The organism is Stenotrophomonas sp. 86428_Sma (genome assembly GCF_056481585.1).
In genome coordinates this window covers 538,001-992,988 of record NZ_CM151156.1, presented here as the reverse complement: position 1 = coordinate 992,988, position 454,988 = coordinate 538,001, and the positions used below count along the sequence as shown (strand labels likewise).

Annotated in this window: 393 protein-coding genes, 18 tRNA genes, 2 other RNA genes, 6 pseudogenes and 3 riboswitches (2 of these 422 running past the window's edge); of the genes and pseudogenes, 147 read left to right on the top strand and 272 right to left on the bottom strand. The window is 66.3% G+C overall.

The features are described 5' to 3' along the window. Nucleotides 1-1,456, bottom strand: the 5' portion of a protein-coding gene (gene dnaX / locus ACZK3J_RS04505; RefSeq protein WP_478476443.1) for a DNA polymerase III subunit gamma/tau. 581 nt of this gene lie to the left of the window's left edge; the window shows 1,456 of its 2,037 coding nt (coding positions 1-1,456); it begins with the start codon at nt 1,454-1,456; its stop codon lies off the left edge, out of view. Nucleotides 1,457-1,618: 162 nt separating this feature from the next. On the opposite strand from dnaX, the gene ACZK3J_RS04500 reads away from it, so the two are divergent. Further along, a tRNA-Ser gene (locus ACZK3J_RS04500) sits at nt 1,619-1,711 on the top strand. A gap of 1,241 nt (nt 1,712-2,952) precedes the next feature. Here the strand turns inward: ACZK3J_RS04500 and ACZK3J_RS04495 are convergent. The 3 genes from ACZK3J_RS04495 to ACZK3J_RS04485 all read right to left on the bottom strand — a co-directional run bounded on the left by ACZK3J_RS04495 (nt 2,953) and on the right by ACZK3J_RS04485 (nt 5,607). Further along, nucleotides 2,953-3,291: a hypothetical protein gene (locus ACZK3J_RS04495; protein ID WP_152593484.1), complete on the bottom strand. Its 339-nt coding sequence runs from the start codon at nt 3,289-3,291 to the stop codon at nt 2,953-2,955. Nucleotides 3,292-3,656: 365 nt separating this feature from the next. Then, nucleotides 3,657-4,349: a hypothetical protein gene (locus ACZK3J_RS04490; RefSeq protein WP_197655728.1), complete on the bottom strand. Its 693-nt coding sequence runs from the start codon at nt 4,347-4,349 to the stop codon at nt 3,657-3,659. 223 nt (nt 4,350-4,572) lie between these two features. Beyond that, nucleotides 4,573-5,607, bottom strand: a complete 1,035-nt coding sequence (locus ACZK3J_RS04485; protein ID WP_134951061.1) for a Fic family protein — start codon at nt 5,605-5,607, stop codon at nt 4,573-4,575. A 645-nt stretch (nt 5,608-6,252) separates the two neighbouring features. Between ACZK3J_RS04485 and ACZK3J_RS04480 the strand changes: the two genes are divergently transcribed. Next, nucleotides 6,253-7,440, top strand: coding sequence for a DUF3667 domain-containing protein (locus ACZK3J_RS04480; protein WP_478476442.1), 1,188 nt, complete (start codon nt 6,253-6,255; stop codon nt 7,438-7,440). A gap of 75 nt (nt 7,441-7,515) precedes the next feature. Continuing rightward, entirely contained in the window at nt 7,516-7,959 is a 444-nt protein-coding gene (locus ACZK3J_RS04475) for a GNAT family N-acetyltransferase (protein ID WP_100437410.1), read from the top strand. Between the two features lie 57 nt (nt 7,960-8,016). On the opposite strand, the gene ACZK3J_RS04470 is transcribed toward ACZK3J_RS04475, so the two are convergent. Beyond that, entirely contained in the window at nt 8,017-18,918 is a 10,902-nt protein-coding gene (locus tag ACZK3J_RS04470) for an autotransporter-associated beta strand repeat-containing protein (RefSeq protein WP_478476441.1), read from the bottom strand. Nucleotides 18,919-19,275: 357 nt separating this feature from the next. After that, a complete protein-coding gene (locus ACZK3J_RS04465; RefSeq protein WP_010483859.1) occupies nt 19,276-19,593 on the bottom strand; it encodes a DMT family transporter in 318 nt (105 codons plus the stop codon). 300 nt (nt 19,594-19,893) lie between these two features. On the opposite strand from ACZK3J_RS04465, the gene ffs reads away from it, so the two are divergent. Next, nucleotides 19,894-19,990, top strand: an RNA gene (gene ffs / locus ACZK3J_RS04460) — signal recognition particle sRNA small type. 78 nt (nt 19,991-20,068) lie between these two features. Here the strand turns inward: ffs and ACZK3J_RS04455 are convergent. From ACZK3J_RS04455 to ACZK3J_RS04445, 3 genes and pseudogenes are all read right to left on the bottom strand, one after another. After that, nucleotides 20,069-20,458, bottom strand: a complete 390-nt coding sequence (locus ACZK3J_RS04455; protein ID WP_134951058.1) for a nuclear transport factor 2 family protein — start codon at nt 20,456-20,458, stop codon at nt 20,069-20,071. Then, on the bottom strand, nt 20,455-21,222 hold the full coding sequence (locus ACZK3J_RS04450) for an MBL fold metallo-hydrolase (RefSeq protein ID WP_134951057.1): 768 nt from the start codon (nt 21,220-21,222) through the stop codon (nt 20,455-20,457). Before ACZK3J_RS04450 ends, ACZK3J_RS04455 begins: the two co-directional genes overlap by 4 nt. Then, nucleotides 21,222-21,970 (bottom strand): annotated as a pseudogene (locus ACZK3J_RS04445) (3-deoxy-D-manno-octulosonic acid kinase). The gene ACZK3J_RS04450 and the pseudogene ACZK3J_RS04445 overlap by 1 nt, the downstream one beginning before the upstream one ends. Nucleotides 21,971-21,990: 20 nt before the next feature. Between ACZK3J_RS04445 and ACZK3J_RS04440 the strand changes: the two are divergent. Then, on the top strand, nt 21,991-23,037 hold the full coding sequence (locus ACZK3J_RS04440; RefSeq protein WP_049463322.1) for a glycosyltransferase family 9 protein: 1,047 nt from the start codon (nt 21,991-21,993) through the stop codon (nt 23,035-23,037). 18 nt (nt 23,038-23,055) lie between these two features. On the opposite strand, the gene ACZK3J_RS04435 is transcribed toward ACZK3J_RS04440, so the two are convergent. Further along, nucleotides 23,056-23,460: a DUF6165 family protein gene (locus ACZK3J_RS04435; RefSeq protein ID WP_046982834.1), complete on the bottom strand. Its 405-nt coding sequence runs from the start codon at nt 23,458-23,460 to the stop codon at nt 23,056-23,058. A gap of 279 nt (nt 23,461-23,739) precedes the next feature. Next, nucleotides 23,740-23,829, bottom strand: a tRNA-Ser gene (locus ACZK3J_RS04430). Nucleotides 23,830-23,993: 164 nt separating this feature from the next. On the opposite strand from ACZK3J_RS04430, the gene ACZK3J_RS04425 reads away from it, so the two are divergent. Beyond that, entirely contained in the window at nt 23,994-24,698 is a 705-nt protein-coding gene (locus ACZK3J_RS04425; RefSeq protein ID WP_032129328.1) for a PP2C family protein-serine/threonine phosphatase, read from the top strand. 69 nt (nt 24,699-24,767) lie between these two features. On the opposite strand, the gene dnaQ is transcribed toward ACZK3J_RS04425, so the two are convergent. Genes dnaQ through ACZK3J_RS04410 form a run of 3 tightly spaced genes read right to left on the bottom strand, consistent with a single transcriptional unit; the run spans nt 24,768 to nt 26,614 of the window. Further along, nucleotides 24,768-25,499 carry a DNA polymerase III subunit epsilon gene (gene dnaQ, locus ACZK3J_RS04420; protein ID WP_049400388.1) on the bottom strand — a complete coding sequence of 244 codons (732 nt, stop codon included), beginning with the start codon at nt 25,497-25,499 and terminating at the stop codon, nt 24,768-24,770. Between the two features lie 4 nt (nt 25,500-25,503). Beyond that, nucleotides 25,504-25,956 carry a ribonuclease HI gene (rnhA, locus tag ACZK3J_RS04415; RefSeq protein WP_032129326.1) on the bottom strand — a complete coding sequence of 151 codons (453 nt, stop codon included), beginning with the start codon at nt 25,954-25,956 and terminating at the stop codon, nt 25,504-25,506. A 13-nt stretch (nt 25,957-25,969) separates the two neighbouring features. After that, nucleotides 25,970-26,614, bottom strand: coding sequence for a methyltransferase domain-containing protein (locus ACZK3J_RS04410; RefSeq protein WP_049400387.1), 645 nt, complete (start codon nt 26,612-26,614; stop codon nt 25,970-25,972). Between the two features lie 11 nt (nt 26,615-26,625). On the opposite strand from ACZK3J_RS04410, the gene gloB reads away from it, so the two are divergent. The 3 genes from gloB (at nt 26,626) to ACZK3J_RS04395 (ending at nt 30,050) form a co-directional block, all read left to right on the top strand. After that, nucleotides 26,626-27,390 carry a hydroxyacylglutathione hydrolase gene (gene gloB, locus ACZK3J_RS04405; RefSeq protein ID WP_478476440.1) on the top strand — a complete coding sequence of 255 codons (765 nt, stop codon included), beginning with the start codon at nt 26,626-26,628 and terminating at the stop codon, nt 27,388-27,390. Next, nucleotides 27,387-28,586, top strand: a complete 1,200-nt coding sequence (locus ACZK3J_RS04400; protein WP_121504046.1) for a lytic transglycosylase domain-containing protein — start codon at nt 27,387-27,389, stop codon at nt 28,584-28,586. The genes gloB and ACZK3J_RS04400 overlap by 4 nt, the downstream gene beginning before the upstream one ends. A 229-nt stretch (nt 28,587-28,815) precedes the next feature. Next, nucleotides 28,816-30,050 (top strand): IS3 family transposase gene (locus ACZK3J_RS04395; protein ID WP_223224739.1). Its coding sequence is split into 2 segments (ribosomal slippage): nt 28,816-29,167 and nt 29,167-30,050, totalling 1,236 coding nucleotides; the frame shifts between segments, so codons are not numbered across the junction. 67 nt (nt 30,051-30,117) lie between these two features. Here ACZK3J_RS04395 and ACZK3J_RS04390 read toward each other — a convergent pair. The 17 genes from ACZK3J_RS04390 to ACZK3J_RS04310 form a co-directional block, all read right to left on the bottom strand. Continuing rightward, on the bottom strand, nt 30,118-32,073 hold the full coding sequence (locus ACZK3J_RS04390) for a peptidyl-prolyl cis-trans isomerase (protein WP_100437402.1): 1,956 nt from the start codon (nt 32,071-32,073) through the stop codon (nt 30,118-30,120). 181 nt (nt 32,074-32,254) lie between these two features. Beyond that, nucleotides 32,255-32,331, bottom strand: a tRNA-Asp gene (locus ACZK3J_RS04385). Between the two features lie 106 nt (nt 32,332-32,437). Continuing rightward, nucleotides 32,438-32,514: transfer RNA gene (locus ACZK3J_RS04380), tRNA-Asp, on the bottom strand. A gap of 87 nt (nt 32,515-32,601) precedes the next feature. Next, a tRNA-Asp gene (locus tag ACZK3J_RS04375) sits at nt 32,602-32,678 on the bottom strand. 85 nt (nt 32,679-32,763) lie between these two features. Then, nucleotides 32,764-32,840: transfer RNA gene (locus ACZK3J_RS04370), tRNA-Asp, on the bottom strand. A gap of 26 nt (nt 32,841-32,866) precedes the next feature. After that, nucleotides 32,867-32,941 (bottom strand) — tRNA-Val (locus ACZK3J_RS04365). A gap of 11 nt (nt 32,942-32,952) precedes the next feature. Continuing rightward, the gene (locus ACZK3J_RS04360) at nt 32,953-33,225 is read right to left on the bottom strand and encodes an HU family DNA-binding protein (RefSeq protein ID WP_004146343.1); all 273 of its coding nucleotides are present in this window, start codon (nt 33,223-33,225) and stop codon (nt 32,953-32,955) included. A gap of 217 nt (nt 33,226-33,442) precedes the next feature. After that, on the bottom strand, nt 33,443-35,893 hold the full coding sequence (lon, locus tag ACZK3J_RS04355) for an endopeptidase La (RefSeq protein ID WP_478476439.1): 2,451 nt from the start codon (nt 35,891-35,893) through the stop codon (nt 33,443-33,445). A gap of 143 nt (nt 35,894-36,036) precedes the next feature. Continuing rightward, on the bottom strand, nt 36,037-37,326 hold the full coding sequence (clpX, locus tag ACZK3J_RS04350) for an ATP-dependent Clp protease ATP-binding subunit ClpX (RefSeq protein ID WP_049463494.1): 1,290 nt from the start codon (nt 37,324-37,326) through the stop codon (nt 36,037-36,039). 126 nt (nt 37,327-37,452) lie between these two features. Then, nucleotides 37,453-38,079 carry an ATP-dependent Clp endopeptidase proteolytic subunit ClpP gene (gene clpP, locus ACZK3J_RS04345; RefSeq protein ID WP_004146318.1) on the bottom strand — a complete coding sequence of 209 codons (627 nt, stop codon included), beginning with the start codon at nt 38,077-38,079 and terminating at the stop codon, nt 37,453-37,455. Between the two features lie 76 nt (nt 38,080-38,155). Continuing rightward, nucleotides 38,156-39,451 (bottom strand): trigger factor, encoded by a 1,296-nt coding sequence (tig, locus tag ACZK3J_RS04340; protein ID WP_049400909.1) that lies wholly within the window; start codon nt 39,449-39,451, stop codon nt 38,156-38,158. A 189-nt stretch (nt 39,452-39,640) separates the two neighbouring features. Then, a tRNA-Leu gene (locus ACZK3J_RS04335) sits at nt 39,641-39,725 on the bottom strand. Between the two features lie 139 nt (nt 39,726-39,864). After that, nucleotides 39,865-40,230 carry a hypothetical protein gene (locus ACZK3J_RS04330; protein WP_100437401.1) on the bottom strand — a complete coding sequence of 122 codons (366 nt, stop codon included), beginning with the start codon at nt 40,228-40,230 and terminating at the stop codon, nt 39,865-39,867. A 442-nt stretch (nt 40,231-40,672) separates the two neighbouring features. Further along, nucleotides 40,673-40,748: transfer RNA gene (locus ACZK3J_RS04325), tRNA-Lys, on the bottom strand. Nucleotides 40,749-40,946: 198 nt separating this feature from the next. Next, nucleotides 40,947-41,022 (bottom strand) — tRNA-Lys (locus tag ACZK3J_RS04320). 79 nt (nt 41,023-41,101) lie between these two features. Beyond that, nucleotides 41,102-41,178: transfer RNA gene (locus ACZK3J_RS04315), tRNA-His, on the bottom strand. Between the two features lie 168 nt (nt 41,179-41,346). Next, nucleotides 41,347-41,571 carry a hypothetical protein gene (locus ACZK3J_RS04310; RefSeq protein WP_049422622.1) on the bottom strand — a complete coding sequence of 75 codons (225 nt, stop codon included), beginning with the start codon at nt 41,569-41,571 and terminating at the stop codon, nt 41,347-41,349. 435 nt (nt 41,572-42,006) lie between these two features. On the opposite strand from ACZK3J_RS04310, the gene ACZK3J_RS04305 reads away from it, so the two are divergent. From ACZK3J_RS04305 to ACZK3J_RS04295, 3 genes are all read left to right on the top strand, one after another. After that, on the top strand, nt 42,007-42,927 hold the full coding sequence (locus tag ACZK3J_RS04305; RefSeq protein WP_071228867.1) for a hypothetical protein: 921 nt from the start codon (nt 42,007-42,009) through the stop codon (nt 42,925-42,927). 9 nt (nt 42,928-42,936) lie between these two features. Then, nucleotides 42,937-43,431, top strand: coding sequence for a hypothetical protein (locus ACZK3J_RS04300; RefSeq protein WP_478476438.1), 495 nt, complete (start codon nt 42,937-42,939; stop codon nt 43,429-43,431). Between the two features lie 227 nt (nt 43,432-43,658). Continuing rightward, complete coding sequence (locus ACZK3J_RS04295) at nt 43,659-44,567, top strand: SEL1-like repeat protein (protein WP_478476437.1); 909 nt, start codon at nt 43,659-43,661, stop codon at nt 44,565-44,567. Between the two features lie 1,168 nt (nt 44,568-45,735). On the opposite strand, the gene ACZK3J_RS04290 is transcribed toward ACZK3J_RS04295, so the two are convergent. Together ACZK3J_RS04290 and ACZK3J_RS04285 are read right to left on the bottom strand one after the other, a co-directional pair. Continuing rightward, nucleotides 45,736-45,812: transfer RNA gene (locus ACZK3J_RS04290), tRNA-Arg, on the bottom strand. Between the two features lie 39 nt (nt 45,813-45,851). Then, nucleotides 45,852-45,928: transfer RNA gene (locus tag ACZK3J_RS04285), tRNA-Pro, on the bottom strand. 180 nt (nt 45,929-46,108) lie between these two features. Here ACZK3J_RS04285 and ACZK3J_RS04280 point away from each other — a divergent pair. Further along, nucleotides 46,109-46,867, top strand: a complete 759-nt coding sequence (locus tag ACZK3J_RS04280) for a Bax inhibitor-1/YccA family protein (protein ID WP_032129086.1) — start codon at nt 46,109-46,111, stop codon at nt 46,865-46,867. Between the two features lie 60 nt (nt 46,868-46,927). On the opposite strand, the gene ACZK3J_RS04275 is transcribed toward ACZK3J_RS04280, so the two are convergent. From ACZK3J_RS04275 to grxC, 7 genes are all read right to left on the bottom strand, one after another. Beyond that, entirely contained in the window at nt 46,928-47,677 is a 750-nt protein-coding gene (locus ACZK3J_RS04275; protein WP_149909503.1) for a sulfite exporter TauE/SafE family protein, read from the bottom strand. Between the two features lie 25 nt (nt 47,678-47,702). Continuing rightward, complete coding sequence (locus ACZK3J_RS04270; protein ID WP_478476436.1) at nt 47,703-48,611, bottom strand: LysR family transcriptional regulator; 909 nt, start codon at nt 48,609-48,611, stop codon at nt 47,703-47,705. Nucleotides 48,612-48,664: 53 nt separating this feature from the next. Continuing rightward, nucleotides 48,665-49,408, bottom strand: a complete 744-nt coding sequence (locus tag ACZK3J_RS04265) for a cysteine hydrolase family protein (RefSeq protein ID WP_478476435.1) — start codon at nt 49,406-49,408, stop codon at nt 48,665-48,667. A 161-nt stretch (nt 49,409-49,569) separates the two neighbouring features. Further along, nucleotides 49,570-49,980 (bottom strand): hypothetical protein, encoded by a 411-nt coding sequence (locus ACZK3J_RS04260; RefSeq protein ID WP_134952126.1) that lies wholly within the window; start codon nt 49,978-49,980, stop codon nt 49,570-49,572. Between the two features lie 131 nt (nt 49,981-50,111). Next, nucleotides 50,112-51,116: an isocitrate dehydrogenase gene (locus ACZK3J_RS04255; RefSeq protein WP_032129081.1), complete on the bottom strand. Its 1,005-nt coding sequence runs from the start codon at nt 51,114-51,116 to the stop codon at nt 50,112-50,114. Between the two features lie 347 nt (nt 51,117-51,463). Further along, nucleotides 51,464-51,856, bottom strand: a complete 393-nt coding sequence (locus tag ACZK3J_RS04250; RefSeq protein WP_004146041.1) for a carboxymuconolactone decarboxylase family protein — start codon at nt 51,854-51,856, stop codon at nt 51,464-51,466. After that, nucleotides 51,853-52,143 carry a glutaredoxin 3 gene (gene grxC, locus ACZK3J_RS04245; protein WP_049400919.1) on the bottom strand — a complete coding sequence of 97 codons (291 nt, stop codon included), beginning with the start codon at nt 52,141-52,143 and terminating at the stop codon, nt 51,853-51,855. The genes ACZK3J_RS04250 and grxC overlap by 4 nt, the downstream gene beginning before the upstream one ends. Before the next feature lie 142 nt (nt 52,144-52,285). Here grxC and ACZK3J_RS04240 point away from each other — a divergent pair, with 142 nt between their 5' ends. The 10 genes and pseudogenes from ACZK3J_RS04240 (at nt 52,286) to lpxH (ending at nt 69,346) form a co-directional block, all read left to right on the top strand. Beyond that, the gene (locus ACZK3J_RS04240) at nt 52,286-53,932 is read left to right on the top strand and encodes a M48 family metalloprotease (RefSeq protein ID WP_032129079.1); all 1,647 of its coding nucleotides are present in this window, start codon (nt 52,286-52,288) and stop codon (nt 53,930-53,932) included. Between the two features lie 116 nt (nt 53,933-54,048). After that, the gene (gene phoB, locus ACZK3J_RS04235; protein ID WP_065199549.1) at nt 54,049-54,738 is read left to right on the top strand and encodes a phosphate regulon transcriptional regulator PhoB; all 690 of its coding nucleotides are present in this window, start codon (nt 54,049-54,051) and stop codon (nt 54,736-54,738) included. Nucleotides 54,739-54,844: 106 nt separating this feature from the next. Continuing rightward, nucleotides 54,845-56,175, top strand: a pseudogene (gene phoR, locus ACZK3J_RS04230) (phosphate regulon sensor histidine kinase PhoR). 4 nt (nt 56,176-56,179) lie between these two features. Beyond that, nucleotides 56,180-58,267: a polyphosphate kinase 1 gene (ppk1, locus tag ACZK3J_RS04225; RefSeq protein ID WP_049400920.1), complete on the top strand. Its 2,088-nt coding sequence runs from the start codon at nt 56,180-56,182 to the stop codon at nt 58,265-58,267. A gap of 390 nt (nt 58,268-58,657) precedes the next feature. Beyond that, nucleotides 58,658-60,183, top strand: a pseudogene (gene ppx / locus ACZK3J_RS04220) (exopolyphosphatase). Between the two features lie 306 nt (nt 60,184-60,489). Beyond that, the gene (locus ACZK3J_RS04215; RefSeq protein ID WP_478476434.1) at nt 60,490-63,459 is read left to right on the top strand and encodes a TonB-dependent receptor domain-containing protein; all 2,970 of its coding nucleotides are present in this window, start codon (nt 60,490-60,492) and stop codon (nt 63,457-63,459) included. A gap of 337 nt (nt 63,460-63,796) precedes the next feature. Next, entirely contained in the window at nt 63,797-66,721 is a 2,925-nt protein-coding gene (locus tag ACZK3J_RS04210; protein WP_149909471.1) for a TonB-dependent receptor domain-containing protein, read from the top strand. 145 nt (nt 66,722-66,866) lie between these two features. Next, nucleotides 66,867-68,012 (top strand): glycosyltransferase family 4 protein, encoded by a 1,146-nt coding sequence (locus tag ACZK3J_RS04205; RefSeq protein ID WP_032129074.1) that lies wholly within the window; start codon nt 66,867-66,869, stop codon nt 68,010-68,012. Next, complete coding sequence (locus tag ACZK3J_RS04200; RefSeq protein ID WP_149909472.1) at nt 67,993-68,532, top strand: phosphatase PAP2 family protein; 540 nt, start codon at nt 67,993-67,995, stop codon at nt 68,530-68,532. The genes ACZK3J_RS04205 and ACZK3J_RS04200 overlap by 20 nt, the downstream gene beginning before the upstream one ends. A gap of 67 nt (nt 68,533-68,599) precedes the next feature. Then, nucleotides 68,600-69,346 carry a UDP-2,3-diacylglucosamine diphosphatase gene (gene lpxH / locus ACZK3J_RS04195; RefSeq protein WP_149909473.1) on the top strand — a complete coding sequence of 249 codons (747 nt, stop codon included), beginning with the start codon at nt 68,600-68,602 and terminating at the stop codon, nt 69,344-69,346. An 87-nt stretch (nt 69,347-69,433) separates the two neighbouring features. On the opposite strand, the gene ACZK3J_RS04190 is transcribed toward lpxH, so the two are convergent. After that, nucleotides 69,434-70,687 carry a zinc-dependent metalloprotease gene (locus ACZK3J_RS04190; RefSeq protein WP_149909474.1) on the bottom strand — a complete coding sequence of 418 codons (1,254 nt, stop codon included), beginning with the start codon at nt 70,685-70,687 and terminating at the stop codon, nt 69,434-69,436. Between the two features lie 225 nt (nt 70,688-70,912). On the opposite strand from ACZK3J_RS04190, the gene ACZK3J_RS04185 reads away from it, so the two are divergent. Continuing rightward, on the top strand, nt 70,913-72,370 hold the full coding sequence (locus ACZK3J_RS04185; RefSeq protein ID WP_149909475.1) for a DUF2235 domain-containing protein: 1,458 nt from the start codon (nt 70,913-70,915) through the stop codon (nt 72,368-72,370). 68 nt (nt 72,371-72,438) lie between these two features. Here ACZK3J_RS04185 and ACZK3J_RS04180 read toward each other — a convergent pair whose 3' ends face one another. The 7 genes from ACZK3J_RS04180 to ACZK3J_RS04150 form a co-directional block, all read right to left on the bottom strand. Then, on the bottom strand, nt 72,439-73,263 hold the full coding sequence (locus tag ACZK3J_RS04180; protein WP_478476433.1) for a ferritin-like domain-containing protein: 825 nt from the start codon (nt 73,261-73,263) through the stop codon (nt 72,439-72,441). A 9-nt stretch (nt 73,264-73,272) separates the two neighbouring features. Beyond that, the gene (gene purF, locus ACZK3J_RS04175) at nt 73,273-74,739 is read right to left on the bottom strand and encodes an amidophosphoribosyltransferase (RefSeq protein ID WP_005408246.1); all 1,467 of its coding nucleotides are present in this window, start codon (nt 74,737-74,739) and stop codon (nt 73,273-73,275) included. 30 nt (nt 74,740-74,769) lie between these two features. Continuing rightward, the gene (locus tag ACZK3J_RS04170) at nt 74,770-75,549 is read right to left on the bottom strand and encodes a CvpA family protein (protein ID WP_049400926.1); all 780 of its coding nucleotides are present in this window, start codon (nt 75,547-75,549) and stop codon (nt 74,770-74,772) included. Nucleotides 75,550-75,595: 46 nt separating this feature from the next. After that, on the bottom strand, nt 75,596-76,624 hold the full coding sequence (locus ACZK3J_RS04165; RefSeq protein WP_100437391.1) for an SPOR domain-containing protein: 1,029 nt from the start codon (nt 76,622-76,624) through the stop codon (nt 75,596-75,598). 81 nt (nt 76,625-76,705) lie between these two features. Further along, nucleotides 76,706-77,977, bottom strand: coding sequence for a bifunctional tetrahydrofolate synthase/dihydrofolate synthase (folC, locus tag ACZK3J_RS04160; protein ID WP_149909477.1), 1,272 nt, complete (start codon nt 77,975-77,977; stop codon nt 76,706-76,708). Between the two features lie 41 nt (nt 77,978-78,018). Continuing rightward, nucleotides 78,019-78,663 carry a histidine phosphatase family protein gene (locus ACZK3J_RS04155; protein ID WP_008268389.1) on the bottom strand — a complete coding sequence of 215 codons (645 nt, stop codon included), beginning with the start codon at nt 78,661-78,663 and terminating at the stop codon, nt 78,019-78,021. A gap of 248 nt (nt 78,664-78,911) precedes the next feature. Next, on the bottom strand, nt 78,912-81,074 hold the full coding sequence (locus tag ACZK3J_RS04150) for a S46 family peptidase (RefSeq protein WP_049400929.1): 2,163 nt from the start codon (nt 81,072-81,074) through the stop codon (nt 78,912-78,914). A gap of 432 nt (nt 81,075-81,506) precedes the next feature. On the opposite strand from ACZK3J_RS04150, the gene tdh reads away from it, so the two are divergent. Beyond that, nucleotides 81,507-82,529: an L-threonine 3-dehydrogenase gene (tdh, locus tag ACZK3J_RS04145; protein WP_478476432.1), complete on the top strand. Its 1,023-nt coding sequence runs from the start codon at nt 81,507-81,509 to the stop codon at nt 82,527-82,529. Nucleotides 82,530-82,673: 144 nt separating this feature from the next. On the opposite strand, the gene ACZK3J_RS04140 is transcribed toward tdh, so the two are convergent. Further along, on the bottom strand, nt 82,674-83,369 hold the full coding sequence (locus ACZK3J_RS04140; protein ID WP_478476431.1) for a TorF family putative porin: 696 nt from the start codon (nt 83,367-83,369) through the stop codon (nt 82,674-82,676). 206 nt (nt 83,370-83,575) lie between these two features. Here ACZK3J_RS04140 and kbl point away from each other — a divergent pair, with 206 nt between their 5' ends. Further along, on the top strand, nt 83,576-84,784 hold the full coding sequence (gene kbl / locus ACZK3J_RS04135; RefSeq protein WP_005408238.1) for a glycine C-acetyltransferase: 1,209 nt from the start codon (nt 83,576-83,578) through the stop codon (nt 84,782-84,784). An 84-nt stretch (nt 84,785-84,868) separates the two neighbouring features. Here the strand turns inward: kbl and ACZK3J_RS04130 are convergent, their stop codons facing one another. The 4 genes from ACZK3J_RS04130 to ACZK3J_RS04115 form a co-directional block, all read right to left on the bottom strand. Next, nucleotides 84,869-85,204 carry a hypothetical protein gene (locus ACZK3J_RS04130; protein ID WP_049463434.1) on the bottom strand — a complete coding sequence of 112 codons (336 nt, stop codon included), beginning with the start codon at nt 85,202-85,204 and terminating at the stop codon, nt 84,869-84,871. An 85-nt stretch (nt 85,205-85,289) separates the two neighbouring features. Further along, nucleotides 85,290-86,099 carry a pseudouridine synthase gene (locus ACZK3J_RS04125; RefSeq protein WP_071229156.1) on the bottom strand — a complete coding sequence of 270 codons (810 nt, stop codon included), beginning with the start codon at nt 86,097-86,099 and terminating at the stop codon, nt 85,290-85,292. A 20-nt stretch (nt 86,100-86,119) separates the two neighbouring features. After that, on the bottom strand, nt 86,120-86,626 hold the full coding sequence (locus tag ACZK3J_RS04120) for a hypothetical protein (protein ID WP_010483956.1): 507 nt from the start codon (nt 86,624-86,626) through the stop codon (nt 86,120-86,122). 220 nt (nt 86,627-86,846) lie between these two features. Further along, nucleotides 86,847-87,938 carry an OmpA family protein gene (locus ACZK3J_RS04115; RefSeq protein ID WP_010483958.1) on the bottom strand — a complete coding sequence of 364 codons (1,092 nt, stop codon included), beginning with the start codon at nt 87,936-87,938 and terminating at the stop codon, nt 86,847-86,849. Between the two features lie 357 nt (nt 87,939-88,295). Here ACZK3J_RS04115 and ACZK3J_RS04110 point away from each other — a divergent pair, with 357 nt between their 5' ends. The 5 genes and pseudogenes from ACZK3J_RS04110 to ACZK3J_RS04090 all read left to right on the top strand — a co-directional run bounded on the left by ACZK3J_RS04110 (nt 88,296) and on the right by ACZK3J_RS04090 (nt 94,040). Next, complete coding sequence (locus ACZK3J_RS04110; protein ID WP_071229155.1) at nt 88,296-89,315, top strand: zinc-binding alcohol dehydrogenase family protein; 1,020 nt, start codon at nt 88,296-88,298, stop codon at nt 89,313-89,315. Nucleotides 89,316-89,518: 203 nt separating this feature from the next. Then, nucleotides 89,519-90,148 (top strand): membrane protein YczE, encoded by a 630-nt coding sequence (gene yczE, locus ACZK3J_RS04105; protein WP_032130480.1) that lies wholly within the window; start codon nt 89,519-89,521, stop codon nt 90,146-90,148. 408 nt (nt 90,149-90,556) lie between these two features. Beyond that, nucleotides 90,557-92,588: pseudogene (locus tag ACZK3J_RS04100) on the top strand (FAD-dependent oxidoreductase). Between the two features lie 297 nt (nt 92,589-92,885). Beyond that, nucleotides 92,886-93,344, top strand: coding sequence for a cell wall hydrolase (locus ACZK3J_RS04095; protein ID WP_004154513.1), 459 nt, complete (start codon nt 92,886-92,888; stop codon nt 93,342-93,344). 84 nt (nt 93,345-93,428) lie between these two features. Next, nucleotides 93,429-94,040 (top strand): glutathione S-transferase N-terminal domain-containing protein, encoded by a 612-nt coding sequence (locus tag ACZK3J_RS04090; RefSeq protein WP_478476430.1) that lies wholly within the window; start codon nt 93,429-93,431, stop codon nt 94,038-94,040. A gap of 67 nt (nt 94,041-94,107) precedes the next feature. On the opposite strand, the gene ACZK3J_RS04085 is transcribed toward ACZK3J_RS04090, so the two are convergent. From ACZK3J_RS04085 to ACZK3J_RS04060, 6 genes are all read right to left on the bottom strand, one after another. Next, complete coding sequence (locus tag ACZK3J_RS04085; protein WP_100437386.1) at nt 94,108-95,163, bottom strand: suppressor of fused domain protein; 1,056 nt, start codon at nt 95,161-95,163, stop codon at nt 94,108-94,110. Between the two features lie 46 nt (nt 95,164-95,209). Then, the gene (locus ACZK3J_RS04080; RefSeq protein WP_049400975.1) at nt 95,210-95,713 is read right to left on the bottom strand and encodes a hypothetical protein; all 504 of its coding nucleotides are present in this window, start codon (nt 95,711-95,713) and stop codon (nt 95,210-95,212) included. A 216-nt stretch (nt 95,714-95,929) separates the two neighbouring features. Beyond that, a complete protein-coding gene (gene prpE / locus ACZK3J_RS04075) occupies nt 95,930-97,810 on the bottom strand; it encodes a propionate--CoA ligase (RefSeq protein ID WP_049400974.1) in 1,881 nt (626 codons plus the stop codon). A 741-nt stretch (nt 97,811-98,551) separates the two neighbouring features. Continuing rightward, a complete protein-coding gene (locus ACZK3J_RS04070) occupies nt 98,552-99,166 on the bottom strand; it encodes an RluA family pseudouridine synthase (protein ID WP_134950963.1) in 615 nt (204 codons plus the stop codon). Between the two features lie 121 nt (nt 99,167-99,287). Then, entirely contained in the window at nt 99,288-100,274 is a 987-nt protein-coding gene (locus tag ACZK3J_RS04065; RefSeq protein ID WP_004153634.1) for a malate dehydrogenase, read from the bottom strand. A gap of 118 nt (nt 100,275-100,392) precedes the next feature. Further along, the gene (locus tag ACZK3J_RS04060) at nt 100,393-100,884 is read right to left on the bottom strand and encodes a peptidylprolyl isomerase (protein ID WP_004153629.1); all 492 of its coding nucleotides are present in this window, start codon (nt 100,882-100,884) and stop codon (nt 100,393-100,395) included. Between the two features lie 273 nt (nt 100,885-101,157). Between ACZK3J_RS04060 and typA the strand changes: the two genes are divergently transcribed. The 3 genes from typA to ACZK3J_RS04045 are packed head-to-tail and all read left to right on the top strand — an operon-like array spanning nt 101,158 to nt 105,148. Further along, nucleotides 101,158-103,005: a translational GTPase TypA gene (typA, locus tag ACZK3J_RS04055; RefSeq protein WP_088024560.1), complete on the top strand. Its 1,848-nt coding sequence runs from the start codon at nt 101,158-101,160 to the stop codon at nt 103,003-103,005. An 11-nt stretch (nt 103,006-103,016) separates the two neighbouring features. Beyond that, the gene (locus tag ACZK3J_RS04050) at nt 103,017-103,484 is read left to right on the top strand and encodes a DUF2127 domain-containing protein (RefSeq protein ID WP_049422416.1); all 468 of its coding nucleotides are present in this window, start codon (nt 103,017-103,019) and stop codon (nt 103,482-103,484) included. Between the two features lie 41 nt (nt 103,485-103,525). Then, nucleotides 103,526-105,148 carry an amidase gene (locus tag ACZK3J_RS04045; RefSeq protein ID WP_478476429.1) on the top strand — a complete coding sequence of 541 codons (1,623 nt, stop codon included), beginning with the start codon at nt 103,526-103,528 and terminating at the stop codon, nt 105,146-105,148. Between the two features lie 55 nt (nt 105,149-105,203). On the opposite strand, the gene ACZK3J_RS04040 is transcribed toward ACZK3J_RS04045, so the two are convergent. Together ACZK3J_RS04040 and ACZK3J_RS04035 are read right to left on the bottom strand one after the other, a co-directional pair. Continuing rightward, complete coding sequence (locus ACZK3J_RS04040) at nt 105,204-106,391, bottom strand: mechanosensitive ion channel family protein (protein ID WP_238380385.1); 1,188 nt, start codon at nt 106,389-106,391, stop codon at nt 105,204-105,206. 575 nt (nt 106,392-106,966) lie between these two features. Continuing rightward, nucleotides 106,967-108,358: a class II 3-deoxy-7-phosphoheptulonate synthase gene (locus ACZK3J_RS04035; protein WP_032129763.1), complete on the bottom strand. Its 1,392-nt coding sequence runs from the start codon at nt 108,356-108,358 to the stop codon at nt 106,967-106,969. Between the two features lie 221 nt (nt 108,359-108,579). On the opposite strand from ACZK3J_RS04035, the gene ACZK3J_RS04030 reads away from it, so the two are divergent. Then, nucleotides 108,580-110,706, top strand: coding sequence for a TonB-dependent receptor (locus ACZK3J_RS04030; RefSeq protein WP_149909500.1), 2,127 nt, complete (start codon nt 108,580-108,582; stop codon nt 110,704-110,706). A gap of 64 nt (nt 110,707-110,770) precedes the next feature. Here ACZK3J_RS04030 and ACZK3J_RS04025 read toward each other — a convergent pair whose 3' ends face one another. The 47 genes from ACZK3J_RS04025 to ACZK3J_RS03795 all read right to left on the bottom strand — a co-directional run bounded on the left by ACZK3J_RS04025 (nt 110,771) and on the right by ACZK3J_RS03795 (nt 147,391). Then, entirely contained in the window at nt 110,771-111,277 is a 507-nt protein-coding gene (locus ACZK3J_RS04025) for a disulfide bond formation protein B (protein ID WP_010483974.1), read from the bottom strand. A gap of 185 nt (nt 111,278-111,462) precedes the next feature. Further along, on the bottom strand, nt 111,463-111,846 hold the full coding sequence (gene rplQ / locus ACZK3J_RS04020) for a 50S ribosomal protein L17 (protein WP_005408217.1): 384 nt from the start codon (nt 111,844-111,846) through the stop codon (nt 111,463-111,465). A gap of 191 nt (nt 111,847-112,037) precedes the next feature. Then, entirely contained in the window at nt 112,038-113,036 is a 999-nt protein-coding gene (locus tag ACZK3J_RS04015; RefSeq protein WP_005408216.1) for a DNA-directed RNA polymerase subunit alpha, read from the bottom strand. A 55-nt stretch (nt 113,037-113,091) separates the two neighbouring features. After that, nucleotides 113,092-113,721, bottom strand: a complete 630-nt coding sequence (gene rpsD / locus ACZK3J_RS04010) for a 30S ribosomal protein S4 (RefSeq protein ID WP_004145446.1) — start codon at nt 113,719-113,721, stop codon at nt 113,092-113,094. 15 nt (nt 113,722-113,736) lie between these two features. Continuing rightward, on the bottom strand, nt 113,737-114,126 hold the full coding sequence (rpsK, locus tag ACZK3J_RS04005) for a 30S ribosomal protein S11 (RefSeq protein WP_004145443.1): 390 nt from the start codon (nt 114,124-114,126) through the stop codon (nt 113,737-113,739). 11 nt (nt 114,127-114,137) lie between these two features. Beyond that, a complete protein-coding gene (gene rpsM / locus ACZK3J_RS04000) occupies nt 114,138-114,494 on the bottom strand; it encodes a 30S ribosomal protein S13 (protein WP_004154500.1) in 357 nt (118 codons plus the stop codon). Between the two features lie 347 nt (nt 114,495-114,841). Continuing rightward, on the bottom strand, nt 114,842-116,209 hold the full coding sequence (gene secY / locus ACZK3J_RS03995; RefSeq protein WP_005408215.1) for a preprotein translocase subunit SecY: 1,368 nt from the start codon (nt 116,207-116,209) through the stop codon (nt 114,842-114,844). Between the two features lie 7 nt (nt 116,210-116,216). Next, nucleotides 116,217-116,660: a 50S ribosomal protein L15 gene (gene rplO, locus ACZK3J_RS03990; RefSeq protein WP_004154498.1), complete on the bottom strand. Its 444-nt coding sequence runs from the start codon at nt 116,658-116,660 to the stop codon at nt 116,217-116,219. Between the two features lie 6 nt (nt 116,661-116,666). Next, nucleotides 116,667-116,858, bottom strand: coding sequence for a 50S ribosomal protein L30 (gene rpmD / locus ACZK3J_RS03985; protein WP_005408214.1), 192 nt, complete (start codon nt 116,856-116,858; stop codon nt 116,667-116,669). Then, nucleotides 116,851-117,393 (bottom strand): 30S ribosomal protein S5, encoded by a 543-nt coding sequence (rpsE, locus tag ACZK3J_RS03980; RefSeq protein ID WP_005408213.1) that lies wholly within the window; start codon nt 117,391-117,393, stop codon nt 116,851-116,853. Before rpsE ends, rpmD begins: the two co-directional genes overlap by 8 nt. A 161-nt stretch (nt 117,394-117,554) precedes the next feature. Continuing rightward, nucleotides 117,555-117,914 (bottom strand): 50S ribosomal protein L18, encoded by a 360-nt coding sequence (gene rplR / locus ACZK3J_RS03975; RefSeq protein ID WP_024957318.1) that lies wholly within the window; start codon nt 117,912-117,914, stop codon nt 117,555-117,557. 80 nt (nt 117,915-117,994) lie between these two features. After that, nucleotides 117,995-118,519: a 50S ribosomal protein L6 gene (rplF, locus tag ACZK3J_RS03970; protein WP_049401434.1), complete on the bottom strand. Its 525-nt coding sequence runs from the start codon at nt 118,517-118,519 to the stop codon at nt 117,995-117,997. Between the two features lie 18 nt (nt 118,520-118,537). Next, a complete protein-coding gene (gene rpsH, locus ACZK3J_RS03965; RefSeq protein WP_005408210.1) occupies nt 118,538-118,936 on the bottom strand; it encodes a 30S ribosomal protein S8 in 399 nt (132 codons plus the stop codon). 258 nt (nt 118,937-119,194) lie between these two features. After that, nucleotides 119,195-119,500, bottom strand: a complete 306-nt coding sequence (gene rpsN / locus ACZK3J_RS03960) for a 30S ribosomal protein S14 (protein ID WP_005408209.1) — start codon at nt 119,498-119,500, stop codon at nt 119,195-119,197. Nucleotides 119,501-119,518: 18 nt separating this feature from the next. Further along, a complete protein-coding gene (gene rplE, locus ACZK3J_RS03955) occupies nt 119,519-120,061 on the bottom strand; it encodes a 50S ribosomal protein L5 (RefSeq protein ID WP_004154491.1) in 543 nt (180 codons plus the stop codon). 11 nt (nt 120,062-120,072) lie between these two features. Next, nucleotides 120,073-120,390, bottom strand: a complete 318-nt coding sequence (gene rplX / locus ACZK3J_RS03950; protein WP_004154490.1) for a 50S ribosomal protein L24 — start codon at nt 120,388-120,390, stop codon at nt 120,073-120,075. Between the two features lie 16 nt (nt 120,391-120,406). After that, on the bottom strand, nt 120,407-120,775 hold the full coding sequence (gene rplN / locus ACZK3J_RS03945; RefSeq protein ID WP_004145357.1) for a 50S ribosomal protein L14: 369 nt from the start codon (nt 120,773-120,775) through the stop codon (nt 120,407-120,409). 11 nt (nt 120,776-120,786) lie between these two features. Next, nucleotides 120,787-121,056 (bottom strand): 30S ribosomal protein S17, encoded by a 270-nt coding sequence (rpsQ, locus tag ACZK3J_RS03940; protein ID WP_004154489.1) that lies wholly within the window; start codon nt 121,054-121,056, stop codon nt 120,787-120,789. 11 nt (nt 121,057-121,067) lie between these two features. After that, nucleotides 121,068-121,253 (bottom strand): 50S ribosomal protein L29, encoded by a 186-nt coding sequence (gene rpmC / locus ACZK3J_RS03935; RefSeq protein WP_004154487.1) that lies wholly within the window; start codon nt 121,251-121,253, stop codon nt 121,068-121,070. Further along, on the bottom strand, nt 121,253-121,666 hold the full coding sequence (gene rplP / locus ACZK3J_RS03930) for a 50S ribosomal protein L16 (protein WP_004154486.1): 414 nt from the start codon (nt 121,664-121,666) through the stop codon (nt 121,253-121,255). Before rplP ends, rpmC begins: the two co-directional genes overlap by 1 nt. A 5-nt stretch (nt 121,667-121,671) precedes the next feature. Continuing rightward, on the bottom strand, nt 121,672-122,406 hold the full coding sequence (gene rpsC / locus ACZK3J_RS03925; protein WP_005415414.1) for a 30S ribosomal protein S3: 735 nt from the start codon (nt 122,404-122,406) through the stop codon (nt 121,672-121,674). A gap of 18 nt (nt 122,407-122,424) precedes the next feature. Next, nucleotides 122,425-122,760: a 50S ribosomal protein L22 gene (gene rplV, locus ACZK3J_RS03920; protein WP_004145348.1), complete on the bottom strand. Its 336-nt coding sequence runs from the start codon at nt 122,758-122,760 to the stop codon at nt 122,425-122,427. Between the two features lie 12 nt (nt 122,761-122,772). After that, a complete protein-coding gene (gene rpsS / locus ACZK3J_RS03915; protein WP_004154485.1) occupies nt 122,773-123,042 on the bottom strand; it encodes a 30S ribosomal protein S19 in 270 nt (89 codons plus the stop codon). Nucleotides 123,043-123,048: 6 nt separating this feature from the next. Next, nucleotides 123,049-123,876, bottom strand: a complete 828-nt coding sequence (rplB, locus tag ACZK3J_RS03910) for a 50S ribosomal protein L2 (RefSeq protein ID WP_004145339.1) — start codon at nt 123,874-123,876, stop codon at nt 123,049-123,051. Between the two features lie 10 nt (nt 123,877-123,886). Beyond that, a complete protein-coding gene (gene rplW, locus ACZK3J_RS03905; RefSeq protein WP_004145338.1) occupies nt 123,887-124,186 on the bottom strand; it encodes a 50S ribosomal protein L23 in 300 nt (99 codons plus the stop codon). Next, nucleotides 124,183-124,788, bottom strand: a complete 606-nt coding sequence (rplD, locus tag ACZK3J_RS03900) for a 50S ribosomal protein L4 (RefSeq protein ID WP_004145337.1) — start codon at nt 124,786-124,788, stop codon at nt 124,183-124,185. Before rplD ends, rplW begins: the two co-directional genes overlap by 4 nt. Before the next feature lie 12 nt (nt 124,789-124,800). Next, nucleotides 124,801-125,451: a 50S ribosomal protein L3 gene (rplC, locus tag ACZK3J_RS03895; RefSeq protein WP_004145336.1), complete on the bottom strand. Its 651-nt coding sequence runs from the start codon at nt 125,449-125,451 to the stop codon at nt 124,801-124,803. Between the two features lie 11 nt (nt 125,452-125,462). Beyond that, entirely contained in the window at nt 125,463-125,774 is a 312-nt protein-coding gene (gene rpsJ, locus ACZK3J_RS03890) for a 30S ribosomal protein S10 (protein ID WP_005408208.1), read from the bottom strand. Between the two features lie 332 nt (nt 125,775-126,106). Continuing rightward, nucleotides 126,107-127,297 (bottom strand): elongation factor Tu, encoded by a 1,191-nt coding sequence (gene tuf, locus ACZK3J_RS03885; RefSeq protein ID WP_049416993.1) that lies wholly within the window; start codon nt 127,295-127,297, stop codon nt 126,107-126,109. A 52-nt stretch (nt 127,298-127,349) separates the two neighbouring features. After that, nucleotides 127,350-129,491, bottom strand: a complete 2,142-nt coding sequence (gene fusA, locus ACZK3J_RS03880) for an elongation factor G (RefSeq protein ID WP_049422946.1) — start codon at nt 129,489-129,491, stop codon at nt 127,350-127,352. 141 nt (nt 129,492-129,632) lie between these two features. Continuing rightward, complete coding sequence (gene rpsG / locus ACZK3J_RS03875; protein ID WP_004145321.1) at nt 129,633-130,106, bottom strand: 30S ribosomal protein S7; 474 nt, start codon at nt 130,104-130,106, stop codon at nt 129,633-129,635. Between the two features lie 12 nt (nt 130,107-130,118). After that, nucleotides 130,119-130,493 (bottom strand): 30S ribosomal protein S12, encoded by a 375-nt coding sequence (gene rpsL, locus ACZK3J_RS03870; protein ID WP_004145320.1) that lies wholly within the window; start codon nt 130,491-130,493, stop codon nt 130,119-130,121. Between the two features lie 284 nt (nt 130,494-130,777). After that, the gene (gene rpoC / locus ACZK3J_RS03865) at nt 130,778-135,001 is read right to left on the bottom strand and encodes a DNA-directed RNA polymerase subunit beta' (RefSeq protein WP_101764974.1); all 4,224 of its coding nucleotides are present in this window, start codon (nt 134,999-135,001) and stop codon (nt 130,778-130,780) included. Between the two features lie 89 nt (nt 135,002-135,090). After that, nucleotides 135,091-139,245 (bottom strand): DNA-directed RNA polymerase subunit beta, encoded by a 4,155-nt coding sequence (gene rpoB, locus ACZK3J_RS03860; protein ID WP_054171082.1) that lies wholly within the window; start codon nt 139,243-139,245, stop codon nt 135,091-135,093. Between the two features lie 328 nt (nt 139,246-139,573). Next, nucleotides 139,574-139,942 carry a 50S ribosomal protein L7/L12 gene (gene rplL, locus ACZK3J_RS03855; RefSeq protein WP_010480374.1) on the bottom strand — a complete coding sequence of 123 codons (369 nt, stop codon included), beginning with the start codon at nt 139,940-139,942 and terminating at the stop codon, nt 139,574-139,576. 63 nt (nt 139,943-140,005) lie between these two features. After that, nucleotides 140,006-140,542, bottom strand: coding sequence for a 50S ribosomal protein L10 (rplJ, locus tag ACZK3J_RS03850; protein ID WP_010480377.1), 537 nt, complete (start codon nt 140,540-140,542; stop codon nt 140,006-140,008). Nucleotides 140,543-140,928: 386 nt separating this feature from the next. Continuing rightward, nucleotides 140,929-141,627 carry a 50S ribosomal protein L1 gene (gene rplA / locus ACZK3J_RS03845; protein WP_004154350.1) on the bottom strand — a complete coding sequence of 233 codons (699 nt, stop codon included), beginning with the start codon at nt 141,625-141,627 and terminating at the stop codon, nt 140,929-140,931. Between the two features lie 4 nt (nt 141,628-141,631). Beyond that, nucleotides 141,632-142,060 (bottom strand): 50S ribosomal protein L11, encoded by a 429-nt coding sequence (gene rplK / locus ACZK3J_RS03840; protein WP_004145248.1) that lies wholly within the window; start codon nt 142,058-142,060, stop codon nt 141,632-141,634. Between the two features lie 298 nt (nt 142,061-142,358). Continuing rightward, on the bottom strand, nt 142,359-142,919 hold the full coding sequence (gene nusG / locus ACZK3J_RS03835; RefSeq protein ID WP_004154362.1) for a transcription termination/antitermination protein NusG: 561 nt from the start codon (nt 142,917-142,919) through the stop codon (nt 142,359-142,361). A gap of 10 nt (nt 142,920-142,929) precedes the next feature. Next, a complete protein-coding gene (gene secE, locus ACZK3J_RS03830; RefSeq protein ID WP_005408202.1) occupies nt 142,930-143,343 on the bottom strand; it encodes a preprotein translocase subunit SecE in 414 nt (137 codons plus the stop codon). Nucleotides 143,344-143,392: 49 nt separating this feature from the next. Beyond that, nucleotides 143,393-143,468: transfer RNA gene (locus ACZK3J_RS03825), tRNA-Trp, on the bottom strand. A gap of 103 nt (nt 143,469-143,571) precedes the next feature. After that, nucleotides 143,572-144,762, bottom strand: coding sequence for an elongation factor Tu (gene tuf, locus ACZK3J_RS03820; protein WP_004154360.1), 1,191 nt, complete (start codon nt 144,760-144,762; stop codon nt 143,572-143,574). A 41-nt stretch (nt 144,763-144,803) separates the two neighbouring features. After that, nucleotides 144,804-144,879, bottom strand: a tRNA-Thr gene (locus tag ACZK3J_RS03815). Nucleotides 144,880-144,928: 49 nt separating this feature from the next. Continuing rightward, nucleotides 144,929-145,002, bottom strand: a tRNA-Gly gene (locus ACZK3J_RS03810). A 24-nt stretch (nt 145,003-145,026) separates the two neighbouring features. Continuing rightward, nucleotides 145,027-145,112, bottom strand: a tRNA-Tyr gene (locus tag ACZK3J_RS03805). Between the two features lie 137 nt (nt 145,113-145,249). Further along, a complete protein-coding gene (locus tag ACZK3J_RS03800) occupies nt 145,250-146,266 on the bottom strand; it encodes an isoaspartyl peptidase/L-asparaginase family protein (protein WP_478476428.1) in 1,017 nt (338 codons plus the stop codon). 105 nt (nt 146,267-146,371) lie between these two features. Next, nucleotides 146,372-147,391, bottom strand: coding sequence for a cyanophycinase (locus ACZK3J_RS03795; RefSeq protein WP_134951748.1), 1,020 nt, complete (start codon nt 147,389-147,391; stop codon nt 146,372-146,374). 170 nt (nt 147,392-147,561) lie between these two features. On the opposite strand from ACZK3J_RS03795, the gene ACZK3J_RS03790 reads away from it, so the two are divergent. Beyond that, entirely contained in the window at nt 147,562-150,300 is a 2,739-nt protein-coding gene (locus ACZK3J_RS03790) for a TonB-dependent receptor plug domain-containing protein (protein WP_478476427.1), read from the top strand. Nucleotides 150,301-150,889: 589 nt separating this feature from the next. On the opposite strand, the gene ychF is transcribed toward ACZK3J_RS03790, so the two are convergent. The 9 genes from ychF to ACZK3J_RS03745 form a co-directional block, all read right to left on the bottom strand. Beyond that, complete coding sequence (ychF, locus tag ACZK3J_RS03785) at nt 150,890-151,981, bottom strand: redox-regulated ATPase YchF (RefSeq protein ID WP_049422893.1); 1,092 nt, start codon at nt 151,979-151,981, stop codon at nt 150,890-150,892. A gap of 98 nt (nt 151,982-152,079) precedes the next feature. Continuing rightward, on the bottom strand, nt 152,080-152,661 hold the full coding sequence (locus tag ACZK3J_RS03780; RefSeq protein ID WP_478476426.1) for a DMP19 family protein: 582 nt from the start codon (nt 152,659-152,661) through the stop codon (nt 152,080-152,082). Between the two features lie 41 nt (nt 152,662-152,702). After that, the gene (gene pth / locus ACZK3J_RS03775; protein ID WP_019338143.1) at nt 152,703-153,281 is read right to left on the bottom strand and encodes an aminoacyl-tRNA hydrolase; all 579 of its coding nucleotides are present in this window, start codon (nt 153,279-153,281) and stop codon (nt 152,703-152,705) included. A gap of 48 nt (nt 153,282-153,329) precedes the next feature. Further along, a complete protein-coding gene (locus ACZK3J_RS03770) occupies nt 153,330-153,947 on the bottom strand; it encodes a 50S ribosomal protein L25/general stress protein Ctc (RefSeq protein WP_014036085.1) in 618 nt (205 codons plus the stop codon). A gap of 110 nt (nt 153,948-154,057) precedes the next feature. Beyond that, nucleotides 154,058-155,017, bottom strand: coding sequence for a ribose-phosphate diphosphokinase (locus tag ACZK3J_RS03765; protein WP_005415400.1), 960 nt, complete (start codon nt 155,015-155,017; stop codon nt 154,058-154,060). A 139-nt stretch (nt 155,018-155,156) separates the two neighbouring features. Continuing rightward, nucleotides 155,157-155,233: transfer RNA gene (locus ACZK3J_RS03760), tRNA-Gln, on the bottom strand. 11 nt (nt 155,234-155,244) lie between these two features. Beyond that, complete coding sequence (gene ispE / locus ACZK3J_RS03755) at nt 155,245-156,114, bottom strand: 4-(cytidine 5'-diphospho)-2-C-methyl-D-erythritol kinase (protein WP_478476425.1); 870 nt, start codon at nt 156,112-156,114, stop codon at nt 155,245-155,247. Beyond that, nucleotides 156,111-156,770, bottom strand: a complete 660-nt coding sequence (lolB, locus tag ACZK3J_RS03750) for a lipoprotein insertase outer membrane protein LolB (RefSeq protein ID WP_459003606.1) — start codon at nt 156,768-156,770, stop codon at nt 156,111-156,113. The genes ispE and lolB overlap by 4 nt, the downstream gene beginning before the upstream one ends. Continuing rightward, nucleotides 156,767-158,452, bottom strand: coding sequence for a tetratricopeptide repeat protein (locus tag ACZK3J_RS03745; protein ID WP_478476424.1), 1,686 nt, complete (start codon nt 158,450-158,452; stop codon nt 156,767-156,769). The genes lolB and ACZK3J_RS03745 overlap by 4 nt, the downstream gene beginning before the upstream one ends. 63 nt (nt 158,453-158,515) lie before the next feature. Between ACZK3J_RS03745 and hemA the strand changes: the two genes are divergently transcribed. From hemA to ppk2, 4 genes are read left to right on the top strand one after another with little or no spacing between them, the layout of a single operon-like run. Beyond that, nucleotides 158,516-159,799, top strand: a complete 1,284-nt coding sequence (hemA, locus tag ACZK3J_RS03740) for a glutamyl-tRNA reductase (RefSeq protein WP_132809285.1) — start codon at nt 158,516-158,518, stop codon at nt 159,797-159,799. After that, nucleotides 159,777-160,859 (top strand): peptide chain release factor 1, encoded by a 1,083-nt coding sequence (prfA, locus tag ACZK3J_RS03735; protein ID WP_010481754.1) that lies wholly within the window; start codon nt 159,777-159,779, stop codon nt 160,857-160,859. Before hemA ends, prfA begins: the two co-directional genes overlap by 23 nt. Nucleotides 160,860-160,864: 5 nt before the next feature. Beyond that, nucleotides 160,865-162,571 (top strand): O-linked N-acetylglucosamine transferase, SPINDLY family protein, encoded by a 1,707-nt coding sequence (locus ACZK3J_RS03730; protein ID WP_478476423.1) that lies wholly within the window; start codon nt 160,865-160,867, stop codon nt 162,569-162,571. 46 nt (nt 162,572-162,617) lie between these two features. Then, nucleotides 162,618-163,400 carry a polyphosphate kinase 2 gene (gene ppk2 / locus ACZK3J_RS03725; protein WP_100437955.1) on the top strand — a complete coding sequence of 261 codons (783 nt, stop codon included), beginning with the start codon at nt 162,618-162,620 and terminating at the stop codon, nt 163,398-163,400. Nucleotides 163,401-163,965: 565 nt separating this feature from the next. Here the strand turns inward: ppk2 and ACZK3J_RS03720 are convergent. Together ACZK3J_RS03720 and ACZK3J_RS03715 are read right to left on the bottom strand one after the other, a co-directional pair. Further along, entirely contained in the window at nt 163,966-164,538 is a 573-nt protein-coding gene (locus tag ACZK3J_RS03720) for a TlpA family protein disulfide reductase (RefSeq protein ID WP_478476422.1), read from the bottom strand. Next, the gene (locus tag ACZK3J_RS03715; RefSeq protein WP_032130426.1) at nt 164,535-165,809 is read right to left on the bottom strand and encodes a YihY family inner membrane protein; all 1,275 of its coding nucleotides are present in this window, start codon (nt 165,807-165,809) and stop codon (nt 164,535-164,537) included. Before ACZK3J_RS03715 ends, ACZK3J_RS03720 begins: the two co-directional genes overlap by 4 nt. 77 nt (nt 165,810-165,886) lie before the next feature. On the opposite strand from ACZK3J_RS03715, the gene wrbA reads away from it, so the two are divergent. The 3 genes from wrbA (at nt 165,887) to ACZK3J_RS03700 (ending at nt 167,377) form a co-directional block, all read left to right on the top strand. Continuing rightward, nucleotides 165,887-166,480 (top strand): NAD(P)H:quinone oxidoreductase, encoded by a 594-nt coding sequence (gene wrbA / locus ACZK3J_RS03710; RefSeq protein ID WP_012510135.1) that lies wholly within the window; start codon nt 165,887-165,889, stop codon nt 166,478-166,480. Further along, complete coding sequence (locus tag ACZK3J_RS03705) at nt 166,477-166,812, top strand: DUF2069 domain-containing protein (protein WP_032130425.1); 336 nt, start codon at nt 166,477-166,479, stop codon at nt 166,810-166,812. Before wrbA ends, ACZK3J_RS03705 begins: the two co-directional genes overlap by 4 nt. Nucleotides 166,813-166,891: 79 nt before the next feature. Next, nucleotides 166,892-167,377 (top strand): asparaginase domain-containing protein, encoded by a 486-nt coding sequence (locus ACZK3J_RS03700; RefSeq protein WP_041864473.1) that lies wholly within the window; start codon nt 166,892-166,894, stop codon nt 167,375-167,377. A gap of 120 nt (nt 167,378-167,497) precedes the next feature. On the opposite strand, the gene ACZK3J_RS03695 is transcribed toward ACZK3J_RS03700, so the two are convergent. The 6 genes from ACZK3J_RS03695 to sufT form a co-directional block, all read right to left on the bottom strand. After that, entirely contained in the window at nt 167,498-169,237 is a 1,740-nt protein-coding gene (locus ACZK3J_RS03695; protein WP_004144921.1) for a S8 family peptidase, read from the bottom strand. A gap of 378 nt (nt 169,238-169,615) precedes the next feature. Beyond that, on the bottom strand, nt 169,616-170,638 hold the full coding sequence (locus ACZK3J_RS03690) for a M23 family metallopeptidase (RefSeq protein ID WP_478476421.1): 1,023 nt from the start codon (nt 170,636-170,638) through the stop codon (nt 169,616-169,618). A gap of 1 nt (nt 170,639) precedes the next feature. Then, nucleotides 170,640-170,975 carry a transcriptional regulator gene (locus ACZK3J_RS03685; RefSeq protein WP_012510131.1) on the bottom strand — a complete coding sequence of 112 codons (336 nt, stop codon included), beginning with the start codon at nt 170,973-170,975 and terminating at the stop codon, nt 170,640-170,642. Beyond that, a complete protein-coding gene (locus ACZK3J_RS03680; RefSeq protein ID WP_478476420.1) occupies nt 170,972-171,628 on the bottom strand; it encodes a hypothetical protein in 657 nt (218 codons plus the stop codon). Before ACZK3J_RS03680 ends, ACZK3J_RS03685 begins: the two co-directional genes overlap by 4 nt. 174 nt (nt 171,629-171,802) lie before the next feature. Continuing rightward, on the bottom strand, nt 171,803-172,897 hold the full coding sequence (locus ACZK3J_RS03675; RefSeq protein WP_049463521.1) for a branched-chain amino acid aminotransferase: 1,095 nt from the start codon (nt 172,895-172,897) through the stop codon (nt 171,803-171,805). Nucleotides 172,898-172,956: 59 nt separating this feature from the next. After that, nucleotides 172,957-173,508: a putative Fe-S cluster assembly protein SufT gene (gene sufT / locus ACZK3J_RS03670; protein WP_005415385.1), complete on the bottom strand. Its 552-nt coding sequence runs from the start codon at nt 173,506-173,508 to the stop codon at nt 172,957-172,959. A gap of 122 nt (nt 173,509-173,630) precedes the next feature. On the opposite strand from sufT, the gene ACZK3J_RS03665 reads away from it, so the two are divergent. Further along, entirely contained in the window at nt 173,631-174,050 is a 420-nt protein-coding gene (locus ACZK3J_RS03665) for a hypothetical protein (RefSeq protein WP_125895495.1), read from the top strand. A gap of 318 nt (nt 174,051-174,368) precedes the next feature. Here ACZK3J_RS03665 and ACZK3J_RS03660 read toward each other — a convergent pair whose 3' ends face one another. Continuing rightward, entirely contained in the window at nt 174,369-175,829 is a 1,461-nt protein-coding gene (locus ACZK3J_RS03660; RefSeq protein ID WP_032130084.1) for an NAD(P)(+) transhydrogenase (Re/Si-specific) subunit beta, read from the bottom strand. Next, entirely contained in the window at nt 175,826-176,146 is a 321-nt protein-coding gene (locus ACZK3J_RS03655) for an NAD(P) transhydrogenase subunit alpha part 2 (RefSeq protein ID WP_005408173.1), read from the bottom strand. The genes ACZK3J_RS03660 and ACZK3J_RS03655 overlap by 4 nt, the downstream gene beginning before the upstream one ends. 98 nt (nt 176,147-176,244) lie before the next feature. Between ACZK3J_RS03655 and ACZK3J_RS03650 the strand changes: the two genes are divergently transcribed. The 3 genes from ACZK3J_RS03650 to ACZK3J_RS03640 are packed head-to-tail and all read left to right on the top strand — an operon-like array spanning nt 176,245 to nt 177,617. After that, a complete protein-coding gene (locus tag ACZK3J_RS03650) occupies nt 176,245-176,829 on the top strand; it encodes an RNA polymerase sigma factor (RefSeq protein WP_279912947.1) in 585 nt (194 codons plus the stop codon). After that, nucleotides 176,826-177,152, top strand: coding sequence for a hypothetical protein (locus tag ACZK3J_RS03645; protein ID WP_032130086.1), 327 nt, complete (start codon nt 176,826-176,828; stop codon nt 177,150-177,152). Before ACZK3J_RS03650 ends, ACZK3J_RS03645 begins: the two co-directional genes overlap by 4 nt. Nucleotides 177,153-177,155: 3 nt before the next feature. After that, nucleotides 177,156-177,617: a DUF3106 domain-containing protein gene (locus tag ACZK3J_RS03640; protein WP_279912948.1), complete on the top strand. Its 462-nt coding sequence runs from the start codon at nt 177,156-177,158 to the stop codon at nt 177,615-177,617. A gap of 100 nt (nt 177,618-177,717) precedes the next feature. Here ACZK3J_RS03640 and ACZK3J_RS03635 read toward each other — a convergent pair whose 3' ends face one another. Beyond that, nucleotides 177,718-178,797, bottom strand: coding sequence for an NAD(P) transhydrogenase subunit alpha (locus ACZK3J_RS03635; RefSeq protein WP_032130088.1), 1,080 nt, complete (start codon nt 178,795-178,797; stop codon nt 177,718-177,720). Nucleotides 178,798-178,849: 52 nt separating this feature from the next. Beyond that, nucleotides 178,850-181,171, bottom strand: a complete 2,322-nt coding sequence (locus ACZK3J_RS03630; RefSeq protein WP_049422876.1) for a DUF1631 domain-containing protein — start codon at nt 181,169-181,171, stop codon at nt 178,850-178,852. Nucleotides 181,172-181,502: 331 nt separating this feature from the next. Here ACZK3J_RS03630 and ACZK3J_RS03625 point away from each other — a divergent pair, with 331 nt between their 5' ends. From ACZK3J_RS03625 to ACZK3J_RS03610, 4 genes are read left to right on the top strand one after another with little or no spacing between them, the layout of a single operon-like run. Then, nucleotides 181,503-182,084, top strand: coding sequence for a nitroreductase family protein (locus tag ACZK3J_RS03625; protein ID WP_049399990.1), 582 nt, complete (start codon nt 181,503-181,505; stop codon nt 182,082-182,084). After that, nucleotides 182,081-183,031 carry a 5'-3' exonuclease gene (locus ACZK3J_RS03620; protein ID WP_100437928.1) on the top strand — a complete coding sequence of 317 codons (951 nt, stop codon included), beginning with the start codon at nt 182,081-182,083 and terminating at the stop codon, nt 183,029-183,031. Before ACZK3J_RS03625 ends, ACZK3J_RS03620 begins: the two co-directional genes overlap by 4 nt. Beyond that, a complete protein-coding gene (locus ACZK3J_RS03615) occupies nt 183,028-183,582 on the top strand; it encodes an NUDIX hydrolase (RefSeq protein ID WP_010481791.1) in 555 nt (184 codons plus the stop codon). Before ACZK3J_RS03620 ends, ACZK3J_RS03615 begins: the two co-directional genes overlap by 4 nt. Continuing rightward, nucleotides 183,575-184,372: an N-formylglutamate amidohydrolase gene (locus ACZK3J_RS03610; protein ID WP_100437927.1), complete on the top strand. Its 798-nt coding sequence runs from the start codon at nt 183,575-183,577 to the stop codon at nt 184,370-184,372. Before ACZK3J_RS03615 ends, ACZK3J_RS03610 begins: the two co-directional genes overlap by 8 nt. 65 nt (nt 184,373-184,437) lie before the next feature. On the opposite strand, the gene ACZK3J_RS03605 is transcribed toward ACZK3J_RS03610, so the two are convergent. Next, nucleotides 184,438-185,853, bottom strand: coding sequence for an MFS transporter (locus tag ACZK3J_RS03605; RefSeq protein WP_100437926.1), 1,416 nt, complete (start codon nt 185,851-185,853; stop codon nt 184,438-184,440). A gap of 105 nt (nt 185,854-185,958) precedes the next feature. On the opposite strand from ACZK3J_RS03605, the gene ACZK3J_RS03600 reads away from it, so the two are divergent. Further along, a complete protein-coding gene (locus tag ACZK3J_RS03600) occupies nt 185,959-186,843 on the top strand; it encodes a LysR family transcriptional regulator (RefSeq protein ID WP_100437925.1) in 885 nt (294 codons plus the stop codon). Between the two features lie 139 nt (nt 186,844-186,982). Here ACZK3J_RS03600 and pip read toward each other — a convergent pair whose 3' ends face one another. Both pip and prmC read right to left on the bottom strand, forming a co-directional pair. Then, the gene (gene pip, locus ACZK3J_RS03595; RefSeq protein WP_100437924.1) at nt 186,983-187,924 is read right to left on the bottom strand and encodes a prolyl aminopeptidase; all 942 of its coding nucleotides are present in this window, start codon (nt 187,922-187,924) and stop codon (nt 186,983-186,985) included. A 48-nt stretch (nt 187,925-187,972) separates the two neighbouring features. Then, nucleotides 187,973-188,830 (bottom strand): peptide chain release factor N(5)-glutamine methyltransferase, encoded by an 858-nt coding sequence (gene prmC, locus ACZK3J_RS03590; RefSeq protein ID WP_100437923.1) that lies wholly within the window; start codon nt 188,828-188,830, stop codon nt 187,973-187,975. A gap of 350 nt (nt 188,831-189,180) precedes the next feature. Here prmC and ahpC point away from each other — a divergent pair, with 350 nt between their 5' ends. The 5 genes from ahpC to ACZK3J_RS03565 all read left to right on the top strand — a co-directional run bounded on the left by ahpC (nt 189,181) and on the right by ACZK3J_RS03565 (nt 194,145). Continuing rightward, nucleotides 189,181-189,744 carry an alkyl hydroperoxide reductase subunit C gene (gene ahpC, locus ACZK3J_RS03585; RefSeq protein WP_478476419.1) on the top strand — a complete coding sequence of 188 codons (564 nt, stop codon included), beginning with the start codon at nt 189,181-189,183 and terminating at the stop codon, nt 189,742-189,744. A 225-nt stretch (nt 189,745-189,969) separates the two neighbouring features. Continuing rightward, complete coding sequence (gene ahpF, locus ACZK3J_RS03580; RefSeq protein ID WP_100437922.1) at nt 189,970-191,562, top strand: alkyl hydroperoxide reductase subunit F; 1,593 nt, start codon at nt 189,970-189,972, stop codon at nt 191,560-191,562. 85 nt (nt 191,563-191,647) lie between these two features. After that, nucleotides 191,648-192,610: a LysR substrate-binding domain-containing protein gene (locus ACZK3J_RS03575; protein WP_100437921.1), complete on the top strand. Its 963-nt coding sequence runs from the start codon at nt 191,648-191,650 to the stop codon at nt 192,608-192,610. A 123-nt stretch (nt 192,611-192,733) separates the two neighbouring features. Further along, the gene (rnk, locus tag ACZK3J_RS03570) at nt 192,734-193,138 is read left to right on the top strand and encodes a nucleoside diphosphate kinase regulator (protein ID WP_005408156.1); all 405 of its coding nucleotides are present in this window, start codon (nt 192,734-192,736) and stop codon (nt 193,136-193,138) included. 50 nt (nt 193,139-193,188) lie between these two features. Then, complete coding sequence (locus ACZK3J_RS03565) at nt 193,189-194,145, top strand: transaldolase (protein WP_049399989.1); 957 nt, start codon at nt 193,189-193,191, stop codon at nt 194,143-194,145. A 565-nt stretch (nt 194,146-194,710) separates the two neighbouring features. On the opposite strand, the gene msrA (ACZK3J_RS03560) is transcribed toward ACZK3J_RS03565, so the two are convergent. Together msrA (ACZK3J_RS03560) and ACZK3J_RS03555 are read right to left on the bottom strand one after the other, a co-directional pair. Next, nucleotides 194,711-195,376 (bottom strand): peptide-methionine (S)-S-oxide reductase MsrA, encoded by a 666-nt coding sequence (gene msrA, locus ACZK3J_RS03560; RefSeq protein ID WP_197655441.1) that lies wholly within the window; start codon nt 195,374-195,376, stop codon nt 194,711-194,713. 30 nt (nt 195,377-195,406) lie between these two features. Next, nucleotides 195,407-195,670, bottom strand: coding sequence for a putative signal transducing protein (locus ACZK3J_RS03555; protein ID WP_010481810.1), 264 nt, complete (start codon nt 195,668-195,670; stop codon nt 195,407-195,409). Between the two features lie 259 nt (nt 195,671-195,929). Between ACZK3J_RS03555 and ACZK3J_RS03550 the strand changes: the two genes are divergently transcribed. From ACZK3J_RS03550 to ACZK3J_RS03525, 6 genes are all read left to right on the top strand, one after another. Beyond that, nucleotides 195,930-197,678: a glutamine--tRNA ligase/YqeY domain fusion protein gene (locus ACZK3J_RS03550; protein ID WP_100437919.1), complete on the top strand. Its 1,749-nt coding sequence runs from the start codon at nt 195,930-195,932 to the stop codon at nt 197,676-197,678. 43 nt (nt 197,679-197,721) lie between these two features. After that, the gene (locus ACZK3J_RS03545) at nt 197,722-198,375 is read left to right on the top strand and encodes a membrane protein (protein ID WP_049398149.1); all 654 of its coding nucleotides are present in this window, start codon (nt 197,722-197,724) and stop codon (nt 198,373-198,375) included. A gap of 50 nt (nt 198,376-198,425) precedes the next feature. Continuing rightward, nucleotides 198,426-199,148, top strand: coding sequence for a DUF6348 family protein (locus ACZK3J_RS03540; protein WP_478476418.1), 723 nt, complete (start codon nt 198,426-198,428; stop codon nt 199,146-199,148). A 97-nt stretch (nt 199,149-199,245) separates the two neighbouring features. Then, complete coding sequence (locus tag ACZK3J_RS03535; protein ID WP_004154307.1) at nt 199,246-199,806, top strand: nucleoside deaminase; 561 nt, start codon at nt 199,246-199,248, stop codon at nt 199,804-199,806. Continuing rightward, nucleotides 199,790-200,857: a 23S rRNA (cytidine(2498)-2'-O)-methyltransferase RlmM gene (gene rlmM / locus ACZK3J_RS03530; protein ID WP_100437917.1), complete on the top strand. Its 1,068-nt coding sequence runs from the start codon at nt 199,790-199,792 to the stop codon at nt 200,855-200,857. Before ACZK3J_RS03535 ends, rlmM begins: the two co-directional genes overlap by 17 nt. Nucleotides 200,858-200,904: 47 nt before the next feature. Continuing rightward, nucleotides 200,905-201,300 carry an EF-hand domain-containing protein gene (locus tag ACZK3J_RS03525; RefSeq protein WP_100437916.1) on the top strand — a complete coding sequence of 132 codons (396 nt, stop codon included), beginning with the start codon at nt 200,905-200,907 and terminating at the stop codon, nt 201,298-201,300. A gap of 69 nt (nt 201,301-201,369) precedes the next feature. Here ACZK3J_RS03525 and ACZK3J_RS03520 read toward each other — a convergent pair whose 3' ends face one another. Next, entirely contained in the window at nt 201,370-202,551 is a 1,182-nt protein-coding gene (locus ACZK3J_RS03520; RefSeq protein ID WP_049398145.1) for a UbiH/UbiF family hydroxylase, read from the bottom strand. Continuing rightward, on the bottom strand, nt 202,548-203,756 hold the full coding sequence (ubiH, locus tag ACZK3J_RS03515; protein ID WP_478476417.1) for a 2-octaprenyl-6-methoxyphenyl hydroxylase: 1,209 nt from the start codon (nt 203,754-203,756) through the stop codon (nt 202,548-202,550). The genes ACZK3J_RS03520 and ubiH overlap by 4 nt, the downstream gene beginning before the upstream one ends. Before the next feature lie 106 nt (nt 203,757-203,862). Between ubiH and ACZK3J_RS03510 the strand changes: the two genes are divergently transcribed. The 10 genes from ACZK3J_RS03510 to ACZK3J_RS03465 all read left to right on the top strand — a co-directional run bounded on the left by ACZK3J_RS03510 (nt 203,863) and on the right by ACZK3J_RS03465 (nt 213,737). Then, nucleotides 203,863-204,447, top strand: coding sequence for a hypothetical protein (locus ACZK3J_RS03510; protein WP_019338105.1), 585 nt, complete (start codon nt 203,863-203,865; stop codon nt 204,445-204,447). A gap of 8 nt (nt 204,448-204,455) precedes the next feature. Beyond that, nucleotides 204,456-205,010, top strand: a complete 555-nt coding sequence (locus ACZK3J_RS03505; RefSeq protein WP_100437913.1) for a cob(I)yrinic acid a,c-diamide adenosyltransferase — start codon at nt 204,456-204,458, stop codon at nt 205,008-205,010. A 9-nt stretch (nt 205,011-205,019) separates the two neighbouring features. Continuing rightward, on the top strand, nt 205,020-205,958 hold the full coding sequence (locus ACZK3J_RS03500) for a histone deacetylase family protein (protein WP_032129908.1): 939 nt from the start codon (nt 205,020-205,022) through the stop codon (nt 205,956-205,958). 89 nt (nt 205,959-206,047) lie between these two features. Further along, nucleotides 206,048-208,528: an LPS-assembly protein LptD gene (lptD, locus tag ACZK3J_RS03495; protein ID WP_080355245.1), complete on the top strand. Its 2,481-nt coding sequence runs from the start codon at nt 206,048-206,050 to the stop codon at nt 208,526-208,528. Next, a complete protein-coding gene (locus ACZK3J_RS03490) occupies nt 208,525-209,871 on the top strand; it encodes a peptidylprolyl isomerase (protein WP_032129906.1) in 1,347 nt (448 codons plus the stop codon). The genes lptD and ACZK3J_RS03490 overlap by 4 nt, the downstream gene beginning before the upstream one ends. Nucleotides 209,872-209,874: 3 nt before the next feature. Further along, nucleotides 209,875-210,855 carry a 4-hydroxythreonine-4-phosphate dehydrogenase PdxA gene (gene pdxA / locus ACZK3J_RS03485; RefSeq protein ID WP_100437912.1) on the top strand — a complete coding sequence of 327 codons (981 nt, stop codon included), beginning with the start codon at nt 209,875-209,877 and terminating at the stop codon, nt 210,853-210,855. After that, nucleotides 210,852-211,655, top strand: a complete 804-nt coding sequence (gene rsmA, locus ACZK3J_RS03480; protein ID WP_100437911.1) for a 16S rRNA (adenine(1518)-N(6)/adenine(1519)-N(6))-dimethyltransferase RsmA — start codon at nt 210,852-210,854, stop codon at nt 211,653-211,655. The genes pdxA and rsmA overlap by 4 nt, the downstream gene beginning before the upstream one ends. Nucleotides 211,656-211,668: 13 nt before the next feature. Continuing rightward, entirely contained in the window at nt 211,669-212,052 is a 384-nt protein-coding gene (apaG, locus tag ACZK3J_RS03475; RefSeq protein WP_005412297.1) for a Co2+/Mg2+ efflux protein ApaG, read from the top strand. Nucleotides 212,053-212,067: 15 nt separating this feature from the next. Further along, entirely contained in the window at nt 212,068-213,093 is a 1,026-nt protein-coding gene (locus tag ACZK3J_RS03470) for a symmetrical bis(5'-nucleosyl)-tetraphosphatase (protein ID WP_100437910.1), read from the top strand. Then, nucleotides 213,090-213,737 (top strand): DUF1287 domain-containing protein, encoded by a 648-nt coding sequence (locus ACZK3J_RS03465; RefSeq protein ID WP_100437909.1) that lies wholly within the window; start codon nt 213,090-213,092, stop codon nt 213,735-213,737. The genes ACZK3J_RS03470 and ACZK3J_RS03465 overlap by 4 nt, the downstream gene beginning before the upstream one ends. An 89-nt stretch (nt 213,738-213,826) precedes the next feature. Here ACZK3J_RS03465 and ACZK3J_RS03460 read toward each other — a convergent pair whose 3' ends face one another. From ACZK3J_RS03460 to ACZK3J_RS03420, 9 genes are all read right to left on the bottom strand, one after another. After that, a complete protein-coding gene (locus tag ACZK3J_RS03460; RefSeq protein WP_100437908.1) occupies nt 213,827-214,318 on the bottom strand; it encodes a dihydrofolate reductase in 492 nt (163 codons plus the stop codon). A gap of 5 nt (nt 214,319-214,323) precedes the next feature. After that, entirely contained in the window at nt 214,324-215,118 is a 795-nt protein-coding gene (locus ACZK3J_RS03455) for a thymidylate synthase (RefSeq protein WP_100437907.1), read from the bottom strand. After that, the gene (gene lgt / locus ACZK3J_RS03450) at nt 215,115-216,002 is read right to left on the bottom strand and encodes a prolipoprotein diacylglyceryl transferase (protein ID WP_049422854.1); all 888 of its coding nucleotides are present in this window, start codon (nt 216,000-216,002) and stop codon (nt 215,115-215,117) included. Before lgt ends, ACZK3J_RS03455 begins: the two co-directional genes overlap by 4 nt. Before the next feature lie 51 nt (nt 216,003-216,053). Next, on the bottom strand, nt 216,054-216,548 hold the full coding sequence (locus ACZK3J_RS03445; protein ID WP_060380614.1) for a TPM domain-containing protein: 495 nt from the start codon (nt 216,546-216,548) through the stop codon (nt 216,054-216,056). Then, the gene (locus tag ACZK3J_RS03440; RefSeq protein ID WP_100437906.1) at nt 216,548-217,435 is read right to left on the bottom strand and encodes a TPM domain-containing protein; all 888 of its coding nucleotides are present in this window, start codon (nt 217,433-217,435) and stop codon (nt 216,548-216,550) included. The genes ACZK3J_RS03445 and ACZK3J_RS03440 overlap by 1 nt, the downstream gene beginning before the upstream one ends. 3 nt (nt 217,436-217,438) lie before the next feature. Next, complete coding sequence (locus tag ACZK3J_RS03435; protein WP_032130538.1) at nt 217,439-218,059, bottom strand: LemA family protein; 621 nt, start codon at nt 218,057-218,059, stop codon at nt 217,439-217,441. A gap of 541 nt (nt 218,060-218,600) precedes the next feature. After that, complete coding sequence (locus ACZK3J_RS03430; RefSeq protein WP_100437905.1) at nt 218,601-219,761, bottom strand: MFS transporter; 1,161 nt, start codon at nt 219,759-219,761, stop codon at nt 218,601-218,603. Nucleotides 219,762-219,981: 220 nt separating this feature from the next. Further along, nucleotides 219,982-220,731, bottom strand: coding sequence for a TerC family protein (locus ACZK3J_RS03425; protein ID WP_004144462.1), 750 nt, complete (start codon nt 220,729-220,731; stop codon nt 219,982-219,984). A 32-nt stretch (nt 220,732-220,763) separates the two neighbouring features. Further along, nucleotides 220,764-221,159 carry a diacylglycerol kinase gene (locus tag ACZK3J_RS03420; protein ID WP_032129924.1) on the bottom strand — a complete coding sequence of 132 codons (396 nt, stop codon included), beginning with the start codon at nt 221,157-221,159 and terminating at the stop codon, nt 220,764-220,766. A 213-nt stretch (nt 221,160-221,372) separates the two neighbouring features. On the opposite strand from ACZK3J_RS03420, the gene ACZK3J_RS03415 reads away from it, so the two are divergent. Further along, nucleotides 221,373-222,074, top strand: coding sequence for an SGNH/GDSL hydrolase family protein (locus ACZK3J_RS03415; RefSeq protein ID WP_100437904.1), 702 nt, complete (start codon nt 221,373-221,375; stop codon nt 222,072-222,074). Between the two features lie 116 nt (nt 222,075-222,190). Here the strand turns inward: ACZK3J_RS03415 and ACZK3J_RS03410 are convergent, their stop codons facing one another. The 3 genes from ACZK3J_RS03410 to ACZK3J_RS03400 all read right to left on the bottom strand — a co-directional run bounded on the left by ACZK3J_RS03410 (nt 222,191) and on the right by ACZK3J_RS03400 (nt 225,063). Continuing rightward, nucleotides 222,191-223,462: a sensor histidine kinase gene (locus ACZK3J_RS03410; RefSeq protein ID WP_100437903.1), complete on the bottom strand. Its 1,272-nt coding sequence runs from the start codon at nt 223,460-223,462 to the stop codon at nt 222,191-222,193. A gap of 155 nt (nt 223,463-223,617) precedes the next feature. Beyond that, nucleotides 223,618-224,331 (bottom strand): response regulator transcription factor, encoded by a 714-nt coding sequence (locus ACZK3J_RS03405; RefSeq protein WP_002811889.1) that lies wholly within the window; start codon nt 224,329-224,331, stop codon nt 223,618-223,620. A gap of 87 nt (nt 224,332-224,418) precedes the next feature. Then, entirely contained in the window at nt 224,419-225,063 is a 645-nt protein-coding gene (locus ACZK3J_RS03400) for an arylesterase (protein WP_049422849.1), read from the bottom strand. Between the two features lie 75 nt (nt 225,064-225,138). On the opposite strand from ACZK3J_RS03400, the gene ACZK3J_RS03395 reads away from it, so the two are divergent. From ACZK3J_RS03395 to ACZK3J_RS03385, 3 genes are all read left to right on the top strand, one after another. After that, nucleotides 225,139-225,786 carry an ABC transporter ATP-binding protein gene (locus ACZK3J_RS03395; protein ID WP_100437902.1) on the top strand — a complete coding sequence of 216 codons (648 nt, stop codon included), beginning with the start codon at nt 225,139-225,141 and terminating at the stop codon, nt 225,784-225,786. Then, nucleotides 225,783-228,299: an ABC transporter permease gene (locus ACZK3J_RS03390; RefSeq protein WP_100437901.1), complete on the top strand. Its 2,517-nt coding sequence runs from the start codon at nt 225,783-225,785 to the stop codon at nt 228,297-228,299. Before ACZK3J_RS03395 ends, ACZK3J_RS03390 begins: the two co-directional genes overlap by 4 nt. 108 nt (nt 228,300-228,407) lie before the next feature. After that, nucleotides 228,408-228,893 carry a hypothetical protein gene (locus tag ACZK3J_RS03385; protein WP_238380440.1) on the top strand — a complete coding sequence of 162 codons (486 nt, stop codon included), beginning with the start codon at nt 228,408-228,410 and terminating at the stop codon, nt 228,891-228,893. 520 nt (nt 228,894-229,413) lie between these two features. Here ACZK3J_RS03385 and ACZK3J_RS03380 read toward each other — a convergent pair. From ACZK3J_RS03380 to ACZK3J_RS03360, 5 genes are all read right to left on the bottom strand, one after another. After that, on the bottom strand, nt 229,414-230,340 hold the full coding sequence (locus ACZK3J_RS03380; RefSeq protein WP_478476416.1) for a DUF6607 family protein: 927 nt from the start codon (nt 230,338-230,340) through the stop codon (nt 229,414-229,416). Between the two features lie 73 nt (nt 230,341-230,413). Continuing rightward, nucleotides 230,414-231,013 carry a ChuX/HutX family heme-like substrate-binding protein gene (locus tag ACZK3J_RS03375; RefSeq protein WP_032129934.1) on the bottom strand — a complete coding sequence of 200 codons (600 nt, stop codon included), beginning with the start codon at nt 231,011-231,013 and terminating at the stop codon, nt 230,414-230,416. 4 nt (nt 231,014-231,017) lie between these two features. Beyond that, a complete protein-coding gene (locus ACZK3J_RS03370) occupies nt 231,018-233,267 on the bottom strand; it encodes a TonB-dependent hemoglobin/transferrin/lactoferrin family receptor (protein WP_478476415.1) in 2,250 nt (749 codons plus the stop codon). A 153-nt stretch (nt 233,268-233,420) separates the two neighbouring features. Continuing rightward, entirely contained in the window at nt 233,421-233,615 is a 195-nt protein-coding gene (gene hemP / locus ACZK3J_RS03365) for a hemin uptake protein HemP (RefSeq protein WP_005412278.1), read from the bottom strand. Between the two features lie 289 nt (nt 233,616-233,904). Beyond that, complete coding sequence (locus ACZK3J_RS03360) at nt 233,905-234,876, bottom strand: aldo/keto reductase (protein WP_032129941.1); 972 nt, start codon at nt 234,874-234,876, stop codon at nt 233,905-233,907. 193 nt (nt 234,877-235,069) lie between these two features. On the opposite strand from ACZK3J_RS03360, the gene ACZK3J_RS03355 reads away from it, so the two are divergent. The 5 genes from ACZK3J_RS03355 to ACZK3J_RS03335 all read left to right on the top strand — a co-directional run bounded on the left by ACZK3J_RS03355 (nt 235,070) and on the right by ACZK3J_RS03335 (nt 240,084). Next, a complete protein-coding gene (locus ACZK3J_RS03355; RefSeq protein WP_010481870.1) occupies nt 235,070-236,368 on the top strand; it encodes a NupC/NupG family nucleoside CNT transporter in 1,299 nt (432 codons plus the stop codon). Between the two features lie 25 nt (nt 236,369-236,393). Further along, entirely contained in the window at nt 236,394-237,359 is a 966-nt protein-coding gene (locus tag ACZK3J_RS03350) for a ribokinase (protein WP_032129936.1), read from the top strand. Between the two features lie 148 nt (nt 237,360-237,507). Continuing rightward, nucleotides 237,508-237,939 (top strand): hypothetical protein, encoded by a 432-nt coding sequence (locus tag ACZK3J_RS03345; protein WP_100437897.1) that lies wholly within the window; start codon nt 237,508-237,510, stop codon nt 237,937-237,939. A 147-nt stretch (nt 237,940-238,086) separates the two neighbouring features. After that, nucleotides 238,087-239,082, top strand: a complete 996-nt coding sequence (gene dusB, locus ACZK3J_RS03340) for a tRNA dihydrouridine synthase DusB (protein WP_100437953.1) — start codon at nt 238,087-238,089, stop codon at nt 239,080-239,082. 174 nt (nt 239,083-239,256) lie between these two features. Beyond that, nucleotides 239,257-240,084 (top strand): class I SAM-dependent methyltransferase, encoded by an 828-nt coding sequence (locus ACZK3J_RS03335; protein WP_100437896.1) that lies wholly within the window; start codon nt 239,257-239,259, stop codon nt 240,082-240,084. 562 nt (nt 240,085-240,646) lie between these two features. Here ACZK3J_RS03335 and ACZK3J_RS03330 read toward each other — a convergent pair. From ACZK3J_RS03330 to olsF, 3 genes are all read right to left on the bottom strand, one after another. Further along, the gene (locus tag ACZK3J_RS03330) at nt 240,647-241,714 is read right to left on the bottom strand and encodes a metal-dependent hydrolase (protein ID WP_100437895.1); all 1,068 of its coding nucleotides are present in this window, start codon (nt 241,712-241,714) and stop codon (nt 240,647-240,649) included. 144 nt (nt 241,715-241,858) lie between these two features. Then, a complete protein-coding gene (locus tag ACZK3J_RS03325) occupies nt 241,859-242,659 on the bottom strand; it encodes a UDP-2,3-diacylglucosamine diphosphatase (protein ID WP_032129692.1) in 801 nt (266 codons plus the stop codon). Next, complete coding sequence (gene olsF / locus ACZK3J_RS03320; RefSeq protein ID WP_100437894.1) at nt 242,656-244,371, bottom strand: bifunctional ornithine lipid synthase OlsF; 1,716 nt, start codon at nt 244,369-244,371, stop codon at nt 242,656-242,658. The genes ACZK3J_RS03325 and olsF overlap by 4 nt, the downstream gene beginning before the upstream one ends. 337 nt (nt 244,372-244,708) lie before the next feature. Here olsF and metK point away from each other — a divergent pair, with 337 nt between their 5' ends. After that, nucleotides 244,709-245,920, top strand: coding sequence for a methionine adenosyltransferase (gene metK / locus ACZK3J_RS03315; RefSeq protein WP_012510070.1), 1,212 nt, complete (start codon nt 244,709-244,711; stop codon nt 245,918-245,920). A gap of 138 nt (nt 245,921-246,058) precedes the next feature. Next, entirely contained in the window at nt 246,059-246,565 is a 507-nt protein-coding gene (locus tag ACZK3J_RS03310) for an acyl-CoA thioesterase (protein ID WP_049399791.1), read from the top strand. 116 nt (nt 246,566-246,681) lie between these two features. On the opposite strand, the gene ppc is transcribed toward ACZK3J_RS03310, so the two are convergent. Beyond that, nucleotides 246,682-249,393, bottom strand: a complete 2,712-nt coding sequence (gene ppc / locus ACZK3J_RS03305) for a phosphoenolpyruvate carboxylase (protein WP_100437892.1) — start codon at nt 249,391-249,393, stop codon at nt 246,682-246,684. Between the two features lie 172 nt (nt 249,394-249,565). Next, nucleotides 249,566-252,082 (bottom strand): S9 family peptidase, encoded by a 2,517-nt coding sequence (locus tag ACZK3J_RS03300; RefSeq protein WP_100437891.1) that lies wholly within the window; start codon nt 252,080-252,082, stop codon nt 249,566-249,568. Nucleotides 252,083-252,202: 120 nt separating this feature from the next. Further along, nucleotides 252,203-252,286: riboswitch (S-adenosyl-L-homocysteine riboswitch) on the top strand. A gap of 36 nt (nt 252,287-252,322) precedes the next feature. Between ACZK3J_RS03300 and ahcY the strand changes: the two genes are divergently transcribed. The 3 genes from ahcY to ACZK3J_RS03285 all read left to right on the top strand — a co-directional run bounded on the left by ahcY (nt 252,323) and on the right by ACZK3J_RS03285 (nt 255,024). Then, on the top strand, nt 252,323-253,768 hold the full coding sequence (ahcY, locus tag ACZK3J_RS03295) for an adenosylhomocysteinase (RefSeq protein ID WP_014036003.1): 1,446 nt from the start codon (nt 252,323-252,325) through the stop codon (nt 253,766-253,768). Nucleotides 253,769-254,047: 279 nt separating this feature from the next. Continuing rightward, complete coding sequence (ybaK, locus tag ACZK3J_RS03290) at nt 254,048-254,521, top strand: Cys-tRNA(Pro) deacylase (protein WP_049399794.1); 474 nt, start codon at nt 254,048-254,050, stop codon at nt 254,519-254,521. Continuing rightward, nucleotides 254,521-255,024 carry a hypothetical protein gene (locus ACZK3J_RS03285; RefSeq protein WP_100437890.1) on the top strand — a complete coding sequence of 168 codons (504 nt, stop codon included), beginning with the start codon at nt 254,521-254,523 and terminating at the stop codon, nt 255,022-255,024. The genes ybaK and ACZK3J_RS03285 overlap by 1 nt, the downstream gene beginning before the upstream one ends. Here the strand turns inward: ACZK3J_RS03285 and ACZK3J_RS03280 are convergent. Then, complete coding sequence (locus ACZK3J_RS03280) at nt 255,021-255,653, bottom strand: energy transducer TonB (RefSeq protein ID WP_157805926.1); 633 nt, start codon at nt 255,651-255,653, stop codon at nt 255,021-255,023. The genes ACZK3J_RS03285 and ACZK3J_RS03280 overlap by 4 nt on opposite strands. Before the next feature lie 91 nt (nt 255,654-255,744). Then, on the bottom strand, nt 255,745-256,302 hold the full coding sequence (locus ACZK3J_RS03275; protein WP_065722784.1) for a DUF3228 family protein: 558 nt from the start codon (nt 256,300-256,302) through the stop codon (nt 255,745-255,747). Nucleotides 256,303-256,438: 136 nt separating this feature from the next. Here ACZK3J_RS03275 and ACZK3J_RS03270 point away from each other — a divergent pair, with 136 nt between their 5' ends. Then, on the top strand, nt 256,439-257,953 hold the full coding sequence (locus ACZK3J_RS03270; RefSeq protein WP_100437888.1) for an amidohydrolase family protein: 1,515 nt from the start codon (nt 256,439-256,441) through the stop codon (nt 257,951-257,953). A gap of 6 nt (nt 257,954-257,959) precedes the next feature. Here the strand turns inward: ACZK3J_RS03270 and ACZK3J_RS03265 are convergent, their stop codons facing one another. The 3 genes from ACZK3J_RS03265 to ACZK3J_RS03255 are packed head-to-tail and all read right to left on the bottom strand — an operon-like array spanning nt 257,960 to nt 260,685. Further along, complete coding sequence (locus ACZK3J_RS03265) at nt 257,960-258,691, bottom strand: LytR/AlgR family response regulator transcription factor (protein WP_100437887.1); 732 nt, start codon at nt 258,689-258,691, stop codon at nt 257,960-257,962. After that, on the bottom strand, nt 258,688-259,734 hold the full coding sequence (locus ACZK3J_RS03260) for a sensor histidine kinase (RefSeq protein ID WP_100437952.1): 1,047 nt from the start codon (nt 259,732-259,734) through the stop codon (nt 258,688-258,690). The genes ACZK3J_RS03265 and ACZK3J_RS03260 overlap by 4 nt, the downstream gene beginning before the upstream one ends. A 24-nt stretch (nt 259,735-259,758) precedes the next feature. Next, nucleotides 259,759-260,685, bottom strand: a complete 927-nt coding sequence (locus ACZK3J_RS03255) for an alpha/beta fold hydrolase (protein ID WP_100437886.1) — start codon at nt 260,683-260,685, stop codon at nt 259,759-259,761. 203 nt (nt 260,686-260,888) lie between these two features. Between ACZK3J_RS03255 and metF the strand changes: the two genes are divergently transcribed. Together metF and ACZK3J_RS03245 are read left to right on the top strand one after the other, a co-directional pair. After that, entirely contained in the window at nt 260,889-261,716 is an 828-nt protein-coding gene (gene metF, locus ACZK3J_RS03250) for a methylenetetrahydrofolate reductase [NAD(P)H] (RefSeq protein ID WP_049399801.1), read from the top strand. A 40-nt stretch (nt 261,717-261,756) separates the two neighbouring features. Next, the gene (locus tag ACZK3J_RS03245) at nt 261,757-262,335 is read left to right on the top strand and encodes a DUF4124 domain-containing protein (RefSeq protein WP_100437885.1); all 579 of its coding nucleotides are present in this window, start codon (nt 261,757-261,759) and stop codon (nt 262,333-262,335) included. An 87-nt stretch (nt 262,336-262,422) separates the two neighbouring features. On the opposite strand, the gene ACZK3J_RS03240 is transcribed toward ACZK3J_RS03245, so the two are convergent. The 3 genes from ACZK3J_RS03240 to ACZK3J_RS03230 form a co-directional block, all read right to left on the bottom strand. Continuing rightward, nucleotides 262,423-263,379: a Nudix family hydrolase gene (locus tag ACZK3J_RS03240; protein WP_100437884.1), complete on the bottom strand. Its 957-nt coding sequence runs from the start codon at nt 263,377-263,379 to the stop codon at nt 262,423-262,425. Nucleotides 263,380-263,492: 113 nt separating this feature from the next. Beyond that, nucleotides 263,493-266,225 (bottom strand): preprotein translocase subunit SecA, encoded by a 2,733-nt coding sequence (gene secA, locus ACZK3J_RS03235; RefSeq protein ID WP_032129708.1) that lies wholly within the window; start codon nt 266,223-266,225, stop codon nt 263,493-263,495. Between the two features lie 341 nt (nt 266,226-266,566). Further along, nucleotides 266,567-267,523 (bottom strand): M23 family metallopeptidase, encoded by a 957-nt coding sequence (locus tag ACZK3J_RS03230; RefSeq protein WP_049399804.1) that lies wholly within the window; start codon nt 267,521-267,523, stop codon nt 266,567-266,569. A 12-nt stretch (nt 267,524-267,535) separates the two neighbouring features. Between ACZK3J_RS03230 and ACZK3J_RS03225 the strand changes: the two genes are divergently transcribed. Beyond that, on the top strand, nt 267,536-267,985 hold the full coding sequence (locus ACZK3J_RS03225) for a DciA family protein (protein WP_005408086.1): 450 nt from the start codon (nt 267,536-267,538) through the stop codon (nt 267,983-267,985). A 282-nt stretch (nt 267,986-268,267) separates the two neighbouring features. On the opposite strand, the gene lpxC is transcribed toward ACZK3J_RS03225, so the two are convergent. The 15 genes and pseudogenes from lpxC to ACZK3J_RS03150 all read right to left on the bottom strand — a co-directional run bounded on the left by lpxC (nt 268,268) and on the right by ACZK3J_RS03150 (nt 285,070). Next, nucleotides 268,268-269,179 (bottom strand): UDP-3-O-acyl-N-acetylglucosamine deacetylase, encoded by a 912-nt coding sequence (gene lpxC / locus ACZK3J_RS03220; RefSeq protein WP_005408085.1) that lies wholly within the window; start codon nt 269,177-269,179, stop codon nt 268,268-268,270. 205 nt (nt 269,180-269,384) lie between these two features. Continuing rightward, nucleotides 269,385-270,620, bottom strand: a complete 1,236-nt coding sequence (gene ftsZ, locus ACZK3J_RS03215; protein WP_043397963.1) for a cell division protein FtsZ — start codon at nt 270,618-270,620, stop codon at nt 269,385-269,387. A gap of 170 nt (nt 270,621-270,790) precedes the next feature. After that, nucleotides 270,791-272,026 carry a cell division protein FtsA gene (gene ftsA, locus ACZK3J_RS03210; protein ID WP_005408083.1) on the bottom strand — a complete coding sequence of 412 codons (1,236 nt, stop codon included), beginning with the start codon at nt 272,024-272,026 and terminating at the stop codon, nt 270,791-270,793. 68 nt (nt 272,027-272,094) lie between these two features. Beyond that, a pseudogene (locus ACZK3J_RS03205) lies at nt 272,095-272,772 on the bottom strand (cell division protein FtsQ/DivIB); the annotation flags it as partial. Then, on the bottom strand, nt 272,769-273,731 hold the full coding sequence (locus ACZK3J_RS03200; protein ID WP_049399805.1) for a D-alanine--D-alanine ligase: 963 nt from the start codon (nt 273,729-273,731) through the stop codon (nt 272,769-272,771). The gene ACZK3J_RS03200 and the pseudogene ACZK3J_RS03205, both read right to left, overlap by 4 nt. Beyond that, on the bottom strand, nt 273,728-275,164 hold the full coding sequence (murC, locus tag ACZK3J_RS03195; RefSeq protein WP_012510048.1) for a UDP-N-acetylmuramate--L-alanine ligase: 1,437 nt from the start codon (nt 275,162-275,164) through the stop codon (nt 273,728-273,730). The genes ACZK3J_RS03200 and murC overlap by 4 nt, the downstream gene beginning before the upstream one ends. A gap of 40 nt (nt 275,165-275,204) precedes the next feature. Continuing rightward, the gene (murG, locus tag ACZK3J_RS03190; RefSeq protein WP_100437883.1) at nt 275,205-276,293 is read right to left on the bottom strand and encodes an undecaprenyldiphospho-muramoylpentapeptide beta-N-acetylglucosaminyltransferase; all 1,089 of its coding nucleotides are present in this window, start codon (nt 276,291-276,293) and stop codon (nt 275,205-275,207) included. Continuing rightward, nucleotides 276,290-277,612 (bottom strand): putative lipid II flippase FtsW, encoded by a 1,323-nt coding sequence (gene ftsW, locus ACZK3J_RS03185; protein ID WP_100437882.1) that lies wholly within the window; start codon nt 277,610-277,612, stop codon nt 276,290-276,292. Before ftsW ends, murG begins: the two co-directional genes overlap by 4 nt. Nucleotide 277,613: 1 nt before the next feature. Further along, on the bottom strand, nt 277,614-278,699 hold the full coding sequence (gene mraY / locus ACZK3J_RS03180; protein WP_010481929.1) for a phospho-N-acetylmuramoyl-pentapeptide-transferase: 1,086 nt from the start codon (nt 278,697-278,699) through the stop codon (nt 277,614-277,616). Further along, nucleotides 278,689-280,083 (bottom strand): UDP-N-acetylmuramoyl-tripeptide--D-alanyl-D-alanine ligase, encoded by a 1,395-nt coding sequence (locus ACZK3J_RS03175; protein WP_049399808.1) that lies wholly within the window; start codon nt 280,081-280,083, stop codon nt 278,689-278,691. The genes mraY and ACZK3J_RS03175 overlap by 11 nt, the downstream gene beginning before the upstream one ends. Next, on the bottom strand, nt 280,080-281,588 hold the full coding sequence (locus ACZK3J_RS03170; protein WP_100437881.1) for a UDP-N-acetylmuramoyl-L-alanyl-D-glutamate--2,6-diaminopimelate ligase: 1,509 nt from the start codon (nt 281,586-281,588) through the stop codon (nt 280,080-280,082). The genes ACZK3J_RS03175 and ACZK3J_RS03170 overlap by 4 nt, the downstream gene beginning before the upstream one ends. Next, the gene (locus tag ACZK3J_RS03165; RefSeq protein ID WP_100437880.1) at nt 281,585-283,429 is read right to left on the bottom strand and encodes a peptidoglycan D,D-transpeptidase FtsI family protein; all 1,845 of its coding nucleotides are present in this window, start codon (nt 283,427-283,429) and stop codon (nt 281,585-281,587) included. Before ACZK3J_RS03165 ends, ACZK3J_RS03170 begins: the two co-directional genes overlap by 4 nt. After that, nucleotides 283,426-283,689: a cell division protein FtsL gene (ftsL, locus tag ACZK3J_RS03160; protein WP_005412242.1), complete on the bottom strand. Its 264-nt coding sequence runs from the start codon at nt 283,687-283,689 to the stop codon at nt 283,426-283,428. The genes ACZK3J_RS03165 and ftsL overlap by 4 nt, the downstream gene beginning before the upstream one ends. Continuing rightward, on the bottom strand, nt 283,686-284,654 hold the full coding sequence (gene rsmH, locus ACZK3J_RS03155; RefSeq protein ID WP_049425020.1) for a 16S rRNA (cytosine(1402)-N(4))-methyltransferase RsmH: 969 nt from the start codon (nt 284,652-284,654) through the stop codon (nt 283,686-283,688). Before rsmH ends, ftsL begins: the two co-directional genes overlap by 4 nt. 14 nt (nt 284,655-284,668) lie before the next feature. After that, entirely contained in the window at nt 284,669-285,070 is a 402-nt protein-coding gene (locus ACZK3J_RS03150) for a division/cell wall cluster transcriptional repressor MraZ (protein ID WP_008266948.1), read from the bottom strand. A 368-nt stretch (nt 285,071-285,438) separates the two neighbouring features. Here ACZK3J_RS03150 and ACZK3J_RS03145 point away from each other — a divergent pair, with 368 nt between their 5' ends. Beyond that, nucleotides 285,439-286,227: an NRDE family protein gene (locus ACZK3J_RS03145; protein ID WP_100437879.1), complete on the top strand. Its 789-nt coding sequence runs from the start codon at nt 285,439-285,441 to the stop codon at nt 286,225-286,227. 400 nt (nt 286,228-286,627) lie between these two features. Beyond that, a complete protein-coding gene (locus ACZK3J_RS03140; protein ID WP_049461627.1) occupies nt 286,628-287,107 on the top strand; it encodes a DM13 domain-containing protein in 480 nt (159 codons plus the stop codon). 123 nt (nt 287,108-287,230) lie between these two features. Here ACZK3J_RS03140 and rnpB read toward each other — a convergent pair. Beyond that, nucleotides 287,231-287,582, bottom strand: an RNA gene (gene rnpB / locus ACZK3J_RS03135) — RNase P RNA component class A. A 171-nt stretch (nt 287,583-287,753) separates the two neighbouring features. Here rnpB and ACZK3J_RS03130 point away from each other — a divergent pair. Continuing rightward, entirely contained in the window at nt 287,754-288,413 is a 660-nt protein-coding gene (locus ACZK3J_RS03130; protein ID WP_238380439.1) for a type IV toxin-antitoxin system AbiEi family antitoxin domain-containing protein, read from the top strand. After that, a complete protein-coding gene (locus tag ACZK3J_RS03125; protein ID WP_197655351.1) occupies nt 288,410-289,279 on the top strand; it encodes a nucleotidyl transferase AbiEii/AbiGii toxin family protein in 870 nt (289 codons plus the stop codon). The genes ACZK3J_RS03130 and ACZK3J_RS03125 overlap by 4 nt, the downstream gene beginning before the upstream one ends. 152 nt (nt 289,280-289,431) lie before the next feature. On the opposite strand, the gene rsmI is transcribed toward ACZK3J_RS03125, so the two are convergent. Next, nucleotides 289,432-290,250, bottom strand: a complete 819-nt coding sequence (gene rsmI / locus ACZK3J_RS03120) for a 16S rRNA (cytidine(1402)-2'-O)-methyltransferase (RefSeq protein WP_100437876.1) — start codon at nt 290,248-290,250, stop codon at nt 289,432-289,434. Nucleotides 290,251-290,331: 81 nt separating this feature from the next. Between rsmI and ACZK3J_RS03115 the strand changes: the two genes are divergently transcribed. The 5 genes from ACZK3J_RS03115 (at nt 290,332) to ACZK3J_RS03095 (ending at nt 295,186) form a co-directional block, all read left to right on the top strand. Continuing rightward, complete coding sequence (locus tag ACZK3J_RS03115) at nt 290,332-292,053, top strand: penicillin-binding protein activator (RefSeq protein ID WP_285301872.1); 1,722 nt, start codon at nt 290,332-290,334, stop codon at nt 292,051-292,053. Next, nucleotides 292,043-292,411, top strand: coding sequence for a YraN family protein (locus tag ACZK3J_RS03110; protein ID WP_041864472.1), 369 nt, complete (start codon nt 292,043-292,045; stop codon nt 292,409-292,411). Before ACZK3J_RS03115 ends, ACZK3J_RS03110 begins: the two co-directional genes overlap by 11 nt. A gap of 110 nt (nt 292,412-292,521) precedes the next feature. Further along, nucleotides 292,522-293,277: a metal-dependent hydrolase gene (locus ACZK3J_RS03105; RefSeq protein WP_478476414.1), complete on the top strand. Its 756-nt coding sequence runs from the start codon at nt 292,522-292,524 to the stop codon at nt 293,275-293,277. Continuing rightward, nucleotides 293,274-294,659, top strand: coding sequence for an FAD-binding oxidoreductase (locus tag ACZK3J_RS03100; protein ID WP_134952080.1), 1,386 nt, complete (start codon nt 293,274-293,276; stop codon nt 294,657-294,659). Before ACZK3J_RS03105 ends, ACZK3J_RS03100 begins: the two co-directional genes overlap by 4 nt. A 341-nt stretch (nt 294,660-295,000) precedes the next feature. Continuing rightward, nucleotides 295,001-295,186, top strand: coding sequence for a hypothetical protein (locus tag ACZK3J_RS03095; RefSeq protein WP_032128040.1), 186 nt, complete (start codon nt 295,001-295,003; stop codon nt 295,184-295,186). A 230-nt stretch (nt 295,187-295,416) separates the two neighbouring features. Here ACZK3J_RS03095 and thiL read toward each other — a convergent pair whose 3' ends face one another. The 5 genes from thiL to ACZK3J_RS03070 all read right to left on the bottom strand — a co-directional run bounded on the left by thiL (nt 295,417) and on the right by ACZK3J_RS03070 (nt 299,337). Next, nucleotides 295,417-296,379 (bottom strand): thiamine-phosphate kinase, encoded by a 963-nt coding sequence (thiL, locus tag ACZK3J_RS03090; protein WP_080355242.1) that lies wholly within the window; start codon nt 296,377-296,379, stop codon nt 295,417-295,419. Between the two features lie 120 nt (nt 296,380-296,499). Then, nucleotides 296,500-296,979, bottom strand: a complete 480-nt coding sequence (gene nusB / locus ACZK3J_RS03085) for a transcription antitermination factor NusB (protein WP_005408062.1) — start codon at nt 296,977-296,979, stop codon at nt 296,500-296,502. Beyond that, nucleotides 296,976-297,443, bottom strand: coding sequence for a 6,7-dimethyl-8-ribityllumazine synthase (ribH, locus tag ACZK3J_RS03080; RefSeq protein WP_005408061.1), 468 nt, complete (start codon nt 297,441-297,443; stop codon nt 296,976-296,978). The genes nusB and ribH overlap by 4 nt, the downstream gene beginning before the upstream one ends. Before the next feature lie 170 nt (nt 297,444-297,613). Further along, nucleotides 297,614-298,714: a 3,4-dihydroxy-2-butanone-4-phosphate synthase gene (gene ribB, locus ACZK3J_RS03075; RefSeq protein ID WP_478476413.1), complete on the bottom strand. Its 1,101-nt coding sequence runs from the start codon at nt 298,712-298,714 to the stop codon at nt 297,614-297,616. Further along, the gene (locus ACZK3J_RS03070; RefSeq protein ID WP_121504934.1) at nt 298,711-299,337 is read right to left on the bottom strand and encodes a riboflavin synthase; all 627 of its coding nucleotides are present in this window, start codon (nt 299,335-299,337) and stop codon (nt 298,711-298,713) included. Before ACZK3J_RS03070 ends, ribB begins: the two co-directional genes overlap by 4 nt. A 74-nt stretch (nt 299,338-299,411) precedes the next feature. After that, nucleotides 299,412-299,557: riboswitch (FMN riboswitch) on the bottom strand. Nucleotides 299,558-299,744: 187 nt separating this feature from the next. Between ACZK3J_RS03070 and ACZK3J_RS03065 the strand changes: the two genes are divergently transcribed. The 3 genes from ACZK3J_RS03065 (at nt 299,745) to ACZK3J_RS03055 (ending at nt 301,932) form a co-directional block, all read left to right on the top strand. Then, a complete protein-coding gene (locus ACZK3J_RS03065) occupies nt 299,745-300,365 on the top strand; it encodes a hypothetical protein (RefSeq protein ID WP_121504866.1) in 621 nt (206 codons plus the stop codon). A gap of 152 nt (nt 300,366-300,517) precedes the next feature. Next, the gene (locus tag ACZK3J_RS03060; protein WP_100437871.1) at nt 300,518-301,402 is read left to right on the top strand and encodes a hypothetical protein; all 885 of its coding nucleotides are present in this window, start codon (nt 300,518-300,520) and stop codon (nt 301,400-301,402) included. A gap of 134 nt (nt 301,403-301,536) precedes the next feature. Continuing rightward, entirely contained in the window at nt 301,537-301,932 is a 396-nt protein-coding gene (locus ACZK3J_RS03055; protein ID WP_478476412.1) for a hypothetical protein, read from the top strand. A gap of 35 nt (nt 301,933-301,967) precedes the next feature. Here ACZK3J_RS03055 and ribD read toward each other — a convergent pair whose 3' ends face one another. From ribD to ACZK3J_RS03025, 6 genes and pseudogenes are all read right to left on the bottom strand, one after another. Next, the gene (gene ribD, locus ACZK3J_RS03050) at nt 301,968-303,053 is read right to left on the bottom strand and encodes a bifunctional diaminohydroxyphosphoribosylaminopyrimidine deaminase/5-amino-6-(5-phosphoribosylamino)uracil reductase RibD (protein WP_100437870.1); all 1,086 of its coding nucleotides are present in this window, start codon (nt 303,051-303,053) and stop codon (nt 301,968-301,970) included. Nucleotides 303,054-303,189: 136 nt separating this feature from the next. Continuing rightward, complete coding sequence (gene nrdR / locus ACZK3J_RS03045) at nt 303,190-303,711, bottom strand: transcriptional regulator NrdR (protein ID WP_004143350.1); 522 nt, start codon at nt 303,709-303,711, stop codon at nt 303,190-303,192. A 149-nt stretch (nt 303,712-303,860) separates the two neighbouring features. Then, nucleotides 303,861-304,310, bottom strand: coding sequence for a hypothetical protein (locus ACZK3J_RS03040; RefSeq protein WP_032128045.1), 450 nt, complete (start codon nt 304,308-304,310; stop codon nt 303,861-303,863). Between the two features lie 27 nt (nt 304,311-304,337). Continuing rightward, the gene (locus ACZK3J_RS03035; RefSeq protein WP_100437869.1) at nt 304,338-304,757 is read right to left on the bottom strand and encodes a hypothetical protein; all 420 of its coding nucleotides are present in this window, start codon (nt 304,755-304,757) and stop codon (nt 304,338-304,340) included. A 124-nt stretch (nt 304,758-304,881) separates the two neighbouring features. Further along, nucleotides 304,882-306,135, bottom strand: a complete 1,254-nt coding sequence (gene glyA, locus ACZK3J_RS03030; protein WP_010481990.1) for a serine hydroxymethyltransferase — start codon at nt 306,133-306,135, stop codon at nt 304,882-304,884. Between the two features lie 184 nt (nt 306,136-306,319). Further along, nucleotides 306,320-306,672 (bottom strand): annotated as a pseudogene (locus ACZK3J_RS03025) (RcnB family protein). 253 nt (nt 306,673-306,925) lie between these two features. Here ACZK3J_RS03025 and ettA point away from each other — a divergent pair. From ettA to ACZK3J_RS03010, 3 genes are all read left to right on the top strand, one after another. Then, a complete protein-coding gene (gene ettA, locus ACZK3J_RS03020; RefSeq protein ID WP_005412220.1) occupies nt 306,926-308,590 on the top strand; it encodes an energy-dependent translational throttle protein EttA in 1,665 nt (554 codons plus the stop codon). 100 nt (nt 308,591-308,690) lie between these two features. After that, nucleotides 308,691-310,007, top strand: a complete 1,317-nt coding sequence (locus ACZK3J_RS03015; protein WP_005408048.1) for an NCS2 family permease — start codon at nt 308,691-308,693, stop codon at nt 310,005-310,007. Between the two features lie 82 nt (nt 310,008-310,089). Continuing rightward, entirely contained in the window at nt 310,090-311,094 is a 1,005-nt protein-coding gene (locus ACZK3J_RS03010; RefSeq protein ID WP_197655311.1) for a DUF4434 domain-containing protein, read from the top strand. On the opposite strand, the gene ACZK3J_RS03005 is transcribed toward ACZK3J_RS03010, so the two are convergent. The 9 genes from ACZK3J_RS03005 to ACZK3J_RS02965 form a co-directional block, all read right to left on the bottom strand. Then, nucleotides 311,088-313,922 carry an NfrA family protein gene (locus ACZK3J_RS03005; RefSeq protein WP_478476411.1) on the bottom strand — a complete coding sequence of 945 codons (2,835 nt, stop codon included), beginning with the start codon at nt 313,920-313,922 and terminating at the stop codon, nt 311,088-311,090. The two genes, ACZK3J_RS03010 and ACZK3J_RS03005, sit on opposite strands and share 7 nt — an antisense overlap. Further along, a complete protein-coding gene (locus ACZK3J_RS03000) occupies nt 313,919-316,066 on the bottom strand; it encodes a glycosyl transferase family protein (RefSeq protein ID WP_478476410.1) in 2,148 nt (715 codons plus the stop codon). The genes ACZK3J_RS03005 and ACZK3J_RS03000 overlap by 4 nt, the downstream gene beginning before the upstream one ends. 6 nt (nt 316,067-316,072) lie before the next feature. Further along, nucleotides 316,073-318,274: a hypothetical protein gene (locus tag ACZK3J_RS02995; protein ID WP_134950784.1), complete on the bottom strand. Its 2,202-nt coding sequence runs from the start codon at nt 318,272-318,274 to the stop codon at nt 316,073-316,075. After that, the gene (wecB, locus tag ACZK3J_RS02990) at nt 318,271-319,455 is read right to left on the bottom strand and encodes a non-hydrolyzing UDP-N-acetylglucosamine 2-epimerase (protein ID WP_478476409.1); all 1,185 of its coding nucleotides are present in this window, start codon (nt 319,453-319,455) and stop codon (nt 318,271-318,273) included. The genes ACZK3J_RS02995 and wecB overlap by 4 nt, the downstream gene beginning before the upstream one ends. Nucleotides 319,456-319,721: 266 nt before the next feature. Continuing rightward, a complete protein-coding gene (locus tag ACZK3J_RS02985) occupies nt 319,722-320,756 on the bottom strand; it encodes a fimbrial protein (RefSeq protein WP_100437863.1) in 1,035 nt (344 codons plus the stop codon). Continuing rightward, entirely contained in the window at nt 320,747-322,969 is a 2,223-nt protein-coding gene (locus ACZK3J_RS02980; protein ID WP_478476958.1) for a fimbria/pilus outer membrane usher protein, read from the bottom strand. Before ACZK3J_RS02980 ends, ACZK3J_RS02985 begins: the two co-directional genes overlap by 10 nt. Beyond that, nucleotides 322,857-323,321, bottom strand: coding sequence for a FimD/PapC N-terminal domain-containing protein (locus ACZK3J_RS02975; protein ID WP_478476408.1), 465 nt, complete (start codon nt 323,319-323,321; stop codon nt 322,857-322,859). The genes ACZK3J_RS02980 and ACZK3J_RS02975 overlap by 113 nt, the downstream gene beginning before the upstream one ends. Before the next feature lie 86 nt (nt 323,322-323,407). Beyond that, complete coding sequence (locus ACZK3J_RS02970) at nt 323,408-324,136, bottom strand: fimbrial biogenesis chaperone (protein WP_032128056.1); 729 nt, start codon at nt 324,134-324,136, stop codon at nt 323,408-323,410. A gap of 85 nt (nt 324,137-324,221) precedes the next feature. After that, the gene (locus ACZK3J_RS02965) at nt 324,222-324,761 is read right to left on the bottom strand and encodes a fimbrial protein (protein ID WP_134950786.1); all 540 of its coding nucleotides are present in this window, start codon (nt 324,759-324,761) and stop codon (nt 324,222-324,224) included. Nucleotides 324,762-325,220: 459 nt separating this feature from the next. Here ACZK3J_RS02965 and ACZK3J_RS02960 point away from each other — a divergent pair, with 459 nt between their 5' ends. Then, the gene (locus ACZK3J_RS02960; RefSeq protein ID WP_014645902.1) at nt 325,221-325,586 is read left to right on the top strand and encodes a hypothetical protein; all 366 of its coding nucleotides are present in this window, start codon (nt 325,221-325,223) and stop codon (nt 325,584-325,586) included. Nucleotides 325,587-325,596: 10 nt separating this feature from the next. On the opposite strand, the gene pncB is transcribed toward ACZK3J_RS02960, so the two are convergent. From pncB to purL, 17 genes are all read right to left on the bottom strand, one after another. Beyond that, nucleotides 325,597-326,775: a nicotinate phosphoribosyltransferase gene (gene pncB, locus ACZK3J_RS02955; protein ID WP_010482009.1), complete on the bottom strand. Its 1,179-nt coding sequence runs from the start codon at nt 326,773-326,775 to the stop codon at nt 325,597-325,599. A 108-nt stretch (nt 326,776-326,883) separates the two neighbouring features. Further along, nucleotides 326,884-327,723 (bottom strand): glycosyltransferase family 2 protein, encoded by an 840-nt coding sequence (locus ACZK3J_RS02950; protein ID WP_478476407.1) that lies wholly within the window; start codon nt 327,721-327,723, stop codon nt 326,884-326,886. Next, complete coding sequence (locus tag ACZK3J_RS02945) at nt 327,720-328,574, bottom strand: glycosyltransferase family 2 protein (protein ID WP_032128059.1); 855 nt, start codon at nt 328,572-328,574, stop codon at nt 327,720-327,722. Before ACZK3J_RS02945 ends, ACZK3J_RS02950 begins: the two co-directional genes overlap by 4 nt. Before the next feature lie 577 nt (nt 328,575-329,151). Beyond that, the gene (gene gspD, locus ACZK3J_RS02940; protein WP_100437859.1) at nt 329,152-331,353 is read right to left on the bottom strand and encodes a type II secretion system secretin GspD; all 2,202 of its coding nucleotides are present in this window, start codon (nt 331,351-331,353) and stop codon (nt 329,152-329,154) included. Nucleotides 331,354-331,362: 9 nt separating this feature from the next. Then, nucleotides 331,363-332,157: a general secretion pathway protein GspN gene (locus ACZK3J_RS02935; protein ID WP_100437858.1), complete on the bottom strand. Its 795-nt coding sequence runs from the start codon at nt 332,155-332,157 to the stop codon at nt 331,363-331,365. After that, on the bottom strand, nt 332,147-332,866 hold the full coding sequence (gene gspM / locus ACZK3J_RS02930) for a type II secretion system protein GspM (RefSeq protein ID WP_478476406.1): 720 nt from the start codon (nt 332,864-332,866) through the stop codon (nt 332,147-332,149). The genes ACZK3J_RS02935 and gspM overlap by 11 nt, the downstream gene beginning before the upstream one ends. After that, entirely contained in the window at nt 332,841-333,986 is a 1,146-nt protein-coding gene (locus ACZK3J_RS02925; protein ID WP_032130128.1) for a PilN domain-containing protein, read from the bottom strand. The genes gspM and ACZK3J_RS02925 overlap by 26 nt, the downstream gene beginning before the upstream one ends. After that, nucleotides 333,983-334,846: a type II secretion system minor pseudopilin gene (locus ACZK3J_RS02920; protein ID WP_478476405.1), complete on the bottom strand. Its 864-nt coding sequence runs from the start codon at nt 334,844-334,846 to the stop codon at nt 333,983-333,985. Before ACZK3J_RS02920 ends, ACZK3J_RS02925 begins: the two co-directional genes overlap by 4 nt. Next, nucleotides 334,843-335,475 (bottom strand): type II secretion system protein J, encoded by a 633-nt coding sequence (locus ACZK3J_RS02915; RefSeq protein WP_134951789.1) that lies wholly within the window; start codon nt 335,473-335,475, stop codon nt 334,843-334,845. Before ACZK3J_RS02915 ends, ACZK3J_RS02920 begins: the two co-directional genes overlap by 4 nt. Beyond that, on the bottom strand, nt 335,472-335,891 hold the full coding sequence (gene xpsI / locus ACZK3J_RS02910; RefSeq protein WP_134951790.1) for a type II secretion system protein XpsI: 420 nt from the start codon (nt 335,889-335,891) through the stop codon (nt 335,472-335,474). Before xpsI ends, ACZK3J_RS02915 begins: the two co-directional genes overlap by 4 nt. Further along, nucleotides 335,888-336,382 carry a type II secretion system protein XpsH gene (gene xpsH / locus ACZK3J_RS02905; protein ID WP_032130132.1) on the bottom strand — a complete coding sequence of 165 codons (495 nt, stop codon included), beginning with the start codon at nt 336,380-336,382 and terminating at the stop codon, nt 335,888-335,890. Before xpsH ends, xpsI begins: the two co-directional genes overlap by 4 nt. 6 nt (nt 336,383-336,388) lie before the next feature. Next, nucleotides 336,389-336,832, bottom strand: a complete 444-nt coding sequence (gspG, locus tag ACZK3J_RS02900; RefSeq protein WP_004142831.1) for a type II secretion system major pseudopilin GspG — start codon at nt 336,830-336,832, stop codon at nt 336,389-336,391. 49 nt (nt 336,833-336,881) lie between these two features. Then, entirely contained in the window at nt 336,882-338,102 is a 1,221-nt protein-coding gene (gene xpsF, locus ACZK3J_RS02895; protein WP_478476404.1) for a type II secretion system protein XpsF, read from the bottom strand. Nucleotides 338,103-338,126: 24 nt separating this feature from the next. Next, nucleotides 338,127-339,851, bottom strand: a complete 1,725-nt coding sequence (gene gspE, locus ACZK3J_RS02890) for a type II secretion system ATPase GspE (RefSeq protein WP_032130134.1) — start codon at nt 339,849-339,851, stop codon at nt 338,127-338,129. A gap of 136 nt (nt 339,852-339,987) precedes the next feature. Beyond that, entirely contained in the window at nt 339,988-341,841 is a 1,854-nt protein-coding gene (locus ACZK3J_RS02885) for a S8 family peptidase (protein ID WP_032130135.1), read from the bottom strand. A gap of 157 nt (nt 341,842-341,998) precedes the next feature. Beyond that, nucleotides 341,999-349,177 carry an ESPR-type extended signal peptide-containing protein gene (locus ACZK3J_RS02880; protein WP_478476403.1) on the bottom strand — a complete coding sequence of 2,393 codons (7,179 nt, stop codon included), beginning with the start codon at nt 349,175-349,177 and terminating at the stop codon, nt 341,999-342,001. Between the two features lie 438 nt (nt 349,178-349,615). Next, nucleotides 349,616-353,500: a phosphoribosylformylglycinamidine synthase gene (gene purL, locus ACZK3J_RS02875; RefSeq protein ID WP_478476402.1), complete on the bottom strand. Its 3,885-nt coding sequence runs from the start codon at nt 353,498-353,500 to the stop codon at nt 349,616-349,618. An 834-nt stretch (nt 353,501-354,334) separates the two neighbouring features. Here purL and ACZK3J_RS02870 point away from each other — a divergent pair. After that, nucleotides 354,335-356,434 (top strand): glycosyl hydrolase family 18 protein, encoded by a 2,100-nt coding sequence (locus ACZK3J_RS02870; protein ID WP_478476401.1) that lies wholly within the window; start codon nt 354,335-354,337, stop codon nt 356,432-356,434. Between the two features lie 82 nt (nt 356,435-356,516). Here ACZK3J_RS02870 and ACZK3J_RS02865 read toward each other — a convergent pair whose 3' ends face one another. Both ACZK3J_RS02865 and xerD read right to left on the bottom strand, forming a co-directional pair. Further along, nucleotides 356,517-357,302, bottom strand: a complete 786-nt coding sequence (locus ACZK3J_RS02865; RefSeq protein WP_100437853.1) for a thioredoxin fold domain-containing protein — start codon at nt 357,300-357,302, stop codon at nt 356,517-356,519. 100 nt (nt 357,303-357,402) lie between these two features. Beyond that, nucleotides 357,403-358,380 (bottom strand): site-specific tyrosine recombinase XerD, encoded by a 978-nt coding sequence (xerD, locus tag ACZK3J_RS02860; RefSeq protein WP_032128012.1) that lies wholly within the window; start codon nt 358,378-358,380, stop codon nt 357,403-357,405. 56 nt (nt 358,381-358,436) lie between these two features. Here xerD and ACZK3J_RS02855 point away from each other — a divergent pair, with 56 nt between their 5' ends. Further along, nucleotides 358,437-358,928: an RDD family protein gene (locus ACZK3J_RS02855; RefSeq protein ID WP_049461829.1), complete on the top strand. Its 492-nt coding sequence runs from the start codon at nt 358,437-358,439 to the stop codon at nt 358,926-358,928. Nucleotides 358,929-358,982: 54 nt separating this feature from the next. Here ACZK3J_RS02855 and ACZK3J_RS02850 read toward each other — a convergent pair whose 3' ends face one another. The 3 genes from ACZK3J_RS02850 to lptF are packed head-to-tail and all read right to left on the bottom strand — an operon-like array spanning nt 358,983 to nt 362,095. Beyond that, nucleotides 358,983-359,855 carry a hypothetical protein gene (locus ACZK3J_RS02850; protein WP_478476400.1) on the bottom strand — a complete coding sequence of 291 codons (873 nt, stop codon included), beginning with the start codon at nt 359,853-359,855 and terminating at the stop codon, nt 358,983-358,985. A 54-nt stretch (nt 359,856-359,909) separates the two neighbouring features. Next, nucleotides 359,910-361,016, bottom strand: coding sequence for an LPS export ABC transporter permease LptG (lptG, locus tag ACZK3J_RS02845; protein ID WP_049424937.1), 1,107 nt, complete (start codon nt 361,014-361,016; stop codon nt 359,910-359,912). Next, the gene (gene lptF, locus ACZK3J_RS02840; RefSeq protein WP_100437851.1) at nt 361,013-362,095 is read right to left on the bottom strand and encodes an LPS export ABC transporter permease LptF; all 1,083 of its coding nucleotides are present in this window, start codon (nt 362,093-362,095) and stop codon (nt 361,013-361,015) included. Before lptF ends, lptG begins: the two co-directional genes overlap by 4 nt. A gap of 104 nt (nt 362,096-362,199) precedes the next feature. On the opposite strand from lptF, the gene ACZK3J_RS02835 reads away from it, so the two are divergent. From ACZK3J_RS02835 to ACZK3J_RS02815, 5 genes are all read left to right on the top strand, one after another. Continuing rightward, on the top strand, nt 362,200-363,678 hold the full coding sequence (locus tag ACZK3J_RS02835; protein ID WP_100437850.1) for a leucyl aminopeptidase: 1,479 nt from the start codon (nt 362,200-362,202) through the stop codon (nt 363,676-363,678). A gap of 82 nt (nt 363,679-363,760) precedes the next feature. After that, on the top strand, nt 363,761-364,186 hold the full coding sequence (locus ACZK3J_RS02830) for a DNA polymerase III subunit chi (RefSeq protein ID WP_032128006.1): 426 nt from the start codon (nt 363,761-363,763) through the stop codon (nt 364,184-364,186). Between the two features lie 19 nt (nt 364,187-364,205). After that, nucleotides 364,206-364,397 (top strand): YqaE/Pmp3 family membrane protein, encoded by a 192-nt coding sequence (locus tag ACZK3J_RS02825; protein ID WP_012510005.1) that lies wholly within the window; start codon nt 364,206-364,208, stop codon nt 364,395-364,397. 33 nt (nt 364,398-364,430) lie between these two features. After that, on the top strand, nt 364,431-367,259 hold the full coding sequence (locus tag ACZK3J_RS02820) for a valine--tRNA ligase (protein WP_100437849.1): 2,829 nt from the start codon (nt 364,431-364,433) through the stop codon (nt 367,257-367,259). Nucleotides 367,260-367,393: 134 nt separating this feature from the next. Further along, nucleotides 367,394-368,215 (top strand): EamA family transporter, encoded by an 822-nt coding sequence (locus ACZK3J_RS02815; protein WP_100437848.1) that lies wholly within the window; start codon nt 367,394-367,396, stop codon nt 368,213-368,215. A 104-nt stretch (nt 368,216-368,319) separates the two neighbouring features. Here the strand turns inward: ACZK3J_RS02815 and rimI are convergent, their stop codons facing one another. Genes rimI through pssA form a run of 3 tightly spaced genes read right to left on the bottom strand, consistent with a single transcriptional unit; the run spans nt 368,320 to nt 370,096 of the window. After that, on the bottom strand, nt 368,320-368,817 hold the full coding sequence (rimI, locus tag ACZK3J_RS02810) for a ribosomal protein S18-alanine N-acetyltransferase (RefSeq protein WP_032128003.1): 498 nt from the start codon (nt 368,815-368,817) through the stop codon (nt 368,320-368,322). Continuing rightward, nucleotides 368,814-369,323 (bottom strand): hypothetical protein, encoded by a 510-nt coding sequence (locus tag ACZK3J_RS02805; protein ID WP_100437847.1) that lies wholly within the window; start codon nt 369,321-369,323, stop codon nt 368,814-368,816. The genes rimI and ACZK3J_RS02805 overlap by 4 nt, the downstream gene beginning before the upstream one ends. Then, entirely contained in the window at nt 369,320-370,096 is a 777-nt protein-coding gene (gene pssA, locus ACZK3J_RS02800; protein WP_019660986.1) for a CDP-diacylglycerol--serine O-phosphatidyltransferase, read from the bottom strand. Before pssA ends, ACZK3J_RS02805 begins: the two co-directional genes overlap by 4 nt. A gap of 80 nt (nt 370,097-370,176) precedes the next feature. Between pssA and ACZK3J_RS02795 the strand changes: the two genes are divergently transcribed. The 3 genes from ACZK3J_RS02795 to ACZK3J_RS02785 all read left to right on the top strand — a co-directional run bounded on the left by ACZK3J_RS02795 (nt 370,177) and on the right by ACZK3J_RS02785 (nt 373,396). Further along, entirely contained in the window at nt 370,177-370,551 is a 375-nt protein-coding gene (locus ACZK3J_RS02795; RefSeq protein ID WP_100437948.1) for a DUF4124 domain-containing protein, read from the top strand. Nucleotides 370,552-371,085: 534 nt separating this feature from the next. Beyond that, complete coding sequence (locus ACZK3J_RS02790; RefSeq protein ID WP_032128001.1) at nt 371,086-372,789, top strand: proline--tRNA ligase; 1,704 nt, start codon at nt 371,086-371,088, stop codon at nt 372,787-372,789. Between the two features lie 223 nt (nt 372,790-373,012). Further along, nucleotides 373,013-373,396 (top strand): H-NS histone family protein, encoded by a 384-nt coding sequence (locus tag ACZK3J_RS02785; protein WP_049398421.1) that lies wholly within the window; start codon nt 373,013-373,015, stop codon nt 373,394-373,396. 114 nt (nt 373,397-373,510) lie between these two features. Here the strand turns inward: ACZK3J_RS02785 and ACZK3J_RS02780 are convergent, their stop codons facing one another. Next, nucleotides 373,511-374,770 (bottom strand): threonine/serine exporter family protein, encoded by a 1,260-nt coding sequence (locus ACZK3J_RS02780; protein ID WP_049398420.1) that lies wholly within the window; start codon nt 374,768-374,770, stop codon nt 373,511-373,513. A gap of 92 nt (nt 374,771-374,862) precedes the next feature. On the opposite strand from ACZK3J_RS02780, the gene ACZK3J_RS02775 reads away from it, so the two are divergent. Genes ACZK3J_RS02775 through ACZK3J_RS02760 form a run of 4 tightly spaced genes read left to right on the top strand, consistent with a single transcriptional unit; the run spans nt 374,863 to nt 378,381 of the window. After that, nucleotides 374,863-375,984, top strand: a complete 1,122-nt coding sequence (locus ACZK3J_RS02775; RefSeq protein ID WP_032127999.1) for an ABC transporter permease — start codon at nt 374,863-374,865, stop codon at nt 375,982-375,984. A 1-nt stretch (nt 375,985) separates the two neighbouring features. Next, entirely contained in the window at nt 375,986-376,813 is an 828-nt protein-coding gene (locus tag ACZK3J_RS02770) for an ABC transporter ATP-binding protein (protein ID WP_478476399.1), read from the top strand. Nucleotides 376,814-376,816: 3 nt separating this feature from the next. Further along, nucleotides 376,817-377,743: an MlaD family protein gene (locus ACZK3J_RS02765; protein WP_014035909.1), complete on the top strand. Its 927-nt coding sequence runs from the start codon at nt 376,817-376,819 to the stop codon at nt 377,741-377,743. Further along, nucleotides 377,740-378,381: an ABC-type transport auxiliary lipoprotein family protein gene (locus ACZK3J_RS02760; RefSeq protein WP_100437844.1), complete on the top strand. Its 642-nt coding sequence runs from the start codon at nt 377,740-377,742 to the stop codon at nt 378,379-378,381. Before ACZK3J_RS02765 ends, ACZK3J_RS02760 begins: the two co-directional genes overlap by 4 nt. A 4-nt stretch (nt 378,382-378,385) precedes the next feature. Here the strand turns inward: ACZK3J_RS02760 and ACZK3J_RS02755 are convergent, their stop codons facing one another. From ACZK3J_RS02755 to ACZK3J_RS02745, 3 genes are read right to left on the bottom strand one after another with little or no spacing between them, the layout of a single operon-like run. After that, nucleotides 378,386-378,973: an alpha-ketoglutarate-dependent dioxygenase AlkB family protein gene (locus ACZK3J_RS02755; RefSeq protein WP_100437843.1), complete on the bottom strand. Its 588-nt coding sequence runs from the start codon at nt 378,971-378,973 to the stop codon at nt 378,386-378,388. A 48-nt stretch (nt 378,974-379,021) separates the two neighbouring features. Beyond that, nucleotides 379,022-379,654, bottom strand: a complete 633-nt coding sequence (locus tag ACZK3J_RS02750; RefSeq protein WP_478476398.1) for a CoA transferase subunit B — start codon at nt 379,652-379,654, stop codon at nt 379,022-379,024. A gap of 1 nt (nt 379,655) precedes the next feature. Further along, entirely contained in the window at nt 379,656-380,387 is a 732-nt protein-coding gene (locus tag ACZK3J_RS02745; RefSeq protein ID WP_012509993.1) for a CoA transferase subunit A, read from the bottom strand. Nucleotides 380,388-380,547: 160 nt separating this feature from the next. Here ACZK3J_RS02745 and ACZK3J_RS02740 point away from each other — a divergent pair, with 160 nt between their 5' ends. The 3 genes from ACZK3J_RS02740 (at nt 380,548) to ACZK3J_RS02730 (ending at nt 386,724) form a co-directional block, all read left to right on the top strand. After that, nucleotides 380,548-383,865, top strand: a complete 3,318-nt coding sequence (locus ACZK3J_RS02740) for a DEAD/DEAH box helicase (protein ID WP_478476397.1) — start codon at nt 380,548-380,550, stop codon at nt 383,863-383,865. A 96-nt stretch (nt 383,866-383,961) separates the two neighbouring features. Continuing rightward, a complete protein-coding gene (locus ACZK3J_RS02735; RefSeq protein WP_049424911.1) occupies nt 383,962-385,308 on the top strand; it encodes a phosphohexomutase domain-containing protein in 1,347 nt (448 codons plus the stop codon). A gap of 12 nt (nt 385,309-385,320) precedes the next feature. Then, the gene (locus ACZK3J_RS02730) at nt 385,321-386,724 is read left to right on the top strand and encodes a mannose-1-phosphate guanylyltransferase/mannose-6-phosphate isomerase (RefSeq protein WP_107432746.1); all 1,404 of its coding nucleotides are present in this window, start codon (nt 385,321-385,323) and stop codon (nt 386,722-386,724) included. 52 nt (nt 386,725-386,776) lie between these two features. Here the strand turns inward: ACZK3J_RS02730 and rfbD are convergent, their stop codons facing one another. Genes rfbD through rfbB form a run of 4 tightly spaced genes read right to left on the bottom strand, consistent with a single transcriptional unit; the run spans nt 386,777 to nt 390,178 of the window. Further along, entirely contained in the window at nt 386,777-387,670 is an 894-nt protein-coding gene (gene rfbD / locus ACZK3J_RS02725) for a dTDP-4-dehydrorhamnose reductase (RefSeq protein ID WP_107432745.1), read from the bottom strand. After that, on the bottom strand, nt 387,667-388,224 hold the full coding sequence (gene rfbC, locus ACZK3J_RS02720; RefSeq protein ID WP_100437838.1) for a dTDP-4-dehydrorhamnose 3,5-epimerase: 558 nt from the start codon (nt 388,222-388,224) through the stop codon (nt 387,667-387,669). Before rfbC ends, rfbD begins: the two co-directional genes overlap by 4 nt. After that, nucleotides 388,221-389,108 (bottom strand): glucose-1-phosphate thymidylyltransferase RfbA, encoded by an 888-nt coding sequence (rfbA, locus tag ACZK3J_RS02715; RefSeq protein ID WP_478476396.1) that lies wholly within the window; start codon nt 389,106-389,108, stop codon nt 388,221-388,223. Before rfbA ends, rfbC begins: the two co-directional genes overlap by 4 nt. Nucleotides 389,109-389,122: 14 nt before the next feature. Next, on the bottom strand, nt 389,123-390,178 hold the full coding sequence (gene rfbB, locus ACZK3J_RS02710; RefSeq protein ID WP_100437836.1) for a dTDP-glucose 4,6-dehydratase: 1,056 nt from the start codon (nt 390,176-390,178) through the stop codon (nt 389,123-389,125). A gap of 264 nt (nt 390,179-390,442) precedes the next feature. Here rfbB and ACZK3J_RS02705 point away from each other — a divergent pair, with 264 nt between their 5' ends. Together ACZK3J_RS02705 and ACZK3J_RS02700 are read left to right on the top strand one after the other, a co-directional pair. Beyond that, nucleotides 390,443-391,189, top strand: coding sequence for an electron transfer flavoprotein subunit beta/FixA family protein (locus tag ACZK3J_RS02705; RefSeq protein WP_049424900.1), 747 nt, complete (start codon nt 390,443-390,445; stop codon nt 391,187-391,189). Further along, complete coding sequence (locus ACZK3J_RS02700) at nt 391,189-392,130, top strand: electron transfer flavoprotein subunit alpha/FixB family protein (protein ID WP_100437835.1); 942 nt, start codon at nt 391,189-391,191, stop codon at nt 392,128-392,130. Before ACZK3J_RS02705 ends, ACZK3J_RS02700 begins: the two co-directional genes overlap by 1 nt. A 25-nt stretch (nt 392,131-392,155) precedes the next feature. Here the strand turns inward: ACZK3J_RS02700 and ACZK3J_RS02695 are convergent, their stop codons facing one another. The 23 genes from ACZK3J_RS02695 to ACZK3J_RS02585 all read right to left on the bottom strand — a co-directional run bounded on the left by ACZK3J_RS02695 (nt 392,156) and on the right by ACZK3J_RS02585 (nt 416,511). Beyond that, a complete protein-coding gene (locus ACZK3J_RS02695) occupies nt 392,156-392,821 on the bottom strand; it encodes a PglD-related sugar-binding protein (protein WP_100437834.1) in 666 nt (221 codons plus the stop codon). 32 nt (nt 392,822-392,853) lie between these two features. After that, complete coding sequence (locus tag ACZK3J_RS02690) at nt 392,854-394,062, bottom strand: acyl-CoA reductase (RefSeq protein ID WP_100437833.1); 1,209 nt, start codon at nt 394,060-394,062, stop codon at nt 392,854-392,856. 9 nt (nt 394,063-394,071) lie between these two features. Further along, complete coding sequence (locus ACZK3J_RS02685) at nt 394,072-395,187, bottom strand: LuxE/PaaK family acyltransferase (RefSeq protein WP_478476395.1); 1,116 nt, start codon at nt 395,185-395,187, stop codon at nt 394,072-394,074. After that, nucleotides 395,153-396,544 (bottom strand): AMP-binding protein, encoded by a 1,392-nt coding sequence (locus tag ACZK3J_RS02680; RefSeq protein ID WP_100437831.1) that lies wholly within the window; start codon nt 396,542-396,544, stop codon nt 395,153-395,155. Before ACZK3J_RS02680 ends, ACZK3J_RS02685 begins: the two co-directional genes overlap by 35 nt. Next, nucleotides 396,544-397,296 carry an SDR family NAD(P)-dependent oxidoreductase gene (locus tag ACZK3J_RS02675; protein WP_100437830.1) on the bottom strand — a complete coding sequence of 251 codons (753 nt, stop codon included), beginning with the start codon at nt 397,294-397,296 and terminating at the stop codon, nt 396,544-396,546. The genes ACZK3J_RS02680 and ACZK3J_RS02675 overlap by 1 nt, the downstream gene beginning before the upstream one ends. A gap of 1 nt (nt 397,297) precedes the next feature. Beyond that, nucleotides 397,298-397,540 (bottom strand): acyl carrier protein, encoded by a 243-nt coding sequence (locus ACZK3J_RS02670; RefSeq protein ID WP_100437829.1) that lies wholly within the window; start codon nt 397,538-397,540, stop codon nt 397,298-397,300. A gap of 5 nt (nt 397,541-397,545) precedes the next feature. Next, nucleotides 397,546-398,484, bottom strand: a complete 939-nt coding sequence (locus tag ACZK3J_RS02665) for a glycosyltransferase family 2 protein (RefSeq protein ID WP_202909475.1) — start codon at nt 398,482-398,484, stop codon at nt 397,546-397,548. Between the two features lie 14 nt (nt 398,485-398,498). Then, nucleotides 398,499-399,629, bottom strand: a complete 1,131-nt coding sequence (locus ACZK3J_RS02660; RefSeq protein ID WP_100437827.1) for a DegT/DnrJ/EryC1/StrS family aminotransferase — start codon at nt 399,627-399,629, stop codon at nt 398,499-398,501. Between the two features lie 4 nt (nt 399,630-399,633). Continuing rightward, nucleotides 399,634-400,020 (bottom strand): GtrA family protein, encoded by a 387-nt coding sequence (locus ACZK3J_RS02655; RefSeq protein WP_157805925.1) that lies wholly within the window; start codon nt 400,018-400,020, stop codon nt 399,634-399,636. 120 nt (nt 400,021-400,140) lie between these two features. Further along, nucleotides 400,141-402,033 carry a hypothetical protein gene (locus ACZK3J_RS02650; RefSeq protein ID WP_100437825.1) on the bottom strand — a complete coding sequence of 631 codons (1,893 nt, stop codon included), beginning with the start codon at nt 402,031-402,033 and terminating at the stop codon, nt 400,141-400,143. A gap of 251 nt (nt 402,034-402,284) precedes the next feature. Continuing rightward, nucleotides 402,285-403,082, bottom strand: a complete 798-nt coding sequence (locus ACZK3J_RS02645) for a methyltransferase domain-containing protein (protein WP_157805924.1) — start codon at nt 403,080-403,082, stop codon at nt 402,285-402,287. 165 nt (nt 403,083-403,247) lie between these two features. Continuing rightward, entirely contained in the window at nt 403,248-403,841 is a 594-nt protein-coding gene (locus ACZK3J_RS02640; RefSeq protein ID WP_100437823.1) for a D-glycero-alpha-D-manno-heptose-1,7-bisphosphate 7-phosphatase, read from the bottom strand. Continuing rightward, the gene (locus tag ACZK3J_RS02635) at nt 403,841-404,533 is read right to left on the bottom strand and encodes a sugar phosphate nucleotidyltransferase (protein ID WP_100437822.1); all 693 of its coding nucleotides are present in this window, start codon (nt 404,531-404,533) and stop codon (nt 403,841-403,843) included. The genes ACZK3J_RS02640 and ACZK3J_RS02635 overlap by 1 nt, the downstream gene beginning before the upstream one ends. A gap of 1 nt (nt 404,534) precedes the next feature. Further along, nucleotides 404,535-405,113, bottom strand: coding sequence for a D-sedoheptulose-7-phosphate isomerase (locus ACZK3J_RS02630; protein WP_478476394.1), 579 nt, complete (start codon nt 405,111-405,113; stop codon nt 404,535-404,537). Next, nucleotides 405,110-406,138: a GHMP family kinase ATP-binding protein gene (locus ACZK3J_RS02625; protein ID WP_100437820.1), complete on the bottom strand. Its 1,029-nt coding sequence runs from the start codon at nt 406,136-406,138 to the stop codon at nt 405,110-405,112. The genes ACZK3J_RS02630 and ACZK3J_RS02625 overlap by 4 nt, the downstream gene beginning before the upstream one ends. Continuing rightward, the gene (locus ACZK3J_RS02620) at nt 406,135-409,545 is read right to left on the bottom strand and encodes a class I SAM-dependent methyltransferase (protein WP_100437819.1); all 3,411 of its coding nucleotides are present in this window, start codon (nt 409,543-409,545) and stop codon (nt 406,135-406,137) included. The genes ACZK3J_RS02625 and ACZK3J_RS02620 overlap by 4 nt, the downstream gene beginning before the upstream one ends. 38 nt (nt 409,546-409,583) lie before the next feature. Next, the gene (locus ACZK3J_RS02615; RefSeq protein WP_100437818.1) at nt 409,584-410,942 is read right to left on the bottom strand and encodes an ABC transporter ATP-binding protein; all 1,359 of its coding nucleotides are present in this window, start codon (nt 410,940-410,942) and stop codon (nt 409,584-409,586) included. Further along, entirely contained in the window at nt 410,932-411,726 is a 795-nt protein-coding gene (locus ACZK3J_RS02610; RefSeq protein WP_100437817.1) for an ABC transporter permease, read from the bottom strand. Before ACZK3J_RS02610 ends, ACZK3J_RS02615 begins: the two co-directional genes overlap by 11 nt. 2 nt (nt 411,727-411,728) lie before the next feature. Continuing rightward, a complete protein-coding gene (locus ACZK3J_RS02605) occupies nt 411,729-412,910 on the bottom strand; it encodes a cystathionine gamma-synthase (RefSeq protein WP_100437816.1) in 1,182 nt (393 codons plus the stop codon). Nucleotides 412,911-413,033: 123 nt separating this feature from the next. Further along, nucleotides 413,034-414,404, bottom strand: coding sequence for a pyridoxal-phosphate dependent enzyme (locus ACZK3J_RS02600; protein ID WP_032127973.1), 1,371 nt, complete (start codon nt 414,402-414,404; stop codon nt 413,034-413,036). Nucleotides 414,405-414,703: 299 nt separating this feature from the next. Further along, nucleotides 414,704-414,940 (bottom strand): HP1242/YdcH family protein, encoded by a 237-nt coding sequence (locus ACZK3J_RS02595; RefSeq protein ID WP_004154075.1) that lies wholly within the window; start codon nt 414,938-414,940, stop codon nt 414,704-414,706. Nucleotides 414,941-415,264: 324 nt separating this feature from the next. Then, a complete protein-coding gene (locus ACZK3J_RS02590) occupies nt 415,265-416,149 on the bottom strand; it encodes an OmpA family protein (RefSeq protein WP_423163253.1) in 885 nt (294 codons plus the stop codon). Further along, nucleotides 416,146-416,511, bottom strand: coding sequence for a DUF4398 domain-containing protein (locus ACZK3J_RS02585; protein ID WP_049398394.1), 366 nt, complete (start codon nt 416,509-416,511; stop codon nt 416,146-416,148). Before ACZK3J_RS02585 ends, ACZK3J_RS02590 begins: the two co-directional genes overlap by 4 nt. 121 nt (nt 416,512-416,632) lie before the next feature. On the opposite strand from ACZK3J_RS02585, the gene ACZK3J_RS02580 reads away from it, so the two are divergent. The 3 genes from ACZK3J_RS02580 to ACZK3J_RS02570 all read left to right on the top strand — a co-directional run bounded on the left by ACZK3J_RS02580 (nt 416,633) and on the right by ACZK3J_RS02570 (nt 420,609). Next, nucleotides 416,633-417,760 (top strand): PilT/PilU family type 4a pilus ATPase, encoded by a 1,128-nt coding sequence (locus tag ACZK3J_RS02580; RefSeq protein ID WP_478476393.1) that lies wholly within the window; start codon nt 416,633-416,635, stop codon nt 417,758-417,760. A 130-nt stretch (nt 417,761-417,890) separates the two neighbouring features. Continuing rightward, on the top strand, nt 417,891-419,168 hold the full coding sequence (locus tag ACZK3J_RS02575) for a putative DNA modification/repair radical SAM protein (protein ID WP_134951925.1): 1,278 nt from the start codon (nt 417,891-417,893) through the stop codon (nt 419,166-419,168). Beyond that, nucleotides 419,149-420,609 carry a UdgX family uracil-DNA binding protein gene (locus ACZK3J_RS02570; protein WP_478476392.1) on the top strand — a complete coding sequence of 487 codons (1,461 nt, stop codon included), beginning with the start codon at nt 419,149-419,151 and terminating at the stop codon, nt 420,607-420,609. Before ACZK3J_RS02575 ends, ACZK3J_RS02570 begins: the two co-directional genes overlap by 20 nt. A 45-nt stretch (nt 420,610-420,654) precedes the next feature. Here the strand turns inward: ACZK3J_RS02570 and maiA are convergent, their stop codons facing one another. The 3 genes from maiA to ACZK3J_RS02555 form a co-directional block, all read right to left on the bottom strand. Next, nucleotides 420,655-421,323, bottom strand: a complete 669-nt coding sequence (gene maiA, locus ACZK3J_RS02565; RefSeq protein WP_100437811.1) for a maleylacetoacetate isomerase — start codon at nt 421,321-421,323, stop codon at nt 420,655-420,657. Nucleotides 421,324-421,337: 14 nt separating this feature from the next. After that, on the bottom strand, nt 421,338-422,327 hold the full coding sequence (locus ACZK3J_RS02560) for a fumarylacetoacetate hydrolase family protein (RefSeq protein ID WP_032127967.1): 990 nt from the start codon (nt 422,325-422,327) through the stop codon (nt 421,338-421,340). 260 nt (nt 422,328-422,587) lie between these two features. Further along, nucleotides 422,588-423,939 (bottom strand): IS3-like element ISStma2 family transposase gene (locus ACZK3J_RS02555; protein ID WP_329916253.1). Its coding sequence is split into 2 segments (ribosomal slippage): nt 422,588-423,492 and nt 423,492-423,939, totalling 1,353 coding nucleotides; the frame shifts between segments, so codons are not numbered across the junction. A gap of 770 nt (nt 423,940-424,709) precedes the next feature. Here ACZK3J_RS02555 and ACZK3J_RS02550 point away from each other — a divergent pair. Beyond that, entirely contained in the window at nt 424,710-426,122 is a 1,413-nt protein-coding gene (locus ACZK3J_RS02550) for a DEAD/DEAH box helicase (protein WP_012479049.1), read from the top strand. Between the two features lie 559 nt (nt 426,123-426,681). On the opposite strand, the gene ACZK3J_RS02545 is transcribed toward ACZK3J_RS02550, so the two are convergent. Beyond that, nucleotides 426,682-429,276, bottom strand: a complete 2,595-nt coding sequence (locus ACZK3J_RS02545; protein ID WP_478476391.1) for a M14 family zinc carboxypeptidase — start codon at nt 429,274-429,276, stop codon at nt 426,682-426,684. 74 nt (nt 429,277-429,350) lie between these two features. Continuing rightward, complete coding sequence (locus ACZK3J_RS02540; RefSeq protein WP_478476390.1) at nt 429,351-431,990, bottom strand: TonB-dependent receptor plug domain-containing protein; 2,640 nt, start codon at nt 431,988-431,990, stop codon at nt 429,351-429,353. 192 nt (nt 431,991-432,182) lie between these two features. On the opposite strand from ACZK3J_RS02540, the gene queD reads away from it, so the two are divergent. Then, a complete protein-coding gene (gene queD / locus ACZK3J_RS02535) occupies nt 432,183-432,545 on the top strand; it encodes a 6-carboxytetrahydropterin synthase QueD (RefSeq protein ID WP_014645831.1) in 363 nt (120 codons plus the stop codon). Between the two features lie 117 nt (nt 432,546-432,662). After that, nucleotides 432,663-433,010 (top strand): phasin family protein, encoded by a 348-nt coding sequence (locus ACZK3J_RS02530; RefSeq protein ID WP_478476389.1) that lies wholly within the window; start codon nt 432,663-432,665, stop codon nt 433,008-433,010. 448 nt (nt 433,011-433,458) lie between these two features. Here ACZK3J_RS02530 and asnB read toward each other — a convergent pair whose 3' ends face one another. After that, complete coding sequence (asnB, locus tag ACZK3J_RS02525) at nt 433,459-435,360, bottom strand: asparagine synthase (glutamine-hydrolyzing) (protein WP_423163258.1); 1,902 nt, start codon at nt 435,358-435,360, stop codon at nt 433,459-433,461. A 350-nt stretch (nt 435,361-435,710) separates the two neighbouring features. On the opposite strand from asnB, the gene ACZK3J_RS02520 reads away from it, so the two are divergent. Continuing rightward, nucleotides 435,711-436,400, top strand: coding sequence for a winged helix-turn-helix domain-containing protein (locus ACZK3J_RS02520; protein ID WP_478476388.1), 690 nt, complete (start codon nt 435,711-435,713; stop codon nt 436,398-436,400). Further along, entirely contained in the window at nt 436,397-437,743 is a 1,347-nt protein-coding gene (locus tag ACZK3J_RS02515) for an ATP-binding protein (RefSeq protein WP_478476387.1), read from the top strand. Before ACZK3J_RS02520 ends, ACZK3J_RS02515 begins: the two co-directional genes overlap by 4 nt. Here ACZK3J_RS02515 and ACZK3J_RS02510 read toward each other — a convergent pair. Together ACZK3J_RS02510 and ACZK3J_RS02505 are read right to left on the bottom strand one after the other, a co-directional pair. After that, entirely contained in the window at nt 437,740-439,209 is a 1,470-nt protein-coding gene (locus ACZK3J_RS02510; RefSeq protein ID WP_100437804.1) for a sensor histidine kinase, read from the bottom strand. The genes ACZK3J_RS02515 and ACZK3J_RS02510 overlap by 4 nt on opposite strands. After that, nucleotides 439,206-439,925, bottom strand: coding sequence for a response regulator transcription factor (locus ACZK3J_RS02505; RefSeq protein WP_014645826.1), 720 nt, complete (start codon nt 439,923-439,925; stop codon nt 439,206-439,208). The genes ACZK3J_RS02510 and ACZK3J_RS02505 overlap by 4 nt, the downstream gene beginning before the upstream one ends. 144 nt (nt 439,926-440,069) lie before the next feature. Between ACZK3J_RS02505 and msrB the strand changes: the two genes are divergently transcribed. The 7 genes from msrB (at nt 440,070) to ACZK3J_RS02470 (ending at nt 445,533) form a co-directional block, all read left to right on the top strand. Next, on the top strand, nt 440,070-440,645 hold the full coding sequence (gene msrB, locus ACZK3J_RS02500; RefSeq protein ID WP_478476386.1) for a peptide-methionine (R)-S-oxide reductase MsrB: 576 nt from the start codon (nt 440,070-440,072) through the stop codon (nt 440,643-440,645). Nucleotides 440,646-440,647: 2 nt separating this feature from the next. Beyond that, the gene (locus ACZK3J_RS02495; RefSeq protein ID WP_478476385.1) at nt 440,648-442,417 is read left to right on the top strand and encodes a cytochrome c biogenesis protein DipZ; all 1,770 of its coding nucleotides are present in this window, start codon (nt 440,648-440,650) and stop codon (nt 442,415-442,417) included. A gap of 14 nt (nt 442,418-442,431) precedes the next feature. Next, nucleotides 442,432-443,169 carry a peptide-methionine (S)-S-oxide reductase MsrA gene (msrA, locus tag ACZK3J_RS02490; protein WP_049398354.1) on the top strand — a complete coding sequence of 246 codons (738 nt, stop codon included), beginning with the start codon at nt 442,432-442,434 and terminating at the stop codon, nt 443,167-443,169. A gap of 204 nt (nt 443,170-443,373) precedes the next feature. After that, on the top strand, nt 443,374-444,822 hold the full coding sequence (locus ACZK3J_RS02485) for an aminotransferase-like domain-containing protein (protein WP_478476384.1): 1,449 nt from the start codon (nt 443,374-443,376) through the stop codon (nt 444,820-444,822). Between the two features lie 39 nt (nt 444,823-444,861). Then, nucleotides 444,862-445,059: a hypothetical protein gene (locus ACZK3J_RS02480; protein WP_164080447.1), complete on the top strand. Its 198-nt coding sequence runs from the start codon at nt 444,862-444,864 to the stop codon at nt 445,057-445,059. 87 nt (nt 445,060-445,146) lie between these two features. Beyond that, nucleotides 445,147-445,296, top strand: coding sequence for a hypothetical protein (locus ACZK3J_RS02475; protein ID WP_157805922.1), 150 nt, complete (start codon nt 445,147-445,149; stop codon nt 445,294-445,296). An 87-nt stretch (nt 445,297-445,383) separates the two neighbouring features. Further along, the gene (locus ACZK3J_RS02470; RefSeq protein ID WP_478476998.1) at nt 445,384-445,533 is read left to right on the top strand and encodes a hypothetical protein; all 150 of its coding nucleotides are present in this window, start codon (nt 445,384-445,386) and stop codon (nt 445,531-445,533) included. Nucleotides 445,534-445,608: 75 nt separating this feature from the next. On the opposite strand, the gene bioD is transcribed toward ACZK3J_RS02470, so the two are convergent. Then, nucleotides 445,609-446,292, bottom strand: a complete 684-nt coding sequence (bioD, locus tag ACZK3J_RS02465) for a dethiobiotin synthase (protein WP_182267212.1) — start codon at nt 446,290-446,292, stop codon at nt 445,609-445,611. A gap of 68 nt (nt 446,293-446,360) precedes the next feature. Between bioD and ACZK3J_RS02460 the strand changes: the two genes are divergently transcribed. Next, complete coding sequence (locus tag ACZK3J_RS02460) at nt 446,361-446,843, top strand: GAF domain-containing protein (RefSeq protein WP_005407940.1); 483 nt, start codon at nt 446,361-446,363, stop codon at nt 446,841-446,843. Then, a complete protein-coding gene (locus ACZK3J_RS02455) occupies nt 446,840-447,202 on the top strand; it encodes a TfoX/Sxy family protein (RefSeq protein WP_032128727.1) in 363 nt (120 codons plus the stop codon). The genes ACZK3J_RS02460 and ACZK3J_RS02455 overlap by 4 nt, the downstream gene beginning before the upstream one ends. A gap of 91 nt (nt 447,203-447,293) precedes the next feature. On the opposite strand, the gene ACZK3J_RS02450 is transcribed toward ACZK3J_RS02455, so the two are convergent. Next, nucleotides 447,294-447,872 (bottom strand): histidine phosphatase family protein, encoded by a 579-nt coding sequence (locus tag ACZK3J_RS02450; protein ID WP_100437797.1) that lies wholly within the window; start codon nt 447,870-447,872, stop codon nt 447,294-447,296. Between the two features lie 142 nt (nt 447,873-448,014). Further along, nucleotides 448,015-448,237, top strand: a riboswitch (cobalamin riboswitch). A gap of 115 nt (nt 448,238-448,352) precedes the next feature. On the opposite strand from ACZK3J_RS02450, the gene btuB reads away from it, so the two are divergent. Then, nucleotides 448,353-450,197: a TonB-dependent vitamin B12 receptor gene (gene btuB, locus ACZK3J_RS02445; protein WP_478476383.1), complete on the top strand. Its 1,845-nt coding sequence runs from the start codon at nt 448,353-448,355 to the stop codon at nt 450,195-450,197. Between the two features lie 184 nt (nt 450,198-450,381). On the opposite strand, the gene gph is transcribed toward btuB, so the two are convergent. From gph to ACZK3J_RS02430, 3 genes are all read right to left on the bottom strand, one after another. Beyond that, nucleotides 450,382-451,038: a phosphoglycolate phosphatase gene (gene gph, locus ACZK3J_RS02440; protein WP_478476382.1), complete on the bottom strand. Its 657-nt coding sequence runs from the start codon at nt 451,036-451,038 to the stop codon at nt 450,382-450,384. Nucleotides 451,039-451,102: 64 nt separating this feature from the next. Further along, the gene (locus ACZK3J_RS02435) at nt 451,103-451,894 is read right to left on the bottom strand and encodes a class I SAM-dependent methyltransferase (protein WP_049398349.1); all 792 of its coding nucleotides are present in this window, start codon (nt 451,892-451,894) and stop codon (nt 451,103-451,105) included. Further along, a complete protein-coding gene (locus ACZK3J_RS02430; protein WP_049398348.1) occupies nt 451,891-452,820 on the bottom strand; it encodes a LysR family transcriptional regulator in 930 nt (309 codons plus the stop codon). The genes ACZK3J_RS02435 and ACZK3J_RS02430 overlap by 4 nt, the downstream gene beginning before the upstream one ends. A gap of 108 nt (nt 452,821-452,928) precedes the next feature. Here ACZK3J_RS02430 and ACZK3J_RS02425 point away from each other — a divergent pair, with 108 nt between their 5' ends. From ACZK3J_RS02425 to ACZK3J_RS02415, 3 genes are all read left to right on the top strand, one after another. Further along, a complete protein-coding gene (locus ACZK3J_RS02425) occupies nt 452,929-453,567 on the top strand; it encodes an NAD(P)-dependent oxidoreductase (protein ID WP_100437795.1) in 639 nt (212 codons plus the stop codon). 91 nt (nt 453,568-453,658) lie between these two features. Beyond that, nucleotides 453,659-454,570, top strand: a complete 912-nt coding sequence (locus ACZK3J_RS02420) for an MBL fold metallo-hydrolase (RefSeq protein WP_478476381.1) — start codon at nt 453,659-453,661, stop codon at nt 454,568-454,570. 254 nt (nt 454,571-454,824) lie between these two features. Continuing rightward, nucleotides 454,825-454,988 carry the 5' portion of a chymotrypsin family serine protease gene (locus tag ACZK3J_RS02415; protein WP_478476380.1) on the top strand. It continues 1,078 nt past the right edge of the window, so only the first 164 of its 1,242 coding nucleotides appear in the window; it begins with the start codon at nt 454,825-454,827; its stop codon lies off the right edge, out of view.

Sequence of the window (454,988 nt, the reverse complement as noted above, 5' to 3'; positions counted from 1 at the left end):
CCAGCGCCTTGTCACGCGCCTCGGCTTCGTCGGTGGCCCACGGCGGCAGGTCGTCGCCCGCTTCGGCTTCAACGGATGCCGGTGCCGCTGCTTCGGCCTTCACCGGCGGCGGTGACACGGGCTCTTCCACCGGAACCGGCTCGGGCTCCGGGGTCGGGTCCGGTTCGGGTCGTGGGGCCGGCTCAGGTTCGGGTTCAGGTTCGCGCGGCGCGGCCTGCGCCGGAGCGGCCACCTGGGCTACTACGGCCGGGCTTGCCGAAGTGGCGGCAGCAACCGGTGTCGCTTCGTGGGTACCCGTACCGCTGCCACCACCGGCAGCATTGCCACCCGGCGCATTGCCTGCACCATCCACCGACTTCGGCACCGGCGGGACCGCCGCGGCCGGGCGGAACGCCAGCATGCGCAGCACAGCCATTTCAAAGCCCGCGCGCGGGCTAGGCGCCAGCGGCAGGTCACGACGGCCGTTCAAGGCCATCTGATACCAGAGCTGCACCACTTCCGGACGCAGGCGTTCGGCGAACACCGTCGCATCCAGGCCTTCGGCAGCCGCTGCGGCACCCGGTACCAGCTGCTGCACCTGGATGCGATGCAGGCCTTCGGCCAGCGCTTCCAGTACGCCGCTCCAGTCCGGCGAGAACTCCGCCAGCGCAGCCACCACCTGCAACAGGCGCGGACCATCGCCTTCGGCCAGCGCATCGAGCATCGCTGCCACCTGGGTGCGGTCGACCGTGCCCAGCATGGTGCGCACCACGTCCTCGCGCAGCGCGCCGCCGGCGTAGGCGATCGCCTGGTCCAGCAGCGACAGGCCGTCACGCAGGCTGCCGTCGGCGGCCTTGGCCAGCTGCACGATGGCGCTGCCGTCGGCCTCGATTTCCTCAGCCGCCAGGATGCGGGTCATCTGGCCTTGGATCTGGTCTTCATCCAGGCGCTTGAGGTTGAACTGCAGGCAGCGGCTGAGCACGGTGACCGGCAGCTTCTGCGGGTCGGTGGTGGCCAGCAGGAACTTCACATGTTCCGGCGGTTCCTCCAGCGTCTTCAGCAGCGCGTTGAACGCCGCCTTGGACAGCATGTGCACTTCGTCGATCAGGTAGACCTTGTACTTGCCACGCGAGGGCATGTACTGCGCGTTCTCGATCACCTCGCGCACGTCATCCACACCGGTGTTGGACGCGGCGTCGATTTCCAGCAGGTCGATGTAGCGGCCGGCGTCGATGTCCAGACAGGCCGCGCACTGACCGCACGGGTCCGCGCTGGTGCCCTGCTCGCAGTTCAGCGACTTGGCGAAGATGCGCGCGATGGTGGTCTTGCCCACGCCGCGGGTACCGGTGAACAGGAACGCATGGTGGACCCGGCCGCTGTCCAGCGCGTTGCTGAGCGCACGGACCACGTGTTCCTGGCCCACCAGCTCGGCAAAACGCTTCGGACGCCACTTGCGGGCAAGGACGAGATAGGACATCAGGCCACCGTTTTCCATCGGATGTTCCATTGTGCCATGCCTGTCCAGCCCCCTCGCCTCCGGCACGTCCTTCGCAGGTTCCTGACCGGGGTGCTTGTGAAGTGCCGCGCAGCCCGCTAGAATCTGCGCCCCTGCTGAGGCGTTTGCCGATGGCAGGGATCCGGAGAGGTGTCCGAGTGGTTGAAGGAGCACGCCTGGAAAGTGTGTAAGCGTCTAAACCGCGCTTCGGGGGTTCGAATCCCCCTCTCTCCGCCAGACAAACGCAAAAGGGCCGCCCACAGGGTGGCCCTTTTGCGTTTGTCTGGCGGATGGGATGGGTGGTGAGAAGCCACGCCGGGGTTCGACGGTTCTGCAGGAGCAGAACCGGACCGCCGCAGGCGGGTCCCGAGGCGCAACGCGCATCGGGATCGGGTGCATGGATGCACACGACAATCCCCCTCTCTCCGCCAGATAACTGAAAAAGGCTGCCCCCAAGGGCGGCCTTTTTCAGTTATCTGGCGCGGGACGCGAAGTGCGCTGCGCGCGCTTCGCCCCAAACGTTGCTGCGCAACCTTTGGGCCCCTCCCTTTGCCGGCCTCTCCCCGCCCCTGTCGGGGCAGCCCCTCAACAGAGGGGCTTGTTCCTCCAGATGCGCGACATGCACGGACAGATCACCGCAGGCGGGTCCCGAGGCGCAACGCGCATCGGGATCGGGTGCATGGATGCACACGACAATCCCCCTCTCTCCGCCAGATTACGCAAGCCTCTGTTTACGCAGGGGTTTTTGCTTTTCTGAGATAACCTTCGGCGGGACACGAATCGGGACACATCTGACGATGCACACCCCAAACCATCTTGTTCGCGCGCCCTCTGGGCTCTGGTCGTTCCGGCAACGGGTCCCGCCGATCTCCAGGCCATCGCGTCTTCAAACGCCGACTGCGCAAGACCGAGCTGGCCGTGGCCCAGCTGCGCCCTGCAACTGACGGCGCGCTATGCTCGGGCTTTCGAGGCGCTGAGAGAGCAACGCATGGGAATCAAGGAAGAGGACATCGGCGCGCTTCCAAGCACCTGACCGATGGCGACCCGCTACAGCAGTTGATCTTGAACCGGACCAAGGCGGCAGACGGGACGGTGACCGAGCACTAGCAAATCGACTGGCCTCGCTGCCGCTCGGCCCCCTCTCGGCAAAACGGTAATGGCGGCGCTCCTGCGCCGCCGGGCTTGCGCAACGGCGAAAACGCGTTATGCACTAGGGGTGGGCAAACGTCCTAGCAGCGGCACGCGCCGCCGACAAACTCCTGAAAGCCGCTGGTTACGACACGAGCGGCGAAGCTTGCGCCGAACCATGAAGAAAAAGCGAAAAGCAGCCAATGCCGCCAAGCAAGGGAAGAAGAAGGGAACAATGCGGAGAGCTCTGGCGCGCTGGTCGATGGCTTACATCGACCAGCACTGCATTATTGCCCATGCCTGCGAAGTCAGGGTGCCCTTAAGAGGGCACCCTGCTGCACCATATACGACTACCCTTGTGGGCGCGGATCAGGCACCTGGTCTCCTGCGAATCCCTTGTAGAGCAAAGACGCTCTCCTGTCGGCAGCCGCCAGCTCCGCAGAGCTGAGACCCATCTTCGCAATCTCGGTCGCTGCTTTGTGGTCGCCCATGATGTAAGCCAGACGGAGATATGCTGCACCATCTACCGCGTTTGGCACTTTCGATTCGCGATACGACTCTGAGATCGCGTAAAGCGCATAGAAGTTGCCCGATAGCACCTGATTTCGGAGCATGACTTGGCCGTCCATGAAGTTCTTCTCCAAGGCAATCCGTTTTCCCAGCACCGCGGCTGCGGTGGAGTCGCCCACTGACGCCTTTTGCTGCAATACATCCAGCGACTCTGATCGAAGCCGCTCGAGTTCAGCCTGCGAAGGATATTGATGCCGAATTAGCCATTCAGCCTCTTCTTGAGATCTTGCTTGCAGAGGGCCGGCGTCACGGCAGTCTCCAGTGCACAAGCGCTGCGCAACCACGGCCGCGTCAAAGCTATGGGATTCACCACCCGTCGAGTGCTGGGACGTGGTAGCGCGTGGTGTCTGTCCCGGAACAGAGTGGGACGACTCGGCGCCTTCTGCCGCCGGTGCCACTGTGCCCTTGTCTGGGGCGGGTTGTTCTGAACAAGCCGTGGCGATGACTGCCAAAATGGCCGTAAACAGAATCGATCTCGCGTGCATTACTTTACCCCGCACATGTTTTTCTGGACCTGTGTCCACCATTTTGAGCAGGATGCGTCTTCCGTCACTGCACGCCATTTCTCGCCGATAGAGTTTCGCGTGTCAACGAGCTCGACGATCCCATACGGAACGTAGTTTTCGAGGGGTACGCCAACCTTTCGTTGATGTTCAATGAACCAAATCATGAAATTCTGATTGTCGTTGGCCTCAGCATCGAATGCTTTCAGCATCTCGATACAATACTTTTCCGGCTTGGTCAGCGTTCCCCCGACGCGATACTGACTCGACGCATCGAGCTGAATGTCACATGTCAAACCAAGCTGAATCCGCATGCGAGCATTGGTCTCCACAAGGCTGGCGCCTGAGGCGAAACTGTTGACCTGTTCCTGCAAAGCTACTTGAAGGAACCAGATGGCTAGGGAATCCATCTGGATCGGCGTTCCTTCCCAATAGGCCTTGCCATTGACGAACGAATGAGCCATCCGCATGGAAGAGCGTTGTCCCGCGGGTATTCGATCATCCCCAAACAGCGGATCCGTTGGCATGGGAATAGGATTAGGGCAGGCGGCGGGACGAGTGGCAAGCAGGAATTCACAAGATTGTTGCTGGTCACTACCAGCCCCGCCACCGCCCCCACCACTTGAATCGCCGGGATCATATCCTAGGTCAGGCGGGCGAGCCGGCGGTTCCATCGGAGGAGTGTATGGAGGAACGTAGGGAGGAGGGGTTGCGTCCACCGGAGGAAGATTGGTAGTGCCCCTGTCCGTCGAGGTGTCTGCGAAGCCGGGCTGAACGGCAAAGAAGCATCCTGCAACCACCAAGCTCAACCTAATGCTATGCCGTATTGCGGCTCTCAGATCCGAGCCCCGTGTTGTCGAGTTGTTTGAGCGGTGCACGTGTCGCATTTTTCTCATTTCATCCTTGTGCTTTCATCGTTTGAAGGGGTAAATCTTCGCCCGAAGTACTGTCCTTGCAGATCTTCTGGAGAAGGGTGCGAAGCGTTTCGCTATAGAAATTGGTGTGGCGGCAGTCCTCGTGTTTGGAGACCATTCTTGCGGAAAGCCCTTGGTTGACCGTACTGTTGAGTGCACAGATGCCGGCTGGGGAAATCTGTCCAAAGGCTGCTAGACAATCCAGAACGCGGGTATCGCACCCTGCCGCTGCTGCATCGAGATAGGCCTTCCCGATGTTAGAGCTGGTATGACGCCATTGGATGTAGTGGTTCACATCGAATAAGGTTCCACCGTCCAGGGATCGCTCCCGCCATGATCTAGTTAGGCCAATCTTGTCGAACATGAGCCGCCACGCAATGTAAAGCGGATACAAGCTACGTTTCCTGGAGGCCATTTTGATCAAGAGGGTTCGGGCCACTCTGCCGTTGCCGTCATGCAACGGATGGATCGTCAAGAACTGAAATGCCGCGGCTTCGTCAATCTCCTCATTGGGGTTGTCGAGATGATCTGCGATGAATGACACTAGATCCGCCATCTGTTGCGGCACTCTTGCCATTGCGGGGCAAACAAGACTTGCCTCTAAGGGCGATGCTGCCCCGACCCAGGAGCGATCCGAGCGAAGTTGGAACGGTGCAATTCCGGAGCACTGAGCCATCTGCTCCAGAAAACTCCTCCAATCCTGAACATCGCTAGTTGCCAGCGGTCGGATGCTTTGAATGATTCCGTCCTTGGCACTGGGTGAAAGTGAATAGCTCTCAGCCACGTGGACTCTGTGGACACGATTGAATCGGGCTGTAATCAGCAGCAGTGCCCGAGCCGCTTTCATGTCCATCCGCCAGTCAGTGTGCGTCACTGAGGAAAATGAGTGCCCTGACAGTGGCTGGGGACTGGAGACAACGACTCCATGGTCTTCCCAAATGCGGGGATCGGCCGCTTCCTTGATCAACGGCAGCGGTGTGAATAGGCAGCCCGGATGGATTTCAACAGCCGACGGCATTCTTCATGTCCCCGATAGCGAATTGAGAGCTTGGGCGGCGCTTATGAGTCGTCCCGATACGTACTAACGTAGAAGTGGCATGATCACCCCCGGTGATTGGGAGAAGATCCTCTCCCCTCGCCGGGTGCCCGTTGTTCGCAGTGAAGTGGTTAGCCACTAGGAGGCCCTGAGATGGCTCATTGAGCAGTCGGGTCCAGCGGGTAGGACCAATTGGAGTAGCTATCCCGCGACCAGCCCTCGGCGATCCAGGCGGCATTCTCTAAAGGCACACGGAGGAGCCCCGGAGCTATCCGTGCATGCTTGGATAGTCCTACAATGCGCCGGGCACAAAACAGGGCACTCCCGGTTTGTGAATGCCAAGCGGTTCAAGGGGTTGGATCCGACTCAACTGGATCCCCCCTCTCCGCCAGATAACTGAAAAAGGCTGCCTCAAGGGGTGGCCTTTTTCAGTTATCTGGCGCGGGACGCGAAGTGCGCTGCGCGCGCTTCGCCCCAAACGTTGCTGTGCAACCATTGGGCCCCTCCCTTCGCCTGCCTCTCCCCGCCCCTGTCGTGGCAGCCCCTCAACAGAGGGACTTGTTCCTCCAGATCCATCAGTAGATCCACGCCACGCGTGGATGCTTTTGATCGCCTTACGCACGCTCGTTGGCACTCCAAAACAAAGCTGAACGAAACCTGAAAATTCGCTATCGTAGACGCCTTCATCCGACGCCTGGCCCATTGCCCATGAGTTCGACCGACAGCGCTCACGCCGACTGCGAGAACTGCAACACCGCCCTGCAGGGCCACTACTGCCATCGCTGCGGGCAATCGGCGCACAACCCGCTCAAGCACGTGGGCCACGCCATTGAAGAAGTGTTCGAATCCTTCTGGCACCTGGACGGGCGCATCTTCCGCACGCTGCGCGATCTCTGGGTTCCCGGCCGCATCACGCAGAACTACCTCAAGGGCCGCCGGGTCGGATACGTGCAGCCTTTGCGGCTGTTCGTCATCCTCACCCTGTTTACGTTCTTCATCGGCAAACTGTTCGTGCACGTCGACGACATCCGCATGGGCGGAGGCGATTCGCTGTATGCCAAGTCCATCACCGTTGAACAGGTCGAGGCCGCACGCGCGAAACAGCTGACGATGATCGATCAACAGCAGGCCAGCTCACCTGCTACCGGCAACGCCGGCTTCGCCATGGCCAGAGCGGCGGTGAATGCGGCAGCCGCACAGCGCAAAGCCGAGCTCACCGGCACCAGCAAGGAGGTCGCCACAACCGAGCCCGGCACCTTCTTCAACCACACCGTCAACGGCAAACCGTGGGACGCTGACACCAACCCCATCGTGGTGGCCGGCTGGCCCCGGTTCGCCAACAACTGGCTCAACAAGCGCCTGCACAACGGCAACGCCAACATCCAGCGCATGGGGGGCAAGAGCGATCTGTACATGCAGGCGATCCTGACCGCATTGCCCGGTGCCCTGTTCTTCCTGATGCCAGTGTTCGCGCTGGTGCTGCGCATCGCCTACATCCCGCGGTCGATGGGCTATCTGGAACACCTGGTGGTGGCGCTGTACAGCCACTGCTGGCTGATGATGGTGCTGCTGGCAACCTTCCTCATCGCCGGCATCAGCAGCGCGCTCGCATCCCCCGCCTTCGCCGCCGTCAGCCAATGGCTGTATGCCCTGCTGTGGCTGGCGGTCCCGGTCTATCTGCTGTGGATGCAGCAACGCGTGTACGGCGGCAACAAGGCGCTGACCGTGTTGCGCTACCTGGCCATCGGCGGCGTCTACCTGTTCCTGGTGAGCTTCGTGGTGATGTATGCGGTGCTGGCGGGAATCTCGGCCTGAGGGATACACGCACGGCATCCGGCCCATGAATCCACGTGTAGCGTGGATCTACTGACGATCGTCTATCGTGGGCCCATGAACCTCCGCCTCTACCGACCCGCAGATGCCAGCGCCTGCCTGTCGATTTTCGACAGCAACGTGCCCACCTACTTCGCGCCCGAAGAGCGCAGCGACTTTGAGCGCTTCCTGCGTGAGCAGGCCATGGACTGCGCCTTCCAGGTGATCGAGCGCGACCACCGCATCGTGGCCTGCGGCGGCCTGTCGCGACGCGGCGATGGCAGCGCCGGTTTCTGTTGGGGCATGGTGCAGCGCGCGCTGCACCGGCATGGACTGGGACGCGAACTGGCGCTGGCGCGCCTGCGCCAGGCCGAAGCGGATCCCTCGATCAAGCGCATCGCGCTCAGCACCAGCCAGCACACCCAGGGCTTCTATGCCGGCCTGGGCTTCCAGGTGACGCGGATCGTGCCCGATGGCCACGGTGCCGGGATCGACGCCGTGGAAATGGAGCGGGAGCTCTAGCGCTCCCGCCCCGGTCCCATCCACGCCCGCCGTGGTTCTACCGCTGGCCCGCTCCCCTCAGAAGCCCACGCGCAGGTTGATCTGCCCGCCGACATCGCGGCGACCGTCGCCGTGCTGGCCCTGCACGAACATCGACAGCTGGCTGTTGCGGCCGAGCCCAACCGCCACGCCCAGCTGGCTGACCAGCGCGTTGCGTGCCATCACCGCGCTGTACACATCGAACGCATTGCCGCCGACCGCGAAGCGGTTGCGGCTGGCCACGTCGGTGTCACCCGAAGCATGCTGCCAGCCGAGGCCGACCGTCAGCTGTGCAGGGAAGCGCTCGCCGCTGCCCACGTCCCAGCGGCCCCGCACACCCACGGTGCTGACATTGAGCGTGTCCTTGCCGCCTTCCAGCTCCAGCGCAGCAGTGCCGCCCTGCTCCACCGCGCGATCACTGTCGACCCAGTGCTTGGTGAACTGCACGTACGGCTGCAGCTGGGTCCTGCCGTGGGTCCAGGTCCAGCTGCCCTCCACCTGGGCGATGGTCACATCCGAGTCCTGGCGGCTGTACAGGGTCTGGCCCAGCAGCGGCACCTCACGTGTGGTGCGCGTGCGGTAGTCGCCGCGCGACACGCTGCCACCGACCGCAAAGCCGTTGTTCCACTGGCCCTGCGCATACAGGCCGAAGGTGTTGCCACGCAGGCGGGCGCGCGAGCTGCGATCGTACAGGCGCGTATCCAGCCGTTCGTTGCCGGCCGCTGCACCCAGCACCACGTGCTCGCCCAGCTGCCAGTCCACGCCGGCCATCAGCGCATTGCGGTTGGAGCGGATGTCGTCGCCGTTGCCATCACCATCCTGCCTGAACACCTTGCCGCTGCCGGCCAGCCAGGCCGACGCGCGCTCGCCACGCACCGTCGGCAGCTCGCTGCCCAGGCGCTGGCGGATGCCTTCTTCCAGATAGTTGTCATACAGCAGCACAGCGCGACTGGCGGCATGCACTTCACCGGACAGCTGGTCGAATGCGCTGCGCGCGGTGGCGGCGTCATAGATCAACACCGTGTTGTACAGCCCCAGCGCCGGACCACTCTGCGGCAGGCTGTCCAGCGCTGCGGCGGTGTTGTACTGGTTGCGCGTCTTCGCCGCCGTGGTGAAGGCTGCAGTCTGCGCCACATCGATCTGCAGATTGGCCGTGTTCGCCGTGTAGACCGGGGTGATGGTCAGGAAGGCCGACGGCGTCTTCGCCGAAGCGAACTGCCCGCTCACGCCACCGCCCGCATTGACCACGGTGTACTGCTGGCCCTGCTGGTAGCTGGTGCTCGGCGAGATGGTATTCACCTGCACGCTGCTGCCACCCACGTTGGCACTGCCACCCACCTGCACCGTGTCGCTGCCGGTGGCACCCAGATCGATGCCCAGCGCGCTGCCCGGCGACAAGGTCAGGTTGCCACCCACCGTGATCGTGCCGGTGCCATTGCCCGCACCGCTGCCATTGCCTGGGCCATTACCCGGCGACAGCACGCCGCCACTGGATACCGTCACGCCACCACCGGTACCCCCGATGGTGCCGGTGCCGGACAGCGTGGTACCGCTGCCGATGGTCCACTGGCCGCCGATGTTGCCGGTGACATTCAGGCCACCGCCGGTGACCTGGCCGGTGCCGCTGAAACCACCGCTGTTGCCGCCAAGGTTCAGCCCGCCCGGGCCGGCCTGCACGATGCTGCCGCCACCGCTGATGCTGCCGCCCAGCGTGGTGCTGCCACCGGTGTTGATGATCAGCCCACCGTTGTTGGTGATGTTGCCGGTGATCGAGCCACTGGCGCCGCCATTGCCGACCTGCAGCGTGCCACCGGCATTGATGGTGGTGCCGCCGGTATAGGTGTTGTTGCCGGTCAGAGTCAGCGTGCCAGCGCCGGCCTGGGTCAGGCCACCGCTGCCGCTGATGGTGCCGCCAACGGTGGTATTGCCACCGACGTTGAACACCAGGCTGCCGTTGTTGCTGACGTTGCCGGCAATCGATCCGCTCGCGCCGCCGTTGCCGACCTGCAGCGTGCCGCCGGTGTTGATGGTGGTGCCGCCGGTATAGGTGTTGTTGCCGCCCAGGATCAGCGTGCCGCTGCCGGCCTGGGTCAGGCCACCGCTGCCGCTGATGGCTCCGCCGACGGTGGTGTTGCCACCCACGTTGAAGATCAGGCTGCCGTTGTTGGTGACGCTGCCGCCAATCGCACTGGTCGCGCCGCCATTGCCCACCTGCAGGGTGCCACCGGCAGTGATGGTGGTCGGGCCGGTGTAGGTGTTGTTGCCGGTCACGGTCAGCGTGCCACTGCCGGCCTGGGTCAGGCCACCGCTGCCGCTGATGGTGCCGCCCAGCGTGGTGTTGCCGGCCACGTTGGACACCAGCGTGCCGTTGTTGGTGATGTCGCCGACGATCGAGCCGGTCGCACCACCATTGCCCAGCTGCAGCGTGCCGCCGGTGTTGATGGTGGTGCCGCCGGTGTAGGTATTGGTGCCGGTCAGCACCAGCGAGCCACTGCCCGCCTGGGTCAGGCCACCCGTACCACTGATGGTGCCGCCCAGCAGGGTGTTGCCCGCGACGTTGGAGATCAGCGAACCATTGTTGGTGATGTCGCCAGCGATCGAACCGGTCGCTCCACCATTGCCCACCTGCAGCGTGCCACCGGTATTGATGATGGTGCCGCCGGTGTAGGTGTTGTTGCCGACCAGCGTCAGCACGCCGGCACCGGCCTGGGTCAGGCCACCACTGCCACTGATCGCGCCACCGACCGTGGTGTTGCCCGCCACGTCGAACACCAGGCTGCCGTTGTTGGCGACATTACCGGTGATCGCGCCGGTCGCACCGCCATTGCCGACCTGCAGCGTGCCACCGGCATTGATGGTGGTGCCGCCGGTATAGGTGTTGTTGCCGGTCAGAGTCAGCGTGCCGGCACCGGCCTGGGTCAGGCCGCCGCTGCCGCTGATGGTGCCGCCCAGCGTGGTGTTGCCCGCCACGTTGGACACCAGCGCGCCGTTGTTGGTGATGTCGCCGACGATCGCGCCGGTCGCACCGCCATTGCCGACCTGCAGCGTGCCGCCTGCATTGATGGTGGTACCGCCGGTGTAGGTGTTGTTGCCGGTCAGCACCAGCGTTCCGCTGCCAGCCTGGGTCAGGCCACCGCCACCGCTGACCACACCGCCTACGGTTGCCGTGGTGCCCAGGTTGTAGACCAGGCTGCCGTTGTTGGTGATGTCGCCCAGCACCGAACCGGTGCTGCCGCCGTTGCCGAGCTGCAGCGTGCTGCCACCGTTGATGGTGGTGCCACCGGTATAGACGTTGTCGCCGCTCAGGGTCAGCGTGCCGGTGCCGCTCTGCACCAGGCCACCGCTGCCACTCAACACGCCAGCGAAGGCGGTGCTGCCGTTGTTGCCGCCGGTGGTGAGGGTTGCGCCACCCAGCACGACGCTGGAGCCGGTCACGCCGGCCAGGCCGCCAATGCTCTGGTTGCCACCGGCACTGATGTCCAGCGTACCGGCACCGGTCAGATTGACCGTGCTCGCACCCGACAGGGTGCCACCGGCCGCCACCGCCAGCGTGCCGCTGTTGATGGTGGTGTTACCGGTGTAGGTGCTGGCACCGCCCAGGGTGACCGTTGCTGCGCCATCCTTGAGCAGGCCGCCAGCGCCGCTGATCGGACCGTTCAAGGTCAGCGCGTTGCTGCCGGCAAGGGTCAGCGTGCCACTGGCCAGCTGCACGGTATTGGCCAGCGTCAGCGCGCTGGTGCCGTCCAGGCTGGCATTGCCGCCCACGGTCAGCGTGCCGGTTCCCAGTGCATTGTTGTTACCCAAGGCAAGGCCACCGGCGTTGAGTGCCACGCCACCGCTGAAGGTATTGCTGCCGGTCAGGCCCTGGATGCCTGCACCATTCTTCACCAGGCCACCGGTACCGGTAATGTCACCAGCGAAGGTCGTGTTTCCTACGCCATTGAGGGTCAGCGTGCTGCCGCCGAGCGCGACCGTACTGCCGGTAACACCGGCCAGTGATCCGATGCTCTGCGCACCACCGGCAGAAATATCGAACGCTGTTCCGGCGTTGGCCAGTGTCACCGCGCCATTCGCTGCCAGGCTTCCTCCGGCGCCAATCGCCAGCGTGCCCGCATTGATGGTGGTGCCACCAGTGAAGGTATTGGCACCGGTCAGGGTCTGGGTGCCGGTGCCTTCCTTGATCAGCCCACCGGTACCCCCCACCGAACCACTGAACGTGCCATTGACGGGACCACCAATGGTCAAGGTGTTGCCGCCCAGGTTCACCGTGCCGTTGCCGATCAGGGTACCGAACTGCTGCGTGCCGCTGCCCGCCGACAGATCGAAGGTCGCGCCCGCAGCCAGATTGACGATGCCACTGGCATGCAGGCTCGCGCCGGCACCCAATGCCAACGTACCGGCATTGATGAAGGTGCCACCGGTATAGGTATTGGCACCGTTCAAGGTCAGCGTTGCCGCGCCCTCCTTGGTCAGCGAGCCGGTGCCACTCAGGCTGCCGTTGAGGGTGAGGTTGTTGCTGCCGAGTACGGTCAGCCCGGCGTTGAGGACGAAGTTGTTGGCCAACGTCACCGCAGTGTTCGAATCGAGCGTACCGTTGCCACCCACCGTTACCGCCCCGGTGCCCAGAGCGGCATCGTTGCCGACCACCAGGCCGCCTGCATTGAGCGTTACACCGCCACTGAAGGTGCTGGCGCCGTTGAGGGTCTGCACGCCTGCGCCGTTCTTGACGAGGCCACCATTACCGGTGATCGCACCGTTGAACGTGCTGTCTACCGTGCCGCCCAGGGTCAGCGCACTGCCCCCCAGCGCCACGGTGCTGCCGGCCACACCGGCAAGCGAACCGATGCTCTGGTTGCCCGCAGAGATATCGAGGGTACCGGTACCGGCCAGGTTCACCGCACCGGTCGAGGCCAGGCTGCCACCAGCACCGATGGCCAGCGTGCCGCTGTTGATGGTGGTGCCTCCGGTGTAGGTATTCGCACCGCTCAGGGTCACGGTGGCCGCACCGTTCTTGATCAGCCCACCGGTACCGGAAACGATGCCGCCCAAGGTCAGTGCATTGCTGCCCAGCAGGTTGAGGTTGGCACCTGATGCCAGCGTGATGTTGTTGGCCAGGTTGGCCGCGGTCGAAGCATCCAGCGTAGCGCTGGCCCCCACCGTCAGCGCACCGCTGCCGAGCGCAGCGTTGTTGCCGATCACCAGGCCACCGCCGTTGAGCGCCAGGCCGCCGCTGAACAGGTTGGCGCCGCCCAGCGTGAGGATGCCGGTGCCGTTCTTGACCAGGCCACCGGTGCCGGAAATCGCGCCGTCGAACACGCTGTTGCCGTTGCCGCCGAGGATCAGCGACTGCGCGCCCAGAGTGACCGTGGAGCCGGTCACGCCGGCCAACGAACCAATGGTCTGGCTGGCACCGGACGTCGAGATGTCGAAGCCGGTTCCCGCTGCGGTAAGTGTCACTGCACCGGTGGCCGCCAGGCTGCCGCCCGGACCGATCGCCAGTGTGCCGGCATTGATGAAGGTGCCGCCGGTGTAGGTGTTGGCACCGGTCAGCGTCTCGATGCCCGCACCGACCTTGGTCAGGCCACCCGTACCTGCGATAGAGCCACTGAAGGTGCCATTGGTCGCCCCGCCGACTTCGATCGAATTGGCGCCCAGGTTGACCGTACCGTTGCCGACCAGGGTGCCGAACACCTGCGTGCCACTGCCGGCCGACAGATCCAGCGTCGCGCCGGTGGCGAGGTTCACGGTACCGCTCGCCGCCAGGCTTGCACCGGCACCCAGCGCCAGTGTGCCGGCGTTGATGTTGGTACCACCGGTATAGGAGTTGATACCGTTCAAGGTCAGCGTTGCGCCACCATTCTTGGTCAGGCTGCCGGTACCGGAAATCACCCCGTTGAGCGTCAGCGCATTGGTGCCCAGTACGGTCAGGCCTGCGTTGAGCGCGATGTTGTTGGTCAGTGCTGCCAGGCCGGTGGTGTCCAGCGTGGCGGCCCCGCCGACGGTGAGCGCGCCAGAGCCCAGCGCCGCGTCATCGCCGAGCACCAGCCCGCCTGCATTGAGCGTCACGCCGCCGCCAAACGTGTTGGCGCCGGACAACGTCTGCACGCCTGCACCCACTTTCACCAGGCCGCCGCCGCCACTGATCACGCCATCGAACGCAGCGTTGCTGGCGGTTCCGAACGTCAATGAGTTTCCGCCCAGCGCCAGCGTGCTTCCGCCCGCACCGTTGAGCGCGCCGATGGTCTGGCTGCTGCCGGCACCGGAGATATCGAAGCCAGCGCCTGCGCCCAGCGTGACATCACCCGCCGCGGCAAGGCTGCCACCTGTTCCCAGTGCCAGCGTACCGGCGTTGATGGTGGTACCGCCGGTATAGGTGTTGGCACCGGACAGCGTCAGCGTGGTGGCACCGTTCTTGATCAGGCTGCCGTTGCCATCGATCACACCCGACAGCGTCAGCGCATTGCTACCCGGCAATGTCAGTGCGACACCCGAGCCCAGCGTGACCGCATTGCCGAGCGTCGCTGCAGCACCCGCATCCAGCGTGGTGCTGGCATTCACCGCCAGCGTGCCGGAACCGAGTGCGCCGTTCGCGCCGACCACCAGGCCACCACCGTTCAAGGTCAGGCCGCCACCGAAGGTATTGGTGTTGTTGAGCGTCAGCAGGCCTGCACCGTTCTTGATCAGGCTGCCGCTGCCGGCCACCACGCCTGCAAGGGTGAGATCGCTGCTGCCGCCCAGCGTCAGCTGCGTACCCCCACCGAAGTTCACGGCGTTGGCCAGGTTCAGTGCCGTCGTTCCGTCCAGGCTGACGTTGCCGCCGATGCCCAGTGTGCCCGTGCCCAGCGCCCCCGAATTCCCGAGGATCAGGCCACCGGCATCAAGCGCGACACCGCCACTGAGGGTATTGGCACCGGACAGCGTCTGCACGCCAGCACCGACCTTGATCAGCTCACCGCTGCCATCGATGACACCGGCAAAGCTGCCATTGCTGGCGCCACCGAAAGTAAGGGTCTGCGTGCCCAATGCCACATGGCTGCCTGCCACGCCGTTCAACGCGCCAATGGTCTGCCCGGTACCCGCTGCGGAGATGTCCAGCGTCGCGCCGGCACCGGCGAGGTCCACCGCACCGATGGCGGCAAGACTGCCACCCGCGCCGAGTGCCAGCGTACCTGCGTTGACCGTAGCGCCACCGAGGAAGGTATTGGCACCGGACAAGGTCAGCGTCGAGGCGCCGTTCTTGATCAGGCCACCGGTTCCCCCCACCACGCCGCTCAGGGTGAGATTGCTGCTGCCCGGCAGGGTCAGCGTGTTGGCGCCCAGGTTCACTGCATTGACCAGCGAAACCGGGGCGCTCGCATCCAGAGAAACATTGCCGCCGATGTTCAGTGCACCGGTACCCAACGCACCGTTGGCGCCGACCGACAGACCGCCCGCGTTCAGCGCCAGACCACCACTGAAGGTGTTGCTGTTGTTCAACGACAGCACGCCAGTGCCGGTCTTGATCAGGCCACCGGTGCCAGTGATCAGTCCGCCCAGAGCAACATTCTCATTGCTGGTCAGGCTCAGCTGCGCACCGGCATCGAGATCGATGGCATTGCCCAGGTTCAATGCCACCGTACTGCCCAGGGTCGCGTTCGCGCCCACGGCAAGCAGCCCGGTTCCCAGTGCGCCAGCGTTGCCCAGCATCAGGCCACCGCCGTTGAGCGTCAGCCCACCGGCGAAGTTGTTGGCGCCGTTGAGCGTGAGCGTGCTGGCGCCGTTCTTGACCAGGCCACCGGCTCCGGAAACCACCCCGCCAAGCGTGATCGCCTGCGAACCCGGCAGCGACAGCGCAGCCCCACTACCCAGAGTGACATTGTTGACCAGGTTCAACGCCGTGCTGCCATCGAGCGATGCATTGCCACCCACGCTCAATGCGCCCGTCCCGAGTGCACCGTTGTTGCCCAGCAGCAGGCTGCCGGCATTGAGGTTCAGGCCGCCGCTGAATGCATTGGTGCCGTTCAAGGTCAGCAGCGAGGCACCGTTCTTGATCAGGCTGCCGGTGCCGGTGATGTTGCCGCCCAGGGTGAGGTTCTGGCTGCCCGGCAGGGTCAGCACCGCGCCAAGGTTGATGGCATTGCCCAGATTCAGTGCTGCGGTTGCGTCGAGCGAGCCATTGCCGCTGACCGTCAACGCGCCGGTACCGAGTGCACTGCCGTTGCCCAGCAACAGGCCACCGGCCGCCAGGTTCAGGCCACCACTGAAGGTATTGGCGCCGCTGAGCGTCTGCGTGCCCGTTCCCTGCTTGACCAGGCCACCGGTACCGCCGATCACGCCGCCGAATGTCTGGTTGGTGGCATCACCGAAGGTGAGCGTGCTGCCGCCCAGCGTCACGGTGCTGCCAGCGATGCCGGACAGCGCGCCGATGGTCTGGTTGCCGCCGAGCGAGATGTCCAGTTCGGCGCCGGCCCCCGCCAGGCTCACCGCCCCGGTGGCCGCCAGACTGCCGCCACTGGCCAGTGCCACCTTTCCTGCGTTCACGTTCAGACCGCCGGTGAACGCGTTGGCCCCACCCAGCGTGAGCGTGGAGGCGCCGTTCTTGACCAGGCTGCCGGTACCACCGATCACGCCGCCCAGCGTCAGCGCGTTGGAGCCCAGCACGTTGAGCGAACCACCCACCCCCAGGTTGATGCCGTTGCCCACGGTCAGTGCCGAGCTGGCATCAAGCGTCACCGCGCCACCGACATTCAATGCGCCGGTTCCCAGCGCACCGCCGTTGCCGAGCACCAGTCCTCCAGCCGTGAGCGACAGCCCTCCACCAAACGTGTTGGCGTTGTTGAGGGTCAAGGTGGCCGCGCCGTTCTTGACCAGGCTGCCGGAGCCACCGATCACGCCGTTGAAGGTCAATGCCTGGTTCCCGGACAGATTGAGGATGCTGCCCGCGCCCAGATTGACCGCGTTGGCGAGAGCAAGCGCCCCGGTGCCATCGAGAGACACGTTGCCGCCAACACTAAGTGTTCCAGTACCCAGCGCGCCTGCATTGCCCAGCAGCAGGCCACCGCCGTTGAGCGTGACGCCACCTGTGAAGGTATTGGCGCCCGACAGGGTCTGGGTACCCGTACCGACCTTGACCAGCGCGCCGCCGACACCGCCGATGACGCCGGAGAAGCTGGTGCTGGTGTTCAGGCCACCCAACGTGAGGCTGCGCGCGCCAAGGTTGAGCGCACCGGATCCGGCGAGTGAGCCGATGGTCTGGCTGGCCGCAACCGAGAGATCGAGGTTGGTACCTGCGCTCAGCGAGATCGCACTTGTCGGCGACAGGCTGCCACCGGCGCCCAATGCCAGCGCACCACCGGTGACCGCGAAGGAGCCCGTAAGCAGGTTGGCACCATTCAAGGTGAGGGTACCCGGACCCGCCTTGATCAGGTCGCCAGCGCCGGAGATCGAACCATTCAGGCCCAGCGCGTTGCTGCCCAGCAGGTTGAGCGTGCCGCCACCGTTGATGACGAGGTTGTTGCCCAGATTGAAGTTGGCCGAGGTATCGAGCGAAGCGTTGCCACCGACGGTCAGATTGCCGGTGCCGAGCGCACCGGCATTGCCGAGCACCAGGCCGCCAGCATTGAGGTTGACGCCACCGCTGAACAGGTTCGCGCCGCCCAGGGTGACGATGCCGGTGTTGTTGACCGTCAGCCCACCAGCGCCTGAAAGCACTCCGCCCAGACCGAATGCATTGGTTCCGGACAGAGACAGATTGCCACCGAGGCTGAAAGCGTTGGCCAGGTTCAGACCGGCCGTGGAGGAGGCGATGGCACCGCCGCTGGCGGTGAACAGCCCTGTGCCGAAGGAACCGGCATTGTTGAAATTGATCAGACCATCATTGAGCGTGGTCGTACCTGCGCCAGCCCACGCACCCTGCAGGTTCCAGGTACCGCTGTTGACGGTGAGCCTCTGGAAGTTGATGTACTGGTTCCAGCCCAGCGTGGTCACCGCCCCACCGGTACCGCTGCCCGGGCCGGTTGGGCTGTTCTGCAGCACCAGGCTGTTGTTGGACGCCGAACCACCGTCGACGATGCCGGCCGCGGCCAGATTCACCGCAAGCACGCCGACCTGTCCAGCGACGCCGATACCGGCGGTATTGACGCTGGAACCAGACACGGCGGTGAAGGTGTTGCCGGTGACCGAACTACCCAGGTTCACGCTGCCGTTGATGGTTCCCGCATTGAGGAAGGTATTGCCGGCCCCCGCCGTGGCCGAGCCTTGGAACCCTATGCGGCCGGTAATGGTGCCGGTGTTGTTGAGATTGGTCTGCGCACCACCGTAGCTGACGATCGATGCCGCATCGGCCGTGGTCAACAGGCCTGCGCCAAGGATCGACATGTCCACATTGCCGGCGTTGATGATGTTGCTGACACCGCCGGAAGCGTTCTGCATCACCAGCGCCTGTCCACCGAAACCGAGAATGGAGCCGATATTGACCAGGCCTTTGATCGCCCCGCCCGCCTGGTTGTTGACGTTGATGGTGTTTCCACCGACGGTGTTGTTACCCAGCACCATGCCCGACGCCGCCAGGCTCAGGCCACCGTTGAGGGTGGGATCGATCGTGCCCTGGTTGTTCACGGTGATGCCGTTACCGCTCAAATTCACGGCACTTCCGCCAACGATCGGCGGCACGCTGAGCACAGCGCCGGTCTGGATATCCAGCGTCACGCCATTGATGCTGTTGGCCAGCGAATTGGTATTGGAGCCAGTCGCGCAGGTCACCGTGGTGCCTGCGGTATTGCACGCCGCGAACGCCGAACCACTGGCCAGCGTGGCCGCCAGCGCGACCGCCAGCTGGTGCGCCCTCAATCGCGGCACCCGCCCTGCGCAGACCGCGCTTCCGCCGGGATTCTGGGCGACCTCCGAAGCAACCTGCATTACGCCGAGGGCACGATTGAAAACCAGACGGTAAATGCGGTTCATCGGTAAATCTCCATGAAAAGACCGGATGGCACTGCAGGCAGGTTTTTTGAAGACAATGCGGCCCACCCCGGCTCCCGACACGGGAACAAGGCCTGGCTTCATTAACTTCTGAAAATCTTCACATCTTCACGCGACCGCACCTGGAAAAGGCAGGTCAACGTGTCCGCCAAGGCGAAAACTCCCCGATTTCGCATGACGAATGGCGGCACTGTGCGGCCGATGGCGCCAGCGGCATGTGAATCAAGCTCGTTATTTTCATGACGCACGTCAAATAAAACGGGCGGACAAAATGGTTTTGCCGAAAATGCATATACCTGCAGCAGGCGGAGATTCCTTTCTCCGCCCAACTAAATGCATTCAGCTGCTCGAGAGTTTCATCAGCACCAGGCCGGAAACGATCAGCACCGCCGCACCGATCCGCATCGGGCTGACCTGCTCCCCGAGGAAGACGATGCCGACCACGAACGCACCGACCGCGCCGATGCCGGTCCAGATCGTGTAGGCGGTGCCCAACGGCAGGCTGCGCATGGCCACCGCCAGCAGCCAGAAGCTGGCGATCATGCCGATGATGGTGACCACGGTAGGGGTGAGCTTGGTGAAGCCTTCGGACTGCTTCATGGACACGGCCCAGACGATTTCCAGCAGGCCGGCGAACAACAGATAGATCCAGGCCATGACAGCCCTCCTCTTGGTAGGGCCAGGCCGTCCTGGTCATTGATTCCCGATGTGGGGGAGGTCGTTCCTCCTGGCCGGCATTCTAGCAACGCCGGTCGGCGCGGGGCGTTGCCGGCAGACGCGGGTTACAGCCGATTCAGTGCACGAAGCTGGCGTCGATGTACCTGCCTGCGCTATAGTTGCCGTCTGCCATCGGCCAGCCGATGTGCAGTCCGGCTGTGGTCTCCGGCGCATCGCGCGCTGCTTCCCCTGATCCGTGAACCGGCCGCCCACTGGGCGGCCAACGTCTCTATGGTGGCCCCGTCGGCCCCTCGCGACGCTAGGTCGAAAATCCCGCCAGGGCCGGAAGGCAGCAACGGTATCGATCGACGCGGGCGCCGAGGTCAGCCGGCGGGGCCATCGCCTTTTCGGGCGTGGCCCCACTTCTGGTAGCTGCCAATCTTGGTTGGCGCTTTTCGCCGGGCATGGCCCGGCGCTACCGCGCCTCAGGCGTGCCCTGGTGAAACACCACCCTCCATTCCTGCGCATGCCGTCGCCACAGCGAACTGCGCAACACCCAGCCCTGGGCCTGGCCATCAACGTGATAGCGGCTGCGGTAGCGCACCTGGGCCAGATCCTCGGCCAACAGCCACACCGCGTACTGTTCCGATTCGATCAGCACCTGCGCGCGCTCCAGCGGGATCTCCTGCAATGCCGCATCACGGCCGTAGCATTGCCCGGAACTGCCGATCTCGCTGAAATCCTCGTCCAGAAGTGCCGCCAGTTGCTCGCGATCGGCCCGCACCTGCGGCGCATGCAGCGCGCGTTCCAGCGCCTCCAGCTCGGCAGCCAGCGCCGCGTCGGCGGGCTGGCCAGCACCGCTCACGGCGGATCCTGCACCAGCACGTGCGGTGCAGTGGGGTTGGCCAGCGGCACGCACTGCCCCGGCTGCGCCACACGGTGCCCCCGCGCGGCCAGCGCCTGGCCGTCGGCCGCGCTCGCATAGTGGTAGAGCATCATCCGCGCCTGCAGTTCGGCGCTGTACTCGCGCTCCAGGTCGTCCACGCCAGTATGCGACGGGTTGCCGTGCAGGCCGCAGTCGTGCGCGATCAGTTCATTGTCGTTGGCGAAGCGGGCCAGCATCTCCGGAATCGGCCGGGTATCGCCGCTCCAGGTCAGCGCGCCCTGCAGGCGCAGGCCATAGGCCGTCTCCGGCCAGTGGTGGCGCACCGGGAACACTTCCAGGCGTACGCCCTCATGCCAGAACGCATCGCCCACCACGATCAGCTGGAACGCATCCCAGAAGTTGGCACCGCCCTCGGCCAGCACGTTCGGGTAGTCCCCGATGCGCTTGTGCAGTAGCGGCACCACGGTGGCAGGCACATACAGGCGCACCTTGCCGCGCCGGTGCGCGTTGAAGAAGGTATCGACGAACAGGCGCTCGAAGCCGGCCACGTGGTCCAGGTGCACATGGGTGACGAACAGCGCCTGCGGCATGTGCCCGTAGTGCGCCTTGAACGCGGTCAGGCCTTCGCCGCCACAGTCGATGGTCAGCCACGGCCGACCGTCCCGTTCGATCACCGACATCGGCGACCCCAGCTCGACCGCCGACGCATTGCCGACGCCGAGGAAACGCAACGACCAGTCCATCAGGTGCCCCGGTTCCAGGCCATGTCATAGGCGCGGCGCAGCCGCGCGTAATCCTTCTGCACGTCTTCCATGCTGCGCTCGCCGCGCAGCTTGATCAGCGAGCGCAGCAGGCGCTTGAGATTGCGTTCGCGCCAGGCGGTCGCCGGGATGCGGATCACCCCGCGGTCGAAGTCGATCAACCAGCCGTGGCCGTTGCCGTCGAACAGGATGTTGTGCGCATTGAGGTCGGCATGGTCCAGGCCGGCACGATGGAAGCGGGCGATCAGCCGCCCGGTCTCCTCCCACGGTGCGCCCCGGCCCGCGACCAGAGCACGGTCGGCCAGCGAACGGACACCCTCGATCCGCTCCATCAGGATCGCAGCCCGGTAGCGCAGGCCCTCGCGCATGTAGAACGCCGCCAGTGGCCGGGGCACCGGCAGCTTTTTCTGCGCAGCGCGCGCATCAGCCGGAATTCGGCGAAGCTGCGCGTCCGGTCCGCGCCGCGCCAGAGGTACTGGTCATGGCTGATCTTCGCCGCCAGGCCACCGCGCAGGTAGTGGCGCAGCACGCTGGCGCCGAACGGCGCATCGACGAACCAGGCGCTGCCACGACCGCCCTCGCCCACCGGCCGAGCCCTGCTGCCCCAGTGCTGGGGCGAGAACAGGCCGATCTCGGCTTGCCGCAGCCGCTCGCGGTCGAACAGAATGGCCCCGATGCCGCGACCCTCGCGGCATGGCGTCAGCGCTTCATTGGCGTCGAATGCGACCATTTCATTGAGTCTAACAACACATGGCATCAGCGTCCTCCTCCTTGTGCCTCCTGCGCCTGTCCGCACTTGGCGATGTCACCCACGTGGTGCCCCTGGTGCGCACCCTGCAGGCTGCGCGCCCGGATACGCCGATCCACTGGATCATCGACAAAGCCGGCCACAAGCTGCTCGACGGCCTGCCCGGTGTCACCTTCCATGCCTACGACAAGAAGAGCGGCATGGCCGGGGTCAAGGAACTGCGCAGGCAGCTGCCGCCGGGGCGCTTCGAAGCGCTGTTGCAGATGCAGGTGGCGTTCCGCGCCAACCTGCTGTCGGCCTTCATTCCCGCAGAGCGTCGCATCGGCTATGACCGCAGCCGCTCGAAGGACCTGCATGGTCTCTTCATCAACGAACGCATCCCCGACCGCCCCGGCATCCATGTGCTGGATGCCATCGGCAGTTTCTGTGAACCCCTTGGCCTGCGCCAGACCGAGGTCAGCTGGAACCTGGCGGTGCCACAGTCCGCGTATGAGTGGGCTGCCGCGCAATGGCAGGACGATGGCCGCCCGGTGTTGATGATCTCGCCCTGTTCCAGCCACGTGCGCCGCAACTGGTATGCAGACCGCTACGCCGCCGTGGCCAACCACGCCGCACAGCGCGGTTGGCAGGTGGTGCTGTGCGGAGGCCGCAGCGAACTGGAGCGCAGCATGGCCGATGCCATCCAGGCGCAGCTGCACACACCGGCGCTTGACCTGGTCGGCAAGGACACCTTGAAGCAGCTGCCGGCGCTGCTGGCCCGCGCCAATCTGGTGATGACCCCGGACTCGGGCCCGATGCACATCGCCAACGCGATGGGCGCCAAGGTATTGGGCCTGCATGCAGCCAGCAACCCGAACCGCAGCGGTCCCTATTCCGACCGCCGCTACTGCGTGGACCGCTACGACGATGCCGCGCGCAAGTACCTGGCCAAGCAGGCCTCGGATCTGAAGTGGGGCACCAAGATCGAGTTCGACGATGTGATGGAACTGATCACCGTGGAAGACGGTATCGCTGCGTTCGAACGCTACGTCGCCGACCACCTGGGGTGAGCAGCAGGCTGCCCCGGATTACGCGCGCTGCGCGTAATCCTGGTAAGACTTCTCTTCCACGTACGCCGAACCCAGCGCCAGGTTGATCGCCTTCTTGATGCGCGCGCGTTCGTCATTGCGCAGGTAGACGCTGCGCGCCAGGTCGATGAAACCCTGGTCGAACGCCTGCGCCTTCTCTTTCAGGCGGATGTCGTCCTCGATGTCCCACAGCTGCTCGTTGACCGCCTTCAGCTCGGCACGCAGCTTGGCGATGTCCTTCACCGCCGCCGGGTGTGCCATCCAGGTCTGCTCCAGCGCCGACAGCTCTTTGCGCACATTGGCCAGCTTGCCCTCGTCACTGATGCGCTCGGACTTGATCTGCAGGATCGAGATCTTGTCCAGCAGCTCGCCGAAAGAAACGGGGACGAGGATTTCAGCGGTCATGGGAAAAAGCTCCAACAGGTGATGCAGGCAGTTTAACCCGCAGCTCGCGATGGAATGGGTAGATCCACGCCATGCGTGGATGAGCCTGCCAGCAGGAACAGCATCCACGCATGGCGTGGATCTACTGATGCACCTGCCCCGACAGGGGCGGGGAGAGGCCGGCACAGGGAGGGGCCCACAGGTTGCGCTGCAACGTGTGGGGCGACGCGCAGAGCGCGGCGCGTCCCGCGCCAGATTAAAGAAAAAGGGCTGCCTTTCGGCAGCCCTTTTTCTTTAATCTGGCGGAGAGGGGGGATTCGAACCCCCGAGGCGCTATAAACGCCTGCCTGATTTCGAGTCAGGTACATTCAACCACTCTGCCACCTCTCCGGGTGGTCCCCGGCGGACCGGGGACGCGCATCATACGAGGAAGTGAGGCCGACGACAAGTCATTCCGGCCAACGAAGTGAAAATTTCCTGAGCGCACGCCTTGCCGGATGCGCGCAGCCACCCGATGATGCCTGTCTCCCCAGCAACACCCCGCCCCAGCGCCCATGATCGAATTCGGACACCTCACCCACCCCGGCATGCGCCGCGAGCTCAACGAGGACACCTACTACGGTGACAGTGAGCTGGCCCTGTGGCTGGTGGCCGACGGCATGGGCGGGCACGCCTGCGGTGAAGTGGCCAGCGCGCTGGCGCGCGAGACCATCGTGCGCGAGATCCGCCGCGGCGCACCGCTGGCGCAGGCCATCCGCACCGCCGACGAAGAGATCATCCGTGCCTCGCGCCGGCGCAACGACACGTTGCCGATGGGCACTACCGTGGTCGCCGCACGGGTACAGGGCAACCGCTATGAAGTGGCGTGGGTTGGCGACAGCCGTGCCTACCTGTGGCGCGACGGACAGCTGGCCCAGCTCAGCCAGGACCACAGCGTGGTGCAGGAGCTGGTCGCGCAGGGCAACCTGACCGCCGAACAGGCGCGTGCGCATCCGCACCGCAACGTGGTCACCCAGGCGCTGGGCGTGACCGATCCGGCGCATCTGAACGTGGCCACCACCAGCGGCGAACTGCGCCCGGGCATGCAGCTGTTGCTGTGCAGTGACGGCCTGACCGAGGAAGTGGACGACCGCAGCATCGCGCGCACCCTCGCCTTCGAGGATGCCAGCGCACAGGAATGCGTGGACACGCTGGTCGCCGCCGCGCTCGATGGCGGCGGCCGCGACAACATCAGCGTGATCCTGGTGCGCTGCCACTAACCGGTAGATCCACGCCATGCGTGGATGCGACGTTGCCGGCCAGCGGCCGGCACTACCCCATCCCAGGCATTACGCGCTGGCAGGCTCTTCCACCTTCGGGCCATCCCACAGCGCGTGGCCAGCCTTCTTGCGCAGCCGTTCCAGTCGCGCCGCATGCGCTTCCAGCTCCGACGGCGTGGCCACCACGCGCGGGCGCGGCAGCAGCTTGCTGGTATCGAAGGCCTGCAGCGCCGCACCGGCACCACCGCCATCGTCATCGCCCAGACCGAAGCCGATTTCTTCCTGGCCCGAGGTCAGCGCGATATAGACGTCGCCCAGGATCTGCGCATCGAGCAGGCCGCCATGCAGCGCACGGTGCGAGTTGTCCACGCCCAGCCGCTTGCACAGCGCATCCAGCGAGTTGCGCTGGCCCGGGAAGCGCTCACGCGCCATCACCAGGGTATCGACCACGGCGCAGCGGTCGGTGATCTTCCCGTACTGCGGCCCCAGCAGCGACAACTCGTTGTCGAGGAAGCCGAGGTCGAACGCCGCGTTGTGGATGATCAGCTCGGCGCCATCGATGAAGGCCAGGAACTCGTCGGCAATCTGCGCGAAGTCCGGCTTGTCATCGAGGAACTCCAGGGTCAGGCCGGTGACTTCCTGCGCGCCCTGTTCGAACTCGCAGTCCGGCTTGATGTATTGGTGATAGTTGTTGCCGGTCGGGCGGCGCTTGAACAGCTCCACGCAGCCGATTTCGACGATGCGGTTGCCCTTCTTCCACTCCAGGCCGGTGGTTTCGGTATCGAGGATGATCTGACGCATGGGCTCAGTTTACCGGGCTGGCGTCGCGGATCTGGATCGCCGCGTTGCGGGCCAGCGTATCCACCCGCTCATTGTCCGGGTCGCCGGAGTGACCCTTCACCCAGCGCCAGTCGATCTGATGCCGCAGCGTGGCCGCCTGCAGGCGCTCCCACAGCTCGCGGTTCTTTACCGGATCGCCGCCAGCCGTCTTCCAGTTCTTGCGGATCCAGCCCGGCATCCACTGGGTCAGACCCTGCCGCACATACTGCGAATCGGTATAGAGCACGATGTTGCACGGCTCGGTCAGCGACTCCAGCCCGGAAATGGCCGCCATCAGCTCCATCCGGTTGTTGGTGGTGTGCGCCTCGCCACCGCTCAGTTCGCGCTCGTGGCCCTTGTAGCGCAGCAGCGCAGCCCAGCCGCCGGGGCCGGGATTGCCAAGGCAGGAACCGTCGGTGTGGATTTCGATGGTTTTCAATACAACTCCAGAATCAGGTAGCTACGGTGCCGTGCCAGCGCACCGGCAGCGGTTTCGGCCCAGGCAGGGCCAGCGTGCGTTTTTCCGCATGGAACAGGCAGGCCGCGCGCAGCGGTGCCCAACCTCCGGGACGACGGCTGCCCGCACCGCGCCAGAGCGGGCCCAGGTAACGCATATCGTCGCATTCCAGCCCATGACGGCCGAGCAGCAGGCGGATCCGCTGCGGCGTGCGCACCACCAGCCCATGCTGGCGCCAGCGCGTGCGATACGGACTGAACGGATTGAGGCTGCTCAGCCACAGATGGCCGCCCGGCATCAGTACGCGCTCGCACTCGTCGAGCAGCCGGTCGGCATCGGCCGCGGTGACATGCTGCAGCACGATCGCATTGACGCTTTCATTGGCCAGCGGCAGCGGCAGCGCACAACGGGTGTCGCCGGCATAGCCCTGCCCCTGCCGGAACAGGCGCAGACCGCGTCCGCCCAGCTGTGCATCGTCCAGCCAGGCCGCACTTGGTGCGATCCACAGCCAGGGCTGCGCCGGCAGCACCGACAGCTGCGGCAGCAGCAATTGCCGCTCCAGCACACGCAAGGCCTCCGCCGGTTCGCTGTCGAACCACGGGGTCTGGCTCGCTTGACGGGTGCTCTGCAGCGCGGGCATGGTCCAATTCTATGCGACTGACTGCCCTGCCCGCATTTGCGGATAACTACATCTGGACGCTGATCGACAACGAGGGCGCTGCCGTGGTCGTCGACCCCGGCGATGCCGCGCCAGTGCTCGCACTGGCCGATCAGGGCCTGCGCGTGGACACGATCCTGCTCACCCATCACCACGACGACCACATCGGTGGCGTGCCGGCATTGCAGGCGCGTTTCCCCGGCGTGCGGGTCATCGCGCCGGTCGAGGAACGCATTCCCACGGCCACCGAGCGGGTCGTCGAAGGTGAACGCGTTCAGGCACTGGGCCGGACGTTCCACGTACTATCCGTGCCCGGGCATACCCGCAGCCACATCGCGTTTCACACTGCTGAACATCTTTTCAGCGGAGATTCGTTGTTCAGCCTGGGCTGTGGACGCCTGTTCGAAGGTACGCCGTCCCAGCTGCTGGCGTCGATGCGCAAGCTGGGTGCCCTGCCCGCGCAACTGATGCTTTGTTGCGCTCATGAGTACACCGTGTCAAATGCCGTCTTCGCGCGGCATGTCGACCCCGCCAACGCTGCCTTGTGGCAGCGCCAAGAGGAGGCTTTGGCCATGCGCCGCGATGACCGTTCCACCCTGCCGGTAACCCTGGCCAACGAATTCGACTGCAATCCCTTCCTGCGTGTGCACGCTGCACCGATCCGTGCGTCGGTGTCGGCACACCTGGGCCGTGACGTCGTGGACGACGTCGACGTGATGGCCGGTCTCCGGCACTGGAAAGACGGCTTCCGCGCATGATGCGCCGAAGTCTGCCGCTGGCCCTGGGCCTTGCCCTGGGGTTGGCCGGAACCGCGGGCGCACAGTCGCTGGGCGCCGGCATCAGCCAGAACCTGACCGCCGCTGCGGCGCTGCCGCTGGATCCGTCCGCGCTGCCTGCGCCCTCGGTGCGCAATGGCCAGGAGATCTTCACCAGCTTCCGCGACGGCCTGGCCGAGCCCAGCTGCGATGCCGAGGCTACCAGCCCGCGCTGGCAGAAGCAGTTCGCCCACGCCCCCTCGCGCCTGGCCAACCAGGATGACGATGCGCTGGTGCTGTTCGGCTATGTGGTCGAAGAGCTGCGCAAGGCGAACCTGCCCACCGAATTCGCGCTGATCCCGTTCGTGGAAAGCGGCTATCGGCCCAATGCCCGCAACGGCAGCGGCCCGACCGGCCTGTGGCAGTTCATCGCCACCACGGCGCGCAACCACCGCGTACCCATGGCCAACGGCTACGACGGCCGCCTGTCGGCGGTTGATTCCACCCAGGCCGCGGTGCGCTACCTGAAGACCCTGCATGGCATGTTCGGCGGCGACTGGCGCCTGGCCACCATGGCCTACAACGCCGGCGAGTACCGGGTACTGCAGTCCATGCGCAAGGCCGGCATGAACGCGCAGAATGCCAAGCCGGCAGCCCTGCCGGGGCTGTCGCCGGTTACCCATGCCTATGTCGAGAAGCTGCATGCCCTGGCCTGCGTGCTGGAAGACGTGGAGGACCAGCCTCGCGTGATGGCCTCGCTGGACCGCACCGTGCCGGTGTTGAAGGACCACACCCTGCCGGCCGGCACCAGCGTCCAGCAGTGGGCCGCACAGCGCGCCCTGGACCCCGCCAGGATCGCCCGCCTCAACCCGGCCCTGGCCGCCGGCAACCGCGCCTCCGGAACCACCCGGGTCCTGGCCCCGGTCTCGGCCGCCAATGCGACGGTGACGGAAGCCGCGACCACGCAGGTGGCCAGCACCGCACCGGTTGCCACGACCACGCCGACGCCGCAGGTGGCCAAGACCGTGGCCGCGATCGCCGACCGCCCGCGCAGCCGCCGCCACACCGTGCGTGATGGCGAGTCGGCCTGGACCATCGCCCGCCGCTACGGCATGCCGGTAAAGGCCCTGCTGTCGCTGAACGGCCTGAGTGGCAGCAGCGTGCTGAAGCCCGGCGCGGTGCTGCGCGTCGAGGACTGACGCGCTCCAACCCCGCTGTATCTGCTCTTTGTAGAGTCGAGCGATGCTCGACTGCATCTGCACGACTCTACAAAAGGCGGTCGAGCAAGCTCGACCACTACCAAAGCTCAAGCGCGCCACAGACGACGCGAAGGCACAAAAAAAGGCCCGGCAATGCCGGGCCTTCTTCTATCCTGTGACCCGTCCTGAATTGGGTTGACACCTTTTCCCTCTGGAAAAGGAATGTTCAATGAAATCAACAATCAGGCGCAGTCAGCGGGATTACTCGCTGGCCTTCAAGTTGTCCGTGGTCGATCAGGTCGAGCGTGGAGAACTGACCTATAAGAAGGCTCAGGAGCGATACGGTATCCAAGGTAGCAGCACGGTTCTGAAGTGGCTTCGCCGCCATGGTCGGCAGGATTGGTCAGGTGGTGCATCATCTGCCCCCATGACGACTTCTCCCAAAAGTGGACCGGCCACGCCGCTGACGCCGGAACAACAGATCAAGGCCCTGCAGGTCCAGTTGCGGGAGGCCAACGAGAAAGCACAGCTTTTCGAAGCCATCGTGGATGTCCTCAAAGAGGATTACGGGGTGCGCATCGTAAAAAAGCCTTCAGGCAAGTCCTCACGCAAGGGCGCCTCAAAGGCGTAAGCGTGGCAAGGGCTTGCCGCCATTTCGGCATCAGTCGACAGGCGTTCTATCAAGCGGGGTGCCGGCATCAACGACGACGCGCCAGCGAGACCAAAGCACTGGCGCTGGTGAGCGATTGCCGCGTGCGGCAGCCACGGATCGGGACGCGCAAGTTGCACCATTTGATCGGACCGAAGCTGCAGGCGGCGGGAATCACCATGGGGCGTGACCGGTTGTTTGACGTACTTCGGGAAGCGCGCCTGCTGGTACCGAAACGTCGGGCTTATCACAAGACTACCGACAGCCATCATCGCTTTCGCAGGCATCCGAATCTGCTCAAACCTGGCCAAGGATGCGTAATACCAACCGGTAGCGAGCAGGTGTGGGTGGCGGACATCACCTATCTGCCGACGCAGGGGAAGTTCGTGTATCTGAGCCTGGTCACCGATGCCTGGTCGCGCAAGATCGTGGGCTGGAGCGTGCATGAAACGCTACAGACAGAGCAGGTAGCTCAGGCGCTGGAGATGGCGCTGAAAGGGAGAAAGACACCGCAGAAGCTGATCCATCACTCTGATCGTGGAATCCAGTACTGCTCGGATTACTACCAGAAGATCCATGCGCGGCACGGCCTGACCTGCTCGATGACCGACGGCTACGACTGCTATCAGAACGCTCTGGCAGAGCGAGTCAACGGGATCCTCAAGTGCGAGTTCCTGCTTCATCGCCCACGGGACCTGGGGCAAGCCCGCCAGATGGTGGCTGAGGCCGTAGACATCTACAACGCTGAGCGCCCCCACCTGTCCCTTAAAATGCAGACGCCCGATGCGATGCATCGGGCGTCTTTGGCCGCCTGACGGCGGCCGGACCATCCACCCATCGGTGTCAACCTATGGCAGGACGAGTCACTGCTCGCCGCGAGGCTTACAGGTTCTCTTCGGTGGTCTGGATCACGAACTTCCTGCGCATCGCCTCGACGTAGGCCTTGGCTGCGGCCATGCCGTCGATCTGGCTCAGCTGATCCTTGAGCTGCTTCTGCTGCTCGGCGGTCACTTCCTTGATGTCGCCCGGGTTGACCTTGTTCACTGCGAACAGCAGCGCGTGGCCGTTGACGTCGACCTTGCCGTAGCTCGGCTTGCCTTCCGCCGGCACCGGCGCACTGAAGATCGCGCGGTTGATTTCCGGGGTCGGCACCGGCTGGCTGCGCGGCAGGCCCGGCATCGGGCTCAGCTGCAGCTTCTCGCTGGCGGCCAGCGACTGCAGGGTGGCACCGGCCTTCAGCTTGGCCAGCACGGCGTCGGCGGCCTTGTCGCTGGCCTGGCGCTGGCGGTCGGCGCGGATCGCGGCGATCACCTGTTCACGCGCCTTGTCCAGCGGCGTTGCCTGTTCCGGGGTATGCGCGGCAACGCGGATGACCACGCTGTGGTTGGTGGCACCGCCCAGGGCGATCGGGTCGCTGGCAGTACCATCCTGCACCAGCACTTCGGAGAAGGCCGCACGCAGCACAGCCGGATCGGTGGCGATGCCACTGGCGGTTGCGCGGGTGATCGGGCCCAGGGTCTGCAGCGGCAGGTTTACTTCCTTGGCCGCAGCAGCCAGATCACTCGGGCTCTTGTTGATGGCATCGACCAGGTGGCCGGCCAGCTCGTTGAAACCGCGCTCGCCGTCGGCCTTCAGCTGCTCTGCGGCGAGCGTGTCACGCACTTCCTCGAACGACTTGCCTTCGCCGCCACGCACCGCGGCGACCTTGATGACGTGGTAGCCGAAGTCGGTCTTGACCGGGCCGATCACGTCACCCGCCTTGGCGGCGAACAGGGCGTCTTCGAATGGCTTGACCATCGCGCCACGCTCGACCCAGCCCAGATCACCGCCCTGGTCCTTCGAACCCGGGTCTTCCGAATTGGCCTTGGCCAGTGCAGCGAAGTCGGCACCCGCCGCCTTGGCTTCGGTGGCGATCTTGTTCGCCTTGGCTTCGGCACCGTCACCGGTGATCAGGATGTGCGCGGCCTGGCGCTGTTCCGGCGAAGTGAACTTCGCCTTCTCGTCCTCATAGCGCTTGCGCAGGGTCGCTTCGTCGGCCGCGGTCGGTGCCGGCAGGTTGGCGCCATTGATCTCGACGTATTCCAGCGACACGCTTTCGGCCTGGCGGAAATCCTTGCCGTGGCTGTCGTACCACTGCTTGATCTGCTCATCGGTGACCGGCGCGGTATCGGCCGGAACCTCCGGCAGCGCGGCCAGTTCGACGTCGCGGGTCTCACCCAGCAGCTTCAGCAGGCGCTCGGTCTCGGCCTGGGTGACGAAGCCCGAATTCTGCAGGCCCGACGGGATCACCGACTGCTGCAGGCTCTCGCGCACCAGCTCCTGGAACTGCGTGGGGGTACGCGGCGGATTGCCACCGGCCAGAGCCAGGCGGTAGTTGTTCTCGTTGAACTTGCCGTTCGAATCGAGGAAGGCCGGGATGGTGGCGATGTACTCGCGCACCGCGCCATCGCCGATCACAACACCGGCCTGCTCGCCCACCAGGCGCACGACCTGCTCGTCGATCAGCTGATCGAGCACGGCCATCTTGTTTTCAGTGCTTTCGAACGCGCGCGGGTCGAAGTTCTCGCCCTGCTGCTGGCGCTCACGCATGCGCTCCTGCTCGAAGCGGGTGCGGAAATCCTGCGCGCTGATCTCGTGGTGCTGCCACAGCATGCGCACCGGCCACCACGACGGTGCCGAACGCCACCAGGTCGGAGGCGCGGAAACCTTGGCCACGTTCTGTGCGCCAACGCCACCCAGGTAGCTGTTGTCGATCACGAACAGGAACGGAATCATCAGCAGCCCCAGGATCACGGTGACGATCCAGCCTGAGGTCTTGTCGCGGAGTTTCTGCAGCATGGTGAGGAATCACAAGGCCTGATTGGCGAGCCCGGCAGTGTAACCCGCTTCGTCGCAGGGACCAAAAGCAGCGCCGGCGTGGCCTGCGCCGATCTCCGCGGACCTGTGCCGTCAGCACCTCGGCAGGCCTGCCGCAGGGCACAAGAAAAAGCCCCCGGCTTGCGCCGAGGGCTTTCAAAGTTGGCGGAGCGGACGGGACTCGAACCCGCGACCTCCGGCGTGACAGGCCAGCATTCTAACCAGCTGAACTACCGCTCCGCGCTGAAACTTTGCAGGCGCCCAGTATATCCGAAGACTCCGTGGAAACCCAGCCCGATGAACACTTTTTTCAAAGTTTTTTCACAGGGACTTAAGAATTCTGCAATGGCGGAGCGGACGGGACTCGAACCCGCGACCTCCGGCGTGACAGGCCAGCATTCTAACCAGCTGAACTACCGCTCCGTTCTTGCAAAAACCTTTTCGCCTTCCTTCCGAACCCGTCGGTGAGAAGACAAGGCCCCCAGCTTTAGGCCGGGGGCCTCGATGTAGTGGCGGAGCGGACGGGACTCGAACCCGCGACCTCCGGCGTGACAGGCCAGCATTCTAACCAGCTGAACTACCGCTCCGCATTGTTGCTATTTCCTGTTTTCTCACCGGCCTGGACCGGGGAGAAAACAAAGCCTCCAGCTTTTGGCCGGAGGCCTCGTTGAATGGCGGAGCGGACGGGACTCGAACCCGCGACCTCCGGCGTGACAGGCCAGCATTCTAACCAGCTGAACTACCGCTCCACACTCAAACTTTTACCGCGGTGCTGTGGTGGGTGCTGAGGGTTTCGAACCCCCGACCCTCTCCGTGTAAAGGAGACGCTCTACCGCTGAGCTAAGCACCCCAGCGAGCCGCTTAGTTTACAGCATCCTTCAGGGCCTTACCAGCCTTGAACGACGGATTCTTCGAAGCAGCGATCTTGATGGTGTCGCCGGTCTTCGGGTTGCGGCCGGTGCGGGCAGCACGGTCGCGGACCTGGAAGGTACCGAAGCCAACCAGGGTGACCGCATCGCCGTCCTTCAGCGCCTTGGTGACGGCAGCAACGACGGCATCGACAGCGCGGCTGGACTCGGCCTTGGTCAGGTCGGCAGCTTCAGCAACGGCATCGATCAATTCGGTCTTGTTCATTCTCTACAACTCCTTTGGCGGTGGGTTCCGCTTATTCGACAGGGAAGCAACCGCACGCCTTCTGCATGCGGCCGCCATGTGGAAACGGTTCGCCGATTCAGTCATCGCTGACAGCGATCACTCATTCGCGAGTGCTGCTTTTATACCAGTGGCCCTACCCCCACGCAAGCTGGAAAGCCAGCAACGACGCGGGTTTCGGGCCATCGGACAGCGCGCGTCAATGCTTGACGCGCGCGCTTCCACTCGGTTTGGCCTTGCTGCGCACCGTGACACGCTGCGCACTCTTGCGCGCCTTCTTCGGTGCCAGCGGGCGCTCCAGCGCCAGGTCCAGGACTTCTTCGATGTACTTCACCGGCACGATCTCCAGATCGCGGGTGACGTTGGCCGGAATGTCTGCAAGGTCCTTGCGGTTCTCTTCCGGAATGATGACCGTGCGGATACCACCGCGCAGTGCGGCCAGCAGTTTCTCCTTCAAGCCACCGATGGCGGTGACACGACCACGCAGGGTGATCTCACCGGTCATCGCCACGTCGGCACGCACCGGCACCTTGGTCAGCATCGACACCAGCGAGGTGACCATTGCCGCACCGGCACTCGGTCCGTCCTTCGGCGTGGCACCATCGGGCACGTGCAGGTGCACGTCGTGCTTCTGCAGGAAGTCGCTGTCGATGCCAAAGCCCACGGCGCGCGAACGCACCACCGACAACGCCGCCGAAGCCGATTCCTTCATCACGTTGCCGAGCTGGCCGGTCAGGATCAGCTGGCCCTTGCCCGGCACCAGCGTCGATTCGATCTGCAGCAGATCGCCACCGACTTCGGTCCACGCCAGGCCGGTGACCAGGCCGATCTCGTTCTCTTCCTCGGCGCGGCCGAAATCAAAGCGACGCACACCCAGGTACTTGTCCAGGTTCTTGCTGGACACGCTCACCAGCGCCTTGGACTTCTTCGCGCCCTTCTTCGCCTTCACCGGCTGCGGGCCGGCCAGCGCGATCTCCTTCACCACCTTGCGGCAGACCTTGGCGATCTCGCGTTCCAGGTTGCGCACGCCCGATTCGCGCGTGTAGTAGCGCACGATGTCCTGGATCGCATCGCTGCCGATCTCCAGCTCTTCCGGCTGCAGGCCGTTGGCCTTGATCTGCTTCGGCACCAGGTAGCGGGTCGCGATGTTGAGCTTCTCGTCCTCGGTGTAACCGGGGATGCGGATCACTTCCATGCGGTCCAGCAGCGGGCCGGGAATATTGAGCGAGTTCGAGGTGGCCACGAACATCACTTCGGACAGGTCCAGGTCCACTTCCAGGTAGTGGTCGTTGAACGCGTTGTTCTGCTCCGGGTCGAGCACTTCCAGCAGCGCCGACGACGGATCGCCACGGAAGTCCATCGACATCTTGTCGATCTCGTCGAGCACGAACAGCGGGTTCTTGCTGCCGACCTTGTTGAGGTTCTGCACGATGCGGCCCGGCATCGAACCAACGTAGGTACGACGGTGGCCACGGATCTCGGCTTCATCGCGAACGCCGCCCAGCGACATGCGCACGAACTTGCGGTTGGTAGCCTTGGCGATGGACTGGCCGAGCGAGGTCTTGCCCACGCCCGGCGGCCCGACCAGGCACAGGATCGGGCCCTTCATCTGCTTCACGCGCGACTGCACCGCCAGGTATTCAAGGATGCGCTCCTTGACCTTCTCCAGGCCGTAGTGGTCGGCGTCGAGGGTGTCCTGTGCGGCCTTCAGGTCCTTGCGCACCTTGCTGCGCTTCTTCCACGGCACGCCCAGCAACCACTCCAGGTAGTTGCGCACGACGGCCGCTTCAGCCGACATCGGCGACATCTGCTTGAGCTTGTTCAGTTCGTTGCGCGCCTTGGCTTCAACGGCCTTCGGCATGCCGGCTTCGGCGATCTTGCGGGCCAGTTCTTCCAGCTCGCCCGGTGCGTCGTCCAGGTCACCCAGTTCCTTCTGGATGGCCTTCATCTGTTCGTTGAGGTAGTACTCGCGCTGGCTCTTCTCCATCTGCGACTTCACGCGCCCGCGGATGCGCTTCTCCATCTGCTGCACGTCGATCTCGCCGTCGACCAGGCCGACCAGCATTTCCAGGCGGTCGCCCACGGCCAGCGTTTCCAGCAGGCGCTGCTTGTCGGCCAGGCGCACGCTGATGTGCGCGGCGATGGTGTCGGCCAGGCGGGCCGGCTCATCGATGCCCGACAACGTCTGCAGCAGCTCCGGCGGCAGCTTGCGATTGGTCTTCACGTACTGCTCGAACAGCGACATCAGCGAGCGGGCGATCGCCTCCACCTCGCGTGCTTCGCGCTCGTCGGTGGCGTCGATCTCCACGGCCTGGCCGTGCAGCGAGCCGTTGCGCTCGTCGACGTGGGTGACCTGCACGCGCGACAGTCCTTCGACCAGCACCTTGATGGTGCCGTCGGGCAGCTTCAGCAACTGCAGCACCTGCGCCAGCGTACCGACCTGGTAGAGGTCGGCCGCATGCGGGTCGTCGGTCTCGGCCGACTTCTGCGCCAGCAGCAGGATGCGCTTGTCCGCCTCCATTGCCTGTTCGAGCGCGTGCATGGACTTGTCACGGCCGACGAACAGCGGGATGACCATGTGCGGGAACACCACTACGTCGCGCAGCGGCAGGACCGGCAGGTCGAGGGTTTCACTTGGGGAACGGGCCATGGGGGCTCCAGGGAAGGGGGAAAACCGCCTCCGGGAGGGCATCTTCCGGAGACAAAAAAAGCCGATGGCCCCGTTATGGGGCCATCGGCTTTCAGATGCAAGGCATTCCTTGAAAATCCTTTCCAATCAACAACCTGGAAGGATCACTCGGCGCCTGCGGCCTTCTGTTCAGGGGCCGCTGGGGACTGGTAGATCAGGTACGGCTCGGACTTGTGCTCGATCACCGACTCGTCCACCACCACCTTGCTGACGTTTTCCTGCGACGGCAGGTCGTACATGGTGTCCAGCAGGACCGATTCGACGATGGTACGCAGGCCGCGGGCACCGGTCTTGCGCTTGAGCGCCTTGCGGGCAATGGCCGACAACGCGTCCGGGCGGAACTCCAGCTCGACGTTCTCCATCTCGAACAGCTTCTTGAACTGCTTGGTGATGGCGTTCTTCGGCTCGGTCAGGATCTTGATCAGGGCCGGCTCGTCCAGCTCCTCCAGGGTCGCCACCACCGGCAGGCGGCCGACGAACTCGGGAATCAGGCCGAACTTGATCAGGTCTTCCGGCTCGACTTCGGCCAGCACCTTGCCCACTTCCTGCTTGCGCTCGCTGCTCTTCACCTTGGCGCCGAAGCCGATGCTGCCGACGTCGGTGGAACGGGCCTGGATCACCTTGTCCAGCCCGGCGAACGCGCCGCCGCAGATGAACAGGATGTTCTTGGTGTCCACCTGCAGGAATTCCTGCTGCGGGTGCTTGCGGCCGCCCTGCGGCGGAACGCTGGCCACGGTGCCTTCGATCAGCTTCAGCAGGGCCTGCTGCACGCCTTCGCCGGACACATCGCGGGTGATCGACGGGTTCTCGCTCTTGCGCGAGATCTTGTCGATTTCATCGATGTAGACGATGCCCTGCTGCGCCTTCTCGACGTCGTAGTCGCACTTCTGCAGCAGCTTCTGGATGATGTTCTCCACGTCCTCGCCCACGTAACCGGCTTCGGTCAGCGTGGTGGCGTCGGCCATGGTGAACGGCACGTTGAGAAGGCGGGCCAGGGTCTCGGCCAGCAGGGTCTTGCCCGAACCGGTCGGGCCGACCAGCAGGATGTTCGACTTCGCCAGTTCGACGTCGTCGTTCTTCTGCCGGCTCTCGATGCGCTTGTAGTGGTTGTACACGGCCACGGCCAGCGTGCGCTTGGCGCGGTTCTGGCCGATCACGTACTGGTCGAGGACCTCGAGGATCTCGCGCGGCTTGGGCAGCGAACTGCGCGCCGACTGCGCCTTTTCCTCAAGTTCCTCACGGATGATGTCGTTGCACAGCTCCACGCACTCATCGCAGATGAATACGCTCGGACCCGCAATCAGCTTGCGCACTTCATGCTGGCTCTTGCCGCAGAAAGAGCAGTAGAGGATCTTGCCGGTGTCCGTGGAACGACCTTGGCGGTCTTCGCTCATGCTTCGCTTACCCAGTTACCCCACCCGCTGAACGGGGGTTCGATTCGAGAATAGCACAGGGCCGAGGGGACACCAGTCCCGCCCGACCCTGCAGGAACGGGGCCTCCCTGGCCCCGTGATGGCCGGTCAGCCGGCCTGGATCGACTCGTCCGGACGACGCTCCAGGACCTGGTCGACCAGACCATAGGCCTGCGCCTCGAAGGCGCTCTTGAAGTTGTCGCGCTCGGTGTCGCGGGCGATCGTCTCCAGCGACTGGCCGGTGTGCTTGGCCAACACCTCGTTCAGGCGCGAACGCAGGGTCAGGATCTCACGCGCGTGGATGTCGATGTCGGTGGCCTGGCCCTGGTAGCCACCCAGCGGCTGGTGGATCATCACGCGCGAGTTCGGCAGCGCATAGCGCTTGCCAGCTTCGCCCGCGGCCAGCAGCAGGGCGCCCATCGAGGCGGCCTGGCCGATGCAGGTGGTGCTCACATTCGGCTTGATGTACTGCATGGTGTCGTAGATCGCCATGCCGGCGGTGACCACGCCACCCGGCGAGTTGATGTAGATGTTGATGTCCTTTTCCGGGTTCTCCGACTCCAGGAACAGCAACTGCGCCACCACCACGTTGGCCATGTGATCGTCGATCGGGCCCACGAGGAAGATCAGGCGCTCCTTCAACAGGCGCGAATAGATGTCGTAGGCACGCTCGCCGCGGCTGGTCTGCTCGACCACCATCGGAACCAGGTTCAGGGCTTTGGTTCGGTTGTCCATTACGTGAGGTACCTATCTTGGGGGGCAACAACCCCGCGCCGGCAAAGGCGCGGGGCATCCGGTGATCCGCCCGGGCTTACTGGCGGATCGCGTCCTGGAACGACAGCTTCTCTTCGGTGTGCTGGGCACGCTCGGCGATCCAGTCGATCACCTGCTCTTCCATCACACGGTTCTGCAGGCCAGACATCAGCTGGGGGTCGTTGCGGTACATCTCAATGACCTGTTCCGGCTCTTCGTAGGTCGAAGCGATCAGACGCATCGTTTCGTTCAGGCGCTTGGCTTCCAGGCGCAGGTCGTTGATGCGGGCCACTTCACCGACCAGCAGGCCGACCAGCACGCGCTTGGCGGCCGCTTCCTTGAAGCCTTCGTGGGCATCGGCCGGGATCTCGCCGACGTTCTGGCCGTTGCGGCGGATCTGCTCGACCTGCTGGGCCAGCATGGCGCGGGCTTCGTTCTCGACCAGGCGCGGCGGCATTTCCACCGACGAATAGGCGGCGATCAGCTGCTCGCCCACTTCGCGGCGCAGGCGGTTCATCAGAGCGCCCTTCAGCTCGCGCTCCAGGTTGGCGCGGATGTCGCTGCGGAACTGCTCGACGTCGCCGCCCTTCACGCCGAAGCTCTTGATGAAGGCTTCGTCGACCGCCGGCACGACCGGCTCGGACACTTCGGCGACCTTGACGGTGACCTGCACGGTCTTGCCGGCCAGCACCGGCACGCGCCAGTCAGCCGGGAACTCGACGTCCAGGGTCTTTTCTTCGCCCTTGGCCAGGCCGACCAGGCCCTTTTCGATGGTGTCGAACATCATGCCCTGGCCGAGCACGATCGAACCCTTCTCGGTGCCCTCGGCCGGCAGGCGCTCTTCGCCGGCCTGCGACCAGGTTTCCACCGCGACCAGGTCACCGTCCTGCGCGCCACGGCTGACCGGGGCCCAGGTACGACGCTGGTTCTGCAGGTTCTCGATCATCTGGTCGATGTCGGCGTCGGTGATCTCGGCGCTGTGGCGCACGACGGTCAGCTTGCTGACGTCGATGTCGCCGAAGTCCGGCACCACTTCCACGGTGGCCACGAAGGAGAATTCACCCTCGTCGCCCTTGTCGATGCGCGGGCTGCCGACGATGCGCAGGTCGTGCTCACGCACGGCGGCATCGAAGGTTTCGCGCAGCAGGCCGTCCAGCGCCTCGCCACGGACCTGCGCGCCGAAGCGCTGCTCGATCACCTTGGCCGGCACCTTGCCCGGACGGAAACCCTTGATGCGGGTGGTACGGGCGATTTCGCCCAGGCGGCCGACGATGTGGCTCTGCAGACGCTCTTCCGGCAGCGAGAAGCTCAGGCGGCGTTCCAGGTTGCCGGTGGATTCGATCGAAGCTTGCATGTTGACTCCTGCCACCGGTGGCCCACGCCCCCGGCTCGATGATTGGGATGAAACGGTTGTAAGGACACGACGTCTGGGACGCGCCTGCTTGCCGCAGCCCTTTAGTTTCGCCCAATTCGGCCTGCACTGCCAGCGCGTGCCGGTCAAGGGGGCGCAGATGGCCCGATCAGGGCGGGGACAGGCCGGCACTGGTGCGAAAGGGGGGACTCGAACCCCCACGCCTTGCGGCACTGGAACCTAAATCCAGGGCGTCTACCAATTCCGCCACTTTCGCGTGGCCGGCTCAGGCGTTCATTGTCGCAGGCGGGGGCTGGAAGCGGAAGGCCTGCACAAAACTGAATCTGCCGCGATGCGCGCGGCCCCTGCATCGCTGCCGCCCCGGCGGGCGCACCACCCGCCAGGACGACTGCGGCTTACTGCTGCGATACAGCGCGGGCCGGTGCCATGCCTGCATGTTCGGCGGGCGCCTCCCCCTTGCGGATCTCCACGCCCCCGTCATCGGTGCGCCGCAGAGCCACCGACTCCGGCATGGCCTTGCGCACATCCACCGAACCGTCCGCATTGCGCTGCACATCCACCGCGTCAGGCAGGACCTCCGCTTCCGCAGGCTGAGCCGGCTGCATCTGCATGGCGTCACCCACCGGGCGCGCCGGAGTGCTCTCCGTGCCCGCATCGCGTTCAACGGTCTTCGCGGGATCATTGGCTGGTGCGCAGGCCGCCAGCGCCATCAACGCGAAGGGAACCCACAGCGTGCGGTGCAATCGATTGATATCAGCCATCTACATCTTCCTTCGTGCATGCGCCATCGGCGCGGAAGATCCATTGGGTGCGATACAGGACGCGATGCGGTGAGAAGCAGCGCACAGCATTGAAAACACTGATGACGCGTATGTCCCTGATTTCAGCATCGCTTCAGTAGATTCACGCCATGCGCCGTTTCAGCAGATCCACACCATGCGTGGATGAAGCGCAACCCGGCGCGCAGACAAGAAAAAAGCCACTTGGCGAACCAAGTGGGAAGCTGCCGCGCATTCGCGCCGCAGCCCCACGCTTTGCGCGGCAAACCGCGGGCCCCACTTCATCAGCCCCCACATCCCCGCGGCTTTGCCGCGCCCCCTTGACTCAAGGGGGCTCCACACCAGCCAGCGCACAGACATCCGCACGCCCAACCCGGCGCACAGACAAGAAAAAAGCCACTTGGCGAACCAAGCGGCTTTCGTCTGGTGGGCTGTCAAGGATTCGAACCTTGGACCTATTGATTAAGAGTCAACTGCTCTACCAACTGAGCTAACAGCCCGAAATCGGGGCGCGAATTATGACCCGATCCGCTCGGTGGGTGCAAGCACTTTTTTCAACATCGTTGAAACCAGCACTGCGGTCCCGCTGCATTGCAGATCCACGGCCAAGCGGGGCTCTGCAACCCGTGATCCATCGAAACGATGGTAGTCACACTTATAAGAAAAAAGCCACCTGGGATACCAGGTGGCTTCTGTCTTGGTGGGCCGTCAAGGATTCGAACCTTGGACCTATTGATTAAGAGTCAACTGCTCTACCAACTGAGCTAACGGCCCGTGAAACTCAGACGCACATTTTAGCGTGCTTTCTGTTTATTGCAATACCGTTTCGGCTGCGCCGATGCGGTTGAATCAGTGGGGTGGCTGAGGGGATTCGAACCCCCGACCACCGGAATCACAATCCGGTACTCTAACCAACTGAGCTACAGCCACCACTGAAACTTTCGCTCCACCGCCGATGAGGCTGACGCTGGACCTTGATGCTTTGCTAGCGGGTGGAACCAGAAGTCCGTCCCCCGAAGCGAGTCCGGCATTTTCCGGGAGTCGCGAAGGAATTGCAAGCACTTCTTCACATTGATGTGCAGGGGCCGGAACAGGAGATCAATGCTGCTCCGCCGAGGTCACGCGCGCGATGTCCGCATGCCCATCCAGGAATGACAGCGTGGCCTCCCCTTTCGGCGTGACCTGCAGCTGCAGGCGTGGCTGGCCCGCTCCGTCGAGCAACTGAAACATCACGTTGCGCGACTGCGTCCTGCCAAGAAGCACTCGACGGGTAATCGCTTGCACACCCTGCGCGTGCAAGCGCTCATCGTCGGCCCAGAACATCGGTCGCAACTGTCCATCGGCGACATCGTTTCGATCACATCGAACGACGTGTTGCGTTCGGCCGTCACCCCCATCAGCAGGCCAGCAAACGCCCGCAAGGCGACAGCACCGCGGCAGAAGGTAAGCCGCCGTTGGCGCCTGCGCCGCCGATGTACTTCGACCAGCACCTGCTTCACCTCACCCACGCCGTTCGAATCTGCATCCATCCCGAGCTAGAGAAGGCGCGTGCCGCACGCATCGGATGTCAGGCGCTGGCGAACAGCCCGCCCGTCGTCGGGCACGCCCCGAGAGCATGAACGCTTAGTGAACAAATCGTGAATGAATCTCAAATAGGGATGGGGGAGATCCATTCATACAACGTTAGCTGCAGGACATGGAACGCAGGGCGCGCGTTTGCAACCATGCCGATTCCTGCAATGAAGGTGAGATCAATAGATGAGCAAGCGGCTAATCGGATTCGTCGCGCTGGCAGCCGTGCTGGCAGTGGCAGCCGTTGCAATGTCCGGCTACCGGCAGCAGGCAACTGCGGATGCCACGGCAGAGGAATCCGGGAAGAGTGGCAGCCTCGATGAACGGCCTGACCAGGGAAGGCAGCTTCCGGCGTCAGGTGCGGCGGCCGCGCAAAGGCTTGAGCGGGACAACAAAATCCCGCCGGGCTCGTACAAGGCCGTGGGCCCCAAGGCCTACGAAATCGTAAGAGGCAATGAGTTCCGGCCTCCCGGTGACGCGCTTGCCCACGTCAAGCAACTGATGCTGCGCTCCGAATCCGGAGATGCCACGGCAACCTACGAAATCTATCGAACCATCGAGCAATGCCAGACCTTCATCTCGGATCGCGCTGACAAGCTGGCGGATTCGGCCACCACGGTCGGGGCCGGCAACTGGTTCCTGGAGCGGTCGGAACGAATCCTCAAAGAGTGTGAGTCGCTGGCTCTGGATCAGGACATCTATCACGCCGATTGGCTTTCGAAGGCCGCCGCCATGGGCTCGCAGGAAGCGATGCGCGCCTACTCGCGATCGCCGGAGAAAGTCATCGGTTCGCTTGATGACGCAATCCGTGATCCCGCGGCGCTCGAGGCGTGGAAGGACACCGCCACCGGATATCTGCGCGAACTGGAATCACAAGGGAACGTCAATGTCATCAGCGACATGGCGATGGCCTACACCTATGGCGGCATCGTTCCTGCGGATCCCGTTGCGGCCCTGGCGTACACCCGCGTCCTCAACCGGCTGGACCCACGTTTTGCCACCACCGATGACATTGCCAACCATGAGAAAAACCTGAGCAGCCAAGAGAAAGAGAAAGCCCGCATTTCATCGAACGAAATCTTCAAGAACTGTTGCATCCCACGATAAGGACCTATTGTGAAAGCTAGACTGATTGGGATTATCCCTTCGCTTGGTAGAAACTCCATTCCCGCCATTGCAGGCGTGCTGCTGTTCATGGCGGCCGGGAGCCTTCAAGCGAAAAAGCTTCCTGGCGTCATCAACTGCACCGCCGGATGCACGCTGACAACCCCGTATCCCGATCCGGTGACCAACCAGCAGCTTTCCCAAGAGGTCAAGAATCTCAATGCCGGCCGGACCACGGTCTGGACAGCCCAGACGCGCGTCCAGACCGGCGATGTCCTGACCGTCTGCAACGGTATTTCCTGCGTCAACTACACGTGGCGAGGTGCAGGTTTCGACTCCGGCGAAGTGATTTCGACCGTCCTCCCGCCCAACTCCCGCGGTGGTGGTGGTGGCGGCGGTGGTGGCGGCAGTGGTGGTGGCGGCGGCAGCGGCCCGATCAGCGGCGGCTGCCACGGCAACTGCGGCGGTGGCGGCAAGGTGCGGGTGGGCGAACTGGAACAGATGTGATCCATCCGGGGTGCACTCGACCAGAGTGCACCCATCGCGACATACAACATGAACAGGATCGAGCCTGACTCGACTTTGCGTCAGCGCAGCAAAGCAGGACTTGGCCTCTACAGCCCTTCTCCCTGCAAGGGAGCTGGATGTCTACCTATTGCGGAAGCTGACTGAATGTTGCGATGTTCGGGACAGCATGCTTGCCCATCTACCCACCGGCGCGTACGGAGAGCCCGATGCCACATCCCTCCCCCAAGTACAGCCTTATCTACCAGTGCGCATGCCTGTCAAAGTTCGCACTCATCGCCGGCATGGTCACCTCATGCTCCAATAAAAATGATGATGTTCAGCACGTTGGCGATGCATCGGCGAATGAAGCACCCGCGGCATCGGCAGAGATTCGAAGTGTCACTCCAAGATCGACAGCAGTCGATGCCGACCTCCAATCTGCACAGCGCGTACCAGATGTTCCAGTGAAAGACCTGTATCCGTCGCTTCGCAATAGAGCAGAAGCTGGAGATCTGGAAGCAAAACGACAGCTGTTCCTGATACTCAACGAATGCCGCGTTGCAATGCAGCCAGAGAGGCCCATTGACTACTCCAATAGCCAAGTCTCTCCAGATATCCTCAAAGCCAGCGGGAAGACACGAGAGCAATTCCTGGCCGATCAGCAATTGAGCTCTCTTGCTTTCACTGAAGAAAAGCTCAAGCAGTGCGAGGGCATTCCAGGCGACGCACTAAAGGAAACGTCACGGTGGCTGAGGGAGGCAGCGGAAGGGGGGGACACCTACGCGAGGCTGGCCTACTACAACTACCAGGACATCATCGTTGGTGATCAGCAAGAACAAATCGTATCGGCCGAAAAAGTTAAGCAGTTCAATGAAGACTCATATCGCTACATAAAAAGTGTAGCTGACACCGGCAACCCGGATGGGCTTTTCACTCTGGGAACTGCGTATGAGCGCGGCATCATTACGCCGAAGGACCCGATCCTTGCCTATGCCTACAAGAAAGCTGCGGGGCAGCTGATCCCTATCGGTGGCAACGACCAGATATTGGACATGATGGCGCAGTCCATGACTCCGTCTGATCTAAGGAAGGCCAATCAACTGGCCGCTACGCTGGCACAGAGGAGCAGGAAATGAAGATCAGGCTTACGGCAGCAATCTTCTTGGTCCTTCTGCTAGGAGCAACAGTGTATGTGCACGCACAGGTGCAAGGAACCAGAAACATCGGAACTTATCCCTGTAATGACTGCGCACTTGGCTATCCCAGAATCGACGCACACACTTCAAATGAGCTTGGCCTCGCCATAGCAAGCTTCAACAGACTGGTTGCCATTCAGTCTCTATGGATAGTCCCCGGGGACATCATAACAATGTGCAACGGAACTGCTTGTGTTGGCTATCAAGTTACCGTGGGCGGAGACGGATACATGGGAGTCAAATATGAGGCCCAGGCCAGTACTACGCCGCTGCCGTCTGGTGGAAATGGAAACGGCGTGGGCTCAGGCAGTGGCTATGGGAGCGGTCAAGGCGTCGGCAGGGGTGGCGGTGCCGACGTAGGCGGCGGCAGCTACGGCAGTGGCGGCCGGACTGGGACCGTAACTACTGGTCCCGCTGGCCCGCCAAAGCCAACTCGCCCTCCTACCCACGAGAATTGAAGTGGCGGAGATTGAGTAGATGGGCGGCCTTCTTGGGCCGCCTTTTCAATTACCAGCGCGCCAGTTGTTTGCCAGACGACTTCTTTTGGGCGGCTTCGATCTGGGCGGAATAGCATATGGGCGAAGTCTGGCCCCAGCCGGCGTCCGACTTGGGAAACGCCCTCGGCTTGCCAGCGTCGAGCGCTGGGCGAGACAACGGAACATCCGCGTCCAGTACGACGGCCAAGGCAGCATCTTGACAACAAACTTCGCCCTGAACGAGGCACTGGGCCTCATCAAACCCGCTTTCGAGAACGAACGCTATCCCGCTTCGCTGGTCTGAAAGGACTCACAACAGCAGCACCATGGCATGCCCCAGCAAAGCCGCACCCAACCTGCCGAAGCACATCGACCACACCCGCGCCTTACGGACGTCAATCTTCATCGGTTGCGCGCAGAGTTTATACGCCTAGTCGCGCAGATCGGCTTCGAACTCGACCCTGACGATGACGAGGACGCCGTTTACGTGGGCTCGATCGGCTTCCTGCTTAGCCTACTTGACGCCTTGGGCGGCCACCGTGGGGCCAAACACAAGTGACGCTCAATTCCGGAGCCAATTCCGGACGCCCGCAGAACGAGGCATAGAAAACTGCGTAACTAGTTGATTCCAATGGCGCGCCCGACAGGAATCGAACCTGTAACCGCCGGCTTAGAAGGCCGGTGCTCTATCCAGTTGAGCTACGGGCGCCCGAACCGGAACGGTGTCCAATCCGACGTGATGTGGGATTGGTCGGGGTAGAGGGATTCGAACCCCCGACATCCTGCTCCCAAAGCAGGCGCGCTACCAGACTGCGCTATACCCCGGTCTTGCAATCCCCTCGGGTCAGGCCCGGGGAGTTGGTCATTGTCGCCAAGCGCATTGGGAACTGTCAACGCAGGATGCGTAGATCCGGCGCCTGCCACAACGCCGAAAGCAGTCATCGGCTATGCTCACGCCCATCGGCCGGATGGCCGTCCTGACCCTCATTCGCACGGAGAACGCGTATGCGCAGCGGCAACCCGGCTCTTTCCGAGTCCACCTTCCTCGACCTCGCCAGTGGCTCGGTGGTGACCAGCCCCGACCAGGCCATGACCCTCAACGGCACCGTCAACAAGACCGGTTTCCTGCTGCTGTTGACCGTATTAACGGCCGCTTTCGCCTGGAACCAGACCATCGGCGACTACGGCCAGGTCTTGCCCGGTGCCAGGCTGTATGCCATGGGCGGCGCCATCGGCGGCCTCGTGCTGGCGCTGATCACCGTGTTCAAGAAGGAATGGTCGCCGGTCACCGCACCGATGTACGCGCTGGTGGAAGGCCTGTTCCTGGGTGCCATCTCGGCCGTGTTCAACGCCAAGTTCCCGGGCATCGTGTTCCAGGCGGTGCTGCTGACCTTTGGCACCCTGTTCGCGCTGCTGTTCGCGTACCGCAGCGGCCTGATCAAGGCCACCGAGAACTTCAAGATGGGCGTGGTCGCCGCCACTGGCGGCATTGCCCTGCTCTACCTCGCGTCGTTCGTGCTGGGCTTCTTCAACATCGACGTGCCGGTGATCCACGACTCCGGCTGGCTGGGCATTGCTTTCAGCCTGTTCGTGGTGGTCGTGGCCGCGCTGAACCTGGTGCTGGATTTCGACTTCATCGAAACCGGTGTCGCCCAGCGTGCACCGAAGTACATGGAGTGGTATGGCGCATTCGGCCTGATGGTGACCCTGGTCTGGCTGTATGTTGAATTCCTGCGCCTGCTGTCGAAGATCCAGCAGCGCTGAGCCGAAACATGCCGTAGACGACAAAGGGCGCCCTTCGTGGCGCCCTTTTTCGTTCTTCCCTCAGCGCGCCAGCAGTACCGGCAGCGACGACGCCAGCAACGCGATGCCTGACGCGGTCAGCAGGCCCAGCACGACCTGCCGGAAGCGTGCCTCGCTGATGCCGATGTAGACCCGCGCGCCCAGCAGGGTCGGCACCAGCATGGCCGGTGCCACGATGGCGAAGTACGGCAACATCTGCCGGCTCACCAGGCCGCTGCCGACATAGGTGGCCATGGTCACCGCCAGCATCGCCAGGTTGAAGTTCTGGATGACCGCGCGCTGCTCGTCCTTGCCGAAGCCTCGCAGGGCGCTCCACAACGTCGGCACCGGCCCGGCAAAGCCGCCGATGCCACTGAGCACGCCACCGGCCATGCCAGCAATCGCATCACCGATACGGCCGCCGACGCGGACCGGAGGCAACGAGCGCGCCATCAGCATCACCGGGCACCACAGCGCCAGGAAGCCACCCAGCAGCGCCTTGAACCAGTCCATGTCCAGCCGTGGCAGCACCGTCACGCCCAGCGGAATGCCGGCCAGCCCACCCAGCACGAACGGCAGCAGCAGGCGCAGGTTGAAACCGCGGCGCACGGTGAACACTGCGACCAGCTGCCCGACCAGCGCACCAAACACCGAAAGCGTCGCCGCCAGCCGCGGCTCCAGTCCCCACGCCCAGAACGACATCGCCACCATGCCGAAGGCGAAGCCGGACAGGCCCTGCACGAATCCGGCGACGATCGCGCCCAGCGCGACCAGCAGATACACCGACTCCATCACCACCCCGGTTGCAGCCGCGCGACTATCCTGCCGCGCCCACCTGTGCAGCGTAGTGCGCCGCAAGGTGCTCGACCAGCGCACGCACCTTCGGCGCCAATGCCCGCGCATGCGGATACAGCGCGAAGTAGCGTCGCTGCCCGGCATGCCAGGCGGGCAGCACGCGGATCAGGCGGCCGGCACGCAGGTCCTCCTGCACGGTCAGCGCAGTGAACAGGCTGATGCCCATGCCAGCCAGCGCGGCGGCGTACAACGCTGGCGTCGCATCCACCCGCAGGCGCTGCCCCGCCTCGATGCTCGCGGCGGCACCGCGTGGTCCCTGCAGCTGCCAGGGCGACATCGCCGCTGTGGGACTGAAACCCAGCAGCGTGTGCTGTGCGAGGTCCGAAGCCTGCCGGGGCAGACCGTGCCGCGCCAGATAGGCCGGTGCGGCGACCAGGATGCGTGGGCAGCTGGCCAGCTCGCGGGCGACCAGCTGGCTGTCCGGCAAGGAAGGCGCGATGCGCAGGGCCAGATCGAAGCCACCCCCGACCACATCAACCAGCTGGTCGTCGGCGGAAAGATCCAGCGTGACCTGTGGGTAGCGCTGCAGGAACGACGGCAACCAATGCGGCAACTCCTGGCTGGCGACCACCTGCGGCACGCTGATCCGCACGATGCCACTGGGCTGCGCCTGCCCTGCGCGTGCGCGGTCATCCGCTTCCTGCAGGCGATCCAGCAGCGCTGCCGCCTCGCGGTAGTAGTCGCGACCGGCTTCCGTCAGTGACAGCCGACGGCTGTTGCGATCGAGCAGTCGAACCTGCAGATGTTCTTCCAGCTGCCGCAGTTGCCGTGACATCGCCGAATGGGTGGTACCCAGTCGTTCGGCGGCGGCGGTGAAACTGCCTGCATCGACGATGGCGCGCAGCGCACGCAGGGCGGCGAAATGGTCCATCGGCGGGCAGCTCCAGGTGGCGGGGCCCGCGGCGTGCGGGCCCCGTCAGCTTATCAAGCGCCGTCGCCGGCCTTGCGCACAGGCAGTGCCAGGATCGCGTCAGTCGCCATGACATCGCCGAAGGTGTCCACAATCTGCGCCAGCGAGGCGTCATGCAGCGCGCGATGACCGATGCGCTGGCCTCCGGCAAGATCCAGATCACGGCTGGCAGTTGCATCGGACGACACGATGACGCGGTAGCCACGCGGTGCCGCTGCGGCATCGCGGGCGGCACCGGCCACGCAGGCATGGGTCTGCAGGCCGGTGACGATCAGGGTGTCGATGCCGGCATCCTTCAGCACCTGGTCGAGCACTGCGGCCGAGTCACCGGCGAACACGCTGACGTTGTCCTTCTGCACCACGGTCTCGCCCTTGCGCGGCTGCAGGTCGCGATGGAAGGCGGCATTGACGCTGCCCTGCGCGAACAGCGGCGCACCCGCCGGCAACACGTGCTGTACATGGATCACGCGGATGCCGTGGGCATCGGCGAACTCGACCACCCGCTTCGCCTGCCGCAGTGCGGCCAAGCCATCGGGGATGACCATACGGCCACCGGCGAAACCCGGCGCAGCGCTGCCGTCGAAGTATTCGTTCTGGAAGTCGATCACCAGCACGGCGGTCTTCGCCGCATCCAGCGAAGCCACAACGGGTGCGCCAGCCATGTGGCGGATGGTGGGATGGGCCGGTTCGGCAGCGGTGACGGGGGTAACGGTGGCCATGCCGATCAGGCTGGCCAGACCAAAGGCGGTGAGGTTCATGTTCAAGCTCCTGTGCGGTGGAAAGTGGGCACATGATGCGGAGCGGACGGCGCACGAACCAGCCATGTAAAAGCACATGATCTGTGCAAATTTCGCACAGAATGTCCTTGTAGCGTCGAGCCATGCTCGACTACGCAGGAGCAGTCGAGCATGGCTCGACGCTACTGGGCCAGCTTGACCCCATTGAGTCGCACGATCATCGCGTGGTCACGACCCAGCACCACTTCGGCGGTATTGCTGCCCGCGCGCACGGCACGTGCAAGGCCCGCCGGATACTTCACTGGGACGCCGGCCAGGGTCTGCACATGCTGGGCCGGAGAGATCCTGCTCCTGATCACGAACTCGGCACAGCTGCCTTCGAGCAGATACACAGGCGACCCTGCCGGAAATTCGATCAACCGCAGGATGCGCGCCTCGCCCTCCTGCATGCTGCGGAGGGGCGCCCCCTGCGTCCGCAGGCGGCGCAGCGCGCGCTGGGCGCGGGACCACGGCCAGTAGAAGATGGCGTAGATCGCCACGCCGACAACATAGACGGCAACGGCCGCCACGACCCACACGGCCGCCTCAGGCATCTGAAAAAATCCTGTCGGTGAAAAACCGCAGTTGAAAACGCAGACGGGCCGTACAAGGACGGCCCGTCTTCAACGCATGCAGGCCCGGACTGGACATCGCCGAGACGATCTCCAGCCGGAACGACCGCCGCTTACAGGCGGCTGGCGATGGCCTGGGCAAAGCTCATGGTGGTGCCGGTGCCACCCAGGTCGCCGGTCAGCGAATCCTTGGCTTCCATGGTCGCCACGATGGCCTTGCGCAGGCGCTCGGCATTTTCCGGCTGGCCGACATGGTCCAGCATCTGCGCGGCTGCCAGCAGCAGCGCGCACGGATTGGCCTTGCCCTGGCCAGCGATGTCCGGCGCGGTGCCGTGCACGGCTTCGAAGATCGCCGCGTCCTTGCCGATGTTGGCACCCGGGGCCAGGCCCAGGCCGCCGACGAGGCCGGCGCACAGGTCGGAGATGATGTCGCCGAACAGGTTGGTGGTGACGATCACGTCGAACTGTTCCGGACGCATCACCAGCTGCATGCAGCAGTTGTCGACGATCATTTCCTGGAATTCGATGTCCGGGTACTGCGCAGCCACTTCACGGGCGACATTCAGGAACAGGCCCGAGGTCGACTTGATGATGTTGGCCTTGTGTACGGCGGTGACCTTCTTGCGGCCGGTGCTCTTGGCCAGCTCGAAGGCGTAGCGCACGATGCGCTCGGAGCCCTTGCGGGTGATGCGGGTGCCGGAGAAGGCGGTCTCGCCGTCGGCCGACACTTCCTGGCCTTCGGCCAGGTAGGCACCTTCGGTATTCTCACGCACGGTGATCAGGTCGACGTTGTCGAAACGCGACTTGGTGTTCGGGAAGGTGTGGGCCGGACGCACATTGGCGTACAGGTCGAAGTGACGGCGCAGGCTGACGTTGATCGAGGTGAAGCCACCACCGACCGGGGTGGTCAGCGGGCTCTTCAGCGCGACCTTGTTGCGCGCGATCGATTCCAGGGTCACCGCCGGCATCAGGTCGCCGTGCTTTTCCAGGGCCACCAGGCCGGCGTCGGCGTCTTCGTACTCCAGGCCAGTCTTGAGCTGGTCGAGCACGAACAGGGTAGCGTCCATGATTTCCGGGCCAATGCCGTCGCCGCGGATGACCGTAATTTTCTGCGTCATTGATCGATGTTCCGAACAGGGGGAAAAACGCCGTCCGGACGTGCCCGGAAACGCCGGCGCAAAGGAAGTTTCACCGGCAATTATGCCTTAGCCGGGGCCGGCTACCCAAGTAGACCATGGTCCTGACCCCGGCAAAGGCATAATTGCCCGCGCATTCTTCCTCTACCCCCGCCTGTCGGCGCGCCCCTTCAACAAGAAGGGGCTCCTGGGCTGTTGGATTGCGGGGAAGCGACCGGTAGTGCCGGCCGCTGGCCGGCAACCTCGGCCATGTGGGGTTCACGGAATGCCGGCCAGCGGCCGGCACTACCGGGAGGGCCACAGGGCCCGGTTCCCGGCGCCCGTCAGGTTCAGTGCGCGTGCGCTTCCGGGGCGGCGGCGCCGCCTTCGAGCTGGTCGAGGAAGTCGACCGCGCGGCGCAGGTGCGGGATCACGATGGAACCGCCCACCACCAGGCCGACCGAGAAGGTCTCGAAGAACTCTTCTCGGGTCACCCCGGCGTCCTTGCACTGGGCCACGTGGTAGCTGATGCAGTCGTCGCAGCGCAGCACCATCGAGGCCACCAGGCCCAGCAGTTCCTTGGTCTTCACATCCAGCGCGCCGGCCTGGTAGGTCTGCGTGTCCAGCGCGAAGAAGCGGCGCACCACCTGGTTCGGCTCGCCCAGGATCCGCTCGTTCATGCGCTTGCGGAAGTCGGTGAACTCGGCGATGCGGTCCTTGCTGCCGTCGTCGGCCGCGCTCATGCCTGGCCCTGCCCGGCCAGCAGCGGCTCGAGCTTGCCTTCACGGTGCAGGGCCATCATGTCGTCGTAGCCGCCCACGTGGACGTCGCCGACGAAGATCTGCGGCACGCTGGTACGGCGGGTCAGTGCCATCATCTTCTCGCGCTCGACCGGGTCCAGGTCGATGCGGACCTCGGTCCACTGCTGGCCCTTGCTCTTCAGGAAGTTCTTGGCGGCCACGCAGTACGGGCAGACGGCGGTGGAATAGATGGTGATGGCGGGGGCACCGCCGGCGGTCTGGGCTGTCACGGGAAACTCCACGATGGATCGACGGTCTACATATGGTACCGGTGCGCTGGAATTTCCACGCCACGGCCGCAACACTGTGGATTAACGAATGGTTGCCCCCCACCCTGCCACGCTTGGCGCGCCCTGCCCGAGGACCCACTGCTTGCGAGCCCTGCTGCTGACTACCGCCGTCACCCTGGCCCTGGCCATGCCGCTCGCCCAGGCCCAGGAGAAGCTGCCCGACATCGGCTCCTCGGCCGGCGAGCTGCTGACCCCGGCCCGCCAGGCCGAGTACGGCGCGATGATGCTGCGCGAGCTGCGCAACTACGGCTACCTGCTGGATGACCCGCTGGTCAACGACTGGCTGCAGACCATGGGTACCCGGCTCGGCTCCAACAGCGACCAGCCTCGCCAGCCGTACACCTTCTTCGTGATGAAGGACCGCCAGATCAACGCCTTCGCCACGCTGGGCGGCTACATCGGGGTCAATGCCGGCCTGGTGCTGACCGCCGAGCGCGAGGACGAGGTCGCGGCGGTGCTGTCGCACGAAATCGCCCACGTCACCCAGCAGCACGTGCTGCGCGGGGTCGAGCGTGCCCAGCGCGACCAGATCCCGATCCTGCTCGGCATGCTGGCGGCGGTGGTGGCCGCACAGGCCAGCAACAGCACGTCGTCCGGCAACGCGACCATGGCCGCGATCAGCTCGGGCATGGGCCTGATGCAGCAGCGCCAGATCAACTACACCCGCTCCAACGAATCCGAGGCCGATCGCCTCGGCATCCGCACGCTGTCGCGCAGCGGTTACGACGTGGACGCCATGGCCGGCTTCTTCGAGCGGATGGCATCGGCGATGCGCGGCAACGAGGGTGGCTACAGCGTGCCCGAGTTCCTGCGCACCCATCCGGTCAACATCACCCGCATCAGCGAGGCGAAGGCCCGCGCCGACCAGATGAAGAAGGACACGGTGCTGCTGACCACCAGCACCCCCAGCGGCGAGCGCAGGGAGCGCGTGGACCCGGCCGATCCCAGCCTGGCCGAACCCCTGTTGCGCGGAACCAACCCGCTGCTGCCCAGCAGCGTGCTGCGCATCCCGATGGGCCAGCTCAGCCGCGGCGCCAGTGGCGACTTCGACTGGGCCCGCGAGCGCCTGCGCGTGCTCAGCGCGGATTCCACCCCCGAGCTGGAACGCGAGTATGCCGATCTGGCCAAGCGTCAGAAGGACGGCCTCAACGATGCCCAGCGCTATGGCCAGGCGCTGGCGGTGATGCGCAGCGGTCGCGCCGGCGCCACCCAGGCCCGGCAGACCCTGGCAGGCCTGCTGCAGACCCGCCCGGACAACCTGTGGCTGGCTCTGGGGCTGGGCGAGGCCGAATCGCGTGCAGGCCAGACCGCCCAGGCCAACAGCCGCTTCGAGCAGTTGCTGCGCCAGCACCCCAACAGCCGTCCGGTGGCGCTGACCTATGCCGAGATCCTGAACGAACAGGGCAGCCGCGAGGCGGGCCAGCGCGCGCAGGCCATGCTGCGGCCCCTACTGTCGCAAAGCGGTAACGATCCGGTCTTCCAGCAGCGGTACGCCCGCGCCAGCGAGTTGGCCGGCGACAGCGTGCGTGCCAGCGAGGCCTACGCCGAGGCGGCCTTCCTCAGCGGCCGGCCGGAACAGTCGCTGATGCAGCTGCAGGCGCTCAAGCGCAATCCGGCGCTGGACTACGTAGGCCGGGCACGGGTAGATGCGCGCATCGAAGCGATCACCCCCACCGTGCTGGAGCTGCGCCGGCAGGGCGTGCAGGACCCGGACCTGGACCGCCGCTGAGCGCTGCATGACCGGCCGATGGCAATCCCGAACGGTTCCGGCCAGGCAGTCACAAACATGTCATCAAACCGTAGTCTACTGGCACCACTCCAGTAACCGAGCCCTACGGTGTCCTCGTGCAGAAACGCATCCTGATCGTCGATGACGAGCCCGCGATCCGTGAAATGGTCGCCTTCGCCCTGCGCAAGGGCGATTACGAACCGGTCCACGCCGGCGACGCCCGTGAGGCCCAGACCGCCATCGCCGACCGCGTCCCCGACCTGATCCTGCTGGACTGGATGCTGCCCGGCACCAGCGGCCTGGACCTGGCCCGGCGCTGGCGCAAGGAAACCCTGACCCGCGAAGTGCCGATCATCATGCTGACCGCCCGCGGCGAAGAAAACGACCGCGTGGGTGGCCTTGAAGCCGGCGTCGACGACTATGTGGTCAAGCCGTTCTCGGCGCGCGAACTGCTGGCCCGCATCCGTGCGGTGATGCGCCGCGCCCGCGAGGACGACGAGGACGGCAGCGTGGCGGTCGGCCCTATCCGCATCGACGGCGCCGCCCATCGCGTGTTCGCCAGCGACCAGCCGGTGCCGATCGGCCCGACCGAATACCGCCTGCTGCACTTCTTCATGACCCACCCGGAGCGCGTCTATACCCGCGCCCAGCTGCTGGACCATGTGTGGGGCGGCAGCGTGTACGTGGAGGAGCGCACCATCGACGTGCACATCCGCCGCCTGCGCAAGACGCTGGAACCGTTCAACGCCGAAAACATGGTGCAGACCGTGCGCGGCGCCGGCTACCGCTTCTCCACTGCTACCTGAGTCTCGTCGTGCCGGCGCCACGCACCTGCGGGTGCCGGCGCCGGCAACTCTGCTATAACCCTCGGTTCACCCCAGTGAACCGCCGCACCTCAACGACGAGATCGCAATGCCCCGCCACATCCGCTCTGCCTGGTTGAAGACCCTGGCCACCGTTGCCGCGGTACTGCTGTTCGCCGGACTGGGGGGTGGTTCACGGGCCATCTGTGGTTGTGCATCGCACTGGGCGCGCTGGCCACGCTGGCCTGGCATTACTGGCGACTGCGCAGCGTGCTGCGCCGGCTGACCGCGCGCCAGCGCTGGGACACCGCAGAGGAAGGCACCGGCGTCTGGAACGAACTGGACCGCCTGCTGTACCGCAACCAGGTGGAGATGCGCGTGCGCAAGCGCCGCCTGCTGGACATGCTGCGCAGCTATCGCGCCGCGGCCGCCGCACTTCCCGATGCGGTGGTGGTGCTGGATCGCAACAGCCAGCGCGTGCAGTGGTTCAACGAGGCAGCCACCGCCCTGCTCGGCCTGCACCATCCCGGCGACCTCGGCGAAGCCCTGGTCGAACGCCTGCAGCCGATGCCGCTGGCGCACTGGCTGGCCGGCGGCCGCAACGCCGAACCGATCCTCGACGTGCCTTCGCCGGTCGATCCGGCGATCCGCCTGAACCTGCGCCTGATTCCCTATTCGTCGGATTACTGGCTGCTGATCGCCCGCGACGTCAGCAAGCTGCTGCGCCTGGAACAGGTGCGCCGCGATTTCGTGGCCAACGTTTCACACGAACTGCGCACGCCGCTCACCGTGGTGCACGGCTATCTGGACATGATGGACCCGGAGGATTTCCCGGGAACCGGACCGATGCTGGAAGAAATGCGCAAGCAGAGCCAGCGCATGGCCCAGCTGGTGGAAGACCTGCTGACCCTGTCGCGCCTCGAATCGCAGGAACACAGCGAGGAAGAGACCGTGGCCATGCAGCCGATGCTGGCGACCCTGCGCCGCGAAGCCGAAGCGCACAGCCAGGGCCGCCACCAGATCAGCATCGACGACCTGGCCGGCGTTGACCTGCAAGGCTCGACCAAGGAGCTGCACAGCGCCTTCTCCAACCTGGTCACCAATGCGGTGCGCTATACGCCGGCCGGTGGCCGCATCGCCGTGGAGTTCCGCCGCGAAGGCGACGGTGCCGTGCTGGCGGTGCGCGATTCCGGCTATGGCATCCCGGCCTCCCACCTGCCGCGCCTGACCGAACGTTTCTACCGTGTCTCCAGCAGCCGCTCCCGCGAAAGCGGCGGTACCGGCCTGGGCCTGTCCATCGTCAAGCACATCCTCGGCCTGCACCACGCACGGCTGGAGATTGAAAGCGAGGTCGGCAAGGGCTCGGTGTTCTCCTGCCATTTCGATGCCGACCACGTGCGCCCGCGCGAGTCCGCCCCCCTGACCTCCATCGAAGAATGACGCCATGAGCAGCCTCGGATCCCTCCCCCTCCCCGTGAGCCCGGACAACGATCCGTTGCGCGACCCGGCGCTGTACATCAACCGCGAGCTGTCGCAGCTGGATTTCAACTTCCGCGTGCTGGCCCAGGCGATGGACCCGCAGGTGCCGCTGCTGGAGCGCCTGCGCTTCATGTGCATCTCCTGCACCAACCTCGACGAGTTCTTCGAGATCCGCGCCGCTGCCGTACGCCACGCGCAGGAATTCGGCCTGCCGCCGGCGCCGGACGGGATGAGCCCGCAGGCCATCCTCAACGCCATCCATGACCGCGCCGCGGAACTGGTGGACCAGCAGTACCGCTGCTGGAACGAGACGCTGCGCCCGGCGCTGATGGAGGCCGGCATCGGCGTGCTCGGCCGCCATTCCTGGACCGATCGCCAGAAGCGCTGGCTGCGTGCGTACTTCCGCAACGAGATCATGCCGGTGCTGTCGCCGCTGGGCCTGGACCCGGTGCACCCGTTCCCGAAGATCCTCAACAAGTCGCTGAACATCGTGGTGGTGCTGAAGGGCACCGACGCGTTCGGCCGCGCCGGCCACCTGGCCATCGTGCGTGCGCCGCGCTCGCTGCCGCGCATCATCCAGCTGCCGGAGAAGCTCGGCGGTCCGCAGAACTTCGTGTTCCTGTCCTCGGTGCTGTCCACGTTCGTCGATGAACTGTTCCCGGGCATGGAAGTCCAGGGTGCCTACCAGTTCCGCGTTACCCGCAACTCCGAGCTGGTGGTGGACGAGGAGGAAGTGGAGAACCTGGCGCTGGCACTGCGCGACGAACTGGTCGACCGCGGCTACCGGCCGGCAGTGCGCCTGGAAATCGCGCAGGACATGCCGCGCGACATCGTGCGGACCCTGCTGCAGAACTTCGGCCTGACCGAGAACGCGGTGTACCGCATCGACGGCCCGGTCAACCTCAACCGCATCATCCAGCTGTACGACCTGATCGCACAGCCAGACCTGAAGTACCCGCCGATGACCCCGCGCACGCTGCGCGACAGCGACGGCATCTTCGAGACAGTGGCGCGCCACGACCTGCTGCTGCATCACCCGTTCGATGCCTTCACCGCCGTGCTGGACCTGATCCGGCAGGCGGCGGTCGATCCCAACGTGCTGGCGATCAAGCAGACCCTGTACCGCACCGGCAAGGATTCGCTGATTGTCGATGCACTGATCCAGGCCGCGCGCAACGGCAAGGACGTGACCGTGGTGGTCGAACTGCGCGCCCGCTTCGACGAGGAAGCCAACCTCGGCCTGGCTGATCGCCTGCAGGAGGCCGGCGTGCAGGTGGTGTATGGCGTGGTCGGCTACAAGACCCACGCCAAGATGCTGCTGATCGTGCGCCGCGAGGGCCGCAAGCTGCGCCGCTATGTGCACCTTGGTACCGGCAACTACCACAGCGGTACCGCCCGTGCGTACACCGACATCAGCCTGATCACCGCCGATGCGGACATCGGCAACGATGTGCACCTGCTGTTCCAGCAGCTGTCCGGGCTGGCCTCGAAGATGAAGCTCAAGCGCCTGCTGCAGTCGCCCTTCACCCTGCACACCGGCATCCTCGGCCGCATCGAGCGCGAAACACGCATCGCCGCCGCCGGCCGCCCGGCGCGGATCATCGCCAAGATGAACGCCCTGAACGAACCGCAGGTGGTGCGCGCGCTGTACGCCGCCTCGCAGGCCGGCGTGCAGATCGACCTGATCATCCGCGGCGCCTGCACCCTGCGCCCGGGTGTGCCGGGCATCTCGGACAACATCCGCGTGCGCTCGATCGTCGGCCGCTTCCTGGAGCACAGCCGCGTCTACTGGTTCGGCAACGACGGCGCACCGGAGATGTACTGCGCCAGCGCCGACTGGCTGGAGCGCAACCTGCTGCGCCGGGTCGAGACCTGCTTCCCGATCCTCGATCCGGAGCTGGCCAAGCGGGTCTACCGCGAGGTCCTGCAGAACTACCTGGACGACAACCTCAATGCCTGGGAACTGGATGCCGACGGCATCTACCACAAGCGTGCGCCCGCCCACGACGAGGCACCGCATTCTGCGCAGATGGCACTGATGCAGGGTCTCTGACCCGGTAGGTGTCGACCTTGGTCGGCACGTTTGGATTCATCCACGCATGGCGTGGATCTACCGTGTCGACCAAGGTCGACACCCACCAACAGCCGCGCAGAACGCCGTCCCGGCAGATCGCAGAGAACTGTCGAAGGCGGGGTGGGTCCGGTGGCAGGGGTGTGAGCCGCATGGATGCGGCGACCAAGCCCCCATGGACGGGTTCACGGCGTCCCCTGCCATCGGACCCGCCCCGCCATCCCACGGATAGCCCGCTGTTGCTGTTGCTGTTGCTGTTGCTGTTGCTCTGGCCTCTGCGGGTGCAGGGCGCAGCCCTGCCGCACTCCCCTCTTCCAAAATGTGAAGGCCGCGCGGTGACGAGCACACCGCCCCTTCGGCTAACATTCGTCCATGCCGCACACCACCACGACTCCGCCCGCATTGCAGGATGGCGACCTGCTGGCCGCCATCGACCTTGGCTCCAATAGTTTCCACATGGTCATCGCGCGCTACACGCTCGGCCAGCTGCGGGTGATCGACCGCCTGCGCGAGACGGTGCGCATGGCCGACGGCCTGGATGGCAAGGGGGACTCTCCTCCGCTGCCCGGCAGCGCGCGCTGGAATGCCTGGCCCGCTTCGGCCAGCGCATCCGCAATGTACCGCCGCACCGGGTGCGCGCACTGGCCACCAACACCGTGCGCCAGCTGCGTTCACCGCAGTCGTTCCTGGTTCCCGCCGAAACCGCGCTCGGGCACGCCATCGAAGTGGTCAGCGGCCGCGAAGAAGCGCGCCTGATCTACCTGGGCGTGGCCCATGCACAACCGCCCAAGCCCGGCCAGCGCCGGCTGGTCATCGACATCGGCGGCGGCTCCACCGAATTCATCATCGGCATGGGCATGCAGACCCTGGAGTGCGAAAGCCTGCAGGCCGGCTGCATTGCCAGCACCCGGCGTTTCTTCCCCGGCGGCAAGCTGAGCAAGAAGCGCTGGAAGGACGCGCTGGCCGAGATCGGTCGCGAGTTCCAGCCCTTCGCCAGCAAGTACCGCGCGCTGGGCTGGCAGGAGGCGCTGGGTTCTTCGGGCACGCACAAGGCGATCAGCGAGATCTGCGCGACGATGAAGCTGAGCAAGGGCGCGATTACCGCCGAGGCCCTGCCGCAACTGCGCGACGAACTGCTGAAGGCCAAGAAGATCGACGACATCCAGTTGCCGGGGCTGTCCAGCGACCGCCGCCCGATCATTGCCGGCGGCATCCTGGTGCTGGAGGCCGCCTTCCAGGCACTGGGCCTGCAGAAGCTGCTGGTCAGCAAGGCCGCGATGCGCGAAGGCATCCTCTACGACATCGTCGGCCGCGCTGGCGAGAACGACCTGCGCGATGAATCGGTGTCCGCGCTCAGCCAGCGCTACGGCATCGATACCGTGCAGGCCGACCGTGTGCAGGACACCGCGCTGTCACTGCTGGAACAGGTGCAGGAACGCTGGCGGCTCGATGCCGACGACGCGCGCATGCTCGGCTGGGCCGCGCGCCTGCACGAGCTGGGCCTGATGATCGCGCACAGCGGCTACCACGTGCATGGCAGCTACGTGCTGGAACACTCGGATATCGCCGGCTTCTCGCGGCAGGAACAGCAGATGCTGGCCGCGCTGGTGCGCAGCCATCGCCGCAGCGTGACCAAGACCGCCTTCGACGCCCTGCCCGAGCGCCTGCTGCTGACCGCTCGCCGGCTGGCCGCCCTGCTGCGCCTGGCGGTGCTGCTCAATCGTGCCCATGAGGACGATCCACTGCCGGCGTTGGAACTGACCGCCGACGACAACCGCCTGTCGTTGATCGTGCCGCAGGCCTTCATTGATGCCCGGCCACTGCTGCGCGCCGATCTGATCGGCGAGACCGACGGCATCGCCGGGCTGGGCATCCAGTTCCGGCCCTTCGTAGCCTGAGGCTCACGCTTTCCCGCGAGGGAAAGAAGGTCACACACCGTTACGGTTCGCGCATGCGCCCCCGGTTGACCTGCTGCGACGCAGCAGATCAAGTCGGGGGAGCGCATTCAGCGTTACAGCTAAGCGACTGCTTTTGTTGAGCTTTCGTGAAATCTGACGATGAAGCCTGGTACAAATCGACACGACCTCTTTACAGAGCATTAACCAACGAGACTACTATCGGGTCATCGGTCCGCTTGTGGGCGGCCGATTTCTTCGACGCCCCTTTTGGCGTCCCTGCACGACCTGAGAGAGAGAGAGCTCGTCATGACTTCACGTACCACCCCCCTGGGGCAGGCCATCCGCTACGCCCTGGCAACCACTGCGACGCTGGCCGCCCTGCCTGCGTTCGCCCAGAGTGGCAGCACCGCCGCGCCGACCACCCTGGATCGCATCGAGATCACTGGCTCGCGCATCCGCCAGGTGGACGTGGAGACCGCTCAGCCGGTCCTGGCACTGAGCCGGTTGGACATCGAGCGCCAGGGCTTCAGCTCGGTGGCCGACATCCTGCAGAACGTGACCGCCATGGGCAGCCCGGCGATCAGCCGTGCAAACGCACTGAGCTCGGGCGAAAACACCGGCGGCACCTACATCGACATGCGCAACCTGGGCGCGCAGCGCACCCTGGTGCTGGTCAACGGCAAGCGCCTGGGCATCAGCACCTCGGGCCTGCAGGACGTGTCCTCGCTGCCGGTGTCGGCGGTGGAGCGCATCGAAGTGCTGAAGGATGGCGCGTCGGCCATCTACGGTTCCGATGCGATGGCCGGCGTGGTCAACATCATCACCCGTTCCAACGTCAACGGCGTGACCGCCAACGTCTACCACGGTCAGTACAGCGAAGGTGACGGCGCGCGCGATCGCTTCGACGTGGTGGGTGGCTGGAGCAATGACCGCGTGTCGCTGACCCTGGCACTGGAGCACTCCGAAGAAAAGAGCGTCTGGGCCAAGGACCGCTGGTTCAGCAAGTACGGCGTGAGCGACCGCCACCCGAACGATGCCTCCAACTGGACCACGCTGAGCCAGTGGGGCCAGGTCACCGGCCTGAAGGGCGGCCCGGGCTGCACCAACACCAAGGACGGCTGCGGCTATTCGCTCAACCGTGGTGCTGACCCGACCAACCCGGCCAACTACCACCTGACCGATGCGACCCCGTTCACCGGCGACGTCAGCAACGCCAACGAACAGATGCACGTCATGTATCCGCTCAAGCGTGATTCGGTGTACTTCGACGGTCGCTTCAAGATCACCGACCAGGTCAACCTGCGCACCGAATTCGGCTACAACAAGCGTTCGGCCGAGCGCCAGATTGCAGGCTACCCCCTGCAGTCCAGCTCGGTGTCCATCTCGGGCGACCCAACCGCCACCGGCCTGATGTCCAAGGACAGCTACTTCAATCCGTTCGGCAACCAGCACGGCTATGCCAAGCCAACCGACGTGGCCTGGAACCGCCGCACCTGGGAAATCCCGCGTGTGAGCACCAGCGAACTGAAGACCTACCGTGCGGTAGTGTCGCTGGATGGCAGCTTCGAGATCGGCCAGCGCTACTTCGACTGGGACGTGGGCTACCAGTACAACCGCAACGAGCTGACCGCTACCGCCACCGGCAACCTGCACAAGAAGCGCGTGCGTGACGCCGTGGGTCCGTCGTTCCTGGATCCGACCACCGGCAAGGTGATGTGTGGCCGTCCGGGCGCGGTGATCAGCGGCTGCACGCCGTGGAACCCGCTGGTGCCCTACGGCAAGAACGATCCGAACGGACTGACCGGCAATGAAGAACTGATGGCCTGGCTGTTCCCGGCGGAGCACACCACCGGCCGGACCACCACCAAGAACGCGTTCGCCAACCTGTCCGGCAGCATCATGACCCTGCCGGCCGGCGACCTGGGCTTCGCTTTCGGCGTGGAAAGCCGCAAGGAAGATGGCCGCTACACCCCCGATGCCCTGGCCCAGACCGGCGCTACCACCAACCTGGCCGCAGGCCCGACCGGTGGCAGCTACAACGTGAAGGAAGCCTACCTGGAGCTCAGCGTGCCGGTGCTGGCCGACCTGCCCGGTGCGCGTGAGCTGAGCTTCAGTGCCGCCACCCGCTACTCCAAGTACAACACCTTCGGCAACACGCTCAACAGCAAGTTCGGCTTCAAGTGGAAGCCGATCGACCAGCTGCTGGTCCGTGGTACCTGGGCAGAAGGCTTCCGCGCCCCGACCATCAACGACCTGTACGGTGGTGGTTCGGAAACCTTCGCGCAGTTCAGCGATCCGTGCGACACCGTGTTCGGCTCGGCCAAGGGCAGTGCTGAAGTCCGCGCGCGATGCGCACGTGACATCGCCGATGCCGCCAACTTCCGCCAGCTGAAGCAGGGCAACACGCCGGTAACCACGGCGCAGGATGCGACCCCGACGCCGTTCGTGTCCGGTTCCAACCCGCTGCTGGTTCCGGAAACCTCGACCAGCAAGACGCTGGGCCTGGTGTGGAGCCCGACCTTCATCAGCAACTTCAACGTGGCGCTGGACTGGTGGAAGATCCGCATCGACAACACCATCGTCGGTGACAGCCCGAACCAGATCCTGAGGGACTGCTACGAGCAGGGCATCGAATCGCGCTGCAGCCGCTTCAGCCGTGACCCGTCCAACGGCATCGTCACCGGCCTGAAGTTCGGCAACCGCAATGCCGGCTTTGCCGAGACCGAAGGTTACGACCTGGATGTCAGCTACCGCGTCGACACCAGCTACGGCAAGCTGAGCGCAGGCTGGACCAGCACCTACGTCAGCAAGAACGTCTACCGCTCCACCAACGATGTCCGCGAAGCGATCACGCCGATCAACGGCGTTGCCAACACCATCGGCACCGCCACCAGCCTTGCGTTCCGCGTGCGCTCGAACCTGGTGCTGGGCTGGGATGTGGGTGACTTCGGCGTCAGCTGGACGGCACGCTACTACTCCGGTGTGAAGGAGCGCTGCCTCAACGCCTCGCGTTATGCGGACGAATGCTCCGATCCGACCTTCCTGGCTCCGTGGCTGAAGTCGCCGACCGCGTACAACGAGCGCGGTGCCGTGACCTTCCACGACGTGCAGTTCCGCTACAACCTGCCGTGGGATGCCACCGTTTCGGTGGGCGCGAACAATGTGTTCGGCAAGGAAGCGCCGGTGATGTACAGCAAGCCGAACTCGTCGTTCTCCTACTACGGTGGCTACGACATCGGTCGTTTCATGTACATGAAGTACCAGCAGCGCTTCTGATCCATCCGCGCTGTTGAAGCTCGACGACCACGGCCCTTCGGGGCCGTGGTTTTTTTCTGCCTCCGCGCAGACTGTCGCTTTCCACATTGACCGTGATGCGTTCAATCAGGGACACGGTCCTCTACGCTGCGTCCGCCGCGATGCCACAGGTTGGAGCAATCGATTGATTTGCTTCCGCTTTGTGCAGAAGCGTCACGGCCGTCTGCAGCGCTTTCGTCGCTTGCCCATACGTCTCCCCATCCATCTTCACTAGGTTCGAACATCCACCGCCGCGGTGGAGTTGACGCAGCCCCGCTTGGCTGTGTTCCGAAGACTTCGAAGACTGAGAGAGAGACCCATGACCATCCGTATTCCCGAGCTCGGGTTGGCGATCCGTCGTGCACTGGCGATGACGGCCACCACCGCACTGGCCGCCCCCGCATTCGCCCAGCACGCACCGGAAGCCACCACGCTGGACCGTATCGAGATCACCGGTTCGCGCATCCGCCAGGTCGACCTGGAAACCGCGCAGCCGGTGCTGACCATCAGCCGCGCCGACATCGAGCGGCAGGGCTTCAATTCCGTTGCCGACATCCTGCAGAACCTGACCGCGACCGGCAGCCCGGCCTTGAGCCGTGCCAGCCCGCTCAGTGCAGGCGAGGCCGCAGGCGGCAGCTACGTGGACATGCGCGGCCTCGGTGCACAGCGCACCCTGGTGCTGGTCAACGGCAAGCGCCTGGGCATGACCACTTCGGGTTACCAGGATATATCCAGCATTCCCGCCGCTGCCGTGGAACGCATGGAAGTGCTGAAGGACGGCGCCTCGGCCATCTACGGTTCCGACGCGATGGCCGGCGTGGTCAACATCATCACCCGGCGCAACGTCCAGGGCGTGACCGCCAACGTCTACCACGGGCAGTTCAGCGAAGGCGATGGTGCCCGCACCCAGTACGACGTGGTTGCCGGCTGGTCGAATGACCGCGCTTCGATCAGTGTCGCCGCCGAGCATGTCGAAGAAAAGGGCGTTTGGGCGAAGGACCGCGGCTTCAGCGCCTACACCTATACCGATCGTCATCCGGACGATGGCTGGACCACGGTCGGGCAGTGGGGGCGCATCGTCGGCTTCAAGGGCCCGGGCTGCAGCAGCGCCCGTGGCTGCAGCTATTCGCTCGATCGCGGCAGCCAGCCGGGCGGGCCGGACAGCTTCCACCTCAGTGACAACACACCGTTCACCGGTGATGTCAGCAACAGCAATGAACAGATGCACGTGCAAACGCCGATCAAGCGCGATTCGCTCTTCGTCGATGCACGCATGGATCTGAACGACCAGATCCGTTTCAACACCCAGCTGGCCTACAACCGACGCACCACCACGCGCCAGATTGCCGGCTATCCGTTCCAGTCCGGTGCGGCCGGCATCACGCCGATGTCCGCCGACAGCTGGTTCAATCCGTTCGGCAGCCACCACGGCTATGAACGCCCAAGCGACGTGCACTGGAACCGCCGCACCTGGGAGATTCCACGCGTCAGCACCAGCGAACTGACCACCTGGCAGGGTGTTGCAGCGTTTGAAGGCAGCTTCCAGTTCGCCGGTCGCGACTTCGATTGGGAAGCCGGCTACCAGTACAACCGCAGCGAGCTGGAGCAGCGTGCTACCGGCAACCTGCACAAGCAGCGCGTTGCCGATTCCACCGGTCCTTCGTTCTACAACCCGGCCACCGGCAAGGTGGAATGCGGTACACCGGATGCACCGATTGCCGGCTGCAAGCCCTGGAATCCACTGGTGCCGTATGGCCAGGATGACCCGTACGGCCTGACCGGCAATGGCGAACTGCAGGACTGGCTGTTCCCCGAGGAACTCACCCGTGGCCGCAACACCACCCGCAACCTGTTCGCCAGCCTCAGTGGCGGCCTTGCCACGCTGCCTGCCGGGGAACTGGGCTTCGCCCTGGGTGTGGAGAGCCGCCGCGAGGAGGGTCGCTTCATTCCCGACGCGCTGGCCCAGACCGGCGCCACCACCAACCTGGCGGCGGGCCCCACCGGCGGTGGCTACCGTGTCGACGAGGCCTATCTGGAGCTGAGCGTGCCGGTGCTGAGCGACCTCCCCGGTGCACGCCAGCTGACCCTGGACATGGCAACGCGCTACTCGGACTACACCACCTTCGGCGGAACCCTTAACAGCAAGTTCGGCATCTCGTGGAAGCCGATCGACCAGCTGCTGGTCCGTGGCACCTGGGCCCAGGGTTTCCGTGCGCCGACCATCTCGAATCTGTACGGCGGCGGCTCGCAGACCTTCACCACCGGCTTCCGTGACCCCTGCGATACGGTCTATGGCGCCGCCGCCAGCAGCCCGGAGGTACGTGCACGTTGCGCCGCCGACATCGCCAACGCGGACAGCTACCGCCAGCTCGGCCAGGGCAACGAGCCGATCACCGGCAGCAGTGGGCAGACGCCCCTGCCCTTCACCAACGGCTCCAATCCCGACCTGAAGCCGGAAACCTCGACCAGCCGCACGCTGGGGCTGGTCTGGAGCCCGACGTTTGCCGAAGGACTGAACATTGCGTTGGACTGGTGGAAGATCCGTATCGACAACACCATCGTCGCCGACCATCCCAACGACATCCTCCGCGACTGCTACGAACTGGGCATCGCCGAGCGCTGCGGCAGTTTCACCCGCGACCCGGAACTGGGCATCGTCAACACGCTCAACTATGGCAGCCGCAACAGCGGGTTCCGCCAGGCCGAAGGCTATGACCTGGAGATCGGCCACAAGATCGAAACGTCCTGGGGCACGCTGAGCGCCGACTGGAAGACCACCTATGTGGTCGCCGCGGAAGAACGGACCACCAACGAGGCGGATGCCCCGCCCATTCCCAGCAATGGCATCGCCAGCAACGGCGGCATCGGCTTCCGTGTGCGCTCCAACGCATCGTTGGGCTGGGAGCGTGGCAACCTCGGCCTTAACTGGGGCCTGCGCTATTTCTCCGCGGTCAAGGAGCGTTGCCTGGATGCAGCCACGTATCCGGGTGAGTGCTCGCACCCGGGCCAGCGCGCGCCGTGGTTCAGTGGCAGCCGTGACTACAACCGTCGCGGATCGGTCACCTTCCACGACGTGCAGGCGCGCTACAACCTGCCATGGGATGCGACCGTCTCGATCGGTGCCAACAATGTGTTCGGCCGCCAGGGACCGGCCATGTACAGCCAGCCGAGCGCCAACTTCTCCTACTACGGTGGCTTCGACATCGGTCGTTTCATCTACATGAAATACCAGCAGCGCTTCTGATCCACCACGCCCCCTGCACGACCGCCACGGCCCTTCGGGGCCGTGGCTTCGTACAGGGACCTGACCACCGTCATCCCGTGGTCGCAAAGCGGTCATATCGGCTACATCGCCAGGCCCGAGCATGCCGGAAACCCGGAGGCCCGCCATGCGCTATGCCATCGTCACCGAGACCTACCCGCCGGAAGTGAACGGCGTTGCCCTGACCGTGCAGGGCCTGGAGCAGGGACTGCGCAATTCCGGCCATGACATCGACCTGATCCGGCCACGCCAGACCAGCGAAGCACTGGACTCGGCACCGGGCACGCTGCTGGTGCCGGGCGCCGCACTGCCGCGCTACCCCGGCCTGCGCTTCGGCCTGCCTGCACCGATCCGGCTCAACCGCCACTGGCAGCAGCAGCGTCCCGATGCGGTCTACATCGCCACCGAAGGCCCGCTGGGCTGGTCGGCGCTGCGCACCGCGCGCCGCCTTGGCATTCCGGTCGCCAGTGGTTTCCATACCCGCTTCGACGAGTACCTGCCCGACTACGGCGTGGCCTGGCTGCAGGCTGCCGCGATGCGCTGGATGCGCCGGTTCCACAACCAGGCCGATGCAACCCTGGTGCCCACCCGCGAGCTGCAGCAGTTCCTCGGTGAACAGGGCTTCGAACGCGTGCGCCTGCTGGCACGCGCGGTCGACAGCCAGCAGTTCGATCCGGGCCGGCGCGACCCGGCGCTGCGCGAGGAATGGGGCGTGGACGGCAACGGCCTGGTCGCGATCCATGTCGGCCGCATCGCTGCGGAAAAAAACCTTGGCCTGGCGGTGAAAGCCTTCCGCCGCCTGCAGCAGATCCGGCCCAAAGCCCGCTTCGTCTGGGTGGGTGATGGTCCGGCCCGCGAAAAACTGGCACATGAAAACCCCGATTTCATTTTCTGCGGCATCCAGCGCGGCGAAGCCCTGGCACGGCATTTCGCCAGCGGTGACCTGTTCCTGTTCCCCAGCCGCAGCGAGACCTTTGGCAACGTGACCCTGGAAAGCATGGCCAGCGGCCTGGCCACCGTCGCTTTCGACTACGGTGCGGCCCGCGAATACCTGCGTGATGGCGAGAACGGTGCGGCCGTGGAAAACGATGAGCAGTTCATCGAGGCAGCGGTGCAGCTGGCCGCCGATGATGCACGGCGCCGCGAATTCGGCAGCAGCGCCGCGCGTGCGATGAAGCGCCTGCATCCACAGCAGGTGGTTGCCGAATTCGATGCCCTGCTGGCCGAGCTGGCCCAGTCGCGGAGGAGCGGCCATGCGCACCACGCCGCTTGAGCTGCTGGCTGGCCGCGAGGCGCGGCTCTGCCGCCGGGCCAACCACTACTGCCGGCGTCGCCGCGTGCGTCGCCTGTTCTCGGTCATCAGCCGGCTCGGCGATGGCGTGTTCTGGTACGTGCTGATGGGCGCGCTGGTGGCGCTGGACGGCTTCGAAGGACTGCGTGCATCGGTGCACATGGCCGCCACCGGCCTGGCCGCACTGCTGCTCTACAAAAGCCTCAAGCGCTGGACCCGGCGTCCCCGCCCGTATGCGGCCGATCTGCGCATCCGCGCCTGGGTGGCGCCGCTGGACGAGTTCAGCTTCCCCTCCGGGCACACCCTGCACGCGGTGTCGTTCACCATCGTCGCGCTGGCCTACTACCCGTGGCTGGCGCCGCTGCTGGTGCCGTTCACCTTCGGCGTCGCGCTGTCGCGGGTGGTGCTGGGCCTGCACTACCCGTCCGATGTACTGGCCGCCACCGGCATTGCCATCCTGCTGGCATCGGCCAGCCTGGCCTGGTTGCCGCTGCCGGTGTAGCCCCCGGGGTCAGATCCCTTCGGTAGCGCCGGGCCATGCCCGGCGGTGGATGCCCTAGAATGCCTGCATGACCACGTTGTTCATTTCCGACCTGCACCTGGACCCCAGCCGTCCGGAGATCACCGACCTGTTCCTGCGCTTCCTGCGCGAGCAGGCGCCCGGCGCCGATGCGCTGTACATCCTCGGCGACCTGTTCGAAGCCTGGATCGGCGACGACACGCCCTCACCTGCTGCCGATGCGGTGGCCGACGCGCTGAAGGTACTTTCCGACAGCGGCGTACCGGTGTACTTCATCCGCGGCAACCGCGACTTCCTGCTCGGCGAAGACTATGCGCGCCGTGCCGGCCTGCGCATCCTGCCCGACCCGTGCGTGATCGAGCTGTACGGCCGCCCGGTGCTGCTGCAGCACGGCGACCTGCTGTGCACGGACGACATCCCCTACCAGCAGTTCCGTGCACAGACGCGCGACCCGGTCTTCCAGGCGCAGTTCCTGTCGCAGCCGCTGGCCGCACGCATCGCCTTCGCGCAGAAGGCACGCGACGCCAGCCAGGCCCGCCAGTCGGAAATGAAGCAGGATGATCGTGCGCAGTTCGAGTCGGTAACCGACGTGTCACCCGCCGAAGTCGATGCCACCTTCGTGCGCCATGGCGTGGACACCATGATCCACGGCCACACCCATCGCCCGGCGGTGCACATGCTGCAGGCCGGTGGCCGTGCCTGCAACCGCATCGTGCTGGGTGACTGGTACGAACAGGGATCGGTGCTGCGCGTGGATGCCGGCGGCTGGTCGCTGGATACGCTCGCGCGCGAATGATGGATCGCGGGGTGCCAACCAAGGTTGGCATCTACCAGGGCAGGTGAACGCACCCGGGTAGACGCCGACCTCGGTCGGCGGTTGGCCTCAGCGGAAGGCCGCGATGGTGGCCTTGGTATTGACCAGCACGCGCTGGTTGTCGGCGGTGCTGGCATTGCCCATCGGGATGCCGTTGTAGCTGATGTTCGGGTTGGACCAGTAGTTCAGGCGCGGGCAGCCGGCCGAGCAGTCATAAGCCATGATCGTGCGCCAGCGCGAACCGGAGGCCGGCTCGTAGCGATAGCCGTGCCCATAGGCATAGGGCGACGTGCTGGGATCACTGGCGATATCGTGCCGCGCACTCTGCAGGTGGCCGATCTCATGCGCGAAGGAGTAGTAGCCGGTCGCGCAATCCCAGTACACCGCCGCGAACGCCGTCGATGCCGTCGAACCGATGCCCGAGGCCAACCCGCAGTAGCTCGTGTTGTTGATCAGCAGCACGCCGACATCGGCCGCAGTGTTGTTGCGGCTGGTGTGGATGCTGTCCATGTAGCCGTCGCTGGTGTTGCGGAAGCGGGTCAGGTCGGTGGTGAAGTTGCCGGATTCGGTGTAGCTGGTGGTTTCATAGCCGGCCAGCTGCAGGGTGATGCCCACGTTGCTGTTGACGTAGCCCTGGTTGGATTCGGCCACCGCCAGCTGCACCAGCGACTGCATGTTGCCGCCATAGGCCGTTACCGCTGCATTGGTTGCCACCACCAGCACGCGGATGGTGGCCGGGGTACCGGACGAGGCCTGCGCGATGCCGATGCGGTCATTGTTGCCCATCGGGATTTTCGGCAGCTGGTTGTAGTCGGCCGGATGGTCGGCCGGCATCCGCGATTCATCCACTTCCACCAGTACATGGCGGTTGCCCAGTGGGCGCAGGCGATACAACTTGCCGTCCTTGCGGATCGAACCGGTGAGGGTGTTGCCCGAACGCACCAGGATCACTGAATTACCAGGATCATCCTGGCCGTTCGAAGTGGCGGCAGTCAGCCGATCGGACGGCGAGCGCAACTGGCCGTACCAGATGCTGCCGCCATCGGGCAGGGCTTCCACCTTACTGCGCACCGCCTGCACGCGCTGGCCAAGCAGTTCGAACTCCAGCTGCGGCTGCGCAGTGGCAGCAGCGTCGACACGCACTTCCTGTACCGTCGCGGTGGACGGGGTGGCCAGCAGCTTGCCCAGCGCGGGCTCACTGTTTGCCGATGCGCGGCTGATGACCGTCACCGGCTCGAACAACGGTGCCGCATGCGCGGCCGCTGCCACCGACAAACCCAACACCAGGCCACCTGCCGCTTTGCCAATCGATCTGGACAACATTGCGTCGCTCCTTGAATGATGTGAACAGCGTTGATGCAGCACGCCCGGGTCTACCGGGTCTGGCCATCTGGCCTGCGCGGGTCATGTGAATTCAATAGAAGATGGGAATGAAAATCAGGAACTGTGATCGACCGCATCTGCGTTAAGTAAGGTCAAAAGCGTCACTACACTTCGCCAATACACCGCTTTCGCGCTACCGTGACGCAGCCACGACGGGGAATGCACATGGCACCATCGCAGGACACGGACGAAGATGTCGGCTTGCTGCGGATCGGCCTGTTCTTCGATGGCACCCGCAACAACGCACACAACCTGGCACGCGGTCGCCCACAGGTTCCGCAGCCACGCCCGGCGCAGCTGCGCGCGGATGATGATTCGACCTACCAGAGCCGGCTGACCAGCAGCTACGACAACGGCCTGACCAACATCGCGCGCCTGCGGCAGCTGTATCCGGACAGCCGCCGCGATGCGATGGCCGCGCCTTCGCTGTCGATCTATGTCGAGGGCGTGGGGACCCGCGATGAAGCCGATGACGATCTGATCGGACTGGCCTTCGGCATCGGTGCCAGTGGCGTTCGCGCGAAAGTGCAGCGCGCGCTGCAGGTGCTGCTGCCGGCGGCACTGGCCGAGCTGTCCGCGCGCTGGCAGCGACCGCTGCGTGGCGTGCAGCTGGATCTGTTCGGCTATTCGCGCGGTGCTGCCGCGGCACGTGATATCGCAAACCAGCTGCAGGCCTGGGACAGCGCGCGCTGGCGCCAGCTGCTGCAGGGCGCCGGCCTGCCCTGCACTGCGGACTTCGCCGCCGTCACGCCGGTGCTGCGCTTCATCGGGCTGTTCGACACCGTGGTTGCAGTCAATGGTGGCCGCGCCGATGAACACCCGCAGCTCGCCCTGCGCAGTGGCATCGCGGCACACGTCGTGCAACTGGCCGCGCGTGACGAGCATCGCCAACACTATCCATTGACCAGCGTCGCGCCAACGTTCACCGAGATCGCCCTGCCCGGCGTGCACGCCAACATCGGCGGTGGCTACAACCAGTTGGAAGAAGGGCCCAAGCTGCTCAGCCGTCCACGCCGGCAGCAGCTGCGTCGCCCACCGGTTTCCGACTACCAGGTCCCTCCACTGGCGTTGCTGCAGGCCACCACGGCCTACGCCGAAACGCAGGCCGACGCCGAACGCTGGCGGCAGCAGCTGGGCGTGGGTGAAAAGGAGATCTGGGTGGACGTCTGGCACCAGTGGCAGCAGCAGCGTCGCGCCGGCAGCCGCAGCGTGCTGTTGTCGCCGGTGCTGTATGTGACCGCCGCGGTGGTGCTGCGTCGGCGCATCGACTGGCGTTACCAGCTGATCGCACTGCAGGTGATGCAGCAGCAGGCCATCGATGCTGGCGTGCAATGGACCGCCAATGCCGCTGGAGTTCCCGGCTGGGAGCTGCCGTCCGCCCTGCAGCCGATTGCACGCCGACTGGTGGCCGGACAGCCGCTGACGCAGACACAGGAGGCGCTCCTGCGACGGCGTTACCTGATGCAGTCGGCGCACTGGAACTTCGATGCACTGGGCGACACCGCACTGACCTACGCCGCCGATGCCGGCGTCAGCGAACTGCCGTACCGGCCGGGTCCCGGCCTGTTCTACATCAACCGGCCAACGGTGGATGGCAAGCGCGTGGTGTTGCCGAACGCATGAAAAAAGGGGACGGAGGGGATTAAGTCGTTTGTGCCACAAACGACTTAATCCCCTCCGTCCCCTTTTCTTCAGCCGGCCTGTTCAACCAGGTTGGCCAACTCATCCGCATCGAACCCGGCCAGCAGGCGCGCTTCGATGTTGAATGGCCCATGCAGGTAGCCGCCGGCGTACTCCACCAACAGTTCCTTGAAGCGCGCACGCGGCTCGACAGCGGCGCGGTCGCAGTACCAGCGGTACCAGCGCGAACCGGCAGCGACGTGCGCCACTTCCTCGCGCAGGATCACTTCCAGCACATCGGCAGTTTCGCCATCGCCGACATTGCGCAGCTTCCCGATCATGCCGGGCGTTACGTCCAGGCCGCGCGCTTCCAGCACGCGCGGCACCAGCGCCATGCGTGCCAGGCCATCATGGGCGGTCTTTTCGCACATTTCCCACAGGCCGTTGTGCGCTGGGAAATCGGCATAGTCGTGGCCATGCACCTGCAGGCGTTCGCGCAACAGCATGAAGTGCCGCGATTCGTCGTCGGCACAGCTGACCCAGTCGGCATGGAACGCCGGCGGCAGGCCGCGGAAGCGGTACACCGCATCCCAGGCCAGGTCGATCGCGTTGAGTTCGATATGGGCGATGGCGTGGATGAAGGCGGCACGCCCTTCCACGCCGCCCAGTCCGCGCCGCGGCACTTCGCGCGGATGCACCAGCACCAGCCGTGCCGGCCGGCCCGGCATGCAGATCGGCTCCGGCGGCGGTGCATCGGCCGCCACCTTCAGGCGGCCAGCACGGAACGCGGCGGCATAGGCTTGGGTCAGCGCCACCTTGCGCAGCGGGTCGGCTTCGGCCAGGCACTGCTGCGCAGCGCGCAGCAGGTCGCCACCAACGTCGGGTACATCGACCACGCCTGGACCTCAGGCGCGGCGCTTGTGCTTGGCGTCGTCCGAACGCAGCTGCTGGATGCGCTCGAAGTAGCCCGGCTCGATACCCGTCGGGTAGTGGCCGTTGAAGCAGGACGAATCGAAGTTGCGCAGCGCCGGGTTGCCCTCGCTCACCGCCGCTTCCATGTCTTCCAGGTCCTGGTAGATCAGCCAGTCGCAGCCCAGGTGGGCTTCGATCTCTTCCACGGTGCGGTTGTGCGCGACCAGCTCTTCGGCCGCCGGCATGTCGATGCCGTAGATGTTCGGGTAGCGCACCGGCGGTGCCGCGCTGGCCAGGTAGACCTTGCGCGCGCCCGCATCACGGGCCATCTGCACGATCTGCTGGCTGGTGGTGCCGCGCACGATCGAATCGTCCACCAGCAGCACCACGCGGTTGCGGAACTCCAGGTGGATCGGGTTGAGCTTGCGGCGCACCGACTTCACGCGTTCGCCCTGGCCCGGCATGATGAAGGTGCGGCCGATGTAGCGGTTCTTGATGAAGCCTTCGCGGTACTTCACCCCGAGCACGTTGGAGATCTCCAGCGCGGCATCGCGCGAGGTATCCGGGATCGGGATGATGGTATCGATGTCGTGGTCCGGGCGCAGGCGCAGGATCTTCTCGCCCAGCTTGATGCCCATGCGCATGCGCGCCTTGTGTACCGAGACGTTGTCGATCATCGAATCCGGGCGCGCGAAGTACACGTATTCGAAGATGCACGGGGTGTGCTCGGCCGGCTCGGCGCAGATCTCCGAGAACAGCTCGCCACGCGCGGTGATCACCAGCGCTTCGCCCGGCTGCACGTCGCGCACGCGCTGGAAGCCCAGCACGTCCAGCGCGGCCGACTCGGAGGCGACGATGTACTCGTCACCTTCGGCGTGGCTGCGCTTGCCCAGTACCAGCGGCCGGATGCCATGCGGATCGCGGAAGGCGACCAGGCCCAGGCCCAGCACCACGCTGACCACCGCATAGCCGCCCTTGCAGCGGCGGTGCACGCCGGCCACCGCGCGGATCGCGGCTTCCGGGCTGAGCTGGCGCTGCTGCTCCAGTTCATAGGCAAATACGTTCAGCAGCACTTCGCTGTCCGAATCGGTGTTGACGTTGCGGCGGTCCTGTTCGAACACCTGCTGGCGCAGCGCTTCGGTGTTGATCAGGTTGCCGTTGTGGGCCAGCGCGATGCCGTACGGCGAATTGACGTAGAAGGGCTGTGCCTCGTCCATGCCTTCCGAACCGGCGGTCGGGTAGCGCACATGGGCGATGCCGACGCTGCCTTCCAGGGTGGACATGGTGCGGGCATCGAACACATCGCGGACCAGGCCGGTGGCCTTCTGCACGCGCAGGCGGCTGCCGTTGGCGGTGGCGATGCCCGCCGCGTCCTGGCCACGGTGCTGGAGGACGGTCAAGCCGTCATACAACTGCCCGGCGACGTTCTGGTTGCCGACGATTCCGACGATGCCACACATGGTGCGAGGTCTCCGCTGGGCTGTGCCCAGTTACAAGGAAGGTGGCCGTACCTGGCCGCGGTGGTCGCCGCGCGCGCGGTCGACGTTGGCCGGATCGCCCGGCTCGATACTGTCCGGCAGTGCAGGAGCGTCCGGGCGCACTTCGGCCGGATCGTAGGAATCGCCCTGTTCCGCTTTCGCAGGCCGCAGCCATCCGCTGCCTGCCACTACCTGGTTGAGGATGCCATTATCGCCTGCCGCGCCCGGCTTTCCCAACCCGGCGCCTGCGTTCTTGCCCAACTCCATCAATGCAGATGGGGACAGCGCGTCGGTCGGCAAGGCCTTGGGCAGCAGATCGGCCCCGGGAACCTCCCAGTGCGGCAGTTTGCTGTTCATCCAGGCCACGGTCGGGTTCAGCAACGGACGCACCGCCGAGCGCTGCCAGGAGGGTTCGGCGGTCAGCGGGGTGAAGCTGCCCAGCAGCAGCAGGACCGCGGCGATCAGGCCGCCTCGCACCGCGCCCAGCACCCCGCCCAGCAGGCGGTCCAGGCTGGTCAGCATGCTGCGGTGGACCAGGGCCTTGATGACCATGCCGATCACCGCGACCACGATCATCACGCCGATGCCGACCCCCAGGTAGCCACCGACGAAGTGCTCGCCTCCGGGGGCCGCCGGCGCGGCCCACCAGTGGGCCGCGTCATTACCGAAGGCGAAGGCCGCCCACGCGGCCAGCAGCCACGACAGGGTGCCGATGACGATTCCGACGAAGCCGCGCAGCATCCCCAGCAGGGTCGAGGCGGCGATCACGATCAGCAGCACCACGTCGATCATGGCGCCCCGCTCCTTCGGCGGCGCTGGCAACGGGGCTGCGCGTGGGTCATGGGTGCGGTCGGACCATGCCGGCCACGCCGACCTTGGCAGCGACCTGCGCCTTCAGCTGCTCGGCGTCAGCGCGGTTGGCCACCGGCCCGACGCGGACGCGATGCAAGGTGCCCTTGTCCGTGCGCACCTGCTCGACGAAAGCGCTGAAACCAGCGGCACGAACCTTGTCGCGCAGGGCATTGGCATCGTTGGCCTGACCGAACGCGCCCAGCTGCACGGCAAAGCCGACGCCGCTGGCAGCCGGTGCTGCCGGTGTGGTCGGCACCGTCGCCGGCTTGCTGGCGGTGGCCTCCGGCTTCGGTTCGGGCTTCGGCGCCGGCTTCGGCGGTTCCGGCTTGGCGGCCGGCGGCGCGGTCGCCGTTGGCGTGCTCGGCGGCAGGCTTTCGCTGCGGACCGGGTTGCCGCTGGCCGAGGGCGCAACAGCTGCGGACGGGGTGCTGGCGCTCGGCGCAGCCGGTGCCGGGGTGGCCGCAACCGGGGCACTGCTGCCGGCCGCCGCGTCCAGGGTGATCACTTCGGCCTTCACATCCGCACGGATCTTCACCGCCTGCAGGCGGGCCGCTTCGGCCTGGGCACGGTCGGCGTAAGGTCCAACGCGCACGCGCCATGCCTGGCGGCCGTTGATGGTGGCCGTTTCGGCGAAGCCCGGCAGCTGCGAGCGCTTCAGGTAGGCGATCACCGCATCGGCGTCGGCCTTGCTGCCGTAGGCACCGAAGGTGACCGCATAGTTGCCGGCGGCGACTGCCGGCGAGGTGTCCACGGTCGGCGGCGTAGCCGGCGTGGCAGCCTCCTGCAGCGGCTTGGCCTGCCCGGTCTGCAGGCCGGTGGCACCACCGGCCGGGGCGACCAGCGGCAGCTCACGGGTTTCGAACTGACCATCGGCCGGCGCATCCGGCGCGGCGATCGGCACATTGGCGACACCGCTGTCGGGTGCGGGTCCCTTGACCAGCATCGGCAGGAAAATCACGGCCAGTGCCACCAGCACGATGGCACCAATCAGACGCTGTTTCAGAGGCGTATCCACGTGAGGCAGGCAACTGTCCGGAGATTGCCGTCGATTATACGGGTGCCGGACCGGCCGGCGTCGGCGTTGGCTGAACGCGGATCAGGCGTCGCCCTGCAGCCACTGCAGGGCCGCAGCGGCGGTATGGAAGGAGCCGAACACCAGCACCCGGTCACCCCGCTCAGCCTGGGCCAGCACCTGCGCCAGGGCCTGTTCGACGCTATCGGCCAGCGGTGCCTTGGCCGCCACCGTACCGCTCAGGCGTGCCTGCAGCTGCTGGGCGCTCTGCCCACGCGGACCGTCCAGCCCGGCCAGGGTCCACTCGCCCACCACGTCCTGCAGGGCCTGCACCACACCCGCCGCGTCCTTGTCCTGCAACGCGGCGTACACCGCCAGGGTGCGGCCGGCTGACACTTCGGCCTTCAGCGCACGCGCCAGCTGGCCCGCCGCCTGTGGGTTGTGGCCCACGTCCACGCGGATCTGCACGCCGTCGCGCTCGAATGCCTGCATGCGGCCGGAGATACGCGCTGCTGCGATACCGGCAGCCCACGCCGCACGCGGCACCGGCTTGTCCAGCGCCCGCAGGGCGGCGATGGCAGCACCGGCATTGGCCAGCTGGATCGGGCCGGCCAGCGCCGGGGTCGGCAGCTCCATGCGCAGGCCGACGTCGCGCCAGCGCCAGCGCTGGGCGTCGATCGGCTCGTAGAAGTAATCGCTGCCGCCGCGGATCGCGTTGGCACCGACCAGATAGGCACGCGCCAGCACGCTGGACGGCGGATCGGTCTCGCCCAGGATCACCGGCTTCCAGCCGCGGATGATGCCGGCCTTTTCGGCGCCGATCGCTTCGCGGTCCTCGCCCAGCCACTCGGCATGGTCGATGTCGACGGTGGTGATCACTGCCACGTCGGCGTCGACGATGTTGACCGCATCGAGACGGCCACCCAGGCCCACTTCCAGTACCGCCAGGTCCAGCCCGGCGTCGGCGAACAGCTGCAGCGCGGCCAGCGTGCCGTACTCGAAATAGGTCAGCGTGATCTCGCCACGCGCGGCCTCGATGGCGCTGAACGCGGCGACCAGCGCCGCATCGTCCACGTCCTGCCCGTCGATGCGCACGCGCTCGTTGTAGCGCAGCAGGTGCGGCGACGTATACGCGCCGACCTTCCAGCCGGCAGCACGGCCGATGGCCTCGATGAAGGCCACAGTGGAGCCCTTGCCGTTGGTGCCACCGACCACGATGGTGCGCCCGGCCGGCGCGCCAAGACCCATCGCCGTGGCCACGGCGCGCACGCGCTCCAGGCCCATGTCGATGGTCGCCGGGTGCTGGCGTTCAATGTAATCCAGCCAATCGGCCAGGGTGGTCGGGGTGTTCGTCACGGCAGTGCTTCCAGCAGGTACAGGTGGTTCGGTGTGGCGGGTCAGAGTGCGCGGTGCTTGGCTTCGCCGAAGAACGGCGTGTGGTGGGCGCAGTCGTTCAGGCGCACCACTTCCAGGCTGTCCAGATCCGCGCCTTCGAGCAGGTTGAGCGTGGTCGGCGCCTGGCGGAAGGTCCACAGGCGGGAAATCGGCAGGCCCAGCACCTTGCACAGGATCACGCGGTTGACCGCATCGTGCGCAACCACCAGCAGGGTGTCGTGCTCGCCGAGGCCTTCGGTGGCACGCGCCAGGCCGCGCCAGCTGCGCTCCAGCACCAGGCGCAGCGATTCGCCGCCGGGCATCAGCACCGTATCCGGCTCCTCGCGCCAGGCCTGCAGGCGCGACGGATCCTTCTCGTGGATCTCGCTGGCGAGCAACCCTTCCCATTCACCGTGGGCGATTTCCTGCAGCTCCGGCTCGGTCAGCAGCATGTCGGCACGCGCGGCGCCAAGCGCCAGCTGCGCGGTGCGCTGCGCGCGCGACAGCGGCGAGGCGACGGCACGGGTGATGTCCACCGAGGCCAGGCGGGCACCCAGTGCCTGGGCCTGGGCTTCACCGATCGGCGAAAGCGGAATATCGATCTGGCCCTGGTAGCGGCCTTCGGCGTTCCACGGCGTTTCGCCGTGGCGGGCAAGCAGGATGCGCATGCGTGCAAGGGGTCCTGGGGGAGGAGGTTTCCGCGTTTCGTTCACATCCTGTGAAGTACGCGGAACAGGGATGATACCTGTTCGGCGCACCCGGCCGGGCCGGGCATGAAAAAACCCCGCGACGTGGGTCGCGGGGTTTCGGAAACTCCGGCTATCTGGTCGAGGTTGCCGGCCAGCGGCCGGCACTACCCTCGGTACAGGCAGTAGATCCACGCCATGCGTGGATGGACCGCCCGGAACCGCGAACCTTACTTGACCAGGTTCAGTTCCTTCAGCAGCTGCGGCGCCGGCGCCACTTCCTGCATGATCCACTGCATGTAGCGGCTGTCGACGGCGATCATGCGGGTCATCACCGGGTCGAACACCCAGTTGGAGCTGACCGATTCCCAGTTGCCATCGAAGGCCAGGCCGACCAGCTTGCCGTTGGCATCCAGCACCGGCGAACCGGAGTTGCCGCCGGTGATGTCCAGGTTGGACAGGAAGTTCACCGGCACTGAACCAATGCGCTTGTCTTCCAGGCCGCCGTAACGCTTGGCCTTGACCGCATCGAGCAGCGCCTTCGGCGAATCGAACGGATCTTCACCGGTTTCCTTCGCCGCCACGCCTTCCAGGGTGGTGAACGGGGTGTACTTCACACCGTCCTTGCCATAGCCCATGACGTTGCCGAAGGTGATGCGCAGCGACAGGTTGGCATCCGGATAGACGAACTCGCCCTGGCTCTTCTTGTAGTCGGCCACGGCCTGCAGGTACAGCGGGCGGGCGGTCAGCGATTCGCCTTCGCGGATCTTCTTCTGCTCTTCCTGCTTCAGCAGTGCCGGCATGACGGCCACGGCGTACTGGATGGCCGGATCGCTGCTGGCTTCAAACGCGGCACGATCGGCCTTGAACCACTTCAGGCGATTGTCCAGGCTGCCCAGCTCGGTGCCGCCCAGCTTGTTCACCAGCGACTTGACCGCAGCGGCATCGCTGCCGGCCAGCCACTTGTTCAGCACTTCGTTGTCGCGCTGCGCGGCCGGCAGGGCCACGTACTGGTCCAGCCAGTAGGTCTGCAGCTGCTGGTCCATCTTTGCCACGTAGCGACGGTCCATCTGCTTCAGGCCACCTTCGATGGTGGTCAGGTCGCGTTCCTGGTAACCGGCTTCGCGTTCGGCATCCGGCTTGCTGCGCTCGATCGACAGGCGATACAGGGTGATCGCCGCGCCGACGGCCGAGGTGTTGTTGAACTGGCCGACGAACAGGTCGCGTTCGCGGGTCGACTTGCTGGTATCCAGATGCTTGAGCAGCTGCGCGTGGGCGGCCAGGGCCGGCTTGCCGGCAGCGCCCTGCTTCTTCAGCCAGGCCAGCACGGCGGCTTCTTCAGCCTGCTTCTGGCCTGCGGCGTCGATGCGCTTGAAGCCTTCCAGCTGGCCCAGGTAGTTCTTGGCCACGTTGTTCATGCTGGCGGCGGTCGCTGCGTACTTCACCTTGACGTCGGCGTCGGCCTTGCCGGCGTCGGCGATCATTTTCAGCACTGCGTTGTAGTGCTTGGCGATGGTCGGGTAGGTGAAGCTGGCGGTTTCGTTGAACTCACCGGCCAGTGCATAGCGGTTGGTGCGGCCCGGGTAGCCGGCCACCATCACGAAGTCGTCGGCGCCCAGCGGCTGGTCGGCGAACTTCAGGAAGTGCTTGGGCTGGTACGGCACGTTGTCGGCGGCGAAGGCGGCCGGCTTGCCGTCCTTGCCCACATAGGCCCGGTAGAACGAGAAGTCGCCGGTGTGGCGCGGCCACATCCAGTTGTCGACGTCGCCGCCGAACTTGCCGACGCTGCCCGGAGGCGCGTAGACCAGGCGCACGTCCTTGATTTCCATGTTGCGGAACAGGCGGTAGGTGTTGCCGCCGGAGAAGCTGTACAGGCGGCAGCGGAAGCCGGCGTCGGCTTCACAGGCGGCGACCTGGGCCTTGTCGAAGGCGTCCAGCGCGCGGCTGCGGGCCAGCGGATCGTTGCCGGCGCCAGCAATGGCGGCCTTGGCCTGGGCGGTGACGTCGGTGATCTGGTCGAGCACGAACACGCGGGCGTTCGGGCCGGCACTCAGTTCGTCCTTCAGGGTCGGCGCGTTGAAGCCGTCCTTGATCAGGTTCTTCTGCGCGGTCGAATTCAGCTGGATGGCGCCGTAGGCGCAGTGGTGGTTGGTGACCACCAGGCCCTGAGGCGAGACGAAGCTGGCGGTGCAGCCGCCGAGGGCGACGACCGCGCCCATCGGGTCGCCGGTCAGGTTGGCCAGCTGTTCCGGGGACAACTTCAGGCCGGCCTTCTGCAGCGGGCCGGCGATTTCCGGCAGCTGCTGCGGCACCCACATGCCTTCAGCGGCATGGGCGACCTGGGCCAGCCCAAGGCTGGCGACGATGGAGAATGCAAGCAGGTTCGAGCGCATGGAGCGGCCCCTGGTAGTGGAACCTTCGATTGTAGCCCGCCGCCCTGCCCCGCCCCGAACCCCGGAAGTCATGCAATCAGGTGCTTCCACCGTTCAGCATCTCCATTGCGATCGGTCAGAGACGAGAGGCCAGGCCGATGCAGGACACGCCGTAAACCCATCCATGGGGGCTCGGTCGCGCCATCCATGGCGCTCACGGTCCTGCATCGGCCTGGCCTCTCGCCTCCCCACAGTCCCCTGGCCTCGGACGGTAGCGCCGAGCCATGCCCGGCGAGCGAAGCGACGCCGCTGTTCGCAGCACGTTCGAAACGCCCGCCGGCGCACGCCTTTCGTTCCGCCACTGCACCCGCAGCGCAACATGGGAAATCCGCGCGGCACCCTATAATCCGCGCTTTCCCCCTGATGAGTTCCACCCCGATGGCGCAGCAAACGATGAAGGCCCTGGTCAAGCGCGAAGCGGCCAAGGGCATCTGGCTGGAAGAAGTTCCGGTTCCGACCCCGGGCCCGAACGAGGTCCTGATCAAGCTCGAGAAGACCGCGATCTGCGGTACCGACCTGCACATCTACCTGTGGGACGAGTGGAGCCAGCGCACCATCAAGCCGGGCCTGACCATCGGCCACGAATTCGTCGGTCGCGTCGCCGCACTCGGCTCGGCCGTGACCGGCTATGAAATCGGCCAGCGCGTCTCGGCCGAAGGCCACATCGTCTGCGGCCACTGCCGCAACTGCCGTGGCGGCCGCCCGCACCTGTGTCCGAACACCGTCGGCATCGGCGTCAACGTCAACGGCGCCTTCGCCGAGTACATGGTGATGCCGGCCAGCAACCTGTGGCCGATCCCGGACCAGATTCCGTCCGAGCTGGCCGCGTTCTTCGATCCCTACGGCAACGCCGCGCACTGCGCGCTGGAGTTCAACGTGATCGGTGAAGACGTGCTGATCACCGGTGCCGGCCCGATCGGCATCATCGCCGCCGGCATCTGCAAGCACATCGGTGCACGCAACGTGGTGGTGACCGACGTCAACGACTTCCGTCTGAAGCTGGCCGCCGACATGGGTGCCACCCGCGTGGTCAACGTGGCCAACCAGTCGCTGAAGGACGTGATGAAGGAGCTGCACATGGAGGGCTTCGACGTCGGCCTGGAAATGAGCGGCAACCCGCGCGCGTTCAACGACATGCTCGACTGTATGTACCACGGCGGCAAGATCGCCATGCTCGGCATCATGCCCAAGGGCGCCGGCTGCGACTGGGACAAGATCATCTTCAAGGGCCTGACCGTGCAGGGCATCTACGGCCGCAAGATGTACGAGACCTGGTACAAGATGACCCAGCTGGTGCTGTCCGGCTTCCCGCTCGGCAAGGTGATGAGCCACCAGCTGCCGATCGACGACTTCCAGAAGGGCTTCGACCTGATGGAAGAAGGCAAGGCCGGCAAGGTGGTGTTGAGCTGGAATTGACCCTTCGCCGCGCGCGATGGGTGGGTGGGTGCCGAGCTTGCTCGGCACACCTTGAAACTGAAAAAGGCGCCCGATGGGCGCCTTTTTCTTTGCCATCCCGAAGTTGCCGGCCAGCGGCCGGCACTACCGGTAACGCCTGCAGCGTTACTTGCCGATGGCCACGGTCAGCATCACGCGGCTGTGGGCCAGCTTGCCGGAGTTGTCGCGGCCGTTGCCGTCGGTACCGTAGTAGCCCAGGCCGACCTTGGCCATTCCGAACTGGCGCTCAACGCCGACATTCCAGTCGGTGTAATCCTTGGCGATGCCGTTTTCAAACGTGCTGCGGCCGACATTGGCATTCAGGGTGAAGTCCTTCGGCAGGCCCCAGCTGCCACCCAGGCCGAAGTACCAGCCATCGGTGCTGCTGTTCCACACATCGTTGGTGTAGGCCACCGTCAGCTTGTAGGTGTCATCCAGCGTGGTGGTGGTGATCAGCTCGTTGTAGTTCTGGTGGCTGGACTTCAGGTAGGTGTAGCGGTTCAGCAGCACGTCGACGTTGACGCGCTCGGTGACGTCCACGCCGTAGCCGATCAGGTAGTCGACCTCGGTCTTCGGATCACCTGCACCGAAGTCCACGCCCGAACCCCAAACGCCGGCATACAGGCCAACCGGGCTGGTGTAGGTGAAACCGGCCTGCAGGGTCGGATCCTCGTCGGTCTGCGACACACCACGGAACAGGTAATCGGAAACAGCGGTGACGTTCCAGCTGTACGGCGATTCGTTTTCCTGGGCGCTGGAGGCGAACGGGCCGGCCAGGGTCAGGGCAGCGGCAATGGCGAGGCAGGCACGGGCGTGCTTCATGAGCGTCTCCGGTGGGGGCGGTGGCGTGGAAGGCGGGGAGCGGGCGTAGCGGCCGGAGCGGGACAGCTCCGGTTCACGAATTTTTAACCAGTTTGCTATTGCGATGCAACATGTGCCGGCCGTGGCGATGCCCCATCCGGGCCGGTCGGCAAGCGGCGATGCCCGGTAGAATCAGCGGTTTCCCCGTTCAGAGCCGTGCCCACGCCATGACCGACGCCTCCTCCGCCCTGACCCGCCACTACGCCGAGGAACTGGACGCCATCCGCGCCCAGGGCCTGTTCAAGTCCGAGCGGATCATCACCAGCCCGCAGTCGGCCGAGATCACCCTCGAGGACGGCCGCAAGGTGCTGAACTTCTGTGCCAACAACTACCTGGGCCTGGCCGACCATCCGGACCTGATCCAGGCCGCCAAGGATGCGCTGGATACCCACGGCTTCGGCATGGCCTCGGTGCGCTTCATCTGCGGTACCCAGGACCTGCACAAGCAGCTGGAGAAGCAGATCGCCGACTTCTTCGGCAAGCAGGACACCATCCTGTACGCGGCCTGCTTCGATGCCAACGGCGGCCTGTTCGAGCCGCTGCTCGGCGAGAACGACGCGATCATTTCCGATGCGCTGAACCACGCCTCGATCATTGACGGCGTGCGCCTGTGCAAAGCCAAGCGCTTCCGCTACGCCAACTGCGACATGGCCGACCTGGAAGCCCAGCTGCAGGCCGCCGACGCCGCCGGCTGCAAGACCAAGCTGATCACCACCGACGGCGTGTTCTCGATGGACGGCTTCATTGCCCCGCTGGACGAGATCACCGCGCTGGCGAAGAAGTACAACGCGCTGGTGCACATCGACGAATGCCACGCTACCGGCTTCCTCGGTGCCACCGGCCGCGGCTCGGCCGAAGTGAAGGGCGTGCTGGAAAAGATCGACATCATCACCGGCACTCTGGGCAAGGCCATGGGTGGTGCACTGGGCGGCTTCACCTGCGCCAGCGCCGAGGTGATCGAGCTGCTGCGCCAGCGTTCGCGCCCGTACCTGTTCTCCAACTCGCTGCCGCCGCATGTGGTGGCCGCCGGCATCAAAGCGTTCGAGATGCTGGCCGCCGCTGACGATCTGCGCGACACCCTGGTGGAAAACACCCGCTACTTCCGCGAAAAGATGGTCGCCGCCGGTTTCGACGTGAAGCCGGGCGTACACCCGATCAGCCCGGTGATGCTGTACGACGCACCGCTGGCGCAGAAGTTCGCCGAGCGCCTGCTGGAAGAAGGCATCTACGCGATCGGCTTCTTCTTCCCGGTGGTGCCCAAGGGCCAGGCCCGCATCCGCACCCAGATCAGCGCCGCGCACAGTCGCGAGCATCTGGACCGCGCAATCGATGCGTTCACCCGCATCGGTGTCGAGCTGGGCGTGATCAAGGGTTGATCCCCACCGGCCAAAGCGTGCCGACCAAGGTCGGCACCTACCGGGCGTGAGGGCGTGCCGACCGAGGTCGGCACCTTCCCGGCATCACTTCTTTTTCTTCTTGCCCTTCGGCTCGTCCTTGCTGGCCACCACCACCGGCTTGGCGGCAGCATCCTGGCCGTTACCCTTGGCAACGCGGATGCCATTGGCCTTCATCCAGGCATCGAACTCATCGGCGGTCATCTTCTTGTCGCCGTTGCTCATCAGGAAGCGGTAGCTGCCGCGACCATCCAGCTCCGGGGTCTTCACTTCCACCACCGGGGTCTCGGCCGGCATTTCCGCCTTGGCCACCTTCTTGTGGCCACCACAGGCGGTCAGCAGCACCATCGGCAGCAGCAGGCCTGCGCAGCGCAGGGTTTGGTTGAGGGTCGGGTGGTACATGGGCAGGCTCCGTTCGGGAAATTCAGCAGCCAGACGCCCCCTACGCCTGGAACGGTGGCCGGCAACCGCCGGCCGCGGGCGATGATCAGCCCGGTGCAGCGGCCCCCAGCCGCTGCTGGTCACTGACCTCCAGCACCCGCCACTGGCCCTTGCCGAGATCGCCGAGCTGCAGCCCGCCGATCGCAACCCGGACCAGGCGCAGCACCTGCAGGTCGAAGGCCGCCAACAGGCGGCGGATGTGGCGGTTGCGGCCCTCGTCGAGGACCACCTCCAGCCACGCGGTCTTATCGCCGCTGCGCAGCACGCGCACAGCCTGGGCGACGAGGAACTCGCCCTCGTCTTCGACACCGGCGCGCAGCGCGGCCAGGGTGTCCTCATCGGGCAGACGATCCACCTGCACGTGATAGGTCTTCTGCGGGCCGGTCTCTGGATCGGTCAGGCGCGCGGCCCACTGCGGATCGTTGCTGAACAGCAACAACCCTTCACTGGCCTTGTCCAGGCGCCCGACCGGCGCGATCCACGGCAGGCCGGCACCATCGAAGCACCGGTACACGGTATCGCGGCCACGTTCGTCCTGCGCGGTGGTCACCACCCCACGCGGTTTGTTGAGCATCAGGTACAGGCGCTGCGGCGCGCCCATCGGCTGGCCATCGACCTCGATCGGCGGCGCCGGCTGCCCAATCGGGAATTCGGGATCCCGCACGATGCGGCCGGAGACGCGCACGCGGCCATCGGCGATCCAGCGCGCGGCCTCGCTGCGCGAACACACGCCGGCCTTGGACAGCACGCGCGCCAGGCCATGACGGACACCGGCGGCTGTGGCAGCGGGAGTCGCACGCCCACGCGGTGCGTGGGAGCGGGCGGCGGGGGCGGCAGGTGGGCGGCGCGTGCGCAAGCCTCTGCTCCCCGCGGTGCTTACTTCTTGTCGACCGGCTTGGTCTCAGCCGGTGCTTCGGCCGGGGCCGGAGTGGCGGCCGGAGCCGGACGCGCCTTGACCACACGCACGCCACGCGCCTTCATCCAGGCGTCGAACTCTTCGGCGGTCATGCGCTTGCCGTTCTGGCTCATGTCGAAGCGCCAGGGCGTGTTGTCGAATTCGGTCTGCGGCTTGTAGGCCGCCGGATCGTTCGGCTTCACTGCCGGGGCGCTCGGAATGGCCTTGGCGATGTTCTGGCAACCATCGATGCGCAGGCGCTGCAGCACCTGGTCCAGCGACTGCGACGGATCGTAGTTGCTGCTCAGCACGCCGGCCGGCATGCCCAGCTGGTTGCCACGGATGTAGAGCTCGTCGGCCACCGGCGCGATGGTCGTGGCCGGCAACGGCAGCGGCGAGGCGCTGGTGTTGACCGAGCAATCGACCGCAGCGTGGGCGGCGGGAACCAGGGCCAGCGCCAGGAAGGCGGCCGATGCAGAGCGCAGCATGAAGGGCATCCAGGAAAGGAAGTGACGCGGCGAGTTTAGCAATGCCGCGACAGCTTTCAAGCGCCACTTTCAATGAATACGGCAACTCATTGGTTTTACGGATAAAAACCCGACGAACGGTTGTTCCCGGACCGACGGACACGCGGATTCCGGGCCGCAGAAACAACAAGACCCGGCCGAAGCCGGGTCCTGCTGTGTCCTACTGGCAGACCGTCAGAACTTAGTTCTGGACGTTCAGCTCGGTACGACGGTTCTTGGCGCGACCTTCCGGGTTGTCCGAACCATCCGGGTTGGTGTTCGGAGCAATCGGACGGCTCTCGCCGTAGCCGATCGGGCCGACCAGGCGACCGGCGTCAACGCCGTTCTTGGTCAGGTAGTTGTACACGGCGGTAGCACGACGCTCCGACAGCTTCTGGTTGTAAGCGTCGGTACCCTTCGAGTCGGTGTGACCGGCAACTTCAACGCGCAGATCCGGGTAACGCTTCAGGATCTCGGTGGCTTCGCTCAGGATCGCCACGGCGTCCGGACGCAGGTTCGACTTGTCGAAGTCGAAGTTGACGCCCTTCAGGTCGATGGAGACCGGCACCGGGCAACCGTCCGGACCGATGGTCTGACCCGGCTGCGAGTTCGGGCACTTGTCGTCGCAGTTGTTGACGCCGTCACCGTCGTCATCCAGGTCGGCGCAGCTCGGGGCAACCGGAGCCGGAGCCGGAGCAGCCGCGACCGGAGCCGGGCCCAGCGGGATCACGACGCCGACCGAAGCCAGCACGTCACCGAACCAGTCTTCCTTCGGAGCGGCAACGCTCTGGTCGTCGAAGTCAGCGCGGTAGGCCACTTCGGCGCGAACAGCAACGCGCTTTTCGAAGGTGGTCTGCAGGCCGACGCCCAGCTTGGCGGCAACGTTGCCGTCCTTACGCTGGCGCGGACCGTTGGCATTCAGCGCCGGGTACTCTTCTTCCGACTTCTGGTAGCCCAGGCCACCGACGATGTACGGGTTCCAGCCGCGGCCTTCCTTGATGAAGTGGCGACGCAGGTCCAGCGAGACGCCGTACTGCGACCAGTTCAGGTCCTTGTTCGAATCGAAGTTCGGGTTCTGATAGTTCAGCTCACCGTCCAGCGACCAGTTCGGGCTGATGAACTTGCCCAGGCCCAGGGTCACGAACGGAGCGTCATTGGTCAGACGGTCGCTGTCCTGGAAGTTGAAGCCGGCCGAACCGGTCAGGTACCAGCGGTCATCGAACTCCTGCGCCGAAGCTGCCTGGGCAAAAGCCAGGCCGCCCAGCAGCGCGGCAGTAAGGATCTTCTTGTTCATTGAGTACAGCTCCTATTTCGGGGGTATGAAACCGGTAGAGGCATGGGCCAGCACAAGTGCGTCGATGTACGACAGCCGATTCAGCACGCCACCGCCGCGAACATTATGCTCAGGCGGGTGAAGGCCATGTTAACAGTCCCGTAACATGTGAAGTGTTGCGCCCGACCGTCCGCCGGTCCGACGTTGAAACCCTATACAGGATGATGAAAATCCGCAAGACCCTCACGCTGCAAGGGTTTGACGGGGTTTAGGCGGGGAAAACGACATATTGCGCGGCGCGCTGCATCAAACGGTTCAGCGCGTCTGCGGAAACGTGAGGAACCTTATGATGGAGCCACGAACCCAGCCGGAGCCGTGATGAAAGCCGTCGCCCTGAGTCGTGAATCCGCCCCTGCCCTGTGCGATATCCACCTGCCTCCGCCGCTGCCTCCCCGGGGCCGTGACCTGCTGGTCCGGGTCGAGGCGGTTTCAGTCAACCCCGTCGATGGCAAGCAGCGTGCCAGCACGGATCCGGCCACGCTCCAGGCACCCCGCGTGCTGGGTTGGGACGCTGCCGGCGTGGTCGAGGCAATCGGCGACGAGGCGAGCCTGTTTGCCTCCGGTGACGAGGTTTATTACGCAGGCGATGTCACCCGCCCCGGCTGCAATGCGCAGTACCACTGGGTGGATGAACGCCTGGTCGCGCGCAAGCCAACCACGCTGGATTTCGCTGAAGCCGCAGCGCTGCCGCTGACCACGCTCACCGCCTGGGAGCTGCTGTTCGAGCGCATGCCGCTGCGGCTGGACGATCGCCGCCACGCCGGCCAGCACCTGCTGGTGATCGGCGGTGCGGGCGGGGTCGGCTCGATGGCAATCCAGCTGGCCCGCCATGCGGGTTTCGAGGTGATCGCCACGGCGTCGCGCGAGGCCTCGGCCGACTGGTGCCGGCAGATGGGTGCCCGGCACGTGATCGACCACCGGCAACCACTTCAGGCCCAGCTGCAGGCGCTGGGCATCGACACGGTGCAGGTCGCACTCAACCTGGCCGACACCGATCACTACTGGGACGAACTGGGCCTGCTGCTGGCGCCGCAGGGACATGTGGGCCTGATCGTCGAGCCGCGTGGGCCGCTGCGCATCGGCGATCCCTACAAAGCCAAGTGCATCGGCATCCACTGGGAGTTCATGTTCGCGCGCTCGCGCTTTGCCACTGCCGACTGCATCGAGCAGCACCGCATCCTCAGCCGCACGGCCAGCATGATCGATGCCGGCCAGCTGCGCGGCACCCTCAGTGAAAGCCTGGGCCCGATCAATGCGGCAAATCTGGACATCGCGCATCAGCGCCTGGCCAGCGGACGCACGGTGGGCAAGCTGGCGCTGGCAGGCTGGGGCGACTGAGCCAGGCTGGAACGCCGATGTAAAGCCGAGCCCATGCCCGGCCGTGCGGTCTGATCGTAGCGTCGAGCGTGCTCGACTGATTCATCAGGAGCAGTCGAGCACGCTCGACGACACTGTAGCGGCGGATTGGTCGGCATCTGTATCTATGGAAGTGACTGAATCGGGATTACGGTGGGAACAGATTTCTCTCCCCCGAGACCGCCATGCCCACCGCCCTGCCCTTGCGCCTGCTGCAACTGATCACCGGCCTGTTCCTGTACGGCTTCGGCGCCTCGCTGATGATCCGTGCCGCCATCGGCGTGGCGCCCTGGGATGTCCTGTCACAGGGCATCGCCGCGCAGACGCCGCTGTCGTTCGGCCTGGCGACCAATGTCATCGGCGCACTGGTGTTGCTGCTGTGGTGGCCGCTGCGGCAGAAGCCGGGTGTAGGGACCGTGCTCAACGTGATGCTGATCGGCCCTTCCGCGCAGTTCGGGCTATGGCTGCTGCCGCCGGCCGTCGGCCTTGGCTGGCAGCTGGCAATGTTCTGCGCCGGCATGCTGCTGGTCGCGCTGGCCACCGGCCTGTACATCGGCGCCCGCCTCGGTCCCGGCCCGCGCGACGGCCTGATGACCGGCCTGCATGCCCGCACCGGCTGGCCGATCTGGAAGGTGCGCAGCCTGATCGAGGGCAGCGTGCTGCTGCTGGGCTGGTGGCTGGGCGGCAATGTTGGGCTCGGCACCCTCGCCTTCGCCCTGCTGATCGGTCCGCTGTGTGGTGTCACGCTGGGCTGGTTCGGGATCGGTCGCACCCCGGTAGTGCCGGCCGCTGGCCGGCAGCCGCAAGCACCCTGATCTGCCCAGGATGCCGGCCAGCGGCCGGCACTACCCCCCGGAGTTCGGGGGGAGCGCCGCAGGCGCGGGGGCGTGGAGGCCGGTAAGTGGGGCCCGCGGTTCGCGCAGCGAATTGCGGGAGCGACAGCACGCATGTGCCGAGCGTACCCGGCCAGCGGCCGGCACTACCCCCCGGAGTTCGGGGGCAGCGCCGCAGGCGCGGGGGCGTGGAGGCCGGTAAGTGGGGCCCGCGGTTCGCGCAGCGAATTGCGGGAGCGACAGCACGCATGTGCCGAGCGTACCCGGCCAGCGGCCGGCATTACCGCCCCCCGGAGTTTGGGGGCAGCGCCGCAGGCGCGATCCAGCGGCCCTTGCCCCGGCCGCCGTTTCGCGGCACGCTTCGCGCTTCCGTACGCAAGCGTATCGACAATGTCGCCAGCCAACGAAAGCGCCTACCCCCATCTGTTCGCCCCGCTGGACCTGGGCTTCACCCAGCTGCGCAACCGCGTATTGATGGGCTCGATGCACACCGGCCTGGAGGATCGCGCCCGCGACTTCCCGCGGCTGGCGGCCTACTTCGCCGAACGCGCCGAGGGCGGTGTCGGCCTGATCGTCACCGGCTGGCTTCGCGCCGAACGTGGTCGGCTGGCTGAAGCCGTTCGGCGGCAAGCTGTCCTGGCCCTGGGAAGTACGCCCGCACCGTCAGCTCACCGCCGCCGCGCACCAGCACGGCGCGAAGATCTGCCTGCAGCTGCTGCATGCCGGCCGCTATGCCTACCACCCTCTGTCGGTGGCGCCGTCGAAGCTGAAGGCACCGATCAACCCGTTCACCCCGCGTGCGTTGTCGGCCAGCGGCGTCGAGCGCCATATCGCCGACTACGCACGCAGCGCGAAGCTGGCCCGCGAGGCTGGCTACGACGGTGTGGAAGTGATGGGCTCGGAGGGCTACCTCATCAACGAGTTCATCGCCCCGCGCACCAACAAGCGCACCGACCGCTGGGGCGGCGATGCGAACCAGCGCATGCGCTTCGCGGTCGAGATCGTGCGCCGCATCCGCGAGGCCTGTGGCCCGGACTTCATCATCATCTACCGCCTGTCGCTGGTGGACCTGGTGGAGGACGGCAGCAACTGGGAGGAGATCGTGCAGCAGGCGCAGGCCATCGAGGCCGCCGGCGCGACGATCATCAATTCCGGCATCGGCTGGCACGAAGCCCGTATTCCGACCATTGCCACCTCGGTGCCGCGCGCTGCCTTCGCCGGGGTCACCGCCAAGCTCAAGCCGCATGTGAAGGTGCCGCTGGTGGCGACCAACCGCATCAACATGCCCGACGTCGCCGAGCGCATCCTCGCCAGCGGCGGTGCCGACATGGTGTCGCTGGCGCGTCCGCTGCTGGCCGACCCGCAATGGCCGAACAAGGCCCGTGCCGGCCGCGCCGAGGCAATCAACACCTGCATCGCCTGCAACCAGGCCTGCCTGGACCACGTGTTCGAGAACAAGCTGGCCAGCTGCCTGGTCAATCCGCGCGCCGCCCACGAGACCGAGCTGGTCTATCGCCCCACCGCCACGCCGAAGAAAGTTGCCGTGGTCGGTGCTGGCCCGGCAGGCCTGGCGTGTGCCACCGTCGCTGCCCAGCGCGGCCACCAGGTCACCCTGTTCGATGCCAACGAGGAGATCGGCGGCCAGTTCAACGTGGCCAAGCGCATCCCCGGCAAGGAAGAGTTCCACGAGACCCTGCGCTACTTCCGCCACACGCTGGCCGAAACCGGCGTGCAGCTGCGCCTCGGCACCCGCGCCGATGCCGCCACCCTGGCCGGCTTCGACGAGGTGGTGCTGGCCACCGGCATTACCCCGCGCAAGGTCGACTTCCCCGGCGCCGACCACGCCAAGGTGGTCAGCTACCTGGACGTGCTGCTGGGCCGGGTTGAAGTGGGCACCAATGCGGCGATCATCGGCGCCGGCGGCATCGGCTTCGATGTCGGCGAGTTCCTCAGCCACGCAGGTGAGTCACCCTCCCTCGACCCGCAACGCTGGATGGCCGAATGGGGCGTGGACAGCGCGTTCGAGGCCCGCGGCTCGCTGGGCCGGCCCGAGGTCGAGGCGTCACCGCGTCGGCTGTGGCTGCTGCAGCGCAGCCCGGGCAAGCCCGGCGCGCGACTGGGCAAGACCACTGGCTGGATTCACCGCGCCACACTGAAGGCCAAGGGCGTGCGCATGCTCGGTGGCGTCGAGTACCTGGGCGTGGACGACGAAGGCCTGCGCATCCGCGTGGAAGGCAGCGAGCAGCTGCTGCCGGTCGACCACGTGGTGATCTGCGCCGGGCAGGAACCGAACCGTGCATTGCAGGCCGAACTGCAGGCCGCCGGCATCAACGCGCAGCTGATCGGGGGTGCCGATGTGGCCGCCGAACTGGATGCGAAGCGGGCCATCGACCAGGGCAGCCGGGTGGCCGCCGCGCTCTGATGAGCGCCTGAATGGGGGGCGGAATGTGATTTCCGTCACCCCTACCGAACCTGAATGTCAAGCCGGGCGGTTCACGATGCGTTCGGCTATCCCCCCCTACCTTGCGCCATCTTTCCGCTCACCAGCCAGTTTCCGGTGAGCCGGCGCAGCCCCTCGATCGGTACTGATCGTTTCTTTTGGGGCTGCCCACGGGGCGGCCCCGATGGCCGCCTCCCCATGACGCCAAGTCGTACCCCGCCTCCTGTCGCCCCCGCGGCCGGAACCGGAGCGTGCGGCCCATACGGAGCAAGGAGTTATATGAAACTGGCCTGGATTCTCTGGCTGTCGCAGTTGTTGCCTCAGCCGGCCGCTGATTCATTGTGTTTGAGCACCACCGTTTACCTGGAAGCCCGCGACCAGACCCTGCGTGGCCAGCAGGCCGTCGCCGAGGTCGCCCTGCGCCGCCTCGACAGTGGCCTGTGGGGCGACTCCATGTGCCAGGTGGTCACCGCGCGCAAGCAGTTCGCACCGACCATCGTCTCGCCCGGCACCCAGCTGGGCAATGATGCGGCCTGGAGCGAGGCGATGAACGTGGCCTTCGACGCCGAGCGCAACTGGGCGCTGCCGGCCGGCGAGCGCCGCGAGATCGTGCCCGGTGCCAGCCACTTCGCCGCGCTGTCCATTGCCAGCCCGAACTGGCGCAATGCCTACCAGGTGGCCACCATCGGCGATCACACCTTCTATAAGGTGCAGAACCTCAAGCCGCGGCAGTCGTAACGATCCGTGCTGGCGGCAGCGTTGCCGCCCGCTGGCAAGCTCTGGGATAGTGGGCGTTTCCCGCCCGCATCACCTGGAGTTCCCATGAAGCTGTACAGCAAGCCCGGTGCCTGTTCCACCGCCGACCACATCGCCCTGCAGTGGACCGGCCAGCCGTTCGAGGTTGAACTGCTGAACAAGGACACCCTGAAGGGCCCGGAATTCCTCAAGATCAATCCGGCCGGTGCCGTCCCCGCACTGGTCGACGGCGACTTCGTGCTGCTGCAGAACGCCGCGATCATGGGCTATATCGCCGACAGCTTCCCGCAGGCCGGCCTCGGCGGCGACGGCAGCCCGCGCCAGCGCGCCGAAGCCACCCGCTGGCTGGCCTTCGTCAATTCCGATGTGCATCCGGCCTTCTCGCCGCTGTTCGCGCCGGGCAAGTTCATCGCCGACGAAGGCCAGTACGACGCGATCCGTGCCGCCGCGCACAAGCGCCTGCGCGCCCTGTTCGAGACCGCCGACAAGCAGCTGGCCGACAAGCCGTGGCTGGCCGGCTTCCGCAGCTTCGCCGACCCGTACTTCTACATCACGCTGCGCTGGGCTGCTGGCACCAAGGTCGACCTGTCCGGCCTGGACAACCTGGCCGCCTACAAGGCGCGCATGGATGCCGATGCCGGCGTGCAGGCCGCGCTGAAGGCCGAAGGCCTGGCCTGATCCAGACCATGGGTCGGAGCCGTCTGCGCAGCAGACGGCTCTGCCCCCATCGGTGCAATCGCCACACTCAGCCGATCTGGCGGATCACTTCGCCCTTGGCATCGCGCAGGTACGTCGGCACCACTTCGATGCGCAGCGCCGCCGCCACCGGGTAGATGCCGCGCTCGGCCCGCACGCCTGCCAGCGCCTGCAGTCCCGACTCGTCCAGTGCCCAGCGCGCGCTGTCGGCCGATACCTCGCTGGTTTCACCGCCCGCGGCCGGAATGAATTCCCACTGCCGCTCGCGGCTGACCAGTTCCAGTGATTTGCCGTGGCGCAGGCGCAATGGCAGCAGCTCGCACACGCTGGCCACCTGGCCCGCACCGAGCACCAGGGTGGTGACGCCCGCCTCCTGGCGCCAGTCCAGCGTCTCGATGAACAGCATGCCGGTGCTGGAGCCCTCGCGCTCGCTGCCGGTCTGCACCTGTGCAGCCAATGCCGGATCCTCCAGCAGGTTGCCGCGATGCAGGTCGCTGATCCACAGCGGCATCGCCGGTTGCAGCGCCTGCAGCACGCCGCGCGTCGACCAGCGCTTGACCGCTTCCATCTCCTCATCGGTCAACCCGACCAGCTGCAGGAACTGCAGGTGGCCATTGGCGGTGTCGCGTGCGGGTAACTGCGGATCTGCGACGAAGGCCAGATGGCACAAGCGCGTGTTGGTCTCCAACGCGATCGGGCCGTTGGCGTTGAGGTGATGGCCATCCTCGAACACGTTGCCACTGCCGAACACATAGCGCGCCAGGTTCTGCAGCAGGTTCATCGGCCACACCGGCGGCGTGCTGCCGGCGTTCTCACCGGCGTCGGCAGCGAGGCGGAAGGTCAGCTCGAAACCATAGCCACTGGCGGTGGCATCACTGCTCTCCTTGGCGTACAGCTCGGAGAAGCCGTAGGTGATGTAATGCCAATGCGGTACCGGCGCATCCGCCCAGTACACGCTGATGCCATCCAGCGGATCCTGGCCACCGAGCGTGTACGGAAGCGCGGTGCCGAAGTGACGCGGTTCCTGCCCGGCATACAGCGGCGCCAGCGCCGCATTGATCGCGTCCCAGCCGGGGGTATCGGTGTCGTCGTGGTCGTCCTGCACGCGGGACTCCTTGTGGGGAAGTGAACCGATCACTTTACGCGGTGGCTCAGGCCTGCACGACCTCGCCGCCACCATTGACCACGGCCGCCTGGGTCTCCTGCCACCAGCGCTGCGCCAATGCCGGGCTGCGCGCCTTGCCCACCGCCGCCAGCAGTTCCGGGCACAGGCGTTCCAGTGCCAGCGCATCGGTGCAGCGTTCGATCTTCAACTGCATGAAATAGCCCTTCAGGCCCAGATGCCGACGCACGGCCTCACTCATCGCGTCGTACAGCTGCTGGTACAGCGCCGGGTCCTGTTCACGGCCGGTGCTGATGCTGCGCGTCGGTGCGGCTTCGACACTTCCGCCGATCACTTCAATCAGGCCCTGCGCGGCCAACTGCTCCAGTGCATCCGGCGGTGCCCGCAGGCCTTCGAACAGGCCGCGCAATTCAGTGTCATCGCGATGGCCGTCGACCATCAGCAGGATCGAACGCAGTGCCGCCGGCAGACGCCGACCACGGTCCTCGATTTCCTGACGGCCAGCAGCCGTCTTGGCGTGCAGCAAAGCCATTGCCTCCCCCTCCCTCGATGCGCAATGCCGGCGCGCCCTGGCGGGCACGCTCCCCTGTGTGCCATCCCCGGACGGCACGCGCCTTCCCCGGCGCGCATCGTGTATTGCAGGTCGATGACAGGCCGAGCTTAGCGCAAGTGCTGCGGGTAGTGCCGGCCGCTGGCCGGCAACCTCGGGATTGATGGGGGGTGCCGGCCAGCGGCCGGCACTACCGGGTCAGCGTCCCAGCGCGCGGCGGATCTCCTCCAGCGCGCTGGGGTCGTCCAGCGTCGACAGGTCACCCGGGTCGCGCTGTTCGGCCAGCGCCTGCAGCGAGCGCCGCAGCAGCTTGCCGGATCGGGTCTTGGGCAGCGCATTGACCACGTGCACGTGCGCCGGGCGCGCGACCGCGCCGAGCGAGGTGGTCACCGTGGCCATCATCTCGGCCACCACCGGCGCCGGATCCTCGCCATCGAGCCCCTGCTTGAGAGTGACGAACACCAGCGGCACCTGCCCCTTCAGCTCATCCTTGACCCCGATCACCGCCGCCTCGGCCACGCGCGGATGGCTGGAGATGGCCTCCTCGATCTCGCGCGTACCCAGACGATGGCCGGCCACGTTGATCACATCGTCGGTACGGCCGAGGATGAAGGTATAACCATCGTCGTCACGGATCGCCCAGTCCAGCGAGCTGTACAGCAGCTCCTTGAAGTGGCTGAAGTAGCTCTGCAGGAAACGGCTGTCGTCGTTCCACACCGTGCTCATGCAGCCCGGCGGCAGCGGCGGCGACACCACCAGCACGCCCTTCTGCCCCGGTGCCACTTCCTCGCCGGTGTTCTCGTCGATCACCTTCATCCGGTAGCCGAGATTGGGGAACCCGGGCGAGCCGAAACGCACCGGCTTCATCTCCAGGCCCGGCAGCAGGGTCAGTGCCGGCCAGCCGGTTTCGGTCTGCCAGTAGTTGTCGATGATCGGCTTGCCGAGCGCTTCGCTGATCCAGTGCGCGGTCGGTTCGTCCAGCGGCTCGCCGGCCAGGAACAGGTACTTCAGCGCGCCCAGGTCGTGGCGATGGATGAAGTCCGCGTCGTGCTTCTTCAGCACGCGGATGGCGGTGGGCGACGAGAACATCGTGCGCACGTTGTACTGCTCGCACAGCGCCCACCAGATGCCCGGATCCGGGTTCGTCGGCAGCCCTTCGTAGAGCAGCGAGGTGCAGCCGCCGATCAGCGGGCCGTACACGTTGTAGGAATGGCCGACCGCCCAGCCGACGTCGGAGGTGGAGAACATCACCTGTCCCGGCCTGCAGTCGAACACCGTTTCCATCGACTGTGCCATCGCCACCGCATAGCCCCCCACATCGCGCTGCACGCCCTTCGGCTTGCCGGTGGTGCCGGAGGTATACAGCAGATAGCTCGGCTCGCTCGCTTCCAGCCACTGCACCGGCACGTCGACTTCACCGATCTGCGCACGCAGCTCGGCGTAGTCCACATCGCGGCCCGGCACGCGTGGTTCGGCGGCATCCAGCCCACGCGACACGATCAGCACGTGCGGCGGTGGCGACGTGGCTTCGGCGCAGGCGGCGTCGACCATCGGCTTGTACGGAATCAACTTGCCACCGCGCATGCCGGCATCGGCGGCGATCAGCAGCTTGGGCTTGGCATCGTCGATGCGCAGCGCCAGGTTGTGCGCGGCAAAGCCACCGAACACGACCGAATGCACGGCGCCGATGCGCGCACAGGCGAGCATCGCGAACACGGCTTCGGCCATGTTCGGCATGTAGATCACCACGCGGTCACCGTGACCGACGCCGAGGTGCTTGAGCACGGCGGCGAAGTCATTCACCTCGCGATACAGCTGGCGGTAGGTGATCTCGCGGGTGCTGTTGGTCTCGGTGGAAATGGCAACCAGTGCGAGCTGGTCGGCGCGCTCGGCCAGGTGGCGGTCGACGGCGTTGTAGCAGAGATTGGTTTCACCACCGACGAACCAGCGCCGGAACGGCGGGTTGCTGTAGTCGAGCACCTGCTGCGGCGGTTTGTGCCAATGGATGCGCTTGGCTTCCTCGCCCCAGAAGGCCTCCGGCTCGTCGATCGAGCGACGGTAGGTTTCCTCGTAGTTCATGACGCAGCCCTCCCAGACAAAGTCATGGGTTCGAGGATAGTCCGGTGCTGGCGCGCGGGCCGCCCTACCTTGGTAGGGGGTGGGGTTCTGTTCTGCAGGGCTTGCAGCCCTGCACCCGCAGAGGCCGAAGCAACAGCAGAAGCTGGTTTCCTGAGGGGTGGCGGGGTGGGTCCGGTTGCGGGGGGCGCCGTAAATCCGTCCATGGAGGCTCGGTCGCCGCGTCCATGCGGCTCACGCCCCCGCAACCGGACCCACCCCGCCTTCGACAGTTTCCTGCGATCTGTCGGAAAGGCGTATTGCTCTGGTAGATGTCGACCTTGGTCGACTGCTCTGGTGGGTGTCGACCTTGGTCGACACGGTAGATCCACGCCATGCGTGGATGATTCATTCGATATCTGACAGAAGAATCGTGTCGACCAAGGTCGACACCTACCAACAGCCGCGCGGAACAAAGCCGCAGTTACCAACAGCCGCGGGAACCTATCGAAGGTGGGACGGTGTCGGAGTGCGGGGTGTCAGCCGCATGGGCCCGAGGCATGCCTCGGGCGGGTTGGGTAGGACGCGCAACCCCGGTCTTGCCGTGTGCGCAGGACAGCGCACACGAGCAAGCGGCTGCCAAGCCTACAGGGACGTACTTGCGGCGTCCCCGCACTCCGACACCGTCCCGCCAACCCACGGATAGCCCGCTTCTGACGTTGACGTTGATTCTGCAGGTGCAGGGCTGCAAGCCCTGCCGAACCCCTAGAACGGAGTCGCGGACTCGAACGCGAGCGGCTCGCCCGTCACCGGATGGGTGAACCGCAGGCTGCGCGCATGCAGATGCACACGCTGCGCCGGCGCGGCGTCATACAGCACATCGCCAACGATGGGATGGCCGAGACTGGCCATGTGCAGGCGCAGCTGATGGCTGCGGCCAGTGATCGGTTCCAACGCCACGCGGGTGCGCTGCGCTTCAACATCACGTGCCATTACGTGCCAACGTGTCAGCGCCGGTTTGCCGCGTTCGTGATCGACCATCTGCTTCGGCCGGTTCGGCCAGTCCACGATCAACGGCAGGTCCACTTCGCCGGCATCGCCTTCAAGCAGCCCCTCCACGATCGCTTCGTAACGCTTGCCAACCTGGCGCTGCTCGAACTGCATCGACAACGCCACCTGCATCTCCTTGCCGCGCGCATGCAGCAGCAGGCCGGAGGTCACCTGGTCCAGGCGGTGCACGGTCAGTGCATCCGGGTACAGCGCCTGCAGGCGCGCGACCACGCAGTCCTGGTTCTCGGCGCTGCGGCCAGGCACGGACAGCAGGCCGGCCGGCTTCTCGGCCACCAGCAGCGCGTCGTCGATGTAATGCAGGTGGATCATCAGTTCCTGTATTCCTCAAACAGAAACGGGGAAGCCTGAGCTTCCCCGTTGCTGGGTACCGACCAACGGTCGGTACCTACCTTGATGGAAGACGTACCGGCCAGGGCCGGTACCGCCTGCATCAGCCCAGCAGGTGGGCGACGCCGGCGCGCTCTTCTTCCAGCTCGGCCAGGGTCTTGTCGATGTACTTCTGGCTGAAGTCGTCGATCGGCAGATCCTTGACCAGGGTGTACTTGCCGTTCTCGGTGGTCACCGCGAAACCGAAGATCACGCCTTCCGGAATGCCGTAGGAACCGTCGGACGGCACGCCCATGGTGACCCACTTGCCGTTGCTGCCCAGCACCCAGTCACGCACGTGGTCGATGGCTGCGTTGGCGGCCGAAGCAGCCGAGGACGAGCCACGGGCTTCGATGATCGCCGCGCCGCGCTTGCCGACGGTCGGGATGAAGGTGTTGGCGTTCCACTCTTGGTCGTTGATCGCATCGGCGATCGACGCACCATCGGCGGTGGCGAAACGGTAGTCCGGGTACATGGTCGGGCTGTGGTTGCCCCACACGACCAGCTTCTCCATGCCACCGACCGGCTTGCCGAGCTTGGTCGACAGCTGGCTCAGCGCGCGGTTGTGGTCCAGGCGCAGCATGGCGGTGAAGTTCTCCGGCTTCAGGTCCGGGGCCGACTTCATCGCGATGTAGGCGTTGGTGTTGGCCGGGTTACCGACCACCAGCACCTTCACGTCACGGCTGGCGACCTTGTTCAGCGCCGCGCCCTGGGCGGTGAAGATCTTGGCGTTTTCCAGCAGCAGGTCCTTGCGCTCCATGCCCGGGCCACGCGGACGCGCGCCGACCAGCAGGGCGATGTCGGCGTCCTTGAACGCGACTTCGGCGTCATCGGTGCCGACCATGCCGGCCAGCAGCGGGAAGGCGCAGTCTTCCAGCTCCATCATCACGCCCTTCAGGGCGGCCTGGGCCTTGTCCACCGGCAGTTCCAACAGCTGCAGGATGACCGGCTGGTCCTTGCCCAGCATTTCGCCGGAGGCGATGCGGAACAGCAGGGCATAACCGATCTGGCCGGCGGCGCCGGTCACGGCAACACGAACGGGTGCTTTCATGGGGGTTTCCTCTTGCTTGCAAGCGTTTGATGGGACGCCGCGGGCGTGGCCACGCAGGCCTGGCGGGCGGCGGGGAACAGGGAAACGGCCACCCGAGGGTGGCCGTTTCGAAGGGGGATCAGGCGGCGAGGTGCTTGTTCCACTCCGCGACGCGCTCGGCCTGGGCGGCCAGCACGGCGTCGACGTCGCCTTCCAGGGTGATCGAATGGATCACGTCGCCCTGCTTGACCGAATCGACGATGGCCTGGCCTTCCAGGACCTTGCCGAAGACGGTGTGGCGGCCGTCCAGCCAGTCGGTCTTGATGTGGGTGATGAAGAACTGGCTGCCGTTGGTGTTCGGGCCGGCGTTGGCCATCGACAGCGAGCCGACCTCGTGCTTCACGCCATTCTTCTCGTCTTCGAACTTGTAGCCCGGGCCGCCGGTGCCACGACCCTGCGGGCAGCCGCCCTGGATCATGAAGTCGGCGATCACGCGGTGGAAGATCAGGCCGTCATAGAAACCGTGCTTGACCAGGTTCACGAAGTTGGCCACGGTCAGCGGCGCCTTGTCGGCGAACAGCTCGACCTTGATCGGGCCCTGGGTGGTGTCGAAAGTGGCGATGAGGGACATGAAGATCCTTGATGCAGAGGGGAACGCGTCTAGCCACCTAGTTTACACCCGCCTCGTGGCGGCGGCGGCTTCGACCATGGGCGCAGATCCGGGCTTCAGCCACGGGACGGGGTGCCCCGCGGTGCAGGCCAGGCGGCCTCGACCGGCGCCGCGGCCCCCCAGCTGAATGGGCCCCATGACGGGTGTGAAATCCACCTTTTCGCGAATCGTCAAGTTCGACGTATAATGTTGGACTTCTTTTTCCAAATCCGGCGCCGACTGGCCCCCTTTCGTATGTCCATCGAAAATCTTCGCAACATCGCCATCGTCGCCCACGTCGACCATGGCAAGACCACCCTGGTCGACCAGCTGCTGAAGCAGTCCGGCACCCTGTCCGAGCGTACCGTCCTCGCCGAGCGCGTGATGGACAGCAACGACCAGGAAAAGGAACGCGGCATCACCATCCTGGCCAAGAACACCGCCATCACCTGGGAAGACAAGAAGACCGGCATCAAGAACCGGATCAACATCGTCGACACCCCCGGCCACGCCGACTTCGGTGGTGAGGTCGAGCGCGTGCTGTCGATGGTCGACACCGTGCTGATCCTGGTCGATGCGATGGACGGCCCGATGCCGCAGACCCGCTTCGTGACCCAGAAGGCCTTCGCGATGGGCTTCAAGCCGATCGTCGTGGTCAACAAGGTCGACCGTCCGGGCGCCCGTCCGGAATGGGTGATCGACCAGGTCTTCGACCTGTTCGACAAGCTCGGCGCCACCAACGAGCAGCTGGACTTCCCGATCGTCTACGCCTCCGGCCTGAACGGCTACGCTGGCCTGGAAGACACCGTGCGCGACGGCGACATGACCCCGCTGTACGAAGCGATCATGCAGCACGCGCCGCGTCCGGAAGTGGACCCGGAAGGCCCGTTCCAGATGCGCATCAGCCAGCTGGACTACAACAACTTCGTGGGCGTGATCGGCATCGGCCGCATCCAGCGCGGCACCCTGAAGAAGAACATGCAGGTCGCGGTCATCGACCGTGAAGGCAAGAAGCGCAACGGCAAGGTGCTGCAGGTACTGGGCTTCATGGGCCTGGAGCGCATCGAGCAGGATACCGCCGAGGCCGGCGACATCGTGGCCATCTCCGGCATCCAGGAGCTGACCATCTCCGATACCATCTGCGCACCGGACTTCCCGGAAGCGCTGCCTGCGCTGACCGTCGACGAGCCGACCATCTCGATGACCTTCCAGGTCAACAACTCGCCGTTCGCCGGCAACAAGGACCTGTCCGGTGGCAAGTTCCTGACCAGCCGCCAGATCAAGGACCGCCTGGACCGTGAAAAGGTCCACAACGTGGCCCTGAAGGTCGAGCAGCTGGAAGACGCCGACAAGTTCCTGGTCTCCGGCCGTGGCGAACTGCACCTGTCGGTGCTGATCGAGAACATGCGTCGCGAAGGCTACGAGCTGGCCGTGTCGCGCCCGGAAGTGATCATCAAGGAAATCGACGGCCAGATGATGGAGCCGATCGAGCAGCTGGTGGTGGACATCGAAGAAATCCACCAGGGCGGCGTGATGGAAAAGCTGGGCACCCGCAAGGGCCAGCTGAAGAACATGGAATCGGACGGCAAGGGCCGCGTGCGCCTGGAATACTCGATCCCGGCCCGTGGCCTGATCGGTTTCCAGAACGAGTTCAAGACCCTGACCCAGGGTTCGGGCCTGCTGTTCCACGTGTTCGACCACTACGGTCCGAAGGAACAGGGCGCCATCGCCAAGCGCATCAACGGCGTGATGATCGCCAATGCGCCGGGCACCACGCCGGCCTACTCGCTGGGCCCGCTGCAGGAGCGCGGCAAGCTGTTCGCTGCTGAAGGCGACAACGTGTATGAAGGTCAGCTGGTCGGCATCCACTCCAAGGACAACGACCTGACCGTCAACGCGATCAAGACCAAGCCGCTGACCAACATGCGCGCTTCGGGCAAGGACGATGCGATCCAGCTGACCCCGGCGATCAAGTACTCGCTGGAACAGGCCCTGGACTTCATCGAAGACGACGAGCTGGTCGAGATCACCCCGAAGGAGATCCGTCTGCGCAAGAAGTTCCTGACCGAAAGCGACCGCAAGAAGGCTTCGCGCGGCGGCTGAGCCAGCACCCCGTGAACCTGAGCGGCTACAACCCGGATCCACACCGGCATCCGGGTCTCCATGTCATCGCCCTGCTCGAAGCGAGCAAGGCGATGCTGGCGCTGTTGGCCGCCACCGGGCTGGAAGTGCTCGGACCGCAGCCGCTACGGCACGGCATCATGGCCCTGATCCGGCGTTTCAGCCTGGATCCGGACCATGGCACCCTGCCCTCGCTGCTGCACATGATCAGCCCCGACGCGGTCCACCTGGCCGCGGCGGGGATGATCGGCTACGGCCTGCTGCACCTGGTCGAAGCCTGGGGCCTGTGGCGGGCCAAGGCCTGGGCCTCCTGGCTGGGCTGCCTGACCGCCGCCCTGTACCTGCCTTTCGACATCTTCGCGATCATCCGCCACCCCGGCTGGCCGTCGTGGACGATCCTGGCAATCAACCTGATCGTGGTCTACGTGCTCGCCCGCGACCTGCGCAAGCGCCACCGCTGAGCACCGGCTACACTGGGGATTGGAGCCGACCAAGCCGCCCCATGCGCCCGTCCTTGCCGCCTCTGCTGACCTGCCTGCTCGCCGCGCTGCCGGCGCTGCTTTCGGCTGGCTGCAGCCCGGCCACGCCCAGCGCGCATGCGGCCGAACCTGCGAGCCGCAACGTGCCGTTCCCGTACGCCGAAACCGATGTCGCCGACCTGCAGGCGCGGATGACCGCCGGGGAACTGGACAGCACCACCCTGACCCAGGCCTACCTGCAGCGCATCGCCGCGCTGGACCGCACCGGGCCGCGCCTGCGCGCGGTGATCGAGCTCAACCCCGATGCCCTGAAGGAAGCCGCCGCGCGCGACCGCGAACGCCGTGACGGCCGCCTGCGCGGCCCGCTGCATGGCATTCCCCTGCTGTTGAAGGACAACATCAACGCCGCGCCGATGGCCACCAGTGCGGGTTCGCTGGCCCTGCAGGGCTTCCGTCCGGACGATGCCTACCTGGTGCGCCGGCTGCGCGATGCCGGTGCGGTGGTGCTGGGCAAGACCAATCTCAGCGAGTGGGCCAATTTCCGCGGCAACGATTCGGTGTCCGGCTGGAGCGCGCGCGGTGGCCAGACCCGCAATCCCTATCGCCTCAGCCACTCGCCCTGCGGCTCCAGCAGCGGCAGCGCGGTGGCGGTCGCCGCCAACCTGGCCAGCGTAGCGATCGGCACCGAAACCGACGGCAGCATCGTCTGCCCTGCGGCGATCAATGGCATCGTCGGCCTCAAGCCGACCGTCGGCCTGGTCAGCCGCGAGGGCATCATTCCGATTTCCTTCAGCCAGGACACCGCAGGGCCGATGACACGCAGCGTCGCCGACGCCGCAGCCGTACTGACTGCGATCGCCGGCCGCGACGATGCCGACCCGGCCACGGCCACCATGCCCGGCCGCGCGGTGTACGACTACACCGCGCGCCTGGACCCGCAGGGCCTGCGTGGCAAGCGCATCGGCCTGCTGCAGACACCGCTGCTGAAGTACCGCGGCATGCCGCCGCTGATCGAACAGGCGGCCACCGAGCTGCGTCGGGCCGGTGCCATCGTGGTGCCAGTGGAGCTGCCCAACCAGGGCGCGTGGGCCGAGGCCGAACGCACGGTGCTGCTGTACGAATTCAAGGCCGGGCTGGAGCGCTACTTCAGCACCCATCGCGCGCCACTGCGCAGCCTGGCCGAGCTGATCGCCTTCAACCAGGCGCACAGCAAGCAGGAACTGGGCCTGTTCGGCCAGGAGCTACTGGTGGAGGCCGACGCTACCGCTGGCCTGGCCGACCCGGCCTATATCCGCGCACGCAGCGATGCACGCCGGCTGGCCGGCCCGGAAGGCATCGATGCTGCCCTCGCCGCCCACCAGCTCGATGCCCTGGTGGCGCCAACCACCGGTGTGGCATGGCCGATCCGCAGCGAAGGCGACGACTTCCCCGGCGAGAGCTACGGCGCCGCCGCCGTCGCCGGCTATCCCAGCCTCAGCGTGCCGATGGGCCAGATCGATGGCCTGCCGGTCGGCCTGCTGTTCATGGGCACCGCCTGGAGCGAACCGAAGCTGATCGAAATGGCCTACGCCTATGAACAGCGCACCCGCGCGCGGCGCCCACCGCACTTCGACACCGACACCCTGATCGACGCCGGCGAGCCGTGATCCGGTAGTGCCGGCCGCTGGCCGGCAGATCCGGGTCGCCGGCCAGCGGCCGGCGCTACCGTTCGGGTTCCGGCTCCACCGGCACGATCGCCGCCTCACCATCTTCCGCCCCCGGCGAACGCACATCTGCAGTGCGTGCACGTGGACCGCGCGGCATGTCCAGTTCGTCTGCATGCTGCAGCCGCGCACGCACCTGCGGCAGCGACTGCGGATGCTCGCGCGCAAGGAAATCGAGCATGCGTTCGCGCACCAGGCAGCGAAGATCAAAGGCATCACCGGAACTGCGCGCGCTGACCAGCAGACGCACCTGGATCGCGCGCTCGTTGGTTTCGGTCACCTGGGTCACGCAGACGCGCCCATCCCATAGCGCCTGGCCATGGCAGATGCGCTCCAGCTCGGCACGGATCGCCGCGATCGGTGCCCGATAGTCCAGCCACAGAAACGCAGTGCCGAGCAGATCGGCACTGCGCCGCGTCCAGTTCTGGAACGGGTTCTCGATGAACCAGGTCAAGGGCACCACCATCCGCCGCTCATCCCAGATCCGCACGACCACGTAGCTGCTGCCGATCTCCTCGATGCGTCCCCACTCGCCTTCGACGATCACCACGTCGTCCAGGCGGATCGGCTGCGTCAGTGCGATCTGCAGGCCGGCGATGAGGTTGCCGAACACCGGCTTGGCGGCGATGCCCGCCACCAGCCCGATCAGGCCTGCCGACGCCAGCAGCGCCGTGCCGATCTTCTGCACCATCGGGAAGGTCAACAACACCAGCGACGCACCGAGCACGATGATGCCGCCCATCAACACCCTGCTGAGCACGCGCGTCTGGGTCTGGATGCGGCGTGCCTCCAGGTTGTCGGAGACATCGATGGGATGGCTGCGCAGGATCGCGCGCTCGCCCGCCGCCACCGCGCGTACCAGCAGCCAGACGAAGCAGGCCATCAATGCAATGTGGAGTCCGTGCTGCAGATGGCCCAGCAACGGATCCTGCAGCGGTGTCGCCTGCAAGGCGGGAATCAGCAGCAGCAGCGGCCACGCGGTGGCCAGCGGCAACCCGAGTACTCGACCGATACGCGCACGTCGGCGATCACGCCCTTTCAGCCGGTGATAGATCCACAGGATCAGCCACGCGCCTATGCCGCCCACCACTACGGCCAATCCCAACGGCCATGCGTAGGCCTGTGCGCTCTGCCAGTGCACCGTTACCACCTCCAGTCGGACAACCAAGTGGACAGCCTCGCGCATGGCGCATGAGCGTCACGTCAGCCGTTCGTAAGGAGGGTGTTGGTCGGCAGGGCTTGCAGCCCTGCACCTGCTGCGAGCCGAAGCAACAGCAACAGCCGAAGCACAAGCAACAGCAGAGGCTGGCATTCCGTGGGATGGCGGGGTGGGTCCGGTTGCGGGAGACGCCGTAAACCCGTCCATGGGGGCTTGGCCGCAGCATCCATGCCGCGGACACTCCCGCAACCGGACCCACCCCGCCTTCGACAGATTCCTGCGACCTGTCGGGTACTGCGTTCTGTAGAGCCGAGCCATGCTCGGCTCAAATCGTTCCGATATCGAAATATTCGATTCTGATGGGAATTCATCCACGCATGACGTGGATCCAACAGCCGCGGAGATCTGTCAGAGGTGGGGTGGTGTCGGAGTGCGGGGTGTCAGCCGCATGGATGCGGCTGCCAAGCCTACAAGGACGTACTTGCGGCGCCCCCGCACTCCGATACCACCCCGCCATCCCACGGAATGCATGCCGTTGTCGTTGCTTCGGCCGTTGCCGTTGCGTCAGCAGGTGCAGGGCTGCAAGCCCTGCCGAAAACTCCTTACCGCACTTGCTCCTGCTTGCGCACGATCGCCATCGCGATCTCCAGCGACTGCTCGTAGTTCAACCGCGGGTCCACCGTTGAGCGATACGCACGCTCCAGGTCACGCTCGGTCAGTTCGCGCGCACCACCGGTGCATTCGGTCACGTCCTCGCCGGTCAGCTCCAGGTGCACGCCACCCAGGCGCGTGCCCGCGGCCGCATGCAGATCAAACGACATCTCCACTTCGCCACGCACGTTGTCGAAGCGACGCGTCTTGAAGCCATTGGCAGTGCTTTCGGTGTTGCCATGCATCGCATCGCACACCCACAGCACGCGGCGGCCATCGCGCTTGACCGCATCCAGCAGCGGCGGCAGCTTCTCGGCGATCTGCGCTGCACCCATGCGGTGAATGAAGCTCAGTCGACCCGGCTCGTCATGCGGGTTGAGCACATCAATCAGGCGCAGCAGCTGGTCCGGCGTTACCGACGGGCCGACCTTGATCGCGATAGGGTTGCGCACGCCACGCAGGTATTCCACGTGCGCGCCATCGAGCGCGGCCGTGCGCATGCCGATCCACGGGTAATGCGTGCTCAGGTTCAACCAGCCCTGCTGCCGCGGCACCTGGCGGGTCAGCGCCTGCTCGTAGGGCAGCAGCAGCGCTTCGTGCGAGGTGTAGAAATCGATGCGGTTGAGGTTGTGCACGCGGGCCCCGGCCAGGGTCTCCATGAAATGCACTGCATCGCCGATCGAGGCCACCATCTTCTGGTAGTCGGCGGCCAACGGCGAATGGCTCACCCATTCCAGGTTCCAGTACTCGGGGTGGTGCAGGTCGGCGAAACCGCCGTCGATCAGCGCACGCACGAAGTTCATGGTCATCGCCGAGTGCGCGTGGGCCTGCAGCATCCGCTTCGGATCCGGCAGCCGTGCCGCTTCGGTGAAGGCCGGCGCGTTGATGACATCACCGCGGTAGCTGGGCAGGGTCACGCCGTCGCGGGTCTCGGTATCGGCCGAACGTGGCTTGGCGTACTGGCCGGCGAAACGGCCGACGCGGATCACCGGCTGGCGCAGGCCATGCACCAGCACCAGGCTCATCTGCAGCAGCACCTTCAGCCGGTTGGAAATGGTGCCCGATTCGCAGTCGCTGAAGTTCTCCGCGCAGTCGCCGCCCTGCAGCAGGAAGCGCTTGCCTTCCTGCGCCTCGGCCAGCTGCTGCTTCAGCGCCAGGATCTCCCAGGAAGTCACCAGCGGCGGCAGCCGCTTCAGCTCGTGCAGGGCGGCGTCCAGCGCCACCGGGTCCGGGTAGGTCGGCATCTGCAGCGCGGTCTTGCCACGCCAGCTCTCCGGCGACCAGGCGGCGCCAGTGGCGGCTGCGGCGGGATCGGGCACGGGCGGAACGGCGGACAGGCTCATTGCAGACTTCCGGGATGGGGGGCGGTCATGGTCGCAGAGCCAGCCGCTGGCGCAAAGGGCCGACCTGCTCGGCCAGGCCGCCTGAACGGCAGGGAAAGGCCGATGCGAGCAGCCAGATCCCGCATGGTCAGCCGCTCAAGGCAGGCGCATGATCTGTTACGGAGTAACACTTCCACGTCATGGACCGGCCCCTTCCACGCCCTGCCATCACTCTTCCCATCATGAAGCCCTCGCCCCTCGCTACCGGCATCACCTTCGCCCTGGCCCTGGCCAGCCTGCCCGCCTTCGCGGCCGCCGCCGATGGCGCCGGGCCTGCGGTCAAGGACCTGGACACGGTCACCGTCAGCGCCCAGCTCGACCAGGCCCGCAACGCGTTGTCGCCGGACATCGGCAGCAGCCAGTACCAGATCACCGCCGAGGACATCCAGAAGCAGCCGCTGGGCGCCTCCGCGCCACTCAGCCAGGTGCTGCTGCAGGCACCCGGTGTGGTCCAGGATTCCTATGGCGGCGTGCACGTGCGCGGCGACCACGCCAACCTGCAGTACCGGATCAACGGCGTGTTGCTGCCCGAGTCGATTTCCGGCTTCGGCCAGACCCTGGATGCGCGCACCATCAAGAGCATCCGCCTGATGGACGGCGCGTTGCCGGCGCAGTTCGGCGAGCGCACCGCGGCGGTGGTCGACATCACCACCCGCAATGGCGCCGAGCTGGGCAACGGTGGCAGCGCCGGACTGACCACCGGCTCGTTCGGCAAGGTGAACCCGAATGCCTCCTGGTGGGGCAACCAAGGACGCTGGAGCTGGTTCCTGACCGGCAACTACGACCAGAACGAAGTCGGCCTGGAGAATCCGACCAACTCGCGCAAGCCGCTGCACGACGATACCCACCAGGGCAAGGCCTTCGCCGACCTGACCTACCTGGTCAACGAGAACACCCGCCTGAGTGTGTTCGCCGGTTTCGCCAACAACCGTTTCCAGATTCCGGTCAATCCGGGGCAGACGCCGCAGTTCGGTTACCTGGCCACCACCACCTTCGATTCCAGCCAGCTGGATGAGACCCAACGCGAGACCACCCGCTTCGGCATGCTGGTACTGCAGGGCACGCTGGGCAACACCGCCTACCAGCTGTCCGCCGGGCAGCGCTACAGCGATGCAGCGTTCAACCCGGACGTCATCGGCGATCTGGTGTTCAGTGGCGTCGCCTCGCAGGTGCAGCGCAGCAACCGTGCCAACACCCTGCAGGCCGACTTCTCCACACCACTGGGCAACGACCACACGCTGCGCTACGGCTTGTACGGCAACTACGAGAACGCACGGGCCAGCAGCAACACCTGGGTGTTCCCGGTTGATGACGGCGGCCAGCAGTCCAGCACCACGCCGCTGCTGATTCCTGACCACAGCGCCTTCCATGCCAGCACGCTGGCGTTGTACGTACAGGATGAGTGGAAAATCGGCGACGACTGGACCGTCAACTACGGTCTGCGCGGTGACCGCTACAAGGCCTTCGGCCGCACCGAGGGCCAGCTCAGCCCGCGCGTGGGCGTGGTCTGGAATGCCAGCGACAGCACCACCGTGCATGCCGGCTATTCGCGCTATTTCACGCCACCGGCCAGTGAACTGATCGCCAGCAGCGACATCGCCCTGTACGACGGCACCACCAACCAGCAGTCCAGCGGCGGCAACAACACGCCGCTGGCCGAGCGCAGCGACTACTACGACATCGGCGTCTCGCAGCAACTGGGCGAACACCTGACCCTTGGACTGGATGCGTACGACCGCCGCGTCGCCCGCCTGCAGGACGAAGGCCAGTTCGGCGCCGCCTACATCTACTCGACCTTCAACTACCGCCGCGGACACATCCGTGGTCTGGAGTTCAGTGCCGACTACAGCAACGGTCCGTTCAGTGCCTACTTCAATGCCGCGTTGAACAAAGCCATCGGTACGGATGTCATCACCAGCCAGTACAACCTCGATCCCGAGGCGCTGGCCTATGTGGCCAACCACTGGATCCACCTCGACCACGACCAGAAGCTGACCTCGTCGGGTGGCCTCAGCTATGCCTTCGCCGGGCACAACCGGATCGGGGCCAACTACGTGTTCGGCAGCGGCCTGCGTTCGGACACCGAGGGCGTGCCCAACGGTGGCGAGCTGCCGTCCTGCCTGCAGGTGAACCTCAGCGCCGGGCACGACTTCAATGTCGACAGCGGCCATCCACTGCATGTGCAGCTGGCGGTGATCAACGCGTTGGACCGCAGTTACCAGCTGCGCGATGGCGGTGGCGTCGGCGTGTTCGCCCCGCAATGGGGACCGCGCCGCGGCGCCTACCTGAGCCTGCAGCAGGATTTCTGAGATAGTGCCGGCCGCTGGCCGGCATTCCCGCGGTGTGCCGGCCAGCGGCCGGCACTACCCTGCTTCAGCGCTTGACCTTGCGCAGCGACACCACCAGCGCCCACAGCGCCAGCAGCACGAACCACACGCCCGACCACATCGGCATGGTCAGGCCCAGGAAGGTCCAGTCGATGTTGCCGCAGTTGCCGGTACCGGTCAGCACCGTGCGGAACACTTCCAGCGGCCCCATGGTTTCGCTCAGGAAGGCCAGCGGCGGGCCACAGGTGGACCCCATTTCCGGCGGCAGCATCTGCACGTAGACGTGGCGCGCGGCGATGCCCACGCCCACTGCGGCGGCAATGAAGGCCAGCACGCCATAGGTCGCGCGTCCGGGGCGGTTGGACGGACCATGCAGTGCACCGATCAGGAACAGCAGGCCAAGCGCAGCGAAGGCCAGGCGCTGGAAGATGCACAGCGGACACGGCTCCAGGCCCATCTTCAGCTGCAGGAAGATCGCGTAGCCAAGCAGGCCCGCGCAGATCAGGAAGCCCAGGAAGAACTGGGCGCGGAAGGGCCAGCGCAGTGGATTCATCGTCAACGCTCGAATGGATCAGGCGCCAAGCGTAACCGAGAGTGCGCGCCATTCGAACCGCCACAGGTGACGCCTGTCGGAACGGTGTGGGTCAGAGCCCTGTCCTGCAGAAAGGGATCCGCCCCCGGAAACGCAAAAGCCCGGCAGAGGCCGGGCTTTCGCTGTGTCGCATTGGAGCGGTCCGATTACTCGGCCACTTCCTCGGCCACGACCGGACGGTCAACCAGCTCGACGTAGGCCATCGGCGCGTTGTCGCCAGCGCGGAAGCCGCACTTCAGCAGACGCAGGTAGCCGCCCGGACGGTTCGCGTAGCGCGGGCCCAGGATGGTGAACAGGTTGCCCACGGCTTCGTTGTCGCGCAGGCGAGCGAACGCCAGACGGCGGTTGGCGACGGAGTCGACCTTGGCCAGGGTGATCAGCGGCTCGGCAACGCGGCGCAGTTCCTTGGCCTTCGGCAGGGTGGTCTTGATCAGCTCGTGCTTGAACAGCGAGGCAGCCATGTTCTTGAACATCGCTTCGCGGTGGGCGCTGGTACGGCTGAACTTACGGCCAGACTTCTGGTGACGCATGGTGATATTCCTTGGTTAATGATGAGACTGTGCGGATCGTTGTCGCCATCCTGGCGTTGCTGCGCGGACTGCGGTTGGTCCTGGCCACCCGTCCTGGGCGGCCTGCCGCGCGAACCTGGGGTTCGTCGTGGCATGGTGTGTTGCGTTGAAGGCCCCACCGCGAACGGTGGAGCCTTCAGGCATTACCGATATCAGCCCAGCATGCCGTGGCTGGCGACACCGGCCGGCGGCCAGTTCTCCAGCTTCATGCCGAGCGACAGGCCGCGCTGAGCCAGCACTTCCTTGATCTCGGTGAGCGACTTCTTGCCCAGGTTCGGGGTCTTCAGCAGCTCCACTTCGGTCTTCTGGATCAGATCGCCGATGTAGTAGATGCTTTCAGCCTTCAGGCAGTTGGCCGAACGCACGGTCAGCTCCAGATCGTCGATCGGGCGCAGCAGCACCGGATCCACGCCGTTGTTGGCCGGCTTGGCCGCACCGCGGTCGCGGTGGGTGAAGTCACCGAACACCGACAGCTGGTCGCTGAGGATGTCGGCGGCGGTGCGCACGGCTTCCTCGGCGTCGATGGTGCCGTTGGTCTCGATATCGATGACCAGCTTGTCCAGGTCGGTACGCTGTTCGACGCGGGCCGCTTCCACGGCATAGGCGACGCGGCGGACCGGCGAGAACGAGGCATCCAGGACCAGGCGGCCGATGGCACGGGTTTCTTCGTCCGGACGACGACGCGCGGCAGCCGGCTGGTAGCCGAAACCACGTTCGATCTTCAGACGCATGTTGATTGCCGTGTCCTTGGTCAGGTGGCAGATCACATGGTCGCCGTTCAGGATCTCCACATTGTGGTCGACCTTGATGTCGGCAGCGGTGACAACGCCCGGGCCCTGCTTGGACAGGGACAGGGTGGCGCTGTCGCCGGAGTGCATACGGATGGCCACGTCCTTGAGGTTCAGCAGGACTTCGAGCACGTCCTCCTGCAGACCTTCGACCGTGGTGTACTCATGCAACACGCCGTCGATTTCGACTTCCGTGATGGCGAAGCCCGGGATGGACGACAGCAGCACGCGACGCAGGGCATTACCCAGCGTATGCCCGTAACCCCGCTCCAAAGGTTCGATAACGACCTTTGCACGGGTGTCGGTAAGGCGTTCGATCTGCGGACCGCGAGGACGCAGAACCTGGTTGGCGGTAACCGTCATGTTGCGGGTTCTCCTAGTGAACCCCCGGCCGTCGCCGGGGGCTCTCCAATGTGAATTACTTCGAATACAGCTCGACGATCAGCGCTTCGTTGATGTCCGCAGGCAGATCCGAACGATCCGGAACAGCCTTGAAGATGCCGGTGAACTTGCCGGAATCCACTTCAACCCACGACGGGCTCAGGTCATGCTGGGCGGCGACGGTCAGGGCTTCCTGGACGCGCAGCTGCTTGGCAGCCTTTTCAGACAGAGCGATGGCGTCGCCAGCCTTGACCTGGTACGAAGCCAGGTTGACCGACTTGCCATTCACGGTGACGCCGCGGTGCGACACCAGCTGACGGGCAGCCGGACGGGTCACGGCGAAGCCCATGCGGTAGACGACGTTGTCCAGGCGGGTTTCCAGCAACTGCAGCAGGTTCTCGCCGGTGTTGCCCTTCTTGGTCGAGGCCTTCTTGTAGTAGTTGCGGAACTGACGCTCCAGCAGGCCGTAGATACGCTTGACCTTCTGCTTTTCACGCAGCTGGGTGGCGTAGTCGGACAGCTTGCCCTTGCGGGCAGTGGCGCCGTGCTGGCCGGGCTTCTGCTCCAGCTTGCACTTCGAGTCCAGCGCGCGCGCCGGGCTCTTCAGGGACAGGTCGGCGCCTTCGCGACGGGCGAGCTTACAGGTAGGACCGATATAACGAGCCATTTCTTATCGCTCCCTTTAGACGCGACGCTTCTTCGGCGGACGGCACCCGTTGTGCGGGATAGGCGTCACGTCGATGATGTTGGTGATCTTGTAGCCGACGTTGTTCAACGAACGCACGGCCGACTCACGGCCCGGACCCGGGCCCTTGATGCGGACTTCCAGCGACTTCACGCCGTAGTCCAGCGCAGCACGACCGGCCTTTTCAGCAGCCACCTGGGCAGCGAACGGGGTCGACTTGCGCGAACCGCGGAAGCCAGCGCCACCGGAGGTCGCCCACGACAGAGCGTTGCCCTGGCGGTCGGTGATGGTGACGATGGTGTTGTTGAACGAAGCGTGGACGTGGGCAACGCCGTCGGTGACGACGCGCTTGATCTTCTTCTTGGTCTTAGCAGCGGGCTTAGCCATTTCTCAGTCCCTTACTTCTTGATCGCCTTGCGCGGACCCTTGCGGGTGCGGGCGTTGGTACGGGTGCGCTGGCCACGCAGCGGGAGGCCACGACGGTGACGCAGGCCGCGGTAGCAGCCCAGGTCCATCAGGCGCTTGATCGCGATGCCGATCTCACGGCGCAGATCGCCTTCCACGATGTACTTGCCGACTTCGGCGCGCAGGCGCTCGATTTCCGGCTCCGACAGATCGCGGATCTTGGTGGTCGAAGCAACGCCTGCGACTTCGCAGACCTTCTTCGAACGGGTACGGCCGATGCCGTAAATGCTTTGCAACCCGACCCAGACGTGCTTCTGGGCTGGCAGGTTGACGCCTGCAATACGCGCCATGACGCGGTTCTCCAGCTGAGTGATGGCCGACAGCGCGCCTCGGGCACGCCAATCCGGCAGGATGGATCAAAAAAGTGAACTAGCGATACTAACAAGGTTCCGGTTTACATGGAAGCCCGTGAAACCATCGGTTTCATGAACCCGGCCTGGGGAGTGTGCCCAGGCTCCGGCGCCGGATGGGGTTGGACCTGGGGTTTCCCCCGGAGCCGCCCGCGCTACTCCAGCGCGGGACCACCTCATCACACCCCCACCCGGAACCGCTGCGGGGGCCGCCCTTCGTTTGTGTGGCCGGAGTCCGCGAAGCGGAGGGACCATCACGTCAGGAAGACGAAAGTATAACAGGCCAATCAGCCGCGGGCAAAACCGCCGCGGTTGCCGCCCTTCAGGTTGGCCTTCTTCAGCAGGCTCTCGTACTGGTGGGACATCAGGTGCGCCTGCACCTGGGCGATGAAGTCCATCACCACCACCACCACGATCAGCAGCGAAGTACCGCCGAAGTAGAACGAGGCGTTCAGCTGCGTGCGCATCAGTTCCGGCAGCAGGCAGACGATCACCAGGTAGGCCGAGCCGGCCGCGGTCAGGCGGGTCAGCACGCCGTCGATGTAATCGGCAGTGGCCTTGCCCGGACGGATGCCCGGAATCAGCGCGCCCGACTTCTTCAGGTTGTCGGCGGTTTCCTGCGAGTTGAACACCAGCGCGGTATAGAAGAACGCGAAACCGGTGATCAGCGCAGCGAACACGATCATGTGCAGCGGCTCGCCCGGGCCGAGCGCGTTGGCGACCTTCTGCAGGACCTGGCCGAAGCTGCTCTGGTTGGCAGCCTGGCCGGACCACATGGCCAGGGTGGCCGGGAAGGCCAGCAGGCTCGAGGCGAAGATCGCCGGGATGACGCCGGCCATGTTGAGCTTCAGCGGCAGGAACGAGGTCTGGTTCATGTACGCGTTGCGACCGCCCTGGCGGCGCGCGTAGTTGACCGTGATCCGGCGCTGGCCACGCTCGACGAACACCACGAAGAAGGTGAAGGCGAGCACGACGATGGCGATCAGCAGCAGCTGGATGAACTGGATGTTGCCGTCGCGGTAGGCGTCGAAGGTGTGGATGATCGCACCCGGCAGGCCTGCGACGATACCGGCGAAGATGATCAGCGACACGCCGTTGCCGATGCCGCGCTCGGTGACCTGCTCACCGACCCACATCAGGAACATGGTGCCGGCGGTCAGCGCGACCACGGCGGTGAGCACGAAGCCCATGCCCGGCGCGTACACGACCGGAGCGCCCGACGGCGAGACCTGGCCCTGCAGGGCCAGCGCGATCGAGCCACCCTGCACCACTGCCAGCAGCACGGCGCCGATGCGCGAATACTGGGTGATCTTGCGGCGGCCGGACTCACCTTCCTTCTGCATCGCCTTCAGGGCGGGGAAGATGTGCACGGCCAGCTGCATCACGATCGATGCCGAGATGTACGGCATCACGTTCAGCGCGAAGATGCTGAAACGGTGCAGGGCGCCGCCCGAGAACATGTTGAACATGTCCACGATGCCGCCGCCCTGCTGTTGCATCATGGCAAGCATGGCATCGGGATTGACGCCCGGCACCGGCACGTAGCAGCCGATGCGATAGACGATCAAAGCCCCGACGACGAACAGCAAACGTTGGCGAAGTTCAGTGAACTTGCCCATTCCGCCCGCGAGGTTACCGATGCCAGCTTGCGCCATGATTTTCTTACTCCGTTACGCTGCCGCCGGCAGCTTCGATCGCAGCCTTGGCACCAGCCGTGGCAGCGATACCCTTCAGGGTGAACGCCTTGGTCACTTCGCCCTTGACGACGACCTTGGCCTTCTTTGCAGTGCTCGGGACCAGCTTGGCAGCACGCAGCGCGGCGAAGTCGATCTCACCGGCCGGCAGCTTGTCCAGCGCGTACAGCAGCACTTCAGCGGTGTCCTTGGCGATCGGCGAACGGAAGCCGATCTTCGGCAGACGACGCTGCATGGGGGTCTGGCCGCCTTCGAAGCCAGCCTTGATCTTGCCGCCACCCTTGCGGGCGAACGAACCCTTGTGGCCGCGGCCGGCAGTCTTGCCCAGGCCCGAGCCGATACCGCGACCGACGCGGGTACGCTCGGTGCGGGCGCCCGGTGCCGGGCTCAGTTCATTGAGACGCAGAGTCATGGTCGATTACTCCTCAACCTGGACGAGGTACTGAACCTTGTTGATCAGGCCGCGCACCTGCGGGCTGTCCTTCAGTTCACGCACATCGTTGAGCTTGTTCAGGCCCAGGGCACGCACCGACAGGCGGTGACGCGACTGGGTGCCACGCAGGCCACGCACCAGGCGGACCTTGACAGTCTTGTTGGACTCATTAGCCATGGTTGAGTTCCTCCACCTTCTTGCCGCGCTTGGCCGCGATGCGGGCCGGCGACTGCGCAGCAGACAGGCCCTTCACGGTGGCACGCACCAGGTTGATCGGGTTGCGCGAACCGGTGGCCTTGGCCAGCACGTTCTTCACGCCAACCGCTTCCAGCACGGCGCGCATGGCACCGCCGGCGATGACGCCGGTACCTTCCGAAGCCGGCTGCATGAACACGCGGGCTGCGCCGTGACCATCCTTGATGGTGTGCCACAGGGTGCCGTTGTTCAGGTCAACGCTGACCAGGTTCTTGCGGGCCTGTTCCATCGACTTCTGGATGGCGACCGGCACTTCGCGGGCCTTGCCATAACCGAAACCGACCTTGCCTTCGCCGTCGCCGACAACGGTCAGGGCGGTGAAGGTGAACTGGCGGCCACCCTTGACGGTCTTGCTGACGCGGTTGACCGCGACCAGCTTTTCGATCATGCCGTCGTCGATCTTCTCTTCGCGGTTACGGTCGCGATCGCGACCCCGCTGCTGACGCTCTTCTGCCATGTTGATTCCTTGGTTGTTTGGGTATGTACGGCTCGAAGCCGCTTATGGTTGTGGCGTGACGCGGCGTTCCGGTGGGCCGCTGCAGAAGAGCGGCGCCGTCCAGCCTCACTCAGGCTGGCGAGCAGGCAGGCAGGAGGCCAATGACCCCCTGCCCTTGTCCCTTAGAACTGCAGGCCGGCTTCGCGGGCCGCTTCTGCCAGGGCCTTGATGCGGCCGTGGTAGCGGTAGCCCGAACGATCGAAGGCAACCTTCTCGACGCCGGCGGCCTTGGCGCGCTCGGCGACGATGCGGCCAACCTTGGCGGCGGCATCGGCGTTCTTGCCGTTCTTCAGGCCTTCCATGACGTCGGTCTGGGTGGTGTTGGCGGCAGCCAGCACCTTGGAACCGTCGGCGGTGAAGACCTGGGCGTACAGGTGCTGGCCGGTGCGCAGCACCGACAGGCGGGCGACGCCGAGCTCACGGATGTGGGCGCGGGTCGACTTGGCGCGACGCAGGCGGGCGATGTTCTTGTTCATTTTGATTATTCCTTGAAAGCTGAAGGAAGAGCTTTTCCCTGAGAAGTCCGCACAGGGATGTGCGGGCTCTTGCGAGGGACTCGCGCTTATGCCTTCTTGGCTTCCTTACGGATGATGACTTCGTCGGAGTACTTCACGCCCTTGCCCTTGTACGGCTCCGGCTTGCGGAACGCACGGATCTTGGCGGCAACTTCACCGACGACCTGCTTGTCAGCGCCCTGGACCAGGATCTCGGTCTGGGTCGGGGTCGACAGGGTGATGCCTTCCGGCGCCACGAACACGACCGGATGCGAGAAGCCCAGCGACAGGCTCAGGTCCTTGCCCTGCATGGCAGCGCGGTAACCCACGCCGACCAGCTCCAGCTTGCGCTCGAAGCCTTCGGACACGCCCTTGACCATGTTGGACAGGATCGCACGCACGGTACCGGTCAGTGCGACCAGCTCGGCGTTCTCGGTGCTCAGGGTGGCAACGCCGTTGTCGACGTTGATGGCAATACCGGCCGGCTTGGCCAGCGACAGGGTGCCCTTCGGGCCCTTGGCGGTGACGCTGTCCGACTGGACGTTCAGTTCAACCTTACCCAGGTCGATCGGCTTCTTGGCTACGCGGGACATAGTTCTACTCCTTTCGCCTTAGGCCACGAAGCACAGGACTTCGCCGCCGACGCCCAGCTGGCGCGCCTGCGCATCAGTCATGATGCCCTTGGAGGTGGAAATGATGGAGATACCCAGGCCGTTCATGACCTTCGGCAGCTCGCTCTTGCCGCGGTACTGGCGCAGGCCCGAACGCGAGAAGCGCTTCAGGGTCGCGATGACCGGCTTGCCTTCGAAATACTTCAGCACGATTTCCAGCTCGGACTTGTTGTTTTCCAGCTGGGTCACGCGCAGGTCGGTGATGTAACCCTCGTCCTTCAGGACCTGGGCAATCGCAACCTTGATCTTGGACGACGGGGCTTTCACCGTCTGCTTGCCAACCGCGGCCGCATTCTTGATGCGGACCAGCAGGTCGGCGATGGGATCAGTCATGCTCATATGAGTACCTTTGAGTGCACCGATATCCGCTTTCGCGAAAATCTGTTGTCTCCTGGAAACGGGCCAGGCCCCTTGTTGCAGCGGGCCGGAAGCCCACTCCTACAACCCCGTCTGCACAGGGCAAGACGCGGGAGTATACGCCAAAAGAGCCCGGCTTGCGCCGGGCTCTTCGGTTTTTTTGCGTCGGGAAAGCTGAATGCCTCCCCTGCCCGGTTCAGGAACCCCCGAAGGGGCTCCTGATCGCAGGGCCGGCCGGGATTACCAGCTGGCCTTGCGCAGACCCGGGACGTCGCCACGCATGGTGGCTTCACGCAGCTTGTTACGGCCCAGGCCGAACTTGCTGTAGACGCCACGCGGACGACCCGACAGCTCGCAACGGTTGCGCTGGCGGCTCGGCGACGAATCGCGCGGCAGCTTGGCCAGCTTGGTTGCGGCGTCGATCTTCTCTTCGTAGGTCGCGTCCACGGAGGACACGATCTTCTTCAGAGCTGCACGCTTTTCAGCGTACTTCTTTGCCAGCTTTTCCCGCTTGATGTCGCGGTTGACCATGGAGGTCTTTGCCATTTCGGTTTCCTCGACAGATCAGTTACGGAACGGGAACTTGAACGCTGCCAGCAGCGCCTTCGCTTCCGCGTCGGTCTTCGCAGTGGTGGTGATGGCGATATCCATACCGCGGATCGCGTCGACGGCGTCGAAGTCGATTTCCGGGAAGATGATCTGCTCCTTCACACCCATGTTGAAGTTGCCGCGGCCGTCGAAGGAACGACCGGAAACACCACGGAAGTCGCGCACGCGCGGCAGCGAGATGTTGATCAGGCGATCCAGGAACTCGTACATCTTGTGGCGACGCAGCGTGGTCTTGCAGCCGATCGGCCAACCATCGCGGATCTTGAACGACGCAACCGACACACGCGACTTGGTGACAACCGGCTTCTGGCCGGAAATCTTGGTCATGTCGCCGACGGCGTTTTCCAGGATCTTCTTGTTGGTGGCCGCTTCGCCGACACCCATGTTCAGGGTGACCTTGACCAGCTTCGGCACTTCCATCGGATTGGTGTAGCCGAACTGCTTCATCAGCGCCGGCACCACTTCGTCCTTGTAGAACTTTTCGAGACGGGAACTCATCTTCTCATTCCTCAGGCGTCGAGCGCCTCACCGCTGGAGCGGAACACACGCAGTTTGCGTCCATCCTCCAGCACCTTGAAGCCAACGCGTTCGCCCTTGCCCGAAGCCGGGTTCAGAACATTCACGTTGGAGATATGGATCGAAGCTTCGCGCTCGACCACGCCGCCGGCAACACCTGCCTGCGGGTTCGGCTTGGTGTGGCGCTTGACGATGTTCACGTTGGCGACGACCACACGGTCGCCGTCGACGCGGACGACTTCGCCCTGCTTACCCTTGTCCTTGCCAGCGTTGACGACAACCTGGTCGCCCTTCTTGATACGGTTAGCCATGATTATCTCCTGTCGCTCACAGCACTTCGGGAGCGAGCGAGACGATCTTCATGAACTTCTCCGAACGAAGTTCACGGGTCACCGGCCCGAAGATACGGGTACCGATCGGCTCCTGCTTGCTGTTCAGCAGAACGGCAGCGTTGCCGTCGAAGCGGATCAGCGAGCCGTCGGCGCGACGCACACCCTTGCGGGTACGCACCACGACGGCGTCATACACTTCACCCTTCTTGACCTTGCCGCGCGGAATCGCATCCTTCACGGTGACCTTGATGATGTCGCCGATGCCGGCGTAACGGCGCTTGGAACCACCCAGCACCTTGAAGCACATCACCTGCTTGGCACCCGAATTGTCCGCGACGTCAAGGTAGCTCTGCATCTGGATCATGATTCAGCTCCTTATTCAGCCGCGCGCGTGATGACTTCCACCACGCGCCAGTTCTTGGTCTTGGACATCGGAGCAATCTCGGTCACGCGGACGACATCGCCTTCCTTGCAGGCGTTGTCGGCATCGTGGGCGTGCAGCTTCGTCGAGCGCTTGATGTACTTGCCGTACAGCGCGTGCTTGACCTGACGCTCAACCAGGACGGTAACCGTCTTGTCCATCTTGTTGCTGACGACACGGCCTTCGACCGTGCGCAGCGTCTTCTTTTCAGTATTGTCGCTCATAGCGGCCATCCTTACTTCGTGCTGCCGAGCAGGGTCTTGACGCGAGCAATCTCGCGACGGACCCGGCGAATGTCGTGGGTCTTCGGCAGCTGGCCGGTGACCTGCTGCATACGGACAGAGAACTGTTCCTTACGCAGGTCGATCAGGTGGGCCTTGAGTTCGTCAGCCGACTTTTCACGGAGAGTTTTGATATCCATCAGCGCACCGTACGGGTCACGAAAGTGGTGGTGACCGAGAGCTTGGCGGCGGCCAGGCGGAACGCCTCGCGAGCCACTTCCTCGGAAACACCCTCGATTTCATAGATCATGCGGCCGGGCTGGATCTGGGCCACCCAGTATTCCACGTTGCCCTTACCAGAACCCATTCGGACTTCGATGGGCTTCTTGGTGATGGGCTTGTCGGGGAACACGCGGATCCACATCTTGCCGCCGCGCTTGACGTAGCGGCTGATCGAGCGGCGGGCCGCTTCGATCTGACGCGCGGTCAGCTGACCGTGTGCGGTTGCCTTCAGGCCGTATTCGCCGAAGCTGACAGCGTTGGCGCTCCAGCTCAGGCCATCGTTACGGCCCTTGTGTACCTTGCGGTACTTGGTTCGCTTGGGTTGCAACATTGTCGTTACCTCGCTTCACGGGCCGGGCGCTGACGGTCACCACGGTCGCCGCGATCGTGACGATCGTTGCGCGACGGGGTGTCGTCCTGCTTTTCCTGGCCAACCTGGGAGAAATCGAAGACCTCGCCCTTGTAGATCCAGACCTTGATGCCGATGATGCCGTAGGTCGTCTTGGCTTCAGCGAAGCCATAGTCGATGTCGGCACGCAGGGTGTGCAGCGGCACGCGGCCTTCGCGGTACCACTCCGAACGGGCGATTTCTGCACCGTTGAGGCGGCCACCGACGTTGACCTTGATGCCCAGGGCACCCAGACGCATCGCGTTGCCGACCGAGCGCTTCATTGCACGGCGGAACATGATGCGACGCTCCAGCTGCTGGGCGATCGACTCGGCAACGAGCTGCGCGTCCAGTTCCGGCTTGCGCACTTCGGTGACGTTGATGTGCGCCGGGACGCCCATCATCTCGCTCACTTCCTTGCGCAGCTTCTCGATGTCCTCACCGCGCTTGCCGATCACCACGCCCGGACGGGCGGTGTGGATCGTCACGCGAGCGGTCTTGGCCGGACGCTCGATCAGGATCTTGCTGATGCCGGCCTGAGCCAGCTTCTTGCGCAGCATGTCGCGCACTTTCAGGTCGGCTGCCAGGTAACCAGCGAACTCGGCCTTGTTGGCGTACCACTTGGAGTTCCAGTCCTTGGAAATGCCGAGGCGGATACCAATCGGATGAACTTTATGACCCATGGTCTTTTCCTTATCCGCTTACTTGGCGGCGCCCACAACCACAGTGATGTGGCTGGTGCGCTTGAGGATGCGGGTACCGCGGCCTTTCGCCCGCGCCATGAAACGCTTCAGGGTCGGACCTTCATCAACCATGATGGTCTGAACCTTCAGCTCGTCGACGTCGGCGCCCTGGTTGTTCTCGGCGTTGGCAATTGCCGACTCCACCACCTTCTTGATCAGGTGGGCAGCCTTCTTGTCCGAGAACTTCAGCAGGTTGACCGCACGCTCGGCCGGCAGACCGCGCACCTGGTCAGCGACCAGACGAGCCTTCTGCGGGGAGATGCGCGCAGTGCGCAGGATGGCTTTCGCTTCCATTGTCATCTCTCCTTACTTGCCCGACTTCTTGTCACCACCGTGACCCTTGAAGGTCCGGGTGATGGCAAATTCGCCGAGCTTGTGGCCGACCATGTTCTCGTTGACGAGAACCGGGATGTGGTTCTTGCCGTTATGCACGGCAATGGTGACGCCTACCATGTCAGGCAGGATCATCGAACGGCGCGACCAGGTCTTGATCGGCTTCTTGCTGCCCGCAGCGGCCTCCACCTTCTTGACGAGGTGGTGATCGACGAACGGGCCCTTCTTGAGTGAACGTGCCATGGTCGATTAGCCCCTACGATCGCGGACGATGAACTGCTGAGTGCGCTTGTTATGGCGCGTCTTGTAACCCTTGGTCGGGACACCCCACGGGGTGACCGGATGCGGATTACCCTGGCCGGCCTTCGCCTCACCACCACCGTGCGGGTGGTCAACCGGGTTCATGGCAGCACCACGAACGGTCGGGCGGACGCCGCGCCAACGCTTGGCACCGGCCTTGCCCAGCTTTTCCAGGCTGTGCTCGTCGTTGCCGACTTCGCCGATGGTGGCGCAGCACTCGACCGGAACCTTACGCATTTCACCCGAGCGCAGGCGCAGGGTGGCGTAGATGCCTTCGCGAGCCACCAGCTGCACGGCCGCACCAGCGGCGCGAGCGATCTGAGCGCCCTTGCCCGGCTTCAGTTCGATGCAGTGGATGGTGGTGCCGACCGGGATGTTGCGCAGCGGCAGGGTGTTGCCAGCCTTGATCGGGGCATCCGAACCAGCGATCACCTGATCACCAGCCTTCAGGCCCTTCGGGGCGATGATGTAGCGACGCTCACCGTCGACGTAGCACAGCAGAGCGATGTGCGCGGTGCGGTTCGGATCGTATTCGATGCGTTCCACGCGCGCCGGGATGCCCAGCTTGTTGCGCTTGAAGTCGATGATGCGGTAGTGCTGCTTGGCACCACCACCGACGTGACGCACGGTGATGCGGCCATGGTGGTTTCGACCACCCGAGCGGCTCTGCGACTCGACCAGCGCAGCGTGCGGAGCACCCTTGTGCAGGTCGGGAGTGACCACGCGCACGGCCGAACGGCGGCCGGGGGAAGTGGGCTTGAATTTCATCAATGGCATGGGATGTACCTCAGGCCTTGGCCGTTACATCGATCGACTGGCCATCGGCCAGGCGAACGTACGCCTTGCGCCAATCGCCGCGGCGGCCAGCACGGTTACGGAAGGACTTGTTCTTGCCCTTGACGTTGACCACGTTGACGGCTTCGACCTTGACGTCGAACAGCTGCTCAACCGCGGCCTTTACATCGGCCTTGGTGGCTTCGTTCGAAACTTCGAAGACATACTGGTTGGAGAGTTCCTGCAGGCGCGCGGTCTTTTCGGAGACACGCGGGGCACGCAGCACGCTGAAGATTTTTTCGTTGCTGTTCATGCCAGCCACTCCTCGACCTTCTTGACCGCGTCAGCGGTGATGACGACCGTGTCGGCACCCACCAGCGAGACCGGATCCAGACCCTGGACGTCACGCACCTGCACGTACGGCAGATTGCGGGCGGACAGGTACAGGTGCTCGGACGCTTCTTCGGTGACGATCAGCGGGCGCTTGCCCACTTCCAGGCCGGCCAGCTTGGCGATCAGACCCTTCGTGTTGGTCACTTCGACGTCGAAGGACTCCACGATGGTCAGACGGCCCTGACGGTTCAGCTCGGACAGGATCGCGCACATGGCGGCACGGTACTGCTTACGATTGACCTTCTGCTCGAAGCTGCGCGGCTTGGCCGCGAAGGTGACACCGCCGCCGACGAAGATCGGAGCCGTCAGTGCGCCATGACGCGCGCCGCCGCCCTTCTGCTTCTTCGACTTCTTGGTGGTACCAGCCACTTCGGAGCGAGTCTTCTGTGCCTTGGTGCCGGCGCGACCGGCGTTGCGGTAGGCAACGACGACCTGGTGGACCAGATCTTCGCTGAAATCGCGACCGAACACGGCGTCGGAGACCGAGACCTTGTTGTTGCTACCCGTGATAACGAGTTCCATCGTCATCTCTCCTTATGCCTTGCTCGCCGGACGGACGATCACGTCGCCACCCGCCGCGCCCGGAACGGCGCCGCGAACGGCGATCAGACCGCGCTCGACGTCGACCTTGACCACTTCCAGGTTCTGGGTGCTCTGCTGCACCGCGCCCATGTGGCCCGACATCTTCTTGCCCGGGAAAACGCGACCCGGGGTCTGGCGCTGACCCAGCGAACCCGGCGCGCGATGCGACAGCGAGTTACCGTGGGTTGCATCGCCCATACGGAAGTTGTGGCGCTTGATGGTGCCCTGGAAGCCCTTACCCTTGGTGACACCCTGGACGTCGACGATCTGGCCGACTTCGAAGATGTCCGCCTTGACTTCGCCGCCAACGGCGAAATCGCCGAGCTGCGCGTCTTCAACGCGGAATTCCCACAGGCCACGACCCGCTTCCACCTTCGCCTTGGCGAAGTGGCCGGCTTCTGGCTTGTTGACCAGGGCAGCGCGACGCGCGCCGACGGTCACCTGCACGGCGCTGTAGCCGTCGGTTTCGACGGTCTTGATCTGCGCGATGCGGTTCGGGGTTGCTTCGATCAGGGTCACCGGGATGGAGCGGCCATCTTCAGTGAACACGCGGCTCATGCCAGCCTTGCGGCCCACGAAGCCCAACGAATACTTCTTCGTCATGGTCGTAGTCCTCAGGTCAGCTTGATCTGAACGTCGACGCCGGCAGCCAGTTCGAGCTTCATCAGCGCGTCCACGGTCTTGTCATTCGGGTCAACGATATCGAGCACGCGCTTGTGCGTGCGGGTCTCGTACTGGTCACGCGCGTCCTTGTCGACGTGCGGGGAAACGAGAACGGTGTAACGCTCGATCTTGGTCGGCAGCGGGATCGGGCCACGCACTTGCGCGCCGGTCCGCTTTGCCGTTTCAACGATCTCGCTGGCCGAACGGTCGATCAGACGATGATCGAACGCTTTCAGCCGGATCCGGATCTTTTGGTCCGCCATGGCGGTAGGTTCCTTCGTTAAAAGAGCGACAGACAAAGCCTCTGGGTTGCTTTGTCCCATGAAATTCCTGAATACGGACGGCCCGCAGTCCTGCAGGCCGCCAAGGTCACTCCATAGACCTCAAAAACGTAGGCAGACCAGTTACCCGGCCTGCCCAGACGTAGAAGCATAATGGCACGCAAGGCAGCTGTCAACAGTCGCCTGTTGACGCCGCCTGAATGGCATTGACCCTTCCTGGTCCGGGGAACACAAGGCACATCCTGTGCCTGCTTTCCCATTTGATACGCCCCGATGCCCTACCCAGGCAACATCGGGGCGCTGATACTACCAGATTACTCGATGATCTTCGAGACCACGCCGGCGCCGACGGTACGGCCGCCTTCGCGGATGGCGAAGCGCAGACCTTCGTCCATGGCCACCGGGTTGATCAGGGTGACTTCCATCTTGACGTTGTCACCCGGCATCACCATTTCGACGCCTTCCGGCAGCTTGGCGGCGCCGGTGATGTCGGTGGTGCGGAAATAGAACTGCGGACGGTAGCCGTTGAAGAACGGGGTGTGGCGGCCGCCCTCGTCCTTCGACAGGACGTACACTTCGCCTTCGAACTTGGTGTGCGGCTTGATCGTGCCCGGCTTGGCCAGCACCTGGCCACGCTCGACGTCGTCACGCTTGGTGCCGCGCAGCAGCAGGCCAGCGTTGTCGCCTGCCTGACCCTGGTCCAGCAGCTTGCGGAACATTTCAACGCCGGTCACGGTGGTCTTCTGCACCGGACGGATGCCGACGATTTCGATTTCGTCGCCAACCTTGATCACGCCGCGCTCGATACGACCGGTCACCACGGTGCCGCGGCCCGAGATCGAGAACACGTCTTCCACCGGCATCAGGAACGGCTTGTCGATCGCACGCTCCGGCTCCGGAATCCAGCTGTCCAGCGCGTCGACCAGCTTCAGGATGGCCGGCACGCCGATGTCGCTCTGGTCGCCTTCCAGCGCCAGACGGGCCGAACCGGCGATGATCGGGGTGTCGTCGCCCGGGAACTCGTACTTGCTCAGCAGTTCGCGCACTTCCATCTCGACCAGCTCGAGCAGCTCGGCGTCGTCGACCATGTCGGCCTTGTTCAGGAACACGACGATGTACGGCACGCCGACCTGGCGCGACAGCAGGATGTGCTCACGGGTCTGCGGCATCGGGCCGTCAGCGGCCGAGCACACCAGGATCGCGCCGTCCATCTGGGCGGCACCGGTGATCATGTTCTTGACGTAGTCAGCGTGGCCCGGGCAGTCAACGTGGGCGTAGTGACGGATCGGGGATTCGTATTCGACGTGCGCGGTCGAGATCGTGATGCCACGCGCCTTTTCTTCCGGCGCGGCGTCGATCGAGGAGTAGTCCTTGAACTCGCCACCGAAGCGCTCGGCACCGATCTTGGTCAGTGCGGCGGTCAGCGTGGTCTTGCCGTGGTCGACGTGACCGATGGTGCCGACGTTGACGTGCGGCTTGGTGCGTTCGAACTTACCCTTTGCCATTGTTCTATACCTTGATTGTTCGTAAGTGGTTTCAAGAGAGGCTGAGCGAGGCTCAGCCCTTCTTCATGACGGCTTCGGCGATGTTGGTCGGAGCCGGCTCGTAGTGATCGAATTCCATGGTGAAGGTGGCGCGGCCCTGGGTCTGCGAACGCAGTGCAGTGGCGTAGCCGAACATTTCACCCAGCGGGATCATCGCGTTGATGATGCTGGCCGAACCGTCACCGGTGGTGTCGGAACCCTGCAGCACGCCGCGACGACGGCTGACGTCGCCCATCACGTCACCCTGGTAATCCTCCGGGGTCACGATCTCGACCTTCATGATCGGCTCCAGCAGCACCGGCTTGGCCTTGGCGAAGCCCTGCTTGAAGGCCATCGACGAAGCCAGCTTGAACGCCATTTCCGAGGAGTCGACGTCGTGGTACGAACCGAACACCAGCTTCACCTTGACGTCCACGACCGGGAAGCCAGCCAGCGGGCCGCTGGTGATGGTTTCGCGCAGGCCCTTCTCGACCGACGGGATGAATTCCTTCGGGATCACGCCGCCGGTGATGTCGTTGATGAACAGGAAGTCGTCCTTGATCATCGGAGCGATCTTCGGATCGGCACGGTCGGCAGCAGTGATCGGCGACAGTTCGATCACGACGTGACCGTACTGACCCTTACCACCGGACTGCTTGGCGTGCTTGTAGTCCGACTTGACGTCAGCCAGGGTGATGGTTTCGCGGTAGGCCACCTGCGGCGCGCCGACGTTGGCTTCAACGTTGAACTCGCGCTTCAGGCGGTCAACGATGATGTCCAGGTGCAGCTCGCCCATGCCCGAGATGATGGTCTGGCCGGATTCTTCGTCGGTCTTGACGCGGAACGACGGATCTTCCTGTGCCAGACGGCCCAGGGCCAGGCCCATCTTTTCCTGGTCCGACTTGGTCTTCGGCTCGACGGCCATCGAGATCACCGGCTCCGGGAACGTCATGCGCTCCAGGATGATCGGGGCGTCCACGGCGCACAGGGTGTCACCGGTGGTGGTGTCCTTCAGGCCCACGGCAGCGGCGATGTCACCGGCCAGAACTTCCTTGATTTCCTCGCGGTTGTTCGAGTGCATCTGCAGGATGCGGCCGATGCGCTCCTTCTTGCCCTTCACCGAGTTCAGCACGGTGTCGCCACCGTTCAGGGTGCCCGAGTAGACACGGAAGAAGGTCAGCGCGCCGACGAACGGGTCGGTGATGATCTTGAAGGCCAGCGACGAGAACGGAGCCTTGTCGTCCGACTTGCGGGTCATTTCGACGGTGTCGTCGTCAACGTCCACGCCCTTCACGTCCGGCACGTCGACCGGCGACGGCAGCAGCTGGATCACGCCATCCAGCATGGCCTGCACGCCCTTGTTCTTGAAGGCCGAGCCGCAGTACATCGGCACGATCTCGGTGGCCAGGGTGCGGGTACGCAGGGCATTGATGATTTCAGCCTCGGCCAGCTCTTCGCCGCCCAGGTACTTTTCCATCAGCTCTTCGCTGGCTTCGGCAGCGGTCTCGACCATGAACTGGCGAGCCTCTTCAGCCGGGCCCTGCAGTTCGGCCGGGATGTCGCCGTATTCGAACTTCATGCCCTGCGAAGCTTCATCCCAGTGGATGGCCTTCATCTTCAGCAGGTCGACGACGCCCTTGAAGTTGTCTTCAGCGCCGATCGGCAGCTGCATCGGCACGGCAACCGCGCCCAGCTTGGCCTTCAGCTGGCCGACGACCTTCTGGAAGTTGGCACCGGTACGGTCCATCTTGTTGACGAACGCGATGCGCGGCACGTGGTACTTGTTGGCCTGGCGCCACACAGTTTCCGACTGCGGCTGCACGCCACCGACGGCGCACAGGACGAAGACGGCACCGTCGAGCACGCGCAGCGAGCGCTCCACTTCGATGGTGAAGTCGACGTGCCCGGGGGTGTCGATGATGTTGAAGCGGTGCTCCGGCAGGGACTTGTCCATGCCCTTCCAGAACGCGGTGGTGGCAGCGGACTGGATCGTGATGCCACGCTCCTGCTCCTGCTCCATCCAGTCCATGGTGGCGGCGCCGTCATGCACTTCACCGATCTTGTGGCTCTTGCCGGTGTAGAACAGGATGCGCTCGGACGTGGTGGTCTTGCCGGCATCGATGTGAGCCATGATGCCGAAGTTACGGTAACGCTCGATGGGAGTGGAACGGGCCACGGGAGCCTCTCAGATTTCTTGGATTTCGGATGGCCGAACGCCGCCTTTCGGCGGCCTTCGGATTGGCGCAGTCCTTCTGGGACCGCGAGGCAGCACGCACCGAAGTGGTGCTGCCCTGCCTGTTTTACAAGGCCGTCAAACTCACCAGCGGTAGTGGGCGAATGCCTTGTTGGCTTCGGCCATGCGGTGGGTTTCTTCGCGCTTCTTGATGGCGCCGCCACGGTTTTCCGAGGCGTCGATCAGTTCAGCAGCCAGCTTCTTCGGCATGGTGTTCTCACCACGCTTGCGCGCGGAGTCGATCAGCCAGCGCATGGCCAGGGCCATCTTGCGCGACGAACGCACTTCGACCGGCACCTGGTAGGTGGCACCACCGACGCGACGCGACTTGACTTCGACCGCCGGAGCGACGTTGTCCAGAGCCTTCTGCACCAGTTCAATGGCGTTGGCGCTGCTGTTCTTCTCGGTGATCACGTCCATGGCGCCGTACACGATCTTTTCGGCGACGGACTTCTTGCCGCTCTGCATGACCATGTTGATGAAGCGGGCGATGGTTTCGCTTCCGTGCTTCGGATCGGGCAGGACGGAACGCTGCGGAGTATTACCCTTACGCGACATAGTGCTCTCTCCTTATGCCTTCGGACGCTTGGCGCCGTACTTGGAACGGGCCTGGCGACGCTTGGCAACGCCGGCGGCGTCGAGCGAGCCACGAACGGTGTGGTAACGCACACCCGGCAGGTCCTTGACGCGACCGCCGCGGATCAGGACCACGGAGTGCTCCTGCAGGTTGTGGCCTTCACCACCGATGTAGGAAATCACTTCTTCCTGGTTGGTCAGGCGGACCTTGGCAACCTTGCGCAGAGCCGAGTTCGGCTTCTTCGGAGTGGTGGTGTAGACACGGGTGCAGACGCCACGGCGCTGCGGGCACTTGTCGAGCGCCGGCGAGGCACTCTTGTAGGTGGTCGCTTGCCGCGGCTTGCGGACCAGCTGGTTGATCGTCGCCATCAGTAGGTTCTTCTGATTGGTGGCCGGAAAATCCGACCAGAGATGCGGAAATGTTAAAGCAGGCCGAAATTCTGGCCTGCTGAGACAGACGATTGTAGCAACCTGCCAGGAAAGCAGTCAAACGCCTCCTGTCAAGCCCGTTCCTGATCCCGGAACGTTACTGGGGGGCCTCCATGTACCCCGTTCAGGTTGGCCGGGTCGATCGCGGACGATCTCCCCTGCCCTTTCCCACTCCCATCGATGGACCGATGGGGTGGTCCGGCCTAGCGGCCGGACCGGATACCTCATTCTTCGCCCGAGGCCTGTTCAGCTTCGGCTTCAACCACCGGTGCCTCGACCGCAGCCGGGGTGCCGGCCAGGGTCTGCATTTCCGACTCGGTGAGACCGGAAGCACCGCGACGGCGGTTGCTGTGGTACGCCAGGCCGGTACCGGCCGGAATCAGGCGGCCCACGATGACGTTTTCCTTCAGGCCACGCAGGTTGTCCGAGGTGCCGCGGACGGCCGCTTCGGTCAGCACGCGGGTGGTTTCCTGGAACGACGCGGCCGAGATGAACGATTCGGTCGCCAGCGAGGCCTTGGTGATACCCAGCAGGACCGGATCGAAGTGCGCCGGCAGCTCGTTGCGGGTCGACAGGCGCGCATTCTCCTCGATAACGCGCTGACGCTCCACCTGTTCGCCGTTCAGGAACTTGCTGCTGCCCTGGTCGGTGATCTCGACCTTGCGCAGCATCTGGCGGGTGATCACCTCGATGTGCTTGTCGTTGATCTTCACGCCCTGCAGGCGGTACACGTCCTGGATTTCCTTCACCAGATAGGCCGCCAGCGGCTCGACACCCAGCAGGCGCAGGATGTCCTGCGGGCTCGGCTCGCCGTCCACGATGGTTTCACCCTTGGTGACATGCTCGCCTTCGAACACGATGACCTGGCGGTACTTCGGGATCAGCTCTTCGTGCTCCGAACCATCGGTGTCCTTGATGATCAGGCGCTGCTTGCCCTTGGTGTCCTTGCCGAAGCTGATGATGCCCGAACGCTCGGCCAGCACCGCCGGATCCTTCGGCTTGCGCGCTTCGAACAGGTCGGCCACGCGCGGCAGACCACCAGTGATGTCGCGGGTCTTCGACGCTTCCTGCGGGATCTTGGCAACGACGTCACCCACGCCCACCGGGGCGCCATCCTGCAGGTTGACGATCGAACGCGGCGGCAGCAGGTACTGCGCCGGCAGGTCGGTGCCCGGGATCGACAGGTCGTTGCCCTTGGCATCAACGATGCGCACGATCGGGCGCAGGTCCTTGGCCTGGGTACCACGACGCTTCGGATCGGTGATTTCGCGCGAAGCGAGGCCCGTCAGCTCGTCGGTCTTCTCGATGACGGTGATGCCGTCGACGAAGTCGATGAAGCGGATGAAGCCGGCCACTTCCGACACGATCGGGTGGTTATGCGGATCCCAGTTGGCCACGGTCTGGCCAGCCTTGATCGCATCACCGTCCTTGGACGTGATGGTCGCACCGTACGGCAGCTTGTAACGCTCACGCTCACGGCCGTGGGCATCGAGCACCGAGATTTCGCCCGAGCGCGACACTGCCACCAGCGAGCCATTGGCGTGCTCGACCGACTTGAGGTTGCTGAACTTGACCGAGCCGGTGGTCTTGACGGTGATGTTGTCGACCGCAGCAGCTCGCGACGCCGCACCACCGATGTGGAACGTACGCATGGTCAGCTGGGTACCCGGCTCACCGATGGACTGGGCGGCGATGACGCCGACCGCTTCACCGATGTTGACCAGGTGGCCACGGGCCAGGTCGCGGCCGTAGCAGCGCGAGCAGACGCCGAAGGCCGATTCGCAGGAGATGGTCGAGCGGACCTTGATGGTCTGCACGCCGGCATCTTCCAGCTTGGCAACCCAGGCTTCGTCCAGCAGGGTGTTGCGGGTGACGATCGGATCTTCGTCGTTGCCCGGCAGGAACACGTCCTCGGCAACCACGCGACCCAGCACGCGGTCCTTCAGCGGCTCGACCACGTCGCCGCCTTCCACGATCGGGGTCATGATCAGGCCTTCGGTGGTACCGCAATCCACCTCGGTGATCACCACGTCCTGTGCCACGTCGACCAGACGACGGGTCAGGTAACCCGAGTTCGCGGTCTTCAGCGCGGTATCGGCCAGACCCTTACGGGCACCGTGGGTGGAGTTGAAGTACTCCTGCACGTTCAGGCCTTCGCGGAAGTTCGCCTTGATGGGCGTCTCGATGATCGAGCCGTCCGGGCGGGCCATCAGGCCACGCATGCCGGCCAGCTGACGGATCTGCGCCTGCGAACCACGCGCACCGGAGTCGGCCATGATGTACAGCGAGTTCATCGACTTCTGGTCGATGGTCTCACCCTTGGCATTGACCACCTTCTCGGTACCGATGGTGTCCATCATCGCCTTGGCGATGCGCTCGTTGGTGCGCGACCAGATGTCGACCACCTTGTTGTAGCGCTCGCCGGCGGTGACCAGGCCCGACTGGTACTGCTCCTGGATTTCCAGCACTTCGGCTTCGGCCTCGGTGAGGATGCCCTTCTTCTCGTCCGGGATCAGCATGTCGTCGATGCCGATCGAGACGCCGGCGCGGGTCGCGTAGGCGAAGCCGGTGTACATCAGCTTGTCGGCGAACACGACCGTGTCCTTCAGGCCCAGCTGGCGGTAGCTGGAGTTGATCAGGCGGCTGATGTTCTTCTTGGTCAGCTCGGTGTTGGCCAGCGCGAACGGCAGGCCTTCCGGCAGGATTTCAGCCAGCAGGGCGCGACCGATCGTGGTGTCCACGATCGAGGTCTTGTTCTGCTTGTTGCCGTCTTCGTCGGTCACCACTTCGGTGATGCGGACCTTGACGCGCGCGTGCAGTTCCACCACGCGGTTGTCGTAGGCACGCTTCACTTCGGCGATGTTGGCGAAGGCCATGCCCTCGCCCTTCTTGTTTTCCAGCGAGCGGGTCATGTAGTACAGACCCAGCACGACGTCCTGCGACGGCACGATGATCGGCTCGCCGTTGGCCGGCGACAGGATGTTGTTGGTCGACATCATCAGCGCACGCGCTTCCAGCTGGGCTTCCAGCGAGAGCGGCACGTGGACGGCCATCTGGTCACCGTCGAAGTCGGCGTTGAACGCGGTGCAGACCAGCGGGTGCAGCTGGATGGCCTTGCCTTCGATCAGCACCGGCTCGAACGCCTGGATGCCCAGACGGTGCAGGGTCGGCGCACGGTTCAGCATCACCGGATGCTCGCGGATGACCTCTTCCAGGATGTCCCAGACTTCGGCTTCTTCGCGCTCGACCAGCTTCTTGGCGGCCTTGATGGTGGTGGCCAGGCCACGACGCTGCAGCTTGGCGAAGACGAACGGCTTGAACAGCTCAAGCGCCATCTTCTTCGGCAGGCCGCACTGGTGCAGGCGCAGGTACGGACCGACCACGATGACCGAACGGCCCGAGTAGTCGACGCGCTTGCCCAGCAGGTTCTGGCGGAAGCGGCCCTGCTTGCCCTTGATCATGTCGGCCAGCGACTTCAGCGGGCGCTTGTTGGTGCCGGTGATGGCACGGCCACGACGGCCGTTGTCCAGCAGCGCATCGACCGATTCCTGCAGCATGCGCTTTTCATTGCGCACGATGATGTCCGGCGCACTCAGTTCGAGCAGGCGGCGCAGGCGGTTGTTACGGTTGATGACGCGGCGGTACAGGTCGTTCAGGTCGGAGGTCGCGAAGCGGCCGCCATCCAGCGGAACCAGCGGACGCAGGTCCGGCGGCAGCACCGGCAGCACGGTCATGACCATCCACTCCGGACGGTTGCCCGATTCCAGGAAGGCTTCGATCAGCTTGATGCGCTTGGTGAGGCGCTTGAGCTTGGTTTCCGAACCGGTAGCGGCGATTTCCTCGCGCAGGCGGGTCATTTCCGACTGCAGGTCGATCGTGCGCAGCAGTTCGTACACGGCCTCGGCGCCCATCGCGGCGTCGAAGTCGTCACCGTGCTCCTGGCGGGCCTGCAGGTACTGTTCTTCGGTCAGCAGCTGGCGGCGTTCCAGGGCGGTCAGGCCCGGCTCGGTCACCACGTAGGCTTCGAAGTACAGCACGCGCTCGATGTCGCGCAGGGTCATGTCCAGCATCAGGCCGATGCGCGACGGCAGCGACTTCAGGAACCAGATGTGCGCGACCGGCGAGGCCAGGTCGATGTGGCCCATGCGCTCACGGCGCACCTTGGCCAGGGTCACTTCGGTGCCGCACTTTTCGCAGACCACGCCGCGGTGCTTCATGCGCTTGTACTTGCCGCACAGGCACTCGTAGTCCTTCACCGGGCCGAAGATGGCGGCGCAGAACAGGCCGTCACGTTCCGGCTTGAAGGTACGGTAATTGATGGTTTCCGGCTTCTTCACTTCGCCGAAGGACCACGAACGGATCAGGTCCGGCGAGGCCAGCGCGATCTTGATCGCGTCGAAGTCCAGCGTCTGGCGCTGCTGGTTGAAGAGGTTGAGCAGGTCTTTCATGGTGTTCTCCAGAAGGAGGAATGCTGTGTCGATGGGCTTTCAGTTGACTGCCAGCGGCGCGGCGGCAGAGGCCGCCGCGCCGGCATGGATCAGTTGTCTTCCAGTTCCATGTTGATGGCCAGCGAGCGGATTTCCTTCACGAGCACGTTGAAGGATTCCGGCATGCCCGCGACCATCTCGTGCTCACCGTCGACGATGTTCTTGTACATCTGGTTGCGGCCCTGCACGTCATCGGACTTCACCGTCAGCATTTCCTGCAGGGTGTAGGCCGCGCCGTAGGCTTCCAGCGCCCAGACTTCCATTTCACCGAAGCGCTGGCCGCCGAACTGCGCCTTGCCGCCCAGCGGCTGCTGGGTGACGAGCGAGTACGGACCGGTCGAACGGGCGTGCATCTTGTCGTCGACCAGGTGGTTCAGCTTCAGGTAGTGCATGTAACCCACGGTGGTGTGGCGATCGAACGCTTCACCGGTGCGGCCGTCGTACAGCTGGGTCTGGCCACTGCTCGGCAGGTCGGCCAGTTCCAGCATGCGCTTGATTTCCGCTTCGGTGGCACCGTCGAACACCGGGGTGGCCATCGGCACGCCGTCGGTCAGGTTGCGGGCCAGGCGCAGCAGTTCCTCGTCGCTGAACTGCGACAGGTCGACACGGTTGGCCACGTTGGTGTCGTCGTGGTTGTAGATGTCGTCCAGGAACTTGCGCAGGTCGGCAACCGCCGCCTGGGCTTCCATCATCGCCTGGATCTTGCGGCCCAGGCCCTTGGCGGCCCAGCCCAGGTGCACTTCCAGGATCTGGCCGATGTTCATACGCGACGGCACGCCCAGCGGGTTCAGCACGATGTCCACGGTCTCGCCCGAGGCCATGTACGGCATGTCCTCGACCGGCACCACGTTGGAGACCACACCCTTGTTGCCGTGGCGGCCTGCCATCTTGTCGCCCGGCTGGATGCGGCGCTTCACGGCCAGGAACACCTTGACCATCTTCAGCACGCCCGGGGCGAGGTCGTCGCCGGCGGTGATCTTGCCGCGCTTGTCGGCGAAGCGACGCTCGAATTCCTTCTCGTGCGCCTGGATCTGCTTCTGGGCGCGCTCGATGGCTTCCGAAGCGTCTTCGTCCTTCATGCGCAGGGCGAACCAGTCAGCCTTCTTCAGGCCGTCGAGGAAGGCGTCGGTGATCACGTCACCCTTCTTCAGGCCAGCGCCACCGTTGACCACCTTGCCCACGATCTGCGAACGCAGACGCATGTAGATGGCGGCTTCCAGGATGCGGAACTGGTCGTCGAAGTCCTTCTTGACGCGCTTGATTTCAGACTCTTCGATCTGGCGGGCGCGCTTGTCCTTCTCGATGCCGTCGCGGGTGAAGACCTGCACGTCGATGACGGTGCCGTCCATGCCCGGCGGAACGCGCAGCGAGCTGTCCTTCACGTCCGAAGCCTTCTCGCCGAAGATCGCGCGCAGCAGCTTCTCTTCCGGGGTCAGCTGGCTTTCGCCCTTCGGGGTGACCTTGCCGACCATGATGTCGCCGGCGCGGACTTCCGCACCGATGTACACCACGCCGCTCTCGTCCAGGCGGTTCAGCGCCTGCTCGGAGACGTTCGGGATGTCGGCGGAGATTTCCTCCGGCCCCAGCTTGGTGTCACGCGCGACGCAGGTCAGCTCTTCGATGTGGATCGTGGTGTAACGATCCTCTTCCACCACACGCTCGGAGAGCAGGATGGAGTCTTCGAAGTTGTAGCCGTTCCACGGCATGAACGCGATCAGCATGTTCTGGCCCAGGGCCAGTTCGCCGATGTCGGTGGACGGACCGTCGGCCAGCACGTCGCCGCGGGCGATGACGTCACCCACCTGGACCAGCGGACGCTGGTTGATGCAGGTGTTCTGGTTCGAACGGGTGTACTTGACCAGGTTGTAGATGTCCACGCCTGCGTCGGTGGCGCCAACGATCTCTTCCTCGTTGACCTTGACCACGATACGGGCGGCATCGATCTGCACGATCTCGCCACCACGACGGGCATTCACGGTCACACCGGAGTCACGCGCCACGGCGCGCTCGATGCCGGTACCGACCAGCGGCTTCTGCGCACGCAGGGTCGGCACGGCCTGACGCTGCATGTTGGCGCCCATCAGTGCGCGGTTGGCGTCATCGTGCTCCAGGAACGGAACCAGCGCGGCCGCGATCGACACGGTCTGCATCGGCGAGACGTCCATGAAGTGGACTTCCGCCGGCGGCTTCAGCAGCGACTCGCCCTGGAAGCGGCACGGAACGAACTGCTCGGTCAGCACGCTGTCGGCATTGGTCAGGGCGTTGGCCTGCGCAATGACGTACTCGTTTTCTTCGATCGCCGACAGGAACTCGACTTCGTCATAGACCTTGCCGTCCACGACCTTGCGGTACGGGGTCTCGAGGAAACCGTACTGGTTGGTGCGGGCGTACACGGCCAGCGAGTTGATCAGGCCGATGTTCGGGCCTTCCGGGGTTTCGATGGTGCAGACGCGGCCGTAATGGGTCGGGTGCACGTCGCGCACTTCGAAGCCGGCGCGCTCACGGGTCAGGCCGCCCGGGCCCAGGGCCGAGACGCGACGCTTGTGGGTCACTTCCGACAGCGGGTTGTTCTGGTCCATGAACTGCGACAGCTGCGAGGAGCCGAAGAACTCCTTGATGGCAGCGGCAACCGGCTTGGCGTTGATCAGCTCCTGCGGGGTCAGGCCTTCCGACTCGGCCATCGACAGGCGCTCCTTGACCGCGCGCTCGACGCGGACCAGGCCCACGCGGAACACGTTCTCGGCCATTTCGCCGACCGAACGCACGCGACGGTTGCCCAGGTGATCGATGTCATCGACCACGCCGCGACCGTTGCGGATCTCGGTCAGGACCTTGATCACGTCCAGGATGTCGGAGCTGTCGCCATGGGCGGCAACCAGGCGCTTGGACTCTTCGTCGTTGCGCTCACCGTAGTACTTGCGGTCGTACAGCACGGCTTCGCCGGTGGTTTCCTTGCGGCCCACGCGACGGTTGAACTTCATGCGGCCGACCGCGGACAGGTCGTAGCGCTCGAAGGTGAAGAACAGGTTGTGGAACAGGTTCTGCGCGGCATCCTTGGTCGGCGGCTCGCCCGGACGCATCATGCGGTAGATCTCGACCAGGGCTTCCAGCTGGGTCTTGGTCGGGTCGATGCGCAGGGTGTTGGACAGGTACGGGCCACGATCCAGATCGTTCACCCACAGGGTGCCCACGGCATCCACACCGGCCTTGCGGAAGGCCTGCAGCTGCTCGTCGGTGATCTCGTCATTGGCCTGGGCCAGCAGTTCGCCGGTCGAAGCATCGACCACGTCGTGCGACAGGATGCGGCCGACGATGTAGTCGTCCGGCACGGCCAGGGCGGCGATGCCCGAGGCTTCCAGCTGCTTGATGTGACGCGCGGTGATGCGCTTGCCGGCTTCCACGATGACCTTGTCGCCGTCGGCGAGGTCGAAGCCCAGGGTTTCGCCACGCAGGCGCTCCGGCACCAGCTCCAGCTGGACGCCTTCATCCGGGTTGATGTGGAAGGTGTTGATCTCGAAGAACTCGGCCAGCATCTCTTCGTTGCTGTAGCCGAGCGCGCGCAGCAGGATCGACACCGGCAGCTTGCGGCGACGGTCGATACGGGTGAACAGCGCGTCCTTCGGGTCGAACTCGAAGTCCAGCCAGGAACCGCGGTAAGGAATGATGCGGGCGCTGTACAGCAGCTTGCCCGAGCTGTGGGTCTTGCCACGGTCGTGGTCGAAGAACACGCCCGGCGAACGGTGCAGCTGCGAGACGATGACGCGCTCGGTGCCGTTGACGATGAAGGTGCCGTTCTCGGTCATCAGCGGGATTTCGCCCAGATAGACCTCCTGCTCCTTCACGTACTTGATGGCCTTGGTCGACGACTCACGGTCGTAGATCACCAGGCGCACGGTCACGCGCAGCGGGGCGCCGTAGCTCATGCCACGCTGGCGGCACTCACGCTCGTCGAAGACCGGTTCGCCCAGCTTGTAGCCGACGTATTCCAGGGCAGCGTTGCCGCTGTAGCTGGCGATCGGGAAGACCGACTTCAGCGCAGCGTGCAGGCCGTGGTCCGTGCGCTTGGCCGGATCGACGTTTTCCTGCAGGAATTCACGATAGGAATCCACCTGGATGGCGAGCAGGAACGGCACTTCGAGAATCGAGCGCTGCTTGCCGAAATCCTTGCGGATACGCTTTTTTTCGGTGAACGAATAGGACGTCATGAGGTCTTCCACCTTGTTGTGCGGATCGTGCGCCCACGATCCGAAGGGAACTTGAAATTGTCAGTTGGAAGTCGCTGGTATTGCCGGCACCAGCACGCCTTCTCCCGCTACTTCCAACTGCCAACTCGTCTGCATCCACTCCCCCGCTGCCGCGCTCTGCGCTGGCCTGCCGGGGTCTGACCGCAGCCCGTGTTGGGCTTTTTCTGCTTTTGAAACAGTCGACCAACAGTCGACCCTACCGGTACTGCAACAACGACCAAAGGCCGGGGGCTTACGCCCCCAGCATTGGCTGCATCGCCGTGAATCGGTGACGATGCAAGGTAACTGCTTACTTGACTTCGACAGTCGCGCCAGCAGCTTCCAGGTCCTTCTTCATCTTCTCGGCGTCGTCCTTCGAAGCGCCTTCCTTCAGGACGCCACCGGCTTCGGCCAGGTCCTTCGCTTCCTTCAGGCCCAGGCCGGTGATGGCGCGGACGGCCTTGATGACTTCGACCTTCTTGTCGCCGGCCGACTTCAGGGTGACGGTGAACTCGGTCTGCTCTTCAACAGCAGCGGCCGGGCCAGCGGCAGCAGCCACGGCAACCGGAGCAGCGGCGGAGACGCCGAACTTCTCTTCGATGGCCTTGACCAGCTCCATCACTTCCATCAGGGACTTCTCGGCGATGGCGTCGACGATCTGTTCGTTGGTAAGGGACATGATTAATACCTTTGGATGATTTTCTGGGTTGAGGTTCCGTCAGGAACCACGGTAAGTCGAAACTCAGGCGGTCTCGGCGGCCGGCTCGGCAGCGTCGGCGGCGACGTCGCCACCACCCTGCTTCTCGCCAACGGCCTTGATGGCGCGGGCAAACATCGTGACCGGCTCGGTCAGGACGCGGGCCAGCATGGCCAGGGCCTGGTCGCGGGTCGGCAGCGAGGCCAGCACTTCGACGTGGCTTGCCGGGAACACTTCGCCACCGATGGCGACGACCTTAGCCTTCAGCTTGTCGTTGCCCTTGGCGGCTTCCTTGATCAGGCGACCGGCAGCGCCGGGCTCCTCGAGCGAGAACGCGTACAGCAGCGGACCAACCATCTGGTCCTGGGCGACTGCGAACTCGGTGCCTTCAACGGCGCGCGAAGCCAGGGTGTTCTTGACAACCTTCAAGAAAACACCGGTTTCACGAGCCTGCTTGCGCATCGCGGTCATCTGGGCGACCGTGGTGCCAGCGTATTCGGCTGCGATCAAGGAGTGGGCCTTGGCGGCGACGTCTGCCAGCTCGGCGACTACTTCTTGCTTCTGGGACAGATTGAGAGCCATTGCACTCCTCCTATTGAACTCCGCTTACGGCTCCTGCCGTGTGCGGTCCTGTGCGGCATCCGTCCTGGACGCCGGGAACATCGGGATGATGTTCCGGGGGTGGGCCGTTCTAGACCTGGAGTGGGCCAACCTGGGAAACCCAGACGTGCGTGAACCAGAAAAACTCCAGAAGGGCACCATCTACGCAGGGTGATTCCGGGGAATCGATTAAGCGCTCATGACTGCTCCGGCGGCGACTCCTTGCCAGATCGAGCTTCCGTGCCCGTCGCCGGTATTGCCAGGACCGCGCCTGCGGTCTTTGACGGCTACCGCGGGCGATGTACGGCCAGCGATGCCTTCAAATGTCACGGTCACGGCACCGAAGGTACCGTGACCGCTTGAAACAATTACTTCAGGGTCAGCGACGACTGGTCGACGGTGACGCCCGGGCCCATCGTCGAGCTGACCGAAACCTTCTGCAGGTAGGTGCCCTTCGAGGTGGCCGGCTTGGCCTTGATCAGGTCCAGCAGCAGCGCGGTCAGGTTCGACTTCAGCGCGTCTTCGGCGAAGTCGGCCTTGCCGATGGTGCAGTGGATGATGCCAGCCTTGTCGGTGCGGTAACGGACCTGACCCGACTTGGCGTTCTTCACGGCTTCACCCGGGTTCGGGGAAACGGTGCCGACCTTCGGGTTCGGCATCAGGCCGCGCGGGCCCAGCACGGTGCCCAGCTTACCGACGACGCGCATGGCGTCCGGGGTCGCGATGACGACGTCGTAGTTCAGATCGCCGGCCTGCATCTTCTCGGCCAGATCATCCATACCGACGGCTTCGGCGCCAGCGGCCAGGGCTTCGTCAGCCTTGGCACCGGCCGGAGCGAACACGGCGACGCGGACCGACTTGCCGGTACCGGCCGGCAGCACGGTGGAGCCACGGACCTGCTGGTCGGACTTCTTCGCATCGACGCCCAGGCGCACAGCGACGTCGATCGACTCGACGAACTTGGCCTTGGTGGCGCTCTTCAGGATGTTGATCGCGTCCTCGAAGGCGTATGCCTTGCCCGGAACGACGGCGGCCTTGATGGCCTTCTCACGCTTGGTCTGTGCCATCTTATTAACCCTCCACCACGAGGCCCATGGAACGGGCAGAGCCAGCGATGGTACGCACGGCGGCGTCCAGATCGGCGGCAGTCAGATCCGGTTCCTTCGCCTTGGCGATCTCTTCCAGCTGCTTACGGGTGACCTTGCCGACCTTCTCGGTGTTCGGGCGCTTGGAGCCCGACGAGATGCCAGCGGCCTTCTTCAGCAGGGTGGTGGCCGGGGTGCTCTTGGTGATGAAGGTGAACGTACGGTCCGAGTAGGCCGTGATGATCACCGGAACCGGCAGACCCGGCTCGAGCTTCTGCGTGGCAGCGTTGAACGCCTTGCAGAATTCCATGATGTTCAGACCGCGCTGACCCAGCGCAGGACCGACCGGCGGCGAGGGGTTGGCCTGACCGGCCTTCACCTGCAGCTTGATGTAACCGACAACTTTCTTTGCCATGTGAGTACTCTCCGGGTGCTAGCGCCTTTCGACAACAGGCTCCCCATCGGACCGGGAATCACGCGTCCCGGCATCGCGTTTTGAAATCATGCTGAAGGCCACCTTGCGGCGGCCTCGTCCTGCTGGCTTCCCAGCGGGGAGCCGCGCACTATAACAGGTTTTTTCTTCACATGCCTGAAGCGGCACATAAACGGACGAAACCGGGCAGAGCCCGGTTCCCCTTGTAGAGTCGAGCCATGCTCGACTGCACCGCCATCCGGAGCCTGGAGTCGAGCATGGCTCGACCCTACAGGACCGGTCAGACGGCCTTTTCGACCTGGCCGAACTCGAGTTCGACCGGAGTGGCACGACCGAAGATCAGCACCGAGACGCGCAGACGGCTCTTCTCGTAGTTGACTTCTTCGACGACGCCATTGAAATCGTTGAACGGGCCGTCGGTAACGCGGACCATCTGGCCCGGCTCGAACAGCACCTTCGGACGCGGCTTCTCGACACCTTCCTGAACGCGATTCAGGATGGCTTCGGCCTCGGAATCGGCGATCGGCAGCGGACGGTCGGCGGTGCCGCCGATGAAGCCCATCACGCGCGGGGTTTCCTTGACCAGGTGCCAGCTTTCGTTGTCGATGCGCGGAATACCGGCTTCTTCGTGGGTCTCGATCTGGACCAGCACGTAACCCGGGAAGAACTTGCGCTCGGAGCGGCGCTTCTGGCCAGCGCGCATCTCGACCACTTCTTCGGTCGGGACCAGGACATCGCCGAAGCGCTCTTCCATGCCGTCACGGACGATGCGATCGCGCAGAGCCTGCGCCACCGACTTCTCGAAGCCCGAATAGGCGTGAACGACGTACCAACGCTTCATGCAATTCTCCTTAGCGGCTCAGGAACAACTGAACCAGCCACTGAATGACGTAATCGAACCCACCCAGCAACAGACTGAGAATGGTCACCACCACCATCACGACCCAGGTCATGCGGATGGCTTCCTGGCGCGTCGGCCAGACCACCTTGCGCAGTTCGAAGCGCGACTCGGAGAGGAATTCGCGGGTGTCGCGCCCCTTGCCGGTCAGCATGAACACGCCGATACCGCCAACCAGACCGACCACAACCGCCAACGCACGCAGCTGACCCGCCCACGCACCCAGCTGGGTGGCGCGACCGGAGTCGGCGGAGAACCAGAACCAGACGAACAGACCGGCCAGCACCAGCAGCGATGCGGCGACGTACTTGACGATATCCCCGCCGTTGGCGGAGTTGTCCTTGGAGTGTTCGATCTTGCTATTCATCCGGCTGTGTCTGCTTTAGCGGCCCAGGCCGCTGGATAAGGTGGGCAGATGGCACGCCAGGAGGGACTCGAACCCCCAACCTGCGGTTTTGGAGACCGCTGCTCTGCCAATTGAGCTACTGGCGTACGTGTTGAAACTTGCCTTCCCTTAGACGGCGAAGGCGGACCGAGGTTCCCGGCCCGCCATTCGCGTAACCGGCGGCGCTATGCAACCACCGGTACTGCAGGCTTACTCGATGATCTTCGAGACCACGCCGGCGCCGACGGTACGGCCGCCTTCGCGGATGGCGAAGCGCAGGCCTTCGTCCATTGCCACCGGGTTGATCAGGGTGACGACCATCTTGACGTTGTCACCCGGCATCACCATTTCGACGCCTTCCGGCAGAGCAGCTGCGCCGGTGATGTCGGTGGTGCGGAAGTAGAACTGCGGACGGTAGCCGTTGAAGAACGGGGTGTGACGGCCGCCCTCGTCCTTCGACAGGACGTAGACTTCGCCTTCGAACTTGGTGTGCGGCTTGATCGAACCCGGCTTGGCCAGAACCTGGCCACGCTCGACGTCGTCACGCTTGGTGCCGCGCAGCAGCAGGCCAGCGTTGTCGCCTGCCTGACCCTGGTCCAGCAGCTTGCGGAACATTTCAACGCCGGTCACGGTGGTCTTCTGCACCGGACGGATGCCGACGATTTCGATTTCGTCGCCAACCTTGATCACGCCGCGCTCGATACGACCGGTCACCACGGTGCCGCGGCCCGAGATCGAGAACACGTCTTCCACCGGCATCAGGAACGGCTTGTCGATCGCACGCTCCGGCTCCGGAATCCAGCTGTCCAGGGCATCGACCAGCTTCAGGATGGCCGGCACGCCGATGTCGCTCTGGTCGCCTTCCAGCGCCAGACGGGCCGAACCGGCGATGATCGGGGTGTCGTCGCCCGGGAAGTCGTACTTGCTCAGCAGCTCGCGCACTTCCATCTCGACCAGCTCGAGCAGCTCGGCGTCGTCAACCATGTCGGCCTTGTTCAGGAACACGACGATGTACGGCACGCCGACCTGACGCGACAGCAGGATGTGCTCGCGGGTCTGCGGCATCGGGCCGTCAGCGGCCGAGCACACCAGGATCGCGCCGTCCATCTGGGCGGCACCGGTGATCATGTTCTTGACGTAGTCAGCGTGGCCCGGGCAATCGACGTGGGCGTAGTGACGGACCGGGGATTCGTATTCGACGTGCGCGGTCGAGATCGTGATACCACGAGCCTTTTCTTCCGGCGCGGCGTCGATCGAGGAGTAGTCCTTGAACTCGCCACCGAAGCGCTCGGCACCGATCTTGGTCAGTGCGGCGGTCAGCGTGGTCTTGCCGTGGTCGACGTGACCGATGGTGCCGACGTTGACGTGCGGCTTGGTGCGCTCGAACTTACCCTTGGCCATGGCTGCTTATCTCGAATTCGTCTGAGAGGTGATGCTTAAGATGGTGCTCACGAAAGGAATCGAACCTTCGACCTCTTCCTTACCAAGGAAGTGCTCTACCGACTGAGCTACGTGAGCCGAGTTTTGCATTATGACATGAACTCGATAATATTCAAAGTTCATTCAATGGAGCGGGAGACGGGAATCGAACCCGCACCATCAGCTTGGAAGGCTGAGGTTCTACCATTGAACTACTCCCGCGCCGGGAATGTCACAACGTGAAACTGGTGGAGGGAGGTGGATTCGAACCACCGAAGGCGTAAGCCAGCAGATTTACAGTCTGCCCCCGTTGGCCGCTTGGGTATCCCTCCTTACCACCCCATTCCGTTGCCGCCGAAGCGTTGCGGTGTGTGGTGGTGAGCCGCTTATTCTGCTGATGGGACGGGGGGCTGTCAACGCTTTTTTCCACTTTTTTCACACGCTGTCGCAAACCCATTGATACGCAAGGTTATTGCCCCGGGACCGCAAGGGTCTCGTTGGCGAAAATTGCGACATGAGGGACGCCGTCGCCGCCGATCCAGCCCCGATACATGCCCTGGGTGTTGAATGGCGTGGCCATTTTTCCGTCTGCAGCGAGCACGATCGCACCGCCGTCACCCCCCATCTGCGGAATCGTCTCGTTGATCACGCCCTTGCCGGCCTGTTCCGGCGTCTGCCCCTGGTAGCGCATGCGTGCGCAGATCTCGTGCGCGGCCGCGGTGCGGATGTAGTACTCGCCCCAGCCGGTGCCGGACACCGCACAGCGCGCATCGGCCCAGGTGCCTGCACCGATGATCGGCGAGTCACCCACCCGGCCATAGCGCTTGTTGGTCATGCCACCAGTGGAGGTACCGGCGGCCAGGTGCCCCTGCGCATCCAATGCGACCGCACCGACGGTCCCGAAGTGCTTTGCAGTCTCCAGGTCGGCATGCGCCTGGCCACTGGCCTCTTCCTTCAGTGCACGCTGCAGCTGCTGCCAACGCTTCTCCGTACGGAAGTAGGAGGGATCGACCAGAGACATCCCCTGCTCGACCGCGAAGGCTTCGGCGCCCTGCCCCACCATCATCACGTGCCTGGATTTCTGCATCACGGCCTGCGCCAGCAGGACCGGGTTGCGCACCCGCTGCACGCCGGCCACCGCGCCTGCAGCCTGGGTGGCCCCGTCCATCACTGCGGCATCCAGCTCGTTGTGGCCGTCGTGGGTGAACACCGCACCCTTGCCGGCGTTGAAGGTGGGATCGTCCTCCAGGACGGTGATCGCAGCGGTGACAGCAGCCAACGCGGGGCGACCCGCCGCCAGCTCCGCATGCCCCTTCAAGAGGGCCGCCCGCAGCGCGTCACGTGCGGCCTTTTCCTCGGCCGGCGACAGGTCCTTGCGCTCGACGCCGGCGCCGCCGTGGATGACCAGCAGCGGTGAAGCCGCCGGTGCGGCCTGGGCAAGCATGGGCAGGGACAACAGTGCGGACAGCGCCAGGCGCAGTTTCATCGGGTACGTCTCCAGCAGAACGAGGGAATGGATTGCGGGGTAGTGCCGGCCGCTGGCCGGCAAGGGGCGCATCAGGGAAGGCGAGTTGCCGGCCAGCGGCCGGCACTACCGAAGCGTGAACTCAATCTCGCCGTCGCTGACGTCGGCCATCGCCTGGTAATCGGCCTCGGCCTGGAAATCGTCCAGGCGCATGCGGCTGCCGCTGGCGACCACCGTTACCGGCACCGCGTGGAAGCGCAGCGGCTCGCCCTCGACCAGACGGTCGGCATCGCGGCCGGGGCTGACCACCCAGACCTTGCCTTCGCCGTCGGCGCTGTAGACCTGTGCCTGACCATCGGGCTCCACGCACAGGGCGGTGTCCTCGTCGACGCCGATGCCGACGATGTCGGGGTCGCCACTGTCCTGCGCGGCGCGCGCCACGAACACGATCAGGCGGCCGAGCCGATCGCGCTTGTCGAAGTGGGTGTCGGTGACCACGCGCTGCAGGTAGGGCATCTGCAGGAAGCCACTGTCCATGGTCACCGCACTGCCCATCGGGTCGGCCAGCGCACCGGCGGAGGTGATGCTGCCGCCGTCCATCGCGCCGTAGGCATAGCCACCGAGGATGGCCAGCCCGGCGCTGGTACCGGCAATCGGCTTGCCGGCGCGCACATGGGCATTGAGCGCGCGGTTGAGCGCGGTGCCCTTCCAGAAGCGGATGTAGCGCGACTGGTCACCACCGGCAATGAAGATGGCATCGGCCGCAGCCACCACGCGCAGCACGGCCGGATCGTCGGCGCCGCGGCGGCTGTCGAAGACCAGCGTCTGCACTGCGGTGGTCCCGCCGATCTCGCGATACAGGCGGTCCTGCAGTTCATCACTACCGGAAGCGCGCAGGATCAGCACGCGGCCGTTACCGGCCTGCTTCAGCCACCAGTGAAAGGCCTCCGGCACCCATTCGCCACCGCCCATCAGCATCATGGCCGGCGCGCGCGGGCCGGGCCGGGGTGCGTCGAGATCCCCGGCTTCGTAGTAGGCGAAGCCCGGGCCCTGCAGGTCCTGCGCAAGGGCGGCCAACGGCACGGCCAACACCAGCAGCGCCAGCCAGGCGAAGGGGGCACGCAGGGTGCAATGGAGGCGTCGCATCTTGATCTCCCTGAACAAAATCGACTTGCAAGCGTTTTCACTCTTTGCCAGATAGGGACCCAGTAGTCAAGGGCATAAAAAAGGCGTTAAATGCGCGCGCCCATTCCGGAAATCTGAATGGGGGACAGGGCCCCTCCTCTGCGGGCCGGCTTCATTTCCGAGAATTCCTCATGCGTAGAAAGGCGATGGCGTGGTCGATCCAGCTGGCGTTGATGGGCGTGGCTGCTTCCGCGGCGGCCCAGGCACCGGCTTCCTCTTCGGTTCAACAACTGGATGCGGTGCAGGTCACCGGTTCGCGCATTCCGCGCGCCCAGGTGGAAGGCCCCGCCCCGATCACGGTGATCAGCGCCGAGCAGATCCGCTCCAGCGGCTTCACCAGCGTGCCCGACGTGCTGCGCTCGATGACCCAGAACGGCGGTGAGACGCAGAGCCAGCAGTCGTCCAGCGGCGCCGACTTCTCGCCGGGCGCCCAGCAGGTGGACCTGCGCGGGCTGGGCCCGAATCACACGCTGGTGCTGGTCAATGGCCGCCGCATCGCCGACTTCCCGATGCCGTTCAAGGGCCGCAGCAACTTCACCGATGTCTCCAACATCCCGCTGGGCATGATCGAGCGCATCGAAGTGTTGACCGGCAGTGCCTCGGCCATCTACGGTTCGGACGCGATCGCTGGCGTGGTCAACTTCATCCTGAAGAAGAAGGCCGACGGCACCACCGTCGACGTGCGCATGGGCACCACCAGCGAAGGCGGTGGCGAGTCGTTCGACATGAGCCTGGCCAGTGGCTTCAGCCGTGGCAACTTCAACGCCGTATACAGCGTTGAACTGCAGTCGCAGACCCCGCTGTGGGCGTACGAGCGCGACATCCAGGATTCGACCCAGGACGGCCCCACCGAGGGCTCACGCATCGCACGCCGCGCTTACCTGCGCACGGACTACAACGACGACTACCTGGATCCGGGCGCGGCCACCTGCGAAGCGCTGGCCGGGCAGAACCAGGGCAGCACCTACCGCGCCTACCGCCCGCGCTACGGTTACTACTGCGGCAGCGACAGCTCGATCGGCTACGGCACCATCCTCAGCAAGCGCCGCGGCGCCAATGGCTACGCCTCGCTGAGCTACGACTTCGACAACGGCCAGCAGTGGTTCGCCGATGTGCAGCTGGGCTACCACACGATGTCGCTGATGCGCGACGTCACCAAGTGGGGCCGCATGGACGCCAACGGCGATGAGTCGGGCTATTTCAACAACCAGGCCACCGGCGAGATCGAGTTCTGGCAGCGCCAGTTCTCGCCCGAGGAGATGGGTGGCCTGCGCAATGCAATGGTGCGCAGCACGCAGAAGACCTTCAGCGTGACCACCGGCTTCAAGGGCAACCTGGCCGGCAACTGGGACTACGAAGCGGCCCTGAGCCATTCGCAGTACCAGTCGCGGATCAGCTGGGCACAGATCATCGCCGCCAAAGCCAATGACCTGTTCCTGGGCCCGCAGCTGGGCGTGGACGACGACGGCTTCCCGATCTACAACGCCGACCCGTCGCGCCTGTACCGGCCGCTGACCCGCGCCGAGTACGATTCGATCGCGGCGCGCACCACCTACACCCCGAAGTCGCGCACCGAGACGGCTGCGTTCACGCTGACCAATTCCGCGCTGTTCGGCCTGCCGGGCGGTGATGCCGGCTTCGCCGCGACCGTGGAAGTGGGCCAGCAGGCGTACTCGCTGAACCCCGATCCGCTGGCGACCCAGTACTACTACTACAGCTGGAAGGATTCGGACGGCAAGGGCTCGCGCAACCGCTGGGCGACCGCTGCGGAGCTGCGCATGCCGCTGCACGAGACGGTCAACCTGAGCGTGGCCGGCCGCTACGACCAGTACCGCTATTCCGGCCACACCATCGGCAAGGCGACCTGGAGCGGTGGCCTGGAATGGCGCCCGATCGACACGCTGCTGGTCCGCGGTTCATACGGCACCGCGTTCCGTGCGCCGGACCTCCACTACGTGTTCGCCGGCCCGGGCAACGACGAGACCAGCGCAGTGGACCTGTACAGCTGCCGCGCCGACGATGCCGCCGACTGTTCCGACTACGAGCACAACCTGATCCGCAGCCGCACCGGCAACCGCCAGCTCGACCCGGAAACCAGCACCTCGTGGAGTGCCGGCTTCGTCTGGTCGCCGGCGATCGGCCTGGACCTGTCGGTGGACTGGTTCGACATCGACATGCGCAAGCAGGTGCAGGACATGGACGTGCGCACGATCCTGGCCAGCGAAGCGAACTGCCGCCTCGGCAGTGCCGACATCAACTCGCCGACCTGCGTGGACGCGCTCGACCGCATCACCCGCACCAGTGATGGCCGCCTGTACGGCGTGCGTGTCGCCCCGATCAACGTCGCCCGCGAATCCACCTCCGGCATCGACATTGGCCTGCGCTACCGCCTGCAGACCGGCATCGGCGACTTCATCCTCAACGGCACCCACACCTGGGTGAAGAAGCACGATTTCCAGCGCTACCCCGGTGATCCGATCCAGGACCAGTTCGCGGTCAACAGCAACTTCGACATCCCGCGTACCAAGACCAGCCTGAGCGTGACCTGGGAGAAGGACGCGTGGTCGGCCACGGTCTATGGTTCGCGCCTGGGCAAGCTGCCGACCTCGGACAGCTACGACCAGGTATTCAAGTGGGACAGTGGTGACAGCCCGTACATCAAGGCAACCTACCGCTACAACGCGTCGCTGCAGTACCGCTTCGACGACCACTCGCGCCTGTCGCTGTCGGTGGTCAACGTGTTCAACAAGATGCCGCCGAAGGACGCCACGTACACCGCGTATCCGTACTACGACGTGTCCTGGTTCGACAGCGTCGGCCGCACCATCAACCTGCAGTACACCCACAAGTTCGGTGGCAGCGCGCTGTAAGGCACGCCGCATTGCAGAACGTGGACGACAGGGCCCGCCATTGGCGGGCCTTGTTGTTTGGGGACCTGGCTCTGGTAGATGCCCACCTTGGTGGGCACTGATCTGCCACGCGCCCACCAAGGTGGGCGACTACCAGAGCGGGCCACGCGGGTTTTCCACACCGCGCGTGGAAAGCGATGGGAACTTGGTGTGGACAAGTGGCCGCGAGGCTTGCAGTGCGGGCGTTTCCGGACGTGGTGATTTTTTGTCCATGCCCTTCGATTGTTTTCCACACCGGACGTGGAGAGCGATGGGAACTTGGTGTGGACAAGTGGGCGCGAGCATTGCAGCGCAGGCGTTTCGAAGCGTGGTGAAATTCTGTCCACGGTCCGACTGCACTGATCGGGGTCGGAGCCCTTTCCCGTGGAAAGGGATCCGCCCCCACGGTTTTCCACATGGGGCGTGGAAAGCGATGGGAGTTTGCTGTGGACAAGTGCCGGCAAACGTCGCACCGCAAGCGTTTCGCAGCCTGGTGCTTTTTTGTCCATCACCAGAAACGCGAACGCCCCGCACAAGGCGGGGCGTCCGGGGCCGATCCGTTGCTGCTGGATCAGACGTTGAAGCGGAAGTGCAGCACGTCGCCTTCCTGCACGCGGTATTCCTTGCCTTCCAGGCGAAGGCGACCGGCTTCCTTGGCGCCGGCTTCGCCCTTGTACTTGATGAAGTCGTCATACGCGATGGTTTCGGCGCGGATGAAGCCCTTCTCGAAGTCGGTGTGGATGACCGCGGCAGCCTGCGGGGCGGTGGCGCCCTTGCGCACGGTCCACGCGCGGACTTCCTTCACGCCGGCGGTGAAGTAGGTCTGCAGGCCGAGCAGGCTGTAGGCCGCGTTGATCACGCGGTTCAGACCCGGCTCGCTCAGGCCCAGATCGGCCAGGAAGGTATCGCGGTCTTCGTCATCGAGCTGGGACAGCTCTTCTTCGATCGCGGCCGACACCGGCACCACCTGCGCGCCTTCGGCGGCAGCATGCGCACGCACGGCTTCCAGGTGCGGGTTGTTGTCGAAACCGTCTTCCAGCACGTTGGCGATGTACATCACCGGCTTCAGGGTCAGCAGGAACAGATCGCGCACCAGCGCCTTCTCTTCCTCGTCCAGGCCCACCGAACGGCCGGACTTGCCGTCGGACAGCGCCGCCTGCAGCTTGGCCAGCACCGGCTTGCGCGCCGCGGCGTCCTTGTCACCCCCCTTGGCCGCACGCTCGGCGCGGTTCAGCGCCTTCTCGACGCTGTCCAGGTCGGCCAGCGCCAGCTCGGTATCGATGGTTTCGATGTCCGAGATCGGGTCGACCTTGTTGTTGACGTGGATGACGTCGGCGTTCTCGAAGCAGCGCACCACGTGGGTGATCGCATCGACTTCACGGATGTGCGCCAGGAACTTGTTGCCCAGGCCTTCACCGCTGGCGGCACCGGCGACCAGGCCGGCAATGTCGACGAATTCGACTGCGGTCGGGATGACCTTCTGCGGGTTGATGATCGCTGCCAGCTCGTTCAGGCGCGGATCCGGCACCGGCACGATGCCGACGTTCGGTTCGATGGTGCAGAACGGGAAGTTCGCCGCGGCGATACCCGCCTTGGTCAGCGCATTGAACAGGGTCGACTTGCCGACGTTGGGCAGGCCGACGATGCCGCATTTGATACCCATGGGTTGAATCCGGGTTTGAGTGTAAGTGGATGATTCGGGATTCAAGGCTCGCCTGCGGGCATGCCTTCAATCCCCAATCGTCCTTCCAGTAGCCCGCGCTAGAACGCGGCGTACAACCTGTGACGTTCTGCGTACGCTTTCAGCAGTTCTTCAAGCTGGCCCTCGTCGACCAGTGCATAGAATCGCCCATCCAGCGCAGCAAGTGCTGTTTCGACTTCATCGTCGAGCCACCCGTCAGCACGATAGATCTGCAGGCGTCTTTGCGCATGATGATCTTCCATGGCCTCATTGCCAAACAGTAGCTGCTGGGCAGCGAGCACGATGTCTCGCACGCCAAGCTGCTGCATCTCCCCAAGCCCTGCAAGCGCTTCAGCAATGTAGGCGCCAGCAGAATTGAGGAAATAGGCATCAAGCCCTCCACGATAGACATCATTGATGAGCGCGTTGATCGCAAAGTAACGCTGATCCTGCACTGACAATCCGGCAAATCCACAACCGTTCCCGTGGACCTGTTCGATCAACCAATGCCAATGCCGCCCCTCTGCGGATTCTCCGAAGCGCTTCCGCTCTTCGCGAATCTCCCGATCCCGCGTTCTCGCCATTTCCATGCTTTGCCGCGTGCCATTCCGGCACGGCATGCAGAGCCCATTGTTCCGGGCCGCCGTCGCCAGCAGGATCATGGCGCCACACACGGTGCAGGGAGTACGCGGGTCGGTCATGGTCAGCGCGGAGTGTGCAGCCGCTTCATCGCTTCGCTGAAATCGCCCTGCACCGCCAGCGGCAGCACGTCGATCGCATCATCGATGGCGCGCGAAATCAGTACTTCATCGTCCTTGGAAGGGCGCCCAAGCACCCAACCCACCACGCGGTCCTTGTGGCCGGGGTGGCCGATGCCCACGCGCAGGCGATGGAACTTGCCGTGGCCGAGCAGGCGGATGGTGTCGCGCAGGCCGTTCTGGCCACCGTGGCCACCGTCGAACTTCAGCCGCGCCACGCCGGGCGCCAGGTCCAGTTCGTCGTGGGCCAGCAGGGTTTCTTCCGGCTCGATCTTCCAGAACCGCTGTGCGGCGGTGACCGACTTGCCGCTGAGGTTCATGAAGGTGGCGGGCTTGAGCAGCCACACCGTCTGCCCGGCGATCTCGACCTTGGCGGTCTCACCGAACAGCTTGCTGTCCACATTCCATCGTGCACCGGCTTTTTCCGCCAGGGCCTCAACGAAATGAAACCCGGCATTGTGCCGGGTCCGGGCGTGTTCCGATCCGGGGTTGCCCAGACCGACGATCAGTCGCAGTCCTGCCATGGTTCCTTCCAATACGGTGCCTGCCCGGAGGCAGGCACCGTAGCGGTATTACTCGGCGGCAGCCGCTTCTTCGTCAGCCGCGTCGGCCTTGCCGGCCTTGGCGGTGACGATGGCGTCGTCGTGGTCCTTGCCCAGCGCCAGGGCCGGGATTTCCACGCCCTTCGGCAGCTTGATGTTGGACAGGTACACCACGTCACCGGCCTTCAGCTCGCCCAGGTCGACTTCGATCGACTCCGGCAGGTCCTTCGGCAGGCAGGTGATGGTCACTTCCTTCAGTTCGTGGGTGACCACGACGTCGGCAGCCTTGCCGGCCGGCGAGGTGTCTTCGTTGATGAAGTGCAGCGGGACCGAAGCGGTCAGGGCTTCGTTCTCGTTCACGCGCTGGAAGTCCAGGTGCATGATCAGCTGCTTGTACGGGTGGCGCTGCATGTCACGCAGCAGGACCTTCTGCACCTGGCCGTCCAGGTTCAGGTCCAGGATCGAGGCATAGAACCACTCGTTCTGCTGGGCCAGCCAGATTTCGTTGTGGTCCAGGCTGATGGCGACCGGCTCGGCGTTGCCGCCGTACACGATGGCCGGGATCACACCGGCGTGACGCAGGCGGCGGCTCGCACCCTTACGCTGCAGTTCACGCTTGGTGACCTTGATTTCATGGGTCTTCGACATTTTCGATTACTCAGGTTGTTGCCGCGCCCTGCGGCGTGGCGGTTGAAGATGCTTCCGCGACCAGAAGCACCCGGGGTATGTCCCCGCCGTTGCCGGCAGGGACGAAAAACTCAGTCGACGTACAGCGAGCTGACCGACTCGCCGAAGGCGATGCGGCGCATCGTTTCGGCCAGCATTTCCGCCACGCTCAGCTGGCGGATCTTGCTGCACACCCGCGCTGCGTCTTTCAGCGGGATGGTGTCGGTCACCACCAGCTCGTCGAGCTGGGAATTGGTGATGTTGTCCACCGCCGGGCCCGACAGCACCGCGTGGGTGCAGTAGGCGGCGACCTTGAGCGCACCGCGCGCCTTCAGGGCAGCGGCAGCGGCGCACAGGGTGCCGGCGGTATCGACGATGTCATCGACCATCACGCAGGTCTTGCCTTCGACGTCACCGATGATGTTCATCACGGTGGAGACGTTGGCGCGCGGGCGGCGCTTGTCGATGATCGCCAGATCGGCGTCATCCAGGCGCTTGGCGACCGCACGGGCGCGGACCACGCCGCCCACGTCCGGCGACACAACGATCAGGTTCTCGGTGCCGTAGGCGCGCCAGATGTCGGCCAGCAGCAGCGGGGACGCATACACGTTGTCCACCGGAATATCGAAGAAGCCCTGGATCTGGTCGGCGTGCAGGTCGACGGTCAGCACGCGATCAGCGCCAGCGGTGCTGAACATCTTCGCCGCCAGCTTGGCGGTGATCGGCACGCGCGAGGAACGCATGCGGCGATCCTGGCGCGAGTAGCCGAAGTACGGCACCACGGCGGTCACGCTGGCCACCGATGCGCGCTTGAGCGCGTCGATCAGCACCAGCAGTTCCATCAGGTTTTCCGCGCTCGGCGCGCAGGTCGGCTGGATCACGAACACGTCCTGCTTGCGGACGTTCTCTTCGATTTCCACCTGCACTTCACCATCGGAGAAGTGCGAGACCAGCGCCTTGCCCGGGCGAACCCCCAGTTCCTTGCAGATGTTCTGCGCCAGACGTTTGTTGGCGTTGCCGGAAAAGACCAGCAGGTTCGGGGACTCTTGCATCATGATTGTCTCGGGCGGGGACGAGTGGCGGGGATCCGGAGTCGGCAAGGACCCGATGGACCCTTGCTGCTGACAACACCGCGGTTGTTTCCACGTCCCGCGCAGGTGATGCGCTGGAAGGCGCGGACACAGCCGCTATTGGCAGGGGCGGTAGGATTCGAACCTACGAATGCCAGGATCAAAACCTGGTGCCTTGGGCCTCTTGGCGACGCCCCTGCATTGATAAATCAGTGTTGCTCGAGTGCATCCAGCAGTGGCGAACGCGCAACGCCCGCTGCCACCCTTGCCCGCAACTCCTTCGGCAACTTCGACCGTCCCTGCTCTGCGGCAGACTGCGATGCGAACTCGACGAAACAACCACTTCCCGAACCGGTCAGCCGCGCCGTGCCGATGTCGCTCAACGCTGCGAACGCTGCCTCGACGGCAGGCTCACGGCGGCGCAGCACCGGTTCGAACGCGTTCCCGACCAGGGTTCCGGAAGCGAAGTCCTCTATTTTCGCCACTGGGCTGTCGCGCGTCAAATCCGGGTCTGCGAACAGGGCCGGGGTGGGAACATGAACGCCCGGTTCAACCACCACATACCAGGCCGGTTCCAGCTCGATCGGCTGCAGGCGCTCGCCCACCCCTTCGGCCCAGGCATTGCGCCCGCGCACGAACACCGGCACGTCCGCACCCAGGCGCAGGCCCAGCGCGGCCAGCGCGTCCTCGTCCAGACCGGCCCGCCAAAGGCGGTTCAGCACCACCAGCACGGTGGCGGCATCGGACGAACCGCCGCCAAAGCCACCACCTGCAGGAACGTGTTTTTCGACGATGATGTCCGCGCCTTGCACGATATTGGCCGCATCTTTCAGAAGCCGCGCGGCGCGGACCGCCAGGTCATCCGCCTCGGCCACGCCAGCCAGCCCCTCGCCCTGCCGGCGCACCTGGCCGTCTTCACGCAGGCGCAGACCGATGCGGTCGCCCCAGTCCAGCAGGCGGAACACGGTCTGCAGCTCGTGGTAACCATCGGCACGGCGGCCGGTGATGTGCAGGAACAGGTTCAGCTTGGCCGGGGCCGGCCACCAGGACCAGCCTGTGTCATCGCGCCCGGCACTCATGGGGTGCCCTGCCCCCATTGGTCGACCAGCAGGCGCACCTTGGCGTCGCCATTGCCGGCCTCGATCCGGCGCGGCAGCGCCGGGCGCCCGGCCTCGGCCGGGTACCAGTCCAGGTACTGCACCTGCCAGCCCATCTGCTGCATGCGACGCGGCCGGCCTTCACCATCACGCTCGACCTTCTCCGGACCGGCAGCATCACCGGCCACCAGGCCACGGATCCACGCCGGCAGCTGGTTGACCGGAATGTCCCAGCCGGTCGCCTCCAGCAGCAGTTGCTGGGCGTCTTCGCCGTCACGCGGCCCGCCGGCCAGTCCTTCCAGGCGACCGGCTTCGGAATGGGTATCGCCGGTCAGCTTCCAGCTCTGCCGGGTCACCGGCGCGCTCAGCTCGACCACATAGCGGCGTCCTTCCTGCTTCCAGTCGATGCGTCCGCTGCCGCCGTCCTTGCCCTTGCTGACCGCGACCCGGCCCTGGAAAGCCCAGTCCGGCTGTGCCTGCAGCGCGGCCACGCGCGCCGCTTCGGCCTGCGCCGCCTCGGCCGAAACAACCTCGACCACCGCCGGCGCCGGGATCTTCTGCGTGCCCACGCTGGTACAGGCGGTCAGCGCCAGAGCCGCAGTTGCCAACAGCAGCGGCCGGATCAGGGAAACACTCATGGATTGAATTTCTCGCGGGCGCGCAGCAGCGCGCGGTTTTCAGGGTCGAGCTTGGCCGCTTCGTCGAAGAAATGGCGGGCCTCGTCATGCTTGCCCAGCACCCACAACACTTCGCCGACATGGGCGGCGATCTCGGGGTCCTTGGCCAGGGTCCAGGCCCGGCGCAGCTGCACCAGTGCCTCTTCCTTGCGGCCCAGGCGGTACAGCACCCAGCCATAGCTGTCGACGATGGCAGCGTTGTCCGGTTCGGCCACGCGGGCGCGATCGATCAGCTCCAGCGCTTCCTGCAGGCGACCGGTGCGATCGGCCAGGGTGTAACCCAGCGCGTTCAATGCCGGCACGTTCTCCGGGTCGGTCACCAGGATCTTGCGCAGGTCGGCCTCGGCGCGCGGGATGTCGTCGCGGCGTTCCCAGGTGAGCGCACGGGCGTACAGCAGGCCGTTGTCATCCGGGTAGGCGGCCAGGCCGCGGGCCAGCGCATCCAGCTCCCCGGCACTGTCGTCAGCACGCTGGCGCAGTTCGGCCTCCAGCAGGTAGGCATCGCGGCGCACATCGTCGTCGACCACCGCATCGGACTGGATCGCGTGCACTTCATCCAATGCCTGCGGCAGGCGCCCGGCCAGGGCCTGGGCGTTGGCCGCGCGCAGGCGCGCTTCGCTCAGCTCATCGCCACCGGGCACGCTGTGGTACCACTGCACTGCCTCGGGATAACGCTTCAGGTACTCGGCGATCTTGCCCAGCAGCAGGCGCTGCGCCGGGTCCGGCTTGGCCGCCTGCCGCGACAGTTCGTTGTAGAGATTGGACAGCGCGGCCTTGTCGCCCTGCTTGGCCAGCAGCGAGGCGCGCATGCCCCAGGTCTGCACGTCCTGCGGGCCGAACGCCAGCACGCGCTCGGCGGCGGACGGCTGGCCGAGACTGTCATAGGCAATGGCCACCGCATTGCGCAGTTCCGGGTCCTGGCGGGTCTTCGGCTCCACATCGTGCAGCAGCGACAACGCCTTGCCGGTCTCGCCCGCCTGTTGCAGCTGGCTGGCACGCAGCAGCGCCACACGTGGCTCTTCCGGGAAGCGCTTGACCACTTCATCGATCATGCGCCGGGCCAGCTCGGGCTTTTCCATGCGCAGGGCAAGGCGGCCAAACTCCTGCCAGGCTTCGATCTTCGGCGGAATGGCATTGGCGTCGACCAGCTCACCCAGCACCTGCGCGGGCACCGCCGGATCACGGCCGCCACCGATCAGTGCGGCCAGGGCGAACTTCCAGCCGCGCTCGTCGGGGTCGGCCAGCAAGGCCTGCAGATCGCCACGCGCTGCCTTCACATCGCCCTGGCGCATGGCCAGCGCACCGGCCGCACTGCGCATGGTCAACGAACGCGGGGCGCGCTGCTGCCACAGGGCCAGGCCCTTGGCGGCGCTGGCATCATCGTTGGCGAGCATGGAAATGCGGGTCGCGCGCTCGGCCAGGCCGGCGTCGCCGTCGGTCTGCTGGGCCGCCTGCAGGTACCAGCGCGCGGCCTCGGCCAGCTTGCCGGCCTGCAGGGCGAACTCACCGGCCATCACCGGTTCCAGCGCCAGTTCCTCAGTGGCCGGGGCCCGTACGGGGGCCTTGGCCGGCACCGCCGCCAGGGCCTGGCTGCAGGCCAGGGACAGCAGCAGAACACTGGGGATGCGAATCAATGCGGGCATCGTCGGCATCGGGGCCTTAAAATGTCGTCCAATGGCCAGCAGCTTATCGCAAGCAACTGAACAATGACCCTGTGGGTGCTCGGACTGAATCACCAGACCGCACCGGTGGAGCTGCGCGAGCGCGCGGCCTTCGCCGGTGAGGCGTTGCCGCGCGCGCTCGGTTCGCTGCGCGATACTCCGCAGATCGCCGAGGCGGTGCTGCTGTCCACCTGCAACCGCACCGAGCTGTACGCCGTGGCCGATTCGGCACAGGCGCTGGACCAGTGGCTGCACACCCAGGCCGGCGACCTGCAGGGCTACCTGTACCAGCACGCTGACGCCGAGGCCGTGCGCCACCTGTTCCGGGTCGCCACCGGGCTGGACTCGATGGTGCTGGGTGAACCGCAGATCCTCGGCCAGGTGAAGGATGCCTGGTCGACCGCGCGCGACCATGGCCTGCTCGGCCACCGCCTGGACCGCCTGTTCCAGCAGACCTTCTCGGTGGCCAAGCGTGCGCGCACCGATACCCAGGTCGGCGCCAACCCGGTATCGGTGGCGTCGGCTGCGGTGCGCCTGGCGCAGAACGCGTTCGCGCGGCTGGACGATTCCACCGTACTGCTGGTCGGTGCCGGCGAGACCATCGAACTGGCTGCACGGCACCTGAGCGAAGGCAAGGTACGCCGGCTGCTGATCGCCAACCGCACCCTCGCCCACGCGCAGGAACTGGCCAGCCGACATGGTGGCGTGGCGCTGCCGCTGACCGAACTGGACCGCCACCTGGGTGAGGCCGACGTGGTGTTCTCGGCCACCGCTGCGCGCGAACCGGTGATCCATCGCGAAATGGTGGCCAAGGCCCTGCGCGCGCGCCGGCACAAGCCGATGCTGCTGTTCGACCTGGCCGTACCGCGCGACATCGAGGCCGAGGTCGGCACGCTCAACGACGCCTTCCTCTACACCGTGGACGATCTCGAACGCGCGGTCGAAGACAACCGCCGTGGCCGCCGCGAGGCCGCCGCCGAAGCCGAGGCGATCATCGACCTGCAGGTGTCGCGCTTCGTCGAGACCCAGCAGGCCAGCGCCCATCAGGCGCCGCTGCGGCAGCTGCGCGCGTTCGGCGAAGCCACCCGTGCCGAGCTGCTGGAGCGCGCACGCCAGCAACTGGCCAACGGCAAGCCGGCCGACGAAGTGCTGGAGCTGCTTGCCCACGGCCTGACCAACCGCCTGCTGCATCCGCCGACCGCCGCCCTGCGTGCGGCCGCGCTGAGTGGCGATGCCGACCTGACCCGCGCCGCCGAGCGCCTGTTCCCGGCCACGCCGGGTTACCGCCACCCACCCGTGAGACCCGATGACGCCGACCCTGCGCCGTAAGCTGGAAGCGCTGGCCGAGCGCCGCGAAGAACTGGAACGCCTGCTCGCCGAACCCGATGTGGTCGCCGACAACACTCGTTTCCGCGACCTTTCGCGCGAATTCGCCCAACTTGAACCGATCGCCATCGCCCTGGCCGATGAAGCCCGTGCCAAGGCCGATCTGGCCGCCGCCGAAGGCATGCGCGCCGACCCGGACCTGCGCGAGCTGGCCGATGAGGAAATCGCTGCTGCACAGGCGCGCCTGCAGGAACTGGAGCAGGAGCTGGCGCTGCTGCTGGTGCCGCGCGACCCGCGTGACGAAGGCAACCTGTTCCTGGAAGTGCGCGCCGGTACCGGCGGCGACGAGGCCGCGATCTTTGCCGGCGACCTGTTCCGCATGTACGCCCGCTACGCCGAGCGCCAGGGCTGGAAGGTCGAGATCGAATCGGACAGCCCGGGCGAGCATGGCGGCTACAAGGAAGTGGTGGCGCGCGTGGTCGGGCGTGGCGCGTTCTCGCGCCTGAAGTTCGAATCGGGCACGCACCGCGTGCAGCGCGTGCCGGCCACCGAATCGCAGGGCCGCATCCATACCTCGGCGGCCACCGTGGCGATCATTCCCGAGGCCGATGAGGTCGATGACATCGTCATCAACCCGGCCGACCTGAAGGTGGATACGTTTCGTTCGTCCGGTGCCGGCGGCCAGCACGTCAACAAGACCGAATCGGCCATCCGCATCACCCACGTGCCGACCGGCGTGGTGGTGGAATGCCAGACCGAGCGCAGCCAGCACGCCAACCGCGACAAGGCGATGAAGCGCCTGAAGGCACAGCTGCTCGATGCCGAGCGCCAGCGCCAGGACGCGGCGCAGGCCGAGTCGCGGCGCCTGCAGGTGGGCAGCGGTGACCGCAGCCAGCGCATCCGCACCTACAACTTCCCGCAGGGCCGGATCACCGACCACCGCGTGGAAGGCCTGACCCTGTACGACCTGCCCAACGTGCTGGCCGGCGACCTCGACCCGCTGCTGCAGCGGCTCAGCCACGAGCACCAGGTCGACGCCCTGGCCCAGTTGTCGGCGGGCTGAGTCGCATGTCGGCCTGGCAGCAGCGGCAGCACCTGCAACAGGCGATTGCACGCCAGCCGGGCGACTTCGTCGCCTGGGTGATGCTGGCGGACCTGGAACTGGAAGCCGGCGACATCGCCGCCGGCGAGCAGGCCGCGCGCCGTGCACTGCAGCTGCGCCCGAACCACCCTGAAGCGCTGGCGCGGCTGGGCCGCGTGGCCTGGATGGCCGGCGCGCATGCCGATGCGGCGAAACTGCTCGGCCAGGCCTCGGCGTTGGCCCCGCAGCACCCGGGCATTGCCCTGTGGCTGGGCCATGCGCTGGAAGATGCCGATGATGCCGAAGGCGCGGCGGCAGCCTATCGCCGTGCGCATGCACTGATGCCGGGCGAACCCTATATCGCCGCCCAGCGCCTGGCCTGGCAGCGTCGCCTGTGCGACTGGCAGGACGTGGACGCGCTGGCGGCACAGGTACGTGGTGCACTTGCCTCTGGGCAGGGCGTGGTCGAACCGTTCGCGTTCCTCAGCGAAGATGCCAGCGCAGCCGAGCAGTTGGCCTGCGCGCGTGCCCGTGCATCCGCCGTTGCCACTTCAGTCCGGCCGTTGCCGCCAGTGAAGGTGCGTTCCCAGGGCCCGCTGCGGGTCGGCTTCCTTTCCAATGGTTTCGGCGCGCATCCCACCGGATTGTTGACCGTGGCCCTGTTCGAGCAGTTGCGTCGTGACCCGGCGTTGCAGCTGCACCTGTTCGCGTTGAACCACGATGACGGCAGCCGCATCCGCCAGCGCCTGCAGGTGGCCACGCAGCTGCATGATGTGGCCGCACTGCGCCATGCAGACACTGCTGCACGCATCCGCGCACAGGGCATCGACCTGCTGTTCGACCTGCGCGGCTGGGGCGGCGGCGGTACGCCGGAAGTGCTGGCGATGCGCCCTGCCCCGCTGCAGTTGAACTGGCTGGCCTATCCCGGCACGTCCGGTGCGCCGTGGATGGATGCGGTGATCGGCGACAGCTTCGTTCTGCCGCCGTCACTGGAACCCCACTACAGCGAGCGCGTACTGCGCCTGCCGCGTGCGTTCCAGCCCTCGGACAACACCCGCTTGCTCGAACCGGCACCGTCCCGGGCCGAGTGCGGCCTGCCCGAACAGGGCGTGGTGTTCTGCTGCTTCAACAACAGCTACAAGCTCAATCCACGCAGCATGGGCCGCGCCTTCGCGGTACTGCAGGCGGTACCCGGCAGCGTACTGTGGCTGCTGTCCGGTCCCGGCCAGGCCGACGCGCGCCTGCGCAGCGCCGCACAGGCCGCTGGCCTGGATCCGGCACGCCTGGTGTTCATGGCCAAGCTGCCACATCCGCAGTACCTGGCTCGCTATCCGCTGGCCGACCTGTTCCTCGACACGCATCCGTACAACGCGCACACCACCGCGTCCGACGCACTCTGGGCCGGCTGCCCGGTGCTGACCTGCCCCGGCGACACCTTCGCCGCGCGCGTGGCCGGCAGCCTCAATCACCATCTGGGGCTGGCACGGATGAATGTCGCCGACGATGCGGCGTTCATCGCCACCGCCAGTACGCTGGGCAATGACCCGTCGGCGCTGGCCACGCTGCGCGCCGAAGTGGCCCAGGCACGCGACCACAGTGGACTGTTCGACATGGCCGGGTTTGCCCGCAACCTGTCGGCGCTGCTGCAGCAGCTGGCTGGCGAGCATGGCTGGCAGGGCCTCGACATCGCCTGAGCGATCCCTGCGCTACGCTCGGGCTTCCTCCCCGCGTGGTGTGATGATGGCCAAGCTCAAGCGCAAGGACTACGACGAACTGCTGCTACCGCTGCAGCTGGAACTGACCGCGATGGCGCGCTGGGTACAGCACAGCGGGCAACGCCTGCTGGTGCTGTTCGAAGGCCGTGATACCGCAGGCAAAGGCGGCGCGATCCAGGCCATCAGCCAGCACCTCAACCCACGTCAATGCCGGGTGGTGGCACTGCCCAAGCCCACCAACCGCGAAGCCACGCAGTGGTACTTCCAGCGCTACGCCTCGCACCTGCCCGCCGCCGGCGAGATCGTGCTGATGGACCGCAGCTGGTACAACCGTGCAGGCGTCGAGCGGGTGATGGGTTACTGCAGCGAAACCGAGTACCAGCAGTTCCTGCATCAGGCGCCGGTATTCGAGCAACTGCTGGTGGACGACGGCATCCTGCTGTTCAAATACTGGCTGTGCGTGGATCAGGAGCAGCAGGAAAAGCGCTTCGCCGAACGCCACGTCGATCCACTGAAAGGCTGGAAGCTCTCCCCGGTCGACCTCAAATCGCGCAGCAAGTACAGCGCCTACACCGAGGCCCGCGAGGCGATGCTGCGCGCGACGCATCGCGAGGCGGCACCGTGGACGCTGGTGGATTTCAACGATCAGCGGCTGGGTCGGCTGACGCTGGTGCGCAACCTGCTGGACCGGTTGCCGGACACACGGGTGGATGCGCCCTTGCCGGAGCTGCCGAAGCTGAAGGGCAAGCTGCATCGCGAGCACTACGATGTACTGAAGCCGATCGAGGAGTTCCCGGTCGAAGATTAGGGTGGGTCGGCAGGGCTGCGCCCTGCACCTGCTCAACGCAACGGCAACAGCAACAGCAACAGCGGGCTATCCGCGGGATGGCGGGGCGGTGTGGGTGGGCAGGACACGCCGTAGACCCGTCCATGGGGGCTCGATGGCGCCATCCATGGCGCCAACGGTCCTGCCCACCCACACCGCCCCGCCTCTGACAGATCCCTGCGGCTGTTGGTAGGTGTCGACCTTGGTCGACACATCTGTCAGATATCGAATGAAATTCAGGGGTCAGATCCGTTTTCCTGCGGAAAACGGATCTGACCCCATCGACATGAAGTATTCGAACTCGATGGAGATTCATCCACGCATGGCGTGGATCTACCAGATCGCAGAAATCTGTCAGAGGCGGGGCGGTGTTGGAGTGCGGGGTGTCAGCCGCATGGATGCGGCTGCCAAGCCTACATGGACGTACTTGCGGCGTCCCCACACTCCGACACCGCCCCGCCACCACACGGAAATCGCGCTTTGGCTGTTGCTGTTGCCGTTGCTTGAATGTTTCGGCGGGTGCAGGGCGCAGCCCTGCCGATAACCCCTACTTTGCGCTGGCGATCTGCTTTTCGATGTCGGCGGCCGTCACCGGGCCAAGGAAAGTGTGCGCCAGCTTGCCCTGCGGATCCAGCAGATGCGTCAACGGCAGGCCTCGCGGCGTGGCGAAGTCCGCCGGCGGATCGAACGGGTCCACGATCACGATCGGATAGGTCACCGGATGCTTGGTCAGGAACGACTGCATCTCCGGCACCTCGATATCCTCATAGGCCAGGCCAACCACCTCGATGTTGCTGCGCATCGCATGCAGCGCCGACAGCTCCGGCATCTCCTTGCGGCACGGGGCACACCAGGTCGCCCAGAAATTCACGATCACCCACTTGCCGCGGTGCGCGGCCAGGTCGTAGTCGCTGCCATCCACCGCCTTCATCCTCAGCGTCGGGAACTCGGCAGTGGTGCGCTCGGCCGGGGTCTCTTCGACCGGTGCCGGTGTGGTCGGCGTCGGTGCCTGTGCTGGCGGCTGGCTGCTGGCGGGGGTCGGCTCCTGGGACGGTTTGCAGGCCGACAGCGCCAGCAGCAGGGCCAGCGGAAGCAGCAGCAACGGGGTCTTGCGGGTCATGGCATGTCTCCGGAATCGGTGTAGATATCGCTGACCTTGCGTTTGAGGCGTTCGCGCAGGGGCAGTCGCAGATCGTCCAGTGCCGCCAGCGCAGCACGGCCCAGTGTGTCGTCGCGGTATGGCAGATGCTGCTCGGCTACCGGAATGCGCAGCTGGGTACATTCGTACAGATCGGCCAGGCTGACCTGGTCCAGGTCGCGCGAGAGCAGCCATTCGCCACGTTCATCGCGGCGCAGCAGGCCGATCTCCTGCAGGTTGCAGGCCAGGTCCTGCAGCAGCGAATCGGTCAGCATCGGCTCCAGCCGCAGGATTTCATCATCGGCCAGGCCCTTGCCCTTGGCTCGGGCATGGTGGAAGCGGCCGAGCAGGCGCAGCAGGCCATAGAACTCGTAGCCCTGCGGCAGGCGCAGTTCCACCGGCTGGTAGCGGAAGGCGGCCATCGACGAGGACAGCGACGCGCCCAGCAGCACCGCCACCCAGCACAGGTAGATCCACAGCAGCAGGATCGGCACGAAGGCGACCGTGCCGTAGAGCTTCTGGTAGGACTGGAAGCTGCCCAGGTAGGCGCCGATGCCCCACTTCACCAGTTCCAGGATGACCGCCGCGAGAATCGCGCCGGGCACCGCGTGCCGCCATTTCACGGTGTGGTGCGGCACCACCCGGAACATCAGCGTTATACAGACGAACTCGATCAGGATCGGCGCCAGCCGCAGCGCGAACTCGGCCAGCCAGCGGCCCTCCTGGGTGCCGAACAGTGGCATCGCGAACACCCGCGCCGACACCGCCAGCGAAGCGGCAGCGAGCATTGCGCCCAGGGTCAGCACGGTCCAGTAGACCAGGAAGCGGGTCAGCTTGGGCCGGGTCGAGCCGACCCGCCAGATCTGGTTGAAGGTCTCTTCAACGCTGTTGAGGGTGATCAGCAACGAGACCACCAGTGCGATGAAGCCGGCAGCCGTGAGCTGCCCGGCACTGGCCGAGAACTGCCGCAGGTAGCCTTCGGCCGCGCGCGCGGCGTTGGGCACGAAGTTGGAGAAGACGTAATCGCTGAGCTGGTCACTCCAGCGGTCGAAGACAGGGAAGGCCGAGAGCACGCCGAACACCACGATGGCCAGCGGCACCAGCGCGAACACCGTGGTGTACGCCAGTGCCGCCGCTGCCTGGAACAGGCGGTCGTCGAGGAAGCGATGCCACAGGAAGCGGCCGAAACTGATGGCCCGTGCGCGATCCCGCGCGCGCTCCATCCACAGGTTGAGCGTATCCAAAGGTTCCATCGGCGAAAGGGTACCCGATGCGGAATGCTCGCAGGATAGCCATACTGGTGGCCACACGACGAGGAGAAGCGGGCACGATGGGCGAGATTCTGGTGCTGTACTACAGCCGGGGCGGTTCAGTGGCACGGCTGGCGCGCCAGATCGCGCGGGGCATCGGCGAAGTGCCGGGCATGACCGCGCGCCTGCGCACAGTGCCGCCGGTGGCCGCCGTGACCCAGACCGCACAACCTCCGGTCCCCGACGATGGTGCCCCCTACGTGAGCGTGCAGGACCTGGTCGAATGCCAGGGCCTGCTGCTTGGCAGCCCCACCCGCTTCGGCAACATGGCGGCGCCGGTCAAGCATTTCCTGGACGGGCTCGGCGCCGAATGGGTCAACGGCACTCTCTCCGGCAAGCCGGCCGGCGTATTCACCTCCACCGCCTCGATGCATGGCGGCCAGGAATCGACCCTGCTGTCGATGCAGGTGCCGTTGCTGCACCATGGCTGCGTGATCGTCGGCATCCCGTTCACCGAACCGGCGCTGAGTCACACCACCAGCGGCGGCACGCCGTATGGCGCCAGCCATGTGGCCGGTGCAGCCGACGACCCGCAGCCGACCGACGATGAAGCCGTGCTGGCGCGCGCGCTGGGCCGCCGGGTGGCCGACATCGCACAGCGGTTGGCCCGATGAGCGCGGCGCCGCGCACGGTCCTGCTGCTGGCCCTGATGGGGCTGGCCGCGCTGTTCGCCGGCTGGTTCATCAATGACAAGCACTGGCTGGCCACCCAGCTGGTGTTCACCGCGCCGCCGCTGGCGTTGGCCGTTGCCCTGCGACTGGGCTGGCGCAAGGCCGGTTTCTGGGCCTCGGTGCTGGCCCTGGGCTGGTTCAGCCACGGGGTGATGAGTGCCTGGAGCCACCCGGAAACACGCTGGCTGGCGCTGATCGAGATCGCGCTGGCCCTGCTGGTGATCTTCAGCGCCAGCCTGCCGGGGCTGCGCGCCCGCTTCGGCAAGCGACGCTGACGCTGCGGCCGCCGGGCCGTATCATCTGTGTTCCTGGCCCCGCGCCGCTGTACCTGTCCTGGTTTCGCGCATGCACATGATGGAAGAGCTCCTGGTCGTCACCACCGGTGGCACGATCGACAAGATCTACTTCGACGACAAGTCGGACTACCAGATCGGCGACCCCCAGATCGGCATGATCCTGCGCGAGCTGGGGGTGACGTTCCGCTTCAACGTGATTCCGATCCTGCGCAAGGATTCGCTGCACATCAACGATGAGGACCGCGAGTTGATCCGCGCCACCATCGCCGCGCAGCCGACCCGCCACGTGCTGGTGACCCACGGCACCGATTCGATGGTGCAGACCGGCCAGGTGCTGGCGACGATCCCGGAAAAGACCATCGTGATGACCGGCGCGCTGAGCCCGGCGCGTTTCCGCGGTTCGGATGCGGAGTTCAACATCGGCTGTGCGATCGGTGCGGTGCAGTCGCTGCCGAGCGGCGTGTACATCGCGATGAACGGGCGGATTTTCGACCCGCAGCACGTGCGCAAGAACGTGGCCGCGAACCGCTTCGAATCGGTCTGAGGAACAGCGTGCCGACCAAGGTCGGCACCTACCACGACGCGGCGGCTCGTATCACCGCGCGTCCCCATGCAAAAACGCCCCGGCCGGAGCCGGGGCGTGCCCATGGAGAGGGGCTTGGGCTCAGTACTGGGCGTTGAGAGTCAGGCCCGAGAAGGTGCTGTAGGCCTTCACCCGCACATACCACGTGCCGGCAGCCGGACTGTTGATGGTGCAGGTCTCGCTGTTGCCGCTCAGGTACGGGCGGCAGGTGTAGGCGGTATCGGTCGGGGCACTGCCCTGGCGCACGTACAGGTCGGCATCACCGCTGCCGCCACTGATCGCCACGCGCAGCTGGGTGCTGCCGGCCGGAACGTTCACGGTGTAACTCAGCGAAGCGCCGCTGGCAGCGCCGAGGCCGGTGACCGGGACGTTGTTCTGCAGCACGTTGCCGCCCGGGTTCGGGCCACCGCCGTTGATCGCCGCAGCCACGGCCGCATCGGCGTCGATGATGCCGGCGCCGCAGCCGCCCGAGCAGGCGCCCGGCAGCGGACGTGCGGTGCTCTTGATGATGCTCTCCACCTGCGCCGGGCTCAGCGGGCTCGGGGCTACGGACTGCATCAGCGCGACCACGCCGGCCACGTGCGGTGCTGCCATCGAGGTGCCGTTGTACGAAGCGTAGCTGGCGCTGCCCGGGGTGGTGGTGCCGCTGTTGAGGGTGGACAGGATGCCCTGGCCCGGTGCCGAGATATCGATGCCGTTGCCATAGTTGGAGAAGCTGGCACGTGCACCGGCCGAGGTGGTGGCCGCCACTGCGATCACGTTCGGGCAGTTGGCCGGCACCGACGAGGACACGTTGGTGTTGCTGTTGCCGGCGGCGACCACCACGGTGGTGCCACGGCCGACAGCGCCATTGATCGCGTTCTGGTAGGTAGTCGAGCAGCTGCCGCCACCGCCGAGCGAGAGGTTGATCACTTCGGCCGGATTGGCATTGGCCGGCACGCCGCTGACGCTGCCGCCGGAAGCCCACACAATCGCGTCGGCGATGTCGGAGGTGTAGCCGCCGCACTTGCCGAGCACACGCACCGGCACGACCTTGGCGTTGAACGCGGTACCGGCCACGCCGGTGCTGTTGTTGGTCACCGCCGCCACCGTGCCGGCCACGTGGGTACCGTGCCAGCTGGAGTTCGAACCCGGGTAGCCCGCCTGGCACTCGTTGTCGCCGTACCAGTCGCCCTCATCGTTCGGGTTGTTGTCGCGGCCGTTGCCGTCGCGCGCCATCGCCGCATCACTGATGAAGTCGTAGCCCGGCAGGATGTTGGCATTGAGGTCGGCGTGGTTGGTGATGCCGGTGTCGATCACCGCCACGACCACACCGGTTCCGGTGGCCTTGTCCCAGGCCGGCCGGATGTTGATGCCGGCATTGGAGGTGCCGAAGCCCCATTGCTCGCTGAAGCGGGTGTCGTTCGGGGTCAGGGTGGCACGCATGATCTGGTCGACTTCAACGTATTCCACGTTCGGGTCGGCGGCCAGCTTGCGCATCAGCTGCTCGGATTCGGCCTGGTCGAGCGGACGATCGGTCTTGACCAGGGTCGGGCCGACGGCCAGCTTGCGGACCTGCTGCAGGCCCAGCGCGCGGCCCTGGCTGCTGGCCAGGCCGGCGGCGGCACTCTTCAGCGAAGAGGCCAGTGCGGTGGTGTTGGCCACCGGCGCGCTGCCGTCGCGGTACTTCACGATGAAACGCTGGTGGGTCTGTGCGGACTGCAGGCCGCTGAGCTGGACATCACCGGCCAGCGCAGGCGTGGCCAGCAGCAGCGATGACAGAACGGACGCACCAAGGACCACCCACACTCGACGCACACGCGGTTGCGTTACCTGGGACATCGTATTTCCCTTTCTTGTGGTGTGAATGCCGGAATCGGCAGAAGCACCGGCCCGAACCCTGGGCTGGCTTGCATTAGCGAGGTTCGAAGTCCGGCGAGTCAGCGGATCCCCCTAACGATCCGCCGTGCAGATGACGCTAATGACCAAAACCGGACACCACAAGATTTTCAGCGTCTTTTCAGCAAGATGAAATGTTCGTTCTGAGACTTTTCGGGTCGAGGGTTTGTGAAGGTGAAGGAACTTTCTCCTGCCCTGCACGCACCTGACTGGGTCATCACATGTCCTGCGATGACTTTGCCGACATCGGCGTCCACTGCTGACACCAACGACGGCGCAGCGTGCCCGCGGCGTGCCTGCCCATCGCGTCGGACGCGCTGACTACTTTGCCTGCGGGAGGCGCGCCGGCCGGATCCGCTGACCTTTGACCGGCTCGCCGCGTGCAACCGGCTGGCCATCGGCCACATAACCGGAGAACTGTGCTGGCAGCGCTTCGCCGACACCGAACACGGGCCCGGCCTGCAGCTGGTAGTGCAGGTGCGGCTCGGAGGAGTTGCCGCTGTTGCCACAGTCACCGAGGTGCGCGCCGCTGCGGACAGCCTGTCCCTGCGCCACACGCACACTGCCCTGGCGCAGGTGCGCCAGCACCGAGTATTCCTCGTTGCCGTGGTCGAGGATGACGCGGTTGCCGGTGAGCTGGGCGGCATTCATCTGGCCCGGCACGTTGTCGGCGACACCCTCGATCACCTCCACCACCGTGCCGTCGGCGGGCGCGAGGATCGGGCGACCGAAGCAGTAGTAATCATCGTTGCGCAGGCCATCGCCACGGTGCGACCGGCCATCGCGGACCACCAGCAGATCCAGCGCGAAGCGCTGGCCGGCATGGGCCGCATGGTAGTTCTGTTCGACACTGCGCCCGCCCCAGAACACGAAGTACTCATCGTCGAACGGCAGTTGCAGCCGTGTGCGGGTCTGATAGTCGAGGAACCCGCTCGCTGCGGCCTGCGGCGGCGTGGTCTGTAGCGGGCGGATGTAGAAGCCGCCAATCCGCCCGTCGGCATCGATGGCCCACAGCACCTGGATCAGGTCCGGGCTCCTGGCGAAGCGCACCTGCCGCAGATAGGTGTCGAATCCATCAACCTTCTCGACCTTCTCACTGACCAGCTCGGTTTCTGCGCCCCAGCCCGCCAGCACCTGCTCGCGCAGCGCCACCAGGTTCTGCGGGGACTGCAGCCCCGCCTGCATCTGCGGCGTCATCCGTTCCCACAGTGCGTCGATGTGCCCTTCGTAGAACTGCGTGGTCAGCGCAGCTCCCTGTTGGCGCGGATCTGCAGCCGCAGCCGCGCCGATGAGGGCAGAGAAGGAAACAACCAGAACTGCAAACAGGCGCGGGAGCAATGTCATGTCAGGCGTCCTTTCGATCCGGATCGGGAATGCCGGCAACGATCGCCGCCAGCTGTGTGCGGTACTCGGCCAGGGCAGTGCGGCCCATCGGCGTCAACTGCAGGGTGGTCAGCGGGCGCTTGCCGCGGAACGACTTGTCGATGGCGACCAGTCCAGCAGCCTCCAGCTTGCTCAGATGGCTGGACAGGTTGCCCTTGCTCAACCCGCTGAGATGTTCGACAAAACCGAACTCGGCCGATTCGGCACCTGCCAGGATCGACAGGATCAGCAGGCGTGCCGGCTCGTGGATCAAGCGGTCGAGCTGGAGCAGCGCTCTGGAGTCAGGCAGCTGGGTCATTCGGCGTTCGTCCGCGCCGCCATGAACGCGCGCATCTCTACCTGCAGCCGGTGGAAGCGCTGGTGGTCACGCCAGCCGACCACGATCAGTGCGATGGATGCCAGCGGGAACACCGCCGTGCTCGGGCCGAAGCCATACGCCTGCCCGGTGAAGGCCAGCGCGGCCTGGCACAACAGGAACACGCCCACGATGAACTCCAGCGGTGTACGCAGCCAGCGCCACACCACCCAGGGCAGCAGCGCTACCACGGCCAGGTAACCGATGGCGCGCAGGTCCCAGGGCAGCTCGCCCATCGGCGCCAGCCGGGTCAGCACGCTGCCGATCACCAGCACGCTTACCAGCGCGGTGAAGGCAATGAAGAAGCGCTGGAAATTGCGCTCGACCGGCGTGACCTGCTCCTCGACCTGGCCCAGCCGCTGGTAGTAACGGCGTGCCAGCCATTGCTTGCCGACGATCCACAGCACCGGCACGGCAATCAGCACGATGCGCAGCGCCAGGGTGGTCGGCAGCAGCGCGCCGGCAAGGAACGAGGCCAGGCAGGCAATGCCGCCTGCCATCGCCGACAGGCCCCCGGCACTTCGCGAGTACCGCGAATATTCACGGGTCAGCGCCTGCAGGCGCGAGGAAGGATCAATGACGGACGGCTGCTGCATGACACGCTCCATCGGGGTCGCTTGAATTTAGTTTGCAGTGCAAACCTATTTGCGTCAAGCGCCCGCCTGCTGCGGTCGCCGGGCGGGCCCACAACGCAGAAAGCCCGTCACTGGGACGGGCTTTCAAGAAGAACCGCCGGGCATGGCCCGGCGCTACCGGTTCAACGCGGGCGATCAGCCCAGCTTGACCAGCCAGTTGTGGCGGTCCGGCAGGCGGCCGTACTGGATGTCGGTCAGTTCCTTGCGCAGCGACATGGTCACTTCGCCGGCCGGTGCGTTGATGTCGCCCACCGAGAAGCCCTCGCCCTTCAGCTGGCCGATCGGGGTGACCACCGCCGCGGTGCCGCAGGCGAACACTTCGGTGATCTCGCCGGAGGCAACGCCGTCCTTCCACTCGTCGATGCTGACCTTGCGCTCTTCGACCTTCATGCCGCGGTCGCGGGCCAGCTGCAGGATGCTCTCGCGGGTGATGCCTTCGAGGATGCTGCCGGACAGCTGCGGGGTAACCAGCGTGCCGTCCTTGTAGACCAGGAACACATTCATGCCACCCAGTTCTTCCAGGTACTTGCCTTCGACCGGGTCGAGGAACAGCACCTGCGAGCAGCCCTGTGCCTGTGCCTTCTGCTGCGGCAGCAGCGAAGCCGCGTAGTTGCCACCGCACTTGGCGGCACCGGTGCCGCCCTTGGCTGCACGTGCGTATTCGGTCGACAGCCAGATCGACACCGGGGCGACGCCCTTGGCGAAGTACGGGCCGGCCGGGCTGGCGATCACGTAGTAGCCGGCCTTGTGCGCGCCGCGCACGCCGAGGAAAGCTTCGTCGCCGATCATGAACGGACGGAAGTACAGGCTCGACTCATCGGCCGACGGCACCCAGGCGCTGTCGACGGCGATCAACTGCTTCAGCGATTCAACGAAGATCTCCACCGGCAGTTCCGGCAGCGCCAGGCGCTGCGCCGAACGCTGCAGGCGACGGCCGTTGGCATCCGGGCGGAAGGTCCAGATCGAACCGTCGGCATGGCGGTAGGCCTTGATGCCCTCGAAGATTTCCTGGCCGTAGTGCAGCACGGCCGCGGCCGGGTCCAGCTGCAGCGGGCCATAGGCGCGCACGTTGGCGTTGTGCCAGCCGGTGTCCTTGTCCCAGCGCACTTCCACCATGTGGTCGGTGAAGTGCAGGCCGAAACCCGGCTTCTCCAGGATCTGGGCGCGCTCTTCAGCGCTGCGCGGGTGGTCCGAACGGGTGACGGCGAAGCTGGGAATGGACTGGGACACCGGAGATTTCCTGTTCTGGTTGCGGGTAATGCCCGGCCCGCGTCACTGCGGGCCGTGGGTCAAAGCATGCCGGTCTCGAGCCGGGCCGCCTCGGACATCATGTGCTGGTTCCACGGCGGGTCGAACACCAGGTCGACGTCGGCCTCGGCCACCGTCGGGATCATTTCGAGCTTGCTGCGCACGTCGTCGACCAGGATCTCACCCATGCCGCAACCCGGTGCGGTCAGGGTCATCTTCACGTCGATCTCGCGCTTGCCTTCGTCCAGGTGCTTGATCTCGACCTCGTAGACCAGGCCCAGTTCGACGATGTTCACCGGAATTTCCGGATCAAAGCAGGTGCGCAGCTGCTGCCACACCAGCTGTTCCACCTGTTCATCGGTGGCGTCAGCCGGCAGCTCGAGCGGTGCCGGTGCCTCCTTGCCGATGGCGTCGCCGTCCTTGCCGGCGATGCGGAACAGGTTGCCCTCGACGAACACCGAATAACTGCCGCCCAGCGCCTGGGTGATGTACCCATAGCTGCCGGCGGGCAGGGTCACGGTGTCGCCCTGCGGGACCATCACGGCCTCGCAATCGCGTTCGAAGTGGACAGGTTCGCTGCTACGGGAATACATGGGGACCGATATGGGGCCGTGGCCAAGGCCACGCAAGACGGCATTCTAGCCCAGCCGCCCTGCCGCCGCCGGTGCACTGCGGCAAACCACAGTATCCTGTGGGTGATCTTCAGGGAGCTTCGATGTCCTCCAATGCCGCGCGTGCCAGGACCGTGACCTGGCTCTGGCCCATCATGCTGTTACTGGGTCTGCTTGTTGCTCCCCTCGCCTGGATGATGCTGGCGCTGATGACCGGCCGGCAGGTCGGCTGGATGGCGGTACTGACCGCCCTGGAACTGGTGTTCATGCTGCGCATGGGCACGCTGGGCCCGGGCCGGCTGCGCATTGCCCTGGTCGTGCTGGGCACCCTGCTGGTGGCGGCCGTGGCCAACTGGGCCATCGCCAGCGCGTGGATGGGCGGCTCGATCGGGCTGGACCTGTGGGACGCCACCCTGCGGATGGGCCCGCACCTGGCCTGGACCCTGATCACCCTCGCCAATGGCGCGATGGAATGGCTGTGGCTGGCCCTGGGCGTGGCCGTGGGCGCCTGGCTGGCGCGCTGACCCACCGGCAGGTAGTGCCGGCCGCTGGCCGGCAAAAGCATGCGGACCAAGGTCCGCACCTACCGGGCACAGCCGCCATGCGTGGATGGGGGTAGTGCCGGCCGCTGGCCGGCAAATGCGTGCGGACCAAGGTCCGCACCTACCCGATGCAACCACCACGCGTGGATTCGGTAGTGCCGGCCGTTGGCCGGCAGAAGCGTGCGGACCAGGGTCCGCACCTACCGGGCACAGCCGCCATGCGTGGATGGGGGTAGTGCCGGCCGCTGGCCGGCAAATGCGTGCGGGCCAAGGTCCGCACCAACCCGATGCAGCCGCCGCTCAATGCCCGCCGTCGAGCGCCTTCAGTTCGCTCACCAGCGAGGCCGCCGCTTCCGCACCATCGCCGTACAGCATGCGGGTGTTGTCGGCGTAGAACAGCGCATTCTCGATGCCGGCAAAACCGGTGCCCTTGCCGCGCTTGATCACCACCACGTTGCGCGCATTGACCACATCCAGCACCGGCATGCCGTAGATCGGGCTGGCCGGGTCGGTACGTGCCACCGGATTGACCACGTCGTTGGCACCGATCACCAGCACCACATCGGTGTTGGCAAATTCCGGGTTGATGTCGTCCATGTCGGCGATCAGGTCGTAGGGCACACCCGCTTCGGCCAGCAGCACGTTCATGTGCCCAGGCATGCGCCCAGCCACCGGGTGGATCGCGAACTTCACCTTCACCCCGCGCTGGCCCAACCGCTGCGCCAGCTCCCAGATCTTGTGCTGGGCCTGCGCCACCGCCATGCCATAACCGGGCACGATCACCACGCGTTCGGCGTAGGCCATCATCGCCGCGACGTCCGACGCTTCAATCGGCTTCTGCGCGCCAGTGATCGCCTGCGCTTCGCCGCCGGCGCCGCCGCCGAAGTTGGAGAACAACACGTTGCGGATCGGCCGGTTCATCGCCTTGGCCATCAGCCGGGTCAGCAGGATGCCCGCCGCGCCGACCATCATGCCGGCGATGATCAGCGCCTCGTTGCCCAGCACATAGCCTTCGAACGACACCGCCAGGCCGGTGAACGCGTTGTACAGCGAGATCACCACCGGCATGTCGGCGCCACCGATCGGCAGCGTCATCAGCACGCCCAGTGCCAGTGCCAGCACGAAGAACGCGACGATCGCCCAGGTGTTGAGCGTGCTGGCCGCGATGATCGCCAGCACCACCACCGCCAGTGCCACCAGCAGGTTCATCACCTGCTGGCCCGGCCAGGTCACCCGCTTGTCCAGGCGGCCATCGAGCTTGGCCCAGGCAATCACCGAGCCGGACAGCGACACCGCACCGATGGCCGCGCCGACCACCGCCAGCAGCAGCACCATGCCCGAGGGTTGGCGGGCAGCGAGGTCGGCCAGCGCCTGTGCGCTCCAGTGGCTGGTATCACGGTTGGCGAGGAAGGCGTAGCGCAGCAGTTCCACTGCACCGATGGCCGCGGCCGAGCCGCCGCCCATGCCGTTGTACAGCGCCACCATCTGCGGCATGTCGGTGATGGCAACCTTGCCGGCCGACCACCAGGCCAGGCCCGCGCCAAGCAGCAGCGCCACCAGGATCAGCGGCACGTTATGCAGTTCGGGCAGGAAGAAAGTCGCCACCGTGGCCAGCAGCATGCCCAGCCCGGCCCAGCGGATGCCGCTGCGCGCGGTCAGCGGCGAGGCCATGCGCTGCAGGCCCAGCAGGAACAGCGTGGCGGCGACGAGGTAGCTGGCCTTGACCAGCCAATCGAGCAGTTCGACGGTGCTGATGTTCAAGCCTGCGGCTCCTTCGGCTCGTCCTTGCCGCCCTTGGGCGCGCTCGGCTTGAACATTTCCAGCATGCGCGCGGTGACCACGTAGCCACCGGCGGCGTTGCCGGCACCAAGCACCACGGCGAGGAAGCCCAGGGCTTTCTCCAGCGGTGTCTGCGCGTGCCCCAGCACCACCATCGCACCAATCAGCACGATGCCGTGGATGAAGTTGGAGCCCGACATCAGCGGGGTATGCAGGATCACCGGCACCCGCGAAATGATCACGTGGCCGGCGATGGCTGCCAGCATGAAGATGTACAGCGCTACGAACCCGTCACTCACCGGCAACGCTCCCGCTCTGTCTTCGTCGGCCCATCATAACCATGGGCTGAACCCGGCGTGCACCCGGCGTCAACCGAAGTGGCGCTCACGCGTTGTCGATGGTGACCCCGAGCGAGGAACCGTACCCTGTGCTGGTGAGCAGCCCCGTCCCCCCGAGCGCCGAGACCGATGCCCTGCCGGCATCGCTGGAAGCGTTCCTGGCCAGTGTTGGCCCGCGCGCGTTCCGCTTCGCCGAGGCCGGCCTGCGCCAGCGCGAAGACGCCATGGACGCGGTGCAGGACACGCTGCTGCGCATGCTGGACTACGCCGACAAGCCGGCTGCCGAATGGGCCCCGCTGTTCTGGAGCATCCTGCGCCGACGCGTGATCGACGTGCAGCGCCGGCGCCGCTTCCGACTGCCGTTCTGGCGCGACAACCAGGACGCGGAAGGCGGCGAGATCGACTGGGCCGACCCCGGCCCGGACCCGGCACAGGCGCACGAACAGCGCCAGCAGTACCAACAGCTGGTGGACGCGTTGCGCCGCCTGCCCGCCCGCCAGCGCGAGGCCTTCACCCTGCGCGTGCTGCAGGACCTGGACGGGGCCACCACCGCCCGCGCCATGGGCTGCAGCGAAGGCGCGGTAAAAACCCATCTGGCACGCGCCCGCCAGGCGCTGCAGGATTATCTGGAGACCCACCCGTGAACCGCTCCCTGCCTTCCGATGACACCCTGCGCAGCCTGCACGCTCAGTCGCTGCACGCGCTGTCGCCGGCAACGCTGGCCCGGCTGCGCCAGGCTCGCCACGGCGCCACGGCTGCCCATCGCGGGCGCTGGCGCTGGTGGCTGGCCAGTGCCTGTTCACTGGTGGTGGCACTGGGTATCGGCCTGCAGTTCACCGGCCACGGCACCCTGACGGGCCCTGCGCCGGCACCTGTGCTTGCCTCGGCAGAAGACAACAGCGCGCTCTACGACGAAAATCCCGATCTGTACCTGTGGCTGGGCGACACCGACCTGGCGATGGAGTGAATCATGTCCCGACTGCACACCCTGCCCCTGCTGATGACCCTGTTGCTGCTGCCGGCCTTCCCGGCACTGGCGCAGAGCGCCGCGCCCGCATCTGCCGCACGCCCTGCGCCGGCCGCACCGCTGCCGGCGTGGGAACACCTGAGCGAAGCGCAGCGCGAATCCCTGCTGGCGCCGCTGCGCGACCGCTGGAACAGCGCCGATGCCGGCCAGCGCCAGCGCATGCTTTCGCATGGCCAGCGCTGGCAATCGATGAGCCCGGAGGAGCGCGACAAGGCCCGCCGTGGCCTGCGCCGCTTCGAGCACATGAACCCGGAACAGCGTGAGCAGGCCCGGGCCCTGTTCGGTCAGATGCGGAACATGCCGCCGGAACAGCGCGACGCCCTGCGCGAGCGCTGGTCGCAGATGACGCCGGAACAACGCAAGGACTGGGTGCGCGACAACCCGCCGCCGGCGAAGCCGCGGTAACGCCGGCATCCGCAGGGTGGGTGCGGACCCTGGTCCGCACGCTGGGCCGTTCCTCCACGCATGGCGTGGATCTACCGGGAAGGCAACCGGCGCTACCGGCTCACGCCTGCCAGCGTGTCTTCGCCAGCAACTCGTCGTCCCAGTCGAAACTGAGCTCCCCTTCGCGCACGAACAAGGCGACGAAGTTGAGCAGGTTGCGCGCGTACATCTCGCTGGCCTGGGTCGCGCCGCGGCTGGCCAGGCCAAGCGGGCCATCGATGGTCACGCCCTGATGTTCGATGCACTGCCCCGGCTGGGTCAGTGCGCAGTTGCCGCCGCTCTCTGCCGCCAGATCGACAATGACGCTGCCGGTGGCCATGCCTTCCACCATCGCGGCAGTCACGATCGTCGGCGCCGGTCGCCCCGGTACCGCTGCCGTGCAGATCACCACATCCACGCTGCGCAGGTGGTCGGCCAGCCGGCGCTGCTGCTCGGCGCGTTCCTCATCGGTCAACGCACGCGCATAGCCGCCTTCACCGGCTGCACTCACACCAAGATCAAGGAAGCGCGCGCCCAGCGACTGGATCTGCTCGCGGGTTTCCGGGCGCACGTCGAAACCTTCCACCTGTGCACCGAGACGACGTGCGGTGGCGATGGCCTGCAGACCGGCCACACCGGCACCGATCACCAGCACCTTGGCCGGGCGCACGGTACCGGCGGCGGTGGTCAGCATCGGGAAGAAACGCGGCGCACGCTCGGCCGCGATCAGTGCCGCCTTGTAACCGGCCATGCCGGCCTGCGAGCTGAGTACATCCATCGCCTGCGCGCGGGTGGTGCGCGGCAGCTGCTGCAGTGGGAACAGGTGCAGGCGGTCGCCAGCGGCCAATGCCGCAAGCGCCGGATCGCTGGCCGGGGTCAGCAGGCCGACCACGCTGGCAGTGGGCTTGAGCTGCTCCAGCACCGCCACCGGCGGTGCCTGCACGCACAGCAGGATATCGATCTCGGCCCAGCGACCTACATCGAACACACGTGCACCGGCGTCGTCATAGGCAGCATCGGTAAATCCCGCCGCCAGACCGGCGCCGGCCTCATACCAGACAGTGATGCCCAAGGCACCGAGCTTGCGCGCGGTTTCCGGCGTCAACGCCACGCGCCGTTCGCCCGGCGCGGTCTCCTTGATCCCCAGCAACGCCACGGCCATGCAGGTCCCCGCTGATCGGTGAGTTTTCCCGATCCTAGCAGGCGGCCACGGCTCAGTGCAGTGTTGCGCTGCCCGGGTCCAGCCGATCGATCACACCCTGCATCGCGCTGTCGAAGGCGCCATCGTCGACGTGGGCGCGCAGGCGGCCCAGCCGCACCATCACCGCCAGTTCTTCCGGCGAGGCTACGCAGAAGCGCACGCCGCGGCGGTTGACGAACAGCAGGCGCGAGGAAATCGGGCTGACCCAGGACAGCTTGCCGGCCTGCACCTTGCCGTCCTTGTCGACGAAGTCCAGCCAGTTGCCGATTTCCATGCGTCGGAAGCGGTCGGCGTCGGCGTTGTCGAAATCGTCGGCGTCGATCTGCCCGCCGAGCTCCACCGCTGGCGACTCAGCCACCGGCGGCGCCGGCAAGGCGACCTGCGGCAGCTCCGGCAGCGCGCGCTGCAGTTCCGGTCGCGATTCCGCAATGCCCTGCAGGGTGTCGTGCAGGGCGTCGATGGCACCGGTGGCGGCATCGCCGTGCACGCCGACACTGGCAAATACCTTGGCCAGCACCGGCTGCCAGGCCTGCAGCCACGGCTTGCCGACGATCTGGCGGCGGGCCTCGGCCACTTCCTCCAGCAGGCCGTCAGCCAGGCTCAGTGCCTCGGCCACCGACGCGCCCTCCTCGCCCTCGCGCAGCAGCGCCAGGGTCAGGTGGTGCTGCCACGGCTGGCGCAGGAACTCGGCGATGGCCGGCGGCAGGGTGGCATCGCCGATGCGGCGATCCAGTTCGGCACCCGCCCGGCTGCGGGCCATTTCCAGCTTCTCCTGGCCGCGCTGCGTTTCGGCGGCGCGGCGCTCGGCGATTTCCACGCGGCGGCGGTGCTGCACGAGGAACTCGCGGAATTCTTCTTCCAGGGTCAGGAAGATCGCCAGGTTCTCGTTGAACTCAGCCACCAGGCGCTCGATGATTTCCTCGACCTTGGCCATCAGCATGCGCTCGGCCTGGCTTTCGCCGGTATTGCCCTCGCAGGCTTCGGCCAGCGAGTTGAGCAGCTTGCGGGCCGGGTGGGTCTTCTGCACGAACATGCGGCGGTCGAGCATCGCCACCTTGACGAAGGGCACCACCAGGCGGCCGATCAACTCGCGCGAACGGCCCTCCAGCTCGCGTTCGTCCAGCATCACGTCGAACAGCATGCCGACCAGATCGATCGCATCTTCGTCCTGCGGGTCCAGCCGGGTCTGGCCAGGATCGACGCCGAGACGGGTGGCGCTGGACAGCACTTCACTCTTCAGCCGCTGCGCCAGTGATTCGCCGTCCTCGCCGATGGCCGCACGCAGGGTGGCGCTGGGCGTGGCCTGCAGCAGCGACAGCACCGACATCATCTCGCGCTGGCTCAACGGGCGGTGCTGGCCGACCGCGACCTGCGCGGCCGAGGTGGCGTCCTCGCGAACGTGACGGGTCTGCTGCAGCAGCTCATGCAGGGCCTCCAGCAGCATTCCCTGCTGGCCGGCATACGCCTCGCCGTTGCCGGCATCCTCGCTCCCGAGGTGCTGCTGCATGTGGCCACGGCGCTCGGACCAGCGCGCAGCGAAGCGCTGTGCCCAGGCCGGCGCGGCCTGTTCATCATCGCTGAATTCGGATTCGAAGCCCGCCGCGTGGCGCGGCTCGACCAGATCGTCCGACCCGGGCGCCATGCGCGGGTCGGGCGCGGCCGACAATGGACGCCGCGGCGCCCCCATCTGCGACATCACGCCAGCGGCGGCCAGCTGCTCGTCCAGCTTCTCGTAGATGCGGCCCACCGGCGCGCGCAGGTCGCGCTCACACAGCTTGATCAGCACCAGGTGCACTTCCGGCGCCAGTTCGCAGCCGGCAAAGGCCTCATGGATGGCCACGCCCAGGTGTTCGGGGCTGACCGGGTTGTGGTCGGCGTCCAGCTCGGCGCCGCCGATCAGGCGGCCGAGGCGGCGGTCCAGCCGCGCCAGCACCGGCTTGAAGTCACGCAGCAGCACGGTGGCGAAATTACGCACCGCCAGCCGCGATTCCAGTACATGTTCAGCCAACAGGCTCAGGCCATCCTCGGCCGGCCCGGACAGGGTGGCTTCGGCCGACAACGGCTCGCCACTGGCCAGTGCATCCCAGGCCCGCTGCAGGTGGCCGGCGAAGGCGGCGGCGATGTCCTCACGGCGACGGCGCAGCTCGCGCATCGCATCCAGGAACAGCAGCTGCGACGAGCCAGCATTGCCCGCGCGGTCGAACAGTGCATCGTCGAAACGCGCCAGTGCGGCCCCGAACGCCTGGCACAGCGCCGGCAGGACCATGTCCCGGGCACGCTGAAGCTGGACCGGGTCACGGCCCGGCGATCCCATCGGTGTGGGCGCGCTCATCATTCGGGAAGGCTCCCCACCTTCTCTAGTACGACAGACAGCATGGACATCGCGACGGCCGGCACACCCCATGTACCGGTACGTCGATGGTAGGCCGGCCAGCCCGTCACGGACAGTGAAACAGTCCTCACTTCAAACCTCATGACCGGCGGCCCGGCAAGATAGATATCGTAAGCCGTGCGAGGCCCACGAGGCGAGAGGAAGCGGTCGTCCCTTTCCCGCCAGTGGCATGATGTTCATCACAGTTTGATATTCAGGGGCGGGACGCGACACAGACGGCGTCATTGACCACCCCGACTATAATCAAACACCCGTGATGACCGGTTCAGACTCCATGCCCGACCCCGCTGCCCTGCTTGCCCTGGATGCCCGCCGCTCGGTGCCCTCGCGGCAACTGGGCGAGCCCGGACCGGATCCAGCCACCCTGCAGCGCATGCTGGCCTCGGCCGTGCGCGTGCCCGACCACGGCAAGCGCGTACCGTTCCGCTTCCTGAAGATTGCCGGCGATGCACGTCACACTCTGGGCGACTTCCTGGCCGAGCGCAGCCGCCAGCGCGACCCGCATGCCGGCGAGGCGGTATTCGAGAAGGACCGCCAGCGTTTCAGCCATGCGCCGCTGGTGATCGTGGTGGTCGCCAGCCCGCGCCCGGACCCGAAGGTGCCCGAGCAGGAACAGCTGATGACCGCCGGCTGCGTCTGCTTCGCCCTGCTGCAGGCCGCGCAGGCGCTGGGCTTCGGCGCGCAGTGGCTGACCGCCTGGATGGCCTTCGATCCGGCGGTACAGGCCCACCTGGGCCTGGTCGAAGGCGAACGCATCGCCGGCTTCATCCACATCGGTACACCCAAGGCCGATGTACCTGAGCGCGAGCGCCCCGATCCGGCGGCCCTGCTGCGCGACTGGACGCCACCGGCATGAGCCTGCCGGCACCACCGCCATCGCTGTATCTGGTCGACGCCAGCATCTACGTGTTCCGCGCCTGGCACTCGCTGCCGGACCAGTTCCAGGACGCGCAGGGCTGGCCGACCAACGCAGTGCACGGCTTCGCCCGCTTCCTGCTCGATCTGCTCGAACGCGAGCGCCCGCGGCACATCGCCATCGCCTTCGACGAAGCACTCGACAGCGGCTTCCGCCACCGGCTGTATCCGGCCTACAAGGCCAATCGGGACCCGGCGCCGGAAGCGCTCAAGCGCCAGTTCGTACACTGCAAGGCGCTGTGCGCGGCGTTGGGCCTTGCGGTGCTTGCCCACCACGAATACGAAGCCGATGACCTGATCGGCAGCGCCCTGCACGTGCACCGTGGCAGCCACCGCGGGGTGATCATCTCCGCCGACAAGGACCTGTCGCAGCTGCTGCTGGATCACGACGAGCAGTGGGACTACGCACGCAACCAGCGTTGGGACGTAGCCGGAGTGAAGGCGCGGCACGGCGTGCACGCGCACCAGATCGCCGATTACCTGGCACTGTGCGGCGATGCGGTGGACAACATTCCCGGTGTCAGTGGTGTCGGCAGCAAGTCCGCCGCCGTGCTGCTGGCCCACTTCGGCAGCATGGATGCGCTGTACGAACGCCTGGACGAAGTGCCGTTCCTGCGTCTGCGCGGCGCGGCACAGATGGCGGTGCGCCTGCGTGAGCAGCGCGAGCACGCCCAGCTCTGGCGCCAGCTGACCACCATCGCGCTGGACGCGCCGCTGGACGGCAGCCAGCCCGGGCTGCTGCGCCAGGCAGCAGATCCGGAGCTGCTTGGTGGCCTGTGCCAGACCCTGCGCTTCGGCCCGATGACCCGCCGCCGGCTGTTCGATGCCGCCGGCGTGGCCGACCCCGTTCCCACTCCATCCTTTTCCAATTCCGGCGAGCCCGCATGAGCCAGCGCAACACCGAAGCCCCGCGTGTCGTCTATGAAGGCAAGTACCAGCGCATGCTGGTGCGCGGCACCTGGGAATACAGCGAACGTACCCACGCCGGTGGCCTGGCCGCGATCATCATTGCCGTCACCCCGGAGGACAAGGTGCTGTTCGTCGAGCAGTTCCGCGTGCCGCTGCAGGCACCCACCATCGAGATGCCGGCCGGCCTGGTCGGCGACATCCACGCCGGCGAATCGATTGAAGTCTCGGCCGTGCGCGAACTGGAAGAAGAAACCGGCTGGACCGCCGATCACGCCGAAGTGCTGATGATCGGCCCGACGTCGTCCGGCGCCAGCAGCGAGAAGATCGCCTTCGTACGCGCTACCGGCCTGCGCCGGATCGGCGAAGGTGGCGGCGATGACAGCGAGGACATCACCGTGCACGAGATTCCACGCAGTGAGGCCGCGGCCTGGCTGGTGCAGAAGATGGGCGAAGGCTACGAGCTGGATGCCAAGCTGTGGGCCGGCCTGTGGATGATCGAGCACCACCTGGACGGGCGCCCGCGTGGCTGACGCCGACCTGCATGCGCTGCCGGCGCTGCTCGGCGCCGATGATCCGGCAATCTACGCGATTCACCGGCCTCAGGGCGCTTCGCCGTACCTGCTGCTGGCCGACCATGCCGGCCAACAGGTGCCAGGTGCCCTCGCCGGCCTGGGCTTGCCACAGGTCGAACTGGACCGCCACATCGGCTGGGACATCGGCATTGCCGGCACCACCCGCGCGCTGGCCGAACGGCTGGATGCCTGGGCGATCGAACAGACCTATTCGCGGCTGCTGATCGACTGCAACCGCCCACTGGCCTCGCCGACGCTGATTCCGGAAGTAAGCGACCACACCGTGGTCCCGGGCAATGCCGGGCTGTCGGCGGCGCAGCGCCAACAGCGCATCGATGCGATCCACGCGCCGTACCACGCACGCATCGCCGCCGAACTGGACGCACGCCGCGATGCCGGTCGCCCCACCCTGCTGGTGATGATGCACAGCTTCACCCCGGCGATGAACGGCATGCAGCGGCCGTGGCATGCCGGCGTGCTGTACCACCAGGACACGCGCTTTGCGCATGCACTGCTGCAGGCACTGCGCGACGAAGGCGACCTGGTGGTGGGTGACAACGAACCGTATTCGGTCAGCAGTACCAGCGACTACGCGGTGCCGGTGCATGGCGAAGGCCGCGGTCTGGTGCACGTGGAACTGGAGATCCGCCAGGACCTGATCGCCGATGCCGCCGGGCAGCTGGCATGGGCGGAGCGGCTGGCGCGGATCTTCAGCGCGCTGCAACCGCAGTTGCTGGCATTGGGTTGAACGCGCGTGGATCCATCCCGGGTTGGTAGTGCCGGCCGCTGGCCGGCAACCTCAGGGTAGTTGGGTCATTGTGTTTGCCGGCCAGCGGCCGGCACTACCACTACTGTTGCCGGGCGCAGGCCCAGCGCGATCACCACGCCGAGCGCGGCGAACAGCGCGGCGCCGTACTGTGCATTGACCATGCCCTGCAACGCATCAGGACTGGTTGCCGCCTGCGTGCCGCGCGCGGCGTTGGCGACCATCACCAGTACCGCCAATCCCAAGGCGCCGCCGATCTGCTGGGCGGTGGCCGCCATGCCGGACGCGACGCCTTGCTGCGGACCCGGCACGCCCTGCCCGGCCACGATCCACATCGCCGTCCAGCTCATGCCCTGGCCGACGCTGAGCACCACGATGCCCGGCAACAGCGGCCAGTAGCTGGCGCCATGCGGCATCGCCAACGCAACCGCGGCGATGCCGACGGCACCTGCGGCGAAGCCCCAGGCCAGCACCTGCCGTGGCGAACGGCGCCGCAGCATGCGTTCGGCAATCCGGATGCCGAAGGTGCACACCAATGTCGGCAGCAGGAAGGCCATACCGGCCTGCAGCGGGCTCCAGCCATAGCCATCCTGGAAGTAAAGCGCCAGGAAGTAGTACTGCACGCCATAGCTGCTCATGAAAGCGAAGGTCAGACCCAGCGCGGCGCGGAGGCCGGGCAGGCGCAACAGCGAAAACTGCATCAGCGGGTCACGGCTGCGCTTTTCGATCTGTACGAACACCGTCAACAATACGGCTGAAAGCAGCAGGCAGATGAGCGTAGCCGGCGCCGTCCAGCCCCACTCCGGCCCTTGCACCAGGGTGGTGACCAGCAGGCTGCCGCCAGCGGTGACAGTGAGACAACCGGCCAGATCGAAGGAACGGCCCTGCACGCGTGGACCATCGGCCGGCAGCCATGTACCGGCCGCGACCGCGCACGCCGTGGCCAGCGGCACGATCACCGCGAGCACCGCCGGCCAGCCGAACGCCTGGGTCAGCACGCCACCGAGCAGCGTGCCCAGCGCCAGGCCGACCGCGCTGGCCATGCTCCAGATCGCCAGCGCACGATTGCGTACCGGGCCTTCGGCGTACAGCGTGTTGATCAGCGCCAGCGTGGCCGGGAACAGCAGCGCCGCCCCGACGCCTTGTGCGGCGCGCGCGATGATCAACAGCGTGGCGCTCGGCGCCAGCGCGCCGAGCAGCGAGGCCAGCGCGAACAGCAGCATGCCCAGCCGGTAGAAGCGGCGGCGGCCGATCAGGTCGGCGGCGCGCCCGCCGAGCAGCAGGCTGCCGCCGAAGGCCACGGTGTAGGCACTGACCACCCATTGCAGCTGCTGCGCGTTGATCTGCAGCGCGCGGCCCATGTCATGCAGGGCAACGAAGATGATGGTGGCATCCAGGGCGATGATCAGCTGGGCGGTGGCCAGCAGGGTCAGCGCCCAGCGCGGGTATTTGAGGGGAAGCATCGGCGGTCTGGCGCGGTGGGGGAGCGCAGTCTCATTGATGCGAGCCAATCAATAAACCCCTCCCCGACCATATCTGTCATGATTTTCGGCATGAATGGAGCCTCGATGGACCTCAATGCGGTGCGCATGCTGGTGCAGGTGGCCGAAGCCCGCAGTTTCACCGTGGCCGCCGGCCAACTGGGCCTGAGCCAGTCCGGCCTGTCGCGCGCGATCGGAAGGCTGGAAGCCACGCTGGGGGTGAAGCTGCTGCAGCGGAACACCCGCAATGTGGCGCTGACCCCGGATGGCCGCCAATTCGTCGAACAGGTGGCACCGCTGCTGGCCGGCCTGGACGATGCCGAGCGGCAACTGGCCGACCGTCCGTGCACGCCCTCGGGCACGTTGAAGATCAGTGCGCCGTCGATGTTCGGGCGCAAGGTGCTGGTGCCGATGCTGGCGCCGTTGCTGCAACAGCATCCGCAGCTGCAGGTGGAAGCGGTGCTCAGCGACCGTCTGGTCGATCTGGTCGAGGAAGGCTTCGATGCCGCGCTGCGCACCGGCGTCATCGCCGACCAGCGCATCGTCGCGCGGCCATTGCGGCCGCTGCGCTGGGTGACGGTGGCCAGCCCCGCCTATCTGGCCCGCTGTGGCGCACCGGACGATGTGGCCGCGCTGCAGGACCATGCCTGCCTGGCGGTGCGCAACCTGCGCAGTGGCCGGCTGGTGGACTGGCAGTTCCTGCAGGACGGGCAACTGCGCGAGTTCACGCCGCCGACGCGGATGGTGTTCGACAGCGGCGATCCACTGGTGGAAGCGGCCATCGCCGGTATCGGCATCGTGCAGGTGATGGATTTCGCCGTGGCCGATGCGTTGGCCGATGGCCGCCTGCAGCGCGTGCTGCAGCCGTTTGAAGGCCGCAGCCGTGCACTGTCACTGATCTATCCGCCCTCGCGGCAATGCTCGCCAAAGCTGCAGGTACTGGCCGACGCGTTGCTGGCCGGGCAGTGGTAGCGCCGGCCGCTGGCCGGCGTCTCCAGCAATCCAACCGTCTCAGGTTTGCGGGCCAGCGGCCGGCACTACCAGGCTGCGGTAGATCCACGCCATGCGTGGATGAGGGCCGGTAGCGCCGGGCATGGCCCGGCGTTACCGATCAGGTGAAGCTATCGGTGGCGCGCACCAACGCGTCCACGTTCTCAGCCTCGAACGCCGAATGCCCCGAGGCCGGCGTGATTTCCAGCTTCGCCTTCGGCCACACCTTGGTCAGGTCCCAGGCGTTGGCCAGCGGGCAGACCACGTCATAGCGGCCGTGCACGATCACGCCGGGAATGTCAGCGATGCGGTGCGCGTCGCGCAGCAGCTGGTCTTCCACCTCGAAGAAGCCGCCGTTGACGAAGTAATGGTTCTCGATGCGGGCAAAGGCCAGCGCGAAGTGCGGGTCTTCGTGGCTGTTGATGAAGTCGTCGTCGACGTGCAGGAAGCTGGTCGCGCCTTCCCACACCGCCCAGGCTTTGGCCGCTTCCAGGCGGGTGGTTTCGTCTTGGCTGGTCAGGCGGCGGTGGAAGGCCGAGATCAGGTCATGACGCTCCACCGACGGAATCGGCTTGAGGTAGTGCTCCCACGCATCCGGGAACAAGCGGTTGGCGCCTTCCTGGTAGAACCATTCCAGTTCCCAGCGACGCAGCATGAAGATGCCGCGCAGGACCAGTTCGGTCACGCGCTGCGGGTGGGTTTCGGCATAGGCCAGTGCCAGGGTCGACCCCCAGCTGCCGCCGAACACCTGCCAGCGATCAACCTTGAGATGCTCGCGCAGCTTCTCGATATCGGCGACGAGATCCCAGGTGGTGTTGTCCACCAGGTCCGCGTGCGGGGTGGAACGGCCGGCACCGCGCTGGTCGAACAGGATGATGCGGTACTTGGACGGGTCGTGGAACTGGCGCATCTTGTCGCTGCAACCACCGCCCGGGCCACCGTGCAGCATCACCACCGGCTTGCCATCCGGGTTGCCGCACTGTTCGAAGTACAGCGTGTGGCGGTCGTCGACCTTCAGGGTGCCGACGTCGTAGGGGGTGATGGCGGGGTACAGCGTACGCATGCTTGCAGCTCCAGGGTGATGCCCTGCCGGGGCAGGAGAACCTCCATTCTAGGCCGGACACCGGCCCAGGGTGATGCGGTCGCGCTGTTCCAGGTCCTGCACGGTCTGCACCTCTGCAAAACCCGCGGCGTCGAACAGCGCGCGGATCGCCGCGCCCTGATCCCAACCGTGCTCGATCAGCAGCCAACCGCCGGGCAGCAGATGGGCCTGGCCACCGTCGACGATGCGGCGGATGTCATCCAGCCCGTCCACGCCGGAGGCCAGCGCGGTGGCCGGTTCAAAACGCAGGTCGCCCTGTGTCAGGTGCGGATCATCGCTGGCGATGTATGGCGGGTTGCTGGCAATCAGGTCGAAGCGTGCACCCTGCAGTGGCGCATACCAGTCCTGCCCGCCCTCGGCGAAGCGGACGTTGCGCAGTTCATGGCGCGCAGCATTGCGCGCGGCCACGGCCAGCGCGCCCGGGCTGGCATCGGTAGCCAGCACCTTCGCTTGGGGCCGTTCGCTGGCCAGTGCAAGTGCAATCGCACCGCTGCCGGTGCCCAGGTCAGCCAGCTGCAGCGATTGGTCTGGCGGCAGCCGCTCCAGCGCCAGCTCGACCAGCAGCTCGGTTTCCGGACGCGGGATCAGCGTGGCCGGGTCGACCTCCAGGTCCAGCGTCCAGAAACCGCGGCGGCCGGTCAGGTAGGCCACCGGCTCACCGGCCACGCGGCGGGCCAGCAACGCTTCGAAGGCGGCCAGGTCGGCGGCGGCCAGCGGATCGGTGGCATGCGCGAACAGCCAGCTGCGCGGGCGCTCCAGCACATGCAGCAGCAGCAGTTCGGCCTCGTGGCGGGCCTCGACGCCGCCGAGGCGGGCACTGGCCTCGGCCACGATCTGGCGCAGGGAGGGTTCGGTTTGGGAAAACATGCCGCAATTGTAGAGCGGAGCCCATGCTCGGCTGCTTCTGGCGCAGTCGAGCTACACATCCACAGGTCCGCAGTCGAGCATGGCTCGACTCTACAAAAGGCTGCAATCCGTTCAGGTTCTGCCCGAGGGGATAAGGAGGGACTATTGGCCCTATTCAGCCGTTCCGGAAGATTTTCCTTGTCACACAGGCAGTTGCAGGATGAAAGCGTCCGGGTTCAGTGCCTGCTCAGCGCATTTTGATAGACTGCATCTATCAAATAGATGCAATCAATGGATTGTTCTTATCGATAGCGAGTCGGTACTCTAGGTCCTGTCGATTCACCCACTCCCCTTCACCCAGAGGAAAAACGATGTCCCTGATCAACACCCAGATCCAGCCGTTCGAAGCCAATGCTTACCTGAATGGCGAGTTCATCAAGGTTTCCGACAGCACCCTGAAGGGCCAGTGGTCGGTCCTGATCTTCATGCCGGCCGCCTTCACCTTCAACTGCCCGACCGAGATCGAAGACGCCGCTGACCATTACGCCGAGTTCAAGAAGGCCGGCGCCGAGGTCTACATCGTCACCACCGACACCCACTTCTCGCACAAGGTGTGGCACGAAACCTCGCCGGCCGTCGGCAAGGCCCAGTTCCCGCTGGTCGGCGACCCGACCCACCAGCTGACCAACGCCTTCGGCGTGCACATTCCGGAAGAAGGCCTGGCCCTGCGCGGCACCTTCATCATCAACCCGGAAGGCGTGATCAAGACCCTGGAGATCCACTCCAACGAGATCGCCCGTGACGTCTCCGAAACCCTGCGCAAGCTGAAGGCTGCCCAGTTCACCGCCGCCAACCCGAACCAGGTGTGCCCGGCCAAGTGGAAGGAAGGCGAGAAGACCCTGACCCCGTTGCTGGACCTGGTCGGCAAGATCTAAGGCAGTACCGGCCTGCCGTGGCCCCACGCCACGGCGCGCCTTTCATCCCCGTGCCGGTCCCCCCGCCGGCGTGGGGGTGAACCCAAGACAGCCAACGCTCGCCCGCCTTGGCCAGCCAGCCCCTTCCACGGTCGCTGTCTTGGGTTCACCCCTACCCCCAGCTGGTCCGCTACCTTCTACAGCGGTGCCACGCCCCCTGTTTGCCTGAAGCCAGGAGATGACCCGATGTTGGACGCCAACCTGCAGTCGCAGCTGAAGACCTATCTGGAGCGCGTGACCCGCCCGATCCAGATCACCGCGCACGCCGACGACGGCGCCAAGTCGCAGGAAATGCTGGAACTGCTGCAGACCCTGGACAGCCTGTCGGACAAGATCTCGCTGCAGGTGCTGCGCGATGGCCAGGGCCGCGTGCCGTCCTTCGACCTGGGCACCCCGGGCCAGGATATCCACCTGACCTTCGCCGGCCTGCCGATGGGCCACGAGTTCACCTCGCTGGTGCTGGCGCTGCTGCAGGTCGGCGGCCACCCGTCCAAGGCCACCGCCGAGCTGATCGAGCAGGTGCAGAACCTGGAAGGTGAATACAAATTCGAAACCTACTTCTCGCTGTCCTGCCAGAACTGCCCGGACGTGGTGCAGGCGCTGAACCTGGCCGCGGTACTCAACCCGCGCATCCAGCACGTGGCCATCGACGGTGCCCTGTTCCAGGACGAAGTCGAGAAGCGCGAGATCATGTCGGTGCCGACCGTGTACCTCAACGGTGAAGTCTTCGACCAGGGTCGCATGACCCTCGAGCAGATCGTCGCCAAGCTCGATACCAACGCCAGCAAGCGCGATGCCGAGAAGATCGCCGCCAAGGATGCCTTCGACGTGCTGGTGGTGGGCGGTGGCCCGGCCGGCGCGGCAGCAGCGATCTATGCTGCACGCAAGGGCATCCGCACCGGCATCGCCGCCGAGCGTTTCGGTGGCCAGGTGCTGGACACCATGGCGATCGAGAACTTCATTTCGGTGAAGGAGACCGAGGGCCCGAAGCTGGCCACCGCGCTGGAACAGCACGTGCGCGAGTACGAGGTGGACATCATGAACCTGCAGCGCGCCAGTGCGCTGGTGCCGGCCGGTGAAGACGGCCTGGTGCAGGTGCAGCTGGAGAACGGCGCGGTGCTGAAGTCGCGTTCGGTGATCCTGTCCACCGGCGCACGCTGGCGCCAGATGAACGTGCCGGGCGAAGACCAGTACCGCAACAAGGGCGTGGCCTACTGCCCGCACTGCGATGGTCCGCTGTTCAAGGGCAAGCGCGTGGCGGTGATCGGCGGCGGCAACTCCGGCGTGGAAGCGGCCATCGATCTGGCCGGCATCGTGTCGCATGTAACCCTGTTGGAGTTCGATTCCAGCCTGCGCGCCGACGAAGTGCTGCAGAAGAAACTGCGCAGCCTGGCCAACGTCACCGTGCTGACCAGCGCACAGACCACTGAAGTGCTGGGCGACGGCAGCCGTGTCACCGGCCTGGTCTACAAGGACCGTGTCGGCGGCGACGCCCACCGCGTCGAGCTGGAAGGCATCTTCGTGCAGATCGGCCTGCTGCCCAACACCGAGTGGCTGAAGGACACCGTGGCGCTGTCGCCGCGTGGCGAGGTCGTCATCGATGACCGCGGCCAGACCAACCTGCCGGGCGTGTTCGCTGCTGGCGATTGCACGACGGTACCCTACAAGCAGATCATCATTGCCATGGGCGCCGGTTCGACCGCCGCATTGAGCGCGTTCGACCACCTGATCCGCTCGTCGGTGAGCAGCAGCAGTGGTGCCGTTGCTGAAGCTGCCTGATCCACCGTTCCCAGATCACCGGGAACATTGTCTGCCTGTCGGGTAACCATGCCGTCAGCCGGTCCGTTACCCCTGGGGTGTAAGGATGAACCTACGTGATCTGAAGTACCTGGTAGCCCTGGCCGACCACAAGCATTTCGGCCGGGCTGCCGCCTCCTGCTTCGTCAGCCAGCCGACGCTGTCCACGCAGATCCGCAAGCTGGAAGAAGAGCTGGGCCTGCCGCTGGTGGAACGCGCGCCGCGCAAGGTGATGCTGACCCCGGCTGGGCAGGAAGCAGCAGCACGGGCACGGGTGATCGTGTCCGAAGTGGAACAGCTGAAGGAAGCGGCGCGACGCAGCCGCGATCCGGAAGCCGGTACGGTGCGCCTGGGGATCTTCCCTACCCTGGGCCCGTACCTGCTGCCGCATGTGATTCCGCGCATCCGCGATCGCTTCCCGGAGCTGGAACTGCTGCTGGTCGAGGAAAAGAGCGATGTGCTGCTGGACCGCCTGCGCGAAGGCAAGCTCGACGCTGCACTGCTGGCCCTGCCGGTGATCGACGACCAGCTGCATGCCGAGTTCCTGTTCGAGGAACCCTTCCTGCTGGCCGTATCCGGGCGCCACCCGCTGGCCCGTCGCGAACACCTGGACGTGCAGGAGCTGGCCACGCAGAAGCTGCTGCTGCTGGAAGATGGCCACTGCCTGCGCGACCAGGCACTGGAAGTCTGCCGCCTGTTCGGTGCCAACGAGAAGTCCGAGTTCCGCGCCACCAGCCTGGAAACCCTGCGGCAGATGGTCGCCGCCGACGTCGGCATCACCCTGCTGCCAAGCCTGTCGGTGCAGCCGCCGGTGCCGCGCTCGAACAACATCCGCCTGCTCGACTTCACCGGCGAAGGCCGCCCCAGCCGCCGCATCGCCATGATCTGGCGCCGCAGCTCGGCCATGAACGACTTCCTGATGGAGCTGGCCGAGCAGTTCAAGCGCCTGCCGCAGGCGCTGTTCACCCTGGAAGCGGTCAACGCCGCCGGCGACACGACCGCCCTGCCCGGCCCTGCGCTGAACGGCTGAACCCCCGCAGCACCGGCCTGGAATCGGCAGGAGTCGATTCCGGTCGCATTTGTCCCCACAATACAGACAGGCGGCGCCAGCAGGTGCCGCCTTTTGCATGGCTTTCAACCAAGGAGCTTCACCATGAGTACCGCCAGCGGCCTGCCGCCGTCGATCACCGTTTCCACCTTCGACATGGACCGCCTGGACGCCATGCTCGAATCCCCTGCGCTGAGCCAGACGCCTGCCGCGCTCGCGCTTGCTGAAGAACTCAACCGGGCCACCGTGCTGGCACCGGACCAGATTCCCGAAGGCATCGTCATGATGCATTCGCGCGTGGAGTGCGAAGATGAAGTGTCGGGCGAGAAGCACGTCCTGACCCTGGTCTTCCCCCGCGAAGCCAACGTCGATGAAGGCAAGGTTTCCGTGCTGGCCCCGGTCGGCAGTGCCCTGCTCGGCCTTTCGATCGGCCAGAGCATCGACTGGAACGCGCCCGGCGGCCGCAAGCTGCGCCTGCGCGTGACCGCGGTCCACAACGACCGCCCCTGATTACCGCTGCGCACCGCGCGCGATTCGATCCCCCTGCACCAGGAGCCGTAATGAGTACCCCGTCCAAACTGTCCCAGCTGCGCGAACTGTCCGTGGTCGTTGCCGATACCGGTGACTACGAGGCGATCAAGCGCCTGCAGCCGGTGGACTGCACCACCAACCCGACCCTGGTGAAGAAGGCGCTGGACCTGCCGGTCTACGCCGAGCTGATCGAACGCGAACTGGCCTGGGGCCGCCAGCAGAGTGGCGACCGCGAAGCCGTGGTGCACGCCGTGGCCGACCGCCTGACCATCGGCGTCGGCGCGCTGCTGAGCACGCTGGTGCCGGGCCGCGTGTCCACCGAAGTGGACGCCGACCAGGCCCACGACACCGCTGCCACCGTAGCCAAGGCCCGCCAGTTCATCCAGATGTACGCCGATGCCGGCGTGCCGCGCGAGAAGATCCTGATCAAGATCGCCGCGACCTGGGAAGGCGTGGAAGCCGCGCGCATCCTGCAGGCCGAGGGCATCGACTGCAACCTGACCCTGATCTTCAACCCGACCCAGGCGCTGGCCTGCAGCGAAGCCGGCGCGTTCCTGATCTCGCCGTTCGTCGGCCGCATCCTGGACTGGTACGTGGCCAACGGCCAGACCCCGGCCAACATCGATGAAGACCCGGGCGTGAAGTTCGTGCGCGGCGTGTATGCCGAATTCAAGCGCCGCGGTTCGCCGACGGTGGTGATGGGCGCCTCGTTCCGTTCGACCGCGCAGATCGAAGCGCTGGCCGGCTGCGACCGCCTGACGATTTCGCCGGACCTGCTGGAGAAGCTGGACGCCGACCACGGCGAGCTGCCGCGCAAGCTGGTGGCCGGTGCGGCGGATGGCGCGGCGGTGACCCCGATCGACGCGGCGAAGTTCGCAGCGGATCTGGCGGCCGATCCGATGGCGACCGAGAAGCTGGCGACCGGTATCGATGCGTTTGCCAAGGATCTGCAGGCGCTGCGCGAGCGCATTCGTTCGGAACTGTGAGGATTTCGGCCAACGGCTGAGCCCCTCGTGGCGGGGGCTTGGTCGCGAAGAGCGGGTCATGCGGTTGGCAGGGTGGGTAGGCCGTGCAGGGGACGCTGCAAGTACGTCCATGTAAGCTCGGTCGCCGCATCCATGCGGCTCACGCCCCTGCACGGTCTACCCACCCTGCCTTCGACAGTTTCCGGCGGCCGCCCGCCACGGATGAAAGAAAGAAGAGCAAAAGCGGGTCGCGCGCTTCGCTTGCTCACAGTCGAGCAAGCTCGACTCTACGGAGCACTGCAGGATCAAACAAAAAGGACGCGGCGAAGGCCGCGTCCTTTTTCTTTTCTTTCAGTTCGTCAGTAACCCATGCTCTTGCCCACCGTCACCGGGAAACTGTCGGGGGTGGGGCGGTGTGGGTTGGCAGGACCGTTGGCGCCATGGATGGCGCCATCGAGCCCCCAAGGACGGGTTTACGGCGTGTCCTGCCAACCCACACCGCCCCGCCCAACCCGCAGAAACGCAGAGCCGCTTTGGCTTTGGCTTCTGCCGTAGATTCTGCCCGCCGCAGGCGGACCACCGCGCGTCAGCGCGGCGCCTCCACATCCAGCCCGATCGGGCAGCTCACCCCGGTGCCGCCGATGCCGCAGTAACCGTTCGGGTTCTTCGCCAGGTACTGCTGGTGATAGTCCTCGGCGTAGTAGTACGCCGGCGCCGGATACACGATCTCCGTGGTGATCGGGCCGTAGCCGGCCGCATCCAGCTGGGCCTGGTAGGCCTCGCGGCTGGCCAGCGCGGCAGCGTACTGCGCCTCGTCGGTGGCATGGATCGCCGAGCGGTACTGGGTGCCGGTGTCGTTGCCCTGGCGCATGCCCTGGGTCGGGTCGTGGCTTTCCCAGAACAGCTGCAGCAGCCGCTCCAGGCTCACCACCGCCGGGTCGAACACCACCTGCACCACTTCGGTGTGGCCGGTCAGGCCCGAGCACACCTCTTCATAGGCCGGGTTCGGGGTGATGCCACCGGCATAGCCCACGGAGGTGCTGTACACGCCCGGTTCGGTCCAGAACTTGCGCTCGGCGCCCCAGAAGCAGCCCAGCGCGAAGCGGATCTGCTGCAGGCCGGCGAAACGGTCCTTCAGCGGATGGCTGTTCACGAAGTGTTGGTTGCTGTGCAGCGGCAGCGGTTGGTCACGCCCCGGCAGTGCTTCTTCCGGGCGCGGCAGGCGCTGCTTGAAGGCGCCGATGCCGAGGATGCCCTGGCCAATTCCCAACATGATGCGCTCCTAGGCCGGAAGGCCGGCTATGTCGTCTGCATCTGAAATGGGGGCGTCCGGCGCGTGGCCCAAGTCCAGCGCCGCCACGATGTCCTCGGCCTGCGGCCGTGCCGCATCAGGGATGCCTACCCGCAGCACGCCGAACAGCGGCAGCTCGCCCATGCCACCCAGCAACGACTCGCCGAACACGAAGGCCGGGATGCCGGCATCCTCCAGCGCGTGCTTGACCAGGTGGGCGTCGAACAGGTTGTCGGCCTTGTACACGATGTGCATGCGGCAGCTCCGTGGGACAGGGTTCCAGCATACGCCCGGGGGCTGAATGGTGGTGGTGACGGCGCATGACCGTTCTGCCGGCCAGCGGCCGGCACTACCCAATTGCACGGCGATCCACATTCCGCCGGCCGGCGGCCGGCGCTTCCGGGAAGAGGGCCTGGTAGTGCCGGCCGCTGGCCGGCATCCCCACGCCCCACCGGGCAGCCCTGCCCCGTACGCGTTAGACTGGCGATCTTTCTGCCTTTCTTTTCGCCGACTCATGTCCGAGCACACCCCCGCCAGCCCCGAGACCCCCGCCGACAGCCACGAAAAGCGCGATTTCATCCGCCAGATCGTGCGCGAGGACCTGGCCAGCGGAAAGCACCAGGCGATCAAGACCCGTTTCCCGCCGGAACCGAACGGCTACCTGCACATCGGCCATGCCAAGTCGATCTGCCTGAACTTCGGCATCGCCGGCGAGTTCAGCGGCGTCTGCAACCTGCGCTTCGACGACACCAACCCGGCCAAGGAAGACCCGGAATACGTGGCCGCGATCCAGGACGACGTGCGCTGGCTGGGCTTCAGCTGGAACGAGCTGCGCCACGCCTCGGACTACTTCCAGACCTATTACCTGGCCGCCGAGAAGCTGATCGAACAGGGCAAGGCCTATGTCTGCGACCTGTCGGCCGAGGAAGTGCGCGCCTACCGCGGCACCCTGACCGAGCCGGGCCGCCCGTCGCCGTGGCGCGACCGCAGCGTCGAGGAAAACCTCGACCTGTTCCGCCGCATGCGCGCCGGTGAGTTCCCGGATGGCGCGCGCACCCTGCGCGCGAAGATCGACATGGCCAGCGGCAACATCAACCTGCGCGATCCGGCGCTGTACCGCATCAAGCACGTAGAGCACCAGAACACTGGCAACGCGTGGCCGATCTACCCGATGTACGACTTCGCGCACGCGCTGGGCGACTCGATCGAGGGCATCACCCACTCGCTGTGCACGCTGGAATTCGAAGACCACCGCCCGCTGTACGACTGGTGCGTGGACAACGTCGATTTCGCCCATGACGACACGCTGACCCAGCCGCTGGTCGACGCCGGCCTGCCGCGCGAAGCCGCCAAGCCGCGCCAGATCGAGTTCTCGCGCCTGAACATCAATTACACGGTGATGAGCAAGCGCAAGCTGATGGCGCTGGTTACCGAGCAGCTGGTGGACGGCTGGGAAGACCCGCGCATGCCGACCCTGCAGGGCCTGCGTCGCCGTGGCTATACCCCGGCGGCGATGCGCCTGTTCGCCGAGCGCGTGGGCATCAGCAAGCAGAATTCGCTGATCGACTTCAGCGTGCTGGAAGGCGCGCTGCGCGAAGACCTGGACAGCGCCGCGCCGCGCCGCATGGCCGTGGTCGACCCGGTCAAGCTGGTGCTGACCAACCTCCCGGAAGGCCACGAAGAACAGCTGACCTTCAGCAACCACCCGAAGGACGAGAGCTTCGGCAGCCGCGAAGTGCCGTTCGCACGCGAAGTGTGGATCGACCGCGAGGACTTCGCCGAAGTGCCGCCGAAGGGCTGGAAGCGCTTGGTCCCGGGTGGCGAAGTGCGCCTGCGTGGTGCCGGCATCATCCGCTGCGACGAAGTGATCAAGGATGCCGGCGGCACCATCACCGAGCTGCGCGGCTGGCTGGATCCGGAATCGCGTCCGGGCATGGAAGGCGCCAACCGCAAGGTCAAGGGCACCATCCACTGGGTCAGCGCCGTACATGGCGTGCCGGCCGAGATCCGCCTGTACGACCGCCTGTTCTCGGTGCCGAACCCGGATGATGAATCGGAAGGCAAGACCTACCGCGATTACCTCAATCCGGAATCGCGCCGCACCGTCACCGGCTATGTCGAGCCGGCCGCGGCCAGCGCTGCCCCGGAGCAGTCGTTCCAGTTCGAACGCACCGGCTACTTCGTGGCCGACCGCCGCGACCACACCGAAGCCAAGCCGGTGTTCAACCGCAGCGTGACCCTGCGCGACACCTGGTCGGCCTGAGGACCTGCGCGGGCGCCAGCACGGCGCCCGCATGACCCCGACGATGATCACCGCCCTCTCCGTCCTGTTCTGGTTCATCTCGCAGCATCCGCTGCTGACGTTCTTTTCGGCGATGGTGCTGGCCGGGCTGGTCTCGTGGTGGCGGCGCTTTCCAGGCTACGCCATCGTGGTGTTCCCGCTGGCGATGCTCAACATCTTCCTCGGCCACTTCCTCAACGCCGCCTTCCTCAACGTGGTGGGCGAGCGTGGTGAAGCGGTGATCGTGAAGTCCGAGCGCACCAGCTCGACGATGAACGAGCAGTACATCTGGCGCTACGAAGGGGTGCTGCGTACCGCCGAGGGCCGCGACGTGGAAGTGGTGTTCCACACCAACACCGCTTCGCTGTGGCCGCTGGAAAACGCCATCCGTATCCCGGCGCGCGACCAGCCGTTCGTGGTCAAGTACACGCCGGGCTTCCCACGCAACTTCGTCATCCTCACCAATGAATCGCCGCACGGCATCGCCCAGGCCCGGGCCAGCGCGCGCGAGCGGGTGGAAGTGGCGGCGCGCAAGCTGCACTTCAGCCCGGGCAATGCCGATTTCCGCGCGGACTATCGCCGCGAGCTGGAAACCTGGCTGCGCGACCACGGCAACGATCCGCAGCAGCAGTCCGACGCGCAGCGATATCGCGCCGAACTTGACGCGCTCGACCGCTAGATCCCCAGGCCTTGCCTGGATGTTCCACCCCATCCATCCACAGGCCTGACATGACCACGACCTCCACCGACCTCCTCCCGCTGCTGCAGCAGGTCCTGCAGGAGGCCGGCATCGCCAGCCACGTCGACGGCGACGCGCTGCTGCTGGACAGCGGCCTGCGCCTGACCCCGCATGCGATGGCCGCGCACGCGCGCGACAACGGCGGCTGGCAGACATCTACCGTCATCGAGAGCCAGCATCCGCTGCTGTTCGCCGATGGCCTGTTCGAGTACCAGCACGCCAACGGTGCCGATGAGCAGGCATCGCTGCTGTCTGGCTTCCAGACCTGGGTGCGGGTGGACCTGGCGACGCTGCAGACTGCGATCGGCGCCGAAGACGCGCAGGGCCTGCCGATGATGGGCCTGACCTATCCGGCCGGTGACGATGGCGAGGAACACGAGCGCACCGTAGTGCTGGGGCCGCTGGCGCACTACCGCGCGCAGGAGGTGGATGCCTCCACCTGCAGCGAGGACGATCATGGTTCCTGCCCCTGCTGCCTGTTCACCCGCAGCATGGACGCCTTCGACGCGCTGCTGAAGGCCCGCCAATTCCTCGCCATCCGCCTGTTCTCCTCGCGCGATGCCGACGGCCTGTGCGAAGCCGACTGCCGGGTCAACGGCCACGACTTCGCCGCCGCCCTGCCCCTGCTGCGCGCCTATGCCGCCAGCTGGCCGCAGGCCGGGCTGGAGTTCCGCAAGCAGTACGTGGTGATCCGCACCGGCTCGCCGGGCTGACCCACCGCCACACCCGATACAGGCCGGTGCGGCTACACTGCGCGCCGGTTTCCCAAGCAACCGCACCTTCTTCCATTCCCTACGAGGCACCCCCGCGATGCTGTACGCGCAAGTCCACCTGACCCTTCCCGCCTGGATTCACGACCAGATCGACCTGGATCGTCGATATCCGGGCGATGAGGCCAAGGTCGCGCTGGCGATCGAGCTGTCGCGGCTGAACGTCGAGCACGCCAGTGGCGGCCCGTTCGGTGCGGTGGTGTTCGGCCCGGATGACAAGGTCATCGCCGCCGGCGTGAACCGGGTGATGCCGCACGCGACCTCGCTGGCGCACGCCGAGAACATGGCCTACATGCTGGCCCAGCAGCGCCTGCAGACCCCGCGCCTGAACGCAGTGCTGTCGCCGGTCACCCTGGCCACCAGTTCGCAGCCGTGCTGCCAGTGCTACGGCGCCACCGTGTGGGCCGGCATCGACCGCCTGCTGATCGGTGCCAACTCGGCCGACGTCGAAGAGCTGACCCCGTTCGATGAAGGCCCGCTGCCGGCCGACTGGGTGGGTGAACTCAACAAGCGCGGCATCGAAGTGGTGCAGGGCCTGAACCGCGACGCCGCGCGCAGCGTGCTGCGTGCCTATGGGGAAAGCGATGGCGCCCGTTACTGAGGCCGGCATCGGCCTGCTGTGCCTGTGCCGACAGGGCTTCGAGCCCGAGCTGGCCGGCGAACTGCAGTTCCGCGCAGGTGAAGCCGGTTTCGCCGGTTATGCGCGCACCCAGCGCAATGATGGCTATGTGCTTTTCATGTGCGACGAAGCTGCGGCACTGGCGCCGCGCCTGCGCTGGCGCGAACTGATCTTCGCGCGGCAGAAGCTGGTGGTGCTGGCCGAGCTGCCGCAGCTGGACCCGGCCGACCGCATCACCCCGATGCTGGAGGTGCTGGCCGATGCGCCGCGCTTCGGCGACCTGTGGGTGGAGCATCCCGACTCGGACGCCGGCAAGCCGCTGTCCGGGCTGGCCCGTGCCTTCGGCAATGCGCTGCGCCCGGCGCTGCGCAAGGCCGGCAAGCTCACCGACAAGCCGAACGACCGTCTGCCGCGCCTGCACGTGGTGTTCGTCGACGGCACCCACGCCTTCGTCTGCGTGGCCGACCCGGCCGACAGCGCACCGTGGGCACTGGGCATTCCGCGCCTGAAGCTGCTGCCCGAAGCGCCATCGCGTTCGGCGCTGAAGCTGGACGAAGCACTGCTGACCCTGCTGGCCCCGGAAGAACGCGAGGCGCTGGTGAAGCCCGGCATGCGCGCGGCCGACCTGGGTGCCGCTCCCGGTGGCTGGACCTGGGTACTGACCCGCCAGCACATGCACGTGCTGAGCATCGACAACGGCCCGCTGCGCCAGCACGTGCTGGACACCGGCCTGGTCGAGCACCTGCGTGCCGATGGCTTCCACTGGCACCCGGAACAGCCGCTGGACTGGATGGTCTGCGACATGGTCGAGCAGCCGCGACGGGTGGCCGAACGCATGGCCACCTGGTTCCGCGAAGGCTGGTGCAGGCACGCGATCTTCAACCTGAAACTGCCGATGAAGAAGCGCTGGGACGAGACCCGGCTGTGCCTGGACCTGTTCCAGGAGCAGGCCGGCAAGCCGCTGGTGGTCCGCGCCAAGCAGCTCTATCACGACCGTGAGGAGATCACGGTACTGGCCTCGCCGCTGCGCTGAGGAACATGCCCGCCGGGCATGGCCCGGCGCTACCGAGGAAGGGAACCATGCGATACCACCCGCTCGCCATGCTGATCACCGTGCTGGCAGCCGCACCGGCCATTGCCCAGCAGCTGCCGCACACCCCTGCACAGAGCCAGCCACTGGGCCCGACCGGCGGCGCGATCCGCCAGCAACCGCTGGATGCCGGCCGGGTCAGCGGCAGCGTCGAGATTGCACGGCCAGCCGGCGAGGCACAGGTGACCGTGCGTTCGCTGGAACCGAGCAGCGTGGTCGGCCAGTACCGCATCCACTTCGCCGCGCTGGATGTGAACAGCGATGGTTTCATCAGTCGCGAAGAAGCGCAGGCGAATCCGGCGCTGGCCGATGAGTTCAATGCGTTGGACGTGAAGCGTCGCGGCAAGCTGGATCGTGCCGACCTGGCTGGTTGGCTGGTTGATTGAAAAAGGGGACGGAGGGGATTAAGTCGTATGTGCACATACGACTTAATCCCCTCCGTCCCCTTTTTTGCATCAGACGCCGGCGGCGCGCTTCCAGAACGCCTGCACCAGCGGCGGCCACTTGCCGACACAGCCCAGTGCGCGTCCACGGGCCAGGGTCAGGTGCATTTCGTCGTTGGAGAACAGCCGATTGATCGCATCGAAACTGTAGGCGGCGATGTGGTTGTCGCTGCGCCGTTCGCGTGCCCAGCGCTGCAGGCGCTGCGGCGACAGCCGCGGCTGGCCGCGGCGTTCGGCCGACGGCGCCAGCCACTGCTGCAGGGCGGCGACATCGCGCAGGCCCAGGTTCACGCCTTGCCCGGCCAGCGGATGCACTACGTGCGCGGCATCGCCCAACGCCAGCACGCGGCCGGCCACGTAGTGACGGGCCAGCTGCCGACGCAGCGGGAACGCCGCACGCGGTGATGCCAGCCGCAGTTCACCCAGGCGCGCGGCGAACGCACGCGTCAGTTCGCGGTTGAAGGCGTCCTCGTCCAGGGCCAGCACGCGAGCCGCTTCATCCTCGGGCAGGGTCCAGACGATCGAACTGCGACGCTCGGCCACCGGCAGCAGCGCCAGCGGCCCGGTCGGCAGGAAGCGCTGCCATGCGGTGGCCTGGTTGGGAAGATCGCTGTCCACATAGGCCACCACGCCACGCTGGTGGTAGTCATGCTTTTCAACCTCGATCCCGGCCAGCTGGCGCAGGGTTGACTCGGCACCGTCGGCGGCCACCGCCAGCGCCGCTTCCAGGCGGCGCCCGTCATCCAGCCGCAGGCGCACGCCGTCTTCATCCTGTTCCAGCGCTTCCACCCGTGCCGGGCAGTGCAGCTGCACGCCCGCCGCCGGCAGCGCCGCCCACAGGCGATCCTGCAGCAGGCCGTTCTCGACGATGTAGCCCAGCTCACGACGGCCGAAGCGATCGGCGTCGAACAGCAGATCCTCGCCACCCGCGGCATCCCACACCTGCATGCGCCGGTAAGGCCAGGCGCGGGCCTGCGCGATGGCTGGCCACACACCCAGGCGGTTCAACAGCTGCACGTTGTCGGCGGCGAAGGCGAACACCCGCAGGTCCGGCTGTGCGGCCTGCCACGGTGCCGGTTCGCGGCCTTCCACCAGCGCAACCGACAGGCCGGCATCGGCCAGCGCCAGCGCACACGCGGCACCGACCACGCCACCACCAACGATGGCCACATCAAGACGCGTGCGCCGGCTCATGCGGCTTCTCCGCGGCACAGGCGCGGCACGTCACCACGGAAGCCCATCGCACCACCGACCAGCATCGACTGCACCGACGCGCGCTGTGCGGCCACCAGGCCGAGGCTGCGCAGCGGCCGCATCAGCGGTGCCGGGTTGCTGGTCAATCGTGCCAGCCCACCGGAGAACGCCACCGTCTGCCGGCGATCTTCCTCGCGCCGCGCGACGTAGGCCTTCAGCAGCGCATCGCTGCCGGCATCCTCATGCGCATCCTCCAGCAGTTCGGCCAGGGTCAGCGCATCGCGAAGGCCCAGGTTGAAGCCCTGTGCGCCCAGCGGATGGATGGTCTGCGCGGCATTGCCGAGCAGCACCGTGCGCTCACCGGCCAGCGCGCGCGCCAGCACCTGGATGAGCGGGTAGGCACTGCGCGGGCCGGATTCAAGCAGGCGGCCGGCACGCCAGCCGATCGCGCTCTGCAGGCGTTGCAGCCAGGCCGCATCGTCCAACGCCATCACCGCATCGGCCTGGTCGCGTGCAACACCGTGCACGGTTCCGAAGTGGCGGTCACCGCGCGGCAGCAGGGCGGTTGGGCCGGTATCGGTGAAGCGTTCCCAGGCGGTGCCATCCGGCGCGCGCTGGCTGCGCACGCGGGCCACGAACAGGGTCTGCTGGAAATCATGGCGGTCGACTTCGATGCCCAGCGCGCCACGCACGCCGCTGGTGGTGCCATCGGCCCCGACCACCAGCCGTGCCAGCAGCACGCGCTCGCCAGCCTCGTCAGCCACCCGTACCTGGCGGTAACCATCGACCACCTCACCCAGCCCCAGGAACCGCATCGGCCGGTAACGGCGCAGGCGCGGCAGTTCCTGCAGGCGCGCTTCCAGCGCCTGGCCGAAATCGCGCGCGACCACCACCTGGCCGAACCACGGCCGGTCGTAATCGGCCGCTTCGAGCTGCACACGGCCGAAATCGCCGGCACGACTGACATGGATGCGCCGGATCGGGCCCGGTGCCATCGCCAGCTTCTGCACCATCCCCAGCGCGGTCAGCGCATTGACGGTGGCAGCGGCGAAACTGAGATTGCGCTGGTCGAACACCGCAGGCAGCTCGCCGGCCGGGCTGGCCTCAAGCAGGCCCACGTCGCGGCCCAGGCGGTCAAGGGCGATGGCCAGGCTGGCACCGACCAGGCCACCACCGACAATCAGCACGTCATGTCGTTCACTCATGTGTTCATGATACGCGCTCGCCCCGACTGTACGCCGAACGGGCGGCACCTGCGCCAACCTGCGCGGCGGGCTAGAATGAAACCTGAATCCGCTCCGGGCCCCCACCATGTCCGATACCGCCAACCGCGCCTTCGTCCTGTCCGTACTCGTACTGCTGCTGGCGGCGACCCGGGTCAATCACTTCGCGGCCATTCCGGATGCCTCCTGGGCCGTGTTCTTCATCGGTGGCTTCTACCTTGCCCGCTGGACACGCTGGGCGTTCCCGCTGCTGATGGTGTTCGCGGTGCTGGTGGACTGGATCGTGATCCGCAGCAGCGGTCTGGATTTCTGGCAGCACTACTGCGTGTCGCCGGGCTACTGGCTGCTGCTGCCGGCCTACTTCTCTTTGTGGGCCGGCGGCATGCTGCTGGGCCGCAACTACCAGAGCGCGCGCTGGCCGGTACTGGCCAAGGGCGCACTGCTGCTGGTCGCTTCGGTGGCGGTCTGCCACCTGCTGGCACAGGGCGGTTTCTACTGGAGCAGCCGCAACGTGGCCGAGCCGACCCTGGCCGGCTGGGCACAGAACTACGCGCAGTGGTTCGGGCCCTACCTGCGCACCACGGCGATCTATGTGGCGCTGGCCGCCGCCCTGCAGCTGGCCGTGGAGCAGGTGCTGAAGCTCCAGCAGGCCCGCCGCGACATCCGCCACTGAGCCGCGCCATGGGTCATCGCCTCTCGCGCATCTACACCCGCACCGGCGACGACGGCAGTACCGGCCTTGGCGACGGCCAGCGCGTAGCCAAGGATGACGCCCGCGTGGCGTCCTACGGCACCGTCGACGAGGCCAATGCCGCGCTCGGCCTGCTGTTGGCCGCGCCCCTGCCCGAGGATGTGCGCGCGCTGGTGGTGCATCTGCAGCACCAGTTGTTCGACCTGGGCGCCGAGCTGTGCGTTCCCGGCCATGCCGCGATCCACGCCGCCGACGTCTCGGCCCTGGAACAGCAGCTGGACCATTACAACGCCGACCTGCCGATGCTGAAGGAATTCATCCTGCCGGCCGGCGGCGAAGCCGCCGCGCGCTGCCATCTGGCCCGCACCATCGTCCGCCGCGCCGAGCGCGAAACGGTCACCCTGGCCCGCCACGAGGCCGTGCGCAGCGAGGCGCTGCAGTACCTCAACCGACTGTCGGACCTGCTGTTCGTGCTGGCCCGGGTGCTGGCCCGTGCCGATGGCCACGGCGAAGCGCTGTGGCAGCCACAGCAGCGCCAGCGCTGAGTCGGCACGATGCTGGTCTATACCCACCCGTCCTGCCTGCTGCATGACCCCGGCCCCGGCCATCCGGAGTGCCCGCAGCGCCTGCAGTACGTACTCGACGCACTGCACGCCGCCTTCCCTGATCAGCTGGACTGGCGCGAGGCGCCGCCGGCCAAGTTCGGCGAACTGACCCGGGTCCACGACAGCGCCCTGCTCGACTTCGTGCTGCAGCCGCAGACCGCGCCGCTGCGCCAGCTGGACATGGACACCTGGACCTCGCCCGGCTCGGCCAGCGCCGCCGTGCACGCCGCCGGTGCCGGCGTGGCCGCGGTCGATGCGGTGATGCTGGGCGAGGACCCGCTGGCCTTCTGCGCGGTACGCCCGCCGGGCCACCACGCCACCAGCAGCACGGCGATGGGCTTCTGCCTGCTGAACAACATCGCCATCGCTGCCGCCTATGCCCGCGACCGCCACGGACTGGAGCGTATCGCGGTGGTCGACTTCGACGTCCACCACGGAAATGGCACCCAGGACATCTTCCAGCACGATGCCCGGGTCTCCTACTACAGCACCCACCAGGCCGGGCTGTTCCCCAATTCCGGCCTGCGCCGCGACCGCGGTGCCGGCAACCTGATGAACATCCTGTTGCCACCGGGCAGCGGCGGCTTCCGCTTCCGCAACGTCTGGGCCGACGAGATGCTGCCAGCCATCGACGACTTCCGTCCGCAGCTGCTGCTGATCTCCGCCGGCTTCGACGCCCACCTGCGCGACCCACAGGCCGATCTGATGCTGGAGACCGACGATTTCGCCTGGATCACCCGTGAACTGCATGCGCTGGCACGCCGTCACGCCGCCGGCCGGGTGGTCTCGATGCTGGAGGGCGGCTACGACCTGCAGGCCCTGGCCGAGTGCAGCGTGGCCCATGTCCAGGCCCTGATCACCCCCTCTGCGGGTGCCTCCGCCGGATGAACCCGAACCGGCAGGCTCCGGCGCCCTTCATTGCCCCTATGCAAGGGATGGGGCAAGCTACCGTCCGTTTTCGCCCGAATCCGAACCGCGTGCGCCGAGCCCTCCGCCTGCTTCCCCTGCCTCTGAGCATCGCCATCAGCCTGCCGGCGATGGCCGATGATAAGCCGCTCAACTGGGGCCTGTGCCCGGCCACCGACGTCATTCCCGCGTTCACCGACGCCCCCACCCCGGTCCCGGCCCAGGACAAGGCTGCTGCCGCAGCCGCCCGCGAGAACCAGCCGACCGACATCGAAGGCGACCAGCTGCTGGGCACCACCACGGTGCCGCAGTACGAGGGCAACGTGGCGCTGCGCCGGGGTGACCAGTTCGTCGGTACCGACAAGCTCAGCTTCGACACCGAGACCGGCAACTACATCGCCGACGGCAATGTCCGCTACCAGGACGGGTCGATCCGGATGGTCGCCAAGCGCGCCGAAGGCAACCAGGAAAGCGACACCCACAAGATCTCCGACATCAAGTACCAGCTGGTGTCGCGCCGGGGCAACGGTGATGCCGAGTCGGTCGACCTGCAGGGCGCGGTCGGCCAGATGCACCGCTCCACCTACACCACCTGCGACCCGTCGCAGCCGGTGTGGAAGCTGTCGGCGCCGCAGATCGAAGTGGACAACGACGAAGGCTTCGGCACGGCCCGCAACGCCGTGCTGCGGATCGGCAAGGTGCCGGTGCTGTGGGCGCCCTACTTCAAGTTCCCGATCGATGACCGCCGCAAGACCGGCCTGCTGTTCCCGCAGCTGGGCATGTCCGGGCGCAATGGCTTCGATTATGCGCAGCCGATCTATTTCAACCTGGCGCCGAACTACGACGATACCCTGACCCCGCGCTACATGAGCCGGCGCGGCCTGCTGCTCGACAACGAGTTCCGCTACCTCTACAACGGCGGCCGTGGCGAGGTGCTGACCAGCTACATGCCCAACGACAAGCTGCGCGACCGCGACCGCGGCCGGGTGATGTTCGACGGCTACCACAACGTGAACAGCCACTGGCAGGCCCGCGCCAACCTGGCCTGGGTGAGCGACGAACGCTATGTCGAGGACTTCGCCAACCGCCTGGTGGGGGTGACCGCCTCCAACCTGCAGAGCACCATCGGCCTGTACGGCACCGGCCAGAACTGGACGGCCGGCATCATGGCCGACCGCTGGCAGCTGACCGACTACACCCTCGACGAGCGCGCCCTGCCCTACAACCGCGAGCCACGCCTGTTCTTCAACTGGAACAAGCCGGTGCTGCCGTGGCTGGAAACCGGCATCTACACCGAAGCGGTGCGCTTCACCCACGACGACGTCAACTTCAAGTACGACGCCAGTGCCGGCACCGACCTGCAGTACACCCGCAACGGGCAGGTGCAGCGCATGTTCGGTGGTTCGCGCCTGGACGTGAAGCCCTACGTGTCGTTCCCGATCAGTGGCGCAGCCTGGTACGTAACCCCGACCCTGGCCTACCGCTACACCGCCTATGACCTGGATCGCGGCCTGGCCGACAGCGTCCGCCGTACCGTGCTCACCTCCCAGGGCATCGATCCGAACACCGCCACGCCCGAGCAGCTGCGCGGCAATACCTCGCCCAGCCGCAGCCTGCCGATCGGCAGCCTCGATGCCGGCCTGTTCTTCGACCGCGAGACCACCATCCGCGGCAAGTCGTTCCTGCACACCCTGGAGCCGCGCCTGTTCTACCTGCGCACGCCCTACCGCAACCAGGACGAGCTGCCGATCTTCGACACCCGTGACTTCACCTTCAGCTGGGGCCAGCTGTTCCGCGACTCGCGCTATACCGGCGCCGACCGCCAGAACGATGCCAACCAGCTGACCCTGGCACTGGGCACCCGCTTCATCGACCAGACCACCGGCAAGGAACGCTTCTCGGCCGCGATCGGCCAGATCCAGTACTTCGACGAATCGCGGGTGAGCACCACGCCGGGCGGCGCGCCGGTGGAGAAGGGCAAGTCGGCGTGGATCGCCGACGGCAACTACATGATCAACGACCGCTGGACCCTGGGCGCCACCTACCAGTGGGACCCGAAGTACAAGCGCGAGGATCTGGCCAGCGTCCGCGCCCGTTATCTGATGCCCAACGATGGCGTGATCAACCTCAGCTACCGCTACCGCATCAATGCCGGCGCCCCGGCAACCGCCAACAAGCATGACCGGACCCTGCTGGAGCAGGCCGACCTGTCGTTCCTGTACCCGCTGAATGCGCGCTGGAGCCTGGTGGGCCGGTATTACTACTCGCTGCAGGACAAGGAACCGCTGGAGATCATCGCCGGCGTGCAGTGGGACAGCTGCTGCCTGGCCGTGCGTGCAGTGGCCCGCCGCTACGTGCGCAACCGCGAAGGCGACATGAACAATTCCATCCAGCTGGAGTTCGTGCTCAAGGGCCTCAGCTCCATCGGCCAGGACACGGACCGTACGCTGCGCCGTGCTATCCTCGGCTACAACCGCGACGACCTCTATCTCGTGCCGCCCAGCAACACCGGGGCGACCCGGGATGACTACGATCCGAATCAGATCCCATGACCAAGCGCTTCCCCGTTCTTCTCGCCTCCCTGCTGGCGGTGTCCAGCGTGTCCGCCCCCCTGCAGGTGCTCGCGCAGGAGGCGCAGCCGTTGGACCGCATCGCCGCCGTCGTCGACGAGGACGTGATCCTGCAGAGCGAGCTCCAGCGTGCGATCGCCAACATCAAGGCGCAGTACGCCGGCCGTGAGAACCAGCTGCCGCCGGAAGACGTGCTCAGCCGCCAGGTGCTCGAGCGCCTGGTGCTGGTCAAGCTGCAGGTGGCCCGCGCCCAGGGCAGCGGCATCCGCGTCAGCGACCAGGAGCTGAACCAGGCGATGAATGCCATCGCCCAGCAGAACGGCTCGAACCTGGATGCACTGCGCCAGCGCCTGGCCCACGACGGCATCGACTTCAACGATTTCCGCGCTTCAGTGCGCGATGAAATCACCGTGCAGCGCCTGCGCCAGAGCTTCGCGCAGAGCCGCATCAGCGTCAGCGAGGGCGAAGTCGACGCCGCCCTGAAGCAGCAGGCCACGGTTGGCAACCAGTACCACCTGGCGCACATCCTGATCGCCCTGCCCGACGGCTCCAACGCCGACCAGATCGCCACCGGCCAGAAGAAGGCCGAAGGCGTGAAGGCCCTGCTGGACAAGGGTGAGCTGGACTTCAACGCCGCCGCCGTGCGTTATTCGGACAGCCCCAACGCGCTGGAAGGCGGCGACCTGGGCTGGCGCAGCCTGGACGAAATCCCGCAGGCCTTCGCGCAGATGATGGAAAAGATGAAGCCCGGCGAAGTGGTCGGCCCGATCCGCGGCCCCAGCGGCTTCCAGCTGCTGAAGCTGGTGGAAGTGCGTGATGCCAGCGCCGCCAGCGGTGGCGAGCACACGGTCACCGAGTACCACGGCCGCCACATCCTGGTGCGCGTGGACGATCACCAGACCGACGCTGCCGCCAAGGCCAAGATCGATACCCTGCGTGCCCGCATCGCCGGTGGCGCGGACTTCGAGACCGTGGCCAAGGAGTCCTCCGAGGACAACAACAGCAAGGGCCAGGGCGGCGATCTGGGCTGGTTCCCGGCCGACGCGTTCGGTCCGGCGTTCGGCCAGCAGGTATCCGGCATCCAGGACGGCGGCGTCAGCCAGCCGTTCCGCACCGATGCCGGCTGGCACATCGTGCAGCGCGTGGGCACCCGCCAGACCGACGTGACCACTGACAACCAGCGTGCCCAGGTCCGCGAGACCATCGGCCGCCGCAAGCTGGAAGACGAGTACAACCGCTTCCTGCAGGAACTGCGTGGCGAAGCCTACGTCAGCTTCCGCAGCGGCGACCGCGCGGAAAACACCGCCACGCCGCCGCAGTCCTGACCGATGCGCCCCGAGCTCGCTCTGGTACCGGGCGAGCCCGCCGGGATCGGCCCGGAGCTGTGTGTCCGCCTCGTCCAGCAGCCGCGTGAAGATTGCCGGCTGCTGGCCTTCGCCGACCCGGATACCCTGCGCGCGGCCGCGGCCGCGCTGAACCTGCCCCTGCAGCTGTTGCCCGAGGACGCCGAAGCACGCGTCCCCGGCGATCTGCGTGTGCGCGTGGTGGCCAATGCCGTGCCCAGCCACTTCGGCCAGGCCAATCCGGCCAATGCCGGCGCCGTCATCGGCGCCCTGCTCGGTGCCGGCCAGGCGTGCCTGTCCGGCGAACTGCACGGCGTCGTCACCGGCCCGGTGCACAAGGCGGTCATCAACGAAGGCGGCATCGCCTACAGCGGCACCACCGAACTGCTGGCCGACCAGGCCGGGGTGAAGGTGGTGATGATGCTGGCCAACCACATCATGCGCGTGGCCCTGGCCACCACCCACCTGCCACTGCGCGAGGTGGCCGACGCGATCACCGCGCCCGGCCTGGAACACACCCTGCGCACCGTGCACGCCGCGCTGCGCCGCGAATTCGGCCTGCCCGCGCCACGCATCGCCGTGCTCGGCCTGAACCCGCATGCCGGTGAAGACGGTCATCTGGGCCGCGAGGAACTGGACCTGGTCATCCCGCTGCTGCAGCGCCTGCGCGCGGAGGGCATGGACCTGATCGGGCCGCTGCCGGCCGATACCGCCTTCCTGCCGGCCAAGCTGGCAGGCTTCGACACCGTGCTGGCGATGTACCACGACCAGGGCCTGCCGGTGCTGAAGTATTCGGGCTTCGAGCAGGCGGTGAACCTGACCCTGGGCCTGCCCTACCCGCGCGTGGCGGTGGACCATGGCACCGCGCTGGACCTTGCCGGCCGCGGCATTGCCGATCCTTCCAGCCTGCAGGCGGCAACGACGTTGTGTGCGCAGCTTGCGCGGCAACGTACACTGAGCGCATGAATTCCCCGCATTCCCCCTCCGGCCCGGTGTTCACCGCCCCGGCCAAGAAGCAGCTTGGCCAGCATTTCCTGGCCGACCGCCACTACATCGACAAGATCGTGATGGCGGTCAACCCGAAAGACGGTGACCGCGTGGTCGAGATCGGCCCCGGCCAGGGCGCGATCACCCTGCCGCTGCTGCGCGTGCATCCGAAACTGACGGTGATCGAGTTCGACCGCGACCTGATCGCGCCACTGACCGCCGCCGCCGAGCCGCTGGGCGAGCTGACCATCGTCCACCGCGACGTGCTGCGCGTGGACTTCACCGAGCTGGCTGCCGGCCAGTCGATCCGCCTGGTCGGCAACCTGCCCTACAACATCTCCTCGCCGATCCTGTTCCATGCACTGGAACATGCGGCGGTGATCCGCGACATGCACTTCATGCTGCAGAAGGAAGTGGTCGACCGCATGGCCGCCGGCCCCGGCAGCAAGGTGTACGGCCGGCTCAGCGTGATGCTGCAGGCCTACTGCCAGGTGACCTCGCTGTTCGTGGTGCCGCCGGGCGCGTTCCGGCCGCCGCCGAAGGTCGATTCGGCCGTGGTGCGGCTGGTGCCGCGTGACCCGGCCACGATCAACATCCACGACCACAAGCGTTTCGCCGAGGTGGTCAAGGCCGCCTTCGGGCAGCGCCGCAAGACCCTGCGCAACGCCCTGAACAACGTGGTGTCCGCCGAACAGTTCGTTGCCGCCGGCGTGCGTCCCGATGCCCGCGCCGAACAGCTGGACGTGGCCGAATTCATCGCTTTGGCCAATGCCTCCTGATTACACTGCCGGTATGGAAGACGCTGACGTTTATGCCATCTCCGTCGAAGTCGCACCGCGCTTCCTCGACGATCAATCCGCGCCGGAAGACGGGCGCTATGCGTTCGCCTACACGATCCGCATCCACAACCAGGGGCGTGTTGCCGCGCGCCTGGTCGCACGCCACTGGCGCATTACCGATGCCAACGGCCGCGTCGAGCATGTCGATGGCGACGGGGTGATCGGCGAGCAGCCGCGCCTGCGTCCCGGTGAAGACTTCCATTACACGTCTGGTGTCATGCTGGGGACCGATCACGGGACCATGCAGGGCCACTACGACATGGTCGCCGACGACGGCACCGAATTTGCCGCGCCGGTCGCACCTTTCGTGCTGGCCATCCCGCGTACCCTGCACTGACACGGAGGCCGAACGATGAGTGTGTGGGCGATCGGCGACCTGCAGGGCTGCTATGACGTCACCCAGCGACTGCTGGAGAAGATCCGTTTCGACCCGGCGCAGGACACCCTGTGGTTCTGCGGCGACCTGGTCAACCGCGGTGGCCAGTCACTGGAAACGCTGCGGCTGGTGCATTCGCTGCGCGAGCACAGCGTGGTGGTGCTGGGCAACCATGACCTTTCGCTGCTGGCCGTCGGTGCGCGCACCGAAGAGGAACAGCGCAAGGTCAACCCGGACCTGCTGCGCATCGTGCAGGCCGAGGACCGCGACGAACTGCTGGATTGGCTGCGCCTGCAGAAGCTGGTGCACGTGGACCGCGAGCTGGGCTGGATGATGGTGCACGCCGGCCTGGCGCCGAAGTGGACCACGCAGATGGCCGAGAAGCATGCAGCCGAAGTCGAGGTACAGCTGCACGGCGCCGGCTACCGCAAGCTGTTCCGCAACATGTACGGCGACAAGCCGAGCTGGGCACCGAACCTGTCCGGCTACGACCGCTCGCGCGCAATCATCAACGTGCTCACCCGCATGCGCTACTGCACCCCGCGCGGGCGCATCGGCATCGAGGACAAGGGCACGCCGGGCACCCAGGAACAGGGGCTGTATCCCTGGTTCGAAGTGCCGGGCCGGGTCGAGCGTGACCTCAAGGTGGTCTGCGGCCACTGGTCGGCGCTGGGCCTGACCATCACCCAGGGCGTGCACGCCATCGACACCGGCGCGGTCTGGGGCGGCAAGCTGACCGCGATCCAGCTCGATACCGATGAACTGCGCGTGGTGCAGGTGCCAGGCCGCGATGTACCGGCACCCGTGCCCAACGCCCGCCCGCCAGCGCGCCCGGCGCACGAGCGCCCGGCTGCACCGGCGCAGAGCAAGGAACAGGGCGGCGGCAATGCTCCGGCCGCCAACCCGGGCAACCGCGGCCCGCGCCGTCGTCGTCGCCGTGGTGGCGGTGGTGGTGGTGGCTCCGGCGGTCCCAACAACAACAGCACCCCGCCGCAGGCATGACGCGGCACGGCTGGGCACCATGGACGGTGCTGCTGCTGACGCTGGCCCTGGCCAGCGGCTGCCAGCCCGGCTCGCCGACTGCTCCCACGGCTGCGGACAGCGCTGAACGCACACCGACGCCACCACAGGCGCCTTCGCCGCCACTGGTGGCTGCGGCGCGCGCGCAGATCGGCGTCACCTCCCGCTACGACCCTGCCTATCAAGTGCTGGCCTATCCCGGCGGCGACGTGCCACTGGATCGCGGCGTGTGCACCGATGTGGTGGTGCGCGCCCTGCGCAGCCAGGGCCTGGACCTGCAGGCACGCGTGCATGAAGACATGCGCGGCAACTTCAGTGCCTATCCGGCGATCTGGGGCCTGTCACGGCCGGACCGCAACATCGATCATCGTCGTGTACCGAACCTGATGCGCTGGTTCGAACGGCAGGGCTGGCAGCAACCGATCACCGCCCTCGCCACCGACTATGCGGCCGGTGACATCGTTGCCTGGAAGCTCAACGGCAACGGCCTGCTGCATGTGGGCATCGTCTCCGACCGGCAGGTGGCCGATGGCACGCCGCTGGTGCTGCACAACATCGCGCGCGGCACCCGCGAAGAGAACCTGTTGTTCCAGCACACGATCATCGGGCATTACCGGATGCCGTAGGCAATCCTGTAGAGCCGAGCCATGCTCGGCTACGGGATGTGTCCGGCAACAGCAGCCGAGCATGGCTCGGCTCTACAGATGGGCGGCGATCAGCGGCGCACGTAGTGCACGAAGCGGAACGCGTACGCGTGACGTTCGTCGGCCGGATGCGGCTCGCTGCTCACTTCCTGCCAGTCCTGCGCATCCACTTCGGGGAAATGGGTATCGGCGGGGACTTCGGCATCCACCCAGGTCAGGTACAGGTCACTGGCCTGCTCCAGCAGCTGGCGGAAGATCTCGCCGCCGCCGATGATGCACAGCTCGCTGGCGCCCTCGCCTTCGGCAATCGCCTTCGCCTCGTCCAGCGACGCCACTGCACGCATGCCCTCGAACGGCACCTGGCCGCTACGGGTCAGCACCAGGTTGGTACGCCCCGGCAGCACGCGGCCGATCGACTCGGCGGTCTTGCGCCCCATCAGGATCGGCTTGCCCATGGTGAGCGCCTTGAAATGCTTGAAATCATCCGGCAGGTGCCAGGGCATGGCATTGCCCTGGCCGATGCCACGGTTGCGGTCCAGCGCCACGATCATCGACAGCTTCATTGCGCTCACACCGCCACCGGCGCCTTGATGGCCGGGTGCGGGTCGTAGCCGTCGATGCGGATGTCGTCGAACTGGAAGCCGAACAGGTCGGTCACCTCCGGGTTCAACCACAGCGTCGGCAGCGCGCGCGGTTCACGCGACAGCTGCTCGCGCGCCTGCTCGAAGTGGTTCGAATACAGGTGCGCATCGCCCAGCGTGTGCACGAAGTCGCCCACGCCCAGGCCGGTGGCCTGCGCCACCATGTGGGTCAGCAGCGCGTAGCTGGCGATGTTGAACGGCACTCCGAGGAAGATGTCGCCGCTGCGCTGGTACAGCTGGCAGCTGAGCTTGCCGTCCACCACGTAGAACTGGAACAGGTTGTGGCACGGCATCAGCGCCATCTGAGAGAGCTCGCCCACGTTCCAGGCGCTGACCACCAGCCGACGCGAATCCGGGTTGCGCTTGATCTCGTCCACCAGCCACTGCATCTGGTCGATCTCACCGCCATCGGCAGTGGCCCAGCTGCGCCACTGCTTGCCGTAGACCGGGCCGAGGTCGCCATTGTCGTCGGCCCACTCGTCCCAGATCCGTACCTGGTTGTCCTTCAGGTAGCCGATGTTGGTGTCGCCCTTCAGGAACCACAGCAGCTCGTGGATGATCGAGCGCAGGTGCAGCTTCTTGGTGGTGACCAGCGGGAAGCCTTCGGCCAGGTTGAAACGCATCTGCCAGCCAAACACGCTGCGGGTGCCGGTGCCGGTGCGATCACTTTTCTCGGCGCCGTGTTCGAGCACGTGCGAGAGCAGGTCCAGGTAAGCCTTCATGCCTTGCCCTCGGCAGCTACCAGCGGCTGCGGCTGCAGTACCGGCGCGCGGCGCGACATCACCAGCAGCACCAGGCCGAAGGCGATCAGCGGCAGGCTGAGGATCTGGCCTCGGGTCAGCCAGTCGAAGGCCACGTAGACGCCGTTGTCGGGCATGCGCACAAACTCCACCGCGAAGCGGAACAGGCCGTACATCAGCGCGAACAGGCCACCGACCAAGTAGCGATGACGCGGCTTGGCCGACACCGTCCACAACACCACGAACATCACCAGGCCTTCCAGCAACGCTTCATACAGCTGCGAGGGATGGCGGGCGAACTGGTTCAGCGCGCCGGTGGCGAACTGCGCCTGCAGGGTGGCGTGGTCAAGCTGGTTCAGCGGCGCCGGCAGGCCGGACGGGAACACCACGCCCCAGCTACCGTCGGTGTACTTGCCCCACAGCTCGGCACCGATGAAATTGCCAATACGGCCGAAGCCCAGGCCCAGCGGCACCAGCGGCGCCATGAAGTCCATGGTGTCGAAGAAATGCAGCTTGTGCTTGCGCGACCACCACCAGCAGGCGGCAATCACGCCCAGCAGGCCGCCGTGGAAACTCATGCCGCCATCCCACACCTTGAACAGCAGCAGCGGGTTATGCAGGAAATCGCCCAGCGCGTAGAACAGCATGTAGCCGATGCGCCCGCCCAGCACCACGCCGAGCATGGCGTAGAACAGCAGGTCGGAGAAGCCGTTGGCATCGACACCCGGCAGGCGCCCGTCAGCGATGCGCTTGCGGCCCAGCAGCCAGGCCGCAGTGAAGCCGAGCAGGTACATGATGCCGTACCAGTGCACCTTGATCGGCCCCAGCGAGAGGGCGATGGGGTCGATGTCGTGGAAATAGATCATGGAAGGTGCCTTGCGGTTGAACGCCTATTCTCGGGCCAGTGCCGCCCCGGCTCAACCAAGGAGCTGGGGCGAGTTCGGCAACGCGTCATCGTTCGACCGCGTCGAGGCCGGAAAGTGCCCTTCGATCAGGCTGGAGACCTCGTCGATGGCATCCTGCAGCGCTTCCACCGGATGGGAACCACGCAGGCCCTCGCGCAGGTGGGTGCAGACCCGCTGCCACTGCGCCGGACTGACCCGGCCCTGCAGGCCCCGGTCGGCGACGATCTCGATGGCGTGGTCAGCCAGCAGCAGGTAGATCAGTACACCGTTGTTGTGGGTGGTATCCCAGGTGCGCAGGCGGGCAAAGGCATGCTCGGCAGCCTGGCGCGGGGTCACCCTGTGCCACAGCGCGGCCAGCGGCAGGTCCGCTTCCACCGCGAACATCACCTGCCCACCGTGGCGCTGCTCACCGGCCGCGATGGCCTCGGTGATCGCCTGCAATGTGGCGGGCGGGAATGCGCGCCGTACCGACGGCGAAAACACGTGCCGACATAGACGTTGGATCATCACCAGCCCCCCGAAGCACCGCCACCACCGGAGCGGCCACCACCGCCACCCCAGCCGCCGCCACCACCAAATCCACCGCCCCCGCCGAAGCCGCCTCCGCCGCCCCAGCTGCCACCGCCCCAGCCGCCGCCGCCGGCAAAGCGGCCCGGATGACCGGAGAGCATGGCCACGATCAGCCCTACGACGCCGGCCAGGCCACTGGCCAGCAGCGTGGACGTGAACAGGAACGCCGCCAGCGCTGCACCGGCGCCGCCGAGAAGGCCTCGCAGCGGGCGCGGCACGCGCGAGAACACGCCGCGCAGGATGCTGCCGGCGAACACACCGATGAACAGCGCCAGGAACCAGGTATCGCCACCACCGCTGGGCTCACGCCCGCGATGGCCGCTGACCGGTGCCGGCAGCGTTTCGCCGTCGATCAGCTTGACCAGCACCGCCGTGGCGTCGGTGATGCCACCGGCGTAGTCGCCGCTGCGGAAGCGCGGCACCAGGTATTCCTGGATGACCCGGTTGGCGATGGCATCGGGAATGGCGCCTTCCAGACCGTAGCCCGGCTCGATGCGCACGCGCCGGTCGTCCTTGGCCACCACCAGCAGCACCCCGTCATCCACGCCCTTGCGGCCGATCTGCCACTGGTCGAAGACCCGCGTGGTGTACTGCGCGATGTCCTCCGGCTGGGTGGTCGGCACCACCAGCACCTGCAGCTGGCTGCCCTTGCGCTGCTGCAGTTCGATCGCCTGCTGCACCAGCGCCTGCTTCTGCGCGGCATCCAGCGTGCCGGTGGTATCGACCACCGGCGAATCCAGCGCAGGAACCGGCGCCAGCTGCTGCGCATGCGAGGCCAGCGGCAGCCACAGCAGCAGGGCCAGCAGCGCAGAGGCCAGGCGCATCGATCAGGTCCCCGGCTGCGGTGCCGGCTGCTGCTGCGGCGCGTTGCCGAAATCGACCGCCGGCGCGTTGGAGATCTGCGCTTCGTTGTCCACGGTGAAGTTCGGCTTGGTCTTGTAGCCGAAGATCTTGGCGGTGATCACCTGCGGGAACGAGCGGATGTAGGTGTTGTAGTCCTGCACCTGCTGGATGTAACGGCCACGGGCGACGGTGACCCGGTTCTCGGTACCTTCCAGCTGCGCCTGCAGGTCGCGGAAGTTCTGGTTCGACTTCAGCTCCGGGTAGTTCTCGGTGACCACCAGCAGCCGCGACAGCGCGCTGCCAAGTTCGCCCTGGGCCTGCTGGAACTGCTTGAGCGAGGCTTCGTCGTCGGCATTGACGTTGATCTGGCCGACACGCGAACGGGCGTTGGTCACTTCAGTCAGCACACGCTCTTCCTGGCTGGCGAAGCCCTTCACGGTCTGCACCAGGTTGGGCACCAGGTCGGCGCGGCGCTTGTACTGGTTGATGACCTCCGACCAGCTGGCCTTGACCGCTTCATCCTTCTGCTGGATGGCGTTGTAGCCGCAGCCGGAGAGCAGGGAGGCCAACAGCATCAGGGGCAGGACACGGGTGAACAGGCGCATGGCGGAGGTTCCGGGTGGGCTTGGCGCCGAGCATGCCATGGTTCGGGTGAAAGACCGGCCATCGGGCGCCGCCCCCTCCGCGGTGGTTGTTTGCTGGTTCTCTGGGGGTGGCCGGGAGGGTGGGTTGGCTGGGGGGCGCTGCAAGTACGTCCATGTAAGCTCGATCGCCGCATCCATGCGGCTCACGCCCCCAGCCAACCCACCCTCCCGGCCACGGACAATTTCCTGCGTACCGCGGGAAGATCAAAAGAAAAAAACAAAAGCAAAAGCCGGTTCTTCAGGCATTCGTGTCGACCAAGGTCGACACCTACCAGAGCGGAACGACGTTCCGACAGACCGCGGGAATCTGTCGAAGGCGGGGTGGGTCCGGTTGCGGGGGTGTCCGCGGCATGGATGCCGCGGCCAAGCCTCCATGGACGGATTCACGGCGTCCCCCGCAACCGGACCCACCCCGCCAACCCACGGAATGCAGGCTTTTGCTGTTGCTGTTGCTGTTGCTTCGGCGGGTGCAGGGCGCAGCCCTGCCGGAAACCCTCCCCTCTCAGCAAGCCTCAGCCACCGCAGTGCGCGGACGCCCCAGCCACGCCAGCAGCAACCCCGAGGCCGCCAGCAGGCCACCGGCTACCGGAATCGCGGCGTAGCCCAGGCCCGTGCTGATCACCGCACCGCCCAGCGCCGCACCCACGGCATTGCCCAGGTTGAACGCACCGACGTTGATCGACGACGCCAGGCCCGGCGCCTCGCTGGCCGCCTGCATCACCCGGATCTGCAACGGCGGCACGATCGCAAAAGTCGCGGCACCGAACAGCAGCACCCCCAGCGCCGCAGTGGCGTGGTGCATGAAGGCCAGCGGCAGTACGAACATCAACACGGCCAGGACCGCCAGCAGGATGCGGGTGGCACCATCCAGCGACCAGTCGGCCATGCGCCCACCGATGCCATTGCCGAAGGTGAAGCCGATACCGATCAGCGCCAGCGACATCGCGATGAAGGCGTTGGAGGCACCGGTCAGTTCGGTCAGCACCGGTGCCACGTAGGTATAGAGGGTGAACATCGCGCCGGCGCCAAGCACGGTGGTAGCCATCGCCAGCAGCACCTGCGGCTGCAGGATCGCTCTCAGTTCGCGGCGCACGTCCGGGCGCGGCCCCGGCGCGGATGCCGGCAGCGCGAGGCCGAGCGCGGTGATCGCGACCAGGCCCAGCACCGCCGTACCGGCGAAGGACAGACGCCAGCCCAGCTGCTGGCCCACCCAGGTGGCCAGCGGCACACCGCCGATGTTGGCGATGGTCAGGCCCATGAACATGGTGGCCACGGCGGCAGCCTGCTTGTCCTTCGGCACCAGGCTGGCGGCGACCACCGCACCGATGCCGAAGAAGGCACCGTGATTGAGGCTGGTGACCAGACGCGACAGCAACAGCAGGCCGTAGTTCGGGGCCAGTGCCGAGAGCAGGTTGCCGACCACGAAGATCGACATCAGCAGCATCAGCGCGGTGCGCTTGCCAAACCGTCCCATCAGCAGGGTCATCACCGGCGCGCCCAGCATCACGCCCACGGCATAGGCGGTGATCAGCATGCCGGCGGTGGGAATGTTCACACCGACGCCGTCGGCAATGACGGGCAGCAGGCCCATCGGCGCGAATTCAGTGGTGCCGATGGCGAAGGCGCCGACGGCAAGGGCCAACAAGGCGGCTCTGGAGTTCATGGGGTCATCCTGCGTGGGGCAGGTCCTGGAAAAGAGCGCGTAGCCTGCGCGCTTTGCTGCCGCGGATTAAGCCTCGCCCCGGGAAAACACTGTTGACCTCAATTCACAGCTGGCGGGAACCTCCCCGCCGGGCATGGCCCGGCGAGCCCAATGGGTCCCATAACGCAGAACCCCCGGCGCTGGCCGGGGGTTCTGGAAGACACATTGGCCTGTGATCTGCTTACCAGTCGCCAGCACCCGGCACGTGGTGATCGCGTGCGCGGCGGCGCATCAGCAGGTTCAGCCATTCCACCAACACCGAGAAGCCCATGGCGGCATAGATGTAGGGCTTGGGCACGTGCACGTCCAGGCCATCCAGGATCAGCACCGCACCGATCAGCAGGATGAAGGCCAGTGCCAGCATCTTCACGGTCGGGTTTGCGTCGATGAAGCGGCCCAGCGGGTTGGCGGCCAGCAGCATCACCAGCACCGACAGCAGGATGGCGGCGACCATCACCGGGATGTGATCGGCGATGCCGACGGCGGTGATCACCGAGTCCAGCGAGAACACGATGTCGATGATGGCGATCTGCAGGATGACCATGCCGAATACACCCGAGGCCTTGCTGGTGGCTGGGTTCTCGTCTTCGCCACCGGTGATCAGTTCCTTGATCTCCATGTAGCCCTTGATGATCAGGAACAGGCCACCGACGATCAGCACCAGATCGCGGATGGAGATGCCCATACCAGCCACGGTGAACAGGTTGGCGGACATGTGCGCCAGATAGGCCAGCGACACCAGCAGGGCGATGCGGGTGATGCAGGCCACGGCGATGCCGAGCTTGCGCGCGAACGGGCGACGCTCTTCCGGCAGCTTGCTGACCGCGATGGAAATGAACACCAGGTTGTCGATGCCGAGCACGATTTCCAGTGCGCTCAGGGTGAACAGGGTCACCCAGGCATTGGGGTCGGCGAGGAACTCAAAGGACATGGAAACTCTTCAGGGCAGTGGGGGAATGGGGATCAGCCGTAATTGCCGGCCATTGCATGCGGGACCACGACCAGCGCCCAGCACAGAAGCACGTTCATCATCAGCACGAACACTGCCGCCGAACCCATGTCCTTGGCGCGGCCGGCCAGCTCGTGGATCTCGCTGCCGTAACGTTCGATCACCGCCTCGATGGCCGAGTTGGCCAGTTCCATCGCCAGCACCAGCAGCATCGAGCCGATCAGCAGCGCGCGCTCGACCGGGGTCTGGCCCAGCCAGACCGCGACCGGAGTCAGCAGGATCAGCAGGTAGACCTCCAGCCGGAACGAGGACTCATGCAGCCAGGCGGCGCGCAGGCCCTGCCAGGACCAGCGGGCGGCCTGGAAGATGCGGCGCGGGCCGCGGGGCAGATGGCCGAACTGATCAGCCACGGGTGGAACATCCAGCAACAGGGGCGCGGCGCAGCGACCGCTCAGACGCACGGCAGGGAATCATGGGTGCACAGGGATAGGCAGATGGCCGCCATTTTGCCACAAGGCCGCCAGCCGCATCCCGGCACCGGCCCGGTGAATGGACTGCCAGGGGCAAGCCCCGGCCCGCCCCAGCTTCTATGATGGCTTTCCCCTTCCCTGCTGGAGCGCCTGATGTCCCGTCGCCGTACCTGCCTGCTGATGCTGGGCCTGCTGACCGCCGCCCCCCTGGCCCAGGCGCTGAGCCCGGCCAAGCCGCCGCGCGTGCCCGAGCAGGTCTCCAACGTGGCCTGGGCCGGCGACATGGCCCACTTTGCCAGCGCCGACCAGGCCAGCCCGCCGCCACGGGGCGGCATCGAGTTCATCGGCAGCTCCTCGATCCGCATGTGGGAAGGCCTGGCAGCCGACTTCCCCGGCCAGCCGGTGTTCAACCGTGGCTTCGGCGGTTCGGAAGTGCGCGACAGCACCTGGTATGCCGACCGCATCGTGGTGCCGTATGCACCGTGCAAGGTGTTCTTCTACGCCGGTGACAACGACCTCAACAGCGGCCGCAGCGCCGTGCAGGTGCGCGACGATGTGGTTGCCTTCGTGCAGCGCGTGCATCGCGACCTGCCGAAGACGAAGGTGGAGTACCTGTCGATCAAGCCAAGCCCGTCGCGCGCGCACCTGCTGCCGGCGATCAACGAGGCCAACACGCTGATCAAGGCAGCCCTGGCCAAGCTGCCCAACACCGGTTTCACCGACGTCTACACGCCGATGCTCGGCATCGACGGCCAGCCGGATGCGTCGCTGTTCCGCGAGGACATGCTGCACATGACCCCGGCCGGCTATGCGATCTGGACCAGGGCGCTGGCGCCGAAGGTGAAGTGCGATTGAAGAAGGCTGCGGCCTCGCTCCGGTAGATGCCAACCTTGGTTGGCATGGGGCACCGGCGTGAATCCTGTTGAAAGCGCCGACCAAGGTCGGCATCTACCGAGGCAGCAGGTGCCGCGTCAGCGGAACACCACCGTGGCCTCGGTGCCCTGACCCGGCTCGCTGGCCAGGCTGACCTTCCAGCCGAAGCGGTCGCACAGCCGGCGCACGATCGACAGGCCCAGGCCGGTGCCCTGCGGGCGGCTCGGCTCGGCGCGGTAGAACGGCTCGAAGGCCCGCGACAGTGCGTCGGCCGACATGCCGATACCGGTATCGCGCACCACCACCCGGTCGTTGTGCACATGCACGTCGATGCGCCCCTCATCGGTGTAGCTGCACGCGTTGCGCACCAGGTTGCTGACCACCACCTGCAGCACCCGCGGCGGCGCATGCAGCTGCACCGGGCCATCGCTGTGCAGGTGCACCGACACCGGGCGCGTACCCAGCAGTTCGTTGGCGTTGTCCACTTCGTAGCGGACGATGTCGTTGACGTCGAACAGCTCGATCTGCGGCTCGACGTCGGCCTCGCGGGCCAGGATCAGGAAGGCATCGATCACCGCCTCCATGTCACGGCCTGCACGCTGGATGCGCTGCAGGCTGCGGCGCAGGCGCGGCTCCAGGCTGTCATCGCCCAGCGCCATGTCGCTGGCCACGCGGATGACGGTCAGCGGTGTGCGCAGTTCATGGCTGGCATCGCGGGTGAAATTGCGCTCGCGCGCCACGTGCGCGCTGACCCGGTTGGCCAGCGAATGCAGTGCGGCCGCCAGCTGGCGGGTTTCGCCCTGCATGTCCGCCGGCAGCTTGTTCGGCTCCAGGTCGGCCGCCTCCGGGTGGCCCGGGTCCCAGCGCGAGACGCGTCGCGCCAGCCAGTTCACCGGCGATACCAGGCGCTTGGACGCACGATAGGTGACCCAACTGGCGCCATACACCGCCAGCAGGGTCAGCAGCACCGGCACGATGCCGAACCAGAACGCCAGCATTTCCGCGCGCGAACGCAGGAATACCAGGTAGAGGCGGCCGGCCGGGCGCACATCGACCAGCACCAGCTGGTCGTCCTTGGGCAGTTCGTGGAAGCCGGGCTCCAGGTTGCGCAGATTGGCCGGCAACGACAGGGCCGACTGCCCGCTTTCCAGCAGGTAGCCACGGATGTTCTGGGTGTTGGGTGGCGGCTGCACCGGCGAGGCCTCGTGCAGCGTCCAGAAGTACGCTGCCTCCTCGCGCAGGGCGGCGCCGACCAGGCTGTGCTTGATCACCAGCGAAACCAGCCACGCACCGAGCAGGATGCCCAGGCTGGCCAGCACTGCCTGCAGGATGAAAGCGATACGGATCTTGCGCGGCAGGCCGTGCGGCATTGCGGGGTCCCGGTCAGAGCGCTGCGATTATAGGCAGCGCACCGCGCCGTTGGGATGCACGGGCGATGACCGGCGGCACTGCCGGACGGTCATCCCCTGCCCTTGTGCCTGGCCGCAGCCCGGCCCGGCCTGCGGCTGCACCGGCGCGGGCCTGCTCAGGCCATCGGCTGGGCGATGTCGGCAATGCGGTAGCCGGCACTCTGCACGGTATGCAGCAGCGGACGGTCGAACGGCTTGTCGATGATCTTGCGCAGGTTGTACAGGTGGCTGCGCAGGGTGTCCGAATCCGGCAGGCCGTTGCCCCAGATCTCGCGTTCGATCTCCTGGCGGGTGACCACGCGCGGCGATTCGCGCATCAGGATGGTCAGCAGGCGCAGGCCGATCGGCGACAGCTGCAGCTCGGTACCGGCACGGGTGGCACGCATGCTGACCGGATCGAGCACCAGGTCGGCGACCTTCAGCACTTCCGAACCGACCTGGCGACGCTCGCGGCGGATCAGCGCGCGCAGGCGGGCTTCCAGCTCCTGGATCGCGAACGGCTTGGTCAGGTAGTCATCGGCGCCGAAACCGAGGCCGGTGAGCTTGTCGTCCAGCGTGTCGCGTGCCGTGAGCATCAGCACCGGGGTGGACTTGCGCGCATCGTTGCGCAGGCGACGGCACACTTCGATGCCATCCAGGCGCGGCAACATCAAGTCGAGCACCACGACGTCATAGCTGTTTTCCGCCGCAAGGCGGTAGCCATCCAGGCCGTCCTGTGCATAGTCGACTTCGAAGCCGCGACCTTCCAGGTATTCCCCGATCATTTCGGAGATGTTGCGGTTGTCTTCGACCACCAGCACCAAGCCGGAGGTCTCCTTCGTCTGACGCATGTGATTCCCTCTAACTTCAGCTTTGTGAAACATGCCGGATCGACGGTGGACGCGATGTGAAGTTCCGTCAAGAGGTAAACAAACGGTTCAGAGCAGCGGTCTGAGCAGCGGCCAGACGTTGTCCAGCACCTTCGGCTGCGCCTGTGCGGTCGGGTGCAGCCCGTCGGCCTGCATCATGCCCGGCTGCAGGGCCACGCCCTCCAGCAGGAAGGGCAGCAGCGGCACCTTGTACTGCGTGGCCAGCGCCTTGTAGGCCGCCGCCAGGCGCTGGCGATAGGCTGGCCCGTAGTTGGGCGGCACGTCGATGCCCAGCAGCAGCACCTTGGCACCGGCCTTCTGGCTGGCCTGCACCATCTTTTCCAGGTTGCCCTGCACCTGCGCCGGGGTCAGCCCGCGCAGTGCATCGTTGCCGCCGAGGGCAATCACCACCACGGTCGGCTTTTCCTTCGCCAGCAGGCCGGGCAGGCGGGTCAGCGCGCCAGCGGTGGTCTCCCCGCTCATGCTGGCGTTGACGATGCGCGCCGGTGTTTTCGACTGCTGCCTGACCCGCTGCTGCAGCAGGCTCACCCAGCCGGCGTCGGCAGGGATATTGTGGGCAGCACTGAGGCTGTCGCCGAGCACCAGCACGGTGCCAGCCGGACCTTTGGCACACGCCAGCCCAGGCAGCAGCAGGAACCCTAGCAGCAGCACCATCATCACGCCGGCTCGCCGGCTCCATCCCGTCTTGCGCATTGGAGTCTCCTCATCGACAGCCTGTCCCCCCGCAGCGCGTCCGTTGCCATCGCCGTCGACCAGGTCGGCAAATCCGTGCAGGGCCCGGAGGGTGAAGTCCACATACTGGACAACATCACCCTGACCGTCCATGAAGGGACCAGCGCGGCCATCGTCGGCGCCTCCGGTTCCGGCAAGACCACCCTGCTCGGCCTGCTGGCCGGGCTGGACCTGCCCAGCCGCGGCCGCATCGCGCTGGCCGGCCAGGACCTGGCGGCGCTGGACGAGGAGACCCGCGCCCAGCTGCGCGCGCGTGAGGTCGGCTTCGTGTTCCAGAGCTTCCATCTGCTGCCGGCACTGACCGCCGCCGAGAATGTCGCGCTGCCGCTGGAACTGGCTGGGCGCGAAGACCGGGCGCGGGTCGAAGAAGTGCTGGCCCAGGTCGGCCTGGCCCATCGCGCCCGCCACTATCCACGCCAGTTGTCGGGCGGCGAGCAGCAGCGCGTGGCACTGGCACGTGCCTTCGTCACCCGCCCGCGCATCCTGTTCGCCGACGAACCAACCGGCTCGCTGGACCACGCCACCGGCCAGCACATCAGCGACCTGCTGTTCGAACTCAACGCCGGCAGCGGCACCACCCTGGTGCTGGTCACTCACGACCTGCGCCTGGCCCAGCGTTGCCAGTACATCCACCGCATCGACGACGGCCGCCTGCTGCCGGTCGAGCGTGGGGCGCAGGCATGAACCTGCTGCGGCACGCGTGGCGCGCGCTGCGCCGCGAGGCGCTGGCCGGCGACCTGCTGACCGTGTTCGCCGCGCTGGTGCTGGGCGTGGCGGTGATGACCGCGGTCGGCACGCTGGTGAACCGGGTCAACCTGGCACTGACCGGCAGCGCAGCGGAAATGCTAGGCGGCGACCTCGGCATCGCCGGGCGCGATGACCCGCCGCAGGCGTTCGCCGACGAGGCGCAGCGGCGCGGACTTTCCTACACCCGTATCGCCAGCTTCGGCAGCGTGCTGTTCAACGCCGATGCCAGCCAGATGGCCAGCATCAAGGCGGTGCAGGCGGGCTATCCGCTGCGTGGCACGCTGCGGGTGCGGGCCACGCCCGGGGGCGCCCTGATCGCCGACGCCGGCATGCCGGCCAAGGGCCAGGCCTATGCCGACCCACGCCTTCTCCAGGGGCTGGGACTGAAGGCCGGTGACGACCTTGAATTCGGCGCTGGCACGCTGCGCATCGCCGGCATCATCGAGGCCGAGCCGGATACCGGCGGCGATCTGCTTACGCTTTCCCCCACCCTGCTGGTCAACCGCGCCGATGTGGAAGGCACCGGCCTGCTCGGTCCGGGCAGCCGCATCAACTACCGGCTGATGTTCGCCGGAGCAGCAGAGCCGATCGCGGCACTTCGGCAATGGCTGCTGCCGCAGGTGAAGGGCCTGCGCCTGCTGAGTGTGGACGACACCCAGCGTGGCGTGCGCCAGGCCTTCGACCTGGCCGGGCGCTTCCTCGGCCTCAGCGCGCTGCTGGCGGTATTGCTGGCCGGTGTTGCCACGGCGCTGGCGGCGAACCGCTTCGCCCTGCGCCGCATCGACCAGGTGGCGATCCTGCGCTGCCTGGGCGCGCGCCAGCGCGACATCCTGTCCGGTCTGGCACTGCAGCTGCTGATGCTGGCGGTGCCGGCCTGCGCACTCGGCATCGGCCTGGGCATGGCGGCGCAGGAAGGCCTGGTGCAGGTGCTGGGCAGTCTGGTGCCGCAGCGCCTGCCGCTGCCCGAGGCAATGCCTGCGCTGACCGGTGCCGGCATCGGGCTGTTGCTGCTGTTCGGCTTCGGCCTGCCCCCGCTGCTGCGCCTGCGCGGGGTGCCGCCGATGCGGGTGCTCAACCGTTCCTTCGCCGCCCTGCCGCCGGCTTCGCTGCTGGCCTACGTGGCTGCCCTGGCGGCCAGCCTGCTGCTGGCGGTGCAGGTCACCGGTGATCTCAAGCTGGCGCTGTGGGTGCTGGGCGGGTTGGCCGCGCTGGCGGTGGCGGCCGGCGTGGTCGGCTTCGTGCTGCTGCAGCTGCTGCGCGGCCTGCAGCACCGCCTGCATGGCCACTGGCGGCTGGGTCTGGCCGCGCTGACCCGGCGCCGGATGCTGGCGGTGATGCAGCTGGTGGGGCTGTCGCTGTCGCTGTGCGCGCTGTTGCTGCTGGCGGTGACCGGCCCCGGCCTGCTGCAGCAGTGGCGCGAGCGACTGCCCGCGGATACGCCGAACTACTTCCTGATCAACATCCAGCCCGAACAGCGCGACAGCGTGCTGGCCGCACTGCGTGGACTGGGCGCCAACGACGCCAGCATCGAACCGATGGCCACTGGCCGCCTGATCGCGATCAACGGCAAGCCGCCGCTGCGCGTGGACCGCTCGCCGGAGCAGAACGGGCAGCCGGCACAGGGCGAAGGCCAGCGCGATGACGACGACGAGAACCGGCCGTTGAACTTCAGCTGGCGCAACAGCTTCCCGCCGGCCAACACACTGGTCAACGGCACCTTCTGGAAGGCAGACAGCACCGCCGCCGAAGCCTCGGTGGAAATCGGCTGGGCCAAGCGCTACGGCGTGCATCCCGGCGACCGCATCACCATTGCGGTGGGCGAGCAGGAACGCGAGTTCACTGTCACCAGCGTGCGCAAGGCCGACTGGAACACTTTCCGTCCGAACTTCTTCGTGCTGCTGAACCCGAATGCGGTGGGCGATACGCCACACAACCTGCTGTCGGCATTCCATCTACCGGCCGGCAAGGCCGCCGGACTGGGCGAGCTGGTACGCGCGCAGCCGAACCTGTCGCTGCTGGACGTGGACGCGGTGATCTCGCAGGTGCGCGATGTGATGGAACGGGTGGCACAGGCGGTGCAGCTGGTGATGGTGTTCAGTCTGCTGGCCGGCGTGCTGGTGCTGCTGGCCGCGCTGCAGGCCACGGCGGGTGAACGCCGCTACGACAGCGCGGTGCTGCGCACGCTGGGCGCGACCCGGCGCCAGCTGCGTGGCGCGGTACTGGTGGAATTCGGTGCGCTGGGCACGCTGGCGGCGTTGCTGGCGGTGGGCGCGGCCGCTGCGATCGGTGTGGCGGTCTCGCAGAAGGTGTTCGAGCTGCCGTTGCTGCCGCCGTGGCCGGGCCTGCTGATCGGCGGCGTGGTCGGCATCGGCTTGAGCCTGCTGGCAGGCTGGTGGGGTACGCGGGCGATCCTGCATACGCCACCGGCACTGGCCCTGCGCGAAGCCTGACGCGATCGTGACACGCTCGGGGGGGCGCTATGCTGCGCGCCCCACCCGATCAGATCGTCCGGAAGCGCGGAACGTTGCTCCCGCGCTCCCGATGTTCAAGGAATGAAGATGAAATACAGCCTCTGCCTGCGCATCCTTCTGGCCAGTTCCCCGCTGCTCACCGCGGTGCTGCCCGCGGTCGCCCGCGCGGCGGAGGGCTATGTTCCTGACGCGGTGCAGGCCTTCGTGCTGGAAACGGTGCTGGCCGATGAAGCGCAAGCCTTCCTCGAGGGCCACCCGACCTATCTGGTTCCGGCCAGCGTGTCACGCACGCGCAGCGATGCCGGCGTGGTGGCCGACCTGCGTGCTGAGTTCGACCGGTTCTACCGGGGCCAACCGAAGCCGAGAAAGGAAGTGGCGCACATGGCGATCCTCGTCGCACAGACCGCGCTGCTGCTGCCGGACCGTAGCGCCTGCAGCACGGATCGAGTGCGTTGCCACCAAGCTGTCATGGGCGTTCGCACCCGCGATGACGAGGCCAGCCTGCAGGCTACCCTGCGTGCCTTCCAGGACGCCGGGCTGGACCTGACCACCTTGAGTGGGCCGGCGTCCTGAGTGCATCGCATCCACGCATGGCATGGATGCAGCGTGCGATCACCGATGCAGAGCGTGCCGAGCAAGCTCGGCACCTACCAGGAGCGGATATGCGGCACGGTAGATCCACGCCATGCGTGGATGCGGTGTGCGATCACCGATGGAGAGCGTGCCGAGCAAGCTCGGCACCTATCAGAAGCGGATATGCGGCACGGTAGATCCACGCCATGCGTGGATGCGGTGTGCGATCACCGACGAAGAGCGTGCCGAGCAAGCTCGGCACCTACCAGAAGCGGATATGCGGCACGGTAGATCCACGCCATGCGTGGATGCGGTGTGCGATCACCGATGAAGAGCGTGCCGAGCAAGCTCGGCACCTACCAGGAGCGGATATGCGGCACGGTAGATCCACGCCATGCGTGGATGCGGTGTGCAATCGCCAACGAAGAGCGTGCCGAGCAAGCTCGGCACCTACCAGAAGCGAATATGCGGCGCGGCACCTGACCAGAGGATCCGCGCCATGAGTCGAGCAGGGCTCGACTTACTGGGCCTTTTCCACGTACTTGGCGAACACGTCGTCGATCTGCTTGTCCTTCACCTTCTTGCCGGCCTGGATCTCTTCGGCCTGGGTGAACATCGGGATGATCATCGCCATGCCGTCGATCTTGGTCTTCAGGTGCACCCCCGGGGCCTGGCCGAGGAAGCCATCCCAGCACTGGCGCACCTTGGCCCAGTAACCGGCGGTGGCCTTCCAGTAGTTGCGCGCCGGGGTGAAGTCGACCTCGGTGGTCTTCACGTAGTCGTTGAAGCCGAACTCGCGGGCGATCTCCACCTGGCTGCCATCGGCGTTGCGCTGCACCTTGGTGTTGAACTGCTCGTGGGTCCAGCCGTTCGGGGTCAGCGTGTGGCGGTTGATCACGGCCAGCGCGTTGTAGTCACTGCGCTTGGTGTACTCACGGCGCGGCAGCGGACGCCAGCTCAGGTCGCTGGTCCAGCTCGGCACGTTGTTGGTGTAGGTCCACGTGCCGGTGCCGCAATAGCGCGGTGCGTCGCTCACTTCGTATACGCACTGGGTCCAGGCGCCCTGGTTCACCGCCGCCGGAATGCTGCGCACCTTCCAGGTCTGGTCGGCACTGAACTCGAAACGGTTCGGTGCTTCGTACACCCAGTCCTGGCGCCAGTGCTTGGTGATGTGGCCGCTCTTCTCGTCCAGCAGCAGGTGCTGCAGCACGATGCGCTTCGGCGTGTCTTCGACCACGATGACCACTTCGTTGCCGCCACTGCGCATCGCCGGTGCGCGCTCGTAGCCCGGCTTCAGCAGCACGGTCTCGTCGAAGGCGAAGTCCACGGTGTACTCACCCTGCATGGCAGGGATGCTGTCGTGTTCACGGGCGATATCGGAGGGCTGCGCGCTGGCCACGCCGCTGGCGGCGAGCACAAGCAGGGCGCTGGCTGTCTGGAGCTTCATCGGGGTCTTCCTTCGGGGTTGCAGATGCGTTGAGAGGCCGTCCGTGGCCGACAGGCGTTCCATCAGGAGTGGGTCACAGGCGGATCAGCGGCAGGTCGCCGGGAATCCGCGGCGCCGGACGCCGCGCGGCATCGGCACAGCAGCAATCGTCGATTGCCAGCTCGCCTTCGGCACCTTCCAGCCGTGCAATGCGGCGCGCGGTGGCTGCGCCCAGCGAGGACAGGGTCGACAGACTGGCGGCCAGCGTGCGGCCATCGTCGGCGGCATGCAGGCGCAGCGCGCACAGGCGCCAGCGCTGGCCACCCAGATGACCGGCCAGGCGCCGCCACAGGCGTTCGCCGACACTGCCGTCGCTGTCGTGCTCGGGCCCCGGCGGCAGCGCAGCCACCAGCCGGTCCCAGGCCAGGAAGTCGCTGTCCGGCAGCAGGTACAGGCGCCACACGCAGCGGCCGCGGCCATCGAGGAAGCACAGGCTTTCGCGCAGGCCTTCGCTGTCCACGCCCTGGCAGGCATGCACGCGTACGGCCTGGCGCCAGCCGCCCAGCTCGTTGCCGTCGGCGTGGTACAGGCACAGCACGGTGCCGAGCGTGGCCAGCTGTGCCGGGGTCGGCCAGGCCGCGCTGTGCGGCGCGGCAATGGAGTCATTCCTGCGTGCGGACAGTGCTCGGCTCATGAGGTCACCAGGAAACGGCAAGGCTGGCGGAGAAGGTGCGGCCCGGGCTGCTGAAACGATCGCTCAGTGCGCGATTGGTGATCAGGCTCGGGGTGATGGACGACCATTCGATGTAGCGCTTGTCGGCCAGGTTGAACACGCCGACATTGAAGGTCGCACCCGGTGCGAAGTTCCAGTGCGCCATCAGGTCCAGCACGCCGTAGCCCGCCGGTTGGTAGACGAACGGCGCCGGTGCATTCGGGTTGGTCCGCGTCCGCGCGGCCGGCGGCGGCAGGCGCTTCTTGCGCTGCACGAAGGTGCCGGCCAGTTCGACGCCCCAGGTATCGGTGTCGTACATCAGGCCCAGCGTGCCACGCAACGGATCGACCGAGGCCAGCGGTTCGTCATCGGTCCGGTTGTCACCACGCGACCACGCCAACGCACTGCGCAGCGCCCAGCCCTTCAGCGCCGGACTGAGTTCACCAAACTCGATACCGGCCTTCATTTCCGCACCATAGATGCGCGCGTCGGCGATGTTCTGCGACTGGAACACGGTCAATCCCTGTGCGTTCCTGCCGGTATCGACATTGGATTGGATGAAATCCTTGTAATCGTTGTAGTAGCCACTGACGCTGACGTACGCCGCCGGCGCGATGAAACGCAGGCCAAGCTCGTAGCCGTCGCTGGTTTCCGGCTTCAGGTCCGGATTGCCGATGGCGGTATAGCGGAAGGCGACGTTGGTCAGGCCGATGTTGACGTCGTTGTACGGCGGCGAACGGAAGCCACGCGCATACCCGGCGAACAGCGACCACTGGTCGGTGAAGCGCCAGACCATGCCCAGCTTCGGTGACACGCTGGTCTTCTTCAGCTGGGCCACGGCCGTGGTTGGATTGTCTTCGGCGAAGATGCTGTCCACTTCCGGCTTCAGCTCGTAACGGTCCACGCGCACGCCCGGCACCAGCGACAGCTTGCCGTCGGCCAGGCGCATTTCATCCTGCGCGTACAGGCCCAACTCGGTGGTCTTGCTGATCGGGAAGTCACGCACCGGGAAGGTGTCGGGGGTAACGATGTTGCTGACCACACCGGCACGGTTGACCTGGTAGCCGTCGCGCTTCTGGCGGATCTCGGTACGGGTGCCTTCGAAGCCGTAGGTCAATGCGTGCTCGACGCTGCCGGTGCTGAACGCCTTGTTGAACTGCGCCTGCAGGCCAAAGGCATGCTGGTCGAAGGAGAACACGCGGTGACGGCGGCTGCCGTCGGTGCGGGTCTCGTCGGTCTGCTGCCGCGTTTCGCTGTTCTGCGCATACACCTGCCAATGCAGGCTGTCGGCGAACGGCTGGTCCAGCGCATCCATTTCGTGGGCAAAGGACACGCGGGTACGCTTCTGCGTGTCGTGGGACTTCATGCCAGTAGCCGCAGCCATCGCGCCGGGGCGCGGTGCAACGCTGGCAATCGCCGACAACACATTGGTATCGGTGGTGTCTTCGTTGCCTTCCACGGTCAAGCGGAAGCGCTGGTCTTCGCTCGGTGCATAGACCAGCTTGCTGAGCAGGCTGCGGCCGTCGCGGTCCTGCGGATTGGACGCGGTACGGGTGTCGTTGTCGCTGCGCACCGTGCCCTTGTTGTCCGTTTCCTGGCCCTGGTGGTGGTTGACGTTGACCAGGCCGCTCCAGTGGTCGCCACCAAAGGCGGCGGTGGCACCGCCGAGCAGGCCCTTCCACTCACCGTCGTAGCCGAACTTCAGTCCGAAGTAGCTGTTCTTGCCGTCCTTGAGGTAGTCGGCCGGGTCCTTGGTGACGAACGCCACCACGCCGCCCAGCGCATCGGAGCCGTACAGCGAGCTGGCCGGGCCGCGCACGATCTCCACGCGCTTGAGCGTATCGAGGTCGGTGAAGTTGCGGTTGGAACTGGCGAACGAACCGATGTCGAACCGGGTCGGCATGACGATGCCGTCGGTCTGGATGCGCACGCGGTTGCCGTCCAGGCCACGGATGCGGAAACCATCCAGGCCGAAGCGGGTCGCGCTGCGGGTGACCGACAGGCCCGGCTCGTAGCGCACCAGATCCTTGATGTCCTGCACCAGATGCCGGTCCATCTGCTCACGGTCGATGACGTCCACGGTGGCCGCCACGTCACTCACGGCCCGCTCGGTGCGGGTGGCGGTGACCTGCACCCGATCGAATTCGCGCGCATCAGGGGCGGCGGTGGCAGCAGCGTGGGCGGACAGCGGCAACGCCATCCAGACAGCAAGACACAGGGCGGTATGGTGGGTCATCAGGTTCACTCGGTCAGTCAGGGGAACCCCCGGTTACCGGCACACCCGGAAGGTGCACGCGGTAGACCGAGGGGGAGAGAGCGGGAGCGGACGGGTCGCCCACCCTGTCGGCGCTGCCGGCAGGAGGGAGGGAGGCGGGCGACCAGGCCGCGATTACTTGGTCAGGATCAGCTTGTCGTTGCTGGTGTGCCGCAGGCGATAGAAGCGGTCGCCGTGCTGGATCAGAATTTCACGACGGCCCTTGAGCAGGGCTTCGCTGTCGATGACCTCTTCCGGCGGAACGACGCGGACCGGTCGATCGCGGAGGGTCAGCGTTTCGGGGCGCAGCAGTACAGGTTGAGCATTCATGAGCATCTGGACTCGTGCGAGGGACGAGTTAAATGATAATGATTCTCAGTTGACAATCAACAACCATTCTCAATTTGATTGATGAGATTAATGATCGAATTCTGAAATTCGATAGATTTCATATATTGAAAGGTGGGGGCACACGGCTTTTGTAGAGTCGAGCCACGCTCGACTGCTCTCGCGCCGTCGCCTGGAAATGCCCGCGCTACGTGCGGAGTCGAGCATGGCTCGACTCTACAAAGGCCCGACCAACCTGGAGTCGAGCGTGGCTCGACTCTCCAAAGGGTTGTCAGGCGAAGACGGCTTCGACCTGGGCCCAGCCGGCCGCGTCGACCTGCTCCAGCACGTCCAGTGCCTGCAGGTTCTGCAGCAGCTGGCTGACCCGGCTTGCGCCGAGGATCACGCTGGAAACGTTCGGGTTGCGCAGGCACCAGGCGATGGCCAGCGTGGCCGGGGCATGGCCCAGCGCGCGTGCCACCTCGCTGAAGCGCCGCACCTGGCCCAGGCGGGCCCCGGCGTCGGCCCCCAGCACCAGGTCCTGCAACCACTCCATGCCTTCCCGCCCCAGCCGCGCATCGGCCGGGATGCCCTGGTCGTACTTGCCAGTGAGCAGGCCCGAGGCGAGCGGCGAGAAGATGGTGGTGCCCAGGCCGGCACCCGCATACAGCGGCGCGTACTCGACCTCGACCCGCTCGCGGTGCAGCAGGTTGTACTGCGGCTGCTCCATCGACGGGCCCTGCAGGTTGCGCGCCTCGGCGATGTCCAGCGCCTGCTGGATCTGCGCCGCCGACCACTCCGAAGTGCCCCAGTAGAGGATCTTGCCCTGCCGTACCAGGGTATCCATGGCGTGCACGGTCTCGGCGATCGGCGCGTCCGGATCCGGGCGGTGGCAGTAATAAAGGTCCAGGTAGTCCACCCGCAGGCGCTTGAGCGCGGCATGGCAGGCGTCGGTCACGTGCTTGCGCGACAAGCCGCGCTGGGTCGGCCGCGGGTCCTTGGCACTGCCGAAGAACACCTTGCTGGACACGCAGAAACCGTCGCGCGGCAGGCGCAGGTCGGTGATCACGTCGCCCATGACCTGTTCGGCACGGCCGTTGGCATAACCCTCGGCGTTGTCGAAGAAGTTGACGCCATGATCCCAGGCGGCGGCCACCAGGTTGCGGGCCTCATCGCGCGGGACCTGGTCGCCGAAGGTCACCCAGGCGCCGAAGGACAAGGCGGAAATCGGCAGGCCGGTGGAGCCCAGGCGACGGTATTGCATGCGAATCTCCTGCTGCGGGCCCGCATCCGGGCCGGGATCGAACCCCATTCTACCCGCCGCCGCCAACCGCAAGCCCTTGCCGTTGCTGGCCTGATCGGTACCGTTGGCCGCGCGCACGCTGCTTTTTCTTGCCCCGGCCCCTGCCCTGCACTAGGCTTCCCGTTTTTCGCGACGCCCCAGGGGAGTCACTCACATGGTCGAAGGTTTGGGCAGGATCGGCTTCGGCCTGTTCGGGTTGGCGGTGCTGATCGGCATCACCTGGTTGTTTTCCAATAACAAGCGCGCGGTTGACTGGAAGCTGGTTGCCACCGGTATCACCCTGCAGATCGCCTTCGCGGCGCTGGTGATCCTGGTCCCGGGCGGACGCGACGTGTTCGACGCACTGGGCAAGGGCTTCGTCAAGATCCTCAGCTACGTCAACGAGGGCTCGGGCTTCATCTTCGGCTCGTTGATGGACACCAAGAACTACGGCTTCATCTTCGCCTTCCAGGTGTTGCCGACCATCATCTTCTTCTCTGCGCTGATGGGGGTGATGTACCACCTCAACATCATGCAGGGCATCGTGCGCGTGATGGCCTGGTCGATCACCAAGGTGATGCGCGTGTCCGGTGCTGAAACCACCAGCGTCTGCGCCAGCGTCTTCATCGGCCAGACCGAGGCGCCGCTGACCGTGCGCCCGTACATCGCCAGGATGACCCAGTCCGAGCTGCTGACCATGATGATCGGCGGCATGGCCCACATCGCCGGCGGCGTGCTGGCGGCCTACGTGGGCATGCTCGGCGGTGGCGACCCGGCGCAGCAGGCCTTCTACGCCAAGCACCTGCTGGCGGCCAGCATCATGGCGGCCCCGGCCACCCTGGTCGTGGCCAAGCTGCTGATCCCGGAAACCGGCACCCCGCTGACCCGCGGCACGGTGAAGATGGAAGTCGAGAAGACCTCCAGCAACATCATTGACGCGGCCGCCGCCGGCGCCGGTGACGGCCTGAAGCTGGCGCTGAACATCGGTGCGATGCTGTTGGCCTTCATCGCCCTGATCGCGCTGCTGAACGCCCCGCTGACCTGGATCGGCGATGTGACCGGCCTGGCCGCCGCCATCGGCAAGCCGACCAACCTGTCGACCATCTTCGGTTACGTGCTGGCCCCGATCGCCTGGGTGATCGGCACCCCGTGGGCCGATGCCACCACCGTCGGTTCGCTGATCGGCCAGAAGGTCGTGATCAACGAGTTCGTGGCCTACACCGAGCTGTCGCAGATCGTGAACGGCCAGATCGCCGGCGTGAGCCTGTCCGAGGAAGGTCGTCTGATCGCCACCTACGCGCTGTGCGGCTTCGCCAACTTCAGCTCGATCGCGATCCAGATCGGCGGCATTGGCGGCCTGGCCCCGGAACGTCGCCACGACCTGGCCAAGTTCGGCCTGCGCGCGGTATTGGGCGGTACCATTGCCACCTTCATGACGGCGACCATCGCCGGCGTGCTGACGCACTTCAGTTGAACCCTTGGTTGAGAAAAGATTCCCTATGAGCAGCAGTGTCGTTGTCGTCGGTTCCTTCAATGTCGATCACGTGTGGCGGTGCGAGTCGCTGCCGGCACCGGGTGCGACCATTGCCGGCCGTTACAGCACCGGCCCCGGTGGCAAGGGCTTCAACCAGGCCGTGGCGGCCTGCCGCGCCGGTGCCGACACGCACTTCGTATGCGCGCTGGGCGACGACGCCGGTGGTGCCACCGCCCGTGAGCTGGCCGCGCAGGATGGATTCGCGCTGATCGCCGAGGCCAGCAGCGAGCCGACCGGCACCGCCGGCATCTACGTCGATGCCCGTGGCCGCAACACCATCGTGATCGGACCGGGTGCCAACGCCGCGCTGAGCACCGACTTCCTGCAACAGCAGCAGGCCCTGCTGACCGGCGCCAAGGTGGTGCTGGTGCAGCTGGAATCGCCGGTGCAGACCATCGAAGCGGCACTGGCCACGGCCCGCGAGGCCGGCGTCACCACCGTGCTCAACACCGCACCGGCCGACGCCCCCTCGACCATCGGCCTGCTCAAGCTGGCCGATGTGATCACCCCGAACGAGACCGAGTTCGCCGCCCTGCTCGGCCGCCATGTCGGTGAGCGCGTGGATGCCAACGACGTCGCCGCACTGGATGGTGCCAGCCTGCACGCGCTGTGCCGCAAGCTGGTCGGCAACGGCACCGTGGTGGTGACCCTGGGTTCGGTGGGCGTGTTCGTGTCGCATGCCGATGAGAACCTGCGCGGCGATACCCAGCCGTACTACCGCGTGGGTGCCGAACAGGTGCAGGCGATCGACACCACCGGTGCCGGTGACGCCTTCAACGGTGCGCTGGCCGCGTCGCTGGCGCAGGTGGCCGACGCCCCGTTCGCCCGCCACGTGCGCTTCGCCAACCAGTTCGCCGGTCGTTCGACCGAGAAGGAAGGCGCTGCAGCGGCGATGCCGCGCTTCACTCCGGCCGACGTGGAAGTGAAGTAGATCCACGCCATGCGTGGATGGGAAGGCCCGGGTGTGCTGGCATCCGGGCCTTTCTTTTGCCCATTGTCCAGCTCTGCGACCGCCTGCCGCATTGCCCTCACCCCGCCCCTCGCCGAACATCCGCGCAGCTTCTCTGCACGGGCAGGACATGAACGGATTCCCCTGGTTGCTGGTTGCCGCCGCCGGCAGTGCCATCGCAGCCTTGCTGCATATCGGCTGCATTGCCTTTGGGGCACCCTGGTACCGGTGGTTCGGCGCTGGCCAGCGCATGGTCCGGCTGGCACAGGCGGGGCATTGGTGGCCACCACTGATGACCGCCGGCATTACTGCCGTGCTGGTCGCCTGGACGCTGTACGCGCTGGCTGCTGCCGGCTGGCATGCGCCGTTGCCGGCCAGCCGCCTGGTCCTGCCAGGCATTGCCGCGCTGCTGTTGCTGCGCGCCATGATGGGCTTCGGCCTGGCGCTGTTCCGACCGGGGTACAACGGCACGCGCTTCTGGGCGGTCAGTTCGCTGGTCTGCCTGGGCCTGGGGCTGGCCTTCGCCGTGGGGACCCGCCAGGCCTGGCAGAGCCTGGGCTAGCCGCCCACCATCGCCCGCCCTTGGGGGCGGCGGAAGCAACCGTCAAGCATCTGTTGATGCCGGTACGGCATGAGCTGGGTGCGGATCGGCCTGAACCGGACCGCCCCCGACACGGCCGTACCGCCGCCCGCGCCCTACAATGGGCGCATGCAGATCGGCCCGTACACCATTGCCCCCAACGTCGTGCTGGCGCCCATGGCCGGCGTCACCGACAAGCCTTTCCGCCTGCTGTGCAAACGGCTGGGCGCGGGACTGGCCGCCTCGGAAATGACCATCAGCGACCCGCGCTTCTGGACCACGCGCAAGTCGATCCATCGCATGGACCATGACGGCGAGCCGGCACCGATCAGCGTGCAGATCGCCGGCACCGAGCCGCAGCAGTTGGCCGAAGCCGCCCGCTACAACGTGGACCACGGCGCGCAGATCATCGACATCAACATGGGCTGCCCGGCCAAGAAGGTGTGCAACGCCTGGGCCGGTTCGGCACTGATGCGCGACGAACAGCTGGTAGCGCGCATCCTAGAGGCAGTGGTCAATGCGGTGGACGTGCCGGTCACGCTGAAGATCCGCACCGGCTGGGACTGCGACCATCGCAATGGCCCGGTGATCGCACGCATCGCCGAGGACAGCGGCATCGCCGCACTGGCGGTGCACGGCCGCACCCGCGACCAGCACTACACCGGCCAGGCCGAGTACGCCACGATCGGCGAGATCAAGGCCGCACTGCGCATTCCGGTGATCGCCAACGGCGATATCGATTCGCCGCAGAAGGCCGCCTACGTCCTGAAGGAAACCGGCGTGGATGCAGTGATGATCGGCCGCTCGGCACAGGGCCGGCCATGGATCTTCCGCGAGGTGGCGCATTACCTGGCCACCGGCGAGGAACTGCCGCCGCCGTCACTGGCAGAAGTGCGCGACATCCTGCTCGGCCACCTGCATGCACTGCATGCGTTTTATGGCGAGCCGCAGGGCGTGCGCATCGCGCGCAAGCACCTGGGCTGGTACGCCAAGGATCGACCGGAGAATGCCGCCTTCCGCGCGGTGGTCAACCGTGCCGAAGATCCGGCCAGCCAGATCGCATTGACGACCGAGTACTTCGACCGCCTGATTGCCGGGGAACCGGCGTTGTCTTCGGCAGCCTGAGCGCGCCAGCCCCTCGTAACCCGCCCGACTGCCTTGATCCGTAGAGTCGAGCTTGCTCGACTGCTCCACACCGTAGAGTCGAGCGTGCTCGACTGGCTTTCTGAACAGTCGAGCACGCTCGACTCTACGCGCCCCTTCCATTGATCACGCTCGACGCTACAAGAGCCCGCCCCCATGACCCCGCCGATTTCCTCCCCGACCTACCTGCACGGATTCTCCGGCACCGAGCAGCAGCGCCTGTTGACCCAGGCACGGCTGCTGGAATCGAGCATCTTCGGCCAGATCGACTACAGCGGCGCGCGTCGCCTGCTGGAAGTCGGCAGCGGCGTCGGCGCGCAGACCGAAATCCTGCTGCGCCGCTTCCCCGATCTGCACGTGACCGGCGTGGACCTGAGCGAAACACAGCTGGCCACCGCGCGCGAGAACCTGGCGCGCACACCATGGTGCAGCGACCGCTACACCCTGCAGCAGGCCGACGCCGGGGAGCTGCCGTTCGAAGCACGCAGCTTCGACGCGGCGTTCCTGTGCTGGGTGCTGGAGCACGTGCCGTCACCAGCACGCGTATTGAGCGAAGTGCGCCGCGTGCTGGCCCCGGGTTCGCCGGTCTACATCACCGAGGTGATGAATGCCTCGTTCCTGCTCGACCCGTATTCGCCGCATATCTGGCGCTACTGGATGGCCTTCAACGATTTCCAGTACGACCACGGGGGCGACCCGTTCGTCGGCGCCAAGCTGGGCAACCTGCTGCTGGCCGGCGGCTTCCGCGACGTGCACACCGAGATCAAGACCATCCACCTGGACAACCGCGAACCGGCCCGTCGCAAGACGATGATCGCGTTCTGGGAACAGCTGCTGCTGTCGGCTGCCGACCAGCTGTTGCAGGCCGGATCGGTGGACGAGGAAACCGTGGAAGGCATGCGTCGCGAGTTCCGCCTGGTGCAGAACGATCCGAACGCGGTGTTCTTCTATTCGTTCGTGCAGGGCCGCGCCACGGTGTATTGATTCGGTGGAGCCACGCCATGCGTGGCTGCCATCGCCGATGCCCCCCGCCATCCACGCATGGCGTGGATCTACGGATGCGACACTGCACTGCCGATGGAGGCAGTAGAGCCACGCCATGCGTGGCTGCCTTCGCCGATGCACCCCGCCATCCACGCATGGCGTGGATCTACGGATGCGACACTGCACCGCCGATGGAGGCAGTAGAGCCACGCCATGCGTGGCTGCCTTCCGATGCCCGCACCATCCACGCATGGCGTGGATCTGCGGATGCGACACTGCACTGCCGATTGAGGCAGTAGAGCGCACGCCATGCGTGGCTGTCTTCGCCAATGTCCGCGCCATCCACGCATGGCGTGGATCTACGGATGCGACACTGCACCGCCGATGGAGGCAGTAGAGCCACGTCATGCGTGGCTGCCATCGCCGATGCCCCCCGCCATCCACGCATGGCGTGGATCTACGGATGCGACACTGCACCGCCGATGGAGGCAGTAGAGCCACGCCATGCGTGGCTGCCTTCGCCGATGCACCCCGCCATCCACGCATGGCGTGGATCTACGGATCAATGCACGGCGCTGTGGTCGGCCGCACCCGGCTGTGCTGCCGGCTCCTGCCAGATCCGCTGCCACATCGCGGCCAACCGGCGTCCGACGTCGGCGCGTGCAGCCGGGCTGCTGTAATCCACCCGCACCTGCTCGGGCGTGATCGCCCGCCACTGCCCATCAGCCTGCTCGGCCACCGCGAAGTTGAAGGTGTAGTCCGGTTCCAGCCCCATACGCAGGTCGCTCAGCACCAGCCGGCCGTCCACCACCTGCGCACGCATGAAGCCACGGTTGAACCACGTCAGCTGCTGCACCGCCGGAATGGCCTGCGCTTCGCGCAAGGCCTGCACGTTGGATGCGTGGCCTTCGAACCGCATCGGCCCGTGGTCGGCCACCAGCGAGCGGTCGCCCACCACGTAGCCGTTCGGCGTCATTGCCACCACGCGCCACAGCAGGGTGTTGAACGGCATCGGCACCGAGAAGCGCGGCGCATCGCCCAGGCCCATCGCCGCCAGGCTCTGCTGGGCAGCACGGTCGACCTGCGCCTTGGCGATCAGGCCCCAACCCAGGTAGGCACTGCTGACCAGCAACGCCACACCCAGCACCTTGCCAGCCCAGGGGCGGGCGCGACCAAACCAGGCCAGCACGCAGCCCAGCAGCAGCCATACCGTGTAGCCGAGATCGATGATGAAGACACTGGAACCCATGGTCGGGTGTGGGCGCAGCGGCCACCACAGCTGGGTGCCGTAGACGGTGAACGCATCCAGCATGGGATGGGTGACCAGCGCCAGCTGGATCGCCCAGAACCAGCGCACCGGTGACTGGGCGACGCGGCCATTGCCGAAGCGCTTGAACATCCACCAGATCAGTGCCGCCACCCAAGGCAGCACCAGCAGCGAGTGGCTGAAGCTGCGGTGTTCGATCATGTTCGCCACCGGGTCGGCGGCAGTGAAGCCGAGCCACAGGGCGTCGAGGTCCGGCAGGGTGCCGAGCGCGGCACCGGCCAGCAGGGCCGCACGGCGATGTCCGGGCGGGGCGATGGCAGCAGCGACGGCGCCGCCGAGCACGATCTGGGTCAGGGAATCCATGGGCCGATGCTAGCGGCTTGCGGGCGTGCCGTCTTGATGGCACAGCCGCTCGCGCTCTTTTGTAGAGTCGAGCCATGCTCGACTGCTGTACGCGGGGCAGTCTGAGAAGAGCAGTCGAGCATGGCTCGACTCTACAAGAGTGGGTCAAGCCGCTTGCTTGATGCGCGCGCCCGGCAGTTCCACCAGGGTCTGGCCATTGTGGTCGAGCAGGCGCAGCGCGCCATCATGGTCTTCGGCCAGCGCGGTCAGGCTCTCCACCCAGTCGCCGTCGTTGGCATAGACCAGGCCATCGCGCTCGATCAGCGCCGCGCGGTGGATGTGGCCACAGACGATGCCATCCAGTCCGCGCCGCCGCACGTCGTCCAGCCCGGCCTGCACGAAGCGTTCGATGTAGCGTTCGGCCGCACCGCTGCGCTTCTTCAGGAACTCCGACAGCGACCAGTAGCGCATCCCCAGCAGCCGCCGCACCGCATTCAACGCCTGGTTGCCGGTCAGGATGCGGTAGTACAGCCAGTCACCGAACTTTTCCTGCAGGCCACCGAAGTGGGTCACGCCGTCGTACTCGTCCCCATGCGCAACGAGCAGGCGACGGCCATCGGCGGTCACGTGGATGGCGCGACGGCGCACCTGCATCGCTGGCAGCATCAGCCCGCACACGTGGCGCAGTGACGCGTCATGGTTGCCGGGGATGTAGACGATCTCGGTCCCGGCACGGCGCAGCGCGTGCAGGGCCTGGATGACTTCGCTGTGCGACTGGCGCCAGTTGGCGCGGCGATGCGCCATCCACCACAGGTCGATGATGTCGCCCACCAGGTACAACCGTTCGCAGCGCAGCTGCGAGAGGAACCGCGCCAGCTCGGTGGCATGGCAATGACGTGACCCCAGGTGCACGTCGGAGACGAACACTGCGCGCCGGTGCGGCGACAGGTTCGCCAGCGCGCTCATGCCGGCGTCCCCGCGTCGCGCAGGTAGCGTTTGCGCTTGTTCGGCCTGATCGCGCACAGGTCCACTTCAATCAGGCCGTCGATCGAATCACTGAAGTCCGGGTCGACACCGAAGGCAAGGAAACGGGCGCCACCGGGTTCGCACAGATCGGTGTACTGGCGATACAGCGTCGGCACGCCGGTGCCGAGTGCGGCCAGGTTGGCCTTGAGCACATCGAACGCGGCACCTGCATCCAGCTCGCCGAAACTTGGCGGCGCGGCGAAGTACTGGAACGGGCGGTTCGATTCGGCCAGGCCGGCGGTACCGCTGTAGTAGCGCTGGTAGTACGCCACCAGCTGCTCGCGTGCATCGCGCGGCAGCGCTGCGCTGATCGACACGGCGCCGAACAGGTAGCGGATGCCGGGCCGGCACTGCAGGTAGGCGCCGATGCCCTGCCACAGGTAGTCCAGGCTGCGGCTGCCCCAGTAATCAGGCACCACGAAGCTGCGGCCCAGCTCCAGACCTTCGGCGATGTGGGTGATGGCGTCGTCGGAATAGCGGAACAGCGACGCGCTGTAGAGCCCGGACAGGCCGTGCCGGGCCAGCGCGTGAGCACCACGCATGATCCGGTAGGCGCCGGCGATGCTCTGCGCGGCCGCGTCCCAGATCACGATGTGTTCGTACCGCGGATCGTAATCGTCCAGATCGCGGCTGCGCCCGGTGCCCTCGCCTACCTGGCGGAAGGTCAGCTCGCGCAGGCGCCCCAGCTCCAGCAGCAGCGGCGAATCGGCGGTACAGGTCGCCAGCAGGATCTGCTTGCCGTCGGCGGTCTGGCCCAGCTGGATCGCCGCGGCGATGCCTGCGGCCACCTGTGAAGGCGGCACCGGGGACGCCAGCGGCTCGGGGCCTGCTACAGCAGCTGCATCGCCCGCCGCCCCATTACGGCCCAGCGCATACAGCGCGCGGCGCACCGCCAGCAGCTGTGCGCCCGGGTCGCCGCCCTTGCCCAGCTGCATCGGCTCACCGATGCTCAGCCGCAGCGGACGGCCACGACGGGTGAACATCTCGCGCGCCAGCAGCGCGGTGCCCGCCGGCTTGAACAGGGTCGAGGCGCCGTAGAACAGCGCCGAGTTGCGCGCCTCCACACGCACCGGCAGCACCGGCGCGCCAGCGGCACGGGCAAAGCGGACGAAACCGCGCTGCCAGCGACCATCACGGATGCCGCGCAGCGACAGCCGCGAGACCTCGCCGGCCGGGAACACGATCACGCACTGCTCGGCGGCCAGCGCCTCTTCGACGGCATGCAGGCTGCCACGCTGGGCCTTGCCACCGAGGATGCGTACCGGCAGCAGCAGGTCCTGCAGTGGCGCGATCGCCCCCAGCAGGTCGTTGGCCACGATCCGCACGTCACGGCGGATGCGGCCGACCGCGTCCAGCAGGGCGAGGGCATCCAGTGCCCCGGAGGGATGGTTGGCGACGATCAGCAGGCGGCCGGTGGCCGGGATCCTGGCCAGCGCGGCCGGGTCCACCTGGTACTGGCCGTCGATGAACTCCAGGCCGGCGGCGACGAAGCCGAAGCCACGCAGGCCTGAACTGCTCTGCAGGAAGGCTTCGATCTGGTCCAACCGCGACCAGCGGCCGACGCTGCGCAGCAACGGCCGCGCCAGTTGGCCACGACGACCATGGAACCAATCGGGGAAGCGTTGCTGGAGACGCTGTTCAAGTTCCTGCATGGCAGATCCACTCATGCCCGGCGGCCGGATTGGCCGACAGCCTGCGCCCGGCAGGCGGCAGCCAGATGGCGATTTCGGGGCAGAACGATGACGGCTGGCCCGCTCTGGCGGGCGGCGTCGTGGCCTGCGCGGTCGGGGCCGGTAGCCGTCCCGTCTGTTTTCACGCTGATGGAACACTGGGCCTCGAGGCTGAGCCCCAATCCCGGCCGGACGGCCCCTGCCGGGCCTACGCGGGCTTAACCACCGGCAACCGGTACAGGTTCACAATGCACAGGCGGCGCACCCCGTGTATCATTCGCGCCCATCTTTCCATCCGAATCAAGGGATATTACGCCTGATGTCCAGCTATCTCTTCACCTCCGAGTCGGTCTCCGAAGGCCATCCGGACAAGGTTGCCGACCAGATCTCCGATGCGGTGCTGGACGCGATCCTGACCCAGGACCAGCGCGCCCGCGTGGCCTGCGAGACCATGGTCAAGACCGGTGTTGCCATTGTGGCCGGTGAGATCACCACCAGCGCCTGGATCGACCTGGAAGCGCTGACCCGCAAGGTCATCGTGGACATCGGCTATGACAGCTCCGACGTCGGCTTCGACGGCGCCACCTGTGGCGTGCTGAACCTGATCGGCAAGCAGTCGCCGCACATCGCCCAGGGCGTGGACCGCAAGAAGCCGGAAGAAATGGGCGCTGGCGACCAGGGCCTGATGTTCGGCTATGCCACCAACGAGACCGACAGCTACATGCCGGCCGCGATCCACCTGTCGCACCGCCTGGTCGAGCAGCAGGCCAAGATCCGCAAGAAGAAGAACTCGCCGCTGTCGTGGCTGCGTCCGGACGCCAAGAGCCAGGTCACCCTGCGCTATGAAAACGGCGTGGTCTCGGCCATCGACGCCGTGGTCCTGTCGACCCAGCACGCCCCGGGCATCAAGCAGAAGGACCTCATCGAGGCCGTCCGCGAAGAGATCATCAAGCCGGTGCTGCCGGCCAAGTGGCTGCACAAGGGCACCAAGTTCCACATCAACCCGACCGGCAAGTTCGAGATCGGCGGCCCGGTGGGCGACTGCGGCCTGACCGGCCGCAAGATCATCGTCGACACCTACGGCGGCTGGGCCCGTCACGGTGGTGGCGCCTTCTCCGGCAAGGACCCGTCCAAGGTCGACCGTTCGGCGGCCTACGCGGCCCGCTACGTCGCCAAGAACGTGGTTGCCGCCGGCCTGGCCGACCGCTGCGAAGTGCAGGTTTCCTACGCCATCGGCGTGGCTGAGCCGACCTCGATCTCGGTCACCACCTTCGGCACCGGCAAGATCAGCGACGACAAGATCGAGAAGCTGATCCGCAAGCACTTCGACCTGCGCCCGTACGGCATCATCAAGATGCTGGACCTGGTGCACCCGATGTACCAGCAGACCGCGGCCTACGGCCACTTCGGCCGCAAGCCGAAGGAGTTCAGCTACCTCAACGGCGAAGGCGAGACCGTCAACGCCACGGCCTTCTCCTGGGAGAAGACCGACCGCGCCGCCGCCCTGCGCGCCGATGCGAAGCTGAAGTAAGAAACACGAAGGGCCGCGCAAGCGGCCCTTCTGCTTCTGGTAGAGCCGGCCGCTGGCCGGCTTTTTCATGGCCTCCGGGAACAATCGCGTGGTTGCCGGCCAGCGGTCGGCACTACCGGTTGCCGATACAATCGCCCCATGTCGACCGAACTGAAAACCCACCAGCTGTCCATGACCGTGCTGATGTCGCCGGAGATGGCCAATTTCTCCGGCAAGGTCCACGGTGGCGCCATCCTGCGCCTGCTCGACCAGGTCGCCTACGCCTGCGCCAGCCGTTACGCCGGCAGCTACGTGGTCACCCTGTCGGTGGACCAGGTGATGTTCCGCCAGCCCATCGCGGTGGGCGAGCTGGTCACCTTCCTGGCCTCGGTGAATTACACCGGCACCTCGTCGATGGAGATCGGCATCAAGGTGGTGGCCGAGGACATCCTCAAGCGCAGCGTGCGCCATGCCAACAGCTGCTTCTTCACCATGGTGGCCGTGGATGAGGAAGGCCGGCCAACGCCGGTGCCGTCATTGCAGCCGGTCACGTCGGACGAGAAGCGCCGCCAGGCGGCCGCATTGATCCGCCGCCAGCTGCGCCAGGAAATGGAGCAGCGCCATCTGGAACTGCTGGCGTCGAACCCGCCGTCGCCGGAAGAGTGAGGTAGTGCCGGCCGCTGGCCGGCAACCTCGCGCGTGTTGCCAGACATCATGAGGTTGCCGGCCAGCGGCCGGCACTACCATTTCGAATTCGCCGGGCCATGCCCGGCGGATGCGGATCAACCGGTGTTCTGCACACCCTGCGAAACACCGTTCACGCAGGCCACCAGCGCGCGCAGCAGCTCGTCATCCTCGCGCCCGCTTTCGCGCCAACGCTGCAGCAGATCCACCTGCAGCACGCTGATCGGATCGACGTACGGATTGCGCAGGCGGATCGAAAGCGACAGCCGCGCATCGTGGTCGAGCAACGTCTGCTGGCCCATCAGCGCCAGCAACCAGTGCCGGGTCAGTTCCAGTTCGCGCTGTACCTGCGGGAAGAAGCGCCCGTGCAGGTCGCCCGACAACAGCGAGAACTGCTCGGCAATGGTGATATCCCCCTTGGACAGCACCATCGCGATGTCGTCCAGGAAGGTACGGAAGAACGGCCAGTCACGTGCCATCTCGCGCAGGGTCTGCTCGTGACCAGCATCGACCGCCGCCTGCAGGCCGCTGCCCACGCCGTACCAGCCGGGAATGACGGCACGCGCCTGGCTCCAGGCGAACACCCACGGAATCGCGCGCAGGTTGCCCAACGCCGCGTCCTGGCCGAGCCGGCGCGACGGACGCGAACCCAGCGTCATCCGCTCGATCACGTCGATCGGCGTGGCCGTGCGGAAGTAGTCCATGAAGCCAGACTGGCCGACGAAGGCGCGGTACACCTCGCTGCTGGAGCCAGCGACCACATCCATCACCGGTCGCCACTCATCCTCGCGGGGTTCGGCAGCCCGCGGGCGGAGGCTGGCGCGCAACACCGCACCCGTAGCCTGTTCCAGCGAGCGCAGCGCCAGCGCACGGATGCCGTATTTGCGATGGATCACCTCGCCCTGCTCGGTCACCCGCAGGCGGCCATCGATGCTGCCGCGCGGCGACGCATCCACCGCGTGCGTGGTCTTGCCACCACCACGGCTGATCGAACCGCCACGGCCATGGAAGAAGGTCAGGCGGATGCCGGCCTCGGCCGCCACCTCCAGCAGTTCCACCTGCGCACGCTGCAGGCCCCAGCGCGAAGCAGCGATGCCACCGTCCTTGCTGCTGTCCGAATAGCCCAGCATCACCATCTGCACGTCATCGCGTGCGCGCAGGTGCGCGCGATAGATCGGGTCGGCCAGCAGGTCGCGCAGGGTCGCGGTGCCACGCTTGAGGTCGTCCACGGTTTCGAACAATGGCGCAATATCCAGCGGCACCGAACCGCCCTCTTCCACCAGGCCGCCACGGCGTGCCAGCGCCAGCACGGCCAGCACGTCACTGCGGTCGTGTGCCATCGAGATGATGTAGCTGCCCAGCGCATCGCCACCATGGCGCGCACGCGCATCGGCCAAGGCGGCGAACACCGCATCCAGTCGCCGGTTGCCTTCGTCGTCGCCCTTCGGCAACGGCGTGTCACCACTCGCATACGGCGCCAGCAGGCGCGCGCGGCCCAATGCGTCCAGATCGTCCCACGCCGCGTCGCCGCCCAGCACGGCGGCCAGCGCGCGCGCGTGCACGCTCGATTCCTGGCGCCCGTCCAACCGCGCCAGATGGAAGCCAAAGGTCTTCACCCGCCACAGCAGGCGCTGCACGGCAAAACCACCAGCGTGCTCGCCACGGTTCGCAAGCAGGCTGTCGAGGATCAGCTGCAGGTCGTCGATCAGTTCGGCGGGGCCGGCGTAGGCGCCCTCGCCATCGTCCAGCGTCGCCTGCAGGCGTGCGCGCATGCGGTCGTTGAGCAGGCGGTACGGCATATCGGCGTGGCGCGGGCGCGACTGCACCTGCGGCAGCAGCTGCTGGTACTGCACCACGCGCGCCTGCAGCGCATCGCTCACCCCTACCCGCTCGGTGGACTGGCTGAGCAGGCTGGCCAGCTGCAGCAGTTCCTTCTGGTAGCGCCCGAGCACCGCCTGCCGCTGCGCATCCAGCGTGTTGCGGATGGTGGTGGCATCCACGTTCGGGTTGCCGTCCATGTCGCCGCCCACCCACGTGCCGAAGCGCAGCAGGCGCGGCAGCGGCAGTTCTTCGCCATACGTATCGCGCAGCGCCTGCTGCAGCGATTCGTACAGCACCGGGATCACCCGGTACAGCACCTGCACCAGATAGAAGCCGACGTGCTCGCGCTCGTCGTCGACGGTCGGCCGCACCGGTGAGGAATCGGTGGTCTGCCACGACGCGGTCAGCGCCATGCGGAAGCGTGCGGCATCGGCAGCAGCCTCGCCCGGCGTGCGCTGGCCGTCGAGGTTGTCGACCAGGCTGGCCACCATCAGCTGTTCCTTCTCCAGCAGCGCACGGCGCACGGCTTCGGTCGGGTGTGCGGTGAACACCGGTTCAATGTCGATGCGTGGCAGCCACTGCGCCAGCTCGTCCAGGCCCACACCCTGCGCCTTCAGGTGCTGCAGTGCATCCTGCAGGCCATCGGGCTGCGCCCCTGCGGTACCGGCGCGCTGGTAGTCACGGCGACGGCGGATGCGATGCACGCGCTCGGCGATGTTGACCACCTGGAAGTAGGTGCTGAAGGCCCGCACCATGGTTTCGGCCTGCTGCGGCGTGCGCCCGGCCAGGCCATCGGCCAGCTCCGACAACGGCGCCTGGTTCTCGCGGCGGGCGATGGCGCGGGTGCGCACGTCCTCGACATCGTCGAGGAACGCGGCGGAGACCTGTTCAACCAGCAGGTCGCCAACCAGCGCGCCGAGCCGGCGCACGTCATCGCGAAGCGGAAGATCGGGGGAAGCAAACTCGATGCTGCTGCGGTACTCGTTCATCGGCGACGCACAGGCCTCGGTCAACGGATCCAGACCCCAAGCCTAAACCAGAACGGGCATCGTGCTGCGATGCAAAAATGGTTTCATCTGGTAGTGCCGGCCGCTGGCCGGCAACCTCAGGTCGCGTGAGTCCATGAGGTTGCCGGCCAGCGGCCGGCACTACCGGGTCACGTCAGCGCTTCTTCTTCGCCTTGCCCTGCTCGGCCGGGCCGATGGTCTGTTCCAGCCAGCGCTCGCTTTCGGCCAGCATGGTCATGATCGACTCGCGTGCACGGTAGGCATGCGATTCGTTCGGCAGCATCACCAGACGCGCGGTGCCACCCAGGCCCTTCACCGCGGCGAACATGCGCTCGCTCTGCATCGGGAACGTGCCGGAGTTGTTGTCGTCCACACCGTGGATGAAGAGGATCGGATCCTTGATCCTGTCGGCGTAGTTGAACGGCGCCATCTTCTGGTAGACGTCCTGCGCCTGCCAGTAGTTGCGCTCCTCGGCCTGGAAGCCGAACGGGGTGAGCGTGCGGTTGTAGGCGCCGCTGCGCGCGATGCCCGCCTTGAACAGGCGCGTATGCGCCAGCAGGTTGGCGGTCATGAACGCACCGTAGGAATGGCCACCAATGGCGATGTGATCGCGATCGGTCACGCCACGGCGCACCACTTCATCCACGGCTGCCTGGGCGTTGGCCACCAACTGTTCGATGTAGGTGTCGTTCGGCTCCTTGTCGCCCTCGCCGATGATCGGCATCGACGGGCTGGCCAGCACCACATACCCCTTGGCCAGGAACGCCTGCGGGCCCCAGTAGCTGACCGCATTGAAGCGGTACGGCGAATCGGTCACCTGGCTGGCCGCAGCCGCACTCTTGAACTCGCCCGGGTAGGCCCACATCAGCAGCGGCCGCGGGCCGTCGCGCTTCGGGTCGTAGCCCGGCGGCAGCAGCAGGGTCGCGGTCAGGTCGACGCCATCCTTGCGCTTGTAGCGGATCTGCTCCTTCTGCACGCCCTTCAACTGCGGCAGCGGATGCGCGAAGTGGGTCAGCGCACGCGGTGCAGCACCGGCATCGGCCAGCGACTGCACGTAGAAGTTGGCCGGCTCATCCGGGCTCTCGCGGCTCAGCAGCAACGAGCTGGCCTGGTTGTCCAGCAGCGCCACCGGCAGCGCATAGCTCGGCGCCTGCGAGTGGAACAGGCGGGTGGCCTTGCCCGTGGCGACGTCGAAGCGGTCCACGAACGGACGATCGCCTTCCGGCGATGCACCGGCACCGGCCAGATACAGGCTGCTGCCATCGGCGCTGGTCTGCAGCAGCGAGCGGCCGCGGTCGTCGCTGGACAACAGCGGCCGGCCCGGATCGGAATAGCGGTCCTGCCCGTCGCGATCCCACAGCAGGCGCGGCTCGGCGCCGGCATTGTCCGGGGCAATCAGCCAGGTCCTGGTCTTGCGCGTCTTCCACCACGACTCGGTCAGCAGGGCCAGGTCGCCACGGCCCCAGTTGATGCCCACCAGACGGCTGCCGAGCTGGGCCAACGTGACCGGCGGCTTGTCGAACGGCGCAGCCTGCATCAGCACCGCATCGCGCACCTTGGCCTCCCTGTTCGGGTCGCCGCCGTCCTGGGCTTCGGCCCAGACCAGCGTGGCATCGGCATCACCACGCCAGCTGATATCGCGCACGCCGGTCACTTCAGCGTCGTTGCCGGTCGGCAAACCTTCCACCAGCGGACGCACGGCCACGGTGTGCACCAGCTTGCCGCTGGCACGGTCGATCACTTCAATGCGGCGCGGGAAACTGCTCACCGGCACCACGTAGGAATACGGCCGCTGCACCGGCTGGCGCAGAACGAAGCGGCCATCCGGCGACACCGCAAAGCCCATGAAGATGCCAGCTGCGCCGATCGCGCGGGTGTTGCCATCCAGGCTGACTTCCATCGGCTGGGTGGTGGCGTAGTAATCGAACTGGCGCGCGTCGGCCTCGTTCTTCAGCAGGTCCTGGTAGGTACGGATCGACACCACGCCGCCGCCCTGGCTGGTCTGCTGCACGGCCGGGCCGGTCGGAATGCCGTCGGCGGCCGGGGCCGCACCAAGGTTGGCCGGACGGGTGAACACCACCAGGCCGCGGCTGTCCGGCAGCCACTGGTAGCCACTGCCGATCACCGTGTTCAGGCCGGCGACCAGACGACGGGCGCTGCCGCCGGCCACATCCACCAGCCACAGTTCATTGGCGCCGCTGGCGGCGTCGACCTGGTTGAAGGCCAGCCACTTCTGGTCCGGCGACCACATCACGCTGGCGATCGACAGCTTGGCCGGCAGGCCGCTGATCTGCCGTTCCTTGCCGTCGGCCACGTTCATCAGCCACAGCTTCTCGCCGAAGCTGAAGCGGCTGTCGGAGAAGGTGCGCGGGTTGATGCGCAGGCCGGCCAGCTTCAGTTCCGGCTGCGCCACCACCTGGATCGACGGCAGCGACGGCATCTGCATCATCGCGGCGACATCGCGGCGTGGCGACAGGTACAGCGAGGGCGCGCGCGGCGCGTCCACCACCGCCTGCAGCGCCGCCGAAGGCAGTTCGTAGCCGTTGACGCCCTGGGCCTGTACCTGGGCGGGCTGCGGGGACGCAGCCCAGGCCAGCGGGGCCACCGCCAGCAGTCCCATCGACAGGACCAGGCCGGTCCAGCGCCGTGTGCGGCGCGCGTGCATGCTCATCGTTCCACCTGTGTGATGCGTGAAAACACCGACCTTAACAGGCCGTGCACGTGATCCCACCTGCCGATGGTTGGGTCATCCGGATGTCACGCCGGGGCCGCGATATAATGGGGGTTCTCCCCTGCCGAGGGGCGCTGCGACCGGATCCCATGAGGCCCGGCCAGGCTCGGTAAGGTGGCTTTGTAACAACGGCGCCCGGCTAGATGCGAGCACCCGCTCGCCCACAACCGGAGCACACGAATGAACGCTGTTGCCAAGACCTTCTCCACCGAAGGTGATTACAAGATCCGCGACATCACGCTGGCCGACTGGGGCCGCAAGGAACTGGACATCGCCGAGCACGAAATGCCGGGCCTGATGTCGATCCGCCGCAAGTACCAGGCCGAGCTGCCGCTGAAGGGCGTGCGCGTGACCGGCTCGCTGCACATGACCATCCAGACCGCCGTGCTGATCGAGACCCTGAAGGACATCGGTGCCGACGTGCGCTGGGCCTCGTGCAACATCTTCTCGACCCAGGACCACGCCGCTGCCGCCATTGCCGCCACCGGCACCCCGGTGTTCGCCTGGAAGGGCGAGACCCTGGAAGAGTACTGGGACTGCACCCTGGACGCGCTGACCTTCACCCTGGCCGACGGCACCCTGACCGGCCCGGAGCTGGTGGTCGACGACGGCGGTGACGTGACCCTGCTGATCCACAAGGGCTACGAGCTGGAAAACGGCAGCGACTGGGTCAACACCGCCTCTGCCTCGCACGAAGAACAGGTCATCAAGAACCTGCTCAAGCGCGTCGCCAAGGAGCGCCCGGGTTACTGGGGCCGCGTGGTCAAGGACTGGAAGGGCGTCTCCGAAGAGACCACCACCGGCGTGCACCGCCTGTACCAGCTGGCCCAGGCCGGCACCCTGCTGATCCCGGCGATCAACGTCAACGACTCGGTCACCAAGAGCAAGTTCGACAACCTGTACGGCTGCCGCGAGTCGCTGGCCGATGGCCTGAAGCGCGCGATGGACGTGATGCTGGCCGGCAAGGTAGCCGTGGTCTGCGGCTACGGCGACGTCGGCAAGGGCTGCGCGGCCTCGCTGCGTGCCTACGGCGCGCGCGTGATCGTCACCGAGATCGACCCGATCTGCGCCCTGCAGGCGGCGATGGAAGGCTATGAAGTCAACACCATCGAATCGACCCTGGGCCGTGCCGACCTGTACGTCACCACCACCGGCAACAAGGACATCATCCGCATCGAGCACCTGAGCGCGATGAAGGACCAGGCCATCGTCTGCAACATCGGCCACTTCGACAACGAGATCCAGGTCGATGCGCTGGTGTCGTTCGCCGGCATCAAGCACGTCAACATCAAGCCGCAGGTGGACAAGTACATCTTCCCGAACGGCAACGCGATCTTCCTGCTGGCCGAAGGCCGCCTGGTGAACCTGGGCTGCGCCACCGGCCACCCGAGCTTCGTCATGTCCAACAGCTTCGCCAACCAGACCCTGGCACAGATCGACCTGTGGGCGAACAAGGACAGCTACGAGAAGAAGGTCTACCTGCTGCCGAAGAAGCTGGACGAAGAAGTGGCCCGCCTGCACCTGGAAAAGATCGGCGTGAAGCTGACCACCCTGAGCCAGGAACAGGCCGACTACATCGGCGTGCCGGTGGAAGGCCCGTTCAAGCCGGACCACTACCGCTACTGATGCCTGCGCGGTGCCGGCCAGCGGCCGGCACTACCGGTGCATGCAACACACGGAACGGGCGCCTTCGGGCGCCCGTTCTGCGTCTGCCTGCAGCCGTACACCACGTATCCACGCATGGCGTGGATCTACTGATCGTCCGGCCCCAGTAGATCCACGCCATGCGTGGATATCCCCCAGCCAACCCACAGTAGATCCACGCCATGCGTGGATGTTCCCCACCGGAGCGGGAACAATAGCCTCGGTCAAGGCAACACCCCTGCCCCGCGCTACGATGCCCTCATGACCCCGGCCATCAACCTGCTCAAGCGCGAGAAGATCGCCCACACCGTGCGCAGTTACGTGCACGACGCCCACGCCGAATCGTATGGCGGCGAAGCCGTCGACAAGCTCGGCCTCGACCCGGCCCAGGTGTTCAAGACCCTGCTGGCCAGCACCGAAACCCACGAGCTGCTGGTGGCGATCGTGCCGGTGGCCGGCCAGCTGGACCTGAAGGCGCTGGCCGAAGCGGCCGGCTGCAAGAAGTGCGAAATGGCCGCGGCCGATGCCGCACAGCGCGCGACCGGTTACCTGGTCGGTGGCATCAGCCCACTCGGGCAGAAGAAGCGCCTGCGCACCTTCCTGGACGCCAGCGCGCAGGCATTGCCCGCGCTGCATGTCAGCGCCGGTCGCCGCGGCCTGGAAGTCGAACTGGCACCAGCCGACCTGCTGCGGCTGACTGCCGGCCACTACGCTGCCATCGGCAAGTCACGCTGATGCGCTGGCCGTGGTCTGCAGCACCGATACCCCGGCTCGACGATGCACAGGCCGATGTGCTGCTGCAGGACCTGTTGTCGCGCGATGCAACGCGCATCAACGATGCCACGCGTACGGTCGCTCGGCTGTTCAGCGCCTCATCGTTGAACGCGCTGGTCGCGCATGTGGATACGATCGAACGCAGCTGCCAAGGCATCGCCCTTGGCGGCATGCTGATCAGCAACCAGGTGCACCTGAAGGCGGCCCTGCAACGGCTGCGCTACTGGCAGGCACGCGAAGGCTGCCTGTGCGCGCTCTACCCATCCTATGTGTTCTTCAGCCCCGAGCCGCTGCTGGAACAAGGTCACGTGCAGCTGCGTGCACGGGGCGAAGCGGAGGACGGCTGGGGCGAATGCTACCGGCTGACATGCACCTGCTGCGCGCAGCAATGGAGCGCGACCGAGCGCGAATACCACTACACCTGGTGGGAGTGGAAGCCCGAGCCCGCCCTGCAGACGCCTTAGTTGAGCTTGAACGTGACCGTGCCGCGTATCAGGCTCATGCTTGGTGCCTTGCCTGCCGCTTCACGCTCGTAGCGCCAGTCACGCGCGTGCTTGAGCGCCGCCGCATCGAGCAGCGGGTAGCCGCTGGATCGGGACAGGATGATCGCCTGGGTCTTGCCCTGCGCATCCAGCAGCAGCATCAGCTCGACACCTCCCTGCTGGGCCTCGCGCATGGCGGCCGCAGGATACGTCGGGACCGACGAAAGTCGCCGCTGGTGCCAGCCTCCTTCCCGGGCAATCAACGGCGTGCTGGAAGAGAGTGGGCAACGCGCAGGCATCTGCAGGTCGAAGCCTGCAGCCCCTTGCGAATCCCGGGTGGTGGCTGGCGCACCACAGGCGATCGCAGACACGCTCTGCAGCAACGACTGCTGACGCGAAAGCGCTGCAGCGTCATCCGCTTCCACATGGAACGTGCAGCGCCCCGACGTTGCCTGCGCCTGCAGTGAACCCACGCCGGCATCGCGGATCGGCGTCACGTCGGACAAAGCACCACAGGCAGCGCCTGCATCGTATTTTGCTGCAGAGCCCTCACACGCGGCCAGCAGGCCTGCGGCGACCCATGCGAACGGCATCCAACTGCGAACATCCATCCCTGTGCTCCCTGCGTTGATCCACCCCCATGGTAGCGTCCCGCCGCAATCTTCCCTGTTCACAGGCCGACTGTCCGGCCGCAGCGTGGGCTCACGGCCGCCAGTTGGCGTTGTTCTCCCAGAACGCGACGGAGCGCTGGTAAGCCTCGCGATCCAGCGGCACACCGGAACCGCCCTCCTCCACGCCCAGTGCATTGCGCATCATGGTGATCGGCGCCATCGGTACTTCCTCGGGTTCGGCGGTGTAGATACAGCCGACGATGCCCCAGTCGGCCTCGATCGGCGAACCCTCCTTCGCCAGCTGCCCGGCGCTGTACAGGATCACCACCAGGTAGTTCGCACGCGGTGACTCCACGCCTTCGAACCAGCGCACCAGTACCGGCAGTTCCTCGCGGTTGCGCGCCTCGTAGCCGCTGCGCAGCTGGTGGCGGTTGGCGTCGGTGACCGGCACCGTCAGGCAGCGCGTGCTGGTCCAGTTCTCGTAGACGAACAGTTTGCAGAACGGCGCGTAGCCGTCGAGCACCTTCAGCGGCGCGTGCGCATTGAGGTGTGCCTCGAACTGCTCGGCAGTGCAATCCTGGATGGTGTTGCCGCGCGGCACGCGCGGGAACAGGCGGGGACGGGCGAAATCGGTGAGGACGATGGACATGGCGTGGCGTGGTCAGGGAATCCGCTGCACAGGGTAACCGCCCCGGCGCCAGGGAGGACGGCATGCCGATGGTCACTGGCATCCCCCGCCCTCTTGCCGCACCCTGCGCGCGACCCACCACAAGGATCGTCGGCTCATGGAAGCAGCACGTGCGTTGCCCCACCCCGTCCGCCGCCGATGGCTGAAGGTGCTGGCCGTCGTCCTGCTGGCACCGCCATTGCTGTTCATCGCCGCCCTGCTCTGGCCGCTGCGTGCACCGCCGCTGCCCGAGGCCGGCGACAACCGGATGATCATCAACGCGCGGGTGGTGGACGTCATGCGCGGCCAAGCCAGTGAACCCACCACGGTCACCATCCGCAACGGCACGATCACCGCCGTCGGCGAAGGCATTGCCGATGCAGCGTTGCCGGTATTCGACGCCGGCGGCCGCTGGCTGCTGCCCGGCTTCTGGGACATGCACACCCACGCCCTGCAGCTGTCGCCGCAGCTGCAGTTCCCGCTGATGCTGGCCAATGGCATCACCGGCACCCGCGACATGATGGACTGCCCGCAGGCTACCGATCCGCTGATCGCCTGCGTGGCCGACAAGCGCCGCTGGACCGCACAGGCCGTTGCCGGCCAGCAGGTCGCACCGCGCTTCGTGCAGATCGCCAGCTTCTATTTCGAAGATCCAGCGTTGGCGCCGGACACCGCGGCACAGCGTGCGCGCACGTACAGCGCGCGCGGTGTCGACGCGTTGAAGGTCTACAACCGGTTGCGTGCGGATACCTACCAGCGGCTGGCCAGCGAAGCGCGGCACCTGCATCGCCCGCTGGTCGGCCACCTGCCCAGGGCGGTTCCGCTGGAGGACGCGCTTCAGGCAGGCCAGCGCAGTTTCGAGCATGCGCACCTGTTCGTGCGTCATTGCTTCGACAACGCCGCCGCGTGGCGCGGCGGTACGCTGGATGGCGAAGATCCGACCGCACTGGCCGAACGCATGGTCGGTGGCTACCAGCCTTCCGTGTGCAATGAGGCGTTCGGCTTGATGCAGGCCAGCGGCGCCGCGTTCGTACCCACCCATGTCACCCGCGAAGAGGATGCGCGTGCGCGCGACCCCGCCTTCATCAACGATCCGCGTCTGGCCTATCTCGATCCACTTTCGCGCTGGGCATGGCGCGATGATCTGACGGCCACCACCGAACGCTATCCTGGCCTGCGCGGCGAAGACGCGTTGAAGGCGTACTTCGAGCATGGACTGGCCCTCACCGGTGCCGCGCACCGTGCCGGCGTCAGCGTGCTGGTCGGCACCGATACCGGGCTGGGTGGCTTCCGCTATCACGAGGAACTGCAGTGGCTGCGGCAGGCAGGCCTGAGCCAGGCCGACGTGCTGCGCGCGGCAACGCTGCACGCGGCGCGTCATCTGGAGCTGCAGGCATCGCATGGCAGTGTCGAGGTCGGCAAAGCCGCCGACCTGGTATTGCTCGACGGCAACCCGCTGCAGGACACCGCCAACACCCGTCGTGTGCACGCGGTGCTGCTGGCCGGACACCTCTACGACCGCTCGCGGCTGGATGCACTGCTCGCCTACGCCCGCGCGCAGGCACGTTCACCGACGGTGATGGCGCGCCTGCTGTGGGGCTTCATCACCAGCCCGGTCAGTGCCGAGCTGTAGCGGCAACTACAACGCCATCCGCTCGCGCAGTTCACGCGCCTGCCGCCGCGACACCTCCACCTCGCTGCCGTCATCCAGCGCCAGGTCATAACCATCAGCGATGCTGGGCGTCACGCCTCGGATACGGCGCAGGTTGACCAGCGTGTTGCGGTTGGCACGGAAGAACAGATCCGGCGGCAGGCGTGCCTCCAGCGCACTCAGGCTGCGGGTCAGCAACGCGTTCTGGTCGCGGAACCACAGCCGCGTGTAGTTGCCATCCACCACCAGCCGGCGGATCTCCGAGACCGCGACGAACCAGCAGCGTTCGCCCTCGCGCACGAACACCTGGTCCTGCGCGCCCAGCGTGCTGCGCGGCTCCGGTGTTTCGCCCGCCACCACCTCGCGCTGGCGCGCCCGCTGCAACGCTTCCAGCAAGCGCGGTGCCTCGACCGGCTTCACCAGATAGTCCAGCGCATTGGCCTGGAACGCGCGCACCGCGTAGGTGTCGTAGGCAGTAACGAAGATCACCGCCGGCACCGTCTCCAGCCCATCCAGAACATCGAAGCCACTGCCGGAGGGCATCTGCACATCCAGCAGCACCAGGTCCGGCGCCAGTGTGGCGATCGCCTCGCGCGCGGCCGGCACATCGTCGGCCTCGCCCACGCACTGCACCCACGGCAGCGCCGACAACAGCGTGCGCAGCTCCTGCCGCGCCAGCCGCGCATCATCAACGATCAACACGCGCAGCACGCCATTCATTGCGGAATCTCCAGCAGGGCCCGCATGCGGTCGCCGACCGGCTGCAGGATGAAACGACCTTGCGTACCGAGCTGCGCACGCAGGTAGGCCAGGCCGACGCCATGCCCAGGGGTGGGCTCGTTGGCGCTGCCCAGCGGATTATCCACCTGCAGGCGCAGCACGTCATTGTCCAGCGTGGCACGGATCTGCACCTCGCCGCCGCCGGGGCGGCTGGCGATGCCGTGCTTGATCGCGTTCTCCACCAGCAGCTGCAACGCCATCGCAGGCAGCTGCGCCTGCATGGCATCGGCATCGATCTGCCGCCGCACCTGCAGGCGCTGCTCGAAGTGGATGGCCTCGATGGCCAGATAGTCGTCGACCACCGCCAGTTCCTCGGCCAGCGTGACCTGCTCGCTGCGGTTGTGCGCCAGCGCCTGGCGCAGCGTGCGCGACAGGCGGGTGACCATGTCGCGCGCACGCTCAGGATCTTCCAGGATCAGCGCACGCAGGTTGTTCAGCGCATTGAACATGAAGTGCGGGTTGAGCCGCGCACGCAGCGCATCGCGTTCCAGCGCACTGCGCTCGGCTTCGGCGCGCAGGCGGGCCAGTTCCGCCCCGCGTATCCGGCGCAGGCTGTGCAGGCTTGCCCAGAGCGCTGCCCACAGGGCCAGCATCACCGCAGTGGTGTACCAGTAGAGCAGCAGCGCCTTGGGGCTGAAGTCGGCCGTCTGCCGCCCCAGGCTCACCCAGTTCCAGGCCAGCGCCGAGTGCAGCGCGATGTTCACCAGCAGCTGCGCCACTGCAGCACCCAATGCCACCGACAGCGCCAGCCGCAGCAACAGCCCGGCCGTTCCGCGCGCCCACCAGTCTGCACGCAGCGCCAGCGCGCGGATGGCACCGCTGCATCCGAACAGGGCCAACGCCAGGCCCAGCGTGATCAACACGCCTGCGCTTCCGGCATCGCTGAAATAGGCTTGGCGCAGGCCGATTCCGGCAACGCCATAGAGCGCCCATACCAGCGCATTGAGCAGCCAGAAGCGTAGCGTCGAGGAGGAATCCGGCATGTCCATTCCGAGGCGTGTTGAAACTCAGTGGTGGCGGTCGAGGAAGGCCTGCACCTGTTCCTGCAACCAGCGCGGATCATCCCACATCAGGAAGTGGAAACCCTGCGCGCTCATCGCGATCTGTACGCCCTGCAGTTTCGCGTACTGCGACTGGAACACCGCCCGGGTGCCGTCCTCGGTGCCACCCATCGGCTGGTAGCCGGCCCAGCTGCCCAGCACCAGCGTCGGTGCGGTGATCGAGGCAATGCTGTCACGCAGGTCAGTGGTCATCACCGCATGCATGGCATCGGCCGTGGTCTGGCGATCGCTGTCTTCGCCCCAGCGGCCCAGTTCGGCCTGGCGCTGCGGATCGCGGGTCATCCCCGGCAGGCCCGCCTTCAACTGCGCCCGCCATTGCGCGGCGTCGGCGGCCAGCATGCCCTTGCGCAGCTGGTCGGCCACCGGCCGCACGCTGTCAGCGGTGGCCTTCGGGTCACGCGCGGCCGGCAGGAATGGCAGGGCGTCAACCACCACCAGCGCGCTGACCGCCTTCGGCTCGGCCTGCGCCATCTGCAGGCCCAGAAGGCCACCGAGGCTGTGGCCCACCACCACCACCGGGCCCAGATGCTGGTCATGCAGGTAGGCCAGCAGCTGCCCGCGCATCGCCGGCAGGAACTCGACCGGGCGCGGATCGGCCGCGAGCGCACCGGCAAAGCCGGGCAGCTGCACCAGATGGCACTGCACATCCTTCAGGGCCAGGCAGGTCTCGCGCCACACCTCGGCGCTGCTGTTGAGGCCGGGAATCATCAGCAGCGGGCGGCCCTTGCCGACCACCTCGACCTGCACCTTGCCCGCCGCCGGGGCGCTGGCGGCGTGCGCCGAGCCGGAGCCGAGCACGGCCATCGCCATACCGATCATCGCCAGCCGGGCCAGGGCCTTCATTGCATACCAGAGTGCCAGGAAGATCTTCATCGTCTGCTCCTTCGTCAGGTGGGTGGTGCCGGGATGGGCTCAGCGTGCCGCCGGCCATGGCACCCGGGGGGCGATTTCGGAGCAGCGGCCGATCGCCGGGGCGAACGGTCGCAGGCGGCTGACGATATACGCCCGCAGAAATTGACAACATCCATCTTGATGAAGCGATATACTAATCCGCACCCGCCGCTGCCGCCCGTGCCATGACCGCCATCAGCTTCGAGTTCTATCCGCCCAAGACCGACGAACAGCGCAGCCAGCTGGACCGCGCCGCGGCCAGGCTGAAGGACTACGGTCCCGAGTACGTGTCGTGTACCTTCGGCGCCGGTGGCTCGACCCTGAGCTATACCTCCGAGACCGTGCGCCACCTCAACCAGCACCATGGCTTCGATGCCGCACCGCATCTGTCCTGCGTCGGCGGCACCCGTCAGGAAATCCGCGAGCTGCTCAAGCTGTACCGCGCCATCGGCTGCCGCCGCCTGGTCGCGCTGCGCGGCGATCTGCCGTCGGGCATGGGTTTCCCCGGTGACATGCGCTATGCCGCCGAACTGATCGACTTCATCCGCGCCGAGCACGGCGATGCGTTCCATATCGAAGTGGGCGCGTACCCGGAAACGCACCCGCAGGCTTCCGACGCACTGGCCGACCTGAAGCATTTCAAGGCCAAGATCGACGCCGGTGCCGATGCGGCGATCACCCAGTACTTCTTCAACCCCGATGCCTACTTCCATTTCGTCGACGAAGTGCGGCGGCTGGGCGTGCAGGTACCGATCACGCCCGGCATCATGCCGATCGCCAACTTCAGCCAGCTTCGCCGCTTCTCCGAACAGTGCGGTGCGGAGATCCCGCGCTGGATCAGCCGCAAGATGCAGGCCTATGGCGATGATGCGGAGTCGGTGCGTGCATTCGGCACTGAAGTGGTGGCCAAGCTGTGCCAGCGCCTGATCGAAGGCGGCGCACCCGGCCTGCACTTCTACACCTTGAACCTGGCCAAGCCGACCACTTCGGTGCTGAAGCTGCTGCAGGGCTGAAAGCACGGCGCGCAAGCGTGATCAGCGCTACCCTGCGAGGATGATCCGGCTTTCCTTCCTGCTGCTGCTGCCGTGCGTTCTGTCGAGCGCCGCCCACGCACAGTCCACGCGCCTGAACCGCTGCACCGATGCCCAGGGCCAAAGCGTCTACACCGACCGGCCCTGCGACAGCCTGGGCGCGCGGTCGCGGTTGCCACCGCCTGCGCCCGCCGGCAATACCCTGCAGCGCGACACCCTGGGGGCACGCTGCCCGCGGCGGCTGAGTGAACTGGTGGACGCGCTGCGCATCGGCATCGTCAGCAACGATGTGAATCGGCTGTCCTCACTGTATCTGTGGGGCGCGGTTTCCGATGCGGGCGCGCAGCGCATCCTCGGCCAGCTGGAATCGTTGGCGCGGCGGCCCCTGGTGGACGTGGTGCCGGTGTATCCGTCACAGGCGCTGCCGCAATCGCAGGATGAGGATCAGAGCCCTGCCGCGCTGGGATCCGACCCTGTGGCCTCTGTGGCGCGGCATCCCATCGGCCTGCGCCTGGAGCAGACGTTGCCCGGCAGCGCGTCGCGCGCTTCGACGGTGCTGGGGTTGCGACGGCAATACGGGTGTTTCTGGATCACGCTGTGATCGCGAGCATCCATCCACGCATGGCGTGGATCTACTGCCTCCATCCCACACGGTAGCGCCGGGCCATGCCCGGCGAGCGAAGCAGCCTTACTCCGGCCACAGCGCGCGGATGGCGGCGATGCCCTGCCCACCATGGCGACGCGCTTCGGCGATGTGACCGCGGCCGATACCGCCCAGGGCGTAGATCGGCAGTGACACCTGCGCGCGCAGCTCGGCGAACGCGTTCCAGCCCAGCGGCACGGCATCGGGATGGCTGGCCGTGGCCTGCACCGGGCCCAGCACGGCGAAGTCGCAGCCCAACCGCTGTGCGGCCTGCAGCTGCTGCAGGTCATGGCAGGACGCGGCCACCAGCTGGCCTTCGGGCAGCGGACGCTGCGACAGCTCCAGCAGCTGCTCGCTGCCCAGGTGCACCCCAACGCCCAGTACGCGCGCGCGTTCGATATCGCGGTTGAGCAGCCACTGCACCCCGCTGCGACGATGCGTACGCACGGCCTGTTCGACCATCGCCTGGCGCTGCGGATGCGCCGTCGGCAACCGCAGCTGGATGCGCTGCTGGCCCGCCGCCACCGCGCGCTGCAGCTGCTCATGCCAGTGCTGCACGCCGTCGGCGTCATCGGCCGGCGCCGGGGTGATCAGGTAGCTGTCGGGTTGGCGCAGCGCGGCCACCACCGGCAGATCGGCCGGTGGCATCGAATAGCGACCCAGTTTGTCCGGCGCCACCCAGGTAATGGCCTGGCCCTCGCGGCCACGTGGCGTCCCCTTCCAGCTGCGCACGTGGCGCACTTCCAGGGTCAGGTGCTTGTCCGGGTAGCGCTGCGGCACATCCATCAGCCATTCGCCGACATCGGCTTCGATGCCCAGTTCCTCGCGTAGCTCGCGAACCAACGCCTGTTCGGAGGTCTCGCCGGATTCGCGCTTGCCGCCGGGGAACTCCCACAGGCCGGCCATGTCGCGGTTCTCGGTACGACGGTTGAGCAGCACGCGGCCACGGGCGTCGGTGATGACGGCGGCCACGACGTGGATCGATCGGGTGGGGGGAGCCATGGGGGAAGCATGCCCAGAACAGGGCGGCCCGCGCAATCTCGGATCGGGCCGGATCAGCCCCGCGAAACAGCCGCCATGAAAAAAGAGCCCCGCTTTCGCGGGGCTCTTCGGGGTCAGCTCAGCTGGCCGTGGCAGTGCTTGTACTTCTTGCCACTGCCGCACGGGCATGGATCGTTGCGGCCGATCTTCGGCTCATCGCGCTGCGCCTGTGCAATGCCCTGCTGGGCAGCCTGCACCTGCGCGGCTTCCTCGTCGGCGCTGTAGCCGCCCACGTCCTGGTGCTGGAACTGCGACTGGCTCAGGCGCGCTTCGGCCTGCTGGCGTTCGGCTGCTTCCAGCGCCTGCACTTCCTCGTCGCTGCGGATGCGCACGCGCGACAGCAGGGTCACCACTTCGCGCTTGACGTTCTCCAGCATGTCCGAGAACAGCTCGAAGGCTTCCTTCTTGTACTCCTGCTTCGGCTGCTTCTGCGCGTAACCACGCAGGTAGATGCCCTGGCGCAGGTAGTCCATGCGCGCCAGGTGCTCCTTCCAGCTCTGGTCCAGCACGGTCAGCATCACGTGCTTCTCCAGCGCGCGCATGGTTTCCTCACCGACACCCGCTTCCTTCTCGGCAAAGTGCTGGTTGACGCGCTCCTGCACCTTGGCGGCGATGGCTTCGGCGTCCAGCTCTTCGTGCGACTTGACCAGGTCGGTCAGCGACATCTGCAGGCCGAAGTCCGACTCCAGGGTCGCTTCCAGGCCACGCAGGTCCCACTGCTCGTCGATCGAGTTCGGCGGCACGAAGCGGGCCACCACGTCGAAGATCACGTCGTCGCGGATGCCGTCGACGTTGTCCTTCACCGACTCGGCGTCCAGCAGTTCATCGCGCTGTGCGTAGATCACCTTGCGCTGGTCGTTGTTGACGTCGTCGAAGTCCAGCAGGTTCTTGCGGATGTCGAAGTTGTGGGCCTCGACCTTGCGCTGCGCCTTCTCGATCTGGCGGCTGACCAGGCGGTCTTCGATGACGTCGTCTTCCTTCATGCCCATCATGCGCATGGCCTTCTGCACCCAGTCGGAGGCGAAGATGCGCATCAGGTTGTCTTCCAGCGACAGGTAGAAGCGGGACGAACCCGGGTCACCCTGGCGGCCCGAACGGCCGCGCAGCTGGTTGTCGATACGGCGCGATTCATGGCGCTCGGTACCGACGATGTGCAGGCCGCCGGCAGCCTTGACGGCCTCGTGGCGCTTCTGCCAATCGGCCTTGACCGCGGCCTTCTGTTCGTCGGTCGCGCCTTCGCCCAGCTCGTGGATTTCCGCTTCCAGCGAACCGCCCAGCACGATGTCGGTACCACGACCGGCCATGTTGGTGGCGATGGTGACCGCGGCCGGACGACCGGCATTGGCGACGATGGTCGCTTCGCGGTCATGCTGCTTGGCGTTCAGCACTTCGTGCTTCACGCCGGCCTTGCGCAGGTGCTCGGACAGCATTTCCGAGGTTTCGATCGAGGTGGTACCCACCAGCACCGGCTGGCCACGCTTGGCGCACTCTTCGATGTCGGCCAGCACCGCATTGAACTTGCCCTTGCGGTTCAGGAACACCTGGTCCGGGCTGTCCTTGCGGATGGTCGGGCGGTTGGTCGGGATCACCACCACTTCCAGGCCGTAGATGCTCTGGAACTCGAAGGCTTCGGTATCGGCCGTACCGGTCATGCCGGACAGCTTCTTGTACATGCGGAACAGGTTCTGGAAGGTGATGCTCGCCAGCGTCTGGTTCTCGCGCTGGACCGGCACGCCTTCCTTCGCTTCCACCGCCTGGTGCAGGCCATCGGACCAGCGGCGGCCGGACAGGGTGCGGCCGGTGAACTCATCGACGATGACCACTTCGCCATCGCGCACGATGTAATCCACGTCACGCTGGTAGATCGCGTGCGCGCGCAGCGCGGCGTTCAGGTGGTGGACCACGGTCAGGTTCTGCGGCGCGTACAGGCCTTCGGTCTCGCCGTCGAGGATGCCGGCCTCGACCAGCAGCTGCTCGGCGTGCTCCATGCCCGCTTCGGACAGGTGCACCTGCTTGCCCTTCTCATCGACCCAGAAGTCGCCTTCGCCGTCTTCCGCTTCCTGCTTGACCAGGTTCGGCACGACGCGGTTGACGCGGATGTACAGCTCCGGGGAATCGTCGGCCGGGCCGGAGATGATCAGCGGGGTACGCGCTTCGTCGATCAGGATGGAGTCGACTTCGTCGACGATGGCGTAGTGCAGGCCGCGCTGGTAGCGGTCGGCCTTGGACAGCGCCATGTTGTCGCGCAGGTAGTCGAAGCCGAATTCGTTGTTGGTGCCGTAGGTGATGTCCGAGGCGTAGGCTTCGCGCTTGTCGCTGTGCGGCATGCCCGGGTACACCACGCCCACGCTCAGGCCCAGCCAGTTGTACAGCTTGCCCATCTGCGCGGCGTCGCGGCGGGCCAGGTAGTCGTTCACGGTGACCACGTGCACGCCCTTGCCTTCCAGCGCGTTGAGGTACACCGGCAGGGTCGCCACCAGGGTCTTGCCTTCACCGGTGCGCATTTCTGCGATCTTGCCCAGGTGAAGCACCATGCCGCCGATCAGCTGCACGTCGTAGTGGCGCATGCCCAGCACGCGGCGACCGGCTTCGCGGCAGACCGCGAACGCTTCCGGCAGCACCTTGTCCAGGGCTTCACCGTCGGCGATGCGCTGCTTGAACTCCGGCGTCTTGGCCTGAAGCTGCTCGTCGGAAAGCTTCTCGATCTCCGGCTCCAGCGCATTGATCTTGGCGACGATGCGGTTGAGCTGGCGCAGCTGTCGTTCGTTACGACTGCCAAATACGCGGGTAAGCAGGCTGTTGATCATTGAAGGAACCGGGTTGGATGGACACGACGCCCGGCCTCCCCCTTGGGATCCGTCCGCCGCAAACGAAACAGGGCGCCTGGCGCCCTGTCGATGGCAACACCCATTGTAGCTTGGGACGGCCGCAAGGGGTTTCAACCCTTTGGCGGCAATGGCATCCGAACACTCCCGGTAGTGCCGGCCGCTGGCCGGGTACGCGTCAGCGCATGCGCGCTGGCGCTCCCACGCTTCGCTGCGCGAACCGTGGGCCCCGCTTACCTCGCCTCCACACCCCCGCGCCTACGGCGCTGCCCCCGTACTCCGGGGGCGGTAGTGCCGACAGCAGCCGGCACCCCAATGGGGCTTCAGCCGCGGCTGACGCGGCCGACCGGCGTGTTGCCGCCGTCGCCGAGGAACTTGCGCGGGTTGACCACGTTGCCGTTCTCCCACACCTCGAAGTGCACGTGGGCGCCGGTCGAACGACCGGTGGAACCGGCCTTGGCCACTTCCTGCCCGGCACGGACCAGGTCGCCGACCTTCACCACCAGGCGCGAATTGTGCGCGTAGCGGGTGACGTAGCCGTTACCATGGTCGACGTCGACCACGTTGCCGTAGCCGCCCTTCACGCCGGAGAAGCTGACCACGCCTTCGGCCACGGCCATCACCGGGTCACCGACCTTGGCGTGGAAGTCCATGCCCTTGTGGGTGGCGGCACCGCGGCCGAACGGGTCGGCACGGGTGCCGAAACCGGAGGTCACGTAGCTGTTGCGGATCGGCATGCGCGAGGGCACGGCGTTCTGCTGCAGCTGGTGGTCGAACATCAGCGATTCCATCACCGACAACTGGCGGCCTGAAGCAGCGAAGCGCTGCTCCAGCACCTGTAAGTCGGCGTTGACGTCCTTGACCGGGATGTCGCTGGTCGGGCCGCCGGCGTCGCCGTCACCGAGACCGGGGGTCTCGTTGAAGTCGAACTCGCCGTCTTCCAGCTTGCCCATCTGGGTCAGCCGTTCGCCGAGGGCGTTGAGGCGGGTGGCCTGGGCCTGCAGCTCGCCGAGGCGGGCCGCCAGCGCGTTGACCTGGGTCTGCGCATCGCGCTTGACCTTGGCCAGCTCTGCATCCTGGCGCTCGACCTTGGCCTGCAGGCGGGAATCATTCAGCGCGCTGGCGCCAATGCCGCCGGCAAGGCCGATAATGCAGCCTACCCCGAGCACGCTGCCCAGCAGGGCGCGGGGGCGGTCCTCGAAATAGAACCGCAAACGCGCGATCGGCGACGCTTTGGCCTGTCCTTCACGCGTTTTGATTACGATCTTTTTGAATGCCATCAGTGAGTTTTCATGTCTGAGCCGAAATCCAGCGTTCGCCCCGCGTCAGTGCCGAAGCCGGCGCTGGATGCGGTGATGGCGGACAAAAGCGGGAACCCGCTGCGGCGTGCCTTGTGGCTCGACGCGCTGGACCGTCAGTTGCGCCCCCAGTTGCCGCCACCTCTGCGCAGCCGTTGCCGGCTGGCCAATGTGGACGGGGAACACCTCGTTTTTCTCGTCGAGTCCCCGGTCTGGCATGCCAAGTTGCGGCTTGCCGAAGCCCAGTTGCTCGACGCGGCCCGTTCCATCGGGCTGAAGGCCACCAGGGTGACCATCAAGACTGCGTCTCCCACTCCCACGCGCTCCCCAGCGCTCGACAACCGGAATGGACCCCACGCAGTTTCAGCCGCCACGCACAAAGGGCTACGCGACGCCTTGGCGTGCCTGCAGGACGTTCCTTCGAAGCCGAAGAAGCGGTCCTGACGACAACGGAGCATCCGGCTCCGCTCCCCGTCGCGCGTGTCACCACGGCGTGAAACATTTCGGGGGCCGGGTCGCATCCTAGCTGCCATCCGGGGGCCTGTCGTTAGATTGTTGTTAAAACTACGTTAAATTCAGGCTTCCGATCCAACAGGTTCACAAAACCGTGACCTCGAACCGGCCTTGACGCGCGTCAAGCATGCTGAATGCGCCGGACACGCCTGAAACGACAACGCCGCCCTGGAAGGCGGCGCTTTTGTCTTTCAATTCAACGATCTACAGGAATCAGGCGTAGGCCGGAGTGGCATATTCCACCGGGTCCGGGGTGGCCGGCGAGTCGAAGCTGACCCATTCCCAGGCGGTGGCGTCGGCCATCAGCGCCCGCACCAGCTTGTTGTTGAGGGCGTGACCGGACTTGAAGCCTTCGTAGGCACCCAGCACCTGGCCACCGGCCAGATAGAGGTCGCCGATCGCGTCGAGGATCTTGTGGCGCACGAACTCGTCGGCGTAGCGCAGGCCGTCTTCGTTGAGCACGCGGAACTCGTCCAGCACGATGGCATTGTCCATCGAACCGCCCAGGCCCAGGTTGCGCTCGCGCATGTATTCCAGGTCGCGCATGAAACCGAAGGTGCGCGCGCGGGAGATTTCCTTGGTGTAGGCCAGCGTCGAGAACTCGATTTCCTGGCGCGACTGCTTGGCCGGGATCATCGGGTGATCGAACTGGATGGTGAAGCCCAGCTTGTAGCCCTCGTACGGGCTGAAGCGGGCCACCTTGTCGCCCTCGGTCACTTCCACGGTCTTCAGCACGCGGATGAAGCGCTTGGGCGCGTCCTGTTCCACGATGCCTGCCGACTGCAGCAGGAACACGAACGGGCCGGCCGAACCGTCCATGATCGGCAGCTCGGCCGAGGACAGTTCGACGATGATGTTGTCCACACCCAGGCCGGCCAGCGCCGACATCAGGTGTTCGACGGTCTGGATCTTGGCGTCGTTGCAGGTCAGGCCGGTGCACAGGGTCACTTCGGTGACCAGTTCGGCCTTGGCCGGCACTTCCACCACCGGGTCCAGATCCACGCGACGGAACACGATCCCATGGTTGACCGGTGCCGGGCGCAGGGTCATGTAGACCTTGTCACCGCTGTGCAGGCCAACGCCGGTGGCGCGGATCGTGTTCTTGAGGGTGCGTTGCTGGATCATGGGGGATGGGCCGGAAGTGACACATTAGATTAACACGCGCCCTCCCCTACCCTGGCTGAAACGCCAGTGAAGGCTGCCGGCAGGACGCACCGGCACGCCGCGGGGACGCGCGTGAAGCAGGGCAGCCGGACCCATCCTGGCCCGGCGCCCGCGTTTTCAGGACATGGTGGCGCAACCCGGGGAGGACAAGCCCCGGGCGCCCCGCTTAGTCCGCCTGGCGGCGCAGGAACGCCGGGATGTCCAGGTAATCGTTCGGCAGTTCCGCCGCCGCCGGGGCCGAAGCGGCCGGGGCCGAGGGAGCGGAGGCTGCCGCGGTATCGCTGCTGGCGCGACGCAGGCCCAGACCCATGCCGCCCACGGCCTTGGACACGGCGTCGCCGCCGTTGTCGAAGTCACCGAATTCCGGCTGGCCGGTGGTGGCATTGCGGACCAGCTTGATCGGCGCACGCTCGCCCGGACGCTGGGTCTTGCTGGCCGATACGCGGTTCAGGCCGGTAGCGACCACGGTCACGCGCACTTCGTCCTGCATGTCCGGATCCAGCACGGTACCGACCACCACGGTGGCGTCCTCGGAAGCGAAGCCATCGATCGTGCGGCCGATCTCGTCGAACTCGGCCATGGTGAAGTCGGCGCCGGCGGTGATGTTGACCAGGATGCCGTTGGCACCGGCCAGGTTCACATCGTCCAGCAGCGGGTTCTGGATCGCGGCTTCGGCCGCGGCCTGGGCGCGGTCATCACCACGGGCGGTGCCGGTACCCATCATCGCCAGGCCCATTTCGGACATGACGGTGCGCACGTCGGCGAAGTCGACGTTGATCAGGCCCGGACGCACGATCAGGTCGGCGATGCCCTGCACGGCGCCCTGCAGCACGTCGTTGGCGGCACGGAAGGCCTGGATCATGGTCGCGTTGCGACCCAGCACGGTAATCAGCTTCTCGTTCGGGATGGTGATCAGCGAGTCGCAGTGCTGGCTCAGTTCCTCGATGCCCTTCAGCGCCACCTGCATGCGGCGACGGCCTTCGAACGGGAACGGCTTGGTGACCACGGCCACGGTCAGGATGCCCATTTCCTTGGCCAGCTGTGCCACCACCGGCGCAGCGCCGGTGCCGGTACCACCGCCCATGCCGGCGGTGATGAACACCATGTCCGCACCCTGCAGGGCGTCCATGATGCGCTCACGGTCTTCCAGCGCGGCCTGACGGCCGACTTCCGGGTTGGCGCCTGCGCCCAGGCCCTTGGTCACGTTGGTACCCAGCTGCAGCTGCAGCTTGGCACCGCAATTCTTGATGGCCTGCGAGTCGGTGTTGGCGGTGATGAATTCCACGCCGTCCACCGCCGAGTTGACCATGTGCGCCACGGCATTGCCGCCGCCGCCGCCCACGCCAACCACCTTGATCACCGCATTGGGTGCCATCTTTTCGATCAGTTCAAAATGCGCCATGTCCGTGTCCTCGTTGTATCCGCTTTGGCTGGCATGGGCATTCGGGCGTCCTGCCGTCCTGCTGCATGCCGACGTTGCGGCTGTGTGGGTTGTGTGTTGCCGGTGTTGCGTTGTGCTACGGGTACTGCGGGTGCTGCGCCCGGGCGATGCCCGGTGTTACGGGTTCCGCGTCAGAACTCGCCGCGGAACCAGGTCTTGAGTTTCTTGAACATGCTTCCAGCGCGCCCGGTCGGCAGCGACGGCCGCCGCGGGTGCTCGATCTGGCTGCCCATCAGCAGCAGGCCCACGCCGGTGGCATGCACCGGGTTGCCCACCACTTCGCCCAGGCCGGTGACGTGCTGCGGGATGCCCACGCGAACCGGCATCTGCAGCATTTCCTCGGCCAGTTCGACCACGCCTTCCATCTTCGAAGCGCCACCGGTCAGCACCATGCCGGCGCGTACCAGTTCCTCGAAGCCGGAGCGGCGCAGTTCGGCCTGCACCATCTCGAAGATTTCCTCGTAGCGGCCCTGCACGGCCTGCGCCAGCGAATGGCGCGGCATGCGGCGCGGCGGGCGGTCGCCCACCGACGGCACCTGGATGCTTTCCTCGGCGGTGGCCAGCTGGGCCAGGGCGCAGGCATAGCGCACCTTGATCTGCTCGGCTTCCGGGGTCGGCGTGCGCAGCATGTGCGCGATGTCATTGGTGACGTGGTCGCCGGCGATCGGCAGCGAAGCCGTGTGGCAGATCGCGCCCTGCACGAACACCGCGATATCGGTGGTGCCGGCGCCCATGTCGACCAGCACCACGCCCAGCTCGCGCTCGTCAGCGGTCAGCACCGCCACGCTGGAGGCCAGCGAGGACAGCACCAGGTCGTCCACCTGCAGGCCGCAGCGCTGGACGCATTTGCTGATGTTGGCCGCAGCCGACTGCGCGCACACCACCAGGTGGGCATGTACTTCCAGGCGCACGCCGGTCATGCCGACCGGGTTGCGGATGCCTTCCTGCGAATCGTCCAGGACGTACTCGCGCGGGATCGCGTGCAGGATCTTCTGGTCGGCCGGAATCGCCACGGCCTTGGCCGCATCGAGCACGCGATCCAGGTCGCCCCAGGTCACTTCGCCGTCGCGGATCGGCACGATGCCGGGCGAATTCTTGCACTGCACGTGGTTGCCGGAAATCGAGGCATACACCGAGCGGATCTCGCAGCCGGCCATCAGCTCGGCTTCTTCCACCGCGCGCTGGATCGACTGCACGGTCGATTCGATGTCCACCACCACGCCACGCTTGAGCCCGCGCGACTCGTGCGAGCCGATGCCGATCACTTCGATCGGGTTGCCCGGCGAGTACTCGCCCACCAGCGCCACCACCTTGGAGGTGCCGATGTCCAGGCCAACGATCAGCGATTTGTCACCCTTGCGATTCATGTCCTTTCCTGCGTCCTGCTGGCTGGGGTCGCCGGCGTTTTCGCCGGCGTGGCCGGGGTACCCCAGCTCAGCGTGAAACCATTGGTGTAACGGAGATCGGCGCGCTCGATCGGCGCGTCCTGACGGTTGAGCTGCGGCAGCACCTTGACGAAGCGCTGCATGCGCGAGCGCGCGTCGTCGCGGCCGACCACCACTTCGGTACCGTTGCTCAGCACCAGCGACCAGCTGCCGCGCGCATCCATCGTCACCCGGCGCACGTCGACGCCGGCCGGTGCGAACAATGCACGCGAGTCGCTGTACAGCTTCATCACTTCTTCGGTCTGGCTGTCGGGGCCGTCCAGTTCGGGCAGCGCCAGATCGGCCAGCTTCTTCGGCGTGGGGAACAACTTGCCCTGCTCGGAAACCAGGCGGTCGTTGCCCCAGCGCGCGAACGGCTTGTGCTCGACCAGGGTCACTTCCAGCACGTCCGGCCACTGCTTGCGCACCTGCGCGCTTTCCACCCACGGCAGCTGTTCCAAGGCGTCCTGCGCGTCCTGCAGCTTGACCGCGAAGAAGCCCGCATGCGCGTACGGCAGCAGCACCTGCTGCAACTGCTCGGCCGGCACCCGCTTGAACTCACCATGCACGCGCAGCTTCGCCAGCGGCCAGCGCTCGGCGCCGACCCAGCCATTGACCACGGCCACCACCGGCAGTGCAACCACCGACAGCGCCAACAGCCAGACGAAGATGCGCAGCACCGCGTTCATGCGTGCGAGGCCTCCAGGGTCTGTTCCAGCACGCGCCACACCAGCTCTTCGAAGCTGATGCCGGCCTGGCCTGCGGCCTTGGGCACCAGCGAATGGCTGGTCATGCCCGGCGCGGTATTCACTTCCAGCAGGAAGAAGCGGCCGCTGCTGCGATCGCGCATCACGTCCACGCGGCCCCAGCCACGGCAGCCGGCGGCACGGAACGCGGCCAGCGCGATGCGCCGGATTTCTTCTTCGTCGTCACCGTCCAGGCCCGGGCACAGATACTGGGTGTCTTCGGCGATGTACTTGGCGTTGTAGTCGTACCACTGGCCCTTGGGCACGATGCGGATCGACGGCAGCGCGACATCCCCCAGGATGGCCACGGTCAGTTCGTCGCCCACCACCATCTGCTCCATCAGCAGCTGGCCGTCGTAGCGCGCGGCCAGCGCCACGGCTTCATCGAGGCCGGCGTCGTCGGTGACCCGGCTGATGCCCACGCTGGAGCCTTCATTGGCCGGCTTCACCACTACCGGCAGGCCCAGTTCGGCTGCCAGTGCATGCACCGTGGTCGCGTCCACCTTCCGGTACTGCGGGGTGGGCAGGCCCAGCGACAGCCACACCTGCTTGGTGCGGATCTTGTCCATGCTCAGCGCCGAGCCCAGCACGTTCGAGCCGGTGTACGGCACGCCGAAGGCGTCCATCAGGCCCTGCACGATGCCGTCCTCACCGCCACCGTTGTGGCCATGCAGGATGTTGAACACGCGATCGATGCCACCGGCGGCGAGCGCCTTGGCCAGCGCCGGAATGCCATCCACCGCGAACGCATCGACGCCGCGCGACTGCAGCGCTTCCAGTACGTTGCGGCCGGAGTCCAGCGACACCTCGCGTTCGCTGGAGCTGCCGCCGAGCAGCACGGCGACGCGGCCGAACACGGCCGGGTCGGTCACGCGCAGCGGCGGGAAGGTCAGCGCGCTCACGCCTCGCCCTCCCCCTTGAAGCCTTCCACCGCGATATGGGTGGCCACGGCACCGATGTCGCCGGCCCCCATCATCAGCAGCAGGTCACCGTCCTGCAGCACGTCCGGCAGCACGCTGGCCAGCTCGGCGGCCTTGCCCACCACCACCGGCTCGCTGCGGCCACGCGCTCGGATGGCGCGGGCCAACGCATGCGAATCGGCACCGGCAATCGGTTCCTCGCCGGCCGGGTAGACCTCGCTCAGCACCAGTGCATCGACGCTGGACAGCACCGCGGCGAACTTGTCGAACTGGTCGCGGGTACGGCTGTAGCGGTGCGGCTGGAAGGCCACCACCAGGCGCTTGTCGGCCCAGCCACCACGGGCGGCGGCGAACACCGCTTCCAGCTCACTCGGGTGATGACCGTAGTCGTCGATGATGCGGACCTTGGCGCCGCTGGCGGTGGTCACTTCGCCCAGATCGTTGAAGCGACGGCCGACACCGGCGAAGCCTTCCAGTGCGCGCGCGATCGCGTCCGGTGCCACGCCCAGCTGCCAGCCCACCGCAGCGGCGGCCAGCGCGTTGAGTACGTTGTGCTTGCCCGGCAGCGCCAGCACCACTTCCTGGCTGGTGCCCTGCGGCAGGCGCAGGGTGAAGCGCATGCGCGAGCCTTCCTGCACCACGTTCTCGGCGCGCACGTCGGCCTGCGGGCTCATGCCGTAGCTCATCACGTGGCGCGGGGTCTTGGCAGCCAGAGCCGCGACTTCTGGATCGTCGATGCACAGCACCGCCAGGCCGTAGAACGGCAGGCGCTGCAGGAACTCGGCGAACGCCGCCTGCACGCGGGCGAAGTCGTTGCCGTAGTTCTCCAGGTGGTCGGCATCAATGTTGGTGATGATCGACATCAGCGGATTCAGGCGCAGGAAGCTGCCATCGCTTTCGTCAGCCTCGGCCACCAGCCACTGGCCACCACCCAGCTTGGCGTTGGCACCGGCGGCCAGCAGCTGGCCTCCGATCACGAACGTCGGGTCCAGGCCACCTTCGCTCAGCACTGCAGCGGTGAGGCTGGTGGTGGTGGTCTTGCCGTGGGTACCGGCCACCGCGATGCCGCGGCGGAAGCGCATCAGCTCGGCCAGCATCGCCGCACGCGGCATGATCGGAATGCGCTGGCTGCGCGCTTCCATCAGTTCCGGGTTGTCTTCGCGGATGGCACTGGAGACCACCACGCAGTCGGTGCCCAGCACGTTGGCTGCGGAGTGACCGCGCATGATGCGCGCACCCAGGCTGGCCAGGCGACGGGTCGCCACGTTGTCGGCATTGTCCGAGCCGGACACCTCATAGCCCAGCGTCAGCATCACTTCGGCGATACCGCTCATGCCGGTGCCGCCGATGCCGACGAAATGCACGCGCGGGAACGCGCGCACCAGGTCGTTGGTGTCGTGCAGGCGACGGATCATGCGCGGCCTCGCGCAGGGCAGGCGCGGTGGCATGCCTTCTTCATACAGCTTCCTCAAGAATGATATCGGCGATGCGCTCGGCGGCATCGACCTTGGCCAGGGCACGCGCGGCTTGCGCCATCTGCATGCGGCGGGCGGGATTTTCGGACAGATCGCGCAGCAGTGCGGCAATGCCGTCGGCCAGCGTTCCGTCCTGCTTCAGCAAAACCGCCGCGCCGCGCTCGACCAGGTACTCTGCATTGCGGGTCTGGTGATCGTCGACGGCAGCGGGGAAAGGCACCAGCACGCTGCCGACACCCACCGCACACAGCTCGGCCAGCGTCGAAGCGCCCGCACGGCACACCACCAGATCGGCCCAGGCAAAGGCCTCGGCCATGTCGGCGATGAACGGCGTGATTTCAGCCTGCACGCCGGCCTTGGCATATGCCTCGACCGCTTCGGCATGCAGCTTTTCGCCGCTCTGGTGGCGAACCTGCACCGGCACACTCGTGCCCAGCGCAGCAATCGCCTGCGGCACGCCGGTGTTGAGCGCACGCGCGCCCTGGCTGCCACCGACCACCAGCACGCGCAGCGGGCCCTGGCGGTCAGCGAAACGCTGTTCCGGCGGTGCGATGGCGGCGATCTCCGCACGTACCGGGTTGCCGACGAACTCCTCGCCCTTGACGAAGGTGCCCGGGAAGCCGGTCAGCAGCCGGCGCGCATAGCGCGACAGGATGCGGTTGGTCATGCCGGGAGCGCGATTCTGTTCGTGCACCAGCAGCGGCAGGCCGTGCAGGCGTGTGGCCATGCCCCCCGGGCCGGACGCGAAACCACCGAAGGCGACCACCGCACGCGGCTGGCGCTTGCGGATGATCATGCCGGCCGCGCGCAGCGCGCGCATCAGCCGCCACGGCGCGCCCAGCAGGGCCAGCTTGCCTTTGCCGCGCAGGCCGGTGATGGCCAGCGTGTCGATCGGAATGTCGTGCTGCGGCACCAGGCGGGTTTCCATCGCACCATCGGCGCCCATCCAGGTGACCGGTACGCCGCGGGCGCGCAGCACGCGGGCCACGGCCAGGCCGGGGAAGATGTGACCGCCGGTGCCACCGGCCAGGATCATCACCGGGCGCACGTTATCGGTGGCTGCGCTCATGACAGCCTCCCAAAGGTCGGTTCGATGCGCGACTGCAGGCGGCTGGTACCGCGTGCGGCGTTCGCTGCAGCGGCAGCCGTCGGCTCGGCGCTCATCGGCACGCTGGCCGCAGCCGGTGCGGCCGGCGCGTCCACGGGTGCATCGGCCATGGCCTCGTCGCCACCGCCGATGCGCACGGCCTGGCGACGCTCGGCGCGCTTGAGTTCATAGGAGACGCGCAACAGCAGGCCCATCGCCACGCAGGTCATCAGCACCGACGAACCGCCGGAGGAGATCAGCGGCAGGGTCAGGCCCTTGGTCGGCAGGATGCCCAGATTCACGCCAATCGAGACGAAGGTCTGCATGCTGATCCACAGGCCGATGCCGAAGGCGATGTAACCGGAGAAGTGGCGCTTCATTTCCACGCAGCGCATGCCCAGCCAGAAGGTGCGGCCGACCAGCAGCGCGTACAGGGCCACGATCACGCAGGTGCCGAGGAAACCGAATTCCTCGGCAGTAACCGAGAAGATGAAGTCGGTATGTGCTTCCGGCAGGTAGTACAGCTTCTGCACCGAGTTGCCCAGGCCAACGCCGGTCCACTCGCCGCGGCCCACGGCCATCAGCGCGTTGGACAGCTGGTAGCCGTCGCCCTGCTGGTCGGCCCACGGGTCCAGGAAGGAGGTGATGCGGCGCATGCGGTACGGCTCGATGATCGCCAGCGCGCTCATGCCGACCAGGCCGATGATCACCGGCATCGACATGCGCGGCATGTTCACACCGCCCAGCACCAGCATGCCGGCGGTGATCGCCAGCAGCAGGGTCGAGGAACCGAAGTCCGGCTGCAGCAGCAGCAACAGCACCAGCGCACCGGCCACGCCCAGTGGCTTGAGCATCGCCGGCCAGGTCGCGTTGACCTCGTCGCGGAAGCGCACCAGGTAGCTGGACAGCCAGACGATGTAGAGCACCTTCACCGCTTCCACCGTCTGGAACTTGGAGATGCCCAGATTGATCCAGCGGCGTGCGCCGTTGACCGTGCTGCCCAGGCCCGGTGCGAACACCGCCAGCAGCAGCACGAAGCAGCCCAGCAGCAGCATCTGGTTGTACTGCTCGATGGACTTCAGTTCAGTGCGGGCGGCTACGACCGCCAGCACGATACCCACCGCCAGGAAGATCAGGTGGCGGTTGAGGTAGTAGAACGGGCTGCTCATCAGAGCGATCGAGCTGGACGCCACCATCACCACGCCGATGCCCGTGAGCGCGATGATCGCGCCCAGCAGCCACTTGTCGTAGCTGCCTTCGATGGCCTCAAGGCGTGTTGCCTGGCGGGACAGGTCGTTCATCTCAGCGCACCTTCAACGTGGCCAGGCCGATCAGCACGAGCACGACCGAGATGATCCAGAAGCGCACGATCACGCGCGGCTCCGGCCAGCCCTTCAGTTCGAAGTGGTGGTGGATCGGTGCCATGCGGAACACGCGCTTGCCGGTCAGCTTGAACGAGGCGACCTGGATCATCACCGACAGCGTTTCGATGACGAACACGCCGCCCATGATCACCAGCACCAGCTCCTGGCGGGTGATCACTGCGATCGTACCCAGCACCGCACCCAGCGCCAGCGCGCCGATGTCGCCCATGAACACCATGGCCGGATAGGTGTTGAACCACAGGAACCCCAGGCCCGCACCGGCGATGGCCGCGCAGATGATGACCAGCTCGCCGGCGCCTGGGATCTGCGGGATCTGCAGGTAGTTGGCGAACACCACGTTGCCCGAGGCATAGGCGAACACGCCCAGCGCGCAGGCAACCAGCACGGTCGGCATGATCGCCAGGCCGTCCAGGCCGTCGGTCAGGTTCACCGCGTTGGAGAAGCCGACGATCCAGAAGTAGGCGATGGCCACGAATCCGATGCCGGCCAGCGGCAGCGCGATCGACTTGAACATCGGGATGTAGAAGGTCAGCGCCGCCGGCACGTCGGCCGTGTAGAACAGGAACAGGCCCGCGGCCAGGCCGAAGATCGACTGCAGCAGGTACTTCCAGCGCGACTTCAGGCCGTTCGGGTCGCGGCGGACGATCTTGATCCAGTCGTCATACCAGCCGATGGCGCCGAAGCACAGCATCACCGCCAGCACCAGCCACACGTAGCGGTTGCGCAGGTCGGCCCACATCAGCACCGACAGGGTGATGGTGAGCAGGATCAGCGAACCGCCCATGGTCGGCGTACCGGCCTTGGAGAAATGGGTCTGCGGACCGTCCTTGCGGATCGGCTGGCCGCCCTTGAACTGGGCAAGCTTGCGGATCATCGCCGGGCCGAGCCACAGCGACAGGAACAGGGCCGTCAACGCGGCAAGGATGGCGCGGAACGTCTGGTAGTTGAACAGCCCGAACAGGCTCTCCAACTGCTGCAACCATCGAGCCAGTTCATACAACATGCGGGGATTCCTCTCCTTGCGCCAGCAGCGCTTTGACAATCGTGTCCATGGCGCTGCCACGGGAACCCTTGACCAGGCAGCGCACGCCGGCGTGCAGCTCGTCCTTCAGCGCCTGCGACAGCGCGTCATGGGTGGCGAAATGACGGCCGCCTTCACCGAAGGCGGTGGCGGCAGCGGCGCTGAGCGGGCCCAGCGCATACAGGCGCTTGAGGCCAGCAGCGCGCGCGCGGAGCCCTGCCTGCGCGTGCAGCGCTTCGGCGTCCGGACCCAGCTCGCGCATGTCGCCCAGCACCAGCCAACCCTCTTCCGGCGCGGCGGCCAGGGCGTCGATGGCCGCGGCCAGCGAACCGGGGTTGGCGTTGTAACTGTCGTCCACCAGCACCGCGCCGTTGCGCAGCTGATGGGCGATCTGGCGGCCCGGTACCGGCTGTGCTTCGGCCAGGCCGGCCGCGATCAGCGCCAGATCGACACCGGCGGCCAGCGCCAGGCTGGCAGCGGCCAGCGCATTGCTGACGTTGTGGCGACCCGGCAGGCCCAGCACCACGCGGGCTTCGCCGCCCGGTGCGACCAGGGTGAACTGGCTGCCCTGCGCGCCGGCGCGGATGTCGCGCGCGGTGATGTCCGCGGTGTGCTCCAGGCCATAGCGCAACACACGGCTGCGCGGCGGGGTGCCGACGAAGTGCTGTTCGAACCAGCGGCCGTAGGCATCGTCGACGTTGATCACGGCCACGCCATCGGCCGGCAGCGCGGCATAGATCGCGCCCTTGGTCACTGCCACGCCGAGCAGGCTGCCCATGCGTTCCAGGTGCGCCGGGGCGATGTTGTTGACCAGCGCATAGCGCGGGCGGGCGATGTCGGTCAGGTAGGCGATGTCACCCGGCTTGCCCGCGCCCATCTCGTAGACAGCGTAGTCGGCATCTTCGGGAGCATCGATCACTGCCAGCGGCAGGCCGATCTCGTTGTTGCGGTTGCCCGGGTTGGCGTAGACCACCTTGTGCGCATGACGGGCCACCTGCTGCAGGATTGCCAGCAGCAGGCTCTTCACGCTGGTCTTGCCGTTGCTGCCGGTGATCGCGAACACCTCGGTATCGCGGTCGCGCTGCATGCCGGTGGCGATCTTCGCCAGCGCCAGCTCGCAGTCGGCCACCAGCACCTGCGGCAGTTCGATCGGCAGCAGGCGCTCGACCAGCAGCGCGCTGGCACCGCGCGCCTGCGCGTCGGCGGCAAAGTCATGGCCATCGAAACGCTCGCCGCGCAGCGCCACATACAGGCTGCCCGGGCCGAGGCTGCGGGTGTCATTGCTGACCGCATCGATGGCCACGTCATCGCCATGGATCTCGCCGCCGGCCCAGTGCGCGATCAGCGAAAGCAGGGTGCGCTTCATGCGATGCCCTCCCCGGCCTGGGCCGCCAGCACACCGGCCTTGGCGGCCAACGCAGCGGCGGCCACTTCGGTGTCGTCGAAGTCATGGCGCACGCCATTCACTTCCTGGTACGGCTCGTGGCCCTTGCCAGCGATCAGGATGATGTCGCCGGCACCGGCACGCTTCACCGCCAGGCCGATCGCACGCGCGCGGCTGCGTTGCACGGTCACGGCGGAGGCATCGGTGAAGCCGGCCAGGATGTCGGCCACGATCACGTCGCCATCTTCGCCACGCGGATTGTCGTCGGTGACGATGACCTGGTTGGCCAAGCGCTCGGCAATCGCGGCCATCTGCGGGCGCTTGCCGGTATCACGCTCGCCACCGCAGCCGAACACACAGAACAGCGTGCCCTGCAGGTGGCCGTGCAGGCTGTCCAGCGCCTGTTCCAGTGCGTCCGGGGTATGTGCGTAATCGACCACCACGGTCGGCAGGCCGTCTTCGCCGCCCAGGCGGTTCATGCGGCCACGGATCGGCTGCAGCGCCGACAACACCTCGGCAATGCGCGGCAGCGGCTGGCCCTGCGCGTGCAGGGTGCCGGCCACGGCCAGCAGGTTGTCCACGTTGAAGCGGCCCAGCAGCGGCGACTGCACCGCCGCGCGCTGGCCGTCGATGACCAGTTCGAAGGCAATGCCACGGCCGTCCAGCTGCAGCGCCTCGGCGCGCACGCTGGCATCGGTGGCGCCGCGCGAGCTCAGGCCGATCGGTTGCACGCCCGCCGGGAGGCCGGCGAACAGCTGGCGACCGAACGCGTCGTCAAGATTGATCACCGCGGCCTTCAGTCCCGGGCGATGGAACAGCCGTGCCTTGGCCGCGCCGTAGCTGGCCATGTCGCCGTGGTAGTCCAGATGGTCGCGGGTGAGATTGGTAAACACCGCCACGTCGTAGTGCACCGCATCCACGCGGCCCTGGTCCAGCGCGTGCGAGCTGACTTCCATCGCTACCGCGCGCGCACCGGCATCACGCAGCTGCGCCAGCAGCGCATGCATCTGCAGCACCAGCGGCGTAGTGAAACCGGTCGGCTCAACCGAACCATAAAGTCCGGCGCCCAACGTGCCGATACTGCCACTGGGCGTTCCGAGCAGGTGCCAGGCCTGGGCCAGCAGCTGCACGGTGGAGGTCTTGCCGTTGGTGCCGGTCACGCCCACCATCGCCATCGCCCGCGACGGTGCGCCATGGAACTGGTCGGCCATCGCACCCATGCGCGCGCGCAGGCCCGGCACAGCGATCGCATCGTCCGGTGCCGGCAGTTCGACCGGTGCCGGCGGTTCGAACAGGATGGCGCCAGCGCCGGCCGCACGGGCCTGCTCGACAAAGCCCAGGCCATGCGCGCCGAAACCGGCGATGGCGACGAAGGCATTGCCGGGGCGCACGGCGCGGCTGTCCAGCACCAGGCCGGTCAGAACGGGATCGTGGCCCGCCAGGGCCACATCCGGAAGCAACTGCGAAAGCAACATCGAAGGACTCATTGCGTGCCTCCCGTAGCGGGCGGCGTCTGGGCTTGCGCGCTGGGCAGCGCAGCGTCGAATTCAGCGGCGGCATCCACCGGCAGCGCGGCCTCGGCCGGCGGCGCGGGCAGGATCGAGGCCGAATGGCCGACCTTGCCGGACTGCTGTGCGGCCAGCCACGACTGCAGGTCGTCCAGCGGCACGTCCATCAGGCGCAGGGTGCCTTCCATCACGTTGTGGTAGACCGGCGCCGACACCAGGCCGCCGTAGAACTTGCCGGCCTGCGGGTCGTTGATGACGATGACGGTGGCGAAGCGCGGATTGGTGGCCGGCACCACGCCGGCGAACAGCGCGTTGTAATGGCCGCGCTCGTAACCACCCGGGCCGGTCTTGCGCGCGGTACCGGTCTTGCCGGCCACGCGGTAACCCAGCACCGCCGCCTGCTTGGCGCCGCCCTGGGTGACCACTGTTTCCATCATCGCCACCACCTGCTTGGCGACGTTCTCGTCGATGATCTGATGCGCTTCGTTGCGCTGGCCTTTGACGAAGGTCGGCGCGATCAACTTGCCGCCATTGGCCAGCGCCGAGTAGGCGGTGGCGATCTGCAGCGGCGTCACGTTCAGGCCGTAGCCGTAGGACATGGTGGTCTTGGTGGCACCGTCCCAGTTGGCCGGGCGCCGCACCACACCACCGGATTCACCCGGGAAGCCGCTGTGCGGCACCGAGCCATAGCCAAAGCGGCGCACGCCGTCATAGAACACCTGGTCCGGCATCTTCGCCGCGACCTTGGCCGCGCCGATGTTGGAACTGCGGGTGATCACACCAGTCACGTTCAATACGCCGTTGTTGCGCGGCACGTCGCGGATGGTGAAGCGCGCCACCTGCATGTAGCCCGGATTGGTGTCGATGACGGTGTCCTTGGTCACCGCACCGGCCTGCAATGCGGTGGCGATGGTCAGCGGCTTCATCGTCGAACCCGGCTCGACCAGGTCGGTCACCGCACGGTTACGGCGGGTATCAGGAGCCGCACCACCCACCGAATTCGGGTTGTAGGTCGGCAAGTTGACCATGGCCAGGATCTCGCCGGTGGTCACATCCATGATCACCATCGAACCGCCTGCTGCCTTGTTGGCCACCAGCGCGTTGCGCAGTTCCTTGAACGCCAGGTACTGGATGCGGCGGTCGATGCTGAGGGTCAGGTCCTTGCCCGGTTCGGCGGCGCGCAGCAGATCGCTTTCGACGGTTTCGCCCTTGCGGTTGCGGATCACCCGCTTGGCACCGGCCTTGCCGCGCAGCCATTCGTCGAACGCCAGCTCCAGGCCTTCCTGGCCGCGGTCGTCGATGTTGGTGAAGCCCAGCACGTGCGCCATCGCCTCACCCTGCGGGTAGAAGCGGCGGAACTCGCGCTGCGCGGCCACGCCCGGAATCTTCAGCGCGACCACCTTCTCTGCCTCGTCCGGATTGATCCGGCGGCGCAGGTACATGAATTCCTTGTCCGACTTCTGCGACAGGCGGCTGCTCAGTTCATCCACCGACATGCCGACCGCCTGGGCCAGCTCAGGGATGCGCTCAGGCGAACGCAGCAGGTCCTGCGGGTTGACCCAGATCGAAGCGACCGGGGTCGACACCGCCAGCGGCTCGCCGTTGCGGTCGGTGATCATGCCGCGCGAGGTCTTGATCGGCAGCTCGCGCAGGTAGCGGGCCTCACCCTGGCGCTGGTAGAAGTCGCTGTTGATGATCTGCACGTAGGCCGCACGGCCCACCAGCGACACCGAGCACAGGCCGAGCGCCAGGGCAACCCAACGCAGGCGCTGGCGCAGGTTGAAGGCGTTGCGGGGGCGGTTGCGGCCGGTCTTGCTCATGGGCGCACCACCACGATGTCGGCGGCCTCGGGGAACTTCATGCCGAGCTTCTCGCGGGCGATGCGATCCACACGGTTGGCTTCGGCCAGGGTGGCCTGTTCCAGCTGCAGGCGGCCGAATTCCAGATTGATGTCATCGCGCTTGCGCTCAGCGCGCGACAGCTCGATGAACGTCTGCCGGTGACGGTGACGCACGAACACGACGCCGATCGCCGAGGCCACGGTCGAGGCCAACAGGATGATCAGCAGCAGCCGGCTCATGCATCAGCCTCCCGCTTCTGGGCCACGCGCAGCACGGCGCTGCGGGCACGCGGGTTGGCCGCCAGTTCTTCGTCGGTGGCCTTGATGGCACCGCCGATCAGATCCAGCGTCGGTACGAACACCTCCGCCTCGGGCAGGCGGCGGTTGGCCGGCGGCGCCTTGGCCAGGCGGTTCATGTACTGCTTGACGATGCGGTCTTCCAGCGAGTGGAAGCTGATGATCGCCAGGCGGCCGCCGGGCTTCAGCCGTTCCACGGCCGCATCAAGCCCGGCTTCCAGGTCGGCCAGCTCGCGGTTGATGTGGATGCGGATGGCCTGGAAGCTGCGCGTGGCCGGGTGGATCTTGTCTTTTCCGCGCGGCATCACCGAGGCGATCAACTCGGCCAGTTCGGCGGTACGGGAGAACGGCTGCTTCTCGCGGCGGGCCACGATGGCGCGCGCGATACGGCGGCTCTGGCGCTCTTCGCCGTAGGTCCACAGCACATCGGCAATCTCGCGCTCTTCAACGCGGTTGATCCATTGTGCGGCGCTTTCACCGTTGTCCGGATCCATGCGCATGTCCAGCGGGCCGTCCTTGCCGAAGCTGAAGCCACGTTCGGCCACGTCCAGCTGCGGCGACGACACGCCCAGGTCGAACAGGACGCCGTCCAGGCCTTCAGCCGTCGCATCCCACTGCAGCAGCTGGGCGAAGCTGCCACGGAAGATGGACACGCGCGGGTCCGGCGCGAAATCGCGCTCGGCTACGGCGATGGCTTCCGGATCCTTGTCCATGACCAGCAGGCGCCCCTCGGGACCGAGCTGGGTGAGCACGCCACGTGCATGACCGCCACGACCGAACGTGCCATCCAGATAACGTCCGTTTTCGATCACCCTCAGGCCTTCAAGGACCTGGGTGTACAGGACCGGCAGGTGCACCGCCGGCGACTGCGACACCGGAAGGTGACCGGCCTGCGCTTCTGGGCGCATCCGGGCACCCCGGCTCACAACTTCAGGTCGAGCAACCCATCACCCAGATCCTCGTCAGACAATGTCTGCTGGATCAGGGCCCGATGCGCCTGCTCGCTCCACAATTCGAACTTGTCGCCCATACCGAGCAATACCGCCTTCTTCTCAATGCCCACCGCACCGCGGTGGCTGGCGGGGATGCTGATGCGACCGTTGCCGTCCAGCTCAAGATGGGCGGCCGAGCCGACCAGCTTCTGCTGCAACAGGCGCACGACGCGCTGGGTGTTGGGCTTGGACATCACGTCGTCGCGGACCCGCTCCCATTCCGACTCTGCATACAGCCACAGGCAGCCGGCTTCGAACGGGTTGTAGGTCAGCACGAGACGGTTGTTGCTGGCGCGCGCGACGAGGTCGCGGTAAGCGGTGGGAACCGCCATGCGCCCTTTATCGTCAACTGTGATGGCCGTCTCGCCCTGGAACACGACGCGTGCACCTATCCTTCGCCCGGTGAAACATTGAACCACGAAAACCCACAAAACACCCGGATTTCCCTCTGATGCCCACCTTAGCAGCGGCCGAAGGGTTGTCAACAACTTTTCAGCGGGGAAATCGCCAGCCACATCAATGGCTTGCAACAACCTTTAGAGAATTGTTCAAGGCTTATCCACAAGTTGCTGATCCGTCTCAATTTTTGAGATTGAACGGAAGTTCAGGGCTGTGGACAGCGCGTGAAACATCAGCCGCGCATTCATCCCAAACGGGCCGGAAGCGGCGCCAGACTGCGCAAACCGTGCACAATGAGGCCATGTGCCTGCTCGCTCTTGGCTGGATGCACCACCCCCGCTGGCGGCTGGTGATGACCGGCAACCGTGATGAGTTCCACGCCCGCCCGACGGCGGCGCTGGCCCCCTGGCAAGATGAGACCTTCGTCATCGGGGGGCGCGACCTGCGCTCCGGTGGTGGCTGGGCCGGCGTCGGTGCCGCAGGCCGGATGGCAGTGGTCACCAATGTGCGTGATCCGCTGGCCTCGCAGACCGGTCCTTCACGGGGCGCGCTGGTGGCCGACTTCCTGCGCGGCCGCGACCCGGCCGCCGTGCATATCGACCGACTGGCAACCGTGGCCGGCGCCTACGCGCCGTTCAACCTGTTGCTGGCCGACGGCCACAGCCTGGAGTTCCTGGGCAACCACCCCGCCGAGCGGCAGCGCCTGGGCCCGGGCGTGCATGGCATGTCCAACGGTGCGCTGGACGCGCCCTGGCCGAAGACCCGGCGGCTGATGGCGGCCCTTGAAGCCTGGCTGCAGGAAGACCGGGTCAGATCCCTTTCGCAAAGCGAAAAGGATCTGACCCCGGACCTGACCCCGCTCTGGGCCGCCCTGGCCGACGAACATCGCCCCGCCGACAGCGACCTGCCCGACACCGGCATCGGCCTGGAACGCGAGCGCTGGCTGAGCCCCGCCTTCATCCGCGGCGACGACTACGGCACCCGCGCCAGCACCGTGCTGCTGATCGACGCCGACGGCCACGGCCAGATCCACGAGCGCCGCTTTGGCCCACAGGGCGCAGCCAACGGACAGAGTCACGTCATTTTCTGACCGGGTCGTGCCGGCCGCTGGCCGGAATCTCTCTCCAGCAGGGGTATTGCCTACCGTTGGCCGGAATCTCTCTCCAGCAGGGGTATTGCCTACCGTTGGCCGGAATCTCTTTCCAGCAGGGTAGTGCCGGCCGCTGGCCGGCAACCTCCGGATCTTCGGGCAGGCCACGCCGCTGCCGGCCAGCGGCCGGCACGACCCGTCACTGCGATCCAAGGCTGCCAACGTCATTCAGCTTCCCGACGCAGCGCCTTTCCGCCCGCGCCACAGGGCCTGCGTTGCCGCAGCCACCCCACTGTGCCCTTTTTGCACTTGGCACTGTGTCTATAAATGCCGCCCGCAACCTCCCAAGGTGGTCATGCCCGGCACCATGCCGCGCGATCCACATCCACATGGAGGCCCCATGCGCCGCACCCTCATCCTGCTCGCCACCCATCTGCTCACTCTCGGCCTCGGCTTCGGCCTGGGCGTCTACTTCCTGCCGATCCTGATCGCTCCTGATGATCCGCCCGCGGCACAGGTGCAGGCCGCCATGAACGACGCCACCCATCACACCACGTTCCGCCGCGACCTCAAGGGCAGCGACGCGGTGCACTGGGCGGAAGGCAAGGTCAGCGTCAGCGCACGCCAGGTGGCCTTCGACGGCAAGATGGGACCCGGCCCGGACTACAAGGTCTACCTGGTCCGCGATTTCGTCGACAACAAGGCAGACTTCCTGAAGATCAAGGCGCAGGCCCGGCGCATCGGCGAGGTGAAGACCTTCAACCGTTTCCTGGTCGATGTACCCGATGACGTCAACGTGGACGACTACACCACCGTGGTGGTGTGGTGCGAACGCTTCTCGCAGTTTATTTCCGCGGGCCAGTACCGTACGCCGGGCTGACGAACGCGCGACGTCGAGGTAGTGCCGGCCGCTGGCCGGCACTCTGTCCGCCCTGCAGGCATCGTGAAGCTGCCGGCCAGCGGCCGGCACTACCGATGCGCGGTTCACGCATATGGAAGAAAGAGGCGGAGCCGGCCGATAAGCCGGGTTCTGTCGTGGACAGTCATTCCTCTAGGCGTTACGTCACCGCAACGCTCAAGCAACCTACCCGGATCCAACGCGGGCCGCGCCAAAGGATCCCTATTTGGTCTTGCTCCAGGTGGGGTTTGCCGTGCCGGTCTGTTGCCAGACTCGCGGTGCGCTCTTACCGCACCATTTCACCCTTACCGGCCTTCCGAAGAAGACGTAGGCGGTATCTTTCTGTTGCACTTTCCGTCGGCTTGCGCCGCCCAGGCGTTACCTGGCACCTTGCCCTATGGAGCCCGGACTTTCCTCGGCACCCCCGAAGGGGTGACGCGACTGTCTGGCCGGCTCCGCCAGTGCACATTCTAGCCTACGCACGCCCTTCCTGCCGTGCTGATCGCGGCGTCCGGTTCATCCATCCACGCATGGCGTGGATCTACCGACTCCGCTGCTCTGGAGGGTGCGGATTCCGCGTTGGTGGGTGCGGACCTTGGTCCGCACCATTCACTCGCCGCAGCCAACGATGTTCCTTTTTGTCGGTCGATATTCAAAACACCCGACATTATGGAACAATGCCGTCATGGGAAACGCCGAGGCCAAGGCACGAAAGCTATTGCGACGCGCAGGCACCCTGCGCGCCCGCGAACTGGTGACTGCCGGGATCGCCCGCGCCCAACTGACCCGCCTGGTCGAGGCAGGCGCACTGATCCGGCTGTCCCGTGGCGTCTACGCGTTGGCGGAAAGAAAGAGCGACGACACCGATGATGGACTGCGGATCATTGCAGAACGCCTGCCACACCCCCGTCTATGCCTGCTGAGTGCCCTGCGCCTGCATGGCCTGACCACCCAGGCACCATTCGAACGCTGGGTCTCCATCGGCAACAGCGACCGCGTTCCGCGGATCAACTGGCCGCCCCTCCGTGTGGTCCGCATGTCGGCAACGACCCTCAATGCGGGGCTGGAAGAACGTCGCGTAGGCGGACGTCTCATATACGTCAGCAACGTAGCCAAAACCGTCGTCGATTGCTTCAAGTTCCGCAATCTCGTAGGGCTTGATGTCGCACTTGAAGCCCTGCGTGACGCGCTTCACGGCCGTGCAACCACGCCGGATGCGTTGATGGAGTATGCGCGGATCTGCCGCGTTGCCAGACTGATGAGACCGTACCTCGATGCCCTGGCTTGATCCCCTCTCCAACACCTCCCCACCGCGTTGCTTCCATCCGGCAACGGCTGCTCGATCTCGCACGCAAGCGGGGTGAGGACTTTCAGTTCGTGCTGGACAGGTTCGCCGTTGAGCGCCTGCTCTACCGGCTCTCCGCTTCTCGATACCGCAACCAGTTCCTGCTGAAGGGTGCCATGCTGTTCGCAGTGTGGTTCGACGCGCCGCACCGCCCTACACGGGATGCCGATTTCCTGGGATCCGGCAGCGCTGAGCCCGATCGCCTGCTACATATCGCACTTTCGCTCTGTGGAATGCCCGGGGACGACGGCCTGCGCTTCGATCCAGGCAGCATCGTCATCGAGGCCATACGTGAAGAAGCCATGTACGAGGGGCTGCGCATGCGCCTGATCGCACATCTGGGTCGCGCACGCTGCCATGTGCAGTGGGACGTCGGGTTTGGCGACGCGGTGATCACCCCGCCGCCGGAAATCACCTATCCGGTGATTCTGGAGGGATTCCCTCAAGCCTGCCTGCGCGTCTATCCACGCGAAACCGTGTTTGCCGAAAAGCTCGAGGCTATAGCGGCACCGGGCATCGCTAACAGCAGGATGAAGGACTTCTTCGACTTGCTGGCACTGATCCGCGAAGACGCCATGGATCGCCCGCACCTTGTTGCGGCCATTGGCGCGACGTTTGATCGACGAAGGACCCCGGCGCCAACGCCCCTGCCCTACGGACTGACTCAGTCATTCGCCGCAGATACCCAGAAGCAGACCCAGTGGCGCGCCTTCCTGCGCAGGAATCGCCTGATCGCGCCGGACCTCTCTTCGGTGATTGCCGAGATTGCCAACTATCTGGACACCCTCGACACACCCGTACAGTCCTGACGCCGCAAGGCCTGGCGCTATCGGTCCGCCCGGGTAGACGCGGACCTTGGCGCGGCCCGTTCATCCACGCATGGCGTGGATCTACCGACTCCGCTGCTCTGGTGGGTGCGGATTCCGCTCTGGTGGGTGCGGACCTTGGTCCGCACGATCCATCAACTCCCGTACAACGCCTTGCGCGGTGCGCCGGTCAGCTCGGCAGCCAGTTTGGCGGCAGTCGACGGCGGCAGATGCTCGCTCAGCGTGGCGTAGACGCGACGGCCATGCGCCAGTTGCGCTTCTTCGTCATCACCCGCGCCCTGCACCATCACCACGAACTCGCCCTTGCGCTGGTTCTCGTCGGCTTCCACCTTCGCCAGCAGGCCGGCCAGGTCACCATCGAGCACGGTCTCGAACAGCTTGGTCAGCTCGCGGGCCAACACCGCCGGGCGCTCACCGCCGAAGATCGCCGCCATGTCGGCCAGCGATTCGGCGATGCGGTGCGAGGATTCGTAGAACACCATGGTGCGTACTTCACCGGCCAGCGCCTGCAGGCGGTCGCGGCGGCCGCTGGCCTTGGCCGGCAGGAAACCCTCGAAACTGAAACGGTCGCTGGGCAGGCCGGCCACGCTCAGCGCAGCGATGGCGGCACAGGCGCCGGGAATCGGACTGACCTTGATGCCCGCCGCGCGCGCAGCACGCACCAGGCGGAAACCGGGATCACTGACCAGCGGGGTGCCGGCATCACTGACCAGCGCCAGCGATTCACCGGCTTGCAGGCGCGAGACCAGGCGCTGGGCCAGGGCCTCTTCATTGTGTTCGTGCAGGGCCACCAACGGCTGCTGGATGCCGAAATGGGACAGCAGCTGGCCACTGCGGCGGGTGTCTTCGGCACAGATGGCCGCCACCGACCGCAGCACCTCCTGCGCGCGCGGGCTCAGATCGGCCAGGTTGCCGATCGGGGTGGCGACGACGTACAGGGTTGGCACACTCATTTCAGCGGTACTCACGGGGCAAGGGTAGAATCGTAGCGTGTACCCGGCCAAGGCCGCTGCCCTCATCGCATGGACCCGATCATGAACAAGCCCGCCGCACGGATCTCCGCCCTGTCGTTGTCGCTGATGCTGCTGGCCGGTTGTGCCACCACCAGCCTGACCAGCACGCCCGATTCGCCGGCCCAGAGCCAGGCGCTGGCGCTGATCGAACAGGGCAAGCCACGCGACGCCGCGCTGCAGCTGGAAGCCCTGGCCGCCACCCTGCGCGGCGGCGCTCGCAGCAACGCGCTGGCCGACGCGGCCTGGGCCTGGCACCTGGCCGGTGACAGTGCGCGCGCGCGCAGCCTGCTGGGCCAGCTCACCGCCCGCCAGCTGTCCGGCGCCAGCCTGCAGCGCTACCAGCTGACCGGCGCCGAGCTGGCACTGGCCGACAAGCAGCCGGCGCAGGCCCTGGCCCTGCTGAAGGACCACGGCGACAACGTGCTGCCGGCGCTGCGTACGCGCTGGTATCTGGCCCGCGCCAACGCGCTGCAGGGCACCGGCGATGCCTTCGGCGCCGCCACCGAACGTGCACGCGCCCATGCCAGCCTGACCGGCAGTGCGCGCAGCGAGAACCAGGCCGCCATCTCCGGCCTGCTCGGTACCCTCGACGACGCCACTTTGCGCAGCCGTGCCGCTGCCCTGCCGGCCAACGATCCTCTGTACAACTTCGCCGGCCGTGCGCTGATCGCGCGCGGCCTGCCGCTGCCGCGCCCGTTCGACCGCGATGGCGCGGCCCAGTTTGATACCAGCAAGCGTCCGCCGGCGATGAGCGACGGCTACCGGCCGCCGGCCAAGCTGGCCGTGCTGCTGCCGCTCAGCGGCCGCCTGGCCACCGCCGCGCAGCCGGTGCGCGACGGCCTGTTGAGCGCCTACTACGGTGAAAGCCGTCGCCGCCCGGACATCAATTTCTTCGACACCGCTGGCACCCCGGCTGGTGCCCTCGCCGCCTACGACAAGGCCGTCGCCTCCGGTGCCGACTTCGTGGTCGGCCCGCTGGGCCGCGACGAAGTGGACGCCGTGTACGGCCGCCAGCAGCTGCAGGTACCGGTGCTGGCCCTGAACCGCGGCAAGGATGCACCGCCGGCCGGCAGCGCTGGTTTCTCGCTGGCACCGGAAGACGACGGCATCGTCGCCGCCGAGTACCTGCGTGGCCGCGAGCGCAACCGCGCGCTGGTGATCAGCAGCAACGACGACACCGGCCGCCGTTCCGCCGCCGCCTTTGCCCAGCGCTTCGCACAGCGCGGCGGCCAGGTGGTGGCCACGGTCAATGTCAGCGAAGCCGTCGGCGATGTCGGCGCGCAGGTGCGCAATGCCGGTCAGGTCGATGCCGTGTTCCTCGCCGTGCGCGCCCCGCAGGCCCGGCTGCTGGCGCCGCAGCTGGCGTTGGCCGGTGCCGGTGGCGCGACCCGCGTCGGCACCTCGCAGCTGACCGTCGGCAGCGGCAAGGTGGAAGAAGACGTGGCGCTGGACGGCATCGTCTACCCGAACGAAGCCTGGAATGTGCGCAGCGTGTCCGGCCTGCCCTCGGCCAGCCAGGTGGCCAGCGCGCTGCCCAGCGCTCGCGGCGCCGCTGGCCGCCTGTTCGCTTTCGGTGCCGATGCCTGGAAGATCACCGCCTATCTGGACAAGCTGTCCAACGAGGGCGGCCTGGACGGTGCCACCGGCACCCTGTTCCTGGACAGCAACGGCAACATCCTGCGCCAGCCGGCATGGTCCACCTTCAATGGCGGCCGGCCGATGCCGATCGTCGGTGGTCGCTGAGCGCAGCCAACGTGGCTCGGCGGTGGAAGCCGCCGCCGAGCAGCACCTGCAACAGGCCGGACTGCAGCCGCGTGCGCGCAACGTGCGCTATCGCGGCGGTGAACTGGACCTGGTGATGGACGACGCCGGCACCGTGGTGTTCGTGGAAGTGCGCTATCGCGCGCGATCGGATTTCGGTGGCGGCGCCGCTTCGGTGGATGCGCGCAAATGCCGGCGCCTGGCCCATGCCGCGCAACTGTACCTGCAGGACAACCCGGCGCTGGCCAATGCACCCTGCCGTTTTGATGTGGTTGAAGCCAGTGGTGAACCACCGCAGCTGCGGTGGCTGCGTGATGCGTTCCGGCTGGATGACTGCTGATGGTTACCGTCCGCTCTGGTAGAGGCCGACTTTGGTCGGCGCTTCTGTGCCAACCAAGGTTGGCACCTACCAGAGCGCAGCCTGGCCGGCACGACCACGGTGCGTGACTGATGCCTTCGATCATCACCCATGCCGCTGTGCCGTTGGCGCTCTGGTGCGCCGCTGACCGTGGCCGCATCCCGCCGCGCCTGCTGGCGGCCGGTGTGATCGCTGCGATGCTGCCCGATGCCGACGTGCTGGCCTTTGCACTGCATATTCCCTACGCCGATGCGTTCGGACATCGTGGTGCCAGCCATTCGTTGCTGTTTGCGTTCGTGCTGGCGGCGGTGGCCGCGGTATTGGCGTTCTTTGGTAGCGGCCGACCTTGGTCGGCGCCCCGCAACTCCGGTAGTCGCCGACCTTGGTCGGCGCTTCTGTGCCAACCAAGGTTGGCACCTACCGAAGAGGCAATGGCACGCTCTGGTAGCGGCCGACCTTGGTCGGCGCCACACAGCTCCGGTAGTCGCCGACCTTGGTCGGCGGTTTCGTGCCAACCGAGGTTGGCACCTACCAAGGCAGGGCCAACGGTGGCATCGACCCTACAAGCGGCGGTGTTCGTCTTCGTCTGCGCCGCCAGCCATCCGTTGCTGGATGCGATGACCTCCGGCGGCCTCGGCGTCGCTCTGGCCTGGCCATGGAGCGAGCAGCGCTTCTTCGCGCCGTGGCGACCCATCCGCGTTTCACCCTTCGCGCCACAGTTCTTCAGCGCGCGTGGCGTGGCCACCCTGCTCTCTGAACTGCGCTGGGTGTGGCTGCCACTGGCTACCGCCGTTGTTGCCTGGAAACTGATCCAACCCGCTCCTGCTGCCCCACGAGATCCGTCATGAGTCCTGCCCTGCCTGCTGCACTGGTTGCCGAACTGTCCGCCCTGCTGGGCGCGGAGGGCTGGCGCATGGATGACGGCGCGCTGGAGGCGAACGCGCAGGACAACTCATGGCGTCACCAGCGCCCGGCGGCGGTGGCGCTGCCAGCCGACATCGAACAGGTGCAGGCTTTGGTGCGGGCCTGCCGTGCGCATGGCGTGGCCTTGGTCGCACGTGGCGCTGGTACCGGCACCACCGGCGCGGCGGTGCCGCTGCCCGGCAGTATCGTGCTGTCGTTCACCCGCATGGACCGCATCGTCGAGATCCGCGCCGGTGACCGTTGCGCGGTGGTGCAACCGGGCGTGCTCAACGGCGCCCTGCAGCAGGCGCTGGCCCCGCATGGCCTGTTCTGGGCGCCGGACCCCTCCAGCGCCGAGATCTGCAGCATCGGCGGCAACCTGGCCTGCAATGCCGGCGGCCCGCGCGCGGTGAAGTACGGCACCAGCCGCGACAACGTGCTGGGCCTGGTTGCCGTTACCGGCACCGGCGACGTGATCCGCTGCGGCGGTGCCTACACCAAGGACGCCACCGGCTATGACCTCACGCATCTGCTGGTGGGCAGCGAAGGCACGCTGGCACTGATCGTAGAAGCCACGCTCAAACTGACCCCGTTGCCAGTCAGCCAGGCCGGCCTGCGTGTGCTGTACCGCGATGCCGATACCGCCGCTGCGGCGGTATCGCGGCTGATGTCGCAGCCGGTGGTGCCGACCCGCCTGGAGTTCATGGACGCACGCAGCCTGGAGCTGCTGCGGCTGAATGGTGCCGACGTGCCGGAGGCCGGTGCGATGCTGCTGGTCGAAGCCGATGGTGACCACGACACCCTGCCCTACCTGCTGCAGGCACTGGCCAGCGCCGCAGAGGGCGACGGCATGATCGAACTGGATGTGGCGATGGAAGGTCGTGCACGCGATCAACTGTGGGCCGCACGCAAAGCGTTGTCGCCCGCACTGCGCAGCGTCGCGCCGGGCAAGATCAACGAAGACGTGGTGGTACCGGTGTCGCGCATTCCGGAACTGGTGGCCGGCGTGCAGGCACTGGCACGTGACTACGCACTCACCATCGTCACCTTCGGCCATGCCGGCAACGGCAACCTGCACGTCAACATCCTCTACCACCCGGATGATGCCGACGAGAACGCGCGCGCGCATGCCGCGCTGCCAAAGATCTTCGAGCTGACGCTGGCGTTGGGCGGCACGCTGTCGGGAGAACACGGCATTGGCCTGGCCAAGCGAGATTTCATGGCGAAGGCCTTCACCGCAGAAACGCTGGCGACGATGCGAGCGATCAAGGCCGCGCTGGACCCGGACGGCATCCTCAACCCCGGCAAGGTGCTGCCGCCGGTGTAGTGCCACTGCCAATGTGTTGACGACGACCCGCAGGAGCCCTCCCCAGCTGGAGGCGTCGCACTGTGCCCGCTACGGACCTTCACGCTGCCAGCCGTCAACTGAAGCTCCATCCGGTGTCCAGTGTGCTTTGCAACTTGTTGCATGGGAAAACTGCTCCTTTGCCAGGAACATATCGCCAACAGCACCACACAGCTCTGACCCACGCCCGTCGTGAGCGCCAGCTGCCTGGTCCAGCGAGCCTGCAGTGACAGCACCATCGGCATCTCTGTGAGCCGTTGGCAACCGCCGAACGGGTTGGGTCGAAGCAACAGCGCCCACGCCCTGCGAACAAGGATGCCGAGATGTACAAGCCTCTCTATCCCCATGTCATCACCACTCTTGGCGAAGCCGCTGCGCGCCTGCCACATGACCTCGCGCCGATCCTGGAGCAGGCCCTGGCCGCGGTCAACGATGCGCGGTCGCTGGCAACGGTCACGTGTGAGTCCTGCCTGCAGCAGCGTCGCGGCAGGCAGCCGCAGGCTGACTGAGTACTGGGTGTGCAGTTGCAGGCAGCTTAGCGACATTTGCAGAGCCGAGCCCATGCTCGGCTGCCATGGGGCACATCGCGATGAAAGCCGCGCTTCGCGCGTGAGCCGAGCGTAGGCTCGGCTCTGCAGCGTCGATGTCATCCAGCAACCGCGCACCGATACGGCAGCACCCGGTCATGCCCGGCGGTTTCAGTCGCGTGGCAGCGCCGGGCCATGCCCGGCGTCATCAATCAGACGAAGTGCTGGTATCCGCCGTCGGCGGCTTCGCCATCCACATGCACGCCCTGCCCTTCGGCAATGCGACCGATGCGGGTGAGCGGCACGTCCAGCGATTCGGCCAGGTAGTGCAGCGCGTCGCGCTGGTCGGCGGCGGCGGTGAAGCACAGTTCGTAGTCGTCGCCACCGCGCAGTGCGCAGTCGCGCGCGCCATCGCGGCCGAGCAGCTCACGCAGCGCGTGGGAGATCGGCAACGAATCGGCATCGACATGTGCGGCCACGTTGCTGCGCGTGGTGATGTGACCCAGATCGGCCAGCAGGCCATCGGATACATCCACCGCCGCGTGCGCGAACGCACGCAGGCGCAGGCCCAGGGTCACACGCGGCGTCGGCCGCAGCAGGCGCAGGCGCAGGCTTTCGTAGTCGGCCAGCAGCGTGGCGGTGGCGATGCTCAGCGCAGCTTGCTGCCACAGGCGCAGCGCACCGGCGGCATCGCCGAGCGTGCCGCTCACCCAGATGTCATCGCCCACCTGCGCGCGGTCGCGACGCAGCGCCTGGCCACGTCCCACCTGGCCCATCGCGGTCACCGACAGCGACAACGGACCACGCGTGGTGTCACCGCCGATCAACGCGATGTCGTGCTGATCGGCCAGGGCGAAAAAGCCATCGGCGAACGCATCGATCCAGTCTTCGGAGGCTTCCGGCAGCGACAACGCCAGCGTGCACCACGCCGGGCGCGCGCCCATCGCAGCCAGGTCCGACAGGTTGACCGCCAGGGTCTTCCAGCCGATGTCGAAGGCCGGGGTTTCCACCGGGAAGTGCACGCCGCTGTTGAGCGTGTCGGCAGTGACCACCAGTTGCTCATTGGCACGCGGCTGCAGCAGCGCAGCGTCGTCGCCGATGCCGAGCAGGATGTCGTCGCGCTCGAGGGTGCGGGCGCGGATGCGGTCAATGAGGGCGAATTCGGCCAGGGACATGGGGCGCTCCCGCTGTTGTACGTGCCGCGCAGGGCGCGGTGGGCGGTAGTGCCGGCCGCTGGCCGGCAACCTCAGGATCCCTGCAGCTGCCGGCCAGCGGCCGGCACTACCACAGGTGGGTCAGTGACCCGATTCGACCTTGCGCCATTCCACGGCGGCACGATCCAGCACGCCGTTGACGTAGGTATGGCCATGCTCGGAACCGAAGCGCTTGGCCGATTCGATGGCTTCGTTGATCACCACGCGGTACGGCACGTCCAGGCGGTAGCGCAGCTCGTAGGCGGCCAGGCGCAGCACCGCGCGTTCGATCGCGTCCACTTCTTCGATGCCACGGTCCAGGTACGGGCCGAGCGCTTCGTCGATGTCGCGGCGGTTGTCGAGCACGCCGTGCAGCAGCGCTTCGAAGTACGCCAGGTCGGCGATTTCGCGGGCCTGCTCGTGGGCGAACTGGGCGATCAGCGACTGGGCGTTGCCGCCGGAGATCTGCCAGGCGTAGATGGCCTGCACGGCACGACGGCGGGCGCGCGAGCGCAGCACCGGATCGACGCCATCACGGCGGACGGGTTTACCGGAGGGCTTGCCCTGGGTGTTCTTGTTCATGGCAGCTGCTCCAGAAGATTGACCATTTCCAATGCGGCGAGTGCGACTTCCTCGCCCTTGTTGCCGTGGCTGCCGCCTGCGCGGGCCTCGGCGTCTTCAACGCGTTCCACCGCCAGCACGCCGTTCAGCACCGGCACGCCGAAGTCCAGCTGCACGCGCATCAGGCCTTCGGCGCAGCGATCGGCCACGTGCTCGTAGTGGCGGGTATCGCCACGGATCACGCAGCCCAGGGTAAGGATGGCGGCGTGTTCGTGGGCGGCGGCCAGGCGCGCGGCCACCAGCGGCAGTTCCCAGGCACCCGGCACGCGGATCACGTCGATGTTGGCTTCGGTGATGCCGTTGCCAGCCAGGCTCTGGCGGGCGCCAGCGACCAGCGTGTCGGTGATGCGGGCGTTCCAGCGGCTGGCCAGGATGGCGAAGCGCGCCGATTCGGGAGTGCGAAGATCGCCTTCGAAGTGGCTCATATGCGGCTTGGGGGACTCGATAAGGGGGTAATTCTAGCGTGGATGGGCCCCGGCCGTGGCCGATGGGGGCCCGGTGGGTGCCGACCAACGGTCGCCACCCACCGGTAGTGCCGGCCGCTGGCCGGCAATCACGGGGACTGCGGTTGCCGGCAAGCGGCCGGCACCACCCATTACAGGGTCACCGTCTCCACCACTTCCAGGCCGTACCCGGCCAGGCCGATCTGGCGGCGCGGGGTGCCCAGTACGCGCAGCTTGCCCAGGCCCAGGTCGGACAGGATCTGTGCGCCAGCACCATTGCGGCGCCACTGGCTCACGTCCTTGTCCTTGCCCGGTACCACCGGCGCCGGCTGCTGCCGCAGGCGGGCCAGCAGGGCCTCGCCGTCGCGCGGGGCCGACAGCACCACCATCACGCCGGCGCCTTCGGCATCGATCGCGCGCAGGGCATCGGTGGCAGCCACGCCGAAGTCATCGCGGCGCCAGTGCAGCAGGTCGGCCAGCGGGTTTTCCACCTGCACGCGGACCAGGGTCGGGGTGTCCGCATCCGGGGTGCCGCGCACCAGGGCGAAATGCACGTCGTGGGCGATGCGATCGCGGTAGGTGACCAGCTTGAACGGGCCGAACTCGGTCTCGATCTCGCGCTCGTCCACACGCTCGACGGTCTTTTCGGTGGCCAGGCGGTAGGCGATCAGGTCGGCGATGGAGCCCATCTTCAGACCGTGCTCGCGGGCGAACACTTCCAGTTCCGGGCGGCGTGCCATGCTGCCATCCGGGTTCAGGATCTCCACCAGCACGCCGGCCGGTTCCAGCCCGGCCAGCATGGCCAGGTCCACGGCGGCTTCGGTGTGGCCGGCGCGGGTCAGCACGCCGCCCGGCTGGGCGATCAGCGGGAAGATGTGGCCCGGCTGGTGCAGGTCCGACGGCTTGGCGTTGGGCTTCACCGCGGTACGGATGGTGTGCGCGCGGTCATGCGCCGAGATGCCGGTGGTGACGCCCTCGGCGGCCTCGATGCTGACCGTGAAATTGGTCTGGAACTGCGCGGTATTGGCCTGCACCATCGGCGCCAGGCCGAGATCGGCGGCGCGGGTACGGTTCAGCGGCAGGCACACCAGGCCACGGCCATGGGTGACCATGAAGTTGATGTCGCTGGCCTTGACCAGCTCGGCGGCCATGATCAGGTCGCCTTCGTTCTCGCGGTCTTCGTCATCGACGATGACGACCATGCGGCCCAGGCGGATGTCTTCCAGGATTTCCGGAATCGGGGCGAAGTTCATGCTGCATCTCCATGCGGGTGCTGGCCGTTGGCCGGCACGCTGATCAGGCGTTCGACGTAGCGGGCGACCAGATCGATTTCAAGATTGACCGCGCTGCCCACGCCTGCGGCGGAGAAGGCGGTGTTGGCCACCGTGTGCGGGATCAGGGCGACTTCAAAACCTTCATCGTCCACTTCGTTGACGGTGAGGCTGACGCCGTCCACGCAGATCGAGCCCTTCTTGGCGATGTAGCGGCGCAGCGAGGCCGGCGCTGCGAAACGCCAACGCTGGGCACGCGCGTCTTCGTGGATGGACAGCACCTGGCCGAGGCCGTCGACGTGGCCGCTGACCAGATGGCCGCCGAGGCGGTCGGTCGGGCGCATCGCGCGTTCCAGGTTGATGACCGCACCCTCGCCCAGCTGGCCCAGCGTAGTCAGGCCCAGGGTCTCGGTGGAGGCATCGGCCTGGAAGCTGCTGGCGTCGAATGCGATGACGGTGAGGCAGACGCCGTTGATGGCAATGCTCTCGCCCATCTGCACGTTGTCGAACGGCAGAGTCCCGACATTGAAGGTGAAGCGGACATCGCCGCCAATGGATTCGCGTGCGGCCAGACGGCCGACGCCTTCGATGATTCCAGTAAACAAGTAACGTTCTCCGCGAAAAGTGAGCGAAAAACGCCGCAAGGCAAACAGGCGCACGCAGGGCATGAGCCCTGTGGCACCGTCTTCTTTCATCCGGACTATGACCGTCGGCTCCGGCATTGGACCGGATCTGCTGACCCCCGGCCGTGGGCCGGGGCGCTCGCGGGCTCGTGCTTGCGCACCTACCGCCGGTGGGGAATTGCACCCCGCCCTGAAGACGTTTGTGTACCGGCGAACCGGCGTGGCTAGTGTACCAGCCCGTGCTGAACGGGGTCGGATGCCACAGCTGTGACGGCCGTCGCTCGCAATTTGTAAAACTTTCATTAAAATTCTGCCCCGGACGACATGAGGTCGCCACGGGCAGCCCGCTGGGCATGCCCGCCAAAGGACTGAAATTCACAGGAATTCCCATGCGCAAGATGCTGATCGTGGCCGCCCTGCTGGCCACCGCCCCGCTTTCGGCTTCGGCCGACGCCCTGAGCTACACCTACGTTGAAGGCGGTTGGACGCAGGTCAAGGTTGACGACAACGCACTGGACGACCCGAAGGTCGACGGCGGCTACCTGCGTGGCTCTGTGGCCATCGCCGAACAGGTCTACGTGTTCGGTGGCTGGTCGCGCACCAGCAAGACCTATCACTACAGCGACGGTTCGCTGAAGGTTGAACTGAATCAGCCGGAGCTGGGCATCGGCTACCACATGCCGTGGACCGACCGCGTCGACTTCACCGCCGACATCGCCTGGGTGCGCCAGAACGCTGAGCTGACCGATCGTTATGACGGCTACAGCGACCGCTACAAGGACCACACCAACCTGGCCCGCGCCACCATGGGCATCCGCGGCAAGCCGTCGCGCATGACCGAAGCCTGGGCCAAGGCCGGTTACATGGACGGCGGCAACAACTACAAGGGCACCTGGGTCGGCACCATCGGTGGCCAGATCAACTTCACCAGGACCTGGGGGCTGGTGGGCGAGATCTCCGGCTACCGCGACGTCACCCAGTACTCGGCCGGCGTCCGCGCCAGCTTCTGATCCAGCGATCGCTCCTCGTCGTGCGATCGAACGGGCCCCGCAAGGGGCCCGTTTTTTTGGCCGGCATACACGACCTCGTGACCCCATCGCGCCATCGAAAGTCCACGCAGATGCGCTAGGCTTGCGCGCCTCTGGAACAGGAAAACACCGTCATGAAGACCCCCACCCGTACTCTGCTGGCCAGCATGCTGCTGTGCGCCCCGCTGATCGCCACGGCCGCCCCGGCCACGCTGTCGCCCGAACAGGCGTTCGACCTGTATGCACGCACCCTGCTGGAAGACGACGCGACCGCCACGCGCGCGCTCAACGACGCACTGAAACCGGCATTCGAAGGCCAGGACGCTGTAACCCCGAATCCAGGTGCGCTGGCCAAGGCACTGGCCGAACCCTGGCAGACCGTACTGGCCAGCACCGGCGCCAAGGTAGACGCTGCAGCCACCGAAGCGCTGTATGCCAAAGCGCTGCGTGATTCGAAGTGCCGCGCGACCAAGAGCGTGATCGAAGACAACGAATACGTTGAAGACCAGAAGCTGGCGCGGATCACCTACAGCTGCCAGCTGCCCGACCTGGGCAAGGTGCGCCCGCTGTTCGCCGCCAGCCTCGCATCCGATGCCAGCCCGGCCTCGCGCAAGCAGTTCACCGATGCCTACACCCAGGCGCTGCAGAGTGGCGCGCGCGTGCCGGTCAGCGGCACCTTCACCCTGTACCCGGCCAAGGACAACGGCTACTGGTACAGCGGCAATTTCGATGACCTGGTGGGCACCGTGGCCGGTGCGCTGGCACCGTTCGAGGACTGGATGCAGGATGCGCAGGCGGCCAACGCGCCGAAGGTGACCGGCGTACCGGGCTGCGACCTGCTGCTGCAGCAGCATCGTGGCTGCGTGGCGAAGATCGCACCGGACCAGATCAGCGGCGTGGACGCCATGGCCGAGGAGCTGAAGGCCAAGGCACAGGTGCAGTCGGCCGATGAGATGACGCAGGAGTGCAAGGCACTGCGCCCGATCGCCGAGATGATGTGGACCGACGAGTGCGCGTGAGCCGCGTGTAGAGCCGAGCCCACGCTCGGCTCATTGTCGCCGACGACGAGGGCGGCCGCACTTTCAGAACCGTTGCATGGCCCTGCGTGGCCTGCATGGTCAATGCTGTTGCCCTCTTCCATCGGGGCAACCGCATGAAACACCGCACGACGTCGACCATGGTCATGTTGCTGACGCTGCTGGCGCTTGTGGCGTGCGGGCAAGCCAAAGCTCCCAAGTCCAGGATTACGACCTTCTCGGTCATCCCAGCGGTTGCCTTCGAGTCAACCCTGCTGAGCGACCGGCAGCTGGATGCGTGGATGAGCGAAGACGACGACTGTCACGCGTTCCTGATGTACCACGATCAGTGTGCCCTGTTGGTATTGCCGCATGAGTACGACGACGGGTTTACCCGTCACCAGTTGCGATTGAAGGCGAAGAACCTGCCGGGCGAGGCACTGGGCGCGTACTGCCGCAACCTGCATGCGCTGTGGAAGCAGCAATGGAAGGGCCAGTGCCCCGTCGGCGAAGAAGACGACGAGGAAGCCTGACGACAAGGGCATCGCCCCTGCTTCGCGTCATTCCCTCACGGGCGCAGCAGCAGCCTGATGTCCTCACCGACCTGACGCTGGTCAACCACGCGCAGGCGGCGCTGCTGGTCCATGGCATCGATGCCGAGGCCGGCCAGCAGCGGGCGACCGGTATCGCCCAGCAGCGTGGGAGCTTGATAGAGCAGAAGCTCATCGACCCAGCCGCCGCGCAGCAGTGCCCCAGCCAGGGTCGCGCCGGCTTCGGTATGCACTTCGTTGATGCCGCGCTCGGCCAGCAGTGCCAGCACCGCGCCCAGATCCAACCGCCCATCAACACTGGGCACGCTGGCGAATTCGGCATCGGCCGCATCCGGTGCACTCACCGCTGCATCGTGCAGGTACAGCGTCGGTGCCCCGCCCTCGCGCACACGGCTGCACTCCAGTGAGCGCAGGCGCGAATCCAGCACCACGCGCAGTGGCGGCATCACCTCGGCATCAGCCAGGCGCACGGTCAGCATCGGGTCGTCGGCCAGCACGGTTTCGGCGCCGGTCAGGATCGCACCTGCGCGCGCGCGCCAGTGCTGCACGTCTTCGCGCGCGGCCGGCCCGGTGATCCACTTGGAGCTGCCATCGGCCATCGCGGTACGGCCATCGAGGCTGGCGGCCAGCTTCACCCGCAGCCACGGCCGGTTGCGCTCCACACGCGACAGGAAGCCCTTGTTGAGCTCACGTGCCTGCGTCGCCATCAGCCCTTCAGCGACTTCGATGCCCGCATTGCGCAGCAGATCGAAGCCACCACCATCGACCTTCGGGAACGGATCGCGCATCGCGGCAACGACGCGCGACACACCCGCTTCGATCAAGGCCAGCGCACACGGCGGTGTGCGCCCGTAGTGCGCACAAGGCTCCAGGGTGACGTAGGCGGTGGCACCGCGCGCCTCGCTTCCTGCCTCGCGCAGCGCGAACACTTCGGCGTGCGGTCCACCGGCACGCTGGTGCCAGCCCTGCCCGACCACACGTTCGCCGTGGGCGATCACGCAGCCCACCATCGGGTTGGGGCGGGTGGTGTAGGCGGCACGCTCGGCCAAGCGCAGTGCGTTGGCCATGTGCAGGTGGTCGAGAACGGAGAACGGGGTGATCATGCGGCCATGGTAACGCCGCCGGTGCCGGTGTAGATCCACGCCATGCGTGGATGGGCGCCACTGTGCCAACCAACGGTTGGCACCCACCAGTGGATGTGCCATCGGTGCCAACCAAGGTTGGCATCTACCGGGGCGGTCAGCCCTTCTTCTTCTTGGTCAGGGCGATCACGTCGCCCAGCAACTGCAGCTGTTCGGTACTGGAGGGCAGGTCGCGCTCAAGCTTCTCGATCTCCTCGCGGAAATCGGCCACGTCCTCGAAGCTGCGGTAGACCGACGCGAAGCGTACGTAGCCGACATGGTCGAGCTTGCGCAGTTCGTTCATGACGAACTCGCCGACCTTGATCGAGGGCACTTCGCGCTCGCCGCTGATGCGCAGCTGGTGGACCACGGCGCGTACCGCCGCTTCGATCTTGTCTTCGGCCACCGCACGCTTCTGCAGCGCGCGGTCGAAGCCAGCGCGGACCTTGCGCTGGTCGAATGCTTCACGAGTGCCATCGCTCTTGACGATGGCGGGCAGTTTCAACTCCACCGTTTCCATGGTGCTGAAGCGCTCGCCACAGGCTTCGCATTCACGCCGACGACGGATCGTCGCGCCGTCTTCGGAGACGCGCGAGTCGATGACCCGGGTATCGGCATGTTGGCAGAAGGGGCAGTGCATGGAACGCCTGGCTCAGGAAAGTACCTATTGCCACGGTCATGGCAGCGTCGCAAAGGTACCTGAGAAGGGGCGCAGCAGCAAATGCTGTCTGCGCGGAAGCGCCTGCATTTCGGCCGAACAGAGCCTCCAGCGCGGTCAGCGCTGCGCGTTCAACCGGGTGCCGGCGGCGCCGAGGCCGCGCGCGCCCAACGCAGCCACGCCAGATGCCCTGCCATCACCAGCAACGGCGGGCCGAACCCGAGGAAGGCCAGGGTCGAGATCTCCCCGTGCTTGAAGGTGAAGTACAGCGTGGCGCCAACCACGCCCAGCGCGGCCAGGGCCCCCAGCGCCAGGCCGACCCAGGCGACAACCGGCGATTGGCGCAGGCCGCTGACACCGCGCCACAGGAACAGGCCGCTCAGCCACAACCACGACAGCAGGCCGATGATCCCGGCCGACGACCACAGCAGCAGGATCCTGTACTCGTCACCGGTCAGGTACTTGCCATCCCATACGACCATCAGACCCAGCACGGCACCCGTGCCTCCGGCGGCCACCGTTGGCAGGCCCACCAACAGGCCGGCAATGGCCATCCAGCGTTTGTGCAGACGCTCATCCATGCGTTCGGTTTCCTTCCCTGGGCCGCGTCATCCGCGGCGTTTGATCCACACCAGCATCGCAGCCGGCACCAGCATCGACGGGCCCAGCAGCAACAAGCCGAGACCTTCGCCGTGCACGGCGATGCCCCACCACAGCGCCAGCCCCAGCGGCGGCAAGGCGGCGAGACCGCCCGCCAGCAGCATCCACCACCAGAGGCGGTGCACGTGCAGCCCGGCACGCCCCTGCAGCAGAAAACCCGCGCTGAGCCACAACCAGGCCAGGCAGCCGGCAATGCCGGCCAGGCCCCACAGCGGCATCACCGTCACCGAGGCCAGGGTGCCATGGCCGAACTGGCCCAGCCCCATCAGCAGCAGCATCGTCGCCGCCGCGCCGCCCATCGCCAGGCTGGGCAGGCCGAACAGCACCGCCAGCGCGGTGTACAGGTACTTGAGGTGGCGCTCATCCATGCGCGGTTGCTCCGATACCGGGGTCAGAGCCCTTCCCTGCGGGAAGGGATCCGACCCCTGCTTCGATCCGGGCTTCGGGGTCGGATCCCTTTCCGTCAGGAAAGGGCTCTGACCCCTGCTGCGATCAGCCGTAGACCGGGTACTTGCGGCACTGCGCGCTGACGGCGTCGCGCACGCGGGCGATGACGGCGTCATCGTTCGGTGCGTCGAGCACGTCGGCGATCCAGTTGGCCAGATCCACGCAGTCCTGTTCGACGTAACCACGGGTGGTCACCGCCGGAGTACCCAGGCGCAGGCCCGAGGTCACGAACGGCGAACGCGGGTCGTTCGGCACCGAGTTCTTGTTGACGGTGATGTGGGCCTTGCCCAGCGCGGCTTCCGCGTCCTTGCCGGACACGTCCTTGCCGATCATGTCGACCAGCATCAGGTGGTTCTGGGTGCCACCGGAGACGATCTTGTAGCCGCGCGCGATCAGCGTGTTGGCCATCGCCTGGGCGTTCTTCACCACCTGCTGCTGGTAGGCCTTGAAGCCCGGTTCCAGCGCTTCCTTGAAGGCCACGGCCTTGCCGGCGATGACGTGCATCAGCGGACCACCCTGGATGCCCGGGAACACGATCGACTGCAGCTTCTTGACCAGGTCTTCGTCGGCGCCCTTGGCGACGATGATGCCGCCGCGCGGGCCGCGCAGGGTCTTGTGGGTGGTCGAGGTGACCACGTGCGCGTGTTCCAGCGGGCTCGGATAGACGCCAGCAGCAACCAGGCCGGCGACGTGGGCCATGTCGACGAACAGGTAGGCACCGACCTTGTCGGCGATGGCGCGGAAGCGCGCCCAGTCGATCACCTGCGAGTAGGCCGAGAAGCCAGCCACGACCATCTTCGGCTTGTGCTCCAGGGCCAGGCGCTCGACTTCGTCGTAATCGATCAGGCCCTGGTCGTTCACACCGTACTGCACGGCGTTGAACAGCTTGCCCGAGGCATTGACCTTGGCACCGTGGGTGAGGTGGCCGCCGTGGGCCAGGCTCATGCCGAGGATGGTGTCACCCGGCTGCAGCAGAGCGAAGTACACGGCCTGGTTGGCCTGCGAGCCGCTGTGCGGCTGCACGTTGGCGTAGTCGGCGCCGAACAGCTGCTTCAGGCGGTCGATCGCCAGCTGCTCGGCGATGTCCACGTATTCGCAGCCACCGTAGTAGCGCTTGCCCGGGTAGCCTTCGGCGTACTTGTTGGTCAGCTGGCTGCCCTGCGCTTCCATCACCGCCGGGCTGGTGTAGTTCTCGCTGGCGATCAGCTCGACGTGGTCTTCCTGGCGCTGGGTCTCAGCGGCGATGGCCTTGGCCAGTTCGGGATCGTAGGATTCGATGCGGACGTCACGCGGGAACATCGGGTACTCCAGCAGGCAGGGAAAAGGGGTACGGCTCAGCCCCCGATTGTAGCCCCGCACCGGGCCTGCCGGGGCCGAAACGGACGGGGCCGGCGTCCCCGAAGGAATCCGGCCCCGTATGGTTTCGAGTGCGCTGTACCGGCGTACCGGTAGATCCACGCCATGCGTGGAGGTGGCTGCGGACTCAGCGGCTGCTGAGCACGTACTGGGCGATCACACCGGTGGCGATGGCCACCAGCAGCATGTTGCCGCGGTCATCGCGGATCCAGTGGTGGCCATACGGCGGGCGACGCAGGTGATAGCGCGGGTAGTCGTTCACCACATAGACCGGGCCACGGTAGTAGTCGCGGTAGCGATGGCCGACCTTCCAGCCGTAGCCCGGGCCATAGGCCGGGCGGTACACCACACGCGGCGGTCCTCGCGCCACTCGCGGCGATCATGGTCGCGGCGGTGGTCGTTGTCGGCGAAGGCCGGGGCCACGGCGCCGAGCGCCAGCACAGAGGCCACGGCGCCGGCCATTACTCGATTGATGCGCATGTCAGACCTCTGCTCGGGTGGGTGGTGAGCCCATATTGCCCACCCGATCTGAACCGTTTCCGGCTGGAAACGCTTCCCGCTACAGGACTGTGACCGGGTATTCAGGCCGCGGCCAGCCCGGCGCCCCTGCCCGGGCGCGGCCCGGAACCGGTTCCGGCTATAATTGGCGGTATTCCATTTCAGTCTGTGCCCGCTGCCGCAACGGGATGTTCCCGTGACGGGTCGGGCGCAGGGCCGCGCCTACGGAGACCGCATGTCCTCGCAATACATCTACACCATGAACCGCGTGTCCAAGGTGGTCCCGCCCAAGCGGCAGATCATCAAGGACATCTCGCTGTCCTTCTTCCCGGGCGCGAAGATCGGCCTGCTGGGCCTGAACGGCGCCGGCAAGTCCACCGTGCTGAAGATCATGGCCGGCGTGGACACCGATTTCGAGGGCGAAGCCCGCCCGCAGCCGGGCATCAAGGTTGGCTACCTGGCGCAGGAACCGGAACTGGACCCGACCAAGACCGTGCGTGAAGCGGTCGAGGAAGGCGTGGGCGAAGTGCTGCAGGCCCAGGCCGCGCTGGACGCGGTGTACCTGGCCTACGCCGAGGAAGGCGCCGACTTCGACGCGCTGGCCAAGGAACAGGAGCGCCTGGAGGCGATCCTGGCCGCTGGCGACGCGCACACCCTGGAGAACCAGCTGGACGTGGCCGCCGATGCGCTGCGCCTGCCGCCGTGGGATGCCGTGGTCGGCAAGCTGTCCGGTGGTGAAAAGCGCCGCGTAGCGCTGTGCCGCCTGCTGCTGCAGAAGCCGGACATGCTGCTGCTCGACGAACCGACCAACCACCTCGACGCCGAGTCGGTGGAATGGCTGGAACAGTTCCTGGCGCGCTACACCGGCACCGTGGTGGCCGTTACCCACGATCGCTACTTCCTGGACAACGCCGCCGAGTGGATCCTGGAACTGGACCGCGGCCGCGGCATTCCGTGGAAGGGCAACTACACCGACTGGCTGACCCAGAAGGATGAGCGCCTGAAGCAGGAAGACAACCAGGAAAAGGCTCGCCAGAAGGCGATCCAGAAGGAACTGGAGTGGTCGCGCCAGAACGCCAAGGGCGGCCGCACCAAGGGCAAGGCCCGTCTGGCCCGCCTGGAAGAGCTGCAGTCGGTCGATTACCAGAAGCGCAACGAGACCAATGAAATCTTCATCCCGCCGGGCGAGCGCCTGGGCAATGCGGTGATGGAGTTCAAGAACGTCTCCAAGAAGTTCGGCGACCGCCTGCTGTTCGACAACCTGAGCTTCCTGGTGCCGGCCGGTGCCATCGTCGGCATCATCGGCCCGAACGGTGCCGGTAAGTCGACCCTGTTCAAGATGATCACCGGCCAGGAAAAGCCGGACACCGGCGAGATCGTGGTCGGCCCGACCGTGAAGCTGTCCTACGTGGACCAGAGCCGCGACGCGCTGGAAGGCAACCACAACGTCTTCCAGGAAATCGCTGGCGGCCTGGACATCCTCAACATCAACGGCATCGAGATCCAGTCGCGCGCCTACATCGGCCGCTTCAACTTCAAGGGCCAGGACCAGCAGAAGATGGTCGGTTCGCTGTCCGGTGGTGAGCGTGGCCGCCTGCACATGGCCAAGACCCTGCTGCAGGGTGGCAACGTGCTGCTGCTCGACGAACCGTCCAACGACCTGGACATCGAAACCCTGCGTGCGCTGGAAGATGCGCTGCTGGAGTTCCCGGGCAACACCTTCGTCATTTCGCATGACCGCTGGTTCCTGGATCGCATCGCGACCCACATCCTGGCGTTCGAAGGCGACTCGCACGTGGAGTTCTTCCAGGGCAACTACCGCGAGTACGAAGAAGACAAGCGCCGCCGCATGGGCGACGACGCTGCGCCGAAGCGCCTGCGCTTCAAGGCGCTGAAGTAAGGCAACAGGAAAGGCCGCGCTCGCGCGGCCTTTCTCCTTTTGCAATGTGTACCGACCATGCATGCCGGCCAGCGGCCGGCATCTACCCATGAGCGACCCCATGTCCCTGTTCGAGCGCCTGTTCCAGCTGCAACAGCACGGCACCACCGTGCGCACCGAGCTGCTGGCCGGTGTCACCACCTTCCTGACGATGTCCTACATCGTCTTCGTCAATCCCGAGATTCTCGGCACCACCGGCATGGATGCGGGCGCGGTGTTCGTGGCCACCTGCCTGGCGGCTGCACTGGGTTCGGCGGTGATGGCGCTGGCCGCCAACTTTCCGGTCGGCATGGCGCCCGGCATGGGCCTGAACGCGTTCTTCGCCTTCACTGTGGTCGGCGCTGCCGGCCTGCCGTGGCAGCAGGCACTGGGCGCGGTTTTCATCTCCGGCCTGGTGTTCCTGGTGCTGTCGCTGACCGGTGTGCGTGCATGGCTGGTGTCGGGTATTCCTTCGTCGCTGCGCTCGGCCATCGTGGCCGGCATCGGCCTGTTCCTGGCGATCATCGCGCTGCAGAAGTCCGGCGTGATCGTCGGCAATGAAGACACGCTGGTGGCGCTGGGCCCGTTGAACACGGCGCCGCCGCTGCTGGCGCTGGCCGGTTTCCTGCTGATCGCGGTGCTGGAAGCGCGTCGCATCCGTGGCGCGATCCTGATCGGCATCCTGGCCGTGACCGGCGCTGGTTGGGCATTGGGCGACGTGCAGTACCAGGGTCTGGTCTCGCTGCCGCCGAGCCTGGCACCCACCTTCCTGCAGCTGGACCTGCCGGGCCTGCTGCACCATGACGGCGGCGCGCCGATCGCGGTGCTGCTGCAGGTGGTGCTGGTGTTCGTGCTGGTGGAAGTGTTCGATGCCACCGGCACCCTGTATGGCGTGGTCGGCCGCGCCGGCCTGCTGAAGCTGCCGGGCGCGCAGAAGCGCTTCGGCCGTGCGCTGCTGGCCGACAGCACCGCGATCGTGGCCGGTTCGATGCTCGGCACCAGCAGTACCACCGCGTTTGCCGAAAGCGCCTCGGGCGTGCAGGTAGGTGGCCGTACCGGCCTGACCGCACTGGTGGTATCGGCACTGTTCCTGGCCGCGCTGCTGTTCTCGCCGCTGGCGGCGATGGTGCCCAGCTATGCCACCGCACCGGCGTTGCTGTTCGTGGCCGGGCTGATGCTGCGTGAGCTGGTGGAAGTGGACTGGAGCGACCTGACCGAATCGGTGCCGGCCGCACTGTGTGCGCTGGCGATGCCGTTCACCTACTCCATCGCCAATGGCCTGGCGTTCGGCTTCATCGCCTATGCCGCACTGAAGGCCGGTACCGGGCGCTGGCGCGAAGTGCATCCGGCGGTGTGGCTGGTGGCGGTGCTGTTTACCCTGCGCTACGCATTGGAGTAAGCGTTGGGCGGTGCCGGCCAGCGGCCGGCGCTACCGGGCGCTGGTTCACCTGCTGCGCACGGTGCTCTGGGATGATGCGGGCATGGTTCGGCCTGACCTTCCCGCGGATCCGTCTTCGCCGTTGCGCCGCCGGCTGCTGCGTGCGGCAGTGCTGGCGCCATTGGCCGGTACGCTCGCCACCCTGCCCGGCTGCTCGCTGCCGGTGCAGGTGGATGGCACCTTCCTGCAGCCCTGGCGCAGCCACCTGCAGTGGGGCTTGGCCGACTGGCAGCGATCCTTGAAGCTTGCACGTACGCTGGGCTGCAGGCAGCTGGTGCTGCAATGGACCGGCATCGTCGGTGGCAGTGACGGCGACTGGTCATTGCCCGACGGCAGCCTGCAGCAGCTGTTCACCGCCGCCAGCGGGAACGACATCCGCATCCGCGTCGGCCTGCCCTTCCAGCAGCGCTGGTGGCAGGCCATCGGCGCAGACGACGCAACGCTGCAGGCCTTCCTGGCCGAGAGCCTGGTGCACGCACGCAGCTGGTTGGCACAGGCGCCCTGGGCGCAGCAGCCGGCCTTCGGGGGCTGGTACCTGCCCTACGAACTGGAGCAGTACCACTGGGCCGATCCGGCCCGCCAGCAATGGCTGGCGCAGTGGCTGCACGGGCTGGTGCAGGCCGCCAGCGCACGCGGCGGCGACTGCGCGATGTCCTGCTACTTCAGCCGCCTGCAGACCGATGGCAACCTGGTCACGCTGTGGCAGGCGGTACTTGCGCACGCGGCCGTGCGGCCAATGGTGCAGGACGGCGTGGGGGTGGCCGGCGCCGGCAACGTGCAGCAGCTGCAACCGCTGCTCGATCATCTCCATGCCAACGGCATCGGTTTCGATGCGATCGTTGAACTGTTCCGCGAACTGCCCGGCGGCCCCGCCGACGGCAGCGGATTCAAGGGCGAAACGGCCGATGCCGCACGCATCCAGCGGCAGTTGGCATGGGCACGCGACAGCGGCGCACAGCACGTGCTGGTCTATGCATTGGAGCCATGGCTGACCCAGGACACACCGCAGGCCGCAGCGCTGCGGCGACGCTGGGGCCTGCCTCAGTAGTAGAGGATGGCGGTGGCGAACAGGCCCTTGGCACGCTGCGTATCACCACCGCCGATGGCGATGCGGTACTGCACGGTCAGGTCCAGGTAGGAACGCGGCGTGTTGTAGTGGTCCTCGCGGAACCAGTAACGCACGCCCACGCCTGGCCCTGCGCCAAGTGACCAGCTGCGCTGCGTATCGTTGAGCGCGAACGACTGCGCCGGGAACAGCGGGTAACGGATGTCGCGCACGCGCGAGCGCTGGTCCAGCCAATCGGCGCCAACCACGACATAAGGTGTGACCACCCAGTGCGTCTGCCCGGCACCGAAACGGAAGCTGCGCCCGGCACGCAGTTCACCGGCAGCGAACCACTGTTCGCGATGCAGGCGGCCATTGGCCTCGCCAAGGCGCCGCACCGGCGTGCCGTTGGCATCGAGCGCGTCGAGGGTGAAGGTGGCACCGTTGTCGTCCCAGGTATATCCCCCCTGCGCATAGCCACTGACCATCCACCACTGGTTCACATCGGTGCGCAGATCGGTGCCGTGGTAATAGCCGTAGGTCAGGTAGGACATCCATCCACCGGAACCGCTGGCCAAGCGGTAGCGCGCCAGCGTGCTGGCTTCCAGTGGCCGGTTCAGGGCCAGCTGCAGGCGGCACTGCACCGCTGCCGGTGCGGGGTAGACCTCGCCCTGGCGGGTGGCACTGCCCAGGAACTGGCGGCGCTCGATGCCGGCGCTCAAACCGGTCTGGCCAAAGGCGTAGCGCAGGCCGAACGAGGCGATGGTGGACGGCCAGCCGGTGGTCGAGCGCGAATGACTGAGGCGCTCGGCGCGTGCACGCGCATCCGGCGTTGATTCGCCGGTGCACGGATCCACCGCACGGATCGACTCGTAGGTGCCACCCTCGTCGTACAGCGTGTTGAGCAGGCGTGCGTAGAGCTCCAGCGTGCCATGCTGGTCATTGAACGCTGGTGGCCGCCAGAACGCCTCCAGCGTACTGAACACCGAATCGCCGGGCGTACTGATCGCCGCACCGCCGACATTGGTTGCGGCCTGGCGCGCACCCCGGAAACCCGCCGAGGCGACCACGCCCCACTCGCGTGAATAGTTGGCGATGGCATTGCGCACGTTGTAGCGCTGATGCTCATCCAGCGGCAGCTCACCGACGTCGGCGCGGTCGATGGCGCTACGCAGCAGTGACACCGCCTGTGGATGATCGCCGCTGGCTGCGCTGGCGTAGGCCTGGTCGAGCACCACGCTTTTCGGTGCCTTGCCGGTGGCCTCGGCGGCACGGAAGTCGGCCAGTGCGCGCGCAGGTTCGTGCGCCTTCTGGTTGAGGTAGCCGCGCTGCATCAGCGCCTCCGCATCGTCAGGGCGCTGTGTCAGCGCCGCATCCAGGCGCTGCAGTGCTTCGTCCTGCTGGGCACGGTTGCCCGCCGCCAGCGTGGTGGTGAGCAGGCCTTGCAGGTTCGCGTCGTCCGGTGCGAGTTGCACGGCCTGCCGCGCCTCAACGATGGCATCGGCGTAGTCCTCCCGCGCGTAGGCAGCGTAGGCGCGCTGTGCGGCACCGCCATCGCCCTGCAGGTCGGCCGGCATCAGCTCGCAGACATTGCCTGTGTCGCTAGACTGGCAGTGCTGGAACGGTGCCGGGTAGGTCTGGGCGCTGATGCGGGGAAGCGCGCGACTGGAACGGATCGCCCGGGCGCGTTGCTCGATGCCCTGCTGCAGAAGCTGCCGTGTCCGTGCATCGCCTTCAGCTGGCAGTACCGCCGCCTGCAACGGTGCCAGCAGTGCAGCTGCGCGTATCCGATCACCTGCGGCCAGCGCTGCATCCACCGCCAGCAGACGCACGTTGCGCTGCTGCATGGATGACCCGGGCGTGGCGAGTGCCGCATCGAAATCCTCATTGGCCCGCAGTGAACTGCCCTGGCGCTGGCGCAGGTAGCCGCGCATCACCCGTGCATTGAGATCCTGGCCGTCGGCCTGCAACGCCTGATCAGCACTGTGCTCAGCGTCGGCCAGCTGATCGCCCTGCAGCTGCGCGGTGATCAATAGCAGCCGGTATGAAGCCACGTCGGGGGCCAGTTCCACGGCAGCGTGTGCCTGCTCAATGGCGGCGGCATCCTCGCCTGCGGACAGCGATTGATAGGCCTGCTGGGCCTGCAGCAGGGCGCGTTGGCGACCCAGTGCCACGCGCCGCGCGCGCAGCGCCTCGGCATTCGGTGCACCCAGCTGCAGCGCGGTGCCGATGGCGGCGTCGGCCTGTTCGGGCTGTTGCTGTGCCTCCAGTGCCGCCACCCACAGCAGCGCCCAAGCGCCCAGTTTCGGCTGCTGCCGGAACGCCTGCTCGGCCTTGCTGGCCGCCTCTCCCATCCGCCCGGCGTCATAGGCCGCGTACGCCTCGGTGGCCAGCGCGTAGGCCTGCTGCCTGCTGCGGTCTGCGGCGCTGCCGACCGGACGCGATGGGGATGTCGTGCGCGCACCTTCGCCTCCGGTTGCCGCGCTACGTGCAGCGGTGGCAGCCGCCAGCGCCGGCAAGGCCGAATCTTTCATCCCCGCGTCCAGCGCACGCCGCGCCTGCTGCTGCGCTTCTGCGCCACGCCCGAGCTTCTGCAGCGCATAGATCTGCAGCAGGCGCAGCCGCACCACGTCCGGGCGCAGCCGGATCGCTTCAGTGGACTGCTGGTACGCCGCTTGGTAGTCACCACGCTCATAGGCGGCAAACGCCTGTTCGGCGATACGGTAGGCAGCTCCAGACAATGGCAGCTGCGCATCGGCCTGGGCCTGTACCGATACGCTGGCCGTGGCCAACGCGACGGCAATGACGGTGGACAGCAGCGTGGTCTTCATGCCGGCAAGGCTCCGGGAGGCGGTGACTGCAGCGTGGCCGCACGCCGGCGCTGTTCCTGCATGGCCTGGGCCACGGCCTCCTCGGTGGTGATGCCCTGCTTCACCAGGTAGTCGCCGATACGGCCGTCGCGCTGCGGCATGTAGTCGTCCAGTGCGATCTCGAACCGCGCGTGGTCGATCAGGCGCATCTCAACCAGCAGGTCGCCCAGCAAGGGCACGTTGTCCAGGTGCCACTGCCGGTCGCCGCCGATCAGGCGCAGGCCCGCGTTGATTTCGCTTTCGCGGGCGATGCTCTGTTCGACGTGCTCGCTGCGGGTTTCCTGCTTCAGCAGCGCCAACGCCTCTTCGGGCAATGGGCTGGCGACGGCCAGCCGCAGGGTGCCTTGCTCACGCGGTGGCAGCGGCAGCATGCGCCATTGCACGCAGGCATCGGCACTGACCGGGAACTGGCAGGCGCGCAGATAGTCCACGTCGATGACCGCGCGTGGCAGGTCGCCCTGGAAGGCGATCGCCTCGGCCAGCGTTTCATCATCCAGCCAGCCCTGGGTGAGCAGGATGCGGCCCAACGGCTGCTGGCGGCCTGCCTGCTGCTGATCCAGCGCCTGCTGCAGGCGTTCGGGTTCCACCGCCTGCCAGGTGGTCAACAGCTCACCGAGCTGCTTGCGGGTCTGCACCAGCTGCGCCGCATCCGGGAAGTCGTGCATGGTCTTGTCCCAGACCATGCGTTTGCCGAACAGCAGGTAGGCCAGGAACACCTTCCAGGCGCGTGCGGTGGCCATGAAATTGATCATGTTGCCGACCACCATGCGCGGGATCGACATCAGCGCGTGTTCCCAGCCATACAGCCGGTTGACGAAGTAGAAGCGCTGCACGACGCGGGTCGCCAGCGCCGCCGTGGTCAGCAGCGCCACGTTCATCTGCCAGGTACCGGCCTGGAACACGCTGGGAAACTGCATCGTCCACAGCCCGGTCATCTTCAACAGCCAGAACAGCAGCAGCTGCAGGAAGATGATGTAGGCGATGATGCTGACGAACGAGGTGATGATGCCCTTGCGGTCGCGCGCCAGCAGGTACTTGGTGGCCAGCGAGCCGCGCCAGCCCAGCGACTCCCAGCTCTGCAGCCCGATGCCCAGCACCCAGCGTGCCTTCTGCCGGTAGGAAGCGCGGAAGTTGTCGGGGAAGTACTCGCGCACGCACAGGGCCATCTGCTGGGTGCGTTCGCGCACCGGGCCCCAGCCGAACCACGAGGGCCGGCGCACGCGGAACTGCACCGGGAAGCGCGCGAAGATCGACTGCATGCCCATCGCCGCCAAACGTGCACCGACGTCGTAGTCCTCGGTAAGGCTGTCGGTGTTGAAGGGCTGGTTGTCGGTCTGTGCACTCAACGCCAGCAGCGCGCGCCGCGAGAAGCAGGTACCGACGCCCGCCGACGGCACCATGCCGGACACGCTCTCGCGCACAACCAGATCCTTGGCATGCCATTCGGCGAACTCGTCCATGTAGACGCCGGCCACCAGTTCGTACCACTCGCGGTCCAGCGAGGTGACCGGCAACTGGATCATGTCCTTGCGCGGCAGCAGGTAGTTGTAGAAGCGCAGTTCCATCGGGTGCAGCACGTCCTCGCTGTCGTGCAGGATCACCCCGGCGAACTCGATGTCGTGGCGTTTCTCGTAATCGAAGATGGCCAGGATCAGCCAGTTCAGGCAGTCGGCCTTGCTGGTCGGCCCGTCATGCGGCACTTCCACGCGGCGCAGGCGCTTGTAGCGGCGGCGCATGCGCTCCACTTCGTCGATGGTCTGCTGGTCGTTGGGATAGGTGCCGACGAACACGACGTACTCGCGGTAGTCGAGTACGTTGATCATGTTCTCCACCATCTGCGCGATGACGTCGTACTCCATCCACGCCGGCACCATGATCGCCAGCGGCTGTTGCGGCCGCTGCAGCAGGTCTTCCTGGGTCAGTGGCCGGTACGCCTCGCGACGCTTGATGGTGAGCGCCCGCCAGCTCTCGCGCACCCAATACCAGACATCGATGAACAGGTCATCGAGGCTGGAGATCAGGATCAGCACGGCCACCGCCGCCGCCGTGGTTTCCAGGGCAGCGTAGTAGTTGGCCAGCTGGATGTTCCAGAACAGACCGTCCACGGTGGATCAGTGCCCTGTGTTGGCGGACTTGCGGCGGCGCACCTGGGTAACGCGGGCGGCCAGCAGCGCGAACACGATCACGCCGACCAGCAGCAGCAACCAGACCATGTGCCGTTCCCACTTCGATTGTGGATTGCCGTCCTGCGCGATACGCGTGCCATAGGGATCCTGGCGGTCGAATTCGCGCACGGCCTCACTGCCGTCGAGCACGGCGAGATCACCGCGCAGCAGCCGGAACGGTGCGCCGAATGACGGTGCCTGTGCGCCCAGGTCGCTGTACAGCACGCCGAGCTGGCCGCCGGAGGTGCCGACCTGCACCACCGCGGCACGATCCAACCCGCTGACATCCAGCAGCGGCTGCGGCTTCCCGCCGATCAGCAGATGACCGTCCTTCAGGCCGGCCACATCGACACCCGATGGCGCCACACCGAATGCCAGCCACGGTGCGCCCGGGCTGACCGCCGCACCGGCATCGACCACCTTCAGTTCCGACGCCTCCGGCGAGGCACCCACTGCACTGGCCACCGCAATCACCTTGCGCAGCGATGCCGGTGCATCCTGCAGCCACGTGGCCGGCACGAACACCTGGTTGCCGCGCGACAGCTGACTGCTGGCGCCGACGAAATCACTGCCCAGCGACCGCTTGGCCAGGGTCAGGTGGCTGCTGGGCAGGATCGAGACCGGATAGGCGGTGGCGGGATCGTGGCAATAAGGTCGTGCCGGCTGGCGCAGGAAGCTGACGCGGATCTCGTTGCGCGCCGACAGCGCGTAGGCCGGCACCTTGGCCACCAGCCGTTGCGGCTGGCCATTGGCCGACAGCACCTTGCCGCCCAGCAGGTAATCGTTGAAATGGATCGTGGCCACCGCGCCCTGCCCGGCGGCGTTGGGCGCCGCCGAGACATCGATCACCACTTCCTCGGGCAGGCGCCCATCGGCCGACAGCGCGCCGAGATCGAAGGTGGCACTGCGGTCCGCGCGGGTGACCACATCCATCGTACCGGCGATGTTGCCGAGCCGGCTCAGCAGCACCTGGTCACCGTCGAGCTTCGGTGTTCCCGCCGCGCTGACCTGCAGGCTGCGGCCCAGCGCATAGCTGCGCCACTGATCGGCGAACAACCCGGCGACCTTGCCCGCCGCCGCCGGGTCGACCACCAGCGTCGGACGGCCAGCAACGGCGACCACGCTGACCGATGCGTTGGCCGTGGGCTTTTCCATGCCGCCCATATCGGTACCGCGCCACGCGGCGAAGGCAGCGCCCGCATCGGCCCCCGTAGCCGCAACCTGTACGGCCAGCGCGTCCAGTGCCGCGCGTACGCCGGCCCGCAGCGCATCACTGCCGATCATCACGTCAGCGGCCAAGGGCCCGCTGTCACGCAGCGACAGCAGCGCGCCAACTTCAGCCAGATCCTTGATCACATGCGCACGCTCGCCCGTCGCCAGCGCAGCGTAGGCCGGCACGCCCTGCAGGCTGGCCGGGATGCTGATGCCGGTCAGGTCGACACTGTCACCGACCTTGGGCAGCGCCACCACCTGCACCTGCTTGCCACCGCCCTGCAACGCGGTACCGACGCGCCAGGCGGCATCGTAGGCCGGCGCCTGCAGCGCCTTGCCGTCCACCAGCAGGCGCACCTGCGGTGGCAGCGCGCCCCAGGCCTTGGCCACGGTGTCCACGGCCCGGCCATCGAAGCGGTAGCTGAAACGCGAGTCCGGCGACAGCCGCAACACGTTGGCCGGCGCGCTCTGGTCGGCACATTGGTAGTCGGAAACGATCGACCACCAGCCGACGCCGACCCGCACGAAACCGTTCTGGCGAGGTTCGCCATCGATGGCCAGCAGCTGGCTGGCATCACCCTGCGCATCGGTGATCGAACGCGCGGCGATCGGGTCGCCGTCGACCGACCACAAACCGGAAGTGCGCCCGGCGTGGCCGCGCACATAGCGCCCGTCCAGCTGCAGCTGCGCATCGCGGGTGGCGACGCCGGCCGGCACCGGCAGGTAGACCTCGCGCTGGCTCTCCTGCCCGCTGAGCACCAGCGGCTGGCGGAAACCGAGTTCACGCAGGGTCATCTGCCGGTTGACCGTGCTGTCGCCGCTCCATTCGGCGAATTGGCCGGCGACGCTGTCGGCGGCATGGGCACTGGCAACCACGCCCGACAGGACGAACGCGGCGGCGGATGCAAACAGGGGAGAGCGGCCGGTCTGGGTCATGGCGTCACTTCGCGTGGATGGGAGTGGGCGGCACCGCTGTTGCGGAGGCCGGGCGAGAATTCGGGAAGGGGCGTGCCACGCAGGGCGGCGACGATGCGCGCGCTGGCACGGCCATCGCCGTAGGGGCTGGCGTCGGGATCGAAGCGGGTCGGATGCGGTGGTTGTGCGAGTGCCGCGTTGACCGCCTCGACAATGCGCGAGGGCCTGGTGCCGACCAGCGTCACCACTCCGGCCTCGACCGCCTCCGGGCGTTCGGTGACGTCGCGCATGACCAGCACGGGCTTGGCCAGCGCAGGCGCTTCTTCCTGCACGCCACCGGAGTCGGTGAGGATGACGTCGGCGCGCTGCATCAGGCGCACGAAGCGCAGGTAGTCCTGCGGCGGCACCAGGTGCACGTTGTCGAGATGGCCGAGGTGGGCGTTGACCGGGCCCTGCACGTTCGGGTTGAGATGCACCGGGTACAGCACCTGCAGGTCATGCCGCCGAGCCAGCTCGGCCAGCGCGCGGCAGATGTCCTCGAAGCCCTGGCCGAAGCTCTCGCGGCGGTGGCCAGTGACCAGCAGCAGGCGACGATCGGGGTCAAGCATGTGGAAGGGCGCGTCGGCCTGCGCGCGCAGGGCCGGGTCAGCATCCAGCCGCTGCACGGTCTGCTGCAGGGCATCGATGACGGTGTTGCCGGTGACCAGGATCTGCCCGCCCAGGTGTTCGCGGGTCAGGTTGGCGCGCGAGCTGGCGGTGGGCGCATACAGCTGGTGGCCGACTACGTCGATCACCCGCCGGTTCATTTCCTCCGGCCATGGCCGGTTGATGTCACCGGTGCGCAGGCCGGCCTCGACGTGGCCGATTGGAATGCGGTGATGGAACGCGGCCAGCGCGGCGGTCATCGCCGTGGTGGTATCGCGGTGCACCAGTACCCGGTCCGGGCGAACCTGCGTGTAGAGCGCGTCAAGCCGTTCGAACAGCTTGGAACACAGGCCATTGAGGGTCTGGTTGGGCACCATGACATCGAGGTCATGGTCGGCGGTGATCGCGAACAGCGACATCACCTGGTCCAGCATCGCCCGGTGCTGGCCGGTGATACAGACCAGCGATTCGATGTCCGCAGCCTCCGCCAAGGCCCTTACCAGCGGCCCCATCTTGATCGCTTCCGGTCGCGTGCCGAACACCGACAGGACCTTCATCGCAGCGCTCCGAAGGGCCGGCGCGAGGGAATGCCAGGAGCTGTAGCCACGTCTGGATCCTTTCGGCGTTCCCGTCCAACACCCGCAGGCAGGAGACGGTCACCTCATGAGGAAACTCCAAAATCGCGACGTACATCACATTCGAATGATGGTACGTGCGTCGTGGCATTGATCTTCATCGTTGGAAGATCAAGACGCAGTCAACGCCGCCCGTGGAACGGGCGACGTTGCGGTGGAACGCAGCAGTGGCGCGGCCTGCGGCCGCCTTACTCGTACTGGATGGTGAAGGTGGCCTGGCCGTTTGCGACACCTGCACCCACCGTGCCGGCCTGGGTCTGCACGTAACGCGCACGCAGCGGCAAGGTCATCGTGCTGGTACCGGGCGTGGTGGTACCGACGTTGACAGTCTGGCCGAAACGCACTTCGCGCTCGGTGCTGCCATCACGCTGGACCATCTGGATGCCGATGCGGGTGGCACTGTTGGTGGCCGCGCTGAGCTTCAGCACGCCCGGCATGTTCGAGCTGTCCTGGTCGGCATCCAGGCGGATACCGATCTTGCTCTGATACTGCGCGACATTGCTGCCCTGGCAGTTCAGGCGGATCTCGAAATCGCGATCGACAGCCTTGGAACCGACACCGGTGAACGTGGTGTTGGGCACGCTGCCAAAATCGACGGCAATGTTGCGACTGCCCGCCTGCACTTCGCAGGTCGGGCTGACCACGGTGGTGCCCGAGCCCTTGAAGGTGGAGGTCAACACCGGGCGACGGCTGCCATCACCATCAAAATAGTATGTAGTGAAACGACCGTTCGGCGCGATCACGCCGGAACCGGTCTGCGCGGCTGTCTTGATCAGCTGGATACGGAATCGACCACCGTTGAGATTGATCCTCGCCCCACCGTTGAATGGAATGCTGTGCGGATAGTAGGCCTGGATCGCCCCTGAATCGCGGAATAGCTTGATGCCAACGCCAGGGACATCGGTTTCATAGGTATTGGCAAAACCGGGCACCGGGCGCTGCTGCGCCGCGTTGACATACTCGCCGCGCGAGTAGCCGCCACTCCGATCACAGCTGGCCACGCTATCACGCTGAGTGATCGATTCACTGATCTCCTTGATCACGCCGCCGACCGGCGTGCTGGGCAGGATCACGATCTGGCCCATGTCCATGGTGACGTCCTGTGCGGTGAACCACGAAGAGTTCAGGCTGCACGCGGCGCTGGCTTGCTGGGCCAGCAGCACGCCGCCCAGCAATGCAAGGGCACTCAGCGCCTTGCGGCCACGGGAAGAAATCATCGGCATGCTGCCTCCAGCGGGATGAAGCCGGTCTTGGACGCATCGGCGCCCGCCGGAACCTGGTAATCGACCGTGCAGCGCTGGTCGGCGCCGGCGCCCCACTCCACCAGCAGGCTGCCCTGGTTCTTGTCACTGCGCACGTACAGGCGGCCGCCCTGGCTGACCATGCCCACCGGCTGGCCCTGCTCGTCCTTGACCTGCGCACCGAACGGCATGGTGCGGCCATCGGTGTTGCGCACCTGGATCAGCAGCGCGTTGCCCTTGCGGGTATCGAAGCGCAGGTAGCTGATGGCACCGGCGAACGGCGCGATCGACTGGCTGGTACTTTCCAGCTCGACGTCGTGGGCCATGCCCTGCGGATCGAGGGTGACGGTATTGAGGCGGTACGGCGACACGTACGGGACCACCGCGTAGCCGCGGCCGTCGACGCGCAGGCCCGGGGCGTTGCTGACGATCGCATCGCGTGCGCCCGGCGCTTCCACCAGCACCATGGTGTCGCCACGCTGCGGGGTGAAGGTGAAGCCGCCCGGATGCACGACCACGCTGCCGTTGGCACCGACCGACGCCTGGCGGAAATCGCGCGAGTGGCTGTAGGTCGCGTTCAACGCGCTGTAGCGGCTGCGGTATTCCGCACTGCCCACCGCGGTGGTGCCACCTTCGCGGGAGTCGGACAGCGCCACACCGTAGCTGAAGTTGTTGTCGATGCCGGTCGAACCGGTGATGCCAACGCGGCTGTTGTCGTAGCCACCGCGCTCGCGCACGCCGAGGTCGGCGCTGAACGACACCGGGTGCGAACCACGGCCCAGCGGCACGCTCATCGACAGCAGGTACTGGGTATCGGAACGGCCGAGCACGCCCTCTTCGGTGCGCAGCGCCGAGAAGCCGTAGTTCACCGAACGCCAGGCGTTGTTGTAGCCCACCTGATACTGCTTGGAGGTACCGGGGCGGTCGTAGAAGTCACGCACCGAGCCGGTCACGTACAGCGCGCCGCCGCGACGGCCCAGCGGCTGGTTCAGCGTTACCTGGAACTGGCTGCGCTGACGGCCACGGGTGGTCGGATCGATGCCGCGCTTGTCCGAATCACGGCCGTACAGCGCATCCTGCAGGCTGTAGAAGCCTTCGGTCGAATAGCGGTAGGCGGCCAGGGTCAGGTTGGTCCCAGTCTCGCCGATCATGTTGCTGTAGCTCAAGCGCACGCTGGCACCGGTGTGGTTGCCGTAGTGGTCGAACGTCGTACGTGCGTGGGTGACGTCGGCGGCGAACGCGCCAACCGGCGTGGACAGGCCGACGCCGTACAGCAGCGACAGGTAGCCGTCGCTCAGTGCACTGCCGCCGTACAGCGTCAGCTGGTTGCCGATACCGCGCTGGTAGGTGCCCTGCACCAGCCACGGCTCATCGGCCAGCAGCTTGTTGCGCACCTGGCCGGCGGTCAGCGAGTAACGCGACACGCCTTCGCGCAGCATCTGCGGCACCGAACCGAACGGCACCTTGAATTCGCGGCGGCGGCCATCGGCCTCGATCACGCTCACTTCCAGGTCGCCGCCGTAGCCGGTCGGGTACAGGTCGTCGATGACGAAGCTGCCCGGCGACACGGTGGAGGAGTAGATCAGCTGCTCGTTCTGGCGCACTTCGATGCGTGCGTTGGTCTCGGCGATGCCGCGCACGACCGGCGCGTAACCGCGCAGCGAATCGGGCAGCATGCGGTCGTCGCTGGCCAGGCTGGCACCGCGGTAACCGATCGAGTCGAACAGTTCACCGGTGGTGTAGGCCTCACCGATGGTGAGCATGCCGCGCACCTGCGGGATGCCGCGCTGTGCATAGGTGGCGATGCTCTGCCAATGGCGGCCATCGCCCTCGGACCAGGTCAGGTTCGAATCGTGGCGGAACTGCCAGCCACCCAGGTTCATGCCGGCGTTGAGGCCGAGGTAGGCACTGCGGTTGCGCTGGCCACCTTCGACACGGCTGTCGCTGTCGATGGCATTGAAGCTGTAGCCGACGAAGCCGGCATTGATGCCGCGGTCCCACAGCGCCGGGTTGACGTAGCCGCGTGCCTCACGACGCAGGAACACCTGCGGGATGCTCAGGTCGTAGCGCAGGTTGCCGCTGTCATAGACACCATAGGCATTGGCCATGCGCTGCTGGACCGGCACGCAGCTGGTCTTGTCGGTCGGCACGGACGGATCCTGCTGCAGCAGCACGGCTTCGCTGTCCACGCCCATTTCTTCCAGCATCGGCAGCGGCAGGCAGGCAGGCGTCGACACGGCCCTGCGCATCGGCCTTGAACTGCAGATCGCGACGGCCCTGCCAGGCACCGTTGACGTAGACGTCGACACGGTAGTTGCCGGCCACCATCGGGTTGCCGTTGCTGAAGGCCGCCAGATCGACCTGCTTGGCCTGGCCGGACAGGAAGCTGGAGTTGAACTGGGCCGATTCCGGTGCACGCGCATTGGCCGCACCACTCTGCGCCATCAGCGCCTGTTCGCCGAGATTGGCCGGGGCAGCCAGCGCCCATCCTGGGCAGGCCACGCCAGCAACCAACAGGCAAAGCGCCTGATGGATCGACAATGTCAATCTGTTTCCGATCACACTGACATTCCTTCAATTCGCCGCACAGCGGCGGTGGCGGGATGCGCAGGCCCAAGGCCGGCGCGGCGCGTTCAGCCCCCGGTGCTGCCGAGGCGGATGGTGTGTTCCACCCGGCCGCCGTAGTCGTTGATGGTGATGAAGCGGACCTGGTCGGTGCCCGCCGGTGCGGCGAACTCCAGGCTCTGCTTCGGCGCGACCATCGCGCCCTTGTCCTCGACGGCCTTTTCACTGCTGCCGGTCACGGCATGTACTTCGGCCAGAGTGACGTGGAAGGGGCTCGGGTTTTCCACCCGCAGACGGTCGCCCGTGCGGGTCCAGCGCAGCGCTGCCGGCGCGTCGTTGGCGACGCCCTTCAGGCCCTGCGGCCGGTAGAAAAGCTTCAGGCGCGAACGGAACGCGACCTGCAGGTAATTCTGTTCGCCGCTGTCGGCGTTGTCCGGGGACGGCGGAACATCCAGCACGTTGAGCCAGAACACCGACTCGCGGTCGGTCGGCAGCTGCGCGCCGGAGAAAATCAGTCGCAGCGCCTGGCTGCGGCCCGGCTCGACGCGCGCGATCGGCGGCGTCAGCACGAACGGGGCATCGCTGGTATCGGCGGTCTGGTTGGCGTCGCCGCTGTCGATCCAGGCCTGCACCAGCGCCGGCGAATCGCCCACGTTGTCGACCTGCACGGTGACTTCGCGCGCCTGCGCCGGATAGATCACTCGCGTGCCATTGACCACCACGCCGGCCAGAGCGTTCTGGCAGAAGGGCAGCGTGAACGCTGCCAGCAGCAGCGCCCGGGGAAAGAATGCTTTCATCGGAAGTACTACGCTCGAGGTATGTGGCCAGGGGCCGCGATGCACTGGCCGGCGCGTACGCCGGCCAGTGCGGGTACGACTACGATCAGTTGTAGATGATCGTGTACTTGACGCTGCTGGTGACGTCGCCCGGGGTGGCGGCGGCAGTGGCGTAGTACTCAGCGTAGTAGTTCAGATCGGCCGAGCCGTCGGTGCCGACGGTGACCCACTGCGAGTTGGTCTGGGGCTGGCCAGCGCCGGCGGCCTTGATCGCCAGGACCTGGTTGTTCGAGCCCAGCAGCTGCAGCTGCACGTTGGTGGCAGCGTTGGCCGAAGCCTGGTTCAGCAAGCGGCCGGTGCTGAAGTCAACGGTCGAACCCGGCTCGAAGTAGGTCGCGACGTTGCCGGCGCTGCACTTGGTCAGGTTGATGGCAAACGGGGTACGACCGGCAACGTTACCGGCGACAGCCAGGGTGTTCTTGGACACGGTCGGCAGGTTGACGGAGAAGTCCTTGCCGCCCGGGGTCGAGATGGTGCAGGTCTTGTCGGTCACCTTGCCGTTGAAGGTGATGGTGCCGTCGGCGGCGTTGGCGGCCAGCGGAGCGGCGGCCAGCATCAGAGCGGCGATGATATTGATCTTGTGCATTCGCTTTTACCTAACCCTACTGAAGAGATGAGAAGTAGAGGAGGAAGCAAGGAGCACTGCCGGGCTATCAAGACCCATCCTTGCGTCTCACCTGTGGCCGGACTCGGACATACCTTCCCCTGAATCCGTGACGCAAGTATAGGCACAACTGTGATGAAAGTCTCATTATTTTTCTGAACGCCAATTCATTGACGCCTCAAATGTGACGTGGTAGGCGGAATGAGAGCCCGGCGGGCGTGGGGGATTTGACGGCAAGGCGATCAGGTCACAAACGACCCTGCATGACGCTTCCCGTGGCGCGTTCGGCATGCGCGAAAACAGGCTTTTTTCAGGTGGAAATCGCCTTATTTGATGCGCATCACTCTTTCTTGGTGATGGCCCTAGCAGATTCGGATTTGTCCTATTAAAGACGGATCGAACCTGTCGCTAACTAGGACACACCGAACCAGAGAACGTGTCATGAGGAACTCCATTCTGCTGTGCGTGGCCCTGATGTCCGTCAGTGCGCTGGCCCAGGCCAGCAGCGGCAGCATCCGTTTCAGCGGCCGTATCGCCGAGCCGGGCTGCACGACGAACCTGTCCCAGGGTGAGCTGAGCCTGGCCGCCTGCCCGCCCTCGGCCAAGGGCTCGACGGTGGCCGTGACGGCGCTGGCCGACGGCCAGGCCGCGACGCTGCGCGACGGCAAGCGCCAGGGCCAGAAGCTGTCGGTGTCGGCCAGCGCGATGCGCGCCGGCGATATCGCCTTCTCCGAGCGTTACAGCGTGCAGGCTTCGAAGCAGCAGCCGCTGCAGGGCGCCTACCTGGTGGTGGTCGACTACCTGTAAGCCGACGTGTTTACGCCGGCGGCAGCTCGAAGACCTGGCGCAGATAGGCCAGGTAGCCCGGGTCGTCGCACATGCTCTTGCCCGGCGAATCGCTGAGCTTGGCCACCGGCTGGCCGTTGCAGCGGACCATCTTGATGACGATGTTGAGCGGCGTTGGCCCCAGATCATTGGTCAGGTGGGTGCCGACGCCGAAGGCGACCTGGCAGCGACCACGGAAGTAGTCGTACAGGCGCATCACCTTGGCGATGTCGAGCCCATCGCTGAACACCAGCACCTTGCTGCGCGCATCCACCCGGCGCTGCTGGAAGTGCGCCAGCATGCGGTCGCCCCAGTCGAACGGATCGCCGGAGTCATGGCGGACGCCGTCGAACAGCTTGCAGAAGTACATGTCGAAGTCGCGCAGGAACGCATCCAGGCCGACCACGTCGGACAGCGCGATGCCGAGGTCGCCGCGATACTCGCGTGCCCACGACTCCAGTGCCGCCACCTGCGAATCGCGCAGGCGCGGGCCCAGCGCCTGGAACGCCTGCAGGTACTCATGGGCCATGGTGCCGTGCGGGGTCATGCCGTACAGGCGGGCGAAGTGCACGTTGCTGGTGCCGACCAGCTGCGGGCCGAGCGCATCGCGCAGCAGCGGCAGCAGACGGGCATGCCAGTCACGCGAGTAGCGGCGGCGGCTGCCGTAGTCGGCGATGCGGCACTGCTCGAACCCCGGGGTATCACGCAGCAGCGCGGCCTTGGCCTGCAGGCGGCGCTCGCCCTCGGCGAAGTCGGCGGTGGTGGTGTTGCGGAACCAGACTTCGTTGATGATCGCCAGCAGCGGCACTTCGAACAGGATGGTGTGCAGCCAGGGCCCGGTGATGTCCAGTTCGATCTCGCCGGGCACGGTCTTCGACGCGCGCAGCTGGATGTACTTGCGGTCGAGGTGGAACAGGCCGAGGAAATCGGCGAAGTCCGGCTTCACGAAGCGCAGGCCACGCATGTAGTCCAGCTCCGCGTCGCTGAAACGCAGGCTGCACAGATGGTCGATCTCTTCGTCGATCTGGTCGATGTAATGGGCCAGGTCGATGCCGGGCGTGCGGCACTTGAACCGGTACTGCACCTGGGCGCCGGGGTGCTGGTGGAGCACCGCCTGCATCATGGTGAACTTGTACAGGTCGGTGTCGAGCAGGGACTGGATGATAGGCATGGGGCGGATTATGCGCCCGGCAGGGTGAACCGGGGTGCCTGCGGCCACACTCAGCTCACGGGAAACAACATTGGTAGATCCACGCCATGCGTGGATGCTCTTGCGGCGCTACAGCGCCCTGCGCAGCAGCTTCGGCACCAGCATCAGCGCGTGCGCCCAGATCACGCCCCACACCGCTACCCGCACCGGCAGCGAACGCTGCCTGGCCTCGAACTTCTGGAAATAGCGCCACAGGCCCTTGTGCTTGTGCCATTCCACGAAGAACGGCCGCGAGCGGCTGGAGACGCCACGAACGTGGGTGACCTGCAGGTCATTGGCGATCGCCACCACTGCTCCGGCTTCGCGTGCACGCCGGCACAGGTCCAGGTCTTCGGCATGCAGGCGATAGCCGGCGTCCCAACCTCCGATGCAGTCGAACAATGCACGCGGCATCATCAGCAGCGCACCGGACAGCGCCGGCACCCGCTGCAGCGCCTGCTGCGGGTCACGCGGCACCGCCAGCTTCGAGCCCTTGCCCGGCGAGCGCAGCATCATCAGGAAATCCGGGTCGCGGCGGCGCACGGCTTCGTCGGCATGGCCCTGCTCGTCCACCTGCTCGACACCGAGCAGGCAGTCGCCCAGTCCTTCCGCGCGGCTGCGCAGTGCGGCCAACGTCTCCGGTTCGACCATCAGGTCCGGGTTGATGAAGGCCAGCCATGGGCTGTGCGAATCGGCCACGCCCTGGTTGTTGGCGGCGGCAAAGCCGGGATTGTCCGGATTGCCGACGAAACGCACGCGCGGGTCGTGGCTGGCATGGCGCTGCACGATATCCAGCGTGCCATCCATCGAGCCATTGTCGATCACCCGGATCTCGGCCACGTCCTGCGCCTGGCGCAGACGCGAGAGGCAGGCGTCGATGGTGCTGCCGCTCTGGTAGGTGACGACGATGGCGGCAATGGCAACATTCAAGCAGGAGGCTCCGGCGCGGAAGACGAGACGAACAGGTCACCCTGTTCCTTCGGCATTATCGCCTGCCGCATGCGCTGCTGCAGGTCGGCACGCAGGCCATGCAGCGGATCGTGCATGAGGAAGTCAGCCAACCGTGGCACCCACCCCGGCCAGCGCGCAGCCAGGGCCTCGAGATCGCCATCACGGCTGACCGCCTCCCCTGCCCGGCTGACGAAGGCGGTCTCGCACAGCACGTTGCGCCATCCCAGGCCAGCCATGCGCAGGCTCAGGTCCACCAGTGCCGCGTTCCAGCCAGCGTAGCTGTCCACGTCCAGGCCGCCGGCGCGGCGACGCGCGTTGCCGCGCACCAGTACCGCGTGGGTGACCGCCGAGGGCAGCTCCGGATGCAGCACCGGCAGCGTGGCACAGGTGTGTGCCAGCAGCGCCGGGTCCTCCGGTTCGGGATTGATTTCGCCCAATCGCGGCCACGCGGCTGTTTCGCCGGCATTGCACCACGGGGTTGCGGTGGCGATGGCGGCATCGCGGGCGAAGGCATCCTGCAGCTGCTGCAGCCAGCCCGGCGCGGGCACGCTGTCCGGCGCCAGCACCGCCACGTCCATGCCCTCGCAGGCGCGCAGCATCTCATCCAGATGGGCGACCTCGCCCAACGGCCGCGCGCGGCGGGTGTATTCGGCCTGCAGTGGCGTATGCGCCAACCAATGCTCCACCACCGCCTGCGCACGCGGGCCGGTCTGCGCGTCATCGGCCAGCCAGACCGCGGTTCCCGGCGCGGTGCCGGCATCCAGCGCGGCCAGGCAGCGGTCGAGCGCGGCATCGTCCACGCACAGCGGCAACAACACGATCGCCCCCATCCCGCCTCCGTGGTTGTCGGTAGCCACAGCCTAGCACTGGGAGGGTATCGGCCGGGTTGCACCCGGCACCTGCAGAGGCCAGAGCAGAAGCAACAGCAGAAGCCGGCTATCCGTGGCATGGCGGGGTGGGTCCGGTTGCGGGGGACGCCGTTAACCCGTCCATGGGGGCTTGGCCGCGGCATCCATGCCGCGGACACCCCCGCAACCGGACCCACCCCGCCTTCGACAGTTTCCTGCGATCTGTCGGGCATTGCTTTCTGTAGAGCCGAGCCATGCTCGGCTCAGATCTCACAGATATCGAAATATTCGATTTCGATGGAGAGTCTTCCACGCATGGCGTGGATCCAGCGTGTCGACCAAGGTCGACACCTACCAACAGCAGCAGGACACTGTCGAAGGCGGGGCACTGTGGGTTTGCGGGGTGTGAGCCGCATGGATGCGGCGACCAAGCCTCCATGGACGGATTTACGGCGTCCCCGCAAACCCACAGTGCCCCGCCCCCCCTCAGTAAACCCGCTGTTGCCGTTGCTCCAGCTCTGGCCTCTGCGGGTGCCGGGCGCAGCCCGGCCGTAATCCCTTACTTCTTTGCGCGCGGCTGGTTCAGCGGTTCCATCGCGCGGAAGCGCTGGCTGTACTCGTCGGTCAGGGTGCGTGCCTCCTGCCCGTTGCGCACGATGCTCGGCGTCAGCAGCACGATCACCTCCGAACGACGGCTGGTGCGGCTCTTCTGCCCGAACAGTGCGCCCACCACCGGAATCCGGCTCAGGCCGGGGATGCCGCTGCTGCCATCGGTGCCCGTGTCGGTGATCAGGCCGGCCAGCATGATGGTGTCGCCGCTCTGCACCGCCGCTTCGGTCGACAGCTTCTTGGTGGAAATCCGCGGGTTGCAGTTGCGCTCCTGCGGGTTGCAGTTCTCCGGCACGTTCGAGGCGCTGCTCACTTCCTGCACGATGTCGAGGAATACCGTGCCGTCGCGGGTGACGCGCGGGCGTACCTTCAGGATCACGCCGGTGTCGATGTACTGTACCGAGCTGTAGCTGCTGGTGCCGATACCGGTGTTCACCGTGGTGGTATTGATCGGCACCTTGTCACCCACGTTGAGCGTGGCCTCGGCGTTGTTGCGCACGAACACCGAGGGGGTCTGCAGCAGGCGCACATCGGTGACCTTGTCCAGCGCGCTCACCACCGCCGCGCCATTGTGGCCGGTGAACGCCCAGCCCAGGCCTTCGCCACCGGTCGCGGCACCGGCGAAGCTGCTCCAGGAACCGCCGGCGGCGGCCGGCAGGGTCACGCCGGCCAATGCGCCGGTCAGCGCGCGCCCGGCCACCGCGTTGTCGAAGAACCAGTTCACGCCGTACTTCAGGTCACCCTCCAGTGCGACCTCGGCCACCTGCGCTTCGATATGCACCTGCAGCGGCATCACGTCCAGCTTCTCGATCACTTCGCGGATCGAGCGCCAGGCCTGCGGGGTCGAGCGCACCAGCAGGGTGTTGGTTTCCTCCACCGCCGACACGCCCACGCGATCGCCTTCAACTTCCAGGCTGACGCTGACGTTGCCGGACTGGCGCTGCGGCAGGTTCATGCTGCCGTTGCCGGTGCCACTGGAACCAGTGCCCGGCGTGGAACCGAAATTGCTGCTGTTGTTGCTGTCCATGCCACGATCACCGTCGCTGCCCAGCTGCGACGGCATTGCACCCGGTGCCAGCGAGGCCGGGCTGGAGCCGCCGCGATTGCCGCTGCTGGCGAAGGCTTCACTGAGGCGTTCGGCCAGATCGCGCGCCTTGATGTAGCGCAGTTCATAGGAGAACAGGCGGGCGCTGCCACCGGCGGTATCGATGCGGTCCAGCCACTGCTGGATCTGGTCCAGGTAACGCACCTGCGGGGTGATCACCAGCACCGCGTTGGCGTTTTCCAGCGGCAGGAAGCGGAACATGCCGGCGCTGGGCGTCTTGCTCTCCTCGCCGAACACCTTCTCCAGGTCGGCGGCCACCTGCTCGGCCTTGCCGGACTGGATCGGGAACACGCCCACCGACATGCCCGACAGCCAGTCGACGTCGAAGATCTCGACGGTGCGCATGTAGTTTTCCAGCTCGGCGCGGGTACCGCCCAGGGTGATCACGTTGCGGCCGCTGTCGACGTTGACGATGGCGTTGGGGCGCGCGTACGGCTCCAGCACCTTCTTCATTTCAGTTGCGGAGATGAACTGCAGCGGGATCACCCGTACCTCGAAGCCACGCGCACTGGCTGCCGGCGCCGTGCTCGGCGCGACAGTGCCGGCCAATGCCTGATCGGCGGCGACGATGTTGTAGCGGCCGCCGCTGTAGACCATGCGGGCATTGTTCCAGCCCAGCACCATCTCCAGCAGGTTCAACGCCTGTGCCGGCGACACCGGCTTGGGCGTGGCCAGGGTGACTGTGCCCTGCACCCCCGGTGCGATCACGTAGTTCTGGCCCAGCATGTCACCGAGGATGGCCTTGACCACCGCATGCACCGATTCGCCTTCGAAATTGAAGGTTGCTTCACCGGTGCTGGCGCCATGCAGTGCCGGAGCCGGTGCGCGTGCTGCTTCGCGGTTGATCATGGTGCCGGTGCCACGGCGGATCACCGCCTGCGGAGCGCCCTGGGCGTCACGGGCAGCATCAGCGGCGACTTCGGCCGCCTGGCCGGCCTCGGCAGTGGGCGACAGATTGCCCTTGCGCTGCACATGCGGTGCGGACACGGTGCTGCAGCCGACCAGCAGCGCGAGGGCAAAGGACCAGGGAAGGAAACGCAGGCTCATGCATTCACTCTATCGGTTGGTGCCATCGCCCGGGGGCGGCGACGGTTGTTGCTGCTGTTGTTGTTGCTGCAGCTGGCGGCGACGGGCCTGGATGCGTTCGCGGATGGCCTGCATCTGCGCTTCGCTGGGGCCGTTGTTGTTGGCAGGCGGTGTGGCGGCCGCCGCAGCCGAGGATGCTGGCGCACTGCCAGCAGGCGACGGCGATGCGGTTGCCGCAGCCGGCGGCGGTGCCGGCGGAGCGCCTGCCGGTGGCGGCACAACGATCGCACCGGCCGGTGGCGCACCGTTGGCGCCGCGCAGCACGGTCGGCGGTTCCCCCCCCTGCCCGTTGAATACCGCCAGTTCCAGCACCTGGTTGCCACCGGGGCCGATCACGGTGGCCTGACGCGGCTGCAGTGCGACCAGCTGCCAGCCGTCGACGGCTTCACCGTTGAGGCGCAGGCGCAGCGAGCGGTTCTGTTCGGTGGTGAAGGTGGCCATGCCGAAGTCGCCGGTCAGCAGCACGCCGGTCAGGCGCAGCGCGGCGCTGGCGGCGGGCTCGCTGCCGCCGAGCAGGTAGGGCTTCGGCCTGCGGTCCTCGGCGAACAGCGGTCGCTCGCCGATCGCGCTGTAGCTTTCGGCGCTGGCCATGCGTTCTGCGGCCAACGGCGGCAGCACCGGCAACGAAGGCACCGCATCGGCATCACCGTCCGCACCTGGCAGCTGGCTGCCCAGACCGAAGCCGGTGGCCAGCCAGACCGCTGCCGCCCAGCCGGCCAGTGCCAGCAGGAAGCCGGTGCGCAGGCTGATCTGCTCAAGCTTCATCGGCCACCTCCTGCCGTTCTTCCGGCGCAGCCGGTGCGGCGGCCGGTGAAGGTGTGGCCGAAGGCGGTTGCGGCGCCGCGCCCGGTTCGGCTGCAGGTGCCGGCGCAGCGCCATCGGCCGCAGCACCGGGCAGCAGGTAACCGGCCAGTTCGAACGACACGTCCAGGCCGAGCCCGGACTCGTTGGGCGACTGCTGGAAGCGCTGCGCGATCAGGTTGAGGTTGTCGACGAACAGGCGCGGGCTGCCGGTTTCCAGGCTGTGCAGCACCGTGGCCAGTTCGGCCACACCGCAACGCAGGCGCACCTGCATGGCCACGCGCACGAATTCGGCGTCACGGCGGTTGTCGGTCAGTGGCGTACGGTTGCTGATGGTGCAGCTGCGGTTGCCCGGGCTGGCCATCGCCACCGCATCCTGCAGCTTCGCGCCCAGCGCAGCGGCCGCAGCTTCGGCGGTGGCTTCGCGCAGGAAGCCCGGCCGCTGCTGCAGTGCCTCGCGGGTGGCGCGCAGGCGCTGTTCGATCTGCGGCTGCTGCTGCAGCTGCGCCTGCACGCGCTGCTCGCGCTCGCGCAGGGCGGCCACGTCGGCGTCGATTTCGCGCAGTGGCTGGGTGAACCAGGGGTGCACCAGCAGCAGGTAGGCCAGGCCCAGCACTGCCAGCAGCAGCGCCAGTGCCAGCCAGCGGTCACGGCGTGCGCTTGGCATCGGCATCGGCCGCCTCCCGGGTCGGGGCCGCAGCCGGCAACGGCTGCAGTTCGGCGGTCATGGTGAAGCGGTCACGGCCACTGGCGGCGCCATCGGCCTGCAGTACGCCGGTCAGATTGACCTTGCGCCACTGCGGTGCGTCCTGCAGCAGCTGCACCAGCTGCGAGGCCTCGCGGCTCAGGCCGATCAGCTGCAGGTTGTTGTTCTCGATGGCCAGCTTTTCCAGGTAGGTGCCCTCCGGCAGGCGCCGGGTCAGTTCATTCCAGATTTCCACCGTTCCGGCGCGCTGGCTGCGCTGCTTTTCCAGGAATGCGGCACCATCGATCAGCGCCTGCAGCTGCGCGCGTTCGCTGGCGACACCACGCGCACTGCGTGCACTGCGCTCGACCTGCGCACGCAGTTCGTCGGCGGCGGCGCGGCGGTTGTCGAGCAGCTGCAGGGCCGCCAGCACCAGCATCACCAGCGCGGCCACGGCCAGCAGCACATTCCAGCGCCGCGTCGGGTCTGCCCGCAGCTGGCGCTGCCCCGGTGGCAGCAGATTCACCTGCAGGGGTTCACCCTCGGTGTCGATGGCATCGACACCGGCCAGTGCATCGGCCCATTCGCCTACGCTGGCCCGCCACGCCTCAAGCTGGCGCAGTGGCCAGGCGATCAGTTCGACCTGCAGCTGGCCCTCGGCGGCGCCCCCGAGTTCACGCACGTCATAGCTGACCTGGCTGGATTCGAACGGCGTCTGGCGGTCAATCTCGAAACCGACCACGGCGCGCAGCCGGTCGGCCGCAGCCGCAGGCAGGCGCAGATGACGACGCAGTACCTCGCTGGCCGGCAGCAGCCACACCCGCGGCAGGCTGCGCAGTCGCGGTTCCAGCACGCGGTCCAGTTCGGCCGGCGACAGCGGCCATGGCACGCTGGCAACTGCTTCGCGGCGTTCTCCGGCCTCTCGCCAGACCTGCAGCTGCTCACCCTGGCGCTGCAGCAGCAGGCGCGCCTGTGCCCAGCCCAGTGCCCACTGCCAACGTGCCGGCACCCAGGCCAGCAGCGATTGCCGCCACCAGCGCAGGAAACGGCCGGCGCCAGGGCCGATCCGGCCCTGCACCTGCCGCACACTGTCCTGCCATGCCGTCATCTTGCTGTCATTCCCTGCTCCCAGCGAAGCACTGTGTAGGACCGCCCGGGAACCCCGCCCGAGCCATTGCGTACCACTGCCTGCAACACCGACCGGCGTCCACTGCCGTCGGTTGCACGAGACTCGATACTATAGGTGCCGCTGCTGCTGGCAAGCGTTGTCGCACCGCCAGCGGTATCTGCGTCACGCTCCTGCTGTGCGCGCTGCGCCAGCACGGTATCCGCATCCAGGCCCAGTGCGGTCAGCACCGGCGCGCTGGCGAACTGGGGATCCGGGCGTGCCTGGCGGCTGTACAGGGTCAGGTGCGGCAGCATGGCCTTGTACAGCGGGCCGCGCATGCCCAGTACCCGCTGCAGTTCACCGAGCGTCTCGAAACGCTTGTTGCGTGGGCCATACGGCAACCCCGCCGCCGCATAGTCCGGGGCTTCGGCACCGCCGCCCGGCTGCAGCAGGCTGTCTTCATCACGCCAGTCGACAATGGCACCGGCCAGCTGCCGGGCTGCCCCTTCGTCTTCGCCGAGCACCTTGAGGAACGCGGTCAGCAAGGTCACGTCGGCCAGGTTCAGGTTGATCTTGCCGTTCTCGTCCAGCACCTTGATCTCGATGCTGGCGTCATCGAACTGCCAGCGGTAGGTTCGGCCATCAGCGCGCCAGGGCGCCCGCAGCGGATCGGCGGACAGGCGCAGCAGCGCGTACTCCAGGCCGGCGCGCGCCCGTTCCTGGCCGCGTGCATCGTCATCCAGCACCCGCTGCTGCAGATGCTCGACCCGTGCGCTCAGCGCGAACGCACCGACCAGCGCGGTCATCAATGCGATCAACCACAGCACCAGTACCAGTGCCGCACCGCGTTGCCGGTTCATCGCGCGCCTCCGCTGCCACCGTTGCGCGGCGCCACCACCAGCGTCGGCCAGGGCGCGCCCCTGGCCGGGACGATCTTGATCTCCACCAGCATCGGCAGGCGGCGGGTATCGTCCCAGCGCGGCATCCAGTCGCTCACCTGGCCGGTACTGGCATCGATGCCGCGATAGCGCAGTTGTACCGATTTCAGGTTTTCCACCAGCACTTCCGGCGGGCGCGGCGGGTTCTCGGCGATGCGCTCGCCTTCCTGCAGCAGCACCAGGTCCAGCAGCAGGCGCTGCTGGCCATCGCGGCCGTCCACCTGCAGCGCGTGCAGGTAGGGTCCGCCGCGGCCGAGGTAGCCCGGCAGATCGGCGGCGAACAACATGCGCTGCTCTTCGCCCTGGAAGAAGATCGGTTCGCGGGTGGGATCGGGCACTTCCAGCGGCGTGCGCAGCGCACCGGCCAGCTGCCGCCGCAACAGCGCCTGCACCGCGCGCATGCGCTCACTCTCGGCCGCGATCTGCTCGCCACGCTGACTGACCGCCATTGCCGAGCGGACGCTGGCGAACGCCAGCGCCAGGCCACCGGCCAGCAGCACCGTGGCCAGCATCACTTCAACCAGCGTGAAACCCGCGACGCGGCGCTTCATCGCGCGCTCTCCAGGTCCGGCGGCAGCAGGCGCAGGCTGCGCCAGCGCAGCTGCTCGCGTTCGCTGTCGCCCCAACGCACCTGCAGCTGCAGTTCGGCCAGCCAGGGGGCACCGGCCGACTGTGACTGCACGACGTTGCCGGCACGTGGCTCCACCCACGGCTGCACCTGCAGCTCCCAGTGGTAGCGTCCCTGTTCCCAGTCGCCCTGCTGGCTACCCACCTGCAGTGGCGTGGCGACACCGGTTTCGGCCAACAGCGACTGCGCATGCAGTATCGCGCGCGTGCGCAGCTCGGCCTCGCGCACCTGCCTGGCACCACCGGACAGACTGCCCAGCAGCAGGGTCAGCGCCAGCCCGAGCAGGGCAAAGGCGATGATCACTTCCAGCAGGGTAAAGCCGCGAATGTGCCGCTTCATTGTGCCCGCCAGGGGCCGGAGCGGACCTCACCGGTCAGCCAGCCCACGTCGATGCGCCATTCGGCATCGTCACGCTGCAGCCGGATGCGGCCACCGCTGGAGCCACCATCGGGATGGAACTCGATCACGCCCTGCCCTGGCGCGGTGGCCAGCTGCGCAGCGCCTTCGAACTGCACCTGCAGCTGTGCCGGCACGTCACCATGGCGCTGGTTGGCGCCTTCCCAGCGCCGCTTTGCCGGTTCGATGACAAAGCGCTGCGGCTCGCCGCGGGCGATCGCCTGCGCGCGTACTACCCGCAGCTGGTTGGCGATGTCCTTGCCGGCGCTGCGCAGCTGCATGCCGGCGAAGCCGCGCGACAGGCCGGCGGCGGTAATCAGGCCGATCGCTGCGATCAGCGCGATCACCAGCAGCATTTCCAGCAGCGACAGGCCCGCTGCGCGCCTGCCGTGCAGGCGCGGGCGAGGCAGCCGGCGCGGCAGAAAATACGTCATGCAGGATTACGGCTGGTAGCGGATGTCGGCATCGACGCTGCTGCCGCCGGCCTTGCCATCCTTGCCGAGGCTGATCAGCTCGTACGGCTGGCCTTCGCCCGGCGCACGGTATTCCAGCGCGTGGCCCCACGGGTCGTTCAGGTCAGCCGGCTTGGCATACGGCCCCAGCCAGCCACCGACACCCGCCGGTGCGGTCACCAGATCGTTGAGCGAGCCGGGCAGCTTGCCGGTATCGATCTGGTAGTTGTCGACCTTGGACGCAACGGTCTGCACCTGCGCCTTGGCGATGTTGGCCTTGCCGCGATCGGCGCCGCCCAGCACGCGGCTGGCGACCAGGGTCAGCACCGCACCGATCAGCACGATGACGATGATGATTTCCAGCAGGCTCATGCCCGACTGGTTGCGCGCGGCGGTGAAGGAAAGGCGGATCGGTCGACGGGAAGCAATCATGGTCGGTCCTTTCAGTTGCGGAGTGTCGGGGTTGCGTAGGGATCCATCGTCAACCGATGGCATTGGTCAGGTCGTACAGCGGTACCAGCACGGCAACGATCACCGCACCGACCACCGAGGCCAGCACCAGGGTGATCGCCGGCACCATCGCCGCCAGCAGGCGGTCGATGCGCCGGGCGCTGTCCTGTTCGAAGGTATCGGCGGCTTTCAGCAGCATGGTATCGAGTGCACCGGATTCCTCGCCGACCTGGATCATCTGCAGCGCCAGGCGCGGGAAACGCTTGCCGCGCGACAGCGCCAGCGACAGGCCGGTACCGTTCTTCACTTCATCCGCGGCGGCTTCCACATCGGCGGCCAGCGCGCGGTTGCCCAGCACGTTGCGGGCGATGCCCAAGGCACCCAGCAACGGCACGCCATTGCGCAGCAGGGTGCCCAGCGTGCGGGCCAGCCGCGCGGTTTCCAGTTCGCCGAGCAGGCGGCCGATGCCGCGACGCTGCAGCAGCCAGCCATCCAGCGCCAGCCGGAAGGCCGGTTGCCGCGCCTTGCGTTCGAAGAACAGCGCAAGTATCCCTGGCACCACCAGCAGCAACACCCACCAGTCGCGCACGAACAGGCCCAGCTGCAGCACCGCGTTGGTGAACCACGGCAGCGCCACATCCAGGCTTTCGTACATCTGCGCGAACTGCGGCACCACGTAGCCGAGCAGGAACAGCAGCGCGCCACCCACCACCACCAGCAGGATGGCCGGGTACACCAGCGCGTTGATCACCTTGCCCTGCAGCGCGCGGCTGCGTTCGAGGTAGTCGGCCAGGCGCTGCAGGGTTTCGTGCAGGCTGCCGCCGGCTTCACCGGCCCGCACCATGTTCACGTACAGGCGCGAGAACAACCCATGCTGGCGCTCCAGTGCGGTCGACAGCGGCGCGCCACCGCGCACCACATCGCGGATGTCGGTGATCGCGCGGCGCGAGCGTTCGTCTTCGGGCAACCCGAGCAGGATCGACAGCGCGCGATCCAGCGGCTGGCCTGCACCGAGCAGTGTCGCCAGCTGCTGGGTGAACTGCAGCAATGCCGCACCCTGCAGCGGCCGTTGGCGGATCAGGTTGCGCCAGGTACTGCCACCGATCGCACCGCCATCGGCCAGCTGGGTCTCCATCGGCAGATGGCCCTGGTCCTGCAGGCGCGCGACCAGCTCGGCCTCGCTTGCCGCTTCCATCTGCCCGTCGAAGATCTCGCCGTGCGGATTCAGTGCCTTGTAACGGTAGGTCGGCATGTCAGCCCCGGCGTCCTGCGCGCATCAGCTTTCCTCGGTGACGCGCAGGACTTCCTCGATGGTCGTCTGACCACTGAGGGCCTTGGACAGGCCATCTTCGTACATCGTGCGCATACCGGCTTCGCGGGCAATGCGTTCGATCTCGCCCATGCCGTCGCGGCGCATCACCGCGCGCCGCAGCGCGTCGTTCATCACCAGGAATTCCATGATGGTGGTCCGGCCGAGGTAACCGGTCGGCGCCAGCGCGGAGGGCTTCGGGCGGTACAGGTAGATCGGTCCTTCCGGCTGCAGGCGGCGCAGCTCGAAGCGTTCGATCTCTTCCGGCGAGGCTTCATAGCGCTCGGCATGGGTCGGCTCCAGCCGACGCACCAGGCGCTGGGCCAGGATGCCGTTGATGGTGGAGGTAAGCAGGTAGTCTTCCACGCCCATGTCGAGCAGGCGGGTGATGCCGCCGGCTGCGTTGTTGGTATGCAGGGTGGACAGCACCAGGTGGCCGGTCAGCGCCGACTGGATCGCGATGCGCGCGGTTTCCAGGTCGCGCATTTCGCCGATCATGATGATGTCCGGGTCCTGGCGCACGATGCTGCGCAGGGCGTTGGCGAAGTCCAGGCCGATCTGCGGCTTGGCCTGGATCTGGTTGATGCCTTCGATCTGGTATTCCACCGGGTCTTCGACCGTGATGATCTTGACGTCGGCAGTGTTCAGCTGGCTCAGCGCGGTGTACAGCGTGGTGGTCTTGCCTGAACCGGTCGGGCCGGTCACCAGCAGGATGCCGTGCGGCTGTTCCAGCACCTTGCGGAACTGCGGCAGGAAGGCGTCAGTGAAACCGAGACGATGGAAATCGAACACCACCGTTTCGCGGTCCAGCAATCGCATCACCACGCTTTCGCCGTGCGCGGTCGGCACCGTGCTCACGCGCAGGTCCAGCTCCTTGCCCTGCACGCGCAGCATGATGCGGCCGTCCTGCGGCAGGCGGCGCTCGGCGATGTTGAGCCGGGCCATGATCTTGATGCGGCTGATCACCGCAGCAGTGAGGTTGGCCGGCGGGCTTTCGCCTTCCACCAGCACGCCATCGACGCGGTAACGCACCTTCAACCGGCTTTCGAACGGTTCGACATGGATGTCCGAAGCGCGCAGCTCCACTGCACGCTGGATCACCAGGTTGACCAGGCGGATCACCGGCGCTTCCGAGGCGAGGTCACGCAGATGCTCGATGTCATCGACCGCACCGCCCTCGCCATCGGCGGTTTCGACGATCGCGCCCATCGCGCTGCGGCCCTGGCCGAACCAGCGTTCGACCAGGTCATCAATTTCTGCGCGCATGCCCAGCACCGGTGTCACCGGTACACCCAGTGCCAGCTGCACGGCCTGCTGCGGATAAGGATCATGGGCATCGGCCAGCCACAGCCGGACCCCCTGTTCATCCAGCGCCAGCGGGCAGACATGGAACTGCTTGAGGAAGCGCAGCGACAACGGCAAGCCTTCCGCCAGCCCTTGTGGCGGTGCTTCCGGCAGCTGTTTGCCTTCCAGCAGCGGCAGCCCCAGCACTTCGGCGCTGGCCTGGGCCTGGTCACGCTCGGAGACCAGCCCCAGCCGCACCAGCAGGCCCAGCAGGCTACCGCCGGCCTCTGCGTGCAGCGGCCGCGCACGTGCCAGATCGCCTTCCTTCAGCCGGCCGCGCGCCAGCAGCGCATCCAGGATGCGGCCTTCAGCGTCGTCGGCAGCGGCGGTAGCAGCAAGCGCGTTCACATGACTCTCCTGTCAATCGGCTCGACTTTAACAGTTAAGCCATGATTTCCGCCGCCCCTGCGCCACCTTTCGTAAAAAGACGAAGCCCGTCACATGGGATGACGGGCTTCGGCCATTCAACTACGACAGTTCAAGCTTACTGCGTGGCGAGAATGCTCACCCCGTTGTAGGCCGCTTCACCCACCACCTTGATGTAGTAGGTGGCCGCCACCGGCTTGGTCACCCGCACCGTCTCGGAGGTGCCCGGACGGGTCGACTTGGCGTCGTTGTCGCTGGCACTGGGCTCACGGCCTTCAGCCACGTAGACCGAAACGTTGCCGGTGCCACCGTAGGTGATCACGCTGAACTGCTTGCCGGCAGCCGCTTCGAAGCTGTAGAGCTTGCTGCTGCCGGCCGCACCGGACAGGCCACCGACGGCGGCCTTGTTGGTCAGCGGTGTGGCCACCGGCCCGCAGTTCTCGGTGCACGGTTCTTCCAGTGCCTTGGCCAGCGCAGCCTTGGCGTCGAGGATGCCGGTACCGATCGGGGTGGCCGCCGGGATGGCGACCGGGAACGGACGTGCGGTTTCCTTCAGCAGGGTACGCATCGCGGCCGGGGTCAACGGATCCTTGCCCTTGGCGATCAGCGCGCTCTGCACCAGTGCGGCAACGGCGGCCACATGCGGCGAAGCCATCGAGGTACCGCCCATGCCCATGTAACCCGGCGTGCCCGATTCCGGCGTGGTGGCCGCATTGGAGCCGGTCTGCCAGATGTAGCCACCCGGGTTGCCGTCGACACTGCCGCCGCCACCCGGACCGGACAGGTCCACGCGGGTGCCGTAGTTGGAGTAGTAGGTGATGCCGCCGGTGATGCGCGTGGCACCCACGGTCACCACGCCTTCGCAGCTGGCCGGACGGTACTTGGATGCGTTGTCGGCTTCATTGCCGGCCGCGACCACCACGGTGGTGCCACGCGAGATCGCGCCGTTGATGGCGTCCTGGTAGGTGCTGCCGCAGGTACCGCTGCCGCCCAGGCTCATGTTGATGATCTCGGCCGGATTGGTGTTGGCCGGAATACCGGTCACCGTGCCACCCGATGCCCAGACCACCGCGTCGGCGATGTCGGACAGGTAACCGCCGCACTTGCCCAGCACACGTACCGGCAGCACCTTGGCCTTGTAGGCGACACCGGCCATGCCGACGCCGTTGTTGGTCTGCTCGGCCACGGTGCCAGCGACGTGGGTGCCGTGCCAGGAACTGTCCTCTGCCAGCGAGCCGTCATAGCACTCGTTGTCGTTCTCGACCCAGTCACCGTAGTCCTGCGCACCCGGCACACGATCGTTGGTCGGGCGCCGCGAGGTCTCCGCATCGCTGATGAAGTCGTAACCCTCCAGCAGGTTGCCGACCAGGTCCGGATGCTGCGGCAGGATGCCGGTATCGATCACCGCCACCACGATGCCCTCACCCTGCGAGACATCCCATGCCGCCGGTGCGTTGATGCCGCCGACCGCATTGTGCAGATGCCACTGGTTCTGCTGGTAGAAGGGATCGTTCGGCACCAGCGCCGGCTGTACGTTGCCGGCACGCAGTTCGGTGCGGCGCAGCTTCACGTCGGCTTCGGCGTACTGCACCGACGGGTCGGCCTGCAGTTCCTTCAGCACACGCTGCAGTTCGGCCGGGGCCAGGCGGCCCTGCACGCGGATCAGGTCCGCACCGGTAGCGAGCTTGCGTACCACCTGCGGGCCGAGGGTACTGGCACGTGAGGTACCGCCGGAGAGGCTGGCCCGGGTCAGCGCCGACTGCACGGTGGACAGCTTCGCCGAGCGGTCGGTGGCGGCGGCAGCGCCGGCCCGGTACTTGACGATGATGCGCTCGGCGCCCGGCTGGGCGGTGCTGGCCTGGCGCACCGGTTCGCGGGTCGGCAGGCCGGCGGCGTGGACGGCACCGACGGCCGTCATCGACAGCACGGCGGCGGCAAGCACATTGATGCGAAGGTTCTGCTTCTTGATCACGTCGAATTCCTCTTCTGGGTCATGGATCGAACCAACACTGCGGCCATCATTCCTTGACGACTCCCGGCCGGCCCAGCCGGGATTGCCGTGACCTCCCCCCAGGCCCTCACTGCAGGTGCTGCGCCGGCGTGGGTGGCCGCCGGCGCGATGGAGTGGCTTACCAGCCGAAGCCGGCACCGACGCCAACCGAGCTGTCGTCGCTGCTGAAAGCACCACCGAAGGTCACCGTGGCGCGATCGCTGATCGCACGCTGGTAGCCCAGCGACAACGCCGACTCGCCGCCCTGGAAACCAATGCCGACGCCGACTCGGTTCTGGGTGCGGATACCGGCGGCACTGGTGGCCATGTTGAGCATCGCCGCGCTCATCGCACCCTGGCGGTCGATGCGGCGATCCATGTGGCGCAGGCGTCCGTCGATCTCGCCCTTGAACACATCGAAGCTGTCGGCGACGGCCTGGACGCGGCTGTCGGTGTAGCTGTTGGCTGTGGCCATGCCACGGTCGAGCTGGCCCTTGTTGACCGCATCGGTGGCCGTGGTACCCGCCGCCACATTGGTGACCTGGCGCTCGTTGCCTTCACTGCCCACCGAGACCGTGTTGGCACGATCGGCAACCGAGCCCTGGCCCAGCGCCACCGCGTTCGCCGCGGTGGCATTGGCGCCCTGGCCGATGGCCGTGGACGAAGCGCCACTGGCGACGGCGCCCTCGCCCATGGCGACGGCATTGAAGCCCGTCGCGGGAGTGCCAACCGGAATCCCGGCACCGGCGGCGGCAGCGGTCGGCGTGCCCTGCACACGCGCGGTGCTGGCCGGTGCCGCGTCGGCCGTTGCAGGTGCATCAGCGGTGCTTGCCAGCGGGCTCTCATCCAGCGAGGCACTCATCGCGCGCAGGTTGGCAGTCCCGGCACGCGAGCCACCAGCGGTTCTGCGGTCGATCTCGCTGACCTTGCGGTCCAGCGCGCCCAGCGCATCGCCGACGTTGCTGTAGGTGGCGCCCTGGATCACGTAGTTCGGGGCCACGAACACACCCTGCATGCCGACGCTGGCACCACCGCCGAGGAAGCTGGCGGCATCGCTGAGCGACTGGAACAGCTGGCCGCCGTTGATCGCCTGGCGACTGCCCGCGGCAATGCTGCCGGCACCGACGTTGTCGATGGTGGTGCCCTGGAAACCGGACAGGGTCAGGCGGTCACGGCTGGCGTCGTCGTAACCGACCGCGCTGGCCGCGGTGGTTTCCACGGTGGCGATGCGCGAATCGAAATCGCCCACGCGCGTTTCCACCGCGCCCACCCGCTGGTTGGTGACGTTGAGCTGGGAGCCGGTGATGGCATCGCTGCTGCCGGCGGCGATGCGGCCATCGGCCACATTGACGATGCGGCGCGTGGCTGGACCATCGGTGCCATTGCCACCGCCGACCGACACCACGTTGGCATCGAGCGCACGCGAGCCCGCACCCAGCGCCACCGAGTTGGCACCGGACGCGCCGGCACTGTTGCCCAGTGCAAGTGCACCGTTGCCGATCGCCATCGCGTTGGCGCCCAGCGCATTGCTGCGCGCGCCGCTGGCACTGGCCGCCGAACCGATCGCGGCGGCATCACTGCCGCTGGCGCTGGCGATACCTGCGCCGGTGGCCTTGACGTAACGTGCCGTGCCATCGGCAGTCGCTGCGACCGCATCAAGCTGGCCACGATTGACCGCATCGGTGCGCTCGGTACCGGCAGCGACGCGGGTGATCTGACGATCACTGGTGCTGCTGCCCACCGACACGGTGTTGGCACGGTCGGCCACCGAGCCTGCGCCCAGTGCGATGCTGCCGGCCGCCGACGCGTTGGCACTGACACCCACCGCGGTGGCATTGGCGCCGGTGGCCTTGCTGCCGTAACCCACTGCAGTGCCAAGGCGACCACTGGCTTCGGCATAGCTGCCCAGCGCCGAAGCGCCGTCGGCCGAAGCATTGGCGCGGAAACCACTGGCCTGCGACTGGGTGCCGCTGGCCGTGGCCTGCGCGCCGCTGGCAGTGCTGTAAGCGCCCTTGGCCTGGGCGCCGGCGCCGGTAGCACTGGCGCCGAGTTCGCTGGCGCTGGCGCCACTGCCCACGGCTACGCTGTCGACACCAGCAGCCTGCGCCGCGTTGCCGAGCGCCGCCGCATTGTTGCCGGTGGCGAGCGCATCGAAGCCCACGGCCGTGGCATTGGCGGCCATGGCGTTGGCACCGCTGCCCAGCGCGGTGGCGCCATTACCGATGGCGTTGGCCGCGTTGCCAGCAGCCAGTGCATTGTCGCCGTCAACGAGTGCACCGGCCTCGCCATCGGCATTGCCGCTGGCCTGGAACTGCCGGCTGGTCTTGTCGGCGACGCCGGCGACCGCATCCAGCTGGCCCTTGTTCACCGCATCGGTGGCTTCGGTACCGGCTGCGACATGGGTGACCTGGCGCTCACCGCCCGCCTTGCCGACGGCCACAGTGTTGTCACGGTCGGCCTTGGATCCGGCGCCGAGCGCGACGCTGTTGTTGCCATTGGCGGTGGCGTTGGCACCCAGCGCGGTGGCGCTGCTGCCTGCCGCCCACGAATTCCAGCCAATGGCGGTCGCGTAGTCTTCGGTGGCCCATGCACCGGCGCCGAACGCCGCGGCACCGGTGCCACTGGCACGCGACGGGATCAGGCCGAAGAAGGTGCTGCCGCCGATGGCCACGCTCTCCTCGCCACTGGCCTCGCTGGACTGACCCACGGCAACGGCACCGGTACCAGCCGCAGCGGCACCGAAACCGACTGCAGTGGTGTTGGCACCACTGGCTGCCGAGCCGTAGCCCAAGGCAGTGCCGAGGCGACCGCTGGCTTCGGCGTAGCCGCCGACAGCGGTGGTGCCATCGGCGGACGCGGCACTGCGGAAGCCGCTGGCCAGTGCCTGGGTGCCGCTGGCATTGGATTCGGTACCCGTGGCCGTGCTGTAGGCACCGCTGGCCTGTGCGCGCGCGCCGACCGCGCTTGCGCCCAGTTCACTGGCGCTGGCGCCGGTACCGAGCGCCAGGCTGTCTTCGCCGGTAGCCTGTGCCGTGCTGCCCAGGGCCGCCGCGTTGCTGCCGGTGGCCAGCGCATCGATGCCCACGGCCGTGGCGTTGGCGGCCAGCGCATTGGCACCACTGCCCAACGCGGTGGCACCGTTGCCGATCGCGTTGGCCGCGTCACCGGCCGCCAGCGCGTTATCGCCGTCCACCAGCGCCCCGGTTTCACCATCGGCATTGCCGCTGGCCTGGAACTGCCGGCTGGTCTTTTCCGCTGCCGCGGCTACGGCATCGAGCTGATTCCTGTTGACCGCATCATTGCCCTGCGTGCCATCGGCCACGTTGGTGATCTGGCGGGTATTGCCGCCGCCGCCCACCGACACGGTGTTGTCGCGGTCGGCAATCGAGTCCGCACCCAGCGCCACGCTGTTGGCACCGCGCGATTCGGCGGCGTTGCCCAGTGCGGTGCTGTTGATGCCCCCCGACCAGGCGCCACCACCCACCGCAGTGGAGTAGTTGCCCGATGCCTCGGTGGCCAGCAGACCGAACAGCGAGCCGCCGACGGCGACACTGTTCGTGCCGGTGGCCAGGCTGCCCTGGCCGGTTGCAGTGCTGTAGGCGCCGGAGGCTTCCGAGTCGCCACCCACGGCCACGCTGTTGGAACCGGAGGCATTGGCAAAGTTGCCGAACGCGGTGGCATTGAACGCCGAGGCCTGCGCGTAGCCACCGATGGCGGTGCTGTAACCGCCGCTGGCTTCGGCACCGATACCGAAGGCCGCCGACGCCGTACCACTGGCTACGCTCTCGCTACCGACAGCGGTGGCCGCGTCACCACTGGCATTGCTGAAGTAGCCCACGGCCACGGCCTCTTCGCCGGACGCTTCGGACAGCACGCCATTGGCAGTGCTACCGGCGCCGCTGGCGATGCTGGCCGCACCGAACGCCGCGCTCTGCTCGCCGCTGGCTTCGCTTTCCGCGCCATGCGCGGTGGCGTACTCGCCCGTGGCCTGTGCGTTGGCACCAACAGCGCTGGCGTTGGCTGCGGTCGCCAACGCATTGAAGCCCAGCGCCTGTGCGTTGCTGGCCAGCGCGTTGGCGCCGCTACCCAGTGCGGTGGCGCCATTGCCGATGGCGTTGGCGGCATCACCGGCCGCCAGTGCGTTGTCACCTTCCACCAATGCACCGGCTACGTCGTCGCCGTTGCCGCTGGCCTGGAAGAAGCGGCTGGTGGTGGTGGCCGTGGTCGCCACCGCATCCAGCTGCGCCTTGTTCACCGCATCGGTGGCCTGGGTGCCGGCGGCGACGTTGGTGACCTGGCGTTCGTTGCCGGCGCTGCCCACCGACACCGTGCGCGCTCGGTTGGCGACCGAACCGGCACCCAGCGCGACCGTATTGCTGGCGCTGGCATTGCTGCCCGCACCCAGCGCGATCGCGCTTTCACCACCGGCTACCGTGTTGGTGCCGATGGCGATGCTGTTGATGCTGTTGCCCAGCGCCTGGAAGCCCAGCGCCACGCTGTTGTCGCCATAGCCGAAGGCACCACGGCCGACCGCTGTGGAGCTGGCGCCGTTGGCCCAGCTGTTGTAACCAATGGACGTTGCGCCGCTGCCACTGGCCCAGGCCGCGTTGCCGAACGCCGAGGCATTGGTGGCAGTGGCCCATGCACCCGAACCGAATGCTGCTGCGCCACTGGCAGTGGCCCAGCTGTAACCGCCTACTGCAGTGCTGTCATCGCTGCTGGCGAATGCGCTGTCGCCGACCGCAACCGCATAGCTGCCGGTGGCGCGCGACTTGCCGCCTGCGGCGAAGCTGTTGTCACCACTGGCCTTGGCCGCGTTGCCGAAGGCGCTGCTGGCAGCCCCGGTGGCCTGCGCGCCGCTGCCGACTGCGGTGGCATCGGCAACAGCGGTGGTGCCCACCTGCTGCGCCGTGCCATCGGCACCGATGATCGGCTGGTTGAACTCGTCGTAGGCCTGGCCGAGGCCACCGATGGCGACACCGCCATTACCGGTGGCCGCGCTGTTGCGGCCCACGGCCACGCTGTCATCGCCGATGGCCGACGCGGCAGCACCATGTGCAATGGCACCTGCGCCGATCGCATTGCTCGACGAACCCACAGCGATGGAGCCTTCGCCATCAGCCAGTGCGCCAGCATCACTGCCCGCCTCCGGCTGTGCCTGGAAGAAACGCGCGGTGGTGTCGGCAGTGCCGGCCACGGCGTCGAGCTGGGCTTTGTTCACCGCATCGGTGGCTTCGCTGCCCGCAGCGACGCTGGTGATCTGCCGCTCGTTGCCGGCGCTGCCGACGGCCACGCTGTTGGCGCGCACCGCTTCGGAATTCGCGCCGAGTGCCACACTGTTCGCGCCGCGTGCGGTGGCGTAGTAACCCACGGCCGTGCTCTGCGCTCCGCTCGCCCAGGTCTGCGCGCCCAGGGCACTGGCGTTCTCGCCCGGTGCATAGGCGAAGTAGCCGACCGCGGTCGCTTCGGCGCCGGAGGCTTCGCTGAGGCTGCCGTTGGCCACGGCGCGGTCGCCACTGGCGATGGCACCGGCACCGACGGCGGTGGCGGCTTCGCCACTGGCCTGGGTCTGCACGAAGAAGCCCAGGCCGGGGATCAGGTCAGCCGGACCACCGATGGCGACGCTGCTGGTGCCCGTCGCGTTGCTCTGCGTACCCAGCGCGGTGGAATAATCGCCGATGGCATTGGCCACGGCGCCGAAGGCCGACGCCTGCGCACCGGCCGCATAGGCGCCGACGCCGTAGGACGACGCCGCAAAACCACTGGCTTCGGCACTGGCGCCGACCGCAGTGCCGCCGACGCCTGCGCTGGTTGCGCCGGTTTCCACCGGCACGCCGCCGCTGGTGATCAGCGGGTTGCCATCGGCATCCACCGCAGCGCCACCCACGGCAACGCTGCCTGGACCGTTGGCCTGCGCGTTGTTGCCGAACGCGGCACTGTTCTGGCCCGAGGCCAGCGCGTTGTTGCCAACGGCAGTGGCGTTCTGCGCGACGGCGGTGGCGCCGGCACCGACTGCCGTGGTGCCGTTGCCGATGGCATTGGCGGCCTCGCCGGCCGCCAGCGCCTCGTCGCCCTCGGCCAGTGCACCGGCATCGCTGTTGCTGCTGCCGTTAGCCTGGAAGCGCTTGGCGGTGGCATCGGCCACGGCGGCAACGTCCTTCAGCTGACCGACATTGACTGCATCGTTGTCTTCGGTGCCTGCGGCCACGCTGGTGATCTGCCGGGTCAGGCCGTATTCGGCGGCACCAACGGACACGGTATCGACGCGGTCGGCCAGCGAGCCCGCGCCGAGCGCCACGCTGCCGGTGGCCACCGCCGCGGAATTCGAGCCCAGCGCGGTGCTGTATTCACCAACGGCGGTGCTGAATGCACCCACCGCAATCGACGCTTCGTTGGCGGCGGTAGCGCCGCGGCCCAATGCGGTGCTGCCCGGGCCCATCGCCACGGCACCGCCGCCAACAGCGGTGGCGCCATCGGCAGTCGCTTCGGACAGCGCACCCAGCGCGGTGGCCGCGCCGTTCTCGCTGGCGGCGGTCGCGCTTGCGCCAACCGCGGTGTCGCCGAGACCGAAGGCCGCAGCGCTCTGCCCGACCACCACGCTGGCATCGCCGATTGCCAAGGCGCCCTGGCCGAACGCGCTTGCGCCCAGGCCCGCGGCAATGGCCTGGGTACCGATGGCAGTGGTGGCATTGGCCAGCGACTGTGCGCCGGCACCGGCCGCGACTGCGCCCTGCCCGTCGATCTTCGCCGCGTCGCTGTCATCGCCTGCGCCATCGGCCTTGAAATAACGATTGCCGTCTGCGGCGACATCGGCCAGCGCGGCCTGCGTGGCGCGCGCCTGCGCGTCCAGCTGCGCCTTGTTCACCGCATCGGTGGCCTGGCTGCCTGCGGCAACATTGGTGATCTGCCGTTCCTTGCCGGTATCACCCACGGACACCGTGTTGGCACGCGTGGCCTTGGAGCCGGCGCCCAGCGCTACGCTGTTGGCCGCACTGGCGCTGCTGTTGCTGCCGATCGCCACCGCGTTGCTGCCCTTGGCCGTGGCCGAGCCTTCGATCAGGCACTTTTCGAGCAGCTTGCCGCTGAATGCCACGCAGGTGGCGCTGCCGCCGATCTGCACCGACTGTGCTGCGGCGATACCGCTCATGCCCAATCCCAATACCAGGCCCAGTGCCATCGCCAACCTTGCGGGCGCAGCCTGCGTTGCATCGCGGCGCTGGTCGACGACCCCGCCGCCGCTGTCGGAGGAGGCCAGTTCCGAGGCCACCACCAACTGACCCAATGCTTTGTTCCAGACCTTGCGATAAATCCGATTCATCGGTACGGCTCCTGATTGGACTGGTTTTGGGCAAAGCAACGCCACCGCTGGGCTTTCCGGCCCAACGTCCCCTGGGGGCGTTTATTCGCGTGATTTACTGCGGGGTATTGCCGAACGGCGCGCAGCGACAGAAAACCGAGCGCGTGCGCCAACCGGTTACTGCGAAATGAATGATTCTGAAACGGGGTTCAAGTGTTAACGGCAACTTTGCAGATCGTCAAGACTTTGACACAGCAAATCCTATTGCCGTGAAGCACATCACTATTTCACGTGTTTATGAAAGGATTTTGTTATGCATGCGTGACGATTCCTCGACGCATGAAAATGCATGTAACTAGCGGTCGCGACTGGAGTTTCAAGCGCGCAAAGAAAAACCCGCCGATCAACGGCGGGTTTTTCCATACGCGATGGCATTGAGGCCTGCGCGATGCAGTGCGATCAGCCGCACCACACCCGCGCGTTGCGGAACATGCGCATCCACGGCGAGTCACCCTGCCACTCGGCCGGAGCCCAGCTCAGGTTGAGCGCGCGCGGGGTGCGTTCCGGGTGCGGCATCATGATGGTGACGCGGCCGTCGGTGCTGGTCAGGCCGGTGATGCCGTCCGGCGAACCGTTCGGATTCAGCGGGTACTGGCTGGCAACGTTGCCGTGGCCATCGATGTAGCGCAGCGAAACACGTGCGGCGGCCTGGTCGATGGCATTGTCGAACACGGCCTGGCCTTCGCCATGCGCCACCGCCACCTGCAGGCGCGAACCGGCCATGCCGCGCAGCAGGATCGACGGCGATTCCACCACCTCCAGCAGCGCGGTACGGGCTTCGAACTGCTCGCTGGCGTTGCGGCGGAACTGCGGCCAGTGCTCGGCCCCCGGAATGATGCCCTTCAGCTGGCTCATCATCTGGCAGCCATTGCACACGCCCAGCGCGAAGCTGTCCTCGCGCGTGAAGAATGCGGCGAAGGCATCACGCAGCGCACTGCGCTCCAGGATCGAGGTGGCCCAGCCACGGCCGGCACCGAGCACGTCGCCGTAGCTGAAGCCACCACAGGCGACCAGGCCGGTGAAATCCTGCAGGGCCACGCGGCCTTCGATCAGGTCGCTCATATGCACGTCGAAGGCGCGGAAGCCGGCACGTTCGAAGGCGTTGGCCATTTCAATCTGGCCGTTCACGCCCTGCTCGCGCAGCACGGCCACGCGCGGGCGCGCACCGGTGCTGATGAACGGCGCCGCCACGTCTTCGTTGAGGTCGAAGCTGAGCTTGGGCTTCAGGCCCGGCGCCGTGAAGGAACGCGCAATCTCGCGCTCAACGTCGGCGTTGGCCGGGTTGTCGCGGCGCTTCTGCATGGCGTGGGTGACCGACCACCAGGCGTCGAACAGCGCGTCCCAGCGCCACTCGGCCAGGTTCTCGCCGCCCAGCGACACGCGCACCACCGGTGCGGTGGTCGGCTTGGCGATGCGCTGTGCGCATTCGGTCAGTGCGTGGCGTTCGACCAGGTCGGCGAACGCAGCACGGTCTTCGCGCGCGATCTGCACCACCGCGCCCAGCTCTTCGTTGAACAGGCTGCGGAACGGATCATCGCCCCAGGCATCGAGGGTGATGTCCAGGCCCAGGCGCGAGGTGAAGGCCATTTCGCACAGCGCGGCGAAGGCACCGCCGTCGCTGCGGTCGTGGTAGGCCAGCAGCAGGCCGGCCTGGCGCGCATCGCGGATCAGCTCGAAGAAGCCACGCAGGCGCTGCGGGTCGTCCAGATCCGGGGCAGCGCCGGCGAACGCCGGCAGGTCACCGTGGTCGGCATGCACCTGGGCCAGGATGGAACCGCCCAGGCGCTGCTTGCCGGCGCCAAGGCCGATCAGCCACAGCTCGCTTTCCACGTCGCGGTCGAGCAGCGGGGTCAGCTGCTGGCGCACATCGGCGACCGGTGCGAACGCAGAGATCACCAGCGACACCGGCGACACGCTCTTGTGCGCTTGGCCCTGGTCGTGCCACTGCGCCTGCATCGACAGCGAGTCCTTGCCCACCGGAATGCTGATGTCCAGCTGCGGGCACAGTTCCATGCCCACGGCCTTCACCGCGTCGTACAGCAGCGCGTCTTCGCCCGGGTGGCCGGCCGCGGCCATCCAGTTCGCCGACAGTTTGATCTCATCCAGCGCATCGACCGGGGCCGCGCACAGGTTGGTCAACGCTTCGCCCACGGCCATGCGTGCCGAAGCCGCCGCATCGAGCAGGGCCAGCGGGGTGCGCTCGCCGATCGACATCGCCTCGCCGGCCACGCCGTCGAAGTCGGCCACGGTGATGGCCACATCGGCCACCGGCAGCTGCCACGGGCCAACCATCTGTTCGCGTGCGGTCAGGCCACCGACGCTGCGGTCACCGATGGTGACCAGGAAGTTCTTCGAGGCCACCGTCGGGTGCGCAAGCACGCGCAGGCCCGCTTCCTGCAGGTCCAGGCCCGCGGTCTTCAGCGCCGGCCAGCGCGGTGCCGGCGGGTGTGCGGTATCGCGGTGCATCTTCGGCGGCTTGCCGAACAGCACGTCCATCGGCAGGTCGATCGGCGCATCGGCCGGGGTGTGGCCCGGCACGGCGCCATAGGCCACCACCAGGTGTTCCTCGGCGGTGGCCACGCCGACCGCAGCGAACGGGCAGCGCTCGCGGGCGCACAGCGCGGCGAACTCGCCCAGGCGCTCCTGGGCGACGCCGAGCACGTAGCGTTCCTGCGATTCGTTGCACCACAACTGCATCGGCGACAGCGACGGATCATCGGTGGGCACCTTGCCCAGATCGATCACGCCACCGACCCTGGAGTCGTGCAGCAGCTCGGGGATGGCATTGGACAGGCCGCCGGCACCGACGTCGTGGAAGAACTTGATCGGGTTGTTGCTGCCCATCGCCACGCAGCGGTCGATGACCTCCTGGCAGCGGCGTTCCATTTCCGGGTTGTCGCGCTGCACGCTGGCGAAGTCCAGGTCCTCGGCGCTTTCGCCGGAGGCCACCGAGCTGGCGGCCCCGCCACCCAGGCCGATCAGCATCGCCGGGCCACCGAGCACGATGACCGCATCACCGGGCTGCAGCTGGATCTTGTCGACCTGGGTACGGTCGATGGCGCCGAGGCCGCCGGCCAGCATGATCGGCTTGTCGTAGGCACGCACCAGGTCGGCACCTTCCGGCAGCTCGAAGCTGCGGAAGTAGCCGAGCAGGTTCGGGCGGCCGAACTCGTTGTTGAACGCAGCGCCGCCAAGCGGGCCGTCGGTCATGATTTCCAGCGCCGGTGCCATGCGCGGGTTCAGCGCGCGCGGCGCTTCCCACGGCTGCGGCAGCTCGGGAATGCGAAGGTGCGAGACAGAGAACCCGGACAGGCCCGCCTTCGGCTTGCCGCCGCGGCCGGTCGCGCCTTCGTCGCGGATCTCGCCACCGTTGCCGGTCGAGGCACCCGGGAACGGCGCGATCGCGGTCGGATGGTTATGCGTTTCCACCTTGATCTGGAACGCGCTGGGCACCTGCGGCTCGCGGCGGTATTCGCCGCTGGCCGGATCCGGGCGGTAACGCGACGCCGGATGGCCTTCGATCACCGCGGCGTTGTCGCTGTACGCGCTGAGCGTGTGCTGCGGGGTCTGCTGGTGGGTGTTCTTGATCATCCGGAACAGCGAACGGTCCTGTTCCTGGCCGTCGATGGTCCAGCTGGCGTTGAAGATCTTGTGGCGGCAGTGCTCGGAATTGGCCTGCGCGAACATCATCAGCTCGACGTCGGACGGCGCGCGGCCGAGCGCGGTGAAGCGTTCGCGCAGGTAGTCGATCTCGTCCTGGGCCATGGCCAGGCCGAGGCGCTGGTTGGCGGCCTCCAGCTGGTCCACCGGCACGCGTTCCAGTTCACCGCGGGCCGGCGCCGAGAACAGCGCCAGGCCCTGTTCCACGGTCTCCAGCACCGACTGCGTCATCGGGTCGTGCAGCGCCTTGACCAGCGCCTGCTGGGCGGCGGCATCGGCCGGCCACCCCTGCACGTCGATGCGCAGGCCACGCTCGACCCGGCTGACCGGCTGCCCGGCACCACGGACCAGTTCGGTGGCCTTGCTCGACCACGGCGACAGCGTACCCAGGCGCGGCACCACGATGCGGCTGACCGCACCTTCGGCCACGGCCTCGGCCTGCGGCGCAGCTTCGAGGATGCGGCACAGCGTGATCAGGTCGGGGGCGGCGCTGCCTTCGGGCTGCACGAAGTAGACGTGCCAGGCACCGCTGATGCGCAGGGAGGGAGCGATGGACTGCAGGCGGGATTCAAGACGTTCGCGGCGGAACGGCGACAGGGCGGGCGCGCCCTCGAGGACCATCATGTCCGGGGAACCGTAGTTGGGAAACGGGCCCGACATTGTACCGGAAGCGGGGGAAGGGCTTTGGCCGGGCGGCGCCCGGCACCCGCAGAGGCGCCCAAGCCAAGGCCACAGCCAGAGCAGAGGCAAAAGCCACAGCAACAACGGGCATTCCGTGGGATGGCGGGGTGGGTCCGGTTGCGGGGGACGCCGTGAATCCGTCCATGGAGGCTCGATCGCCGCATCCATGCGGCTCACGCCCCCGCAACCGGACCCACCCCGCCTTCGACAGATTTCCGCGATCTGCAGTAGATCCACGCCATGCGTGGATGCTCCCCGGTAGTGCCGGCCGCTGGCCGGCAACCAGGGAAATCTCAGAAGTCAGGCATTGAAGAGCGAAGCGACCGGCTTCTGCTTTTGATTTTTTGTTCTGTCTTCCGTGGCTGGCCGCGCAGGAACCTGTCCGTGGCCGGGCGGGTGGGCTGCGCAGGGGCGTGAGCCGCATGGATGCGGCGATCGAGCTACATGGACGTACTTGCAGCGTCCCCTGCGCAGCCCACCCACCCGGCCAACCCTCAGAAACCCGCTGTACGCGACCCACTCCAGCCACGAGGGGCTCCGCCGATGGCCGCCGACCGCGCGCCAGCGCCGCTCTCCGCCAAATCCCCGAACCATGCACTCGCTCACGGATTGACCACACGATTGATGACAACGTTGTCCCTACCTGGCGCCGGACTCTCTCCCCGGCCTCCCAGGTACCTCCGTCCGCCCCCTCCGTCGCCTTCCCGGGCGACGCCCGGACCTGCGTCACGCGCGGCGCCATCGGGGCCCGCGCGCCCTTTGATCGGAGACTTACCCATGTACGACCCGATTGTGCGCAGTGCCGAACGTGCGACCCGAAGCTGTCGTCCCCGCCGCCTGGCCTGGCTGCTTGCCCTGGCCGCCGGTACCGCCGCCCTGCCCGGCCTGGCGCAGGCCGCCAGCTGTGCCGGCGTGGCCCAGTGGGACCAGGCCAAGATCTACCGGGCCGGCGATACCCTGCAGAAAGGAGGCGTCCTCTATCGGGCGAACCAGGACATCTGGAACGCGCCGCCGGACCATCCGGCCGGTGCGCCCTACTACACCAACCTCGGTGCCTGCGATGGCAGCGGCAGCAACCAGCCGCCGGTGGTCAGCCTGACCTCGCCGGCCAACGGCGCCACCTTCAGCGCCGGCAGCACGGTCAACGTGACCGCCAACGCCAGTGATCCGGACGGCAGCGTCGCCAAGGTCGAGTTCTTCCGCGATGGCAGCACGCTGGGCGTGACCACCAGTGCGCCGTACGCGGCCAGCTGGGCCAATGCCAGCGCCGGCAGCCACACCCTGCGTGCAGTCGCGACCGACAACAACAACGCCACCACCAGCACCGCGACCATCACCATCACCGTCAACGCCGCCGGTGGCGATACCACCGCACCGAGCGTGCCGGGCGGGCTGGCGGTCGGCACCCGCACCGCCAACAGCATCGCGCTCAGCTGGAGCCCGTCCACCGACAACACCGGTGGCAGCGGCGTGGCCGGCTACGACGTGTACCGCAACGGCAGCCTGGTCGGTTCACCGTCCAGCGCCAGCTACATCGATGGCGGGCTGACTGCCTCCACCACCTACCGCTACCGGGTTCGTGCCCGCGACAACGCCGGCAACGCCTCGGCCCAGGGCACTGAGATCAGCGCCACTACGCTGGCCGGCGACGGCGGCACCACCGGCAAGCGGGTGATCGGTTACTTCACCCAGTGGGGCATCTACGGCCGCAACTACCGGGTCAAGAACATCGACAGCAGTGGCTCGGCCGCACGCCTGACCCACATCAACTACGCGTTCGGCAACGTGCGCAACAACCGTTGCGAAGTGGGCATCACCCAGCCGTCGGATCCGAACAGCGGTGCCGGTGGCGATGCCTTCGCCGACTACACCAAGGCCTTCAGTGCCGCCGAGAGCGTCAGCGGCAGCGCCGATACCTGGGACCAGCCGTTGCGCGGTAACTGGAACCAGCTCAAGCAGCTCAAGGCCAAGTACCCGGGCATGAAGGTGCTGATCTCGCTGGGTGGCTGGACCTGGTCGCGTGGTTTCTCCAGCGCGGCGCGTCCGGAAAACCGCCAGGCCTTCGTCGCCTCGTGCATCGACGCCTACATCAAGGGCAACCTGCCGGTGACCGACGGTGCCGGTGGCGCCGGTGCCGCACTGGGCGTGTTCGACGGCATCGACGTCGACTGGGAGTACCCGGTGGCCTGTGGCATCGAATGCGGCAAGCCGGAGGACAACGCCAACTTCACCGCGCTGATGGCCGAGTTCCGCCGCCAGCTCGATGCGGTGCGTCCGGGCCTGTTGCTGACGGTGGCGGTGGGTGCCGGCATCGACAAGATCCGCGTCACTGATCCGGCCGCGTACCACCCGTACCTGGACTACATCAACGTGATGACCTACGACTTCCACGGCGCGTGGGATGCGAAGACCAATCACCAGTCGGCGCTGTTCGATTCGCCGAATGATCCGTCCACCGGCGACCAGAAGCTCTACAACAGCAACGACGCCATCGAGGCCTTCATCAGCCGTGGCGTGCCCGCCGCCAAGCTCAACCTGGGCATCGGCTACTACGGGCGTGGCTGGACCGGTGTGACCAACGCCAACAACGGCCTGTACCAGACCGCGACCGGCGCCGCCCCGGGCACGTATGAAGCCGGCATTGAAGACTGGAAGGTACTGAAGAACCTGGCGTGGCCGGGCTACACCGACAACACCGCCGGTGCCACCTGGATCTACAACGGCAGCACGCTGTGGAGCTTCGATACCCCGGCCAACATCACCCGCAAGATGGGCTACGTGAAGACCCAGGGCCTGGGCGGCGCGTTCGTCTGGGAGTTCAGCGGTGACGATGCGCAGGGCACGCTGACCAAGGCGGTCAGTGATGGCCTGAAATAAGAGAAAAGCCGGGGATGCGACACGCATCCCCGGCCTCGTTCGATTGATGCATCCGCCGGGCATGGCCCGGCGGCATTCCCGGTCAGCGCTTGGCCGACTGCTTTTCCAGCGCCGCACGCAGCTGCGCCGGCGGCAGGTAACCGCCCAGCTGGGTGCCATCCGGGGCGAAGATCGCCGGCGTGCCGTTCACGCCCAACTGCTGGCCCAGCGCGTACTGCATCGCCACCGGGTTGGTGCAGTTCTTGGCCGGCACACTGCCACCGCGCTTGGCGTTGGTCAGGGCCTGGCGGCGATCCGCTGCACACCAGACCGAAATCATGTCGGTGTAGTCCTTGCTGCCCAGGCCCATGCGCGGGAATGCCAGGTACTCGACCGAGATGCCGTTGCGGTTGAGCTCCGCGATGTCCTGGTGCAGCTTGCGGCAGTAACCGCACTCGATGTCGGTGAACACGCTGATGGTGTACTTGGCATTGGGCGCAGCGAACACGATGCGGTCGCCGTGGTTGGCCTTGGCCAGCAGATCGCGGCGGTAGCCGAGCAGGCCTTCGCTGTTGGCCGGGCCCTTGGCACGCGTGTCGTAGGGCTGCGACTGGAACAGGTAGCGGCCATCGTCGGACACGTACAGCAACTGGCCGGAGACCACGACCTCGCGGAAGCCGGGGAACGGCGCAGCGCCGATGTAGTCCACCTGGAAGCCGGGATTCAGGGCGGTCAGCGCGGCGCGTACGGCCTGGTCGGCCGAAGCGTTGGCGGCCGGGGCGGCCTTGGCCGCAGCCGCGGCGGGTGCCTTGGCGGCCGGCGGAGCCGGCTGGGCGCAAGCGGTCAGGCTGAGCGCACCGAACACGGCGGCGATGGCAAATCGGAGCATGGAGCGGTCCGCGACAGAAGAAGACCCCGGATTCTGACACAGCCGCCGCTACCGGGCCGCGACACTGCCCACCGTCCGAGGCCGGGGTTCAGGCCGCTGCTCAGCCGCGCGGATGGTGGCGCGCGTGCAGCTTCTGCAGGTGTTCGCGGGCCACCAGGGTGTAGATCTGGGTGGTCGACAGCGAGCTGTGGCCGAGCAGCATCTGCAGCGCGCGCAGGTCGGCGCCGCGGTTGAGCAGATGCGTGGCGAAGCTGTGGCGCAGGCCATGCGGGCTGATCCGCACCGGATCGATACCGGCCACCTGCGCGTGGCGCTTGACCAGATGCCAGAACGCCTGGCGGGTCAGCGCATGCAGCGTCGGCTCGACAAACAATGGGGTCTGCCCATCGGCCAGCGCCTGCACCTTGCCCTTGCCGACCAGCTGCGGGCGCGACGCCTGCAGATAGCGCTCCAGCCAGTGCTGCGATTCCTCGCCCAGCGGCACCAGCCGCTCCTTGCTGCCCTTGCCCGTGACCCTCAGCACGCCCTGGCGCAGGTTGACTGCCGTGGCCGGTAGCAGCACCAGCTCGCTCACGCGCAGGCCGGCCGCATACATCAGCTCCAGCATGGCGCGGTCGCGCAGGCCCAGCGGACTGTCGATGTCCGGCGCCGCCAACAGTGCGTCGATCTGGCTTTCGGCCAGCGCCTTCGGCAACAGCCGCGGCAGCTTCGGCGGGTCCAGCAGGGCACTGGGGTCCTCGCTGCGTTCACCACGGCGCACGCCATCGGCGAAGAACGCGCGCAGCGCCGACAGCAGGCGCGCATTGCTGCGCGGCGACCAGCCATGCCGGGTGCGCCAGGCCAGGTAATCGAACAACCCCGGGCGCTCGATGCCGGCCAGGCCACCGTCGCGTCCATCCATCCAGCGCGCCAGCCCTTCCAGGTCGCGCCGGTAGCTGTCGAGGGTGGCGCGGGCCAGGCCGTTCTCGGCCCAGATCGCATCGAGGAAGCGCTGGATGCGCGCGCTGTCGTCGGCGCGCAGCTCGGGCAGTTGCTGCACCAGCTGGCGGCGTTCGGCGGGGGTGGAAACAAGGGCCATGGGTGCAGGATACGAGGGCCACTGCGGGCGCGGCCAGCTTTGCGTATGCTCGGCGCATGTCCCGCCCCGCCACCGACACGGCCCCTGCGGCCGCTACCGAAATGCCCCGCCCACGTGCCTTGTTGGCCTGGCGCGTGCTGGCGATGGTCTACGACGCACTGCCGGTGCTGGCGCTGTGGATGCTGGCCGGCACGCTGTTCACCCTCGCCTACACCTTCAGCGGCCACGCGCAGCGCGAGAACATCGCACCGTTCAGTGCCTGGCAGTGGCTGCTGTGGGCGGTGTGCTGGGGAATCACGGGGTGGTACGCCACGGCCAGCTGGCGCCGTGGCGGACAGACGCTGGGCATGCGACCGTGGCGGCTGAAACTGCAATCGAGCGATGGCACGCCGCTGCGGCGCGGCCAACTGTGGCTGCGCTTCGCGGTGGGCTCACTGTCGCTGCTGCTGGGTGGACTGGGGTTCTGGTGGGCATGGGTCGACCGCGACCGCCTGACCTGGCACGACCGCGCCAGCGGCACCCGCCTGATGCGCATGCCGAAGCGGTGATGCACCACGTGTAGAGCCGAGCATGGACTCGGCTCTACACGATCAACGCAGCGATCAGCCGGCTGGCGCCGGGTCCGGCAGGATCACCGCCGGCTGCGTCCAGAGGTCGAAGAAGGCGGACGCAAACGCATTGGCCTGCACATCATCGGCCACCGGCGACTGTCCGCTCAATTGCGCACGGGTCTTCACGAACTCCTGCCACAGTTTCAGGCTGGCCTTCTTCAGGCGCTTCTGCTCGCCTGCATCGGTTGCGGCAAGGTACTGCGCGTACAGCTCGCGCATCGGTTTGCCCTGGGCCTCATAGGCCGCCGGAAGCGGCGGCAGCTGGGCGGCAGTGAAAGCCACCGATGCTGCCGGCGGCCGGTAGCCATCCGGCCCGAAAGCCTCCTTCAGCTCGTCCCCGGCATCCAGGTATTCGAAGAAGCCAGGCACATTGTAGAGCTTGGTCCGGTAGTCGGACGAGGTATCCGGGCTGCTGGAGACCACCGTGTCAGGCAGTTCGTCCTTCAGTCCTGCGTCCCAACGGCGCGGAATGAAGAAGCCGGTCGCCTTCACGTAGGGACCCTCGATCTCCACATCGTTCAGTTCGATCTTCGATGCCAGGTTGCCGGTATTGGTTTTGCTGGTGACGTACTGCTCGGTGACGATCACGTACTCGGCCATGGCCGGGTTGATCAGCCCGCCGATCCCGTCGGCGTAGACAACCATGCGTACGCTGCCGATCTTCTCGCTCTGCAGCCGGTACTGGCCCAGCTCCAGGACCAGGGGCATGGAGGTATGCGGCGGCAGGGTATGCACCTGCTGGTCGACCGACAAGGTCAGCGGTGCATCCGTCGGGTTGTCGATCTCGAAGTCGACGGTGGACCGGCTGCAGCCGGCAGAAAGCAGCACGGCCGCGATGTACGGCAGAAAGCGTTGGAAGCTCATGTTCATCCTTGAAGTGAAACGGAAACAGCCGGGCCTTGCCCGGCTCCCTGGGAATCAACCCGATTTGCGCCGGAACAGCAGTCCGGACACCGCCAGCATCACGATCGGTGGCAGCGCATAGGCAATGCGGTAATCGAACTTCAGCGCGCCGGCCATGCGGCCGAAGAACAGCTGCAGCAGCCAGAAGCCCAGCGCGAACAGGATGCCCAGGAACAGGCGCTTGCCCATGCCGCCGCTGCGCAGCGAACCGAACGCGAACGGCACCGCCGCCAGGCACAGCGCCAGCACGTTCAACGGGTAGAACCAGCGGCTCCAGTACACGTCCTCGAAGTCACGCGCGTCCAGCCCGTTGCGCTGCCGGTAGGTGATGCTGGTGCTCAGTTCGGCCAGGCTGAGGTTGCGCGGCTTGGCGATGCCGGTGGCCAATGCGGCCGCATCCAGCTTCGAATTCCACGGTTCGCGCGCGATTTCCTGGCGGGTCGCCGAGCGCTCGCCGAAGGTATCGCGACGTACCCCGGTCAGCACCCAGCCATCCCTGTCATGCTCGGCGGTGTCGGCATGGGTCAATGAGGCGATGCCCCCGTTCTCGGCGATGCGGTACAGGCGCACGTCGCGCAGGATCAGGCGCGTGCCCTTGTCGCCGACCAGCTGCTCCTCGCCGCTCTGCGCGTTGAGGAAGGTATCGCCCTCGCGTGCCCACAGGCCCGAGTAACGGCTGGTGGCGATATCCCGCCCCCACTTGGCGCTGGACTTCAACGCATCGGCGCGGTCCTGGCCCCAGGGGCCCAGGGTCTCGGCGCTGAACACCATCACCGCGGTCAGCAGCGACAGCGCGATCGCCACTGAAACGCTCAGGCGCTTGCGCGACAGGCCCAGCGCTCGCAGCGCGGTCAGCTCCGAGGTCGCCGCCAGCTGGCCCAGGCCCATCAGTGCACCGATCACCGCGGCGGTGGGGAACATGGTGTAGGCGCGGCGTGGCACCGTGTACAGCACCCATGCGGCGGCATGGCCCAGCGTGTAGCCGTTCTTGCCGATGTCCTTGAACTCGCCGGAGAACGCCATCACCACGTCCAGGCCAACCAGCACGGCCCAGGTCAGCAGCACCGTGGTGAACACCGACCGGCCCAGGTACAGGTCGAAACGCATCGGGCGCAGCCTCATGCGCGGGCTCCCTTCGAGCGGCCCAGGCGGCCATCACGTGCATACATCCAGATTGCCAGCGCCAGCAACGGCAGGGTCAACCACCACAGGCCGAGCGCTGGGGGGATCTTGCCGTTGGCGATCCAGCCGCTGCCGATGAACATCAGATTGGTACCGACCATGTAGGCCATCAGCGCCAGCATCATGCGGCCGTAGCGCTGCTGGCGCGGCGAGCTGCGGCCCAGCGGCACGGTCAGCAGGGCGAACGCCAGCGCGATCAGCGGCGGTGCCAGGCGGCGGTGCAGCTGCGCCTGCGCCTGCGGACGCTCATCGCCGATCAGCTGCAGGGTCGGCATCAGTTCCGGGTCATCCTCGGTGCGGGTCTGCGCGCCATCGGGCAGGGCCACGTCATTGCGGGCGAAGGTCGCCAGGCGGTAGTCCAGGCCACCGGCCACCGGCCCTTCCACCTGGTGGCCGTCATCCAGCTCCAGGAAGCGCTGACGGGTGCCCTCGAAGAACATGCGGCCGCCATTGGCCGACACCACCTCCAGGCGGTCATCCTTCTGGCGCTGCAGGAACACCTTGCCCAGCTGGGTGCCATCGGGCGAGATCGAGGACAGGTAGACCACGCCGCCATTGGGCAACGGGGTGAAGCGGCCCGGCTCCAGACCGGCCATCAGCACGCTGCGGTTGGCCTCGATGATCATCTGCTCGGCCACCCGGCCGGCCCACGGGCCCAGCCACAGCGAGCAGGCGCCCACCAGGGCCACCACCGGCACCACCAGCATCAGCAGTGGCCGCAGCAGTCGCTTGGGGCCGACACCAATGGCGGTGATCACCGCCATTTCCGAGTCGCGGTACAGGCGGGCGATGGCCAGCAGCAGGCCCAGCATCAGCGCCAGCGGCAGGATCAGCGGCAGGTAGGCGATGAACTGCAGGCCCAGCTGCGAGAACAGCAGCTTGGCCGGCAGGCGCCCGTCGGCGATGTTGCCGAGGATGTCCACCAGCACGCCGCCCACGCTGACCACCAGCAGGACGATCAGGGTAGCCAGGAAACTCTGGACGAAATCGCCCAGCAGGTATCGGTCGAGCTTCAGCATGGGGCGGTGGTTTAAACTCTGGGGTTCGTTCGCGGTGCCGCCCAGTCTACTGTCTGGGCGTAAACGGCCTGCGATTGTACGGACTCGCCAATGGAATCTGCTCAATGGCCCTCGAATTCACCCTGAACCACGTTGCTCCGGCCGCCGCCACCGTCGATTGCCTGGTGGTTGGCGCGTATGCCGACCATACCCTGACCCCGGCCGCACAGGCCCTGGACGCCGCCAGCGGTGGCCGCCTGGCCGCCCTGGCCCAGCGCGGCGACCTGTCCGGCAAGACCGGCGCCACCACCCTGCTGCATGACCTGCCGGGCGTGACCGCCCCGCGCGTGCTGGTGGTCGGCCTCGGCGAAGTCGCCCGTTTCGGCGTGCCGCAGTACCTGAAGGCCGTCGGCGACGCCGTGCGCGCGCTGAAGGTCGGTGCTGCCCGCAGCGCACTGTTCACCCTGTCCGAAGTGGCGGTGAAGGACCGCGACGCGGCCTGGGCGATCCGCCAGGCGGTGATCGCCGCCGATCATGCCGCGTACCGCTACACCGCCACCCTGGGCAAGAAGAAGGCCGACGACGCCGGCCTGGCCCAGCTGGCCATCGCCGGTGACGACGCGCAGGCCCTGGCCCAGGGCCAGGCCATCGCCGCCGGTGTCGAGTTCGCCCGCGAGCTGGGCAACCTGCCGCCGAACTACTGCACCCCGGCCCATCTGGCCGAGGTCGGCGTGAAGTTCGCCGGCGAGCACGACGGTGCCGAAGCCGAGATCCTCGACGAGCACCAGATGGAAGCGCTGGGCATGGGCTCGCTGCTGGCCGTGGCCCGCGGTTCGGCCAACCGCCCGCGCCTGGTGGTGCTGAAGTGGTCCGGTGGCGGCGACGCCAAGCCGTACGTGCTGGTCGGCAAGGGCATCACCTTCGATACCGGTGGCGTCAACCTGAAGACCCAGGGCGGCATCGAAGAGATGAAGTACGACATGTGCGGTGGCGCCAACGTCATCGGCACCTTCGTCGCTGCGGTCAAGGCCAAGCTGCCGCTGAACCTGGTGGTGGTGGTGCCGGCGGTGGAAAACGCCATCGATGGCAACGCCTACCGCCCGTCCGACGTGATCACCTCGATGTCGGGCAAGACCATCGAAGTGGGCAACACCGACGCCGAAGGCCGCCTGATCCTGTGCGACGCGCTGACCTACGCGCAGCGCTTCGAGCCGGCCGCGCTGGTCGACGTCGCCACCCTGACCGGTGCCTGCATGGTCGCCCTCGGCCACCAGACCGCCGGCCTGATGAGCAAGCACGACGACCTGGCCAACGAGCTGCTGGCCGCCGGCGAGCAGGTGTTCGACCGCGCCTGGCGCCTGCCGCTGTGGGACGAGTACCAGCCGATGCTGGATTCGACCTTCGCCGACGTCTACAACATCGGCGGCCGCTGGGCCGGCGCGATCACCGCCGGCTGCTTCCTGTCGCGCTTCGCCGAAGGCCAGCGCTGGGCCCACCTGGACATCGCCGGCGTGGCCAGCGATGAAGGCAAGCGTGGCATGGCCACCGGCCGCCCGGTCGGCCTGCTGAGCCAGTGGCTGCTGGACCAGGCCGCCCGCGCCTGATGCCGTACCCGACCCTGGCCGGCGCCCGCCGGCCAGGGCCTCGCCCGGCACTGCCGGGCCCCTGCCTGACCCGGACCCTGCCATGCCCCGCGCCGACTTCTACCTGATCGCCAAGCCCCGCTTCCTGACCGAGCCGTTGCGCCTGGTCTGCGAGCTGGCGCGCAAGGCCAACGACGCCGGGTTGTTCACCCTGGTGCTGGCCCGCGACCAGGCCCAGGCCGAGGAGCTGGACGAACTGCTGTGGGCGTTCGACAACGATGCCTACATCCCGCACCAGATCGCCGGCGAGGACATGGACGAGGAAGAAGCCCTGGTGCTGATCGCCGTGCCGGGCACCGAGGCACCGGCGCGCCCGCTGGTGATCAACCTGCGCGATGAACCCTGGCTGGGCGAGTGCGAGCGCGTGCTGGAAGTGGTTCCGGCCGACCCGGAAGCGCGCGAACCGCTGCGCGAACGCTGGCGCCAGTACAAGACCGCCGGTTACGACCTGAACAAGCACGACATGTAAGTCCAGCGAGGACCCCTTGATGCGCCTGTTGATCGCCCTGATTCTTCCCTGGCTGTCCTTCTTCACCATCGGCCGGCCGTTTGCCGGCATTGTCTGCCTGATCCTGCAGATCACCCTGATCGGCTGGCTGCCCGCCGCCATCTGGGCCGCCTACGCGGTCAGCCAGTACCACACCGACCAGAAGATCCGGCGCGCCCTCGGGCCGCGCTGATCTCCCTTCCGCCTTGATTACCGGTTCCCCCGCATGACCCAACTCGCCTCCAGTTACGACCCGAAGTCCTTCGAGACCGACCTCTACGAGGCCTGGGAGAAGGCCGGCCACTTCAAGCCGTCCGGCACGGGCGAGCCTTACACCATCCTGCTGCCGCCGCCGAACGTGACCGGCACCCTGCACATGGGCCACGCCTTCCAGCAGACCCTGATGGACGCGCTGGTGCGCTACCACCGCATGCGTGGCTACGACACGCTGTGGCAGGTCGGTACCGATCATGCCGGCATCGCCACCGAAATGGTGGTCAGCCGCAACCTGGCGCTGGAAGGCAAGGGCGAGACCCGCGATTCGCTGGGCCGCGAAGGCTTCATCGGCAAGGTCTGGGAGTGGAAGCAGCAGTCCGGCGACACCATCGAACGCCAGATGCGCCGCCTCGGCACCTCCGCCGACTGGTCGCGCAGCACCTTCACCATGGACCCGCAGCCGTCGGCGGCGGTCAACGAGGCCTTCGTGCGCTGGTACGAGCAGGGCCTGATCTATCGCGGCCAGCGCCTGGTCAACTGGGACCCGGTGCTGAAGACCGCCATTTCCGACCTGGAAGTGGAAAGCGCCGAGGAAGACGGCTTCCTGTGGTCGATCGCCTACACCCTGGATGAGGGCCTGAGCTACGAGCACGTCGAGCGCGATGCCGACGGCGTGGAAACCCTGCGCGAAACCCGCGACTACCTGGTCGTCGCCACCACCCGCCCGGAAACCCTGCTGGGCGATACCGCGGTGATGGTGCACCCGGAAGACGCGCGTTATGCGCACCTGATCGGCAAGAGCGTGGTGCTGCCGCTGACCGGCCGCCGCGTCCCGGTGATCGCCGACGACTACGTGGACCGTGCCTTCGGCACCGGCGTGGTCAAGGTCACCCCGGCGCACGATTTCAACGACTATGAAGTGGGCGTGCGCCACAGCCTGCCCATGATCAACCTGTTCACCCCGGTGGCGGCGCTGAACGAGAACGCGCCGGAGCGTTTCCAGGGTCTGGACCGCTACGCCGCGCGCAAGGCCGTGCTGGCTGAGCTGGAAGACCTGGGCATCCTGGTCGAGACCAAGGCGCACAAGCTGCAGGTGCCGCGCGGCGACCGTACCGGCCAGGTGATCGAGCCGTACCTGACCGACCAGTGGTTCGTGAAGATGGACGACCTGGCCAAGCGTGGCCTGGAGCTGGTCGAAGACGGCAGCATTTCCTTCGTGCCGCCGAACTGGATCAACACCTACCGCCACTGGATGAACAACATCCAGGACTGGTGCATCAGCCGCCAGCTGTGGTGGGGCCACCGCATTCCGGCGTGGTTCGACGAAGCCACCGGCAGCTGCTACGTCGGTCGCAGCGAAGAGGAAGTGCGGGCGAAGCACAACCTGGGCAGCGACGTGGTGCTGAACCAGGAAAGCGACGTGCTGGAGACCTGGTTCTCCTCGCAGCTGTGGCCGTTCTCCACCCTGGGCTGGCCGAACGAACAGGCCATGGCCGAGCGCGGCTTCGACCGCTACCTGCCGTCGTCGGTGCTGATCACTGGCTTCGACATCATCTTCTTCTGGGTGGCGCGCATGATCATGGCCACCGACAACCTGGTCGGGAAGATCCCGTTCAAGGACGTCTACTTCACCGGCCTGATCCGCGACGGCCAGGGCCAGAAGATGTCCAAGAGCAAGGGCAACGTGCTCGATCCGCTGGACATCATCGACGGCATCACCATCGACGATCTGGTCGCCAAGCGCACCGGGGGCCTGATGCAGCCGAAGATGGTGGAGAAGATCGAGAAGGCCACCCGCAAGGAATTCCCGGACGGCATTGCTGCCCACGGTGCCGATGCGCTGCGTTTCACCATCGCCGCGCTGGCCACCCACGGCCGCGACATCAAGTTCGACATGAACCGCGCCGAGGGCTACAAGAACTTCTGCAACAAGCTGTGGAACGCCAGCCGCTTCACCCTGATGAACACCGAGAGTGCAGCGTTCACCGGCGTGCCGACGCCGCGCACCGATGCCGAGCGCTGGATCCTGGCGCGCCTGGCGGCGGTGTCCACCGAGGCGCAGGGCCACTACGCCAACTACCGCTTCGACCTGCTGGCGCAGTGCCTGTACGAGTTCGCCTGGAACGAGTTCTGCGACTGGTTCCTGGAGCTGAGCAAGCCGGCACTGAATGGTGCCGATGCCGCCGACGCCGAAAGCACCCGCCACACTCTGCTGTACGTGCTGGAAGCGCTGCTGCGCCTGCTGCACCCGCTCACGCCGTTCATCACCGAACAGCTGTGGCAGCAGCTGGCCCCGCGCCTGGGCCTGGCCGAAACCACGCTGTCGCTGCGCCCCTACCCGACCGCCGCCGAGTTCGAAGGCGATTTCACTCAGGCTGAAGCCGACGTGGAATGGTTGAAGGCGGTGATCAGTGCCGTGCGTCGCGTGCGCAGCGAACTGAACGTGGCCCCGTCCAAGCTGGTGCCGCTGCGCCTGCAGGCCGGTCTGGAGCAGGACCGCGTGCGCATCGAACGTTTCAGCGCCTCGCTGTCGTTCCTGCTCAAGCTGGACAGCATCCAGTGGCTGGCTGAAGGCGAAAGTGCACCGCCGGCTGCCGCCGCGATCGTCGGTGAACTGAAGCTGCTGGTGCCGCTGGAAGGCCTGGTCGATCTCGACGCCGAGCGTGCCCGCCTGGACAAGGAGATCAAGCGCGTGGAAGGCGAGCAGGAGAAGAGCGAAACCAAGCTCGCCAAGTTCACCGACAAGGTGCCGCCGGCGGTGGTCGAGCAGGAACGCGTGCGCCTGGTCGACTGGAACACCCAGCTGGCCGGCCTGCGCGAACAGCGCGCGAAGCTGTAAGCGCGTCACTCTGGTGCGTGCCAACCAAGGTTGGCACCTACCACGGTGGGAGAGGTTGGCACCTACCGAAGCGGAATCGGAAACGCCGGGCGATGCCCGGCGTTTCCATTTCTCCCGCATGGCATCATCGGCGGATGCCGCTTTCCATCTTCCTGCTGGTTCTCGCCGCTGCAGCCCTGCACGCCAGCTGGAACGCGATCGTCAAGCGCGGGCCGGACAAGTTCCTCGGCACCGTACTGGTGACCGGCAGTGCCGCGCTGCTGTCGGCTGCCGCCCTGCCCTTCCTGCCATTTCCCGCCGCGCACAGCTGGCCGTGGCTGAGCGCGTCGGTGCTGCTGCAGGTGACCTACTACGGCCTGGTCGCACGCTGTTACCAGCAGGTCGACATGAGCCTGGCCTACCCGCTGATGCGTGGCAGCGCGCCGATCCTGGTCGCGTTGGCGGGCACCCTGCTGGGCGAGCAGCTGCCGCCGGCAGCGTGGCTGGGCGTCGTACTGGTCAGCACTGGCATCCTGTGCATGGCATTGGGTGCACGTGGCGGTCAGCTGCGCCTGCCGCTGCTGACCGGGGCGATGATCGCCACCTACACGCTGGTCGATGCGCAGGGCGCGCGCCAGTCCGGCAGCGCACTCAGCTATACGTTGTGGCTGTTCCTGCTGTCGGGCATTCCACTGCCACTGTGGGCGCTGTACACGCGCCGCGGCGCGGTGCTGGACTATGCGCGACAGCACTGGCCGCTGGGGCTGGCCGGTGGCGTCGGCACCACCGCCTCGTATGCGATGGCGTTGTGGGCCATGACCCAGGCGCCGGTGGCGATGGTCTCGGCGTTGCGCGAATCGTCGATCCTGTTCGCGTTGCTGATCTCGGTGTTCCTGCTGCGCGAACGGATTCCGCGCGCGCGCTGGCTGGCGGCGGCGTTGATCGTCGGGGGGGTGTTGGCACTGCGGCTGGCGTGAGGAAAGCGTGCCAACCAAGGCTGGCACCTACCACGGTAGGTGATGTATCGATGACAGCGGAGATCCATCGGTAGTGCCGGCCGCTGGCCGGCAACCCTGCTCCGTTACAGCGGCGGCATCGCCTGCAGGTCGCCGTCGACCAGTTCGATCGCCATCACCACCGCGTCTTCGCGGCCCTGTGCGGCCGGGTAGTAACGCGGGCGGCGACCGATCTCGTTGAAGCCTTCGCTGTGGTACAAGGCCAGCGCAGGTGTGTTGGACGGACGCACTTCCAGGAACACACGCTGCGCCCCGCGGTCGCCGGCCAGCTGTACCAGCGCGCGCAGCAACTGACGTCCGAGCCCACGCGACTGCGTCAGTGGATCGATGCAGACGTTCAGCACATGGGCCTCGTCGGCCGCGATGCTGAGCACGCCATAGCCGATCAGCTGGCCATCACGCTCCATGGCCAGGCCCGGATAGCCCGCACGCAGGCAGTCGACGAAGATGCCGCGGGTCCAGGGAAACGGATAGCCGCGTACTTCAATCGCCATCACCGCGTTGAGGTCGCTCTCGCGCAGCGCGCGCAGGCTGACCGGACCGGGCTGGCTGACCGCACTCATGGCGCACCCCGCTTGCGCAGGGCGCGCAGCTGCGGCCACAGCGCGCGCTTGGCGGCCGGGTCCTGACGCAGCTGGTCCAGCGGCCAGCTGTCCATCAGCGCCTGCGTGGCCGGATCATTGGGATTGCAGCCGGACGCGCGCAGCAAGGCGATCTGCAGGCGATCCGGCAGGCGCACCACCGGCTGCCGGGCATTGCCGCCAGGCAGCGGCCGGGCAGCCGCGGGCGCGGTGTCCGGTGCGCTGACCGGGGTCTCGCGACGCGCTGGCGCCGGGCGTTCCTGGCGGGAAACCGGTGCGGCCGCAGCCAGAGGTTCGCGCGCGGGTGCGGTTGACGCCCGCGCCTGCTCCGCCGCTGGTGTGGCAGCCGCCTCGGCGTCGGCCACGCTCAGCTGCAGCGCGGCATCCAGCTCGGCGGCCAGCTGGCCGTCGTGATAGACGGTGTAGCCCATGGCCTGCAGCCAGGCCTGCTGGGCCGGTGACCACAGCACGGGCAGGTCCTCGCTCACGCGGCCTCGGGCTTCTTGCGCAGGCGCTGCACGGCCCACATCACCGGGCCCGACAAGGCGTACAGGATGCCCACCGCGAACAGCACGCGCGGCAGATCGATGACCGCAATGGCGATCGCCACTGGCACCAGGGCCAGTACCAGGAACGGCACGCGGTCGGAGCGGGTGCCCTTGGCGCCGCCGCCCTTGAAGCTCCAGAAGCGGATGCGGCTGACCATCAGCAGCGCCGCGATGATCGTCACCGCCAGCGCCACGTAGCGCAGCTGGTTGCCGTCCCAGCCCAGGTTGCCATCGGCGAACGCCCAGACGAAGGACATCATCAGGCCGGCTGCGGCCGGGCTGGCAAGGCCGACGAACCAGCGCTTGTCGACCACCGCTACCTGGGTATTGAAGCGGGCCAGGCGCAGCGCCGCGCAGGCGGCATACAGGAAGGCCACGGCCCAGCCGACGCGACCCAGCAGCGGGTCGTCGAACTTCAGCCACGACAGCGACCAGTGGTACATCACCAGCGCCGGGGCCATGCCGAAGCTGACCAGGTCGGCCAGCGAGTCGTACTGCACGCCGAATTCGCTGCTGGTGCCGGTCAGGCGCGCCACGCGCCCATCCAGGCCATCCATCACCGCCGCCACGAACACGGCGATGCTGGCGTTGACGAAGTCCCCGTTGGCCGCGGCGATGATCGCGTAGAAACCGGCAAACAGGCCGGCGGTGGTGAACAGGTTGGGCAGCAGGTAAATCGTGCGCGAACGCGGCGGCGGTGTGATCGGGTCCATGGAATCCAGTTTAATCGACTTGCCAGTGCTCGGCGCCAATGCTGCAATCGGCGTTCTACGCCCATTCCGTGGAGTTTGCCATGCGTGCCCTGTCCTGCCTTGGATGCCTGCTGCTGTTGGCCAGTGCCAACGCCGTGGCCGGCCCGGTCTACAAATGGAAGGACGCCAATGGCGTGACCCAGTATTCGGAGACCCCGCCGGCGGGCAGGAAGTTCGAGACCCGGGCGCAGGCGCGCAGTCCCCAGGCGGCGGCCAGCGCCGAGACCCCGGCCGCGCCGGTGCCCGAGCAGTGCAGCACCGCCCGCGCCAACCTGGCCCTGCTGGACGGCGGCGGCCAGGTGATGCAGGACACCGATGGTGATGGCAAGGCCGATACCCCGTTGGCTCCGGAGCAGCGCAGCGCGCAGAAGGGATTGGCTGAAGCCGCCATCAAGGCCTACTGCCCGGCGGAGTGAGGGTTATCGGCAGGGCTTGCAGCCCTGCACCCGCAGAGGCGGTAGCAAGGGCAACGTCAAGAGCGGGCATTCCGTGGAATGGCGGGGCGGTGTCGGAGTGCGGGGACGCCGCAAGTACGTCCCTGTAGGCTTGGCAGCCGCATCCATGCGGCTGACACCCCGCAATCCGACACCGCCCCACCCCCGACAGATTCCCGGTGGTCAGTAGATCCACGCCATGCGTGGATGAATCTCCATGGAAATTGAATAGTTCGAGAATTGATCGAACAGCAACCGAGCATGGCTCGGCCCTACAAACGAAGGCGGGGTGGGTCCGGTTGCGGGGGCCTGAGCGCCATCGATGGCGCGACCGAGCCACAGGGACGTATTACGGCGTCCCCCGCAACCGGACCCACCCCGCCATCCCACGGGAAGCCCGCTGTTGCAGTTGCAGTTGACGTTGCTTGAGGCGGGTGCAGGGCGCAGCCCTGCCGATACCCCTCCCCCCGGCCGGGCTGGCAGAATAGGCGTCTCTGCCGTTATCCGAAGCCGACGATGCGCCTCTCCCAGTTCCACCTGCACACCACCAAGGAAACCCCCAGCGACGCCGAGCTGACCAGCCACCGGCTGATGCTGCGCGCGGGCATGATCCGCAAGCTGGCATCAGGCCTGTACACCTGGTCGCCGCTGGGCCTGCGCGTGCTGCGCAAGGTCGAGCGCATCGTGCGCGAGGAAATGGACCGTGCGGGTGCCGTGGAATTCCAGATCCCGACCATCCAGCCGAAGGAACTGTGGGAGCAGACCGGCCGCTGGCAGAAGTTCGGCCCGCAGCTGTTGAAGATCAAGGACCGCAAGGACCAGGTGTTCTGCTACAGCCCGACCGCCGAAGAAGCCGCCTGCGACTTCGCGCGCAGCGAGCTGTCCAGCTACAAGCAGCTGCCGGTCAACTTCTACCAGGTGCAGACCAAGTTCCGCGACGAGATCCGTCCGCGCTTCGGCGTGATGCGTTCGCGCGAGTTCCTGATGAAGGACGCCTATTCGTTCCACCTGCACGATGAGTGCCTGGTGCGCGAGTACGAGAACATGAAGTCGGCCTACAGCCGTATCTTCACCCGCCTCGGCCTGGACTTCCGCATGGTGCAGGCCGACTCCGGCGCGATCGGCGGTGATGCGTCGCAGGAATTCCACGTCATCGCCGATTCCGGCGAAGACGCGCTGGTGTTCTCCACCGGTTCGGACTACGCGGCCAACATGGAAGCGGCGATCGCTGCCGATCCGGCACCGCGTGCGGCCGCCAGCGAAGCCATGCGCAAGGTCGATACCCCCACCCAGAAGACCTGCGAGGATGTCGCGGCGCTGCTCGGCATCGACCTGCAGCGCACGGTGAAATCGGTGGCGCTGATCGCCGGCGAAGGCAAGGCACAGCAGTTCGTGCTGCTGCTGGTACGCGGCGACCATGAGGTCAACGAGATCAAGCTGGCCAAGGTTGCCGGCCTGGACGAACAGCGCTTCGCCAGTGAGGCGGAAATCGCCGAGCACCTGGGCAGCGTGCCGGGCTTCCTCGGCCCGGTCGCCCCGGCCAAGGCCATCCGCGTGGTGGCCGATCGCGAAGTGGCGGCGATGTCCGACTTCGTCGTCGGCGCCAACGAAGCCGGTTTCCACCTGGCTGGCGTCAACTGGGGCCGCGACCTGCCGGAACCGGAAGTGGCCGACATCCGCAACGTGCGTGCCGGTGACCGCGCGCTGGACGGTGGTGAACTGAAGATCGCCCGTGGCATCGAAGTCGGCCACGTGTTCCAGCTCGGCCGCAAGTATGCCGAAGCGCTGGATGCCACCGTTCTGGACGAGAACGGCAAGGCCGCGGTGATGGCGATGGGCTGCTATGGCATCGGTATCTCGCGCGTGGTGGCTGCCGCGATCGAACAGAACCATGACGATGCCGGCATCATCTGGCCGGACGCGATGGCGCCGTGGCAGGTGGTGGTGTGCGTGATCAACCCGAAGGGCGACGCCGCCGTGGCCGACGCCGCGGCCAACCTGCTGCAGGAGCTGCGCGATGCGGGCCTGGACGCGGCACTCGACGACCGTGGACTGCGCCCGGGCGCGATGTTCGCCGACATGGAACTGATCGGCATCCCGCACCGCGTGGTGGTCAGCGAACGTGGCCTGGCCGCCGGCACCTACGAGTACCGTTCGCGCCGCGCCAGCGAAGCGGAAAGCCTGGACAAGGCCACCCTGCTGCAGCGCCTGCAGGGTTGATCAGGAAAAGACCGGGGCATGCCCCGGTCTTTTTTTTGCCTGACGCCCATTTGAGCAATATTGCAGCGGACATAATCCGGTCAAAATCGACGCAATGCAGCCGGGATGCTGCCAGGCCATGACCGCTCTGCATTTGTGCTGGGATTAATTCATCTTTATTCTGTCCCGCGACGCCAGGGACTGGCTCGTCCCGTCCACTTATTAGTTTCCGGAGTAACCGTAAATGAGCATTGACCTGACCGGCCTGTCGGCACGCGAGCTGGGCGCCCTGATCCGCACCGCCAAGAAACAGCAGACCATCGTCGCCAAGCGCCGGCCGATCACCAAGGTCCGGGCACAGCTGACCAAGCTGGCCAAGACCGAGGGTTACACCATCGAGGAACTGTTTGGCGACGCCCCGGCCCCCCGCGCGCGCAAGGTGGCCAAGGCCGCCAAGGCACCGTCGAAGACCGCTGGCCGCAAGCTGGGCAAGGTTGCGCCGAAGTACCGCAACCCGGCCAATCCGAAGGAAACCTGGACCGGCCGTGGCAAGCAGCCGCGCTGGATGGCCGAGCTGACCGCCAAGGGCAACAAGAAGCCGGAAGATTTCCTGATCAAGAAGGCCTGAGGCCGGATCGGGATGCAATGAAAAACGCCGGCGAAAGCCGGCGTTTTCATTCCCCGGAAAGGAAAGGTGTGTGGACCAACGGTCCACACCCACAGGAAGCAGCCCAGAGGGCGATTACAGGGTTTTGCGGGCCGGCATCAGCAGGTTGCCGAACAGCAGGCCAGCGACCAGCGCCATCACCACGTTGAGCACGGTGAGGAACACGCTCTGGCCGGCACCCACGTCCTGCTGCTGGACCAGGGTCAGCACGCCGCGCAGGCTGGTGCTGCCGGGCACCATCATGATGATGCCGGGCAGGCGGATGATTGCGCCCGGGCGGCCGACGAGGCGGCCGAACAGATTGCCACCGGCGGTCAGCAGCATCGCCGACAGGAAGATGCCAGCCGGCGCGCCCCAGGCGTGGCCACCGAACTTGGAGATGGCATAACCAGCCACCGAGGCGGCGATCACCCACGGATAATCGCGGCGGTTGGCCTTGAACAGCATCGCGAAGGCAAACGCTGCGGTCAGCAGTGAGCCCCACTCCACCCACGGCCCCTGCGGCCGCGTGGCGCGGATCACCGGATCGAGCCCGAGCACGTCGGCCAGGGTCACCGCGATCATCGCGCCGACGCTGAGCTTCATGATGGTGGTCAGCGCGCCGGCAAAGCGCGCGGTACCCGACACCCAGTGCTGGCTGGCCAACTCATTGACCGCATTGGTCAGCGACATGCCGGGCAGCAGCACCACCAGCGAGGCGATGATCACCGTGTTGAGGTTGAGCGCGCCGATGAAGGACGCCACCAGGGTGGCGACCAGGCCGGCCAGCAGCGCCGCCAGCGCCTCGGCGGCTTCGCGGGTGGCCGGGCGACGGTCGGTGACCATGCCGAGCAGGCCGATCATCAGGCCGATGACACCGGCGGTGGCAATGTCCAGCCACGGCAGCTTCCACATGCCGGCCACACCGGCCGCGCCGAGGGTGAACGAAAGGATGGTGCGCAGCTTGCCGCGCCGGCCCGGATCCTTGTCCAGCTGGCGCAGCGCGGTGTGGCCCTGGGCGATGCTCATCCGCCCGTTGGCCACTTCCTCGGCGATATGATCGGCCACGCTGAGCTTGTGCAGGTCGTTCTCGCCGGGGGCCAGGCGGATCACGCGGGTGATGTCACTGGAGCCGATCGCCTGCGCAGGGTCGCTGAAGCTGAGGATGATACCGGTGGGATTCGACCACGGTTCACAATCCAGATCGAGCTGGCGGGCCAGTGCCACCACTGCCGTTTCCAGGCGCTGGGCCGTTGTGCCGTAGCTGTGCAGGCGTCCGGCGATCTCGGAAACGAAGGCCACGCGCTGCGCGTAGGTGGCCTGGGGCGTGGGGATCGTGTGAGCGTCTGCGGACATGCGCCGTAGTATTACCTAGGCTGGGCCTTACCGGAGAAATTCATCCGAGTTCGACGCGATGCCCAATACAGAACGGTTATGCTGCGACCCGAATGGCCCAAGTGACCCCGAACCACGCCCCCCAGCTCGAACAGGATGCCCATGACCCGGGCGTGATCCGCCTGTCCGGCACCTGGACCTTGAAGACCGCGCTGGCCGCGGCCGAAGTGCTGCGCGGCGTTCCCGACACGCTGACCGGCATCGATGCCACCGCCATCGAGAAGATGGATTCGGCCGGCGTGCTGCAGGTGCTGCGCGTGGCCCATCGCGCCGACCTCGGTGAGGACGCACTGAAGTTCCGCCCGGACCACCAGGCGCTGGTGTGCACCATCGAGGAAGTGGCCGACGACCGGCCCAAGCCCAAGCGCGATTTCGGCGTGCTGGCCGCGCTGGAACGGCTGGGTGTCAGCGTCCATGCCACCGGCCACAACATCAAAGCGCTGTGCAGTTTCCTCGGCGAGAACCTGGTCAAGGCCGCACGCCTGGTCAAGGAACCCCGCCGTTTCCGTCTGACCGCCACCGTGCACCAGATGGAGCAGGTCGGGCTGGATGCGGTACCGCTGGTGGCGCTACTGTCCTACCTGGTCGGCGCGGTGATCGCCTTCCTCGGCTCGACCATCCTGCGCGATTTCGGCGCCGAGATTTACGTGGTCGAGTTGGTCAACATCGCCTTCCTGCGCGAGTTCGCGGTGCTGCTGACCGCGATCGTGCTGGCCGGCCGCACCGCCAGCGCCTTCACCGCGCAGATCGGTGCGATGAAGGCGCGCGAGGAAATCGATGCGATGCGCACTCTGGGCCTGGACCCGATCGACCTGCTGGTGCTGCCACGGCTGCTGGCGCTGCTGGTCACCCTGCCCCTGCTGACCTTCATCGCCATGGTCGCCGGTCTGGCCGGCGGCATCACGGTGGGTGCGTTCGACCTGGATATTCCGCCGCAGATGTACATCGCGCGCATGCACGAGACGATGGAAGTGCGCCACATGCTGGTCGGCCTGTCGAAGGCGCCAGTGTTCGCGCTGGTGATCGGCCTGATCGGCTGCCTGGAAGGCCTGAAGGTCGAAGGCACTGCGCAGTCGGTCGGCGAACGCACCACCTCCAGCGTGGTGCAGACGATCTCGCTGGTGATCATCATCGACGCCTTCGCGGCGTTGTGGTTCATGCACATGGACTGGTGACATGAGCACGCATGCGACGCCCGAAGAAATTCCCATGCAGGACGACAACGGCCACGAGCTGGCCATCCGCGTGCGCGGGCTGGTCAACCGTTTCGGCAGCCAGACCGTGCATGAAGACCTGGACCTGGACGTGCGCCGCGGCGAGATCCTGGGCGTGGTCGGTGGCTCCGGTACCGGCAAATCGGTGCTGATGCGTTCGATCCTCGGCCTGCGCGTGCCCGATGCCGGGCAGATCGAAGTGCTCGGCCGCGACGCGCGTGCCGACGATGCCGAGAGCCGCCAGCACATCGAGCGCAACACCGGTGTGCTGTTCCAGGACGGTGCCCTGTTCTCCTCGCTGACCGTGGGCGAGAACGTGCAGGTGCCCTTGAAGGAACACCACCGCGAATTGCCCGAGCGCTGGCACTACGAACTGGCGCTGCTGAAAGTGAAGCTGGCCGGCCTGCCCGCCGATGCGATCAACAAGCTGCCCTCGCAGTTGTCCGGTGGCATGCGCAAGCGCGCCGGCCTGGCCCGTGCATTGGCGCTGGACCCGCCGCTGCTGTTCCTGGACGAACCGACCGCAGGCCTCGACCCGATCGGTGCGGCTGCATTCGACCGCCTGATCAAGACCCTGCAGGAAGCGCTGGGGCTGACCGTGTTCCTGATCACCCACGACCTGGACACGCTGTACGCGATCTGCGACCGGGTAGCGGTGATCGCCGACCGCAGGGTGGTGGCCAACGCACCCTTGCCTGACATCGAGAAACTGGATCATCCGTGGATCCAGGAATACTTCCACGGACCCCGCGCGCGCGCCGCGCGTGGCGAACAGATCGAGAGTGCCTGAGCCATGGAAACCAAAGCCAACTACGTGCTGATCGGCGCGTTCACCCTGATCACCGGCCTGGCCCTGCTGGCCTTCGGCCTGTGGGCCGCCAAGTACTCTTCCGACCGCACCTGGCAGGAATACCGCGTGGTGTTCCGCGAAGCGGTGACCGGCCTGTCTGTGGGCAGCCCGGTGCAGTACAACGGCATCGCGGTGGGCTCGATCACCGAACTGAACCTGGTACCGGACGACCCGCGCCAGGTGGTTGCGCGCATCCGCCTGAACTCCAACACGCCGGTCAAGACCGATACCCGCGCCAAGCTGGCGATCACCAGCCTGACCGGCCCGTCGATCATCCAGCTCAGCGGTGGCACGCCACAGTCGCCGGCGCTGACCACGGTCAACAAGGACCCGGCGCCGATCATCCCGACCACGCCATCGGCGCTGCAGAACATCACCGACGTCGCCAACCGCATCGTCGAGCGCATGGACCAGATTCTCAGCGACCGCAACGTGGCTTCGATCAACGCGACACTGGCCAACCTGGAAACCATCAGCGGTGGTCTGGCCGACCGTGACCAGGGCACGCAGGCGCTGCTGCTCAGCGCGCGCGACGCCGCCCGCAGCCTGGACACCACGCTGAAGACCACCAACGGAACCATCGAGCGCCTGGACAAGAACCTGGTGCAGCAGCTGCCGGGCATCATCGACAAGCTCGACGGCACTCTGGCCAAGCTTGATTCGGCCGCCGGCAACGCCGATTCGATCCTTGGCGAGAACCGCGCTGCCATCAACAGCTTCGCCAACGATGGCCTCGGCCAGCTGGGCCCGACGCTGACCGAACTGCGCGGCCTGATCCGCGACCTGCGCCGGGTCAGCGACCGCCTCGAGAACAACCCCGCGCGCTATCTGCTGGGCCGCGACGCACCGAAGGAGTTCGAACCCAAATGAGCCCGACCACCCTTCCGCGCCTGCTGCTGGCCGCTTCGATGGTCACCCTGCTGGGCGGCTGCTCCATCCTTGGCAGCAGCGAGAAAACCGCAGTGACGCTGTACTCGCCGTCCGTGCAGGTCAAGGCGGACCCGGCGTGGCCACAGGCCAGCTGGCAGCTGGTACTGGCCAAACCCAGCGCCGCGCGCATGGTCGACAGTCCGCGCATCAACGTGCGGCCGACGCCGTCGCAGCTGGAGATCTACAAGGGCGCCAGCTGGGCCCAGCCGGCCACCGACATGATCGAGGACACCCTGCTGCGCGGCTTCGAGGATTCCGGCCGCATCCGCGGCGTGGCCCGCAGCACCGCCGGCATCCGCGCCGACTACAAGCTGTCCACCGACGTGCGCCGCTTCGAATCGGACTACCAGGGACAGGCCACGCCGACGGTGGTGATCGAGGTCAACGCCAAGCTGATCCACGTCGCCGACCAGCGCGTGGTGGCTGACCGCACCTTCCGCCAGGCGCAGCCGGTCGACAGCACCGACGTACCGGCGGTGACCGCGGCCTTCGAGCGCGGCCTGCAGCAGCTGGCACAGGAGATGGTGGGCTGGACGCTGACCAGCGGGCAGGCCGACCAGCCGACCGTCGCGCGCTGATCGATCAGCGCGGCGTGATCCAGCGGAACGTCAGGTTGATCCGCTCGCCCTGCACCCGCGCCATCTTCGGCAGCGCGTGCTGATAGAACTGTTGGGTCTGACCGGCCATCACCAGCAGATCGCCGTGGCCGAGCAGATACTCGGCCTTCCGCGCCGGGTCATCGCGCCGGCGCAGCAGGAATCGGCGCGCCGTGCCCAGGCTCAACGAAGCAATCACCGGGGCCGGCCCCAGTTCCGGCTCGTCGTCGCTGTGCCAGCCCATGTAATCACCGCCGCCGCGATAGCGGTTCAGCAGCACGCTGTTGAAGCGGCCGAGGCCCTCCACCTGCAGGCGATCACGCATGGCCTGCAACGCGGGTGGCCACGGGTGCGGCACGAATTCAGCCCCCGAATAGCGGTAGCGCGCCTGCGGATCGCCGATCCAGCAGCTCAGCCGCGGCGAATCCACCCAGTTGCCGAACATGCGGATGCGGTGGACTTCCCAGGGGACTTCGGCCTGCAGCACGGACAGGAGCCGGTCGGCATCGGTCGCGGCCAGCCAGCCCGGCAGGTGCTGGACATCGGCATCGGGCAGGTCGTGAGGGAAAAGCATGGTGCTACCTGAGAATGGGGCGTCCCTGAGCCGGGCCGCCCCGGACCTTCAACCGTGAACGAACGCCACGCCCGTCTTTTCCTTCAACTCGTCATCGCTGACGCCCGGCGCCGCTTCCACCAGCAACAGGCCCTTGTCGGTGACGTCGAACACGGCCAGATCGGTGATGATGCGGTCGACCACGCCCACACCGGTCAGCGGCAGCGTGCATTCGGTCAGGATCTTGTGCTCGCCGTTCTTGGCGGTGTGCTCCATCAGCACCACCACGCGCTGCACGCCGGCCACCAGATCCATCGCGCCGCCCATGCCCTTGACCATCTTGCCGGGCACCATCCAATTGGCCAGGTCGCCCTTGTGGGTGACCTGCATGGCGCCGAGGATGGCCAGGTTGACGTGGCCGCCGCGGATCATCGCGAAGCTGTCGTGGCTGCCGAAGTAGCTGGCACCGGCGCGTGCGGTCACGGTCTGCTTGCCGGCGTTGATCAGGTCGGCATCGACTTCGACATCGGTCGGGAACGGGCCGATACCGAGCAGGCCGTTTTCCGACTGCAGCCACACATCCACGCCTTCGGGGATGTGGTTGGCAACCAGGGTCGGCAGGCCGATGCCCAGGTTCACGTAGGCACCATCGGTCAGTTCGCGGGCGGCGCGTGCCGCCATCTCATCGCGGGTCCACGCCATGTCAGTTGCCCTCCGCGCGGATGGTGCGCTGTTCGATACGCTTTTCAGGATGCGGGTTGTGCACGATGCGATGCACGTAGATACCCGGCAGGTGCACCTGGTCCGGATCGATGGCGCCGACCGGCACGACCTCCTCCACTTCCACGATGCAGACCTTGCCGGCCATCGCGCAGGCCGGGTTGAAGTTGCGCGCGGTCTTGCGGAACACCAGGTTGCCTGCTTCGTCGGCCTTCCACGCCTTGACCAGCGCGACATCGGCACGCAGCGCGGTCTCCATCACGTAGTGCTTGCCGTCGAACTCGCGGGTTTCCTTGCCCTCGGCCACCACCGTGCCGTAGCCAGTGGCTGTGAAGAACGCCGGGATGCCCGCGCCACCGGCACGCAGGCGCTCGGCCAGGGTGCCCTGCGGGTTGAATTCCAGCTCCAGCTCGCCGGCCAGAAACTGGCGCTCGAATTCCTTGTTCTCGCCCACGTAGGACGAGATCATCTTCTTGATCTGCCGGGTTTCCAGCAGCTGGCCCAGGCCGAAACCATCGACGCCGGCATTGTTGGAGATCACGGTCAGGCCCTTGGCGCCACTGTCACGCAGCGCGGCGATCAGGGCCTCGGGAATGCCACACAGGCCGAAGCCGCCCACGGCCAGCGTCTGGCCATCGGCGACCACCCCTTGCAGGGCCTCCGCCGCACTGGCGAAGCGCTTGCCGCGCTTGCCGGTGGAAGTCGATTGCTGCATTGCTGTACTACCCTGCACGTTGAGGATGACCGCATTCTAGCTGGAGGGCGGCGAAGGGCCTGGATGCGCCGCAGCATTGACGGAGCACCAGGCGGGCATTGGGTAGAATGGGCGATTCCACGCAGAAGGGTGCTTCAGCGCCTACGCCCCTCGATCTACGATGACGCCGACCTTCACAGACGAAGACCTGTTCCGCTGGATCGACGAATGGACACTGCAGAAGAGCGAGCAGTGCCTGGGTGGCGTGCGCAACCGGCAACTTCGCGATGGCCTGCTGACGGCCGAGGTACAGGGTTCGGCCAGGCATCCCTACTACGTGGAGATCGATCTGACGGCCAGTACGCGCACCGCGCGCAGCCGCCTGCAGAGTGCCTGTTCCTGCCCCGTCGGCCGCACCTGCAAGCATGTGGCGGCGGTGCTGGTCTCGTACATGCTGGATTCGCTTGCCATGGACGACGAGAGCCCCCTGACCGAACAGGACCTGGCGCAACCGCCGCGTCCTGAACTGCTGGCGGAGCTTTCGCGTTGGCAGAGCGCGCGGATCCGGCCGGCCCAACCACGCCGGAACGGTGTCATCTTCGAACTGTCCACCTACAACCACCACCCCGCCGTGCTGGTCCGGCGCGTCAAGTACGGGGCCGATGGTGCGATCAGCACGGGCAAGTGGATGGATATCACCGCGGACCTGCTGCTGGATCCTCCGGCCTATCTCACGCCGACTGATCTGGCGGTGATGATCCAGCTACGCACCCAGCGGCAGCCCGCGACGAAGGACGAATGGATCGACTTCGCGGCCACCCTGCAGTTGATCGTCTCCAGCGGCCATGGCTGGGTCTCCTGCGGTACGCACGGCGACGTGCCGGCCCGGTCAGGAGCTCCACGCCGCGGCGAACTGGGCTGGACCGTTGGCATGACGCAGGGCGCGACGCTGCTGGAACCCGCGTTGAGCGTGGAGGGCGGCGCCAGAGGCGTGGTCCTGGGCCGGAGTGCGTGCTATCTGGACCCGGTCACCGGCGAGGTCGGTCCGCTGCTGCTGGATGTCAGGGCCGAGGACGCCGACGCCTTCCTGAGCCTGCCCAATCTGTTACCCAACGAAGAAGCGGTGGTCGCACAGATGCTGCAACAGATCGACCCTGCCCTGCCGCGCCCCGGTGCAAGCGACACGCTGCCCACCCTGCAGATCAGCGCGATGATCCCCGTGCTGCGCCTGCATACGATTGAGTTCCGGCCGGCATGGCTCGGCCGCCGCGACCCGTCGCAATGGGCCGATATCGCGACCGTGGCCTTCGAGTACGACGAGCACGTGCGGTTCCTGGATGATCCGAGCCTGTTCGCACTCGATCCGGAGGGCCAGCTCGCCCTGCTGCCCCGTGACCTGGCTGAGGAATCACGGCGCGAGGCCGAGCTGCGCACGGTGGGACTGTATCGCGACACGGACCCGCGGGCGCCATTGGACGGCGCTGGCCCGCAGTTCCAGCTGCGCACCCATGACTGGACACGGTTCCTGCTGGATGACGTGCCGCGCCTGGAAGCCTTGGGCTGGAAGGTGGAGACGGACGACGACTTCCGCCATCGCATCACCCGGGTGGATGAGATCGACCTGGACATCCAGGCGGACCCGGCGGATGCGGGCTGGTTCAACCTGGGTCTGGACATCCAGGTGGAAGGCCGCAACGTATCGATGGTTCCGCTGCTGCAGCAGGTGCTGCAGTCCGATCCCCGCTGGATGCGTGGCCAGCTGGACGCCATCGGCGACGACGAGAACGTCCTGTTGATGGCAGGCGACAACACCCGCCTGGCACTGCGGGCCGCGCGACTGAAGCCGATCATGGCCCTGTTGGCGGACCTGTTCGCCCAGCGTGGCGCGCCGCTGCGCTTGTCAGCGCTTGACCGTGGCCGCCTGCAGGCACTGCAGGACACGGCGCGCCTGCAGTTCCGGGGCCGCAAGGATACCCAGGCGCTGGTGCAGCGGCTGATGCAGGCACCCGCACTGGGCGAAGTGCCGCCACCGGCGGGGCTGGTGGCAACGCTGCGTCCCTACCAGCTGGAGGGCCTGTCGTGGCTGCAGTACCTGCGCCAGCAGGGGCTGGGCGGGGTGCTGGCCGATGACATGGGGCTGGGCAAGACCCTGCAGACACTGGCGCATCTGCTGGTCGAGAAGGAAAGTGGCCGCCTGGACCGGCCGGCGCTGCTGGTGGTGCCGACCTCGCTGCTGCACAACTGGCAGAGCGAAGCGGCACGCTTCACCCCGGGCCTGCGCGTACTGACCCTGCACGGACCGGCACGTGAGGTGCTGTTCGAGGCGATCCCCGAGCACGATCTTGTACTGACCACGTATCCCCTGCTTTGGCGCGACGAGCAGGCGCTGCAGGCACATGCCTACCATCTGCTGATCCTCGACGAGGCCCAGCAGGTGAAGAATCCGAAATCGCGTGCGGCCGTCACCCTGCGCACGCTGCAGGCCCGCCATCGCCTGTGCCTGACCGGTACCCCGCTGGAAAACCATCTGGGCGAACTGTGGACGCAGTTCGATTTCCTGCTGCCCGGCCTGCTCGGCAGCGAAAAGCAGTTCAACCAGCATTGGCGCCATCCGATCGAACGCGGCAGCGACCACCGTCGCGCCACGTTGCTGGCGCAGCGTCTGCGCCCCTTCATCCTGCGCCGGCGCAAGGATCAGGTCGCGTCAGAGCTTCCGCCCAAGACCCTCATCACCCGCGCGGTGGAGATGGAGGGTGGCCAGCGTGATCTCTATGAAACCGTGCGTGCCGCGATGGAAAAGCAGGTGCGCGAAGCCATCAGCGGCAGCGGGCTGGCGCGCAGCCATATCGTGGTGCTGGATGCCTTGCTGAAGCTGCGCCAGGTCTGCTGCGATCCGCGCCTGCTGCCGGGCGACGCCCCTGCACGCAATGCCGGCTCGGCCAAGCTGGAGCTGCTGCGCGACATGCTGCCGTCGATGGTCGAGGAAGGCCGGCGGATCCTGGTGTTCTCACAGTTCACCGGCATGCTGGCGCTGATCGCGCAGGCGCTGGAGGAGCTCGGGCTGGCCTATGTGACGCTGACCGGCGACACCCAGGACCGGGCCACACCGGTGCAGCGCTTCATGCAGGGCGAGGTACCCGTGTTCCTGATCAGCCTGAAGGCCGGTGGCGTCGGGTTGAACCTGACTGCTGCAGACACCGTCATCCACTTCGATCCCTGGTGGAACCCGGCGGCCGAAAACCAGGCCAGTGACCGCGCCCATCGCATCGGCCAGCAGCAGCCGGTGTTCGTCTACCGGCTGATCGCCGCAGGCAGCATCGAAGAACGGATTGCCGAGCTGCAGGAACGCAAAGCCGTTCTGGCGGAATCGATTCTGGAAGGCGGCGGCAGCACGGGTCCACGCTTCAGTGAGGAAGACGTCCAGGCGCTGCTGGCGCCGTTGCCGGGCCTGCCGGCCAAGCGCACCCGCCGGCCAGGCCGACGATCGCCGCAGGCCTGATCCGTGGCGCCAGTCAGGTGGCGTTCTCCGATGGAAACGATTCCCAAACGGGACTGGGACTACAATTGAGGGCTGAGCTCACAAAGGATCTGATCGATGCCCCTGCCCGCCTTCAAGGCCTACGATATCCGCGGCCGCGTGCCGGAAGAACTGAACGAAGACCTGGCGCGCCGCATCGGCGTCGCCCTGGCTGCGCAGCTCGCTCCCGGCCCGGTGGTCCTCGGCCACGATGTGCGCCTGACCAGCCCGGCGCTGCAGGATGCACTGGCCGCAGGCCTGCGTGGTACCGGTCGTGAGGTGATCGACATCGGTCTGTGCGGTACCGAAGAGGTCTACTTCCAGACCGATCACCTCGGCGCAGCCGGCGGTGTGATGGTGACCGCCAGCCACAACCCGATGGACTACAACGGGATGAAGCTGGTCAAGGAGAACGCCCGCCCGATCAGCTCCGATACCGGCCTGTTCGCGATCTCCGATGCGGTCGCCGTCGATACGTCCGAGGCCCAGCCGCCACGCGCCGGGCAGACCGCCCAGCATGACAAGAGCGCCTATATCCGGCATCTGCTGAGCTACGTCGACGCCGCCAAGCTCAAGCCGCTGAAGCTGGTGGTCAATGCCGGCAACGGTGGTGCGGGCGCCATCGTCGACCTGCTGGCACCGCACCTGCCGTTCGAGTTCATCCGCATCTGCCACGAACCTGATGGCAGCTTCCCCAACGGCATTCCCAACCCGCTGCTGCCGGAAAACCGCGCCGCCACCGCCAATGCGGTGCGCGAACACGGCGCCGACTTCGGCATTGCCTGGGACGGTGACTTCGACCGCTGCTTCTTCTTCGACCATACCGGCCGCTTCATCGAGGGCTACTATCTGGTCGGCCTGCTGGCCAAGGCCATCCTGGCACGCAATCCCGGTGGCAAGATCGTGCACGACCCGCGGCTGGTCTGGAACACCGTGGAAATGGTTGAACAGGCAGGCGGCGTGCCGGTGCTGTGCAAGAGCGGTCACGCTTTCATCAAGGAAAAGATGCGCGCCGAAGATGCGGTGTACGGCGGCGAGATGAGCGCCCACCACTACTTCCGCGAATTCGCCTATGCCGACTCCGGCATGATCCCGTGGCTGCTGATCGCGCAGCTGATCTCCGAGAGCGGCCGCTCGCTGGCCGACTGGGTCGAAGACCGCATGGCGGCCTATCCCTGCAGCGGCGAGATCAACTTCAAGGTGGCCGATGCCAAGGCCGCCGTGGCCCGCGTGATGGAGCACTTCGCCGCGCGGTCGCCCGCGCTGGACCATACCGACGGCATCAGCGCCGATTTCGGCGACTGGCGCTTCAACCTGCGCAGTTCCAACACCGAGCCGCTGCTGCGCCTGAACGTTGAAGCCCGCGGCGACGCAGCGCTGATGCAGGCGCGCACCGACGAAATCTCCCGCCTTATCCAGCAGTAATCAAGGAAGATCATGAGCAACATCCAGCCCGTCATCCTGTCCGGTGGTTCCGGCACCCGCCTGTGGCCACTGTCGCGCGAGGCGTATCCGAAGCAGTTCCTGCCGCTGGCAGGCGAACTGACGATGCTGCAGGCCACCTGGCAGCGCGTCGCGCCCATCGCCACCCACGGCCCGTTGGTGATCGCCAACGAAGAGCACCGCTTCGTCGCTGCCGAGCAACTGCAGCAGGTCGGCGCCGAGCCGGCTGCCATCATCCTGGAACCGGTTGGACGCAATACGGCGCCGGCGATTGCGGTCGCAGCCCTGGAGGCCACCCGCGACGGCGCCGATGCGCTGCTGCTGGTGCTGCCCTCGGACCATGTAATCACCGATGAGGCTGCGTTCCGTGCAGTCGTGCAGGCTGCAGCCAGCGCTGCCGAGGCCGGCAAGCTGGTGACCTTCGGCATCGTGCCGACCGGTCCGGAAACCGGCTACGGCTATATCAAGGCCGCCAATGGGCAGGGCCTGCGTGCCGTCGAGCGTTTCGTCGAAAAGCCCGACCTGGACATCGCCACCGGCTATGTGGCCAGCGGCCAGTACTACTGGAACAGCGGCATGTTCCTGTTCAAGGCCTCGCGCTACCTGCAGGAACTGGAGCGCTTCCAGCCCGACATGCTGGCCGGCAGCCGCCAGGCCTGGCAGCAGGCCCGTCGCGATTCGGATTTCACCCGCCTCGACAAGGAGGCGTTCGCCACCGTTCCCTCCGATTCCATCGACTATGCCGTGATGGAAAAAACAGCTGACGCCGTGGTGATTCCGCTGGACGCCGGCTGGAACGATGTCGGCTCGTGGACCGCACTGCGCGATGTCTCGCATCAGGATGGCGATGGCAATGCGCATCAGGGTGACGTGATCGCGATCGACTGCCGCAACACCTATGCCTATGCACAGCGCCTGGTGGCACTGGTCGGCCTGGATGACGTGATCGTGGTCGAGACCGACGACGCGGTGCTGGTCGGCAAGGCCGACCGCATGCAGGAGGTCAAGACCGTGGTGGCGCAGCTGAAGGCCGACGGTCGCAGCGAGGCCACCTGGCATCGCAAGGTCTACCGCCCCTGGGGGGCCTACGATTCGATCGACAACGGCGAGCGTTTCCAGGTCAAGCGCATCACCGTCAAGCCCGGCGGTACGCTCAGCCTGCAGATGCATCACCACCGTGCCGAGCACTGGATCGTGGTCAGTGGCACCGCCGAGGTGACCCGCGGCGACGAGGTGATCCTGCTCAGCGAGAACCAGAGCACGTACATCCCGCTGGGCGTGACCCATCGCCTGCGCAACCCGGGCAAGCTGCCGCTGGAGCTGATCGAGGTGCAGTCCGGCAGTTACCTCGGTGAGGACGACATCGTGCGTTTCGAGGACACGTACGGGCGTAGTTGATCCGACGCCCTGCGGCGGGTGCCGACCGTTGGTCGGCACGTCGCCTACCGGGTCAGGCAATCTCCGCCATCACCCGCTTCAGCCCGTCCTGCCATGTCGGCAGCACGATGCCGAAATCCTGCTGCAGCTTGCGGTTGTCCAGCACCGACCAGGCCGGGCGCTTGGCCGGGGTCGGGTACTCGGAACTGGGAATCGCCTCGACGGTCGGCACCTTCGCCAACACGCCGGTCGCCAGCGCTTCGGCGAAGATCGCCTCGGCGAACCCATGCCAACTGGTCTGGCCGCTGGCCGTCAGATGCCAGGTGCCGGACAGCTGCCCCGGATGCTGCAGTGCCTGCGCGGTGACATCAGCGATCAGCGCAGCCGGTGTCGGCGTGCCGATCTGATCGGCTACCACACGCAACTGGTCGCGCTCGGCACCCACCCGCAGCATGGTGCGCAGGAAATTGGCGCCATGCGAGGCGTACACCCACGCCGTGCGGAAGATCAGATGGCGGCCACCGGCAGCGCGCACGGCCTCTTCGCCATCACGCTTGCTGGTGCCATACACACCCAATGGCGCGGTCGGCTCGTCTTCGCGGTAGGGCGTGGTGCCCTGGCCATCGAACACGTAGTCGGTGGAGTAATGCACGAAGGGCACGCCGTGCGCCGCACACCAGCGCGCGATCACGCCCGGCGCCTGCGCATTGGCGGCGAAGGCGGCCTCGGCATCCTGCTCGGCGCGATCGACCGCCGTGTAGGCGGCCGCGTTGACCACCACCGATGGCTGCAGGCGATCCAGCAATGCCGGCAGGCTGTCGGGCTGGCCGAAATCGGCGGTTTCGCAGGCACTTCCGTCGGGCAGTTGCCCGCTGCGGGTAGTTGCGACCACCTTGCCCAGCGGCGCCAGCGCGCGCAGCAGCTCCTGGCCGACCTGGCCATTGCCACCGAACACCAGAACGGTCATGGCACGTAGACCGGCAAGCGATCTTCAGCGATGTCCTTCAGGAAGGGCGCGTTCTCGTCCTTGGCCGACAAGGTCGGTGCGCTGACCGGCCAGTCCACCGCGATATCAGCATCGTTCCAACGGATCCCCGCATCCGCTTCCTTGACATAGACATCGGTGCACAGGTAGCTGAACAGCGCACGTTCGGAGAGCACGGCAAACCCATGCGCGAAGCCTTCCGGAATCCAGAACTGCTTCCTGTTTTCCGCACTCAACACCACCGCTTCCCACTGGCCGAAGGTCGGCGAGCCACGACGGATGTCCACGGCGACGTCATAGACCTCGCCCTCCAGCACGCTGACCAGCTTGCCCTGCGGGCGCGGCCACTGGTAATGCAGGCCACGCAGCACGCCCTGTGCGGACGTCGATACGTTGCTCTGCACGAAACGGTCCGGCAGGCCCAGTGCAGCGAAGCGCTCAGCATTCCAGGTTTCGAAAAAATAGCCACGCGCATCGCCAAACACGGCCGGCTCGATGATCTTGCAGCCGGGAAGCTTGGTTTCAATCACTTTCACGGAACGACTCCACGCAGCGCGAGTTTATGCAGGTACTGGCCGTAGCCATTCTTGATCAGCGGTGCAGCCAACGCTTCCAGCTGTTCGGCGCTGATCCAGCCCTTGCCGAAGGCAATTTCTTCCGGGCAGCACACCTGCAGGCCCTGGCGGGTCTGGATGGTCTCGATGAAGTTGGAGGCTTCCAGCAGCGACTGGTGGGTGCCCGTGTCCAGCCACGCATAGCCACGGCCGAGCGCTTCCAGGTGCAGGTTGCCCTGGGCCAGGTAGCGCTTGTTGAGATCGGTGATCTCCAGTTCGCCACGCGGCGACGGCTTCAGTTCGGCCGCGTAATCGCTGGCGTTGCCGTCGTAGAAATACAGGCCGGTCACCGCATAGTTCGAGCGCGGGTTCTCCGGCTTCTCCACCAGGTCGATGACCTTGCCGCTGGTGTCGAACTCGGCCACGCCGTAACGTTCTGGATCATTGACCCAGTAGCCGAACACGGTCGAGCCATCCACGCGCTCGTCGGCACGCTTGAGCACTTCGCGCAGGCCGTGGCCGTGGAAGATGTTGTCACCCAGCACCAGGCAGCTCGGCCTGCCGGCCACGAAATCGCGACCGATCAGGTAGGCCTGCGCCAGCCCATCCGGGCTCGGCTGCATCGCGTACTGGATGTCCATCCCCCACTGCGAACCGTCGCCCAGCAGCTGCTGGAACAGGGCCTGCTCGTGCGGGGTATTGATGATGAGCACTTCACGGATACCCGCCAGCATCAGCACGCTGAGCGGGTAATAGATCATCGGCTTGTCGTACACCGGCAGCAGCTGCTTGCTGACGCCCTTGGTGATCGGATAAAGGCGGGTGCCGGAACCACCGGCGAGGATGATGCCCTTGCGCTGGGTCATGGTGTCTCCTGGGTTCAGGCTGCAGTGCCGATGCGCTGCAGGCGGTAGCTGCCGTCGAGCACGCCGTTGACCCAGTTCTGGTTGTCCAGGTACCAGTCGACGGTGAAGGCGATGCCCTGCTCGAAGGTGTAGGCCGGTTCCCAGCCCAGGTCGTTCTTCAGCTTCGACGCATCGATCGCGTAACGGCGGTCATGGCCCGGGCGGTCGGTGACGTAGGTGATCTGGCTGCTGCGCGGCAGGCCATCCTCACGCGGGCGGCGCACATCGAGCAGCGCGCAGATGGCCTGCACCACTTCGATGTTCTGCTTTTCCGAGTTGCCGCCGACGTTGTAGGTCTCGCCGACCTGGCCCTTGGCCAGCACGGTGCGGATCGCCTCGCAGTGGTCGGACACGAACAGCCAGTCGCGCACCTGCTTGCCATCGCCGTACACCGGGAGCGGCTCGCCGGCCAGCGCCTTGGCGATCACCAGCGGGATCAGCTTCTCGGGGAAGTGGTAGGGGCCGTAATTGTTCGAACAGTTGGTGGTCAGCACCGGCAGCCCATAGGTGTGGTGGAACGCACGTACCAGATGGTCCGAAGCCGCCTTCGACGCCGAATACGGTGAATTCGGGGCGTACGGGGTGGTTTCGCTGAACTTGCCGGTCTCGCCCAGGGTGCCGTACACCTCGTCGGTGGACACGTGCAGGAAGCGGAACACCGCGCCCTGCTCGGCCGGCAGCGCCTTCCAGTAGTCACGGACCGATTCCAGCAGGCCCAGGGTGCCCACCACATTGGTCTGGATGAAGGCGCCGGGACCATCGATGGAGCGGTCAACGTGGCTTTCAGCGGCGAAGTTCACGACCGCGTCCGGCTGATGCTCGGCCAGCAGGCGGGCGACCAGATCACGGTCGCCGATGTCGCCCTGCACGAACAGGTGGTTCGGGTTGCCATCAAGGCTGGACAGGGTCTTCAGGTTGCCGGCGTAGGTCAGCACATCGAGGTTGATGACCTTGACGCCGCGCGCGACGGCCTCGAGAACGAAGTTACCGCCAATGAATCCGGCGCCGCCGGTGACAAGCCATGTGGGCACTACCTGTTCTCCTGATCGAGATTCGTGGGACGGGGCCTTCATGGCCACGACAATGCAACGTTGAAGGATACAACGGGCCTCCGGTAACACGCGATCACACAAGTGAACTCAGGCCGACTGCATTGCTGCATCGCAACAGCCGGAGCTCCCACCATACGCATTCGCATGGTCACCCCAAGCCAGCTAGAATCGGGGTCCCACCCCCGAACCGGTTGCTGCTCCAGGACCGGACGTTCTCCCCGTTATTGAAGGACCCCGTACCAGATGAAAATCCTCGTCGCGTACAAGCGCGTGGTGGACTACAACGTCCGCATTCAGGTCAAGCCGGACGGTTCCGGCGTGGTCACCGACGGCGTCAAGCTGTCCCCCAACCCCTTCGATGAAATCGCTCTGGAAGAAGCCCTGCGCCTGCGCGACAAGGGCATCGCCAGCGAAGTCGTGGTTGCCACCATCGCCCCGGCCGACGCCCAGGCGCACCTGCGCAACGGCCTGGCCATGGGCGCCAACCGTGCCATCCACGTCGTCACCGACCAAGCGGTCCAGCCGCTGACCGCGTCGCGCACCCTGCTCAAGCTGATCGAAAAGGAGCAGCCGGATCTGGTGATCCTCGGCAAGCAGGCCATCGACGACGACGCCAACCAGACTGGCCAGATGCTGGCCACGCTGTGGGGCCGCCCGCAGGCGACCTTCGCCAGCAAGCTCGAAATTGCCGATGGCAAGGCCACGGTGACCCGTGAAGTCGACGCCGGCCTGGAAACGCTGGAAGTGGATCTGCCGGCCGTGGTCACCACCGATCTGCGCCTGAACGAACCGCGCTTCATCAAGCTGCCGGACATCATGAAGGCCAAGGCCAAGCCACTGGAGACCCTGCAGCTGGCCGACCTCGGCGTTGAAGCCGCCGACACCTTCAAGACCACCCAGTACGCCGCGCCGTCCAAGCGCAGCAAGGGTGTGATGGTCAAGGACGCGGCCGAACTGGTTGCCGCACTCAAGCAGAAGGGGTTGCTGTAATGAGCAGGATTCTCGTCATCGCCGAGCACCACGACGGCAAGCTCAATGCCGCCACCGCCAAGACCGTCAGCGCCGCCGCCACCATCAGCGGTGCCAGCATCGACGTGCTGGTGCTGGCCGCCGATCCGGCCGCTGTCGCCGCTGAAGCCGCGAAGATCGCTGGGGTCGCCAAGGTCCTGACCGTCGCCAACGCGGCCAACGCGCAGGCCATCGCCCAGGTGCTGGCGCCGCAGATCGCACAGCTGGCCAAGGGCTACACCCACGTATTCGGCCCGTCAACCACCTTCGGCAAGGACCTGATGCCGTGCGTGGCCGCCCTGCTCGGCGTCAACCAGGTCTCCGACCTGATGAGCGTTGAAGGCAGCCACACCTTCAAGCGCCCGATCTACGCTGGCAACGCGATCATCACCGTGGAAGCGCCGGCCGACCAGATCGTGGTCGCCACCGTGCGTGCCGCCTCGTGGCCGGAAGCCGCTCAGGGTGGCAATGCCGCCGTTGAAGCAGCAAGCGTCGACGCGGCCCTGCCGACCCATACCCGCTTCGTCGGCCTGGCCGCCGGTGCCAGCGACCGTCCGGACCTGCAGAGCGCCAAGCGCGTGGTTTCGGGTGGCCGTGGCGTCGGTTCGGAAGAGAACTTCAAGGTCATCTTCCAGCTGGCCGACAAGCTCGGTGCTGCCGTCGGTGCCTCGCGTGCGGCCGTCGATGCCGGCTACGTGCCCAGCGACCTGCAGGTCGGCCAGACCGGCAAGATCATCGCGCCGGAACTGTACGTGGCCGTTGGCATCAGTGGTGCGATCCAGCACCTGACCGGCATCAAGGACGCCGGCACCATTGTCGCGATCAACAAGGACGGCGACGCGCCGATCTTCGAGATTGCCGATATCGGCCTGGTGGGGGATCTGTTTGCGATCCTGCCGGAGCTGGAAGCCGCGCTGGGCTGATCCGCGCCGATTGTGCTCCGGATCGTCAGGTCCGGAGCGCGATCACCTGGTAGGTTCCGCGCGCGGAGATCATCTGGCGATCACCTGCACTTGCGCGCACACCGGTATGGCTATCGACAATGCACCCCACTCCCAGACGGGTCTTGGGGTAGATCGTCGCGCGCGTCCCCAGGAAGCAATCGTCGCCGATTGATGCATCGCCATTGAGAGCGGCGTAGGGGGAGAGAACGCTGAACTCCCCGACCTGGGCGCCGTGGCCCACGCTGCAATGCACGTTGACCGCCACTCCGCGGCCAAGCACGGCATTGCGATTGATCACGCTGAAGGGGCATACCAGTACACCATCCCCAAACTGCGCATTCGGAGAGGTTACGGTATTGGTCGACACGAACGGGGGAACGTACACGCCCCGCTCCCAAAGACGTGACAGGATGAGTCGGCGCCCCTTCACCGAACCAACCGCAACGACGACTGCCTGACGTTCCACAGGCTGATAGTCGCCGATCGCGCCGAGATGGATCGACCCGAGCTGGGCGGGAATCGGATTGTCGACACCGTCATCGATGAATCCGGCGATCTTCGGCCCGCCTCCGTGCGCATCCACGCTGAGGTAGTCGAAGACTTCCATACCGAAGCCACCGGCACCGGCAATCACCACCGATTCGATGGCACGATCATTAAGCAATGGCATTCGTGTTCTCCATTCGGACAGTGCAGGGCCGATCAGGCGACAGCGATCTCTCGAGTGAATACCGTCATCAGGTCAAATCCGTCCCAGATGCTCGCGAAATCGAGTGCACTGCCCACCGGTACAAAGCGATCGACACCGGCCAGCGGGGCCTCCTGCACGAACTCGCGCAGCTGCTCTGGCCGCATGCCCAAGTAAGAAACAGTCTGCACCTTGCGTGATAGAAGTGCCCGGAGTTCATCCAGCTGTGCAAGTCGCGACTCGAAGAAGAGACCCGCACCACAATGTGCATCGGCGTGCAGCGCGGGGGTTTCCAACCACAGGCGCGCAACGTCGTTGCCTTTGCCTGCCGGAATACTGACATCGGTCTCGATGGAAAGCAGATCCTGGGCAATACGCTTGTTTACGTAGTCGACGTCACCGAACGAGACACCCTTCTGGCGTACCTTCTGTTCCAGCACGGGCCAAAAGCCATCGCGCGCGCTGTCGACCTCCGCTTCTGTGCCGACCCACAGGATCAGGCGGGGGGACGAGCAGGCCATCTGGTCAAACCAGTAGGCGTCATTGAAGAATCCATCGATCCATCGCGCCTGCTGCTCGTCCGATGCTGCCAGCCAGCCAGCGGCATCGAACAGCCCAAGCGAGAACTTGTTGGCAAATGCAATCTCGGTGGCCGTCGCCGGTAGCGGCACCTGCCTGATCGCCGCCACAGTGGCATCGCCGCCCCATATCACGCGGGTATCGCACTGCGCGGAAAGCAACGCTGTGGTGCGTGCGTCAGCCGCATAGCGCACCACCATGCTGCGTCGTGCGATCTCGGCATGTTCCGGGCGCGAAAGCACGCGACCGATCGCGCCGACCAGCAGATCGGTCTGCACCGATGACTTGGTTGAAAGCCGGACGATATTGCGGTTGCCACACAGCAGGGAGATAAACCACGAGTACACGAAAATCGTGTCCACGTTGGAGGGCGCGAAATGCAGCACGGTGCCACGCGCCACCGACAGCTGTCCGGCGTGGCGACGAAGGTAGGCTTCCTTGAGCCTGACGATGCTGGAGCGCCGCATCCAGAAGGCGAGCGCGGTCAGCTCAGGGTAGCTGCGCGCCTCGGGCATGCCGAACAGCTCCGCAGACAATGCGTCGACAAATGCCACCGACGGTTCGGCGAATGCCGACAGCGGCGGCGCGTCTGACAGGGTTTCGAGGGCGGGGGCTGTCGTAATCAGGGACTGGTAGCTGCTCATGGGCGTGGGTCAGGCGGAAACGTTCGCTGCATCGGCAGCATGGGTGTCACTGCAGCCACGCACCTCGGCGCGTGCAACGCGGCCGTGCACGCGGAATGTACGGCCGAGACGACCACACGGGCAGTCGTCCACACCGATCCACTCACCTACATCTTCGGTCAACAGGCTATGCCCAGGGTAGCTGGTGGGTAGCACCGACAGCACCTGGATCAAGCCCGGCACTCCGGCCGGCAGCGGCTCCCAGGTACTTGGCGCACGGATCCGCACGTCCGCAAACGCAGGGCAATGCAGCCGACCATGCTCGCATTCAACGAAGATGGAACCCACCTGTTCCACCATGCCGTAGAAGTTATGCACGGCACCGATGTTGAATCCATCGACCAGGGACTGCTTGAAAACCTCGTTACTGACCGCTTCGTCCTGTAGCTTCTTCCAGCCGCCACTGTGAATCAGCACCGCATCACTGAAACGCGGCGCATCCGGTCGTCCCTGCAGTGCCTGGACAAAATACTTCCAGACCATGAAGGTGAACCCGAACAGGAATACACGCTGCCCGGCATGCCGCTCCAGGAACGCGCTCACCGCGTCCAGGTTGATCGTCATGTCGTCGTTCAGTGCGTAGGTGTGGTCCCGGCCGAAATTGGACAGGCCGAGAATGCCAGCGCCACGCGCGGAAAAGCTTGCACGGTCCTTCACGACACCGGGATGATCGATGATCAGCATCGGCAAGCGAGCCTTGCCAAGGAACTGTTGCATGATCAGTACCAACGCACGCGTCTGCGCGGTCGCCGTGTCGCGATCAAGGATGATCCTGGACACGGTCTGCGAGGTGGTTCCTGACGAGGTCAGCACCTTGAAACGCTGGTCATCGGGTGTCGAGCTCAGTTCATGTTCCTTGAAGAGGCGCACGGGCAGGAAAGGAATGCCATCAACGCTGTGCTCTGATCCGGCGACATGCCCATGGGCCTGCAACACGCGCGCATACGGCGCGCAGTGCTCCGCATGGTGTACCGTCAACCGGCTCAACAGCTGCTTCAGCAGCGCTTCTTTTTCGACAGCGCCAACGCCATAGACAGGCAGGGCGAAATAATCACGTTGCACGGGGGCCCCCTTGGGCTGCCTCAACCTGTTGAAGAAGGTCTGCGTAAAGGATCTTGCCGGACGAAGACACCGGGATGGCATCGACCGAAAGCACCTTCACCGCCACCGGATTCAGCTTGTACCGCGTAGCGATGTCCTGTCTGAGACGCTCGAGAGCGCCATCCTCAGGCTGGGTAAGTACAGCAACGATCAGGTCATCGCGTCCGGTCATGACCACGTCCCAGCCTGCGCCGCGCAGCGTCGCCTCCATTTCATCCAGGCCGAACCGGTTGCCGAACACCTTGATCATCCGCTTCAGGCGCCCCACGACATAGAAGTAGCCGTCGGCATCGAACCGCGCCAGATCTCCGGTGCGAAGCTCACCCAGTTGGCTGTCGCCCAGCACCAGGTCCTGCGGACCCTCGGCGTAGCCGAGCATCACATTCGGCCCTCGATAGCACAGTTCGCCCACTTCGCCGGCATGCTGGACAAGCGCCCCCTGTTCGTCGACCAGCGAAAGCGCTCCGTCTGGGATGGCGATACCAACTGAGCCAATCTTGGAGGCCAGTGCGTCATGCGGGACGTAGGCGATGCGAGCCGTCGCTTCAGTCTGCCCATACATCACGAAGAAGCGCTGATTGCGTTGACTCGCCAGGTCGTGGAACCACTGGATCGTGGGTTCGGCCAGGCGACCGCCGGCCTGCGTCATGGTCTGCAACGACGGCAGCGCCATCCGTTCGAAGCGGAACTGACGCAGCATTTCATAGTGGGTTGGCACACCGGAGAAACTGGTGGCTTCGTGCTGTCGGAAGAAATCCCAGAAAGATCGGGAAACCACCGATTCGCTGGTCAGCAGCAAGGTCGCCCCTGCCAGCAGATGGCTGTTCACCACCGACAGGCCGTACGAATAGTGCACCGGCAGCGAGGTGATCGCCCGCTGGCTGGCATCTATGCCGAGATAGGATGCGATCGAGCGTGCGTTCGCCTGCAGGTTTTCGGCAGAGAGTCGGACCAGCTTCGACGAGCCTGTACTGCCCGAGGTTGGCAACAGAACCGCCAGTTCCGCACTGGCGGGTGCGGGTCGCAGATTGGTCGCATGCCACTGACCTTCGGCGTCGATTACGTGGCTGATGCAGTAGTGCTCGATGACCTGTGCACGCAGCGCATCGTTCAGCGTAGCGTCCAGAAGCAGCACGGGCTGTCCTGCGCGCAGCGCGCCCAGGTACGCCAACAGGTTGGGCAGCGTGTTGGCACACTCCAGCGCGATCACCCCCCAACCACGATCGGCAGCGCCCCACATGGCGTCTGCACGCACGGCCAGCTCACGGTAATCCAGCGTTTCTCCACCGGGGAGGATCACCGCAATCCGGTCACCATGCTGTTCCAGAGTACGCGCGAACATCAAATCAGCATCCCACCGTCGACCCCGATGACCTGTCCGGTCACATAGGACGAAAGATCTGAGCCAAGGAAAACCGCCACATTGGCCACTTCCGCCGGAGCGCCGACACGGTCCATGGCGATGGATGCCACGCGCTCGGCATACTTCTCCGAACCGATGGAACGCGCCATGTCCGTATCGATGAACCCCGGCGCGATGGCGTTGACCCGGATGTTCGTCGGCGCCAGCTCCTTGGAAAGCGACAACGTGATACCTATGACTGCGGCCTTGCTGCCGCCATACACGGCCTGCCCGACATTGCCATTCACGCCGATGATGGATGCAAGGTTGATGATGGAACCACCACCGTTACGCGCCATCAAACGGCTTGCATATTGGGCGCAGTACAACACTCCGTAGGTATTGACAGAGAATACCTGCTGGATCTGCTCCGGAGTCACCATGCCGATCAACGCATCCTGCAACACACCGGCGTTGGAGACGAGGACGTCAAGCCGGCGATGTTGCTTGAACACCCCCTGGAACGCGTCGCGCACGGAACCGGGATCGGTTACGTCCAGTGCAACGACGTCCAGCCGGGCGTCCGGCGTGGTCTCGCGCACACTGTCCAACAGTGCTTGCAGACCGGCAAGATCACGGGCGGTCGCCACGACATGGGCTCCCTGCGCCAGATAGGCGCGCACGGTCGCCTCACCGATACCACGTGATGCCCCGGTGATCAGCGCTACCTTTCCATCCAGCAGGCCAGCCATATCAGAACTCGACGCCGTGCTTCGCCAGAATTTCCTTGGCCTTGGCAACCGAGCTCATGTCGATGATGTCGTCGGTATCGAACATGACGTCAAACTCGTTCTCGAGCTGCGAAACCAACAGCATGTGGGCAATCGAGTCCCATTCGGGAATGCTGTTGTAAAGCAGTCCATCGACCACGCGGGAAGCGTCGATGTTCAACGCGGCGGAATAGACGGACACCAGGCGTTCGTTGCTGTTACTCATCTGTGTTACTCCAACTCATTCTTGGAAATGGCAGCCTTCTCAGCTGAATCTTCTCGGATGATGTACATCGGCTTGGCACGGATCTCATCGAGAATCCGCCACAGGTACTCACCGATTACACCCAGCATCAACATGATCATGCCGCCCACCACCAGAATCGCCACCATGATCGGCGCCCAACCCGAGAAGGGGGTCAGGTCGAACAAGCGTGAAACAGCGATTACCACCGCATAGCACAGGCCCAGCATGGCAAGGACAGTGCCGGACAGCGACATCAGGCGGATGGGCAGGTAGGAGCCGTCGATAATGAAATCGAAGGCCAGCTTCAACTTCTTGCTGAAGTTGTACTGTGACTTTCCGATCTCACGCTTCCGGCGCACGTAGGGGATGTAGGCGGTGGGGAATCCGGCCCAGAGCACGTCACCCTGGAAGAACCGATGCCTGCCCTTCATGCTCATGAACAGCGTCAGCGCACGTCGACTCATCAGCGTGAAATCGAAACCGCCGGCAGGCATGTTCGGATTGGACATGCGCAGAATGCCGTACACGATGCGCGAAAACAGCGACGAGGTGAAATTGTCTTCGCGGTCGGCCCGATGGGCGATGACCACTTCGTTGCCCTGTTCCCACTTGCGGATCATCTCTGCCGTCAGCTCGACTGGATCCTGCATGTCGGCAGACATGTTGATGACGGCATCACCGCTGGCGGCATCGAAACCGGCCAACGTCGCCGACAGCTGGCCGAAATTGCGGGTGAACGAGATCGAGCGTACCCGCGGATCCTGTGCGCTGACCCGCAGCATTTCCGCGTGGGAGTCATCCTTGGAGCCATCGTTGACGAACACGATCTCGTAATCGTGCTCCGGCAGGGTGCTGGCGAACAGATCACGGATCGCCGCCCACGTCAGTTCGATGGAACCTTCATTGTGGTAGACCGGAATCACATAGCTGATGGTGCTCACAACGGTGCTCCCACAGTTTCAGCAGAGAGCACCCGTACCAGAGCATCGATTACCGTACGCATTTCCTCGTCGCTGATGCCGGCGAAGAAGGGCAGGCCGAGAATACGATCACCAATGGACGAGGTAACGGCCAGCGAGCCGCTGCTTGCGTAGTGTGAAAGAACGCCGTGGGCGTGGAGCGGCGGGCAGTACCAGCGCCGCGTGTCGATTCCCTGATCACGCAGTGCGTTACCAATGGTCAACGCATCGCTCCGCTCCGGCAGCAGCACCGGAAGCAGCGGATAGATCCCGTCAGGGTCCTTGTCCTGCAGTTTCAGGGCCGGGCAGGCCTGCAGCAGGTTCCGCACATACCGGGCGTGCAGCTCGCGACGCTGGGCGATGATGTCAGGCCACTCGTCCAGTGCCGCCAGACCCACCGCAGCATGGTACTCACTGAGCTTCCCGTTGGTGCCCAGGCCCGCCAGCTCTCCGCGCGCAGCATCGATGCCGAAGTTGGCCAACTGGCGAATGCGCTTGATGCGGTCTGTGTTGAACGACACGACCAGTCCACCCTCGCCACTACCAATGGATTTGGTCGCGTGGAAACTGAACACCACATCCGTGGTGCGGCCGATCGGCTGGTTGCCGAAGGCACCGGCCGCATCGATCAGCACTGGAATACCGGTGCGTTCGCTGAAGGCATCCCAGGCAGCGACGTCATGCTGCTTGCCGAAGGTGCTGACCGGCATTACCAGATCGAACGCCGCGCCGTCTGCCAGGGCCTGTTCAGCGATGGCCGGAGTCAGGCACCAGCCGGAAGGGTCGATATCGCTGAACAGCGGGCTCGCGCCGGCTCGGACGATGGCGGTGGCGGTGGCAACGAAGGTCAGAGACGGCAACAGGACGTGCGCCCCTTCAGGCAGCGAGAATGCCTGGATGGCCAGCTCCAGGCCCACAGTACAGTTGGAAACTGTCGTCAGGTGATTGGCTTCCAGCCCCTGGCCGAGTTCGGTTGCCAGACGCTGTTCGAACTCGCCATTCAACGGCCCATAGTTGGTGTAAATCCGATTCTGATCAATCTTTCGGAGATACGGATAAACCTTGTCCGCGGATGGCATCCTGGGAATCAACAACGGAATACGACGCATCGGGTCACCGGGAGAAAGAAAAATACTTGTGAGCGAAATAACTGGCGACAGTCGAAACCATCACGAACACCGCTTGAATTACTCGGGGATCAACGTCGAAGAACCTGACGCAGACCGGAAGCGCTACAACATTGACGACGAAGATTGTCGAATTGGCCAGAAGAAACCGGCCGAATTCGCGAACCCACGGCGCGCGGGAACGGAACACAAAGACACGCTGATTGAAAAAGGCAATGGGGAGCGCGATGAGATAGGCCACCACCAGGATGGGGACCGGACCTGCCCAAGGATCCATCAGCGCAAAGGCGAGCAGGAAGCAGGCATAGCCGATCACCGTGTTCACGGCGCCAACGGCAAGGAACCGCAGCTTCTCGGATTTGAGGAGACGCACCAGGCGCTCCTGCTCCACTCTCCACACCACCAGCGCTCCCAGCCATTGAATCGGTTACCGCGCCTCAGGGCGCAGGGCATTAGCTGTAAAATCTTAACATAGCCCTGCCCCCCGGCCCGGTCAGGGGCTAGCCACGCCGATGCTGCGCAGCAACACTCTCCCCGAGTGGTCGTCAGGCAACGTCGCATAGACATAGGCCTGAGTCGCACCGCTGGGGGCGACAGCCAGAAGGGGGTAGGTATGGGATACCAACCCCACGTCCACGACTTCGATCTGGGTGGAGATGAACTGACCGTCCGCGCCATGCCAGTTGACCTGCAGGCGCATCTTGCCCGGCCGCCCATCCGCGGACTGTGCGGTATACAGGACGATGTGGCGGTCCAGTTCATTCACAGCCTGCTGCCGAGTCATTTCCGACAACCCGCGCAGTTCCAAGCCCTCATCGCTCACCTGCGCCGGCGCGATGCCGACCCAACTGGACCAATCCTTGCCAATACCGAGTTCACGGGTCGGTGCCGGCAGCGCCGCGGGGTCCATCAGGCGTCGCGCCTGTTCAGCGGAGATCACGCTGAATCCCGGACGGCCGCGAAGATTCGGCTCACCTATGACAAGACCGTAGCTGAAGTCCCGGACATTCCCCTTGCTGAATTCGGCGCGTGGATACAAGCAGTGGCCTTTCGGCAGGTTCAGGCGGCAGTAGACCTTGCCATCCTCGCCCAGGACCCAGCTGATATCCGGCTCGGGTCCTGCCACGACCACACCGTGCCCGCTCTGGCGCAGGGTGCTCAGTGAATCGCTGATGGACACGGCAAGGCGCGCACCGGCAATGCTGGCAATCGACCACATGCTGCCAAAGAACATATAGAACAGCTGGGTGACGGCCAGCACAGACAGGATGATGATCTGCGCGCGGTGCCGGTAGCCGGCGAAGACGAACAGCAGCAGGAATGCCATGGCCGGGAACATCCAACGGGCTTCCTGCCGTGCCGCACCCGGCAAGCTCGCGATCGCAACCAGGCCGAGAATCGCAGCGAGGAAAGCCAGCATCGGCATCAGGAAGGTCGTCGACCGCCATTGCGGACGCAGCCAAGGCAGGCACCAAGCCAGCAGAGAGACTGCTGCCAGAGGCACGAAAACGTACAGATATCGCGGCGCCGCATGGTTGAACATGCCAACGAAGTACTGCGGGCCGTAGTTGCCGCCCAGGAACAGATTCACCAGATAGGTCGCAGACACCTTCAGCGTGTCGATCGATACACTGACGGTCTGTCCGGACGTCCCCATCGCCACCGACTGGTTGGACAGCGCTTTCACCGCAAGGATGTACAGGCCAAGCGGGACAACGGCAGCGACCAGAGCGAAGATCAGAGGCTGGGCGCCGATGGTCCTGCGCATGGGCCACCAGCGCAGGACGGCCACACCAGACAGACCCAGCAATGCCAGCGCGTAGCGTTCATGGGTGAACACGGACAGGATGAAAAACAACAGCGCCAGTACCATGCATGAAGCACGCTGACGCTGCATGAACACCAGGCCCTGCATGGATAGGGCGACACCGCCCAGCAGGAACAGAAGACTGATCGCCTCGACTGTTCCGGAGACGTAGTCGAAGTACAGCATGATGTTGAAGCGGCACGCCACCATCATCGCCGCTGCCAACAGGGCAACGCCCCGGCGAGCATTGAAATGCACCCGTGCAATCCCATAGACCAGCGCGGCACATCCCGCCAATGCTGCACAATTGACCATCATGGTCATCCAGCGCGGCAGATCCTGGGAAACGATGACCGCCCAGATGAAGTTCATCACGATGCGCGGCTTGTAACTGTTCAGCCCCGTGAAAACCCCCATCAACGTGTTGCCACTATGCTCTCCGAAGTTGAAGGAGAACATCTCATCGCCGAAGTAGTAGGGATGATAGAAGTAGATGGACAGCGCGAAAGTCACTGCTGCGATGGCCGCCAGATCGACCAGGCGAACGACCGACTTTCCAGCCAAGATCTTGTTATACATCGACACACAGCTCCATTGATTCAAAGCGCCGCAAGGCTTCGCCCCTGCTCGACCCGAGCGACCCTGCCCAGGCTCCGGCAGGAGCCATGGGCAACCGCAGTGGCGAACAGGCAAGGGGCGTACACGGCCATTCCGCACTTGATGCCGGCAGCGACCGGACCAAGATAGTAGCAGTGCGACACGCTGCAAGGCGCACCCCCTGGCGCGACCGCACCCCCTTCCCATGCTGCGAAGGCGAGGCCCCAGGCGCGCTAGAGGTAGGCGCGGGCGCTTTCGCGCGCCAGAATGTGCATGACGGTCCCCATGTCGGCATCGGTCAGCAGGTCCACATTGGCCTGCGGTGCCGACCATATGCGGTCGGCCAGCGGTACCTTCTGCCGAGGATCATCCGAGTGAACCTCAACCACGAATGCCCAGCTTTTACCTTGCAACGGCAGAACGCGGAAGCCATAAGGCTCGAACAACCTGCGCGCAGCACTTTCCGACCAGCAGGTGATGTGCCCGCGATGGAATGGATCCAGGTAACCCGGATCCTCGGTCCGTACGTACTCGGTCAGGCCGGTGTTGAAAAGAAAGAGCGCCCCCGGAGCGGCGACCTTGCGAAGGGAACCGGCCAGTGATCTGACCATGGCAGGCGTCAGGTGTTCAACCACCTCCACGCAGATGCCACACTCGAATGTCATCCCGATATCGGCCAGGTCACCACACATGTAGTTTGCGTGGCTGGAGCGGTGCGCCGGCTCTGGCGGAAACTTTTCCACTCCGTAGAAACAATGCGAACTCTTCGGCAGGTAGCGTTGGACCGCATCCAACAGGAAACCAGGACCGGTACCGATGTCGATGAAATGCTGGACTGGAATCGAGCAATAAAGCAATGCCTCGCCCAACCGGGCAAGTGAAGATCCATAGGATCGATCACGTGCCGATCGCAGTTCGGATCGCCAATAGTCCTCATCGTACTCCCGGGAAGATTCCCCAGCGTCGATCGAAGCAATCAGCGCCGGATCGGCGAATATGAAATCACAGGTGCAGCACTCAAGGTACTGCACGCCATCAACCACCCTGAAGGCGGTAGCGGGCTCGTTGCACAGTAGACAGTTTCCCGTCGACGACACAGATCTGAAACGCGCCACAACCCTCTCCCGGAAGGATGGAGAGGGCATCGTAGCAGCACAGGGTTACCCCGGCATCGGGCGGACTTCGCGGTGGCTCGGCTACAACTGACGCTGCACCGCAGCGAGGTCAGGCACAAAGACGGTTTGCTGCGGCGCATCACCCTTACCCACATCACCAGCGATCAGGAACAGCTTCCCAAGACCTGCAGCTGCGCCCGCCTGCATGTCTGAAATCTTGTCGCCGACAAACACGGCCTGGGCAGGATCGACCACGAACTGCTCGATCGCCTTCAGCAGCATGCCCGGACCAGGCTTGCGGCACAGGCAGTCGATCTTGAATTCGCCCAAGCCGGCTTGGGGATGATGTGGGCAGAACCACGTGCCCAGCAGCGGCGCCCCGACCTGTTGCAGCTGCTCGTGCTGCCAGCGCGTGTAAGCGGTGAAGTCCTCGACGCTGTAGAGTCCACGCGCGATGCCGGCCTGGTTGGTCGCCACCACGATCTGGTATCCCAGGCGCGCGGCATCGGACAGCAGCGGCAGGATACCTGGGACCCACTCGGTCCGATCCGGTGTATGCACGTAACCGTGATTGACGTTGATCACCCCGTCCCGATCAAGGAACAGTACTGGTGCACCGGGCCGCCGTGCGGCCGGCCCGACGACAAAGCCCGGCACGTTCTGCGGCGTCGCCATCAGCCGGCCCCGAAAAGCGTCTGCGCACGCCGGAAGTCTTCCGGCACTCCGATGTCGATGAACGCGGCAGTATCCACCAGCGCACCGACCTGGCCATTGACCGCAGCCGGCTCGAGCACCCGCTTCTCGAACGAAAATGCTCCCTCGTCCGGCAGTGCCGCAAGCGCCGAGGCGCTCAGAAAGTAGCTGCCAGCATTGATCAGGCCGGTTCCACCTGGGCGTTTTTCATGGAAGCGCAGCACCCTGCCCTGCTCGACATCAACTGTACCGTATCGCGAAACATCCTCCACCCGCGCAAGCGCGATCGACATCGGCAGGTCCTGTGCGGCTGCTTCCAGAGCGGCCGGCGCGTACTCGAGGTAGGTGTCGCCATTGCAGACGTGCATCCCCTCACCCTGCGCCAGCCGTGCCGCGGCGGCGATCGCGCCGCCGGTGCCGAGGGGTGTTTCCTCGCGCGAGTAGACCACGTCCATGCCCGCCCAACGGGCGCCGATGGTCTGCTCCACTACATCACCGAGGTAGCCGGTAGCCAGGATCACACGACGCATGCCGGCGGCCGCATAACGGTCCAGCAGGTAGGCCAGAAAAGGGCGTCCCGCTACCGGTGCCAGTGGCTTGGGCAGATCGGGTACTTCACTGCGCAGGCGGGTGCCAAAGCCGCCGGCCAGGATCAGGATCTCGTCGACAGCCATGTCAGCGCGGGAACATCTCGCTTTCGATCAACGCACACAGCAGATGGCCGATGAATTCGTGGCCTTCCTGGATGCGCGGCGTTTCGTTGGACGGCACGCGGAAACAGATGTCGCAGCGATCCTTCATGTCACCGCCATGCTCGCCTGTGAAGCCGATCACGCGGACGCCCTTGGCCTCGGACGCCTCCAGCGCGCGCATGATGTTCTTTGAACGGCCCGAGGTCGAAATCGCGACGAACACATCACCTTCCTGACCGAGGGCTTCAATCTGCCTGGCGAAGGTGTAGTCGTAACCATAATCGTTGCCGATCGCAGTCAGGATCGAGGTATCCGTGGTCAGTGCGATCGCCGGCAACCCCGGGCGATCGTAGTAGAAGCGGCTGACCAGCTCGCCGGCCCAGTGCTGCGCATCTGCGGCACTGCCACCGTTGCCGGCGAAGAGGATCTTGCGCCCAGCCTTCAGCGCGCCGACGCACAATGCCACCGCCTGTTCGATCTGCGCGGCCAGCGCGGCATCCGCCGACATGCTCTGGAAGTTCTCGAGAGTCTTGCCGAACTCGGCCTTGATGAAGTCGTTCATCCGATTTTCCATGCCGTTGCACCTTGGTGGGTGAAGTGTGTATCAAAAACGGAGCCGCCGGCGCCTGCCAGTGCACGCACCAGGTCGACCCGGTGTGCCGGATCGCAGAGGAACATCATGAAGCCACCACCGCCGGCGCCGGAGACCTTGGTCGCACGCGCGCCGTGGCGCATCGCCAACGCTTCGATCTCATCGATCATCGGGTTGGAGATGCTGCTGGCGCTGAGCTTCTTGGCTTCCCAACCGGACTGCATTACCTGCGCCAGCCGCTCGAAATCACCGCGCAGCAGCGCTTCCTTCATCTGACTGGCCTCGACCTTCAGCCGATGCATCGCATCGAGCGAACTGGCCTTGCCTTCCTTGATGTTGCGCGACTGCTCGTCGATGATTTTTGCGGAAGCACGCGACACGCCGGTGAAGTAGAGCACCAGGCCAGCCTCGAGCTCGGACCAGATCCATTCCTTGATACGCAGCGGGTTCACGATCACCCGGTCAGCATCATAGAACTCCATGAAATTGAAACCGCCAAATGCGGCCGCATACTGGTCCTGCTTGCCGCCGGACAGCTGCAGGTCGACGCGCTCGATGCGGTATGCCAGCTGTGCGATCTCGTACTCGCCCAGCGGCAGCGCGAAGTACTCTGCGAAGGCGGTGACCAGAGCGACGACCATCGTCGAGGACGAGCCCAGACCCGAGCCCGGCGGCGCATCGGAATGCGCGCGGATGCGGATGGCCGGGCGCTCGCCTTGCAGGAAGTCGTTGCAGACCCGCAGGTAGACGCCCTTCATCAGCTGCAGCGGGCCGGGACCGGCATCTACCGCATGCGGATCGACGCGCTCGCAAGCACCCGCATCCTGTGCGTGGAACTCGACCAGGCCATCGGGCGAGCCATCGAGGGTCGCGTAGGCAAACTTGTCGATGGTCACGTTCATGACAAAACCGCCGAACTGGTCGCAGAACGGCGAAACATCAGTGCCGCCGCCGGCCAGGCCAAGGCGCAGCGGCGCGCGCGAACGAACGATCATGCTTTCTTCTCCATTGCGAATGCCGATTCCAGCGCACGGCCCAGTGCATCGCGCGAGAACTGACCGCGGCAGTAGCTGGCGGCTGCACGCGACCGCTGCAGCCACAGCGCATCATCTTCCAGCAACGACAACAGCCCTGCGGCTAGGCCATCGGCCTCGTCGGCAACAGTGACCACCGCCTCCAGACCGACCAGGCCCTGAGCGCCAATACCGGTAGTGACCAGCGGCAGACCTTGCTGCATGGCTTCGACAACCTTGCCCTTGACGCCGGCACCAAAGCGCAGCGGCACGATGGCCACGCGCGCGGCGCCGTAGCGCTGGGCCAGTTCCTCGTCGCTGACGAAGCCGGTCACCTCGACATGCTCGCCTGCCAGGGCGCGTACGGCGTCGGTCGGGTTGGAGCCGACCAGCGACAGTTTCACGCCAGGGTGGCGCGCCCAGACCTGCGGCATCACCGACTCGACCAGCCATCGTGCGGCGTCGACGTTGGGACCATGGGCGAAACCGGCGACGAACAGGACGCCGGCGCGCTGCGCGGGCACGGCGTCATCATTGAAGTGATCGAAGGCATACGGCAGGATCGCGCGTGAATCGACCGACGGCTCCAGCGCGCGCACATCCTGCGCCTCTTCGGCCGACGGGTAGAGAACGCGGTCGACGGCCTTCCAGATGCGCCGCTCCAGCAGTTCCATCGAACGTGCCTCGCCATCGCTGCCACCATTGCGGGTGACTTCCATGTCCATGCGACGGAAGTGCAGGTCGTGGCCGTAGTAGACGCTGCGGACATCCGGGTGCTTGCGCAGGGCATCGATGTAATGCTCAGCGATATGCGGGCGCGACAGCATCACGGTACGCACATGCGGGTTGTCCTGCAGATAGCGCGCGAAGCCGCCCACCCACTGGCCGCCATACATCACTTCCACGCCACGCGCCTGCAGCGGCGGGGTGTAGATCGGATCGAAATACAGGTTGTCGGCCCAGAACTTGACGACGCAGCCACGCGCCAGCAGCGCATCGATGAAGGCAATCATGGTCCGCGAACCGGCATCACGATCAGGCTGCGGCACGTAGTGGTCGACGATCAGCACCGTTTCCTTCTGCCAGGCACGGTCGCGCGCCAGCACCACGTGCTCCCCATTGGGTTCGTGCCGTGCCAGTTCGTCCTGCCAGCGCTCGCGCAGCTTCTTCTGGTTGGCGACCTGGTAGGCCTTGATGCCGCTGCCGGTATCGGTGCCGTGGGAGATGCCTTCGTAGTGCACGACTTCCGAGGTCGGGCAGTAGTAGAGCTGGTAACCCGCCTTGCGCACGCGGAACGCCAGGTCCGAATCCTCGCAGTAGGCCGGAACGAACTCGGGATCGAAGCCGCCCAGCTCACGCAGCAGCGCGCTGGGAATGAGCAGGCTCGCGCCGCTGCAGTAGTCCACCGGCCGCAGGTAGTTGTACTGGCTGCTGGCCGGGTTATCCAGGCGGCCGTAGTTCCAGGCCGAGCCGTCCCGCCAGATGATGCCACCGGCTTCCTGCAGACGGCCATCGGGATAGACCAGCTTGGAACCGACCATGCCGCAGTCGGGCATGCGCTGGAATACGTCCAGCATCTGGTCCATCCAGCCCGGGCGCACTTCGGTGTCGTTGTTGAGGAAATAGGTGTAGCGGCCGCGCGCCAGTTCCAACGCCTGGTTGCAGGACAGCAGGAAGCCAAGGTTCTTCGGATTGTGATGAAAACGCAGGCCCGGTACCGGCACCAGCTTCTCGATCTCGGGATCTCCAGAGGCATCCTCCAGCACCAGTACTTCATAGCTCACTGCCGGCGGGTGGGCGGCGATCGAGCGCAGGCAAGCCAGGGTGTGCGGCAGGTTGCCGTAGGTGGGAATGACGATGCTGACTTCCGGCGATTCATGCGCCGGGAAGGACAAGGTCTTCAGCACTTCGTCGGGGTCTTCCACCACTGCTTGCAGAGCCAGGCCGGCAGGCGGCTCGATTTGCGCCTTGTCATGACGCAGCAGCCAACCGCGCACCGGACGCGCCAGCGGCGCCAGCAACGGGTGGCGCGCCAAGCCACTTGCACGCAGCGACGCAATAATGGCCGGCACATCCCCGCGCAGCAGGCGCGAGGCGAAACGCATTGGGCGCGTGATGCGCCAGGACTTGGAGGCGAGCACCTTTGCAAAAGCATCGTTCAGGCTCTCCAGCTGCTCGTCGTATTCGCGGATGACGCGCTGTACTTCCAGCTCGGTGGTACCTTCCGCACCGGGCCGGAAGGCAAGACCAGAGCGCCGCTGCAGTTCACGGCTGACTTCCGAACGGCTGGCAACGGTCTCATGGGCCGTCTGCAGCAGTCTGCGCAGCTCGGCCGCTTCGTGCTGCGATGCTGCCTGGTGCCGTTGCAGGTCAGCTTCGACGTCCGCCTTCTCACCCTGCACCTGTTCCAGCTGCGCCTGCAGCGCATCATTGCGGGCACGCAACTCAGCGGCGCCATTGCGGCCGCCACCGGCCTGGACAACCTGGTCCAACTCCAGCGCCCAGCGCGTACGATCCTCGAACTCGCCTTCCAGCCGCTGGTAATCGCGCTTGGCCGCTTCCAGCTCCGACTCCAGCGACAGAGCCCACGCGTAGATCGATTCCTTTTCCGAGCCCAGCCGCGAGGCTTCGGTCTCGGCGGTCTCGGCACAGACACGGTCGGTGCATGCTGCGCCCAGGCGTGAGAACGCACCGCGGACCAGCGCCTCCGCGGCCGGCACGCCGGCACTGGCGAACAGTGCCCTCATGGTCTCGCCGATGTCGCCACCCACGGCGATGACGCCCAGGCCGTTGCCGTGCAGGAACTCGAAGCTCGGGTAGCGCTCGCGCAGCGGCGCGAAGAAGCGTTGGACGCCGAACCCTTCGGTGTGCACGTTGGTATCGTGGAACAGCACCACGCCGCGCGAGGACATCTTCGGCAGCCACGTGGTGAAGTCGTGCGAGACCGCCTCGAAGGTGTGCAGACCGTCGATGTGCAGCAGGTCGACCGAGCCATCGGGCACTTCGTCCAGCGCGTCGTCGAAGGTCATCCGGAGCAGGGTCGAGAACGCGGCGTAGCTGCGTTGGTTGCGCTCGACGACACTGCGATGGATATCGTTTTCGTAGTAACCGGCCTGCGAGTCACCTTCCCAGGTGTCGACCGCATGGCAGCGCGTGTCCAGGCCCATCTCCTTGACCGCCTGGCAGAACGCGAAATACGAGATGCCACGATGAGAACCGAGCTCGACCAGCGAGCGCGGTCGGTGCGCCTGGATCACCCAGAATGCAAATGGAACATGCTCCAGCCAGCCCGATGTTTCCAGGAACTCCGGACGGGTGAACATTGCACCGTGACGAAAAATGGCTGCGGTCGGATCCGCCGCACCTTCAATGATCAACTCGTCTGCCATCTTCCACTTCCCTCAAGTCGAGCGCGCACAGGGACCGCTCAGACATCGTTGTTCTGCAAGGTGATATTCAGCATCGGGATGCCGATGAGTCCAAAGCGCATGGTTTCGTCCAGCGCGCGGAATTCGAGGGCGTCGTGGATCCAGTGCTGCTGCGTGTGATCATGCAGGTCGCCGGATGCGACGGCTGCATCGATCATGTAGGAACCGGACGGCATCACCGGCATGCGGAACTGGAACGTGGCCTTCACCGTCTGCCCTGCCGCGCCGCCAACCGGAGCATCCCTGCAGGCGAAATAGCTGTTGTCGCCGAACAGGCGCTGGCCCAGCCGGTCCTTCACGTAGAAGCCGACGATCAGGTTGTCCAGCGACTCCTCCAGCTTCACCGCGACCTGCAGGGTGACCAGTTCACCCCCTTCGACCAGCGTAAGTGCGCCTCCGTCGTCGTCACGGATGGCCACGTCGACGATGCGCGCGCCCTGCGCGCCGAACTCCTGCCCGACATTGCCCGGATCGAATTCGAACAGCGCGATGCGGTTGATGACGCCCTCGTCGCGGAACTGCTCACGACGGAAATCGGGGGCTTCGGCGGTGCTGCGGCGCTGCTTCTTCTCGACCACGATGGTTTCGCCACCCACTTCACGCCGCCCCACCACGTGCTGTTCGGTCATGTACGCCTCGACCACCTCCTGCGAGGTGCCGGACAGACGCATGCGACCGTTCTGCAGCCACACGGCGTTCTCGCACAGATTGGTAACAGCGGCGGCATCATGGCTGACGAACAACAGCGTCCCGTTCTTCTGGAACTCGCGCAGGAAGCGCATGCACTTCTGCGAGAAGAACGCATCACCGACCGCCAGCGCCTCGTCGATGATCAGGATGTCGGCGTCGACATGGGCGATCACCGCAAAGGCCAGGCGCACCGACATGCCGCTGGAATAGCTGCGCACCGGCTGATCAATGAACTCACCGATATCGGCGAAGGCCAGGATGCTATCCAATCGCTGGTCGATCTGGGCACGCGACAGGCCCAGGATCGTCGCATTGAGGTAGACGTTCTCGCGGCCAGTGAATTCCGGATTGAAGCCGCTGCCCAGCTCAAGCAGCGCTGCCACGCGCCCCTTGACCTTGATGTTGCCCTCGGTAGGGTTGAGGGTGCCGGCGATCATCTGCAGCAGGGTCGATTTGCCGGAGCCATTGCGGCCGACAATGCCCACTGTCTGGCCACGACGGATCGAGAAGCTCACATCACGCAGCGCCCAGAAATCCTTGTAGAAGGACTTGCGCTTGCCCGCCAGCGCCTGCCACAGGCGATGCGAAGGACGCTCGTACATATGGTACGACTTGCCAACCCCGTTGACCTCGATGACGGTCTCGGCCACGGCGACTTCAGAGGACATCGGCAAACCCCACGCGCAGCTTGTTGAACAGGCGATGGCCAATGAAAGCAACCACGCAGGCGATCAGGGTGTACAGAGCCAGGCCGGTCCAATCCGGCAGGCGGCCCCAGATCACCACTTCGCGCACCTGGTTGATGATGAAGGTCAGCGGGTTGAGCTCGAACACGATGCGATAGCTGGCGGGCACCGACTCAACCGGAATGATCGCCGAAGACAGGAACAGCATGGCCGCTGCGATGACGCCGGCGATCTGGCCGATGTCGCGCAGGTACACCCCCAGTGCCGAGCTAATCCAACCGATGCCGACCGTCAGGATGACCAGCGGCAACACCACCACCGGCAACAGTACGGCGGTGGGATGGATGCTGCCCTTTACGCACAGATACAGCAGAAGCAACACGACCATGTTCATCAGCAGATGGAACAACGCCGACAGCGTCATGCTCCACACCAGGATGTCCAACGGGAACACCACGCGCTTGACATAGCTGGTGTTGCTCACGATCAACTGCGGCGCACGGGTGAAGCATTCCGCGAAGAAGCCATGCACCGTGAGGCCCGCGAACAGGATCAGCGCGAAATCCGTCGTGGAACCGGTCGATCCAGGCCAGCGCCCCTTCATGATGAAACCGAAGGCCATGGTGTAGACCAGCAGCATCAGGAACGGGCTGATCAGCGACCACAGCAGGCCGAAGCTGGCACCGCGATAACGCCCGAGGACTTCACGCTGAGTCAGTTCGAAGGTAAGCGAACGATGCTTCCCGAAGACCGAGAAAATGCTCATGCTCAGCGGTTCCCAGCCAACGCCCTTTCCAGATCCACCTGCAGATCCCCCAGATCCTCCACACCCACGCTCAGCCTTACCAGCGCGTCGCTGATCCCCAGCTGCTCGCGCCGCGCGACCGGGATCGAGGCATGCGTCATCACCGCCGGATGGTTCACCAGGCTTTCCACGCCGCCCAGCGACTCGGCCAGAGTGAACAGTTCGGTCTTCTCGCAGAAGCGCTTGGCCGCCTCGAAACCGCCCTTGAGCACGATCGAAACGATGCCGCCGTAACCGGCCATCTGCTTGCCGGCCAGCTCATGCTGCGGGTGCGACGGCAGGCCCGGGTAGATCACCTTTTCCACGGCCGGGTGCTTCTCCAGCCACTGGGCCAGCGCCAGCGCGTTGGCGCAGTGCGCCTTCATGCGCAGCGGCAGGGTCTTCAGGCCACGCAGGGCCAGGAAGCTGTCGAACGGGCCCTGCACACCACCCACCGAGTTCTGCAGGAAGGCCATCTGCTCCGCCAGTTCGGCGTTGTCGCCGACCACGACCATGCCGCCGACCATGTCCGAGTGGCCATTGAGATACTTGGTGGCCGAATGCAGGACCAGGTCCGCACCCAGTTCCAGCGGACGCTGCAGCATCGGCGAGGCGAAGGTGTTGTCGACGACGACGATCAGGCCATGGCGCTTGGCGATGGCAGCGACCGCGGCGATGTCGACGATCTTCAGCATCGGGTTGGTCGGGGTCTCGATCCACACCATCTTCGTCTTCGGCGTGATGGAGGCCTCGAACGCGGCCAGATCGGTCAGGTCGACGAAGCTGAAATCCAGCCCGGCGGTGCGGCGACGCACGCGCTCGAACAGACGGAAGCTGCCGCCGTAGATATCGTCCATTGCCACCACATGGCTGCCGGCGTCCAGCAGCTCGATCACGGTCGAGCTGGCCGCCATGCCCGAAGCGAAGGCGAAGCCGCGGGTGCCGCCTTCCAGCGACGCCACACAACGCTCATAGGCGAAGCGGGTCGGGTTGTGGGTGCGCGAGTACTCGAAGCCCTGATGCTCGCCCGGGCTGGACTGGGCGTAGGTCGAGGTGGCGTAGATCGGCGGCATCACCGCGCCGGTGCTGGGGTCGGGCGACTGGCCACCGTGGATGGCCAAGGTAGCCAGGGCCAGGGCGCGATCCTGGGAAGTTGCGTTGGACATGTTCTTTCCTGAGGGGCGCCGACGCACGGCGCCATCGAAGGTGCGGAAGTCTACCAGCGCGGCCTTAACGACCTTTGACGCGGATAAACCAGGATTCAGCAGTGAACGTCGGCGATCTGCGGCTTACTGCACGCGACGGCGCAGATAGTTCAGCAGATCGATACGGGTGATCAGGCCCAGGAAAGTGTCGCCGTCCATCACGATCGCCACCTGGCCGCGGTCGAACACCGGCAGCAGCGCCTCGATCGGCGACTTCACGTCCAGCCGGTCCAGCTTGCTGACCATCGCGGTGGCGACGGTGTCGCGGAAGCGTGCCTCATCGCCATACACGTGCAGCAGCACGTCGCTTTCGTCGACGATGCCGACCAGCTGCTCGCCGTCCATCACCGGCAGCTGCGATACGTCGTACAGCTTCATGCGCTGGTAGGCAGTGGTCAGCAGGTCGTTCGGACCGATCACCACGGTGTCGCGCTGGCCGTACGGGCGCAGGATCAGGTCGCGCAGGTCGCCGTGCTGCGGGCGCTGCAGGAAACCGTTGTCCAGCATCCAGTAGTCGTTGTACATCTTCGACAGGTACTTGTTGCCGGTATCCGGCACCAGCACCAGCACCTTCTTCGGCGTGGTCTGCTCCTTGCAGTACTTCAGGCCGGCGGCCAGCAGGGTGCCGGTGGACGAGCCACCCAGGATGCCTTCCTTGCCCAGCAGTTCGCGTGCGGTGTGGAAGCTCTCGGCATCGCTGATGGCATAAGCCTTCTTGACGCGGCTGAAATCGGAGATCGACGGCAGGAAGTCCTCGCCGATGCCTTCCACCAGCCAGCTGCCCGATTTGTCGTTCAGATTGCCGTCGTTGATGTACTCGGCCAGGATCGAACCGACTGGATCGGCCAGCACCAGTTCGGTCTTCGGCGACAGCTTGGCGAAGGCACGCGACAGGCCGGTCATGGTGCCGGAACTGCCGCAGCCGAACACGATGGCGTCCAGATCGCCGCCCATCTGTTCGAGGATTTCCGGGCCAGTACCGAATTCATGCGCGGCCGGGTTGTCCGGGTTGCCGAACTGGTTGATGAAGTAGGCGCCCGGGGTCTGCTCGGCGATGGTCTTGGCCAGGTCCTGGTAGTACTCCGGATGGCCCTTGGCCACGTCAGAGCGGGTCAGGCGCACTTCGGCGCCCATCGCCTTCAGATTGAAGATCTTTTCCCGGCTCATCTTGTCGGGAACGACCAGAATGAGCTTATAGCCCTTCTGCTGGGCCACCAGCGCCAGGCCCAGGCCGGTGTTGCCAGCCGTGCCCTCGACCAGGGTGGCACCGGGCTTCAGGTCGCCGCGCTTTTCCGCCGCCTCGATCATCGACAGGCCGATGCGATCCTTGATCGATCCGCCCGGGTTGGCGCTCTCCAGCTTCAGGTAGAGCTCGCAGACGCCGGTGTCCAGGCGCTGGGCCTTGACGATCGGGGTCTGGCCGATGAGTTCGAGGACGGAAGAATGGATGGGCATTCGGAGGACTTTCGGTTCGCGCCGCACAGGGCCGGACCGATGATTATCCGACGGATGGCGATGAAAGTCAGGTCGGCAGGGCCGCAGCCCGTCCACCGTAAAAAGAGATGCGGACAGCCCCGGATCGACGAGGAGACCGGTACCGCCCGCATCGGTGAGCTGTGCCTGCAGGCCAAGGCACCACGGCCTGTGGTGCCTTGGCGCGGCCGCCTCATCGGCGGTGCCGCGATGCCGGGGCAGGAGCGCCCGGCGGGGCCATCGATGGCCGGGTCACGCCGTTCCGGGCGTGACGGGGTGCGTCAAAGCGTGGGGGACGTCATTGGGAGCGGTGTTTCGTACATTCGCAGAAGTCGTTGCTTGGCCAGCAGCTTCTCGCGCTTCATGCGACCCAGGGTGACATCATCGATCGGGAGTACACCCAACTCCGCGTCCATGCACTTCTTGTTCAACTTGCGGTGCTGGTCATGGAGTGCCCTGAACTCCGGATCACGCGCGCGACGGGCGTCGATCTCGCTCTGGGGCTGATCTTCAAACATGATGGACCTCCTTCGACAGATACACGAACGCCCCGGCCGCAAGGCACGGGGCGTTGTTCATGGAGGAGCGCCGGTCGATGCCCACCTGGACGCCTGCAACGACCTGCGGCACTGGCCTGCGCACGTCGATCTGCTGCGGTTCGCGCCCTGTTTGCATCGGCCCGGCCCTCCTATCGTCCGGTCCGCGGCATTGCGTCCCGGACGATTGACCCTACGCCTGCTCAAGGCGGGGTACAAGACCCCTGCGTCAAAAAGACCGAACCCCGCCGGGGCGGGGTTCAGGCTGAATGCTCATCGCAACGAAAAACAAACAATATCAAGCAATTACGGGGCGATGATGACCTCGGCCGAGCGTGCCCGGGTGGACGCCGCCTTCTTGCCGCTGAGCTGGATCCGGTTGCTGGCGACACCGGCCGCGACCAGGGCATCGCGCAGCGCTTCGGCGCGTTTCTGGCCGACGCCGTTGGCACTGTCGTAGGCCTCGATGCGCAGGCGGCCCTTCTTGCCGATGTTCAGGTACTCGGCCAGTGCCTTGGCCTGGTTGCGGGCGCCACCGGACAGGCTGGAGGCGCCGGCGGCGAATGCGTCACCACTGAAGGTGAAGACCTCGCCACGGCCATCGAACTTCGAGCCCGGCAGCTTCTGCCCGGACACCAGCTCGGCTTCCTCGCGGGCCAGCTTGGCGGCGTTCTGCTGGGCGGCGCTGAGGCGCTGCTGCTGCTTGCCGGCCACGCTGGTCAGAGCATTCTCGGCATCCTGGCGGGCCAGGGTCTCGGCCTCGGCGGCCTGGCGCAGGCGCTCAGCCTCCTCGGCCTGCATCTGCGCCTGCATGCGCAGCTGCTCGGCCTCCTGGCGGGCACGGGCGGCATCGCGGCGGCTGGCCTCGATCAGCAGATCACTGCGGGTGCGCTCGAGGCGATCGACCTCACGCGCGGCCAATGCGGCACGCACGGCAGTCTCGGCAATCTCCACCCGGCGCTCGGCCAGGTAGGTGGCCAGCTCCTGGTCGCGGCGCTTGGCCTTGTCCAGGGTGGCGATGGCCTGCTGGGCCTGCATGCGCTCGAAGGCGCCCAGCTCAGCCGTGTCGGGATTGGCCTGGATGGCCATCAGACGCTGGCTCAGTTGCGCCACCATCGGGTTGTCGGCGGCCAGGGCCAGGGTCGGCAGCGCCAGCAGCGCAGCCAGGGTTGCGGCAGTCATCGGCTTCACCGGCGGTCCTCCCCGGTGGACAGCTGGCGTTGCAGCTGGTTGACCTCGTTGCGGCGCAGCTGCAGCTGCGCGGTGACGGTGGCTTCCTCGCTGCGGGCGCGGGCCAGGTCGGCATCGGCAGCGGCGCGCAGGGCGATCGCCGGGGCGTTCTTGCGCTCGCGGCGGTCGCCGGCAGCACGCTGGGCCTGTTCCAGCCCCTGCCGGGCCAGCCCGATCAGGTCCGGGGCGTACTGGTCGGCGTCGGCCTGGGTGGCCTTGTCGACCGCCTGCCGGGCCTGGGCCAGTTCCAGTGCGCCGTCCTGCGCCCAGGCGGGGGCAGACAGTGCGAATGCAAACGCCATCACATACAGGCCATGGCGCATTCGTGCGAAGCTAAGTCGTTTCATTGGGGAGGCCGTACCGGTTGTCGGTTCACGGCCATTGTCGTCAAGCCGACACCGTGCTGGCAACGGGCGTCGGCCGTTTCGTTGGGGAAAATTCGCAATGGATATCGGCTACTTCCTGAAGCTGATGACCGAAAAGAACGCTTCGGACATGTTCCTGACCACCGGAGCACCGGTCTACATCAAGATCGAGGGGAAGCTTTATCCGCTGGGCAACACCGGCCTGCCGCCGGGCATGGTCAAGAAGATCGCCTACTCGCTGATGGACGAAGGCCAGGTGCCGCAGTTCGAGCGCGAGCTGGAGCTCAACATGGCCATCGCCCTGCCCGATGCCGGGCGCTTCCGCGTCAACGTGTTCAAGCAGCGCGGCGAAGTGGGCATGGTCATCCGCGCCATCCGCAGCCGCATCCCGAGCATCGAGGAGCTGAACCTGCCGCAGGTGCTGAAGGACGTCATCATGACCCCGCGCGGGCTGGTGCTGGTGGTGGGGTCCACCGGTTCCGGCAAGTCCACCTCGCTGGCGTCGATGATCGACCACCGCAACAGCACCACCACCGGTCACATCCTCACCATCGAGGACCCGATCGAGTACCTGCACAAGCACAAGATGTCGATCGTCAACCAGCGCGAGGTCGGGCTGGACACCCATACCTTCCACAACGCGCTGAAGAACGCGATGCGTGAAGCGCCGGACGTGATCCTGATCGGCGAGATCCTGGATGCGGAAACGATGGAGGCGGCGATCGCCTTCGCCGAAACCGGCCACCTGTGCCTGGCCACCCTGCACTCCAACAACGCCGACCAGACCATCGAGCGCATCCTCAACTTCTTCCCGGAAAGCGCGCACAAGAACGTGCTGATGAACCTGGCGCTGAACCTGCGTGCGGTGATCAGCCAGCGCCTGGTGAAGAACAAGGAGGGCCGTCGCCTGCCGGCCACCGAGGTGCTGATCAACACGCCGATGATCCGTGACCTGCTGCGTCGCGGCCAGGTGCACGAGATCAAGGCGGCGATGGAAGGCTCGCTGGAGGAAGGCATGGAGAGTTTCGACCAGTGCCTGTTCCGTCTGGCCAAGGCCGGCATCATCGAGCAGGAGGAAGCGCTGCGCGCGGCCGACTCGCGCGATGGCCTGGCTCTGAAGTTCCGCCTGTCCGAAGGCAGCAGTGGCGAGCACGACCCGTACGCGGATTTCTCGGCCGGGCAGCCAAGCATCACCCACGGCTTCTGACCGCACGAAAAAGGGGACGGAGGGGATTAAGTCGTAAGTGCATTTACGACTTAATCCCCTCCGTCCCCTTTTCCTGAAGAATTCAGGGGCGGTCTCATCCAATGAGACCCCTCATCCGTAGGTTTCCTCAATGGAAACCATCCGCAAGCTGGCCATTCTGGCCGATGCCGCCAAGTACGATGCCTCCTGCGCCTCCAGCGGCTCGGGCAAGCGCGATTCGCGCGTCAGTGGCGGCATCGGCAGCACTGAGGGTATGGGCATCTGCCACAGCTATACACCCGATGGCCGCTGCGTTTCATTGCTGAAGATCCTGCTGACCAACTTCTGCGTCTACGACTGCGCCTACTGCGTGAACCGGGTCTCCAGCAACGTAGCCCGTGCGCGTTTCAGCGTGGACGAGGTGGTCGCACTCACCCTGGACTTCTACAAGCGCAACTACATCGAGGGGCTGTTCCTGTCCAGCGGCATCATCCGCAATGCGGACTACACCATGGAACAGATGGTGGAGGTGGCCCGGCAACTGCGCGAAGAACACCGCTACGCCGGCTACATCCACCTCAAGACCATTCCCGAGGCCTCGCCGGAGCTGCTGGCCAGCGCCGGGCGCTATGCCGACCGCCTGTCGATCAACGTGGAACTGCCGACCGAAGCCGGCCTGAGCGCCTTGGCGCCGGAGAAGACGGTGCATTCGATACGCGGCGCGATGGGCGAACTACGCTGGCGCATCGAGGAAGCCAAGGAGGCGCGCAAAGCCCCCGCAGCGATGGCACCGAGGGCCAGCCGCAGTCCACGCCCTCCCCGTTTCGCACCCGCCGGGCAGAGCACGCAGATGATCGTCGGCGCGGACGGGGCCAACGACCAACAGATCCTGGCCAGCGCCGATGCGCTGTACGGCAACTACCGCATGCGCCGGGTGTACTACTCCGCGTTCAGCCCGATTCCGGACGCCAGCCGGCAGCTGCCACTGCAACCGCCTCCGCTGCAGCGCGAACATCGCCTCTACCAGGCCGACTGGTTGCTGCGCTTCTACGGGTACGGCGTGGATGAGATTACCGATACCACCCAGGACGGCATGCTCGACCTGGATATCGACCCGAAAATGGCTTGGGCGATCCGTCACCCCGAGCGCTTTCCTGTGGATCTCAACCGCGCGCCGAAGGAAATGCTGCTTCGCGTACCCGGGCTGGGCGTGCGCAACGTGAAACGGGTGCTGATGACACGCCGCCACGGTCGCCTGCGGGTTGCCGATGTAGCACGCCTGAAGGCACCGATGAGCAAACTGCTTCCGTTTGTGCAGCTGGCTGACCACCATCCACGCAAATCGCTGGACGATCCGGCGGCGCTGCGCGCGCAGTTGGCCCCACCGCCTCGTCAGGGATCGCTGTTTGATGCACCGCCCGCCGCCTGACGCGCAGCGCTGGTCGCTGCGGGTGGACCCGCAGTGGTCGCTGCAGGCCTGGCGCGATGCTGCGCGCGAAGCGTTGCTGCGAGGCGTGGCCCCTCCTCAGCTGGACTGGCTGGAAGGGAGCGAAACGTCGTTGCTGGATGCGCCGGCCGTGCAGCGGGCGCCGATGCTGGCCGATGCCAGTGCACCCAACGTGCCCCGCGATTTCCTGGAACTGGCGGCCACCTGCCTGTGCCATCACGACCCCCAGCGACTGGCCTTGCTGTATCGCCTGCTGTGGCGCATCGTCCATGGCGAGCGTTCGGTGCTGAGCAACCCCGCCGACGCCGATGTCCTGCGCGCAACGGCGCTCGCCCAGGCCGTCCGCCGTGACACGCACAAGATGAAGGCATTCGTGCGCTTCCGCGAGGTGCCTGGCCAGCCTGATGCGTTCATCGCCTGGTTTGAGCCACAGCACCACATTGTCGACCGGGTCGCGCCCTTCTTCGCGCGCCGCTTCACCGGCATGCGCTGGGCGATCCTCACGCCTTCGCGCAGCGTCGCATGGGATGAGCAGGCGCTTGCCTTCGGCCCCGGCGCACGGCGCGAGGATGCCCCGGCCGAGGATGCGCGCGAATCACTGTGGCAGACCTACTACGCCAGCATCTTCAATCCGGCGCGACTCAATACACGGATGATGATGCAGGAGATGCCGGCAAAGTACTGGCGCCACCTGCCGGAGGCCCAGCTGCTGCCACGCCTGGTGCGCGATGCGGCCGACCGCGTGCAGGGAATGCATGACCGTCCCGCGCAGGCGCCGCAGCGCAGGATCCCCCTGCGCGCAGGTGTTGCGATGCCAGCAGCGGATGCCAGCAGTCTGGAGAATCTACGCGAACAGGCCAGCACCTGCCGCCAGTGCCCGCTGTGGGAGCAGACCACGCAGACCGTGTTCGGGCAGGGGCCTGCAGACGCCCGCATGATGCTGATCGGGGAACAACCTGGCGACACCGAGGATCTGCGCGGACAGCCGTTCATGGGTCCTGCCGGTCAGCTACTGGACCGTGCGCTGACCGAATTGGGAATCGATCGCGCGGGGCTGTACCTCACCAACGCCGTGAAGCACTTCCATCATGAACGGCGTGGCAAGGTGCGACTGCACAAGCGACCGGAAAGCCGGCACATCCAGGCCTGCCGCCCTTGGCTGATGGGTGAGATCGCGCGCGTGCGGCCCCAGGTGATCGTGTGCCTCGGCGCGACAGCGGCAGCCTCGGTGTTTGGTCGTGGGTTCGACCTCTCACGCGACCGCGGACGCTGGCACACCCTCGAGGACGGCACCCGCGGCTATGCCACGGTGCACCCGGCATGGGTATTGCGGCAGACCGACGATGCGCGCCGCGAGGATGCCTATCGGCTGTTCCGCGATGATCTGGCCCGATTGCAACAAAAAGGGGACGGAGGGGATTAAGTCGTTTGTGCACTTACGACTTAATCCCCTCCGTCCCCTCTACTTTCAGGCGGCGTCGGGCTGGTTTTCCGGGCGTGCGCGGTCGAAGGCGTCCAGTGCCTGGCAGGCAGCTTCGATACGGCGCAGGGTCGGGTACAGCGCCAGGTCCAGACCGAAGCGATGCGCGTTGTACAGCTGCGGCAGCAGACAGATATCGGCCAGGCCGGGACGGTCACCGTGGCAGAAGGTGCCCGTCGCGCTGCTGTTGGCCAACATTGCCTCCATGGCAGCGAAACCCTCGGCGATCCAGTGCAGGGTCCACTGCGTGCGGGCGTCGGCCGGCACCTGCAGGGTGCGCTCCAGGTACTGCATCACCCGCAGGTTGTTGATCGGGTGGATGTCGCAGGCCACCAGCTGGGCCAGCGCACGCACCCGCGCACGGCCGGCAGCATCGGCTGGCAGCAGCGGCACCTGCGGGAAGCGCTCATCCAGATACTCCAGGATCGCCAGCGACTGGGTCAGCGCATGCCCTTCATGCAACAGGGTTGGCACCAGCTGCTGCGGATTGAGCGCGCGATAGGCGTCAAGGTGCTGCTCGCCACCTTCGCGCACCAGGTGCACCGGCCGGGCTTCCCAGGCCAGGCCCTTCAGCTCCAGGCCGATGCGCACGCGGTAGGCGGCGCTGGATCGCCAGTAGGTGTACAGCACGATGCCGTCGTCGACCGGGATCTCCATCGCCGCCTCTCTGCTCAGGGCCTGGTCGCCTGTTCGATGCGCTGCTCGATCGCACCGAAGATGCTGTTGCCGGCGGCATCGAGCATCTCGATGCGGACCACGTCGCCGAAGGACATGAACGGCGTGCTCGGCTTGCCGTCGCGCAGGGTCTCCACCACGCGCTGCTCGGCGAAGCACGAGGCACCCTTGCTGGTGTCTTCGTTGGCGATGGTGCCCGAGCCAACAATGGTGCCGGCGCTGAGCGGACGGGTCTTGGCCGCATGCGCGACCAGCTGGGCGAAGTTGAACTGCATGTCCACGCCGGCTTCCGGCGCGCCGAACCACTGGCCGTTGATGTGGGTCAGCAGCGGCAGGTGCACCTTGCTGTCCTGCCACGCGGCGCCCAGCTCGTCGGGGGTGACGAACACCGGCGACAGCGCCGAGCGCGGCTTGGACTGCAGGAAGCCGAAGCCCTTGGCCAGCTCGCCCGGAATCAGGTTGCGCAGCGAGACATCGTTGACCAGGCCGACCAGCTGGATATGGCCTGCGGCCTGTTCCGGGGTGGCGGCCATCGGCACGTCGTCGGTGATCACCACGATCTCTGCTTCCAGGTCGATGCCATAGTCCTCGCTGACCACCTTGACCGCGTCGCGCGGACCGTAGAAACCGGCGCTGGTCGCCTGGTACATCAGCGGGTCGGTGTAGAAGCTCTCCGGCACCTCGGCGCCACGGGCGCGGCGCACGCGCTCGACATGCGGCAGGTAGGCGCTGCCATCGACGAACTCATAGGCACGCGGCATCGGCGCGGCCAGCGCCTGCGGGTCCAGGTCGAACACGCCATCGGCGTCGCCCGCGTTGAGCGATTCGTACAGGGCGTTCAGGCGCGGCGCGATGTGGCTCCAGTCCTCCAGGGCCTGCTGCAGGGTGGCGGCAATGCCGGTGGCGCGCACGCCGTGGCGCAGGTCACGCGAGACGACGATCAGGGTGCCGTCGCGGCCGCCTTCCTTCAAAGAACCAAGCTTCATGGGTGGGTGTCCGGAGTCGTGGGCAAACAAGTTTCAAGTGTAATCAAATCTGCGTCGACGCCAAGCTGCAGCGCGGCATCGGCCCACCCTACCGTAGTGGGGGGTTCGGCAGGGCTTGCAGCCCTGCACCTGCTTCAAGCCAGGGCAACGTCAACAGCAACAGCCGGCTCTGGGTTGTCTGTGAGCTGGGCGGGACGGTGTGGGTGGGCAGGACACGCCGTAAACCCGTCCCTGAAGTGACCCCCGAGACTTGGACGGGGTCAGGCGGCCGATTGGGCCTGCTCCCGGTACTTTATCGGGCTCAGACCTTTCAGTTTCAGTTTGATGCGTTCTTCGTTGTAGTACTGGATGTATTCCACCAGCCCAGCTTCCAGACTCTCGATGCTGTCAAAGCTGTTCAGGTAGAAGAATTCCGACTTCAGCGTCCCAAAGAAGCTCTCCATCGCCGCATTGTCCAGGCAGTTGCCGCGCCGGGACATGCTTTGCTTCAACGAGTGCTTTTCCAGCATATGCCGGTAGTTTTCATGCTGGTACTGCCAGCCCTGGTCGGAGTGGATCATGGGGCGCTCATCCGGGGAAAGCTTCTTGATGGCCTCCTCCAGCATTTGGCCCACCAGATCAAATACGGGCCGACGCTTGATCTGATAAGCCACGATTTCGCCGTTGTAGAGGTCCATGATCGGCGACAGGTACAGCTTCATGCCCTGCACCTTGAACTCGGTCACGTCAGTCACCCATTTCTGGTTGGGGCGCTCGGCATGGAACTGGCGATTGAGGTCATTGCCAACCACAACATTGGCCGCCCCCTTGAAGGCCTGGTAGCGCTTCACACGCACCCGCGATTTCAGTCCCATCTCCCCCATCAGGCGCTGAACCCGCTTGTGATTGGTCCGATGACCCTGATTGGCTAATTCCAGCGTCACCGTGCGATAGCCATAGCGCCCTTGGCTTTGATCGTAGATTGCACGGATGCGCTCGCACAGGGCTGCCTCATCCTGATCCGGATGGGCCAGGACATGGTTCTGGTAATAGAACGTACTGCGTGACAGCTCAGCTGCTTCGAGCAGAAGCGACAGCGTATGAACCTGCCTCAATCCTTGGACGGCTTGCGCTTTGCGTCCTGCGCCGCCTGCTCTTCCCGGATCAAGGCATCGAGTTTTTTTAGGTAGTCGGTCTCCGCACGCAGATAGGCGACTTCCTTGAGCAGCTCATCGCGGCTCATATCCTCAGGTGGCTTGGACGAACGGGTCTTTTTCATCGGCTTTCGGGGCGGCGGCGGAGGGGGTGCCAACGCTTGGGCACCGCCTTGAGCATACAGGCGCCGCCATCGTCCCACCGCGCCGGCATCGCCAATTTGAAAGTAGGTGGTGGCCTCCCGCCCGGACAGGCCGTCCTGGCTCATCTTCTCCAGGACAGCCAGCTTGAACGGGAGGTCATAGGACCGGGCCTGGCGATGAAATCCCCGCCAACCATGCAGCCGATAGGTCGCCACCCAGCGCCTGACCGTGGAGAACTCCAGGCCGTGGCGACGGGCAATGGCTTTGACCGATGTGGAGGTCTTGCAGGCCTCTTTGGCGACCTGCAGTTTGAAACGCGCGTCGTATTTGTTCATGTATCCCTCGGGGTTGGATCTGGTGTCCAACTCCCGGGGGTCACTTCACCCTGGGGGCTCGATGGCGCCATCCATGGCGCCAACGGTCCTGCCCACCCACACCGTCCCACCCCTGACAATTTCCCGATGACGGATCGAACATCCACATCATTCATCGTCGAAATCCGTCAGATATCGAAATTGATCGAATGAGATTCGACAGATCGCGGAAAACTCTCGAAGGCGGGGTGGGTCCGGTTGCGGGGGCGTGAGCCGCATGGATGCGGCGACCGAGCTTACATGGGTGAGGGCGCTTTGCTTGCGAAGCACCGCTTCGCAAGCACCCGAACGCACAGCCGCCAGCGGCTGGGCCGGGCCCCGGAGGGGTACTTGCAGCGCCCCCCGCAACCGGACCCACCCCGCATCCCTCAGGAAACCGGCTTTTGACGTTGACGTTGACGTTGCTTCGGCCTCTGCGGGTGCAGGGCGCAGCCCTGCAGAGAGCCCCCTACCTGAACAGGCCTTTTTGCGTGAAGTCTCAAACATCGTTTAGACTTGCAGGGTCTGCAGCGGCCGTCCGTTTCCCTCCGGGACCGCCGGCGACCAGGGTCCGCCCTCTTCGCCCGCCCCCACTCCGACGCCGTTCGTCACGCATTCCAGCCTGCGCTTCGTGCCGGCTGCACCCAATTCTCGCAGCGCGGTTCACGGGAACGCTCCGAGTCAGCCGATCAGTTTGATCTGCCCCCGTCTGTCCGTTCGGACAGGCGTTTCTTGTACTTGGAGCAATCTCAATGTCTTTTGAATCGCTGGGCCTGGCGCCCTTCCTGCTGCGTGCGCTTGCCGAGCAAGGCTACGAAAACCCGACCCCGATCCAGCAGCAAGCGATCCCGCTCGCGCTGGCCGGTCGCGACCTGCTGGCCGGCGCTCAGACCGGCACCGGCAAGACCGCCGCCTTCGGCCTGCCGCTGCTGCAGCACCTGGGCACCGCCTCGCAGGAAGTGCGCAGCGGCCCGCGCAAGCCGCGCGCGCTGATCCTGGCCCCGACCCGCGAACTGGCCACCCAGGTGCATGACAGCCTGCGCGGCTACAGCAAGTACCTGCGCATCCCCAGCGCCTGCATCTACGGCGGCGTCGGCATGGGCAACCAGCTGGACATCCTGCGCCGTGGCGTGGACCTGCTGGTGGCCTGCCCGGGCCGCCTGATCGACCACCTCGAGCGTCGCAGCATCGACCTGTCCGGCATTGAACTGCTGGTGCTGGACGAAGCCGACCGCATGCTCGACATGGGCTTCCTGCCGTCGATCAAGCGCATCCTGGCCAAGCTGCCCAAGCAGAACCGCCAGACCCTGCTGTTCTCGGCCACCTTCGAGGACAACATCCGCCAGCTGGCGCTGGAATTCATGCGCAACCCGGAGCAGATCCAGGTCACGCCGAAGAACACCGTCGCCGAAACCATCACCCATCGCGTGCACCCGGTCGATGCCGGCCGCAAGCGCGACCTGCTGCTGCACCTGCTGGCGCAGGACAGCCGCGAGCAGACCCTGGTGTTCGCCCGCACCAAGCACGGCAGCGACAAGCTGGCCACGTTCCTGGAAAAGTCGGGCATCAAGACCGCGGCGATCCACGGCAACAAGAGCCAGGGCCAGCGCCTGCGTGCACTGGGCGACTTCAAGGCCGGCCGCGTGACCGTGCTGGTGGCCACCGATATCGCCGCGCGCGGCATCGACATCAACGAGCTGCCGAAGGTGATCAACTTCGACCTGCCGATGGTGGCCGAGGACTACGTGCACCGCATCGGCCGTACCGGCCGCAACGGCGCGACCGGCCAGGCGATTTCGCTGGTGGCACAGGATGAAGTGAAGCTGCTGCGTGCGATCGTGCGCCTGCTGGGCCGCGACATGGACATCCGCGATGTACCGGGCTTCGAGCTGCAGGTGCCGATCCGCTGGGGCAACAGTGCGCCGGGCAAGGCCGAGCACGATACCGGCGAGCGCGCACCGCGCAAGAGCCATGCGCGCCGTCCGCACGGTGATGCGCCGCGCCACGCGCACGCAGGCCCGAAGAAGGCCGGCGGTGGCCGCCGCGAAGGCGGTGGCAATGGCCAGCAGCGTGCAGGTGCCGGCCAGGGCCAGCGCCGTGGCGGTGGTGGCAATGGTGGCGGCCGTGGTCGTGGCCAGGGTGGCGGCGGTGGTCGCGCTGGCTGATCCCAGCCGACATGGAGCGTGCTTCCCGCTGCGCGGGGGCTATCGAGGGACGGCGCTGACGCGCCGTCCTTTTTTGTTGCGGGCTACCGGGTGATAAAGCACGCGGTGGCAGTACCGAGGGCGAATGGGCATGGGGGCAGCGCAGAACACGCTGTAAATACGTCCATGTAAGCTCGATGGCGCCATCCATGGCGCCAACGGTTCTGCGCTGCCCCCATACCCATCCGCTTCAAGCATTACCTGCGCCTTCTTGTCCCGCCGGGTAGCCGGGAGAAGAAAGATCAAATTCAAATTCAAATTCAAATTCAAAGGCAAAAGCCGAAGTCGCAATTCCTGGCTTCGCTTTTGCTTTTGCTTTTGCTTTTGTATTTGCCCTTGCTCCCGCCTTGGGGTCTGATGCGTCCGCGCCCGCAGGAAACTGTCATGGGAGGCAGGGGGCCTCAGCCAGGGCCGTTGGCGCCAAGGATGGCGCCATCGAGCCCCCATGGATGGGTTTACGGCGTGTCCTGGCTGAGGCCCCCTGCCTCCCAAGCACAACAGAAACTCGGCGCCAAACACCTCAACCCCGCGCTTTACCCGGATTCACCAGATTGCCGAAGAAGATCGCGTTGATCAGCAGTCGGTCCGTTCCGTGCCAGTACTTGCGGTGTGCCGGGTCATCGGCAAACAGCACCACGTTGCCCTGCCCCTGCGCCGACACCAGCAGCCACGCACTACCCGCCACCCGCGTGCGATTGCGCTCGGACAGATAGCCATTCACCCGCGGCGGCGTGTCGATGCGCACCACCGTCGAGAACGGGTTCGTGCTCGGCTGCAGCGTTACCGTGTTCTCCTTGTTGATCGCCAGCTGCCGGCGCGGCACACCGAATGCCAGCGGATGGCTGGTATCCACATCAGCGCTGAGGATGTTGCCGCTGACGCGCTCGATCGCTGCGATGTCGCGCTGATCGCCGAATGCACGGCGGCTCTCGTCAGCGGTTTCTTCTTCCTTGCCAAGCTTCTCGCCGTCGGCCAGCTTCTGTTCGATTGCCCACTTCGAGGCACTGCCGTAGGTCACCAGCGAACCACCGGCCTGCACCCAGCGCTTCAGCGCGGCCACTGCCGTTGCATCGACGCCGGTGTAGGTACCACCGGACAACACGATGGTGGTGTAGCGGTCCAACGGCACTTTGCCCAGCTGCTGCGGATCCAGCTTGCTGGCCGGCAACCGCAGCTGCTGGTCCAACAGGAACCACGCCGATCCGATTTCGGTGGCGGCCACGCCCTCGCCCATCACGAGTGCCACCGCAGGCTTGCGCAGCGCCTTGACGCCGTCACTGCCGAGGTCGATGCCTTCGCGGCTGCGGCCACTGGACAGCGCGTGCACCTGCACACCTGCCTCGCGTGCGGCGGATGTCACTGCCTCAAGCAACGCCGCACCCTGCAGCGACTGCCCAGTGACCGGAATGACCAGGCTGCCGGCGGCGAAGCTGACCTCGCCCTGCGCGGTCGCGGTGGTGAACGGCTGGAATGCCGCGCGTGCATTCACGCCCTTGCCCTGCAGCGCGGCCAGCGCGCGCCCGGCATTGTAGTCGCGCCAGTCGATCGCGTAGGCGAATCCTGCCTGGCCGCCCAGCACGGTGCCCTGCTCCGCCGGCAGCGCCGCCACGCGTGCGCCGCCGTCGATGCGGCTGCGGCTACCGGCGAAGGCCACGCCGTAGGCCGGTGCAATCGCGTAGCTGGTGCTGCCGTAGAACACATCGCCCTTGATCGGCGGCGTCTCGGCAAAGATCGAATGCACCAGGCGGAACTGCGCCTGCTGCACCGGCACCACGTAGGCGCTGCTGGCATCGAAGCGCTGGCCGTCGACAGTGACTGCACGCTCCAGCGTGCGAACCTCGATGCGATGCAGCAGCAACAGTTCCAGCAAACGACGGGTCAATGCGGGGTCATGCGCATCGCCGAATACGAAGCTCTTCACCGGCTGCTGTGCGGCCTGCTTCAGTGCGCTCTGGAAGAACTGCTTCTGCAGGTCGAACAGGCCGCTGCGCTCGGCTACCGCGCCGCGCACCGTGCCCAGCCCGGTAGCCACCTGGTTGCGGATGGTGAACGGGAACGTCAGCAGGCCGTTCACCGATTCCTGCACGCGGCCGCGCGAGCTGGCCTGCTCGACGGTAACGCCGACGGCACCGTGGAAATCAGGATAGGTCGAGCCGTACACCGGCGAGAAGTTGTCGAAGTTCTCGCCGGTGTAGTACAGCGAGCCCAGCGCATCCAGCGCCTGCGCGTGGTACTTGGCCAGAGTCTTGTTGAATTCGTACGACGCCGCCGGAATCAGCGGGCTGTGCATGCTCTTCGGCGACGGCTCGAAGTAATAGGTGCTGTCCTTGCCCATCTCGTGGAAGTCGATCTGCACGTTCGGGTACCACTGGTGGAACACCTCCACCTTCGGCCGCGAGTCCTGCTGGGTCAGGGCCAGCCAGTCGCGGTTGAGATCGGTGAAGTAGTGGTTGGTGCGGCCCTGCGGGAACGGCTCGACGTGTTCCTTGTCGGCCGGGTCGGCCGAAGCCGGATCGGAGGCCCACGCGTTGTGCCAGTTGGCGGCACGATCACGGCCGTCCGGGTTCTGCGCTGGGTCGAACAGCACCACCGCCTGCTGCAGCCACTGCTGGGTTTCGGCACTGTGGTTGGCCACCAGGTAGTACGCCGTCAGCATCGCCGCTTCGGCACTGGAGGTCTCGTTGCCATGCACGCTGTAGCCCAGCCACACCACCACCGGGCTGTCACCGACGGCGCTGCGCGGCTGCGCCGGATCGGCCAGGGTCGCGTGCTGCTGGCGGATCTGTTCCAGCCGCGCGTGGTTGCCTGCAGCAGTGACGGTGGCGATCAGCAGCGGGCGACCTTCATAGCTGCGGCCGATCTCGCGCACGCTGATCTTGTCTGAGCGTTTCGCAAGTTCCTGGAAGTACGCCACCAGCTGGTCGTGCCGGGTGTAACGGCTGCCGATCGGGTAGCCGAGGAACTGCTCCGGCGTGGGCACCGCTGCATCGAACGCCGCTGCGCCGGTCACCTGCGGGAAGAAGTACGCGCTCTGTGCCTGCGCCGGCTGCGGCGAGGACAGTGCGGTGGCGGCGGCAAGCAGCAACGGAAGAACGGCACGACGATGCAAGGACACGATGACTCCCCTGGAACACAACGGCAGACAGTCGCGCGGCCGGTCCCTTCAGGTGACCGGCCGCGGCGGATGGATCAGAAGCGGTAATCGAAGCCCAGCGTGAAGTAGCGGCCACGCAGGTCGTACTGGCTGAAGTCGTACGGCGCGCGGATGCCCGGGAACGAGGCGTCGTACGGCGGCGTCTTGTCGGCCAGGTTCTGCACCTTGGCGTACACGGTCAGCTTGTCGATGCCGGTGTAGGCCAGGTACAGGTCGTACTGGCTGTAGCTGCCGACACGCTGCTGCACGGCCTTGGCGGCGGTACTGGCTTCCTGGCGGTAGCTGCTGGTGTAGTACCAGGTCACGGCTGCGTTGAAGTCGCCGTACTTCCAGTCCAGCGTGGTGGTGGCCTTGTCCTTGGGCAGGGTTGCGCCCAGGTTGCTGCCGGCGTAGTCCACCAGTGGGCCGCCGACCACGGTCGGGCGACGGTAGTCGCGCACGTGGGTGTAGGCCGAGGACACGGTGAAGTCGCCCAGCGCAGCGGTCGGGATGCGCTGGCGCAGCTCGACGTCGATGCCCGAGGTCTTCAGCTCGCTCAGGTTCTGGTAGCGGTTGTAGACCGCCTGCAGCTTGCCGCGCTCATCGCGCTGCACCGCACCGGCCACGTTGTCGTTGACCAGGGTCTGGGTGTTGTTGGTGCCGACCAGGTTGTCCAGCTGGATGCGGTAGTAGTCCACGCTCAGGTTGGTGTTGGCCCACGGCGACAGCACCACGCCGAAGTTCACGCTTTTGGTGCGCTCGGGCTTCAGTTCGTTGTTGCCGACGGTGAAGAAGGTCGGGTTCTGGCGCGAGCCCGGCACGTCCGGGTCACGCGGATCGACCACGCTGCCGTAGGCGATGCTGGTGCTGTTGGAGTTCTCCGACAGCGACGGCGCGCGGAAGCCCTTCGAGGCCGAGGCACGCACCAGCAGGAAGTCGAGCGGCTGCCAGCGCAGGCCGATCTTCGGCGAGAACGCATTGCCGAAATCATCGTAGTGATCGGCGCGCGCGGCGGCGGACAGCTCCAGCGTCGAGGCCAGCGGCACGTTCACTTCGGCGTAGGCCGCACTGACCTGGCGCTGGCCGTGCACTTCGGCGATGGCCGGGCGCACCTGCAGGCCAGCGTCGATCTGCCACGGATTGTTGGAGTCGAGCTTCTCGCGGCGCCACTCGGCACCGGCAGCGAAGCCGATCTCGCCGGCCCAGGTGTGGCCCAGGCTGCCGGAGATTTTGGCATCGATGCCCTGCAGCTTGGATTCGGCCGGACGCAGCGTGGCGATGTTGATCGAGTCGCGCACCGACTGCGGCGTGGCGGCAGGATTCAACAGGTTGTAACTGCCGGTGGCCAGCGCATCGGCCAGCGCCCAGCGGTTGGCGAAACCGCCAGAGACACTCTCACGCTCGCTGCTGCGCGCGCCGAACGCGGCCACTTCCCAGTCCCACTTCGCGGTGGTGCCACGCAGGCCGAACACGCCGCGATAGGCGGTGGAACGGTTGGTCTTGAGCGTGCCGCCGAGGTCGAAGAAGGTGTATTCGATCGGAATCGCACGACCGTAGGGGTTGTACGGATTGTTGGCCGGCAGCAGCGACGACACCGGCTCGGCCAGGCCACTGTCCGCGTTCAAGGCGAAGCGGCCACTTTCCAGAGTGAAGAACGGGCTGCTGCCAAACCACGCGGTGCTCTTGATCTGGCTGTACAGCACTTCGCCGAAGGCTTCGACATTGTCGTTCAGGCGGAAGGTGCCGTTGGCATAGGCCTGGTAGCGCTTGGTCGAGGGAATCAGCGTGGTGAACGGCGCCTGGTTGAAGCCGCAGGTATCACCGGCCAGGCCGTCGATCGGCGCGCTGGCAACGCGGGTGGTACCGGTCGGGCAGTTACCGTTGGCATCGAGCATCGGCACCGACACGCCGTTGACCAGATAGCGCGCGCCCTTGGCCGACCAGCCGTTCCAGCGGCCGCCGGGCTTGTCGGTGTAGATGCCGCTCTTTGTCAGGTTGCGTTCGTCCTGATCCAGGCGTTCGCGGTTGTAGCCCTGCAGGCTGAAGAGGATGTTGTAGCCATCGGTGTCCAGATCACCCAGGCCGCCGACGAACTTCAGGTTCTGCTCGTGCAGGCCGCCCTGGTCGGCGCCGCCGAAGCTGCCGCCGATCTCGGCGCCTTCGAAGTTCTGCCGGGTGATGATGTTGACCACACCGGCCACGGCGTCGGAGCCGTAGACCGCCGAGGCGCCATCCTTGAGCACTTCGATGCGTTCGACCGCGACCAGCGGAAGCGCGTTGAGATCGACAAAGGTGTCGGACAGGCCACCGGCCGGGAAGCCGTAGTTGGCCAGGCGACGGCCATTGAGGAGCACCAGCGTGTTCTTCTGCGACAGGCCACGCAGGCCGATGCCGGCCGAGCCGGAGGCCCAGCCGTTGTTGGTGGTTTCGTTGCTGGCGTTGCCGGTGTTCGCCGAGATCGAGCGCAGCACATCGGCCACGGTGGCCTTGCCGGTCTGTTCCAGCTGCTGGCGGCCGATCACCTGCACTGGGTTGGAGGCCTCGGTATCGGTGCGCTTGATGTTGGAACCGGTGACGCGCACGGCGGCCAGGGTGCTGGCTTCGCCACTGGCGTCGGCGGAGGTTTCGGCGGCGGCGGACAAAGGCGCGGCCAGAGCGACGGCCAGGGCCGCCACGAGCAGGGTGTGCTTGGGCATGACGATGTGGGGGAGGTGGTAAGGGCGACGAAGTTCCGCAGTAGTCCATGCCTGGCCGGGGTCCGGCCAATAACATCTCTTCATACGGATATAAGAGAAATTATCATCTCTTCATCCGGATGGAAAGACTTTCTTCACGAAAGCCCAACATCCGCTCAGGCTGGCCGGCCACCTGCGGCGTACAATCGCGCCATGGAAATCTTCAAAGTCTTCATGCTCGAGGCGGCGCACCGCCTCCCCAACGTGCCGCCGGGGCACAAGTGCGCGCGCCTGCACGGCCACTCGTTCCGGGTGGAACTGAAGGTCGAGGGCGAGCCGGGTGCGCAGACCGGCTGGATCATGGATTTCGGCGACGTGAAGGCGGCCTTCCAGCCGATCTACGACCGCCTGGACCATCACTACCTCAATGACATCCCCGGCCTGGAGAACCCGACCAGCGAGAACCTGGCGGTGTGGATCTGGAACGAGCTGAAGCCGGGCCTGCCGGCGCTGAGCGAGATCACCGTGCACGAAACCTGCACCTCGGGTTGCCGTTACCGCGGCCCAACAGCCTGATCAACCCATTGATCTGAAAGGTGTTTCAAAGGCGCCCTGGGCGCCTTTGTTATTTTTGTTGCATTGCCACATCAACGGCGTATGCTGCAATGCATCAAGCCACTCCCTGATGCCCCCATGGCCGCCGCCTTCAGCGATCGCTTCAGTGATGCCACCCGCCAGCTCGCCGCCGCGGCAACGCGCGCGAACCGGTTGGCGTTGGAGAACGCGGAAAGCATGTTCGGGGTGCAGCTGAAGGCGATAGAGCGCAACCTGACCGCGACCGGCGGCTGGCTCGGCGAGCTGGCCCGCAGTGACGACGCGGCCGGGACGCTCTCCAAGGGTGCGCAGCTGTGGCAGGACAACCTGCAGCGGCTGGGCCAGGCCCAGCAGGACGTGGTCGGTCTCAGCCTGCAGGCCAGCAAGGCCTGGTCCGAACTGGTGCAGGGCTACAACGAATCAACGGCGGACGCGAACAACCACTGACGCGACGCAACGCTCATTGCGTGGGTCCCTCCCCCCACGCAATCCGGACCCGGCAGATCCCTCCCTCTGCCGGGTCTTTTTTTGCCTGGCGTTCGGATCGCGAAGCGCGTCTTCGTCCGGAATCGCCGCGAACTGATGGGCCTCGCCGGGGTGGGCAGGGGCCTGGGCAAATGTCCCCCGGCGCCGGCCGTTGGCCGTCACCTCCTCCTTTACTTTGCCCAGCCCCCTGCCCGCCCCGACGAGGCTCGGCGTGCGGTGAGCAGAGCGCAGCGCTCGCGACAGCGTCTCAACGAGGCGCCGACGAACTCCGAACGCTGGGCGGAGGCCCTTGCGTACGAAGTAAAGGGGGAGGTGACGGCCCACGGCCGGCGCCGGAGGACATTCGTACGCAAGGGCCTCCGCCCCGCGCCACGATGATTCAATCCGCCGCACGCGATGCAGAAACCGCTCAGCGCCCGCGACCACCGTGCCAATGCTGGTGCCACGCCTGGAACATCAGCACGTTCCACAGGTGCGTGTGCCACTTGCGCTCACCACGCAGGAACGCCTCCCAGATACCGCGCACGCGCGCAACATCGAAACACCCCTGGTTGCGCAGCAGCTGCGGATCCAACAGCGCCTCCGCCCAATCGCGCAGCGGGCCCGCCAGCCAACGCGCCATCGGCGGACCGAAACCGCGCTTGGGGCGGTACACCAGCGGTTCCGGCAGGTAGCGCGCCAGCAGGTGCTTGAGGATCCGCTTGTGCTCACCATCGTGGTACTTCAGGTGCTGCGGCAGGCGCCAGGCCAGGCGCACCACTTCCATGTCCAGCAACGGCGCACGCGTCTCCACGCCCGCCGCCATGCCCGCACGATCGACCTTGGCGAGGATGCCCTCGGCCAGATCCATGCGGAAATCCAACAGCTGGATGCGCGCCTCGGCCGGCAGCGCGGTGTCCTGCTGCTGGAAGATCGTCATCGGCTCACGTGCGCCCAGCACCACCTGCGCCGGCTGCCGCCAGCGGGTGACACGCTGCAGGTAATGCCCTTCCACATCGTTGGCGGCAACCTCGGCCACCAGCGCACGCCAACCGCCCAGGCGGCCACGCTCGACGTTCATGCGGTTGCCACTGCGCCGCGCCAGATCACGCACCCAGTCCGGCAAGCCACCGCACAGGCGTGCATTGCGCAGTGCGCGGCCATAGCTGGGATGACCGAAGAACAGTTCATCGCCACCGTCACCGGTCAGCGCCACCGGCTTGCGCGCGCCCAGCAGTTCGCTGGCCAGCAGGGTCGGCAGCTGCGAGGCGTCGGCGAACGGTTCGCACCAGACCTGCGGCAGGCGCTGCAGCAGGTCCAGGCCCTGGCGCGCATCCATCCGGTGCAGATGGTGTTGCACGCCCAGATGCCGCGCGACCTGCGAGGCCCAATCGCTCTCGTCGTGGCCGGGATCGTCGAAGCCGACCGTCCAGGCCTCGATCGGCAGCGTCGACTGCGCCTGCATCATCGCGGTCACCAGCGACGAGTCGGTGCCGCCGGACAGGAACGCACCGCAGGCCAGCGGCGAATGCATGCGTGCCGCGATCGCCTTCTGCAACACCACTTCCAGCTGGTCGGTGGCCTGTTCCAGGCTGGGCGCCGGCTGCAGGGGTTCCTGCAGCGCACTCTGCATCGCATCGCGTGCGCACCAGTAGCGCGCGCCCCCTTCCGCCGCCTGGCTGGAACCGCCGGCAGCGTGGTCATCCAGATCGACGCGCAGCACCGCGCCGGCCACCAGCTTGTGGATGCCGCGGTAGATGGTGTGCGGCGCCGGCACATAGTCGTGGCGCAGCAGCAGGCTCAGCGCATCCTGGTCGATGCTCGGCGCGAAGCCGGCGAAGGCCTGCAGCGCCTTCATTTCCGAGGCGAACAGGAACTGGCCCTGGAACCAGCCGTAATACAGCGGCCGCTCGCCAACCGGATCACGCGCCAGCCACAACTCACGCGATTCGCGGTCCCAAACACTGAAACCGAACGCGCCTTCGATACGCGACAGCGCCCGCTCTACGCCCCATTCAACGATCGCCTGCAGCAGCAGCCGGGCGTCACTGCAGCTGCGTGGCAGCTCGCGCAGCTGCGCCTGCAGGTCGGCGCGGTTGTACAGGCGGCCGTCCAGGCACAACACGTAACGGCCGCAGTCCGAGCTCAGCGGCTGCAGCGGGGTATCGGTCGGCGCCCGGCAATGGCCCAGCGCGAGGCCGGCCTCGGCGTCGGTCCAGTAACCGATGCGGCCCCGGCCACGCTGCTGCAGGGCGCGCAGCATCGGCGCCAGCTGCTGCAGCAGATGTTCGTCCTCGGCGGGCGGCAACCAGGCCCCGACCACGCCGCTCATCGGGCACCTCCGCAGCGGCAGCGGCGGGACGGGTTCAGCAGGCAGGGGGCGGCGAGCGACATGGGAACGGCACGCGGAGCGGAGGAGACTCCATGCTCGGCGCCCCACCTGCCCCGCGTCAGTCGCTTTGCTGTCAGCGATGGTCACCAGACGTATCACGAAGGTAACGTTTTGTAACGGCAACAAGCTATGCTGGACGCCAAGTTGTTGCCAGGCCTGAGGCCCGGCCCGAGCGCCAGCAACCCCGGCTGAATGGCGCCCGCCCCCGGGACCCGGGCGGCCCGCAGGCTGGGATAGCATCGCCGCGCTCGTGCCGTGGCGGTACGTTTGCGCCCACGGAGGCCTTGAAAATGCTGGATATCGTACTGGTTGAAGACGATGCCCGCCTGGGTACGATGGTCAGCGACTATCTGCAGCGGCATGGCTATCAGGTGGCCCATGAGCGCAGTGGTGAGCGCGCGGTGGCCCGGATCCTGGCCGAGAAGCCGGCCCTGGTCCTGCTCGATGTCGGCCTGCCCGACCAGGATGGTTTCGAAGTGTGTCGGCAGATCCGGCCCCACTATGACGGCATCATCTGTGTGCTGACCGCCCGCACCGACAACATCGACCAGGTGCTGGGACTGGAGCTGGGGGCCGACGATTACATCTGTAAACCCATCGAACCGCGGGTGCTGCTCGCCCGCCTGCGTGCCCACCTGCGCCGCCATCGCCGGGTCGAACCTCGCGACGGCAGCCTGCGCTTCGGCGAGCTGAACATCGACCCGTCCACCCGCAACGTGCACCTGCAGGGCGGCCTGCTGGAGCTGACCACGGCCGAGTTCGACCTGCTGTTCCTGCTGGCCAGCAACGCCGGCCAGATCCTGGACCGCGATGCGCTGCTGCGCGGCCTGCGTGGCATCGCCTTTGACGGCCTGGACCGTTCGATCGATGCGCGCATCTCGCGCCTGCGCCGCAAGCTGGGCGACAACCCTGAACAACCGGAGCGGATCAAGACCGTCCGTGGACGCGGCTACCTGTTCAGCCGCTCGGCATGGGGATGAAGCGCACGCACTCGGCGATGCGCGGCCACGCCTTCCACTTCCTGCGCTACGGCATCGGCTTCCTGGTCGCCCACCTGCTGCTGATCGTGCTGGGCCTGTGGGCCTGGGATGCGCTGCTGGAAGACCGCACCGAAGCCAGCCTGCTGGCCGAGATGCGTGGCACCCATGCGCTGCTGCAGCAACGCTTCGCGGAAACACCACGTGACCAGTGGCCGGCGCTGGCACGAGGGCTCGACGCCGACTTCGCCTATGCCCTGCGGATGGTGCCGCTGGCCCAGGCGGAGAAGGCGCTGTCGGCCAGCCAGCGACCGCCGTTCAACAACGGCCGTGTGCAGATCGACCTGGAACACATGCGCAGCCTGCAGCGGATCGGCGACAGCGACTATGCCGTGATGCTGGGGCCACTGGATGAAGCGTTGCCTGAGGAAGGCTGGCAGGACAGCGAAGTGTCCGGCGTGGCGATCCTGCTGCTGATCCTGATGGTGGCCGTGGCGCTGCCGATGTATGTAATGGTCTACCGCCTGTGGCGCGATGTGTCGCAGCTGGCACAGGCGGCGCGGCAGATGCGCGACGGCCAGCTGGATACGCGTGCGCCGCGTGCCGGCACCGCGCTGGTGCGGCCGCTGGCCAATGCCTTCAACCACATGGCCGAGCAGCTGCAGCAGCTGCTGGAGAGCCAGCGCGTGCTGGCGCAGGCGGTCGCGCATGAAGTGCGCACGCCGTTGGCGCGGATGCGCTTCGGCCTGGCCGACCTGGAGGACACCGCACTCGACGAGATCCAGCGCGATGCGCTGGGTGGGCTGCGCACCGATGTCGATCGGCTGCAGCACCTCACCGATGCCGGCGTCGAATACGCCGCACTCGGTCGTTGCCATCAGCTGACCCGCCAGCGCCTGCAGCTGGCCGCGCTGGTCCGTGGCGTGGTGGCCCAGTTCGCACCGCTGCCGCTGCCGGTACAGCAGGCGCTGTCGCCAGCAGGCCTGGTCAACGTCAACCGGCATATGCTGGAACTGGCGCTACGCAATCTGCTCGGCAATGCCTTGCGCTATGCGCGGCGGCAGATCCGCATCGCCAGCACGGTCAACGATGGCCGGCTGTGCCTGCAGGTGGAGGACGACGGCCCCGGCATCGCGCCCGAACTGCGCGGCCAGGTGCTGCAACCCTATGTGCGGCTGGACCCGGGCAGCCCCGGTTTCGGTCTCGGCCTGGCACTGGTGCAGGTGGTGGCCGACAAGCATGGCGGCCACGTTGAAGTGACCGACTCCGAACTGGGCGGTGCCTGCATCCGCCTGCACCTGCCGCTGGAAAGCGGCGGTGCCGTGGAGAGCGAGACGACCTGCTAGGCCGCCGGTTCCGCGCGCGGCAGGGCAAACACGAACAGCGCGCCACGCTCACTGTCACGCAGTTCGATGCGGCGGCCATGCAGCTGCACGATCCGCTGCACGATCAGCAGGCCAAGCCCACCGTTCTCGCCACGCCGTGCGCCCAGCGCGGCCGGCGCCTGGAACAGCTGCGCACGCAACGCGGGAGCTACTCCGGGGCCATCGTCGGCCACGCTCACCTCAACGCTGTCCTGCGTCGCGCGCAGGCGCACCTCGATCTGGCCACCCTCGGGCGCATGCCGCAACGCGTTGTCAAGCAGATTGGTCAGCACCCGCTCGACCAGGCCCAGGTCGGCACGCACCAGCGGCAGGCCGGGCGGGAACGCGGCGTGCAGGCGCTGGTTGCGTGCCTGCGCCGCCAGCTCGAATTTCTGCAGTACGTCCTGCAGCAGTTCCGGCAGCGCGAACACTTCCCACTCCAGGCGCACTTCGCCATGTTCCAGCCGCGCCAGCTCGAACAGCGCACGCGCCAGCCGGCCAACCTTGGCGCTCTGTGCCAGCGCGATACCGAGATAACGCCGGCGCTCATCCGGCGACAGCGTGGCGTCTTTCAATGCCAGCGTTTCCAGGTACCCGTGCAGCGACGACAGCGGCGTGCGCAGGTCATGCGAGATGTTGGCCACCAGTTCGCGCCGCTGCAGGTCCTGCTGGCGCAACTGCTGCCATTGCTCCCCCAGGCGCTGCGCCATCTGCGCGTGCGCGTGTTCCAGGATCACCAGTTCATCGCGCTCACCGGGCCGCAGTGGCTCCGGCGGCGGCAGTGGGGTCGGCGCGTCGATGTCGAACGCCTGGATGCGTCGGGTCAGGCGCCGCAGCGGACGCGTCACCCAGTAGAACGCCACCAGCCCGGCCAGCAGGCCGAGGCTTCCGACCAGCATCACCGACCACCATGTGGTGTTCCACTGGCTGCCCGCCGCCAGGTCGTCGGCGAGCATCTGCCGGTGTTCGCCGACCAGCACTACGTACACATAACCGGCCTGGCGGCCCTGCACGATCAACGGTGCAGCACTGAACACCTTGCGGCCATCGGCGCTGCGCGGGTCATCGCCGAGGATCGGCAGTGGCGCACCAGCCAGCAGGCGGCGCAGCGGTGCCACGTCCACCTTGTTGCGCACCAGATGGCCGCTGGGCGCGTCGTGGCCGAGAATGCGGCCCTGGTCGTCCAGCAGGTAGACCTCGACGCTGGGATTGACCGCCATCAGCTGGCCGAACAGCGCACGCACCGCAGCATCGCGCATGCCGCTGGTGTCCATCAGTTCGCTGCGTTGGGCGATGTGTTCGGCCAGGCCCAGCGACAGCCGCTGCACCACTTCCTGCTCATGGCGGGTGTTGGCGCGCATCTGCAGTGCCAGCAACGCCATGCAGCACATCAGCATCAGCGCGGCGATCACCGCCGCCAGCTTCTGCCACAGATTGGGCTTAATCATGCCGCCGCCCCGGCCGGGTCGACCAGCTTGTAGCCGCGGCCCCACACCGTCAGCAGCCGCCGCGGGTTGGCCGGGTCCGGCTCGATCTTGCTGCGCAGGCGGTTGATATGGGTATTGACCGTATGCTCGTAACCATCGTGCTGATAGCCCCAGACCTGGTTGAGCAGCTCCATACGCGCGAACACCTGGTCCGGATGACGGGCGAAGAACAGCAGCAGATCAAATTCGCGCGGCGTCAGCTCCAACGTATTGCCATCCACCGACGCGGTGCGCGCGACCGGATCGAGTTGCAGCCCACCCAGCTCGATCGCGCCGGCATCGATGCGCGCGCTCTGCGCCATCGCCTCGGCGCGGCGCAGCAGCGCGCGTACCCGTGCCACCAGTTCCGGCATCGAGAAGGGTTTTGCCAGGTAGTCGTCCGCGCCGAGTTCCAGGCCGACGATCCGCTGCGTTTCGCTGCCGCGCGCGCTGATGATGATGATCGGTACATAGCGCGCCATCGCGCGTGCACGCTGGCACACCTGCAGCCCATCCACGCCGGGCAGCATCACGTCCAGCACCAGTGCATCCCACGGGCCGTCCTGCTCGAGCAGGCGCAGGCCGGCATCGCCGCTGGCGGCATGGGCGACGTCGTAACCCTCATCGCCCAGATGCATGCGCAGCAGGTCGGCGATGTGGGCATCGTCTTCAACGATCAGCACGCGTTTGGTGGACATCGGCAGCTCGGGGCCAGTGGGGAGGCTGGCTGCATTGTGGCGCGGGACGGCCGCCGATACCTCACGAAAAATTGAATCCTGCGTGAGGATTCGTTGACCCGGGCGGGCGCAGCATGGCCCCGTCGCCCCTTCCCGGAGTCCGCCATGTCCCTCTCCCGCCGCCATCTGTTGGGCCTGGGCGGTGTTGCCACCGCCGCCGGCCTGCTCGGCCTGGGGGCCTGCAGCCGCGCCGCCCCGGCGGCCGCTGAAGCACGCCCGCCGCGACAGTTCGAGGTCATGCACAGCGATGCGCAGTGGCGCCAGCAGCTGACTCCGGCGCAGTACGCGGTGCTGCGCCAGCAGGCCACCGAGCGCCCGTACAGCAGCCCGCTCAACAAGGAACACCGGCAGGGCACGTTTGCCTGCGCCGGCTGTGCGCTGCCGCTGTTCTCCTCCTCCACCAAGTTCGAGAGCGGCACCGGCTGGCCCAGCTTCTGGGCGCCGCTGCACAACGCCATCGGCGAAGACCGCGACGTCACCTTCGGCATGCTGCGGGTGGAGGTGCACTGCCGCCGCTGCGGTGGCCACCTCGGTCATGTGTTCAACGACGGGCCTCGCCCAACCGGACTTCGCTACTGCATGAACGGCGCGGCGATGGTGTTCGTTCCCGGTGCCGCTGAGGGCGGTACCGCCGATGGCTGGCGGGTGCCGGTCGGTTCTTCCCCTGCTTCCGGAGCCTGACCATGCTGCTGTTGCTGCTTGCCTACCTGGGGGGCGCGCTGACCCTGCTCAGTCCCTGCATCCTGCCGGTGCTGCCGTTCGTGTTCGCGCGTGCCGACCGCCCCTTCCTGCGCAGCACGCTGCCGCTGCTGCTGGGCATGGCACTCACCTTCACCGTGGTCGCCAGCCTGGCTGCGGTGGGCAGCCAATGGGTGGCACAGGCCAACCAGGTCGGACGCTGGATCGCCCTGCTGCTGATGGCGCTGTTCGCACTGGCATTGCTCTGGCCACGACTGGCCGACCATCTGCTGGCGCCGTTCCAGCGCGTGGGTGCCCGCTTGAGCGCGCGTGCCGATGCGGCCGACGCAGCGGGGCGTGGCGGTGCGTGGACCTCGCTGCTGATCGGCATCGCCACCGGCCTGCTGTGGGCGCCCTGCGCCGGGCCGATCCTCGGCCTGGTGCTGACCGGTGCCGCGCTGCATGGCGCCAGCGTGGGTACCACTGCCCTGCTGCTGGCGTATGCGCTGGGCGCGATCACGGCGCTGGCCCTGGCCGTGTGGGTGGGCGGCCGCGTGTTCCGTGCGCTGCACGCGCGGCTTGGCCTTGGCGATGTGCTGCGCAAGGTGCTGGGCTTGGCCGCCTTGCTGGCGGTGGTGGCGATCGGCCTGGGCTGGGATACCGGCCTGCTGACCCGTCTTTCTACGGTCAGCACCGCGCGTATCGAGCAGGGCCTGCTGGATGCCGTTCCCGGCGCGCAGCCGGCGGCTCCGCCGATGATGATGATGGCCGGTGCCAACGCCGCTGCCGATGCACCGCTGCCGGTGGAAGGCACCCTGCCCGCGCTGGACGGCGCCACCGGCTGGCTCAACAGCCCACCGCTGACGGCCCAGCAGTTGCGCGGCAAGGTGGTGCTGGTCGATTTCTGGACCTACTCCTGCATCAACTGCCTGCGCGCGATGCCGTTCGTGCACGAATGGGAACGTCGCTACCGTGACCATGGGCTGGTGGTGCTCGGCGTGCACACGCCGGAGTTCGCCTTCGAACGCAACCCGAGCAATGTGATGAAGGCGGTGCAGCAGCTGAAGGTCGAGTACCCAGTGGTGCTCGACAACCAGTACACGATCTGGCGCGCCTTCAACAACCGCTACTGGCCGGCGCAGTACTTCGTCGACGCGCAGGGCAATATTCGCGGCCATCAGTTCGGCGAGGGCAACTATGCGCGCTCGGAACAGATGATCCGTCGCCTGCTGACCGAAGCCGGGCAGACCAACCTGCCACCACCGGCCGATCCCGCTGCCGCCGACCTGAAGGGCGTGGCCGTGCAGGCCGACATGGGCAACCTGCGTTCGCCGGAAACCTACCTGGGCCACGCCCGCGCCGAGCAGTTCGCCTCGCCCGGCGGGCAGCGCAGCGACACCGCGTTCGACTACACGCTGCCCACCACTCTGGCGTTGAACCAATGGGGACTGTCCGGGCGCTGGACCGTCACCGACGAAGCCGCACAGCTGCAGCAGGCCGGTGGCCGCATTGCCTTCCAGTTCCATGCGCGCGACCTGCACCTGGTGCTGGCACCGAGCGAGGACGGCAAGCCAGTGCGCTTCCGCGTCTGGCTGGATGGCAAGCCGCTGCCCGCCGCCGATGCCGGCAGCGATGTCGGCGCCGATGGCAGCGGCGTGGTCAACGAACACCGCTTGTACCAGCTGGTGCGCCAGCGCGGCACGGTCGGCCCGCATCGCTTCGAGATCGAATTCCTCGATGCGGGCGTGCAGGCCTATGCCTTCACCTTCGGTTGAAACGGGAGCACACGATGAAACTCTCTTTTGAACAAGGTATCGCCGCCGGTGTCGCCGGCTTGGTAGCTACTGCATTGATCGCTGGCGTGCTGCTGGTCGACCACGGCGCAGTCGCGGCACCGCTGGAAGCCAGCGCGCAGGCCAAGGCACTACCGGCGCCCAGCGGCGACGCCGCGTTCCGCGATGACGCCACCCATGCCAGCGTGGTGTTCGCCGGCGGTTGCTTCTGGGGCGTGCAGGGCGTGTTCCAGCACGTCAAAGGCGTGAGCAATGCGGTGTCCGGCTACATCGGTGGCAGCGCGGCCAATGCGCGCTATGAGCGCGTCAGCGGTGGCCAGACCGGTCATGCCGAAGCCGTGAAGATCGACTACGACCCGCGCCAGGTCAGCTATGGCCAGCTGATGCAGGTGTTCTTCTCGGTGGTGCACGACCCGACCCAGCTCAATCGGCAGGGACCGGACCAGGGCAGCCAGTACCGCTCGGCGATCTTCAGTGATGACGCACGCCAGCAGGCGGCCAGCCGCGCCTACATCGCCCAGCTCGGCCAGGCCGGCAGCTACCGCGCACCGATCGTCACCCAGCTGGTCAGCGGCCAGCACTTCTACCCGGCCGAGAGCTACCACCAGAACTACATGACCAACTACCCGCAGGCGGCCTACATCCGCTACTACGACGCACCGAAGCTGGCGGCACTGGGCAAGCAGTTCCCGGCGCTGTACCGGCGCGACGCGGCGCTGGTGCCGATGCGGTAACGACCCGGGTAGTGCCGGCCGCTGGCCGGCTCCTGCGGATCTGGGGATCGCCGGCCAGCGGCCGGTACCACCTCCCAAAAAAGACGCACGGCCATCCAGCCGTGCGCTTGGGAAGTATCGGCCGTGCCCCGATCAGGCCCGTCCGACGATGACATGCTAGGCTCGCCATCATCATGGGTACAGCACCAGATGGCGGGAAGTTCGATGGATACAGATGACCAGAGCGCGATGATCCCACCCCGCTACCAACGGCTGTCCGATGAACTGGCCGAAGCCATCCACGGCGGACGCCTTCCGGTCGGCAGCCGCCTGCCTTCACTGCGGCAGATGGCTCTGCAGCGAAGGCTCAGCCTGAACACGGTGATCGCGGCCTATCGCCAGCTGGAGGACGCCGGCCTGGTCATTCCGCGGCCCAAAGCCGGCTTCGAGGTCGCGCCGCGATTGTCGGTGCCAGAGCGTTCGCTGCGTGATACCCCGTCCGCCCCCACCGCACCACTGCAGCAGGTGCTGATGGCGCGCGTGCTGGAGGCACAGCGCCGCCCCGGTGTGATCGACCTGGCGTTCGCCGGTCCGCGCGGTCGCCAGTTCTATCCGGGCGCACAGCTGACCCGTCACACCGCGCAGGTGCTGCGTCACGGCCAGCAGACGGTGGAGACCTACGCGCGCCCCAACGGTTCACCCCGGCTGCTGGCGCAGATCGTGCGCCGTGGTCCACGCATGGGCCTGCACACCCACAGCGAGCGGCTGCTGCTGACCCACGGCGCGATGGAGGCCCTGCAGCTGGCACTGCGCGCGGTCACCCAGCCCGGTGATGCGGTGGGCATCGAGGCGCCGTCCTACTTCAACCTGTACCCGTTGCTGGCCAACCTCGGCCTGCAGGCCATCGAGCTGCCCACCCACCCGCAGCACGGCCTGGATGTCGATGCACTGGAAGCGATGCTGGAGCACACGTCGCTGGCTGCACTGGTGGTGATGCCGACCGTGCACAACCCGCTGGGCTGCACCATGCCGACACCCGCCAAGCAACGCTTGGCCGAACTGGTCAACGCACGGCAACTGCCGCTGATCGAAGATGCGGTGTATGCCGAGCTGCAATTCTGCGAACCGCCGGCGCCCTTGCTGAAGGCCTTCGATCGCGATGGCTGGGTGATGGTGGTCGGTGGGTTTTCCAAGACACTGGCGCCGGATTACCGTATCGGCTGGCTGGATGGCGGCCGCTTCGCCGAGCGCATCGCGCTGCTGAAATTCCAGTCCACCGGTGGCGAGCCTCAACTGCTCGGCGATGCGGTGGCGGCGTATCTGGAAGCCGGAAGCTACGAGCATCACCTGCACCGCATGCGCCGGCTGTACCGCGAACAGGTGGGACGGCTGCGCCAGCTGGTGGCCGAACACTTCCCGGCCGGCACCCGTGCCACCGAGCCGCAAGGCGGCTTCCTGCTGTGGCTCGAACTGCCGGGCGTGGATACGCGTGAGCTGTTCGAGCGTGCGCTGGCAGAGGACATCGTGTTCATGCCCGGCCAGGTGTATTCACGTGGTGCGCGCTATCGCCACTGCCTGCGGCTGTCGTGCTGCCAGACGCTGGATGCGCGCTTCATCGGTGCGGTTGAGCGGCTCGGTGCGATCGCGAAGGAGCTGGCGGCTGCGGCACGGTAACGCCGGCCGCTGGCCGGCAACCTCGGGATCGCCGGGTGGATGCAGTTGCCGGCCAGCGGCCGGCACTACCCAGGATCACTCAAGCAGGTGCACGCCCAGCGCCGCGTGTACTCGCGCGGCGCGCGCTATCGCCACTGCCTGCGGCTGTCGTGCTGCCAGATGCTGGATGCGCGCTTCATCGGCGCGGTGGAGCGGCTCGGTGCGATCGCGAAGGAGCTGGCAGCTGCAACACGGTAGTGCCGGCCGCTGGCCGGCAACCTCGGGATCGCCGGGTGGATGCAGTTGCCGGCCAGCGGCCGGCACTACCCAGGATCACTCAAGCACGTGCGCGCCCAGCGCCGCGTGTACTCGCGCGGCGCACGCTACCGCCACTGCCTGCGGCTGTCGTGCTGCCAGACGCTGGATGCGCGCTTCATCGGTGCGGTGGAGCGGCTCGGTGCGATCGCGAAGGAGCTGGCGGCTGCGGCACGGTAACGCCGGCCGCTGGCCGGCAACCTCGGGATCGCCGGGTGGATGCAGTTGCCGGCCAGCGGCCGGCACTACCCAGGATCACTCAAGCACGTGCGCGCCCAGCGCCGCGTGTATTCGCGCGGCGCGCGCTACCGCCACTGCCTGCGGCTGTCGTGCTGCCAGACGCTGGATGCGCGCTTCATCAGCGCGGTGGAGCGGCTCGGTGCGATCGCGCGGGAGCTGGCAGCTGCAGCACGGTAGTGCCGGCCGCTGGCCGGCAACCTCGGGATCGCCGGGTGGATGCAGTTGCCGGCCAGCGGCCGGCACTACCCAGGGTCATTCGAGCAGGTGCGCCGACAGCGCTTCGCCATCCGCTCCCGGCAGATACGGCAGCCGCCCCCAGCACGGCATCGGCAGGCGCTGCTGCAACGTCGCGATGTTCTCATCCTGGCGCTGCATCACCGGGTCGATGTGGTTGCCGATCCAGCCCAGGCACTCCACGCCGCTGGCCTGCAGCGACTGCGCAGTCAGCCGTGCGTGGTTGACGCAGCCCAGCCGCATGCCGACCACAAGTACTACCGGCAGATGCAATGCACGCACCAGGTCAAGCTGGTCCAGCGTGGCCGAGACCGGCGCCAGCCAACCGCCAACGCCCTCCACCACCACGACATCGGCCTGAGCACGCAGGCGCGCGAACGCGGCCACGATCGGTGCCAGTTCCACCTGCACGCCATCCTCGGCAGCGGCCAGCTCCGGCGCCAGCGGCTGCCGCAGCGCGTACGGATTCAGGTCGGCATAGTCCGGCACCGGCCAGCTGGCCGCCTGCAGCGCCAGCGCGTCCTCGTTGCGCAGGCCCTGCCCCAGATCTTCACTGCCACTGGCCACGGGCTTCATGCCGACTGCGCGCAGGCCGCGCCGGCGCAGTGCATGCAGCAGCGCGGTGCTGGCCGCGGTCTTGCCGATCTCGGTATCGGTGCCGGTGACGAACAGGGCAGGCGGCAGCGTGGCGGGCAACGGCATCGATAAGCTCCAGCGGGGCAACAGAGCCTGCATTATCGCCGGCCCGGCGCGCTTGCTAGACTGCGGGCATGTTCGCCAATGCCTCGCTTACCGGCAGCAAGCCGGAACAATACGCCCAGCTGCTGGAACAGGCCCGTGGCCTGGTCTACGCCGAGTCCGACCGCATCGCCAACGCGGCCAACCTCTCCGCACTGGTCTATCACGCTCTGCCCGACCTGAACTGGGTGGGCTTCTACCTGTACGACGGCAAGGAGCTGGTGGTCGGCCCGTTCCAGGGCCTGCCGGCCTGCGTGCGCATCCCGCTGGACAAGGGCGTGTGCGGTGCCGCCGCCAGCCAGCGCGTGACCCAGCGCGTGGAGGACGTCGATGCCTTCCCCGGCCACATCGCCTGCGATTCGGCCTCGCGCTCGGAACTGGTGGTGCCGTTGCTGCGCGGCGATGAACTGATCGGCGTGTTCGACATCGACAGCCCGAAAGTTGGCCGCTTCGATGCCGACGACCAAGCCGGCCTGGAAGCCATCGCCCGCGTGTTCGTCGAGGCGCTGGGATGAGCGCACCGAAGCTGCGCAACATCGGCCCGAAGAGTGCGGCGTGGCTGCGTCAGGTCGGCCTGCGCAGCCGCGAGGATCTGGTTGCGATCGGCGCGGTCGGTGCCTTCGTCAAGGTCAAGCGCGCCGGCTTCAAGCCCAGCCTGAACCTGCTCTATTCACTGGAAGGCGCGTTGCTGGACTGCCATTGGCAGGAACTGAGCGAGCCGCAGCGTGAGGCGCTGGTGCAGGATTACGAAGCGCGCATCGCTGCGCATCCGCTGAAGGCGGCCGGCCCCGCTTCGGGCCCGGTGCATGAGCAGCGCTTCGATGCTGACGACGACGCTGAGGACAGCGTGGCCGAGCGCGCGGACGAGGATTGAGGCCTCCGCGTTCCTGGGGATGCCGGCCAGCGGCCGGCACTACCACTGTGATGCGGGATCGGTAGCGCCGGGTCATGCCCGGCGACTGCGGTCAGGGCTGCTGCAGCTCCAGCAGCTCACCCACCAGCCCGATCTCGCCACGCTCCAGCCACACCCGCAGGCGCGTGCCGTGGTCGATGCGCAGCGCCCAGCACAGCGACATCGGCAGACCGCAGACCTGCGACAGCACCATGCGCAGTGGGCCGCCGTGGCTGACCACCAGCGTCGGCACCGGATCGTCATCATCAAGCAGGCGATCCAGCGCGCGCGCGATACGCCGCTCGAAGTGGCCCCAGCTTTCGCCGTTCGGCGGCGGGAATGCATGCGGGTCGGCATGGAAGGCCGCCAATGCATCCTCCGGCAGGTCGAACAACGACTGTCCGTCCCAATCGCCGAAATCCAGCTCTTCCCATTCCTCGTCCGCTTCCACGTCCAGCCCGCGCGGGGTGGCCAGGGCCATCGCCGTGTGCAGCGAGCGCAGCCGCGGCGAACTGATCACCCGCTCCCAGGGCTGCGCAGCGTAGGCGTCGACCAGTTCCTGCGGCAGGCGGGCCAGCTGCGGTGGATCACTGCGGCCATCGAGGAACTCATCGCGACCGTTGCCGGCATGGCGGACCAGGTCGAGGATCATGCGTGCGTCCTGTACAGGCAACGCGGGAACAGCGGAAAACGGGCGGACATCGGCAACGGCACCACGGGATCGAGGGACCATTCTAAGGGCACAGCAAAGGCAGTCGAGCAGGCTCGACGCTACGGGCCGCCTGCGATGCCGTAGACTGCGCGCACTTCCAGGTGACCTGCGGCCACGGCCGGCAGGTTGAAACGGGAAGCCGGTGACGCGTGGATCCACGCCAGGCCGGCGCTGCCCCCGCAACGGTAAGCACGTCAGTTCCAGGCAACAACGCCACTGTGCCGCAGGCATGGGAAGGCGCCTGGACGGTGGCCTCGCGCCACCCGGCGGCAAGCCCGGAGACCGGCCAGGAAGCCTCAGGTCGCGATGCGGTGGGCATGGCGCTGGATGACCGCAGCCTGCGCTGCGGCGTCGGCGCATGCCTGCCCTCGCGGCTCCTCCCCTTCGCCACGCGGGCGTGCGTGGCACCTGGAGTCCCCCATGAAGCTGCAGTCCCGAATGCTGTCCCTGGCCGTGCTGGCCGCCCTGCCCGCGCTGGCCCAGGCCGCCGATGACACCACCGCGCTCGACCAGATCCTGGTCACCGCCACCCGCACCCCGATCGCCCTGCAGGACAGCATCGCGCCGGCCCAGGTGATCGACCGCGCGCAGATCGAATCCAGCCAGGCCACGTCGCTGCAGGAACTGCTGCGCGACCGCGCCGGCATCAACCTGACCAACTCCGGCGGCCTCGGCAAGCAGAGCTCGCTGTTCCTGCGCGGCACCAACTCGGGCCACACCGTGGTGCTGGTGGATGGCGTGCGCATCAACAGTGCCGACCTCGGCCTGGCCATGTACCAGGACCTGCCGCTGGCGCAGATCGAACGCGTGGAAATCGTGCGCGGCCCGCAGTCCAGCCTGTACGGTGCCGACGCCATTGGTGGCGTGATCCAGATCTTCACCCGCCGCAACCAGGGCGATTTCGCTCCGCACTTCCAGCTCGGCGGTGGCAGCAACGGCCTGCGCGAAGCCAGCGGCGGCATCGGCGGTGGCACCGAACGCGGCTGGTTCGGCGCCGACATCGCCTACCAGCATTCCGACGGCATCGATGCCTGCCGCGGCTCCGCCTCGGTGTTCAACGCAGGCTGCTTTGCCGACGAGCACGACCGCGACGGCTACCGCAACCTGTCCAAGAGCCTGCGCGGCGGCTACAGCTTCAACGACCAGTGGACCGTGGAAGGCAGCGCACTGCGCGCCGACGGCAAGAACCACTACGACGGTTACTACAACTATTCGGAAACCCGCCAGCAGGTGCTGGCCGGCAAGGTGCGCTACACCCCGTCCGAACGCCTGGCGTTCACCGCCAACGTCGGCCGCAGTGACAACGAGTCGGACAACTTCGGCGCACCGGGGGTGTTCGGCAGCGCGCAGACCCATCGTGACAGCGCCTCGCTGCAGGGTGACTTCGGCGTGGCCGAGGGCCAGCTGCTGAGTGCAGGCGTGGATTGGAGCGAAGACAACCTGGATGGCAGCAGCGCGGGTTACCTCGTCGACAGCCGCCGCAACACCGGCGTGTTCGTGCAGTACCAGGGCCGCTTCGGCCGCCACCAGCTGCAGGCCAGTGCGCGCAACGACGACAACCAGCAGTTCGGCAACCACGCCACCGGCAGCGTGGGCTGGGCGATGGAACTAGAGCACGGCCTGCGCGTCAATGCCAGCTACGGCACGGCGTTCAAGGCGCCGACCTTCAGCGACCTGTACGACCCGTGGAGCGGCGTGCCGACGTTGAACCCGGAGAAGTCCAAGAGCGCCAACCTTGGCGTTTCGCAGCAGGGCCAGGGCTGGCACTGGGGCCTGGACGTGTACGAGACCCGCATCGATGACCTGATCACCTACGATGCCTCCACGATGAAGATGCGGCAGGTGGAGAAGGCGCGCATCCGTGGTGCCGAGCTGACTGGTGGCATGCTGCTGGCCGGCTTCGACATCAATGCGCAGCTGAGCTATACCGACCCGCGCAACCGCACCCACGGCAGCACCCAGTTCGACAACTGGCTGCCGCGCCGCGCGCAGCAGACCGCGCGCCTGGACGTCGACCGCCGCTTCAGTGACGTCCGCGCCGGCCTGACCGTGCAGGGTGCGGGCAAGCGCTATGACAACGCCAGCAACTCGGTGAAGGTTGGCGGCTACGGCACGCTGGACCTGCGCGCCGAGTACGCGCTGACGCCATCGTGGTCGCTGCTGGCGCGCGCCGCCAACGTATTCGACCGCACGTATGAAACCGTGGCGTGGTTCAACCAGCCGGGCCGCGAGTACCAGCTGAGCGTGCGTTACCAGCCGAAGTGACCGCGACGGTCATGGTAGTGCCGGCCGCTGGCCGGCAACATCATGACCTTCGGCAGCGCATCCCGGGTTGCCGGCCAGCGGCCGGCACTACCCAATGCGCCGATCCGGGATTGCCGGCCAGCGGCCGGCACTACCCATTGCGTCAGCCCGGGTTACCGGCCGGCGACCAGGGATGTCCGTTGCATCAGCCCTGCAACCCCGGCAACTCACGCAGGTCGTCGATCACCGCCACCGCATGCGCGGTGGCCAGGTCCAGGCCGCGCGGATAGCCGTAACGCACCAGCGCGATCGGCATGCCTGCATCTTCGGCGGCGCGGTAGTCGGTCAACGAATCACCGACCATCAGGCACGCCTCTACAGGCAGCCCGAAGTGCGCGGCGATATGCCGCAGCGGTTCACCACTGGGCTTGCGCTGCGGCAGGGAGTCGCCACCCAGCACCAGCGCGAACGCATCACCGATGCCCAGGTGCTGCAGCAGCGGTGGCACCAGCGCTTCGGGCTTGTTGGTGCAGATCGCCAGCGGCACGTTGCGCGCACGCAGTTGCGCCAGTGCTTCAGCCACGCCATCGAACAGGCGCGGGCTGCGCAGCAGGCACTCACGGTAGTGCACCATGAACACCGGCATCACTTCGGCCAGGTCGACCTCGCGACCGGCGGCATGCACGGCCTGCTCGACCAGGCGGCGCACACCGTCGCCGATCCAACCGAGCACCGTGGTTTCCGGCACGCGTGCCACACCGATGTCCTCCAGCGTGCGGTTCAGTGCTTCGGCGATATCAGCTGCGCTGTCGACCAGCGTGCCATCAAGGTCGAACACGACCAGCGGATAGGGATACGACAAGGGATGGCACCTGCATGACGTGGGGCCATCCATTGTACGCCGCAGGTTTTTGCGCCGATCCGCCTCAGCCGATCCGGCGCGCGCGGGTCGCCAGGAAGGTGGGCAGATAGCGATCGATCAGGAAGCGCGGCTGCGGCTGCCAGTCTTCCATGAAGCGATCGATGACGAAGCCGGCATCCAGCTGCCCACCGATCAGTTCGGTCAGGCTGTGGCCGAAGGTCAGCGCATCGCCGCGTGCCAGCTTTGCCTCGCGCTCGGCTGGCGCCAGGTCTTCCAGGTCCGAATAGGGAATGGCGTACTGCGGCCGGATCAATCCCTGTGCATCGAGCTGCGGATCACGCGCACCGACGAACAGCACCGGGTTGTAGAAGCTCGCCATCAGCATCCCGTCGCGTGCCAGCACACGGCGGCATTCGGTCCACACCGGGCGCACATCAGGCACGTACAGGTTGGAGATCGGATGGAACACCACATCGAAACTGTCGTTGGCAAACACGTGCAGATCGCGCATGTCACCCTGCACCGTGCGCAGCTGCAGGCCATCACGCGCAGCGACCTGGCGGTCCTGTTCCAGCTGCCCGTCGGAGAGATCGAACACGGTGACGTCAGCGCCCGCAGCGGCCAGCACCGGTGCCTGCTGGCCACCGCCCGAGGCCAGGCACAGGATGCGACGGCCCCGCACATCACCCATCCAGTCCAGTGGCAACGCGCGGGGCGTCAGGTGCACCTGCCAGCGGCCTTCGCGCGCGGCGGCAATCGTTGAACTTTCCACCGGGCGCGACCATTCGCGCACTTCGCTGGCCTGGCGGTCCCAGGCAGCACGGTTGTGGTCGATCAAGGCCTGTCCATGGTTCATGTGTTCTCCTTGCCCGGTGGGCGCCAATCCAGATCCTGGAAGGCCGGGCTGGCGAAACACTCGCCCAGGAAATCCAGGAATCGCCGCATGATAGCGGGCTGCTGGCGCCGTGACGCGTACACGGCATGAATGCCGAGTTCGTCCAGGCTGAATTCGGGCAGCAGTTCGATCAGCTCGCCACTGCGCAGCAGCGGCGCCACCTGGTAGGTCGGCAGCATGGCGATGCCGGCACCGGCGCGCACCGCCTCCAGCAGCAGCGAGGCCTCGTTGGCGCTGATGTTGCCGCCCACCGCCACCGACAGCGAACGCCCATCGCGGTGCAGCTGCCACAGGCTCTTGCCGACGTAGTGGTGGGTCAGGCAGTTGTGCGCGGCCAGGTGCTCGGGGGCGGTCGGTGTGCCACGCGCCTGCAGGTAGGATGGCGTCGCGCACAGCACCGAGCGGCAGGTGGCCAGCCGCCGTGCGATCAGGCTGGGATCGATCTGGCGCGCGATGCGCACGGCCAGGTCCACCCGCTCCTCCACCAGGTTCACCGTGCGGTCGACCAGCAGCAGCTCGATGCGCGCCGCCGGATGGCGCGCGACGAAGCCGGCCACCGCCCGCGCCAGGTGGCTCTGCCCGAATGAGACGCTGGCGGTCACCCGCAGCGTTCCGTGCGGCTCGGGATCATCACTGGCCAGCTCGCCCTGCAGTTCTTCGCCGATCGCCAGCATCTGCCGGAAGCGCGCCAGCGCCGCCTCACCGGGGCCGGTCAGGCTGACCCGGCGCGTGGTCCGGTGCAGCAGGCGAGCGCCCAGCCAGCTCTCGACCTCGGCCAGGTAGCGGCTGACCATTGCCCGCGACATGTCCAGCACCTCGGCGGCGGCGGTGAGGCTGCCGCGCTCGGCCACCTCGACGAACACGGTCATGGCGGTCAATCGGTCCATATGCTCGATCCATGCAACAAACAAGCGCGTTATACGCTGTTTTTCGAGCAACTGCAGCAGCCTAGAGTGGCCCCATTCCCACCCCACACCGCCCCACGGAGTCATGCCATGAAAATCGCCCTCGTTGGTTCCACCGGCAACATCGGCCGCCAGATCGCCCGCCACGCGCTGGCCCGCGGCCACGAACTCACTGTCATCGTGCGCAGCGCGCAGGACCTCCCGGCCGAGCTGGCCGGTGCCCATCCGGTGATCGCCTCGCTGGATGACCAGGACGCGCTGGTTGCCGCCATCACCGGCCACGACGTGCTGGCCAGTGCCTACGGCCCGCGCCCGGGCGATGACATCGGCCGCGTCGGTGAAGTGGCCGCGCAGCTGGCGGCCGCCGCACGCAAGGCCGGCGTGCCGCGCCTGGTGGTGGTCGGTGGCGCCGGCAGCCTCGAAGTCGCACCCGGCGTGCAGCTGGTCGATACCCCCACCTTCCCGGAGGCCTACAAGCCGTACGCGCTGGCCCACCGTGAGGCGTTCAACCGCCTGCAGGCAGTGGATGACCTGGACTGGACCTTCTTCTCGCCGGCCGCCGAAATCGGCCCGGGTGAAGAGCGCGGCCAGTACCGCGTGCAGCCCAAGGCGTTCCTCGCCGACGCCAGCGGCCACAGCCGCATCAGCTACGCCGACTACGGCGCCGCCTTCGTCGCCGAACTGGAGACGCACGCGTACCCGAAGCAGATCATCACCGCAGCGTATTGATCCACGCACGTCCCTTGTAGAGCCAAGCCCGCGCTCAGCTCTACGCGAACCTGCGGCCGGGCAATGGCCCGGCTCTACACAAGGAATTCCCATGCGTACCGCTGCCCTGCTGCTTCCCCTCGCCCTGGCCGCCAGCTTCACCAGTGCGCCGCTGCTGGCCGCACCGGCCACCGCGGCGCCCGCCGCAGCAACAAAATCCCAACTGCACCTGCAGACCTTCCATCCCGGCCCGCAGGCAATGTTCTCGGTGTCCTCGGTGCTGATCGAAGGCCGCCACGACGCGATCCTGGTCGATGCGCAGTTTGCTGCCAGCGACGCGCGCAAGCTGGTCGAGCTGATCCGTGCCAGCGGCAAGCAGCTGACCACGATCTACATCAGCCACGGTGATCCGGACTACTACTTCGGCCTGGCCACGCTGCAGGACGCGTTCCCGCAGGCGCGCATCGTCGCCACCGCGCAGACCGTCGCCCACATCCAGCAGACCCAGGCCGGCAAGCTGGCCTACTGGGGACCGAAGATGGGCGCCGACGTGCCGGCGCGCATCGTGGTGCCGCAGGTGCTGGACGGCGATGCCCTGCAACTGGAAGGCCAGCGCCTGCAGCTGATCGGCCTGGATGGACCCACGCCGGACCGCACGGTGCTGTGGGTGCCGTCGCTGCGCGCGATCGTCGGTGGCATTCCGGTGGTGGCCGGTGAACACGTGTGGATGGCCGACACGCAGACGCCGAAGTCGCACACCGACTGGCTGCAGACCCTGCAGCGGCTGCGGGCACTGAAGCCGAAGGTGGTGGTGCCGGGGCATTACGCGCCGGGTGCGGCGTTGGATGCCAGTGCGCTGCGCTTCACCGCGGACTACATCCGTGCGTTCGATGTTGAGGCGGCAAAGGCGAAGGACAGTGCGGCACTGGTGAAGGCGATGCAGGCGCGCTACCCGAAGCTGGCGGGCGTGGAGTCGCTGGAGTTGAGTGCGAAGGTGGCCAAGGGCGAGATGCAGTGGCCATGAAGTAGGGGATTTTCTTTTGCAGGGCTGTGCCCTGCACCTGCGGTAGTGCCGGCCGCTGGCCGGCACCCTCAACATCCCCAGCTTGCTTGATAAGTGCGACCACGTTCGACTCACCAGATCGACGACGCGCAGGTCATCGCACATTTGCCACTCCTTGCCGAACGTCAAGCCGGGACCAACATCACAGACCTGAACGTCAACAGCTGTACGATGGATTGCGTTGTTGATTGAACCGATGGAACGGAGAATTCACGATGAAGATCAGACATGCTTTGGTCAAACTACTGCTGTCCACCACCGCACTGGCCGCGCCCCCCGCGTTCTCTCAACAAGTGACGCCCTCCACCGACCCCGTTGTTCAAGCCTTTGCGCAGCATGAGGGATTGTCCACCCAAGAAGCCGACAGGCGGCTCAGACT

Excerpts from the sequence above, each read along its gene's own strand:
- ftsA (WP_005408083.1), bottom strand. The coding sequence starts at position 272,026 with ATGAATCGCAAGGGTGACAAATCGCTGATCGTTGGCCTGGACATCGGC.
- ACZK3J_RS03240 (WP_100437884.1), bottom strand. The coding sequence starts at position 263,379 with ATGGCTCCCCCCACCCGATCGATCCACGTCGTGGCCGCCGTCATCACC.
- ACZK3J_RS04210 (WP_149909471.1), top strand. The coding sequence starts at position 63,797 with ATGACCATCCGTATTCCCGAGCTCGGGTTGGCGATCCGTCGTGCACTG.
- ACZK3J_RS03455 (WP_100437907.1), bottom strand. The coding sequence starts at position 215,118 with ATGAAGGCTTACCTGGACCTGCTCTCGCACGTGCTCGAACACGGCGCC.
- ACZK3J_RS03500 (WP_032129908.1), top strand. The coding sequence starts at position 205,020 with ATGCTGGTCTATACCCACCCGTCCTGCCTGCTGCATGACCCCGGCCCC.
- ACZK3J_RS02960 (WP_014645902.1), top strand. The coding sequence starts at position 325,221 with ATGAGGAACTCCATTCTGCTGTGCGTGGCCCTGATGTCCGTCAGTGCG.
- ACZK3J_RS02630 (WP_478476394.1), bottom strand. The coding sequence starts at position 405,113 with ATGAACGACTTCATCAAGGCCGAGTTCGGCAAGACTCTCGAGAACTTC.
- yczE (WP_032130480.1), top strand. The coding sequence starts at position 89,519 with ATGCCCACCGCCCTGCCCTTGCGCCTGCTGCAACTGATCACCGGCCTG.
- ACZK3J_RS02615 (WP_100437818.1), bottom strand. The coding sequence starts at position 410,942 with ATGTCCTCTGAAGTCGCCGTGGCCGAGACCGTCATCGAGGTCAACGGG.
- ACZK3J_RS03525 (WP_100437916.1), top strand. The coding sequence starts at position 200,905 with ATGCGATACCACCCGCTCGCCATGCTGATCACCGTGCTGGCAGCCGCA.
- ACZK3J_RS02970 (WP_032128056.1), bottom strand. The coding sequence starts at position 324,136 with ATGAAAGCATTCTTTCCCCGGGCGCTGCTGCTGGCAGCGTTCACGCTG.
- wecB (WP_478476409.1), bottom strand. The coding sequence starts at position 319,455 with ATGAAGGTCCTGTCGGTGTTCGGCACGCGACCGGAAGCGATCAAGATG.
- ACZK3J_RS02835 (WP_100437850.1), top strand. The coding sequence starts at position 362,200 with ATGGCCCTCGAATTCACCCTGAACCACGTTGCTCCGGCCGCCGCCACC.
- ACZK3J_RS03745 (WP_478476424.1), bottom strand. The coding sequence starts at position 158,452 with ATGCCCGCATTGATTCGCATCCCCAGTGTTCTGCTGCTGTCCCTGGCC.
- rlmM (WP_100437917.1), top strand. The coding sequence starts at position 199,790 with ATGGCGCCCGTTACTGAGGCCGGCATCGGCCTGCTGTGCCTGTGCCGA.
- ACZK3J_RS04110 (WP_071229155.1), top strand. The coding sequence starts at position 88,296 with ATGAAAGCCGTCGCCCTGAGTCGTGAATCCGCCCCTGCCCTGTGCGAT.
- dusB (WP_100437953.1), top strand. The coding sequence starts at position 238,087 with ATGCAGATCGGCCCGTACACCATTGCCCCCAACGTCGTGCTGGCGCCC.
- ACZK3J_RS03625 (WP_049399990.1), top strand. The coding sequence starts at position 181,503 with ATGCCCGACCCCGCTGCCCTGCTTGCCCTGGATGCCCGCCGCTCGGTG.
- ACZK3J_RS03055 (WP_478476412.1), top strand. The coding sequence starts at position 301,537 with ATGAAACACCGCACGACGTCGACCATGGTCATGTTGCTGACGCTGCTG.
- rplP (WP_004154486.1), bottom strand. The coding sequence starts at position 121,666 with ATGTTGCAACCCAAGCGAACCAAGTACCGCAAGGTACACAAGGGCCGT.
- ACZK3J_RS02700 (WP_100437835.1), top strand. The coding sequence starts at position 391,189 with ATGAGCAGGATTCTCGTCATCGCCGAGCACCACGACGGCAAGCTCAAT.
- rplW (WP_004145338.1), bottom strand. The coding sequence starts at position 124,186 with ATGAACAGCAACGAAAAAATCTTCAGCGTGCTGCGTGCCCCGCGTGTC.
- ACZK3J_RS03640 (WP_279912948.1), top strand. The coding sequence starts at position 177,156 with ATGTCCCGACTGCACACCCTGCCCCTGCTGATGACCCTGTTGCTGCTG.
- ACZK3J_RS03780 (WP_478476426.1), bottom strand. The coding sequence starts at position 152,661 with ATGATCCTGCTGGCGACGGCGGCCCGGAACAATGGGCTCTGCATGCCG.
- ACZK3J_RS04215 (WP_478476434.1), top strand. The coding sequence starts at position 60,490 with ATGACTTCACGTACCACCCCCCTGGGGCAGGCCATCCGCTACGCCCTG.
- secA (WP_032129708.1), bottom strand. The coding sequence starts at position 266,225 with ATGATCAACAGCCTGCTTACCCGCGTATTTGGCAGTCGTAACGAACGA.
- ACZK3J_RS03795 (WP_134951748.1), bottom strand. The coding sequence starts at position 147,391 with ATGCGACGCCTCCATTGCACCCTGCGTGCCCCCTTCGCCTGGCTGGCG.
- ppc (WP_100437892.1), bottom strand. The coding sequence starts at position 249,393 with ATGAACGAGTACCGCAGCAGCATCGAGTTTGCTTCCCCCGATCTTCCG.
- ACZK3J_RS03705 (WP_032130425.1), top strand. The coding sequence starts at position 166,477 with ATGAGCGCGGCGCCGCGCACGGTCCTGCTGCTGGCCCTGATGGGGCTG.
- ACZK3J_RS03425 (WP_004144462.1), bottom strand. The coding sequence starts at position 220,731 with ATGTCCTTTGAGTTCCTCGCCGACCCCAATGCCTGGGTGACCCTGTTC.
- ACZK3J_RS04040 (WP_238380385.1), bottom strand. The coding sequence starts at position 106,391 with ATGCGCGAGGCTGTCCACTTGGTTGTCCGACTGGAGGTGGTAACGGTG.
- ACZK3J_RS02880 (WP_478476403.1), bottom strand. The coding sequence starts at position 349,177 with ATGAATCGGATTTATCGCAAGGTCTGGAACAAAGCATTGGGTCAGTTG.
- maiA (WP_100437811.1), bottom strand. The coding sequence starts at position 421,323 with ATGGAGATCCCGGTCGACGACGGCATCGTGCTGTACACCTACTGGCGA.
- ACZK3J_RS04360 (WP_004146343.1), bottom strand. The coding sequence starts at position 33,225 with ATGAACAAGACCGAATTGATCGATGCCGTTGCTGAAGCTGCCGACCTG.
- ftsL (WP_005412242.1), bottom strand. The coding sequence starts at position 283,689 with ATGAGCCGGCTGCTGCTGATCATCCTGTTGGCCTCGACCGTGGCCTCG.
- ACZK3J_RS03620 (WP_100437928.1), top strand. The coding sequence starts at position 182,081 with ATGAGCCTGCCGGCACCACCGCCATCGCTGTATCTGGTCGACGCCAGC.
- ACZK3J_RS04295 (WP_478476437.1), top strand. The coding sequence starts at position 43,659 with ATGCCACATCCCTCCCCCAAGTACAGCCTTATCTACCAGTGCGCATGC.
- ACZK3J_RS04280 (WP_032129086.1), top strand. The coding sequence starts at position 46,109 with ATGCGCAGCGGCAACCCGGCTCTTTCCGAGTCCACCTTCCTCGACCTC.
- ACZK3J_RS03535 (WP_004154307.1), top strand. The coding sequence starts at position 199,246 with ATGCTGTACGCGCAAGTCCACCTGACCCTTCCCGCCTGGATTCACGAC.
- bioD (WP_182267212.1), bottom strand. The coding sequence starts at position 446,292 with ATGCCGTTGCCCGCCACGCTGCCGCCTGCCCTGTTCGTCACCGGCACC.
- ACZK3J_RS03690 (WP_478476421.1), bottom strand. The coding sequence starts at position 170,638 with ATGACATTGCTCCCGCGCCTGTTTGCAGTTCTGGTTGTTTCCTTCTCT.
- ACZK3J_RS02635 (WP_100437822.1), bottom strand. The coding sequence starts at position 404,533 with ATGGCTGTCGACGAGATCCTGATCCTGGCCGGCGGCTTTGGCACCCGC.
- ACZK3J_RS03380 (WP_478476416.1), bottom strand. The coding sequence starts at position 230,340 with ATGAAGCTCCAGACAGCCAGCGCCCTGCTTGTGCTCGCCGCCAGCGGC.
- ACZK3J_RS03265 (WP_100437887.1), bottom strand. The coding sequence starts at position 258,691 with ATGAATGGCGTGCTGCGCGTGTTGATCGTTGATGATGCGCGGCTGGCG.
- ACZK3J_RS02850 (WP_478476400.1), bottom strand. The coding sequence starts at position 359,855 with ATGAGCTTCCAACGCTTTCTGCCGTACATCGCGGCCGTGCTGCTTTCT.
- clpP (WP_004146318.1), bottom strand. The coding sequence starts at position 38,079 with ATGGACAACCGAACCAAAGCCCTGAACCTGGTTCCGATGGTGGTCGAG.
- ACZK3J_RS02855 (WP_049461829.1), top strand. The coding sequence starts at position 358,437 with ATGTCCCGCCCCGCCACCGACACGGCCCCTGCGGCCGCTACCGAAATG.
- ACZK3J_RS04485 (WP_134951061.1), bottom strand. The coding sequence starts at position 5,607 with ATGCCGTCGGCTGTTGAAATCCATCCGGGCTGCCTATTCACACCGCTG.
- ACZK3J_RS02995 (WP_134950784.1), bottom strand. The coding sequence starts at position 318,274 with ATGACCCAGACCGGCCGCTCTCCCCTGTTTGCATCCGCCGCCGCGTTC.
- ACZK3J_RS04030 (WP_149909500.1), top strand. The coding sequence starts at position 108,580 with ATGAAGCCCTCGCCCCTCGCTACCGGCATCACCTTCGCCCTGGCCCTG.
- lptG (WP_049424937.1), bottom strand. The coding sequence starts at position 361,016 with ATGAGGCTGCGCCCGATGCGTTTCGACCTGTACCTGGGCCGGTCGGTG.
- ACZK3J_RS03130 (WP_238380439.1), top strand. The coding sequence starts at position 287,754 with ATGTTCCTTTTTGTCGGTCGATATTCAAAACACCCGACATTATGGAAC.
- rplJ (WP_010480377.1), bottom strand. The coding sequence starts at position 140,542 with ATGGCTCTCAATCTGTCCCAGAAGCAAGAAGTAGTCGCCGAGCTGGCA.
- secY (WP_005408215.1), bottom strand. The coding sequence starts at position 116,209 with ATGGCGCAAGCTGGCATCGGTAACCTCGCGGGCGGAATGGGCAAGTTC.
- ACZK3J_RS04025 (WP_010483974.1), bottom strand. The coding sequence starts at position 111,277 with ATGAATCCACTGCGCTGGCCCTTCCGCGCCCAGTTCTTCCTGGGCTTC.
- secE (WP_005408202.1), bottom strand. The coding sequence starts at position 143,343 with ATGAATAGCAAGATCGAACACTCCAAGGACAACTCCGCCAACGGCGGG.
- pip (WP_100437924.1), bottom strand. The coding sequence starts at position 187,924 with ATGCGTACGCTGTACCCCGCCATCACCCCCTACGACGTCGGCACCCTG.
- ACZK3J_RS02830 (WP_032128006.1), top strand. The coding sequence starts at position 363,761 with ATGCCCCGCGCCGACTTCTACCTGATCGCCAAGCCCCGCTTCCTGACC.
- ACZK3J_RS03065 (WP_121504866.1), top strand. The coding sequence starts at position 299,745 with ATGCGCAAGATGCTGATCGTGGCCGCCCTGCTGGCCACCGCCCCGCTT.
- ACZK3J_RS02690 (WP_100437833.1), bottom strand. The coding sequence starts at position 394,062 with ATGAGCAGCTACCAGTCCCTGATTACGACAGCCCCCGCCCTCGAAACC.
- ACZK3J_RS03540 (WP_478476418.1), top strand. The coding sequence starts at position 198,426 with ATGACCACGACCTCCACCGACCTCCTCCCGCTGCTGCAGCAGGTCCTG.
- ACZK3J_RS02450 (WP_100437797.1), bottom strand. The coding sequence starts at position 447,872 with ATGATCCTCGACCTGGTCCGCCATGCCGGCAACGGTCGCGATGAGTTC.
- ACZK3J_RS03470 (WP_100437910.1), top strand. The coding sequence starts at position 212,068 with ATGAGTGTGTGGGCGATCGGCGACCTGCAGGGCTGCTATGACGTCACC.
- ACZK3J_RS04140 (WP_478476431.1), bottom strand. The coding sequence starts at position 83,369 with ATGAAGCACGCCCGTGCCTGCCTCGCCATTGCCGCTGCCCTGACCCTG.
- pncB (WP_010482009.1), bottom strand. The coding sequence starts at position 326,775 with ATGCCTATCATCCAGTCCCTGCTCGACACCGACCTGTACAAGTTCACC.
- rpoC (WP_101764974.1), bottom strand. The coding sequence starts at position 135,001 with ATGAAAGACCTGCTCAACCTCTTCAACCAGCAGCGCCAGACGCTGGAC.
- ACZK3J_RS04450 (WP_134951057.1), bottom strand. The coding sequence starts at position 21,222 with ATGGACTGGTCGTTGCGTTTCCTCGGCGTCGGCAATGCGTCGGCGGTC.
- ACZK3J_RS02755 (WP_100437843.1), bottom strand. The coding sequence starts at position 378,973 with ATGCTTTTCCCTCACGACCTGCCCGATGCCGATGTCCAGCACCTGCCG.
- ACZK3J_RS02765 (WP_014035909.1), top strand. The coding sequence starts at position 376,817 with ATGGAAACCAAAGCCAACTACGTGCTGATCGGCGCGTTCACCCTGATC.
- ybaK (WP_049399794.1), top strand. The coding sequence starts at position 254,048 with ATGACCCCGGCCATCAACCTGCTCAAGCGCGAGAAGATCGCCCACACC.
- ACZK3J_RS03800 (WP_478476428.1), bottom strand. The coding sequence starts at position 146,266 with ATGAAACTGCGCCTGGCGCTGTCCGCACTGTTGTCCCTGCCCATGCTT.
- ACZK3J_RS02750 (WP_478476398.1), bottom strand. The coding sequence starts at position 379,654 with ATGGCGTGGACCCGCGATGAGATGGCGGCACGCGCCGCCCGCGAACTG.
- ACZK3J_RS02820 (WP_100437849.1), top strand. The coding sequence starts at position 364,431 with ATGACCCAACTCGCCTCCAGTTACGACCCGAAGTCCTTCGAGACCGAC.
- nusB (WP_005408062.1), bottom strand. The coding sequence starts at position 296,979 with ATGAACAAGAACACCCAGGGCAAGCCCTCCGGTAAACCCGTCCGCCGT.
- ACZK3J_RS02505 (WP_014645826.1), bottom strand. The coding sequence starts at position 439,925 with ATGTCCACCAAACGCGTGCTGATCGTTGAAGACGATGCCCACATCGCC.
- ACZK3J_RS04045 (WP_478476429.1), top strand. The coding sequence starts at position 103,526 with ATGCGCCCGTCCTTGCCGCCTCTGCTGACCTGCCTGCTCGCCGCGCTG.
- ACZK3J_RS03765 (WP_005415400.1), bottom strand. The coding sequence starts at position 155,017 with ATGCAAGAGTCCCCGAACCTGCTGGTCTTTTCCGGCAACGCCAACAAA.
- ACZK3J_RS02420 (WP_478476381.1), top strand. The coding sequence starts at position 453,659 with ATGCGTACCGCTGCCCTGCTGCTTCCCCTCGCCCTGGCCGCCAGCTTC.
- olsF (WP_100437894.1), bottom strand. The coding sequence starts at position 244,371 with ATGCAGGAACTTGAACAGCGTCTCCAGCAACGCTTCCCCGATTGGTTC.
- ACZK3J_RS02575 (WP_134951925.1), top strand. The coding sequence starts at position 417,891 with ATGGAAACCATCCGCAAGCTGGCCATTCTGGCCGATGCCGCCAAGTAC.
- ACZK3J_RS03100 (WP_134952080.1), top strand. The coding sequence starts at position 293,274 with ATGAGTCCTGCCCTGCCTGCTGCACTGGTTGCCGAACTGTCCGCCCTG.
- ACZK3J_RS02770 (WP_478476399.1), top strand. The coding sequence starts at position 375,986 with ATGAGCACGCATGCGACGCCCGAAGAAATTCCCATGCAGGACGACAAC.
- ACZK3J_RS02455 (WP_032128727.1), top strand. The coding sequence starts at position 446,840 with ATGAGCGCACCGAAGCTGCGCAACATCGGCCCGAAGAGTGCGGCGTGG.
- prmC (WP_100437923.1), bottom strand. The coding sequence starts at position 188,830 with ATGTTTTCCCAAACCGAACCCTCCCTGCGCCAGATCGTGGCCGAGGCC.
- ACZK3J_RS04390 (WP_100437402.1), bottom strand. The coding sequence starts at position 32,073 with ATGCTGCAGAAACTCCGCGACAAGACCTCAGGCTGGATCGTCACCGTG.
- ACZK3J_RS03490 (WP_032129906.1), top strand. The coding sequence starts at position 208,525 with ATGACCAAGCGCTTCCCCGTTCTTCTCGCCTCCCTGCTGGCGGTGTCC.
- purF (WP_005408246.1), bottom strand. The coding sequence starts at position 74,739 with ATGTGTGGCATCGTCGGAATCGTCGGCAACCAGAACGTCGCCGGGCAG.
- ACZK3J_RS04090 (WP_478476430.1), top strand. The coding sequence starts at position 93,429 with ATGAAGCTGTACAGCAAGCCCGGTGCCTGTTCCACCGCCGACCACATC.
- ACZK3J_RS02520 (WP_478476388.1), top strand. The coding sequence starts at position 435,711 with ATGCTGGATATCGTACTGGTTGAAGACGATGCCCGCCTGGGTACGATG.
- ACZK3J_RS03230 (WP_049399804.1), bottom strand. The coding sequence starts at position 267,523 with ATGGCATTCAAAAAGATCGTAATCAAAACGCGTGAAGGACAGGCCAAA.
- ahcY (WP_014036003.1), top strand. The coding sequence starts at position 252,323 with ATGAACGCTGTTGCCAAGACCTTCTCCACCGAAGGTGATTACAAGATC.
- ychF (WP_049422893.1), bottom strand. The coding sequence starts at position 151,981 with ATGGGTATCAAATGCGGCATCGTCGGCCTGCCCAACGTCGGCAAGTCG.
- xpsI (WP_134951790.1), bottom strand. The coding sequence starts at position 335,891 with ATGAAGCGGCACATTCGCGGCTTTACCCTGCTGGAAGTGATCATCGCC.
- ACZK3J_RS03695 (WP_004144921.1), bottom strand. The coding sequence starts at position 169,237 with ATGTCCCAGGTAACGCAACCGCGTGTGCGTCGAGTGTGGGTGGTCCTT.
- ACZK3J_RS03345 (WP_100437897.1), top strand. The coding sequence starts at position 237,508 with ATGAACGGATTCCCCTGGTTGCTGGTTGCCGCCGCCGGCAGTGCCATC.
- ACZK3J_RS02650 (WP_100437825.1), bottom strand. The coding sequence starts at position 402,033 with ATGTATAACAAGATCTTGGCTGGAAAGTCGGTCGTTCGCCTGGTCGAT.
- ACZK3J_RS02780 (WP_049398420.1), bottom strand. The coding sequence starts at position 374,770 with ATGTCCGCAGACGCTCACACGATCCCCACGCCCCAGGCCACCTACGCG.
- queD (WP_014645831.1), top strand. The coding sequence starts at position 432,183 with ATGGAAATCTTCAAAGTCTTCATGCTCGAGGCGGCGCACCGCCTCCCC.
- ACZK3J_RS03680 (WP_478476420.1), bottom strand. The coding sequence starts at position 171,628 with ATGCAGCAGCCGTCCGTCATTGATCCTTCCTCGCGCCTGCAGGCGCTG.
- prfA (WP_010481754.1), top strand. The coding sequence starts at position 159,777 with ATGACGCCGACCCTGCGCCGTAAGCTGGAAGCGCTGGCCGAGCGCCGC.
- ACZK3J_RS02985 (WP_100437863.1), bottom strand. The coding sequence starts at position 320,756 with ATGCCGATGATTTCTTCCCGTGGCCGCAAGGCGCTGAGTGCCCTTGCA.
- ACZK3J_RS02425 (WP_100437795.1), top strand. The coding sequence starts at position 452,929 with ATGAAAATCGCCCTCGTTGGTTCCACCGGCAACATCGGCCGCCAGATC.
- hemP (WP_005412278.1), bottom strand. The coding sequence starts at position 233,615 with ATGAATGCTCAACCTGTACTGCTGCGCCCCGAAACGCTGACCCTCCGC.
- ACZK3J_RS02920 (WP_478476405.1), bottom strand. The coding sequence starts at position 334,846 with ATGAACCGGCAACGCGGTGCGGCACTGGTACTGGTGCTGTGGTTGATC.
- ACZK3J_RS02660 (WP_100437827.1), bottom strand. The coding sequence starts at position 399,629 with ATGCGTCGTATTCCGTTGTTGATTCCCAGGATGCCATCCGCGGACAAG.
- ACZK3J_RS03370 (WP_478476415.1), bottom strand. The coding sequence starts at position 233,267 with ATGACCCACCATACCGCCCTGTGTCTTGCTGTCTGGATGGCGTTGCCG.
- ACZK3J_RS03310 (WP_049399791.1), top strand. The coding sequence starts at position 246,059 with ATGTCGACCGAACTGAAAACCCACCAGCTGTCCATGACCGTGCTGATG.
- ACZK3J_RS02510 (WP_100437804.1), bottom strand. The coding sequence starts at position 439,209 with ATGATTAAGCCCAATCTGTGGCAGAAGCTGGCGGCGGTGATCGCCGCG.
- ACZK3J_RS03605 (WP_100437926.1), bottom strand. The coding sequence starts at position 185,853 with ATGCTTCCCCTCAAATACCCGCGCTGGGCGCTGACCCTGCTGGCCACC.
- ACZK3J_RS04015 (WP_005408216.1), bottom strand. The coding sequence starts at position 113,036 with ATGACGGTTACCGCCAACCAGGTTCTGCGTCCTCGCGGTCCGCAGATC.
- hemA (WP_132809285.1), top strand. The coding sequence starts at position 158,516 with ATGACCCTGTGGGTGCTCGGACTGAATCACCAGACCGCACCGGTGGAG.
- typA (WP_088024560.1), top strand. The coding sequence starts at position 101,158 with ATGTCCATCGAAAATCTTCGCAACATCGCCATCGTCGCCCACGTCGAC.
- ACZK3J_RS04255 (WP_032129081.1), bottom strand. The coding sequence starts at position 51,116 with ATGACGCAGAAAATTACGGTCATCCGCGGCGACGGCATTGGCCCGGAA.
- gloB (WP_478476440.1), top strand. The coding sequence starts at position 26,626 with ATGCGACTGACTGCCCTGCCCGCATTTGCGGATAACTACATCTGGACG.
- ACZK3J_RS04205 (WP_032129074.1), top strand. The coding sequence starts at position 66,867 with ATGCGCTATGCCATCGTCACCGAGACCTACCCGCCGGAAGTGAACGGC.
- thiL (WP_080355242.1), bottom strand. The coding sequence starts at position 296,379 with ATGTCCCTGGCCGAATTCGCCCTCATTGACCGCATCCGCGCCCGCACC.
- ftsW (WP_100437882.1), bottom strand. The coding sequence starts at position 277,612 with ATGAACGACCTGTCCCGCCAGGCAACACGCCTTGAGGCCATCGAAGGC.
- ACZK3J_RS04410 (WP_049400387.1), bottom strand. The coding sequence starts at position 26,614 with ATGCCCGCGCTGCAGAGCACCCGTCAAGCGAGCCAGACCCCGTGGTTC.
- rpsQ (WP_004154489.1), bottom strand. The coding sequence starts at position 121,056 with ATGAGCGACAATACTGAAAAGAAGACGCTGCGCACGGTCGAAGGCCGT.
- lptF (WP_100437851.1), bottom strand. The coding sequence starts at position 362,095 with ATGCTGAAGCTCGACCGATACCTGCTGGGCGATTTCGTCCAGAGTTTC.
- ACZK3J_RS03350 (WP_032129936.1), top strand. The coding sequence starts at position 236,394 with ATGAGCAGCAGTGTCGTTGTCGTCGGTTCCTTCAATGTCGATCACGTG.
- ACZK3J_RS03360 (WP_032129941.1), bottom strand. The coding sequence starts at position 234,876 with ATGCAATACCGTCGCCTGGGCTCCACCGGCCTGCCGATTTCCGCCTTG.
- rpsD (WP_004145446.1), bottom strand. The coding sequence starts at position 113,721 with ATGGCTCGTTATATCGGTCCTACCTGTAAGCTCGCCCGTCGCGAAGGC.
- ribB (WP_478476413.1), bottom strand. The coding sequence starts at position 298,714 with ATGAACTTCGCCCCGATTCCGGAAATCCTGGAAGACATCCGCCTGGGC.
- ACZK3J_RS02600 (WP_032127973.1), bottom strand. The coding sequence starts at position 414,404 with ATGCCCATCCATTCTTCCGTCCTCGAACTCATCGGCCAGACCCCGATC.
- prpE (WP_049400974.1), bottom strand. The coding sequence starts at position 97,810 with ATGAACTACGAGGAAACCTACCGTCGCTCGATCGACGAGCCGGAGGCC.
- rplA (WP_004154350.1), bottom strand. The coding sequence starts at position 141,627 with ATGGCACAGACCAAGCGTGAGAAGGCCATCAAGGCCGCCGTCGTTCCG.
- ACZK3J_RS03115 (WP_285301872.1), top strand. The coding sequence starts at position 290,332 with ATGAACAAGCCCGCCGCACGGATCTCCGCCCTGTCGTTGTCGCTGATG.
- pdxA (WP_100437912.1), top strand. The coding sequence starts at position 209,875 with ATGCGCCCCGAGCTCGCTCTGGTACCGGGCGAGCCCGCCGGGATCGGC.
- rplE (WP_004154491.1), bottom strand. The coding sequence starts at position 120,061 with ATGAGTTCCCGTCTCGAAAAGTTCTACAAGGACGAAGTGGTGCCGGCG.
- rpsN (WP_005408209.1), bottom strand. The coding sequence starts at position 119,500 with ATGGCAAAGACCTCCATGGTCAACCGCGACATCAAGCGGGAAAAGCTG.
- wrbA (WP_012510135.1), top strand. The coding sequence starts at position 165,887 with ATGGGCGAGATTCTGGTGCTGTACTACAGCCGGGGCGGTTCAGTGGCA.
- ACZK3J_RS03280 (WP_157805926.1), bottom strand. The coding sequence starts at position 255,653 with ATGGATGTTCGCAGTTGGATGCCGTTCGCATGGGTCGCCGCAGGCCTG.
- lgt (WP_049422854.1), bottom strand. The coding sequence starts at position 216,002 with ATGATCTATTTCCACGACATCGACCCCATCGCCCTCTCGCTGGGGCCG.
- rfbD (WP_107432745.1), bottom strand. The coding sequence starts at position 387,670 with ATGACCGTTCTGGTGTTCGGTGGCAATGGCCAGGTCGGCCAGGAGCTG.
- ACZK3J_RS02695 (WP_100437834.1), bottom strand. The coding sequence starts at position 392,821 with ATGCCATTGCTTAATGATCGTGCCATCGAATCGGTGGTGATTGCCGGT.
- ACZK3J_RS03685 (WP_012510131.1), bottom strand. The coding sequence starts at position 170,975 with ATGACCCAGCTGCCTGACTCCAGAGCGCTGCTCCAGCTCGACCGCTTG.
- ACZK3J_RS03170 (WP_100437881.1), bottom strand. The coding sequence starts at position 281,588 with ATGAGTCCTTCGATGTTGCTTTCGCAGTTGCTTCCGGATGTGGCCCTG.
- ACZK3J_RS02945 (WP_032128059.1), bottom strand. The coding sequence starts at position 328,574 with ATGGGGGCGATCGTGTTGTTGCCGCTGTGCGTGGACGATGCCGCGCTC.
- ACZK3J_RS04250 (WP_004146041.1), bottom strand. The coding sequence starts at position 51,856 with ATGAGCGCGGCCGACGACGGCAGCAAGGACCGCATCGCCGAGTTCACC.
- rfbA (WP_478476396.1), bottom strand. The coding sequence starts at position 389,108 with ATGACCCAGCGCAAGGGCATCATCCTCGCCGGTGGTTCCGGCACCCGC.
- ACZK3J_RS04435 (WP_046982834.1), bottom strand. The coding sequence starts at position 23,460 with ATGACCGCTGAAATCCTCGTCCCCGTTTCTTTCGGCGAGCTGCTGGAC.
- ACZK3J_RS03430 (WP_100437905.1), bottom strand. The coding sequence starts at position 219,761 with ATGAACTCCAGAGCCGCCTTGTTGGCCCTTGCCGTCGGCGCCTTCGCC.
- ACZK3J_RS04150 (WP_049400929.1), bottom strand. The coding sequence starts at position 81,074 with ATGCGCTCGAACCTGCTTGCATTCTCCATCGTCGCCAGCCTTGGGCTG.
- ACZK3J_RS03445 (WP_060380614.1), bottom strand. The coding sequence starts at position 216,548 with ATGATCCAACGTCTATGTCGGCACGTGTTTTCGCCGTCGGTACGGCGC.
- ACZK3J_RS04470 (WP_478476441.1), bottom strand. The coding sequence starts at position 18,918 with ATGAACCGCATTTACCGTCTGGTTTTCAATCGTGCCCTCGGCGTAATG.
- ACZK3J_RS04185 (WP_149909475.1), top strand. The coding sequence starts at position 70,913 with ATGGCACCATCGCAGGACACGGACGAAGATGTCGGCTTGCTGCGGATC.
- tuf (WP_049416993.1), bottom strand. The coding sequence starts at position 127,297 with ATGGCAAAGGGTAAGTTCGAACGCACCAAGCCGCACGTCAACGTCGGC.
- rpsK (WP_004145443.1), bottom strand. The coding sequence starts at position 114,126 with ATGGCTAAGCCCGCTGCTAAGACCAAGAAGAAGATCAAGCGCGTCGTC.
- ACZK3J_RS04440 (WP_049463322.1), top strand. The coding sequence starts at position 21,991 with ATGGCATCAGCGTCCTCCTCCTTGTGCCTCCTGCGCCTGTCCGCACTT.
- ACZK3J_RS02570 (WP_478476392.1), top strand. The coding sequence starts at position 419,149 with ATGCACCGCCCGCCGCCTGACGCGCAGCGCTGGTCGCTGCGGGTGGAC.
- ACZK3J_RS03720 (WP_478476422.1), bottom strand. The coding sequence starts at position 164,538 with ATGACCCGCAAGACCCCGTTGCTGCTGCTTCCGCTGGCCCTGCTGCTG.
- ACZK3J_RS02680 (WP_100437831.1), bottom strand. The coding sequence starts at position 396,544 with ATGTTCGCGCGTACTCTGGAACAGCATGGTGACCGGATTGCGGTGATC.
- ACZK3J_RS02540 (WP_478476390.1), bottom strand. The coding sequence starts at position 431,990 with ATGCCCAAGCACACCCTGCTCGTGGCGGCCCTGGCCGTCGCTCTGGCC.
- ACZK3J_RS03005 (WP_478476411.1), bottom strand. The coding sequence starts at position 313,922 with ATGAAGACCACGCTGCTGTCCACCGTCATTGCCGTCGCGTTGGCCACG.
- ACZK3J_RS02795 (WP_100437948.1), top strand. The coding sequence starts at position 370,177 with ATGCGTGCCCTGTCCTGCCTTGGATGCCTGCTGCTGTTGGCCAGTGCC.
- ACZK3J_RS02785 (WP_049398421.1), top strand. The coding sequence starts at position 373,013 with ATGAGCATTGACCTGACCGGCCTGTCGGCACGCGAGCTGGGCGCCCTG.
- ACZK3J_RS02640 (WP_100437823.1), bottom strand. The coding sequence starts at position 403,841 with ATGGCGACGCCGCAGAACGTGCCGGGCTTTGTCGTCGGGCCGGCCGCA.
- rpsE (WP_005408213.1), bottom strand. The coding sequence starts at position 117,393 with ATGGCAGAAGAGCGTCAGCAGCGGGGTCGCGATCGCGACCGTAACCGC.
- rpsL (WP_004145320.1), bottom strand. The coding sequence starts at position 130,493 with ATGGCGACGATCAACCAGCTGGTCCGCAAGCCGCGGCAAGCGACCACC.
- ACZK3J_RS03375 (WP_032129934.1), bottom strand. The coding sequence starts at position 231,013 with ATGAGCCGAGCACTGTCCGCACGCAGGAATGACTCCATTGCCGCGCCG.
- rplD (WP_004145337.1), bottom strand. The coding sequence starts at position 124,788 with ATGGAACTCGTTATCACGGGTAGCAACAACAAGGTCTCGGTCTCCGAC.
- ACZK3J_RS03410 (WP_100437903.1), bottom strand. The coding sequence starts at position 223,462 with ATGCCGCACGGCCTGCCGCGCAAGATCCGTATCGCTTTCATCCTGCAG.
- xpsF (WP_478476404.1), bottom strand. The coding sequence starts at position 338,102 with ATGCCGACCTACCGTTACAAGGCACTGAATCCGCACGGCGAGATCTTC.
- gspG (WP_004142831.1), bottom strand. The coding sequence starts at position 336,832 with ATGATTGCTTCCCGTCGACCGATCCGCCTTTCCTTCACCGCCGCGCGC.
- xerD (WP_032128012.1), bottom strand. The coding sequence starts at position 358,380 with ATGGCCCTTGTTTCCACCCCCGCCGAACGCCGCCAGCTGGTGCAGCAA.
- ACZK3J_RS03630 (WP_049422876.1), bottom strand. The coding sequence starts at position 181,171 with ATGATGAGCGCGCCCACACCGATGGGATCGCCGGGCCGTGACCCGGTC.
- ACZK3J_RS03060 (WP_100437871.1), top strand. The coding sequence starts at position 300,518 with ATGAAGACCCCCACCCGTACTCTGCTGGCCAGCATGCTGCTGTGCGCC.
- ACZK3J_RS02550 (WP_012479049.1), top strand. The coding sequence starts at position 424,710 with ATGTCTTTTGAATCGCTGGGCCTGGCGCCCTTCCTGCTGCGTGCGCTT.
- ACZK3J_RS03325 (WP_032129692.1), bottom strand. The coding sequence starts at position 242,659 with ATGAGCGCGCTGGCGAACCTGTCGCCGCACCGGCGCGCAGTGTTCGTC.
- ispE (WP_478476425.1), bottom strand. The coding sequence starts at position 156,114 with ATGAGTGCCGGGCGCGATGACACAGGCTGGTCCTGGTGGCCGGCCCCG.
- lpxH (WP_149909473.1), top strand. The coding sequence starts at position 68,600 with ATGACCACGTTGTTCATTTCCGACCTGCACCTGGACCCCAGCCGTCCG.
- ACZK3J_RS04275 (WP_149909503.1), bottom strand. The coding sequence starts at position 47,677 with ATGGAGTCGGTGTATCTGCTGGTCGCGCTGGGCGCGATCGTCGCCGGA.
- ACZK3J_RS03440 (WP_100437906.1), bottom strand. The coding sequence starts at position 217,435 with ATGCGCCTGGCCTCTGCGCTGCTGGCCCTGCTGCTGTGGCTGCCGCTG.
- ACZK3J_RS04190 (WP_149909474.1), bottom strand. The coding sequence starts at position 70,687 with ATGTTGTCCAGATCGATTGGCAAAGCGGCAGGTGGCCTGGTGTTGGGT.
- ACZK3J_RS03635 (WP_032130088.1), bottom strand. The coding sequence starts at position 178,797 with ATGGCCGTGGCGTTGCTGGGGATCAAGGAGACCGCGCCGGGCGAACGG.
- ACZK3J_RS04465 (WP_010483859.1), bottom strand. The coding sequence starts at position 19,593 with ATGGCCTGGATCTATCTGTTGTTCGCCGGCCTGCTGGAAATCGTCTGG.
- ACZK3J_RS02675 (WP_100437830.1), bottom strand. The coding sequence starts at position 397,296 with ATGGCTGGCCTGCTGGATGGAAAGGTAGCGCTGATCACCGGGGCATCA.
- rsmI (WP_100437876.1), bottom strand. The coding sequence starts at position 290,250 with ATGAGTGTGCCAACCCTGTACGTCGTCGCCACCCCGATCGGCAACCTG.
- pth (WP_019338143.1), bottom strand. The coding sequence starts at position 153,281 with ATGGCAGGACTGCGACTGATCGTCGGTCTGGGCAACCCCGGATCGGAA.
- ACZK3J_RS02605 (WP_100437816.1), bottom strand. The coding sequence starts at position 412,910 with ATGTCCAACGCAACTTCCCAGGATCGCGCCCTGGCCCTGGCTACCTTG.
- rimI (WP_032128003.1), bottom strand. The coding sequence starts at position 368,817 with ATGAGTGCGGTCAGCCAGCCCGGTCCGGTCAGCCTGCGCGCGCTGCGC.
- ACZK3J_RS02460 (WP_005407940.1), top strand. The coding sequence starts at position 446,361 with ATGTTCGCCAATGCCTCGCTTACCGGCAGCAAGCCGGAACAATACGCC.
- ppk2 (WP_100437955.1), top strand. The coding sequence starts at position 162,618 with ATGGCCAAGCTCAAGCGCAAGGACTACGACGAACTGCTGCTACCGCTG.
- ACZK3J_RS02515 (WP_478476387.1), top strand. The coding sequence starts at position 436,397 with ATGAAGCGCACGCACTCGGCGATGCGCGGCCACGCCTTCCACTTCCTG.
- ACZK3J_RS02925 (WP_032130128.1), bottom strand. The coding sequence starts at position 333,986 with ATGACGGCATGGCAGGACAGTGTGCGGCAGGTGCAGGGCCGGATCGGC.
- rpsS (WP_004154485.1), bottom strand. The coding sequence starts at position 123,042 with ATGGCACGTTCACTCAAGAAGGGCCCGTTCGTCGATCACCACCTCGTC.
- pssA (WP_019660986.1), bottom strand. The coding sequence starts at position 370,096 with ATGGACCCGATCACACCGCCGCCGCGTTCGCGCACGATTTACCTGCTG.
- ACZK3J_RS04070 (WP_134950963.1), bottom strand. The coding sequence starts at position 99,166 with ATGATCCACCTGCATTACATCGACGACGCGCTGCTGGTGGCCGAGAAG.
- ACZK3J_RS02485 (WP_478476384.1), top strand. The coding sequence starts at position 443,374 with ATGGATACAGATGACCAGAGCGCGATGATCCCACCCCGCTACCAACGG.
- ACZK3J_RS04490 (WP_197655728.1), bottom strand. The coding sequence starts at position 4,349 with ATGGAACCGCCGGCTCGCCCGCCTGACCTAGGATATGATCCCGGCGAT.
- rplB (WP_004145339.1), bottom strand. The coding sequence starts at position 123,876 with ATGCCATTGATGAAATTCAAGCCCACTTCCCCCGGCCGCCGTTCGGCC.
- ACZK3J_RS02790 (WP_032128001.1), top strand. The coding sequence starts at position 371,086 with ATGCGCCTCTCCCAGTTCCACCTGCACACCACCAAGGAAACCCCCAGC.
- ACZK3J_RS03700 (WP_041864473.1), top strand. The coding sequence starts at position 166,892 with ATGGAAGAGCTCCTGGTCGTCACCACCGGTGGCACGATCGACAAGATC.
- gspD (WP_100437859.1), bottom strand. The coding sequence starts at position 331,353 with ATGAGCCTGCGTTTCCTTCCCTGGTCCTTTGCCCTCGCGCTGCTGGTC.
- msrB (WP_478476386.1), top strand. The coding sequence starts at position 440,070 with ATGTCCCTCTCCCGCCGCCATCTGTTGGGCCTGGGCGGTGTTGCCACC.
- rpmC (WP_004154487.1), bottom strand. The coding sequence starts at position 121,253 with ATGGATATCAAAACTCTCCGTGAAAAGTCGGCTGACGAACTCAAGGCC.
- rplV (WP_004145348.1), bottom strand. The coding sequence starts at position 122,760 with ATGGAAGCGAAAGCCATCCTGCGCACTGCGCGCATCTCCCCGCAGAAG.
- ACZK3J_RS04200 (WP_149909472.1), top strand. The coding sequence starts at position 67,993 with ATGCGCACCACGCCGCTTGAGCTGCTGGCTGGCCGCGAGGCGCGGCTC.
- rsmA (WP_100437911.1), top strand. The coding sequence starts at position 210,852 with ATGAATTCCCCGCATTCCCCCTCCGGCCCGGTGTTCACCGCCCCGGCC.
- ACZK3J_RS03575 (WP_100437921.1), top strand. The coding sequence starts at position 191,648 with ATGAACCTACGTGATCTGAAGTACCTGGTAGCCCTGGCCGACCACAAG.
- lpxC (WP_005408085.1), bottom strand. The coding sequence starts at position 269,179 with ATGATCCAGCAACGCACCCTCAAGAACACGATCCGCGCCACCGGCGTT.
- glyA (WP_010481990.1), bottom strand. The coding sequence starts at position 306,135 with ATGTTCCCGCGTGACGTCCGCATCGAATCCTACGATCCCGAACTGGCC.
- tig (WP_049400909.1), bottom strand. The coding sequence starts at position 39,451 with ATGCAAGCTTCGATCGAATCCACCGGCAACCTGGAACGCCGCCTGAGC.
- rnk (WP_005408156.1), top strand. The coding sequence starts at position 192,734 with ATGAGTACCGCCAGCGGCCTGCCGCCGTCGATCACCGTTTCCACCTTC.
- ACZK3J_RS03415 (WP_100437904.1), top strand. The coding sequence starts at position 221,373 with ATGTCCCGTCGCCGTACCTGCCTGCTGATGCTGGGCCTGCTGACCGCC.
- msrA (WP_049398354.1), top strand. The coding sequence starts at position 442,432 with ATGAAACTCTCTTTTGAACAAGGTATCGCCGCCGGTGTCGCCGGCTTG.
- ACZK3J_RS02595 (WP_004154075.1), bottom strand. The coding sequence starts at position 414,940 with ATGTTTGAAGATCAGCCCCAGAGCGAGATCGACGCCCGTCGCGCGCGT.
- ACZK3J_RS03600 (WP_100437925.1), top strand. The coding sequence starts at position 185,959 with ATGGACCTCAATGCGGTGCGCATGCTGGTGCAGGTGGCCGAAGCCCGC.
- ACZK3J_RS02620 (WP_100437819.1), bottom strand. The coding sequence starts at position 409,545 with ATGGCAGACGAGTTGATCATTGAAGGTGCGGCGGATCCGACCGCAGCC.
- ACZK3J_RS04265 (WP_478476435.1), bottom strand. The coding sequence starts at position 49,408 with ATGAACCTCACCGCCTTTGGTCTGGCCAGCCTGATCGGCATGGCCACC.
- ACZK3J_RS03385 (WP_238380440.1), top strand. The coding sequence starts at position 228,408 with ATGAAATACAGCCTCTGCCTGCGCATCCTTCTGGCCAGTTCCCCGCTG.
- ACZK3J_RS03285 (WP_100437890.1), top strand. The coding sequence starts at position 254,521 with ATGCGCTGGCCGTGGTCTGCAGCACCGATACCCCGGCTCGACGATGCA.
- kbl (WP_005408238.1), top strand. The coding sequence starts at position 83,576 with ATGACCGACGCCTCCTCCGCCCTGACCCGCCACTACGCCGAGGAACTG.
- ACZK3J_RS04155 (WP_008268389.1), bottom strand. The coding sequence starts at position 78,663 with ATGCGCATCCTGCTTGCCCGCCACGGCGAAACGCCGTGGAACGCCGAA.
- nusG (WP_004154362.1), bottom strand. The coding sequence starts at position 142,919 with ATGAAGCGTTGGTACGTCGTTCACGCCTATTCGGGCTTCGAGAAGTCG.
- ACZK3J_RS03040 (WP_032128045.1), bottom strand. The coding sequence starts at position 304,310 with ATGGATGAGCGTCTGCACAAACGCTGGATGGCCATTGCCGGCCTGTTG.
- ACZK3J_RS04400 (WP_121504046.1), top strand. The coding sequence starts at position 27,387 with ATGATGCGCCGAAGTCTGCCGCTGGCCCTGGGCCTTGCCCTGGGGTTG.
- ACZK3J_RS03300 (WP_100437891.1), bottom strand. The coding sequence starts at position 252,082 with ATGAGCATGCACGCGCGCCGCACACGGCGCTGGACCGGCCTGGTCCTG.
- ACZK3J_RS03555 (WP_010481810.1), bottom strand. The coding sequence starts at position 195,670 with ATGCACATCGTGTACAAGGCCGACAACCTGTTCGACGCCCACCTGGTC.
- ACZK3J_RS04120 (WP_010483956.1), bottom strand. The coding sequence starts at position 86,626 with ATGCTGCGCTCTGCATCGGCCGCCTTCCTGGCGCTGGCCCTGGTTCCC.
- ACZK3J_RS03615 (WP_010481791.1), top strand. The coding sequence starts at position 183,028 with ATGAGCCAGCGCAACACCGAAGCCCCGCGTGTCGTCTATGAAGGCAAG.
- ACZK3J_RS03105 (WP_478476414.1), top strand. The coding sequence starts at position 292,522 with ATGCCTTCGATCATCACCCATGCCGCTGTGCCGTTGGCGCTCTGGTGC.
- ACZK3J_RS03650 (WP_279912947.1), top strand. The coding sequence starts at position 176,245 with ATGGTGACCCCGAGCGAGGAACCGTACCCTGTGCTGGTGAGCAGCCCC.
- purL (WP_478476402.1), bottom strand. The coding sequence starts at position 353,500 with ATGATGGTCCTCGAGGGCGCGCCCGCCCTGTCGCCGTTCCGCCGCGAA.
- ACZK3J_RS03405 (WP_002811889.1), bottom strand. The coding sequence starts at position 224,331 with ATGCGTCAGACGAAGGAGACCTCCGGCTTGGTGCTGGTGGTCGAAGAC.
- ACZK3J_RS04035 (WP_032129763.1), bottom strand. The coding sequence starts at position 108,358 with ATGAGCCTGTCCGCCGTTCCGCCCGTGCCCGATCCCGCCGCAGCCGCC.
- metK (WP_012510070.1), top strand. The coding sequence starts at position 244,709 with ATGTCCAGCTATCTCTTCACCTCCGAGTCGGTCTCCGAAGGCCATCCG.
- ACZK3J_RS02670 (WP_100437829.1), bottom strand. The coding sequence starts at position 397,540 with ATGAGTAACAGCAACGAACGCCTGGTGTCCGTCTATTCCGCCGCGTTG.
- ACZK3J_RS04115 (WP_010483958.1), bottom strand. The coding sequence starts at position 87,938 with ATGAACAAGAAGATCCTTACTGCCGCGCTGCTGGGCGGCCTGGCTTTT.
- ACZK3J_RS02430 (WP_049398348.1), bottom strand. The coding sequence starts at position 452,820 with ATGGACCGATTGACCGCCATGACCGTGTTCGTCGAGGTGGCCGAGCGC.
- rplF (WP_049401434.1), bottom strand. The coding sequence starts at position 118,519 with ATGTCCCGCGTAGCCAAGAAGCCGATCGACCTGGGTAAGGTTGAACTG.
- ACZK3J_RS02740 (WP_478476397.1), top strand. The coding sequence starts at position 380,548 with ATGACGCCGACCTTCACAGACGAAGACCTGTTCCGCTGGATCGACGAA.
- rpsG (WP_004145321.1), bottom strand. The coding sequence starts at position 130,106 with ATGTCGCGTAAGGGTAATACTCCGCAGCGTTCCGTCCTGCCCGATCCG.
- ACZK3J_RS02580 (WP_478476393.1), top strand. The coding sequence starts at position 416,633 with ATGGATATCGGCTACTTCCTGAAGCTGATGACCGAAAAGAACGCTTCG.
- ACZK3J_RS03520 (WP_049398145.1), bottom strand. The coding sequence starts at position 202,551 with ATGAGCCGGCGCACGCGTCTTGATGTGGCCATCGTTGGTGGTGGCGTG.
- ACZK3J_RS03275 (WP_065722784.1), bottom strand. The coding sequence starts at position 256,302 with ATGTCCATCGTCCTCACCGATTTCGCCCGTCCCCGCCTGTTCCCGCGC.
- ACZK3J_RS03035 (WP_100437869.1), bottom strand. The coding sequence starts at position 304,757 with ATGGATGAGCGCCACCTCAAGTACCTGTACACCGCGCTGGCGGTGCTG.
- ACZK3J_RS04095 (WP_004154513.1), top strand. The coding sequence starts at position 92,886 with ATGAAACTGGCCTGGATTCTCTGGCTGTCGCAGTTGTTGCCTCAGCCG.
- ACZK3J_RS03565 (WP_049399989.1), top strand. The coding sequence starts at position 193,189 with ATGAGTACCCCGTCCAAACTGTCCCAGCTGCGCGAACTGTCCGTGGTC.
- ACZK3J_RS03165 (WP_100437880.1), bottom strand. The coding sequence starts at position 283,429 with ATGAGCAAGACCGGCCGCAACCGCCCCCGCAACGCCTTCAACCTGCGC.
- rpoB (WP_054171082.1), bottom strand. The coding sequence starts at position 139,245 with ATGACGTCCTATTCGTTCACCGAAAAAAAGCGTATCCGCAAGGATTTC.
- tuf (WP_004154360.1), bottom strand. The coding sequence starts at position 144,762 with ATGGCCAAGGGTAAGTTCGAGCGCACCAAGCCGCACGTCAACGTCGGC.
- ACZK3J_RS03790 (WP_478476427.1), top strand. The coding sequence starts at position 147,562 with ATGCGTAGAAAGGCGATGGCGTGGTCGATCCAGCTGGCGTTGATGGGC.
- ribD (WP_100437870.1), bottom strand. The coding sequence starts at position 303,053 with ATGATCACCCCGTTCTCCGTTCTCGACCACCTGCACATGGCCAACGCA.
- ACZK3J_RS03460 (WP_100437908.1), bottom strand. The coding sequence starts at position 214,318 with ATGAAGCTGTCGATGATCGTGGCGCTGGACCGCAACCGTGGCATCGGC.
- ACZK3J_RS03010 (WP_197655311.1), top strand. The coding sequence starts at position 310,090 with ATGGTTCGGCCTGACCTTCCCGCGGATCCGTCTTCGCCGTTGCGCCGC.
- ftsZ (WP_043397963.1), bottom strand. The coding sequence starts at position 270,620 with ATGGCGCATTTTGAACTGATCGAAAAGATGGCACCCAATGCGGTGATC.
- ACZK3J_RS04260 (WP_134952126.1), bottom strand. The coding sequence starts at position 49,980 with ATGCCTGAGGCGGCCGTGTGGGTCGTGGCGGCCGTTGCCGTCTATGTT.
- ACZK3J_RS03175 (WP_049399808.1), bottom strand. The coding sequence starts at position 280,083 with ATGAAGCGCACCCTGCTTTCGCTGATCGCGCACTGGGCCGGCGGCGAG.
- rplX (WP_004154490.1), bottom strand. The coding sequence starts at position 120,390 with ATGGCTAACCGTATCAAGAAGGGCGACCAGGTTGTCGTCAACGCTGGC.
- ACZK3J_RS02745 (WP_012509993.1), bottom strand. The coding sequence starts at position 380,387 with ATGCAGCAATCGACTTCCACCGGCAAGCGCGGCAAGCGCTTCGCCAGT.
- rplK (WP_004145248.1), bottom strand. The coding sequence starts at position 142,060 with ATGGCAAAGAAAGTTGTCGGTTACATCAAGCTGCAGGTGAAGGCCGGT.
- rpsJ (WP_005408208.1), bottom strand. The coding sequence starts at position 125,774 with ATGGCGGACCAAAAGATCCGGATCCGGCTGAAAGCGTTCGATCATCGT.
- ACZK3J_RS03335 (WP_100437896.1), top strand. The coding sequence starts at position 239,257 with ATGACCCCGCCGATTTCCTCCCCGACCTACCTGCACGGATTCTCCGGC.
- ACZK3J_RS03140 (WP_049461627.1), top strand. The coding sequence starts at position 286,628 with ATGCGCCGCACCCTCATCCTGCTCGCCACCCATCTGCTCACTCTCGGC.
- metF (WP_049399801.1), top strand. The coding sequence starts at position 260,889 with ATGACCGCCATCAGCTTCGAGTTCTATCCGCCCAAGACCGACGAACAG.
- ACZK3J_RS02865 (WP_100437853.1), bottom strand. The coding sequence starts at position 357,302 with ATGCTCCGATTTGCCATCGCCGCCGTGTTCGGTGCGCTCAGCCTGACC.
- ACZK3J_RS02495 (WP_478476385.1), top strand. The coding sequence starts at position 440,648 with ATGCTGCTGTTGCTGCTTGCCTACCTGGGGGGCGCGCTGACCCTGCTC.
- ACZK3J_RS02935 (WP_100437858.1), bottom strand. The coding sequence starts at position 332,157 with ATGAAGCTTGAGCAGATCAGCCTGCGCACCGGCTTCCTGCTGGCACTG.
- ACZK3J_RS03435 (WP_032130538.1), bottom strand. The coding sequence starts at position 218,059 with ATGCGCCTGTTCACCCGTGTCCTGCCCCTGATGCTGTTGGCCTCCCTG.
- tdh (WP_478476432.1), top strand. The coding sequence starts at position 81,507 with ATGAAGGCCCTGGTCAAGCGCGAAGCGGCCAAGGGCATCTGGCTGGAA.
- ACZK3J_RS03270 (WP_100437888.1), top strand. The coding sequence starts at position 256,439 with ATGGAAGCAGCACGTGCGTTGCCCCACCCCGTCCGCCGCCGATGGCTG.
- ACZK3J_RS03715 (WP_032130426.1), bottom strand. The coding sequence starts at position 165,809 with ATGGAACCTTTGGATACGCTCAACCTGTGGATGGAGCGCGCGCGGGAT.
- ACZK3J_RS02435 (WP_049398349.1), bottom strand. The coding sequence starts at position 451,894 with ATGAACCATGGACAGGCCTTGATCGACCACAACCGTGCTGCCTGGGAC.
- ACZK3J_RS02760 (WP_100437844.1), top strand. The coding sequence starts at position 377,740 with ATGAGCCCGACCACCCTTCCGCGCCTGCTGCTGGCCGCTTCGATGGTC.
- lon (WP_478476439.1), bottom strand. The coding sequence starts at position 35,893 with ATGGCCCGTTCCCCAAGTGAAACCCTCGACCTGCCGGTCCTGCCGCTG.
- ACZK3J_RS02560 (WP_032127967.1), bottom strand. The coding sequence starts at position 422,327 with ATGAAGCTTGGTTCTTTGAAGGAAGGCGGCCGCGACGGCACCCTGATC.
- ACZK3J_RS03260 (WP_100437952.1), bottom strand. The coding sequence starts at position 259,734 with ATGCCGGATTCCTCCTCGACGCTACGCTTCTGGCTGCTCAATGCGCTG.
- rplC (WP_004145336.1), bottom strand. The coding sequence starts at position 125,451 with ATGACGAAGAAGTATTCGTTGGGCTTCGTGGGCCGCAAGGCTGGCATG.
- ACZK3J_RS04475 (WP_100437410.1), top strand. The coding sequence starts at position 7,516 with ATGAACCTCCGCCTCTACCGACCCGCAGATGCCAGCGCCTGCCTGTCG.
- ACZK3J_RS04425 (WP_032129328.1), top strand. The coding sequence starts at position 23,994 with ATGATCGAATTCGGACACCTCACCCACCCCGGCATGCGCCGCGAGCTC.
- sufT (WP_005415385.1), bottom strand. The coding sequence starts at position 173,508 with ATGTATTCCCGTAGCAGCGAACCTGTCCACTTCGAACGCGATTGCGAG.
- ACZK3J_RS04065 (WP_004153634.1), bottom strand. The coding sequence starts at position 100,274 with ATGAAAGCACCCGTTCGTGTTGCCGTGACCGGCGCCGCCGGCCAGATC.
- gspM (WP_478476406.1), bottom strand. The coding sequence starts at position 332,866 with ATGCCGATGCCAAGCGCACGCCGTGACCGCTGGCTGGCACTGGCGCTG.
- ACZK3J_RS03330 (WP_100437895.1), bottom strand. The coding sequence starts at position 241,714 with ATGGATTCCCTGACCCAGATCGTGCTCGGCGGCGCCGTCGCTGCTGCC.
- ACZK3J_RS04270 (WP_478476436.1), bottom strand. The coding sequence starts at position 48,611 with ATGGACCATTTCGCCGCCCTGCGTGCGCTGCGCGCCATCGTCGATGCA.
- ACZK3J_RS03400 (WP_049422849.1), bottom strand. The coding sequence starts at position 225,063 with ATGCGCAAGACGGGATGGAGCCGGCGAGCCGGCGTGATGATGGTGCTG.
- ACZK3J_RS03545 (WP_049398149.1), top strand. The coding sequence starts at position 197,722 with ATGATCACCGCCCTCTCCGTCCTGTTCTGGTTCATCTCGCAGCATCCG.
- asnB (WP_423163258.1), bottom strand. The coding sequence starts at position 435,360 with ATGAGCGGCGTGGTCGGGGCCTGGTTGCCGCCCGCCGAGGACGAACAT.
- ACZK3J_RS02705 (WP_049424900.1), top strand. The coding sequence starts at position 390,443 with ATGAAAATCCTCGTCGCGTACAAGCGCGTGGTGGACTACAACGTCCGC.
- ACZK3J_RS04170 (WP_049400926.1), bottom strand. The coding sequence starts at position 75,549 with ATGATCGACGTGGTGCTGCTGATCGTGATCGCCGCCTCGACCCTGCTG.
- ACZK3J_RS02610 (WP_100437817.1), bottom strand. The coding sequence starts at position 411,726 with ATGAGCATTTTCTCGGTCTTCGGGAAGCATCGTTCGCTTACCTTCGAA.
- ACZK3J_RS04080 (WP_049400975.1), bottom strand. The coding sequence starts at position 95,713 with ATGGCTTTGCTGCACGCCAAGACGGCTGCTGGCCGTCAGGAAATCGAG.
- ACZK3J_RS04060 (WP_004153629.1), bottom strand. The coding sequence starts at position 100,884 with ATGTCCCTCATCGCCACTTTCGACACCACCCAGGGCCCGATCAAGGTC.
- ACZK3J_RS03150 (WP_008266948.1), bottom strand. The coding sequence starts at position 285,070 with ATGGCGGTTCCCACCGCTTACCGCGACCTCGTCGCGCGCGCCAGCAAC.
- btuB (WP_478476383.1), top strand. The coding sequence starts at position 448,353 with ATGAAGCTGCAGTCCCGAATGCTGTCCCTGGCCGTGCTGGCCGCCCTG.
- ACZK3J_RS02735 (WP_049424911.1), top strand. The coding sequence starts at position 383,962 with ATGCCCCTGCCCGCCTTCAAGGCCTACGATATCCGCGGCCGCGTGCCG.
- ACZK3J_RS04330 (WP_100437401.1), bottom strand. The coding sequence starts at position 40,230 with ATGGCTGATATCAATCGATTGCACCGCACGCTGTGGGTTCCCTTCGCG.
- clpX (WP_049463494.1), bottom strand. The coding sequence starts at position 37,326 with ATGAGCGAAGACCGCCAAGGTCGTTCCACGGACACCGGCAAGATCCTC.
- ACZK3J_RS02625 (WP_100437820.1), bottom strand. The coding sequence starts at position 406,138 with ATGATCGTTCGTTCGCGCGCGCCGCTGCGCCTTGGCCTGGCCGGCGGC.
- ACZK3J_RS04310 (WP_049422622.1), bottom strand. The coding sequence starts at position 41,571 with ATGTTCTGGGCCGACGATGAGCGCTTGCACGCGCAGGGTGTGCAAGCG.
- rpsC (WP_005415414.1), bottom strand. The coding sequence starts at position 122,406 with ATGGGTCATAAAGTTCATCCGATTGGTATCCGCCTCGGCATTTCCAAG.
- ACZK3J_RS03510 (WP_019338105.1), top strand. The coding sequence starts at position 203,863 with ATGTCCGATACCGCCAACCGCGCCTTCGTCCTGTCCGTACTCGTACTG.
- ACZK3J_RS03225 (WP_005408086.1), top strand. The coding sequence starts at position 267,536 with ATGTCTGAGCCGAAATCCAGCGTTCGCCCCGCGTCAGTGCCGAAGCCG.
- ACZK3J_RS02980 (WP_478476958.1), bottom strand. The coding sequence starts at position 322,969 with ATGGGCGTGGACAGCGAAGCCGTGCTGCTGCAGCAGGATCCGTCCGTG.
- dnaQ (WP_049400388.1), bottom strand. The coding sequence starts at position 25,499 with ATGCGTCAGATCATCCTCGATACCGAAACCACCGGCCTGGAGTGGAAG.
- ACZK3J_RS03145 (WP_100437879.1), top strand. The coding sequence starts at position 285,439 with ATGTGCCTGCTCGCTCTTGGCTGGATGCACCACCCCCGCTGGCGGCTG.
- ACZK3J_RS02530 (WP_478476389.1), top strand. The coding sequence starts at position 432,663 with ATGGCCGCCGCCTTCAGCGATCGCTTCAGTGATGCCACCCGCCAGCTC.
- ribH (WP_005408061.1), bottom strand. The coding sequence starts at position 297,443 with ATGAGCCACTTCGAAGGCGATCTTCGCACTCCCGAATCGGCGCGCTTC.
- ACZK3J_RS03730 (WP_478476423.1), top strand. The coding sequence starts at position 160,865 with ATGTCGGCCTGGCAGCAGCGGCAGCACCTGCAACAGGCGATTGCACGC.
- ppk1 (WP_049400920.1), top strand. The coding sequence starts at position 56,180 with ATGAGCAGCCTCGGATCCCTCCCCCTCCCCGTGAGCCCGGACAACGAT.
- ACZK3J_RS03390 (WP_100437901.1), top strand. The coding sequence starts at position 225,783 with ATGAACCTGCTGCGGCACGCGTGGCGCGCGCTGCGCCGCGAGGCGCTG.
- ACZK3J_RS04305 (WP_071228867.1), top strand. The coding sequence starts at position 42,007 with ATGAGCAAGCGGCTAATCGGATTCGTCGCGCTGGCAGCCGTGCTGGCA.
- ubiH (WP_478476417.1), bottom strand. The coding sequence starts at position 203,756 with ATGAGTGAACGACATGACGTGCTGATTGTCGGTGGTGGCCTGGTCGGT.
- ACZK3J_RS03770 (WP_014036085.1), bottom strand. The coding sequence starts at position 153,947 with ATGTCGAAGACCCATGAAATCAAGGTCACCAAGCGTGAACTGCAGCGT.
- lolB (WP_459003606.1), bottom strand. The coding sequence starts at position 156,770 with ATGAGTGTTTCCCTGATCCGGCCGCTGCTGTTGGCAACTGCGGCTCTG.
- ACZK3J_RS02480 (WP_164080447.1), top strand. The coding sequence starts at position 444,862 with ATGCAGTTGCCGGCCAGCGGCCGGCACTACCCAGGATCACTCAAGCAG.
- ACZK3J_RS02825 (WP_012510005.1), top strand. The coding sequence starts at position 364,206 with ATGCGCCTGTTGATCGCCCTGATTCTTCCCTGGCTGTCCTTCTTCACC.
- ACZK3J_RS04130 (WP_049463434.1), bottom strand. The coding sequence starts at position 85,204 with ATGTACCACCCGACCCTCAACCAAACCCTGCGCTGCGCAGGCCTGCTG.
- ACZK3J_RS03465 (WP_100437909.1), top strand. The coding sequence starts at position 213,090 with ATGACGCGGCACGGCTGGGCACCATGGACGGTGCTGCTGCTGACGCTG.
- ACZK3J_RS03255 (WP_100437886.1), bottom strand. The coding sequence starts at position 260,685 with ATGAAGATCTTCCTGGCACTCTGGTATGCAATGAAGGCCCTGGCCCGG.
- xpsH (WP_032130132.1), bottom strand. The coding sequence starts at position 336,382 with ATGACGTATTTTCTGCCGCGCCGGCTGCCTCGCCCGCGCCTGCACGGC.
- nrdR (WP_004143350.1), bottom strand. The coding sequence starts at position 303,711 with ATGCACTGCCCCTTCTGCCAACATGCCGATACCCGGGTCATCGACTCG.
- ettA (WP_005412220.1), top strand. The coding sequence starts at position 306,926 with ATGTCCTCGCAATACATCTACACCATGAACCGCGTGTCCAAGGTGGTC.
- murG (WP_100437883.1), bottom strand. The coding sequence starts at position 276,293 with ATGAGCGCAGCCACCGATAACGTGCGCCCGGTGATGATCCTGGCCGGT.
- ACZK3J_RS02870 (WP_478476401.1), top strand. The coding sequence starts at position 354,335 with ATGTACGACCCGATTGTGCGCAGTGCCGAACGTGCGACCCGAAGCTGT.
- rplO (WP_004154498.1), bottom strand. The coding sequence starts at position 116,660 with ATGACTCTGCGTCTCAATGAACTGAGCCCGGCACCGGGCGCCCGCACC.
- ACZK3J_RS03095 (WP_032128040.1), top strand. The coding sequence starts at position 295,001 with ATGTACAAGCCTCTCTATCCCCATGTCATCACCACTCTTGGCGAAGCC.
- ACZK3J_RS02730 (WP_107432746.1), top strand. The coding sequence starts at position 385,321 with ATGAGCAACATCCAGCCCGTCATCCTGTCCGGTGGTTCCGGCACCCGC.
- ACZK3J_RS03355 (WP_010481870.1), top strand. The coding sequence starts at position 235,070 with ATGGTCGAAGGTTTGGGCAGGATCGGCTTCGGCCTGTTCGGGTTGGCG.
- mraY (WP_010481929.1), bottom strand. The coding sequence starts at position 278,699 with ATGTTGTATGAACTGGCTCGATGGTTGCAGCAGTTGGAGAGCCTGTTC.
- ACZK3J_RS03550 (WP_100437919.1), top strand. The coding sequence starts at position 195,930 with ATGTCCGAGCACACCCCCGCCAGCCCCGAGACCCCCGCCGACAGCCAC.
- ACZK3J_RS02775 (WP_032127999.1), top strand. The coding sequence starts at position 374,863 with ATGGCCCAAGTGACCCCGAACCACGCCCCCCAGCTCGAACAGGATGCC.
- ACZK3J_RS03505 (WP_100437913.1), top strand. The coding sequence starts at position 204,456 with ATGGGTCATCGCCTCTCGCGCATCTACACCCGCACCGGCGACGACGGC.
- ACZK3J_RS02815 (WP_100437848.1), top strand. The coding sequence starts at position 367,394 with ATGCCGCTTTCCATCTTCCTGCTGGTTCTCGCCGCTGCAGCCCTGCAC.
- ACZK3J_RS02585 (WP_049398394.1), bottom strand. The coding sequence starts at position 416,511 with ATGCGCCATGGCCTGTATGTGATGGCGTTTGCATTCGCACTGTCTGCC.
- ACZK3J_RS03015 (WP_005408048.1), top strand. The coding sequence starts at position 308,691 with ATGTCCCTGTTCGAGCGCCTGTTCCAGCTGCAACAGCACGGCACCACC.
- ACZK3J_RS03245 (WP_100437885.1), top strand. The coding sequence starts at position 261,757 with ATGATCCGGCTTTCCTTCCTGCTGCTGCTGCCGTGCGTTCTGTCGAGC.
- rplN (WP_004145357.1), bottom strand. The coding sequence starts at position 120,775 with ATGATCCAGATGCAGAGCTACCTTGACGTCGCGGACAATTCGGGTGCC.
- rpmD (WP_005408214.1), bottom strand. The coding sequence starts at position 116,858 with ATGGCTAATGAGTCCAACAAGACTGTCAAGGTCCGCCTGGTGCGTGGC.
- rpsH (WP_005408210.1), bottom strand. The coding sequence starts at position 118,936 with ATGAGCATGACTGATCCCATCGCCGACCTGCTGGTCCGCATCAAGAAT.
- murC (WP_012510048.1), bottom strand. The coding sequence starts at position 275,164 with ATGATCCGTCGCCTGCACGACACCAACGACCTGGTGCGCGCGTTCCCG.
- rsmH (WP_049425020.1), bottom strand. The coding sequence starts at position 284,654 with ATGCGCCCAGAAGCGCAGGCCGGTCACCTTCCGGTGTCGCAGTCGCCG.
- ahpF (WP_100437922.1), top strand. The coding sequence starts at position 189,970 with ATGTTGGACGCCAACCTGCAGTCGCAGCTGAAGACCTATCTGGAGCGC.
- rpsM (WP_004154500.1), bottom strand. The coding sequence starts at position 114,494 with ATGGCGCGTATTGCAGGCGTCAACCTGCCAGCCCAGAAGCACGTCTGG.
- ahpC (WP_478476419.1), top strand. The coding sequence starts at position 189,181 with ATGTCCCTGATCAACACCCAGATCCAGCCGTTCGAAGCCAATGCTTAC.
- ACZK3J_RS03665 (WP_125895495.1), top strand. The coding sequence starts at position 173,631 with ATGTCCTCCAATGCCGCGCGTGCCAGGACCGTGACCTGGCTCTGGCCC.
- ACZK3J_RS02965 (WP_134950786.1), bottom strand. The coding sequence starts at position 324,761 with ATGCACAAGATCAATATCATCGCCGCTCTGATGCTGGCCGCCGCTCCG.
- ACZK3J_RS02915 (WP_134951789.1), bottom strand. The coding sequence starts at position 335,475 with ATGAAGCGCCGCGTCGCGGGTTTCACGCTGGTTGAAGTGATGCTGGCC.
- apaG (WP_005412297.1), top strand. The coding sequence starts at position 211,669 with ATGGAAGACGCTGACGTTTATGCCATCTCCGTCGAAGTCGCACCGCGC.
- rplL (WP_010480374.1), bottom strand. The coding sequence starts at position 139,942 with ATGTCCCTTACCAACGAACAGATCGTCGACGCCATCGCCGAGAAGTCC.
- rplQ (WP_005408217.1), bottom strand. The coding sequence starts at position 111,846 with ATGCGTCACCAGAAGTCTGGCCGTAAGTTCAGCCGTACCAGCGCCCAC.